Genomic DNA, 456,182 nt, shown 5'->3' on the forward strand with positions numbered 1-456,182 from the left:
CCGGGTCACCAGCGCCCCGCTCGGGACGATCACCGCCCAGCAGACGAACGTCCACAGCGCCGCCGCCGCCCACGAATCGCGCACCGAGTACTCGTGCGCCACGAACCGCCCGCCCGGCTTGAGCAGGTCCCGCACGCTCTTGAGCACCGGGTCGGGGTCCTCCAGGTTGCGCACCAGGTACGCGGCGAACACGCCGTCGAACGGCCCGTGCACGGCCAGGTCCTCGGCGCGCGCGTGCACGAACGTCACCGTGTCCGGCCACGACTTGCGCCGCGCCCGGTCGAGCATCCCGGCCGAGGCGTCCACCGCGACGACCTCCGCGTGCGGGGCCGCCGCCAGCAGGGCCGCCGTGGACGCGCCCGTGCCGCAGCCCAGGTCGAGGAAGCGCTGCCCGCGCCCGCCGTCGCGCACGCCCAGCGCGGTCGCCGAGCGCCGCAGCTCCCGGTGGTAGTCGGGGTTCGCGCCGACCAGCAGGTCGTACCCCGGCGCCGCCTCGTCGAACGCCCCCGGCACCGCGCCGACCGCCAACCTCGCCATCCCGCCACCTTCCGCTCGCACGCGTTCTCGCCCGCACCGGCCGCGGGAGCCGCGCCCGGTCCGTGATCACGGTAGGACCCGCATCAGCCGTTCGCATGACGGCGGTCCGGTGGATTCCGCGCGGGGCGGGGTACTCCCCCGCCCGTGACGACAGCGACGAACCTGTACTCCACCACCGCCGTGTCCGGGCCGGGCGCGGTGCGCGTGGACGACTCCGACCTGCCCGTGGCCGCCCCGCCGGAGCTGGGCGGCCCGGGCGGCGGCTGGAACTCCGAGCAGCTCTACGCCGCCGCGCTGGCCACGTGCCTGCACCAGAGCATCGAGCTGATCGCGTCCTCCGGCGGCGACGACACCTCCGGCTGCACCGTCTCCGCCGGCGTGACCCTGCGCCACGAGGGCGCCGAGAAGTACGACGTGGAGGCGCGGCTGAAGGTCGAACTGCCGAACGTGCCCCGGGAGCGGCGGCAGGACCTGGTGGACCTGGCCGTGTCGCACGCGCCCCTGATCGGCGGCTGGCCGGTGGGTGTGGCGTGAGCGACTCGGTGCGCATCACCCCGTGACGGCCGGGTCGCGGACCACGACCAGGCGTCGCGTCGCCCTGGTCAGGGCGACGTAGCGCTCGGCGGGCGACATCCGCTCCGGGTCGAGGACGACGACCACGTCGAACTCCAGGCCCTTGGCCGCGCGCGGCGTGAGCGGGCCGTCGACCCCGATCACCGCGAACGTGCCCGTCGACGGCCGGAACGACGCGGGGTCGGCGCCGGTGACCTCCAGCGGGGGTTCGCCGGAGCGGATCGGCGTCGGGGCGGTCGCGGTCGGGTCCACCTCGGCCAGGGCGCGGGCGGCGTAGGCCACGATCTCCGCCGGGGTGCGGTAGTTGACCGTCAGGCCGCGGTACCGCCAGCGGCCCGGGACGTAGCGGTCGAGGACGCGGTCCCACGCGCGGACGCCCGCCTCGGCCTGGCGCTGCGCGAGGTCGCCGACGATCGTCATGGAGCGGTTCGGGCAGCGGCGGGCCAGCACGCGCCAGTCCATCTCGGACAGCTCCTGCGCCTCGTCGACCACCACGTGGCCGTAGGTCCACTCGCGGTCGGCGGCGGCGCGGTCGGCGAGCACCCGGTGGTCGACCTCGGTGTGCCGGTCGGCCAGCCACTCGGCGTCGACCAGGTCCACCGCGCGCAGGTCCTCCTCGTACATCTCCGCGTCGGTGTCGACCACCTCCAGCACGCCCCGCGCGTAGTCGACCTCGGCCCGCCGGGCGCGGGCCGCCTCCCGCTCGGCGCGGCCGTCGGTGCCCAGCCGCTCGGCGGCCTCGTCCAGCAGCGGCACGTCCGACACCGTCCACGCGGTCGGGTCGTCGCGGCGCAGCTCCGGTCGTCCGAGCGCGTCGCAGCGGCCCGCGTAGAGGTCGGCCAGCAGCTCCTGCGGCGTGAGCACCGGCCACAGCGCGGCGGCGGCGCGGCGCAGGTCGGGGTGGCCGGCCAGCTCGCGCCGCACGTCGTCGGCCAGCTCCGGCCAGTCCTCGCCGATCAGGGCGAGCGCGGGCGCGACCAGCCCGTCGACCAGGGCGCGGTGGAACACCGGCCCGGCCTCGTTGTGCCTGAGGCCCGACGCGCGGGCGGCGTCGCGGGCGGCGGCGGCGATCGGCGCGGTCAGCTCGACCACCACGTCCTCCAGCTCGACCGGCACCGGCTCGGCGGGCAGCTCCTCGCGGTCCGCGACCGCCTCCCGCACCAGGTCGACCGCGTCGAGGCCCCCCTTGAGCACCTGGAGCGCCGGGGTGTCCTCCCGCTCGGTCCGCACGCCGGGGAACAGCTCGCCGGGCGTCGCGAACACCACGTCGGTCTCGCCCAGCGACGGCAGCACCCGGGAGATGTGGCGCAGGAAGCCCGCGTTCGGGCCGACGACCAGCACGCCCTGCCGCGACAGGCGTTCCCGCCGCGCGTAGAGCAGGTAGGCGACGCGGTGCAGGGCCACCGCGGTCTTGCCGGTGCCCGGCCCGCCCTCGACGACCAGCACGCCCTCGTGCGGCAGGCGGATCACCTCGTCCTGCTCGGCCTGGATGGTGGCGACGACGTCGCGCATCACCTCCGAGCGGGGCGCGGTCACGGCGGCCAGCAGCGCGGCGGACGTCGTGTGCAGCTCGTCGTCGTGGAAAGCCTCCAGGAATCGCCCCCTGGTGTGGAAGTGGCGGCGTCGGACCACGCCTTCCGGGTGGGCGGCGGTCGCGGTGTAGAACGGTCGGGCGGCGGGTGCGCGCCAATCCGTGAGCAGCGGTTCCCGGTCCGCGTCCTCGTCGAACAACCCGACCCGGCCGACGTAGGTGCGCGTGCCGTCCTCGTGGTCGAGGCGCCCGAAGCACAGGCCGGATTCCGCCGCCTTCAAGCGGCTGAGCTGCTCGGACAGCGTCCGGACGGTCACCTCGCGGTGCCAGCGCTGTTCGTGCGGGTCGCGCAGCGCGGCGTCCAGCCCGGCCCGCGCGGCGGCCCGCTCCCGGTCGAGCCGGTCGTGCAGGAAAGCGATGCGGCGTCGTTCGGCGGACAATTCCCCTGTTGTCACGCTTGCTCCTCGTGTTATACTTGGTCGAGCGCTTTCCGCCCTTTCGGGCGAATACAACCCTTCTTTTTAGCACGCCCCTCCCGTGTGCGCGAGGATTCCGCGTCATGGGGATTCTCGACGGCAAGGCCGTGGTGGTGACCGGCGCGGGCCGAGGCCTGGGCGAGGCGTACGCGCGGCACGCGGCGGCCGGGGGCGCGCGGGTCGTGGTCAACGACGTCGCGGGCGCCGAGGAGGTCGCCGCGGCGATCCGGGCGGCGGGCGGCGAGGCGGTCGCGCACACCGGCTCGGTGGCCGACCCGGAGCAGGCGGCGGCGCTCGTGCGGCTGTGCGTCGACACGTGGGGCGGGCTGGACGGGCTGGTGAACAACGCGGGCGTCACGCACTTCGCCCCGCCCTGGGAGGACGACCCGGCGGTGCTGCGGCACGTCGTCGAGGTCAACGTGCTGGGCACGCTGTACTGCGGCACCGAGGCCGCGCGGGTGATGCGCGGCGGGTCGATCGTGAACGTGGTGTCCGGCGCCATGCTGGGGCGCGCGGACGCGGCGGCCTACTCCGCGTCCAAGGGCGCGGTGGCGTCGCTGACGCTGTCGTGGGCGGGCGCGTTGGCCGAGCGGGGGGTGCGGGTGAACGGCGTCGCGCCGCTGGCGTGGACGCCGATGATGGACCTCGACCCGCGCCGCGACGCCATCAGCTCGCCGGAGCAGGCGCCGGACCTGATGGCGCCGCTGGTCACCTACCTGCTCAGCGACCTCGCCGGGGCGGTCACCGGCCACCTGGTGCGGTTCCTGCCGGGCAAGCTGCACCTGGTCGCCCAGTACGCGGCGAAGCAGCCTGTGCTGGAGCGGGAGGTGTGGGACGTGGACGCGATCGCGGAGGCGTTCGGCACCGCGCTGGTGGCCGAGCCGCCCGGCCGGGACAGGTGGCGGGTGTAACGAATATGTGGCCGGCCACATATCGGAGTACGGTGGGTGCCGGACCACAGGAGGACCGCACCCGGTCGACGCGGACCGGCGCACTGGACGAGGAGACGTGACGATGGAAGCCGTTGTGCTGGACGAGTTCGGCGGGCCCGAGCTGCTGCACGTGGCCGAGGTGGACACCCCCGAACCCGGCCCCGGCCAGGTGCGGGTGCGCGTCCGGGCGATCGGCGTGAACCCGTTCGACGCCAAGGTGCGGTCGGGCGCGATGCGGGGCGCGATCCCCGGGCTGCCGGCCGTGCTGGGCCTGGAGGTGGCGGGCGAGGTGGACGCGCTCGGCCCCGACGTGACCGGGGTGTCGGTGGGCGACGCGGTGTTCGGGTTCGCCGACGGCGGCGCGTACGCCGAGCTGGCGCTCGCCTCGTCGTTCGCGCACAAGCCCGCGGAGCTGTCCTGGGAGGCCGCGGCGGCGCTGCCGGTGGCCGTGGAGACCAGCGACCGGGTGCTGCGGCTGCTCGGCGTGAAGTCGGGCGAGACGCTGCTGGTGCACGGCGCGGCGGGCGCGGTCGGCACGCTGGCCGTGCAGATCGCGCTGGCGGCGGGCGTGCGCGTCATCGGCACGGCGGGCGCGGGCAACCAGGAGTACCTGGCCGCGCTGGGCGCGGTGCCCACGACGTACGGCGACGGGCTGGTGGAGCGGGTGCGGGCGCTCGCGCCGGACGGCGTGGACGCGGTGTTCGACGTGGCGGGGCGGGGCGCGCTGGCCGACTCGGTCGAGCTGCGCGGCGGCACCGCGGAGCGGGTCGTGACGATCGCCGACCCGACCGCCCGGCAGCACGGCGTGGTGTTCAGCGGCGGTCCCGCGGAACGCGACCCGGCGCGCCTGGCGGAGGTCGCCGAGCTGGTGGCGCGCGGTTCGTTCACCGTCGAGGTCGGGGCGACCCTGCCCCTGTCCGAGGCGGCCGAGGCGCACCGCGTCGTCGAGGCGGGCCACGCCCGGGGCAAGCTCGTCCTGCTCCCCTGACCCCGAGAGTCCAACCTCCAGGCCCCGAGAGTCCAACGCCCGGGTCCCGAGAGTCCAACGTCCAGGTCCCGAGAGTCCAACGTCCAGGACCCCTGAGTTCTCCGTTCCGCATAACGACCGGTCGGCTCGAACGCAGAACTCAGGGGTCGCGAGCGTTGGACTCACGAGACCTGAGCGTTGGACTCTCGGGTCTTGAGCGTTGGACTCTCGGGGTCTGGGCGTTGGACTCTCGCGCGAACGTGGGCGCCGGCTGATCATTGCGGCTGGGGCGGGCAGACTCGTCCGCCCGGCGGACGATGCGGAGGTGACCCGTGGTCGGTGGGACGCGGATCGACGGTGACGCGGTGCTGCTGGAGGGCGCGGCGCTGGCCGACGGGCGCTCGGACTCCGTGCGGCGCGGGGTGTCGCTGCTCGTGGAGCACGGCGTCGTCACCGGCCTGTGGGAGGGCGACCGGCCCGAGGTGCCGGCCCGCGCACGGGTGGTCGACGCGTCCGGCGCGACGCTCGTGCCCGGCATGGTCGACTCCCACGCCCACCTCAGCATGCCCGGCGGCGCGCAGTGGGTGCAGCGCGGGTTCGACGCGGCCGACGAGCTGCTGGCCGTGGCCGAGGAGAACGGCGAGCTGATGGTGCGCGCGGGCATCCGGTGGGCGCGCGACGTCGGCGCCCCGCGCAGGCCGGACCCGACCACGGGCGGCGAACGGGCGCTGAGCCTGCGGCTGCGCGACGAGTGGGCGGGCCGCGCCGACCGCCCGTACCTGCGCGCCGCGGGCACGTGGATCGCGCACGCCGGCGCGCTGCCGCACGGGCTGGCGGTCGAGGTCGCGCACGGCGCGGACCTGCTCGACGCGGCGCGGGTGCAGCTCGACGACGGCGCGGACCTGGTCAAGGTCTACCTGGACGGCCCGGACCGCGACACGCCGCCGTTCAGCGTGGACGAGGTGTCCGCGCTGGTCCGGGAGGCGCACGGGCGCGGGGCGAAGGTGGCGGCGCACGCGGGCGCGCTGCACGGCGCGCGGGTCGGCGCGGCGGCCGGGGTGGACAGCGTCGAGCACGGGTTCGAGCTCGACCGCGACGCGGCGGCGGCCATGGCCGCGGCCGGCACGACCCTGGTGTCCACGCTGGGCGTGCTGCACTCGTGGCTGACGTTCACCTCCACGTCCACAGTGGACCGGTTCACCGGGCCGGGGTCGCGGGCGACGATCGGCGCGCGGCTGGAGGCGGCCGAGGAGGGCGTGCGGCTGGCGCACGCGGCCGGGGTGGCCGTCGCGGGCGGGTCCGACTTCGGCGGCGGCTCGCTGCGCGCCAACCAGCTCGCGTGGGAAGCGGAGGCGCTCGTCCGGGCCGGCCTGCCGCCGCACGAGGCGCTGGCGGCGCTCACCTGGCGCGGCGGCGACCTGCTCGGCGACCCGGCGGCGGGCAGGCTGGTCGTCGGCGGGCCCGCGCACTTCAGCCTGGTGCACGGCGACCCGCTGTCCGACCCGGCGGCCCTGTGGCGGGTGTGGCTGACCCGTTAGCCGACCCCGTCAGCCGGACTCCGTCGGCCGCCCGTCAGACCGGGGTGGCGTCGCCGCACAGGAGGGCGTAGAGCGCGTCGCCCTCCGGCACCGGCCGGTCCGCCGGGTGCCGGACCAGCCACAGCTTCGCGTCGTCGGCCACGCCGTAGGAGTCGAAGTCCTCGCCCTGCGCGACGACCAGCAGGCAGTCGCCCGCGCGCCACGCCGCGTGGTGCCACGCCTCGTCGTGCGTGCCGGTCACGAGCGGCTCGCCCAGCCGTGCGGCGACCCGCTCGACCCCGGCGCGGAACAGCGCGTCGAACGCGTCGCGGTCCGCGTCCCCGTCGACCGACCACCCCGCGCCGAAGTGGTCGAAGAAGCCCTCCTCGCCCTCGGCGTCCTCCAGGAACACCGCGAACGCGACGGCGAACGCGGTCACCCGCTCCGGGTCGGGCTCCACGCCGACGGCGAACGCCCGGTCGCCCGCGACGAGCCGGTAGTCGCCCTCCTCGTGGACCTGCCACGCCACGGGCGTCGCCGGCAGGCCCGCGGCCACCCAGGAGGCGTCCAGGTCGTCGCGCTCCCACGACGCGCCGGCCAGGGAGACCAGGGCGTTCGCGGTGGCGTCGTCGAGCGGGTGCGAGGCAAGGGGCATCAGGACCAGGGCTCCTCGGTGACGGTGGTGGTGCGGTCGTGGTCGGCGGCCTCCTCGACGGCCAGCGCGACGCGGTGGTCGTGCACGCCGTCGGCCAGCGGGTACGGCGGCTCGCCGGCGTCCTCGACCCAGCGGGCGGTGTCGAGCAGCAGGGTGGCGATCGCGACCTCCTCGTCGTTCCACCGGTGCCCCTGGAAGGGGTTGCGGTAGAGGACGGTCGGGCCGTGGGTGATGTGGTCGGTGTCGTAGCCGTCCAGGTCGAGGTCGTAACCGGTCTGGCGGCGCACGAGCGGGGTGCGCACGATCGTGCGGTCGCCGGCCAGGTGCACGACCTCCTGGTCGCGGACCTCGCCCCGCGTGCCGCGGACCAGCAGGCGGCGCGTCAGCAGCTGGTTGTGCCACTGGTTGTCGGTGAAGTCGTAGACGCCGAGCCCGCCGCCGTCGAACGCGAGCGTCGCGATGGTCGTGGTGGCGGTGCCGACCCGGGGTTCGGCGACCCAGCCGGACCGGTCGATCGGGTCCAGCAGCGGCGCGGTGGACCGCGTGGCCCGCACGGTGACGGGCCCGCGCCCGGCGCCCAGGAAGGCCCGGATCAGCGACACCGCGTGGTACTGGTGCGTCGAGGACACGTCCACCCGCGTGGGGTCGCCGATCACGCCCGACCGCACCAGGGCCAGCCGGGCGGCGTGCGCGGGCATCCGCGCGTACTGCTCGGCGACCTGCACGAGCCCGCTCCCCCCGACCGCCGCCCACAGCCGCCGCAGCCCGTCGAGGTCGGGGGCGGGCGGCGTCTCGGCCAGCACCGGCACGCCGCGCTCCACGAGCTCGACGACGAGCCCGGGCGTGACGCCCCACGGCGTCGCGGTGACGACGAAGTCGGGCTTCGCGCGGGTCAGGCACTCGTCGAGCGAGGTGAACACGGGCACGGGCAGGTCCTTGGGCGCCCGGGACACGACCCCGGCGCAGACCGGGTCGCCGAGGGCGGTGGCGAGGCGCCAGAAGTACTCGGCCCGCCACCCGGAGCCGACGATCGCGAAGCTCGTCACGGCACCATCCAACAACACGGTCCGTTCACCCCGCCGGGCATGGGTCTTCCCGGGCCGCCACCCCCGTCTCCGCCGGGGCGCGGTGCCGTGCCGTCCCGGAACCGCGCAGCACACCGTCGACGACCACCGCCGCGGCCGCACCCAGCCGGTGACCGGCACCCCGCTCCCGCGCGGCCACGGCCGCCGGGCGCCCGAGCGACGAGGCACCCAGGAGCCGGCGGACCTCGGCGCTCCCGGTTTGCGGCTCGTCCTCCTCCTCGTCGTCCCGCGCCCGGCCCCGCCCGGCGTCGGCGACCTTGTGCGCGGCGATGCCGTACACGAAAGCGAGGAAGGGCCTGCCCTGGTCCCGGTAGGAGGGGAGTGCCCGGAGGACCGCCCGGCAGGTCTCGTCGGCGACGTCCTCCGGGCGCGCGGTCGAACGGCCCGCGCGCCCGATCCGGGCTCGGCAGTAACGCGTGACGAGGGGACGTATGTGCGCCAGGAGTTGTTCGACGGCCCGCCGGTCACCACCGACCGCGCCCGGCAGGAGTCGGGCCAGTCGCTCGTGGTCGGCGCCCTCGTCGCCGGCGCGCTCGTCGTCGGGGGTCGTCCTGTTGTCGGGGGTCATCGCCCCTCCTCTCCCCACTGCGGAAAGATGTCGCGCGCCTTGGCCCGCGCACGGCGCAGTCGTCCTTCGACCGCGCGAACGGTCATGCTCGTGATGTCGGCGATCTCCGCTTGGTCGTAGCCCTCGCCGACCAACCCGAACAACCGCATCTCGAGCGGGCTCAACACCTCGGCGAGCCGGTCGACGACCCGTTGCACGTGGTCGGTCTCCTCGTGCCACCCCGGCACCGGGACCACCGCCACGTCCTCGACGGGGACTTCGGCGGAGTGCCGGGCTCCGCGCCGCAGCCACGTGCGCAGGGCGGAGGGGAAGACCAGGCGGCAGGCCCCGATGAAGTACGTGGTCAACGACGCCCGACCCGGCTCCCACCCGCCGCCGACGAGGCCCTTGTCGACGAAGAGCGCGAACCCGGCCAGGACGACGTCGTCCACGAGTTCGTCGACGTCGGAGGGCCTTCGCCGGAGGGCGTCGAGGTACGCGGGCCGGGTCGCCGTCCGGTCGCTCACGACGTACCCGGTCGCGATCAGCATCCTGACCCGGTCCACGCCGTAGGCCATCAGCTCGTCCACGAAACCGTCCCACGCAGGCCCCTGGAACCCCTGCCGCCGGAGCAGGTCGCACAGTTCGGCGTCCGCACGCGCCCTGGCGGCCGACTCGTCATCGTCGTCCGCGTCGAGCAGTCCGCGCGTCACCGGCCACCACCGCCATCTCGTCACGCCCCCGTCCTTGCACCCACCTGTATGCCGGTGCGGTCGAGCCGATCCCACGCACCACGTCGGATTTGCGGGAGAAATCACCACATCGCGTGGGTGCCGACCCGCGGCCCGGAGGGCCGACCGACCCGGCCGCGTGCCGCGAACAGGTGTCGGTTGGCGGCGCACGGGCGGGGAAACCCCCGCGGCATGGGTGATGCGCGCACGGATGCCCGGACCGGGTTCCCCCGGCGGCTCGGGGTGGCGGTCGGGGTGGGGGTGCCCGGGACGTACCTGGGCGCGGCGGACTACCTGGGGTGGCCGCACCCGTCGTTGCCGCCCGCCCTGGCGGCGGTGGTGTTCGGGGTGGCGATCGTGAGCGCGGCGTTCGTGCTGTCGTGGGCGGCGGAGGCGGCGCAGGTCGACGTGAGCGCGGGGCTGGCCATCGCGGTGCTGGCGATGGTGGCCGTGCTGCCCGAGTACGCGGTGGACCTGGTCTTCACGTTCGAGGCGGGGCGGGTGTTCGCCGAGAACGGCGCGTGCGCGGCCCCCGCGGGCGGGGAGGACCCGTGTTCGCTGGCGCTGGCGAACATGACCGGCGCGAACCGCATCCTGGTCGGCATCGGGTGGCCGCTCGTGGTGCTGGTGGCGAGCGTCGCGGCGCTGCGGGCGCGCCGGGAGACGCCGTCCGCGCAGCCGGGGCGGGTGGCGCTGGCGCCGGTGATGTCGGCGGAGGTGGCGTTCCTCGGGCTCGCCACGCTGTACTCGCTGACCCTGCCGCTGCGGGACTCGTTGACGCTGGTGGACGCGGCGGTGTTCGTGTCGATCTTCGGCGGGTACGTGTGGCGGCTCGCGAAGGCCCCGGTGGAGGAGCCGGACCTGCTGGGCGTGTCGGCGTGGGTCGGCGGGAAGCCGCGCGGGCCCCGGCGGCGGTGGGTGATCGGGATGTTCGCGGTGGCCGGCGCGGTGGTCCTGGCGTCCGCCGAGCACTTCGCGAGCAACCTGGTCGACACCGGCGCGCAGCTCGGCGTGGACCAGTTCCTGCTGGTCCAGTGGGTCGCGCCGCTGGCGAGCGAGTCGCCGGAGCTGATCGTGGCGTGCCTGTACGCGGTGCGGCTCAAGGCGTCGCACTCGCTGGGCACCCTGCTGTCGAGCAAGGTCAACCAGTGGACGCTGCTGGTCGGCACGCTGCCGATCGCGTTCGCCGTCGCGTCGGGCTCGACGTCGGGGCTGCCCCTCGACCAGCACCAGCGCCTGGAGCTGCTGATCACGGCGGCGCAGTCGTTGTTCGCGGTGAGCGTGCTGGTCGACCTGGGGTTGACGGTGGTCGGCGCGACGACGTTGTTCGTGCTGTTCACGGGCCAGTTCGTGGCCGGGCTCGTGCTGCCCGACGAGGTGAACGCGGTGGTGACCACCGTGCTGGCCGGCGTGTACGTGGCGCTGGCGGTCGGGCAGCTCGCCGTGCGGTGGGCCGACGCGCGACGGGTGGTGCGCGACGGCCTGGTGACCCCGTTCGACGCCCTGTCGGACCAGCCGCCGCGACCCAACTGACCCCATACTGGTGAGTAGTCACTCGTTCGTGGGTGAGTTCGTGGGTCAGGAGGTCGCGGTGGACGTGCTTCGCGAACGCCTCGGTGCGGCCGTGTTCAGCCGCGTGGCCGGTCCGGACGGCCCGGGGGTGCGCGACCGCATCCACTCGGGCCCGGGGCCGCGCTGGTTCGCCCCGGACAGCCCGATCCGCCGGGTGCACGGCGACGCGGCCATGTTCATCGGCGGCCTGCGCGCCCTGCTGCTCCAGTCGCTGCACCCGCTCGCGATGGCGGGGGTGGCGGGCCACTCGGACTACCGCCAGGACCCGTGGGGACGGCTCCAGCGCACCAGCGCGTTCCTCGCGGTGACCACGTTCGGGCCCGCGGCCGACGCCGAGCGGGCCGTGGCCAGGGTGCGCGGCATCCACCGCCGCGTGCGCGGCACCGCGCCCGACGGCAGGCCGTACCGGGCGGACGACCCGCACCTGCTCGACTGGGTGCACACCGCCGAGGTCGACAGCTTCCTGCGCTGCCACCGGCGCTACGGCTCGACCCGCCTGACGCCCGCCGAGCAGGACGGCTACGTGGCCGACGCGGCGCGGGTGGCGCGCGCCCTGGGCGTGCCCGACCCGCCGACCACGGTGGCCGGCCTGGACGCCCGGCTCGCCGCGTTCCGCCCGGAGCTGCGCGGCACGCGGGAGGCCCGCGACGCCGCCCGCTTCCTGCTGCTCACCCCGCCGCTGCCGGTGCCGGCGCGCCTCCCGTACGCCGCCGTCGCGGCCGCCGCGGCGGCGTCCCTGCCGTGGTGGAGCCGGCTGCCGCTGCGCCTGCCGCTCCTGCCGCTGACGGAGGCGACCGCGGTGCGCCTGGCGGGCCACGGCGTCACCGGCGCGATCCGCTGGCTGCTCCCCCGCCCGGAGGCGACCGGTCACGCCGGCGCGTAGACCACCCCGACGCGCAGGTCACGCCGGCGCGGGCCACCCCGGCGCAGGCTGTCCCGGTGCAGGCTGTCCCGGCGCGCAGGTCACCGCAGGCCCCCTGCGCGCACGCGGCGCGGGATGTCGCGCCCCGGGCCGCACCGCGTCCACGGGGGTCAGCCCCGCGCCGGCAGCCAGGCTCGGGCGGCGGCGGCCAGGGCCGCCGCGCCCAGGTCGAGGGTGGGGCTGACCACCGGGGCGAACAGGGGCGAGTGGTTGGCCGGCTGGGCGGCCACCCTGGCGCGGATGTCGTCGACGGACGTGGCGCCCTCGAACGCCGCCGGGTCGGCGCCGCCCAGCAGCCAGTAGACCAGGGGCGCGCCGGCGGCGGTGGCGAAGACGCCCACGTCCTCGCTGCCGGTGACCGGGCCCGGGTCCACCACGACCGGCACGACCGAGGCGAGGGCCGCGCGGGTCCGCTCGACCGCGTCCGGGTCGTTGACCACGGCCGGGTAGCTCGTCTCGACGACCACCTCGGGCGGTTCGGGCGCGCCGGACGCGTCGGCCTCCGCGCGGGCGATGCGCTCCACGGCGGCCAGCGCGCGGGCCCGCACGTCCGGGTCGTAGGTGCGGACGCTCAGCAGCAGCTCCGCGTCGTCCGGGATGACGTTGGCGACCGTGCCCGCGCGGACCGCGCCGACGGTGACCACGACGGTGTCGGTGGCGGCGGTCTCGCGGGACGCGATGGTCTGCAACCGCAGGACGACCGCCGCGGCCATCACGACCGGGTCCACCGCGGCCTCGGGGCGCGAGCCGTGCCCGCCCCGGCCGCGCAGGGTCACCCGGAGGCTGTCGGCGGCGGCGAACGCCGGGCCGGGGCGCAGGCCGAGCACGCCCGCCGGGATGGGCGCCACGTGCTGCCCCAGCACGACGTCGGGCCGGCCGAAGCGCTCGAACAGCCCGTCGGCGACCATCGCCTCGGCCCCGCCGCCCACCTCCTCGGCGGGCTGGCACACCGCCAGCACCGTGCCCGACCACGACGAGCGGTCGGCGGCCAGCGCCCGGGCCGCGCCGACCAGGCACGTCACGTGCACGTCGTGGCCGCACGCGTGGGCCACCGGCGTGCCGTCGACCACGACCGCGCTGGCGTAGGGCAGGCCGGTCCTCTCCTCCACCGGCAGCGCGTCCATGTCGGCCCGCAGCAGCGCGGTGGGGCCGTCGCCGTTGCGCAGCACCCCGACCACCCCGGTGCCGCCGACGCCCTCGGTCACCTCGAACCCGGCGGCCCGCAGCTCCCGGGCCGCCACCGCGGCCGTGCGCGTCTCGGCGAACCCCAGTTCGGGGTGCTGGTGCAGGTCGCGGTACAGGTCGGCGAGGTCCATGGTGATCACTATCGGCACCGGGTGCGGCGAGTGCAACACCGCCGTCGCGCGGTGGAAACGCGGGATCGGACGAAGTATGCATCGGGAAACGATGCGTCCGCGCCGCACCCGGCGGGTGACCACCCGGGCACAGGCCGTCAACCTGCGGCTTCAACACCGGCGCGGAAGCGCGTACTCCTTTCGCCGATGGACTTGACGAATTCCTGCGGACCATTCCCGCGAGTGCGCTGATACGGTCGCCGTTGTTCTGTCCCAGAGCTTTCCGAAAAGCGCTGCTTTTCCGGGTGCTGCGCACCGGAAAGCTTTCCACCGGGGGCGGTGGAAATTAATCCGAAAGGGGCGGGGGGATCGGTCATGGCCCTCATCACCGATATCGGCACGACACCGCGGGCGGGTGCGGTGCTCGCCGCGTTCGCCGGGTACGGGGCGCTGTGGGGCCCGTACCTGGCGCTGCTGCCGGAGATCAAGCGCGTCACCGGCGCCGGTGACGCGGACCTCGGCGCGGCGCTCCTGGTCGGCGCGCTGGCCGCGATGCCCGCGATGGCCGCCGTGGGCAGGCTGCTCGACCGGTTCGGGCGGCCGGTCGCGGTGACCTCGGCGGCGCTGTTCGCGCTCACCGCGTGCCTGCCGTTCCTGGCCTGGTCGGTGCCGGCGCTCGTGGCCGGGGTCGCGCTGTTCGGGGTCGGCTCCGGCGCGTGCAACGTCGTCGTGCTGGCCCTGGCCGCGAACGCCGAGGCCCGGTCCGGGGCGCGCGTGATGAACCGGGCGCACGCGCTGTTCTGCGTCGGGCTGCTGGTCGGCGGCACGGTGGCGGGCGTCGCGCGGGCGGCGGGGGCGTCGGCCCCGGTGGTGGGCGTCGTGCCCGCCCTCGCGGCTGCGGTCGCGGTCGTCGTGGCGCGCGGACTGGTCCCCGAGCACCTGGCGCGGGGCGGGCCGCGTCGCCGCGCGCGGGTGCGGCCGGACCGCGCGGTGCTGGTGCTGTGCGCGCTCGCGGGCGTGGCGATGCTGGTGGAGAGCGGCGTGCAGCAGTGGAGCGCGGTGTACCTGGCGGAGGTCCTGGGCGCCCCGGTGACCCTGTCGGCCGCGGCACCCGGCGTGTTCGCGGGCGCGATGGCGGTGGGGCGGCTGAGCGGGCACCGGCTGTCCTCGCGGTTCGGCGACCGGGCGCTGCTGGTGGCCTCCGGCGCGCTGTCCGGCGTCGGCGTCCTGCTGCTCGCCCTCGCCCGGACGCCCGAGCTGGGGCTGGCGGCGACCGCGCTCGTCGGCGTCGCCGTCTCGGTCGCCGCGCCCACCGCCTACGGGCTCGTCGGGCGCGGGGCGTCCGACGAGGACCGGGGCGCGGCGCTCGGCTCGGCCGCCTCGCTCGCGGGCGTGGGACCGCTGCTCGGCCCGGCCGCCGTGGGTGGGCTCGCCGGGCACGCCGACCTGCGGGTCGCGGTCGGCGCGCTGCTGGTCGGGTCGGTCCTCATCTGCCTGCTGGCCCTGCGCGCCACGACCCGCGCCCCGGCCACCGCCCCGGCAGGGGCACGACGATGACGGGAGGTGGCGTGGTGGACGTCGTCGCGGGGCTGGGCGGCCTGGACTTCGTGGAGGGCAGGGAGGTGCGGCACCTGGTGGGTGATGTGCCGCTCGCCCCGGACCGGCCGGTGTGCCCGGTGACGACCGCCGGCGGCGGGCGCCGCTGGGTGGTCACCGGGTACCGGGAGAGCCTGGAGCTCCTGCGGGACCGCAGGTTCAGCCGGGCGCGGTCGGCGGAGGCGGTGCACCCGCGCGGGCCGGCGACGCTGATGTCGATCACCGAGTTCGACCCGCCCAGGCACACGGAGGTGCGCGCCCTGCTCGGCGGCGCGTTCTCGGCGCGGCGGGCCGAGCTGCTGCGCCCGTACGCGGAGCGCGTGGCCGGGGAGCTGCTGGACGGCCTCGCGCGGGCGGGCTCGACGGCGGACCTGCTGCACGACTACTGCGCGCCGCTGACGTTCGCCTCGCAGTGCGAGCTGCTCGGCGTGCCCGGACCGCACCGCGAGCGGGTGCGCCGCGCCGCGAACGACCGGCTCGGCCAGCCGGGCGCCACGCGCGAGGAGGTCCACCGCGCCGAGCTGGTGCTGCACGAGGTGGTCGCGGCCGTGCTGCACGACCGCGACCACCCGCCGACCGGGCTGCTCGCCGACCTGGTGGCGGCGCACCGCGACGGCCGGCTGGACGCCGGGGAGCTGACCGGGCTGGCCGCGTCGCTGTTCTTCGACGGGCACGCCCTGTCCGCGGCGCAGATCGCGCACACCGCGCTGTGCCTGCTGTCCCGCCCGGACCTGCTCGACGCGGCGCGGCGGGACCCGGCGCTGCTGGACGCCGCCGTGGAGGAGGCGCTGCGGTACAGCCCCTCGGTCACCACGAGCATGGCGCGCACCGCCGTCGAGGACGTGGAGCTGGGCGGCGAGCTGGTGCAGGCGGGCGAGGAGGTCACCGCGGCGCTGCCGCTGGCCAACCGCGACGGGGACCGGTTCGCCGAGCCCGACGGCTTCGCGCCCGGCCGCACCGGTCGGCACCTGGCGTTCGGCCACGGCACGCACCACTGCATCGGCGCGCACCTGGCGCGGGTGGAGCTGCGGGTCGCGCTGGCCGCCCTGCTGGACCGCGCGCCGGGCCTGCGCCTGGCCGTGCCGGAGGGGGAGCTGCGGTGGACGGTGTCGCCGGCCATGCGGACGTTGGCCGCGCTGCCCGTGCGCTGGTGACGCCGGCGGCGGGGCGGGCGTTATCGGCGGCGCGGGTGTCGAACGCCGTCGAACGGCGTCGAACGGAAAAGGCGGGACCGTCGAACAACGCACGACGACAACCGCGCTGACCTGCGCCGCCGATTTACCGCTGTCGAAACGGTTGCGTTTCCGACACCTCACGGGAAGCATCGTGCCGGGCGATTTGTGCAAAGGAGCGAAATGGCCGGTCCGCGAGGCAACTCAAGAATGGCGCGGTGGTGGGTCGGACTGCTGGCGAGCGCCGTCGCCACCGTCCTGGCCGGTTTCGGCGTCGTCGCCGCGACCAACGCCCAGGCGGCGCCCGGCTGCCGCGTGGCGTACGCGGTGCCGAGCCAGTGGCAGGGCGGGTTCTCCGCCAACGTCGAGGTCACCAACCTCGGCGACCCGGTGTCCGGGTGGCGGCTGACGTGGGCGTTCCCGTCGGGCCAGTCGGTCACCCAGGCGTGGGGCGCGACGGTCACCGCGTCGGGCGCGCAGGTCACGGCGACCAACGCGAGCTGGAACGGCTCGATCGCGACCAACGGCAAGGTGTCGTTCGGCTTCAACGGCACGTGGACGGGCGGCAACACCGCGCCCTCGTCGTTCGCGCTCAACGGCACCACGTGCACCGGGAGCACCAACCCGACGACGACCACCACGACCACGACCACGACGACCACCCCGCCGGCGGGTGACGCGGTGGCGGCCGTGGCGGCGATGCAGCCCGGCTGGAACCTCGGCAACTCGCTCGACGCGACCGGCGCCGACGAGACCTCGTGGGGCAACCCGAGGATCACCGAGGCGCTGCTGGACAACGTCCGCGCGCAGGGCTTCAACAGCATCCGCATCCCGGTCACGTGGGGCCAGCACCAGGGCGGCGCGCCGTCGTACGCGATCGACCCGGCCTACCTGGACCGGGTGAAGGAGGTCGTCGGCTGGGCGCTGGCGGACGGCTTCTACGTGATGCTCAACGTCCACCACGACTCGTGGCAGTGGATCTCGGCCATGCCGGGCGACCGCGCGAACGTGCTGGCCCGCTACAACGCGACGTGGACGCAGCTCGCGAGCGCGTTCCGCGACTCGTCGGACAAGCTCGTCCTGGAGAGCGTGAACGAACCGCAGTTCACCGGCAGCTCCGGCGACGCGCAGAACGCGCAGCTGCTCGACGAGCTGAACACCTCGTTCCACCGGATCGTGCGCGGCTCCGGCGGCGGCAACACCACCCGCCTGCTGGTCCTGCCGTCGCTGCACACGTCGGCCGACCAGGTGCACCTGGACAACCTGAACGCCACGTTCAGCGCACTCGGCGACCGCAACCTGATCGCGACGTTCCACTACTACGGCTACTGGCCGTTCAGCGTGAACATCGCGGGCGGGTACCGCTTCGACGCCACCGCGCAGAAGGACCTGACGGACGCGTTCGACCGCGTGCACGCCACGTTCACCGCACGCGGCATCCCGGTGGTCCTGGGCGAGTACGGCCTGCTGGGCTTCGACCGCCACACCGGCACGATCGAGCAGGGCGAGAAGCTGAAGTTCTTCGAGTTCCTCGGCCACCACGCGAAGACCCGCAAGATCACCACGATGCTGTGGGACAACGGCCAGCACCTCGGCCGCACCTCGTTCCGGTGGAGCGACCCGGAGCTGATCGCGCAGATCGAGTCGAGCTGGACGACCCGGTCCGGCACGGCGTCCACCGACCAGGTGTTCAACCCGAAGTCGTCGGCGGTGAGCGCGAAGACGATCACGCTGAACCTCAACGGGACGTCGTTCACCGGCCTGCGGCACGGCGGCACCGACCTGGTGCGCGGCACGGACTACACCGTGTCGGGCGACCAGCTCACGCTGTCCGCGCCGCTGCTGACCCGGCTGCTCGGGTCGCGGGCGTACGGGGTGAACGCGACGCTGTCGGCGCGCTTCTCGGCCGGCGTGCCGTGGCGGGTCGACCTGGTCACCTACGACCCGCCGGTGCTCCAGGCGGCGACCGGCACGACGGCGGCGTTCGCGATCCCGACCGCGTTCCGCGGCGACAAGCTGGCCACCATGGAGGCGAAGTACGCCGACGGCTCCAACGCCGGGCCGCAGAACTGGACGTCGTTCAAGGAGTACGACTACACCTTCGCACCGGACTACGCGGCGGGCACGACGCTGCTCAAGCCGGAGTTCTTCGCCGAGGTGACCGACGGGGCCCGGGTGACGCTGACGTTCCACTACTGGAGCGGCACGACGGTGACCTACCACGTGACCAAGTCGGGCTCGTCGGTCACCGGCGCCACGGCGTAGAACTGTGGGGTGACGATCGAGGAAGCGCTGGGCGCGCTGGCCGACGGTGACCGGGCACGGGCGCGGGAGGCGGTGCGCGACGCCGCCACCCCGCTCGGCCGGGCCCTGGCCGAGCACCTCGACAGCGCGGCGGGCGGGTCGGTGTACGACCGGCCCGCCGCGTTCGAGGCGTTCGCGGGCGGCGGCGGCAACGTCGCGCTGTACGAGGCGGTCGTGGACGCGCTGGGCGCGCTGTACGACCGCGTGCGGCCCACGACCCTGCTGGACGTCGGCTGCGGTGACGGCCGGGCCTTGCGGCCCGCGCTGGCCCGGCCGCACGCGCCGGTCGGGGTGAGCGTGGTGGAGCCGTCGCGGGCGCTGCTCGACGGCCTGCGGCTGCCCGGCGTGACCGCGTTCCCAGGGCGGGTGCAGGACTTCCTGACCACGACGGGCTCCGCGTACGACGTGGTGCAGTCGACGTTCGCGCTGCACACCGTGCCGCACGGGGAGCGGGACGGCGTGCTGGCCGAGCTGGTGGCGCGCGCCGGCGTGCTGGCGCTGGTCGAGTTCGACGTGCCGGACGTGCCGCACGGGGGCCCCGAGCACCGCGCGTTCCTGGCGGAGACCTACGAGCGCGGCCTGGCCGAGTACGGCGAGGACCGCGACCTCGTCGCGCAGGGCTTCCTGATGCCGGTGCTGACCGGCCAGCTGCTGCCGGGCGCGGTGCGCTCGACCTGGGAGCAGCCGGCGGCGCGGTGGGTGGAGCAGGTGGCGCGGGCGGGCTTCACCGACGTCGCGGTCGAGCCGCTGCACGACTACTGGTCGTCGCCCGCGTTCCTGTTGACCGCGCGCGGAACGGCGTCACCGCGCCCGTGAGGCGGGCCGCCGCGACCGGGTCCGGGTGATGACCAGGACGACCGCCCCCCACCGCGGCCAGGGCGGCGCTGACCCACGGCGCGTCCCGGTGCGCGGCGGCGGCCAGGAGGGGACCCCCGAACGCGCCGGCGGGCACGTGGGCGACCTCGGTGGCGAGGACGGCCAGGTAGGCGAAGGTCGCGGACGTGGCGGCGTTGACGAGGGCCGCGAGGAGCAGCGCCACTCGCGCGGGACGGGTGCGGAGCACGCGCGCCTCCCGCACGATCGACACCTCGGCGGGCGCGGTGGGGTCGGCGTCGGCGTCGGCGAGGCGCGGGTCGCGGAACTCACCGTGGTCCACGCCCCCGCACGCAACCAGGGCGCGCCGGGGAACGTCCACCGGTTCACGCCGCGTCGAGCGACAGCGCGTTCTTGGCCTTCTCCACCGACTCCTCGGACGGAGGGCCGTCGGGGTTCTCCGTCGCGAGCGCCTGGTTGAGCGCGACGAACGGGCGCATGCGCCGCTCGTAGGCGGCGAACGCCTCCTCGTGCGGGGCGCGGCCCAGTTCCTCGGCCAGCACGTACGCGCCGACCAGGGCGAGGCCGCTGCCCTGCCCGGACATCACCGACGCGCAGTAGCCCGCGTCGCCGACCAGCGCGACCCGGCCCGCGCTCCACCGGTCGAGGTGGACCTGCGCCACGGCGTCGAAGTAGAACGCCTCCGCGTCGGCCATGTGCCCCAGCAGCCTCGGCACCTCCCAGCCGACGCCCGCGAGCCTCGACGCCACCAGCGCCTTCTGCGCGGCCACGTCCCGGTGGTCGTGGTCGAGCCGCTCCGCGCCGAACCCGAGCGTCACGCGCAGCTCGCTGTTGCCGCGCACCGGGTACACCACGCCGCCGGCCCGCTCGGTGCGGAACCACACCTGCCAGTCCTCCAGGCCCAGCACGTTCGGCGCGGGGAAGATCGCCAGGTACTGCCCCAGGTGCCGGGTGAAGTCCTCCTCCGGCCCGAACGCGAGCCGCCGCACGGCCGAGTGCGCGCCGTCCGCGCCGATCACGTGGTCGAACGTGCGGGGCCCGCCGCGCGCGAACTCCACCCGCACGCCGCGCTCGTCCTGCTCCAGGGCGGTGATCCGGTCACCGAACACGTACTCCGCGCCGGTGGTCGCGCCCATCAGCAGCGTCACCAGGTCCTCGCGCAGCAGCTCGACGTCCTCGCTGTCGACCCGGCCGCTGCTCCACGCGACCTCCTCGCTGCGGAACAGCTCGGTACCCGTGCCGTCGACCAGGGACATGCCGCGCATCCGGGTGCGGGCGGCCCGGACCTGCCCGCCCAGGCCCATCCGGTCGACCACGTCGAGCGCGACACCGCGCACGTCGACCGCCTGCCCGCCCGGCCGCACGCCCGGCGCGCGTTCGACCACGGTGACCGGGAAGCCCCGCCGGCCCAGCCAGTGCGCCAGGGCCGTGCCCGCGATCCCCGCACCGGAGACCAGGACGTTCCGCATGGTGTTCCCCCTGCTGCCCACGTACGCCGCACCGGTTGCCGCGTACGCCGCACACGGTGGCACCAGCTGCGAAGACGTGCCAAAACTGGGCTAGTACAGTCCACGCTCTGCACTAGTACAGGGGGATGGCGTGAAGTACTCGGGGATCGCGGCCGAGCTGCGGCGGCGGATCGAGGCGGGCGGGCTGCCGCCGGGGGCGAGGGTGCCGTCGACGCGGCAGGTCGCGGCCGAGTTCGGCGTGGCCGCCGCCACCGCCGCCAGGGCGCTGGCGGAGCTGGCGCGGCAGGGCGTGGTGCGGGCCGAACCGCGCTCGGGCACGGTGGTGGCGGGCCCGGCGCGGGCCGCCGCACCCCCGCGCACCGCACAGGCACGAGCGACGCGGGCACGCACCGCGCCGGCGCGCGAGCTGACCACCGACCGGGTCGTGCGCGCCGCCGTCGCCATCGCCGACGCCGAGGGGCTGGCCGCGCTGTCCATGCGCGGCGTCGCGGCCCGGCTCGGCGTGGCGGCGATGACGCCCTACCGGTACGTCACGGGCAAGGACGAGCTGGTCCTGCTCATGGCCGACGCCGCGTACGGCGAGCGCGGCTACCCGGCCGACCCGCCGGCCGACTGGCGCGCCCGGCTGGAGCTGGCCGGCCGCACGCTGTGGTCGCTGCACCGGCGGCACCCGTGGCTCGCCTCGATCGGGCCGATCACCCGCCCGCTGCCGCTGCCGAACCTGATGGTGCACGCCGAGTTCGTGCTCGCCGCGCTCGACACCTTCGACCTGGACGTGCACGCGATGTTCGACCTGCACGTGCTGCTGTTCAGCTACGTCCAGGGCATCGCGGTGCACCTGGAGCGCGAGCAGCAGGCGCGCGGCGAGTCCGGGGTCGACCACGAGGAGTGGGTCGAGTCCCGGATGCCGGCGCTGACCGCCATCCGGGACACCGGCGGGCACCCGACGTTCGCCCGGGTGCTGACCACCCTGGCCGACGTCGGGTACGACCTCGTGCTGGACGACCTGTTCGAGCTGGGCTGGGCGTCCCTGCTGGACGGCCTCGCCCTCAGGTACGGGCGCGGGCAGTAAGGCCGAGCGGGCGGGTCGCTAGTCCCCGATCGCCTCCAGCAGCGGTACCACCTGCTCGACGGCGTAGGGCGCGCTCAGCACGGTGTTGAACGACATGGCCGCGCCGATCGGCGGGTCCGTGTAGGTGAGGAACAGGTCGCGCCCCTCCGCCGCCACGCCCAGTCGCCGGTAGGCGGGCGCGGACTCGACGCGGTCCCACGCGGAGCGGTCGGACATCAGCCACACCAGGCGGTCGGCGTCGAGCAGGCCGAGCCGGTCCTCGCTCAGCTCGGCCACGTTGTTGTCGTCCGCCAGCGCGCCGACCCCGCCGGAGGGCGTGAAGCCCAGCTCAGCCAGGAAGGCGGTCTTCGGGTCGGTCGGCGCGAACGCGGAGTACACGCCGGGCGCGAAGCTGTCGGCCACGACCACCGTCTTGCCCGCCCACCCGGGGTGCGCGGCCCGGACCTCGGCGAACCGCGCCTCGACGCCGTCGACCAGCGCCCGCGCCGCCGCCTCCTTGCCCAGCGCGCGGCCGATGTGCAGGGTCTGCTCGCGCCACGGCACGCCGTAGTCCGGGAACCCCGCGGGCTGGGCGACGACCGGTGCGATCTCCGACAGCGCGTCGTACTGCTCCCGCCTCATGCCGGAGTACGCGGCGACGATCAGGTCGGGGTCGAGCGAGGCGACCTTCTCCAGGTCGTACCCGTCGCGCTCGCCGACGACCTCGGGCCGGGTGCCGCCCCACAGCGGCTCCGTCCACGGCCAGCTGCCGTAGGGGCGCTCCTTGAACCAGTCCACGACGCCGACCGGCTTGACGCCCAGGGCCAGCACGGGTTCCTGGTCGGACAGGCCGAGCGTGACGACCCTCTCCGGCGCCGCCCCGATCGCGGTCGTGCCGTACTTGTGCTCGACCGACACCGGGAACGCGCCGCGCGCGGCGGGGGCGGGCGGGCCGGTGGTGCTCGCGGCGGCGTCCTCGTCGTCACCGCCCCCGCAGGCTGCGAGCGCCAGCGCGGCGGCCGAGAGAACCGCGACGAGCGTGGACCTGGTGGACATCGGGACCCCTCCGAGGAGCGCGGCGGAACGCACGGCGGTGCGGTTCGGGCGACCTGCCGAACTCCCCGGGACGTTAGCTCACGGGCGAGGCGCTCACCGCGTACCGGGGCTGCGCGGGGACCGGCGCCGCGCCCGCCACCAGCCCTTTCCGGTCGAGCACCGACTGGAGGATCTCGCCGACCCGCACGGAGGTGTTGGACAGCAGCGACGAGGAGATGCCGTGCGTGTGCTCGGTGCCGCCCTGGAGGTACAGGCCCGCGAGGACGTCGTCGTCGGTGTCCAGGCGGTAGTCGCGGCCGACGACGAGCCGGCCGCCCGCGTCCCGGGCGCAGCGGGCCGCGAGGTCGCCGAGCAGCGCGGTGGGGTCGGCCTCGCGGTAGCCGGTGGCGTAGACCACCACGTCGGCGTCGAGCACCTCCCGCTCGCCGGTGGACAGCGACTCGACGGTGACGCGCAGCCCGTCCCGGCCGTCGTCCAGCTCGGCCACCCGGGACAGGTTGAGCAGCCGCAGGCGTTGCGCGCCCAGCACCTTCTCCCGGTAGACCCGGCGGTACAGCTCGGCGATCAGGTCGTTGTCGACGACCGCGTAGTTGGTGTTGGCGTGGTAGTCCATGAGCCGGCGCTTGACGTGGTCGGGCGCGCCGAAGTAGTCGTCCACCGCGCCCGGGTCGAAGATCCGGTTGGCGAACGGGCTGTCGTCGGCCGGGCTGTAGCCGTAGCGCGCGAACACCGCGCACACCTCGGCGTTCGGGAAGTGCTCGTGCAGGAACGCGGTGACCTCGGCCCCGCTCTGCCCGGCGCCGACCACGACCAGCCGCTCCGGGTCGGTCAGCGAGCGCACGCGGTGCAGGAAGTCGCGGTTGTGCCAGACCCGGTCGGACGGCAGCACGCCGTCCGGCAGGCTGGCCGTCAGGCCGGTGGCCAGCACCAGGTTGCGGGCGCGCAGCACCTCCACCGCGCCCGAGGGGGTGCGGGAGGCGACGTCGAAGTGCGTGGTGACGCCGTCCTCGACGACGGGGCGCACCTCGACCACGTCGTGCCCGTAGGACACCAGGTCGTCGACGCGCGCGGCGGCCCACTCGAAGTAGTCGTGGAACTCCACCCGCAGCGGGAACATGTTCTTGTGGTTGATGAAGTCGACCAGCCGGCCCTTGGCGTGCAGGTAGCTCAGGAAGGTGAAGGTGCTGTTGGGGTTGCGCAGCGTCACCAGGTCCTTGAGGAACGACACCTGCATGGTGGCGTCGTCGATCAGCATCCCCCGGTGCCACCCGAACGTCGCCTGGCGCTCCACGAAGTGGGCGGTCACCACGTCTTCGGCCGCCGCGGCGGCGTTGTGCTCCGTGATGGCGATGGCGAGGGCCAGGTTGGAGGGCCCGAAGCCGACGCCGAGGACGTCGAAGACCGGTGGCTGTGGCATGGCTGTCCCATCGGTGCGACAACAGGGAAGATCGAACTTTGGTTACCCTAACCTAAGTTGACGCCCAGCGGGAGTGATCCAGCCCTCCTCCTTGCGTTAGGGTAGCCTCACCTGATCTTTCGCGGAAGGCGGGCATCGGGGTGAATGCGGTTCTCCGGGAAGCCGTGGTCGGCCAGTGGAGACCGGTGACCCTGGCCTCCGTGCTCGGCGCGGCCCACCAAGCGGGCGAGGCCGCGGTGCCGCTGCTCATCGGCGTGGTGATCGACGAGGCCGTGCGCACCGGCGCGGGCGGGCGGCTCGCGTGGTGGATCGGCGTGCTCGCGGTCGTGTTCGCCGTGCTGTCGCTGAGCTTCCGGTTCTCCCTGCGGTGCGGCGAGCGGGCCGCCAACCTGGCCGCGCACGACGTGCGCACCCGCCTGGCCGCGCGCGTGCTGTCCCCGGACGGCGGGGGCGGGCACGGCCGGCTGTCCGGCGAACTAGCCGCCATCGCCACCGGCGACGCCCAGCGCGTCGGGCAGGTCACCCTCGCGCTGTCCACCGCGGTCGCCGCCGTTGTCGGGCTGCTGGTGGGCGCGGTCGCGCTGCTCCGGGTCTCCGTCGCGCTCGGCCTGCTGGTCCTGGTGGCCGCGCCCGTGCTGCTGCTGTGCGCGCACCTGCTGGGCAAACCGCTCGAACGGCGCAGCGACGCCGAGCAGGACCGGGCCGCGCTGGCCTCCGGCGTGGCCGCCGACCTGGTGGCCGGGCTGCGCGCCCTCAAGGGCATCGGCGCGGAGGCCGCCGCGGCCCGGCGGTACCGGGTGACGAGCCGGTCGTCCGCGGCGGCGGCGATCCGGGCCGCCCGGTCCCGCGCCTGGCTCGACGGTTCGATGATCGCCATGACCGGCGTGTTCCTGGCCGTCGTCGCCCTGGTCGGCGGTCGCCTGGCCGCGTCCGGCGCCATCACCGCGGGCGAGCTGGTCGCCGCGGTCGGCCTGGCCCAGTTCCTGCTGTGGCCGCTCGCGGTCTTCTCGTGGGTCAACGGGCTGTTCGCCCAGGGCCGCGCGTCGGCCGCCCGGGTCGCCGAGGTGCTCGCCGCTCCCCCGGCCGTGCCGCCGGGCCCCGCCTCCCCCGACCGGGTCGCGGACCGGGTCGCCGGCCGGGTCGAGCTGGTCGACGTGGTGTCGGGGACGCTGCGCGGCGTCACGCTGTCGGTCGAGCCGGGCGAGCTGCTCGGCGTGGTGGCGCGGGACGCGGCGGACGCGGTGTCGCTGCTGGCCGTGCTGGCGCGCGACGTGGACCCGGTGTCGGGCTCGGCGGCGCTGGACGGCGTCCCGCTGCCCTCGCTGGGCGGTGCGGCGCTGCGGTCGGCGCTGCTGGTGGCCGCGCACGACGCCGACCTGTTCGAGGGGACGGTGCGGGAGAACATCGCGGCCGGCGGCGGGCGCGTGGCCGAGGCGGTGGCGGCGGCCGGGGTGGACGACGTCGCGCGCGCCCTGCCCGACGGCCTGGACACGCCGGTGTCCGAGCGCGGCCGGTCGCTGTCCGGCGGGCAGCGGCAGCGGGTCGCGCTGGCGCGGGCGCTCGCCGCCGACCCGCCGGTGCTGGTGGTGCACGACCCGACGACCGCCGTGGACGCGGTGACCGAGGTGGCGCTGGCCGACGGGATCAGGCGGGTCCGGGCGGGCCGCACGACGGTCGTGGTGGCGACCGGCCCCGCCCTGCTGGCCGCGGCCGACCGGGTGGTGTTCCTGGCGGGCGGCGAGGTCGTCGCCTCCGGCGCGCACGCCGACCTGCTGGCGCGCCAGGACTACCGCCCGGTGGTGCTCGGGTGAGGGGCCCCGCGCGCGACCTGCTGGCGACCGCGTCGGGCCGGCGCACCCGGGCCGCGGTCGGCGAACTCCTGCGGCCCCGGCGCGGCCTGGCGTGGGCGGCGTTCCTGGTGCTGTTCGCGGGCACCGCGGTCGGCCTGCTCACCGCGCCCGTCCTCGGCCGGGTCGTGGACGTCGTGGGCACCGGCTCCACCGACATCACCCCGCTCGTCGTGGTGCTCGCCCTGGTGGCCGCGGTGCAGGGCGCGTCGACCGCGGTCGGCACGGCGCTGGTCGCGCGGCTGGGCGAGGGCGCGCTGGCCGACCTGCGCGAGCGGTTCGTCGACCGCGCCCTGCACCTGCCGCTGGAGCGGGTCGAGGAGGCGGGCGCGGGCGACCTGACCTCGCGGGTGACCCGGGACGTGCAGGTCGTCGCCGACGCGGTGCGCACCGCGCTGCCGACCGTGGCGCGGTCGGCGCTGACCATCGCGCTGACCGTCGTCGGCATCGCCGTGCTCGACTGGCGGTTCCTCCTCCCCGTGCTGCTCGCGCTGCCGGTCCACGTGCACACCGTGCGCTGGTACGGCGGGCGGGCCGTGCGGGTGTACGCGGCGCAGCGGGTCGCGGTCGGCGCGCAGCAGCAGCAACTGCTGGACTCGATCGGCGGTGCGGCGACCGTGCGGGCGTTCGGGCTGACCGACGAGCACGTGGCCCGCGTCGACGCGCGGTCGCGCGAGGCGGTGGACCTGGCGCTGCGCGGCACCGGGCTGCTGACGTCGTTCTTCGGGCGGCTCAACCTGGCCGAGTTCATCGGCCTCGCCGGGGTGCTGGTGACCGGTTTCCTGCTGGTCGGCGACGGTTCCGCGTCGGTCGGCACGGCCACCGCCGCTGCCCTGTACCTGCACGGCCTGTTCAACCCGGTCAACGCCGCGCTGGCGCTGGCCGACGACGCGCAGGCCGCGACCGCGTCGCTGTCCCGGCTGGTGGGCGTCGCGGACGAGGCCGTGCCGCCGACCGGGGGCCGGGTGCGGCCGGCGGACGGCGCGGTGAAGCTGGCCGGGGTCGGCCACTCCTACGTGCCCGGCCACCCCGTGCTGCGGGACGTGGACCTGGAGCTGGCCGCCGGGGAGCGGGTGGCGCTGGTCGGCGCGTCGGGCGCGGGCAAGACGACGCTCGCCAAGATCGTCGCGGGCGTGCACGAGCCCACCACCGGCGTCGTCGCGATCGGCGGCGTCGACCTCGGTTCGGCGGTCCGCTCGGTCGCCCTGGTCACCCAGGAGGTGCACGTGTTCGCCGGTCCGCTGGTCGACGACCTGCGCCTGGCCCGGCCGTCGGCCGGTGACGACGAGATCGCCGACGCCCTGGCGCGGGTGGGCGCGCTCGGCTGGGCCACCGCCCTGCCGGACGGCCTGGCCACCGTCGTCGGCGAGGGCGGGCACCGGCTCACCGTGGTGCGGGCGCAGCAGCTCGCGCTGGCGAGGCTCGTCCTGGCCGACCCGCCGGTGGCGGTCCTCGACGAGGCGACGGCGGACGCGGGCAGCGCGGGCGCGCGGGAGCTGGAGGCCGCCGCGGAGCGCGCGCTGGAGGGCCGCACGGCGCTGCTCGTGGCGCACCGCCTGACCCAGGCGGTGACGGCGGACCGGGTGGTCGTGCTGGAGGCCGGCCGGGTCGTGGAGACGGGGACGCACGACGAGCTGCTCGCGGCGGGCGGGCGCTACGCCGAGCTGTGGGCGGCCTGGTCGGGCGCGAGGTCCTGACCCGCGTCAGGCGCGCGGCGGCGGGATGTCGTGCGCCGCGGACCCGTCGTCACGCGGTCCGGGCCCGTCGTCACGCGGCCCGGGGCCGTCGTCACGCGGCCCGGGGCCGTCGTCACGCGGTCCGGGCCTGTCCTCGCGCGTCGCGGACCCGCCACGCCTCACGGGCTCGTCGTCGCGGGTGCCGGCGGCCCCGACCTGCGCCTGCTCCTCGGCGATCTCCTTGTTGAGGAAGTAGTTCAGCACCGTGCGGATGGCCGCGATGGCGGCGAGCTGACCGATGTCCTCGAAGCTCGGCGACACCGCCGTGCGCAGGATGTCGCCCGCCAGCTGGAACTCCAGCCCCAGCACCAGGAACCTGCCCAGGGACAGCCTGATCGGCGTGAACACCGACGTGTTGCGGTGCCGCGCGCCCTCCACGACCATCCGGGCCAGCGCCCACAGCGCGCCCACCGCGATGATCCCGGCGCCCGCCGCCTCGATCACGCGGACCAGCACGCCGATGACCTCGCGGAGCGTCTCCTCGTCCACGGCCCACCTCCACGGGGGTCCTTACCCGTGGTCGGCCGGCGGCGAAACCCCGAGCCGCCCCCGGCCGGTGACGCTCAGCCGGAGCGGCGGGCGACCAGCTCCGTGGGCAGCACCACGGGTTCGGCGGCCGGCGCGGCGCCCTCCAGGCGGGACAGCAGGAGGCGCGCCGCGGCCTCGCCCATCTCCCTCATCGGCTGGCGGACGGTCGTCAGCTCGGCGTGGCCCGCGATGGGTATGTCGTCGAAGCCCACCACCGCCACGTCGCCGGGCACGGTGCGGCCGGCCGCGTTCAGGGCGCGGATCACGCCGAGGGCCGACAGGTCGTTGTGCGCGAACACGGCGTCGAACGGCAGGCCCGTCGCCATCAGCTTCTCCGCCGCCACCGCGCCGCGGTCGGTGGAGAAGTCGCCCTCCACCACCAGCCTCGGGTCCACGTGGTGGCCCGCGTCGCCCAGCGCGTCGAGGAAGCCGTCGAGCCGTTCCCGCACGCAGCCGAAGTTCGAGGGACCCGTCACGACCGCGCAGTGCCGCCGCCCGGCCGCCACGAGGTGCAGCGCCGCCGCACGCGCCCCCTCGCGGTTGGTGGTGGTCACCGACGGGAACCCGGGCCGGCTGCCCCGGTCGTCGATCATCACCACCGGCAGGCCCTGGTCGTGCAGGGTCTCGATGTAGCTCAACGTGTCCGGCGGCTCGATCACCAGCAGCCCGTCGAACGCCTTGGCCGACACGTGGCTCGCGAACTGCGCCAGCGACTCCGCGCCCCGGTTGACGGTGTAGAGCAGCAGGCCGTAGCCCTCGGCCTCCAGCTCGTCCACCGCGCCCTGCACGACCTCGCCGGTCCACGGCCAGGTCAGCGACGGCACGAGCATCCCGACGGTGCGGGCCCGGCCGCGCGCCAGCCCGACGGCCCGCGCGCTGGGCACGTACCCGACGTCCGCGATCACCTGCCGCACGCGCGCCGCGGTGGCCGCGTCCACGTCCGGTTTGCCGTTGAGGACCCGGGACACCGTCGCCTTGCTGACCTGTGCGCGCTGCGCGACTTCGGCGATCGTGACCCGCACGGTGCCCCTCCTCGTCGAGGTGATCGGAACCGGTACCGAAACCGGTTACGGGGACGAAGTCAACCGCTGTCCGCACGCAGCGTCAAGGGTTCGTCACCGGCCCCGCCGTCGGTGGTGTCGCGGGCGTGGGGACTGTCACGGCCGTCAGCCGCAGCGGGGGGTACACGTTCACGAAGCCCAACCGGCGGTCCGTCACCCTGGTCGCCGGCCTCGGGGTCGAGGGCGACGTGCACAGCGGCACCACGGTCAAGCACCGCTCCCGCGTGCGGCGCGACCCGACGCGGCCGAACCTGCGCCAGGTGCACCTGATGCACGCCGAGCTGCACGACGAGCTGACCGGGCTGGGCTTCGACGTGGCCGCCGGGCAGCTCGGCGAGAACGTGACCACCCGGGGCGTCGACCTGCTCGGCCTGCCGACGGGCACGCGCCTGCGCCTGGGCCCGGACGCGGTGGTCGAGGTGACCGGGCTGCGCAACCCGTGCCCGCAGATCGAGGCGTTCCGCGAGGGCCTGCTCAAGCAGGTCGTGTTCCGCGACGGGAACGGCGGCGCGGTGCGCCGGGCGGGCGTCATGTCGGTCGTCCTGGTCGGCGGCGAGGTCCGCCCCGGTGACGCGGTCGAGGTCGAGCTGCCCGCCGGGCCGCGCACCCCGCTCCGGGTCGTCTGACGCGGTCCGGCGCCCGCGCCGGGCCGGCCCCGGCGCTACCGTCCGCCCCCATGGGACTGCTGGACGGGATGGTCGCCCTGGTCACGGGCGGCAGCGGGCACGTGGGGCGCGGGGTGGTGCGGCGGTTCGCGGCGGCCGGCGCGTCGGTGGTGGTGCACGGGCTCGGCGGGGACGTGGGCGGCGGGGTGCTCGGCGTCCGGGGCGACCTGCGCGACGAGGGTGAGTGCCGGGCGGTGGTGCGCGCGGCGTTCGGGTGGGGCGGGCGGTTGGACGCCCTGGTCAACTGCGCCGGCGTGCAGCCGGTGCGGGAGCTGGCCGGGATGTCCGCCGACGAGTGGCGCTCGGTCGTGGACGCGAACCTGACCAGCGCGTTCTCCTGCACCCAGGCGGCGGTGGAGGTGATGGGCGCGGGCGGGTCGGTCACGCACGTCGCCTCCGTCGAGGGCTCGCACCCGGCGCGCGGGCACGCGCACTACAGCGCGTCGAAAGCCGGGTTGATCATGCATGCCCGGTCGGCCGCGCTGGAGTACGGGGAGCGCGGGATCAGGGTCAACACCGTCTCCCCGGGACTGGTCGGGCGGCCCGGGATCGAGGACGCGTGGCCCGACGGGGTCCGGCGGTGGACGGCGGCGGCCCCGCTGACGCGCCTGGGCACGCCCGAGGACGTCGGTGACGCGTGCGTGTTCCTCGCCTCGCCGATGGCGTCGTGGATCACCGGGCACGACCTCGTGGTGGACGGCGGGGTGGGCGCTCGTCCCACCTGGTGACCACAAAACGTGACGAAGGTTCATTCCAAGCCAAGTTTCACGGTCGGGCGACCCCCGAATGGCGGTGTCTGTCACGAAGAAGGTGATTGGGCCGCGCTCAGGGGGGTAGCTCCCATGGCGAGAAGCACGCCGACCGTGAGGAGTCAGTCGTGGCCGAGAACCAGGCGGGTGCGGTCCGCGAGACCGCCCGCGAGGAAGGCACCGCCGTGGCGCAGCACGCCGGGCAGGCCGCCGGGGAGGTGGCGTCCACCGCGCGCGAGCAGGCGGGCCACGTCGCCCAGGAGGCGAAGACCCAGGCCAAGAACGTCGCGCACGACGTGCGGCAGCGCATCGCCGGCGAGGCCGACAACCAGGCGCAGCGGGTGTCGCAGCAGATCAACCGCATCGCCGACGAGCTGACCTCGATGGCGGACGGCTCGGGCCCGGACTCGATGTCGGCGGGCGCGCTGCGCCAGGTCGCCGACACCGGCCGGCAGGCGGCCCGGTTCCTCGACGAGCGGGGCGCGCGCGGCCTGCTGGACGGCGCGCAGGACTTCGCCCGCCGCAAGCCGGGCACGTTCCTGATCGGCGCCGCCGTGGCCGGGTTCCTGGTCGCGCGGGTCGCCAAGAGCGCGAGCGCCGCCTCGAACGAGCCCCAGCGGGGCGTCCAGGCCGGTGGTGAGCACGTGAGCGGGCAGCTCCCGCAGCACGCCGCCCCGGAGCCCCGGTACCCGCAGCAGCGGCAGGAGTCCCCCCAGTGGGCCACCCAGCAGCCGCCCGTCGCGCCCGGGATGCCCGCGACGCCCACCACCCCCGTGACGCCCGCGACGCCGCAGTTCGGCGCGCCCGAGCCGGAGCACGGCTCGCTGGCGCCGCAGGTCCCGGGCACGGTGCGACCCGGGGGGACGCCGTATGTCCAGCGCTGAGACAGGGGTGCCCTACCCCCGCACCGACGTCGGACCGGAACCGCAGGACACCGCGTCGCTCGGGCAGCTGGTGGGTGAGCTGACCGAGGACCTGTCGCGCCTGATGCGGCAGGAGCTGGAGCTGGCCAAGGCCGAGATCCGGCAGGAGGCGTCCAAGGCGGGCAAGGCCGCCGGGATGCTGGGCGCGGCCGGGTTCGCGGGCTACATGACCGTGATCCTGCTGAGCTTCGCCCTCGTCTTCGCCCTGGGCGCGGTCATGCCGCTGGGCTGGGCCGCCCTGATCGTGGGCGCCCTGTGGGGCATCGGGGCGTTCGCCCTCTACTCCACGGGCCGCAAGCAGCTCAAGACCGTGTCGCCCAAGCCGGAGCGCACCATCGAAACCCTCAAGGAGGACGCGGAATGGGCCCGTCACCCGACCAAATAAGGCAGGACATCGACCGGACGCGCGCCGAGCTGGTCGCGGACGCCAACCGGATCGTCGACCACACGAGGCCGCGCAACATCGCGCAGCGCCGGGTCAACCGGGTCCGCGACGGCCTCACCACCCTGAGGGAGCGGGTCATGGGCACCATGCCGGACACCACGACGGTGCAGCACCACGCGTCGGCGGCGACCGACCGCGTGTCGGGCACCGCCTCGACCGTCGCCTCGACCGTGGGCGACAAGGCGCAGCAGGCCGCGCACGGCGTGGCCGACGTGGCGCAGCAGGCGTCGCAGGCCGTGCAGAACGCGCCGCAGCAGGCCCGTGCCCAGGCGCGCGGCAACCCGCTGGCGGCCGGCCTGATCGCGTTCGGCGCGGGCGCCCTGGTGGCCGCGATGATCCCGGCGACCCGGGCCGAGCAGGACGCCGTGCGGCAGCTCGGTGAGCGCGCCGGCGACGTGGTGGAGCCGGTGAAGGAAGCCCTCACCGAGTCCGCGCAGACCCTCAAGGAGCACGCGAGCAGCGCCGTCGGCGACGCCGCGGCCGAGGTGAAGCAGACCGCCCAGAACGCGGCGCAGACCACCGCGGAGCACGCCAAGGGCTCGGCCCAGGAGGTCGGCCAGCACGCCCGTGAGTCCGGTCAGCAGGTCAAGCAGGAAGCCCGCGGCTGACCGCGGGAACGGTGCTGGGGGCGGCGCACGCGGTGCGCCGCCCCCACCTGTCACCCCACTTCGCGCTGGTCCTCCCCGCGCCCGTCCTCCCCGCGCTGGTCTTCCCCGCGCTGGTCTTCCCCGCGCTGGTCTTCCCCGCGCCCGGTCCGGACCTCGGCGATGATCGGCTGGGCGACCGCGAACGCCCGGTTGGCCGCGGGCACGCCCGCGTACACGCCGACCTGGAGCAGCACCTCGCCGATCTCGTCCGGCGAGAGGCCGTTGCGCAGCGCCGCCCGCACGTGCATCGCCAGCTCGTGCTCGTGCCCGAGCGCGGCCAGCACCGCGAGCGTGACGCACGACCTGGCCCGCCGCTCCAGGCCCGGCCTGGTCCACACCCCGCCCCACGCGTAGCGCGTGATGAAGTCCTGGAAGTCGGCGGTGAACGCGTCGGTGCGCGCCTCCGCCCGGTCCACGTGCTCGTCGCCGAGCACCTCCCGCCGCACCCGCGCACCTTCCTCCCGGCTCACAGGTGCGCCTCCAGGACCCGCACGACCTCGTCCGCCGCCTCCACGTTCGCCAGGTGCGCCCCGTCCACGACGTGGAAGGAGGCGCCCGGCACCGCGTCGGCGATCGCCCGCCCGCACGACGGCGGCGTGGCCTCGTCGTGCGCGCCCGCGACGACCGCGGTGGGCGCCTCGATCGCGGGCAGCACGGACCTCAGGTCCAGCGCCGCCAGCGCCTCGCAGCAGGCCGCGTAGCCCTCGTCGTCCACGGCGGCCAGCCCCGCCTCGAACGCGGGCGCCACGTCCGGGCGCGCCGCGCGGAACGCCGGGGTGAACCAGCGGCGCACGACGGCGGGCGCGAGGGACGCGGTGCCGGACGCCCGCACGACCGCCGCCCGGTCCAGCCACGGCCGCGAGGAGGTGAACGCGGCCGCGGTGCAGCACAGCACCAGCCGCTCGACCCGTTCCGGCGCGTGCCCGGCGAGCCACATGCCGACCATGCCGCCCAGCGACACCCCGCAGTACGACACGCGGGGCAGGTCGAGCGCGTCGAGCAGCTCCAGGACGTCCTCGGCGAGGTCGTCGACGCGGCAGGGCCCCGGGCGCGACGGGCTGCCGCCGTGGCCCCGGTGGTCGTAGCGCAGCACCCGGAACCGGGCCTCCAGCGCGGGCAGCTGCGGTTCCCACAGGGCGGTGGTGGTGCCCAGGGCGGGGCCGAGCACGACGACCGGCCCGTCCGGTCGCCCGCTCAGCACGTGGTGGAGCGTCACGGTCGTCCCCTCTCCCGGTGCGCCGCGAGGGCGCGGTCGACGAACTCACCCGCGCTGCCGACGTAGCCGGCGGGGTCGAGCGCGTCGTCGACCTCCTTCTCCGACAGGCCGATCCGCAGGTCGGCGAGCAGCGCGTCGCGCAGCGGCAGGCCGGCCGCGGCGGCGGTGCGGCACACCTCGGCCACCAGGTCCTGCGCCTCGGACCGGCCGATGCGGGCGGCCAGCCGCACGGCCACGTTCTCGGCCATCAGCAGGCCGCCGGTCAGCTCCAGGTTGCGGCGCATCCGCTCCGGGTCGACGCGCAGCCCGGACAGCAGCTCGCGGGTGCCGCGCACCGCGCCGCCGACGAGCCTCAGCAGCTCCGACACGGTGTGCCACTCGCTGTGCCAGGCGCCCGCGGCCCGCTCGTGCTCCTGCGCCATCGCGGACAGCACGGTGGCGACGAGGCCGGGCACGCGCCGCGTGCAGGCGGTGACCAGCACGGCGCGCACCGGGTTGTGCTTGTGCGGCATGGCCGACGACGTGCCGCCGTCGCCCTCGGCCACCTCGGCGACCTCGGTCTGCGCGAGCAGCACGACGTCCAGCGCGATCTTGGCCAGCACGCCGGACACCTCGCCCAGCGCGCACGCCAGCTCGGCCACCCGCGTCCGGTTGGTGTGCCACGGCACGACCGGCGCGACCAGGCCCAGCTCGGCGGCCAGCTGGTCGGTGAGGTCGCCGCGCGGGTCCTGCACGGCGGCCAGCGTGCCCGCCGCGCCGCCGAACTGCACGGCCAGGCGGGTGGCGCGCACCCGTTCCAGCGCGGCCTCGGCCTCGTCGACCGCGACGAGCCACCCGGCGCACTTGAGCCCGAACGTGGTGGGCAGGGCGTGCTGGGTGAGGGTGCGGCCGGCGATGAGGGTGCCCCGGTGCCGCGACGCGAGCCGCGCGCACTCGTCGGCGACGCCCCGCAGCCCGGACAGCAGCGGCCCCAGGGCGCGGTGCGCCACCAGCGACATCGCGGTGTCCATCACGTCCTGGCTGGTCGCGCCGTTGTGCACGGCGGCGCGTCCCTCGGTGGTGACGTGCGCGCCGATCGCGCGGACGAGCGGCACCACGGGCGTGCCGGAGGTCAGGGCGCCCTCGCCGAGGGCGACCGGGTCGTAGTGCCCGACGTCGATGGCGGTGACCACCATCCGGGCCGCCTCCTCGGACACCAGGCCGGCCCTGGCCTGCACGATGGCGAGGGCGCGCTCGAAGTCCAGCATGGCCCTGAGCCACGCCCGGTCGCAGACCTGCGCCTCCACGTCCGGGTCGGTGAACAGCGGGCCCCACAGGGAGCGGACGCCGTGGTCAGAGGTCGAAGAAAACGGTTTCATGCTCCCCTTGCAGGTGGATGTCGAAGCGGTAGCCACCGGGGACGCTTGCGGCGATGAGCGTGTCCCGCGCGGCGGGGTCGTCGATCGAGGTGAGCACCGGGTCGGCGGCGTTGGCCTCCTCGTCGGGGAAGTAGGTGCGGGTGACCAGCCGCACCAGCATGCCCCGGCAGAACACCGACACGTCGAGGTGGGGTGCCTCCGGCGGGCCGTCCCCGGCCGGGAGCGGTCCCGGCTTCACGGTGAACACGCCGAAGCGGCCGTCGGGGTCGGTGGCGCTGCGGGCGAACCCCCGGAAGTCCGCGCGGGCCACGGCCCCGCGCGGGTCGTCCGGGTGGTCGAACCGGCCGTCCGGGTCCGCCTGCCACGTCTCCACGACCGCGTCCGGCACCGGCGCGCCCGCGCCGTCGAACACCGTGCCGGTCACCCAGAACGCGCCCGGCGTGCCCTCCGGCACGACGTGCGGGCCGTCCTCCCACACCAGGCCGTGCCGGAAGAACGGCCCGACGGTCTGCGACGGCGTCGTCCACAGCTCACTCATCGTCGTCCTCCTCCTCCAGCGGGGTGGGGTTCTTGCCGCGCAGCACGATGTCCCACCGGTAGCCCAGCGCCCACTCGGGCACGGTCGTGCCGAGGTCGAAGCGGGCCACCATCGCCTCGCGGGCCCTCGGGTCGCGCACCGAGTTGAAGATCGGGTCCTGCTCGAACAGCGGGTCGCCCGGGAAGTACATCTGGGTGATCAGCCGCTGGGTGAACGCGGTGCCGAACAGCGAGAAGTGGATGTGCGCGGGCCGCCAGGCGTTGTCGTGGTTGCGCCACGGGTAGGCGCCGGGCTGGATCGTGGTGAACGAGTAGCGGCCCTCCCCGTCGGTGACCGTGCGGCCGACGCCGGTGAAGTTCGGGTCCAGCGGCGCGGGGTGGCGGTCGCCGTCGTGCCGGTACCGGCCGGCGGCGTTGGCCTGCCACACCTCCAGCAGGGTGCCCGCGACCGGCCGGCCGTCGCCGTCGAGGACGCGGCCGGACACGATGATCCGCCGGCCCTGCGGCTCGTCGCCGTGCCCGGCGGTGAGGTCGTTGTCGTGCGCGCCGACGCGGCCCTCGCCGAGCAGCGGGCCGGTGACCTCGGTCAGGCGCTGCGGCAGCAGCACGAGCGGGCGGTGCGGCGTGCGCAGGACGTTCGACCGGTACCCGGGGAAGTCCAGCGGCGGCTGGGACCGCGCGTCCCGCCGGTAGGTGTGGTGCGGAGTCGGCACCGCGCTCTCCTTCGTCGTCGTGCCGGGCGCCGGGCGCCGGTCCACCGGCGGCGACGTGCGCGGAACGCTATTGAGCGGGTCCACCGGGGGTCAACGGGTCCTTCCGCTCACCGGAAGACCTGCTCCGGGACCCGCGCGACCGCCGCCAACGGGGGTCCCGGGAGCACGCGTCCGGAGTGGACGGTGGCACGGGGGTGCGGCGGGTGGCGCTCAGTCCTCGGCCTGGAGCACCAGCAGCGTCAGGTCGTCGTGCTCCGCCGCGCCGAGCCAGCCGAACACCACGTGCCGCAGGTGCTCGGCCACGGCCGCGGCGGGGCGGCCCGCGCAGTCGGCCAGCGCCCGCCTGAGCCGGGCGTCGCCGAACAGCTCCTGCCGGTCGTCGCCCTTGCGCGCCTCGGTCACGCCGTCGCTGAACAGCAGCAGCGTCTCCCCCGGCGCGAGCAGCACGGTCGTCTGCTGGAACCGCACCTCGGGCAGCACGCCGACGATCCCGCCGTGCACGGCGATCTCCTCGACCCGCCCGTCCCGGCGCAGCACGAGGGGCGCGGGGTGCCCGCCCGCGGCGAGGCTCAGCCGCAGGCCGCCCGCCTGCACGGGGACGACCGTGCCGACCACGACGGTGGTGAACAGCCGGCTGCCCGCCGCCCGCAGGGCCGCGTTGAGCAGGTGCAGCAGCTGCGCGGGCCGCTGCTCGACGAGCAGCAGCGTGTGCAGGCTCTGCCGCACCCGGCCGCTGTGCACGGCGGCCTCCAGGCCGTTGCCCGCCACGTCGCCGAGCGCGAACGCCGCGCTGCCGTCCTCGCGCGGGTGCACGTCGTAGAAGTCGCCGCCGATCATCGCGGTCCGGTGCGCGGGCTCGAACACCCCGGCCAGCCGGACGCCCGGCACGTCCGGCAGCGGCGCGGGCAGCAGGTTCGCCCGCAGCACCTCGACGGTCCGCTCCCGGTCGGCGAACCGCGTGCTCACGTCCACCGCCGCCGACGCGCGTTCGGCGAACCGCCTGAGCAGCTCCAGGTCCCGCCGGCCGAAGCACAGGAGGGCGCCGCCGCCGGTCATCCGCACGGCCACGCCGTCGCCCGACCCGCCCCACGGGCCGTCATCCGAACAGGTGATGTCGGCGTGCTCGACGAGACCGTCCAGGACGGCCTCCAGGCCCGGCGCGCCCGCCACGGCCTGCCGTGCCGTGCGGGCCACCGCCACGTCGCCGGCGGGGGTGCGCCGCCACCACTCCAGCCGGCCGCGGCGGCCCGGCAGCACCACGACGGTGCGCTCGGCGGGCGCCGTCTCGACGACGGCGCGCAGCACGTCGGCCCGGTCGGTGAGCACGGCCAGCCGCCGCACGGCCCGCTCCACGTGGTCCTCGGACCTCTCGTACCAGGCCGTCCAGCCGTCGCCGAGGTCCTGGCGGCGGCCGTGGGGGGCGGACAGCACGGAGCCCGGCCGCGCCTCCGGGAAGAGGACGGCCGCGAGGGGGTTGACCAGCCGGACGACGCCGTCGCGGTCGAGCACGACCACGGCTTCGCGGAAGCCGTCGACGAGACGGCGCCACGCGTCGAGGTCGAGGCCCGTGTCGGCGCCTTGCCGGTAGCCCTGGGCCATCACGGCTCCTGTGTGTCGGGTCGACCCAACCTATCGGACAAGCCGACCCCAACAGTGGCAGGCTTGGCGCAGTTCCGCTGACATCGGAGGCTCGAGTGACGACCGCCCAGGACGACACGGACGTGACCCTGGCCCGCCTGCTCACCGCGATGCGGGAGATGAGGGACGGCAACTTCCGCCGTCGCCTCGTCGTGCCCAAGGCGGACGGCGTGGGCGCAGAGCTGGCCGAGGTCTTCAACGAGATCGCGGAGCGCAACCAGTGGCTGGTCGGCGAGCTGGTGCGGGTGCGCCAGTCGGTCGGCCAGGAGGGCAGGCTGGGCGAGCGGCTCGCGCCGAGCACCGGCACGGTGGGCTGGGAGATGGCCGCCGACGCGGTGAACGGCCTGATCGACGACCTGACCCGGCCGACCGCCGAGCTGAGCCGCGTGCTCGCCGCGGTCGCCGAGGGCGACCTGTCGCAGGACATCGAGGTCGACGCGCGCGGCGACGTGGCCACGCTGGTGCAGAGCTTCAACTCCATGACGGACACGCTGCGCACGTTCGCGGGCGAGGTGACCCGCGTGGCGCGCGAGGTCGGCACCGAGGGGCGGCTCGGCGGCCAGGCCCAGGTGCCCGGCGTCGGCGGCACCTGGCGCGACCTCACCGACTCGGTGAACTTCATGGCGGACAACCTGACCAAGCAGGTGCGGTCGATCGCCCAGGTCACCACGGCCGTGGCGCAGGGCGACCTGACGCAGAAGATCACCGTGACGGCGGCGGGCGAGATGCTGGAGCTGAAGGAGACCGTCAACACGATGGTCGACCAGCTCTCGTCGTTCGCCGACGAGGTCACCCGCGTGGCCCGCGAGGTCGGCACGGACGGGCGCCTGGGCGGCCAGGCCCAGGTCACCGGGGTCGCCGGCACCTGGCGCGACCTCACCGACAACGTGAACTCGATGGCGAACAACCTGACCAGCCAGGTGCGCAACATCGCCCAGGTGGCGACGGCGGTGGCCCAGGGCGACCTGACCCAGAAGATCACCGTGGACGCGCGCGGCGAGATCCTCCAGCTCAAGTCGACCATCAACACGATGGTCGACCAGCTCTCCTCGTTCGCCGACGAGGTCACCCGCGTGGCCCGCGAGGTCGGCACGGACGGACGCCTCGGCGGCCAGGCCCAGGTGCCCGGCGTCGGCGGCACCTGGCGCGACCTCACCGACTCGGTGAACTTCATGGCGGGCAACCTCACCGACCAGGTCCGCAACATCGCCCAGGTCACCACCGCCGTGGCGCAGGGCGACCTGTCGCAGAAGATCGACGTGGACGCGCGCGGCGAGATCCTCCAGCTCAAGACGACGATCAACACGATGGTGGACCAGCTCTCCTCGTTCGCGGCCGAGGTGACGCGCGTGGCGCGCGAGGTCGGCAGCGACGGGCGGCTCGGTGGCCAGGCCCAGGTGCCCGGCGTCGCCGGGACCTGGCGCGACCTCACCGACTCGGTGAACTTCATGGCGGGCAACCTCACCGACCAGGTCCGCAACATCGCCCAGGTGGCGACCGCGGTGGCGCGCGGCGACCTGACCCAGAAGATCACCGTCAACGCCCGGGGCGAGATCCTGGAGCTGAAGGACACCATCAACACGATGGTCGACCAGCTCTCCTCGTTCGCCGACGAGGTCACCCGCGTGGCCCGCGAGGTCGGCACCGACGGGCGCCTCGGCGGCCAGGCCCAGGTGCCCGGCGTCGCCGGGACCTGGCGCGACCTCACCGACTCGGTGAACTTCATGGCGAACAACCTGACCGCGCAGGTCCGGTCGATCGCCCAGGTGACCACCGCCGTCGCGCGCGGCGACCTGTCGCAGAAGATCACCGTGGACGCGCGCGGCGAGATCCTCGAACTCAAGTCGACCATCAACACGATGGTCGACCAGCTCTCCTCGTTCGCCGACGAGGTCACCCGCGTGGCCCGCGAGGTCGGCACCGACGGGCGCCTCGGCGGCCAGGCGCGCGTGCCGGGCGTCGCGGGCACGTGGAAGGGCCTCACCGACAACGTCAACGTCATGGCCGACAACCTGTCCACGCAGGTGCGGTCGATCGCCGACGTGGCCACGGCGGTGGCGCGCGGCGACCTGTCGCAGAAGATCACCGTCGAGGCCAAGGGCGAGGTCGCCGCCCTCGCGGACACCCTCAACGGCATGGTGGACACGCTGCGCGCGTTCGCCGACGAGGTCACCCGGGTGGCCCGCGAGGTCGGCACGGAGGGCATCCTGGGCGGCCAGGCGCGCGTGCCGAACGTGGCGGGCACCTGGAAGGACCTCACCGACAACGTCAACTCGATGGCGAACAACCTGACCAACCAGGTGCGCAACATCGCCCAGGTCACCACCGCCGTCGCGCTCGGCGACCTGTCCAAGAAGATCGACGTCGACGCCCGCGGCGAGATCCTGGAGCTCAAGACCACCATCAACACCATGGTCAACCAGCTCTCGTCGTTCGCCGACGAGGTCACCCGCGTCGCCCGCGAGGTCGGCACGGAGGGCAAGCTCGGCGGGCAGGCCGAGGTCGAGGGCGTCTCCGGCACCTGGAAGCGGCTCACCGAGAACGTCAACGAGCTGGCCGGCAACCTCACCCGCCAGGTGCGCGCCATCGCCGTCGTCGCCACCGCCGTGACGGCGGGCGACCTGACCCGGCAGATCACCGTGGACGCGTCCGGCGAGGTCGCCGACCTCAAGGACAACATCAACCGGATGATCGGCAACCTGAAGGCGTCCACCCGCGCCAACCAGGAGCAGGACTGGCTGAAGACGAACCTGGCCCGGCTGTCCGGCCAGATGCAGGGCCACCGCGACCTCAAGGCGATGGCGTCGCTGGTGATGAGCGAGCTGACCCCGCTGGTGTCCGCGCAGCACGGCGCGTTCTTCCTGGTGAACGGCACGTCCGAGGTGCTGGAGCTGACCGCCGCCTACGGCTGGTCGCCGCAGGGCGGGCGGCCCACCCGGTTCGTGCGCGGCGAGTCGCTGGTCGGGCAGGTCGCCGTGGAGAAGAAGACGGTGCTGGTCACCGACGTGCCGCCGGGGTACCTGGAGGTCGGCTCGGGCCTGGGCTCCGCGCCGCCGTCGAACCTGGTGATCCTGCCGATCGTGTTCCAGGGCGAGACGCTGGGCGTGATCGAGCTGGGGTCGTTCGGCGAGTTCACCGAGGTCCACCTCGACCTGCTGGACCAGCTGAAGGAGAGCATCGGCGTCAACGTGAACACGATGCTCGCCAACGCCCGCACGGACAGCCTGCTGGCCGAGTCGCAGCGCCTGACCGAGGAGCTGCGGGCGGGCTCGGTGGAGCTGGAGGCGCGGGCGCGGCAGCTCTCGTCGGCGTCGAAGTACAAGTCGGAGTTCATGGCCAACATGAGCCACGAGCTGCGCACCCCGTTGAACAGCCTGCTGATCCTCGCCAAGCTGCTCGCCGACAACCTCGACGGCAACCTCAACCCCAAGCAGGTCGAGTTCGCGCGCACCATCCACTCCTCCGGCACCGACCTGCTCCAGCTGATCGACGACATCCTGGACCTGACCAAGGTCGAGGCCGGGCACATGCAGGTGCAGACCGACCCGATGCGGGTGTCCGACGTCGTGTCCTACGTGGAGGCGCTCACCTCGCCGCTGGCCGCGGAGAAGGGCCTGGACTTCGGGGTCGTCGTCGAGCCGGACGTGCCGAGCACGCTGCACACCGACGAGCACCGGGTGCAGCAGATCCTGCGCAACCTGCTGTCCAACGCGGTGAAGTTCACCCACGCGGGGGAGATCAAGCTGCGCATCCGGTTGTTCGAGGGCTCGGTGGCGTTCGACGTGCAGGACACCGGCATCGGCATCCCGGCGGAGAAGCTGTCGGTGATCTTCGAGGCGTTCCAGCAGGCCGACGGCACGACCTCGCGCAAGTACGGCGGCACGGGCCTGGGCCTGTCGATCAGCCGCGAGCTGGCGACCCTGCTGGAGGGCAGGCTCGACGTCCGCTCCGAACCGGGCGTGGGCTCGACGTTCACCCTGTACCTGCCGCTGGGCGAGCAGGGCCTCGTGGCGCCGGCGGAGGTCGAGCCGGTGGAGCTGCCCGAGCTGCTGACCCCGGTCGAACCGGCCCCCGAGTCGCTGGTCGCCCCGTCCGAGCTGCCCCCGCCGCCGATGCGCTTCCACGGCGAGAAGGTGCTGATCGTCGACGACGACCTGCGCAACGTGTTCGCCCTGACCAGCGTGCTGGAGCTGCACGGGCTCCAGGTCATCTACGCCGACAACGGCATCACCGGCGTCCGCGCGCTGGAGCAGTACGACGACGTCACGCTGGTGCTGATGGACATCATGATGCCGGAGCTGGACGGCAACGCGACCATGGCGGCGATCCGCGCCATGTCCCGCTACGCCGACCTGCCGGTCATCGCGGTGACCGCGAAGGCGATGAAGGGCGACCGGGAGAAGTCGCTGGCCTCGGGCGCCACGGACTACGTCACCAAGCCCGTGGACACCGAGCACCTGCTGCGGCTGATCGCGTTCTACCTGGGGGTGGAGCAGGACTGAGCGGGCGGGGCCCGGTGTCAGGCGGTGGCGGACTCCACGGTCTCGTGGATGTGCATGACCTCGGTCAGCTCGGTGAGGCGGAACAGCTTGTGCACGGCGGGCTGCAACGACGCCATCCGGAACTCCCCGCCCGTGCCGTCCAGGCGGCGGTGCCAGTCGAGCATCAGCGACAGACCCGTGGTGTCCATGAACGGCACGCCGCTCAGGTCGACCACCACCCGGGCGGCGGTGCTCTCCTCCAGCAGGTCGGACAGGACCGGGACGCTGTCCGCGTCGAGCTCACCCGACACCGCGACGACCGTCCAGCCGCCACGCACCTCACTGCGCACCTGCAACTCCATGGGGCCCGAGCCTAGCCACCCGACCGGGCCCTCGTCGCCACCGACCGCGCGGCACGCCGTCGCTCGACCCGACCAGTAGGTGATCGGGGAGGAGGATGTGCGACGATGCGGTGACGGCCGATCAACGGGAGCGGATGTGCGCAACGAGCCAACGGCGCCGGTGGCCGTGACGCTGCCCGCCTCCGCGGCGTCGTCGGCGCACGCGCGGCAGGTGGTCGCCGACGTCGCGACGGCCTGGGAGCTGCCGGTGGACGTGGCCGAGGACGCGGCGCTGGTGGTGACCGAACTGGTGTCCAACGCGGTCGACCACGCGGTCGGCCCGGTGGACCTGACCCTCTCCCGGACGGCGGACGGCCTCCGCGTCGAGGTGGGCGACCGCTCCCCCGACCAGCCGACCCCCCGGCCGGTGCGGGTCGACTCCTCCCGGGGGCGGGGCCTGATCATCGTGGCCGCGCTGAGCGTCGCGTGGGGCACCGAGCCGACCGCGACGGGCAAGGTCGTCTGGGCGGAGCTGTCGGCCTGACGGTCCCCGGTGGGGTTTCGCGGCCGGGCAGCGGGTTACCCGGTGTGGTGACACCGAGCACCGAGGAGGTCACGTGTCCACCAGTGAGGCCGGTCAAGTGACCGGCACCCAGGACAAGGACTACAACATCATCTGGTTCGTCGAGGCGTGCCTGAGCAACGCGCTGCGCCTGGAGGGCTACATCGCCGACGCCGAGCGGACGGGCGACAGCGAGTTGGCGGCCTTCTTCCGCCGCGCGCAGGCCGAGAGCCGCAAGGGCGCCGAGCAGGGCAAGCAGCTGCTGGCGTCCCGCCTGGCGTAGGTCCCAGGAGGTAGCGCGGGTCACCGACCCGCGCGGAAGGGCCGCCCCCGCACGGGGGCGGCCCTTCCGCGGTGCCACCGGCATGGTGCCGCCGGCGCGGTGTCACCGGGCCGCGCGTCAGCGACCCTCGGCGAAGCGGTCGAGGCCCTCCTTGGCCTTGTCCGCGCCCTGCTGGACGTGCTCCGAGTGCCGGCCACCGGTCTTCTCGTCGATGAGCTGACCGGCCTTGTCGACGCCCTGGTCCGCCTTGTCGCCGTGCTGGCCCAGCGCGTCCTTGGCCTTGTCCTTCAGCTCGTCGAACTTGTCACCGATACCCATGTCCGCTGGAACCTCCTCGCCGGCGCGTCCCCCGTGGACACCCCGTACCAGCGGTTACCCGGATCGCGCGCCGCAGACCTCCGACTCACCCGAACGAGTGAGGCCGGAGGTCGGACGTCCCCGGTCGGCGGCCCGTCGGCCGCACGCGCGGTTGTGGAAGGCTTGAGCGAGGCGACCCGCTCCCCCACGCTGACGGGTCGCCTCGACGTGAACTGTGCACGACTTGTCGTGCGAACTGCTTGTACCTTCCTGCAATGCGCAGGTGGGGGTGGGTACCGGTGGGCGCGGGCCCGGGGCGCATGGGGGTGGTATGGCGGTCGGGATCGGGCTGCTCGGCGAGGTCGCGGCGTGCGTGGACGACCAGGTGGTCGACCTCGGTCCGGCGCGGCAGCGGTGCGTGCTGGCCGCGCTCGCCGTCGACGTCAACCAGGTCGTGTCCGCGGACCGGCTGGTGGAGCGGGTCTGGGGGGACGAGCCGCCGCGGCGGGCGCAGGCCACGCTGTCGAGCTACGTGTCGCGGCTGCGGCAGGCGCTCGGCCCGGCCGCGAGCCTCGTGCGCCGGTCCGGCGGCTACGCGCTGCTCACCGAGCGGACCGCCGTCGACCTGCACCGGTTCCGCGACCTGAGGACCCGGGCGACGACCTCGGCCGGCGACGACGCGCGGGTGCACGAGCTGCTGGGCTCGGCGGTGGAGCTGTGGCGCGGCGAGGCGTTGACGGGGCTGGGCAGCGCGTGGGCCGCCGCCGAGCGCGACCGGCTGCACCAGGAGCGGTTCGTCGTCGAGTGCGACCTGACCGACGTGCGGCTGCGGCTGGGGCAGGGCGAGCAGCTGGTGGCGGAGCTGTCGCTGCGGGCCGCCGAGCACCCGCTGGACGAGCGGGTCGCCGGGCAGTACGTGCTGGCCCTGTACCGGGGGCGGCGCGCCGCCGACGCGCTGGAGCACTACCAGCGGTTCCGCGCGCGGCTGGTCGCCGAGCTGGGCGCGGACCCCGGCCCGGAGCTGCGGGAGCTGCACCGGCGCATCCTCACCGCCGACCCCTCGCTGCTGCCCTCGCCGCCCCGGCCCGCGGCCCCGCCCGCCCCGGCGCCCGCGCCCGTCGTGCCGGCGGTGACACCGCGCCAGCTGCCGGGCGCGCCGACGTCGTTCGTGGGCAGGCAGGACGAGCTGGCCGCGCTGGACGAGAACCTGGCCCGGTCGTCGCGGGCGGTGGTGATCTCGGCCATCGCCGGGTCGGGCGGCATCGGCAAGACGTGGCTCGCGCTGCACTGGGCGCACCGCTACGCCGACCGCTTCCCGGACGGCCAGCTGTTCGTGGACCTGCGCGGGTTCAGCCCGGACCGGCGGCCGATGGACCCCTCGGTCGCGATCCGGGGGTTCCTGGACGCGCTGGGCGTGGAGCCGGGCCGCGTCCCGGTCGCGCCGCACGCGCAGGGCGCGCTGTTCCGGTCGCTGGTGGCCGACCGGCGGCTGCTGGTCGTGCTGGACAACGCGGTGGACACCGCGCAGGTCGCGCCGCTGCTGCCGGGCACCGACTCGTGCCTGGTGCTGGTGACGAGCCGCAACCAGCTCAGCGGCCTGATCTCCGGGCACGGCGCGGAGCACGTGGCGCTCGACGTGCTGTCCGACGACGAGGCGCGGAACCTGCTGGCCACCCGGCTGGGCCGGGCGCGGGTGACCGCCGAACCGGGCGCGGTGGACGAGCTGGTCCGCCTGTGCGGCGGCCTGCCGCTGGCGCTGAGCGTGATCGCGGCCCGGGCGCGGATGAGGCCGGACGTCCGGCTGGGCGCGCTCGCGGCCGAGCTGCGCGACCTGGGCCCGGAGGCGCTGGACGACGACCCGTCGGTGGGCGTCTCCGCCGTGCTGTCCTGGTCGCACCGGGCGCTGACCGCCGAGCAGGCGACCGTGTTCGGGCTGCTGGGCGTGGCCCCCGGCCCGGACCTGGACCTGCACGCCGCGGCGAACCTGACCGGCCTGGAGCCGGCCCGCGCGCGGGCCGTGCTGCGCGACCTGGAGCAGGCGTCGCTGCTCTCCCGCGACCCGCGCGGCCGGTACCGGATGCACGACCTGGTGCGCCGCTACGCCGCCGGGACGGCGCGGCGCGACCTCGACGCGGCCGACGTGGACGCCGCGCTGCGCCGCGTCGTGGACTTCTACGTGCGGACCTCGCACACCGGCTACGGGGTGCTCGACCCCGCCGCGACGCCCGTGGAGCTCGCGCCGCCGGTGCCGGGCTGCCGGCCGCTGCCGCTGCCGGACGACCTGACCGCGGTGGCCTGGTTCGAGGCGGAGCAGGGCTGCCTGCTGGCCGTGCAGGCCGCCGCCGCCGAGCGGGGCTGGTGGGCGCCGGTGTGGCAGCTCGCGATGCTCACGATGCCGTTCCACGTGCGCCGCGGCCACCTGCACGACAACCTGCGGCTGTGGCAGGGCGCCCTGGTGGCGGTCGACCACGTCACCGACCCGTCGACCCGCGTGCTGGTGCTCCGCAACGTCGGCTTCTCCTGCGCCAAGGTGCAGCGGCACGAGGAGGCGATGCGCCACCTGGACCGGGCCGTCGCGCTGGCCTCGGCGACCGGCGACGGGTACCTGCTGGCGCACACGCACGTCGCGCTGGCGTGGGCGTGGGAGCTGCACGACGACGTGCCGCGCGCCCTGGAGCACAGCCTCCGGGCGCTCGACGTGCTGCGGGCGGGCGACAACCGGGCGCGCGAGGCGGTCGCGCTGAACATGGTCGGCTGGTACTACGCGCTGCTCGACGTGCCGGACCGGGCCACCGAGCACTGCGAGGCGGCGCTGGCCCTGCACCGGCAGCACGGCGACCGCAACGGCATCGCCGCCTCCCTGGACAGCCTCGCCTACATCGCGCAGAGCGCCGGTCGGCACGAGCAGGCCCTGGAGCGCTACCTGGAGGCCCTCGGCCTGTTCCGCGAGCTCGACCACGTCTACGGCGCGGCGGAGGCCCTGGAGGGCATCGGCCACCCGCTGGTCTCCCTGGGCAGGCTCGACGACGCCCGGGCCGCCTGGGAGGAGGCCGTCGAGCTGTTCCGCGCCCAGGGGCGGGTCGTCCCGGCGGCGCGCGTGGAGCGCGAACTGGCCCGCCTCGACCAGCTGCCGCAGCAAGCCTGACGCCCGGTGCCCGGTGTCAGGCACCGGGCACCGGGCGCGAACGCTTGCGCGCCGGTCAGCCGCCCGCGGCCCCGGCGGTGTTCCCGAAGGTGATCGACCAGCCCTCGACGGTGCCGGTGTCGTAGGTGTGGACGTCCTTCACCCGCAGCTTCCAGGTGCCGTCGCGGTTCTCCGCCGAGGTGTCCACGGTGAACTCCTGGTGGATGCCGTCGGACGAGTTGGGGCCGCCCGCCTCCCGCAGGGGGATCACCGCGCCGCTCGGCGCGACCAGGTCGACGGCCAGGTCCGCCGTGTACGGGTGCGCGATGTCGACCTCGACCGACGTGGACGCCGTGCCGCGACCGTCGCAGCCGGACACGGTGATCGAGGACGTCACGGCCTCGCCCGCGTCCGGGATCGCCACGTCCTCGGTGTTCGAACCGCCCTCGCAGGCGGGCGGCTCCGGGTCGTCGCCGCCGATGAAACCCGTGTGCAGCAACCTGTTCGGCGAACCGGAGCCCGGCGCCTCGACCACGTCGGCGGTGGCGTTGTCGAGCAGGGCCTTGGCCACGGCGTCCGGGGTCGCCGCGGCGCCGGTGGCGTTGGCCGACAGGTACAGGGCCGCCGCGCCCGCCACGTGCGGCGCCGCCATCGACGTGCCGCTGATGGAGTTGGTGCCGCCGTTGTTCCACGTCGACGTGACGCTCGTGCCGGGCGCGAAGACGTCCGTGCAGGAACCGTAGTTGGAGAACGCCGAGCGGTTGTCCGAGCTGTCGGTGGCGTTGACCGTGATCGCCTCGGCCGTGCGCGCCGGGGACGTGGAGCAGGCGTCGCGGTTGTCGTTGCCCGACGCCACGGCGGTGGTCACGCCCGAGGCGACGAGCCGCTTGACGGCGCTGTCCACGGTGGAGTTGGCGGCGCCGCCCAGGCTCAGGTTGGCCACCGCGGGCTTGGCGGCGTTGCGCGCCACCCAGTCGACGCCGCCGATGATCTGCGACCACTGGCCGGAACCCTGGCAGTCGAGGACCCGCACGCCGACCAGCTTCACGCCCTTGGCGACGCCGTACGTGGCCGACCCGATGGTGCCGGACACGTGCGTGCCGTGGCCGTTGCAGTCCTGGGCGACCTCGTCGTCGTCGATGAAGTCGTGGCCGTCGGACGCCCGGCCGCCGAAGTCCGAGTGCGCCTTGTGGATGCCGGTGTCGATGACGTACGCCGTCACGGTGGACGCGGTGTCGGGGTAGGTGTACTTCGAGTCCAGCGGCAGCTTCTCCTGGTCGACCCGGTCGAGGCCCCACGTCGGGTTGTCCTGCGTGCCGGTGGCCCGGGCGACGGCGTCCTGCTCGACGTAGGCCACCGCCGGGTCGGCGGCGAGCCTGCGTGCCTGCGCCTCCTCCATGGTGACCGAGAACCCGCGGACGGTCGCGCTGTAGGTCAGCTCGACCCGGCCGCCGTACCGGGCGGCGAGCTGCCCGGACTGGAGCTGGACCTGCTGGCCCACGGCGGCGTCGTCGCGCAGCACGACGATGTAGCTGCCCTCCACGGCGCCGGGCCCGCCGACGCCGAGGACGGTGCCCTCCGGGGGCGCGGCGCCGTGGCCGGAGCCCGCCCAGGCGAGGAGCAGGGCCCCGGTCGCCAGGCAGGCGGTGACGACCCGTCGCCGGGTCGGGCGGTCGCGTCGCATGGTGGTTCTCCGTTCCACTCGGCCGCCCAGCGGGGGAAGGGTGAAGACCGGCGGCCACGTGGCACCACCTGCGGGTGACCGGTGACCCCGAACGATCCGGGAGCCGTGCGCGGGGCTGCGCAAGTCAGCCCCGCGTCCCCGTCGCCGGCGGGGTCGGCCGGGGGCGGGGGCGCGGGTCGCGACGGGTCCTCGTCATGCTCGGTTGTCTACCCGCGCGGAGGCCGGCCATTCGCGCGGGCATGTCACCTGATCAGGGAAAACCTGTCACCTGGTCGGGGAACTCCGGCCACTCCGGCTGCCCCGGTAGGCCCGGTCGCGCAGGCGCGCGAGGACGGCGGGCGCGAGGGTGACGCCGGCGGGCAGGGCGCGCAGCGGGTCGAACGGCTCCGGGTCGTCCACGTCCGACGGCCGCACGACGAGCGTGCCGACGGGCCGCCACGGGCCGCTCACCTCCAGCGTGAACCGCAGCTCGTCGGGCAGCTCGTCCAGGTCGGCCGACCCGGCCTGCCCCGGCTCGGGCACCGCGGCCAGCCACACCGCGCGGCCGTGCCGGCGGAACGGCGTGATGCTGCCGTAGCGGGCGCTCGACCAGGTGCGGGTGGGTCGGGGCAGGACGCGGGCGAACGACGTGGACAGCAGCACGTCCCACGGTCCGGGCAGCCGGAACGCCACCCCCAGCACGTCGGGCAGCCCGCCGGGGGTGCCGGCGCCCTTGGACAGCCGCGCGACCACCTCGGTGACGCCCTCGGGCAGCGGCAGGGCCGGGTCGAACGTGGTGGTCACGGTGGCCGTGCACCAGCGCCCGCGCGGGTGGAACGCCCGCGCGCCCCGCCCGCGCGCCAGGGCGCGGAAGGCGGACGCGACCACGCCCCACCGCCCGCCCGTCACCGGTTCCCCGGCCGCCGCGGCTTCCCCGGCCCTCGTGCGTTCCCCGGTCGTCATCCGTAGTTCCCCGGTCCTCGTCCGTTCCCGCTCGTCGGTTCCCGCTCGTCGGTTCCCGCTCGTCGGTTCCCGCTCGTCGGTTCCCGCTCGTCGGTTCCCGCTCGTCCGTTCCCGCTCGTCGGTTCCCGCTCAGGCGCTCCCGCTCAGGCGCTGCGCGCGACCGGGCTGCCCTTGAGCGCGAGGCCGAGCGCGACCATGCCCGCACCCAGCCCGAGGTGCAGCCAGTCGTCGGCGTCGTTGAGCGGGACGAAGTTCGCCGCGCTGCCCTTGTCCACGACCAGGCCGTAGAACCACAGCACCAGGTACACCGAGCCGCCGCCGATCAGGTAGCCCCGCGCGCCGAGCACGGTCCGCGCCAGCAGCAGGCCGACCGCGCCGAACAGCAGGTGCACCAGGTTGTGCAGCACGGACACGTGGAAGACGCCGAGCAGGTGCGCGCCCGAACCCGGTCCGGCGAACGCGATCCGGTCCAGGTGGGCGGTGATGCCCGGGACGAACCCGAGCAGCCCCACCAGCAGGAACACGGCCGACACCGCGATCGCCGCACCGCGCACCGGGTGCGGAACGTGCGTGGTGGTGCTCATGCGCTCGTCCTCATGCGCTCGTCCTCCCGGGGTCACCTCGCCTGGGACGGTGGTCCCGGCTCGGCTACCCGACGGGGCGGCGGTGAAACGGCGCGGCCGGTCGCCGCCGATCCCACGTCCGGGTAACGCGGGAACAACCGGTCCAGGTCGGTGCGCTCGAACACCCGCCGGACGTGCGGCGGCACGGCGGCCAACCGCAGCCAGCCACCCGCGCGCTGCGCCCTGGCCCGCGTGCGCACCAAAGCGCTCATCGCCTGCGCGCCGCAGAACGCGACACCGGACATGTCGAGCACGATCCGGTCCCGCCCCTCCGTCACCAGGCGGTCGAGCTTGTCGAGGACCCGGCGCGCGCCGGGCAGGTCCAACTCCCCGGTCGCCACGACCACCGCGCACCCCGTCCGGTGAGTCTCGACCGACAGCGCCAGCATCGCCGTTCCCTTCACGCCACCCGGCAGTACTCGTCATCGGCCTGCGCGCCCAGTTCGAGCAGCAGCCCCTCCCTGGTGGACCAGGGGCAGATCTCCACCACGTCGTGGCCGGTGGCCACCATCAGCGCCTCGGCCACCAGCGCCCCGGCCGCCGACTGCTCGGCGCGGTGCCGTGAGATGCCGGGCAGGCGGGCGCGCTTCGGCGCGGGCATCCGGGCCAGTCGCGGCACCCAGTGGCGCAGGTCGTCCAGGCGCAGCGAGCGCGGCACGAACGGCCCCTCGTGCTGGGGGCGCGCGCCGGTGAGGCGGGCCAGCTGCTGGAACACCTTCGAGCAGCCCACCGCCCGGTGCTCCGCGGAGGACACGTCGCGCGCCACGTCGTCCAGGGCGGCGCGCACCTTGTTCAGGACCTGCCGGCGGTCCACGACGAGGCTGCGGGTCAGCGTGCGGGCGCCCAGCGGGAGCGAGCGGGTCAGCGTCGGCGAGATGCCGTCGCCCGCGGCGACCTCGACCGTGCCGCCGCCGACGTCCAGCACGAGCAGCGGGCCGGCGCCCCACCCGAACCAGTGGCGCGCGGCCACGTACGCCAGGCGCGCCTCCTCGTGGCCGGGCAGCACCCGCAGCACCGTGCCGGTGCGGCGGGCGACCTCGGCGATCACCTCGGCGGAGTTGCCGGCGTCGCGGATGACGGAGGTCGCGAACGGCACCACGTCGACCACCCCCGCCCGCTCGGCGGTGCGGCGGGCCGCGCGCACGGCGGCCACCACCCGTTCGACGCCTTCGGGGATCAGTCGGTTGTGCCGGTCGAGGAGCCGGTCGAGCCGCAGGCGGGTCTTGTGCGAGAGGACCGGGTTCGACGGCGAACCGTCGACCACCACGAGGTGGGCGCTGAAGCACCCGACGTCCAACACCCCGACCTGGGTCCGTCTTCCGGACATCCGTCACCGCCGTTCGCATGAGAGGGGCAGTGGGGGTTGCCCACTGGTGGGTCGGGTGAAACCTGATTGGGTGACTTGACTGTGGGTAGTGGAAGACTATGAGTACATCGGAGAACCGCCCGCTGGCGGTCGTGACGGGCGCGTCGCGGGGGATCGGCCTGGAGCTGGCGCGGGTGTTCGCCGCCGAGGGCTTCGACCTCGTCGTGGCGGCGGAGGACCCGGCGGTGGAGGACGTGGCGCGCGAGCTGTCGGCGGGTGGGGTGCGGACCGAGGCCGTGCGCGCCGACCTGGCCTCGTACAGCGGCAACGAGGACCTGGTGGCGGTGGTCGAGCACCTGGGGCGGCCGGTGGACGCGCTGGCGGTGAACGCGGGCGTCGGCATCGGCGGCGACTTCGTCGACGACAGCGACCTGCGCGCGCACCTGCGGGTGGTGGAGCTGAACGTCAACTCGGCCGTGCACCTGGCCAAGCGGCTCGTGCCGCCGATGGTGGACCGCGGTACCGGACGGGTGCTGTTCACCTCATCGGTGGCGGCCACGGCTCCCGGACCGTTCCACTCCGTGTACGCGGCGACGAAGGCGTTCCTGGCGTCGTTCTCGCAGTCGTTGCGCGAGGAGCTGCGGGACAGCGGCGTCACGGTCACCGCGCTGATGCCGGGGCCGACCGACACCGACTTCTTCCGCCGCGCGGGCATGGAGGACACGAAGATCGCGAACGGGCCGAAGGACGACCCGGCGGAGGTCGCGCGCGAGGGCTTCGACGCGCTGATGGCCGGCAAGGACCACGTCGTGGCGGGCTCGCTGCGCAACAAGGTCCAGGCGACGGCGGGCCGCGCCCTCCCCGACCCGCTCAAGGCCCGCACGATGCGCACCATGACCGAACCGGGCAGCGCCCCCTCCTAACCGCGAGTCATGCACTGACGACCCGCGAGTCATGCATCGGCGACCCGCGAGTCATGCGCTCGCGACCCCTGTGTCATGCACTCGCGACCTGCGTTCCGGCGCCGAGTGCATGACACGAGGGTCATAAGCGCATGACTCGCGGGTCGCGAACGCATGACTCGCGGGTCATAAGCGCATGACTCGCGGGTCAGGTGGGGGTGGGTTCGTCGCCGATCAGTTCGCGGTACTCGTCGACCTCCTGGGGCGTGGGGTCGATCGGCGCCTCTTCGGCCAGTTCGTCCGGGTCTACCGGTTCTTCGGCGGTCGTCATGGCGTCCGGTTACCCGGTGTGCGGCGGACCGAACGGGGTAACCGGGAGGCCGTGAGCATCCACGCCCGACGGGACATCCCCGCCCTGCCCGACCTGGTCTTCAACGCCGCCGCCGATCCCTCGCGGCTGGCGTCGTGGCTGCCCGGCCCGCACGAGGTGGTCGGCCGCACGGACGACGTGCTGATCCTGCGCGACGGTGAGGGCGACGGCCAGCGGCAGGTGCAGCTGGCCGTCGACTACGACCAGCTGCTGCTCACGTGGGAGCCGTTGGCCGACGAGGGCTGCCGGGGCGAGCTGCGGGTGTCGCTGGCGGGCGCGGCGGGCAGCGTCGCCGAACTGCGCGTGGACGACTGCGCCGACGAGCAGTTCGCCGCACGCTTCCTGGAGGCGCTGGCCGACGAGGTTGAGCAGAACCTGACCGCCGGCTGATCATCCCGGGGTGACGCCCCGCACCCGTCCCGCCCGACCGGACGAACTGCCCCTCCTGCCCGAGGTCGAACGCGCCTCCGGCGAACCGTTCCGCGACCACGGCATGCCGGAGGTCGCCGACGACGACCCGATGCCGCTGAGCACCCTGGAACGCCTGCACGTGTGGGTCGCGGTCGACCCGCACCCGGTCGCCTGGATCGCCGCCGAGGAGCTGGACGGCGCCGCGCACGTCGAGCAGGTCAGCGTCCACCCCGCGCACGCCCGGCGCGGCATCGGCGCGGCCCTGCTCGACGAGGTCGGGCGGTGGGCCGCCGCGCGCGGGCTGTCCGGCCTGACCCTCACCACGTTCCGGGACGTCCCGTGGAACGCGCCCTACTACCGGCGGCTCGGGTTCCGCGAGGTCACGGACCCGTCGCCGGGGCTGCGCGCGGTCGTGGCGGCCGAGGCGGCGCGCGGCCTGGACCCGGACACGCGGGTTTGCCTGCACCGTCCGCTCCGCGCGGACCACGGGGGGTGATACTGAGGGGGTTGACCCCCACCGCCCGGAGGTTGCCCCCGTGGTCGATTTCGTGCACGAGGCGTTGCTCTACCGCGATGACGAGCAGTACCTCGCGGGAGCGGTGCCGTTCGTGCGCGACGGCCTGGCCGCGGGCGAGCCGGTGCTGGTCGCGGTGCCGCGGCGCGGCATCACCCTGCTGCGCGGCGCGCTGGGGCCGGCGGCCGACCACGTCGAGTTCCTCGACATGAGGCAGGCCGGCCGCAACCCGGGCCGCATCATCCCCGGTGTGCTGGCGGCGTTCGCCGACAACTCGTCGGCGGCGCGGGTGCGGATCGTCGGCGAGGCGGTCTGGCCGGAGCGCACCGAGCTGGAGTACCCGGCGTGCGTGCAGCACGAGGCCATGGTCAACACCGCGTTCGAGGACCGCCCCGCGTGGATGCTGTGCCCCTACGACGCGTCCGCCCTCGCCCCGCACGTCGTGCGCGACGTCGAGACCACTCACCCGGTCGTGGCGGACGGTGGGCGGCGCAGGCCGAGCACGGGCTACCGGGAGCCGTTCCTCACCGCCGAGGAGTTCAACCGGCCGCTGCCCGAGCCGCCCGCCGACGCCACCACCTGCCGGTTCGACCTGGACGCGCTGGCCGACGCGCGCCGGCTGGTCGCGGGGTTCGCCACCGCGACCGGGCTGTCCGCCGACCAGGTCGAGGACCTGGTGCTCGCGGTCAACGAGCTGACCACCAACAGCGTGGTGCACGCGGGCGGCACGGGCACGCTGCTGGTGTGGCGCGAGGACGACGTGGTGGTCTGCGAGGTCCGCGACACCGGCCGGCTGGACAACCCGATGGTCGGCAGGCACAACCCGGGCGCGCGCACGCCCGGCGGCTACGGCGTGATGCTGGTGAACCTGCTGTGCGACCTGGTCCGGGTGCACGCGCACGGCGACGGCACGGCCATCCGCGTGTACGTCGGCCCGCCGGCCTGACGCCCGGCGGGTGCCGCGCCGTCGGCGTGCCGAAGCGGTCGCGGTGTGTGCTTGACCACGAACCGGCCCCGGATGTCCGTTTTGACCGGTTGCGGAGCGTGCTTCGGGCGGAAGTGGCGGCGCCGTGCGGGTGACGCCCGGCAGAATCGAACGGGTGACTCCCGCACTCCTCCTCGCCCACGGGGCCGGTGGCACCGTCCGGGCGAACTTCAGCCCGCTCATCCCGACGCTGTCGCGCAAGCGGAAGGTCCACGCGGTGGACTTCCCCGGCTCGGGGGCGACACCGCGCGCGGCCGGCCCGCTGGACCTCGACGACCTGGCCGACCGGCTCGTCGCCGCCGCCGACGGCGAGGAGCGGTTCGCGGTGGTCGGGTTCTCGATGGGCTGCGCGGTGGCGGCGCGCGTCGCCCGGCGCTACCCCGACCGGGTGACGGCCCTGGTGCTCACCGCCGGGTTCGCCCGCATCGACGACGAGACGCGGGCCCGGATGGCGGAGTGGCGGCGCCTGCTGGGCGGCGACCGGGCCGAGCTCGCCCGGTTCCTCGTGTCGATCGCGGTGGGCGAGCCCACCCGGCGGCGGATGACCGCCGAGCAGCTGGACGGGTTCCTGGAGCTGGTCGCGCTGACCGTCCCGCCCGGCTCGGCCGAGCAGGTGGCCCTGGTGGAGAGCGTGGACCTGACCGACGAGCTGCCGTCGCTGGACGTGCCGACGCTGGTCATCGGCACCAAGCACGACCGGATGATCTCGCCCGGCACCACGCGCCGGCTGGCCGACCTCATCCCGGGCGCCCGGTGGGCCGAGCTGGACAGCGGCCACGCGCCCGCCGTGGAGGCGCCCGCCGCGTGGGCGAGGCTGGTCGAGGAGTTCCTGGACGAGGTCGGCTGACCTGTTTGCCCGTGGTCCGGCCGGGTTAACCCCCGCCCATGACCAACACGCTCGTCCTCGACGTCGACGGGACGTTGGTGGACACCAACTACCACCACGCGGTGGCCTGGTTCCGCGCGTTCCGCCGCTTCGACATCACCGTGCCGACGTGGCGCCTGCACCGCGCCATCGGGATGGGCGGCGACAAGCTGGTCGCCGCCGTCGCGGGCGACCACGTGGAGCGCGAGCGCGGTGACGACCTGCGCGGCGCGTGGGAGGCCGCGTTCGAGCCGATGCTGGCCGAGGTCCGCCCGCTGGAGGGCGCGCACCGCCTGGTCGCCGCCGCCCTGGAGCAGGACTTCACCGTCGTGCTGGCCAGCTCGGGCAAGCGCCGGCACGTCGACCACTACGTGAAGCTGATCGACGCGCCCGGCGTGGTGTCCACGTCCTCCGACGACGTCGAGGAGAGCAAGCCCGCGCCCGACCTGATCGAGGTGGCGCTGAAGCGGGTCGACGGCGACGGGCGGGCCGTGGTCGTCGGCGACTCGGTGTGGGACTGCGAGGCCGCCAGGCGGGCCGGGCTGCCGGTGGTGGCCCTCCGCACGGGTGGTTTCGGCGAGGCCGAGTTGCGCGAGGCCGGCGCGTCGGCAGTCTACGAGGATCTCGACCGGTTGCGGGCGGACCTGACCGACCTGCCCATGGCGTAGGAGGAAGCGTGCGGATCGGCTACACCCTCATGACCGAGCAGGCCGGCCCCCGCGACCTGGTGCGGCACGCCGCGCTCGCCGAGCAGGCCGGGTTCGACTTCGAGGTGATGAGCGACCACTACTCGCCGTGGCTCGACGAGCAGGGGCACGCCCCGTACGCGTGGAGCGTGCTGGGCGCGGTCACCCAGGCCACCAGCCGGGTCGAGCTGATGACGTACGTGACCTGCCCGACGGTGCGCTACCACCCGGCCGTGGTGGCCCAGAAGGCCGCGACCGTGCAGCTGCTGTCGGGCAACCGGTTCACCCTCGGGCTGGGTGCGGGCGAGAACCTCAACGAGCACGTCGTGGGTCGCGGCTGGCCGCCGGTGAACGTGCGGCACGAGCTGCTGCGCGAGGCCGTGGAGATCATCTCCACGCTCTTCGACGGCGGGTACGTCAACTACTCGGGTGACCACTTCCGGGTGGACTCGGCGAAGCTGTGGGACCTGCCGGAGCAGCGCGTGCCGATCGCGGTGGCGGTGTCCGGCCCGCAGTCGGTGCGCACGTTCGCGCCGCTGGCGGACGCGATGGTGGCCACCGAGCCGGACCCCGAGCTGAGCAAGGAGTGGGACGTCTTCCAGAGCGGCGGGTCGCGCAAGATCGGGCAGCTGCCGATCTGCTGGGACCCCGACCGGGAGCGGGCGGTGGCGCGGGCGCACGACCAGTTCCGCTGGTTCGCGGGCGGCTGGAAGGTCAACGCCGAGCTGCCGGGCACGGCCGGGTTCGCCGGGGCGACGCAGTTCGTGCGGCCCGAGGACGTGGCCGGGCAGATCCCGTGCGGTCCCGACGTGGAGCCGGTCGTCGAGGCGGTGGCGAAGTTCCGCGAGGCCGGGTTCACCGACCTGGCGCTGGTGCAGATCGGCGGCGACCACCAGCAGGAGTTCCTGGACTTCGCCAAGGGCGAGCTGCTACCCGCCCTGCGCTGACCACCGCCCCGGGGTCGCTACTCCCGGCCGTTGTCGTTGCCCTTCCCCCTGCCCGGCGGCTCCGGGACGACGACGACCGGCGCGGGGTTCGGGGTCCGGGCCTGGGTGGTGCCGGGGGCCTGGCTCGTGCCCTGCTCGGGCGGGGTGCCCTGGTCGGGGGGCGTCACCGGGGGGTTCGGGTTGGCGGTCTTCTCCGGCTCCCGCGCCTCCTCGGCCCCCTCCTCCCCCGGACCGGCCGGCGCCTCGCGCACGACGGTCACCGCGGACCGGTCGGCGGCCTGCGGCGCGACCGCCCCCGTGGTGGCCGGCGGCACGGCGGCGACCGGGCGCACGTCCGTGGTGGACGTCGTGCCACCGGGCCGGCCCACCTCGTCCGCGGGCCGGGTCGGGTCGGCGAGGTTCACCGCGGCCAGCACGACCAGCGCCGCCGCGGCGGCCACCGACCCCGCGACCAGCACCTTGCCGCGCAGGCCCCGCGCGTGGTGGTCGGGGCGGTCGCGCGGGGGTTCCCGGTCGTCGACCGGGTCGTCGGCGACCACGAGCCCGGTCAGGGGCGGCACGTCCGCGCTGGCGCGCTCGGCGAGGGCGAGCAGCCGCTCGCACTCGGCGGCCGACGGCCGGTCGGCCGGGTCGGGGGCGGTCATCGCGGCGAGCACCGCCGTCCACTCGGCGGGCAGGTTCGCCGGGACGCGCGGCGAGCGGTGCAACCGGGCCAGCGCGGCCTCCGTGTCGCCGCCGGGGTACTCGGAGCGGCCCGTCAGGCACTCCAGCAGCACGAGGCCGAGCGCGTAGACGTCGGCGGCGGGCGACACGTCCGCGCCGCGCACCTGCTCGGGCGCGAGGTAGCCGGCGGTGCCGACCAGCACGCCGGACCGGGTCACCCTGGTCACCTGGGCCTGGAGCGCGAGGCCGAAGTCGGCTAGGTAGGCGCGCCGCCCGGCCGGGTCGAGCAGGATGTTCGACGGCTTCACGTCGCGGTGCACGACGCCGTGGTCGTGCACGTGGGCGAGGACGCCCGCGACCTGCGCGCCGACGTGCGCCACGACGGCGGGCGGCAGGGGGTCGCGCATCCGGCGGCGCAGCGTGCCGCCCTCGACGGGCTGCATGACGAAGTACGGCCGGCCGCGGTGCAGGCCCGTGTCGTAGACCTCGACCAGGCCGGGGCAGCTCAGCTCGCCGAGCACCCGGGCCTCGCGGTCGAGCCGGATGCGGTCCTCGTCGCCCGCCTGGCCCAGGAAGAACTTGACCGCGACCCGGCGGTCCAGCAGGGTGTCCCGGCCGCGGTACACCTCGGCCATGCCGCCGGAGCCGTACAGGGGGCCCAGCGAGTACCTGCCGTCGACCAGCTCGCCGGTCAGGTCACCGTCCCACATCCGGTAGAACCTCCACCGCGTCGACGCGTCCTCGGAACGGCGGAAGTTACCGGCGACCGTTCCGACTGGCCACAGCCTTCACCGCTTCGGGACCCCGATACCCGTACAAATGCGGGTACAAACCACCCGTTCGTACGACGTTGTTCGGGTTACCGAACGCCGGTTCCGCCCACCCGGGCGACCCCGGCCCCCGGCGCGGTGGCCCCTCCGGGGACTGTCGCGGCGGTGCCCGCCCACCCTACTGCGCGGCGTGCCTACTGCGCGGCGTGCAGCGCCAACCAGAGTTCGGCGCGGGTCCCCGCGGCGTCCAGCGAGCGGCCCAGCAGCTGCTCGGCGCGCCGCACGCGGTTGCGCACGGTGTGCCGGTGCACGCCGAGCCGGGCGGCGGCGGGGTCGGCCTGGCCGTGGTGCGACAGCCACACCCGCAGCGTCTCGCGCAGCACGTCGTCCAGCGGCGCGAGCAGCTCCCGCGCGTGGGCCCCGGCACCGGGCCCGAGCAGGCCGGACGCGGCCACGTCCTCGAACCGGTCGACGCCCTCCTCCAGCGCCCGCAGCGCCTCCCGGTAGCCGCGGGCCACCTCGGTCGGCCCGACCGGTCGCGACGCGGCGGCCGGCACGTCCAGCTCGCGGGCCAGCACGACGACGCGCCCGTCCACCTCGGCCCAGAACCCCGGCGGGTCGGCGGGCGCGCCGCGCAGCACGAAGACGCGGAACGGCGGTTCGGGCAGCCCCTCGACCTCGGCCCCGGCCAGCAGCAGCCGGAACCGCAGCTCCCGGCGCACCGCCTCGACCTCGGCCGACCGGGCCAGCGCGAGGGTGAGCAGCGACGCGGCCACGTTGACCACGCCCGCGTCCAGCACCGGGGCGGCCACGGCCAGGTGCCCGTGCCCGGCCAGGGCCTGCACGCCGACCTTGCGGTCCCCCTCCCACCAGGTGGCGCTCCCCGCACCAGGCGGCTCCCCCGGGCCCGGCAGCTCCCCCAGGTCCGGCGGGTCGCCCGCGACGTGCACGGGCGCGCGGCGCGCGTCGAGCAGCACGACCGCGCCGCCGACGAGCCGGGCCAGCGCCTCGACCACCCCGGCGGGGCCCCGCGCGACCGCCGCCCTGGTCAGCACGCGGTGCGCCTCGTTGACCCGGGCGACCGCCGCCCAGGCGGCCCGGGCGACGGCCTTGGTGATCGCGATGAACGGCGTGGCGCGCGGCACCTCCAGCAGCGCCAGCCCGGCGTCCCGCGCGGCGCGCACCAGGTCGGCGGGCACCTCGTCGTGGCTCAGGCCGGTGCCGAAGCCGAGGCCCACCACGCCCGCCGCGACGAGCCCGCGCACGTACTCGTCGGCGGGCACCGGCGCGAGGCCGGTGGTGAGCAGCAGCTCGCCGCCCTCCAGGAACGGCGCCGGGTCGGCCAGCTCGGTGCTGTGCACCCAGGCGACCTCGCGGTCCAGCCCCGCGCCCACCAGCACGGTCAACCCGACCTCGCGGGCCAGCTCGCCCACCGTCAACGACATGGACACTGTGTACACGCCACTGGCCACAACGGCGAATGGCCGCACCCGCCCGGCGGGATCATGCTGGTGGCATGACGAGACTGCGCACCGAGGTCCCCGGTCCGCGCTCCCGGGAGCTGGGCGAGCGCCGGAGGGGCGCCGTGGCGGCCGGCGTGGGGTCGACGCTGCCGGTGTTCGTCGACCACGCCGAACCGGGCCTGCTGGTCGACGTGGACGGCAACCGGTTGATCGACCTGGCGTCGGGCATCGCGGTGACCGGCGTCGGCAACCCCGCGCCGCGCGTCGCGGCGGCCGTGCACGAGCAGGTGGACCGGTTCACGCACACGTGCTTCATGGTCACGCCCTACGAGGGGTACGTGGAGGTGTGCGAGCGGCTGGCGGAGCTGACGCCGGGCACGCACGAGAAGCGGTCCGTGCTGCTCAACTCGGGCGCGGAGGCCGTGGAGAACGCGGTCAAGATCGCCCGGCACGCGACCGGCCGGCCGGGGGTCGTGGTGTTCGACCACGCCTACCACGGCCGCACGAACCTGACGATGGCGCTGACCGCCAAGGAGATGCCCTACAAGCACGGCTTCGGGCCGTTCGCGCCCGGCGTCCAGCGGGTGCCCGGCTCCTACCCGCTGCACGACGGCCTGTCCGGTCCGGAGGCCGCGCGGCGGGCCGCCGCGGCGGTGGAGCGGCCGGACGAGGTGGCGTGCGTGGTGGTCGAGCCGATCCAGGGCGAGGGCGGGTTCGTGGTGCCCGCGCCGGGGTTCCTGGGCGAGCTGGCCGCGTGGTGCCGCGAGCACGGCGTGCTGCTGGTGGCCGACGAGGTCCAGACCGGGTTCTGCCGCACCGGCTCGTGGTTCGCGTGCGACCACGAGGGCGTGGTGCCGGACCTGGTGGTCACCGCGAAGGGCATCGCGGGCGGCCTGCCGCTGTCCGCCGTCACGGGCCGCGCCGAGGTGGTGGACGCGGTGCACGTCGGCGGGCTCGGCGGCACCTACGGCGGCAACCCGATCGCCTGCGCCGCCGCCCTGGGCGCGATCGACACCATGCGCGAGCTGGACCTCAACGCCGCCGCGCGCCGGGTCGAGGCGGCGGTCCTCCCCCGCCTGCGCGCCCTGCCGGGCGTGGTCGAGGCGCGCGGCCGGGGCGCGATGCTGGCGGTGGAGCTGGGCACCGCGCGGGACGCCGCCCGGGTCGCGGCGCACTGCCACGCGGCGGGCGTCGTCGTGCTGACCTGCGGCACGCGCGGGAACGTGCTGCGCCTGCTGCCCCCGTTGACCATCCCGGACGACCTGCTGGCCGAGGGCCTGGACGTGATCGAAGGAGCGATGCAGCGGTGACGACGCCGTACTGGGTTGCCGGTTCCCCCGCCGAGGGCGGGGACCGGGTCGAGGTCCGCACGCCGCACGACGGCGCCCTCGCGGGCGTGACGTCGAACGCGTCGGCGGCGGACGTGGAGCGGGCCGTGGCCGCCGCGCACGCCGCGGCGGGCGGGTTCGCCGCCTTGCCCGCGCACGCGCGCGCCGCCGCGCTGGACCACGTGTCGCGGCGGCTGGCCGAGCGGGCGGACGAGGTGGCGTCGCTGATCACCGCCGAGTCCGGCAAGCCGGTGAAGTGGTCGCGCGTCGAGGTGGCGCGGGCGGTGTCGACGTTCCGGTGGGCGGCGGAGGAGGCGCGGCGGTTCTCCGGCGAGCTGCAGCGGCTCGACACCGACCCGGCGGCGAACGGCAGGCTGGCGCTGGTCCGGCGCGCACCGCGCGGGCCGGTGCTGGGCATCGCGCCGTTCAACTTCCCGCTGAACCTGGTGGCGCACAAGGTCGCGCCCGCCCTCGCCGTGGGCGCGCCGATCGTCGTGAAGCCCGCGCCCACGACCCCCCTGGTGGCCCTGCTGCTGGGGTCGCTGCTGGCGGAGACCGACCTGCCGGCGGGCTCGTGGTCGGTGCTGCCGCTGCGCAACGAGGACGCGGGCCGCCTCGCCGAGGACCCGCGCCTGCCTGTGGTGTCGTTCACCGGCTCGGGCCCGGTCGGCTACTCGATCCTCGACCGCGTGCCGCGCAAGCACGTCGTGCTGGAGCTGGGCGGCAACGCGGCGGCGGTCGTCTGCCCGGACTGGGACGACCTCGACTTCGCCGCGTCGCGGATCGCGTCGTTCTCGATGTACCAGGGCGGGCAGTCGTGCATCTCCGTGCAGCGGGTGTACGCGCACGCCGACGTGTACGGGGCGCTGGAGGAGGCCGTGGTGGCGCACGTGCGGCGGCTGGGCACCGGCGCGCCCACCGACCCGTCCACCGACGTCGGCCCGCTGATCACCGAGGCGGCGGCCGAGCGGGTGGAGTCCTGGGTGGCCGAGGCGGTGGCGGCCGGCGCGCGCGTGCTCACCGGCGGCACCCGCGACGGGGCCTCCTACGCCCCCACCGTGCTCGCCGACGTGCCCGCGGGCTGCCGCGTCGTGGACGAGGAGGTCTTCGGCCCGGTGGTCTTGCTGGAGCGGGTGGCCGACGTCGACGAGGCGTTCGACCGCGTCAACGCCTCCCGCTTCGGCCTCCAGGCCGGTGTGTTCACCCACGACGTCCGCCTGGCCTTCCGCGCCTCCGCGCGCTTGGCCGTGGGCGGCGTGATCGTGGGCGACGTGCCGTCGTTCCGGGCGGACCAGATGCCGTACGGCGGCGTGAAGGAGTCGGGCACCGGCCGCGAGGGCGTGCGCGCGGCGATGGACGACCTGACCGAGCAGCGCGTCCTGGTGCTGACCGGCCTGGAGCTCTGACCGACCGGTCACCCCGCCGCTCCGCCGATCGGGTCACGCGATCGGCGGAGCGGTTTTCGCTGTGCCGTACCACGAACCCTGTGATCTGTGTCACCCAATAAAAGCGCGCGGCCGTGACGGACGGTCACCCGCGCCCGACTGTCACCCGAACCGCTCATCCCCCGCTGTCACGTCCGGAGGCTCGACCGGACCAGCGGCGACGTTCCGTCACAACGGTTTCCGCACGAGCACGGGTCGATTGGACATCTCCACTAGGTTATTCCCATCTCGTGACGCATATGGGCGCATATGGGATGCATATGTATCGAACGAACACGGTGTTGACGCGCGCTTCGGGCAACCGGTGTTACGACTGCACGAGGTAAGCCGAAAACCCTAACGTGGAGCGCGAACCGGGGCCATGCTGACAGGGGGCCGACCTGCGCACAGAACGCTCGAACGGGGGACCACCGATGGTCCACGCGGACGACAACGGCGGCCGGGGCCTGCTCATTCCCCTGGTCGACGCGCTGAGTCGCGTTCCCGTGCTGGCCGACCGCGCCAGCCGCAATCTCGTCATCCGCATGGTGTCCGCAGAACTGCGGGAGACGCTGCTGGTCGAGGAGCACCCGACGGCCACCGGGCACCTGTTCAGCCTGGCCGAGGTGTGCCAGCAGAGCCCCGAACGGCTGGCCGCCCTCGTGCGGGTCGTGACGAAGTTCGAGGCCGATTCGCACGCGATGACCGAATTGCGCCGGATCATCGCCGAACTCACCCCGCTGGACCTGTTCCCGACCTCTGAACGGGCGAGGTTGTTCACGTTGCTCTCCGGGGTCGTCGTGCCCGACATAGCCGACATCTACCGCGCGGTCGCCGGCCCGACCGCGCCCGGCCTGTTCGGACCCACCACCTATTTCGAGGTCTTCCGCGTTCTGGAAACGCTCAATGCCCGCCCGGATGGAATACCGAGGCCATTGGTCTTCGTCGAACACCTCGCGGCGAAGGTGCGCACCGAACTCGCCATCGAGCTGCACCGCTGGAACGAGGCGCAGGCCGAGCGGATGGACCGGCTCGACGAACTGCTCCTGATCCGCCGGGGCCTGCGACCGGACGTCGCCGAACCGCTCACCCCTCCCGTCGGCGCGCCCGCGTACCTGGTGGTGCGGATAGGCCGCGAGGGCCCGACCGGCGACCGCTACCGGGTGTCGCACTGGCGGCAGCTCGGCGAGCCGCAGGAGTGGTCACCGCTGCACGGCGAGGACGTCGTCGGCACGCTGGACAGGGTCAAGCAGGCCGTCGCCGCGCTGGTCGAGAAGGTCGAGGACGACTGGGCGCAGTACGGCCCGGACATCCGGATCGAGTTCGTCCTGGACTACGAGAACCTCAACCTCGACGTGGACCAGTGGCCGTGGGAGAACGACCCCTTCCTGGCCCAGCCGATGGGCTGCCGCTACCCGGTGGTGGTGCGCAGCCTGGAGCGGATGACGACGCGGCGCTACCACCGGGAGTGGCGGCAGCGCTGGGACGAGCTGGCCCGCCAACTGGCGGGGGCGCGGACCCTCGACCGGGCCGCGACGTGCCGGGCGCAGTCGGGCGCCGAAGCGGGGCTGCGCGCGTTGCAGACGCGGTTCAACCGGGAACGCGGGTTGGTGTCGCTGGTGCTGTCCGCGCCGCCGCGCACCGGGGCGACCGGGCGCGACGAGGTGGCGGTCGGGGTCAAGGCGGGGGTGCCGCTGATCCTGTGGCACCGCGACGACTGCGGTTCGGCCGAGTTCGCCGACCTGGTCGAGTCGCTGCTGCACGACCAGGACGAGGACCACCTGCTCGAACGGGTCCGGTTGGCCCGGACCACGGCGTACGCGGAAGGCCCCGCGCGGCGCCACGTCGGCCAGGCGCTGACGGTGCTCTACGACGACCCCCGGCGGCTCGTCGTGCCCAGCAGCCCGGGGCCCCCGGAGGGGGTTGCGGTATGAGCCAGGCACACGTCGGGGGTCCCGTCTACCGCGGCACGGGCGAGGTCGCGCGGACCCCGGTCACCGACCTGCCCCCACCGCCGCCGTGGCGCACGTTCACCGGCACGGGCACCGCCTCGCGGCCCGACGACGACGGCGGCGAGGGCGACCGCCGCGTCGGCGCCGTGCGCAGCGTCCCCCGCACGCCGCAGCCCGACGAGGTGGCGATGGTCAACGCCGCGATCCGCCTGCGCCGGCCCCTGCTCGTGACCGGCGCGCCGGGCACCGGCAAGTCCTCCCTGGCCTACCTGGTCGCCCGGGAGCTGGGGTTGGGCCCGGTGCTGCGCTGGGCGGTGACCAGCAGGACCACGCTCAAGGACGGCCTGTACCTCTACGACGCCATCGGCCGCGTGCAGGCGGTGGGCTCGGGCGACCCGGACTCCGGCATCGGCGACTACGTCCACCTCGGCGCGCTGGGCACCGCGCTGCTGCCGCACGACCTGCCGCGCGTGCTGCTGATCGACGAGCTGGACAAGGGCGACATCGACCTCCCGAACGACCTGCTCAACGTCTTCGAGGAGGGCGAGTACGAGATCCCGGAACTCGTCCGCCACGCCAAGCACGAGGCCGAGGTGGAGGTGCTCACCGCCGACCGCGGCCACACCGCCACCGTGCACCACGGGCTGGTCCGCTGCCGCGAGTTCCCCGTCGTGATCATCACCAGCAACGGCGAGCGCGAGTTCCCGCCCGCCTTCCTGCGCCGCTGCCTGCGGCTGCACGTCACGCAGCCCGGCCGCGAACAGCTCGGCCAGATGGTCGCCGTGCACTTCGGCGACGCCCACGGCGTGGACCTCGGCCGGCTCATCGGCGACTTCCTGCACCACCGCGACGACGTCGGCACCGTGTCCGCCGACCAGCTCCTCAACGCCGTGCACCTCGCGACCTCCGGCGCCTACCAGCAGGACGAGGAGTGGACCGAACTGCTCAAGGCCATCTGGCACCCCCTGTCGGCGGAGGCCGGATGACCGGACCGCGCGACGGGACACCGGTGCGCGAGGTGCTGCTCCAGCACCTCGACGCCACCGACGGCCGCGTCGAGGAGCTGCGCACCGCGGACCTCACCCTGCGCGAGGTCCGCGACTCGCTGTGGCTCGCCCGCACCACCCCCGCGCCGCCACGACCCCCGACGCACGACGCACGACCGGTCCCGTCACCGCCGGACCGCCCCGACGAGCCGACCACCGGGCCGCTCGAACCGCCCGAGGACCCCGGCGAACCGCCCGCCCGCGAACCGGTCGCCGCCGCGCCCGGACCCGACCCCGACCGCACCGGCCTGCAGCGCTGGACGCCCACGCCGACCACGATGGCCCGCGCCGACCCGGTCATCACCCTCGACGGCGCGGTCAGCGCCGTCTCCGCCTGGCCCACCGTCCCGGCCCTGGCCGAACGCCGCGGGATCAGCCGCGCCCTGCGCCCGCTGACCCGCCGCCGCACCTCCCCCCGCGTGCGGGTCCTCGACGAGGAAGCCACCGCCGTGCGCGCCGCCCAGGACCACCTCTGGCTGCCCGAGTGGCGCGACGCCCCGTGGCGGCGCTTCGAGGTCGCCCTCGTCGTGGACACCACCGTCGCCGCCGAGATCTGGCGGCAGACCGTGCACGAGTTCCGCGACCTGCTCGAACGCCAGGGCTTCCGCGACGTGCGCACCTACGAGCTCGACTCCACCGGCCCCGACCCCGAGCACGTCACGCTGTGCTCCGAGGGCGGCACCACCCACGCCTGGCCCTACCTCGTCGACCCCGCGGGGAACCGCATCGTCCTGGTGCTGACCGACACCGTCGGCCGCGCCTGGCACAGCGGCGCGGTCGGCCACGTCCTGCACCACTGGGGCCGGCACGTGCCCGTGGCCGTGGTGCAGACCCTCGCGCAGCGCCTCTGGTCCTGGGGCGGCCTGCCCACCCGCCGCATGAAGCTGTCCGCGCCCGCGCCCGGCGCGCCGAACCACCGGCTGCGCGTCGCCGGCGCGGACACCCCGGCCACCCCCGTGCCCGTCCTCGGCCTGTCCGCCGAGTGGATGACCCAGTGGGCCAGGCTGATGACGGCCCCCGGCGCCGAGTGGGTCGAGACCACGGCGGCCCTCGTCGTGCCCCGCACCGAACCCGCCCCCGAACCCGAGGCCGAGGAACCGCTCCCCGCCGCCGAACGCGTACTGCGCTTCCGCACCTACGCCTCCGTCGACGGCTTCCACCTCGCCGGCCTCCTCGCCGCCACCCCGCTGAACCCGCGGCTCATGGGCCTGGTGCAGCGCGTGCTGCTGCCGGGCTCCGACCTGTCCGCGATGGCCGAGGTCATGCTCGGCGGCCTGATGACGCGCCTGCCCGGCGTGGACGGCGACACCGACGCCGTCGCCTACGACTTCGACGCCGGCGTGCGCGAGGAGCTGCTGTCCACCTCGCGCCGCTCCGACACCGCCCGCGTCGCCCGCGTGCTCGACCAGTACGCCGGCGACGGCAACGAGGCCCTGCGCAACTACCGCCTCGCGCTCGACGAGCCCGACTCGACCGAGGCCCTCGCCCCGTCGGCGGAGAACCTCCCCTACCTCAAGGTCCAGGAAGCGGTGTTCCGCGCGCTCTCCGGGCCGTACTCCCGCAGGTCGCGGCGCATCGCCGCCGCGATCGGACTGGACCGCCGGCGCTCGGCCGGCGACGCGGACGACCACCCCCCATCCAGTGCGGAGCACCACTTGACCAGTACGAAAACCCAGCCCGCCCACACGGCTGGGTCGCAGCCGTTCGAAGGAGAAGACATGACCTCTCCCGGAACGTCGTCGTTCACCGGCGATCGGCTGCCCGGCGGCACACAGCCGCAGGTGTGGGGTCACGTCCCGCTGCGCAACCCCGACTTCGTCGGTCGCGGCGAGCTGCTCGAACAACTGCGGTTGCGGCTGAGCGAGGCGGGCCCGACCGCGGTGCTGCCGGAGGCGCTGCACGGCATGGGCGGCGTCGGCAAGTCCCAGACCGTCGTCGAGTACATCCACCGGCACGCCGGCGAGTACGACGTCGTGTGGTGGATCTCCGCGGAGCGGGACGCCCAGATCAAGGCGAACTTCGTGGAGCTGGCCAACCGGCTCGGTGTCGCCGCGTCCGGGGCCGCGGACACCGCGGTGCCCGCCGTGATGGAGGCGCTGCGCCTGGGCCAGCCGTTCGGCAGGTGGATGCTGGTCTTCGACAACGCGGACCGCCCGCAGGACGTCCGGCGCTACTTCCCCGCCGGCAACGGCCACATCATCGTCACGTCCCGCAACTCCGACTGGGCCGGGTTCGCCCGACCGGTCGAGGTGGACCTGTTCACCCGCGAGGAGAGCGTCGAACTCCTGCACCGCCGGGGCGGCGACCTGGACGACGCCGAGGCGGACGCCCTCGCCGAGGCCCTGGGCGACCTCCCGTTGGCCGTGGAGCAGGCCGCCGCGTGGCGCGCGCAGACCGGCATGCAGGTGTCGGAGTACCTGGAGCTGCTGTCCCAGAACCGCACCGAGCTGCTGGAGTCGGGCACCTCCAGCGAGGACCAGCTCCCGGTGGCGGCGGCGTGGAACGTCCCGCTCAACCGCCTCAAGCACGACCACCGCGCCGCCCTGGAACTGCTCCAGGTGTGCGCGTTCTTCGGCCCGGAGCCCATCTCGCAGCAGCTCTTCCGCGGCGTGCGCGACGCACCGGTGCCCGAGTCGCTCGGCGACGCGCTGCGCGACCCGATCAAGCTCAGCCGGGCCGTGCGCGAGATCAGCCGGTACAGCCTCGCGAAGATCGACCACCGCGCCAACGCCCTGCAACTGCACCGGTTGGTGCAGACCGTGCTCAAGAACCAGCTCGACGAGACCGGGCAGGACGAGATGCGGCACGCCGTGCACGTGCTGCTGGTCAACGGCGACCCCGTCGACCCGGACTCGACCGCGAACTGGCCGCGCTACGCCGAACTCCTGCCGCACGCGATCGTGTCGCGCGCGGTCGACTGCCCCGACCGCTGGGTGCGCGGCCTGGTCACCAACCTCGTCCGCTACCTGCTCAACGCGGGCGACTTCGACGGCGCGCGGGAACTGGCGTCGCAGGCCATGGAGTCCTGGCGCGAGTCGTTGGGCGAGCGGGAGTTCGACACGCTGGAGATCACCCGGCGCTACGGCATCTCCCTGCGCAGGCTGGGGCGCCTCACCGAGGCCCAGCAGCTCAACGAGCGCACGCACCAGCTGTTCCGCGAGGTGGTCGGCGACGACCACGAGAGCATGCTGAACATGCTCGACACCATCGCCCTCGACCGGCGCGCGCAGGGCTACTTCGCCGAGGAACTGGACATGCGCCAACAGGTCTACGACCGCGCGGTGCGCATCCTCGGCGTGGACGACCCCACCACGTTGACCTACGCCAACAACCTGGCCAGCTCGTTCCGCCTCATGGGCGACTACGCGCGGGCGCTGGAGATCGACGAGCTGACCCTGGGCCGCCGGGCCCAGGTCCTCGGGCAGGACCACTCCCTCACCCTGGCCAGCCGCAACAGCGTCTACATGGACATGCGCGAACTGGGGCGCTACGTCGACGCGGCGAAGCTCCAGGACGAGGCGCTGGTGGTCCAGCGCGAGCTGTTCGGGGACGACCACCCGCGGGTCATCGGCGCGAACCGCAGCCTGTCGGTCGCCCTGCGGAAAGCGGGTGAGCACGAACGGGCGAAGGCGCTCTCCGAGGACTGCATGGTCCGGTACCGGCGCCGGCACGGCGAAGACCACGAGGACACGATCACGGCGCGGATGAACCTCGCCATGGACCTGCGGCACCTGGACGACCTGGACGGCGCGCTGACCCAGGCGACGCGGAGCTACGAGCGCTTCAAGCGGGTCATGGGCGAGAGCCACCCGTTCACCCTCGTCGCCGGGATGAACCTGGCCGTGACGCTGCGCCTGCTCGGTGAGGTCGGCGAGGCGCTCGACCTCGACCGCGACGTGCACGCCAAGCTGGCCGGGGTGTTCGACACCGACCACCCCTTCACCCTCGTGGCGGCCACGAACCTGGCCAGCGACCTGGCCGCGACCGGCGACCACGCCGGTGCCAGGAAGATGGACGAGGACACGCTGGAGCGGTCGACCCGCGTCCTGGGCGCCGAGCACCCGTCGACCCTGGCGGTGGCGCTGAACCTGGCGATCGACCTGGCCGAGCTGGGCGAGGAGAACGAGTCGGCGGTGCTGCACGCCCGCACGGTCACGTCGTTCCGCAAGGTCCTCGGCGACGAGCACCCGGCGACGGTCGCGGCCACCCAGTACGTGCGGGCCAACTGCGACGCGGACACGATGCAGTTCTGACCCACCGGTCACCTGGTGGCCCGGTCGAACCAGCCCACCAGGTCCACCGGCGGTGGCGGTGCGCCCGTGCGCGCCGCCACGCCCCGGTGGACGGCCCGGACGAGTTCCGGGGCGCGGCGCAGGGTCGGGGAACCGAGGGAGAGGCCCAGGCCGGCCCAGGCCGCGACGTCGTGCGGTGCCGCGTCGAGCCGCGCGCCCCACCCGTCGACCGCCGCCGCGCGGTCACCGCGCAGGTGGGCGAACTCCGGCCCGCCCCCCGGCCGCAGGCGGTCGTACTCGTCCGGGTCGAGCGCGCGCAGCCTGAGCAGCGCCGCGAGCAGCGAGTCGCCGGAGGCGGTCGAGGGCACGACCTCGCCGCGGCCGGCCGCGCCGCGCGCCGGCCGTCGTCCCAGCCAGGCGTCGACGGCGTCCTCGACCTCGTCGCCGTCCGGGCGCACGTGCCGCAGGCGCCAGGTCGTGGCGTGCTCGGCGGTGAGGTCGGCGACGGCCGCCACCAGGTCCGGCGGCAGGTCGCCCGGTTCGCACGCCGCCAGGCGCACGGAGACCGCGGCGACGAACCGCCGGCCCAGGTCGGTGAGCTCGACCGCACCGCGCAGCCCGGCGATCGCCGCACCGACCTGGTGGGCGCGCAGGGCGAGGCCGAACTCGGCCCGGCGGGTCGGTGACGCGGGTGCCCGGCCGCGCTGCACGTGCCAGAACTCGACGACGCTGACGAACGCGTAGACGCCGTGCAGGAGGCCGTCCACGGGCCGCGGGTCGTCCCGCCACGGCGCGTAGAACCTCGGCCACGCGTCCTCCTCGTGCAGGCGCACGAGGTCGAGCAGGGCGTTGACCTTGGAGTGCTGGAGCTCGTGCACGAGCGCTTCGCCGAACTCCGTCGCGGACCGCTTCGGCGACATGGCGACGGCGCCGAACGCCGCGGCCGAGGAGGCGGCGAAGACGTCCCGGCCGGCGGGGAGCGGGACCACCGCCGACAGCCCCGCGGACAGCTCCTCCGCCGCCTCGGGGTGCTGCGCGGTCAGCAGGTCCCACGCCTCGCCGAGCAGCTTGCGCCACTCGGCCCACTCGACCTCGTCCAGCGGGTCCGGCGGCACCGGGCTCGTGAACTCGCGGTACGGGTCGAGGTCGTCCACCACCACCTCGACCGCCCGGCCGCGCGCGGTGGCCCGGTGGCGCTTGACCGGTTCCCGGCGCACCGGCGCGGGCCGGCCCGCCACCTCGACCTCCACGCCCCCGGCCGCGGAGCGCAGCGTCGCGTGCCCCACCGGGAAGCGGTTCGGCAGCACGTACGCCCCCAGCGACGGCAGGGTCACCGCCCCGTGCACGACGGGCACGACGAGTTCGCACGCGAGCCCGGCCCGAACGGCCGCGGCGGCGACGACGGAGTGGAACCACCCCACCTCCGACCACAGCGGCGTGGCGTCGGCGACCGTGCCCAGCGCCTGGCGCAGGGCGCGGCTGAGCCACACCCCGACCGACGGGTGCATCAGCACGTCCTCGACGGCGTCCGGCGCGACCTCCTCCGCCCGCGCCAGCAGCACCCACGAGGAATCGAGGTCGGCGAACGGTCCCAGGCGGTCCTCGACGGCGGGAGCGGCGTCGAGCAACGCGCGCAACCGCAACCTGCGGACGCTGTACTGCGTTTTCCGCAAAATTGCCATTCCGGCCGCCGAGACCGAACCGGCGCAGATCTCCTCGAACACGAAACCCGGCAGCCGGTGGCCGCTCAGTCGGGTCGACCTCACACCGGTACCGGGAGCAGGTTCCCCTGCGACTGCTGCTGCACGGAATCACCCGCTCGGCCCCGGCGGAAGCGGTCCAGCGTCCGGTGAATCGCCCGGTCCAGCGCGGGGTCGTGCAGTGATCTCATCTCGGACAACGACGTCGAGGTCAGGTCCAACAACTCCGAGGACAGTTCTTCTGGTGTTTCCACCGCCATGTCGACCGCCTCCTGGTGCCCGCCCGAATCCATCATGCCCGAACGCGTACGCGTTCGGCAGCGGCCAGGCGGATATTCCCCCCACGGCCATCAGGTCCATTCCGCCGCGGGGAACGCGATGCGCGCCCCGGCGCAATGCACGGGCGTGCTCACGTGCACCACCGCGCCGCCTTCCGCCGGAGCACGGACACCGGGCCCCGCGCGCGGGTACGGTCGCCGATCATGGAGACGGTTCGGGTCACGTCGAGGGCCGGGCTGGCCGGCGCGGGGCTGCCGGCGGGACGTCCGGTGCTGGTGCTGGTCGGCGGCGCCGACGGCATGCCCACCGACGACGTGGACCTGCTGGAGCGGGTGCTGCGCGACCTCGTGCCGCTGCTGGAGGAGCACCGCGCGGTGGTGGTGGACGGCGGCACGGACGTGGGCGTGATGCGCGCCGTCGGTCGGGCTCGGGCGGCCGGGCGGGGGCGGTTCCCGTTGGTCGGGGTGATCGTCGAGGCGCTGGCCGGGGAGGCCGTGACCGAGCCGAACCACACGCACCGGGTGCTCGTGCCCGGCTCGGGCTGGGGTGACGAGGCGGCGTGGCTGGCCGAGGTGGCCGACGTGGTGGCGGGGCCGCGGCCGTCGTTGACGGTGCTCGCCAACGGCGGGGCCGTCGCGTTCGACGACGCCGAGCAGAGCCTGCTGCGCGACCGGCCCCTGGTGGTGCTGCGCGGCACGGGGCGCACGGCGGACGCCATCGCGGGCGGCGCGGACGAGCGCTCGGCGAGCGTCGCCGGGTCGCCGCTGACCACGGTGCTGGGCGCGGAGGAGCTGCGCGCGCACGTCGAAGGGGTGTTCACGGTCCGACCGGGAGGTACTGGATGACCGCGAGGGGCTTGGGGGACGAGGACCTGCCCGGCTTGTTCGAGGCGGCCGACACGGCCTCGGTGGACGGCCAGCGGCGGTACGTCCGCACCGTGCGATTACGGCTGCTGCTGGCCGTGCTGGCCGCCGCGACGGGCGCGGTGCCGCTGCTGGTCGGCCGGGTGGACGTGGCGGCGATCGGCACGGCCGTCGCGCTGGCCGCGGTGACCGTGACCGAGCTGAACCTGAAGGCCGCGCGCCCGGAGGACCGCTGGTACGACGGCCGGGCGCTGGCCGAGTCCGCGAAGAGCCTGGCCTGGAAGTACAGCGCGGGCGGCAGGCCGTTCGACCGGCTGGGCCCCCTGGACGCGCAGGCGGACGAGCGCCGGTTCATCCGGCAGGTGCACCAGCTGCTGGAGGACGCGCCGCCGACGAGCATCCGGCCGTCCCGGCGGCCCGCGGTGACGCCGGCGATGAGGGCGCTGCGCGCCGCGCCGCTGGCCGAGCGCAAGGCGGCCTACCTGAAGGCGCGGATCGTCGACCAGCAGGACTGGTACACGGCGAAGGCGGCGCGCAACGAGCGGCTGGCCGGGTGGTGGCGGGCCGGGCTGCTGGGGATCGAGGTGTTCGGCATCTGCGCGGCGCTGGCCAAGGCGGTCGGCGCGGTGACGTTCGACCTGGCGGGCGTGGTGGCGGCGGTGATCGCGGCGGGCACGGCGTGGATCAGCCTGCGGCAGCTGTCCACGCTGGCGCGCGCCTACACGTTCGCGGCGAACGAGCTGGCGATCGTGCGCGGCAGGCTGGAGCTGGTGGAGGACGAGGCGAGCTGGGCGGCGGAGGTCGCGGACGCGGAGGACGCGGTGAGCCGCGAGCACACGATGTGGCGCGCGTCCCGGACCCGCCCGGCGGGCTGACCGGCTGTCCCGCCCGGCGGGGTGACCGGGTGTCCCGCACGGCGGGGTGGCAGGGCTGCTCCCCCTCGTGCCCCGGCCCCCACCCGTTTTCGGGCGCGCGGGAACTTCACCCACCGGAGGACGGACCGGGAGCGCCCGGCCCGATCAGCCGCGGTCGCTTCTCGCGAGCGCCCCGGTCCAGGATCGCCACGTCCGAGGTTGCTCGTCCTCGTGATCCTGGAGGAACCCGACCTCCGCAGCGGTCAGCCCCGTCATCGGCGCCTCTTCCCGCGCCCCACGTCCCGGAGCCGGGTCCGGAGACCGCGAGGTCCGGGTGGACGGGACACCGGCGACAGGTCTGGACCTCTTAACGGTTGTCACCGGGCAATCACAGAGAGTATGGTCTAGACCTGCCGCCGCGTTTGGGTGAACGTCACGCTCGACCACCCAGCGCACCTCACGGGTTGGCGTTCGCCCGAGCGTCTTCGCCAAATCCGACAAGAGGAGTCCCTGACATGCCACTCCGTCGAAGGATCGCCGCGGTAGCGGCGGGCGTGCTGGCCGCCCCGCTCGTGACCGTCGCGCTGCCGAGCGCGCCCGCGTTCGCGCACGGCTACATCTCGTCGCCCGCGAGCCGCCAGGCGCAGTGCGCCCGGAACCTGGTCCCGTGCGGTGACATCAAGTGGGAGCCGCAGAGCGTGGAGGGCCCGAAGGGCCTGCGCAGCTGCAACGGCGGCGTCGCCCGGTTCGCCGAGCTGAACGACAACAACAAGGGCTGGAAGGTCGCCTCGACCGGCCGGACCGTCACGTTCAACTGGACCTTCACCGCGCGGCACGCCACGGCCAACTACGAGTACTACGTGAACGGCCAGCGGGTGGGCAACTTCAGCGGCAACAACCAGCAGCCGCCGGCCACCGTGTCGCACACGGTGACGCTGCCCTCGTCGGGTCGCCAGACGGTGCTCGCCATCTGGAACATCAGCGACACGTCCAACGCGTTCTACTCCTGCGTCGACGTGAACGCGGGCTGACCGCGGGTCCGGGTCGCGCCGTCGCGGCGGCGCGGCCCGGCACCCCGCCGCACCACCACCGGCCCCGCTGACGGGGCTCCGGGGACCGTGGCGCACGAGACAGGATTTTCCGTTGCACGCCACCGCGCACCTCGCATAAGTTCGAGGTACACGAGGAAGGAGGTGGTCCGAAGTTGCATAGCTACAGGACTCGTCGTGAGGTGGCTGTCCGCTAGGACCGGCCTTTCCCAAGGTGGTCTGGGCGAATCCCAGGCAGCCACCCGGCCCCCGTGACCCCGAGCCCAGTCCAGCTCGGCCCCGCGCTCGGCGTGGGGAAGCGGTCAGGGGGCCGTTTCACGTTTTAGCTCGTTCGTGGCAGTTGCGTCACACGAACGGGGATCAGGATGACGCGTACAGGTGGTCGTGCACGACGCGCAGGTCCGCCACGAAACCCCGGTACGCCTCGTCCCGGTCGGGGGCGCGCAGGATCGCCGACGGGTGGATGGTCGCGATCACCGCCTGCTCGCCGACGTGCTGGAGCGTGCCGCGCAGCTCGGTCACCTTCGCGGAGGGGCCCAGGACGGCCTTGGCCGCCGTCGCGCCGAGGCACACGACCAGGTCGGGCCCGATCCGCGCCAGCTCGGCCTCCAGCCACGGCAGGCAGGCCACGACCTCGCCCCGCGCGGGCGACTTGTGGATGCGCCGCTTGCCGCGCTCCTCGAACTTGAAGTGCTTGACCGCGTTGGTCAGGTAGGCGCCCTCGCGGTCCAGGCCGGTCTCGGCCAGCGCCTTGTCGAGCAGGCGACCGGCGGGGCCCACGAACGGTTCGCCCTCGCGGTCCTCGACGTCGCCGGGCTGCTCGCCGACCAGCACGAGGCGCGCGTCCTCGGGTCCCGTGCCGAACACGGTCCGCGTGGCGGGCGCGTGCAGGTGGCAGCCCTCGCAGGAGGCCGCCGCACGGCGGAGCGCCGCCAGGTCCGCGCCTTCCGGCACGAACTCGGCGGCGCTCGTGGAGTTCCTACTTGCCATTGCCGCGGAACGCGTCCTTGACCTTCTCCGCCGCCTGCTTGAGGGAGCCCTTGGCCTGCTCGGCGCGGCCCTCGGCCTGCCACTGCTCGTTGTCGGTGGCGTCGCCCACCGCGGCCTTGGCCCTCCCCTTGAGCTCCTCGGCCTTGTTGTCGAACTTCTCGTCGGCACCCATGGGCCGTGTCCCTTCGCTCGACATCCGTTCTCACGAACGGGGTACCCGCCGCACCCGGCGGGAAACCCGGCGCCCGTCGCGCACGGCCGGCGACCCGCACCTGACCTCACGGCATCGCCGCAGGTCGGAGCCTTACCCAAGGCTGCGTGGCGTGGTCGGCTCGCCACGGAGGGGGCAGTCCAGTTGCAGCGGGCCACCCTCCCTCTACTACGGTGATCGTCTACGCGGTTGAAAAGCCAGCCGCAAGCCACCCCGGGAGCCCGCGAGGGCACGAGGGTCAGCGAGAGCTGTGGGCTTGCCGGTGTTGGCACCCGCGTGTCCACGACTCTCGCACTGCTGGCCTGGCTACCGGTACCGACGTGCGAGAGAGGAGCCCGACCGTGGTCGGGGACAACGGCCGAGACGATTCGCTGACCGCGCGGATCGCCAGCCTCGAGGCCGAGGTGGTGGGGCTGCGCAAAGCCGTGCAGACGCGCACGGTGATCGGTCAGGCCACGGGCCTGATCTCCGCCGTCCAGGGCTGCACGCCCCAGGAGGGCTTCCAACTGCTCGTGCGCATGTCGCAGCACCACAACGTCAAGCTGCACACGATCGCCCTGAAGCTGCTCGACCTGTCCGTCGAACTGGGGCCGCGCCAGGCTGTGCGCGCGGTGCACCACTCGGCCGAGACCAACGGGCGGGTCGCCGCGTCCGAGTGGCCGGGGGTGGACGTGGTGCACGCGGCGCGGCAGCTCGTCGCCGCCTACGACGCCTACGCGGCGGCGCAGGACTCCGGTGACGAGCAGGCCGAGGTGCGAAGACAGCTGGCCGACCAGGTGACCCTGGCCGGCCAGCTGCTGGCGGAGAAGCTCACCGAGGTCGGCTGGCTGCCCGAGGAGAGATGACGGCGAAGGAGTCGGCGGGCAGGTGCACCGCCCGTCCGACCACCTTCACGCCCTCGGAGGCCAGCAGCAGCTCCCCCGGCTCGACGTCGAGGTTCACCGCGGTGTCCGGACCCAGGTTGGCCGCGACCCGGAGGTCGCCCCGGTGCAGCACCAGCACCGAGCCCTCCTCGCGCACCGCGAACCGGTCGAGGCCCGGGTCGGCCAGCTCGGGCCGCGCCCGGCGCAGGCGGATCAGCTCCCGGTACGCGCCGTGCAGCTCCCGGTGGCCGGGCTCGGCCACCTCGTCCCACTCCAGGGTGGACCGGCGCACCGTCTCCGGGTCCATCGGGTCGGGCACCTCGGACTCGCCCCACCCGTGCCGGCCGAACTCGCGCCGCCGCCCGGTGCGCACGGCCTCGGCCAGCTCCGGGTCGGGGAACGAGGCGAAGAACTGCCACGGCGTGCTCGCCGCCCACTCCTCGCCCATGAAGATCATCGGCGTGTACGGCGAGGTGAGCACGATCGCCGCGCCCACCGCGAGCCGCCGCCACGGCACGGTCGCGGACAGCCGGTCGCCGGTGGCGCGGTTGCCGACCTGGTCGTGGTTCTGCAGGTAGGCCAGGAAGCGGTAGCCGGGCAGCCTCGGGTCGACCGGGCGGCCGTGCCGGCGGCCCCGGAACGACGACCACGTGCCCGCGTGCAGGAACGTCCCGCGCAGCGTCGTCGCCAGCTTCCCCGCGAAGTCGGGGTAGTAGCCGGAGGTGTCGCCGCTGAGCGCCACGTGCAGCGCGTGGTGCAGGTCGTCGGCCCACTGGGCGTGCAGCCCGTACCCGCCGGCCTCGCGCGCGGTGACCAGGCGGGCGTCGTTGAGGTCGGACTCCGCGATCAGCGTCAGCGGCCTGCCGAGGCCCGCCGACAGCGCGTCGACCTCGACGGCCAGCTGTTCGAGCAGGTGCACCGCGCTGCGGTCCACGAGGGCGTGCACGGCGTCCAGCCGCAGCCCGTCGACGTGGAAGTCGCGCAGCCAGCCCAGCGCGTTGTCGACCACGTACCGGCGCACCTCGTCGGCGCCGGAGCCGTCGAGGTTGAGGCCGGGGCCCCAGTCGTTGCTGCCCGCGAAGTACGGCCCGAACCGGTCGAGGTAGGCCCCGGACGGCCCGAGGTGGTTGTAGACCACGTCGAGCAGCACGGCGAGGCCCCGCGCGTGGCAGGCGTCGACGAACCGCTTGAACCCGTCGGGCCCGCCGTAGGGCTCGTGCACCGCGCCCCACAGCACGCCGTCGTAGCCCCAGCCCGCGGTGCCGTCGAACGAGTTGACCGGCATCACCTCGACGTGCGTGACGCCGAGGTCCACGAGGTGGTCGAGCCGCTCGACGGCCGCGTCGAACGTGCCGCCGGGCGTGAACGTGCCGACGTGCAGCTCGTAGACGACCGCGCCGGGCAGGGCGCGCCCGGTCCACGCGCCGTCGGTCCAGGCGAACGCCGAGTGGTCGTAGACGCGGGACGGGCCGTGCACGCCCCCGGGCTGCCACGCCGAGCGCGGGTCGGGCAGCGCCTCGCCGGAGCCGTCCAGCACGAACGCGTAGTCCGTGCCGGGCGCGTCCGCGCCGGGGACGTCGGCGTGCCACCACCCGCCCGCGCCCGCGGTCATCTCGTGGTCGCGGCCGTCGACGCGGACCTGGACGCGGTCGCGCGACGGCGCCCACACCGAGAAAGTCACTGGTCTCCTCGCACGAGCAGGGCCACCGGGTAGCGGTCCAGCAGGTCGGCCAGCCGGGGGGCGCCCGACAGGCCGGACCGGGAGGTGAGCACGTCGGTCCACTCCCCCGGCGGCAGCGGCAGCGCGGTGCCGCCCCAGCCGCCCGCGTCGGCCAGGCCCAGGGGCAGGCGGGTGGCGACCGCGACCACGCCGGTCCGCTCGAACGCGACCGCGTGCGCCGCGGCCGGTCCGGAGGCGGGCAGCGGCCGGTAGCCGCGGAACAGCTCCGGCCGTTCCCGCCGCAGCCGCAGCGCGTGGCGCACGACGTGCAGCTTGGCCGCGCCGGAGTCGTCGACGTCGGGCAGCCAGCCCCCGTCGAGGCGGGCCAGCAGCCGCCGCCGCACCTCGTAGTCGACGGGCCGCCGGTTGTCCGGGTCGACCAGCGACAGGTCCCACAGCTCGGTGCCCTGGTAGACGTCGGGCACGCCCGGCGCGGTGAGCTGCACGAGCTTCTGGCCGAGCGCGTTGGACCAGCCCGGCGCCACGACCCGGTCGACGAACGAGGCGACCTCGGCGGCCACCGGCCCGTCCAGCACCTCGTCGGGCCACGCGGCGACGGCGGCCTCGAACTCCTCGTCGTGGTCGGTCCACGTGGTGCGGACCTTCGACTCCTTGGCGGCCTTGTCCAGGTAGGCGCGCATCCGGTCGGCGGTGGTGGGCCACGCGCCGACCAGGGACTGCCAGGCCAGCGCGTTGAGCGACGGCTCGTCGATCGGGTGCGCGGCGGTCCACCGGCGCACGTGGTCGGCGAACTCGCCGGGGATCTCGGCGAGCACCGCGAGCCGGGCCCGCACGTCCTCGGACCGCTTGGTGTCGTGCGTCGACAGCGTCGTCATGGCGTGCGGGTGGGACGCCTCGCGCGCCGCCTGCCTGCGGTGGAACTCCTCGACGGGCACGCCGAACCGGTCGGGCGCGCCGCCGACCTCGTTGAGCGCGACGAACCGGGTGTACCGGTAGAACGCGGTGTCCTCGGTGCCCTTGGCCACGACCATGCCGGAGGTCTGCTGGAGCCGGGTGGCCAGCTCGCCGCCCGGGTCGGCGCGGACCTGCTCGTCCAGGGCGCGGGCCGCGGGCGACGTGGCCGAGGCGATCGCCGCCTCCCACGCGTCGAGCCCCTCGGGCAGGTAGGAGCGGTAGACCGGGAAGCCGACCATGACCTCGGCGACGGCGCGCTCGGCGGCGTCCCGGTCCGGGTGGTCGACCAGCGCCGCGATCCGCCGCACCTCGGCGCGCAGGATCGTGCGCGCCACCAGCTCGCGGGACTCGCGCTCCACGGCGTGGAAGTCCACGGGCACGCCCAGCTCCTCGGCCAGCGCGGTGAACCCGGCCTCGCCGGCGGGGTCGACGAACAGCCCGCACACCTCGCGCAGCGCGTCGTAGCCGGTGGTGCCGTCCGCGGGCCAGCTCGCGGGCAGCGGCTCGTCGGCGCCGAGGATCTTCTCCACGACCAGCCACGCGCCGCCCGAGCGCTCCCTGAGCCGCCGCACGTACCCGCCGGGGTCGGCCAGGCCGTCCGGGTGGTCCACGCGCAGGCCGGTGACCTCGCCCGCCGCCACCCAGCGCAGCACCTCGTCGTGGGTGGCGTCGAACACCTCGGGGTCCTCGACGCGGACCGCGGCGAGCGTGGTGATGTCGAAGAACCGGCGGTAGTTCAGCTCGGTGTTGCCGCGCCGCCAGAACACCAGGTCGTAGTGCTCGTGGTGCTCCTCGGAGCCCTCGTCGCCGGCGAACGGCAGCTTGAGCGGCCCCGAACCCCAGTCCACGTCGAAGTACTTCGCGTACACCGAGTCCCGCCCGTGCCGCAGGACGTCCTGCCACCACGGGTTGACCTGCCCGTCGTCCACGGCCATGTGGTTGGGCACGATGTCCAGCACGAACCCGAGGCCGGCGCGCCGGACGGCCTTGCTCAGCGCGACCCGCCCGGCCTCGCCGCCGAAGTCCTCGCGGGCCTTCGTCGGGTCGGTCACGTCGTAGCCGTGCGTGGAGCCCGGCACGGCCTCCAGCAGCGGCGACGCGTACAGCGCGCCCGCGCCCAGCGCGTCGAGGTAGTCGACGACGGCCTCCGCGTCGGCGAAGGTGAAGTCCGGCGTGAACTGGAGGCGGTAGGTGGCGGACGGCGGCGTCCCCTGCCCGCTCATTCCTGACCCGTCCGCTGGAGCACGACCAGGGACCGGGCGCGCAGCGCGAGCGTGCCGCCCGCCTGCACCGGTTCACCCTGGTCGGGGCTGGTCACCGCGCCGGTGGCGGTGTCGACCACGGGCGTCCACTGCACGCCGTAGCCCTCCTCCGGCAGGGTCACGTCGATGTCCTCGTGGTGGGCGTTGAACGCCACCAGGAACGAGTCGTCGAGCACCCGCATGCCGCGCTGGTCCAGGTCCGGGATGCCCTCGCCGTTGAGGAACACGACGATGCACTTGCCGAACCCGTCATCCCAGTTCTGCTCCTGCATTTCTTCACCCGAAGGTGTGAACCAGGCGATATCGCGCAGCTCGTCGCCCTTGCGGATGGGCTTGCCCGCGAAGAACCGGCGGCGGCGCAGCACGGGGTGCTGCTTGCGGAACTCGGTGAGCGCCGCGGTGAAGTCGACCAGGTCGCGGTTCTTCTCGGACAGCGTCCAGTCCACCCAGGACAGCTCGGTGTCCTGGCAGTAGGCGTTGTTGTTGCCCTGCTGCGTGCGACCCATCTCGTCGCCGTGCAGCAGCATCGGCACGCCCTGCGACAGCAGCAGCGTGGCCAGCATGTTCCGCTGCTGGCGGGCCCGCAGCTCGTTGACCTCGGGGTCGTCGGTGGGCCCTTCGACGCCGCAGTTCCACGACCGGTTGTCGTCGGCGCCGTCGCGGCCGTCCTCGCCGTTGGCCTCGTTGTGCTTGTCGTTGTACGAGACCAGGTCGTTGAGGGTGAAGCCGTCGTGCGCGGTGACGAAGTTGACCGACGCGTACGGCCGCCGCCCGTCGTCCTTGTAGAGGTCCGACGAACCGGTGATGCGGGAGGCGAACTCGCCGAGCGTGGCCGGCTCGCCGCGCCAGAAGTCGCGCACCGTGTCGCGGTACTTGCCGTTCCACTCGGTCCACAGCGGCGGGAAGTTGCCGACCTGGTAGCCGCCGGGCCCGACGTCCCACGGCTCCGCGATGAGCTTGACCTGGCTGACCACCGGGTCCTGCTGCACGAGGTCGAAGAACGTGGACAGCCGGTCCACGTCGTAGAACTCGCGGGCCAGGGTGGCGGCGAGGTCGAAGCGGAACCCGTCGACCCGCATCTCGGTCACCCAGTACCGCAGCGAGTCCATGATCAGCTGGAGCGTGTGCGGGCTGCGCACGTTCAGCGAGTTCCCGGTGCCGGTGTAGTCCATGTAGAACTTCTGGTCGTCCTCGACCAGCCGGTAGTACGCCTGGTTGTCGATGCCGCGCATGGACAGCGTCGGCCCCAGGTGGTTGCCCTCGGCGGTGTGGTTGTAGACCACGTCGAGGATGACCTCGATGCCGGCCTCGTGCAGGGCGCGGACCATGCCCTTGAACTCCTGCACCTGGCCCGCGTTGTCCCTCAGCGCCGCGTAGTCCTCGTGCGGGGCGAAGAAGCCGATGGTGTTGTAGCCCCAGTAGTTGCGCAGGCCCTTCTCGCTCAGGCCGTGGTCGGTGACGAACTGGTGCACGGGCATCAGCTCGATCGCCGTCACGCCCAGGCCCTTGAGGTGGTCGATCACCACCGGGTGCGCCAGGCCCGCGTAGGTGCCCCGCAACCGCTCGGGGATCTCCGGGTGCTGCATGGTCAGGCCCTTGACGTGGGCCTCGTAGATGACGGTCTCGTTGTACGGGGTGTTCGGCGGGCGGTCGTTCGCCCAGTCGAAGAACGGGTTGACCACGACCGACAGCGGCACGTGGCCCGCCGAGTCCTCGTCGTTGCGCTGGTCGGGGTCCCCGAACGGGTAGCCGAACAGCGACTCGTGCCAGTGCACCTCGCCCGTGATCGCCTTGGCGTACGGGTCGATGAGCAGCTTGTTCGGGTTGCAGCGCAGGCCGCGGTCCGGGTCGTACGGCCCGTGCACGCGGTAGCCGTAGCGCTGACCCGGGCCGACGCCGAGGAGGTAGCCGTGGTGGACGAAGCCGTCCACCTCCGGCAACCGCACGCGCGTCTCGGTCCCGTCGTCGTCGAACAGGCACAGCTCGACGTAGTCCGCGACCTCCGAGAAGAGGGTGAAGTTCGTGCCGACGCCGTCGTACGTCGCGCCGAGCGGGTAGGGAGTACCGGGCCAGGGCCGCACAGGGATTTTCCTCCGGACGAGCTGAGACGTTCCGACCCCTACCGTTCTAGGTCACGGTCGGCCGGCGTGCGACCTGACGAGCTGCCCGCGGGCCGCGACGAGCAGCAGCCTGGCCTCCTGGAGCTCCAGGTAGCGCAGGTGCTCCGCGGCGGCCTCGGCGCAGGCCACGGCCTGCGACAGGGCTTCGTCGGAACCCGCGTGGGTCCGCCGCAGGGCGTCCCGCAGGGACTCCTCGGCGTGGTGCGCGCCGGACCGGGGGTCGGCGAGGGTGGACGGGCGGACAGCCGCCAGGACGCGTTCGACGGCCACTTCGAGCGCGTCCGCGGGGGCCGCCGACGGGATCATCTGCTCGGGCAACTCGGGCACCAGCCCGGTGCGGGCCACCAACTCGGTGTTCACGGGTGAACGCCACCTCCAACCACTGCACGGGTGACTTCTGGACGATACTCCGCAGGTGGGGGGCCCGCGGTGACGCACGTGTTGCGGATCATCGGCCGCGTCCGCCCGCGAGGGCCGCCGCGACCCGGCGCACTCCAGGGTCGTCGAACAGGCCGTCCAGCGCGACCGGGAGCGGGATGCGCCAGTTGGGGTACTGGTCCGTGGTGCCGGGCAGGTTGGGCTGGCGGGTCTCACCCAGTGCGTCCTGGGGCGATGTCAGCACGAGCACGGAACGGGCCTTCGCGAGCAGGGCGTGGAACGCGGTAACCAGGTCATCGGCAGGCACACCCTCTTGCTTGAGCAGTTCGACCAACTCCGCGCGCTCGCGCGCGGCTGCCTCGTATTCCCCGTCGACGGGGCCTTCAAACTGCCCCAGTTCGGCCCGCACCCGAACGTGTTCCGCGGCCAGGAAACCGGCGGCCGTGGGCAGGTCGTGGGTGGAGATGCTCGCCATGGCCGACGCGGTCCACTTCTCCGGCGGGATCAGCGGGTGGTCGGGCAGCTCCCACTCGCGCTGGAACCACAGCACGGCCGAGCTGAGCATCCCGTCGCGGTGCAGCGCCTCGGTGACCTTCGGCTCGACCGTGCCCAGGTCCTCGCCCACCACGACCGCGTTCGCCCGGCTCGCCTCGACCTTGAGCACGGCGAGCATCGCGTCCGCGTCGTAGTGCACGTACGTGCCGCGGGTGGGCGGCTCGCCCGGGGGGATCCACCACAGCCGCCACAGGCCGGCCACGTGGTCGATGCGGATGCCGTCGGCGTGCCGCAGCACGCTGCGCACCACCTGGCGGAACGGCTCGTAGCCCTGCTCGGCGAGCCGGTCGGGCCGCCACGGCGGCAGGTTCCAGTCCTGGCCGAGCTGGCTGAACGCGTCGGGCGGCGCGCCGACCGTGACGTCGGCGGCGAACGCGTCGCGCACCGCCCACGTGTCCGCGCCGCCGGGGTGCACGCCCACCGGCAGGTCGTGCACGACGCCGACCGCCATGCCCGCGTCGCGCGCGGCCCGGCGGGCGGCGGCGAGCTGCTGCTCGCACAGCTCCTGGAGCCAGGCGTGGAACGCCACCCGCTCCGGGTCGGGGGTCGCGGTGGCGGGGTCGCGCTGCTCCTCGGGCCACTCGCGCCAGTCCGGGCCGTGCACCTCGGCCAGCGCGCAGAACCGGGCGAAGCCCTCCAGCTCGCCCTCGGGCGTCCGGTGCTCGACCAGCGGCCAGAGCAGCTCCAGGGCGCGGGCCTTGGCGGTCCACACCGCGTCGTAGTCGATCAGCTCGGTGTCGTTGCCCGGGTTGAGGGCGTCGATCTCGGCGCGCAGCTCCGGCGGGGCCGCGCGGTACGCCGGGACGTCCGACACCCGCAGGTAGAGCGGGTTGGCGTAGCGGCGGCTGGCCGGCGAGTACGGGGAGCGCTCGACCGGCGTGGTCGGGCTGACCGCCTGCACCGGGTTGACCAGCAGCACGCCCGCGCCCAGCTCCTCGGCGCTGCGCCGGGCCAGGGTGGCGAGGTCGGCGAAGTCGCCCATGCCCCACGAGTCGGCCGAGCGCGCCGCGTACAGCTGGAGCATCCAGCCCCACGCGCGGGGCACCGGGTCGAGCTTCGCGGGGGCGACGATCACCGTGCGGTCGCCCTGCCGGTGGTAGCCGACGGGCAGGGCGGCGGGCAGCTCGACCGCGCCGCCGTCCTCCAGGTCGACCGCGCCGGTCCCCCCCAGCACCTCGCCCTCGGTGAGCACCACCGTCCGGGGCGGCGGCTTCGGCGCGGCGAGCGCGCGCCGGACCGCCTCGGGTGTGGAGGCGTCCACGTCGAGTTGGGCGAGGACGGCCACCACGACGTCGGCGTCGACGTCCGCGCGGCGCTGCCCGGCGTCCTCGTAGTGGGTGGCCACGCCGTGTGCCTCGGCCAGTGCCGCGAGCTCGTCGTCCACGCTGGACAGCTTGGTCTCCTCTGCCGGTGCGCGGCCAGGCCGGTAGGGCCTGGTCACCCGATGGTTGCAGGAAGTTCTCGGTGGTTAATGACCCGGACGCGCGGTCGTCAAACCAGCGGTCCGGAGGAATCCCGTGCGACCAGTCGGGCGCCGGGCCGCTCGTGCTCCGCGTCCTCGCCCCGCAGGGTGGCCAGGAGGACGCGCACGGCGTGCTCGCCGCGCTCGCGCCAGGAGCCCTCGACGGCGGTGATGCCCATGGCCCGGGTCAGGTCGACGCCCTCCAGGCTGACCACCGACACGTCGCCCGGCACGGCCCGGCCGTCGCGGCGCAGCCGCAGCAGGGCGCCCAGCGCCACCTCGCCGCTCGCGCTGATCACCGCCGTGGGCAGGTGCTCGCCGTCGAAGAGCACCTCGACCACCTGCTCGCCGGCCGCGACTGTCGGCGACGACCACAGCGTCCACTCGGGACGCACCCGGAGGCCCTCGGCGACCAGGGCGGCCTCGTGGTGCTCGTCGACGTCCTCGCCGAGCACCAGCGCCACGTCGCGGTGCCCGAGCCGCGCCAGGTGGCGGGCGGCGAGGCCCAGCGCCTCGCGCGGGTCGTCGGCGCGGACCGCGACCACCGGCACGTCGAGCGCGGCCAGCGCGGCGTCCTCGGCCCCGGTGAGGCCCACGCTCAGCGCGAGCACGCCGTCGACCCGCCGGGCCAGCGGCAGCAGCTCGTCCTCGAAGAACCTGGTCCGCGCCGCCGCGTCGCGCAGCCCGTACAGCAGCACGTCGTACCCGGCCTGCCGCAGCGCGCCCTCGGCCCCGGCCAGCAGGTCGCCGCGCGCCACGTCCCCGGTGAGCACGGCGATCGCGTACCGCCTGCCGCCCGCGAGGCTGGAGGCGTCCCGGGCGATCGCGTACCGCATGCGCTTGGCGACCTCGGTGACGTACCGGCGGGTGGCCTCGGACACGCCGGGCTCGCCGCGCAGCGCCCGCGACACCGTCGCGGCGGACACCCCGGCGGCCCGCGCCACGTCGGACATGCTCGTCAACTTCCACCTCCCGGCCTGGTACGAGCCTAGCGAGAACCGTACGGTGGACCCGGCGCGAACCCCGCGACGTGATCGGCCCACCGGTGGAAGGACGTTCGTGACGAAGCCAGGAGACGTCGCCCCCGACTTCACCCTGCCCGACCAGGACGGCACGCCGCGCTCCCTGTCGTCGCTGCTGGCCGGCGGTCCGGTGGTGCTGTTCTTCTACCCGGCCGCGATGACGTCCGGCTGCACGGCGGAGAGCTGCCACTTCCGCGACCTGGCCGCCGAGTTCGCCGAGGTCGGCGCGCGGCGGGTCGGGATCAGCCCGGACGCGGTGGACCGGCAGAAGCGGTTCGCGACGCTGAACGACTTCGACTACCCGCTGCTCTCGGACGCCGACGGCGAGGTGGCGGCGGCGTTCGGCGTGAAGCGCCGCTTCGGACCGCTGCCGGTGAAGCGGCACACGTTCGTGATCGACACCGACCGGGTCGTGGTCGAGGTGATCAAGTCGGAGTTCGCCATGAACGCCCACGCCGACAAGGCGCTCGCCGTCCTCCGGGAGCGCGCCGCTCGCTGACCCAGGAGCCCGAGCCCAGGAGCCCGAGCCCCGGGCCCGACCCCGCAGCGCCTAGGGCCGCAGGCCGGCCAGCACGAAGTCCGCGATCTCGACGCCCAGTTCGGTGGGCGACTTCGGGCCGTCCGGCCGGTACCAGGTCGGCAGCTGGTTCACCACGCCGAGGGCGATCAGCACGGCGGTGTCGGCGGGGACGCGGTCGCCGAACACGCCGTCGCGCTGGCCCCGCCGCACCACGTCGCGGAACGTCTCGTGGTAGCGCCGCCGCTCGGCGCGGAACTCGGCCACCCGCTCCGCGTCGAGGCGGTGCATCTCGCGCACGAACACGGCGGTCTCGTCCACGCTCTCCGCCGTCGTCTCGACGAGGCTGACCAGGATGTGCCGCACGGTGGTGCCCGCGTCCAGCCCGGCGGCGACGATCGAGTCCAGCTCGGCCATCTGCCGGCCGATGAGGGAGCGGTAGATGGCGAGCAGCAGGTCGTCCTTCGACCCGAAGTAGTGGTAGAGCGCGCCCTTGGTGACCGACGCGGCCTCCACCACCTCCTGCACGGTCGTCGCGTCGAACCCCTTGGCCGCGAACAGCCGCACCGCCGCGGCGACGATCCGCTCCGGGGTGGCCCTGGTGCCCCGCGCCACCGGTCAGGCCCCCGGTGCCAGGGCGCGCACCAGGTCGAGCTGGTCGGCGCCGGTGGGCAGCAGCGCGATGACCGGCGTGTCCACCCCGTTGGCCCGGTACCGCGCCACGTGCGCCCGGCACTCGTCGACGCCGCCGTGCACGATCAGCTGGTCGACCACCTCGTCGGGGACGAGCGCGCCCGCGCCGCGCCGGTCGCCCGCCGCCCACGCCTCGTTCATGGGCCGCAGCGCCTCGCCGCGCCCCAGCCACTCGTGGAACGCCGCGTAGGCGGGCACGGTGAGGTAGGTGCTGATCAGCATCCGCCCCAGCGCGCGGGCCGCGTCGGCGTCCTCGGTCGGGCACACGAAGATCCGCGCGGCCAGCTCGCCCTCGCCCAGCTCCTCGCGCACCCTGGGCACGTCGTCCGCGCCGAGCCAGTTGGTGATGGCGCCGTCGGCCTCGCGCCCGGCCAGCCGCAGCATGCCCGGCCGCAGCGCCGCCAGCATGATCGGCACGGGCCGCTCGGGCGCGCGCTCCAGCCGGAAGCCGCGGACGGCGAACGTGTCGTACTCCCGCGTGACCTTCTCGCCGGCGAGCGCGGCCTTGAGGAAGCGCAGCGTGTCCCGGGTGCGCTTGAACGGCTCGCTGAACTCGACGCCGTTCCACCGCTGCACGATGGCGGGCGAGGACGACCCGATGCCCAGCACGAACCGGCCGCCGGACACCTCGGCGAGCGTGGCCGCCGTCATGGCCAGCGTCGCGGGGCCGCGCGTGTAGACGGGGGCGATGGCCGTGCCCAGCCGGAGGTCCGGCGCCCACTGCGCGGCCAGGGCCAGCGGCGTGAACGCGTCCGTGCCGGCGGTCTCGGCCGACCACACGTCGGTGTAGCCGAGGCCGGCCAGTTCGGCGACCAACTCCCGGTGGTCGAGCACGGGCACCCCGGTCAACGGCAGCGTGATTCCCCAACGGCCCACTGTTCGCCTCCTCAGCTCCGGGCCACCGTACCCCAGGTACCGACCAGTCGGTATGCCGGAGCGGACCCGCCGGGGACGCCGACGGGTCCGCTCCGGGACGGGGGGGTGAGGGGTCAGAGGGTGATGCCGCGCTCGCCGAGCCAGCCGACGGGGTCGATCTTCTGCGCGCCGCCGACCCACACCTCGAAGTGCAGGTGCGGCCCGGTCGACTGGCCGCGGTTGCCCATGGTGGCGATCTGCTGACCGGCCTTCACCTGCGCGCCCTGGGCCACGAGGATCTCGTTGACGTGCCCGTAGATCGTGATGGTGCCGTCGCCGTGCCGGACGCGCACCCACAGGCCGAACCCGGAGGCCGGGCCCGCCTCCACGACCACGCCGTCCTCGACGGAGAGGATCGGGGTGCCGATGGAGTTGGCGATGTCCACGCCGTAGTGGGTGTCGCCCCAGCGCGCGCCGAACCCGGACGTGAACGAGCCCTCGGCGGGCTTGACGGCCTTCGGCCGCGCCGCGACGGCGGCGGCCTCGGCGGCGAGCCGCACGTCCTCCGCGTCCTTCGCCGCCTGGGCGTCCTTCGCGGCCTGCTCGTCCTGCTGGCGCTTCAGGTCGGCCTGGCGCGCGGTGTAGCCGTCGGACGCCTGCCGGATGGCCTGGTCCACGTGCTGCCGCGCGTACAGCGCCTCGGACCGCATGAGCTTCGCGGTCTCCAGGCCGGGCTCGACGGCGTGCACCGTCCGGATCTCGGTGGCCCGCGGGGCGGCGCTGTGCGCCAGGGCGGCGGCCACGTCGGACCCGGCGCCGAGGGGGATGAACCGGGTGTCGTCGGAGCCGAGGCCGGTGGCCGCGCCGATGCCGGTGGTCAGGGTGCCGACCGCGACGACGGTGGCCGCCACGCGACCGCTCACGGGGAACCGGTCGCAGCTCACGCGGTGGGTTCCGGGTCGACCGGTGGTCCTCGGGGGCGCGGCGAACGCGCGGCGACCACTGGCCTGGGAGTGCCGTGCCAAGGTTGTGCCTTCCTGCATCGGGGAGCCCGGTCGGGACGCCTGGCGGGGGAACCGGGCGGAGCCGCTTTCGGGGAGCGACGCCGTGTCCCTTTGGTGACCGAACCGTGACATGCGGCAGGGAACGTAACCGGCCGTGACCGATGGAGGCAAGCTTTCGCGCAACTCCTGCGCCTGGATGGTGAGATACCCCACCGTTTATCACTCAGCGTGTTCAGATACGCGCTGGTTTCGCATAGTGCCGTTATCGAAGGTCGCGTCGGGAACCGAGAAGTGCAGGTAGGGCACCGCGTAGCACGGGTCGCCGCGCGCGTGGCGGGACCGGTGACCCGCCGTGGTCGGGCACACCCCGGACGAGGGGCGTCCCGGACGACGTTCGCGCAGGTCGGGACGGGTGCGGCGGCCGGTGTCGGCACGACCGGCCCCGGGAACGCGGCAGGGCCCGCGCCGGGAGCGGCGCGGGCCCTGTCCGGTGCTGTTCCGACTACCGGTAGCGGGGGTCCACCGGCGGGAGCTGCTCGATCGCCTTGCCCTCGTGGACCACGCGCATCGCCCGGAACCAGGTCGGCGCCGCCACCTGGCCGCCGAAGACGCCGCCGGCGTCGTTCGTGCCGCACAGGCGGGGCGGCGCGCCGTTGCAGATGACCTGGGGCGCCACGCCGTCGGTGAAGGTCATGACCGCGCCGGCGTACTGCGGGGTCGCGCCGATGAACGCCACCGACCAGTGGTTCTCGGTCGTGCCCGTCTTGCCGATCATCGGGCGGTCCCAGCCGGTCGCGGCGGCGGCGGCCGTGCCGCCGGGCTTCGTGTCCGCGCTCATGCCGTTGGCCAGGGCGTTCGCCACCTCGGGCGCCACGGCCTGCTCGCAGCCGGCTTCCTTCAGCTGCACCGGCTGCCCGTTGCGGTCGGTGACCTTCTCCACCGGGGTCGGCGGGCACCACGTGCCGCCGCTCATGATCGTCGCCGCGACGTTCGACAGCTCCAGGATGCTGGTCGGACCGGCGCCCAGGGTGAACGAACCGCTGTTGTCGCGCTTGTAGACGTCGCCCTGCGACGGGCCGTTGGAGCCGTCCGCCTTCAGCGGGTCGCCCGCGTTGTTCACGCCCTGCATCGAGTCGCGCAGGCCGAGCCGGTAGGCCATGTCGACGACGTTGTTCAGGCCGGCCTTCTCCTCCAGGATGATGAACCCGGTGTTCGGCGACGTCGCCAGTGCCTGGGTCAGGCTCATCTTCTCCGGGTACTTGGCGGCGTTCTTGACCGTGTAGCCCTTGTTGCCGTCCTTGTAGACCCGGGACGTGTAGGTCTCCGGCACGTCGATCTGCCGGTCGATGCCGGTCACGCCCCGCTCCAGCGCGGACGCGGCGGTGAACACCTTGTAGATCGAGCCCGCGCCGAACTTCGTCACCTCGGCCGGGATGGAGTACGCGCTCTGCCCGGCCTCGGCGTTGTTGCCGAAGTCGCGGTTGGCGGCCAGCGCCCGCACGCGGTGCTTGTCGCCGCCCGGCTGCACGACCGCCATGGCGTTGGCCACGCCCGGCTGGGTCTTGGGCACCTGCGACTCGGCGGCCTCCTTGGCGGCGCGCGTCGCGATCGGGTCCATGGTGCTGTGGATCGTGTAGCCGCCGCGCAGGATCTCGTCGACCGGCAGGCCCGAGCGGTCGAGGTAGTCGACCAGGTAGCGGCAGAAGAAGCCGTAGACCGGGCCGTCGCCCGCGCCGACGCAGCCGTTGGGCAGCAGCTTCAGGTCGGGCACGACGCCGATGTCCGCGGCCTTGGCCTCGTCGGCCTTCTCCTTGGCGACCTTCTCGTCCGTGCCGAACGCGCCGTTCTCCCGCATCTTGTCGATCACGGTGTTGCGCCGCTTGATCGCGGGGTCGGGGTCGGCGCCCGGGTTGAGCCGGCTCGGCTCGTTGACCAGGCCGGCGAGCATCGCGGCCTGCGGCACGGTCAGCTTGTCGGGCGTGGTGTCGAAGTACGTGCGGGCCGCCGCGCCGACGCCGTACGTGCCGTTGCCGAACGGGACGACGTTGAGGTACGCGGTGAGGATCTCGTCCTTCGTCATCTTCTGCTCGAGCTGCGTGGCGATGCGCGCCTCGCTGATCTTGCGGCCGATCGTCGCCTCGGTCGCCTTCTCGTACGCCTCGTCGGAGCCCTTGCCGACGACGAACGCGAGGTAGTTCTTCACGTACTGCTGGGTCAGCGTCGAGGCGCCCTGGGACGTCTCACCCTCCACGCCGGCCTTGGCCGCGGCACGGGCGATGCCCTGCCAGTCGACGCCCTTGTGGTCGAAGAACCGCTTGTCCTCGATCGCGATGATCGCGGCCTTCATCGTGTCGGCGATGCCCTCGGACGGCACGGGGATGCGGTACTGGTCGTACAGGTACGCGATGGGCTGGCCGTTCATGTCCAGCACGGTGGACACGAGCGGCAGCTCGGCCTCGGTCAACTCGGCCGAGGTCTGGTCGACGGTGTCGGCCGCCCGGTTGGAGGCCAACCCGAGGCCGCCCACGACGGGGAAGAGCAGCGCCGCGACGAGCACACCCGCCATCAGGCACAACCCCACCAACTTCACCAGACCTGTCGCGCGCGCGGCGAACACTGAACCTGCAACCCCTTTCGAAGCCCGCGGGGATACCCCCCATTGACTAAGTCGCACGGCGACCACCGCAGGTTGCTCGCGGGCGGGCGGGAAAATCACGAGGGGAGATCTCCGACGACAGTCGTCGAAGTTACTCCTGCCCGATCGTGGCCGGTGCGAAACCCCGCTCGGCCGGACGGACGAGCCGCCCAGCCACGACGGGGTGACCGACCTCACGAGCGACGGGGGCCGTCGAACACCTCCAGTGTCGAACGGGTGTTCGAGGAATTCAAGATCACGATCGGGTGATCACGTCGAGCGGAGCCTGATCGTCGCGCTCGCCCGCCGCACCTCCGCGCCCGCGCCGTGCGGCAGCACGTCCTCCAGGAACCCGTACGGGCGCAGCTCGGGGTCGCCCCGCCGCGACACCGTCCGCCACCACGTCGCGATGTCGCCCCACCCCGGCGCGGACAGCGAGCCGCCGAAGTGCTGGACCGACAGCGCGGCGCACAGGTTCGCGAACCGCACCCGGTGCTCCAGCGGCCACCCGGCGAGCGTGCCGAGCACGAACCCGGCGCCGAACACGTCCCCGGCGCCGGTGGAGTCAAGCGCCGCCACGTTGAGCCCCGGCACGTCGACCCGCTCGCCGGTGGCGGAGTCGACCGCCACCGCTCCCCCGCCGCCGCGGGTCACCACCACCACGGGCACGTGCTCGGCCAGCGACGCCGCGGCCCGCTCCGGCGTGTCGCTCCTGGTGTAGCGCTGCGCCTCCACGTGGTTGGGCAGGAACACGTCGTAGCCGTCGAGCCGCCGCAGCAGCTCGGGCGCCCACACCTCGGTGCGGTCCCAGCCGATGTCGGCGAACAGCAGCGCGCCCCGCTCCCTGGCCGCCGCCACCCACCGCTCGTCGTCGGCCCCGACGTGCACGAACGCGGCGCGGGTGAGCGGCGGCGGGTCGAGCAGCTCGTCGGCGCCCACCGGCGGCCGGTGCCCGTGGGTGACCATGGACCGGTCGCGGTCCATCGCCATGGACACGGTGACCGGCGAGTGCCAGCCGTAGAACCGGCGGCAGTAGCTCAGGTCGACGCCCTCCTGCTCGGCGAGGACCTCCCAGCAGAAGTCGCCGTAGGCGTCCTCGCCGAACGCGGCGGACAGCGCCGTGCGCAGCTGGAGCCTGCTCAGCGCCACGGCGAGGTTGGCGATGCCGCCCGGGCACGAGCCCAGGCCCTCGGCCCACACCTCCGTGCCCGGTGCGGGCGGCCGGGGCAGGCCGGTGAAGATGATGTCCAGGAACACCGTCCCGGACAGCAGCACGTCGAACTCGGGGGTCGGTGGTGGCGACGGCGGTGCCATGCCCACACGATGCCAGGCGCGCTCAGCCGTCGACAGCGGCGAACATCTCGCGCATGCGGGCCAGGGCGCGGTGCTGGGCGACCCGCACGGCGCCGGGCGTGGAGCCCACGGCCGCCGCGGTCTCCTCGGCGGACAGCCCCACCGCGACCCGCAGCACGAGGATCTCCCGCTGCCGGTCGGGCAGCTTCCGGAGCAGCTGCGTGATGTGGCCGATCATCTCGCCGTTCATGGCCCGCTGCTCGGGCCCGTCCTCCGTGGTGGGGGTGTCGGGCAGCTCGGGCACGACCTCGGAGCGGCTGCGGACCGCCCGTCTTCGGGCGTCGGCGACCTTGTGCGCGGCGATGCCGTAGACGAACGCCAGGAACGAGCCGGGCTCGTACTTGTACTTGCCGAGGGCGGACACGACGGCCAGGCAGACCTCCTGGGCGATGTCCTCGGCGGAGACGAGGGTGCGCTCGCGGGAGCCGACGCGCGCCCGGCAGTAGCGCAGCACGAGCGGCTGGACGCGGGCCAGGAGCTGCCCGACCGCGCGCGGGTCGCCCGAGAGGGCCTCGTCCACCAGTTCGGACAGCTCGGCCTCGGCGAGCCACTGGGCCGTGACCCGGTCGGACCCACCGCCGGCCACCAGCCTCACCCCGGGACGGCCGGGCGCGCGGGCGCCGATTCCGACCTCGACGTCAGCTCGCACGGATGCGTGCTGCACCATCCGGCGACCTCCTCCACGCTCGCATGCCCTCCGGCCCACCCCGGCTCACTGATGAGGAGCACGAACGGGCACTCCTGATACGAAATCCGCCAAAGCTGACCACGATCGTGGTCCGCATGGCGGGAACAGCACCCGTCCGAGGGGGGATATGAGCCGTTCGGCCCAATGGTGGTCGCCGTTCCCTCACCTGCCGCACCCCCTCGCCACCGGGTGGCCCACCGGGGGACCCGCTTCGGAGCAGCGCCGTGCCGCGCCCGGCGGGCCGCCCGCGCCGGGACGTCGCCTCCGGGGCCGTCGGTCCCGCGCGGGAGGATGGTCGCCACGACCCGCCGACCGGTTGACCGAGGGGACTGCGAGCACAGTGATCGAACAGCTGGGTGTGGAGACCGACGAGGGCGTGTTCGACGCGATCGCCGCGGGCCCGGGGGACGGCCGCCCGGTGCTGTTCCTGCACGGCTTCCCGGAGGCGGCCGTCGAGTGGGAGCACCAGGTGGCGGTGCTGGGCCGCGAGGGGTTCCGGGCGGTGGCGTTCGACCAGCGCGGCTACTCGCCGGGCGTGCGACCGGCGCGGGCCGCCGACTACGGCGTCGAGGCGCTGGTCGGCGACGTGCTGGCGGTGGCCGACGCGCTCGGCTGGTCGTCGTTCGACCTGGTGGGGCACGACTGGGGCGGCGCGGTGGCGTGGTGGGTGGCGGAGGGCCACCCGGAGCGGCTGCGGAAGCTGGCCGTGGTGTCGACGCCGCACCCCGGGGCGTTCGCCGAGGCGCTGCGCACCGACGAGGACCAGCACCTGCGGTCGGGCTACATGACCGACTGGCGCAACTCGAACACCGAGAAGCGGATGCTCGCGGACGGCGCGGCGGCGCTGCGGCAGGTCTTCGAGTGGCGGGTGCCGCCGAGCCGGGTCGACGAGTACGTGCGGCGGCTGTCCGAGCCGGGCGCGCTGACCGCGGCCCTCAACTGGTACCGCGCCGGGCGGCCCGGCGGGCGGGCGGGGAAGGTGTCGGTGCCCACGATGTACGTGTGGAGCACGGAGGACGTGGCGTTCGGCTCGACGGCGGCCCTGGCGACCGGCGACTGGGTGACGGGGCCGTACCGGTTCGAGATGCTGGAGGACGTGTCGCACTGGGTGCCGGAGCAGGTCCCGGAGGTCCTGGCGGCACTCCTGTTGGAGCATCTCTCCCCCTGATTTGAACCACTGGCGGTGTGCCGGCCGTGTTCCTTGGTATGACGGAGTTGACCTACTCGGAGCGCAGGGTCGCGACCCTCGCCGCGTGTGGCCACAGCAACCGGGCGATCGCGATGCGGTTGCACATCACCGTGAGCACGGTGGAGCAGCACCTGACCAGGGTCTACCGCAAGCTGGCCGTGGCCAGCCGCACCGAGCTCAAGGGGCACCAGGCCTTAGTGTGACCCCGTGCGGGTCGCGGGGTTGGTGCTGGCCGCGGGCGCCGGGCGCAGGTTCGGCGGGCCCAAGGCGCTGGTGACGTCGGGCGGCGTGACGTGGGTCGACCGGACCTGCGCGGTGCTCGACGGGGCCGGGTGCGACCCCGTGGTCGTGGTGCTCGGCGCGTCCGCCCCCGAGGTGCGGGAGCGGGCGTCGTTGGCGCGCCGCGCGGTCGTGCACAACCCGGACTGGGCCACCGGCATGGGCTCGTCGCTGCGGGCGGGCCTGGCCGCGCTCGCCGGGGCGGGCGCGGTGGGCGGTGTCCCCGGGGTGGGCGCGCTCGCCGCGGTGGACGCGGTCGTCGTGCTGCCGGTGGACACGCCCGGCGTCACCGCGGCGGCCGTCGCGCGCCTCGTGGCGCTCGCGTCGCGCTCGGCGCTGGCGCGCGCCTCCTACGGCGGCGCGCCCGGCCACCCCGTGCTGCTCGGGGCCGACCACTGGGCGGGCGCGGCGGCGTCGGCGACGGGCGACGAGGGCGCCCGCGGCTACCTGCGCGCGCACCGCGCCCTCGACGTGCCGTGCGGCGACGTCGCGGACGGCGCGGACGTGGACCGCCCCGAGGACCTGCCGGTCACTCCTCCGGGCGCACCACCGGCAGCGGACCCGAGGTGACGCGGGGCCCCGGCAGGTCCGGCGGCAGGTCCGGCGGGAGGTCCGGGGGCGGGCCCGCGGTGGCGGGCGCGGTGTCCGGCGTCCACCGGTCGGGCCGGTCGGGTCCCCCGGCACCGGCCAGCAGCGCCTGCGCCTCGGCGGTGGCGGCCCGCACGATGGCCCGGGCCTTCCGCTCGGCCTCGGCGAGGCGGCGCTGCGTCTCCTGCTCGGTCTGGTCGAGCAGCACCACCTGCCGCCGGGCCACCTCCTCGGCGCGCTGGAGCATCTGCTCGCTGCGCTCCCGCGCGTCGGTCTCGAACGCGTCGGCCTTCTGCCGCGCCACGTGCATCAGGTAGCGGATGCACCCGGACACCGCGTTGTCCTTGGCGTACCCGGCGTGCAGCACCCGGTACTCGCCCAGCTCGCTGCGGGCGTCCTCCAGCTCGCGGGTCAGGTCGTCGACGGTGGCGCAGGCGGCGTCCCGGTCGAGCCGCAGCACCTCCAGCTCCCGGCGCAGCCGCTCCAGCTCGGCGTCCACCTCGGCCGGGTCGTAGCCGCGCCACCGGGTGCGGAAGGACGTGCCCGCGGGGAACTCGTCGATGTGCATGGCGTGCTGCCCTTCCGCCGAGACCGCGGGTCAACCCCTGGCCAGTGCCAGGAGGTCGTCCGGCGTGCCGTTGAACAGGTTCTGGTCGATCGGGGTGGACGTGTGCTGCCAGATGGAGTGCGCCATCCACGGGTGGGGCAGCGGGCCGACGCTGTCCGCGTACCTGGCCACCCACACGGGGCTGAGGCTGAAGTCGGCGGAGCGGCCGGTGCACCGGTCCCACCACAGCGTGGAGGTGTAGATCATCGGCGCGCGCCCGGTGCGCGCCCGGTAGGTCTCGGTGAACTGCTTGATCCAGGTGACCATGGCGTCCGGCGCGAGGCCGTAGCACGTGTCGTCGCCGTAGGGGTTGTACTCGACGTCGAGGGCGCCGGGCAGGGTCGTGCCGTCCGCCGCCCAGCCGCCGCCGTTGTCGACGAAGTAGTTCGCCTGGGCGACGCCGTCGGACCGGTCGGGCAGCGCGAAGTGGTAGGCGCCGCGCAGCATCCCGACCCGGTGCGACCCGTGGAACTGCTGGTCGTAGTACGGGTTGCGGTACCCGGTGCCCTCGGTGGCCTTGACGTAGGCGAACCGCTTGCCCTGGGCCCACCAGTGGTCCCAGTCCACGTCGCCCTGGTGGCTGCTGACGTCCATGCCGGCCACGGTCGGGCCGGTGGTCGTCAACGCCGTCACGCCGGCCACCACGCCCTCGTGCAGCGCGATCTGCGAACCGGCGGCGTGGTCCTGCGCGGCCTCCGCTCTCGCGGGGGCCCGCTGCTCCACCGGGGTGCGGTCGGCTGCGGCCTGCTCCCCCACGAGGCCGACCGCCGTGAGGCAGGCCAGCACGATCGCGGTCACCCACCTGTTGCTGTGCATCGGACGTTCCTCCTCGGGACGCGGACTTCTCCCCCGCGGCGCGTCGACTCGGCGTGCCGTGGTGCTCGGTCCCGGCTACCACCGGCCGGTTGTGCTGCAACGCGAAAACCGTTTTGCCACCCGTCCGAATGACAACTTCAGTATTTCTGGTGCACGGGTGGTGACCAGTCGCGATGGTCAATTCCACGTGACGGTGAACATTGGTGTTCCTCTCCCCGTTTGTGGGCACTCATCGGATGCACAACGCACGAGAGGTGAGTGCCATGAGCCGAGTCGACTGGGAGCCGTTCATCGAGTCGCTGCACGAGGCGGCCGGCGTGTGGGACCGGGCGCTGGCGTGCCGGGCCGACCTCGGCGTCGCGCTGGGCGACGACGACCCGCCGCGCGTCGTGCCGATCACCGAGGAGCAGGCGGAGCGCCTGATGAGGGCGGTGGCGTTCCTGGCGCGGCGGCTCAGCGCGGCCACCGAGAGCGTCGTCTACGCGACGGCGGAGCGGCGGTTGGCGAGCGGCGACCGCGACCCGGGCGCGGAGGCGGACGCGCTGTCGCTGACCGCGCTGCACTCGGCCGCGATGCGCCACGCGGCCGACCTGGCGAGCGCCGCCTCCGAGCGGACCGGGGTCCGGTGCGACGCGCCCGCGCCGGTACCCCCGGAAGTGCCCGCCGGCGTTTCCACCGGTTTCTCCGCGGACGTCCCGGCGCGTGTCACGGCGGACGTCCCGGCGGACGTCCCCGCGGCCGTCCCCCTCACCCCCCGGTCCGACGCGGCGTAATGTTCTCCACCAACGGGTGATGATCCCCCTTCGGGACCTGTCGCTGATTGCGGTGAACCCGTTCCGAGCCGGTTTTCGCCCCCCGGACCCGGGCCGATCCCCCGGCCATGCGCACCGCGGACAGCATCGCCAAGCTCGTCGGTCTCTGCTTCGTGGCGGGCCTGCTGGTCGCCGGCGTGGCGCTGCCGGTCGTGGGCGGCGCGGGCCTCGCGTCCAACCGCGTCAGCGACCGGGTCGCCGCCACCTCGGTCCGGCTGCTCGACGAGCCGCCGCCGCTGATGACGACGGTGACCGACAAGGACGGCGTGCCGTTCGCCTACATCTACGACCAGTACCGGGTGCTGACCCCGTCCGACCGGGTGGCGCAGGTGATGAAGGACGCCCTCGTCTCGGCCGAGGACCGCCGGTTCTACGAGCACGCCGGCGTCGACTGGCTGGCCACCGTCCGGGCCGCGATGCGCAACCAGTCGGAGGGCGAGGTCACCCAGGGCGCGTCCTCGATCACCCAGCAGTACGTGAAGAACTACCTGGTGCACGTGCTGGAGCGGCAGGACAAGGGCGGCCAGGCCGAGGCGCAGGAGCAGACGATCACGCGCAAGCTGCGCGAGGCGCGGATCGCGATGCACGTGGAAGCGGAGCTGACCAAGGACGAGATCCTCACCCGCTACCTGGACGTGGTGCCGTTCGGCGGCACCATCTACGGCATCGCGGCGGCGTCGCAGGCGTACTTCGAGACGACGCCCGACAAGCTGACCGTGCCGCAGGCCGCGATGCTCGCGGGCATGGTCAACAGCCCGACGTTCCTCGACCCGGAGGCCCGCCCGGACAAGGCGCTGGAACGGCGCAACACGATCATCGACCTGATGGTGGACAACGCGAAGCTGTCCCGCGAGCAGGCCGAGGTCGCCAAGCGCGCGCCGCTGGGCCTGGCGAACCCGGTGCGCCCGCTGCCCACCGGCTGCGTCGGCTCGGGCCCGGAGGTCGGGTTCTTCTGCTCGTACGTGGTGAACTACCTGACCACCAACGGCTTCGACCTGGAGGAGCTGAAGGTCGGCGGCTACACCGTGCGCACGACGCTGGACCGGTCGTTGACGCAGCAGGCGAAGCAGGCCGCCGAGGCGCAGGTGCCGAAGACGACGCCGGGCATCGCGAACACCGCGGCGGTCGTGCGGCCCGGCCGGGACCGGCACGAGGTCGTGGCGCTGGTCGCGAACCGCGACTACGGGCTGAAGAAGGAGGAGTTCCAGACCCAGTTCGACCTGCCGAGCGCGGTCGAGAACAAGTTCGGCGCCGGGTCGGTCTACAAGGTGTTCACGGCGGCGGCGGCGCTCGACAAGGGCATGGGCATCGAGACGGTGATCGACACGCCGAACAGCCACGTGTCGCGGGTGTTCCGGGGCGGCGCGGCGTCCTGCCCGTCGACCGGCGAGCAGGCCACGTTCTGGTACTGCCTGTCCAACCACGACAGCTCCTACCCGCCGCGGATGACGCTGAAGCAGGCGCTGGCGACGTCCCCGAACACCGGGTTCGTGATCCTGGAGGAGAAGGTCGGCCTGGGCGCGGTGATCGACATGGCCAGGCGGTTGGGGATGCGCGAGACGCTGTCCACCAACATCGCGGGCGTGGCACCGGACCAGGGCGCGGAGCGGCAGGACCTGCGCGTCTCGCAGGCGGAGTTCTACGAGTCGGCGGGCAACGCCTCGTTCACGCTGGGCCCGGCGCCGACGAACACCCTGGAGCTGGCGAACGTCGCCGCGACCATCGTCTCGGGCGGCCGGTGGTGCCGGCCGACGCCGATCGTGGAGGTGACCGACCGCTACGGCAAGAAGGTCCCGGTCGACGAGCCGCCCTGCGAGCAGGCCGTGCCCGAGGGGTTGGCCAACGCCCTGGCCGTGGGCCTGTCCGAGGACGACCAGGACCGGGGCACGGCCGCCGCGGCGGCGAAGCTCTACAACTGGACCAGGCCGGCGCTGGGCAAGACCGGCACCACCGAGGAGTACAAGTCGGCGGCGTTCATCGGCGCGACCCCGGACTACGCGGGCGCCGTGCAGGTCTTCAACGACGGCGTCACGCCGCGCGGCATCTGCGTCAACGGCGGCCCGCCCCGGCTGTGCGAGGAGGGCGACATCTACGGCGGCACGCTGCCCGCGCGCACCTGGTTCGACTTCATGACCAAGGCGCACGAGGGCCTGCCGGAGAAGCCGCTGCCCCAGGTCGAACCGCGCTACCTGCGCCCCTAGTCCCGGTCGCGCGACCGCCCGGCCCCGGTGTCCGCCGAACACCGGGGCCGTCGGCGTGCCCCGGGCCCCTGGCGTGTGGTGGGACGATCGGGTAGGACTGGCGACCGACGAAGTTGGTGTAGACCACTGGAGGCGACGCATGGCGACCGAGACCGTGACCGGGTCCGACTACGGGGACGTCGTGCGCACCCACCTGACCAGGGTGGAGAAGCAGAACGCGGCGGCCCTGGACGACGTGGCCGAGCTGGTGCTGGCCACCGTGCGCGCGGACGGCATGGTGCTGGCGGCGGGCGCGGGCCACTCGCTGGCCGCGGTCGCCGAGACGTTCTACCGGGCCGGCGGGCTGGCGTGCGTGCGCCCCGTCTACCACCCGGAGCTGCTGCCGATGCACGGCGCGGTGAGCAGCACGTCCGCCGAGCGCCGCTCGGGCCTCGCCGCCGAGGTGCTGCGCGAGACGCCCCCGGCCGCGCACGACGTGCTGTTCGTGTTCTCCACCTCCGGCGTGAACCCCTACCCCGTGGAGCTGGCCGGGCTCGCCGCCGACGCCGGGTGCCCGGTGGTCGCGGTGACGTCGGTCGCGGCGAGCGCGCTGGCGCCCCGCCGGGCGGGCACGACGCTGGCCGAGAACGCGACCGTGGTGCTGGACAACATGGTGCCGCCCGGCGACGCGACCTACCCGGCGGCGGACCCGGTGACCGCGGCGGTCTCGACGCTGGCCACCACGTTCCTGTGGAACCTGCTCATGGTGCGGCTGTTCGACAAGGCCGCCGAAGCGGGCGTGCCCCTGCCGCTGTGGCGCAGCGCCAACGTCGAGGGCGGCGACCAGGCCAACGCCGACCTGCTGCGCAAGTACCAGACCCGGGTGCCGCAGCTGGGCTGAGCCCGCGCGGAACGTTCACGATTCCTCCACGCGAACCGGTTAACCTCCGGCTCGACAGGGGGGTTCGACATGAACACGAGGACGAAGCGCTGGGTGTTGGCGGGCGGGGGCACGGCGGCCGTCGCGGTGGTCGTGGTGGGCGCGCTGCTGCTGACGTCGGGCGGCGAACCGGCGGCCGGACCGGCACCGGGGGCGACGGGAACGACGGCGCAGGCCAGGGTGGGCCCCGGTGAGGTGGCGCAGCGGTTCGCGAACGCCGTGGCCTCCGGGCAGGCGGCGGGGGCGGCGGCGCTCACCGACGCGCCCGACGCCGCGAGCGCGGCCATCGCGAGGACCGGGCAGGGCATGGCGGGCAGCGAGCTGCGCGTGCGGCTCGGCCCGGCACCCGCCGTGCCCGCCGGCGGGACGAGCACCGCGGTCGACGCGGACCTGACGTGGACGCTGCCCGGCGGCGCGCCGTTCACCTACCGCACGCGCGTGGAGCTGCGGCTGGCCGACGACCGGTGGCGGATCGCGTGGTCACCGGCCCTGCTGCACCCGCGGTTGGCCGAGGGGCAGGGGCTCGCGTACACGGCGCTGCCCGGCGACGGCGCGCTGCTCGACCGCAACGGCGCACCGGTGCCCGAGGGCTTCGCGCCCGTCGTCATGCGGTCGGTCCGCCAGGCCGTCGGCCCGCTCACCGGCACACCCGGCGCGCAGGTCGCCGCGGTCGACGCCGCGGGCGCGCCGGTCGCCGTGCTGCACCGGCAGGAACCGCAGGTCGCGAAATCGGTGACGGTGACGCTGGACCCAGCCGTGCAGGGCGCCGCGCAGGCCGCCGTGGACGGCGTCGGGCAGGCGGCCGTGCTGGTGGCCATGCAGCCGTCGACCGGCGAGCTGCTGGCCGTGGCGCAGAACGCGGTCGCCGACGGGCAGGGACCCATCGCGCTCCAGAACTTCTTCGAGCCCGGGTCGACGTTCAAGGTCGTGACCGCCACCGCCGCGCTGACCGCCGGCACCGCGAACGCCGACACACCGCTGGACTGCCCCGGCGCGGCCACCATCGGCACCCGGCGCATCACCAACGAGGACTCGTTCGAACTGGGCACCGTACCGATGCGCCGCGCGTTCGCCGCGTCCTGCAACACCAGCTTCGGCAAGCTCGCGGCCGACCTGCCCGCCGACGCGCTGCCCACCGCCGCCGGCTACTTCGGGCTGGCGTCGGACTTCACCGTCGCGGGCGTCACCACGAACACCGGCAAGGTCCCCGCCGCCGCGTCGACCGCCGCCCGCGTGGAGGCCGGCATCGGCCAGGGCGAGGTGCTGACCACGCCGTTCGGCATGGCGCTGGCCGCGGCGACCGTCGCCCAGGGCCGCACGCCGCTGCCCGGCCTCATCCGCGAGGTCCCCACCGAGGGGCAGCGACCGCCCGCCCTGCCCGGCGGGGTGGTGACCGCGCTGCGGGCGATGATGTCCGAGGTCGTCACCGGCGGCACCGCGCGGGAACTGGCCCGCTTCGGCGGGGTGCGCGGCAAGACCGGCACCGCCCAGTTCGGCGACGGCTCGCGGTCGCACGGCTGGTTCATGGGCTACCGGGGCGACCTGGCGTTCTCCGTGCTGGTGGTGGACGGCGGCTCGTCGAAGGTGGCGGTCGGCGCGACGGCGACGTTCCTCGGCGGGCTCTGACCCTCCCGCCCGCCCTCGTCGAACTGGGTCCGGTACAGCTCGGCGTAGCGGCCGTCGGCGGCCAGCAGCTCGGCGTGCGTGCCGCGTTCGACGACCCGACCGGCCTCGACGACGAGGATCTGGTCGGCGGCACGGATCGTGGACAGGCGGTGCGCGATCACCAGGGCGGTCCGGCCGCGCAGCGCCTCGGCGAGCGCGGCCTGCACCTCCGCCTCGGAGCGCGAGTCGAGGTGCGCGGTCGCCTCGTCCAGGATGACCACGCGCGGGCGGGCCAGCAGGAGGCGGGCGATCGTCAGGCGCTGGCGCTCGCCGCCGGACAACCGGTAGCCGCGTTCGCCGACGACCGTGTCGAGGCCGTCCGGCAACGAGGCGACGAGCGCGTCCAGGTGGGCCCGGCGCAGCGCGTCGCGCAGCTCGTCGTCCGTCGCGTCGGGACGCGGGTAGAGGAGGTTGGCGCGGATCGTGTCGTGGAAGAGGTGCCCGTCCTGCGTGACGACGCCGACCGCGGCCCGGACGCTGTCGGCCCTCAGCTCGCGAACGTCCACACCGGACAGGCGGACCGCGCCGGAGTCGACGTCGTAGAGGCGCGGGACGAGCGAGGCGATCGTGGACTTCCCGGCGCCCGACGAGCCGACGAGCGCGACGAGCTGTCCGGGCTCGACGGTGAAACCGATGCCGCGCAACACCTCCTCGCCGCCCCGGGAGTCCAGTGTGGCCACTGATTCGAGCGAGGCGAGCGAGACCTTGTCGGCCGCCGGGTAGGCGAAGCGCACGTCGTCGAACTCGACCCCCACCGGCCCGGGCGGCAGGTCGCGCGCCGCCGGGTCGTCCTTGATCATCGGTTCGAGGTCGAGGACCTCGAAGACGCGCTCGAACGACACCAGCGCCGTCATGATGTCGACGCGGGCGTTGGCCAGCGCGGTCAGCGGGGTGTAGAGGCGGGTCAGCAGCAGGGCGAGCGACACGACCGTGCCCGCCGCCAGGTGGCCGGTGAGGGCGAGGTAGCCGCCGAGGCCGTAGACGAGGGCCTGGGCGAGGGCCGAGACCAGGGTCAGGCCGGTGAGGAACCACCGGGTGGCCATCGCGGTGCGCACGCCGATGTCGCGCACGCGGGCCGCGCGGTCGCCGAACTCGCGCGCCTCGGCGTCCGGGCGGCCGAACAGCTTGACCAGCGTCGCGCCCGGCGCGGAGAAGCGCTCGGTCATCTGCGTCGTCATGCCCGCGTTCAGCGTGGCGGCCTCGCGCTGGAGGTCGGCCATCCGGGTGCCCATCCGGCGGGCGGGGAGCACGAAGACCGGCAGGAGGAGCAGGGCGAGGGCCGTGACCTGCCACGACAGGGTGAACATCACGACGAGCGACAGGCCGAGCTGGATGACGTTGGTGACGACGCCGGACAGCGTCGACGTGAACGCCCGCTGCGCGCCGATCACGTCGTTGTTCAGCCGGGACACCAGCGCCCCGGTGCGGGTGCGGGTGAAGAACGCCACCGGCATCCGCTGCACGTGCTCGAACACGGCGCGGCGCAGGTCGAAGATCAACCCCTCCCCGATCCGCACCGACTGCCACCGCTCGACCAGCCCGAGCCCCGCGTCGACCACCGCGACCCCCGCGATCACCACGGCGAGCCACACGACCACCGACACGTCCCAACCGCCGACGACGGCGTCCACCACGCGCCCCGCCAACACCGGCGTGCTGACCGCGAGCACCGCCGACACGACCGTGAGCAGCAGGAACACCACCAACCGCCCCCGGTGGGGCCGCGCGAACCCCCACACCCGCCGCACCGTGCCCCGCCGCACCCCGCGAGGTGCCCCCGACGCCCGCATGGCGCTGCGCATCAATCCCCAGGAACCGTCCACGCCAGACACAAACGCCCCGCGCCCCCCACCCCTTCCCCAACGCCGGAGCCGGCCACCGGAGTCGGCCACCGGAGTCCCACCCCTCCCCCGTCCCCGGAGCCCGCAGCCCTCGGGCTGTGCCACCTGACCAGCCCCGACCACGCGATCCCCCGCCTGGCCAGCCGTTCCGCGCACGATCCCCGGCGGGTTCGCGCGATCGGTCCACGCAGGCAAGCGGGCGGTGGGCGGCGGACGTGCGCCACTGGGCCACGTGCGCCGCGCGAGCGATGCGCGGCTACCCGTCGCATGCGCGGCTACCCGTCGCATGCGCGACTACCCGTCGCGATGGGCGGCTGGAGCGGCTGGAGCGCGCGGGGGCAGCGGGCTCAGGTCGGCGGGCCGGGCTCGATGAGGCGCATGCCGGTGCGGGGCAGGCGGCGGTCCGGGGCAGATGCGGCGTCCGGGGCGGGCGGCCGGGCAGCGGTCCGGGGCAGGTGCGGCGTCCGGGGCGGGCGGCCGGGCAGCGGTCCGGGGCAGGTGCGGCGTCCGGGGCGGGCGGCCGGGCAGCGGTCCGGGGCAGGTGCGGCGTCCGGGGCGGATGCGGCATCCGGAGCAGGCGGCCGGGTGGCGGTCCGGGGCGGGCGCGGCGGTCCGGATCTGGTGGCCGGGTGGCGGTCCGGGTCCGGGGTGGGCGGCGGTCCGGGGCGGGCCGGGTGGCTTGGGCGGTGGCGGATAGCGGCAGGCGGCGGTGGGGCAGGTGGCGGTGGGGCGGGTGTGGGGTGATCGAGGAGGTGGGTGGGGATGGGGCGGGCCTGGGTCGTTTCGGCGTCGATATCTCTCAACCGATGGGCGAAAGCCCGTTTACGTACATGTTCGGCCCGATGATCACCCGATCGTGTCCGCCGCCCACCCCCCACCAGCAGTTATTGGCCGTTGACCAGGGCTGCCAACTCGGCCAGGCGCCGGAGTTGCGCGGTGCGCTCGGCGGCCAGCTGGGCTTCTTCCGTCGCCCCGTCGGCGGCTGCGGCCAGGAGGGCCAGGGTCTCGCTCGTCGCTCCCGGCAGGGGGCGGAGGACGGCGGTGGCCAGGTCGTCCACCGCACGGTCCAGGTCCGCCTGCGGCACTACGGTGTTCGCCAGGCCGATGCGGTGGGCTTCCTCGCCACCCACCCGGCGGCCGGTCAGGCAGATCTCGGCGGCACGGGAGTAGCCGACCAGGCGGACCAGCGGCAGGGTGCCGCCCAGGTCGGGGACCAGGCCGAGGCCGGTTTCGGCCATGCAGAACTGGACGTCGTCCGCGACGACGCGGAAGTCGCACGCCAGGGCCAGTTGGAACCCGGCGCCGATGGCGTGTCCGTGCACCGCGGCGATCGTCACCCTCGACGGGTCGCGCAGCCAGGAGAAGCCGCGCTGGAACTCGGCGATCAGGGCAGCGCCTTCTTCCGGACCCCGGCGCGTGATCTCCGCCAGGCCCGGTTCGCCGTCGACCGGTTCGCCGGTGAACATGCGCCGGTCGAGTCCTGCGGAGAAGGCGCGACCGGAACCCCGGACGACCACGAGGCGGACGTCCGGGCCCAGCTGCTCCCCGATCGTCCGCAACGCCACCCACGTGGAGGGCGTCTGTGCGTTGAGCACATCGGGACGGTCGAGCGTGATCGTCGCGCGCGCCCCGTCCACGACGAGCCGCACGCCTCCGCGTTCCAGCAGGTCGGCGTCGATGGCGGTCGGTGCCGACATGGGTGGACCTCCGGGTTTCGTCAGGCGCCGTCTCTCCTCGGCGCCATGGGTTACCGGAGGGTAGCTTACTTCTTCTTCGTGCGGGTGGCGCCACCGCGACCGCGCAGCTGCACACCGGATTCGCTGAGCACCCGGTGCACGAAGCCGTAGGAGCGCCCGGTGGACTCGGCCAACGCCCGGATGCTCGCGCCCTTTTCGTACTTCTTCTTCAGGTCAGCGGCCAGCTTGTCCCGCGTGGCGCCGGTGATCCGGGCGCCCTTCTTCAGGTCAGCCACCTTGTCCCGCCTTCCGTAGACAGCAGGTCGGGCCTTCGTAAGCCCCTGTCGTCGCAATGATCGAACACGACGAGCAAGAACGCCAGGTGATCAAGCGAAATGATCTGCGAGCGGTCGTGCGGTAACACACAGCCGATCAAAGCTCACTTTGAGGTGTAGAACGCGAAAACCCTTGGCTCAGGCCAACTGCACGAGTTCCAGGTACTCCGCGGACCAGTGATCCTCCGTGCCGTCGGGGAGAAGGATCACCCGCTCGGGCTCAAGGGCCTCGACGGCACCCGGGTCGTGGGTGACGAGCACGACGGCCCCCTCGTAGCGGCGGAGCGCGTCGAGCACCTGCTCGCGGCTGGCCGGGTCGAGGTTGTTCGTCGGCTCGTCGAGCAGCAGCACGTTCGCCGCGCTGGAGACCAGGCCGGCGAGCGCCAGGCGGGTCTTCTCGCCACCGGACAGGGTGCCCGCGGGCTGGTCCAGCTGCTCGCCGCTGAACAGGAACGTGCCGAGCAGCGACCTCAACTGCTGTTCCTGCACGTCGGGGGCGGCGTGCCGGATGTTCGCCCACACCGACGCCTCGTGGTCGAGGGTCTCGTGCTCCTGGGCGAAGTAGCCGAGCTTGAGGCCGTGACCGGGGACGACCTCGCCCGCGTCGGGCGTCTCCATGGAGCCGATCAGCCGCAGCAGGGTCGTCTTGCCCGCGCCGTTGAGGCCGAGGATCACCACGCGCGACCCCCGGTCGATGGCCAGGTCGACGCCGGTGAACACCTCCAGCGAACCGTAGGACTTGCTCAGCCCCTCGGCGGTCAGCGGGGTCCGGCCGCACGGGGCCGGCTGCGGGAAGCGGATCTTGGCGACCTTGTCGGCCTGGCGGGTCTCCTCCAGGCCGGACAGCAGCTTCTCGGCACGGCGCGCCATGTTCTGCGCGGCGACGGCCTTGGTGGCCTTCGCGCGCATCTTGTCGGCCTGCGCCATCAGGGCGCCGGCCTTCTTCTCGGCGTTGGCGCGCTCGCGGCGGCGGCGCTTCTCGTCGGCGGCGCGGGCTTCGAGGTACTTCTTCCAGCCCATGTTGTAGATGTCGACCTCGCCGCGCGTGGCGTCGAGGAACCACACCTTGTTGACGACGTCGTCGAGCAGCTCGACGTCGTGGCTGATCACGACCAAACCGCCGTCGTGGCTCTTGAGGAACCCGCGCAGCCACGCGATCGAGTCGGCGTCGAGGTGGTTGGTGGGCTCGTCGATGAGCAGGATCGTGCTGGACTTCGCGCCGACGCCCGCCTCGGAGGCGGCGAACAGGATGCGCGCCAGCTCGACGCGGCGGCGCTGACCGCCGGACAGGGTGCGCAGCGGCTGGGCCAGCACGCGGTCGGCGAGACCGAGGTTGGAGCAGATGCGGGCCGCCTCGCTCTCGGCCGCGTACCCGCCGAGGGCGGCGAACCGCTCCTCCAGTCGCCCGTACTTGCGGACCGCGGCCTGGAGCTCGTCGTCGTCCACCAGCTCGGCCATGGCGGACTGCATCTTCTCCATGTCGCGGAGGAGCTGGTCCAGGCCGCGGGCGGAGAGGACGCGGTCCTTGGCGATGACCGACAGGTCGCCCTCGCGCGGGTCCTGCGGCAGGTAGCCGAGGTCGCCGGTGCGGCGCACCTCGCCCGCGTACGGCTGGCCCTCGCCCGCGAGGACGCGCAGCGACGTGGTCTTGCCCGCGCCGTTGCGGCCGACGAGGCCGATGCGGTCGCCGGGCTGCACGCGCAGCGTGGCGTCGGAGAGCAGGATGCGCGAACCCGCGCGCAACTCGATATCGGTTGCGGTGATCAAGGTCATACTCCGGGGTGTGGTGGTCAGGCGGGGTCGACGGCGCAGCTCGCGCGGACCTACTCGATCAAGACGACCACACCACCAGTCTACGGGGTGTGCGCCACCTGGTTAACCACGTGTGTCCACCGGCATAGATTGCCCGCATGACTTCGGACTTCACGGGCAGGGCGGCCCTGGTCACGGGCGCCAGCCGGGGCATCGGGCACGGGATCGCGGCGGAGCTGCTGGCGCGCGGCGCGTCGGTCGCGATCACCGGGCGCAAGGCGGAGGCGCTGGCCTCGGCGGCGGAGGCGCTGGTGTCGGCGACGGGGGTGTCGCCGGACCGCGTGCTGGCGGTGCCGGGCAACGCGGGCAGCGCCGAGAACCGGGCGGAGGCCGTGGACGCGGTCGTGGCGCGCTTCGGCCGGTTGGACGTGCTCGTCAACAACACCGGCATCAACCCCGTGTTCGGGGCGCTGATGGACGCCGACCTCGACGCGGTGCGCAAGATCTTCGACGTCAACGTGGTCGCGGCGCTCGGGTTCGTGCAGCTCGCCTGGAAGGCGTGGATGCAGGAGAACGGCGGGGCGGTCGTGAACATCGCGTCGGTGGGCGGCCTGAGGTCGACGGGCGCGATCGCGGCGTACGGGGCGAGCAAGGCCGCGCTGATCAGGTTGACGGAGGAACTGGCGTGGCAGCTGGGGCCGAAGGTGCGGGTGAACGCGGTGGCGCCGGCGGTGGTCAAGACGCGGTTCGCCGAAGCGCTCTACACCGGGCGCGAGGAGGAGGCGGCGGCCGGTTACCCGATGAAGCGGCTCGGGACGCCGGAGGACGTGGCCCGGCTGGTCGCGTTCCTGGCCTCGGACGCGGCGGAGTGGATCACCGGGGAGACGGTCCGCGTCGACGGCGGACTGCTCGCCACCGGCAGCCTCTAGCCCTCCGGGCGGGCGACCCGGGGCGATCTCGCGGCGGGGCTTGCGACTCCGGTCGCGGGTCCCGCCGTTCGCGTGCGGCCCGGGCGGTCAGTTGCCGACGGTGGTGGGGAGGGCGGCGGTGCTGGTGATGCTCGGCGGTCCGGTGGTGCGGGTGGTGGCGGGCGGGTACGCGGTGGGGAAGACGGGGACCGTCGAGGCGTTCGGGGCGGGGCGGCCGGTGGTGGCGCCGGGTGGGGTCGGCGCCACCCGGGCGGTGGTCGGCGGCAGGGCGTCCGTCGGGGACGGGGCACCGGTGGGGGTGGCGGCGGACGTCGTCGGGCTCGGGGCCGTCGTGGTCGAGTGGGTGGTGGGGTGGGGTGGACCCCCTGGGGGGGTGTCGGCCGGCCTGGGGCTCTGGTTGAGCGCGAACGTGACCGCCACCACGACGAGCGCGGCGGTGCCGGTGCCGGTCGCCGCCACGGCGTAGCCGCGACGGCGGCGCCTCACGCGCGTCCCGTGGTGGACGACGTCCACGGCACCGAACGTGCGCGGCAGGGGGTGGACGTTCAGCTCCTCGAACACCTTCTTCAACTCGTCCTCAAGCACCGCGCGACACCTCCTCCCACAACTCGCCGAACTCCCGGCCCAGCCTCTGCCGCAGCGCCTTGAGCCCGCGGTTGGTGTTGCTCTTCACCGTGCCGACCGAGCACCCGAGGGCCGCGGCCGTCTCCTCCACGCCCAGGTCGTGCCAGTACCGCAGCACGAGCGCCGCGCGCTGCTTGGCGGGCACGGCGGCGAGCGCCTGCCACACCACGAGCCTGTCCTCGCTCAGCGCTCCCGCCGCCGGCACCTCCGGCAGCGCGTCGGTGAGCTTCTCCCGTTTCCACCGCACGCGGCGGCGTTCGGCGAGGAAGGTGCGCACCACGATCTGCCGGAGGTAGGCGTCGAGCCCTTCGCGGTGCGCCATCCCCGGCCCCGCCAGGTAGAGCTTGAGGAACGCGGACTGCACCAGGTCTTCGGCCTCGTGGTGGTTGCCGCACAACAAGAACGCGGTGAAGCGCATCGAGTCGGCGCACCGGTCGAAGTGGTGGGTGAACTCCGCGTCCCAGCTCACGCGATCAGCCCCCGGAGGGCACCACGGAGGTGGGCCTGACCGGGTGCGTGGTCGGCGTCGGCCGGGGACCCGGGGTGATGCTGACCGTCGGTTCGGGCCTCGTGGTCGCCGTCGGCCTCGGGGTCACCTCGACGGACGTGGGCGCGGGCGTCGTCGGCGGCGCGGTGGTCGGCCTCGGGGTCACCTCGATCGACGTCGGCGAGGGCCTGGTGGGTGCGACGGTGGTCGGCCCGGGGGTCACCTCGATCGACGTCGGCGCGGGCGTCGTCGCGGGTGGCGGTGTCGTGGGCAGCAGCGACGTGGGCGGCAGCGACGTGGGCGACGGCCTGGTGGTCGTCGGGACGGCGGGCGCCTCGTCACCGCCGCCGGAGGCCAGCGCGGGCACCGCGATCGCCAGACCGCCGACCACGACGGCCCCTGCCGCCAGCACGAGTCGTTTGCGCAGCACAACTGCTCCTCGGGGTGTGCGGGGCACCGCCGGTCGGCCCCCCTCACCCTTATGAATGCGGTCGGGGTGCGCGGGGGTTGTCACGAGTTCGGGGAAAGTTCCCGGACCACGACCTCGACCGAACGGGCGCGCACCGCGGCCTCGTCCAGCACGGCCCGCCGGGGTTCGGACACGTCCAGCACCCGCGGCGACGCCTTGGCGAACACCCCGACCAGCCGCCGGTCGGCGCGCAGCGCCTCCAGCGCCTGCCGGTCACCGCCGAGCACGACGGCGTCCAACTCGTCCACGCGCGGCACCAGCACGCGGGCCGCGTCGTCGGCGGCGGCGTGCAGCGCCACCCGCGCCTGCCCCTCGCGGCGGCGCGCGAACCGCTGCTGCGACCACCCGCCCGCCTTGTTGCGGCCGTGCACCTGCCGGCTGTCCGTGGCCGACACCAGCACCTCGCCGTCCCGGGCCACGCCGACGCTGTGCCCGCCGAGCCGCACCAGCAGCAGCCCCACCAGCCGCGACGCCTGCGCGGACGCCAGCAGCGCGTCCAGCACCAGGCCGTCGAACACACCCGGCGGACCGAACCCGCCGAAGACGGCGGCCACCGCGGCCGACGTGCCGTCCACCGCGGTCACGACGACCTCCGACGCCGTCACCGAGGTCGCCGCCACACCCCCGTGGCGCGCGGCGAAGCGCGTGAACCAGCCGTCCAGCCGCTCGGGCTCGACCTCGACCGCACGCCCCCCGCCCGCGACCGGGCGGACCCGGCTCACCCGGGCGCGACCGCCACCCACACGGGTAGCGGGTGCCCGCACTCGGCGGGCGAGAGCCGCTGCACGGCCCCGAAGCCCGCGTCCAGCAGCGACGCCGAGATCTGCTCGGGCGAGAGCACCCGGTGCCGGGTGGCCACGCTGTTCGCCACCTCCCACGTGTCCGGTCCGCGCACGAGCCGCACGACCTCCAGGGAGTAGGACTCGCCGTCCGGCGCCCAGTCCCACAGCTGCACGGTGACCTGGCGGTCCGGGCCGCGCCCGCTGACCCTGGGCGGGGGCGCGGTGGGCCGCATCCGGCTGAGCCGGTCGAGCTCGGGGACCGCGGCGACGAACAACCCGCCGGGCCGCAGCGCCTGCCTGGCCAGCAGCAGCGCCTGGGCCAACGCGTTCTCGTGGGCCAACCGGGGCAGGAGGTCGTCACCCGCGCGGACCACGTCCACCGGCTCCCCGCCGAGGTGCCGCACGACGTCGAGCAGGTCGAGCACCGCGTGCTGCCCGGCGCCGAGCACCGCGGCGACCACCTCCGCCAGGGGGTCCTCCGGAAGGGGTACGAGGTCCTGGGCGGCGGTCACCGGGCACACAGTAGGCCCACCGGATCGCCCGCCGCCAACGACCCGAGCCCGCCGGGGCGCGCGCGGGCGATCACCCGCGTCTACCAGGCCCGGGGCGATCCGCGCCACATCCCGGCACCGGCGTTGCACAACGTTACCGACGGGTTTACAAAGGATGGAGCACGGGGATTCACCACTTGACAGAACGATGCCCACCCCAGTGAACTCGTAACCCGTACGGCCCAATCAATGACTCCACCCGGAAGGCATCAACGACCTGCTTTGGCGGGTAGGGTCACTGGGGCGTGATCTCATGACAGCGGGGAGTCACAATGACCAACGCTGCCGGTCGACCGAACCTGTCCGTCGACGAACTGGACTCGACGGGCCACGGCAGTCTTGCGCAGCTTCTCACCACGGGGCCCTTCCCCGAGGCGTTGAGGGCCGCTATCAAGGCGAGCAGGCTGAGCCTCGACCGCATCCAGCACCGGCTCGCCCTGCGAGGGGTCACCATCAGCGTCGCGACGCTGAGCTACTGGCAGTCCGGCCGCCGTCGACCCGAGCGACCGGAGTCCCTGGAGGCGCTGCGGCACCTGGAGACGGTCCTCGGCGTGCCGCAGGCGGGCCTGTCCGCGCTGCTCGGGCCACCTCGCCCGCGCGGCCGACGGTCCCGACCGACGACGATGATGCCGATCGACGCCCTGTGGGCGCGCCGCGAGCGGGTCGCCAACCTGCTCGCCCAGGTCGACACGACCTCCGACGTCAAGCTGGGCCGGATCAGCCAGCACGACCGCATCGAGATCGCCGCGGACGGCGGCCAGCGGTCGGTGTGGGTGCGCCAGATCCTGCGCGCCGAGCAGGACGGCCCGGACCGCTGGGCCCTGGTGTTCGAGACCGAGCAGGCCAACGTGCTGCCGGAGGTCGTCAACCTGCGCAACTGCCACCTGGGCCGGGTCGCCGAGGACGCCGACGCCAACATCATGGTCGCCGAGATGATGTTCGACCGGCCCCTGACCAGGGGCGAGACCATCATCATGGAGTACGAGCTGCTGTTCGCCGAGGGCCACTACCCGGCGGGCAACAACACGTTCGCGCGCAAGTTCCGGCTGCCGGTGCGCGAGTACGTCATCGAGGTCCGCTTCGACCCGTCCAACCTGCCCGCCCGCTGCCAGCAGTTCAGCGTGCCCGCCGGTGACGACACCCCGTCCCGGCGCCGCAACCTCGCCCTCGACAACGCGGGCGGAGTGCACGCCGTGGCGCTCGGCTTCGGGCCCGGCGTGTTCGGCATCCGCTGGGAGTGGCCGAAGTAACGGATGTAAAAAGGGCCCCCGGGAGCGTGCTCCCGGGGGCCCTTTCGTCATCTCGTCATCACACGTAGCCGTTCAGCTTCAGCGAGACCGAGCGGATCGAGCCGCGGTCGGCCGCCGCCGTGTCCACGGCCTTGAACACCCACGTGCCGTCGACCGGGTCGGCGAGCAGGGCGTTCAGCGACGTGCCGGGCCGCCACGTCCCGGTGAACGGCGCGTTCGCGCTGGTCACCGACGAGAAGGCCCGCTCAGCGGAGTCGTCGAACACGACCTGGCACAGGTTCGACCCCGTGCCGCCGTTGCGCTGGAACACCGTCGCGGTCTTGCCCGCGGGCGAGGTCAGCGTGCCGACCAGGTCACCCACGAACGTGTGGTCGATGCCCACCGTCGTCGAACCGTCGGTGTTCGGGGTGCACGTCGCGCCGTCGACCGAGAACGCGATCTTCGCGCCCCGCCCGACACCGCTGACCGGGATCTGCACCGACACACCGGTGGCGTCGTTGTCCGGGATGGCCACCACCGGGCCGGCGTAGGCGAACGTCTTCGTCTCGCGCGACGGCTCGCCCACGTTGAGCGTGAAGCTCGACGAGGTCGGCGAGGTCGAGCCCGCGTACGTCACCCTGGCGTCCAGCTTGATCGCCGAACCCACCGGCTGCGACGCCGGCACGGTCACCTTGAACGCGTTGGTCACCGTCTGGCCGACCTCGACGTTGCCGTAGTACTTCGACCGCGGCGCGATCACCACGCCCGCCGAGGGCGTGGTCAGCACGAGGCTGGTCGACGCGGCCGTGCCGTCACCGACGTTGGTCACCGGCACCGTCACCGTGGCGGTCGTGCCCGGCTTCAGGTACTGGCTCCCGTCCGCGTCGTTCACCACCGACGGCTTCTGGGCCCTCGCCAGCGGCTGCGGCGAGGCACCCGTGTAGGCCAGCGCCAGGTCGGCGCGGACGACACCGGCACCGGTGCGGTTGTCCACACCGGCTTCCACCAGGTCGATCGCGGTCGCGGTGAGCGCCTGGCGCACCTCGGCCGGCGCCAGCCCGGGGTTGCCGGACAGGATCAGGCCCGCGATGCCCGCCGCGTTCGGGGCCGCCGCCGACGTGCCGAAGAACGGGTCGAAGCCCGGCGCGGTGGTCGAGACGCCGTCCGCCGCGGTCAGGTCGGGCTTCTGCCGGACCTCCTCGGCCGGGCTGCCGTCGGGCGCGAAGAACACGCGACGGGGACCGTCCGAGGTGAACCGCTCCGGCTTCTGCGTGCCGTCGAACGCACCCGGGTACGGGCCGCGCGGGTTGGCCGGGTCACCCGGCTCCAGGTCGAACGGCAGCGGGTCGGCCGCCGGGGCCGCCGCCACGCTGACCGCGCCCTTGGCCGCCGAGTGGCCGCGGGTCACACCGGGCGTCGCGAACTTCTTCAGCCCGTCCGAGGAGTCCTTGAAGCGACCGCCGAGCGCGGTCAGCGACAGGTACTTGTCCTCACCGCGGAACTTGACCACGGCCAACCGCAGGCCGGCCGCCGACGCGGGCGTGTTCAGCCGCTCGTACGGGTCCTGCGTGCCGTCCTGCACGCCCTGGCTGAACGCCACCACGTTGCCCTGCGCGTTCGCCAGGTACAGGTCGTAGTCGTTGAACGACGACGCCAGCGGGTCCGCCCAGAACAGCGTCACCGGCACGTTGCCGGAGCTCTCCGACAGCGGGTTGAACACCTGCTTGGCCGACGGGGCCGGGTTGAAGTCGTGCGCGGTGCCGGCGAACTTGCCCACCCCGACGCCCGAGTCGACGAACTGGCCCTCCCAGTGGCCCGAGGTGCCGTCCGCGACGTTGCCCTCATTGCCGGCGGAGGAGAAGAACAGCGCGCCGTCCGCGGCGACCGCGTCCACCGCGCGGGCGATGACGCCGTCCTGGAACGGCGACTCGTTGAAGTACAGCACGTCGTCGACGATGACGTCGCAGCCCAGCGTGAAGCGCAGGGCGCGGATGTTGTCGGCGAAGCTCGCGTCACCGTTGAACGCGGTGGCGAAGCCCAGGCTCGCGTTCGGCGCGATGTCGTGGAGGATCTCCAGCATCGCCGTGCCCTCGTCGCCGGAGCCCTCCTGGCCCGGCAGCACCTCGACGGCCGGCAGCTCGCCCGCCGCCTGCGACAGGGCCAGCGTGTCGACGCCGTCGGACAGGGCGCACAGCTTCACGCCGGTGCCCGTGACGCGGAACTCGTCACGCGCCGTGTCCGCCGCGTGCGCGCGGTCACCCTGGTTGGTGACGGCCGCGATGCGCGGCGACGCCAGCGCCTCCCGGGTCTTGGTCTCGATGTCCTGGGCCTTGTCCTCCTTGGAGGGGGCCTTCTCGACCGACTTCGGGTCCTTCACGTGGAACGTCTTGGCCTCGACCGCGGCTTCCACCCGGCGCACGTCGCCGCGGGCGGAGAGCTTGGCGAGGGAGTTGAGGGGCAACTGGGCCCGGATCGTCCTGCCCTCGGTGGAGACCGAGCGGACGCCGCCACCCGCGGAGCGGACGGCGTGGACGAGGTCGTCGGTGACCTTCTCGGCCCTGATGTCCACCAGGACCTGGTTGCCGTCCTGGACCTTCACCCCGGTCTGGAGGGCCGGGAGCCTGCTGAGCGTGCCCGCACCGGCACGGCGGCGCTGCTCGACGACGAGCGCGCTGTCCACCTTGGACTCCGAGGCGGACAGGGACTTCTTGATCTCCTGGAGGGTCGCGATCTGAGCGGCGGTCCGCTCGTCGACCCCCTTCGACGCCTTCGGCGGGTCGGCCGAGGCGGGTGAAACGACCCCCAGTGTCAGCAGGACGGCGGCACCGGCTGCGATCAGGGCGTTTCTTCGAGACCGGCGTATCGGTGAGCGCACAGGCGTCTTCCCCACGTTGAGCGTGCCCCCGACGCACGCGGCCACCGATCGGATGACTCCGATCGAGGGGTCAACGTATTGCGCACGCCCAAGTACCGTCTGCCACCGTTCGGCCTACTTCCCAGGTGTTAGGACCCATCACATTTCACAGTACAAAAGCATCTGTCCACAGTTGACCGGTTCGTCCGGACAGTGCGTCGAGGAGCGCCGCGGCCTGGTTGTCGGTCAACGAGGCGATGAAGTCGACCACCGCGCGCCCCCGCGCCAGCGCGCGCACCGCGTCCGGACCGGACGGTGCGTCACCGGTCGCGCCCACCAACGCCGACGGGTCCGTCCTGGCCAGCGCCGCGTACTCGTCGCCGGCCAGCTCCACCAGGTCGTGCAGCCGGCGCGGCAACCGGTTCGCCTCGTGCCGGTCGGTCACCCACTGCTCCAGGGCCTCGACCAGCGCCGTCAGCAACCTCGCCTGACCGCGCTGGTGCAGCGCCAGGTCCGGGCGGAGCAGCACGAACCTGCGGTGCACGAACTTCAGCACCTGCACCTCGTGCCACTGCGGCACGGCCAGCACCACGTGCCCGGACCGCGTCGTCGGCTCCTCCACCACCCCGACCGAGTCCACCAGCCGCCGCGTCCAGCGCGCCGAGAACCCGGCCACCGCCTGCTCGGCCTCCACCGACCCGTCGAACGGCACCGCCAGCAGACCGTCCACCAGTTCCGCCCGCACCTTCGACACCGCCCGCGCGAACACCTCGTCGTCCACCGCCCACGAGTCCTTGGCGTGCAGGCGGCGGCGCAGCGCCTCCAGCGACCGGCCGGGACGGCGCTCCTGCGCGGCCAGCTCCGCGGCGCTCAACCCGGCCAGGTCCACCGCCTCGTCGAGCCACGTGCCCAGCTCCGCCGCGACCGTCGCGTGCTGGAGCACGCCGACGCGGTAGAAGTCCTCCAGGTCGTGGATCGCGTAGGCGATGTCGTCGGCGGTGTCCATCACGGACGCCTCGACCGTCTGCTGCCACGACTCCAGCCGACCCGAGTAGAACGCGCGGGACTGCCGCACGTCCTCCATCTCCGTCACGTACGCGGAGAACTTCGCCGATCCCGTACCCGGCGCGTCGGACGGCTCGGCCGCGCCCCTCGGCGGCTCCGACAGGTCCTTGGGGTGCGGGTGGGGGTGCGACAGGCGCGTCCACGGGTACTTGAGCATCGCCGCCCGCACCGCCACGGTGAGGTCCAACCCCACCGCCGCCGGGCCGCGCACGTCCGTGGTCGTGACGATGCGGAACGACTGGGCGTTGCCCTCGAACCCGTCCGACAGGCCGAACCGGTGCCGGGCGAGGCGGTCCAGCACCTGCTCGCCCAGGTGCCCGAAGGGCGGGTGGCCGAGGTCGTGCGCCAACGACGCCGCCTCCACCACGTCCGGGTCGCACCCGCCGAGCTTGTCGAGGAGGTTCGTCACGTCCGGGCGGGCGTTGAGCCGCTCGGCGATGGCGCGCGCCGCCTGCGCGACCTTCAAGCTGTGCGTGAGCCGGTTGTGCACCAGAAGACCGGAACCGGTCGAGCTGACGACCTGCGTCACACCGCCCAGGCGGGCGAAGAACGGCGAACTCGCGACCCGGTCCCGGTCGACGCGGAACGGACTGGCGGCCAGGTCGGCCTGGACGGCGGTGTCCCCACCGGACCGGCGCGCGGTCCGCGGGTCGACGTTCTCCTCGTGCATGGGGAGAAAATAACCCAGAAAGCCCTCAGGGGCACTCGATGACGAGTGCCCCTGAGGGAAAGAATGTTCGGCGGCGTCCTACTCTCCCACACCCTCACGAGTGCAGTACCATCGGCGCTGGAAGGCTTAACTACCGGGTTCGGAATGGGACCGGGTGTTCCCCAACCGCAATGACCACCGAAACACTATGAAATTACCAACCCGTAGGCACCACACCCAGATCGGGCATGATGGTCCGGTTCGGTTCTTTCAGAACCGCACAGTGGATGCGTAGCATTTTTGTGAGCAAGTCCTCGGCCTATTAGTACCGGTCAACTCCAGCCGTTACCGACCTTCCATCTCCGGCCTATCAACCCAATGGTCTCTTGGGGGCCTTAACCCACGAAGGGTGGGATACCTCATCTAGGAACGAGCTTCCCGCTTAGATGCTTTCAGCGGTTATCCCTTCCGAACGTAGCCAACCAGCAATGCCCTTGGCAGGACAACTGGCACACCAGAGGTCCGTCCGTCCCGGTCCTCTCGTACTAGGGACAGCCTTCCGCAAGTATCCTACGCGCGCGGCGGATAGGGACCGAACTGTCTCACGACGTTCTAAACCCAGCTCGCGTACCGCTTTAATGGGCGAACAGCCCAACCCTTGGGACCTACTCCAGCCCCAGGATGCGACGAGCCGACATCGAGGTGCCAAACCATGCCGTCGATATGGACTCTTGGGCAAGATCAGCCTGTTATCCCCGGGGTACCTTTTATCCGTTGAGCGACCACGCTTCCACAAGCCATGGCCGGATCACTAGTTCCGACTTTCGTCCCTGCTCGACCTGTCGGTCTCACAGTCAAGCCCCCTTGTGCACTTGCACTCGACACCTGATTGCCAACCAGGCTGAGGGAACCTTTGAGCGCCTCCGTTACTCTTTGGGAGGCAACCGCCCCAGTTAAACTACCCACCAGGCACTGTCCCTGATCCGGATCACGGACCGAGGTTAGACATCCAGTACGACCAGAGTGGTATTTCAACGATGACTCCACACTGACTGGCGTCAGCGCTTCACAGTCTCCCACCTATCCTACACAAGCCGAACCGAACACCAATACCAAGCTATAGTAAAGGTCCCGGGGTCTTTCCGTCCTGCCGCGCGTAACGAGCATCTTTACTCGTAGTGCAATTTCGCCGGGCCTGTGGTTGAGACAGTCGAGAAGTCGTTACGCCATTCGTGCAGGTCGGAACTTACCCGACAAGGAATTTCGCTACCTTAGGATGGTTATAGTTACCACCGCCGTTTACTGGCGCTTAAGTTCTCAGCTTCGCCCCGAAGAGCTAACCGGTCCCCTTAACGTTCCAGCACCGGGCAGGCGTCAGTCCGTATACATCGTCTTGCGACTTCGCACGGACCTGTGTTTTTAGTAAACAGTCGCTTCTCGCTGGTCTCTGCGGCCGAAAAATCCTAGCCCGCAAGGGGCTTCAAATCCCTCGGCCCCCCTTCTCCCGAAGTTACGGGGGCATTTTGCCGAGTTCCTTAACCACAGTTCGCCCGATCGCCTCGGTATTCTCTACCTGACCACCTGTGTCGGTTTGGGGTACGGGCCGCATGAACACTCACTAGAGGCTTTTCTCGGCAGCATGGGATCACTCTACTTCGCCTCAATCGGCTATGCATCACGTCTCAGCCTATATGCAGCACGGATTTGCCTATGCTACGGCCTACACGCTTACACCAGTACTACCACTCACTGGCGGAGCTACCCTCCTGCGTCACCCCATCGCTTGACTACTACAAGTTCAGGTCCCGCGCTCCACGTCGGGTCCTCATCCGAAGAATCAGACCCGGGCTTCGGGCGGTTAGTATCACAAGCCTCGCCATGGGCGCGTTCACACGGGTACGGGAATATCAACCCGTTGTCCATCGACTACGCCTGTCGGCCTCGCCTTAGGTCCCGACTTACCCTGGGCGGATTAGCCTGGCCCAGGAACCCTTGGTCATCCGGCGGCAGAGTTTCTCACTCTGCTTTCGCTACTCATGCCTGCATTCTCACTCGTCCAGCCTCCACACCTGGATCACTCCGGCGCTTCAATGGCTGAACGACGCTCCCCTACCCATCCAGACACTAGTTCTGAATGACACGGCTTCGGCGGTGTGCTTGAGCCCCGCTACATTGTCGGCGCAGGACCACTTGACCAGTGAGCTATTACGCACTCTTTAAAGGGTGGCTGCTTCTAAGCCAACCTCCTGGTTGTCTGGGCGACCCCACATCCTTTCCCACTTAGCACACACTTAGGGGCCTTAGCCGGCGTTCTGGGCTGTTTCCCTCTCGACTACGAAGCTTATCCCCCGCAGTCTCACTGCCGCGCTCTCACGTACCGGCATTCGGAGTTTGGTTGATTTCGGTAAGCTTGTGGGCCCCCTAGACCATCCAGTGCTCTACCTCCGGCACGAAACACACGACGCTGCACCTAAATGCATTTCGGGGAGAACCAGCTATCACGGAGTTTGATTGGCCTTTCACCCCTAACCACAGCTCATCCCCCAGGTTTTCAACCCTGGTGGGTTCGGGCCTCCACGCGGTCTTACCCACGCTTCACCCTGGCCATGGCTAGATCACTCCGCTTCGGGTCTAGACCACGCGACTATGAACGCCCTATTCGGACTCGCTTTCGCTACGGCTACCCCACACGGGTTAACCTCGCCACGCAGCACTAACTCGCAGGCTCATTCTTCAAAAGGCACGCCGTCACCCCTAAAGGCTCCGACGGATTGTAGGCACACGGTTTCAGGTACTATTTCACTCCCCTCCCGGGGTACTTTTCACCTTTCCCTCACGGTACTAGTCCGCTATCGGTCACCAGGTAGTATTCAGGCTTAGCGGGTGGTCCCGCCAGATTCACAGCGAATTTCACGAGTACGCTGCTACTTGGGAACACCGTCAAGAGAGATACCGGGTTTTCACGTACGGGACTTTCACCCTCTACGGCCGCGCTTTCCAGACACGTTCCGCTAACCACAGTATTTTATGACTCTCCGTCGATCCGGCAGAATCGACCAACAGGTCCCACGACCCCGCACACGCAACCCCTGCCGGGTATCACACGAGTACGGTTTAGCCTAATCCGCTTTCGCTCGCCACTACTCACGGAATCACGGTTGTTTTCTCTTCCTGCGGGTACTGAGATGTTTCACTTCCCCGCGTTCCCTCCACATACCCTATGTGTTCAGGTATGGGTGACCCCACATGACTGGGGCCGGGTTTCCCCATTCGGACACCCTTGGATCTCAGCTCGGTTGACAGCTCCCCAAGGCTTTTCGCAGTCTCCTACGTCCTTCATCGGCTCCTGGTGCCAAGGCATCCACCGTATGCCCTTAATAACTTGCCACAAAGATGCTCGCATCCACTGTGCAGTTCTCAAAGAACAACCAGACACCCCGCCACACTGTCAACGCCTGCCAAGTTCACCCTGGCGGTTCGGAGACGGGCGGAGCCCTGTCGTTTCTCGCTGAGGAAAACACTCGCGTGTTCTCTCAGGACCCAACAGCGTACCGAACAAGAAACTCTGAACCCCTCGGTGACCCTTCCACGCCCTTGCGGACAGTACTAACTCACCGAGCAACCCGAAGTCTTGCATTAGCCAGCATCCACATATATGAGCTCCACCCGACGATCATTCGCCGTCGGCGTGGCCTCCACCTTGGTCCGAAGACCGCGGTGCAGATGCTCCTTAGAAAGGAGGTGATCCAGCCGCACCTTCCGGTACGGCTACCTTGTTACGACTTCGTCCCAATCGCCAGTCCCACCTTCGACCGCTCCCCCCCTTGCGGGTTGGGCCACGGGCTTCGGGTGTTACCGACTTTCGTGACGTGACGGGCGGTGTGTACAAGGCCCGGGAACGTATTCACCGCAGCGTTGCTGATCTGCGATTACTAGCGACTCCGACTTCACGGGGTCGAGTTGCAGACCCCGATCCGAACTGAGACCGGCTTTGTGGGATTCGCTCCACCTCACGGCTTCGCAGCCCTCTGTACCGGCCATTGTAGCATGTGTGAAGCCCTGGACATAAGGGGCATGATGACTTGACGTCATCCCCACCTTCCTCCGAGTTGACCCCGGCAGTCTCCCATGAGTCCCCGCCATAACGCGCTGGCAACATGGAACGAGGGTTGCGCTCGTTGCGGGACTTAACCCAACATCTCACGACACGAGCTGACGACAGCCATGCACCACCTGTACACCGGCCACAAGGGGGCCAATATCTCTACTGGTTTCCAGTGCATGTCAAGCCCAGGTAAGGTTCTTCGCGTTGCATCGAATTAATCCACATGCTCCGCCGCTTGTGCGGGCCCCCGTCAATTCCTTTGAGTTTTAGCCTTGCGGCCGTACTCCCCAGGCGGGGTGCTTAATGCGTTAGCTGCGGCACGGAGGACGTGGAAGTCCCCCACACCTAGCACCCACCGTTTACGGCGTGGACTACCAGGGTATCTAATCCTGTTCGCTCCCCACGCTTTCGCTCCTCAGCGTCAGTATCGGCCCAGAGACCCGCCTTCGCCACCGGTGTTCCTCCTGATATCTGCGCATTTCACCGCTACACCAGGAATTCCAGTCTCCCCTGCCGAACTCAAGTCTGCCCGTATCGACTGCAGGCTCCACGTTAAGCGTGAAGTTTTCACAGCCGACGCAACAAACCGCCTACGAGCTCTTTACGCCCAATAATTCCGGACAACGCTCGCACCCTACGTATTACCGCGGCTGCTGGCACGTAGTTAGCCGGTGCTTCTTCTGCGGGTACCGTCAGTTGCCCTTCGTCCCCGCTGAAAGAGGTTTACAACCCGAAGGCCGTCATCCCTCACGCGGCGTCGCTGCATCAGGCTTTCGCCCATTGTGCAATATTCCCCACTGCTGCCTCCCGTAGGAGTCTGGGCCGTGTCTCAGTCCCAGTGTGGCCGGTCACCCTCTCAGGCCGGCTACCCGTCGTCGCCTTGGTAGGCCATTACCCCACCAACAAGCTGATAGGCCGCGGGTCCATCCCATACCGCCGGAACTTTCCACCCACCACCATGCAGTGGCAGGTCGTATCCGGTATTAGACCTAGTTTCCCAGGCTTATCCCGGAGTACAGGGCAGGTTACCCACGTGTTACTCACCCGTTCGCCGCTCGTGTACCCCGAAGGGCCTTACCGCTCGACTTGCATGTGTTAAGCACGCCGCCAGCGTTCGTCCTGAGCCAGGATCAAACTCTCCAATAAGGAATGAGTTCGATCGCTCCGAACAACACTGACAAGTAATGTCAGTTGTCCAGTAACAATCTCAAAGGAATCCTCTTGACGAGGATCATAAATTTACTGGCTATTCGGCACGCTGTTGAGTTCTCAAAGAACACACGCTCACCATCGTGTCCCGCGTCTTACCGCGGTTCATTCCGGGGCTTTGTGTTTCCGGTGTTTCGCTTGTGTCTGAAGCTTAGCTCGTTCGTTTTCGCGGTGTCAAATCGGCCGTTTCGGCTTCTTCGCTCCGCGTCACAACCCGCTTCGCATTCAGTTTTTATCCTACTCCCCCGCGCCCGAGGCGGCACACTGTGCCGCTTGTTCTTGCTCCGGGGGTTTCGCCGCGCTCCGTTCCGGTCTGTCCCGGCCCGTTCCGCGCTGGCAGAGAGAAACTTACACGAGGGCGGGCCGATAGTGAAATCGGGGGGGCCGTCCGGGTGTTTTCGCAGCTAGACGTGGTGCCGCTCCCCCGATAGGGGGATGCTGTGCCGGTGCTCCTCTCCCCTCGCGCCCGCCCGTGGGGCTCCTACGTCGTGCTCGTGCTCCTCGTCGCGGCCTGCTACTACCTGGGCGCGCGCCTCGGTCTGCTCCAGGCGCTGGTGAACGACCAGGTGACGCCGTTGTGGCCGCCGACGGGCGTGGCGGTGCTGGCGCTGCTGGTGGGCGGGCTGCGGTTGTGGCCCGGCGTGACGCTGGGGGCGTTCGCGGTGAACGCGTCGCTGGGCGACCTCCCGGTGACGGTGGCGATCTGCGCCGGCAACACGCTGGGTCCGGTGGTGGCCTGCCTGCTGCTGCGGCGCGCGGGTTTCCGCCTCGAACTGGACCGGACGCGGGACGCGTTGGCGCTCGTCCTGCTCGGGGCGCTCGCGGGGATGCTGGTCAGCTCGACGGTCGGGTCGACGGCCCTGCTGCTCAACGGTGTGGTGGACGGCGGTCGCTTCTGGTCGACGTGGGCGGTGTGGTGGACGGGTGACGCGCTGGGCGTCCTGGTGTTCGTGCCCATGGTGCTGGCGCTGCGGACCCTGCGGTGGCGGCGGCCGTCGCCGAGGCGGTGGGTGGAGGCCGCAGCGCTGGTGGGCAGCCTGACGGCGGTGATGCTGTTCGCGACGTCGCGCGACGTGCGCCTGATGTACCTGGTGTTCCCGTTCCTGATCTGGGCGGCGCTGCGCTTCCAGCACCTGGGCACGGCGCCGTGCGCGTTGATCGCCGCGACGATGGCGGCGCGGGGCGCGGCGGCGGGTAGCGGTCCGTTCGCGGGTGTGGATCTCCTCGTGCGGATGGTGGGTCTCCAGGCTTATAACGGGACGGCGGTGCTGACGGCGCTGCTGCTGTCGACGGTGATCGCGGAGCGGAACGCGGCACAGGCGGCGATCGAGCGGACGGTGGAGCAGTTGTCGGAGGTCGTGTCGAGGTACCGGCCGACCCCGTTGGGCGACCTGCTGCCACCGCGGCGGCCGGAGGGGCTTTGAGCGTGGACGTGGTCGTGGTGGGTGGCGGTCCGGCCGGGCGTGCGCTGGCGCGGGCGTGCGCCGCGCGCGGGCTGGGGACGGCCCTGGTGGACCCGAACCCGGAGCGGAGGTTCCGGGCGACGTACGCGGCCTGGGCGGACGAGTTGCCGCCGGGCGCGCCGGTGGCGGTGGAGGCGTCGCGGTCGCGGGTGGTGACGACGGCGGAGCACGCGGTGGGTCGCCGGTACGCGGTGCTGGACAACGAGCGGCTGTGGGAGCTGCCGGCCGTGGTGGACGTGGTGGCGGGCCGGGTGGTGCAGCGGTCGGCGTCGTCGGTGCGGTTGGCGGACGGCCGGGTGCTGCGGGGGCGCGTGGTGGACGCGTCGGGCGCTGCGGGTGGTTCGGGCGCGGCGCAGACGGCGGTGGGCGTGGTGGTGCCGGCGGAGGTGGCGCGGCCGTTCGTGGGCGTCGACGAAGCGGTGATCATGGACTGGCGGAAGCCGCCGGCGGCGACGACGGCGGACCCGACGTTCCTGTACGCGATCCCGGTGTCGGCGACGCGGGTGCTGCTGGAGGAGACGTCGTTGGCGCGGCGGCCGGGGTTGCCGCTGGCGGAGCTGCGGCTGCGGTTGCACGCGCGGTTGGCGGTGCACGGCATCGCGGTGCCGGAGGACGAGGAGCGGGTGCACATCCCGTTGGACGGCCGGCCGCGCGACGGGGCGTTCGGGGCGGCGTCGGGGTTGATCCACCCGGCGACGGGCTACAGCGTGGCGGCGGCGCTGCGGCGGGCGCCGGTGGTGGCGGCGGCGCTGGCGGCGGGTCGCCCGGTGGTGCGGTCGACCGCCGAACGGGTCGTCCACGCGATGTGGTCGCGCGGTCTCACGTCGTTGTTGGCGATGCGGCCCGACGAGGTGCCGGAATTCTTCCACCAGTTCTTCCTTTTGCCCGACAACCACCAACGCGCATACCTCGGCGGGCACGGTGACCTGCGGGGGACGCTTTCGGCGATGTTGCGGTTGTTCCACGACGCGTCGTGGTCGATGCGCGGTCGAATGGCATTTCCTGTGCGATCGGCCAAAAGTTGGGGAACACCGGGTTAACGCCCTCGTCTTGTGGTGGCGGAACGGGCACGATCCGGGGGTGCCCGCCTTGCTGGATGACGTACGGTTCGCCTTCCAGCCGCTGTTCAACCTCAACACCGGGGGTGTCGTCGCGGTCGAGGCACTGGCCCGGCCGCACGACGGCAGCGTGCAGGACCTGCTCCGAGCGGCTTTCCGCGCGGGGTACCTGGCGAACACCGACGTGGCGCTCGCGTGCCGCGCGGTCCGCCACGCCGCCGAGCACGGGCTCGGCGTGCCGCTGCACGTGAACCTGCTGGCGATGACGATCGCGGACAAGCCGGAGCTGCTGGCGCCGCTGTACGCGGTGCTGCGCGAGGTGGACCGCGCCCCGTCCGACCTGGTGCTGGAGGTCGGGGTGCCGTACTCGCGGGCGCCGCGCCGGCTGCTGGTGCGGGGGTTGCGGCGGTTGCGCGAGGACGGGTTCCGGCTGGGCCTGGACGGGGTGGGCGAGGGCGACTCGCCGCTGTCGCTGCTGACCGAGGTGCAGCCGGAGGTGCTCAAGCTCGACCGCGAGGTGGTGGTGGCGCTGCCCTCGGACCCGGCGAGGTTCGCGCTGGTCCAGGCGTTGCAGCACCTGTGCGAGCACACGGGGTCGCTGATCGTGGCGGAGGGCGTGGAGACGGAGGCGCAGCTGGCGGCGCTGCGCAGGCTGGGCGTGCGGCTGGCGCAGGGCAACCTGCTGGCGACCGCGCAGCGCCGGCCGCGGGTGGACGCGACGATCGCGGCCGTGCTGAGCGAGGTCAACGACCCCGAGTCGACGACGAAGACGATGACGGGGCAGGTGCGGCGCGGGTCGGGGCCGCGGGTGACGGACTTCCTGCACCCGGCGACGACGCTGCCGGAGTCGGCGACGTCGGAGGAGGTGCTGGAGGTCCTGGGCAGCCGGCCGACGGTGACCGGCGTGGTGCTGGTCGACGAGGAGGACCGGCCGCGCTGGACGGTGGACCGCAACCGGTTCCTGCTGGCGGTGACGGGGCCGTTCGGCCACGCCCTGCACGCGAAGCGGGAGGCGGCGCGGCTGGCGGACCGGCCGAAGGTGATCGGCGCGGAGTCGAGCGCGCTGGAGCTGCTGGACGTGGTGGCGCACACCCACCGGGAGCGCACGAACGACGACCTGGTGGTCGTGGACGGCGACGACCGGTGCCTGGGCGTGGTGCGGGTGGCGGACGTGGTGCGGGGCATCGCGGAGCTGAAGGTGGAGCGGGCGGCGGCGCTGAACCCGCTGACGCGGCTGCCGGGCACCGACTCGTTCGCGCGCGAGGTGGACCGGCGCGTGCTGGGCGGTGACCTGTTCGCCGTGGGGTGGCTGGACGTGGACGCGTTCAAGCGGGTGAACGACTCGGTGGGGTTCGCGGCGGGCGACGACCTGATCCGGGCGCTGGGGCGGGCGTTGACGGAGGGTGCGGCGGCGTTCCCGGGCGTGCACGTCGGGCACGTGGGCGGGGACGACTTCCTGGTGGTGGCGGGGTTGGACGAGATCGTGCCGTTCTCGGCGGCGGTGCTGGACGCGCCGTTCGACGCGGAGGGCCACCCGGTGACGCTGTCGCTGGCCACGCTGATCTGCGCGGCGGGGTCGGTGGGCTCCTACCGCGAGGTGTCGCGGCTGCTGGCGCCGCTGAAGGAGCACGCGAAGTCGCTGCGCGGCACCAGCTGGGTGCTGGGCCGGCCGGGGAGCGACCACGTGGACGTGCTGCGCGGCGGGCCGCACCTGGCGGTGGGCTGACCGCCGCCACCACCGTGACCGCCGTGACCGCCGTGCCGGTCGCCGAGGTCGCGGAAGTTCACCGCATCGCTGCCTGTGCACCAGTGCTGATCACTCATAGCATCCAGGGTGGTCACCCAGCGCAAGGAGGTCCCGGTGAGCGAGGCGACCGCCCTGACGCTCCCGCGCCCCGTGTCCGACCTGCCGCTGACGGTGGGCGTGGAGGAGGAGTTCCTGCTGGTCGACCCGGTCACGGGGGCGCTGCGGCCGATCGCGGGGGCGGTGCTGGGCGGGGCGGACGGCGGGCTGGACCTCCAGCCGGAGATGACGGCGTTCCAGGTGGAGAGCGCCACGGCGGTGTGCCTGACCATGGCGGAGGTGCGCGAGCAGCTCGTGGCGGCGCGGCGGGAGCTGGGGGTGCTGGCCGCCCGGCACGGCGCGCGGATCGTGGCGACGGGCACGCCGGTGCTGCGCGAGAGCCGGCCGCCGCCGCTGACCGAGGGCGCGCGGTACCGGACGATCGCGGCGGAGTTCGGGTCGCTGGTGGACGGGCTGACGATCTGCGGGTGCCACGTGCACATCGGCATCCCGGACCCGGCGACGGGGCTGCTGATCTGCAACCACCTGCGGCAGTGGCTGCCGGTGCTGCTGGCGGTGTCCGCGAACTCGCCGTTCTGGGACGGCCGGGACACCGGGTACGCGAGCTGGCGGTACCTGATGTGGGGGCCGTGGCCGTCGGCGGGCGCGCCGCCGTGGTTCTCGTCGGTGGAGGACTACCGGTCGGGCACGCGGGCGCTGCTGGAGTCGGGGGCGGCGCTGGACGAGGCGATGGTCTACTGGGACGTGCGGCTGTCGGCGAAGCACCCGACGGTGGAGCTGCGGGTGTGCGACGTGGCGGCCACGGTGGACGAGGCGGTGCTGGTCGCGGCGCTGGTGCGGGCGGTCGCGGCGATGGCGGTCGCGGGCGCGCCCGCGTTCCCGGTGTCGGACGTGGTGCTGCGGGGCGCGCTGTGGCGGGCGGCGCGCGACGGGCTGGGCGGCGCGGGCGTCGATCCGCGCAGCGGGCGGTTGGTGGCGGCGGCGGACCTGGTGCGGGAGCTGGTGGGCTGGGTGCGGCCCGCGCTGCGGGCGGCCGGTGACGAGGACCTGGTGGTGGACGGGGTGGAGCGGCTGCTGGCGGACGGGACGGGGGCGGTGCGGCAGCGGCGGGCGTTCGCGCGGCGCGGTGAGCCGGCCGACGTGGTGTCGTTCCTGGTGGGGCAGACCTGAGCGGGGCCGCCCGGGGAGGGCGGTGGCCGTGGGCTCGGTGTCAGCGGGGGTCGGTGTCAGCGGGGGTCGGTGTCAGCGGGGGTCGGTGTCAGCGGGGGTCGGTGCTCAGCTTGGCGTGGCAGTGCAGGTCGTGCGGGCCGTCGAGGTGCACGAGGGCCGCCCGCAGGGTGCCTTCGAGGGCGAAGCCGAGCTTGGCGGCGACCCGGCACGACGGGGCGTTGGCGGTGGAGTGCTGGAGGAACAGCCGGCGCAGGCCGAGGTCGTCGAACACCCACCGCTCGACGGTCCTCGTCGCCCGGACGGCGACCGCGCGACCGCGGTGCGCGGGCAGCACCCAGTAGGAGAGCTGGGCGACGCCCTCGTGCAGGGAGACGGTGCGCAGGCCGACCTGGCCGAGCGGTTCGTCGGTGCGCCGGTCGGCGACGGCCCAGGAGGCGTCGGTCTCGACGTTCCACCTGGTGCTCCAGCCCCGGGTCCAGGCGCGGGCCTCCTCGGGGCTGTTCATGCGGCGCAGGTGCCAGCGCCGGATGTCGGGGCAGTCGAACGCCTCGGTCACGGCGGCGGCGTCGCCCTCGTGCCACGGGCGCAGCACCAGCCGGTCGTCGACGTCGAGGCGGGGTTGGTCGCGGTCGCGCAGGGCGCCGGCGGGGAGGGTGGGCGGGGCGAGGTAGGGCACGAGGCCATCCTGGTCCACCGCAAGCGCTTTCGCGCCCGGTTTTGTCGGTGGTCGCCGGCAAGATGAAGAACAGGGGTCCCCTGGGCGGGGACCCCTGCGCAGCACGCGAGCCGCAGCACTCGGGCCGCAGCACTCGGGCCGGAGCAGGCGAGCCGGAGCAGGCGAGTCGCAGCGGGCAGGCCCGCCGGACGCGCCGAACCCGCCGCGCGCGGTAGGCGGCACGGCGGGTTCGGTGGTGGGAACGGGTCAGACGGTGAAGCCGAGGGCGCGCAGCTGCTCGCGCCCGTCGTCGGTGATCTTCTCCGGGCCCCACGGCGGCATCCAGACCCAGTTGATGCGGAAGTCGCTGACGATCCCGCCGCTCCCGCCCCCGCCGCCGACGAGGGCGGACCGGGTCTGGTCCTCGATGACGTCCGTCAGCGGGCACGCCGCGGAGGTCAGGGTCATGTCGATCAGGGCCACGTTGTCGTCGTCGACCCGGATGTCGTAGACCAGGCCGAGGTCGACGACGTTGATGCCCAGTTCGGGGTCGACCACGTCGCGCATGGCCTCCTCGACGTCGTCCAGCGCGGCCACGTCGGCCTTCGGCGCGGGCGGTTCGGGCATGCCCTCCACGCCGCGCACGACGTCCTCTTCGGTGCTGCTCATGGGTTCGCTCCCTCGCTGCGCGCCACGGCGTCCTTGAAAGCCATCCAGCCCAGCAGCGCGCACTTGACGCGCGCCGGGTACTTCGCCACGCCCGCGAACGCGATGCCGTCCTCCAGGACGTCCTCGTCCGGTTCGACCTGGCCTCGGCCCTGCATCAGCTCGACGAACGCGTCGAGCTTCGCGAACGCCTCGTCGACCGGCTTGCCGACCACCAGGTCCGTCATCACCGACGTGGACGCCTGGCTGATGGAGCAGCCCTGGCCGTCGTAGGACACGTCGGCGACCGTGCCGCCGTCCAGCCGCACGCGCAGCGTGACCTCGTCGCCGCACGTCGGGTTGATCTGGTGGGACTCGGCGTCGAACGGGTCGCGCAGGCCGCGGCCGTGGGGGTTCTTGTAGTGGTCCAGGATGATCTCCTGGTACATCTGCTGGAGCTGCATCACGCCACCCCGAAGAACTTCTGCGCCTCGCGCACGGCGTCCACCAGGGTGTCCACCTCGTCGAGCGTGTTGTAGAGGTAGAAGCTGGCGCGGACGGTCGCCGCGGCGTCCATCCGGCGGTGCAGCGGCCACGCGCAGTGGTGGCCGACGCGGACGGCGACGCCGAGGCTGTCGAGGACCTGGCCCGCGTCGTGGGCGTGGACGCCGTCGACGACGAACGACACCGCGCCGCCGCGGTCGGTCGTGTCGAGGGGTCCGACGACCCGCACGCCGGGGATGGCGGAGAGGCCGCGCAGGGCGGCCTCGGTCAGCCGGTGCTCGTGCGCGGCGACGCGGTCCATGCCGATCTCGTCCAGGTAGTCCACGGCCGCGCCGAGGGCGACCGCCTGGGACGTCATGGGCACGCCGGCCTCGAAGCGCGCCGGCGGCGGGGCGAAGGTGGACTTCGCCATGTGGACCATCTCGATCATCGACCCGCCGGTGAGGAACGGCGGCAGCGCCTCCAGCAGCTCGCGGCGGCCGTAGAGGACGCCGATGCCGGTCGGGCCGAGCATCTTGTGGCCGCTGAACACCGCGAAGTCCACGCCGAGGGCGTGGAGGTCGACCGGGCCGTGCGGGACGGACTGGCACGCGTCGAGCACGGTCAGCGCGCCGACGCGGCGGGCGGCCCCGACCAGCGTCGCCACCGGGTTGACCGTGCCCAGCACGTTCGACTGGTGGGTGAACGCCACGACCTTGGTGCGGTCGTTGACCAGGGTGTCGATGTCGGACAGGTCGAGCCTGCCCTCGTCGGTGACGCCGAACCAGCGCAGCGTGGCGCCGGTGCGGGCGGCGAGCTGCTGCCACGGCACGAGGTTGGCGTGGTGCTCCATCTCGGTGACTACGATCTCGTCGCCGGGGCCGACGCGGAAGCGCTCCGCCTCGGGGCCGGCGGTGGCGGCGTTGCCCATCGCGTACGCGACGAGGTTGACGCCCTCGGTCGCGTTCTTGGTGAACACGACTTCGCCGTACGAGGCGCCCACGAAGTCGGCGATCTTCTGCCGCGCGCCCTCGTAGGCGTCGGTGGCCTCCTCGGCGAGCTGGTGCGCGCCGCGGTGCACGGCGGCGTTGGCGGTCTCCAGGAAGGCGCGCTCCGCGTCGAGGACCTGCCTCGGGCGTTGCGAGGTGGCGCCGGAGTCCAGGTAGACCAGCCGCTTGCCCTCACGCACGGTGCGGCCCAGGATCGGGAAGTCGGCCCGGACGGCAGCGGCGTCCAGTGGGGCCGCGGTGGCGGTCCCGGCTGCGGTGGGGGTGGTGGTCACTGCTCCGACGCCTCCTCTCAGAACGTTGGTCACGACAGGTGCAACGTCAGCCGATGCTGGCGGCTTCCTGCTTCCCGATGTACTTCACGTAACCCTCGGCCTCCAGCTTGTCCGCCAGCTCGGGGCCGCCGGACTCGGCGATGCGGCCGTTGGCGAACACGTGGACGAAGTCGGGCGAGATGTACTTGAGGATGCGCGTGTAGTGCGTGATCAGCATGACGCCGACCTCGCCGCCCGCCTTGTAGCGGTTGACGCCCTCGGACACGACGCGCAGCGCGTCGACGTCGAGGCCGGAGTCGGTCTCGTCGAGGATCGCGATCTTCGGCTTGAGCAGGCCCAGCTGGAGGATCTCGTGGCGCTTCTTCTCGCCGCCGGAGAAGCCCTCGTTGACGGAGCGCTCGCCGAAGGACGGGTCGATGTCCAGGTCGGACATCGCGCCCTTGACCTCCTTGACCCAGTGGCGCAGGTTGGGGGCCTCGCCGCGGACGGCGGTGGCGGCGGTGCGCAGGAAGTTCGTCATCGACACGCCGGGGACCTCGACCGGGTACTGCATGGCGAGGAACAGGCCCGCGCGGGCGCGCTCGTCGACGGTCATGCCGAGCACGTCCTCGCCGTCCAGCAGCACGGTGCCGGAGGTGACGTCGTACTTGGGGTGGCCGGCGACGGCGTAGGACAGGGTCGACTTGCCGGAGCCGTTCGGACCCATGATCGCGTGGGTCTCGCCCGCCTTGATGGTCAGGTCGACGCCCTTGAGGATCTCCTTGGCGCCTTCCTCGGTGTTGACCGAGACGTGCAGGTCCTTGATCTCCAGAGTGGCCATTGGTGCTCAGTTCTCCTGGTGTGGCGGGCGAAAGTCAGTTCGTGGTGGTGGCGACGTCGACGTACACGTCGTCGCCGCGGAGCTCGACGGCGAACACGTCGACCGGCTCGGTGGCGGGCGGCGAGGACGGGCGGCCGGTGCGCAGGTCGAAGCACGACCCGTGCAGCCAGCACTCCACGCCCTTGCGCGTGACCTCGCCCTCGCTGAGCGCGACCTCGGCGTGGGTGCAGAGGTCGCGCAGCGCGTGCACGGTGTCGCCGTCGCGGACGAGCAGTACGGGGGTGGCCTCGTCGCCGACCTCGAACGCGACCGGCTTGCGGTCGTCGAGGTCGGTGACGGAGCACACCCGGAGCATCAGGCCCCCACCGCTTCCAGTTCCGCCTCGATGGCGGCTTCGAGGCGCGCGCGCACCTCGGGGACGGTGATCTTGAGCAGGATCTCGTGGAAGAAGCCGCGCACGACGAGGCGGCGGGCCTGCTCCTCGGGGATGCCGCGGGCCTGGAGGTAGAACAGCTGCTCGTCGTCGAACCGGCCGGTGGCGCTGGCGTGGCCCGCGCCCTCGATCTCGCCGGTCTCGATCTCCAGGTTGGGCACCGAGTCGGCGCGGGCGCCGTCGGTGAGCACCAGGTTGCGGTTGAGCTCGAAGGTCTCGGTGCCCTCGGCCGCGGCGCGGATCAGGACGTCGCCGATCCACACGGTGTGCGCGCCCTCGCCCTGGAGCGCGCCCTTGTAGACCACGTTGCTGCGGCAGTTGGACACCGCGTGGTCGACGAAGGTGCGGTGCTCCAGGTGCTGGCCCGCGTCGGCGAAGTACAGGCCGAGCAGCTCGGCGTCGCCGCCGCGCCCGGTGTAGGTGACCACCGGGGTGAGCCGGACGAGGTCGCCGCCGAGGGTGATGACGGTGTGCTTGAACGAGGCGTCGCGGCCCAGCTTGGCGTGGTGCGCGGAGACGTGCACCGCGTCGTCGGCCCAGTCCTGGATGGCGACGACGGTGAGGTGCGCGCCGTCGTCGACGACGAACTCGACGTTGTCGGCGTACGCGCCGGAGCCGCGGTGGTCGAGGACGACGACGCCCTCGGCGAACGGCCGGGCGTGCACCTGGAGGTGGCCGTAGGCGACCCGGCCCTCGCCCGCGCCGGTCACCGTGACGGTGGTGGGCCCGGACTTCGCGTCACCGGGGAGGGTGATCACGGTGGCCTCGGTGAAGGAGTTCCACGCCTGGGCGGCGACGCGGTCGCCGGGGGTGCCGGCCACGCCGAGGCGCTGGTCGCCGCGGGCGGCCCGGTCGACGGTGACGCCCTCCGCCGCGGTCACCTCGACGGTGGCCGTGCCGGTGGCGGGCGCGCCGTCGTGCAGGCCGGCCAGCCGCTTCATGGGGGTGAAGCGCCAGATCTCCTCGCGGCCCCCCGGCACCTCGAACGCGTCCACGTCGAACGACGCGAAGTGGTCCGCGCGCGAGGAGATGGGGGCACCCGCGCCGTGCGAGTGGGCCGTCAGGCCGTGCTGCTGGTCTTCGGTGGTGACGGCCATGTCAGCCGACGGCCCCTTCCATCTGAAGCTCGATCAGGCGGTTCAGCTCGAGCGCGTACTCCATGGGCAGCTCGCGCGCGATGGGCTCGACGAACCCGCGCACGATCATGGCCATGGCCTCGTCCTCGTTGAGACCGCGGGACATCAGGTAGAACAGCTGGTCCTCGGACACCTTCGAGACGGTGGCCTCGTGGCCCATCGACACGTCGTCCTCGCGGACGTCGACGTAGGGGTAGGTGTCGGAGCGGCTGATGTTGTCCACCAGCAGCGCGTCGCACTTGACCGTGGACTTCGAGTGGTGCGCCCGCTTGTTGACCTGCACGAGGCCGCGGTAGGAGGTGCGGCCGCCGCCGCGCGCCACCGACTTCGACACGATCGTGGACGACGTGTGCGGCGCCATGTGGACCATCTTCGCGCCGGCGTCCTGGTGCTGGCCCTCGCCCGCGAACGCGATCGAGAGGACCTCGCCCTTGGCGTGCTCGCCCATGAGGAACACGGCCGGGTACTTCATGGTGACCTTGGAGCCGATGTTGCCGTCGATCCACTCCATGGTCGCGCCCTCTTCGGCCTTGGCGCGCTTGGTGACCAGGTTGTAGACGTTGTTCGACCAGTTCTGGATGGTCGTGTAGCGGCAGCGACCACCCTTCTTGACGATGATCTCGACGACGGCGGAGTGCAGCGAGTCCGACGAGTAGATCGGCGCGGTGCAGCCCTCGACGTAGTGCACGTAGGCACCCTCGTCGACGATGATCAGGGTCCGCTCGAACTGGCCCATGTTCTCGGTGTTGATCCGGAAGTACGCCTGGAGCGGGATGTCGACGTGGACACCCTTCGGCACGTAGATGAACGAGCCGCCGGACCAGACCGCGGAGTTCAGCGCGGAGAACTTGTTGTCACCCGAGGGGATGACGGAGCCGAAGTACTCCTTGAACAGCTCCGGGTGCTCCTTGAGGGCGGTGTCGGTGTCGAGGAAGATGACACCCTGCTCCTCGAGGTCCTCGCGGATCTTGTGGTAGACGACCTCGGACTCGTACTGGGCGGCGACACCGGAGACGAGGCGCTGCTTCTCGGCCTCCGGGATGCCCAGCTTGTCGTAGGTGTTCTTGATGTCGTCGGGCAGGTCGTCCCAGGTCGCCGCCTGCTTCTCGGTCGACCGGACGAAGTACTTGATGTTCTCGAAGTCGATGCCCGACAGGTCGGAGCCCCACGTGGGCATCGGCTTGCGGTCGAACAGGCGCAGCGCCTTGAGGCGGAAGTCGAGCATCCACTCGGGCTCGCTCTTCTTCGCCGAGATGTCGCGGACGACGTCCTCGTTCAGACCTCGGCGGGCGCTCGCGCCGGCGGCGTCCGAGTCGGCCCAGCCGAACTCGTAGTTGCCGATGCTCGCCAGGGTCTCCTCCTGGCTGAGCGGGGCTGTGGTGGTGCGCTGCTCGGCAGCGGCAGTCATGCGGGCTCCCCTCCATCTGAAGTCCGTGCGTCGGCGTCGCCGACCCGGTTCGGGCCGTCGGCGTCAACCGAGGCGGTCCTGGGTGTGTTCGGGATGTGCGTCGTGCACACGGCATCGCCGCGGGCGATGGTGGCCAGGCGCTGGACGTGCGTGCCGAGCAGGTCGGCGAACGCCGCCGTCTCGGTCTCGCACAGCTGCGGGAACTCGGCGGCGACGTGCGCGACCGGGCACAGGTGCTGGCAGAGCTGCTCACCCGCTCCCACGTGCCGCGCCGAGGCAGCGTAGCCCTCCCGGGTGAGCGCGGCCGCGAGGGCCTTGGCCCGGTCGGCCGCGTCGGGCTGGGCCACGATGGCCGCCCGGTGCTGGTCCACGAACGCGCTGACGCGGCGCTGCGCGAAGGCCCGTACCGCCTCCTCCCCGCCCTGTTCGGCGAGGAACCGCAGCGCGGCGACGGCGAGGTCGTCGTAGGCGTGCCCGAAGCGGGCCCGCCCCTGCTCGGTCAGCAGGAACAGCTTGGCCGGGCGACCCCGGCCGCGCTGGGTGCGCCGGGGCGCCTCCCTGCCGGTCGCCTCACCGTCCGCCACCAGGGCGTCGATGTGCCGCCGCACCGCCGTGGGGCTCAGGCCCAGCCGGTCCGCGACCGAGGCCGCGGCGACCGGGCCCTGCTCCAGCAGGAGCCGGGCGACGGCGTGCCGGGTCCGGCCGTCGTGCCCCGCGGGCACGCCGGTGGAGTCGGTCCCGACGTTTTTCACAACACCAGTGTTGCTTATTTCGTCGGCGCTCGCAAAGATCGCCCCGGATCGGGTGACCCGACTCACGCGCCGGGGGCGGTCGCTACCCTTCGGGCGTGGCGGCGGGCGGAGTGGTGATGGCGAACCGGAGCGCGATCGGCGAGGCCGCGCCCCTCGACGCCCCCGAGCGGCGGCAGCTCGACATCATCCGCCGGTGGGGCACCGTGGGCGCCCTGCTGATGGCGGTCGGGTCGCTGGGCGCGGGCGCCGCGCCGGTGTTCAGCCCCCTGCCGGGCACGCCCGTGCTGGGCCTGTTCCCCCGGATGAACAGCGCCTCGATGGCCGTGGTGTGGACGGGCATCTTCCTGATCGTGTCGGCGTGGCTGTGGCTGGGCCGGTTCGCCCGGCCGGGCCGGCCGCGGCTGATGACCCGCAGCCAGCTCGACCGCACCCTGCTGATGTGGATCACGCCGCTGGTGTTCGTGCTGCCCATGTTCAGCCGGGACGTCTACAGCTACCTGGCGCAGTCGCAGATCGCGGCCAACGGGCAGGACCCCTACGAGCTGGGGCCGGCCACGGCGCTGGGCGTGGACCACCCGCTCACCGTGAACGTGCCGAACATCTGGCGCGAGACGCCCGCCCCGTACGGGCCGCTGTTCCTGGCGGCCGGCCGGGTCATCTCGATGGTGACCGGGGACGGCGTCCTGCCGGGGATCTTCCTGCACCGGCTGCTGGTGCTGCTGGGCCTGGCGATGATCGTGTGGGCGCTGCCCCGGCTCGCCCGGCGCTTCGGCGTGCCGCCGGTGAGCGCGCTGTGGCTGGGCGCGGCGAACCCGCTGGTGCTGTTCCACCTGGTCGTGGGCGTGCACAACGAGGGCCTGGCGATCGGGTTGATGCTGGTCGGCATGGAGCTGGCGCTGCGCCGGATGCCGACCACCCCGGGCGTGCCGGTGACCCGCGACGAGCTGCTGTGGATCGTGCTCGGCGCGACCATGATCACGATGGGCGCGGCGGTGAAGATCCCGGCCGCGCTGGCGCTGGGCTTCCTGGGCGTGATGATCGCCAGGCGGCTCGGCGGCCGGTTCACCGACCTGGTCAAGGCGGCGCTGCTGCTGCTGCTCATCTCGGGCGTGGTGATGGTCGGCACGTGCGTCGGCACCGGCCTCGGGTTCGGCTGGGTGCAGACGCTGAACACGGCGAGCACGGTCAAGAGCTGGATGTCGCCGCCCACCGCGATGGGCTTCACGGGCGGTGGGCTGGGCCTGCTGCTGGGGCTGGGCAACCACACCGAGTCGATGATCGCGCTGATGCGGCTGGTCACCCAGGGCGTGTCGGTCGTGCTCGCGGCGACGCTGCTGTGGAAGGCGTTCCGGGGCCGCATCAAGGCCGTCAACGGCCTGGGCGCGGGCCTGGGCGCGGTGCTCGTGCTGGGGCCCGTGCTCCAGCCCTGGTACGTGCTGTGGGCGGCGTTGCCGCTGGCCACGGCCGTGCTGGCGCGCCGCTTCCGGGTGTTCGCGACCACGGCCAGCGCGGTGATCGCGGTGATCCTGCCGCCCACGGGCTCGGCGTTCGACGGCCGCGCCTACACCGTGCCGCAGGCCGTGGCGGGCGCCCTGATCGCGTTCGCGGTGTGCCTGTTCGTGGCCCGCAAGCAGGTGTTCCCGCTGATCAGGCGGGACCCGCTGCCCGGGTCGGTGTAACCCACCGGCCCGTTCGGGCGAGGTAGGGGTAGCGGGAAGATCGTCGCCTCGGGGGAGGAACGCGCGATGTCCGACGTGCCGCAGGAGCAGATCCGGTTCGCCGTGGTGCTCAACGGCGGGGTGAGCCTCGCCGTCTGGATGGGCGGGGTGGTGCTCGAACTCGACCGCCTGACCAGGGGCGACGGTCCCTGGTCGGCGTTGCTCGACATGGTGTGCAGCACCGCGCGCGCCGATGTCATCACCGGCACGTCGGCGGGCGGCATCAACGGCGCCGCCCTGGCGTTGTCGCAGGTCAACGCCAACGCGCGGGTGGAGAGGCTGCGGGACCTGTGGGCCGAGCAGGGCCGCATGGAGCAGCTGCTGCGCACCCCGTTCCGGGGGCAGCCGGTGTCGCTGCTGCGCGGCGACGAGTTCTTCCTGCCGCGGCTGCGGGAGGCGCTGGAGCGCCTGACCGCCGACTTCGAGCCCACCCCGCGCGACGAGCGGCCGGTGGACCTGCGGATCACCACGACGCTGCTGGCGGGCGTGCCCACGGTCACCCACGACGACCTGGGGCAGACCATGGTGCAGTCCACGCACCAGGGCAGCTTCTCGTTCCGCCGCGACCCCGGCGCGGGCGACCGGGACGACTTCACCGCCGACGACCTGCCCGGCCTGGTCAGCCGCCTGGCGCTGGCCGCCCGCTCCTCCGCGTCGTTCCCGTTCGCGTTCGAACCGTCGTTCGTCCCGGTCGCGCCCGGCGCGCCCGACGGGGCCAGGCCGAACATGGACGGCGTCGCGTCCTGGTCCAACGGCGCGGACAACCGGTCGCGCTACGCCGTGGACGGCGGCGTGCTGGTCAACACCCCCACCCGGGAGGCGCTGGAGGCCATCGACCGGATGCCCGCCGAGGGGCCCGTGCGGCGGGTGATGCTGCTGGTGTTCCCGCACGCGCCCGAGGCCGTGGTGGAGCCGGTGGCGCCCGTGGACGGCGCGCTGCCCAGCACCGTCGCCACCGGCGCGAAGCTGCTCGGCGCGCTGACCAGCCAGAGCGGCCGCACCTACGTCGACCGCATCGAGCAGCACAACCGCGACGCGGCGTCGCGGCGCGGCGGGCGCAACGCCCTGCTCGACCGGCTGGCCGCGGGCGGCTCGGTGGTGGACAAGCTCTACGCGCTCGCCGGGACCCTGCACGACCACTACGAGGACGTGCGCATCCGGCACGCGGCGCGCGACGTGACCACCCGGCAGTTCGAGGTGCCCGGCACGAACGCCGCGGGCTGGACGTTCGAACGGGTGCGGGCCGCGGCCGAGGCCGCGCAGCGGCGGTACCACGACCGGCACGACGGCCTGCCCTACGTGCCCGACGCGCCCCAGCCCGCCGCGCTGCCCGGGCACGGCTGGCCGTGGGGCATCACGATGGCCGACCGGCTCGCCTCCGCCGCGATGGACCTGCTCAAGCGCCTGGTGTGGGTGATGCCCGACGCCGGGCGGCTCGCGCTCGCCCGCACCGACCTCTACGACGTGCGGGCACGGCTGCGCGCCGCCCGCGCCGAGCTCGACGCGCACTGGACCACCGACACCACCGAGGAGCTGGACCAGGGGTACTGGGAGCGGCGGGTCGCGCGGTTCGCGGAGAAGATGCTGCGCGAACCCGACGGCGTCGGGCAGCGGGTGCGCGAGCAGGTCGACCGGATCGCGCGCGTCCTCGGCGAGGCCCGCGAGACCCTCTCCCGGTTCGACGACGACGGGCTGCGCGTCGGCGGGCTGCGGTCGTGGCACCGGCTGCTCACCGACCCGGCCACCCCCGCGGAGACCGGGGCCGGCCTGGCGGGCGACGCGCTGCCGCTGTCGCGGGCGCTGGCGCTGGAGGTCGCCACCACGTGCCTGGCCGACGACAGCCCCGGCGGCCTCGACCAGGCCGTGGAGCTGGTGCAGATCAGCCTCCAGACGCGCAACGCGTTCGCCGAGTACAGCCTCACCGCCGACGACAAGGCGGGCGGCGCGTCGATGGGCCGGTTCTCCGGGTTCCTCAAGCGCTCGTGGCGGGTCAACGACTGGATCTGGGGCCGCATGGACGGCGCCACCATGCTGTGCCGGGTCCTGTTCGACCCGAAGCGGCTGCTGCGCGCCGACCGGCTCGCCGGCGGGGAGGGCGAGCCCGCGGAGCGCGCCGCGCGGCGGGTCGCCGAGCTGGTGCGCGAGCTGTTCGGCGACCCGCTGCCCGACGAGCTGGTGCCGTACGCGCGGCGGGCGGAGGCCGAGCTGGCCGCCCTGTACGCCGACCCGGAGGGCGACCACCCGCCGACGTGCGCGGCGCTCGCCGAGCTGGCCGCGTGGTCGCTGCACACCCGCATCGCCTGCGAGGAGCTGCCCGCGCTGCGCGCCGCGATCCTCGCCGACCGGCACGAGGGCGCGGACCGGCGCTCGCGCGGCGAGCTGTTCCTGGAGGAGCAGGCGGCGCTGCTGGCGAAGCTGCCCGCCCGCACCGACGCCGAGCGCGTCGAGGTCGGCGTGCGGGCGCTGGCCGCGTTCGACCGGGCCGGCATCGGGCGCGAACCGCTCGTCCAGGAGGCGAGCAGCGACCAGGTGATCCGCACCGCGGCGACCGCGGCGGCCGTGGCCATCACCGTCGCCGACAGCGAGAACTCGGGCCTGGGCACGGCGAAACCGCTGACCAGGACGTTGCGCGGGGCGGCGCTGCTGCCGTACTGGACGATCACCGGGCTGACCCGCGGCGGGCAGCTCGCCCAGTTCCTCGGGCTGCTCGGGTTCGCCCTGGGCGGCGCGCTGCTCGTGCTGGCCCTGTTCGACCTGCTGCCGCCGTGGGCGGTGGGCCCGGCGGCGGCGCTGGGCTCGGGCACGCTGCTGGCCGCGTTCGGCTACGCCGCGCTGCGCTCCGGCACCCTGCTGCACGGCCTGGTGCTGCTGTCACCGGTGATACCGCTGGTCACCGTCGCCATCGACCGGGTGCGCGACGAGATGGCCGACGGGAAGGCCGCGGCACAGGCCACCACCGGCATGGTCGCCGTGGGCGGCGTGCTGCTGGTCGTCGTCGCGCTGCTGGTCATCGGCAGCCTGCCCGCGCCCGTCGGCACGCCGCTGGCCGTGCTCGCGAAGATCAGGCTCAAGCCGCGGCTGCTGCTGCGGGTGCTGGTCGCGGCGGTGATCGTGGTGGGCGTGTGGGCGTTCGTGCGCTACCGGGTCTACGACCTGCCGCCCGCCGCGGTGGTCGCCGGCACGGGCGTGGCCGTCGTGTTCGGCGCCGTCACCTCCTACGCGCTGGGCAGCTCCCTACGGCGGTGGCGGCAGGTCGAGGGCCGCTGGGAGACCGAGGCCGCCGAACCGCCCGCGTCGGCCACCGCCGGGTGGGCCGCCGTGTACGGGGCCGCGCTGCTGGTCGTGGCCGCCGCCGTGCAGGTGTTCGCGCTGCGCTTCCCCGGCTGGGAGGCGGTCCTGGGCACCGCGCTCGCGTTCGGCCTCGTGCTGCTGCTGGTCACCACCTGGTGGGTGCCGCTGCGGGCGCGCCGCACCATCGCCACGTCCCTGGTGGAGCAGATGTCCGTCGTGGACTTCGACCCCGACGAGGTCGCCGACGCGCTGCTCAAGCGCCTGGAGGGCCACGGGATGCTGTTCAAGTTCCTGACCGAGCTGGACGCCGGCTCGGGCAGGCCCGTGCTCAACGCCACCGGGCGGCGCGTGGCGCAGCGCGCGGCCCGCCTGTCGACCACCGGCGTGGACGTGGACTGAGGTCGGGGAGAATCCTCGACCGTGACGGTTCTCGCGGTGGCCGAGCGGACGGCAGGCACCTCCGACCCCAGGACGCTCGACGTGTACGGGCGGTCGGTGGTGCGCGACGCGTTCGGCGTGGACGTGCGCGGCACGGGCGACGGCGTGCGCCTGTGGTCGCTGCTGCTCGCCGGGTGCGAGCGGTCCGGCCCCGGGTTCACCGGCGCCGTCGCCGACGTCCTGCGCGCGAACGGCCCCCGGCTCAGGGCCGTCGTCCACGACCCGGGCGCGCGGACCGCGCTCGCCGGGTCCCCGCCCAGCGAGGAGGCGCACCTGGCGCTGCTGGTGACCGCCGCCGCCGAGGGCGTCGACCTGGCCGACCCGCGCGCGCTGTCCGTGCTCGGCCTGGACGACACCCGCACCGCCGACTTCGCGCTGCGGCTGTGGGGCTGGACCGTGCTGGGCTCCACCCTGCGGGACGGCACCCTCACCCTCGTCGCCGACGTCGAGGAACGCACCCCCCTGTTCACCGCCCTCGCCACCGCCGTGCCCCACCACACTCCCGGCGCCGAACGGGTCGTCGTGCGGCTCAACGGCGAGCACCGCCTCTCCGGCCCGGTGGAGCCGTGGGCGCAGTTCCGCTCCCCCGACGCCGACCGCGTGCTCGTCCTGGTGGAACTGCTGGGCACGTGGGCGTTCGACGACCGGCCCGCCCTGTCCCGCGACGTCGGCCGCCGCCTGCTGGCCGGCTGGGTGGAGGAGGCGGGCACCCGCGACCCGCGCGCCGCCGTCGCCCGCCTGCGCCGCCTGCGCGAGGCCGCGGTGAGGCTGGGTGACGACGAGGTGGCCGCCGCCGTCCGGTCGCGCATCGCCTCCCTGCGCGACCCGGCGTCGATCTCCCTGGAGGACATCGTCAAGCTGCGCGGGTGGCGCACCGCCCCCATGCCCGGACCCGAGGCGCTCGGCGACGACCTGCGCGCGCTCAAGGCCGCCCGGGGGTGACCCCGCTCGCCGGCCGCGCGCCCGCGCGTCACGCCGCCAGCGCCTCCCGCGCCACCGGCGGCACGCCCGCCGCCCGCGCGTACAGCGCCTCGAACGCGTCCAGCGTCGCCCCGATCGCGTGCGCCGCGATCAGCTCACCCGACGCCGCACCCATCCGCGCCGCACCCGCCGGGTCCGACGTCACCGCGTGCAACCGGTCCGCCAGGCCGCGCACGTCACCCGGCGTGAACAACCACCCGTTGCGCCCCGGCCGGCACAGGTGCGGCAACGCCATCGCGTCCGCCGCCACCACCGGCTTGCCCGCCGCCATCGCCTCCATCGTCGCCAGGCTCTGCAGCTCCGCCACCCCCGGCATGCAGAACACGTCCGCCGCCGCGTAGGCGTCCAGCAGCTCCTCCTCCGGCACGAACCCCCGGAAGCGCACCCGGTCCGCGATGCCCAGGTCGCGGGCCAGCAGCTCCCACTCCGCCCGGCACGAACCGTCACCCACCAGGTCCACCCGCAGGCCCGGCACCAGCGCCGCCGCGCGCAGCAGCTCGTCGACCCGCTTCTCCTCGTCCAGCCGACCCACGAACAACACCGTCGGCCGGTCCCCGCCCGCCACCCGCCGCCCCCGGTAGCGCTCGATGTCCACACCGCACGACACCGGCACCGCCCGCGCCGGGAACCCGCTGTCGTGCAACAGCTCCACGGCCCTCGGCGTCGGCGCCGTCACCACGTCCGCCACCCCGTACACCCGCCCCAGGTCGCGCCACGCCCACCGCGACGCCACCCCCCGCAACCACGCCGGCACCCGGGCGTGGCCGAACAGGTTCTCCGGCATGAAGTGGTTCGTCGCCACCGTCGGCACACCCAGCGCCGCCGCCTGCCGCAGCACCTGCCGCCCCACCACGAAGTGCGCCTGCACGTGCACCAGGTCCGGCCTCAACGCCGCCAGCAGCACCCCCACGTCACGTCTCACCTCCCACGGCAGCCCGACCCGGAACGTCCGGTGGAACGGCGTGCGGTGCGACCTCAACCGGTGCACGGTGATGCCGTCGACGCGCTCCGAGCGCGCCTCGCCCGACGGCGACACGCACACCACGTGCACGTCGTGGCCCCGACCCGCCAGGCCCGTCGCCAGGCGGTGCGCGAAACGGGCCGCCCCGTTCACGTCCGGCGGGAACGTCTCGGCGGCGATCACGATCCGCGTGGCGCGTCCGTCGTTCACTGTCTTCTCCGATCTGACGACTGCACGAGTGGTGCCCGCACCGGACGTGCGGGCCAGCGCCACCACGCCGCCGACGGCGACGAGGGCGCACGACACCTGGGCCAGGGCGACCGCGCCACTGGTCCGGGACGCCTCACCGAGCACGACCGCGCCCAGGCCCACGGCCACGAGCGGGTCCACCGCGGTGAGGCAGGCGACCGCCACGTGGGGCGGACCGCCGGCGTAGGCGTGCTGGACGAACCAGCCGCCCACCACGAGCGAGACGGCGATACCCGCCACCGACAACGCGGTGCCCCACGACGCGCCACCGCGCTGGACGTCCTGCGACACCGCCCGCATCAACACCGACACGAAGCCGTAGGCGACACCACCCGCCACCCCGAACCCGAGGGACCGCGCCACCGGACCCGCCGACAGCACCCCCACCAGGCCCGGGACCACGACCAGCCCCAGCGCCACCAGCGCGGCACGCGCCTCCGCCTCCGGGGCCACCGCGGTCGCCGACGCGCTGCCCGCCGCCAGGAACACGAACGCCCCCACGCCGAACGTCGTCACCAGCACCGCCGGCAACTCCCGCCACCGACCGTCCAGCAGCGCCGTCACCCCGATCGCGACCACGCCCACCGGCTGCACCACGCTCAACGGCGCCATCCCCAACGCCACCGCGTGCACCCCCGCGCCCACCACCAGCAGCACCAGCCCCACCAGCCACCGCGGCCGGCGCAGCAGGTCCGCCACCCGCGGCGCGCCCCCGCCCGCCCGCACCGCGTCGTGCTGCAACCGGGCCGCGACGGCGAAGAACACCGCCCCCACCACCGCGAGCCCCACCGCCACACCCGTCACGACGCCACCCCCCGCCGCGCCGCCGCGACCGCCAGGACGAACAGCACGCAGTACAACAACGCGAACAGGACCCGCTCGAAAAGACCGAGGACCACCGCACCGGAACCCGGGAACAACACCGCCGCGTGGCTCAACATGAATACGACCGAGGCAATACCCGCGGCCACCGAAAAACGACGCAGAACCACACTCCCGATGAACGTCCGGGAAACCAACCACCCCGCCGCCGGCAGCGCCGCGAACATCACCGCCCCCGCGTACCGGTGCACCGCCCCCGCGAACGACGTCGGCTCCCCCACCGGGTCCGTCGGGAACACCACCGCCACCGCCAACCCCGCCGACCACAGCCCCAACAACACCGCCACCGGCCCCCACCTGGGCAAACCCGACCGCACCAGCGCCACCAGCAACGCCGCCGACGACGCCGCCAACGACAACGCCGTCACCGCCAGCAACCCCGCGCCGTCGTCCACGAAGACGTAATCGCTGACCGTGTGCGTGATCGGGCTCAACTCGCCCACCGACGACACGTGCAAGTAGCCCACCGGGAACAACGACAGCACGAGCCCCACCACCGCCGGCGGCACCACCGCCGGCCGAACGTCCCCCCGAATACGCGCCACGGGAAAATCCTCGTGGCGGAACAGCCACCGGAATATCCGGAACACCCCCGAGGAAACCCTGAAGCCACCCGGAGAACCCCGGTGGGGCTGACCCCACCACCGGCACCCCACCACCGGCACCCGCCCGCCGACGCCCTAGGCTTCCCCGTCGTGAGCCCGCACCCCCAACGCCCTGCCGTGGAAGTGTCGGGGCTGGTCAAGCGCTACGGCTCCACCCCCGCCGTGAACGGGCTCGACCTCACCCTCGACACCGGCACCGTCCTCGCCCTGCTCGGCCCCAACGGAGCCGGCAAGACCACCACCGTCGAGGTGTGCGAGGGCTTCCGCAGAGCCGACGCCGGCACCGTCCGCGTCCTCGGCCTCGACCCCGCCCGCGACGGCGACCGCCTCCGCCCCCGCATCGGCGTCATGCCCCAGGGCGGCGGCGGCTACCCCGGCATCCGCGCCGACGAACTGCTCCGCCTCGTCGCCACCTGCGCCGCCGACCCCCTCGACCCCGCCTGGCTGCTCGACGTCCTCGGCCTCACCGGCACCGCCCTCCGCACCCCCTACAAGCGGCTCTCCGGCGGCCAGCAGCAACGCCTCTCCCTCGCCTGCGCCCTCGTCGGCCGCCCCGAACTCGTCTTCCTCGACGAACCCACCGCCGGCATGGACCCCCAGGCCCGCCACCTCGTCTGGGAACTCGTCGGCGCCCTGCGCGACGACGGCGTCAGCGTCCTGCTCACCACCCACCTCATGGACGAGGCCGAAGCCCTCGCCGACCACGTCGTCATCGTCGACGACGGCCGCGTCGTCGCCCAGGGCAGCCCCACCCAGCTCACCGCCCACCACGCCGACGACCAGCAGCTGCGCTTCCGCGCCCGCCCCGGCCTCGAACTCACCCTGCTGCGCGACGCCCTCCCCGAGGGCATGAAGGTGCGCGAGGCCAACCGCGGCTCCTACCTCGTCGAGGGCCGCATCACCCCCCAGGTCGTCTCCACCGTCACCTCCTGGTGCGCCCAGCAGGGCGTCCTCGCCGAGGAGCTGACCGTGGCCAAGCGGAGCCTCGAAGACGTGTTCCTGGAGCTGACCGGCAGGGAGCTGCGCTCGTGACACACCCCCGCTTCACCCCCGGCACCTTCACCCCCGCACCCGGCCGCGGGCACCTCGGCCGCATGCTCCTCGCCCAGGCCCGCACCGAGACCCGGCTCACCCTGCGCAACGGCGAACAGGTACTGCTCACCGTCCTCATCCCCGTCGCGCTGCTCGTCGCCATGAGCCTCATGACCGCCATCCCCGCACCCGACCCGCGCGTCGCCACCTCCACCGCCCGCGTCCTCGCCCTCGCCGTCATCTCCTCGGCGTTCACCGGCCAGGCCATCGCACTCGGCTTCGACCGCCGCTACGGCGTCCTCAAGCGCCTCGCCGCCACCGCCCTGCCCCGCTGGCTCCTCGTCGCCGGGCGCGTCACCGCCGCCCTCGCCGTCGTCGCCGTGCAGGCCGCCATCATCACCGCCGTCGCCCTGCTCCTCGGCTGGGACCTCCCCGGCCCCACCGGCCTGCTGTGGACCGCCCTGCTCCTCGTCCTCGGCACCCTGTCCTTCGGCGCCCTCGGCGTCCTCCTCGGCGGCGCCCTCCGCGCCGAGATCGTCCTCGCCCTCGCCAACATCGCCTGGTTCGTCCTGCTCCTCATCGGCGGTGTCGCCCTCGGCGTCGACACCCTCCCCGGCCCCCTCGCCACCGTCGTCGACCTGCTCCCGTCCGCCGCGCTCGCCGAAGCCCTCCACACCACCGCCGTCGACGGCCGCGCGCCCGGCCTGCGCCCCGTCGCCGTCCTGCTCGCCTGGGGCCTCGCCGCCGGCGCCCTCGCCACCCGCACCACCAGGGTCGACTGACCCCGGCCGGCCGCTCTCAGGAACCGGTACCTACCATCGGGACGTGTCCGCCCCACCCTGGTTCACCCGCTTCCTCAGCACGTTCCAGCGCACCTTCGCCATCGCCGTGGTCATCGCCCAGGGCGGTATCGCGGTCACCGGCTCGATCGTGCGCGTGACCGGGTCGGGCCTCGGCTGCCCCACCTGGCCCCAGTGCTTCGAGGGCAGCATGGTGCCCGTCGAACACCCCGAGGTCGCCTCCCTGCACCAGTGGGTCGAGTTCGGCAACCGCACCCTCACCGGCGTCGTCGGCGTCATCGCCGCCCTCTGCGTCCTCGCCGCCTGGTTCGACCGCCCCCGCCGCGCCCGCGTCGTGAAGCTCGCGCTCGTCCAGTTCGGCGGCGTCGTCCTCCAGGCCGTCGTCGGCGGCCTCACCGTGCTCACCGGCCTGCTCTGGTGGACCGTCAGCGTCCACTTCCTGATCTCGATGGTGCTCGTCTGGTTCGCCGTGCTGCTCGTCGCCGCCCTCGGCGAGGGCGACGCACCCGCCCGCCCCCTCGTGCCCCGGCCCCTGATGGCGCTCCAGGTCGTGCAGGCCGCCGTCCTCGGCCTCCTGCTCCTCGCCGGCACCTTCGTCACCGCCGCCGGCCCCCACGCGGGCGACGCGAACACCCCGCGCCTCGACGCACCCGTCGACACCCTCGCCCAACTGCACGCCGACCTGCTGTTCCTCTTCCTCGGCATGCTCGTCGCACTCGGCTTCGCCCTGCGCGGCCACCCCGTGCCCCGCCGCCCCTACTGGGTGCTCGTCGCCGTCGTGCTCTCCCAGGGCGTGCTCGGCATGGTCCAGTACTGGACCGGCGTGCCCGAGGTCCTCGTCTCACTGCACGTGCTGGGCGCGGGCGCGGTGGTCGTCGCCACCGCCGCCCTGTGGACCTCCACCCGCGAACGGGCTCACTTCGTCGACGACGGCCTGCGCTCCCAGACCGCGGGCAGCTCGGTCGCCAGCCACGCGTAGAGGTCGTCCACGGCCCGGAGCCGCACCGCCCGCTCCGGGTCGCCGCTCATCAGCCGCATCCCCGCCTCGGTCAGCTCCCGCACGCTCACCAGCGCGTCCAGCTTGGTCTGCACCAGGTCCGCCCACCGCTTCTCGTTGATGCGGTACTGCGACGCCTGCCGGCCGCGCCGGGTGCGCTTCGTCACCAGACCGGCGTTGACCAGGAACTTCATGTTCGTGCTGATCGAACCGCTGCTCGCCTCCAGCTCCTGCGACAGCTCGGCGGCGGTCCGCTCGGTCGGCTGGCACACCAGCAGGTAGCCGAGGATGCGCCCGCCGATCAGCGGGATGCCCTCCTTCTCGAAGTGCGCCGCGAACCGCTCGATCCACGCCGACAGCCGGGTTTCCCGTCCGACGCTCATGCGTCCCCCTCAGCTCCGGCCGACCTCGTTCTTCGGTCGACACTGAAGTCATAGTAGGTCGCATGTCGATCAGTGCGCAAAGGCGGGCGCCCCGGCGGGGCGCCGTCAGAGCCGGCGCAGGCCCGCGAGCACCCGTTCCATCAGGCCCAGGTCGGGCTCCTCGCCGTCGCCGGCCCCGTTCCCGTGCACGTCGATCAGGCCCCGCTCGGCCATGTCGCCGAGCAGGACCTTCGCCACCCCCAGCGGCAGCCGCAGCAGCGCGGCCACCTCCGCCACCGACCGCGGCCTGGCCACCAGCGAGATCACCTCGTGGTGCTCGGCCTTCATGCCGCCCGGGAACTCCCAGTCGACCGCGGACACCAGCGTCTCCAGCTCCAGCTGGTACGACGACGTGGTGCGACCGCCGGTCCACGAGTAGGCGCGGACGATCGACGCCGCCTCCTCGCGGGGGTAGTCGACGTCGTCGTCCCCGTCGTCGAACACCGGTCGGTGCGGCCTGGTCTCCCCGGTCGACGGCTCCTCGGGCTTCGGCTTGTCCGGTCGCCGCCGGCGCGCGTCGAAGCTGAAGCCGTTGAGCAGGTCGGCGAACGACTGCTCGTTCGGTGGCTCCTGGTCGCTCATGACCACCTCACGCGGAAGGGCGGGCCATCATCCGCTTCGCGCCGTGGAGCTGGGCGCGCAGCTCGGGGGTGAGGAGCTGGCCGACCTGCTCGACGACGACCGTCATCTCGTAGGCGACCTGGCCGACGTCCGCGTCCGGCGCGGCCAGCACCGCGAGGCACGAGCCGTCCCGGATCGACACCAGCAGCATGATCCCGTACTGCATCTCGATCACCGAGCGCAGCACACCGCCGCCGTCGAAGCAGCGCGCCGCCGACTCGGTGAGGCTCGCCACCCCGGCCGCGATGGCGGCCAACTGGTCGGCCCGGTCGTTCGGCAGCCCGTTCGACGCGGTGAGCAGCAGGCCGTCCACCGAGATCACCACGGCGTGGGCCACCCCCGGCACGCGCTCGGCGAAGTTGCCCACCAGCCAGCCGAACTGGTCGACCTGCCGCGACTTCTGCGTGCTCATCCACTCTCCTGCCCAGCTCGGTTCTCACCGGATTGCCGCTCACCTTGCCGGACGCCGGTCTGGTAGCTGGCGAGGAAGCCGCGTGTCGCCTGCGGGTCCCTCCGTACGGGTGCCACCGCATCGGGTGCACCCGGCCGTTCCGACATCAGGTTGGTGCGGGGCCGCCTCTTCGGCAGCTCCGACGGGTTGTCGTTCACGGGCGCCTCCCCGCGCTCGTGGGTGTCCGCGGCACGGTGCCGCGCGGGTTCCGCGGGGCTCGGCGGCACCCTGGTGCCGCCGAACCAGACCGACCCGGTGCGGCCGGGGCCCTCGCCCGCGGTCGGGGTCGGCGCGTCGGGTGTGGTGGTGCCGCGGAACGGCGCCCAGCCGTCCTCCTTCGGCGGCGAGGCGGGCGGGCGCGCGGGGCGCGGCGACGGGGCCGGGGCCGGGCGCGACGGCAGGTCCACCGCGACGCCGTCGGGCGGCCCTGCGTGCGGCGCCACCCGGTGCGCGCCGGGGGCGGGCCTCGGTCCGGCGACCACCCGCTCGACCGCGGGCTGGGGCCCGGAGTGCGGCCCGCCGGGTCGCGCGAGCCGCTGCGCCACGGGGCCGCCGACCTGGGCGGGCACCGGGCGCGCGGGCGCCGCGGGCACCGCGCGGACCAGCTCGGCGGGCAGCGCCACGACGGCGCGCAGGCCGTCGCCCTGCTCGCGCAGCACGACCTCGACGCCGTGCCGCCCGGCGAGCCGGCCCACCACGTACAGGCCGAGCTGGCGGGACACCGGCAGCTCGCCGGACTCGTCCCCGGCGGCCAGCTCGACGCGGCGGTTGGCCTGCGCCAGGTCCTCCTCGGACATGCCGACGCCCTGGTCGAGCACGTCGACCAGCACGCCGCCGCCCGGCCGCGCCCGGCCGCCCACCACGACCTGCGTGCGCGGCGGCGAGAACGTGGTCGCGTTGTCCAGCAGCTCGGCGACCAGCCGGACCAGGTCGCCCGCGGCGTAGCCGACGACCTCGACCGACGGCGTGGTCTGCACGACGACCCGCTGGTACTGCTCGATCTCGGACGCGGCGGCGCGCAGCACGTCGCCCAGCGGCACCGGGCGGGTGAAGCGGCGGGCCACGTCGCTGCCGGAGAGCACCATCAGGTTCTCGTTGTTGCGGCGCATCCGGGTGGCGAGGTTGTCCAGCTTGAACAGGTTCGCCAGCTGCTCGGGGTTCTCCTCCTGGCGCTCCAGCTCCTCCATGAGCTTGAGCTGCCGCTCCACGAGGCCCTGGCTGCGGCGGGACAGGTTGATGAACGCGTTGCGCATGCCGGTGCGCAGGTCGGCCTGCTCGGCCGCGGAGCTGACCGCCTGCCGGTGCACGGCGTCGAACGCGCGCGCCAGCTGGCCCAGCTCCTCGCGGGTGTGCACGGGCACGGGTTCGACGGCGATGTCGTGGGCGGCGTCCTCGCGCAGCTGCGCGACCAGCGCGGGCAGGCGGTGCTCGGCCACGTCCAGGGCGGCGGTGCGCAGGGCGCGCAGCGAGCGCAGCAGGTAGCTGCCGACGACGAACCCGATGGCCGCGGCGGCGAACAGGGACGCGAGCAGGATCACCGAGGCCGCGCCCGCGAGGTCGGACGTGGCGTCCTGGAGGCGGGACGCGGTGGTGTCGAGCCGGGCCTCCAGGCCGCGCATCACGACGCCGAGCTGCTTGGTCGTGCCCTCCGAGCCGCTGTTCCACCGGTCGACGTCGACGCCGCCGCGCACGGCGGCCGGGTTGGCGCGCACGTCCTGGAGGAGCCGGTTGCGGGTGTCGACGTCGGGGCCGGAGACGGCGGCGCGGTAGTCGGCCTGCTGCTCGGGGGTGGCGACGGCGGAGAAGTCGGCCAGCTTGTCCTGCTGGCGGGTCCAGGACTGCTCCAGCGAGGTGCGCTCGGTGTCGAGGAGGGCGCCGCGGCTGATGCCGGCGAGGATGGTGGCCTGCTGCCAGGACACCTGCTCGCCCGCCATGGCGAGGTTGTGCAGGGCGGTGGCCGTGCCGGACAGGGCCGGGTCGCCGAAGTCGCCGACCATGGCCTGGTCGAAGTCGAGCAGGGCGCGCAGCACGACGGTGTAGCCGCCGATGCCGCCGGAGAGGTCGACGCTGCCCGCGATCACCCGGTCGCGCAGCTGGGGCAGGCCGTCGAGCTGCACGACGACGTCGCGGAACCGGGCGGCGGTGACCTCGCCGAGCGTCGGGGTGCGGCCCATCAGGTTCTTCACGCCCGCGGCGGCGGTGTCGGTGGCGCGGGTCAGGTCGCGGTAGCGCCGCTCGTCCACGCCGCCGTCGTCGGGGCGCTGGGCGGCGAGCGCGCGTTCGGCCTGCACGCCCTCGATCAGCGGGTCGAGGCCGGCGCGCAGGGTGACCAGGCGCTGCATCGACGAGTAGTTGTCCGCCCTCGTCACGTAGCCGCGGATCTGCACGAGGCCCGCGCCGACGGCGACGAGGACCGGCACCGCCAGGACGGCGGCGAGCTTGACCGGGAGGCGCCAATTCCGCCAGTCCGCGACGGCTCTCCACCACTGCCCGCGCGCGTTGTTGTCGCCAGTCACCAGACAAGCCCCGGAAAGTCCGTAGTTGTTTCAAAGTTGAACGACGCCGCAACCTTTTCGCCGCGAACGGGTGGATGTTGCTGCGCGATAGTAGGTGTTCGGCAGGCGGGGGACAACGACCTTGCGGTCGGTCCTCATCCGATCGGCGCAGCGTGACGGTGGAAGTTTTCCGGTTAACGACGCAAGCGGGGGCCGCCTGTCGACTCCGTCCGGACGAGCTGTCCAGGTCGCCGGGGGCGTTGACTGGCGGCCCGGCGTGGTTACGCTGAGCGCTCTCCGGACGCCGGAGCACCCCCGTCGCACCGCGCGCACAATTCCCGTGGAGGATTGATGACGAAGGCGATCCTGCCCCCGGCGGATTCGAGACAGGCCCGCGGCGGACGCGGCTTCGCCACTTTCGAGGAGCCCCCGCCGGCGTTGTTGATCGACGACGACGGGAAGCCCGACTTCGTCGCGCTCCAGGACAGCGCCGATTTCCGCGAGTTGCGCCGGCGGACGATGATCTTCGTTCTGCCCGCGACGTGCGGATTCCTGCTCTGGTACCTCGGTTACGTGTCGCTGTCGGCGTGGGCGCCGGACTTCATGGGCACGCCGGTGCTCGGGGTGCTCAACGTGGGCCTGCTGTTCGGCCTGCTCCAGTTCGTCACCACGATCGCGCTCACCCTGTCCTACTCCCGCTACGCGCGGCGCACGCTGGACCCGAGGGTGGCCGCGGTCCGCTCGCTCACCACGGAGGACCGCGCCTGATGGGCGGCAACACCGCGATCAACCTGGGCGTCTTCGGCGTCTTCGTGCTGATCACCCTGTTCATCGTGTACCGGGCGGGCAGCCGCAACTCGACGGCGGCGGACTACTACGCCGCCGGGTCGAGCTTCACCGGGCCGCAGAACGGCATCGCGCTGTCCGGCGACTTCCTGTCCGCCGCGTCGTTCCTCGGCATCTCCGGCAGCATCGCGGTCAACGGCTACGACGGGTTCCTGTACTCGATCGGCTGGGTCGTGTCCTGGCTGGTGGGCCTGATGATCATCGCGGAGCGGCTGCGCAACACCGGCCGGTTCACCCTTGGCGACGTGCTGGCGTTCCGGATGCGGCAGCGGCCCGTGCGCGCGGCGGCGGCGAACGTGACCCTGGTGATCTCGCTGTTCTACATGATCGCGCAGATGGCGGGCGCGGGCGCGCTGATGGCGCTGCTGCTCGACGTGCACACCAAGGGCGGCCAGGCGGTCATCATCGCCGTGGTGGGCGTCGTCATGGTGCTGTACGTGCTGCTGGGCGGCATGAAGGGCACCACGTGGGTGCAGATCATCAAGGCCGTCTTCCTGATCCTGTGCGTGACCCTGATGACGGTGTTCCTGCTCGGCAAGTTCGGGTTCAGCCTGTCGGCGATCCTGGAGACGGCGTCGCGCAACACCCCGCTCGGGCCGGAGGTGCTGGAACCCGGCGCCCGCTACGGCGGCAGCACGGTGAGCCGGCTGGACTTCCTGTCCCTGGCGCTGGCGCTCGTCCTGGGCACCGCGTCGCTGCCGCACGTGCTGATGCGCTTCTACACCGTGCCGAACGCCCGCGAGGCGCGCCGCTCGGTGGTGTGGGCGACGTGGATGATGGCGATCTTCTACCTGTGCACGCTGGTCATCGGCTTCGGCGCGCTGGCGCTGGTGGGCACCGAGGAGATCCGGTCCGCGCCGGGCGGCGAGAACTCCGCCGCGCCGCTGCTGGCCTACGAGGTCGGCGGCGCGGTGCTGCTGGGCGTCGTCAGCGCGGTGGCGTTCGCGACGATCCTGGCGGTGGTGGCGGGGCTGACGCTGACGGCGTCGGCGTCGTTCGCGCACGACGTGTACGCCAACGTGATCAAGCACGGCCAGGCCGACCCGCGCTCGGAGGTGCGCGTCGCCCGGCTGACCGCGGTGGTCGTGGGGCTGCTCGCGATCGCCGGCGGTATCGCGGCCAACGGCCAGAACGTCGCGTTCCTGGTGGCGCTGGCGTTCGCGCTGGCCGCGTCGGCGAACCTGTCGACGATCATCTACACGATGTTCTGGAAGCGCTTCAACACCCCGGGCACCCTGTGGGCGGTGTACGGCGGGCTCGGCTCGTGCATCGTGCTGATCGCCTTCTCCCCCGCCGTGTCGGGCGCGCGGACGTCGATCTTCCCGGACGTGGACTTCGCCCTGTTCCCGCTGGGCAACCCGGGCCTGGTCTCGATCCCGTTCTCGTTCCTGTGCGGCTACCTGGGCACGGTGCTGTCCAAGGAGGAGGCGGACCCCGTCAAGCAGGCCGAGATGGAGGTCCGCTCCCTGACCGGCATCGGCTCGGGCCTCAAGTAACCCCGAGAGTCCAACCCCCAGGTCGCGAGAGTCCAACCTCCAGGTCGCGAGAGTCCAACGCCCGGGTCGCGAGAGTCCAACGCTCAGGACCCCTGAGTTCTGCGTTCGGGGCTAACGCCGTTGGTCCTGAACGCAGAACTCACCGGGCCCGGAGGTTGGACTCTCGGGGTCTGGGCGTTGGACTCTCGGGGTCTGGGCGTTGGACTCTCGGGTCAGTGGCGGGACAGGGCGGTGCGGACCGCGGAGGCGAAGCGGAGCGGGGCGGTGGCGTCGGTCTGGCGGAAGCCAAGGGAGGGTTCGACCAGTTCCAGTTCCATGAGGACCGGTGAGCCGTCCTCGCCCGGCACGAGGTCCACGCGGGCGTAGAGCAGCTCGTGGCGGGGCAGGGCCAGCAGGGACGCCGCCGCGTCCAGGACGTCCTCCGCCACCCGGCGCTGGGCCGCGCTCGGGGTGGCGCCGGACAGGCGTTCCAGGAGGTACAGGCCGGTCTCGTCGTACTGGGCGTCGGGAGTGAGCATCGCGCCCTTGGTGAACGCGTGCGAGTACTGGCCGCCGAGGAACACCATCGCCGTCTCGCCGATCGAGTCCACCCGGGACTGGTACGGCTGCACGAGCGCCGGGCCGCCCAGCGACGCCAGGTGGCTCGCCGCCGCCGCGTGGTCGCCCGCCGCGACGCGCAGGGCTCCCCGCGAACCGGCGCCGACGGTCGGCTTCACGACGAACTCGCCGTCCGGCCAGTCGGTGAACCCGGGCTCGGCCAACGCGGTCGGCACGACCGGCACTCCCGCCTTCGCCAGGTCCACCAGGTACGCCTTGTCGACGTTCCACCGCACCACGTGCGCCGGGTTCGCCAGCGCGGGCTGCGCGTCGCACCACTCCAGGAACCCGGTCAGCCGCTCCGGGTAGTCCCAGGTGGACCGCAGCACGACGAGGTCGGCGTCGAGCGGCGCGCCCCACCGCGCCCACTCGGCGCGCACGCCCACGTCGGCCAGCGCGCCGAGCAGCGCGTCGTCGTCGCCGTCGCCCGCGGGCAGGGCGGCGCAGGTGGCGAAGAGGACCTTCACCGACCGGCCATCTTCCGCCGGTGCGCCGGACCGATCTTCACCGCGGCGGTGGTCTCGCGGTCCCACTCGTGCGACTCCAGGTCGGCCACCGCCTCGACGACGGCCTCCGCCGACGCCACGTCCGGCAGCACCACGTCGCCCATCGCGCCGTCGGCGCCGACCAGCACGACCCGCGCCCCGGCGCGCCCGACGTTCTCCACCACGGCGCGCGCGGGCTTGCCGTGCGCGGCCACGAACGCGGACGCGGTCTTCACCGCGCGGTCGATCTTCTTCGGGTCGACCCGGCGCTCGCCCGCGTTGCCCTCAGCGTTGTCCTCAGCCACCCGCCCAGCCTAGAACCTGTCGGTAACTCGCGTGCCGTGAGCGGCCTCACCGGGCCGTGGGGTGAACGTCAACGGGCAAAGCCGAACGGCCACCGCGCCACCGCCCGAACCGCCCGACCTGCGGGTAACTTGCGTGCTCGTGAGCGAAACCACAAGCCTCGACCAGCTGGTCGCGCAGTTCCTGACCTGGCACTTCGACCGCAACCCGGGCACCGCCGCGATGCTCGGCTCCCTCGCGCACGACCACACCCTCGGCGACTTCAGCGCCGCCGCGCTCGACGGCTACGAGCGCGAGGCGGGCACGTGGCTCGACCGGTTCACCGCCGTGCGGACGGACGACCTGGAGGGCTCGGTGGACCGGGACCTGGTGGTCTCGGTGCTGCGCGGCGTGCGGGCGAAGGCGGCGTGGCCCTCGTGGCGGCGCGACCCGTCGGCGTACACCGGCGCGGTGCTCTACCCGCTGTTCGCGGCGTTCCTCAACCGGTTGCGGCCGGAGCCGGAGCTGGTGGCGAGCGTGGTGAAGCGGCTGGCCGAGGTGCCCGCGGTGCTGGCGGCGTGCCGCGCCAACCTGGACCCGGCGCTGGCGTCGGCGAAGATCGTGCGGCGGGGCGCCGCGCAGGCCAAGACCGGCCGCGCGTTCCTGACCCGGACGCTGCCCGCGGAGGTGTCCGACCCGGCGCTGCGGGCCGAGCTGGCCGAGGCCGCCGAACCGGCCGCGGTCGCGTTCGACGAGCTGGCCGCGTTCCTCGACGGGTTCGCGACCCGGGCGGGCGGCGACTGGCGGATGGGCGAGGAGCTGTACTCGCGGCTGCTGCTCGACCAGGAGGTGCTGGGCTACGGCGCGGCCGAGCTGCACGAGCGCGGCAAGGCGGCGTACGCGGAGCTGGACGCCGAGATGAAGGAGCTGGCGGGCCGGGACGACTGGCACGCGGTGATGCTGTCCCTCCAGGACGACCACCCGCCGACGCCGGAGGACATGCGCGCCGAGTACGAGGCGGAGACGCGGCGGGCGCGCGAGTTCCTGGTGGAGCACGAACTGGTGACGCTGCCCGACGGCGAGGAGTGCCGGGTGGTGCCGTCGCCGACGTTCCAGCGCCCGGTGCTGGCGGTCGCCTCGTACATGTCGCCGCCGCCGCTGACCGACCTGCGGACGGGGCACTTCTTCGTGCCGTTCCCGCCGGACGGGTTCACCGCCGAGCAGACCGCGCAGCGGCTGCGCACGAACTCGCGGGCGCAGATGGTGTCGATCGCGGTGCACGAGGCGTACCCCGGCCACCACTGGCACCTGTCGTGGCTGGCCGCGCAGGACCGGCCGGTGCGCAAGGTGTTCCGCACGCCGTACTTCTCCGAGGGCTGGGCGCTGTACGCGGAGAAGCTGCTGCGCGAGCACGGCTACTTCACCACCCGGGAGAAGGAGCTGGCGCACGTCGAGGCGCGGCTGTTCCGGGCGGCGCGGATGGTCGTGGACACCGCGCTGCACTGCGGCGACATGGGCGTCGAGGAGGCCGAGCACTTCATGACGACGAAGGCGTCGCTCACGCCCGGCACGGCGGCGGGCGAGGTGGAGCGGTACTGCGCGTGGCCGACGCAGGCGCCGTCCTACCTGACGGGAGCGCTGGAGATCGACCGCATCCGCGGGGAATACACGGGCTCGCTGCGGGACTTCCACGACACGTTGGCCGGTTCCGGCGCGCTGCCGCTGGGACTGGCCCGCCGGGTCGCGCTCGGCGGGTGACGGATCAGGACACGCACGGAGGAGCGGTTATGCCCAAGGCTGTGGTGGTGCGCGCGACCGGTGGACCGGACGCGCTGGAGTTCGCCGACGTGGAGCCGAGGTCGCCCGGCGCGGGCGAGCTGCTGGTGGACGTGGCCGCCGCCGGGGTGAACTTCATCGACTGCTACCACCGCGAGGGCCGCTACCCGCTGGCGCTGCCGTTCGGCGTCGGCCTGGAGGGCGCCGGCCGGGTGAGCGCGGTCGGCGCGGACGTGGCGGGCTTCGCGGTGGGCGACCGGGTGGCGTGGGCGCAGGCCCCGGGCAGCTACGCCGAGCAGGTCGTCGTGCCCGCCGCGCAAGCGGTGCCGGTGCCCGACGCGGTGGACGACGACACGGCGGGCGCGCTGCTGCTGCAGGGGCTCACCGCGCACTACCTGGTCGCGTCCACCTACCCCGTCCAGCGGGGCGACTCGGTGCTCGTGCACGCCGCCGCGGGCGGGGTGGGGCTGCTGCTGGTGCAGCTGGCCAAGGCGCGCGGCGCGCGGGTGATCGGCACGGTGTCCACGGCGGAGAAGGAGGCGCTGGCCCGCGGGGCCGGGGCCGACGAGGTGATCCGCTACGACGAGGTCGCGGACTTCGCGCCGGTGGTGCGGGAGCTGACCGGCGGGGTCGGCGTGGCCGCGGTGTACGACGGCGTGGGGAAGACGACGTTCGACGGCAGCCTGGCGAGCCTGCGGCCGCGCGGCGTGCTGGCGCTGTTCGGCGGGTCCAGCGGCGCGGTGCCGCCGTTCGACCCGCAGCGGCTCAACCAGGCGGGCTCGGTGTTCCTGACCCGGCCGTCGCTGGGCGCGCACGTGGCGACGCGCGAGGAGCTGGAGTGGCGGGCGGGCGAGCTGTTCGCCGCCGTCGCGGACGGCTCGCTGCGGGTGCGGGTCGGCGGGCGCTACCCGCTGGCCGAGGCGCGCAGGGCGCACGAGGACCTGGAGGGCCGGCGCACGACGGGCAAGCTGCTGCTCGTCCCCTGAGCACGTGCGGGAGGGGGCCCGGCGGTGCGCCGCCGGGCCCCCTCCGCGTCCGGTGGGGTCAGCCCTCGACCTTGACGGCGTCCACGACGAAGATCAGCGTCTCGCCGGGCTGGATGTCGCCCTGGCCGTTGGGGTAGCCCTTGTCGGAGGGGACGACGAGCAGGCGGCGCCCGCCCTCCTTCAGGCCGATGAGGCCCTCGTTCCAGCCCTTGATGACGCTGGCCTGCCCGATGTTGGTCAGCTCGAACGGCTGGCCGCCGTCCCACGACGCCTCACGCGTGCGCTGGTCGCGGAACGTCGCCAGCACGTAGTGCAGGGAGGCGGTGGAGCCCTGCTTGATCTCCGCGCCGGTGCCCTCGGTGACGTCCGAGACGACCAGGCCGTCCTGCGGGGTGCAGCCGGTGGGGACGGTGATGGTCGGCTTCTCGCCGGGCGCGCCGGTCACCCCGTACTGCGACACCTCGCACGGCGGGCCGCTGGGCTCGGCCAACTCGGCCTCGCTCGTGCCGGTCTGCCCGGTCGGTTCGGCCTGCTGCTGGGCCGTGGCGCTCGGGGTGTTGGTCTGGGTGGACGGGCGGTCGCTCGCGGTGCACGCGGTCAGCGCCAGACCGGCGGACAACAGGGAGACGATGGCCAGGGCCGTACGGCCGACAGTACGCATGGTTGCCGATGTTATGGGTCGGCCCCGGACGCCACACCGCAGACCCCACCAGCAGGCCCAACGCCGGTCACGGTGCGCTGTCGTCGATCTCCGAAATTATCCGCAAATGTGCCACTAATTACCGCTTCCGTCGTTGCGTACGCGCGCGTACAGTAACTGCGCGCACTTGATCGGATACCGAGAGCATTCGTCCGTTCAGGTGGAGGCCAAGGAGGTGACATCGTGTCCGCGGAGCCGCGGGGCGTCCGCAGCAACCTGTTGCAGGAATTGTTCTGGACCCGAACGGGTTTGCTCCTGCTGATCCTCGTCGTGATCTCCGGCATCTGCTTGACCATTTCCAGCGCAGTGGATCAAGGAATGGCGAGGACGCTCGTCACCGCGCTGGGCACCGGCACGATGGTGTCCGCGGTGGTCGGGTTCGGGCAGACGCTCATCACCAGTTCCGCGACGCAGCGCGCCCTCGTGGCGCCGGTCGTCGAGGAGAGCCGGCGGGCGCTGCGCGAGCTGACCAGCGAGTACCGCGCGCTCGACCGCGAGTTCTTCCCCAGCCACGTGTTCGAGCCGACGGCGAAGCCCGACCCGGTGTTCAACCAGGTCATGATGCAGGACCTGGAGCGGACCCGGCTGTACGTGTTCCGCGGCTTCGCGGGTCGCTACGCGGCCTGCCGGCTGCTGCTGTCGCAGACGGAGTGCGAGCTCAAGGCCGTCCTGGCCGATCCCCGGGACGGCGACGCGATCAGCGGGCGCGCCCGCTACCTGCTGCGGCACGAGGGCGCGGACGGCGACTACGACACGATCGTGGCGCGGCTGCGCGAGCAGATCCACGTCGGCCTGGTGGGCCTGTTCCTCGCCCGCGGCCGGTGCTCGCGCATCGACCTGACGATCGTGTCCGACCCGCCGCTCGACCGGCTGGAGCTGTTCGACGACAGCGCCTGGCTCACGCTGTACAGCAACACCAGCGCGGGTGTGGTACGTCTCTACCCGCGTACGTTGCGGTTCACCGAGGGGTCGTTCATCTACGGGATGGAACGCACCGAGTTCCTGCGCATCAGCAATTCCAAGGCGGGGCTCCACATCGTCATCACGCCCGGCACCAACCGGTCCGACTTCCTCGCCCTGTTCGAGAAGATCACCGGGACACCCCTCACCGAGGACGGGTTCCGGGAACTGGAGGAGAAGTTCCACCGGTTCCGCAAAGAATTCTCCGCCTTCGCTCAGTTGGGGAGCTGATAAGTCGTGCCGACCGAGTCAACCGGGTTCTCCGCCCTCGCGGAGCTCGCCACGCTCATCTCCGTGGCCGACCCCCCTGTCGTCGACCACTGGGGACACGTCGAGAGGCGTTTCCGGGAGTGGGCGGACCGGCCCGGGCTGCGGGAGGGGCTGCGCGAGCACCTGCGCGCCCTCTCGCCGCAGGACGAGATGCGCGTGGTGGCCAGATCGCGCGAGACCACGACCCACTTCGCGTGGTGCCTGCGCGACGAGCCCGCCGAGCCCTTCACGTTCTGGCTGCACGAGTACAAGCCGCAGTGCGACTGGCGGCAGGGCTACGCGGACTCGATCCACAACCACCGCTACCACTTCTGCACCACCATCGTGCAGGGCTCCTACCTGCACGAGCGCTTCACGGCCGAGGTGGACGACGACGACCTGGCGATCCTGTCCACCACCCTGCTGCGCAGCGCCGAGGCGGTGGAGGGCAACTCGGGCACGATGCTCGCGCACGAGTTCCACCGCATCCCGAAGGCCGCCGACGACACCCTGACGTTCCTGGTGAAGTCCCGCGCGGTGCGCCCGTGGAGCCTCAGCTACGACCCGGACACCCGCACGAGCCACCGCCACGTGCCGGTCGAGTCGAGGTTGGAGGTGCTCACGAGGAGTCTTTAGACCCCGTCGCGGCCGTTCGCGCGCGCTTACCATCGGCCCCACCCGACACGGGAGGGCCCGATGAGCACTGCCATGACGAACACCACCACGGCGGCCGGCGCGGCGGCGACCGGCACGGCGACGACCTGCGGGGCGACGCTCTCGACGCGGTCGATCACCGAGGTGGAGCGGGAGGTGTGGCGCCTGTGCCACGACCTCGCCGCCCGCCTCCAGTTCCACGGCTGGCACCACGTCAGCTTCGTCCGGGACAAGGCGGTCCACTTCGCCCGGCGCAACGGTTCCGACACCGCGCTGGTCGAGGTGGCCGCCCTCGTGCACGACGTGAACTACATGGTCCGGCGCAACTCGCTGCCCGTGGACGGGCGCAGCCTGAGGATGGACATCCTGGCCCGCGCGGGCGTCCCGGACGCGGTCGCGGCGCGGGTCGACGCGGTGGTCGAGGAGGCCGAGATGCGCACCCGCCACCGCGACATCTCGCCCGAGGCGCAGGCGCTGTCCGACGCGGACACCCTGTTCAAGGCGCTGCCGGTGACGCCGGTGGTGCTGGCGCCCAGGTACCTGGAGGAGAACGGCATCACGCTGCGCGAACTGGCGCACAAGATCGTCGGCGAGCAGCGCGGGAAGCACGACGCCGGGTACTACTTCTACGACCCGGAGGCGGCGGCGACCTACTCGCGGTGGGCGACGGCCAACCTGGAGCTGTGGTCGTGCATCGTGGAGTCGCTGGACGACCCGACGGTCAACGACCTGCTCACGGCCGTGTCCTGAGAGGTCAGTCCCAGACGACCAGGTCGAACTCGACGGCGTCCGCCGCGGCGGACGTCACGAGGACCCGCGCCCACCGGCCGCCGGACGTCCTCACGCAGAACGCGGTCCCCTCCCCCACCCGGTCCGCCGGGACGTGGGTGGTGAGCGAGGGGACCGCGGCACAGGCGTGGAGGCCGGGGCGCCCGGCGACCGGGGCCAGGTCCCGGGCGCGCAGGCCGTCCCGGTGCTCCAGGTCGGTGTCGGAGGTCGGGGCGTGGACGATGCCCGCGTTGTCGGCGTCGCGCGCGTCCAGGTCGACGGCCTGTCCCCGGCGCAGGATGACCCCCTGCTGGACGCGGAACTCACCGGAGCCCCGGCCGGCGGCGGACGTGGTGGTCGAACCGGTGCCCGGCGTGGTCGTGCCGGCCCCGACCGCGGCCGGCGGGCCGGGGCGGACGAGCACGCCGGAGGCCACCGCGCCGCCGACCGCGAGCAGGACGGGCAGCACGAACCGGAGCGGTCCGGGGTCCCGGCCCCAGCGGAAGAGGAGCACGACACCGGCGAGCGTGGCGGCGACGGCGGCGACCAAGGCCGGCTGCACCAGGTCTGCGAGGCCGCCGAGCACCGTGAGCAGCAGGCTCAGCACGCCGGCGACACCGCCGTACACCTGCCACCGGTCGACGGTCCCCCGCCGGAACGCGACCGGCTCCTTCTCCTGCTCGGGCATGTCCACACGCTAGCTATCCGCAATTATGCGGAAAGTGGGTCAAGCGGGCGAACACCGAGCGTGACCAGGGCCGGCGCGGTTACCTCGTCGGTGTGATCGGGAGGATCAGAAGGGCCAGCCGAGGACCGGCAGGCCGATCACCGCGTCCACGGCCAGGCCGCAGAACACGAGCATCAGGTACAGGTTCGACATGTGGAAGAACTTCATGGTGTTCGTCGACCCGCCGCGGCGCACGACGCCGTGCAGGCGGTGCGCGAACACCGCGAACCACACGCCCGAGGCGGCGGCGACCGCCAGGTAGACCCACGACGTCACCGGGGCCAGCAGCAGGGTGCAGGCGACCGTGATCCACGAGTAGATGACGATCTGCCGGGTCACCTGCTGCGCCGTCGCCACCACCGGCAGCATCGGCACGCCCGCCCGCGCGTAGTCCTCCTTGAACTTCATCGCGAGCGCCCACGTGTGCGGGGGCGTCCAGAAGAAGATCACGCCGAACATCACCAGCGCGGGCCACGCCACGGTGCCGGTCACCGACGACCAGCCGATGATCACCGGCATGCAGCCGGCCATGCCGCCCCAGATGATGTTCTGCGAGGTGCGGCGCTTGAGGACCAGGGTGTAGACGAAGATGTAGAACAGGATCGTGGCCACCGCGAACACCGCGGAGATCAGGTTCGTCGTCAGCCACAGGAACCCGAACGACACGACGCCGAGCACGATGCCGAACACCAGCGCGTTGCGCGGCGGGATCGAGTCCTTCGCCAGCGGGCGGGCGCTGGTGCGCTTCATCACCGAGTCGATGTCGGCGTCCACGTAGCAGTTGAGCGCGTTGGCCGACCCCGCCGCGAGGGTGCCGCCCGCCAGGGTGCACGCGATCAGCCACAGCGGCGGCAGTCCGCGCGCGGCGAGCAGCATCGCCGGGATGGTGGTGATCAGCAGCAGTTCGATCACCCGGGGCTTGGTCAGCGCCACGTACGCACCGACGACCTGTCGGGGCGACCGCGCCGGGGCCTCGGTGACGGCACTCATGACAGCGCGCTCCTCGTCAAGTCCGGTGGGGAATGAGCAGATCGTAACCGCGCGTTGCACGGGGAGCCCGTTCGGGTAGTCCCTGTACACACCGGCTACGCCTGTGCGTACACCCACAGAGCGTGAGTAGCACGTGCGTCCGCTGTCCGGACTAGGCTGGCCGGTGGACCTTGGGAACCGCGGATCGGGCCTGACGGACACGATTGAGTTCACCGCCAGCCGTCAACCGCCGCTTAGTGAGTTTGGAGCTGGAAGTCAGTGTCCGTCACCGATGACATCGCCCGGTTGACCGAAGCCCGCCTGCCCGACGACTGGACCGACCTCGACCGCCGCGCCGTGGACACCGCGCGGGTGCTGGCCGCGGACGCCGTGCAGAAGGTCGGCAACGGCCACCCCGGCACCGCCATGAGCCTCGCCCCGCTGGCGTACACGCTGTTCCAGCGCGTGATGCGGCACGACCCCGCCGACGCCGACTGGATCGGCCGCGACCGGTTCGTGCTCAGCGCGGGTCACTCCAGCCTGACCCTCTACGTCCAGCTCTACCTCAACGGCTACGGCCTGGAGCTGGACGACCTCAAGGCACTGCGCACGTGGGGTTCGCGGACCCCCGGCCACCCCGAGCACCGCCACACGCCCGGCGTGGAGATCACCACCGGCCCGCTGGGCCAGGGCCTGGCCTCCGCGGTCGGCATGGCGATGGGCGCCCGCCGCGAGCGCGGCCTGTTCGACCCGGACGCCCCGGTCGGCGAGAGCCCGTTCGACCACGACATCTTCGTGATCGCCTCCGACGGCGACATCGAGGAGGGCGTGACCAGCGAGGCGTCGTCCCTGGCGGGCACGCAGAAGCTGGGCAACCTCACGGTGATCTACGACGACAACAAGATCTCCATCGAGGACGACACCACGATCGCGCTGTCCGAGGACACCGCGAAGCGCTACGAGGCGTACGGCTGGCACGTGCAGGTCGTCGAGGGCGGCGAGAACGTCGCGGGCATCCTCCAGGCGCTGGAGAACGCCAAGGCGGAGACCGAGCGCCCGTCGTTCATCCTGCTGCGCACGATCATCGGCTTCCCGTCGCCGAACAAGCAGAACACCGGCGCGGCGCACGGCGCGGCCCTCGGCGCGGACGAGGTCGCCGAGGTCAAGCGCATCCTCGGCTTCGACCCGGAGCAGACCTTCGAGGTCTCCGACGAGGTCATCGAGCACACCCGCGCGGTGATCAAGCGCGGCGAGCAGGCCAAGGCCGAGTGGCAGAAGTCGTTCGACGCGTGGGCCGAGAAGAACCCGGAGCGCAAGGCGCTGCTGGACCGCCTGATCGGCCGGGGCCTGCCCGAGGGCTGGACCGACGCGCTGCCGTCGTGGGACCCGGACCCCAAGGGCGTGGCGACGCGCAAGGCGTCCGGCGAGGTGCTCAACTCGCTCAAGGACGTGCTGCCGGAGCTGTGGGGCGGCTCGGCCGACCTGGCGGAGTCGAACAACACCACCATGAAGGGCGTCGACTCGTTCGGCCCCGAGGGCATCTCCACCAAGATGTGGAACGCCAACCCGTACGGCCGCACGCTGCACTTCGGCGTCCGCGAGCACGCCATGGGCTCGATCCTCAACGGCATCGCGCTGCACGGCCCGACCCGCCCGTACGGCGGCACGTTCCTGGTGTTCAGCGACTACATGCGCCCGGCGGTCCGGCTGGCCGCGCTGATGAAGTCCCCGGTCGTCTACGTGTGGACGCACGACTCCATCGGCCTCGGCGAGGACGGCCCCACCCACCAGCCGGTCGAGCACCTGGCCGCGCTGCGCGCCATCCCGGGCCTGACCGTGCTGCGCCCCGGTGACGCGAACGAGACGGCCGCCGCGTGGCGCGCCACGATCGAGAACCCCGAGGGCCCGAAGGGCATCGCCCTGACCCGGCAGAACCTGCCGGTGCTGGAGGGCACCAAGGAGAAGGCCGTCGAGGGCGTGGCGCGCGGCGGCTACGTGCTGGCCGGCGAGGGCGAGCCGGAGCTGATCCTGATCGCCACCGGCTCGGAGCTCCAGATCGCCGTCGAGGCGCGCGGGGTGTTCGAGGCCGAGGGCGTCGCGACCCGCGTGGTGTCCATGCCCAGCGTCGAGTGGTTCGACGCGCAGGACGAGTCCTACCGCGAGAGCGTGCTGCCGTCCTCGGTCAAGGCGCGCGTCGTCGTCGAGGCGGGCATCGCCCAGCCGTGGCACCGGTTCGCGGGCGACGCGGGCGAGATCGTGTCGATCGAGCACTTCGGCGCCTCCGCCGACTACCAGACGCTGTTCCGCGAGTTCGGCTTCACGACCGAGAACGTCGTCGCCGCGGCGCGCCGGTCGCTGTCCCGGACCAAGTAGAGACTTCAGGGGAGTTGACGAGATGAGCAGCAATCCGCTGGCGCAGCTCAGCGACGCGGGTGTGTCGATCTGGCTGGACGACCTGTCCCGCGAGCGACTGACCACCGGCAACCTGGCCGAGCTGATCGCCGGGAAGAACGTGGTCGGCGTGACCACGAACCCGACGATCTTCGCCACCGCGCTGTCCAACGGCGCGGCCTACGACGAGCAGGTCCGCGAGCTGGCCGCCCGGGGCGCGGACGTCCACGCCACCGTGCGCGAGGTCACCACGACCGACGTGCGCAACGCGTGCGACCTGTTCCGCGACATCTACAACGCCACCGACGGCGTCGACGGCCGGGTGTCCATCGAGGTGGACCCCCGGCTGGCCAAGGACAGCGAGCGCACCGCCGCCGAGGCGCTCGACCTGTGGAAGACCGTCGACCGGCCGAACCTGATGGTGAAGATCCCCGGCACGGTCGAGGGCCTGCCCGCGATCACCCGCACGCTCGCCGAGGGCGTGAGCGTCAACGTGACGCTGATCTTCTCCGTCGAGCGCTACCGCAAGGTGATGGAGGCGTTCGTCGCCGGCCTGGAGCAGGCCAAGGCCAACGGCCACGACCTGCGCACGATTCACTCGGTGGCGTCGTTCTTCGTGTCCCGGGTGGACACCGAGATCGACAAGCGCCTCGACGCGATCGACAGCCCGAAGGCGAAGGAGCTGCGCGGCAAGGCCGCCATCGCCAACGCCGTGCTCGCCCACGCCGCCTACCAGGAGACGTTCGCGGGCGAGCGGTGGGAGGCCCTGGCGGCCGACGGCGCCCGCGCCCAGCGTCCACTGTGGGCGTCCACCGGCGTGAAGGACCCGAACTACTCCGACACCCGCTACGTCGACCAGCTGGTCGTGGCGAACACGGTCAACACGATGCCCGAGAAGACGCTGCACGCGGTCGCCGACCACGGCAAGATCGAGGGCGACACCGTGACCGGGCGGGCGGCGCAGGCGCAGCAGGTCTTCGACGAGCTGGTCGAGGTCGGCATCGACCTCGACGACGTGTTCGTCGCGCTGGAGACCGAGGGCGTCGACAAGTTCGAGAAGTCGTGGGCCGAGCTGCTCGACACGGTGACCGGACAGCTGGACCAGGCCAAGGGCTGAGGACGAGGACAACATGAGCCAGGTGATCTCCGTGGAGATCGTCCGCACACCGAACCAGGAGCAGGTCGACACCGTCATCGGCGACCTGCTCCGGGACTCGGCGCCGAGCAAGCTCGCCGCCGGGGACGCCACGCTGTGGGGGCCCGACGCGGAACCCGAGGCGTCGATCCGCCTCGCGTGGACGACGTTGCACGAGACGTCGCGCCCGCTGGTCGCGGAGATCACCGCGCTGCGCGACGAGCTGCTCGCCGAGGGCGTGGACCGCGTGGTCCTCGCCGGCATGGGCGGCTCGTCGCTGGCGCCCGAGGTGATCACCGGCACCGCGGGCGTGCCGCTGGTCGTCCTCGACACCACGGACCCGGGCCAGGTCGCCGAGGCGCTCGCCGGCGACCTGGAGCGGACCGTGCTGGTGGTGTCGTCCAAGTCGGGCGGCACCGTCGAGACCGACAGCCACCGGCGCATCTTCGAGCAGGCGTTCACCGACGCGGGCGTCGACGCCGCGTCCCGGATCGTCGTGGTGACCGACCCGGGTTCGCCGCTGGAGGCGGCCTCGCGCGAGGCCGGCTACCGGAGGGTGTTCCTGGCCGACCCGAACGTGGGCGGCCGCTACTCGGCGCTGACCGCGTTCGGCCTGGTCCCCTCGGGCCTGGCCGGCGCGGACGTCGGCGCCCTGCTGGACGAGGCCGCCGCCGCCGCGCCGCTGGTGTCGGCCGACTCGGCCGACAACCCGGCCGTGGTGCTGGCCGCGACGTTCGCCGTCGCGCACGCCCACGGCGCGGAGAAGGTCGTGTTCGCCGACACCGGCTCCGGCATCGCCGGCTTCGGCGACTGGGCCGAGCAGCTGATCGCCGAGTCCACCGGCAAGAACGGCACGGGCCTGCTGCCGGTCGTCGTCGAGGGTCCGGGCGCGCCCGGGTTCGTCGACGCGGCCTCGGACGCCACGACCGTCGCGATCGGACCGGCCACCGGCTCGTCCACGCTGTCCGTCGAGGGCGCGCTGGGCGCGCAGTTCCTGGTGTGGGAGTACGCGACCGCGCTGGTGGGCCGCGTGCTGGAGATCAACCCGTTCGACCAGCCCGACGTGGAGGCGGCGAAGAAGGCGGCGCGCTCGCTGCTCGACTCGCCCGCCGCGTCGTCGGCGACGCCCGCGTTCATCGACGGCCCGATCGAGGTCTACCCGAGCGAGGGCTGGCTGTCCTCGGACGTGAAGACCGTCGCGGACGCGCTGAAGGCGCTGGTGGCCGCCGCGCCGTCGCACGGCTACCTGTCCGTGCAGGCCTACCTCGACCGGATCGACGACGCATCGTTCGCCCTCGTCCGCCCGGAGTTGGCCCAGCGTTCACACCTCCAGACCACCTTCGGGTGGGGACCGCGGTTCCTGCACTCGACCGGCCAGTACCACAAGGGCGGTCACCAGAACGGCGTGTTCCTCCAGCTGACCGGCGCGTCCGAGGCGCACCTCGACGTGCCGGGCCGGCCCTACGACCTCAGCACGCTGCAACTGGCGCAGGCCCTCGGCGACGGCCAGGTCCTGGCCGGACGGGGGCGCCCGGTGCTGCGGCTGCACCTGACCGACCGCGTCGCCGGGCTCGCGCAGCTCGTCGAGGCAATCCAGGAGGACGGTTCGTGAGCGCTCCGACGAAGCGCAACCCGTTGCGCGACGCGCGGGACAAGAGGCTCCCGCGCATCGCCGGCCCCAGCGGCCTGGTGATCTTCGGCGTGACGGGTGACCTGTCGCGCAAGAAGCTGATGCCCGCCATCTACGACCTGGCCAACCGCGGCCTGCTGCCGCCGGGCTTCGCGCTCGTCGGCTTCGCCCGCCGCGACTGGGCCGACCAGGACTTCATGCAGGTCGTGCACAGCGCCGTCAAGGAGCACGCGCGCACGCCGTTCCGGCAGGAGGTCTGGGACCAGCTCGTCGAGGGCATCCGCTTCGTCCAGGGCACGTTCGACGACGACGCGGCGTTCGACACCCTGGCCACGACGCTGGCCGACCTCGACCGCGAGCGCGGCACGGGCGGCAACCACGCGTTCTACCTGTCGGTGCCGCCCAGCGCGTTCACCACGGTCGTCAACCAGCTCAAGCGGGCGGGCCTGGCCACGCCGCCGACCGACAGCCCCGGCCAGTGGCGCCGGGTCGTCATCGAGAAGCCGTTCGGCCACGACCTGGCCAGCGCGAAGCAGCTGAACAAGACCGTGAACGACGTCTTCCCCGAGGAGTCGGTGTTCCGCATCGACCACTACCTCGGCAAGGAGACGGTGCAGAACATCCTGGCGCTGCGCTTCGCGAACCAGCTGTACGAACCCATCTGGAACGCGAACTACGTCGACCACGTGCAGATCACCATGGCCGAGGACATCGGCCTGGGCGGTCGCGCGGGCTACTACGACGGCATCGGCGCCGCGCGGGACGTCATCCAGAACCACCTGCTCCAGCTCCTCGCGCTGACCGCGATGGAGGAGCCGGTGTCGTTCCGGCCGAGCGACCTGCGCGCCGAGAAGGTCAAGGTGCTGTCGGCGACCCGGGCGACCGGGCCGTTCGAGGAGACCACCGCGCGCGGCCAGTACACCGGCGGCTGGCAGGGCGGCCAGAAGGTGCCCGGCCTGCTGGAGGAGGGCGGCTTCGCGAAGGACTCGGTCACCGAGACCTACGCGGCCATCACCTGCGAGGTGAACACCCGCCGCTGGGCGGGCGTGCCGTTCTACCTGCGCACCGGCAAGCGCCTGGGCCGCCGCGTCACCGAGGTGGCCGTGGTGTTCAAGCGCGCGCCGCACCTGCCGTTCGACGACACGGCGACGGAGGAGCTGGGGCAGAACGCCCTGGTCGTGCGGGTGCAGCCGGACGAGGGCGTGACCATGCGGTTCGGGTCGAAGGTGCCCGGCAACAGCATGGAGGTCCGCGACGTCACGATGGACTTCGGCTACGGCCACGCGTTCACCGAGTCCTCGCCCGAGGCGTACGAGCGGCTGCTGCTGGACGTGCTGCTCGGCGAGCCGTCGCTGTTCCCGAAGAACGACGAGGTCGAGCTGTCCTGGGAGATCCTCGACCCGGTCATCGAGCACTGGGGCCGCCACGGCGCGCCCGAGAAGTACAAGGCGGGGACCTGGGGCCCGGTGTCGGCGGACGAGATGCTGGCGCGGACCGGCAGGAACTGGAGGCGGCCGTGATCATCGACCTGCCCTCGACGACCACGTCGCAGGTCAACAGCAAGCTCGTGCAGCTGCGCGAGGAGGGTGGCGCGGTCACCCTCGGCCGGGTGCTGACGCTGGTCATCGTGACCGACGACGGCGCGAAGACCGAGGGCGCCGTGGACGCGGCGAACGACGCCAGCCGCGAGCACCCGTGCCGGGTGATCGTGGTGGCCCGCGGCGCCCGCAAGGCCGCGCCGCGGCTGGACGCGCAGATCCGCGTCGGCGGTGACGCGGGCGCGTCCGAGGTGATCGTGCTGCGCCTGTACGGCGAGCTGGCCAACGAGGGCGCCTCGTGCGTCGTGCCGCTGCTGCTGCCGGACACCCCGGTCGTGGCGTGGTGGCCGAACGAGGCGCCGGCCGTGCCCGCGGAGGACCCGATCGGGCAGCTCGCGCAGCGCCGCATCACCGACGCGGCGGCCGAGAAGAACCCGATCAAGGCGCTGGAGCAGCGGCGCGCGTCGTACGCGCCCGGCGACACGGACCTGGCCTGGACGCGGCTGACGCTGTGGCGGGCCATGATCGCGTCGGCGTTCGACCTGCCGCCGTACGAGAAGGTCACCGAGGCCGAGGTGAGCGGGGAGAGCGACTCGCCGTCGACCGACCTGCTGGCCGCGTGGCTGGCGGCGTACCTGAAGCTGCCGGTGAAGCGGACCAAGGCCGCGCGCGGCGAGGGCATCGTGGACGTGCGGCTGGAGCGCCGGTCGGGGGTCGTGGAGCTGTCGCGCCCGGACGGCAAGGTCGGCACGCTGTCGCAGCCCGGCCAGCCGGAGCGGCGGGTGGCGCTGCAGCGCCGCCAGGTGCGGGACTGCCTGGCGGAGGAGCTGCGCCGGCTCGACCCCGACGAGGTGTACGAGACGGCGCTGAAGGCGCTGGGCAAGGTCGTGCGCGGCCGTACCGCGGCGAAGCCGGCGACGGCGACCCGCAAGCCCGCCGCCGCGCCCGCGGTCTCCGGTCCGGCGACCTCCGGTTCGGCGACCTCCGGCCAGGCGACCTCCGGCACGTCGGCCACCCCCGCGCAGGCGTCCGGTGCGGCGACGTCCGGCCCGGCGTCCGACGGGACCCCGGCCCCCGCCGCGTCCTCGTCCGGCCCGTCGGCGAAGGCCGCGCCCGTGAAGGCGGCGGCGAAGGCGGCGGCCAAGGCCGTGTCCCCCAAGGCGGCGTCTCCCAAGGCCGCTCCCGCCAAGGTCGCGGCACCGAAGGCCGCGTCCCCGAAGGCGAAGACCGACGGCGCGGCCGACGCCAAGGCCGCCAAGTCGGGCAAGCCCCGGGACAAGGCGTCGAAGGCGAAGGCCGGCTCGTGACCCGGCCCGAGGTGCTGGTGCACCGTGACGGCGACCTGCTGGCCGCCGCCACGGCCGCCCGCCTGCTGACCGCCCTGGTCGACGCCCAGGCGGCGCGCGGCACGGCGTCGCTCGTGCTGACCGGCGGCCGGACCGGCATCGCGGTGCTGGACCGGGTGCGCTCCTCGCCCGCCCGCGACGCGGTGGACTGGGGCCGCGTCGACCTGTGGTGGGGCGACGAGCGGTTCCTGCCCGCCGGGCACCCGGAGCGCAACGAGACCCAGGCGCGCGAGGCGCTGCTCGACCACATCCCGGTGCCGGCCGACCGGGTGCACGTGGTGGAGCCGTCGGACGGCCGGTTCGGCGACGACCCGGAGGCCGCCGCCGCCGCGTACGCCGAGGAGCTGGGCTCCGCGCCGGAGTTCGACGTGTGCCTGCTCGGCGTCGGCGAGGAGGGGCACGTGGCCTCGGTCTTCCCCGACTCGCCCGCCGTGCGCGAGCGCGAGCTGACCGTCGTGGCGGTCCGCGACTGCCCGAAGCCGCCGCCGACCAGGGTGAGCCTCACCCTGCCGACGATCCGCGCGTCCCGCGAGGTGTGGCTGATGACGACGGGCGCGGCGAAGGCCGGGGCCGTCGCCGCCGGCCTGGGCGGTGCGGCCGAGACCGACCTGCCCGCTGCGGGCGCCACGGGCCGTTCCCGGACCCTGTGGCTGCTCGACGGGGCCGCCGCCGCCGAACTCGCCTGACCCGACGCACTCCCCAGCTGCCGCCGCGCCCCTCCCGGGACGCGGCGGCAGCGTCGTCCCGGGGTGTGGTGGCAGCGTCGTCCCGAGGTGTGGCGGCACCGCCCCCGCCTGCCGAGCATGACGGATACTCACCTCGTGCCCGCGCCCACGTCCTCCACGCACCCGCGCCCGCAGCGGGTCGGCGCTCCCCCGTCCGGTAATCGGACGTTCGCGCTCGCAACTTTGTCACCCGCACCGCGTCCCGTCCGCGTGACCGGGGTGTCTCGAAGAGTGAGGGTCGGGGTGGGAATCGGGGTCGTGATCGGGAAGGGCGGGTCATGCCAAGCGCGATGACGGCGCAGTACGGTGAGGACCGGCGGGTAGCCGACGCGGGAGGGCCGCTCCTGGCCGGCAACGCGGTCGGGAGGCTGCCGGGCGGGCGGGTCGGCGGTGCCCCGGCCGAACGGGCGCCGCACGCCGCCCGGTGGGGCCCGGCCGCCCTGCGCGACCTCCTCGACCGGCACCGGCGGCGGGCGTTCGACGTCGCGGCCCTGGTGGTGGCGGCGCTCGACGTGTGGCTGCGCGTGGTGCCCGAGGCCGAGCCGTACAACTACGTGCTGTCGGTCCTGTCCGTGGTGGCGCTGGTGCTGCGCCGGCGGTTCCCGTTCCTGGTGGTGCTGCTGACCGTGCCGGGGTTCCTGGCCGGGTGGGCGCAGCTGGCGGCGATGATCGCGCTCGGCACGCTGGCGCGGCGCAGGCTGCTGGCGGTGCAGACCCTCGTCGCGGCCGGCCTGGTGTGGTTCAGCCGGTTCTTCCTGTGGCCGGTCGACGAGTTCCTCGCGCTGGAGTGGGCGACGCACGTCCACGACGCGATCTACGGGTGCCTGGTCGCCGGCATGCCGGTGGCCATCGGGCTGCTCGCCCACGCCCGCGAGGAGCTGTCCGCGCGCATCGCCGACCTGGCGGCCAGCCGGGAGCGGGAGCGGGTGCTGCACGCGCACGCCGTGCGGGCCGACGAACGCGCCCGGCTGGCCCGGGAGATGCACGACGTGGTGTCGCACCAGGTGAGCCTGATCGCGATGCAGGCGGGCGCGCTGCGGGTGGCGGCGGACGACCCGAACGCGCAGCAGGTGGCGGGCGTCATCCGGAACCTGAGCACCCGCACCCTCGACGAGCTGCGGCACCTGGTGAGCGTCCTGCGCACGACCGACGGCGACGACTCGCCGCGGTCCGGGGTCGAGGACCTGCCGGCCCTGGTCGCCGCCGCGGGCATCCCGGCGACGCTCACCGTCCAGGGGTCGGTGGAGGGCCTGCCCGCGCCCGTCTCGGGGGCGGTCTACCGCACGGTCCAGGAGGCGCTGACCAACGTCCGCAAGCACGCGGCGAGCGCCCCCACGACCATCCTCGTGACCGCCTCGGACGACCACCTGCGGGTGGAGGTGGAGAACAGCGCCCCGGGCCGTCGCACCCAGGACGGCGGCACCCAGGACGGCGGCACCCTGCCCGGCGGCGGTCACGGCCTGGTGGGCCTGCGGGAACGCGCCGCGCTGCTGAGCGGGCGGTTCGAGGCGGAGCACACGCCGGGCGGCGGTTACCGGGTCCGGGTCACCTTCCCCCTGCACCCCCACCCCCGGTCGACCTGACGCGCCGGCTCCGGACAACGCGAAGGCCCCGCCCGACCGGGTGGTCGACGGGGCCTCCGCGTGGTTCTTCCGAGCGACTAGGGCTCCTCGCGCTGCTTGCGCAGCTTGGTGAGCGCCTCCTCCAGGATCGCCTCGCCGTCCGCGTCGGAGCGCCGCTCCTTCACGTACGCCAGGTGCGTCTTGTACGGCTCGTTGCGCGGCGGAGCAGGAGGTGCCTGCTCGTCGCGCCCCGCCGGAAGTCCGCACCGGGGGCAGTCCCAGTTCTCGGGGATCTCCGCTTCGACCGCGAACGACGGCCGAGACTCGTGCGCGTTCGCGCACCAGTACGACACCCGACGTCGGGGCGCGGACTCGCCGCGCTCCGATTCGCCCATCGGGCCTGCGCCGACGCGGGTACCGCGAATCGCGTTACCACCAGCCATCGACCCTCACACCCCCACCACGTGGTTTCCCTGTGTCTGTCAGCTCTGAGTCGTACGGGTTCAGAGCTTGTTGAGCAGACCGATGCCGACGATGGCGATGACCCAGATCGCGCCGACGAACAACGTCAGGCGGTCGAGGTTCTTCTCCACGACGCTGGAACCGGACAGGCTCGACTGCATACCGCCGCCGAACAGCGAGGACAGACCGCCGCCGCGCCCGCGGTGCAGCAGCACCAGCAGGATGAGCAGCAAGCTGGAGACGATCAACAGGATCTGCAGGAACAGGACCATATCTTCCTCGCTGTCAGGCAGGTGACGCCACAGAGTACCCGGTCAACTGCCGACCGTGGACCACCTCGGTGGGGATGCTTCTACGGGGTCAGGGTAGTGGGCCGCCCGCGGCGAGCGCGCACAGCTTGGCGAACTCGTCCGCGTCCAGGCTGGCCCCGCCGACGAGAGCACCGTCGACGTCCTTCTGGGCGATCAGCTCGGCGATGTTGCCGGACTTGACCGAGCCGCCGTAAAGCACCCGAACGGCCGAAGCGACGTCCTCGCCGTGCAGCTCGGCGAGCTTGGCCCGCAGGGCCGCGCACACCTCCTGCGCGTCGGCGGACGAGGCGACCTTGCCGGTGCCGATGGCCCACACGGGCTCGTAGGCGATCACGACCTGGGCGACCTGCTCGGCGGTGAGGCCCTTGAGCCCCTCGACGAGCTGGGTGGTGCAGTGCGGCACGTGCTCGCCGGCCTCGCGGACGTCGACCCGCTCGCCGAGGCAGAAGATCGGGGTGACGCCGTGCTTGAGCGCCGCCTTGACCTTCTTGTTGACGGTCGCGTCGTCCTCGCCGTGGTACTCGCGGCGCTCGGAGTGGCCCACGGTGACGTAGGAGCAGCCGAGCTTGGCGAGCATGGGGCCGGACACGTCACCGGTGTAGGCGCCGGAGTCGTGCGGCGACAGGTCCTGCGCGCCGTACTTGAGCAGCAGCTTGTCGCCGTCGACGAGGGTCTGGATGGACCGGATGTCGACGAACGGCGGGAGGACGGCCACCTCGACCTTGGCGAAGTACTTCTCCGGGAGGGAGAAGGCGATCTTCTGCACGAGGCCGATCGCCTCGAGGTGGTTGAGGTTCATCTTCCAGTTGCCCGCGATGAGGGGCTGGCGCTGTGCCATCGGTCAGTCCTCCAACACGGAAACGCCGGGCAGTTCCTTGCCCTCGAGGAACTCCAGGGAGGCGCCGCCGCCGGTGGAGATGTGGGAGAAGCCGTCCTCGGGGAGGCCGAGGGCGCGCACGGCCGCGGCGGAGTCGCCACCGCCGACGACGGTGAACGCGTCGCTCTTGACGAGGGCCTCGGCGACGGCGCGGGTACCGCCGGAGAACGCCTCGAACTCGAACACGCCCATGGGGCCGTTCCAGAAGACGGTCTTGGCGTCGGCCAGCTTCGAGGCGAACAGCTCGCGCGTGGCGGGGCCGATGTCGAGGCCCTGCCGGTCGGCGGGGATCGCGTCGGTGGCGACGACGTCGTGCTCGGCGTCCGGCGCGAAGTCGACCGCGGCGAGGACGTCGACGGGGAGCACCAGCTCGACGCCGCGCTCCCGGGCCTGCTCCAGGAAGCCGCGGACCTGCTCGACCTGGTCCTCCTGGAGGAGGGAGCCGCCGACCTCGTGGCCCTGGGCCTTGAGGAAGGTGTAGGCCATGCCGCCGCCGATGAGCAGCCGGTCGACCTTGGTGAGCAGGTTCTTGATGACGCCGAGCTTGTCGGACACCTTGGAGCCGCCGAGGGCGACGACGTAGGGCCGCTGGAGGTCCTCGGTGAGCTTGTGCAGCACCTCGACCTCGGCGAGCACGAGGCGGCCCGCGTAGTGGGGCAGCTTCTTCGCCACGTCGTAGACGGACGCCTGCTTGCGGTGCACGACGCCGAAGCCGTCGGAGACGAACGCGTCGGCCTTGGCGGCCAGCTCGTCGGCGAGGGCGGCGCGCTCGGCGTCGTCCTTGCTGGTCTCGCGCGGGTCGAAGCGGATGTTCTCCAGCAGCACGACGGTGCCGTCGCCGGCGGTCCCCGTGCCGATCTCGACCGGGGAGCCGAGCAGTTCGCCGAGGCGGGCCGCGACGGGCGCGAGGGAGAACTTCGGGTCGGGTTCGCCCTTGGGGCGGCCCAGGTGGGCGGCGACCAGGACGCGGGCGCCCGCGTCCACGAGCGCCTTGATCGTCGGCACCGACGCGCGGACGCGGCCGTCGTCGGTGATGCGGTCGCCGTCGAGGGGGACGTTCAGGTCGGCGCGCACGAGGACGCGCCGACCCGAGACACCCTCGCCGAGCAGGTCGTCGAGAGTCTTCACAGCGGTGTGGTCCGTCCCTGGCTCAGAGCTTGGAGGCGACGAGGTTGACGAGGTCGGCGAGGCGGTTGGAGTAGCCCCACTCGTTGTCGTACCAGCCGACGACCTTGATCTGGTTGCCGATGACCTTGGTGAGCGGCGCGTCGTAGATGCAGGACGCGGGGTCGGTGACGATGTCGGCCGACACGATCGGGTCGGTGTTGTAGCGCAGGTAGCCCTTGAGGGGACCGTCCGCGGCGGCCTTGTAGGCGGCGTTGACCTCGTCGACGGTGGTCTCGCGACCCACGGTGACGGTGAGGTCGGTGGCGGAGCCGGTGGGCACGGGCACGCGCAGGGCGTAGCCGTCGAGCTTGCCCTTGAGCTCGGGCAGGACCAGGCCGATGGCCTTCGCGGCACCGGTGCTGGTGGGCACGATGTTCAGCGCGGCGGCACGGGCGCGGCGCAGGTCCTTGTGCGGCGCGTCCTGGAGGTTCTGGTCCTGGGTGTAGGCGTGGATCGTGGTCATGAGGCCACGCTCGATGGTGAAGGTGTCGTGCAGCACCTTGGCCAGCGGGGCCAGGCAGTTCGTGGTGCACGAGGCGTTGGAGATGACGGTCTGCGAGCCGTCGTACTGGTCGTCGTTCGCGCCCAGCACCACGGTGAGGTCCTCACCCTTGGCCGGCGCGGAGATGATGACCTTCTTGGCGCCGCCCTCGTCGACGTGCTTGCGCGCGGCCGAGGCGTCGGTGAAGAAGCCGGTGGACTCGACGACGACGTCGACGCCCAGGTCCTTCCAGGGCAGCTTGCCCGGGTCGCGCTCGGCGAGGGCCTTGATGACCTTGCCGTCGACGGCGATGCCCTCGTCGGTGACGGTGACGTCGCCGTCGAGGCGGCCGAGGATGGAGTCGTACTTCAGGAGGTGGGCCATCGTGTTGACGTCACCGAGGTCGTTGAAGGCGACGATCTCGATGTCGTGCCCGCTGGCCTGAACGGCGCGCCAGAAGTTGCGACCGATGCGGCCGAAACCATTGACACCTACGCGAACCGTCACGGTGAGTCTCCTCGATACTCGACTGGCGGAAAACACCAGGGGCGTGCAGTCATTGGGCTGACCAGGCAGCCGGAGTCAGCCTAGCCGCCACGTTGCGGCCCTGGTCACTCGCACCACCAGGATCTCTTTATCGAACAAGAAAATCCAGCTTGACAAGCTTGTTACCTCTGAGTAACAACCTGTGGCGCGTTCGGCCACCCGGCGGGTCGGGCCGTCACCCGGTCGACGCGGGGTTGCGCGCGGTGAGGAGCGGCTGGAAGAAACCGGTGTCGGCCGGTTCGCGCCAGGCGGTGTCGGTGAACCCGGAGTCGGCGGTCCACGTCCCGCCCCGGGGGCGAGCTGGAACAGCTCCAGGTCGTAGTGCTCGCCGTCGTCGTCCCAGTGCCACAGCTGGGAGCTCATCGCGCGGCCGGCCGGACCGGTCGAGGACCGCACGGGGGTGGCGGTCGGTCGGGTCGCGAGCAGGTCGTCGTAGGGGCGGGTGGTGACGACCAGCAGCCCGCCGGGCGCGAGCGCGCGGCGCATCGACGCCAGGGCGGCGCGCACGTCGTCGGCGGTCAGCAGGTGCGGCAGCGAGTTGTCCGCGCACACCACGGCGTCGAAGTCCCCCGCCCGCACCGGCAGGGACCGCACGTCGGCCGCGGCGGCGGTCAGCCGCAGGCCGCGGGCGCGCGCCTCGCGGGCCGCGGCGACCGGGCTGAGGTCGGTGGCGACGACGCGGTGGCCGAGCGCGGCGGGGCCGAGCGCGCGGCGGAGCACCCCGTCGAGCGCGGCGCCCTGCCGGTCGACCGAGGCGTCCCAGTCGGCGTGGAGCAGGTGGTAGCGCTCCGCGACCCCGTCGTGGAAATCGCGCGGCGCGGTGCCGCCGGTCCCCGCCGCCTCGTCGCCCACGCCCGCGCGCTACGCACGTCGACCGGGCTCCCACCAGCGGTTTTCGGTGTTCCGGTGGTCAGACCTCGGCTTCGAGCATGTCCGCGGTGACCGCCGACTCGGTGTCCGGCATGCCCAGCTCCTTGGCGCGCTTGTCGGCCATGGCGAGCAGGCGCCGGATGCGGCCCGCGACCGCGTCCTTGGTCATCTGCGGGTCCGACAGCTGGCCCAGCTCCTCCAGCGACGCCTGCCGGTGCGCCAGCCGCAGCGCGCCCGCCGCGGCCAGGTGGTCGGGCGCCTCGGCGCCGAGGATCTCCAGCGCGCGCTGCACGCGGGCGGCGGCGGCGACGGCGGCGCGGGCCGAGCGGCGCAGGTTCGCGTCGTCGAAGTTCGCCAGCCGGTTCGCCGTGGCGCGCACCTCGCGGCGCATCCGGCGCTCCTCCCAGGCCAGCACGCTGTCGTGCGCGCCCAGGCGGGTCAGCATCGCGCCGATCGCGTCGCCGTCCCTTATCACCACGCGCTCCGCGCCGCGCACCTCGCGCGACTTCGAGCCGATGCCCATCCGCCGGGCCGCGCCGACCAGCGCCAGCGCCGCCTCCGGCCCCGGGCAGGTCACCTCCATCGAGGAGGAGCGGCCGGGTTCGGTGAGCGAGCCGTGCGCCAGGAACGCGCCGCGCCACGCCGCCTCGGCGTCGCACACCCCGCCGGACACGACGGGGGCGGGCAGGCCGCGCACCGGCCGGCCGCGCGGGTCCAGCAGGCCCGTCTGGCGGGCCAGGCCCTCGCCGTCCTTGACCACGCGCACCACGAACCGGGTGCCCTTGCGCAGGCCGCTGGAGGTGATGGTGAACACGTCGGACTGGTGCCCGTACAGCTCGTGGATCTCCCGGCGCAGCCGGCGCGCCGTGGAGCCCAGGTCGAGCTCCGCCTCCACGACGACCCGGCCGCCCACGATGTGCAGGCCGCCCGCGAAGCGCAGCAGCGACGCGACCTCCGCGCGCCGGCAGCAGGTCTTGGAGACGGCCAGCCTGCTCAGCTCGTCCTTGACCGCAGACGTCATCGCCACGGTGCCTCGCCTCCCCTGGTCTCGCTGTCGTCCGACAGCGTTGTACTCGACGCCCCCGCGGCCCCGTCAGCGGGGCCGTGCAACGCCCGCCTGATGCTGGACGCCAGCGCGGCCGGGTCGTGGCGGTCCGGCGCGCCGTCCAGGGCGATCGGCGCGAGGTGCGCCTCGGCCCCCAGAGCTGCGGCGGCGCGGCGCAGCCGGTCCGGCACGGGCACCGCGCCCGCGTCGGCGATCACCGCGTCCACCCGCAGCCGCGGGGCGTGCTCGCTGAGCACGTCCAGGTGCAGCTCCGGGGAAAAGCCCGCTGTTTCGCCCGGTTGGGGGACGAGGTTGAGGACGACGACCTTGCGCGCCGAGGTCCGGACGAGCGCGTCGTGCAGCTCCGGCACGAGCAGGTGCGGCAGCACGCTGGTGAACCACGAGCCGGGGCCGAGCAGCACGACGTCCGCGCCGAGCACGGCCTCGACGGCGTCCGGGCAGCCGCGCGGGGCCTCCCCCGGGCCGCCCGGCCCGTGCAGGCGGATGCGCTGCACGCGGCCGGGGGTGGTGGCGATGGCGACCTGGCCGCGGATGCGGCGCGGCACGTCGGCGTCCTCGTCCAGGCCGGTGACGTCCGCCTCGATCTCCAGCGGCTCGGTGCACATCGGCAGCACGCGCCCGCGCACGCCGAGCAGCCGCCCCGCCTCGCGCAGCACGGCGACCGGGTCGCCCAGCCGCTCCAGCAGGCCGGCCAGCACGAGGTTGCCCACGGCGTGCCCGGCGAGCGCGCCGGTGCCGCCGAACCGGTGCTGGAACAGGGCCGACCACAGCGCGCCCGCCTCGTCGTCGGAGGCCAGCGCCACCATGGCCTTGCGCAGGTCGCCGGGCGGCAGCAGGCCCAGCTCCCGGCGCAGCCGCCCCGAGGAACCGCCGTCGTCGGCGACCGTCACCACGGCCGTCACGTCGTCGGTCACCCGGCGCAGCGCGGTGAGCGTGACGTGCAGCCCGTGCCCACCGCCCAGCGCTACCGCTCTCGGGCTCACTCGCGTCCCAGGTCCCGGTGCACGACCTTGACGGCCATGCCGTCCTCGGCGGCCAGCCGGCCGGCCAGCTCCTCGGAGATGGCGACGCTGCGGTGCTTGCCGCCCGTGCAGCCCACCGCCAGCGTCAGGTACCGCTTGCCCTCGCGCCGGTAGCCGGCGCCGATGAGCCGCAGCAGCTCGTGGTAGCGGTCGAGGAACTCGTCCGCGCCCTCCTGGGTGAGCACGTAGTTGCGCACGTCGCCGTCCAGGCCGGTCTGCTCGCGCAGCTCGGGGATCCAGAACGGGTTGGGCAGGAACCGGACGTCCATGACGAGGTCGGCGTCCATCGGCAGGCCGTACTTGTAGCCGAACGACAGCACCGTGACGCGGGTGCGGGTCGCCGACTCGGTGCCGAAGGTGTCCTCGATCTTGGCGCGCAGCTGGTGCACGGACAGGGCCGAGGTGTCGAGCACCAGGTCGGCCTCCTCGCGCAGCGGCGTGAGCAGGACGCGCTCGGCCTCGATGCCGTCGGCGAGGCGCCCGTCGGCCTGGAGCGGGTGGCCGCGGCGCACCGACTCGAACCGGCGGATCAGCACGTCGTCGGTGGCCTCCAGGAACAGCACCTTCGGCTTGTAGCCGCGGGCGTCGAGGTCCTTGATCACCGCCGCGAGGTCCTCGGTGAACGCGCGGCTGCGCACGTCCATCACGACGGCGACCCTGGTGATGGCCCCCCTGGCCTGCGCGCCCAGCTCCACCATGGTCGAGATCAGCTCGGGCGGCAGGTTGTCCACCACGAACCAGCCCAGGTCCTCCAGGCACTTCGCGGCGGTGCTGCGGCCCGCTCCCGACAGGCCGGTCACCACCGCTACCTCGATGCCGGACTTCTCGCCGGCCGGTGCGTTCACGTGTGCTCCCTCTGAAGGTCGGCCGCGCCGACGTCTTCGGTACCCGCCGTGCCCGGTGCGCCCCCGGCGGGGGTGGCCGGGTCGGGCGCCCCCCGGTTCAGGGTCCCGTGCACGGCCTCCGCGGTGCGCCGGCCCACTCCGGGCACCGCGCTGATCTCCTCGACGCTCGCCTCGCCGAGCTTCTTGACCGAGCCGAAGTGCTTGAGCAGCGCGGCCCGGCGGGTCTGGCCCAGTCCCGGCACGTCGTCCAGCGCGGAGACCGTCATCCGCTTGGACCGCTTCTGCCGGTGGTAGGCGACGGCGAACCGGTGCGCCTCGTCGCGCACCCGTTGCAGCAGGTAGAGGGCCTCGCTGGTGCGGGGCAGGATGACCGGGTCGGGGTCGCCGGGCACCCACACCTCCTCCAGCCGCTTGGCCAGGCCGACGACGGCCACGTCGGTGATGCCCAGCTCGGCGAGCACGTCGGACGCGGCCTGCGCCTGCGGTCCGGCGCCGTCGACGACGAGCAGGTTCGGCGCGTAGGCGAACCTGCGGGGCTTGCCGGTCTCCGGGTCGATGCCGGGGTTGGGGCCGCCGGACGCGGTCTCCTTCAGGTAGGCCTGGAAGCGGCGGCGCACCACCTCGGCGATGGAGGCGACGTCGCCCTCCGCCGCGGCCTCGCGGATCGCGAACCGGCGGTACTCGGACTTGCGGGCCAGGCCGTCCTCGAACACGACGAGCGAGGCCACCACGTCGGTGCCCTGCACGTGGCTGATGTCGGTGCACTCGATGCGCAGCGGCGCGGTGTCCAGGCCGAGCGCCTCCTGGAGCTCCTGGAGGGCGGCGGAACGGGCCGTGAGGTCGCCCGCGCGGCGCAGCTTGTGCTGCTGGAACGCCTCCTTGGCGTTGCGCTCCACGGTCTCCATGAGGGCCCGCTTGTCGCCGCGCTGCGGGATGCGCAGCACCACCTTCGCGCCGCGCAGGTCCGTGAGCCACCGCTCCACGGCGGGCGCGTCCTCCGGCAGCTCCGGCACGAGCACCTCGCGCGGCACCGGGGCCCCCTCCGCGCCGCCGGTCCGGGCGGACTCCGCCCGCGCCGACTCGGCCTGGGTGCCGTAGAACTGGGTGACGAACTGGTCGACCAGGCCCGCGGTGCCGGTCTCGTCGACCTTGTCGACGACCCAGCCGCGCTGGCCGCGCACCCGGCCGCCGCGCACGTGGAACACCTGCACGGACACCTCCAGGTCGTCCTGCGCGAAGGCGACGACGTCGGCGTCCGTGCCGTCGCCGAGGACGACGGCCTGCTTCTCCAGGGCCCGCTTGAGGGCGGCCTGGTCGTCGCGCAGCCGGGCGGCCTTCTCGAACTCCAGCTCCTCGGCGGCGGCGGTCATCTCGCGTTCGAGCCGCTTGACCATGGAGTCGGTCCGGCCGGCGAGGAAGTCGCAGAAGCCGTCGACGATGTCGCGGTGCTCGGCGGCGTCGACCCGGCCGACGCACGGCGCGGAGCACTTGTCGATGTAGCCGAGCAGGCAGGGCCGGCCGATCTGGGCGTGCCGCTTGAACACGCCGGCGGAGCAGGTGCGGGCCGGGAAGACGCGCAGCAGCAGGTCGAGGGTCTCGCGGATGGCCCACGCGTGGGCGTAGGGGCCGAAGTAGCGGACGCCCTTCCTGCGCGGGCCGCGGTAGACGTGCAGGCGGGGGAACTCCTCGTTCAGGGTCACCGCGAGCACCGGGTAGGACTTGTCGTCGCGGTAGCGGACGTTGAACCGCGGGTCGAACTCCTTGATCCAGTTGTACTCCAGCTGGAGCGCCTCGACCTCGGTGCCGACGACGGTCCACTCGACGCCCGCCGCGGTCGTGACCATCTGCCGGGTGCGCGGGTGCAGGCCCGTGATGTCGGCGAAGTAGGAGTTCAGCCGCTGGCGGAGGTTCTTGGCCTTGCCGACGTAGACCACCCGGCCACTGGCGTCGCGGAACTTGTAGACGCCGGGGGCTTCGGGGATGGTGCCTGTCGCGGGGCGATAGGTCGACGGATCGGCCACGCGACAAGCCTACGTGCGGACACCGACAGCGGATCGGTCGGCCACGCCCGGCGCAGGTCAGCGCGTCTGCTAGGCGTCACCGGGGTGGGTGGCGGCGGGGCGGCCCGGCGGGCGGGCCGCCCCGCCGGGGTCAGGCGAGCACGACCTGGCCGTCCCGGACGGTGACGGGCACCGGGGTGAGGCCCTTGGTCGACGGGCCCTTGACCACGGTGCCGTCGGACGCCTTGAACTGGCTGCCGTGGGCGGGGCAGGTCATCACGCCGCCCTCCGGCGGCGCGACGGCGGTGCCCTGGTGGGGGCAGGTGGCGTCGTAGGCGGTGACCACGTCGCCGGTGCGGACGAGGACGAGCGGTTTGCTGGTGGCCGGGTTGCCGGCGATGGCGCCGCCGCCGTCGGGCACGTCGGCCAGGGCGATGATGCTCGCCGCGCCGCCCTGGGCGCCGCCGGTCGGCGTGCCCGCGCCGCCCGTGGTGCCGGCCCCGGGGGTGGCACCGCCGGCCGGGGTCGGGTCGCCGCCGGAGCACGCGGCGAGCCCGCCGGGCACGGCCAGCGCGACCAGCACGCCGCACAGCATCGAGCGACGGGACAGCCCTGCTTGGTCTGCGGAACTCACAGGTCCTCCGCAACGTGGTGGGTGGTCGTTCGGATCACACAGGCAACACGACACCACGTGAAGCGGGGTTCAACCACCCGGTGCCGGCCGGGTCTTCTTCAGGAAAGCAACACGTTCCCGCCGGACACGACCACCGCGACCTCGGTCAGCCCTCTCGGCGACGGGCCGGACAGCACGGCGCCGGTCGACGGGTCGAACGCGCTGCGGTGCGTCGGGCAGGTGACGACGCCCGCGGTGGGCGGGTTGACCGTCGTCCCCTGGTGCGGGCACGCCGGGTCGAACGCGCGGACCTCCTCCTCGGAGGGCCTGACCAGCAGCAGCAGGCCGTCCGCGCCGACCTCGACGAGGGCGCCGGAGCCCACCGGCACGTCGGCGAGCGCGGCGACGCGGTCACCCGGTCGGGCGGAGCCGACGCCGGGTCGGCGGGCCGCTCCCCCGGTGCCGCAGGCGGTCAGGGCGAGCAGTCCGCACAGCAGCGTCCGTCGGTCCACACCCCCATCCTCACCCATCCGGTCGAGCCGGCGCCGCGGGCCCGGTGGGGACCCGCGGCGCCGGACCGGTGGTCGGCGGTCCTGTGGTCGGCGGTCCTGTGGTCAGCGGTCCTGGGCGACCGCCGTGCGGGCGAGGGCGAGGACCGCGGTGAACGGCGGGAACCAGTGCCGCGAGTGCGACGGCGGGTTCGCCCACCTCAGCGACCCGTAGCGGGTCATGGTGGGCGGCAGGGCGATGCGCTGCGGCGAGCGGACGAACTGGACCTCGGCGGGTGCCTTGAGGTGCGTGGGCAGCAGGGCGACCAGTTCGGCGAGGAAGATCCAGTGCTCCCGCGGGCCGGGGATGACGGTGACGGGTCCCGCGAGCATGCGGGCCTTGAGGTCGGCGAGGACCCTCGACCCGATGCGGGCGGGCATGGCCAGCGCGGTGGTGGCGGGTCCCAGGGGCAGGAACACGCCCTGCTCGGTGACGGAGACCTTCCAGCCCAGCAGCCGGTAGCCCGCGATGGCCTCACCCAGTGCCTGCTGGTGCGCGCGGTCGCGGGGCCCGGAGCGCGGGCCGGGTTCTGCGGTGGTGGCGGCGGTGACGCTCATCGTGGGTGTTCCTCCCGGTCGGGTGGAGCGGGTGGAGCGGGTCGTGGTGGTGTGCGCGGACCGCGGGGTCTGCCGGGCACCGGCACACACGCAGGGTCGGGCGGATCGCCGCCGGTCACCACACCCGCGTCGGGTGGGACCCATGCACCGGCTGGATGCCCCTCATCCGGCACGCGGCGTCACAGGGGTCCGTTCGGGGGGCCTACCGCGTCTTATGCACGGGATGCATGGACTCGCGATCACATCTCTATACACTTGTGTGCACGCTCAGTGACGGGAGCGAGAGCCATGGACCGGAAAGCCCGAAGCGGTACCAGCACCAGGCGCGCATGCCCGTCGTGCGGGGCGTTGATCGCCGCCGACAACACCGACCGCCTCTGCCAGCGGTGCCGGCGCACCGCGCGCACGGAGCTCTACGGGCCACCCGAGGTCCCGGGGGACTTCTGGGACCACGAGGTCATGGCCGCCGCGTTCGCCGACCGGGACATGGGCGGCCTCCTCGCCGCCTACCGGCACCACCCCCAGCACGTCAGCCGCGTCACCCAGGACCGCATGGCGTCCTGGCTGGGGATCTCCCAAGCACAGCTGTCGCGGTACGAGACCGGTGAGAACCCGATCGACCGGATCGACCGCCTGCGCCACTTCGCGCGGGTGCTCGGCGTCCCCGGCGACCGGCTGTGGTTCGACCGCGTCGGAATCCCAAGCCAGGCGGGCCCCGACCGTGGTGCCCCGCCCGATGTGCTCGCCGCGGCGTGGGACGCGTCGAGCATTGCCAGATCGGTCGAGGAGACGGCGAGGAACGACTTGGCGATCAGCAGACGAGCGGCGCTCACCGGAGCTGCCGCGGTGGCAATGGGACCCGCACTGGTCGAGCCGTTGCAGAAGTGGCTCCACCCCTTGCAGCCCCTCTCCAAGTGGTCGTCCAGCGCGGCGATCAGCGAGGAGGAGCTGGCGGCGCTGCAGCGCGTCGCCGACGGGCTGCGCGGGTGGGGCGGGCGAGGCGGGTACGGGCTGGCGCGCAAGGCGGTGCTCGGGCAGTTGGAGGAACTGGCCGAGCGGCTGTCGCGCGCGCCGGCGGGCCCGACCACGGAGCGGGCCTTCTTCATCGGCGCGGAGCTGTCCAAGGTCGCGGCGAGCATGTCGTGGGACGCGGGCATGCACGACGCGGCGCAGCGGTACTACGTGCTGGGCGTGCGCATGGCCAAGGCCGGGCGCAACGACCCGTTCGCCGCGCTGTGCCTGGCGGCGATGGCGAGGCAGATGTTCGACCTGGGCCGCCCGGAGGACGGCCTGGAGCTGGTGCAGCTGGGTCAGTACGGGACCCGGCGCACGGCGACCCCGACGTTGCAGGCGCTCCTGCTGACCCGCGAGGCGTGGGCCTACGCGCAGATGGGTCGGGTGCGGGAGTTCCACCGGGCGGTCGGGCAGGCGCAGGACAGCTTCGCCCAGCGCAGGGACGGTTCGGAGCCGTGGTGGCTCGACAGCTTCGACGAGGCGGAGCTGGAGGGCGTGATCGGCGCCCGGATGCGGGACCTGGCGGGTCACGACCCGAAGCAGGCGCCGCACGCCGAGCAGCACATCAGGCGGGCGCTGGACCTGCGCGACCCGGCCCGGGTGCGCAACCGGGCGTTCGACGTCATCGGGCTGGCCCGCACGATGATGGTGGCGGGTGAGCCCGAGGAGGCGTGCGGGTTGATCCAGCAGGTGGTGCCGACCGCGGCGGGCCTCGCGTCCGGGCGGGTGGTGCGCAAGCTCCAGGACTTCGCCAAGGAGGCGGAGCGGCACCGCGACCTGCCCGCCGTGCGCGACGCGCGCGAGGCGATCCGGGGACTGCGGACGGCCTAGTGATGCGGGTGGGGATCACCGGGCACAGCAAACTGGTGCCCGACTGCGTCGACGCCGTGGTCGCGGGCATCCGCGCGGCGTTGGAGGCCGAGGCGGCGGGCGGGTCATCCCTGGTGGGGGTGACCTGCCTGGCGCCCGGCGCGGACCAGCTGTTCGCGCGCGTCGTGCTGGACATGGGCGGGCGGGTCGAGGTCGTGCTGCCCGCGACCGACTACCGCGACCGGCTCAAGCCGGAGAAGCGCGCCGCCTACGACGAGCTGCTGGCGCGGGCGCACGTGGTGAGCGTGCTGCCCAACGAGCTGTCCGGGCGGCACGCGTACGTGATGGCCAACGAGCGGATGCTCGCGTCGGTGGAGCTGCTGGTCGCGGTGTGGGACGGGCAGCCGCCGGACGGGCGCGGCGGCACGGCGGACGTGGTGGAGACGGCGCGCGCGTCGGGCGTGCCGGTGGTGGTCGTGTGGCCGGGGGGAGCGGCCCGGGGGTGATCGAGGACCGTTCTCGTCCGCGGTGGCCGGCAGACTCGGTGGCGTGCTGGAGACCTCCGCTCGTCTGCTGAAGCTGCTCTCGCTGCTCCAGGTCCGCCGCGACTGGACCGGGCCCGACCTGGCGGCGAGGTTGGGCGTGGACGTGCGGACCGTGCGGCGGGACGTGGGCAAGCTGCGCACCCTCGGCTACCCGGTCAACGCGGCGCCCGGCGTGTCGGGCGGCTACCAGCTGGGCGCGGGCGCCGAGCTGCCGCCGCTGCTGCTGGACGACGACGAGGCGGTGGCGGTGGCGGTGGGGTTGCGGACCGCCGCGAACGGGACCGTCGCGGGCATCGAGGAGACCTCGGTGCGGGCGCTGGCGAAGCTGGAGCAGGTGCTGCCCTCGCGGCTGCGCCGGCGGGTGAACGCGCTCGGGCGGCACACGGTCGCGCTCACGCCGACCGTGGCGCGGGTGGACGCCGGCACGCTCACCGCCATCGCCGGCGCGTGCCGCGACCACCAGCGGCTGCGGTTCCCCTACGCGGGGCGCGACGGCGGCACGAGGCGGCACGTCGAGCCGCTGGGCCTCGCCCACACCGGGCGGCGCTGGTACCTGGTGGCATGGGACGTGGACAAGGAGGACTGGCGCACGTTCCGGGTCGACCGGATCGAGGGGGAGCCGGCGCTCGGCGCCCGGTTCACGCCGCGCGAGCCACCCGCCGAGGACCTGGCGTCGTACGTGTCGCGGCAGCTGTCCGTGGCGCCCTACCAGCACGAGGCGCGGTTCGTGATGCACGCGCCGTACGAGGTGGTGGCGGCGCGGACGTCGATGACGTCGGTGCACCTGGAGCGCATCGACGACGAGCGGACCCGGTTGACGGTCGGCACGCCGTCGCTGGAGGAGCTGGTCCCGTGGATGGCCATGATCGGCGTGGACTTCGAGGTGGAGGGCCCGGAGGAGCTGCGCGGGCACCTCCGGGCCCACGCCGCGCGGCTCCTGCGGGCGGCCGGCGACTAGCCCCCGCCCCGGCAGGTCCCGACCCGGCAGGTCCCGCCCGGCAGGACGACCCCGGCCGGTCCCGGTCACAGCTCCAGCGGCGGGAAGCCGTCGACGGCGTCCACGACGGCCTGCGCCAGGCACTGGTCGTACGCCTCCAGCGGCAGGCCGTCCGGCGCGACGAGGTCGGTCCGCGGCAGGTGCGGCGCGGCCGGGTCCCGGACGGCGGCGTCGAGGTCGACGACCCCGTCCGCGCCGAAGTCCCCGTAGTCGGTGCGGAGCGTGTCGTTGAGGTGCGCGCGCTGGACCTCCACCGGGTCCGCCGGGTCCAGGCCCGTCGGCGGGACCGTCGCGAGCACGACCCGCATCGGCGCGCCGTCGGTGCGGTGGTAGCGGCGCAGGCCGTTCGGGACGTTCGCGTCGATCAGGCCCGTCAGCCGCCGGCGGGCGTCCGACGCCGTCTCGCCCGGTTCCAGGGCGCCCGGGGTGACGAGGACGGCGCGCGGGTTCGGCTGGCCGAGCGCGTAGCGGTGCGCCGCCCGCGCCGCGAGGCCGCTGGGCGCGTAGCCGACCTGGACGACGCTGCCCGGCAGCCGGTGGCCAAGCGCCGGGCCGAGCAGGTCGGCGAACCGCGGCGAGAACGCGGGGTGGCGCGCGGCGCGGCTGAACGGCCGGTCGCCCAGCACGGCCACGGTGCCCTCGCCCGGGTCGGTGGTGCTCACCTCGACGCCCGACAGGTGGTGCACCTGCCCGGTGGGGGTGAACGGCGCGCCGCCGGCGTCGCCCGCCACGTCGCCGGGTGCGGCGAACGACAGGCCGTTGGTGGCCTCGCCCCTCGCCGCCTGCGGTGCCGAGGCGGGCAGCGCGAGGCTGACCACCAGGTTCCCGCTGCCGCCCGCGGTGGACGGGAAGGCGACCGGGTCGCTGAACGCGTCGCCCCCGGCGGGGATCACCACGCCGGGCGTGCCGCCGAACAGCACGGGCGTCGGCGCGGCGAGCGACGCCGCGCCGGAACCGGACTGCGCGCCGACCGTGACCCCGGTGATGGTCGCCGGCACCCGCGCGGTGGTGTTGGACAGCTTGAGCCGCAGGTCCGCGCCCTCCCGGCCGGGCCGCACGACGAAGCGCAGCGTCTGCCCACCGGGGGTGCTCAGGTCGTCGGTGCGGTCCGGGACGGCCGCCCACGCGCCGAGCCAACCGGTGGCCACCGGGGCCGGGGCGATCGCCAGCACGTGCAGCCCGCACGTCGTGGACGACGACGGGCTCGTGCGGGGCAGCGTCACCGACAGCAGGGTCTTCGTCGGGTCGGTGGGCCCGAACACGGCGTGCACCGCGGGCCGCACGCCCGGGTCCGGCGCGGTGCCGGCGAGCCGGTGGGGCAGGAGCACGGCGGCGGACCCGTCCGCGTCGCCGTCCGCCCAGTCCGGCACGGCGGGCAGCCACGGGTTCGACGTGGTGCCGTCGGTGTAGGTGGCGGTCATCGTGACCGGCCCGGTCGCGCCGCACGTGCTGACCGCGAGCAGGCCGATGGCCGTGGCCCGCACCCGGTGCTCGGCGGGCAGGGCGATGGTCTGGCCGAGCGCCACCACGTTGTCGTCGCCGGTCACCGGGTGCGGTGCGGGCAGGGTGAAGGTGGCCCGGCCGTGGGTGACCCGCGCGCCGGGCGCGAGCCCCGCCGCCGCCAGCGCGGTCGCGGACAGCGAGTTGCCGGCGCCGTCGAGGTCGGCGGCCACCGCGCCGTCCACGCCGAGGCCGCGGTTGTTCGCGGCGTCGGCGAAGTCCCGCGCCGGGGCCGCGCCGGCGGGCGTCGCCGCCAGGACCGCGCCGGCCAGGACCACCCCGGCCAGAGCCGCCCTGGCGAAAGCGGTCCTGGCGAAGGCGGCCCTGCCGCGGACGGTGGCGAGGGCGGCTCCCGGCCGCCGGGACGGGTGCGCGTGCGGTGCGGAGCGCGGCAAGGTCGGTCCCCCCGGTCGTGCGACCGCCACGGCGGCGGGCGGCGGGAACCCTAATCCCGACCGCGCCGGGGGCACAGCCTTCCGCCCGCCGGGCGGGCGGGCTCCGTCGCCGGGGTCAGGGCCGCGCGCAGGCCAGGCGGTAGGCGGCGGCGCCGATCAGCTCCAGCGACACCTGGAGGCGTTCGGGGCTCACGTTCTGCGCGATCGTGTCCTCGGGCGTGTGGTAGAGCGGTTCCAGCTCGTGCGGGCCGCCCTCGCCGCGCCAGCTGAAGTTCGCCGCCGCGATCCCCTTCTCGTGGAACGGCACGTGGTCGCTGCTGCCGCGCGCCACCGGCCCGTGCACGCGGCTGCCGTAGCCGAGGCGGGCCGCCGCGGCGGCGACCTGCGCGGTGGTGGCGTTGTCGCCGCCGTCCACCGACAGCAGCCAGTAGGCGGTGGCGGGGCCGTGGCTGGTGGCGACCATGTCGTTCTGGAACACGCCCGCGATGCGCGCCGACTCGGCCTCGGGCAGTTGGCCCACGTAGTGCCGGGACCCGAGCAGGCCCTGCTCCTCCGAGCCCCACAGGGCGAACCGCAGCGCCCGCCGCGTCGGCAGGTGGCGCAGCACCCGGGCCAGTTCGAGCGCGAGCACGGTGCCGCTGCCGTCGTCGTTCGCGCCGGGCGAGCCGGGCACGGTGTCGTAGTGCGCGGTCACCATGACCACGCCGCGGTCGCGGCCGGGGAACGTCGCGGGCCGCTCGGCGATCACGTTGTACGAGGTCAGGCCGGTGTGATGGGTGGTGGCGACGGTGACCGCGACGGGGCCGGCGGCGCGCAGCCGCTCCACGTGCACCTGGGCGACGCCGAGCACCGGCACGGCGACGTTCTCGGTCAGCGCCGGCGAGAACGCGCCGGTCTTGCCCGCGGGCGGCACCGACACGCGGCCGACCAGCACGGCCGCCGCGCCCCGGCGCACCGCGTCGAGCACGGCGGTCGACCCGGTGGGCACGTTGACCAGCAGCACGACCGCGCCGGCCAGGTCCTCGGGCAGCGGCGCGGCCGGGTCCAGCTCGCGCACCGGGCCGGTCGCGGTGACGCCGAGCGCGCCGAAGCGGGACGCCGCCGCGTTCCACGTGTCGCCGTTGACGACGAGGGTGGACAGGTACTTGTCGGGCACCGCGAACGGCTGGAGCGTCACCTGGTAGCGCAGGTCGCGCAGCACGGCGGCGAGGTGGTCGCGGGCGCGGTGCTCGGACTCGGTGCCGCCGATGCGCAGCCCCATCCGGTCGCTGAGCACGCGCAGGTGCTCCATCGCCCGGCGCGCCCGCACGCGCCCCACGACGGGCAGGTCCCCGAGGCCCAGGTCGGGCAGGTCCGCGGCGCCGGGCCGCTGCGCGCGGGCCGCCGGGTTCAGGCCCAGCACCGCCGCGCCCGCCGCCGCGGCGGCACCGGTGATGAGTGATCTTCTGCGCACGTGCGCCCCCCTGGTTCGTGGATCACCCGAACGTAGGCAGACGTCGTGTGCCGGGCAAGGTGCCGTTGGCGGACACGGCATCCGCCAACGGCACCACGCCGACCAGGGGTGGTGGTGCTACGGGTTGACCGCCCGGTGCAGCTCGCGCAGCGCCCGCACGGCCGCCACGGCGTGCTCGCGGTCCACCGCCTGCACCGCCATGACCGACACGTACTCGTCGTCGGGCAGCTCCAGCCGGGCCCACGACGCGCCGTCCGGGAAGGACACGTGCAGCACGTCGGACCACGCGTAGCGGTGCGCGGTGACCACGTTGCGGACCTCGACGCCGTCGGCGTCCGCCCGCACCCGCGGCCGGGTGAGCAGCAGCGCGCCGCAGGCCAGCAGCACGCCCAGGCAGATCATCGCCACCTGGTCGGAGGTCCGGAAGATCACGCCGGTGGGCGTGTCCCCGAGCAGCAGGCCGACCGCGGTGAACGCGGCCACCAGGAACACCGCGCACGTCCCCGCGACGACCCGGATCTTCTTCGGGCGGAACTCGACGGCCACGGCGGTGCTCACGACCCCGCCCGCAGCCCGCGCAGCACGAGCGCCGCGTCCAGCGCCGCCGCGCACGCCTCGAAGCCCTTGTCCTCCACCGAGTCCGGGAACCCGGCGCGGGCCAGGGCCTGCTCCTCGTCGTTCGTGGTGAGCACGCCGTTGCCGACGGGCGTCGACTCGTCCAGCGCGACCCGCGTCAGGCCCGCCGTCACCGCGTCGCACACGTACTCGAAGTGCGGGGTGCCACCGCGGACGACCACGCCCAGCGCCACGACGGCGTCGTGCGTGCGGGCCAGCTGCTGGACCACCACCGGCAGCTCCACGGCGCCCGCGACGCGCGCCACGGTCGGCTGGGCCACGCCCGCCTTCGCCGCGGCCTCCAGTGCGCGGGCCACCAGGTTGTCGGTGATCTTCGCGTGCCAGCGCGTGGCCACGACGGCCAGCGTCAGGCCCGTCGCGTCCGGGACGTCGGCCTCGGGCCGACCTTCGCCGCTCATTCCGCTCCTTCCGTGGTGGACACGACCGCGCCGCCCTGGCTCAGCGCCTCGTACTGCTCCAGCTGGTGCAGCTCGTGGCCCATCCGGTCGCGCTTGGTGCGCAGGTAGCGCAGGTTCTCCGGGTTCGGCGAGATCGGCAGCGGCACCCGGTCGAGCACGGTCAGGCCGTAGCCCTCCAGGCCGACGCGCTTGGCCGGGTTGTTCGTCAGCAGCCGCATCGACTTCACGCCCAGCTGGCACAGGATCTGCGCGCCGGTGCCGTAGTCGCGGGCGTCGGCGGGCAGGCCCTGCGCGAGGTTGGCGTCCACGGTGTCCGCGCCGCCGTCCTGCAACTGGTACGCCTGGAGCTTGTGGATCAGGCCGATGCCGCGGCCCTCGTGCCCGCGCATGTAGAGCACGACGCCGCGCCCCTGCGCCGAGACCGCCTCCAGCGCCGCGTCCAGCTGCGGGCCGCAGTCGCAGCGCAGCGAGCCGAAGATGTCGCCGGTCAGGCACTCGGAGTGCACCCTGACCAGCACGTCCTCGCCGTCGCCGATGTCGCCGCAGACGAACGCGACGTGCTCGATGCCGTCGAGCTTGCTGTCGAAGCCGACCGCGGTGAACGTGCCGTGCGCGGTCGGGATGCGGGCCTCGGCGACCCGCTCCACCTGGGTCTCGGTGCGCCGCCGGTATGCGATGAGGTCCGCGATCGTGATCAGCACCAGGTCGTGCTTCTGCGCGAACAGCTCCAGGTCCGGGCGGCGGGCCATCGTGCCGTCGGCGTTGGCGATCTCGCAGATCGCGCCGGCGGGCGCCAGGCCGGCCAGGCGGGCCAGGTCGACCGCGGCCTCGGTGTGCCCGGCGCGGCGCAGCACGCCGCCCTCCTTCGCGCGCAGCGGGAACACGTGCCCCGGCCGCACGACGTCGTGCGCGGTCGCCGCCGGGTCTGCCAGCAACCGGATCGTGCGGGCGCGGTCGGCGGCGGAGATGCCGGTGGTCACGCCCTCGCGCGCGTCCACGGACACGGTGAACGCGGTGCCCATGCGCTCGGTGTTCTGCGACACCATGAGCCCGATGCCGAGCCGGTCCAGCGCGTCCGGCTCCATCGGCGTGCACAGCAGGCCGCGGCACTCGGTCATGGTGAACGCGACCAGCTCCGGCGTCGCCTTCTCGGCGGCGAAGACCAGGTCGCCCTCGTTCTCGCGGTCCTCGTCGTCGACCACGACGACCGCCCTGCCGGCGGCGATGTCCGCGATCGCCCGCTCGATGTCGGCGAAGTCCTTCACCGGGCCTCCTCGGCGCGCAGGTGGGGCAGGGCGAGCCGCTCGACGTACTTGGCGACCACGTCCACCTCCAGGTTGACGTGGTCGCCCGGCGAGCGCCGGCCGAGGGTGGTCAGCTCCAGCGTGGTGGGGATCAGGCTGACCGAGAACTCCGTCTCCGAGACGGACACGACGGTCAGCGACACGCCGTCCACGGTGATCGAGCCCTTCTCCACCACGTAGCGGGCGAGCCCCGGCGGCAGTCCGATGTGGACCAGCTCCCAGTGCTCGGCCTTCTCCCTCGCCAGCACGGTGCCCGTGCCGTCCACGTGGCCCTGCACGATGTGGCCGCCCAGCCGCTGCCCGAGGGCCGCGGCGCGCTCCAGGTTGACCTTGTCGCCCTCGGCGACCTTGGCCAGGCTGCTGCGGGTGAGCGTCTCGCGCATCACGTCGGCGGTGAACGCGCCGCCCTCGACATCGACCACGGTGAGGCACACGCCGTTCACCGCGATCGAGTCGCCGTGCTTCGCGTCACTGGTCACCAGCGGACCCGCGATGGTGACGCGGGCCGCGTCCGGCAGGTCGGCGACGGCGACGACCTCACCCAACTCCTCGACGATCCCGGTGAACACCGTTCCTCCTCTAGCGCGCGACGCCGGACGCCACTGCGGAGACCCGCACGTCCGGTCCGCACATACTGACCTGCTCCACGACCAAACCCAGGGCGTCGGTGACGGTCGACACCCCGGCGTCCCGCAGTGCGGGCGGCCCGTCCCCGAGGAACTTGGGCGCGAGGTAGGCGAGCACGCGGTCCACGCGCCCCGCCCCCGCGAACGCGCCCGCCAGCGTGGGACCGCCCTCCAGCAGCACGTCGACCACGCCGCGGGCCGCCAGTTCGGCGAGCACCACGTCGGGGTCGTGCGTGCGCAGGTGCACGGTCTCCGCCTCGTCGTCCAGGACCCGGGCCCCCGGCGGCAGGTCGCTGGTCCCGACGACGACCCGCAGCGGTTGGCGTCCCCCATACTGCCCGCCACCCGGTCCGCGCGCGGTCAACCTCGGGTCATCGGCGCGCACGGTGCCGGTGCCGACCACGATCGCGTCGACCCTCGTGCGCAGCTCGTGCACCTCGGCGCGGGACTCCGGGGAGCTGATCCAGCGGCTGGTGCCGTCGGCGGCCGCGACCCGGCCGTCCAGGGTGGCGGCGTACTTCCAGGTCACGTGCGGGCGGCCGGTGCGGGCGAAGTGCAGCCAGGCGCGCAGCGGACCGCGCGCCACCTCCTCCGCCAGCAGGCCCCCGACGACCTCGACGCCGGCGGCGCGCAGCACGTCCGCGCCACCGGCGGCCCGCGGGTTGGGGTCGGCCACGGCGTGCACGACCCGGGCCACCCCGGCGTCGAGCAGGGCCGTCGTGCACGGCGGGGTGCGGCCCTGGTGGGCGCACGGCTCCAGCGTCACGACGGCCGTGCCGCCGCGGGCCCGCCCGCCTGCCCGCGCGAGGGCGACGACCTCGGCGTGCGCCTGGCCGGGCGGTCGCGTGGCGCCCTCGCCGACGACCCGGCCCGCGGCGTCGAGCAGCACGCAGCCGACGGGCGGGTTGGGGCTGGTCGTGCCGCGGACCCGCTCGCTCGCCGCGACCGCCCGCGCCATCGCCTCGCCGAGGTCCACCGGGCGGACGTCCGCCGGGTTGCGGTCCATCGGGTGGCGGTCCACCGGGCGGTCGCTCACCGGGCGCGGGCCGCCTGCGCGCGCAGCTTCTCCAGGGCCGCGCCGGGGTCCGCGCCGTCGTACACGGCCGACCCGGCCACGAAGCAGTCCACACCCGCCTCGGCGGCTTGCTCGATCGTGTCGGCGTTGATGCCGCCGTCGATCTCCACCACCAGCGTCAGGTGGCCGGTGTCGACCAGGCGGCGCGCCGTGCGGACCTTGTCCAGCACCTCGGGCATGAAGCTCTGCCCGCCGAAGCCGGGCTCGACGGACATCACCAGCAGCGTGTCGTAGTGCTTGAGCACGTCCAGGTGGGGCTCCAGCGGCGTGCCCGGCTTGAGCGACAGCCCGGCCTTCGCGCCCGCCGAGCGCAGGTCCTTCGCCAGCCGCACCGGGTCGGCCGCGGCCTCCACGTGCACGGTCACGTTGTACGCGCCCGCCTCGGCGTAGCCGACGGCCCAGCGGTCCGGGTCCTCGATCATGAGGTGGCAGTCGAGCGGCAGGTCGGTGGCCCCGCGCAGCGACTTCACCACGGGCAGGCCGATGGTCAGGTTCGGCACGAAGTGCGCGTCCATGACGTCCACGTGCAGCCAGTCCGCGCCCGCCACGGCGGCCGCCTCGTCGGCGAGTCGGGCGAAGTCGGCGGACAGGATGCTCGGGGCGATCATCGGCTGGTGGACCACGGCTGGTGAGTCTAGGCTTCCGCGCCCGCCCCGCCGCGCGGGAGGCGGGCCCATCCCACTACTCGATCGTGTGAACGCCCCCTCCCACCAGGTGTTCTCCGACTACTCACGCGGGTAGTTCCCCAACGGGTGTGGTGGCGATTACGTTCGAGCGGGGAGCTGGGGCTGGGGAGCCTGGGACTGGGGAGCACTGGGGATGAACGCCGAATCGCGCCGCCGGGTCGCGCTGGTGACGGGCGCGTCCTCGCCGCTGGGCGGTGAGGTCGTCGAGGCGCTGGCCCGGCAGGGCGAGCTGGTGACGGCCGTGGACAGCGACGGGGCGCGGCTCGCGGACCTCGTCGAACGGCTGAGCGCCGAGGGCCTGCGGGTCGCCGGGCGACAACTGGACGTCGCGTCGAGCGCGGCCGTCGACGCGCTGGTCGACCAGGTGGAGCGCGAGTTCGGCGCGATCGACGCGCTGGTGGCGGTGGCGGGCGCGCTGCGGCCCGGACCGGTGCTGTCGATCACCGACGAGGACTGGGCGCGCAGCTTCGCGGTCAACGTGGACGGGGTGTTCAACGCCTCCCGCGCGGTGGCCGCGCGCATGGTCGTGCGCGGTCGCGGCACGATCGTGACGGTGCCCGCGCACGTCGTCGCCGTGCCGCGCTCGGGGATCGCCGCCTACGCGGCGTCGCGGGCGGCGGCCATCGCCTACACCGAGTGCCTGGCCGTGGAGGTCGCGGCGCACGGCGTGCACTGCGCGGTGGTGGCGCCCTCCGACGTGCGCCGGGTGGCCGACGAGGTGCGGTTCCTGCTGGGCGGCCCGGTGTCGGACGCGCTCGGCGCCTGATCGGGCCGGCGCGGGTGGTGCCGGTCAGACCACGGAGATCTCCTGCTCGTGCGCGAGCCGGGCCAGCTCGACCCGCGAGCTGATGCCGAGCTTCTTGAAGATCCCCCGCAGGTGGTAGTTCACCGTGTGCGGGGACAGGTAGAGCTGCCGGGCGACCTGCCGGTTGGTCAGGCCCGCGCCGACGAGCCGGGCGATGTCGCGCTCCGGCTCGGACAGCCGCCGCCACTCGGCGACCCCGTCGCCGCCCTCCTCCGCGCGGCCCCCGCCGCGCCGCAACCGCTGCACCTCGCCGTCCGCGCCCATCCGCTCGAAGACCCCCAGGGCGACCGCGGTGTGGGCGGCGGCCCGGTCCGCGCGACCGCCCTCGTCCAGCAGCGCGGCCAGGTCCTCGTTGGCGTTGGCCCGCGCCCACGGGTGGCGGTGCCGGTCGGCGACCTCCAGCAGCTCGTCGACGTCCCGGTCGAACAGGGCGCGGGCGTGCCCGGCGGCCACCGACACCGCGGCGAACCCCGGGTTGTTCGCGGCCAGCTCCTCCGCCACCGACACCACGTCGCCCGCCAGGCCGCTGTCGCCCACGGTCAGCGCGAGCCGCACCAGCCACGCCGCCGCGCCCGGCTCCTCGATGAGCATCCGCCGCGCCGCGTCCCGGTCGGACACCCGCCGCCTGGCCAGTACGGCGGCCCGTCCCGGCCCGCCCTGCGCGTGCGAGACCAGCAGCTCCACCCAGTCGTACTGGCCGGAGTGCAGCACCGCCTCGCCCGCCGCGAGGTCGCCCCGGTAGCGGCGCACGTGCTCGGCCGCCACCGCGACCTCGCCGCGGTGCACCGCGACCGTCGCGAGCACGGTCGAGGCGAGCGGCACCAGCAGCCGCAGCCCCCGGTCGCGCGCCGCCGCCAGACCCGCCCGCGCGGCGGCCCGCGCCTGCGCGAGCCTGCCCGCCTGGGTCAGCACCCTGGCCCGCGCGATGGTGCGGGCCGCGGGCGCGCCGCTGGTCACCGCCTCGTCGTCGGGGCGGCCGTCCGGGAGGGCGTCCGGCGGGCCGTCGGGGTCGTCGCCCTCCGCGGCGTCGTGGGTGTCGTCGCCGTCCTCCGCCGGGGCGTCGTCGGCCGGCCGGTCGCCGCGCGCCGGGTCGCCGCGCACCAGCCGCTCCGCGTCGTCGAAGTCGCCGAGCGCGGCCAGCTTCAGCGCGAACGACACCGCCGACTGCGACTGCCACCACGCGGTGGGCCGGTCCACCTCCCAGCGGGTCGACTCGCGGCCCCAGTAGACGCCCTCGGCGAGGTTCCCGGCGCTCCACTCCAGGCACGAGTGGACGGTCGCGGCCATCACCACGTCCGCGTCGCTGGGTTCCCGGTCGCGGGCGGTCAGCACGGACAGCGCGTGGGCGCCGGACCGGCTGCCGGTGGCGAAGTACAGCGACAGCAGCCTGCCCGCCGCGGCGAGCTTGCGCAGCGGTTCCGGGACGCCGGCGGTGGCCAGCACGTGCTCCATCTCGGTCGCCGCGTCGGCCGGGCGGCCGTCGGCGAGCAGGATGCCCGCCAGCACCGCGTGCAACTCGGCCGACGCGCCCGCGCGCACCGGCCCGGCGAGGCTGTCGCGGGCCAGCGCGATGGCGGAGCCGAGCTTGCCGCCCGCGGCGAGCGCGCGGACGCCGCGCACGGCAGCCGCGCCCCGGTCGGCTCCCTCGACCAGCCGCTCCCCGGTGGACCGCTCCCCGGTGGACCGCTCCCCGGCGGACCGTTCCCCTGCCGCCCCGTCCCAGGTCGATCGCTGCCCGGTCACCCCGCTCCAGGCCGGTCGCTGCCCGGCCGACCAGTCCCCGGCCGACCAGTTCCCGACCGGTTGGCCCCCGGGCATTTGGCCTCCGGCAGGTTGATCCCCGGCTGCCCGGTCCCCGACCGCCCGACCCACGGCCGCCCGGTCCCCGGCTGCTTGGCCCTCGGTCACCCGGTCCCCGGCTGCTTGGCCCTCGGCCGGTTGATGCCCGGCCGATTGATGCCCGGCCGATTGATGCCCGGCCGATTGGTCCCCGGTTGGCTGGTCCCCAGTCGACCGCCCACCGGCCGGTCGGCCCCCGGCGTGCCGGTCCCGGTCGGGGGTCCGCGCCTCGGCGCACGACGCGTCCCGCAGCGCCGTCCGCAGCACCGACGCGTCGTGCCGCAGGGCGTGCAGCACCGACGCGGGCATCGACTCCACCACCGCGCGCCACACCAGCTCGGAGGTGAACTCCAGCCGTTCGTCGACGCACGCCACCAGGCCCGACGCGAGCACCTCGTCCACGGCGAGCAGCAGCGCGCCCGTGGTCTCGCCCATCATCGTGGCCACATCCGTGAGCGGGAACGACCTGCCGACCACGGCGGCGACCCGCAGCAGCTGGGTGGCCTTGGCCGACAACGCGTCGACCTGGCCGCGCACCAGGGCCCCGACCCGCTGCGGCAGCCAGCCGCCGTGCAGCCGGGCCACGCCGTCGCGGACCTCCAGCTGCCCCTCCTCGCGCAGCCCGGTGACCAGCTCGGTGACCAGGCGCGGGTTGCCGCCCGCGCTCGCGGCGAACGCGGCCAGCTCGGCGGTGGGCACGGCGTCGAGCAGGTCCCGCACCAGCGCCGCCACCACGTCGTCGGCGACCGGGCCGAGCGGCAGCACCTCGCCGGCGGCGGCCAGCGCCCGCTGCGCCTCGGCGCCCGCGAACGCGCCGGACAGCGCGAGCAGCACGGTCACCCGGCGCTCCCGCACACGGGGTAACAGGGCCAGGACGGCGGCCGGGTCGCGGTGCGCCTGGTCGACGGCGATCAGCGGGCGCGCGCCCCGGTCGACCTCGACGCGCTCCAGGGCGCGGGCCACGTCGGCCGAACCCGCCAGGTGCTCGCCGGGGACCAGGACGACGGAGAAGCCGCGGTCGCGGGCGGCGCGGACCGCCTCGTGCAGCAGGAGCGTCTTGCCGGAGCACGGCGGACCGTCGACGGCCAGCAGGCCACCGGGTGCGGACAGGAAGCGGAGAACCGAAGCCCACTCACGATCCCGGCCGTACAATTTCGACACGATCAAGCCTGCTACGCACCTCGACCGACTGTCAATTCACCCGGTGCGGGCGTCAGCGGTGCTTCGGCGGTGCGAAGCCCCCGATCCGGTCGAGCTCGGCGAGCACCGCCGCCGGGTCGGCGACGAGCACCACCCCCGCGGACCGCAGCGCGGTCAGGTGACCCCGGTGCGCCGGGTGGCCCGCCTGGTCCGGCGACAGCTGCGGCAGCGCCACCACCGGCGTGCCCCGGCCCAGTCCCTCGCACAGCACGGTCAGCGCCTGGTTGTCGCCGATGCCCAGGGCGAGCTTGGCCAGCGAGTTCGCCGTGGCCGGGGCGAACGCGAACGCGTCGGGCACCGGGTGCGGCTTGGGCTCCGTCGGCAGGCGCGACGTCCAGCGCACCGGCAGGTCGGTCGTGGCCCGGAGGTCGGCCAGGCGGGGTTCGAGCCACCGGGCGACGGTCGGCGTCAAGGTGATCGCCAACCGCCACCCGCGTTCGGCCAGCGGCCGGGCGAGCCCGTCCACCAGCCACGTCTCCACCCCGCCCGCCGCCGACACGACCAGCCCGAGGACCGGCGCGCCGCCCACCGGGTTGCCGCGTGCCGGGTCGCCTGCCACCGGGTCGCCCGCCACCGGGTCCACCGTCACGCGGGGCGGCGCAGCACGGCGCAGAACATGGCGTCCGTGCCGTGCAGGTGCGGCCACAGCTGCACCTGCGGCCCGTCGCCGAGGTCGGGCACGTCCGGGAAGAACTCCCGCGTGTCCAGCCGTTCCGCGCCGGTCCGCCGGGCCACGTCCGCGACCACCCCGACCGTCTCCGACAGGTGCGGCGAGCACACCACGTAGGCCACGACCCCGCCGGGGCGCACCAGCTCCAGCGCCGCCGCGAGCAGCTCGCGCTGGAGGCGGGCCAGCGGCGCGACGTCGGACGGCTGCCGCCGCCACCGCGCCTCCGGCCGCCGGCGCAGCGCGCCCAGGCCCGTGCACGGCGCGTCCACCAGCACCCGGTCGAACGACCCCGCCGGCAGGCCCGACTCGCGACCGTCCCCGACGTGCACGGTGATCGGCAGGTCGCCCGCGGCCTTGCGGATCAGGTCCGCGCGGTGCGGCGCCTTCTCCACCGCCTCCAGCGACGCGCCCGTCAGCACCGCCAGCGAGGCCAGCACCACGGCCTTGCCGCCCGGCCCCGCGCACAGGTCCAGCCACCGCTCGTCGGGTCCCTCCAGCGGGACCCTCGTCAGCGCCAGCGCGCACAGCTGGCTGCCCTCGTCCTGCACGGTCGCGAGCCGCTCGCGCACCGCGTCGAGGTCGCCCGGGTCGCCCGACCCCGGCTCCAGGTGCACCCCGTACGGCGAGTACGGGGCCACGTCGCCGCCGGTCATCGCGGCCAGCTCGTCCGCGCTGCACTGGCCCGGCCGCGCCGCCAGGTGCACGGCGGGCCTGGTGTCGTCGGCGACCAGGGCGTCCCGCAGCGGCTCGCCGCGGCTGCCCAGCGCCTCGGCGAACGCCTGCGCGATCCACCTCGGGTGGGCGTTGGCCATCGCCTGGTAGCCGATCGGGTCGGTCTCCTCGTCGGGCGCGACCTCGTCGACCCAGCCCTGCTCGTCCTGGGCGGTGACGCGCCGCAGCACGGCGTTGGCGAACCCGGCCGCGCCGGACCCCATCGCCGCGCGCACCAGGTCGACGGTCGAGGCGACCGCCGCGTGCGCCGGGATGCGGGTGCGCAGCAGCTGGTAGGCACCGAGCCGCAGCGCGTCCAGCACCGCGCCGTCCACTTCGGACAGCGGACGGTCGGAGCAGCTGGTCAGCACCGCGTCCAGCAGGCCCTGGGCGCGCAGCGAGCCGTAGGTCAGCTCGGTGGCCAGCGCCGCGTCCCGCCCGGTGATCCGGCGGTCGCGCAGCAGGCCGGGCAGCACGAGGTTGGCGTAGGAGTCGCGCTGGCGCACCGCGCGCAGCGTGTCGAGCGCGGCCTGGCGGGCCGGGTCCTCCACCGGGGGGCGCTCCGGCCCGGTGCGCCGACGCGGCGGGTGGGGCCGGTTGGGCCGCGAGGGCCGTGATGAACGCTGGGTCATGAGATCCGCTCCCCCGCCTCGACGCGGACGCCGCGCGCCCAGTCGGTGGCCGCCATCCGCTTCTTGCCCTGTGCCTGCACCTCGCCCAACGCCACCGGTTCGGTGGCCGTGCCGACCAGCACGCGCTTGCGCTCCACCCGGATCTCGCCGGGCGCGAGCGGGTCGTCCGCCGCGACCGGGGTCACCGGTCCGAGCTTGAGCCGTTCGCCGCGGAACCCCGCCCACGCGCCGGGGTCCGGGGTGACCGCGCGGGCCACCCGGTCCAACGCCGCGGCGGGCGTGGAGAAGTCCAGCCTGGCGTCGTCCACGGTCACCTTCGGGGCGTAGCTCACGCCCTCCTCGGGCTGGTCGACGGCACGCAGCGTACCGTCCCCGATGCCGTCCACAGTGGACAGCAAGAGCTTGGCCCCCGACTCGGCGAGCCTGCCGAGCAGGTCACCGGCCGTGTCGCGCTCGCGCACCCGCTCGGTGAGCACGCCGAACACGGGGCCCGCGTCCAGCGCCTTCACGATCCGGAACGTCGTCGCGCCGGTGATGTCGTCCCCGTGCCGCACAGCCGCCTGCACGGGCGCCGCGCCGCGCCACGCGGGCAGCACCGAGAAGTGCAGGTTCACCCACCCGTGGGTGGGGATGGACAGCGCGGACTCGGGCAGCAGCGCCCCGTAGGCGACCACCGGGCACAGGTCGGGCGCCAGCTCGCGCAGCCGCGCCAGGAACGCCGGGTCACCGGCCTTGGGCGGCGTCAGCACCTCGATGCCGTGCTCGTCGGCCAGGGCCGCGACGGGCGACCGCTCGACCCGGCGCCCCCGACCGGCCGGGGCGTCGGGGCGGGTCACCACGGCCACCACCTCGTGCCGGTCGGAACCGAGGAGGGCGCGCAGCGACGGCAGCGCCGGTTCGGGCGTGCCCGCGAAGACCAGGCGCATGTCAGGCCCCTCCGGACGACAGGTGGCTCCGGCGGTACCGCGGACTGGCTTGGACGAACACGCACTCTCCTAGCGTCGGGGCAGACGACAAGTCTAGGAGAGCGTCCCCGGGCTAGCTCGCCCCGCCGAACAAGGGGTGCGGCGACTGCTTCAGCACCGGCACGCCGCCGTCGAACCACGACTGCTGCCGGATGGCCCGCATGGCCTCCTTGCGGGTCGCGTCGTCCAGGCGGTCCAGGAACAGCACGCCGTCGAGGTGGTCGGTCTCGTGCTGGACGCACCGCGCCAGCAGGTCCGTGCCCTCGACCTCGACCGGCTCGCCGTGCATGTTCCAGCCGCGGGCCACGACCTGCCGGTGGCGGCGGCAGTCCCACGACATGCCGGGGATGGACAGGCAGCCCTCCGGGCCGTCCTGGAACTCGTCGCCGACCACGTCGAACGTCGGGTTGACCAGGTGACCGGCGAACCCGTCGCAGTGGTAGGTGAACACGCGCAGCCCCACGCCCAACTGCGGCGCGGCGAGCCCGGCGCCGCCGGCGTCGCTCATCGTGTCCCACAGGTCCTTGACCAGCTTGCGCAGCTCGGCGTCGAAGTCGGTGACCTCGACGGCGGGCGTGCGCAGCACCGGGTCGCCGAACAGCCGGATCGGTTGGACGGTCACGCGCTCTCCTCGCACTGGGCCTCGGTGGCCCAGTCTACGAAAGCGGCGTCAGTGTTCCAGGTCACGGCCGAGGAAGGTCACACCGAGCAGGGCGACCGCGAAGTGGCCGGCGAAGCGGGCCACCGCCACGGCCCCGGCGGTCACGGCCCCGGTGGCTCCGGCGGTCACGGCCCCGGTGGTCACGGTCCCGGTGGTCACGGCCCTGGCGGCGAAGGCCCCCGGTCGGGCCGTCCCGGCGGTGCTCGCGGCCGCACGGCGCGCCCCCACCGGGATCACCGGGGTCCTCTGCGCGGTCGTCATCGGGGCGGTCGTCATCGGGATGGTGGTCATCGCCGGCTCCTCGTCTCGTTCGTGCTCCCAGGGTCTCCCCTCCGGGTGTGCGCGTGCGTCCGCTCGGAGTACCGACCCGACCTCATCCCCCGGGATGAGGTTCGTGCGCACCCCCCTCGGCGGTTCCGGCCGGCCGCGCGGGACGTGGCGAGAGCCGTCGTGTTCGACCCGGTCGGCCGACCCCGTTCCCGGTGCGCCTCCGACGGGCGCACCGGGAACCGCCGGGTCAGCCGCGCGAGGGCCGGACCGCGCGGGCCGCCCCGCCGCCCCGCCTGGTCGGTTCGGCGGCGGCGCGCCAGCGGCCGTCGGGGAGGCGCTCCACGGCCGTGACCGAGCCGATCTCGCCCGTCGAGGTGAAGCGGTGGCCCAGGTCGCGCAGCGCCTGCGCCTCGGGACCGGCCAGGAAGGCGGCTTCCGCCTGGGTGCTCGCGGCGTTGCGCTGCGAGGCGCGCGGCGCGGCGATGGCCTGCACCAACGTCTGCCCGCGGTCCAGGCGCTGGGTCAGGACCTGGAGGACGGTGGTGATGATGCTCGCGCCGCCCGGCGACCCGAGCGCCAGGACCGGCTTGCCGTGGTCGAGGACGATCGTCGGCGACATCGACGAGCGCGGCCGCTTGCCGGGGCCGGGCAGGTTCGGGTCGGGCACACCGGGCGTGACCGGGGTGAAGGAGAAGTCGGTCAGCTCGTTGTTCAGCAGGAACCCGCGACCGGGCACCACGATGCCGCTGCCGCCCTCCTGCTCGATGGTCAGCGTGAACGCGACGACGTTGCCCCACCGGTCGGCGACCGTCAGGTGCGTGGTGTCCGTGCCCTCGTAGGGGGTCGCGGCCGGCTCGCCGCTGGTCGCGCACGGCGCCGGGTTGCGCGGGTCACCGGGGGCGACGGGGCTGGTCAGCGCCTTGGCCGGGTCGATCAGGCACGCCCGGCTGTCGGCGAACCGCTGCGAGAGCAGCTCCCGGGTCGGCACGTCGGCGAAGGCCGGGTCGCCCACCCAGCGGTTGCGGTCGGCGAAGGACAGGCGGCTGGCCTCCAGGAAGCGGTGCAGGTACTGCGCGGGCGACTCGGCCCGCAGGTCGGTGGTCTCCAGGATGTTGAGGGCCTCGCCGACCGTCGTGCCGCCGGAGGACGGCGGCGCCATGCCGAACACGTCCAGGCCGCGGTAGCGCACCTGGCTGGGCTCGCGCCGCGGGGTGTCGTAGCGGCTCAGGTCGGCGGCGGTGAGGTCGCCGGGCCGCACCACGCGGGTCGCGCCGGGCACGACCGGGGGCTGCCGCACGGCCGCGACCAGGTCACGTCCGACCGCGCCCCGGTACAGCGCGTCGACACCGTCCTCCCGCAGCTCGCGGTAGGTGTCGGCGAGGTCCGGGTTGCGGAAGGTGGTGCCGACCGCGGGCGGCGCGCCGCCCGGCAGGTACAGCGCGCGGGTCGACGTGAAGTCCCCGAACCGCGCCGCGTTGTCCGTGACCTGCCGGTTGAACGTGGCGTCCACGGTGAACCCGCGCCGCGCCAGGTCCTCCGCGGGCTTCAGCGCCCGGTCCAGGGACAGGCTGCCCCACCGCTGGAGCGCCCGCTGCCACAGCCGGGGGGTCCCCGGCACGCCGACCGACAACCCGCTGGTCACCGCCTCGGTGAACGGGATCGCGGCCCCGCCCTCCACGAACAGCTCCGCGTCGGCCGACGCGGGCGCCGTCTCCCGACCGTCCAGGGTGGACACGCGCTTGGTGCGGGCGTCGTAGTGGACGAGGAACCCACCACCGCCCATGCCCGCCGAGAACGGGTCGGTGACCCCCAGCGCGGCCGCCACGGCCACGGCGGCGTCCACCGCGTTGCCGCCGCGCCGGAGCACGTCGACCCCGATCTGCGAGGCGTCGGGGTCGACGCTGGCCACCACCCCGCCGCTGCCCACCGCCTCGGGCAGGCGCGGCGCGTCCCGCGCGGCCTGGGCGGGGCTGGTGACGAGCGGGACGAGGAGGAGGGATGCGAGGACGCTGACAGCAGTCGACCGGAGCATCGTTCCCTTCTACTCCACCCCGGGCGGACTGTGCACCGTCCGAGGTAGCAAGTCCCACTCCGCGACCGTCCGCCACGAGTCGGCGCGGGCGCTGCCCGCGATCAGCCGGACCTGACCGATCCGCGTCCGCAGGGGCAGCACCCCGGCCAACTCGCGCTCGGCGTCCCGCAGCCCCGCCGGGTCGCCGACCTCGGTGGTGCCCACGGTGAGGTGCGGGATCGTCTCGGCGAACGCCCCGCCGAACGGCGGCCAGTCGGGGAACCGCCGCCACACCGCCTCGGTCAACGCCCGGAACGGCGCGGCGGGCTCGGGCGCCAGCCAGAGCACGTCCTCCCCGAACCACTCGGTCCGCCGGAACGCGCACCCGAAGGCCGGGGCACCCGCCACCACCTCGCCGAGCGCGTCGAGCACACCCAGCTCGTCGACGCGGTGCGGCGGCACGAACGGGTAGAGCACGGTGACGTGCGCCGGCACACCCCACCCGGCCGAGCGGTCCAACCGCCGCCGGTACCGCCCGACCACCGGGTCGGCGGCGGGCACCGGCACGATCACCGCCGTCTCCTCCGCCCAGCTCAGGTCCCCCATGTCCCTCATGGTCCCACCGACCGCCACGCGCCACACCGCCCTTCACGCCCCCGAGAGGGCCCCGGTGCCGAACCAGGTGCTCCACGCGGTGAGGAGGGTGGCGTCGGGCTGCGGATCGGTCGTCGTGGAGACCCAGGCGGTGTGCCCGTCGGGACGGATCAGCAGACCTTCGAGGTCGGGGTGCTCGGGACACCGGGCGTCGTGGACGTCGATCCCGCCGGCCGCGCCGACCTCGTTGCCCGCGCCGACCGGCAGGAAGCGGTCACCGGGTCGGAGGAGCACCGGACGCGCGGGCCGGAGCAGTTCCGCGACGCTGGTGCGCTCCCCGCCGACCACCAGCGCCAGGTTCGGCGTGAGCCTGCCCGTCCACGGGTGTTCTCCGGGAACCCGGGGCCCGTACCGGGTGTCCACCCCCGCGACGAGTTCGGCCAGGTGCGTGCCGACCGCCGGCAGGGCGGCGAGCTCGCCGAACAGGTCCCGGACCGGGTCGAGGTCGGGACGGGACCGGCCGAGGATCGACTGCGCCCGCGTGGTCCGCAGCAGGCGGAGCCCGACCTCGTGCCGCTCCCGGTGGTAGCTCTCCAGCAGCCCGGCCGGCGCATGGCCGAGCGCGGTGGCGGCCAGCTTCCAGCCCAGGTTGACCGCGTCCGCCAACGCCACGTTCACCCCCACCGCGCCCGCCGGCGGGTGGATGTGCGCGGCGTCCCCGGCGAGGACGACCCGGCCCGCGACGTAGCGGTCCGCTTGCCTGGCCGCGTCGGAGAACCGGGTGAGCCAGCGCGGATCGCGGAGTTCCACCGACCGGCCGAGCGTCTCGTCCAGCACCCGCTGGAAGTAGGCCGGCTCCACCGGCCCGTCGCGGTCGGCGGGCGGGACCGGCTCGTCCAGCACGATCCGCACGTAGCCGGGCCGCGGGATCACGAACACCGCGCCCCGCTCACCGGCCGTCACCCCGAACGGCAGGGCGTCCGGGTCCGCCAGTTCCACGTCCGCGAGCAGGCTGAACGCGGCGGCCGCGATGCCCGGAAAGCCGATCCCGGCGAGTTTCCGCACGACGCTGCGGCTGCCGTCGCACCCGACGAGGTGGCCGACCCGCCTGCGCTCGTGGCCGTCGCCGACCCGGGTGGTCACGTCGACCCCGTCACCTTCCTGGTCGAGGCCGGTCACCTCGTGGCCCCACGACACCGGCACGCCCAGCTCGGCCAGCCACTCCTCCAGGAGTTCCTCGACCCGGGTCTGCGCGATGCCGAGCACGTAGGGGTGATCGGTGTCCATCGTGCTCAGGTCCAGGGGCCGGCGGGGATCGGCGAACATCCCGTACGGCACCGTCGGCCCCTCCGCGAGGAAGCGGTCGACCACACCGCGCCGGTCCAGCAGCTCCAGGCTGCGGGCGTTGAGCGTGAAGCCCCGGCAGAACGGTGACCGCCGCGGCAACCGGTCCACCACCTCCACCTCGACCCCGGCCAACGCCAGCTCCGCCGCCAGCATCAACCCGGCCGGGCCCGCCCCGACCACCAGCACCGTCACCGCGTGCCCCGTCCCGCGCGTCGATGTTCCCCGTGCCGACGTCCTCCGTGCCGACGTCCCCCGGTCGGCGTGCCCCGGACCGCCGGGCTCACCCGGCCCCGCCGTCGCCGCCGACCCACCCGGTCACCGCCTCCGGCCAGGCCAGCCGCCCGGCCGCGATGTCGTCGGTGATCTCGTCGAGCCAGCCCAACTCGGCCTCCAGCATCCGCACCGCGTACTCGGCCTCGACCACGAACAGGCGCGGCACCTCACCGGCCTCCAGCACCTCCCGGTGCCCGCGCCGGACGTCCGCCAGCGACGCCCGCGTCCGTTCGGCCCGCTCCCGCAGCGCCTCCAGGGCACCGTCCGGCCCGAGCGCGCCGAGGTAGCTGACCGCCGCCAGGAACTTCGGGTACTCGTCCGCCGGGACGCGGATCAGCTCGTCGACCCAGCGCACGAACTCCCGACGCCCCACCTCGGTGTGCTGGTAGACGGTCCGTTCCGGTCGTGCGCCGACCCGGACGGTCTCGCGCGCCTCGATCCACTCGGCCCGTTCCAGCGCCCGGACCACGTCGTACAGGGAGCCGGTGGTCACCTTGAAAGCCCGGTCCATCCCGCGTTCCCGCAGTGTGGCGACCATGGCGTGCGGGTGCATCGGCGCCTCCAACAACAAGCCCAGCACCGCCAACCCCAGTGGGTTGGACGCCGGACGTCGTTCCCGTGCAGCCATCGACTCGCCTCCAATCACTCGGAACCGAGTATTTGGCACCGAGTGATTGCTGTCAAGATCGACCCTTGCCCGCGCCGTGCCCGGTCAGAGGACTTCCAGGGGGTCCAGTTTCACCCGGACGGCTTCCGGTTCTTTTCGGGCGCTGCGGATGGCCTGGATTTCGCTCAGGGTGGCCGCCAGGGCTCGGCCTTCGGCCCTCGGGACCCTGACCAGGGCTCGTTCCCGGTCGTCGGCCAGGGGGACGGGGCCGAGGATCTCGCCCGAGTCGGGGAGGCGGAGTTCTCCGAGGAGGCCGGCCAGGGCTTCCGGGGTGCCGTCGACGGTGGCCATGCGGACCGCCGGGGGGAAGCCCAGTTCCACCCGGGCCGCCAGTTCCTGGCGGGCGTGCCAGACCGGGTCCCAGCGGACCAGGGCCTGGACCGGCGCGAGGGACGAGTCGGCGATGACGACCACCCTGCCCGCCTCGTGGACCAGGGCGGCGGCGGTCATCCAGCGGCGCAGCGCCTCCTCGGAGGCCCTCAGGTCGGCCCGGGTGAGCAGCGCCCAGCCGTCGAGGAGGAGGGCCGCGCCGTAGCCGCCCTCGGCCACCGGTTCGGCGCCGGGGGTCGAGACGACCAGGGACGACCCTCTGGGGATGGCGGACAGCACCTCGTCCCCGCCCGAGGTGCGGACCGGGACGCCGCTGAACGCCCGGCCCAGTTCCTCCGCCGTGCGGCGGGCACCGATGATCTGCCCCCGGAGGCGTCGGGAGCCGCAGGCCGGGCAGCGGAACGCGGCCTCGGTGGCACCGCACCAGCGGCAGTAAGCGGGCCTCGGCACCCCGTCCTGGGTGCCGCCCGGGAGGGCCAGGGGGCCGGCGCAGCGGCGGCAGCGGGCCGGCGCCCGGCACTGCCCGCACGCCAGGGCCGGCACGTACCCCCGCCGCGGGACCTGGATCAGGACCGGGGTGTCGGCCGCGAGGGCCGCCCGGGCCGCGTCGAAGGCGATGGACGGCAGCCGCGCCGAGCGCGCCGCCGGGTCCTTCACCTCCTGCCAGTCGTTGTCGCCGACCGCGGCCACCCGCGGGGCCGCGGCACGCAGCGTCTCGCGGGCCGCCACCACCTCGTGCGCCCAGCCGCTGTCCACCAGCAGCTGCGCCTCGGCGGTCCGCGCGAACCCGCCGACCAGCAGCGACGCCCCCGTCAGGTGGGAGCGCTGCACCAGCACGTCCCGGACGTTCGGGTAAGGCATCCTGGGTTCGACGTGCAGGTCGTCGCCGTCGTCCCACACCGCGACCAGACCGAGGTCGTGCACGGGCGCGAACGACGCCCCGCGCGTGCCCAGCACGATCCGCACCACGCCCCGCCGCACGGCCAGCCACCGCTTGTACCGCTCGGACGGCCCGAGGTCGGCGGACAGCGCCACCACGCCGGCCTCGCCGACCAGCGCCGCGCACGCCGCGTGCAGCCTCGCCAGGTCGCGGTGGTCGGGCACGACGACCAGCGCGCCCCTCCCCGTGCTCGCCACGGACGCCGCCGCCTCGGCCAGCCGGGCGGGCCAGTCCTCGGCGGGCAGCGCCTGCCACACCGCTCGCGCGGCACGGCCGGACCGCAGGGCGTCGAGCAGGTTCGACCCGAACGGGTACCGCGCCCACCCCGTGTCCGGCGGGGCCTCGGGCACGGGCGCGGGCTCACCCGACGGCCTCGCCTCGACCCGGGCGTGCCGGGGCGGGACGGCCATCCGCAGCACGTCGATCAACGAGCCCGCGTACCGGTCGGCCACGGCGCGCGCCAGCTCCGCCACCTCGGGCGAGAGCACCGGCTCAGGCGATATGATCTTGTCAAGGAACGTGAGCTTGCGCCCGTACTCCGAGGATTCGACCCGTTCCAGCAGGTAGCCGTCGACCAACTGCCCGGCGAACCGCACGCGCACCCGGCAGCCCGGCACCGCGTCCGCGTCCTGCTCGGTGGACACCTGGTAATCGAACGGCCGGTCGAGGTGCGCCAACGGCACGTCGACGGACACGCGGGCAACCGGCAGCGAGGCGGCGGGGACCCGCTCCCCGCGCCTTGCGCTCGCCTTACCCGCCGCCACGAGTGGAGGTCTACCAGAGACCGGTGTGGCGGTTGTCGACCCGGGTGGGCACGTCGGGCCCGTCCCGCACGCTGTCGGGGCGGCGATGCGGGGAGCCGGCGGAGGGACGGAGGGCTTGGTGCTGTGGTGTGAGGGTCATGGAACCAGTATCGAACCTGTGTTCGATTACTGCAAGATCACGATCGGGTGATCACAGGGGTGGACGTCCTCGCGCAGGCGGCGTTCGTGACGACGCGGGCGGGGACGGCAGGGCGCCGTGCTGCGGTGTGCCAGGCGATGGTGGGCGGCCGGATTTGTCGGTGCTTGGGAGGAAAATGACAGCAGGGGTCCCCCGGGAGGGGACCCCTGCGTCAGCTTCAGCGCCGTGGAGGCGTGGAGCCGGATGTCGAACTCGTGGGTCGCGAGCGCATGACACACCGGTCATGAGCGCATGACTCGCGGGTCGTGAGCGTTGGACTCGCGGGTCGTGAGCGTCGGACTCGCGGGTGGTCAGGCGCCGGCGGCGGCGCGGAGGGCGTCCGCGCGGTCGGTGTTCTCCCAGGGGAGGTCGACGTCGGTGCGGCCGAAGTGGCCGTAGGCGGCGGTCGGGGCGTAGATCGGGCGCAGCAGGTCCAGGTCGCGGATGATCGCGGCCGGGCGCAGGTCGAAGACCTCGGTGATCGCCTGCTGGATCTTGAGCGGGTCGACCGTCTCGGTGCCGAAGGTCTCCACGAACAGGCCCACCGGGGCCGCCTTGCCGATCGCGTACGCCACCTGCACCTCGATGCGCGTCGCCAGGCCCGCCGCCACCGCGTTCTTCGCCACCCAGCGCATCGCGTACGCCGCCGAGCGGTCCACCTTCGACGGGTCCTTGCCCGAGAACGCGCCACCGCCGTGCCGCGCCATGCCGCCGTAGGTGTCCACGATGATCTTGCGGCCGGTCAGGCCCGCGTCGCCCATCGGACCGCCGATGACGAACCGGCCCGTCGGGTTCACCAGCAGCCGCACGTTCGAGGTGTCCAGGCCCAGCGAGGCGATCTCCGGGGCCACCACGTGCTCGCGCACGTCCACCCCGAGCAGCTTCTCCAGGTCGATGCCGTCCGCGTGCTGGGTGGAGACCACCACCGTGTCCAACCGCACCGGCTGGTCGCCCGCGTACTCGATCGTCACCTGCGTCTTGCCGTCCGGTCGCAGGTACGGCACGGTGCCGTCCTTGCGCACCGCGGACAGCCGCCGCGACAGCCGGTGCGCCAGCGCGATCGGCAGCGGCATCAGCTCGGGCGTGTCGGTGCACGCGTAGCCGAACATCAGGCCCTGGTCGCCCGCGCCCTGCTTGTCGATGTCGTCGGAGGCGTCGCCGAGGCGCTCCTCGTAGGCGGTGTCCACACCCTGGGCGATGTCCGGGGACTGGGACCCGATCGCGACGTTCACCCCGCAGGAGTAACCGTCGAAGCCCTTCGCCGACGAGTCGTAGCCGATCTCGACGATCTTCTCCCGCACGATCGACGGGATGTCCGCGTACGCCTCGGTCGTCACCTCGCCCGCGACGTGCACCTGACCCGTCGTGACCAGCGTCTCCACGGCCACGCGCGAACGGGGGTCCTTCGACAGCAGGGCGTCCAGGATCGAGTCGCTGATCGCGTCGCTGATCTTGTCGGGGTGCCCCTCGGTCACCGACTCACTGGTGAACAGCCTGCTGCTGTGCTGGCCCACGGCACTCCCTAACTGTACGGATCTCGGGTATGGCCCCAAGCTAGTCAAGCTTACTGAGCGTTCGTCGGAGGACGGCTCAAAGTTCTTCGGGTCGCCCGATGACATCCCACACAGCGGACGCGAGTTGCGCCTTGGAGCCGTGCGGGATAGGGGTCTCGGCGCCGCCGGCGGACAGCAGCCACCCGGCGTTGTCCTCGACCTCGAACGCCCGGCCGTCGCCGACGGCGTTGACCACGAGCCAGTCGCAGCCCTTCCGCTTCAGCTTCGCCCGCCCGTACTCCAGGACGCCCGTCGTGGCGTCGCCGGTCTCGGCGGCGAACCCGACGACGACCTGGCCGGGGCGGCGGGCGGCGACGAGTTCGGCGAGGATGTCGGGGTTGCGGGTGAGCGCCACGGGGTCGGGGTCCCGGTCGGACTTCTTGATCTTGTGCTCGGCGAGGGCGACGGGCCGGAAGTCGGCCACGGCCGCGGCCATCACGAGCACGTCGGCGGTCTCGGCGGCGGTGTGCATCGCCGAGCGCAGCTCGGCGGCGGAGCCGACGCGGACCAGGTCGACGCCGGCGGGCGTGACGAGGTCGGCGGTGTGGGCGGCGACGAGGGTGACGCGCGCGCCGCGCTGGGCGGCCACGCGGGCGAGCGCCCAGCCCTGCCGGCCGGACGAGCGGTTGCCCAGGTAGCGGACGGGGTCGAGCGCCTCGCGGGTGCCGCCGGCGGACACGGCGACGTGCAGGCCCTCCAGGTCGCGCGGCAGCGCGTCGGGGCGCGCCAGCAGCAACCGGGCCAGGTCGACGATCTCGGCGGGTTCGGGCAGCCGGCCCTTGCCGGTGTCCTTGCCGGTGAGCCGGCCGCTGGCGGGTTCGGCGACGACGACGCCGCGCGAGCGCAGCAGCGCCACGTTGGCCCGCGTGGCCGGGTGCTCCCACATCTCGGTGTGCATGGCGGGGACCAGCAGCACGGGGCAGCGCGCGGTGAGCAGCGTGTTGGTGAGCAGGTCGTCGGCGAGGCCGTGGGCGGCCTTGGCGAGGAGGTTGGCCGTGGCGGGGGCGACGACGACCAGGTCGGCGGTCTGCCCCAGCTTCACGTGCGGCACGGAGGGCACGTCCTCGAACACGCCCGCCTGCACGGGCTGCCCGGAGAGCGCCTCGAACGTGGCGGCCCCGACGAACTTCAGCGCCCCGTCGGTGGGCACGACGCGCACGGAGTGGCCGGACTCGGTGAGCCGGCGCAGCACCTCGCACGCCTTGTACGCGGCGATGCCCCCGCCCACCCCGAGGATCACCCTGGGTCGGTCGGGGGCACCTGCGTTCCCGGTCACTCGCCTTCGGTGTGCTCGAGGAGGCCCGCGTGGATCTCCCGGAGCGCGATGGACAGCGGCTTCTCGCGCGGGCCCGGCTCGACCAGCGGGCCGACGTACTCCAGCAGGCCCTCGCCGAGCTGGGCGTAGTAGTCGTTGATCTGCCGCGCCCGCTTGGCCGCGTAGATCACCAGCGCGTACTTCGAGCTGACCTGCTCGAGCAGGTCGTCGATCGGCGGGTTGGTGATGCCCTCCGGGGAACCCGACAGCGGGCCCAGCTCGGTGTGCGTGGTCACTCGTCAACGCTCCTGCGGTTGGTGTGTCTCAGGTGGTGCGTGTCGGGGGGAGGCATCCCTCCTGGGTCGTCCCGTGCCGCTCGACGCGCGGTCGCTCACGCGCCGGGCACCGGGCCGACCACCAAGTTTAGCAAGCTCGTGGCGGCCGACCGCACGTCGGCGTTCACCACGACCTCGTCGAACTCCGGTTCGGCCGCCAGTTCTTCCTTGGCGATCTCCAGCCGGCGGGCCACCACGGCGGGGTCCTCGGTGCCGCGGCCGGTCAGCCGGCCCACCAGGTCCTCCCAGGAGGGCGGGGCCAGCATGACCAGCTGGGCCTCCGGCATGGCGGCCCTGACCTGGCGCGCGCCCTGCAGCTCGATCTCCAGCAGGGACGGCTTGCCGGACGCCAGCGCGCGCTCGACGGGGGTGCGGGGGGTGCCGTAGCAGTTGCCGGCGAACTCGGCGTGCTCCAGGAGCTCGCCGTTCCCGACCATCTTGCGGAACTCGGGCAGGTCCACGAAGTGGTAGTGGACCCCGTCGACCTCGCCCGGCCTCGGCTTCCGGGTGGTCACCGAGACGCTGAAGTGGATGTCGGGCCCCATGCGGCGCAGCTCGGCCAGCACGCTGGACTTGCCGACGCCGGAGGGCCCGGAGAGGACGGTGAGGCGGGGCCGGGCGCGTGCGCCCGACCCCGCCCCGGTGCCATCACTCACTCGCCGCTGAACTCGGTGAGCAGCGCCTTGCGCTGCCGCTCACCCAGGCCGCGCAACCGACGGGACGGAGCGATCTCAAGGCGCTCCATGATCTGCTGCGCACGCACCTTGCCGACGCCCGGAAGCGCCTCGAGCAGCGCGGACACCTTCATCTTGCCAAGGACCTCGTCGCTCTCGGCGGCCTTCAGCACGTCCGTCAGGGTCGTGCCGCCACGCTTGAGGCGCTCCTTGAGCTCAGCGCGAGCGCGACGAGCGGCAGCAGCCTTCTCCAGCGCTGCGGCCCGCTGCTCCTCGGTAAGCTGGGGAAGGGCCACGATTTCCTCCGTGGTGTGGGAATTTCAATTCTGGATCGGTGCCGCGACCGTACCGAGCGCAATTGCCTGGGTACAACGTGGGTCCCAGTCAGGTGAATCCTTCAGCGCCAGTGCGGAGCGGCGGGTGGTAGTAGTACCAACACCCCCCAACAGGTCAACCACCGCCACCGGTAACGCCTTGCGCACGACCTGTGTGGTATGCGCTCGGTGGTGGTCCGACCTGCCGGTGGGCAGGACCGTACCAGGCACCGTTTGCGCTGGTGAGCGGACCACGTGAACCGCGTCGCGATTTGATCGTGATCACATCTCCAGAGACCGCTTCACGGCGTCCACCGCAGACCGCAGAGTTGCGGTCCCGGGACCGTGCCCGAGCACGTCCCGGGAGGACGTCGGGAGCACTCCGGACAGCTCCGGGCCGAACACCGAACGCAGGTCCGCCACGGTCGCCCCCTGCGCCCCGAAGCCCGGCGCGAGAACGTATCCGTGCAGGTCAGAGAGGTCCAGGCGGTGATCGCCCACGGTCGCGCCGATCACCAGGCCGACATCGCCGAGCGGGTCGGCGCCGGCGTTCGCGCGGGCCGCCGCGTCCACGACGGCCTGCGCGACGGAGCGCCCGTCGGGGCCCATCGCGCGCTGCACGGAGGGCCCTTCCGGATTGGAAGTCAACGCGAGCGCGAATATTCCGCGCCCGTTCGCGACGGCCGTGTCGAGGGCCGGGTCGAGCGACCCGAACCCGAGGTACGGCGACACGGTGACGGCGTCGCCGGCCAGCGGCGAGCCCTCGGTGAGGTAGGCGGCGGCGTAGGCGGCCATCGTCGAACCGATGTCACCGCGCTTCGCGTCGACCAGCACGAGCGTGCCGCTGTCCCGGAGGTCCGAAATGACCCTTTCCAGGACGGCGACGCCGCGTGAACCGTGCGCCTCGAAGAAGGCCGACTGCGGCTTGACGAGCGCCACGCGGCCCGCGAACGCCTCCACGCACGTCAGCGCGAACCGCTCCAGCCCGGAGGCGTCCCGGGGCAGCCCCCAGGACTCCAGCAGGCCGGGGTGCGGGTCGATGCCGACGCACAGCGGCCCGTGCTCCGCGACCGCCGCCCCCAGCCGCGCCCCGAACCTCACTCGCCACCCCGCAGGGCCGCCTGGAGGGCCTGGAGGGGCCGCACGCCGATGTCACCGCGGATCGCGGCCTCGATGCCGTGCACGGCCGCCGCCGCGCCCTGGATGGTCGTCACGCACGGGATGTCCTTGGCCACCGCCGCGGTGCGGATCTCGTAGCCGTCCACGCGCGGCCCGGCGTTGCCGTACGGGGTGTTGATGACCAGGTCGACGGTGCCGTCGAGGATCGCCTCCACCACGTTCCCGGCGCCCTCGAAGTGCTTGCGGACGACCGTGCACGGGATGCCGTTGCGCCGGAGCACCTCGGCCGTGCCCGACGTCGCCAGCACCTCGAAGCCCAGGTCGGAGAGCCTCTTCACGGGGAAGATCATGGCCCGCTTGTCCCGGTTGGCGACCGACACGAACACCCGGCCCGAGGTGGGCAGGGAGCCGTAGGAGGCGGTCTGGGACTTGGCGAACGCCATGCCGAACGACACGTCGATGCCCATGACCTCGCCGGTCGACTTCATCTCCGGGCCGAGCAGCGAGTCCACGCCCTTGCCCTCCGGCGTGCGGAACCGGTGGAACGGCAGGACGGCCTCCTTGACCGCGACCGGGGCGTGCGGGGGCAGCTTGGCGCCGTCGCCGGTGGCCGGCAGCAGGCCCTCGGCGCGCAGCTCCGCGACGGTGGTCCCGAGCATGATCCGGGCGGCGGCCTTGGCCAGCGGCACCGCGGTCGCCTTCGACACGAACGGCACGGTGCGCGAGGCGCGCGGGTTGGCCTCCAGGACGTAGAGCACGTCGTCCTTGAGGGCGTACTGGACGTTGAGCAGGCCGCGCACGCCGATGCCCCGCGCGATGGCGAGGGTGGAGCGGCGCACGTTGTCGATGTCGGTGTCCCCGAGGGTGATCGGGGGCAGCGTGCACGCCGAGTCGCCGGAGTGCACGCCGGCCTCCTCGATGTGCTCCATCACACCGCCGATGAACACCTCCTCGCCGTCGAAGAGGGCGTCCACGTCGATCTCGATGGCGTCGTCGAGGAACCGGTCGACCAGCACCGGGTGCTCCGGGCTGACCTCGGTCGCGCGGTCGATGTAGCCGTGCAGCGACTCCTCGTCGTAGACGATCTCCATGCCGCGGCCGCCGAGCACGTACGACGGCCGCACCAGCACCGGGTAGCCGATCTCGTCGGCGATGGCCTTGGCCTGGGCGAACGAGGTGGCCGTGCCGTACTTCGGGGCGGGCAGGCCCGCGTCGGTCAGCACCTGGCCGAACGCGCCGCGGTCCTCGGCGAGGTGGATGGCGTGCGGCGGGGTGCCCACGATGGGCACGCCCGCGTCCGCGAGGCGCTGCGCGAGGCCCAGCGGCGTCTGGCCGCCGAGCTGCACGATGACGCCCGCGACGGTGCCGGACCGCTGCTCGGAGTGCACGACCTCCAGCACGTCCTCGAAGGTCAGCGGCTCGAAGTAGAGCCGGTCCGAGGTGTCGTAGTCGGTGGAGACGGTCTCCGGGTTGCAGTTGACCATCACGGTCTCGTACCCGGCGGCGCGCAGCGCCATGGCCGCGTGCACGCACGAGTAGTCGAACTCGATGCCCTGGCCGATGCGGTTCGGGCCGGAGCCCAGGATGAGCACCTTGGGCTTGTCGGGCTGCGCGGTGACCTCGGTCTCGGCGTCGGGGTCCAGCTCGTAGGCCGAGTAGTGGTACGGGGTCTTCGCGGCGAACTCGGCGGCGCAGGTGTCGACGGTCTTGTAGACCGGGCGCACGCCGAGCCGGTGGCGCAGCGCCCGCACGCCGTCCTCGCCGGCCAGCTCGTCGCGCAGGGCGGCCAGCTGGCGGTCGGACAGGCCGGCGCGCTTGGCCTTGCGCAGCAGGTGCTGGTCGAGCACGGGCGCGGTCTCGATCTCGCGGCGCAGCTCCACCAGCCACGCCATCTGCTCGACGAACCACGGGTCGATGCCCGACGCCGCGTGCACCTGCTCGACGGTGGCGCCGAGCCGCAGGGCGCGGTCGACGGTGTAGAGGCGCCCGTCGTGGCCCGCGCGCAGGGCGTCCAGGGTGGACTCCAGCGTCTCGTCCGGGTCGGGCGTGGTCCAGAAGCCGGCGGCCTTGGTCTCCATGGACCGCAACGCCTTGCCGAGGGCCTCGATGAAGCTGCGGCCGATCGACATGGCCTCGCCGACGGACTTCATGGTCGTGGTGAGGGTGCGGTCGGCGCCGGGGAACTTCTCGAACGCGAACCGCGGCACCTTCACCACGACGTAGTCCAGCGTCGGTTCGAAGGACGCGGGCGTCTCGCCGGTGATGTCGTTGCGGATCTCGTCGAGCGTGTAGCCGATGGCGAGCTTCGCGGCGATCTTGGCGATCGGGAAGCCGGTGGCCTTCGACGCCAGCGCGGACGAGCGGGACACGCGCGGGTTCATCTCGATGACGACCATGCGGCCGTTCTCGGGGTTGATCGCGAACTGGATGTTGCAGCCGCCGGTGTCCACGCCGACCTCGCGGATGACCGCGATGCCGACGTCGCGCATGTGCTGGTACTCGCGGTCGGTGAGCGTCATCGCCGGGGCCACGGTCACCGAGTCGCCGGTGTGCACGCCCATCGGGTCGATGTTCTCGATGGAGCAGACGACGACCACGTTGTCGTTGCGGTCGCGCATCAGCTCCAGCTCGTACTCCTTCCAGCCGAGCACGCTCTCCTCGATCAGCACCTCGGTGACCGGGGACTCGGCGAGACCGCCGGCGGCGAGCCGCTCCAGCTCCTCGGGGGTGTGCGCCATGCCCGAGCCGAGGCCGCCCATGGTGAACGAGGGCCGGATGACGACCGGCAGGCCCAGGTCGGCGACGGTCTCGCGGACCTCCTCCATGCTCCTGCAGACGGCGCTGCGCGGCACCTCGGCGCCGATCCGGCGCACCAGGTCCTTGAAGACCTGCCGGTCCTCGCCGCGCTGGATGGCGTCGATGTCCGCGCCGATCAGCTCGACGTCGAACTTCTCCAGCACGCCCCGCTCGTGCAGGGCGATGGCGGTGTTCAGGGCGGTCTGGCCGCCCAGGGTGGCGAGGATGGCGTCGGGCCGCTCGGCGGCGATGACCTTCTCGACGAACTCCGGGGTGATGGGCTCGACGTAGGTGGCGTCGGCGAACTCCGGGTCGGTCATGATCGTCGCCGGGTTGGAGTTCACCAGGGAGACCCGCAGGCCCTCCTCGCGCAGCACGCGGCACGCCTGGGTGCCGGAGTAGTCGAACTCGCAGGCCTGCCCGATGACGATCGGGCCGGAGCCGATGACCAGAACGTGCTTGAGATCAGTCCTCTTCGGCATGTCAGCGGCCCTCGCTCGTCGTCTGTCCACCGGCGTTGCCGGCCATGAGGTTGCAGAACTCGTCGAACAGCGGGGCGGCGTCGTGGGGGCCGGCCGCCGCCTCCGGGTGGTACTGCACGCTGAACGCGGGCACGTCGAGCGCGCGCACGCCCTCCACGGTGCCGTCGTTCGGGCAGAAGTGGCTGAGCTGGACGCGGCCGAAGTCGGAGGAGAACTCCTCCCCCGGCTCGCCCTCCAGCGCGAACCCGTGGTTCTGGGACGTGATGGCCACCTTGCCGGTCGCCACGTCGATGACGGGGATGTTGAGGCCGCGGTGCCCGTAGCGCATCTTGTAGGTCTCGCGGCCCAGGGCGCGGCCGAGGATCTGGTTGCCGAAGCAGATGCCGAACAGCGGCGTACGGCGCTCCAGCACGGCGCGGGTCAGCTCGACGGCGTGCGCCTGGGTGGCCGGGTCGCCGGGACCGTTGGACAGGAACACCCCGTCCGGGGCCAGCGCGGCGATGTCGTCGATGGTGGAGGTCAGGGGCAGGACGTGCACCTCGATGCCGCGGGCGGCCATCATCCGCGGCGTGTTGGACTTGATGCCCAGGTCGAGGGCGGCCACGGTGAACCGGCGCTCGCCGACGGCCTCCACGACGTAGGTCTCGGGCGTGGTCACGTCGCCCGCGAGGTCCGCGCCCTTCATGCCGGGCGCGGTGCGGACGCGCTCCAGCATCTCCGCGTCGGTGCCCAGCTCGTCGCCGGAGAACACGCCGGCGCGCATCGCGCCCCGCTCGCGCAGGTGGCGGGTGAGCATCCGGGTGTCGATGCCGGCGATGCCGACGATCCCCTGCCGGGCCAGCTCCTCGTCCAGGCCCCGGCGCGAACGCCAGTTCGACGGCACGCGCGCCGGATCGCGCACCACGTACCCGGCGACCCAGATGCGGCCGGACTCGTCGTCCTCGTCGTTCCAGCCGGTGTTGCCGATCTGCGGTGCGGTCTGCACCACGATCTGACGGTGGTAGGAGGGGTCCGTCAGGGTCTCCTGGTACCCGGTCATGCCGGTGGAGAACACCACCTCGCCGAGGCTGGCGCCGGTGGCGCCGTAGCCCTCGCCGCGGAACACGCGGCCGTCTTCCAGCACCAGTGCCGCGTTCGTCATCGCTTGCCTCCCAGCGCCTGCACCCACTGCTCGTACACGTCCTTGTCGTCGCCCCGGAACCCGGTGTCGAACACCTGGTCCCCGAGCTTCCAGCGCACGACCAGGAGGCCGTCCGCCGTCATCACCTTGCCCGCCAGACCGCGTGCGGTCCGGGCGCCCTCGACCCGGGCCGAGGGGATCCACAGCGGGCTCGCGCCCTCGCGGTCCACCAGCACGCCCCGGTCGGTGAGCTTCAGCGTCGCGTCGGCGCGGTGGCCGACGTCGCCGACGACGACCCGGTCCTGCCAGTCGTCGCCGATCGTCGTGCCGACGTACACGCCGGTCGTCTCCAGCACGGTGGCGCCGGGGTCGGCGGGCGGCTGCGGGAACTCCGCCAGCACGCCCTCCTGCCTGCGCTTGCGGCCCTGCCAGCCGCGCCACATGCCGTAGAGGCAGAGCAGGAAGATCGCCAGCACGGCCAGGGACAGCAGCACGCGGCTCATGCGGGGACCCTCCCGCCGGTCGCGGTCACGCGCCCGCGCAGCACGGTCGCGACGACCCGGCCGGGCAGCTCCATGCCCTCGAAGGGGGTGTTCGCGGCGACGCTGGCGAACTCCGCACCGCGCACCACCCACGTGGCGCCCGGGTCGACGAGGGTCAGGTTCGCGGGCTCGCCCACCTCGATCGGGCGACCCTGGTCGGGCAGGCCCGCGATGGCGGCGGGCCGTTCGCTCATCACCCGCGCCACACCGCGCCAGTCCAGCAGGCCGGTGTTCACCATGGTCTCCACCACGACCGACAGCGCGGTCTGGAGGCCGAGCATGCCGGGTCGGGCGGCGGACCACTCGCAGTCCTTGTCCTGGACGGCGTGCGGCGCGTGGTCGGTGGCCACGCAGTCGATGACGCCGTCGGCCAGCGCCCGGCGCAGGGCCTCCGCGTCGTCGCTCGTGCGCAGCGGCGGGTTGACCTTGTTCACCGGGTCGTAGGTGGCCAGGCGCTCGTCGGTGAGCAGCAGGTGGTGCGGGGTGACCTCGGCGGACACCTCCGTGCCGCGGGCCTTGGCCCAGGCCAGCACGTCCGCGGTGCCCGCGGTGGACACGTGGCACACGTGCAGCCGGGCGCCGACCTGCTTCGCGAGCAGGCAGTCGCGGGCCACGACCGCCTCCTCGGCGGCGGCGGGCCAGCCCTGCAGGCCCAGGCGGGACGCCCGCTCCCCCTCGTGGGCCTGCGCGCCGACGGTGAGCCGGGGCTCCTCGGCGTGCTGCGCGACGACCACGTCCAGCGCCTTGCTGTACTCCAGGGCGCGGCGCATGAGCAGCGGGTCGTGCACGCAGTGGCCGTCGTCGGAGAACACCCGCACGCCGGCCTTGGCCATCGTGCCCAGCTCGGCGAGCTTCTCGCCGGCCAGGCCCACGGTGACCGCGCCGACCGGGTGCACGTCGACCAGGCCGACCTCGCGGCCGCGGCGGGCGACGTGCTCGACGACCACGGCGTTGTCGGCGACCGGGTTCGTGTTGGCCATGGCGAACACCGCCGTGTAGCCGCCGAGGGCCGCCGCGGCCGAGCCGCTGGCGATGGTCTCGGTGTCCTCGCGGCCGGGTTCGCGCAGGTGGGTGTGCAGGTCGACGAAGCCGGGCAGCAGGACCGCGCCCGCGCCGTCCAGCTCATCGCCCTCCTCGGTGACCTCGCCGATCGCGGCGATGACGCCGTCGCGGACCAGCACGTCGACCGGGTCGCCCTCGCCGTACGGTCGTACTCCCCTGATGATCAAGGGACTCACGGGGTCTCCTCCTCGTGGGCAAGCAGGTGGTAGAGGACGGCCATGCGCACGTGGACGCCGTTGCGCACCTGGTCGGTGATGGCGGCGCGCGGCGAGTCGGCGACCGACGAGGCGATCTCCATGCCGCGCAGCATCGGACCGGGGTGCAGCACCACGGCGTGCTCGGGCAGCAGCTTGAGCCGGTTGTCGTTCAGGCCGTAGGCGATCGAGTACTCGCGGGCCGACGGGAAGAACCCGCCGTGCATCCGCTCGGCCTGGACGCGCAGCAGCATGACGGCGTCCTGGCCGGGCAGCTCGGCGTCCAGCTCGTGCGACACGTGCACCGGCCAGTTCCGCACGCCGGTGGGCAGCAGCGTCGGCGGTGCGACCAGCGTCACCTCCGCGCCCAGCGCGGTGAGCAGGTGCACGTTGGACCGGGCGACCCGGCTGTGCAGCACGTCACCCACGATCGCCACCCGCTTGTCGCGCAGGTCGCCGAGGCGTTCCCGCAGCGTGGCGGCGTCGAGCAGGGCCTGGGTGGGGTGCTCGTGCATGCCGTCGCCGGCGTTGACCACGGACGTGCCCGCCTCGCGCAGCCAGCCCGCCAGGCGGTGCGCCGCGCCCGAGGCCGGGTGCCGCACGACGACGCAGTCCGCGCCGGCGGCGGCCAGGGTGAGCGCCGTGTCGCGCAGGGACTCGCCCTTGGACACGCTCGACCCGGACGACGAGACGTTCACCACGTCCGCGCTCATCCACTTGCCCGCGATCTCGAAGCTCACGCGGGTGCGGGTCGAGTTCTCGTAGAACATCGTGATGACCGTGCGTCCGCGCAACGTGGGGAGTTTGCGCACCTCACGGCCTTCGAGGGACTGCTTGAGGTTCGCCGCCGTGTCCAGGATCGCGGTCGCCTGGGCCGGGTCGATGCCCTCGGTGGTGAGCAGGTGCTTCACCTCAGCACCACCCCGTCGCGCTGGTCGAACTCCTCCAGCAGCACGTGGACCTCCTCGGTGCGCGCGGTGGGCACGTTCTTGCCCACGTAGTCCGCGCGGATGGGCAGCTCGCGGTGGCCCCGGTCGACCAGGACGGCCAGCTGGACGGCGCGCGGGCGGCCGTGGTCGCGCAGGGCGTCGAGCGCGGCGCGGATCGTGCGGCCGGAGAACAGCACGTCGTCGACGAGGACCACGAGGCGGTCGTCGACACCGCCCTCGGGCAGCTTCGTCGCCTCCAGCGGCCGGGTGGGGCCGCGGCGCAGGTCGTCCCGGTAGAGGGTCACGTCCAGGGTCCCGGTCGGCACCTCGATACCGCTGAACTCGGCGATCCGCACCGCAAGCCTGCGGGCCAGGGGGGCACCCCGACTCGGAATCCCCATCAGGACTACTTCGGGTGCGCTGGGTGCATCGAGAGCGGTCTTCTCGATGATCTGATGGGCCATTCGGGCGACGGTGCGCGCGACGTCGCCGGCCGAGAGAAGCTCGCGCTCCCCGGCCGGGTCCGTCGCGCCACGTTGACGTGGCGCCACGGTTGGACCTCCTTCCCCGCCTCGCTGGACGGGTCCTTAAAGGACGTCGGACACCCGGCTGCGACCGGGCTGACCAGCACCGTATCAGGCTCGGGCGGTCAATCTTCCGGGTGGTCCGCGTGGTCTCCCCCACCTGGACCGACGAGATCAGCTTGACCTGGTGACCACGGAGAGCAATCATTACTCTGCGTATTGATCTAAGCCTCCCCGCGGCAGTCCCCTACCGGCTGACGGGGCGAATGAACGGAGAACCGCCACATGGGCGACTACGCCAAGGCGCTGGGGGCAAAGCTCCGCGCGATCCGCCAGCAGCAGGGCTTGTCTTTGCACGGCGTCGAGCAGAAGTCCGGCGGTCGCTGGAAGGCCGTGGTCGTCGGCTCGTACGAGCGCGGCGACCGCGCCGTCACCGTGCAGAAGCTGGCCGAACTGGCCGACTTCTACGGGGTGCCGGTGGCCGAACTGCTGCCCGAGGGGCGGGTGCCGTCCGGGGCGGAGCCCGCCACGAAGATCGTCATCAACCTGGAACGGCTGCAACAGCTGCCGGCGGAGAAGGTCGGGCCGCTCGCGCGGTACGCGGCCACCATCCAGAGCCAGCGCGGTGACTACAACGGCAAGGTGCTGTCGATCCGGACCGAGGACCTGCGGTCCCTCGCCATCATCTACGACATGACGCCGGGCGAGCTGACCGAGCAGCTCATCGACTGGGGCGTGCTGCCTCCCGAGGCCCGCCCGGCCAAGGAGGACTGAAGGCGCGCGAGAACGGCCCGACCCTGTTCGGAGCGGTCGGGCCGTTCTCCCGTGTCCGGGTGCCGGCGGTGCCCGCCGGGGGCGGTGCCGGGGAGCCGCGCTAGAGGACCGCGCGGAGCTGGTCGGCGATGACCGCGATCCGGCCCAGCACGCCGTTGACGAACCGCGGCGAGTCGTCCGTGGACAGGCCCTTGGCCAGCTCCACCGCCTCGTCGATCGCCACCGCGTCGGGGACGTCGGCCGCCCACAGCAGCTCGTAGAGGCCCAGCCGCAGCACCGCGCGGTCGACCGCGGGCATCCGCTGGAGGGTCCAGCCCTCGGCGTGCTCGGAGATCAGGTCGTCGATCCGCGCGCGGTGCGCGGTGACGCCCTCCACGAGGCTGACCGTGTAGTCGTTCACCGGGGGGACGTCGGTCGAGCCGACGCGCTCGGAGACCAGGGTCACCGCGTCGATGCCCCGCAGGTCCGCCTCGAAGAGGACGTCGACGGCGCGTTTCCGCGCCTTGCTGCGTGCGCCCATATCAGCCGTTCACGCGGCCCAGGTACCGGCCGTCGCGCGTGTCGACCTTGATCTTCTCGCCGGTGGTGACGAACAGCGGGACCTGGATCTCCGCGCCCGTCTCCAGCGTGGCGGGCTTGGTGCCGCCGGTGGAGCGGTCGCCCTGGAGGCCCGGGTCGGTGTGCTGGATGACCAGCTCGACCGAGGTGGGCAGCTCGACGTAGAGCGCGACGCCCTCGTGCACGGCGACGACGGCCTCCTGGTTCTCCAGCATGTAGTTCGCGGCGTCGCCGACCGTCTCGGCCGGGACGCTCATCTGGTCGAACGTGTCGCCGTCCATGAAGACGAAGTCGGTGCCGTCCTTGTACAGGTAGGTCATGCCGCGCTTGTCCACGGTCGCCGTGTCGACCTTGGTGCCCGCGTTGAAGGTCTTGTCCACGACCTTGCCGGTGAGGACGTGCTTCAGCGTGGTGCGCACGAAGGCGCCACCCTTGCCCGGCTTGACGTGCTGGAACGCGGTGACGGTCCAGAGCTGGCCGTCGAGGTTCAGCACCAGGCCGTTCTTCAGGTCGTTGGTGGTGGCCACGGTGGTGGGCTCTCCTGTTGCGTAGGTGAGGGCGAGCGCCGGCGGGACCGGCGATCCGACATCAGACGACCACGAGCTCTTTCGTGGTCAGGGTGAGGAGCTCCGGGGCGCCTGCGCGCACCACGAGCGTGTCCTCGATGCGGACACCACCCCTCCCGGCCAGGTACACACCGGGCTCGACGGTGACCGCCATACCGGGCAGAAGTGTACCGTCACCCGCCTTCGACAGCGCTGGAGCCTCGTGGATCTCCAGGCCGACGCCGTGGCCGAGGCCGTGCGGGAACTGCTCGCCGTACCCCGCGCGCTCGACCACGCCGCGCGCCGCCGCGTCCACGTCGGCCGGCCGCGCGCCGACCGCCAGCGCCGCCCGGCCGGCCGCCTGCGAGGCCGCCACCAGCTCGTACAGCTCCCGCTGCCAGTCCGCGGCCCGGCCGACGACGAGGGTGCGCGTCATGTCGGAGTGGTAGCCGTCGACGAGCGCGCCGAAGTCGAGCTTGACCAGGTCGCCCGCCCTGACCGGGGCGTCGGTCGGCCGGTGGTGCGGCACGGCCGAGTTCGCTCCCGCCGCCACGATCGACTCGAACGAGGGACCGGCCGCGCCGTGGTCGAGCATGCGGCCCTCCAGCTCGCGCGCGATCTCCCGCTCGGTGCGGCCGGGCCGCAGGCCGCCGTGCTCGACCAGCCCGGCCAGCGCCCGGTCGGCGGCGGCGCACGCCATCCGCAGCGCCTCGACCTCGGTGTCGTCCTTGACCAGCCGCAGCTCCTCGACCAGGCCGGACGCCCGCACCAGCCGGGCGTCGCCCGCCGCGCCGGCCAGGGCGTCGGTCAGCGCGTCGAGGTCGTCGACGGTGACGCGGTGGCTCTCGAACCCGATCCGGTCCGCGCCCCGGACCCGCGTGAGCAGGGCCGTGCCGCAGGACCGGTCGACGACCCGCTCCAGGTCCGGGACCTGCGCCGCGGCCTGGGTGCGGTAGCGGCCGTCGGTGCAGAACACCGCGTCCTCGTCGGGGTCGGCGCGCACCAGCAGCGCGGCGTTCGACCCGGTGAAGCCGGTCAGGTAGCGGACGTTGGGCAGGCTGGTCACCAGCAGCGCGTCCAGCTCGCGCTCCCGGAGCGCGGCGCGCAGCGCGGCCCGGCGGGTGGTGTGGGGCACGACCCGCAGCCTAGGGCCACCGGCGGCGCTCCACCGGACCGCTCGATGGGCCGAACGGGTCGGCCTACGCTGGGCCCATGCGCGTGTGGCTGACCCGGGGGTCCTGGACGGGGTTGTTCCACGGCGGGGTGCAGGTCGGCACCTCGGCGATCGCCGTGCACAGCCCCGGCGCGGCGCCCTCGGTGCGGTACATCGCGCTCGGCCTGCTCGTCGCGGCCGGTCTGCTGTGGGCCGCGCTCGACGCGTGGCGCGGGCTGGAGGGGCGGGGCATGGCGTGGTTCTTCGCCGGGCTGGTCGCCGGGCCGCTGGCGGGGCTGGTCGGCGTGGTGGGCCGGTCGTGGGTGGACCGGACGGGGCTGGAAGCGCTCGGGCCGGCGCTGACCGGGGGCGCGGCGTTCACCGCGCTGCTGGTGATGGCGGTCGCGGCGGTCGGCGCGGCCCTCGGCGGCGCGCTGCCGCAGCCCCGCGAAGCCTCTTGACCGCGGGACCCCTCCGCCGGCGGAGGGCGGGCTAGCGCTTCGGGTCGTTGACCTTCTCGTGGGCGTCCCAGGCGGTCTGCGAGACGTCGGTGACCGGCGAGGAGTTGAGCGCCGCGACCTCGGCCGCGCGGACGACCCACAGCCGGTCGTCGGCCAGCAGCAGCCCGACGCGGCCGTCCGGCGCGCGCAGCGCCTCCACGCCCGCCGGGATGCGCGCGACGACCTCCAGCTCGTCCACCACCGCCGGGCGGCGGTCCAGCACGCGGGTGGCGAGCCGGTCCGTCACCGAGCGCCGCTCGACGCGCACCACCTTGCCGCCCAGCACCAGGTCGACGGTGTTCTCCGGGGACGGCACGGCGAACCCCTCCAGCACCCGGGCCGCGTCCTTCGTGGCGCAGCCGGGCGCGTTCGCGAGGTCGAGGCCGAAGTGGGCGAGGTCGGTCGGCGCGGCGGAGCGGCCGTCGATCGCGGTGGCGCGCACCAGGTCGAACGGGATGCGCCCGCACGGGTCCTCGGGCACGACCGGCACGTGGCCGATCGTGGTGCGGACCAGGCCGGGGCCCTCGCGCCACGGGCCGGGGACGAGCACCGGCGGGTGCGGGTTGGTGGTGAACCCGCGGTCCCAGAAGGTCAGGGTGGTGCCGTGCTCGGTCTCGTGGGCGATGGCGAACGCCCGCAGCGCGTCGACGTACACGAGGTCGGCGCTGAACGCGTCCACGACGGACCGGGTGCGCGGCTCGCGGGTGCCCGCGACGGGGGTGAAGCCCTTCTCGCCCAGCGCCTGCACGCCCGAGGCGAACACCGGGTCCTTGGACCGCAGCACGAACTGGCCCGCGCCGTTCCACCCGGCGGCGGCGCCGGTGGTGTCGGTGAACATCAGGTAGAACCAGCCGTCCAGCCACAGCGCCGAGGGCTGGCCCGCGCCGTAGGTGTTCTCGCGCGTGTTGTCGTAGGACGGGCTCAGGATCGGGGCGCCGCCCGCGGCGCGGGTCCACGTGAGGCCGTCGGTGCTGGTGGCGACGCCGATGGCGTTGCCGTGCGCGTGGTCGCCGGCCGCGCCGGTGTAGTAGAGGTAGTAGGTGCCGGCGACCTTGATCACGGACGGGTCGCACGTGTGCACGCCGTCGAAGCCGCCGACGCTGCCCGAGAGCACGGGGGTGGCGGGGCCGCCGCCGGGCGCGCCGAACGGGCCGTCCGCGGACGGGCCCTCGGCGTAGAGGACGTCGTCGCCCGCGGGGGCGGCGGCCAGGAGCTGGCCGCACCACCACATGCGGTGCCGGCCGCCGTCGAGCATGACCGTCGGGCCGTAGTTGTAGGGCGAGTCGCCGCCGGAGGCGACCACGCCGGGGCCCTGCCTGCCGCGGTCGGTGGCGAGCGCGACCGGGGTCGGGTCGGCCTCGGGCGCCGCCGCGGTCGTGCCGACCGGCGCGTCCTCGCTGGTGGCGGAGGTGACCGGCGCGGGGTCGGCGGCGCTCGGCGCGCAGGCGACCAGCAGCGCGACGACGAGCGCGGAGCCGAACAGCCTCGCTCCCACGACGGGACTGCGCATGCGGGGCGGGTCTCCACTTCTGGCACGGGGGCGTGTACCGGGGAAGACGCGCGGCACCCGGCTCCGGTTCAGTGTAGAGAGCCCGTACTGCGTACGGGTGTCACCGGTCCGTGGCCACCAGCTCGACCTCGAAACCGTCCGTGTTCTCCAGGTAGCCCGCGTAGTGGTCGGGTCCACCCGCGTGGGGGTAAGCGTCGGCGAACAGCGGCGACCACCCGTGGTCGACCGACTCGGCGACCAGGCGGTCGACCCCGGCCCGGTCGGGCACCCACAGCTCGACGTGGTGCAGCGCGCCCGCCGGCACCTCGCCCGCGCTCACCCCTTGGCGGCCAGGTGGCGGATGGCCAGCGCGTAGCCGCCGATGCCCAGGCCGGCGATGACGCCCTCGGCGACCTCGGAGATGTAGCTGTGCCGGCGGAACTCCTCGCGCTTGTGCACGTTCGAGATGTGCACCTCGACCAGCGGCGCGGTGAGCTGGGAGCACGCGTCGCGCACCGCCACCGAGTAGTGCGTCCACGCCGCCGGGTTGAGCACCACCGGCAGGGCCTCGTCGGCGGCCCGGTGCAGCCAGCCGAGCATCTCGCCCTCGAAGTCGGTCTGCCGGACCTCGACCTCGACGCCCAGCTCGCGCCCCGTCGCCTCGCACAGCGCCACGAGGTCGGCGTAGGTGGTGCGGCCGTAGACGTCCGGCTCGCGCGTGCCCAGGCGACCGAGGTTGGGCCCGTTGAGCACCAGGACCTTCACAGCAGCACGCTCCCGCCCGGCTTGCGCCCCTCGGACGCGACGGCGGAGTACGCGGCGGCGATCAGCGACGGGTCCGGGCCCTCCAGGCGACCGGGCTTGGCCAGGCCGTCGAGCACGACGAAGCGCAGCACGCCCGCGCGGTTCTTCTTGTCGCTGCGCATCCCCTCCATGAGCTGCCCCAGGGCGTCCGGGTCGTAGCTCGTGGGCAGGCCCAGCGAGGACAGGACCGACCGGTGGCGGTCGGCGGTGGCGTCGTCCAGCCGGCCGGCCAGGCGGGCCAGCTCGGCGGCGAACACCAGGCCGACGCTGACCGCGGCGCCGTGCCGCCAGCGGTAGCGCTCGCGGCGCTCGATGGCGTGACCGAGGGTGTGGCCGTAGTTGAGGATCTCGCGCAGGTCGGACTCGCGCAGGTCGGTGGACACCACGTCGGCCTTGACCTGGATCTTGCGGCGGACCAGCTCCTCGATGACGTCGCCCGCCGGGTCGAGCGCGGCGGCCGGGTCGGCCTCGATCAGGTCGAGGATCGCCGGGTCCGCGATGAACCCGCCCTTGACCACCTCGGCCATGCCCGCGACCAGCTCGTTGCGGGGCAGCGTCTCCAGCGTGGCCAGGTCGACCAGCACGGCGGTGGGCTCGTAGAACGTGCCGACGAGGTTCTTGCCCGCGTCGGTGTTGATGCCGGTCTTGCCGCCGATCGCGGCGTCGACCATGCCGAGCAGCGTCGTCGGCACGTGCACGAGGCGCACGCCGCGCATCCACGTGGAGGCGACGAACCCGGCGAGGTCGGTCACCGCGCCGCCGCCGAGGCCGATGACGGTGTCCGCGCGGCCCAGGCCGATGCGCCCGAACACGTCCCAGCAGTAGCCGGCGACCCGCAGGTCCTTGCCGTCCTCCGCGTCGGGCACCTCCACGCGGTGCGCCTCGACGCCCGCTGCCGCCAACTCCTCGCGGACCGCCTCGGCGGTCTCCGCGAGCGTGGGCGTGTGGACGATCGCCGCCTTCGCCGTGCCCCGCAGGGTCTCGACCAGGTCGCCGAGCAGACCTCGCCCCACCACCACGTCGTACGGTCGTTCCGCGGCCACGCGGATGCGCACCGGCTCGCCCATCACCACTCCCCTTCGTCGCTCACCATTCGACCACGACCGCTCGCGGCACCGGTTCGGCCGGCCCGGGTTCGGCAGGCCCGGGTTCAGGTGACCCGGGCGAGCACGGCGTCGACCACACCCGCCGGGTCCAGGTCGTCGGTGAGCACCTCGATCGTGGCCACCTCCCGGTACAGCGGCAGCCGCGCTTCGAGCAGGGCCTTGAACGTCGACCGCGGGCTCACCCCGGCCAGCAGCGGCCGGGCGGTGGACAGGCCGGTCCGCCGCACGCCCTCGGCCGTGCCGACGTTGAGGAACACGACGGTGTGCCCGGCGAGGCGTTCCCGGGTGGCCGCGGACAGCACCGCGCCGCCGCCGAGGGCGAGCACGCCGTCGTGGTCCGCCAGCCCGTCCGCGACGGCCCGCTCCTCCAGCGCCCGGAACGCGGGTTCGCCGTCGGTGGTGAAGATGTCGGAGATCGGCTTGCCCGCGGTGGCGACGACGTCGTCGTCGGTGTCCCGGAAGGCCACGCCGAGGCGTTCGGCGAGCAGCGGCCCCACCGTCGTCTTGCCCGCTCCGGGCGGGCCGAGGACGACGAACCTCGGGCTCACAGCCCCGCCCACCGGGCTTCGAGGGCCTCCAGGTAGGAGGCGACGTTGCGCTTGGTCTCGGCGATCGAGTCGCCGCCGAACTTCTCCAGCGCCGCCTCGGCGAGCACCAGCGCCACCACCGACTCCAGCACCACGCCCGCGCGCGGCACGGCGCACACGTCCGAGCGCTGGTGGATGGCCACGGCGGGCTCCCCCGTGCGGACGTCCACCGTGGACAGGGCGCGCGGCACGGTCGAGATCGGCTTCATGGCGACGCGCACGCGCAGCGGCTCGCCGTTGGTGATGCCGCCCTCCAGGCCGCCCGCCCGGTTGGAGCGCCGGGTGACGCCCTTCGGGCCGGTGCCGCGGTCGATCTCGTCGTGCGCCTGGCTGCCCCACCGCTGGGCGGTGGTGAACCCGTCGCCGACCTCCACGCCCTTCATCGCCTGCACGCCCATCAGCGCGCCCGCGAGCCGCGCGTCGAGGCGGCGGTCCCAGTGCACGTGCGAGCCGAGGCCCGGCGGCAGGCCGTAGGAGATGACCTCGATGACGCCGCCGACCGTGTCGCCGGCCTCCTTGACCGCCTCGACCTCGGCGACCATCGCGTCCGTGCCCCGCCGGTCGAACGCGCGGACCGGGCTCGCGTCGACCGCGGCCAGGTCGCCGGGACCGGGCACGGCGGCGTCCTCGGGCGTCCTCGCCCCGCCGATCGACACGACGTGGCTGATCACGTCCACGTCGAACACCTGCTTGAGGAAGTGGCGGGCGACGGTGCCCAGCGCGGTGCGGGCCGCCGTCTCGCGGGCGCTGGCGCGCTCCAGCACGGGACGCGCCTCGTCGAAGCCGAACTTCTGCATGCCGGGCAGGTCGGCGTGGCCGGGCCGGGGCCTGGTCAGCGCCTCGTTGCGGCCGGTGGGCTTCAGCTCGGACGGGTCGACGGGGTCGGCGGACATCACCTTCTGCCACTTCGGCCACTCGGTGTTGCCGATCCGGACCGCGATCGGACCGCCCTGGGTGAGGCCGTGGCGGACACCGCCGAGGATCTCCACCTCGTCGGCCTCGAACCCCATGCGGGGGCTCCGCCCGAACCCCAGTCGGCGGCGCTCCAGTTGAGCGGTCAGGTCGGCAGTGGTGACCTCGACCCCGGCGACCATGCCTTCCAGCACGGCGACGAGAGCGGGCCCGTGAGACTCACCAGCGGTGATCCAGCGCAGCACGCGTGAATCCTTCCACAGCGGGGGTGCGGGGGTGTGCGCAGGTCAGCGACGGTGGCCGCGTCCCGACAGGTGGACGATCAGATCGCGACCGCGCCCCGCGGCGCGCCGACCGGCGAGCTGAAGTCCACCGCGGCGACCTGCTCGCCGACCTGGCGGGCACGCTGCTCGCCTGCGGCATCCCGGCCGCCGCTGAGCACGCGCAGCACCGACCAGCCGCTCCCGCGGCAACCCGTCGTGAACGCGCCCGGGATGCCGCTCGGCTTCCTCGGCGGCGTCAGGCGGCTGACACCACCACCAGCCACGTCGCGGTCAGCAGTCCCGGGCCGTGGGGGACGCCGCCGGTGCGGAACCACGGCGCCAGGGCCAGGGTGACGGCGCAGGACAGCACGAGCGCCGCGGGCAGCGCCCACCACGACACCGGCGCGAGCACCGCGCCCAGCGCGCCCGCCAGCTTCACGTCGCCGCCGCCCATCGCGGACGGCGCGAGCAGCCGCACGGCCAGGTGGAAGGCGAAGAACACCGCCGCGCCCGCCAGGACGCGCCCCGGGTCGGCGCCCGCCCACCACAGGGCGAGGCCGAGCAGCGGGTACGCGGGCAGCGTCACGGCGTCGGGCAGGCGGCGGTGGCGGAAGTCCAGCATGGACAGCAGCACGCCCAGCCAGGCCACGAGCAGGGCGACGGGCAGCCACCGGGGCGGCACCAGGAGCGCGGTCGGCCACCAGAGCGCGACCGTGAGCGCGGCGCAGGCGGGCCGGTGGACCTCCGTCGCCCGCCGGGCGGGGCGGAGGAAACGGTCATGTGGTGCGGAAACACGGGAACCGGGCGTGGTCGGGGTCATGGGTCCAGCGTGCGCGGGGTGCGGTGGCGGTTCAAGGAGAGGTGCGGGTGAATGGACCATTCACCCGCACCGGTCCCGCGAGGACCCCGACGCGACCGGGACCCCGGCTCAGCGCGGCCAGGAGAACAGGTGGTCGCCGGCCGTCACCGGACCGCCCGCCTGGTCCCGGAGCACCTCGGCCGCCGCGTCGAGCGCGATGACCGGGCAGATCGGGGCGAACCCGGCGGCCTCGACCTCGGCCGGGTCCCAGGTGACGACGGGCTGACCGGCCCGCACGGTCTCGCCCTTGACCACGTGCAGCGTGAAGCCCTCGCCCTTGCGCTTCACCGTGTCGATGCCCAGGTGCACCAGCACCGCGGCGCCCCCGTCCGTCGCCACGACGAACGCGTGCGGGTGCAGCGTCACGACCACGCCGTCCACCGGGGACACCACGTCCGCGCGCACCCGGTCGGGCTCGACCGCGACGCCCGGTCCGACCATGGCCTGGGAGAACACCGGGTCGGGCACCTCGCTCAGCGGCACCGCGCGCCCGCTGACCGGGCTCGTCACGCGCAGCGTCACAGCAGGTCCTCGATATCGCTGGCGATCGTGTCCGCCTCCGGGCCCACGACGACCTGGACGACGTTGCCGGACCGCATCACGCCGTGCGCGCCCAGGCCCTTCAGCGCCTTCTCGTCCACCAGGGAACCGTCCTCCAGCTCACAGCGCAGGCGCGTGATGCAGGGCTCGATCTCCACGATGTTGTCCGCGCCGCCGAGCGCGGCGAGGATCTTCTCAGCCTTGTCGTCCGCCACTTCAAGTCCTCTCTCGACACCTGCCCCGAGGGCATCCGGCCCTGAGGGTGCCACCGCTCGGGCACGGTCCCGTAACGGCGGTTGACACCCGGTCGGCGCGCGGAGCATCCTCCCCGCACCAACTGGTCTAGACCGGAAAGTACCAATCTCGGTCCTGACCCGCGAGCGCCGGGGGAGGGTGAGTGGACCGCACGGAGATCGTCGACGGGCCGAAGCCCAAGCACGCCCAGCTCCGCGACATCCTGCGGCGCGCGGCGGAGCGGGAACTGCCGCCCGGCTCGCCGATCCCGTCCGAGCGCGACCTGGCCCAGCGGTACCGGGTGTCCCGCATCACGGTCCGCGCCGCCGTCGGGCAGCTCGTCGCCGAGGGCCTGCTGACCAGGGCGAAGGGGCGCGGCACGTTCACCGCCCGCCGCCGCGTGGACGTGCGGCCGCACCTGGAGTCCTTCACCGACGACATGCACAAGCGCGGGCTGAGCCCGGCGACCGAGGTGCTGTCGTGCGGCGAGGGGGAACCGCCGGCGGCGGCGTCCGCCGCCCTGGGCCTCGACCAGGGCGAGCCCGCGTACCGGCTCGTCCGCCTGCGCCGCGCCGACGGCGTGCCGCTGGCCGTCGAACGCGGCTGGTACAGCCCCCGGGTCGTGCCGGGGCTGCCCACCCACGACCTGACGACCTCGCTCTACGCGTTGATCGCCGACGCCTACGGGGTCCGGCTCGACCACGCCGGCCAGACGGTGTGGGCCGAGGGCGCGGACCCCGAGACCGCGAAGCTGCTGGGCGTCCGCACGGGCTCCCCGCTGCTCGTCTTCCGCAGGGTGGCCGGTTCCCGGGGCACGCCCGTCGAGGACATGACGTCCTGGTACCGGGGCGATCTCTACCAGGTGACCATGCAATTGGACCGGACCGACCCGGAGTCCGGACCGCACCGTTCCCACGAGGGAGGTACCCCATGAGCGCCAGCGCCCCCCAGGCGACCGGCGGTCGTGAGATCAAGGGACTGGCCGCTTTGCAGCGCTTCGGTCGCAGCCTCATGCTGCCGATCGCCGTGCTGCCCGCGGCCGCTCTCCTGCTGCGACTCGGCCAGGCCGACATGCTGGGCGAGGACGGCCTCGGCTGGAACAAGGTCGCGGCGGTCATCGGCAACGCGGGTGACGCGCTGTTCGCCAACCTGCCGCTGCTGTTCGCGGTCGGCATCGCGGTCGGTTTCGCCCGGCGCGGCGACGGCTCCACCGGTCTGGCCGCGGTGGTCGGCTACGTCGTGCTCCAGGGGGTGTTCAAGGCGATGTCGCCGCTGGTCCTCGACCAGCCGGACGACCCGGCCGCCAAGGCGAACCTGATCGACTACAAGGTCCTCGGCGGCATCGTCGTGGGTCTGCTCACCGCCGTGCTGTGGCAGAAGTACCACCGCATCAAGCTGCCCCCGTACCTGGCGTTCTTCGGCGGGCGGCGGTTCGTGCCGATCCTGGTCGCGGGCGTCGTGGTCGTCATCGGCGTGCTGATGGGCCTGGTGTACCCGGTCTTCGCGGCGGGCCTGGAGAACGTCGGCGAGGCGATCACCGGGAGCACGATCATCGGCGCGGGCCTCTACGGCTTCGTCAACCGGCTGCTGATCCCGCTCGGCCTGCACCACATCGTCAACAACGTGCTGTGGTTCCAGTTCGGCGAGTTCGAGGGCAAGACCGGCGACATCCCCCGCTTCCTCGCCGGGGACCCGACCGCCGGCACGTTCCAGACCGGCTTCTTCCCGATCTTCATGTTCGCCCTCCCGGCGGCGGCGCTGGCCATCGTGCACACCGCCCGGCCGGGCCAGAAGAAGATCATCGCCGGCATCATGGGCTCGGCGGCCCTGACCGCGTTCATCACGGGCGTCACGGAGCCGCTGGAGTTCGCGTTCATGTTCGTGGCGTGGCCGCTGTACCTGATCCACGCGTTCCTCACCGGCACCTCGCTGGCCGTCAGCAACGCGCTGGGCATCCACGACGGCTTCGGGTTCTCCGCGGGCGCGATCGACTACCTGCTGAACTTCAACATCGCGACCAAGCCGCTGCTGATCCTCGTGCTGGGCGTGATCTACGCGGCGATCTACTACTTCCTGTTCCGCTTCGTCATCACCAAGTGGAACCTGAAGACGCCGGGCCGCGACGCCGACGAGGACCCGGAGGCCGACCAGAGCGCGGTCGAGCCGGCGACCGCCGGGGCGGCGGGCGAACGGCCCCGCCGCGACCGCACCCCGAACGACGAGCACGACGGAGAACACGGGAATGCCTGAGCGACGGGTCACGGTGGCGAGCAAGGTCGGGCTGCACGCGCGCCCGGCGGCACTGCTGGCCAAGGCGGCGAAGGAGCAGCCGGTCACGGTCACCATCCGCAAGGACGACGGCCAGCCGGTCGAGGCGGCGAGCGTGCTGGGCCTGATGACGCTCGGCGCGATGCACGGCGACGAGGTCGTGCTCACCGCGGAGGGCGACGGCGCGGACGCCGCGCTGGAGGCCATCGCGGGGATCATCGCCACGGACCACGACGGGGGCTGATCCCACCCACCCGTCACGGGGCCCTGCTCGCACCTCGCGCGAGCAGGGCCCCGCGGCGCGTGCGGGGGACGGCGGCGTGAGCGTGACGGCAGTGTGGGCAGATGGCCGTGTGGGCTGATGGCGCTGTGGGCACCTCGGCGCTGGTCGGACGACACCGACTCGGTCGCCGAGCCCACCGGGCCGGACCTGCGGCCGGAGCTGGTCGCACCGCTGCCGGCCGACCTGCGGCAGGCGGTGCTCCTCGTGCCGGCCGAGGCGTTCCGGCAGCGGCGGTTGCGCGAGCTGCCCCGGGCGGGCCGGGTCTCCGCCGAGGTGAGCGACCCGGAACGCGCCCGGGCCGACCGGGGCTCCCCCTAGAGGGGCAGGGGGAGGATGCCGCCGGTCGCCTCGCGCAGCGCGCGGCGCATCTCCTCGCGCGGCGCGGGGTGGCCGGTGAACTGCTCGCACTGGCCGAACGCCTGGTGCAGCAGCATGTCCAGCCCGGTGGCCAGGGTGCGGCCGTGCTTCTCCACCTCGTACGACAGCGGCGTCGGCCAGGGGTGGTAGATGACGTCCAGGACGCACGGCGACTCGGCCAGCGCGGGCGCGATCGGCTCCGTCGCGTCCGGCGGCACGGTGCTGATCAGCACGTCCGAGGCGGCGGCCAGGGCGGCGAAGTCGGCGTCGTCCCAGGTCACGACCTCCAGCGCCACGCCGAGGCGGGACGCGCAGGACTCGGCCTCGGCCGCCCGCGACACCGACCGCACGACGAGGGTCACCGCGCGCACGCCCACCGAGGCGAGGGCGACCAGCGCGGCCGTCGCCGTGCCGCCCGCACCGAGCAGCACGGCGCGCGTGCCGGAGGTGAAGCCGCACGCCGCGCTCAGCGCGCCCAGCACGCCGTCCACGTCGGTGCAGTCGGCGCGCCAGCCGTCCTCGGCGCGGACCAGGGTGTTCGCGGCGCCCACGAGGGTCGCGCGGGACGTCGCGGACGTCGCGGCGGCCAGCGCGGCGCGCTTGTTCGGCATGGTCACGGACAGGCCGACCCACTCCGCCGGCAAACCCCCGACCAGGGCGGGCACCTCGTCGGCGACGCACTCGACGCGCGTGTACGCCCAGTCGAGGCCGAGCGCGGCGAACGCGGCGTTGTGCAGCACGGGCGACAGCGAGTGGGCCACCGGCGAGCCGATGACCGCCGCACGGCGGGTCACGTCAGAAGACGCCCTTCCGCCTGGCCTCGGACACCGCGGCGTCGTGCTCGTCGAACGTGACGTTGAAGCACGTCGTGCCGTCCGTCTCGCACTTGACGAAGAACAGCCACTCCCCCGCCTCGGGGTTGATGGCGGCCTTCACCGCCTCCATGCCCGGCGACCCGATCGGCGTGGGCGGCAGGCCCTTCGTGTCGGCGCTGTAGGTGTTGTACGGCCCGGACCGCGCGCGGTCCTCGTCGCTGGTGGTGATGATGGGCCGGTCGAGCTTGTAGTTGACCGTGGAGTCGAGTTCGAGGATCTGCCCCTTGGCGAGCCGGTTGTAGACGACCCGGGCGATCTTGCCGAAGTCCTTGGTCTTGCCCTCCTTCTCGACCAGCGACGCGACGACCAGCACCTCGTAGGGCTTGAAGCCGGTCGCGCCCGAGCCGGAGGGGATGCCGTAGCTCTGGAGGCGGCCCAGCGACGTGGTGATGACGGCGCGCAGCAGGTCGGCGGCGCTCGCGCCCGGGTCGAGGTGGTACAGGCCGGGGACGATGAGCCCTTCGAGGCGGTTCTCCCGGGGCGCGGCGTTGACCGCCGGGATCGCCCAGTCGGGGATGCCCAGGGCCTGCGGGTCGGCGTTGTCGGCGACGTCGCGCAACTGCTCCACCGGCACGCACTTCTTGGTGCCGTCCAGCTCGACGCACGAGGCGTCGGACAGCATCGAGAGGATGCCCTTGGTGGTGGAGCCGTCCGGCGCGGTGAGGTCGTGCAGGACGTTGCCGCCCTTGACCTCCAGCGGCGTGATCTTCGACGTCGAGTCGACCATGCGGCTGACCGCGGCGGCCCCCGACATCTTGGTCTTCATCAGGTAGAAGCCGGGCTGGATGGCGGTGAGCCGGTCGTCCTGCGCGCCCGCCTCGGTGAACGCCCGCGCGCTCGCCACGACGCCCTGCTCCTGGAGGGTGGTGGCGATCGAGGACACGAAGTCGCCGTCCTTGACCTCGACCACCACGTCGGCCTCGCCGGTGCCGCTGTAGTCCTCGTAGGAGCCGATGCCGCTCAGCACCCGGTAGCCGTAGTAGGCGCCACCGGCGCCGCCCGCGAGCACCAGCGCCACGACGACCCAGAGGATCGTGCGCTTGCGCTTGGCCCTGGCCCGGCGGGCCGCCGCGGCGGCGGCGCTCTTCTTGCCGCGCGTCCGCTCGTCAGCGCGCGCGTCGGGATCGGCGAACAACCCGAGGTCGTCGTTCACGAGCCGTCCTTAGCTCCGGGGGCTCGTCCCTCGTCGGCGGAACGGGCCACGTGTCGCGCTCGTGCGTCCAGCCAGGACTGCAGGATCTCGACCGCGGCAGCCTGGTCCACGACAGCACGTTGCTTCTTGCCTCGCACACCGCGTTCGGCGAGCACCCGGCTCGCCGTGACGGTGGTCAGCCGCTCGTCGGTGAGCCGCACCGGCACCGGGGCGACGCGCTCGGCCAACGCCGCAGCGTACGCCGCCGCCTTCTCCGCCGCCGGCCCGTGCCTGCCCGCGAGCGTGCGGGGCAGCCCGACCACGACCTCGACCACGTCGTGCTCGGCGACGAGGCCGACCAGGTCGCTGAGGTCCCGACCGGCCTTCTCGTCACGGGACAGGGTAACCAGGGGCGTCGCCAGGAAGGCCCCGGGATCGCTCAGGGCGACCCCGACCCGCACCGCTCCGACGTCGACGCCCAGCCTCCGCCCGAGGCCGGGGTCGTCGACGCCGGCGCGGTCACCGCTGCTCAAGGGCGCGATCCACCTCGGCCCGCAGGGCGGCCACGGCCTCCTGCACGCCGGCCGGGTTCGTGCCGCCGCCCTGGGCCAGGTCCGGCTTGCCGCCGCCGCGACCGCCGACGGCCGGGGCGAACGCGGGCACCAGCTTGCCGGCGGCGAGGCCCAGGTCGCGGGCGGCGGCCGTGGTGGCCACCACGAAGCTGACCTTGTCGCCGTCCGGGGCGAACAGGCCGACGACGCCGGGCTTGGCGCCGAGCCGGTTGCGCACCTCGCCGGCCAGCGACCGCACGTCGGCGGCGGTCGTGCCCTCGGGCAGGGCCAGCGCGACGAGGGACAGCCCGCGCACGTCCAGGGCCTGCTCGGCCAGGGACCCGGCGGAGGACAGCAACTGGGCGGCGCGGACCTTCTCCAGCTCCTTCTCGGCCGCGCGCAGGCGCTCGACCAGGGCCTCGACCCGGGCGGGCACCTCGGCGTCGGGCACCTTCAGCAGCGTGGCGACGTTCTGCACGAGGGCCCGCTCGCGGGCCAGGTACTGGAACGCCTCGATGCCGACGTACGCCTCCAGCCGGCGCACGCCGGAGCCGACGGACGACTCGCCGATGACCGTGATCGGGCCGATCTGGGACGAGTGCTCGACGTGCGTGCCACCGCACAGCTCGCGCGACCAGGGGCCGCCGATCTCGACGACGCGCACCGTCTCGTCGTAGGTCTCGCCGAACAGGGCGACCGCGCCCATCTCCTGGGCGCCGCCCATGTCGGTGTAGACGACCTGCACCGGCAGGTCCTTGCGGACCGCGAGGTTGGAGACCTCCTCGATCTCGCTGCGCGTGGCGTCGGACAGGCCGCCGGTCCAGGCGAAGTCGAGCCGCAGGTAGCCGGGCTTGTTGTAGGAGCCGCTCTGGAGGGCGGACGGGCCGAGCACCTGGCGCAGGGCGGCGTGCACGACGTGCGTGCCGGAGTGGCCCTGGCGGGCGCCGACGCGCCACTCGGGGTCGACGCGGGCCTCGACGTGCTCGCCCTCGGCGATCTCGCCGCTGACCACGCGCACCTGGTGCACCCACAGCTTGCGGGCGACCTTCTGGACGTCGACGACCTCCAGCTCGGCGCCGCCGGTGACGATGGTGCCCGCGTCGCTCTCCTGGCCGCCGGACTCGGCGTAGAGGGGGGTGCGGTCGAGGACGACCTCGACGATGTCGCCCTCCTTCGCCGTGCGCACGCGCTTGCCGCCGCTGACGATGCCGCGCACGGTGGCCTCGCTGGCCAGCTCGGAGTAGCCGGTGAACTCGGTGGCGCCGAGCTCCAGCAGCTCGCGGTACACGGTCTGGTCGCCGTGGCCGGTCTTCTTGCCGGCGGCGTCGGCCTTGGCGCGGGCGCGCTGCTCGGCCATCAGCTTGCGGAAGCCGGCCTCGTCCACGGTGAGGCCCGCCTCGGCGGCCATCTCCAGGGTGAGGTCGATGGGGAAGCCGTAGGTGTCGTGCAGCTGGAACGCCTTGTCGCCGGGCAGGGTGGCGCGGCCCTCGGCCTTCACCGCGCCGGCGGCGGTCTCGAAGATCCGCGAGCCGGCGTCGAGCGTGCGGAGGAAGGTCTCCTCCTCGGCCTTGAGCACCTGCTCGATGCGGGCGAAGCCGCTGACCAGCTCGGGGTAGGTCGGGCCCATGGTGTCGCGGACGACGGCGGCGAACCGGTTGAGCACGGGTTCGGTGACGCCGAGCAGGCGCGAGGAGCGGATGATGCGGCGCAGCAGGCGGCGCAGGACGTAGCCGCGGGCCTCGTTGCCGGGGGTGACGCCGTCGCCGACGAGCAGCACGCCGGAGCGGGCGTGGTCGGCGATGACGCGGAAGCGCACGTCGTCGACCTCGTTGTCGCCGTAGCGGCGGCCGGACAGCTCCTCGGCGGCGGTGATGACGGCGCGCACGAGGTCGGTCTCGTAGACGTTGTCGACGCCCTGGAGCAGGAACGCCACCCGCTCGACGCCCATGCCGGTGTCGATGTTCTTGGCGGGCAGCTCGCCGAGGATCGGGTAGTCCTTCTTGGCCCCGCCCGCACCCCGCTCGTTCTGCATGAAGACGAGGTTCCAGATCTCCAGGTACCGGTCCTCGTCGACGACCGGGCCGCCCTCGGCGCCGTACTCGGGGCCGCGGTCGTAGTAGATCTCCGAGCAGGGGCCGCACGGGCCGGGCACGCCCATCGACCAGTAGTTGTCCTCGACGCCGCGGCGCTGGATGCGCTCCGGCGGCAGGCCGGCGACCTTCTGCCACAGCTCGGCGGCCTCGTCGTCGTCGAGGTAGACGGTCACCCACAGGCGCTCCGGGTCGAACCCGTAGCCGCCGTCGTCCTGGGACCCGGTGACCAGCTCCCAGGCCAGCCGGATGGCGTCTTCCTTGAAGTAGTCGCCGAAGCTGAAGTTGCCCGCCATCTGGAAGAACGTGAGGTGGCGGGTGGTCTTGCCGACCTCGTCGATGTCGGGGGTGCGCACGCACTTCTGGACGCTGGTGGCGCGCTCGTACGGCGGCGGGGCCTCGCCGAGGAAGTACGGCTTGAACGGCACCATGCCGGCGTTGACGAACAGCAGGTTGGGGTCGTCGAGCAGCAGCGACGCGCTGGGGACCACGGTGTGGCCGGCGTTCTCGAAGTGCTCGCGGAAGCGCTTGACGATCTCGTGGGTCTGCACGGGCTTTCCTTACGAAGTGCGTGGTGGGTGGGCGTGGCGAGGCGAACGACCCTCGTTCAGTCGTTCGCCCTGCGCGCTCGCCGACCGGTGGTGTGGCCCGTCTGCCGCTCCACGGTGTCGTGCAGCTCCTGCTCGCGCTCGGACATGCCGGCGCGCACGTCGGCGCCGAAGGACCCGAGGGCGCCCGCCAGCTCGCGCAGCCCCTGGCCGACGTTCTCGCCGATGCCGGCGGGCGTGGCGGCGTGCGCGGCCTGCCCGGCCTTGCGGGTGGCGAAGACGCCGGCGGCGATGCCGAGGCCGAACCAGAAGATCCGCTTCATCGCCCGCCCCTGCGCCGGAGGTGCTTGCCGGGGACTTCCTTGGCGGCGCGGCGGGCGCGGACGGCCTTGCTCACGCCGTAGGACAGCGCGGCGGCCTTGACCAGCGGGCCGCCGAGGGTGGCGGTGAACAGCGAGGTGAGCGCGGAGACGTTCCCGGTGACCGCGCGGGCGTTGGCGGTGATCCCGTCCACCCGCTCCAGCTGCGTGTTGACGTGCGTGATCGTCGTGTTCGCGCCGGTGAAGATCGGGTCGCTGTTCTGGTGGGCCTTGCGGATGGCGATCGTGGCCTCGTCCAGCGTCCGGCCCAGCTTGATCAACGGGATCGCCAGCAGCAGCACAAGCAGCACGAACGCGCCGGCGGCGACCAGCGCGGCGATCTGCCCTGGCGACACGGGCCCTCCTGGTGGCTCTGACAAGACTCGGGTGGGGGCCAAGGCTACCGCGCGCGGTCCGGGGGGTCCGAACGAGATCGCCCGCACGTCGTGCCACGGGGTGGGACGGCCGGCCAAGACCCCCCATTTGGCGGTCGATTCGATCGTGCGCCCGGCGGCTAGCGTGACACCGGAGTGATCGTCATGTCCGTCGGAGCGCTTGACACACACCACGCCGAGTAGATGAGGTAAGGCTAGCCTTAGCCAATCGTCGGAGGTGCCGTGTTCGCCGCCAGTCCCTCCGGACGACCGATCCCGCCCGGCCGCCCCGACGACGTGCTCGCCGCCGCGGCGGCCCGCCTCGGCGACCTGCCCGAGCACGGCCTGGGCGCCGACGCGGCGCTGGCCGTGATCACCGAGGTGCTGGTCGAGCACGGCGTGGACCTCACCCACCCGTTCGCCGCCGCCCACCTGCAACCGCCGCCGCTGGCCGTGGCCGTCGCGGCCGACGCGCTGGCCGCCGCGGGCAACGCCTCGCTCGACACCTACGACTCCGGGCCCGGCGCCATCGCCGTCGAGCGGTGGGTCGTGGCGGCGCTGGCCCGGCTGGCCGGGTTCGGGGCGGGCGCGGACGGCGTGTTCACCCCCGGCGGCACGCTGTCCAACCTGACCGCGCTGCTCCTGGCCCGGGACGCCGCCGCCGCCCGGATCGGCGTGGACGTGCGCTCCGACGGCGTGGCCGCCCTGCCCGACCCGGTGGTGCTCTGCTCCGAGGCGGCGCACTTCTCCGTGCAGCGGGCCTGCGCGGCCCTGGGCATCGGCGAGCGGGCCGTGCGGCAGGTGGCGGTGGACTCGAACCGGCGGATGCGCCCCGACGCGCTGGCCTCGCAGCTGCGCTCGGGCGGCACGCCGGTCGCCGTGGTCGCCACCGCGGGCACCACGGACTTCGGCTCCGTCGACCCGCTGCACGAGGTGGCCGAGGTGGCGCGCGAGCACGGCGCGTGGCTGCACGTGGACGCCGCCTACGGCTTCGGCGCGGTGTTCTCCGCGAAGCTCGCCGGGCTCGTCGACGGCCTGGCGCTGGCCGACTCGGTCACCGCCGACCTGCACAAGATCGGCTGGCAGCCCGCCGCGGCGAGCCTGCTGCTGGTGCGGTCGGCGGCGTCGTTCGACGCGCTGGAGCGGTCCGTGGCCTACCTCAACCCCGAGGACGACCGCGCCGAGGGCTACGACGGCACGCTGGGCCGCACGTTGCAGACCACGCGCCGCCCCGACGCGGTGAAGGTCGCCGCCACGCTGCTCGCGCTGGGGCGCACCGGCCTGGGCGCGCTGGTGGACCGCTGCCACGAGCTGGCCCGCCACGCCGCCGCGCTGATCGCCGCCGACCCGGCGTTCGAGCTGGTCGGCGGGGCGACGCTGACCACCGTGGTGTTCCGCTACCGACCGGCGGACGAGTCGCGGTCGGACGAGGTGAACGCGCGGCTGCGCCGGCGGCTGCTGCGCTCGGGCCAGGCGCTGATCGGCCGCACCGAGGTCGACAAGGCGACCTGCCTGAAGTTCACCCTGCTCAACCCGAACGCCCGGGAGGCGGACCTGGCGGCGCTGCTGGCGCTGGTCCGCGAGGCCGGCTCCGCCGCCGAACGGCTGTTGGAGGGAGTGGCATGAGACCTGACCCGCTGGAGGGCGACGACCCGCGGTCGACCGCCGAGCACGCCCACCTGGAGGCCCTGCTGCGCTGCTGGGTGCGCGAGCGGGGCGTGCCGGTGGGCGACCGGGTGCGGATCGAGGCGCTGGGCGTGCCGCTGGAGGCCGACGTCCGGTACCGCTCGGCGACCGGGTGGCACCGGTTCGGCCCGGTGACGCTCGCGGGCCGCCCCGCCGACCCGGTGGTGGCGGTCGCGCTGGTCGCCGCCGAGCTGGCGGGCGACGGGGCCGGTGGCGAGGTCGCCGACCTGGTGGAGCGCACCGCCGAGTCCGTGCGCCGGGTGGCCGGGTTCGTGGCGCACCGCAGGCGCACGCCGGTCGGTCCCGCCGACCGGTTCCTCGACGCCGAGCAGCGCCTCATGCTGGGCCACCTGCACCACCCCGCGCCCAAGAGCCGCGACGGGCTGTCGGAGGCCGACAACGCCCGGTTCGCGCCGGAGCTGCGCGGCTCGTTCCCGCTGTTCTGGTTCGCCGCGGCCGAGGAAGTCGTGTCGCACGGCTCGGTCGCCGGGCCGGACGCGCCGTCGTTGATGTCGGCGCTCGCCGGCCGCGCCCCCGAACCGGGTCGTGTGCTGGTGCCCGCGCACCCGTGGCAGGCGCACGACCTGCTGCGCCGGCCGCGCACCGCCTCGCTGGTGTCGCGGGGCCTGCTGGAGCCGCTGGGCGAGTTCGGGCCCGCCTGGTCGCCCACGTCGAGCCTGCGCACGGTGTACCGCACGGGCGCGCCGGTGATGCTGAAGCTGTCGCTGGGCCTGCGGATCACCAACTCGCGGCGCGAGTCGACGTCCACCGAGCTGCGCCGCGGGTCGGAGGTCCACCTGCTGCTGGAGTCCGGGTACGCGGCCGGCACGGAGAAGGCGCACCCGGAGTTCTCGGTCGTGCGCGACCCGTCGTGGCTCGCGGTCGACGAGGGCGGCGAGGTCACCGGCCTGGACGTGGCGGTGCGCGAGGTGCCCGACGGCATCGGCGACTCGCGCTGCCTCGCCGGTCTCGTCGCGCCCCGGCCGGGCATCGGGCGCAGCCTGCTGGGCGAGCTGGTGATGCGGCTCGACGCCGCCGAGTGGGTCGCCTCCTACACCGACCACGTGCTGGTGCCGATGCTGCGGCTCTACGCCGAGACCGGCATCGGGCTGGAGGCGCACCAGCAGAACACGCTGGTGCGGCTCGACCCGGCCGGACGCGTCGTCGGCGGCCGGTACCGGGACAACCAGGGCTACTACCTGGCGTCCTCGCGCCTGCCGGACGTGCTGGAGCGGCTGGGCGTCGCGTCCTCCGCGCTGGCCGTGGTGGACGACGCGGTCGTGGACGACCGGCTCACCTACTACCTGCTGCGCAACCAGGCGCTGGCCGTGGTCGGCTGCCTGGGTGTGGAGGGGCTGGCCGACGAGCGCGCCCTGCTGGCCGTGGTGGCGTCCCGGTTGGAGTCGGCGCTGCCCGCGCTCGCCGAGGCCGGCCCCGACGGCGACCGGCTGGCGCGGCGGTGGCTGACGGCGGACTCGCTGCCGTGCAAGGCGAACCTGATGACCAGGCTCCGGGGCATCGACGAGGTGCTCGCGCCGCTGGACGCCCAGTCGGTGTACTTCGACGCCCCCAACCCGCTGCGGGAGGGCAGGTGCGCCCGGTGACCCACCTCGACGCCTACCGGCCGACCGACGACCTGTCCGGGGTGCCCGGTCCCCCGCTGCCGGTGCTCGCCGACGGGTGGCGCGCGCGGGCCGTGGACCCCGACCGGGACCTCAACCTCGTGCACCGCTGGATGCAGGCGCCGCACGTGGTCGCGTTCTGGCACCAGGCGTGGCCCCGCGAGCGGTGGGACGCCGAGCTGCGCGGGCAGCTGGCCGGCGTGCACTCGCTGCCGCTGCTGGTCGGCCGCGACGACGACCCGCTGCTGTACGTGGAGGTGTACCGGGCGGCGCGGGACGTCGTCGCGACCGCGTACCCGGCCCGGCCGCACGACCTCGGCGTGCACCTCGCCGTCGGGGACCTGGCGATGACCGACCGGGGTCTCGTGCGGTCGCTGCTGCCGGTGCTGGCCGACGCGCTGTTCGCCGCCGACCCGCGGTGCACGCGGGTGGTGCTGGAGCCCGACGTGCGCAACCGGCGGGCGATCAGCTCGTTCACCGCGGGCGGGTTCGCGCCGGTCGGCGAGGTGCTGCTGCCGGACAAGGTGGCCCTGCTGATGGTGCGCACGCGGTGACCGCCCGCGAGTCGGTGGACGTGCTCGCGATCGGCTGCGGGCCGTTCAACCTGGGGCTGGCGGCGCTCGCGTCGACGGTGGACGACGTGGACGTGGTGGTGCTGGAGGCGCGGCCGGAGCTGCGCTGGCACTCCGGGATGATGTTCGACGACGCGGTGCTGCAGGTCAGCTTCCTGGCCGACCTGGTGACGATGGTCGCGCCGACGCACCCGCTGTCGTTCCTGGAGTACCTGCGCGACGCCGACCGGCTCTACCCGTTCTACGTGCGGGAGAGGTTCCACCCGACGCGCCGGGAGTACGAGGACTACCTGCGGTGGGCGGCGTCGCGGCTGCCCGTGCGGTTCTCGCACCCGGTGACCTCGGTGCGGTGGGAGGACGACCGGTTCGTGGTGTCCGGGTCCGCGGCGTCCGGGTCTCCGGCGTCCGGGTCTCCGGCGTCCGGGTCTCCGGCGTCCGGCGAGAGCTTCTCCCTCGAAGCCCGGCACCTGGTGCTGGGCGTGGGCACGGAGCCGCACGTGCCGGCCGCGCTGGACGGGGTGGACGTCGTGCACACCTCCGAGTACCTGCACCGGGACGTGGGCGCGGCGCGGGTGACCGTGGTCGGGTCCGGGCAGTCCGGGGCGGAGGTCGTGCTGGACCTGCTGCGGCGCAACCTGTCCACCGGCGGGCCCGCCGTGACGTGGCTGACCCGCACCCCGGTGTTCGCGCCGCTCGACTACACCAAGCTGGTGCTGGAGATGACCACGCCGGCGTACGTGCGGCACTTCCACTCGCTGCCGCGGGAGCGGCGGGACGCGGTGCGCGCCGAGCAGTGGCGCCACTACCGGGCGATCTCCTCGGAGACCATCGAGGAGCTGCACGACCTGCTGTACCGGCGGGAGTGGGAGCGCGGCCTGGCGCCCGTGGAGCTGCGGCCCGGGGTGGCCGTGGTGTCGTCGCGGGTGACGGCGTCCGGCGTGGAGCTGACGTGCGCGCACCGCGACACCGGGCGGACGTTCACGCACGTCACCGACCTGGTGGTGGCCGCGACCGGGTACCGGCAGGCGGCGACCCCGTTCCTCGCGCCGCTGGAGCCGCTCGTGCGCCGGGACGACGCCGGCCGGTACGTGGTGGCGCTGGACCACTCGATCGCGCTGGACCCGTCGGTCACCGGCCGGGTGTTCGTGGCCAACGCCGACCTGCACAGCCACGGCGTCGCGGCGCCCGACCTGGGCATCGGGGCGGTGCGCAACGCCACGATCCTCAACGCGGTGACCGGCCGCGAGGTGTACCCGCTGCCCGAGCACACCGCCTACACCAGTTTCACCGCACCGGGGGACGACGTTGACTGACCTGTGGCGCGAGTGCTCGGCCGCGTTGCTCGCCAAGACCATCGGCGAGCTGTGCTTCGAGGGCCTGCTGGAGCCCGAACCCGGCTACGAGCTGCGGTTCGACGACGCGGTGTACGCGTTCTCGGCGACGCGGACCGCGTTCGGCGGCTGGGTCGTGGAGCCCGGGTCGGTGCGGCGGGGCGCGGCGGGCATCCTCGGCGACGACGTGGTCGAGCCGTGCGACGACGTGCAGCGGTTCGTGGTGGACGCGTTCCGGTCGCTGGGGGTGGACCCGGCCACCACCGCCGGGTTCCTCGCCGAGGTGACCGCGACGCTGACCGCCGACGTGGCGCTGGCGGCGACCGCCCGCCCGGTCCCCGAGCTGGTCGCCCTGCCGCACGCGGAGCTGGACGGGCACCTGACCGGGCACCCGTGGCTGATCGCGAACAAGGGGCGGGTCGGGTTCTCGGCGGACGACGTCGCCCGGTACGCGCCCGAGTCGCGCACGCCGCTGCGGGTGCCGTGGCTGGCCGTGCACCGGGGGCTGGCCGAGTTCCGGGGCACGTCGTCGCTGTCGGAGGCGGCCGTGCGGGCGCACGAGCTGGGGCCGGAGGTGGTGGAGCGGTTCACCGACGTGCTGCGGGGGGCCGGGGCGGACCCGGCGGCGTACGCGTGGCTGCCCGTGCACCCGTGGCAGCTCGACCACGTCGTGCGCACGCTGTGGGCGCCGGAGCTGGCGACCGGGCGGATCGTGGAGCTGGGCGAGGCGCCGGACCGGTACCTGCCGACGCAGGCGATCCGGACGCTGTCCAACGTGGACTCGCCCGACCGCTACCAGGTGAAGCTGCCGCTGCGGGTGCTGAACACCTCGGTGTACCGGGGCATCCCGCCGCACTGCACGCTGGCCGCGCCGGTCGTCACGGAGTGGCTGACCGGCCTGTGGGAGTCCGACGAGCTGATCCGGTCGTGGGGCACGGCGCTGCTCGGCGAGGTGGCGTCGGTGACCGTGCGGCACCCGCGGCTGTCGCGGGCGGGCGCGGTGCCGTACCAGTGGCTGGAGACGCTGGGCTGCATCTGGCGCTCGCCGGTGGCGCTGCGCCCCGGTGAGCGCTCGTGGTCGTTGGCGGCGCTGCTGCACGTGGACCGCTCCGGCCAGCCGCTGGTGCGCGAGTTCATCGGTTCGGGTGATCCCGCGGCCTGGTTCGCGGCCCTGCTGCGGGCGTTGTTCCGCCCGTTGGTGCACTTCCTCTACACGTACGGGATCACGTTCAACCCGCACGGGGAGAACGTCGTGGTGATCACGGACGAGTCCCACCTGCCCGTCCGCGTGGCGATCCTGGACCTGGTGGACGACGTGAACGTGTCAGTCGACCGCGTGCCGGCCCGCGGCCTGGACCCGGACACCGACGACCCGGTGCTGCCGCGCAAACCGTGGCCGGTGCTGCGCCAGTACGTCGTGGACGCCCTGCTGGTCGGCGTGTTCCGCCCCCTGTCCACCCTGCTCGACCTGCCGCCCGGCACCTTCTGGGGCATGGTCCGCGGCGAGGTCGACGCCTACCGCGCCCGCTTCCCGGACCTGGCGGACCGCATGGACGCGGGCTCCCTGACCGCCCCGGAGTTCCTCCGCTTCCCGCTCAACAGCTACCGCATCACCCTGGGCTACCGGGACCTGACCGCCCGCCCCCCGGTCCCGAAGACCGGCACCCTCCCCAACCCCCTCCACACCGCCCCCTCCATCCCCCCACCCGACACCCCCTGACCCCGCGAGAGTCCAACGCCCGGGCCTCGAGAGTCCAACGCTCAGGCCCGGTGAGTTCTTCGTTCGGGCCGACCGGTCGGTATGCGGAACGGAGAACTCAGGGGTCCTGAGCGTTGGACTCTCGAGACCTGAGCGTTGGACTCTCGGGGGGGGTGGGTGCCCGCCCGGTATCCCCGGCCGGGCGGGCAGGCGGAGGGCCCTAGGGGCGGGCCAGGGTGAGGTAGGCGAAGCCGAGGGTGGCGCGGTAGCCCTTGAGCCAGCCCTCGCGGTGGTCGTCGACCACCTCGCGGACGGCGGCGGCCTCCGGGTGGTCGGGGTTGGCCAGCAGCCAGTGCTCGCGGGAGGCGCACCAGCGGGACTCGAAGTCGTCCCACTCGTCGAGGGTGGCGGTGGTGAGGTTCAGGAGGCGGTAGCCGCTGGTCAGAGCCAGGTCGACCAGGCCCGGCAGGGAGGTGGGCACCGCGTCGCCGAAGATCTCGCGGGCGGTCGCGTTGGGTTCGCGCTCCCAGAAGCCGTCGCCCAGCAGGAGGGTGCCGCCGGGCTTCAGGCGGGCGTGCACGGCCTCCAGGGTGGCCTTCGCGTCACCCCACGCGTGCGAGGAGCCGATGGAGACGGCCACGTCCGCCGGGTCGGTGTCGAAGGCCGTCACGTCGGCCAGGGCCAGGGTGACGCGGTCGGCCAGGCCGCGGGACTCGACGTTCGCGCGGCCCCGGGCGATGGCGTGCTCGTCGCTGTCGACACCGATGCCGAGGACGCCCGGCTGGTGCTCGACCGCCCTGAGCAGCAGCTCCGCCCAGCCGCAGCCGTAGTCCACGACCAACTGCCCGGGGGCCAGGCGCAGGCCGCCGATCAGGCCGTACGCCTTGGCGTCGGAGAGCGGGGAGTTGAAGTCGAGCAGGGCGTGGCCGTTCAGCGGTACTTCCGTCACGACCACACCGTGGCAGAGAGCCGATTGTTCCGGAAACGGGTTTACCGCTCCTGCCCCCGCACGACGCGGCGCAGCCTCGGCACGCGTTCGGCGAGCACCCGTTCGTTGCCCCGGCCGGTCGGCTCGTAGTAGTCGCGGCCGACGAGGTCGTCCGGCGGGTACTGCTGCGTCAGCACGCCCTCGGGCACGTCGTGCGGGTAGCGGTAGCCCTGGGCGTTGCCGAGCTTCGCCGCGCCCGCGTAGTGGCCGTCCCGCAGGTGCGCGGGCACCGAGCCGACCGCGCCCTTGCGGACGTCGGCCATGGCGGCGCCGATCGCCGTGGTCACCGCGTTCGACTTGGGCGCGGTCGCCAGGTGGACGGTGGCCTGCGCCAGGTTCAGCGCGCACTCCGGCAGCCCGATCAGCTGCACGGCCTGCGCGGCGGCCACGCACACCGGCAGCGCGGTCGGGTCGGCCATGCCGACGTCCTCGCTGGCGTGGATCACGAGCCGCCGGGCGATGAACCTCGGGTCCTCCCCCGCCTCGATCATCCGGGCCAGGTAGTGCAGCGCCGCGTCCACGTCCGACCCGCGGATCGACTTGATGAACGCGCTGGTCACGTCGTAGTGCTGGTCGCCCTGCCGGTCGTAGCGCACGGCCGCCCGGTCGACCGTGGCCTCCAGGGTGGCCAACGTGAGGACACCGCCCCCGTCGACGGCGTCGGCGGCGGCCTCCAGGGCGGTCAACGCGCGCCGGGCGTCGCCGCCGGCCAGCCGGACCAGGTGGTCCTCGGCCTCGGGTTCGACGGTGATGGCGCCGTTCAGGCCGCGTTCGTCCTCGATCGCGCGCCGGACCAGCACCCGGACCGCGTCGTCGGTCAACGGCCGCAGCTGGAGCACCAGCGACCGCGACAGCAGCGGTGAGACGACCGAGAAGAACGGGTTCTCCGTGGTCGCCGCGACCAGCAGCACGATCCGGTCCTCGACCGCGCCGAGCAGCGCGTCCTGCTGGGTCTTGGAGAACCGGTGCACCTCGTCGATGAACAGCACGGTCGACTCGCCGGAGCGCACCAGGCGGCGGCGCGCCTCGTCGATGACCGCGCGCACCTCCTTCACGCCCGCCGACAGCGCCGACAGCGCGGCGAACCGGCGGCCGGTGGCCTGCGACACGAGCGTGGCCAGCGTCGTCTTGCCGGTGCCGGGCGGGCCGTAGAGCATCACGGACGCCGGTGACGAGCCCTCCACGAGCCGCCGCAGCGGCGCGCCCGGCCCGAGCAGGTGGTCCTGGCCGACGACCTCGTCGAGGGTGCGCGGGCGCATCCGCACGGCCAGCGGCGCGTTGGCGGCGATGCGCTCCGCGCGCTCCTCGTCGGTCGCGCCGAACAAGCCCTCGTCGTACAGCCCCTCGTCCACGCGTTCGACTGTAGCCGTCCTGTGCACTGCCGCTGTCCACGTGTGCAACGGCGGTTCCGCCGCAGGTGGCGGCGGGTGCAGGGTGGGCGCCATGAGCACGTTGAGCCCGGAGCGGATAGCCCGGCACGCCCACGACGCGGGGTTCCGCGGCCAGGACCTCACGATCGCCGTGGCGGTCGCGCTGGCCGAGTCCGGTGGCGACCCCCGCGCGCACAACGCCACGCCGCCGGACAACTCCTACGGCCTGTGGCAGGTCAACATGCTGGGCGCGCTCGGCCCGGCGCGGCGGCGCGAGTTCGGCCTGGACGCGAACCGCGAGCTGTTCGACCCGGCGGAGAACGCGCGGGCCGCCAACAGGATCTCCGGTGACGGTCGCGACTGGACGCCGTGGAGCACGTACACCAACGGCGCGTACAAGAAGCACCTGGACGAGGCGCGGCGCGGCGTGGAGGCGCTGAAGCGCGGCGGCGGGTCCGGCAGTGGCGGGTCCGGCGGTGGCGGGCGCGGCGGCGGTGGTGGTGGCGGTGGCCGTGGTGGGCGCGAGGGCGGCGGGTTCTCCGTCGACCTGGGCGTGCTGCGCGACTACGCCCGCCGCACGGGGAACTCCGCCGACGACCTGACCGCGCTCGGCAGGCGGCACGTGCGGGAGGTCCGGGAGATCGCCGACGACAGCTTCGGGCGGATCGGGAAGCAGTCGGGGTTCGCGGACGCGCTGGACGACTTCGGCGCGGCGCTGCGCAAGCAGGTCAAGGCGGTCGCGCACAACACCGACGCGCTGGCCACGTCGGCCCGGCGCTCGGCGCGGGCCTACCGGGAGCAGGAGGACGACGTCGCGCGCTCGTTCCGCGGCGGGCTCACGGGCGGGGGCGAGGGGTGATGGACGCGCGCGCGATGGCCCGGCACTTCGCCGGGAGCATGATCGGGCACCGGAACTCGTTGGCGGGCAAGGCCGAGGACGCGGTGAAGGCGCAGTACGCGCTGAACCGGACCGCGGCCGGGCTCACCGACCAGGTCGAGGAGCAGGACAAGGCCACCAGGACCGTGCTGGAGCACTGGCGGGGCGACAACTCCGAGGGGTTCGAGCGGCGCTCGGCAAGGCTCGGCAGGCAGCTGCGGACCACCGCCGAGGCCGCGCGGGACGCGGAGAGGATCGTCGCGGGCGTCACGAGCGCGCTGACCATGGGGCACGCGCGGGCGCGGCGGGCCGTGGACGAGTACCTGGACAAGGCCACCGGCATCCTGGACACGGGTCTGAAGGTGGGCACGCAGGCCGCGCTGCTCAAGGCCGTCGGCCGGGCGGCGGACCTGGAGCCCGCGTACACCAAGGAGACCGCGGCGGCCGTGCGGCACGTGCGCGGCGAGCTGAAGGACGCGGCGCGGAAGCTGCGGGCGCTGGAGAAGGACGTCGAGCACGACGGGGTCGCCGACGGCCGGGCCGAGCGGACCCGGGGCGGCGCCGGTGGCCGCACCCGGCCGTCGAACGCCCGGGGCAAGGGCAAGGCGCGCACCATCGTCTCGGCCGCCCGGCGCGAGCTGGGCACGCGCGAGAGCCCGCCCGGCAGCAACCGCAACCCGTACGGCCCGACGGCCGCGTGGTGCTCGTCGTTCGCCACGTCCATGTGGCGCAAGGCGGGCGTGGACATCCCGGTGCTGCCGTTCACCGGCGACGTGTTCCGCTGGGGGCAGCGCAACGGCAAGGCGTACACGTCGCTGAGCGCCGTGAAGCCCGGTGACGTGCTGCTGTTCGGCTCGGGGCCGTCGAGCCCGGCGACCAGCAAGCACATCGGGATCGTGGAGAAGGTCTCCGGCGGCACGGTGACGCTGATCGAGGGCAACTCCGGTGACGCGGTGCGCCGCAACACGCACCGGCTCAGCTCGGCCACGTTCTACGGAGGGGTGCACCCGTGATCACGGCGAACGCGCACGACCCGGACACCGGCATCGCGGTCGAGGTGGGGCCGGGCGGCGGCCTGCGCGGCCTGACCCTCGACGCCCGGTCGCTGCGGCTCGGGCCCACCGCGTTGGCCGGGGCGGTCCTGGCGCTGGTCGACACCGCGACCGCGCGGGCGAACGCCCGGGCGCAGCGGGCGCTGGGCGACCTGTCCGCGCTGGGGATGTCGGTGCAGGAGCGCATGGTCGAGTCGGTCGAGGACACGACTCCCGAGACGTGGCGGGTGTGACGTGGGGTTGAGCGAGCGGTTGGACGCGGTGCGCGGCGAGGCGGCGGCGGACGGCGTGGCGGTGGTGGTCGACCTGCACGGCAAGCTCGTCGGCCTGACCTTCGAGCGGCACGCGCTGGCCGTGCGGCCCGGTGAGCTGGCGGGCACCGTGGAGCGCCTGGCCGCCGAGGCCGCGGGGAGGGCGCTGGCGGAGGGCGCCGCCCTGGTCGCCGAGGTCGTGCCGGAGGGCCTGCCGGAGGGCCTGCCGGGGAGGTAGCCGGCGCGGGTGGCCGTGCCCGCCCGGCGGGACAAGCGCGTTGACGGCGGCGGGACCGCGCCGACACGATGTGGACTCGTATCAACTCAGATTTACGAGTCTCCAGTTCACATCAACTCGGCGTTGGGCCCCCCGGCGCCGCGCTTCCTCGGAGGAACGGCTGATGCGCAGGTTCAGGTTGTTGACGGGCGCCCTGGCGGCGGCACTGGCGCTCGTCCTCGCGCCCACGGCCGGGGCCACCGCCGCCCCGGCCCCCTCCTCCGGCGTCCCGGCCCCGGCGCCCGGCGCCCCGGCGTCCGCGTCGGCCGCCATGGACGGCCCGCTCTTCTGGGCCACCACCCTGACGACCACGTGGGTGCGCCAGTGCGCCACCCTGAGCTGCGGCTACCACTCCATCCCGGCGGGTCAGCAGGTCGGCGTCCACTGCTCCACCTCCAACTAGGGCATCTGGTGGAACATGGTGGTCGCCACCCACCCGTTCAACTCCTCGGTGCCGATCGCCGGCTTCGTGGACGCGAACGCCCTGAACCTCTACGACGTCTCGAACTCGTGCGACACCGTCGGCCGGGGGCCGAACCGGCCCGCCTACGACCTGTGGGCGCACAGCTGCCCGCTGATGCAGTGCGGCTACGGCGTCATGCAGGCCGGGCACGACCTCGCGTACCTGGAGAGCCGGTTCTTCGAGAACACGTGGTGGGCGCTGGTGCTCGACCACGACAACGTCCACAAGAACCTCACCGGGTACGTGCACGAGTCGGACCTCTTCTAGCGGGGGGTGCGCGCCGGGGCGTCAGTCGTCCCGGCGCGCCATCCCGGCGTCGGTCACCCGGCGTCGGCCACCCCGGCGTCGGTCACCCGGCATCGGCCACCGCGGCACCGGCCACGACCGCTCCGGCCGCCGCGACGACACCGGGGTCGTCGAACAGCCGGGCCAGCGCCAGCAGGTCGCGGACCTCGGCGTCGAGCCCCGCGTCCGCCTGCCACGCCGACGCGCCGGGGTTCTCCCCCGGCGGCACGGCGACGAGGTCCGGCGACAGCGCGATCCGCAGCAGGCAGGCGTCCAGCGCGCGCCCGTCCCCCGACACCGCGCGAGCGGCGGCGCGGAGGTCGGCCGGGACGCGGCCGATCAGCTCCAGCTGCGCGTCGCGGATCTCCACGACCCGCCGGTAGAGCCGCAGGTCCGTCGACCCGGACGGGAGCAGCTCGACCAGCCGGTGCGGCGGCCGTTCGAGGACCGCGCCGGGGACGGCGGCCGTGAGGCGCTCCCACAGCGGACGCAGCGCGCGGTGGGCGCGGTGCCGGTGGAGGCGCAGGCCGAACCGCACCAGGCCGGCCGCCGCCGCGCTCAGCAGCGCCACGCCGAGCAGCAGCGACATGACCGCGCCGTAGACCGGGCCGGAGATCGGCGTCCGGACGCCCAGGCCGTGCGTGACGACGTACCAGAGGCGGCCGGCCACGTAGACCAGGCCGACGGCCGCACCGCCCCACAGCAGCAGCAGCGCCGTGCGCAGCGGGCCGCGCGGCGCCGCCCGCCACCTCGGCGCCAGGAACAGTGCGGTCGCGAGCAGGCCGACGGCCAGGCACGCCTGGAACAGGCCCTGGTAGGCGATCACGCGCGGGTCGCCTGCGTGCCACAGGCCGAAGTCCGGCCGGTCGTGCCGCCGGGGCAGCGCGGTGAACAACCCCGTCATGCACACCGCCGCCACGAGCAGCGCCGCGCCGGCGGGCCGCGTGGACCGCGTGCCCTCCGAGGTGAGCCGCACCGCGGCGTGCAGGGCCACCAGGGCGGACAGGTGCCCGAGCAGGATCGCCAGGTCGGGCACGCCCGCCGCCGAGTCCACGACCCGGCGCGCGGTCCGGTCCACCAGGGTGCCCGCCAGGGCCAGCGCCAGGAACAGCCGGGCGGTCGCCCGGTGCCGCGCCGGGCCGCGCAGCCACGGCAGGCGGAGCACGGCGAGCAGCCACAGCACGCCCGGCACGGCGATCTCGACGAAGACCACCGGGGATCAGCGGTTCCCGTGGACGAACACGTCGGACAGGTGGCCGAGGACACCGGGCGGCCGGTCGTCCGCGGTCGACCACCCCGCCCGCTCCAGCAGCAGCGCGGCCACCATCTCCGCTTCCTCCTCCTGCGGCGTGGAGTAGGTGGTGCGGCCCAGGACGCGCCGCACCACCTCGGGGTCCAGGTCGGTCAGCAGGCCGGCGGGACCGCCCTCCAGGCCGTGGTCGCAGAGCACGTGGCCGATCTCGTGCAGGATGGTGTTGCGCTGGTGCAGCGCGCTCGCGCCGCGGGCGTGGAAGACGTGGTCGGCGTCGCGGGTGGCGACCCACAGGCCGCACGGCACGCCGGGCGCGGCGGCGAACGGCAGCGGGTGCAGGTGCAGGGCGCGCCCCCGCAGGCGAGCCACCTCGGCGCACAGCGCCTCCACCGTGAAGGGGCGCGGCACCGCGACGCCGGCGAGCCTCGCCCGGCAGTCGCGGCGCAGCCGGCGCCGCCTCGCCCGGTCCCCCCGCGCGGCCCTCAGCCCGGGCCGCCCTCGTCGTCCACCGGCGGCAGCCCCTCGATCGACCGGGCGTGCTCGACCATGCCCATGATCGCCCTGAGGCTGACCTCGGACAGGCCCGCCGCCCGCAGCGCCACCGCGCGGACCGAGTTGTCGCGCAGGGCGACCAGCAGTTCGAGCTGGGCGTCCACGTCCGACGTGTCCTCGTCCAGGAAGTAGGACGTGGGCACGCCGAAGAACTTGGCGAGCCCCTCCATGTGCCGCTTGGTCGGGTTGTCCCGCAGCCCCTTGCGCAGCTGCCACACGTAGGTGTGGGAGATCGTGACGCCGTCGGCGCGGATGGCCGCGGCGACCTCCTCGTAGGTGTGCTCGCGGCCCGCCGGGTGCACGGCGCGGAAGAGGCGGTCCAGCCGGCGGGCGAACCCCGTCGGCGACTCCTGCTCCCCCGTCACGCGGCACCTCCCCGGCAGATGCGCAGATGCTAGTGGACGGCCGCCCCCGCGCCGGGCCGTCACCCCTACGCACCGGACCGTCGTCCCAGCGCACCGGGCCGTCACCCCGCCGGTCGGGCCGTCGCCTCAGCGCACCGCGTCGACCAGGCCGGCCAGGTGGCGGGTCAGCCAGGCGGTGTCGGCCGGGGAGATCCGGACCCACTGCTCGGCGCCCGAGCGCTCGGTGGTCAGCGCGTAGCGGCCGGCGGCGGTGTCGGTCCAGCTCAGGACCGGGGAACGGCCGGTGCGACCGGTGGCGGCGAGCTGGCCGGTGGCGACCCGGGGCGCGTCGACCAGGGTGGTGATCGCCCGGGTCGCGCGGCCGGTGACGCCCGCTCGGGCGAGGGTGCGTTCGAGGGCCGCGTGCCCCTGCGTGGCGTAGGCGTCCACCGCGGCGGAGAACGCCGGGCGCGGCAGGGAGACCGGGTCGCCGGGGCCGGGCGCGGCGTCGCCCACGACCCTGAGGACGGCGGCCACCGGGTCGGCGACGGGTTCCAGGGCCACCTCGCTGTCGTTGAGCACGGCCAGCACGCCGCGCGCACCCCGGGTGGTCGCCAGCACGCGCCACGGCGTCGGGCGGAACACGAGGGCGTCGATGCTCGGCGACCCGTGCGCCAGCAGGCCGAACAGGTCCTCCAGCTCGGGCGAGACGTCGTCGCCGTCGGCCAGGCCCGCCTCGGTGAGGGTGCGCAGCACGGCCGCGCCCAGCTCGTCGCGCTCGTCCTCGGTCCCGCCGTGCGAGGGCACCTCCAGCGGGTACGGCGGGTCGCCCTCGCCGAAGTCCTCCCACAGCAGGTCGAACTCCAGGTGGGACAGCACCACCGCGGTGGTCGAACGTCGCGCCATGCTGCCAGAAGGTAGTGGCCCGGCCGCGTTCGCGCGGCGGGTTGGGCACAACCGGTGGTTAGGCTGCCGCACGTGGACGTCGCCGGTGGGGTGCTGACCGTCCGCGCCTCCGGCGCCGCCGCCGCGAAAGCGGCGCTCACCGGGGGCGCGACGACACCCGAGCACATCCAGCTGCTGCTGCGCTGCGCGGTGCCCGCCGGCGTCCGGGACGGGGCGCGGGGCGCGCAGCTCCGGTTCCCCGACTGCTCGCTGCACGTGCTGCCGGCGGGCGTGGTGATGCTGACCGTGGCCGAGGCGCGGCTGACGGTCGGGTTCGGCGAGCTGAAGCCGCTGATGTTCCAGCCGGTGCCGGTGGACCCGGCGCTGCGCTCGGTGTTCTCCGGCGCGGTGGCGCACGTGCTGGCCGCCGCGCACGTGCTCGACCCGCACGGCCTGGCCCACCACCTCGTGGGGCTGGCCGAGCTGGTGCTGCGCAGCGCCCTGCGCGCCGAGCTGGACCGGGTGGACGCGCTGGCCGCGCGCCGCCGCGAGGCGCTGGAGTACATCCGGGAGCACCTGGCCGACCCGGAGCTGGGCGCGGACCGGGTCGCCGAGGCGCTGTTCATCTCCCGGCGGCGGCTCTACCAGCTGTTCGACGACGGGCAGGGCGTGTCGGAGCGCATCCGGGGACTGCGGATCGACCGGGCGAAGGCGCTGCTGGCCGACCCGGCGAAGGCGGGCAGGGGCATCGGCGAGATCGCCCGGGACTGCGGGTTCGTCAGCGCGGCGCACTTCTCCCGGACGTTCCGCCAGGTCGTGGGGTCGACGCCGAGCGAGTACCGGGCGCGGTGACGGCGGGCGGGGCGAACTCGACCCCGGAGACGAACCGGCCCGCGAGGCCCGCCACGTCGAGCCAGCCGCGCCCGGTCGGCGAGTGCAGCGTGAACACCGCGACGCGCGGGTGGTCCGGGTCGGTCACCACGACCTGGAGCTGCGCGCCCGGCCCGGTCGCCGGGATGCGCTCCACGATCACCACCGGGTAGCCGGTCGCCGTCTCGCCCCGGGTCACGTCGCGGATCTCCGGACCGTCGAGGTGCGTGCCCAGCTCGACGGGGTCGGCGGGCCGGTCGACCGGCACCACGGCCGCGACCAGCAGCGCCGGGTCCGCGTCCGGGTGCTCGACCACGGCCAGCAGGCCCGCGCCGTGCCGGTGCGCCATCTCGGCGGCCTGCGTCGCGGAGACCTCCAGGCCGGGGTCGAGCGTGCCCTTGACGCGGCGCAGGACGGTCAGCAGCTCGGCCGCGGTGCGTTCGGGCGTGCCCAGCGGCACCGGGGTCACCCCCGGCACGGGTGCGAGTCTCACCCCAGGCCCGCCCGGAACGCCGCCGCCGCGCCCCTGCCGGACGCCGGTCGAGGTGGGCCGAGCAGCACCGACGCCAGCTCCGCGGTGAACGCCGAGAACCCGGTGAGGGTATCGGCGACCAGCGTGGACGGTTCCTCGGCGCGCAGCCGCTGGGCGACCCGGCGCGCCTCGGCGCGGTGGTCCCGCTCCAGCAGGCGCGCCTCGTCGAGGACCTCGTCCAGCAGGCCGCGCAGCTCGTCGTGCCGGGCGGTGGCGCGGGCGTGCGCCTCGGCGTGCGCGGGGGTGAAGCGGGCCAGGGCGCCGGTCTGGTCCAGCTCGTCGGCGGCCTCGGCCAGCGCCCGGCGCAGCCGCAGCGCGCGCCGGTCCAGCTCCTCGGCGCGCCGCTGGTTGCCGAGCAGCGTGGTGGCCCAGCCGTCGAGGACCTCGGCCGCCGCCCTCATCGCGCGCCGCACCGCCGTCAACTCCGACACCACCGCCTCCAACCGCGTCCTGAACCCGTCCGCCGCCGCACCCTGCCACTGCCCGGGTGGTCCGTCGGGCACCGCGAACGCCGCCGAGCAGCGTTCGGAGGCCGCCGCGACGGCGCCCGCGCTGCCGGGGACGGGGTCGAAGCCGAGCCCGGCGTAGTCAGTCATGGCGCAGCTCATCGGCCCGGCGGTAGGTCTCGCCGGCCGCGCGCACCTCGTCCGCGTCCGCCGCGAGGTCGAGGCCCGACAGCACCCGTGACCACTCCGCGACGAGGTGCTCGACGGCTTCGGTCACACCTTCGGGGCCGAGGTCGCCGACGGGCTCGGCGAGCAGCGCCGCGGCGGCGCGCACCTCGTCCGCGGCCTCGTCGAGCCGGCCGGCGAAGGCCGCCAGGGCGGCGGGGTCCGCCGAGAACCCACCGCCACCGCCACCGGGGAGGCCGGCGGCGGACGCGGCGGCACCGGGCCGGTCGGCGGCGGAAAAGCCGTCGCCGGACCGGTCGGCGGGGAAGCCGTCGCTCATTCGCCCAGCACCGGCGGGAAGGCGGGCGGCAGGTCGTCGAGCAGGTCGAGGCCGTTGTCGTAGCGGTTGCGGTGCTCGCCGTCCTCCTCGCGGGCGCCGGGGGCCATCGGCGGGTACATGCCGAAGCCCTGCGGTCCGCCCGCGCCCCCCACCGGGCCGACGCCGCCGCGCGCCGCCGCGCCGCCGGGGACCGCGCCCAGCACACCGGACGAGCCGCCGGGGCCGAAGCCGGGCGCGCCGCCGCCACCGGGACCGGTCGGGCCGAAGCCGCCCGCGCCGGGGCCGAAGCCGCCGGAGCCGGGACCGCCCGCGTGGCCGCCGTAGCCGGCCGTGCCGCCGGGGCCGTGGTAGCCCGGCGCGAGGCCCGTGCCGGGGCCGAAGCCGCCCGGGCCCGGCAGGCCGCCGGCCGAGGCGACCGAGGTGGTGTCCGCCGGCCGCGTCCCGGGCGGGAACGGCGTGACCGCCGGGTCCTCCCCCGCCGGGGGACCGGGCACGGACGGGGGCCGCACCCACGGCGGCGGCACGGGGAGCGGTGGCGGCAAGAGGGTCGGCCCCACCGGGAGCGGCCGGTGGTCCGGCGTGATGGTCGTGGTGGCGGGGGCGCCCTCGAACTCCGGCAGCCGGTCGTGCACACCCCGGCTGGCGTCCTCGAAGCCGGTCATCACGCGCACCGCCTCGGCGTGCGCGTCCTGCTGCTGCCGCTTGGACGGCAGGTGGTCGTCGAGGAGCTGGTCCACCATGTACGCGCCCTGCGGACCGTCCAGCACGGACACGTCGCGGCCCTCGCGGAACCAGCGCTCCGCGGTCGGGTGCACCGGTTCCGGCATCCGCGCGCGGGCCTCGACCAGCGCCGACGTGTACGTGTCGAGGCCGTTGCCGACGCGGTAGGCGCGCTCGGACGCGTCCGTCGCCCACGACGTGAGCCGGTTCACCGACTCGGCCGCCGCACCCGCCGACGGGCCGCGCCAGGACTCCGCGAGCTGCCGCACGATGTGCTGCACCTCGTTCGTGGCGCTGTCCACCGCGGAGGCGAGCACCTGCCACTGCGCCGTGCGGGTGGCCATCAGCGGCACCTCGGCCGACATGACCATGTCCCACATCTGGCGGTGCTCGTACACCTTCCAGTTGATCTTGCCGAAGTTCTTCAGCCGCCGGTTGGCCTTGACCTGGCGCACCCGGCGCGCGCCGCGCTTGTTCACCCCTGCCGCCTCATGGCCTCGGCGATCATCGCGTCCTCGGCGCGGTGGGTCGCGCCGACCTGCCCCAGGGCGTCGCGCAGCGCGATCAGCTCGTCCAGGTAGGACTTCAGCGCCACCTGCACACCGCCGCCGACCGCGCCGCCGCGCTCCCGGAACGCCCGCCGCATGTGCAGCGCGACCGGGCCCTTGCCGTCGCCGATGGGCTCGCCGAGGTCCTGGGCCTGCCGCAACTGCTCGACCAGCACGTCCTGGAGCTGGTCGAGTCGGGCGCGGGCCTCCTCCAGCCGGTCGAAGTCCAACTCGATGCGGTCACCCGCCTCCGCCGTGATCCGCGCCGCACCCGCACCGGTGGGCCGCCGGACCTCCGCCGACCCGATGATTTCGTGCCCGCGCTCGTCGCGCAGTTCCTCGCGCAACCGCTTGGCGTCCTCGACACCGCGCACCCTGACCATGCGCACATCGTGGTCGTCGGGGGCGCGGGTGACCAGACCGGGTGCACAGCGGGAGCAGCGCCGGTGCACGGACGGACAAGCGTGTGCGAAAATCGTGCCCCGTGCCGTCACCTTCCGTTCACGCGCGGGCCGTGCTGCTCGCCGGCCCTTCCGGCTCCGGGAAGTCCCACCTCGCCGCCCTGCTGGGGTGGCCCGTGCTGCGCCTGGACGACTTCTACCGCGACGGCGACGACCCGCTGCTGCCGCGCGACGCCGCGGGCCGCGCCGACTGGGACGCCGAGGGCTCCTGGCACACCGACGCCGCGCTGGCCGCCGTGGTCGAGCTGGCCACCACCGGCTCGGTCGAGGCCCCGGTGTACTCGATCGGCGACAACGGCCGGGTGGGCTGCCACACCGTGACCGCGCCCGGCACGTTCATCGCCGAGGGGCTGTTCGCCGACCGGCTGGTGGCGGGCTGCCGCGACGCGGGCGTGCTGGCCGACGCGATCGTGCTCGCGCCGAACGCCCTGGTCACGTTCGCGCGCCGGTTCGCCCGGGACGTGGTCGAGGCGCGCAAGCCGGTGCCGTTCCTGCTGCGCCGGGGCCTGCGGCTGCTGGGCGAGCACGGTGACGTGGTGCGCCGCTGCGCGGACGCGGGCATGCGGCCGGTCGCGCCGCACCGGGCCCGCGCGGAGCTGGCCACGATCGGGTCCGCGCGCCCCGCCGCGGTGTAGTCGGCCCGGACCGCGGGTACCGGTCCGGCATGGCTGAGTTCGAGCGCGAGCAGAGGATTCCGGTCGACGCGGGCGCGGTGTACGACATCGCGCGGGACGTCGGCTCGATGGACGCCTGGCTGCCCGACGGGCTCCAGGTGGAGCCGAGCGGGCCGGAGCGGGTCACCGGGCGGGTGTCGATCGGCGACGACATCGACGAGGCCGAGGGCTACTTCACCGCCGACGCCGGGCAGCGCAGGCTGGAGTGGGGCGACCTGGACGGCGAGGGCTACTCGGGGTGGCTCCAGGTCGACGAGGACGGTCCGGGCGCGAGCCGCGTCGTGCTGCACCTCGACGTGCGCGGCGAGCACCCGGAGGCGGTCGGCGGCGAGGCGCACGAGCTGACCGACGAGTACCTGGGGCAGGCCCTCGACCGGTTGGCCGCGCTGGCCGCCGACCGCGTTACGTGAGCCTTTTCACCTGATCAACCAGCGAAAACACGTTTGAGCGACGCATAGTCTTGCCGCCGTTCAGCGTGGGCACGGATGAGGCCCCTGTTCACCACTAGGAGCCCTTTTCCGATGTTCCGCGCGTTGCGCGGCCGCAATTACCGCCGCTGGGCGTTCGCCGACCTGATCTCGGTGACCGGCTCGTGGATGCAGGTGATCGGCCTCAACTGGGTGGTGCTCGAACGCACCGGCTCGGCGACCTCCGTCGGCTTCTCCGTCCTGCTGGGGGCGCTGCCCTCGGTCCTGCTCGGCCCGTGGGCGGGGTCGCTGGCCGATCGCCTGCCCGTCCGCCGGGTCGTCCTGGCCTGCCAGGCGCTGCACGCCGTGCTGGCCGTGCTGCTGGCCGCGGTGGTGGCGGCGGGCGCGGCGATGCCGCTGGTGTTCGCGCTGACCGCCGCGGCCGGGCTGGTCACGGTGTTCGACGGGCCCGCGCTGGGCCGGTTCGGCGCGCAGGTCGTGCCCCGGGAGGACCTGGGCAACGCGGTCGCGCTGGGCTCGGTGCTCAGCTCCACCGGCCGCATCCTGGGCATGAGCACCGCCGCGGTGCTCGCCGCCGCCCTCGGCGCGCCGGCGTTGTTCCTGCTCAACGCGTTGAGCTTCGCGGCCGTGATCGTGGCCGTGGCGACCGTGCGGGGCGCGGAGCTGCACCCGCTGGCCGCCAGTCCGCCCGACCGGGTGGGCGTGGGCGCGGGCCTGCGGTACGTGCTGGGCAGCGGTCGGCTGCTCCTGCTGTTCGCGCTCGGGTTCGCGCTGTCCAGCCTGGGCCGCAACTACCAGGTCACGATGGCCGCGATGAGCCCCGACGCGGCGTCCTACGGGCTGCTGTCGACGGTGTTCGCGGTCGGCACGGTGCTGGGCGGGCTCGCGGCGGCGGCCCGGCGGGTGCTGACCGTGCGGCTGCTGCTGGTCGTGGCGTGCGCGACGAGCCTGCTCCAGGTGGTGAGCGGGCTGGTCCCCGGCACGCTCGGGTTCGCGCTCGTGCTGCTGCCGATCGCGGCGGGCGCGGTCGTCATCGACACCACGATGAGCACGCGCGTGCAGCTCGACACCGCGGAGGGGATGCGCGGCCGGCTGCTCGCGGTGAACTCCTCGGTCGGCGCGGCGGCGGGCGCGGTGGGCGCGCCGCTGCTGGGGTGGCTGTGCGAGCGGGTCGGCGCGCCGGAGACGCTGGTGCTCGCGGGCACGGTCACGCTGCTCGTGTCGGTGTTCGCCGCGACCGTGCTGGGCGCGCCGGCCGAGCGCCGCGCCGCCCTGGCGCACCGCGTCCTGCGCCGGTCCGGGCACGCGACGCCGCACCACCCGGCCCCGCCCGGCCACCCGCACGGCGTGACGCGTCCCCGGCGGTCCGGCGGCCCTTCCCGCCGGCGTACCCGCGTCCGGGTGTAGCGGGGCAGGTCCGTACGACGGACCCGGTGCGGCCATACGGTCGCACTGGGTAGCTGAAGATTCACACAGCGCATCGGACGCCGTTAGAGTCGGCACGTTTCCTGGGAGCGTTCCCAGAACCTCAACGAGGAGGTGAACGACGTGACGGCCCGACGATGGATCTCGCTGGCCGCGGCCGGTGTGGCCGGCCTGCTGGTCGCGGTGCTCGTGAACGTGGTCAGCCCGACGGCGGCGAACGCGCACGGCGCCATGATGAAGCCGGGCAGCCGGACCTTCCTGTGCTGGAAGGACGGCCTGAGCCCGCAGGGCAACATCGCCCCGCAGAACCCGGCGTGTTCCGCCGCGGTGTCCGCGGGCGGCACCAACGCCCTCTACAACTGGTTCGGCGTGCTGCGCTCCGACGGTGGCGGCCGCACGCGCGGCTTCATCCCGGACGGCAAGCTGTGCAGCGGCGGCAACCCGACGTTCTCCGGGTTCGACATCGCGCGCAACGACTACCCGGTGACGCACCTGACCGCGGGCGCGAACTTCGGCTGGTCCTACAACATGTGGGCCGCCCACCCGGGCACCTTCCACCTGTACGTCACCAAGGACAGCTGGAGCCCGACCCGGGCGCTGTCCTGGGACGACCTGGAGAGCACGCCCTTCCACAGCGTGACCAACCCGCCCGCGCGCGGGTCGGTGGGCACCGTGGACGGCCAGTACTACTGGAACGCGAACCTGCCGTCCGGCAAGTCGGGCCGCCACATCATCTACTCGGTGTGGACCCGCTCGGACAGCCAGGAGACGTTCTACAACTGCTCCGACGTCGTGTTCGACGGCGGCAACGGCCAGGAGACCGGCGTCGGCAACGGGGGCGGCGGCACCACGACGACGACCACCACCACCACGACCAGCACCACGACGACGACGCCCACGTCGACCACCACCACGACCCCGACGACCACCACGACGAACCCGCCGGGTGACGCGCACTGCATGGCGATCTACAAGATCACCAGCGCGTGGTCGGGCGGCTTCCAGGGCGAGGTCGAGATCATGAACCACAGCACGAGCGCCTACAACGGCTGGACCGCGAGGTGGACCTACGCCAACGGGCAGACGGTCAACAGCGTCTGGAACGGCGTGCGGTCCGGTTCCGGGTCCGAGGTGGTCGTGAAGAACGTAGACTGGAACAGGTCGGTGGCGCCCGAGTCGTCGGTGAAGTTCGGCTTCACGGCCGGTTACACCGGCACGAACTCGCTGCCGACGGTCACCTGCACCAGTCCCTAGTCGAGCCGGAAGCCGAACGGGAGCTCCAACCGGTGCCGGGCGAGCAGCTCGGCGTCGGCCAGGAGCTCCCGGGTCGGCCCGTCGGCCACCACGACGCCGCCGTCCACCAGGACGCTGCGCGGGCACAGCTGCACCGCGTAGGGCAGGTCGTGGGTGACCATCAGCATGGTGCGGTCCAACCGCAGCAGCACCTCGGCCAGCTCTCGGCGGGCCACCGGTTCCAGGTTCGCCGAGGGCTCGTCGAGCACCAGCACCTCCGGGTCGCAGGCCAGCACGGTGGCCAGCGCGACCCGCCGCCGCTGACCGCCGGACAGGTGCAGCGGCGACCGGTCGGCGAACCCCTCCATGCCCACCGCCTCCAGCGCCTGCCGCACGCGGGCGTCCAGCTCCTCGCCGCGCAGCCCGAAGTTCGCCGGGCCGAACGCCACGTCCTGCCGGACGGTGGGCAGGAACAGCTGGTCGTCGGGGTCCTGGAAGACGACGCCGACGCGGCGGCGGACCTCCCGCAGGTTCGCCTTCTCCACCGGCAGCCCGGCGACCTCGACCCGGCCGGAGCCGCCGCCGAGCACCCCGTTGAGGTGCAGCGCGAACGTCGTCTTGCCGGCGCCGTTGGGGCCGAGGACGGCGACCCGCTCGCCCCGCTGGACGACCAGGTCGATGCCGAAGAGGGCCTGGTGGCCGTCGGGGTAGGCGTAGGCGAGCCGGTCGACCACGAGGGCGGGACCCGACGCCGCGACCACCGCGCTCCCCCCGCCCGCGCCGCTCCTGTCGGGCATCCGGCCCGTCCAGCCGCGCGACACCATCGCCAGGTGCACCCTCTCACCGCGTTCGTAGGACCGGATGAACAGGCTGCCCACGCCGCGCGCGGTCGCGCCGAGCTGCCACAGGAACCTCGGGTCGTCGCCGCGCGAGACGCGCGCCACCCGCATCCGCTTCGCCTCGCCCACCACGACCTCGGCGTAGCGCAGCATCAGCGTGGCGATCGTGACCAGCACCGACGGCATCCGCAGCCGTTGCAGGCCGAGCAGCAGGTCGTGCGGCGCGGTCGTCGCGGCCAGGGTGAGCGAGGTCAGCAGGCCGAGCGTGCCCTTGGCCAGGATGTTCCACCCGGCCAGCGCGCCCTCCACCGACACCGGCAGGCCCAGCACGTCCACCCGCTCCCCCGGGCCGGTGAACGGCAGCACCAGCGCGAGCAGCACGAACGGCAGCTCGATCACCGAGCGGACGGCGAACCAGCCGACCGGGACCCGGGCCACCGCCCACACCGCGCCGAGGGCGAGCAGGTACGCGCCGAACGCCCAGTGCGCGTCGCGGGGCGTGGCCACCACGCACAGCACGCCCACGACCGTCGCGACGATCTTGACCTGCGGCGGGAGGCGGTGCACCGGCGAGTCGCCCGGCCGGTGCAGGAACCCGTGGTGCCCGGCGCTCACCTCGTGGTCGACCGCTTGCGCAGCAGCCAGAACAGGCCGCCCGCGACGGCGAGCGTGACCACCACGCCGACCACGCCGGCCAGGCCGGTGAACCGGTCGTCGCCGCCCAGCGCGTAGTCCGCGAGCGGTCCGCCGCCCAGCGGGTGGTCGGCGGCGTGCTCGGCGATGCCGTGCTCCTCGGTGACGTGGTCCAGCCCGTCCGGGTCCGCGCTCGCGAAGTACGAGACGACCCCCGCCAGCAGCAGGCTGACGACGGCGAACCCGAGGAAGAAGCGCTTCACTTCAGCTCCAGCTCCTGTCGTGCCCCGCGCAGCAGGTGCACGAGGTCGGGGCGGACCGCCGCGACCGCGGTCACGGTGACCGCCGTGATCAGGCCCTCGCCGACGCCGATGAGCACGTGCACGCCGAGCACCGCGACCGCCACCGTGCCGAGCGCGACCCCGCCCTGCCCGCCGATCGCGTACTCCAGGACGAAGCCCGCCGACGCGAGCACCGTGTTGACCAGGGCGGACACGAACGCGACCGCCGCCAGACCGCCCCTGCCGCGCCGGGCGAGCCCGCGCAGCGCCACCGCGGTCAGGTAGCCGACGGCGGTGCCGATCAACGCCATGTTGGTGATGTTCGCGCCCAGCGCCGTCACGCCGCCGTCGGCGAAGAACAGCGACTGCACGACCAGCACGATCGTCACGCACAGCGCGCCGACCCACGGCCCGACCAGGATGGCGGCCAGCGCGCCGCCCAGCAGGTGACCGCTCACGCCCGGCAGCACCGGGAAGTTCAGCATCTGGGTGGCGAACACGAAGGCCGCCACGAGGCCGGCCATCGGCGCGGTCCGGTCGTCGAGGTCGCCGCGCGCCTTCGCCAGCGCCACGGCCACCCCCGCCGCGGCGACCGCCACGAACAGCAGCGACGTCGGCGCGTTGAGCAGGCCGTCGCTCATGTGCATCGCCACGGGTTCGGTCACGGCTCCACGCTAGTTGCCGGTCCGCTGCTCTGGCCAGCTCAGTGCAACAACAAAAGAAGTGCAGGTGATCACGCGCACCGCCACGCCCGCCGCGGTCCCGATGTCGATCCGCGTCCACCCGCCCCCGGGACCGGTTCACTCGAAGAGGTGAAGGCGCTGATCCGGCGACGGCAGGCCGACCGGTGGTGCACCGCGTCGTGCCGGCCCGACGGGTCGTCCGTCCGGTGGCCCGGCCACCGGCCACCGGACGGCGGCCCGCCGGGGACGATCACGCGGGCGCCCCTCGCCGCGGGTTGCCACTATGCTCTGCCTGCGATGACTCTCACCGACCGGCTGCCGCCGACCCCCGAGCCCGACCTCCTCTACGACGCGTTCGCCGAGTGGGCGTCCGACCGGGGGCTGTCGCTGTACCCGGCGCAGCAGGAGGCGCTCATCGAGATCGTCTCCGGCTCGAACGTCATCCTCAGCACCCCCACCGGCTCGGGCAAGTCGCTGGTGGCCACCGGCGCGCACTTCGCCGCGCTGGCCGAGGGCAAGCGGACGTTCTACACCGCGCCCATCAAGGCCCTGGTCTCCGAGAAGTTCTTCGCGCTCATCGACACGTTCGGCGCGGAGAACGTCGGCATGATGACCGGCGACGCGAGCGTCAACGAGACCGCGCCGATCATCTGCTGCACGGCCGAGATCCTGGCCAACATCGCGCTGCGCGACGGCACGGCGGCCGACGTCGGCCAGGTCGTGATGGACGAGTTCCACTTCTACTCCGAGCCCGACCGGGGCTGGGCGTGGCAGGTGCCGCTGATCGAGCTGCCGCAGGCGCAGTTCCTGCTGATGTCGGCGACGCTGGGCGACGTCTCGTTCTTCGAGAAGGACCTGACCCGGCGCACGGGCCGCACGACGACGACGGTCCGCTCCGCCGAGCGCCCGGTGCCGCTGAACTTCCAGTACGTCACCACGCCGCTGCACGAGACGATCGAGGAGCTGCTGCACGGCCGCGAGGCCCCGGTCTACGTCGTGCACTTCACCCAGGCGTCCGCCCTCGAACGCGCGCAGTCGCTGATGAGCGTCAACGTCGCCACCCGCGCCGAGAAGGACGCGATCGCGGCGATGATCGGCCGGTTCCGCTTCACGTCCGGCTTCGGCAAGACGCTGTCGCGGCTGGTGCGGCACGGCATCGGCGTGCACCACGCGGGCATGCTGCCGAAGTACCGGCGGCTGGTGGAGCAGCTGGCCCAGGCGGGCCTGCTCAAGGTCATCTGCGGCACGGACACGCTCGGCGTGGGCATCAACGTGCCGATCCGCACGGTGGTGTTCACCGCGCTGTCGAAGTACGACGGGCAGCGCACCCGGCACCTCAAGGCGCGCGAGTTCCACCAGATCGCGGGTCGCGCGGGCCGCGCCGGCTACGACACCGTGGGCACGGTCGTGGTGCAGGCCCCCGACCACGTGGTGGAGAACGAGAAGGCGCTGGCCAAGGCGGGCGACGACCCGAAGAAGCGGCGCAAGGTGGTGCGCAAGAAGGCGCCCGAGGGCTTCGTGTCGTGGAGCGACCAGACGTTCGAGCGGCTCAAGAACGCCGAGCCGGAGCCGCTGACGTCGAGCTTCCAGGTCAGCCACGCGATGCTGCTCAACGTCATCGGCCGGCAGGGCAACGCGTTCGCCGCGATGCGCCACCTGCTGGAGGACAACCACGAGGACCGGCCCGCGCAGCGCCGTCACGTCCTGCGCGCCATCCAGATGTACCGGGGGCTGCTGGCGGCGGGCGTGGTGGAGCGGCAGGGCGACGACATCCGCCTGACCGTGGACCTCCAGGTGAACTTCGCGCTCAACCAGCCGCTGTCGCCGTTCGCGCTGGCCGCGGTCGAGCTGCTGGACAAGGAGTCGCCGTCGTACGCGCTCGACGTGCTCTCGGTCGTGGAGTCCACCCTGGACGACCCGCGCCAGGTGCTGTCGGCGCAGGAGCACAAGGCGCGCGGCGAGGCCATCGGGGCGATGAAGTCCGAGGGCATCGAGTACGACCAGCGGATGGAGCTGCTGGAGGAGGTGACGTACCCGAAGCCCCTCCAGGAGCTGCTGGAGGCCGCGTTCACCACCTACCGGCGCGGCCACCCGTGGGTCGCCGACCACCACCTGTCGCCCAAGTCGGTGGTGCGCGACATGTTCGAGCGGGCCATGACGTTCGCCGAGTACGTGTCGTACTACCAGCTCGCGCGGTCCGAGGGCCTGGTGCTGCGGTACCTGGCCGACGCCTTCAAGGCGCTGCGGCAGACCGTGCCCGAGGACGCGAAGACCGAGGAGCTGAGCGACCTCCAGGAGTGGCTCGGCGAACTCGTGCGCCAGGTGGACTCCAGCCTGCTCGACGAGTGGGAGAAGCTCCGGAACCCGGACGACGACCCCGAGAAGACGGTGCAGGACGACGTGCCGCCCGGCGTCACGCGCAACCTGCGGGCGTTCCGGGTGCTGGTGCGCAACGCCCTGTTCCGGCGGGTGGAGCTGGCCGCGCGCCGCAACTACTACGAGCTGGGCCAGCTCGACGGCGACTCGGGCTGGACCGCCGAGGAGTGGCAGGACGCGCTGGACCCGTACTTCGAGGAGCACGAGGACATCGGCCTCGGTCCCGACGCGCGCGGCCCGGCGATGCTGCTGATCACCGTCGAGCCGGAGCGCTGGCTGGTGCGGCAGGTCTTCGACGACCCGGCGAAGGACCACGACTGGGGTTTCAGCGCCGAGGTGGACCTGACCGAGTCCGACGAGGTCGGCACGGCCGTCCTCCACATCACCGAGGTGGGAAGGCTGTAGGGGGCCATCCGGTGGTACTCCGGTACGGGCGGGAGCACCAGCATGTCCCAGGGTCGGTCGGTGTGGACGGAGGCGGGTGACGCTGTCGCGGGACGAGTTCGGCGTGCTGGGACCGCTCCTGGTCCGCCGCGACGGCCGCCCGGTCCCGATCACCGCCGCCAAGCACCGGATCGTCCTGGCCACCCTGCTGCTGGGCGCGAACCGGTCCGTGCCCGCGGGCGACCTGATCCGCCGGGTGTGGGGCGAGTCGCCGCCGGACCGGGCGGGGCAGACCCTGCCGGTGTACGTGATGCGGCTGCGGCGCGCGCTCGGCGACCCGCAGCTGATCCGCACCACGCCCACCGGCTACCGCATCGACCTGCCGCCCGGCGCGTTGGACCTGCACCGCTTCGAGGAGTGGTCCGCGCGGGGCGCGGAGCTGGCGGCGGCGGGTGACCTCACCGCGTCGTGCACGGCGTACGAGGACGCGCTGGGCTGCTGGCGGGGCGCGCCGCTGGCCGACGTGCCGTCCGGGGCGCTGCACGAGGCGGAGGCGCCGAACCTGGCCGAGCAGCGGCTGCGGGTGACCTCCGAGCTGGTGGACGTGAAGCTGCGACTGGGCCGGTGCGACGAGGTGATCCCCGACCTGCGCAGGCTCACCGCGCAGCACCCGCTGCGGGAGCGGTTCTGGTCGCAGCTGATGGTGGCGCTGTACCGGGTCGACCGGCAGGCCGACGCGCTGGACGCCTACCGGCAGGCGTCGACGGCGCTGGCGCGCGAGCTGGGCGTGGACCCGAGCGACTCGCTGCGCGCGGTGCACCACGCGATCCTCACCGGTGACCCGGCGCTGCACCGGCCCGCGGCGGGCACGTGGGCGCCGGTGTCGCAGCTGCCCGCGCCGGTCGGCAACTTCGTGGGCCGCACCGCGGAGATGACCCGGGTGAAGGGGCTGCTGACGCGGGCCGCGGCGACCGTGGTGGTGTGCGGGCTACCGGGCGTGGGCAAGACGGCGTTCGCGATCTCCGTGGGGCACGCGGTGCGCGACCGGTACCCGGACGGGCAGCTGTACGCGAACCTGCGCGGGTACTCGACGTCGCCGCCGCTGACGACGTCCGCGGTGCTCGCGCGGTTCCTGCGGGCCATGGGCGTGCGGTCCGACCACATCCCGGTGGGCGAGGAGGAGCTGGTCCGCAACTACCGGGCGCGGCTGCGCGGCCGGCGGGTGCTGATCACCCTGGACAACGCCGCGTCCGTCGAGCAGGTGCTGCCGCTGCTGCCCGGCGACCCCGGCTGCTCGGTGCTGGTGACCAGCCGCAACGAGCTGCGCCGGCCGCTGCGGGCGACGACCGTGCGGCTGGACGTGCTGCGCGGCGACGAGGCGTGGAAGCTGCTGGCCCGCTCGCTCGGGCCGGAGGCGGCGGTGGCGCAGTTCGACGCGATCGGCGAGCTGGCCCGGCTGTGCGGCTACCTGCCGCTGGCGCTGCGGATAGCGCTGGGCAACCTCGTCGGCGCCCCGCACCTGGACGTCGCGGCCTACGTGGACGACCTGCGCGGCGGCGACCGGCTGACGGCGCTGGCCGTGGACAACGACGACACGGCGGCCGTGCGGCGGGCGTTCGACCTGTCCTACCGGGCGCTGACGCCCGACGCGGCGCGGCTGTTCCGGCTGACCGGGCTGCTGCCGGGGCCGGACTTCAGCGTGTTCGGCGCGGCGGCGCTGCTGGACGCGCCCGAGGCGGTGGCGCGCAGGCTGCTGGAGGACCTGGCGTCGGCGCACCTCGTGCAGCGGGTCGGCGCGGACCGGTTCGCGGTGCACGACCTGCTGCACGACTACGCCGCCGACCGGGCCGAGGCGGCCTGCGAGGACCTGGGCGCGGCGCGGCGGCGGCTGTTCGACTGGTACCTGCGCACCGCGGTCGAGGTCGGCGACGTGCTGTACCCGGAGCTGGGCGTGTCCGGGCCGCCGCGGATGAACCCCGAGGTGGCGCGGGCGTGGCTCACGGCGGAGCGGGCGAGCGTGCTGGCGGCGACCGAGCACTGCGCCGAGCACGGGCCGCGCGAGCTGTCGTGGCAGCTCATCGACGCGGTCAGCGGGTACTTCGGGTCGCACGGGCACCACGTGGAGTTCCTGCACGCCATCGACGCGGCCCTCGGCGCGGCGCGCGCGGCGGGCGACCACGACGCGGAGACGTCGATGCTGGTGTGGCTGGCCGCCGAGCACCGCAACCTCGGCAACCTGCGGGTGGCGCAGCGCTACCTGGCGGAGGCCCGGCCGGTGGGCCGCCTGGTGTGGCTGCACACCGGCCTGGACGGCGTGGTGAACGTGGAGCTGGGCGACTTCGCGGCGGCGACCGCCGCGTTCGACCGGATGGAGTCGCTGACCGGCGAGGACTGGGCGGGCCCGCACGTCCGGATCGGCGTGCTGGCGGGCCGGGGCGCGGTGAGCCTGGTGCGGGGCGACCCGGAGGGCGCGGCCGGGCTGCTGACCCGGGGCCTGGCCCTGGCGCGGGCCGCGAACGGGGCGAACGTGGAGGCCACCTGCGCGGCCCTGCTGGCCCGGTGCCGCACGGCGACGGGCGACCACCGGGGCGCCGTCGACCTGCTGCGCGGCGCCCTCTCCGCCTGGTTCCGCACGGGCGCCCGGCACGCCCGCGCCGAGGGCATGGCGCACCTCGCCGCCGCCCTCTGCCTGGCCGGCGAGCACCCGGAGGCCCTGCGCACCGCCCAGCGCGCCCTCGCGCTCGTCCAGGAGCTGGGCGGCAGCCCGCGCATCGAGTCCGAGGTGCACAACTCCCTCGGCCTGGTCCTGCGCCACCTGGGCAAACCGGCCCGCGCCGTGGCCGCGCACCTGCGCGCGCTGGAGCTGGCCGACTCCTGCGAGTACCGCTACGGCGTGGTCCGCTCGCACGCCCACCTGGTGCGCGCCCTGGTCGCGGAGGGCCGCCGCGCCGAGGCCCTCCGCCACGCCCGGATCGGCCACGACCTCGCCGCGCGCGGCGGTTTCGGCCTCGTCGAGCGCACGACCGCCGAGGCGATCGCCGAGTTGACGTGACGTGCGTTTCCGCGGTGTTTCGGTGTGCGGGACCAACTGAGACCACTGCCACGAGCCGTTGACCCGCCCCACCACCGGCGGGAACATCGGGTTTCGATGCTTCTTGAGCGTGTTTGGGGGATCTCATGACGACCGATCCGCACGTCGCCCTGGCGCGGATCGCGGAAGGGGTGCCCCGGGGTCCCGACGAACTGGTGTCGGTGCTCACCGAACTGGCGCGGATGGCCGACGAGTGGTCCGACGCGGTGCGCCGGTTGCAGGAGCCCACCCGCCGGTTCGTGGGCAGCGCCGCCGCCGCGTCGGTGTCGCTGGCCGCCCGGCGGGCCGAGGAGGCGTCCCTGGAGCTGGAGATGACCCTGGGTGACGCGCAGGCGGCGCGGCGGTCATTGCCCCTGACCACCCCCAGGGGTGAGGATGGGCGTCCACTGGTCTGATCGACGACGCCCGACCACCGCATTGGAACTCCATGACCTCAGGACTCCCCTGCCCCCTCTGCGAGGGCCCGGAGCGCCGGGGGGCGCTCGAACGGACGCTGCGGGTGCTCGCGGTCGACGACGAGGCCCCCGCCCTGGACGACCTGGTCTACCTGCTGCGCTCCGACCCGCGGGTGGCGCACGTGGAGGCGGTGGGCGACGCGACGAAGGCGCTGCGCACGCTGCACCGGGCCATGGACGCCGGGCAGCCGGTGGACGCGGTGTTCCTCGACATCCGGATGCCGGGCCTGGACGGGCTGGACCTGGCGCGCGTGCTGTCGCGGTTCGCGCAGCCGCCGCCCATCGTGTTCGTCACCGCGCACCAGGAACCGGCGGTGGAGGCGTTCGAGCTGAAAGCGCTCGACTACCTCCTCAAACCGGTCCGACCCGAACGGTTGGCCGAATCCGTTCACCGGATCGTGCACGAGGTGCTCGATTCCAAATCACCGGAGCCGGCGCCGGTCGCGCCCGCGGAAAAAGCGCCGGACGTGGGTGACGAGGTCATCCCCGTCGAACTCGGCGGCATCACGCGGTTCATCCGGCTCGCCGACATCCGGTACGTGGAGGCGCACGGCGACTACGCCCGCCTGCACACCGCGACCGGCAGCGGGCTGGTCCGCGCCGCCCTCAACGGGCTGGAGGAGCGCTGGCGGTCCGCCGGGTTCGTGCGCATCCACCGCAGCCACCTGGTGTCGCTCGGGCACATCGACGAGCTGCGCCTGGAGGACGGCCACCTGAGCGTGAACATCGGGGGCGCGGTGCTGCCGGTGAGCCGGCGGCACGCCCGGCACCTGCGGCAGCTGCTGGTGCGCCGCAACCGGCAGCCGCTGTGACCGGCCCGACCCCGCCGAAGCCGACCCCGCCGAGGCCGACCCCCCGGCGGCCGGAACCGCCGAAGCCGGAGCCGGCGCCGCCGAAGCAGCGGGTGGTGGTGACGAGCCCCCGCACGCGCGCGCCGCGCGCGCCCCGCCCGTACCCGGCGTCGCGGGAGATCGACGAGCAGAGCGAGCTGGGCGCGGTCTACATGAGGTCGCTGATCCGCACCCAGCGGCGGCTCGGGCTGCTGCTGTGCGCGGTGGTGTGCGGCAGCGTGGCGGCCCTGCCGCTGGTGTTCGCGCTGGCGCCGTCGATCGCCGCGCAGCGCCTGTTCGGCCTGCCCCTGCCGTGGCTGCTGCTCGGCGTGCTGGTGTTCCCGGTGTTCGTGCTGGCCGGCTGGTTCTACATCCGGCAGGCCGAGCGCGGCGAGCGCGAGTTCGCGGAGCTGGTGGAACGTTCGTGAGCAGCACCTACGGCATCATCGCCGTCCTGGTCGTGGCGATCGGCACGGTCACGGTCGGCACCTACGGGCTGCGGATCTCGCGCACCACGTCGGACTTCTTCGTCGCCTCGCGGACGGTGTCGCCGTGGTGGAACGCCTCGGCGATCGGCGGCGAGTACCTGTCGGCGGCGTCGTTCGTGGGCATCGCCGGGCTGATCTTCGCGCACGGTCCGGACATGCTGTGGTTCCCGGTCGGCTACACCGCCGGCTACCTGGTGCTGCTGGCGCTGGTCGCGGCGCCCCTGCGCCGCAGCGGCGCGTACACGCTGCCCGACTTCGCCGAGGCCAGGTTCGCCTCGCCCGCGGTGCGCGCGGTGGCCTCGATGTTCGCGCTGGGCATCGGGTGGCTGTACCTGCTGCCGCAGCTCCAGGGCGCGGGCCTGACGCTGAACTACGTGACGGGCGCGCCGGACTGGGTGGGCGCGCTGGTGGTGGCGGTCGTGGTGACGTCCAACGTCATCTCCGGCGGGATGCGCAGCATCACGTTCGTGCAGGCGTTCCAGTACTGGCTCAAGCTGACCGCCATCGCGGTGCCCGTGGTGTTCCTGGTGATGGCCTGGCACGCGCAGGGCGCGAAGGAGCTGGCCGGGCCGGAGTTCCCCGAGTTCCCGGAGCGCACGACGGTGTCGTTCGACACCGGCACCGCGTTCCACGTCTCGGAGACGACGCCGTTCAGCGGCACGGGGGTGGTCGACGGGCAGCGGGTCGACGGCGGCGGCGCGCTGTCCGTGGGCGACCACACCGCCGACGCCGGGACGCGGCTGACGTTCTCCCAGGGCTCGGCGGTGCCGCACGTGCGGTCGATCCCGACGAGCACCAACGAGGTGTGGGCGCTGCCGATGCGCGGCGGCGAGCGGTTCCCGCTGTACGCGGTGTACTCGCTGATCATCGCCACCTTCCTGGGCACGATGGGCCTGCCGCACGTGATCGTGCGCTTCTACACCAACCCCAATGGGCGGGCGGCGCGGCGGACGACGCTGATCGTGCTGGGCATGCTCGGCCTGTTCTACCTGATGCCGCCGATCTACGGCGCGCTCGGCCGGCTCTACACGCCGGAGCTGCTGATGACCGGCGACACGGACGCGGTGGTGCTGGCGCTGCCCGGCCGGGTCGTCGAGGGGCTGGGCGGGCAGCTGCTGGGCGCGCTGGTGGCCGGTGGCGCGTTCGCGGCGTTCCTGTCCACCTCGTCGGGCCTGATGGTGTCGCTGGCGGGCGTGCTGAGCCGGGACGTGCTGCGGCTGCGGTCGGTGCGCGGGTTCCGGGTGTCGACGGTGCTGGCGGTGGTCGTGCCGCTGGGCATGACGTGGCTGGTGGGCAAGGTGCCGGTGGCGGACATGGTGGGCCTGGCGTTCGCGGTGGCCGCGTCGTCGCTGTGCCCGCTGCTCGTGCTGGGCATCTGGAGCACCCGCATCTCCACGGCGGGCGCGGTGGCCGGGATGCTCGCGGGCGGGGTGCCCGCCCTGGTGGCCGGTCTGGTGACGATCAGCTCGCGCGGCGCCGACGCGTGGTACCACGTGTTCCTGGCCCGGCCCGCGGCGTGGACCGTGCCGCTCGGGTTCGTCGTGATGTTCGCGGTGTCGCTGCTGACGCCGCGCAGGGTGCCGCCGGGGGTGAACCACGTGATGGTGCGGTTGCACGCGCCGGAGAACCTGGGACTGCGCAGTCAGGACCGGTTGTGACCGCGGTGTGGACGGTGGGCGCGATACTGCTCGCCGGGCTCGCCGTGGTGATCACGCTGTGGCGCACGTCGTTGTCCCGCAACGACTTCCTCACCAACGAGCAGCGGATCACGTTCGAGACGCTGCACACGGCGTGGTCGGCGGCGCCGCCGCTGCGCGCCGGGCTCGTGCCGGAGGCGGCGAAGAAGTCGGCCCGGCACCTGCGCACGCTGCTCGGCACGCCCGCGCTGGCGCTGACCGACGAGACGGAGGTCGTGGCCTGGGAGGGCGGCGGCGGGCACCACGCGGCCGAGGTGATGCGGCTGGCGGAGGACGTGTTCGGCACCGGCCGCACGCGGGCGTTCGACATCACCTGCACGACCGCCGACTGCCCCGTGCACACGGCGGTGCTGGCGCCGCTCACCGTGGAGGGCCGGGTGGTGGGCGTGCTGGCGGCGTACAGCCGGGAGGCGTCGGCGGGGCTCGTGCGGGCGACGAACGAGGTGGCGCGGTGGGCGTCGGGCCAGCTGGAGCTGGCCGAGCTGGACCGGTCGCGGACGCGGTTGGTGGAGGCCGAGGTGCGCGCGCTGCGCGCCCAGATCTCCCCGCACTTCATCTACAACTCGCTGTCCGCCATCGCGTCCTACGTGCGGACCGACCCCGAGCGGGCGCGGACCCTGCTGCTCGACTTCGCCGACTTCACCCGCTACTCGTTCCGCCGGGCGGGCGACTTCACCACGCTGTCGGAGGAGCTGAAGTCGATCGACCAGTACCTGGCCCTGGAGCGGGCGAGGTTCGGCGAGCGCCTGAAGGTGACGTTGCAGATCGCGCCGGAGGTCCTCCCGGTGACCGTCCCGTTCCTCTGCCTGCAACCGCTGGTGGAGAACGCGGTCCGGCACGGCATGGAGGGCAAGGTCGGGCCGGGCCACATCACGATCCTCGCCGCCGACGCGGGCCAGGAGGCGCACATCACCATTGAGGACGACGGCATCGGCATGGACCCCGACGCGCTGCGCCGCACTTTGGCGGGTCAGGTCGGCGCGACGGCGGGTATAGGTCTGGGCAACATCGACGAACGGCTGAGGCGCTGCTACGGCGACGACTACGGTCTCGTCGTGGAGACCGCGCAGGGGATGGGGACGAAGATCAGCGTGCGGGTGCCGAAGTACTCGGCGGGCGTGCACGCCTGACACGGCTTCGGTCCGCCTTCCGGCACGGGGCTCTCGTCCGGAGCGGCGACCGGAGGTGCGCGGGGTGGGGCGTGCGGAAGGCTGGTCCCGCCGCCGCGGGACTAAGCCGCCGCGAGCGGGCCGGGGGTGAGGGCGGCGCGGCCGGCGGCGGTCAGGCGGGCGCGGCTCCACTCGGACACGGCCACGCGGGTGGTCGGTTCGAGCAGGCCCGCGCGGACCAGGGCGCGGGCGGTGCAGGGGTCGCTGAACGGCAGGGCGTCGACCCGGGCGTCGGGTTCGGCGCTGCCGGTCAGCTCCACGCGGTCGGCGGCGGTGGCGCGGAGCAGGGCGAGGTCTCTTCGGGACAGGTCGGTCATGGTGGGACACCTCCTGGGGGGAACACGGGCGAGCGGGCGCCCCGGTTCAGCGACTGGGACGCCCGCTCGTGGTCCGTCTTTCCCTAACCGGCCGCGCGGGCGCCCCGGCGCTCCGCGGCCTCCAGGACCAGCCGCAGCCACTCCGCGTCGTCGGACGCGCCCTCCGCGACCACCCGGCGCAGGCGCAGCCACAGGCCCGCCTCGGTCCACTCCTGGAACCGCCGGTGCACCGTCGGCACGGTGACGCCGAACGTCGCGGGCAGGTGCCGCCAGGCACAGCCGCTGGTCAGGACGAACACGATCGCGGTGAAGATCGCCCGGTCCGACACCCGGCCGCGGCCACCGCCCTGGCGGCGGACCTTGGCGGGTGGGATGAGCGGTTCGACCGCGGCCCACAGGGCCGGCGGCACGAGGCGCACCGCCAACTGCTCGATCACGTCCGCGTGCGGCGGACGGGGAGGCGCTTCCGGCGCCCGGCGGACCCACGGCTCCTGCCGCTGGGCGTCACCGCGCTGGCGGGCGCGCAGCAACATCGCCAGGGCGGCGTCGTCGGTCCTCCGGGGCGCGACCGCCGGGTGCTGGTGGTGCTGCACCTGGCGGGCGATCTCGGCGCCCACCGTTCGCCCGAACGGTTGCACAGGTCGTACTTGGTTGCTCATCAGGTCCTCCGCCCAGGACTGTCGTGATGCCCATCACGCTAGGAAGTCGGACGCTCACTGGTAAGGGAACGCGCGCCGAACGGGGCGGTCGAGCGTCACGCGGCCACCAGTGCTCCGCCGAACGGCGTTACCAGCGCGACGAGCGGATGAGCGGTCACTCCCCGATGCCGGTCGCCGGGGATACGCTCGGGGGGTGACCACCCCGCCACGCCTCCTCGCCACCAGCGACCTGCACGTGACGTACGAGCAGAACCGCAAGTTCGTCGATGCGCTTCGACCGCACTCCCCCGCCGACTGGCTGATCGTGGCCGGTGACGTGGGTGAACGCTTCGACGACGTCGAGTGGGTGCTGAGCACGCTGCGCGGGCGGTTCGCCGAGGTGGTCTGGTCCCCCGGCAACCACGAGCTGTGGACCACCAAGGACGACCCGGTGCAGGCGCGCGGCGAAGTGCGCTACAAGCAGCTGGTGGAGCTGTGCCGCAGCATCGGCGTGCGCACGCCCGAGGACGAGTTCGCGGTGTTCGAGGGCGCGGGCGGCCCGGTGGCGGTGGCCCCGCTGTTCACCCTGTACGACTACACGTTCCGGCCCGCCGGGACCTCCGACAAGGCGTCCGCGCTGGCCGTGGCGCAGGAGGCCGGGATCATCTGCACCGACGAGTACTTCCTGCACCCCGACCCGTACCCGAGCCGCGAGGCGTGGTGCGCGGCGCGCGTGGAGGAGACCGAGCGGCGGCTGGAGGCGGTCGACCCGTCGCTGCGGACGGTGCTGATCAACCACTGGCCCCTCGTGCGCGATCCCACGTTCGTGCTGCGGTACCCCGAATTCGCGTTGTGGTGCGGGACCGAGAAGACGGCCGACTGGCACGTGCGGTTCCGGGCGGCGGTCGCGGTGTACGGCCACCTGCACATCCCGCGCACGATCCGCAAGGACGGCGTGCGCTTCGACGAGGTCTCGCTGGGCTACCCCCGCGAGTGGCAGCCGCGCGGCTGGACCGCCGCGCCGCTGCTGGACGTGCTGCGCGAAGGGGACGCCCGGTGATCACCGACCTGCTGCTCCCGCCGGTCTCGGCGGTGGACTTCTTCGGCGACCCCGACGGGGTGGTGCTGTTCCCCGAGGAGGAGGAGCACGTCGCCAAGGCCGTGGACAAGAGGCGCAAGGAGTTCGCCACCGGCCGGCACTGCGCGCGCACGGCGCTCGCGGGCCTCGGGTTCCCCCCCGTGCCGCTGCTGCCCGGCCCGAGGCGCGAGCCGACGTGGCCCGCGGGCGTGGTCGGCAGCATCACCCACTGCAAGGGCTACCGGGCGGCGGCCGTGGGGCGCACCGACGAGGTGTGGACCATCGGCATCGACGCCGAGCCGAACGAGCCGACGCCCGACGGCGTCCTGGAGGCCATCGCCGTGCCCGGCGAGCTGGCCAGGATGCCCGGGCTGCGCGCGGCGGGCGACAAGGTCGCCTGGGACCGGCTGCTGTTCAGCGCGAAGGAGACCGTCTACAAGGCGTGGTTCCCGCTGACGCGGGCGTGGCTGGGGTTCGAGGACGCCGAGGTGACCATCAACCCGGACGACGGCACGTTCAGCGCGCGCGTCCTGATCGAGCCCCCGGTGGTGGACGGGACCACCCTGGACGGGTTCACCGGGCGGTGGCTGGCCCGGGAGGGGTTTGTGGTGACCGCGATCGCGGTACCCGCGCGCTGATCACCGGCGAGGGGCAGGCATGGGCGACGAGGTCGGGCGGCACGAGTTCACCCGCGAGGACCGCACGCGGTACCGCACGAAGGTGCGCCGGTGCCTGGACGTGTTCGCCCGGATGCTGCGCGAGTCGCGGTTCGAGTTCGACCGGCCCATGACGGGGCTGGAGATCGAGCTGAACCTGGTGGACGACGCGGGCGACCCGGCGATGCGCAACGCGGAGGCCCTGGAGGCCATCGCCGACGCGGACTTCGTCACCGAGCTGGGCCAGTGGAACCTGGAGATCAACGTCGCGCCGCGGCAGCTCACCGCGGGCGGGATCACCGAGTTCGAGACCGTCGTGCGGGACTCGCTCAACGAGGCCGAGCACAAGTCGTCGGCCACCGGCTCGCACATGGTGATGATCGGCATCCTGCCGACGTTGCAGGCCAAGCACCTGGCCGCGGACGCGCTGTCGGGCAACCCGCGGTACGCGCTGCTCAACGAGCAGGTGCTGGCGGCGCGCGGCGAGGACCTGCACATCTCGATCGACGGCGTCGAGCGGCTCCAGATGACGGCCGACTCGATCGTGCCGGAGGGCGCGTGCACGTCCGCGCAGTTCCACCTCCAGGTGTCGCCGGACTCGTTCGCGCCGTACTGGAACGCGGCGCAGGCCATCGCGGGCGTGCAGGTGGCGGTGGGCGCGAACTCGCCGTTCCTGCTGGGCAAGGAGCTGTGGCGGGAGACCCGGATCGCGCTGTTCCAGCAGGCCACGGACACCCGCAGCGACGAGCTGAAGGAGCAGGGCGTCCGGCCGCGGGTGTGGTTCGGCGAGCGGTGGATCACGTCGATCTTCGACCTGTTCGAGGAGAACGTGCGGTACTTCCCGGCGCTGCTGCCGATCTGCGACGAGGAGGACCCGGTGCAGGTGCTGGAGCGCGGCGACACGCCGTCGCTCGCCGAGCTGCGCCTGCACAACGGCACCGTCTACCGCTGGAACCGGCCGGTGTACGACGTGGTGCGCGACAAGCCGCACCTGCGCGTGGAGAACCGCACGATGCCCGCCGGGCCGACGGTCGTCGACACGCTGGCCAACGCGGCGTTCTACTACGGCCTGGTGCGGGTGCTGTCCGAGGAGGAGCGGCCGCTGTGGTCGCAGATGTCGTTCAGCGCGGCCGAGGACAACTTCCTGGCGGGCGCGCGGCACGGCATCGACGCGCAGGTCTACTGGCCGGGGCTCGGCACGGTGCCGGTGGCGGAGCTGGTGCTCCGGCGCCTGCTGCCGCTGGCCCACGAGGGCCTGGCGAAGCTGAAGGTCGAGGCCGCCGACCGGGACCGGCTGCTGGGCGTGGTCGAGCAGCGGTGCCTGACCGGCGTCAACGGCGCGACGTGGCAGGCGCGGGCGTTCCACCGGCACTACGACCACACCGCGCTGGACCGGCACGAGGCGCTGCGCCGGATGCTGCGGACGTACCGGGACCTGATGCACTCGAACGAACCGGTGCACACCTGGCCGGTGAGCTGACCGGTCAGAGGACCCACCGGTAGCCGGCGTCGTCGTGCGCCGAGGGCCTGCCGCCCGACCGCCGGGGGCGGGTCGACGCCCGTGAGCGCGGACCCGCCCCCGGCGGCTCGTCGGGTCGTCAGCTCGTCGGGAAGTCGTCCGGGGTGCGCATCCGCTCGCGGACCCACGCGCCGGCGGGCTTGAGGACGCCCGTGCCGGCGAACGTCGAGCCGGCGCAGGTGCCCTCCTTGAAGACGGCCCCCGAGCGGAAGTCGTCGGAGAAGTTCCAGTTCGTCCAGCCGATCTTGTTGGCGGCCAGGAAGTCCAGGTACTTCTGGCTGTAGGCGAAGTCGTTGCCGCCGTCGCCGGTGTAGGTCTGGGTGCCGAACTCGGTCACGAAGATCGGCAGCCGCGCCGCCGCGCGGGACAGGGCGTCGAAGTACTCGTCCTGGTGCGAGGCCGCGTAGAAGTGGAACGTGTACATGAAGTTCGTGGCGTTGATCGGGTTCGAGACGATGTCCTGCTCGCTGCGCCCGTCGGAGATGCCCAGCGAACCCCAGCCGTGGGTGCCGACGAACACGACGCCGTCCGGGTCCTGCGCCCGGATGACCGGGATCATCTGCTCCGCGTAGGACTTGATGCCCGCCCACGAGACGTTGTTCGGCTCGTTCGCGATGTCGTAGATGATGTTGGTCTTGTCCCGGTGCCGCGAGGCGACCTCGGTGAAGAACGTGCGCGCCAGGGCGATGTTGGCGTTCGGGTCGCCCGGGTCGAGCTGGTGCCAGTCCACGAGGGCGTACAGGCCGCGCTTCGTGGCCTCCTCGACGTAGCCGTGCACCAGGTCGGTGAACCTGCGCGGGTCGGTCTCGTACCCGCCCTCCTGCACGTACATCGAGATGCGCAGGACGTCCGCGCCCCAGTCGTTCGCGAGGGCGTCGAGGGACGCGCCCTTCACGCACTGCGAGTACCACTGGATGCCGTGCGTGGACATGCCGCGCAGCTGCACCGGCTTGCCGTACCGGTTGCACAGCTTGGTGCCGCACACCCGCAGCTGCCCGTTGACGTCGGCGGGGCGGCCGGCCTGGGCGCTGCCGGTCTGCACGTCGAGGCGGTCCAGGTTGGGGCCGCCGGCGGCGGTGGTCGCGGTGGCGCGGACGCGGTTCGCGCCCGCCGCGAGCGTCACGGTCGTCGTCCTGGTGGCCCACGTGCTCCACGCGCCGGTGGCGGCGAACGAGAGGCCGGTGGCGGCGGCCGTGCCGTTGACCGCGACGGTCATGGGCCGGTCGGTGGTGGTGCCGTTGGCGTACCGGAAGGTCAGGGTCGCCGGGCCGGCGGTCGCGGCGGTCACGGTGAAGTCGACGTACGAGCCGACCGCGTTGGCGTAGTTGACGAACCCGCTGCCGGTGTAGCCGGCGTGGTTGGACTCGACGACGCCGTCGGCGACCGAGGCGCTCTCGGCCTGGTGCTGGACGACGGCCTGCGCGACCGGCCCGGCCTCGACCGGGGCGGCCCCTGCCGGAACAGCCCCTGCCGGAGCGGCGGGGTCGGCCGCGGCGCCGGCGAGGCCGGGTGCGGGGACGGCGAGCAGGGATACCGCGACGGCTGCGGCCAGCCATCGCGAACGGGGTGCCACGGGGTGCCTCCCACGGGGACGGGGACGGGGGTGAACACGGCGGCGGCGGGTCAGTTAGGAAACTTTCCTAACTGTTGCGTGGATCACAACACCCCGCGCGCCCGCTGTCAACACGGGCGGGGACGGGAGTGGACCGGGTCGGACGGGCGCGGCGAGGGGCCGGCTCACGCGGGAGGGGGCCGGCTCACACGGGAAGGGCCCCGCTCGCGCGGAAGGGATCAGCTCGCGCGCAGGAGGGCGCGTTCCGGGTTCGCCTTCCAGGCGGAGGCCAGGCCGGGCAGCAGCACGCGCCACGGGAGCGCGGCGAGCACGTCGCGGCGCACGACCAGCAGGATGCGGCCCTCGGCGCCGCCGTCGAACCAGATCACCCGCAGCGGGACGCCGGCGGGCGGCGCGAGCGCCGAGGCCGAGGAGGCCGAGGAGGCCGCCGCCGGGACGAGCGCGGACGGCAGCACGACCCGGCGAACGCACGCGGCGGGGACGACGTCCCGGAGTTCGCGGTGGCGGTCGACGAGGGAGCGCACGGCGTCGACGAGGCGCCGCTCCCCCAACCCGGCTCGCACCTGCACGGTCATGGTCTCGTAGCCGGACACGGCAGAGGTGCCTTCCGCAGGGATTAGGACACCCTAACCTAGCACTAGTAGTCGTCGCCGCCGAAGAACGTTTCCTCCAGGCGGTCGGCCGTGCCGGCCAGCAGGCTCAGCGGGTCGGTGAACTCGTGGATGTCGAGGTCCACCAGGGGCAGCGAGTGCCGCAGCACGACGTGGTCGCCCATGACCGCCGCGCCGCACGCGATGGTCGAGTTGCCCACCTCGGTGAGGAACGCGTGCAGGTCCACCTTCGACGCCAGCCCGATCGGGGACGCGATCTGCACCCACTCGTGCAGCTTGTCGAGGACCTCGCGCACCAGGATGATCACCTGGGTCCGCTCGTCGTCCTCGTCGAACTGCTCGAAGTTGAACAGGATGCGGATCTCGTCCTCGTTCTCGGAGATCACGTCGTACGTGTCGTGGACGTACGCGGCTAGGTCGCCCCAAGTGGCCATGCGGATCACCCTACGGGCGCGACCGCCCCCCAGACCGCATCGGCGACCAGTTCGGCGCAGGCACCCAGGTCGAACCCGTAGGCCAGGTGCCGGCGGGCGCACTCGTGGGCCGGACCCATCACCACGGGGTCCAGCGCCCACGACGGGTAGGCGCGCACCTCGCCCGCGCCGGCGCGGGCGGCGAACCAGGCGGCGACCGGTTGGAACACCGACGCCTTCACGACCGGGTCGGCGGTCTGCGGCGCGGCGTAGAGGAACCGGGCGCGGCCGGTGTTCGCGCCGACCCAGTCGAGGTAGCGGGCCACGAGCGCGCGCACGGCCCGCTCCGGGTCGTCGACCTCCAGCGCGGGCAGCAGCGCGGTCACGCAGTGCTCGAAGCTCTCCCGGTACAGCACGGCGAACAGGCCCGACCGGCTGCCGAAGTGGTGGTAGACGCTGCCGTTCGACACGCCCGAGCGCGCGGTCAGCGCGCTGATCGTGACCGCGTCCAGCCCGCCCTCGGCGACCAGGTCGAGCGCCGCGTCCAGCACGGCCCGCTGACTAGTCGATCTCACAGGGGCTAGAGTACCGCTCTAGAGCGTCGCTCCAGAGGAGGTCACCGTGGCCCGTTCGATCCCCGACCTGCTGCGCGAGCGGGTGCGCGCGACCCCGGACCGCGAGGCGCTGCGCTTCCGCGCCGGCGGGACCTGGACGTCGCTGACGTGGGCGGAGGTCGCCGAACGGGTCCGCGTCAAGGCGCTGGGGTTCCGGGAGCTGGGCGTGCGCGACGAGGCCCGCGTGGCGATCATGGCGGCCACCAGCGTCGACTGGATCATCACCGACCTGGCGGTGCTCGCGGCGGGCGGCGTGACGACGACGATCTACCCCAGCAGCACGCCGAAGGACGTCGAGCACATCGTCCGCGACTCCGGCAGCGCGCTCGTGGTCGCCGACCCCGGCCTCGCGCAGGACGTGGACGCGCGGGTCGTCGCCACCGACTGGGCGCCGGAGCCCGCCGGGGGCGACTACGACGCCATGGTCGACGAGCTGACCCCCGACCGGCTGGCCACGCTGATCTACACCTCCGGCACCACGGGCACGCCGAAGGGCGTGGAGCTGACCCACGACAACTGGCTGCACACCGCCGAGGCCATCGACGAGCTGGGCGTCCTCGGCCTGGACGAGCTGCACTTCCTGTGGCTGCCGATGTCCCACGCGTTCGGCAAGGTGCTCCAGGTGGGCATGATCGCGACCGGCGCGCCGACCGCCGTGGACGGCGACGTGGACCGGATCGCGGCGAACCTGGCCGAGCTGCGCCCCACCGTGGTGGCCGCCGCGCCGCGCATCTTCGAGAAGATCCACCAACGGGTGGTCGCTTCCGTGCGCGAGGCCGGCGGGGTCAAGGAGAAGCTGTTCGACTGGGCGCTGCGGGTCGCCGAGCACCCCGAGTGGAAGGTCCGCCGCGCGATCGCCGACCGGCTGGTGTTCGGCAAGCTGCGCGAACGCGTCGGCGGCCGGATCAAGTACTTCGTGTCGGGCTCCGCGCCGCTGTCCCGCCCGGTCGGCGAGTTCTTCGACCGCGCGGGCATCACGATCCTGGAGGGCTACGGCCTCACCGAGTCGTCGGCGGCGAGCTTCGTGAACCGGCCCGGCCACAACGCGCTGGGCACGGTCGGCCCGCCGCTGGCCGGCACCGGCGTGCGGATCGCGGAGGACGGCGAGGTGCTGATCGGCGGGCGCGGCGTCATGCGCGGCTACCGCAACCTGCCCGAGGAGACCGACAAGGCCCTGGTGGACGGCTGGCTGCACACCGGCGACATCGGCGAGCTGGACGCGGACGGCCGGCTGCGGATCACCGACCGCAAGAAGGAGCTGATCAAGACCTCCGGCGGCAAGTACGTCGCGCCGCAGGCCGTGGAGGGCCTGGTGAAGGCGGGCAGCCCGTACATCGGCAACGTGCTGGTGCACGGCGACCAGCGCAACTACTGCGTCGCGCTGGTCACCGTCGACGCCGACACCGCGCCCGCCGACCTGGACGCGGACGCCGAGGTGGGCAGGGCCGTCGAGGCGGCCAACGCCAAGCTCGCCCGGCACGAGACGATCAAGAGGTTCGCCGTGCTGCCGCGGGACTTCAGCGTCGAGGACGGCACGCTCACCGCGAGCCTGAAGATGCGGCGCAAGGAGATCGAGAAGCGCTACGCGGACGTGCTGGACGGGCTGTACTCCGGTTGACCGGCCGGGCTCGGGCGTGGGCGGGAGGACACCGCGCACGCCCAGACCCCCACGACGAACACGGCGACCACCTCGGTGAGCACCAGCACGCGCTCGATGTAGCCGAGGGGGAACACGCGCCACCACGACGTGCCGACGACGGCGTTCACCAGGATCGCGTACAGCAGCGGGGTGAACGCCAGGGCGGACAGCACGCCGAACCGGAACACCCACCGGGCGTGCGCGCCCCACACGGCGTCGCGCACCCACGGGCGGGAGAGCAGCAGCGCCGCGATCGGCAGGCTGATGAACGCCGTCATGCTGCCGAAGCGGTGGATGCTGCCGCTCACGCTCGGACCGATCGCCCAGTTGTTCTTGGGGAAGATCACCACCAGGGTGAGGCCGACGGACCACGCGGCGAACGCGATCGCGCCGACCGAGTTCCACCGGCTCATCCCGCGCCGGACCAGCACCGCGAGGATCGCCAGCGACCCGAGGACGAGCAGCACCACGCCCGTGTCGAACACCCAGCGGTGGGGGCCCAGGGCGTACTCGCTGATCGTGCGGCGCAGGTGGTAGGTCGACTCGGAGAGCCGGACCAGGTCGAGCCCGCCCACGAGGACGACGGTCAGCACGACGGCGCCCGCGCCGGAGAGGGCGAGGGCGCGGGCCGGGGAACGGGTGGGGACGTCGGTCAGCACACCGGGCATAACGGACGGTGACGGCCCGGTGTTCCGCCGTTCAGGAACTCGACAGCTTCGCCAGGTAGCCCCGGCGCGACTCCTCCGCCTCCCGGGTCAGCGCGAGCAGCCCGGCGTCGGTCCCCGCGGCCAGCTCGGCCCTGGCCACGGACGCCGACTCCTCGAAGTGGGCGCGCAGCAGCACGCGGGCCTGCGCGTCGAAGTCCGCGCCGGTCAGCCGCCCGGCCGCCTCGACCTCGCCCTCGGTGACCATGCCCGGCATGTCGTGCCCCCGGTGCTCGTCGAGGTGCGCGACGCCCGCCGCGGCCAGCACGCCGCGCAGCCGCTCCAGCTCCGCGCGGTGCCCCCGGCCGACCTCGGCGGCCAGCGCGGTCAGCTCCGGGTCGCCCGACCGCGCCACGACCAGGTCGAGCAGCGGCAGGGCGGTCTCGACCTGCGGGACGGCGAGCTGCGCGTAGGCCGTGTCGGTGGCGCTGAGCCCGCCGGCGGCGCTCGACGACGTGGCCGGCGCGGGCGGGGGCACCGGCTCCGACGGGGCGGGCGGTGGCGTCGACGAACAGGCGACCAGCGCGATGACCAGGGACGACAGGACGAACAACCGGCGCACGGGCACTCCTGGGGACGGTGAGCGCGTGGACGGGCTAGCTCGACCGGCGGACCACGAGGGTCGGGGCGAACACGACGGAGGCGTTCGGGCGGTCCGGCCGCTCGACGCGCTCGACGAGCAACCGGGCCATCTCGGCCGCCATGTCCTCCACGGGTTGCCGCACCGTGGTCAGGGGCGGGTCGCTCTCGACCGCGGGACTGCTGTCGTCGAAGCCGACGACCCGCACGTCCTCGGGCACCCGCAGCCCGAGGTTGCGCAGCACCGGCAGCGCGCCGGTCGCCATCAGGTCGGAGGCGACGAACAGGCCGTCGAACTCCTCGCCGGCGAGCCGCCGGGCCGCCGCGGCCCCGCCCTCGCGGGAGAAGTCGCCCTCGGCGACCACCGGCTGGGGCAGGCCGTGCCGGGCCACCGCCTCGTGGAACCCGCGCAGCCGGTCCTGGCCGGCGGGCGCGTCCAGCGGACCGGTGATGGTCGCCACCCGGCGGCAGCCGCGGTCCACCAGGTGGTCCACGGCCATCGCCGCGCCCGCGGCCTGGTCGACGTCGACGAACGTGATCGACATCGGCCGGACGGGACGGGCGGCCAGCACGACCGGCAGGTTCGCCTCGGTCAGCAGGCGCGGCAGCGGGTCCGCGCCGTGCGTGTGGATCAGGATCACGCCGTCCAGCCTGCGCTGCCGGACGTCGTCGACCACCTCCTGGTGGCCGCCGGGGTCGGTGGTGGTGAGCACCAGCTGCACGCCCAGCGGCCGGATCACCGGCATGACGCCGCTGACCACCCGGCCGAAGTACGGGTCGTGCAGGGTGCGGCCCTCGTCCGGGAGGACGAGCCCGACCGCGCCCGCCCGTCGGGTGACGAGCGAACGCGCCGCGCGGTTGGGCGTGTAGCCGGTCGTGGAGATGGCTTTCTCGACGACCTGGCGCAGTTCACGGTCCACCGTGGCGACCCCGTTGACGACCCGGGACACCGTGGCCCGGGAAACCCCAGCGACCCGCGCGACCTCTTCCAACGTGACTGGTCTGCGGTCCACGCCAGTCTTTATACCGGGAGGTGCGGCCCCGCCGAGGCGGGACCGCACCACACCGTCACTGGTAGACGCGGACGTAGTCGACCAGCATGCGCTGCGGGAAGGTGGTGGTGGCGTCCGGGGGACCGGGCCAGTCACCGCCCACCGCGTTGTTGAGCAGGATGAAGAAGGGCTTGTCGAACACCCACGGGCCGCGGGTCGCCTCCACCGTCGCCTTGTCGATGGTGAGGACGGTCACGCCGTCGATGCTGAACGTGATGCCCCGGCTGTTCCAGTCGACCCGGAACAGGTGGAACGCGTTGCGGTAGTCCTGGCCGATGTCCCTCATGTTGCCGATCCCGCCGCCGCCGAAGTACGCCGGGCCGTGGATCGTCTGGTACGCGGTGTTCGGTTCGCGCCCCAGGTGCTCCATGATGTCGATCTCGCCGCTCGCGGGCCACGGGGTGCCCTGGAAGATGTCGTTGCCGAGCATCCAGAACGCGGGCCAGAGGCCCTTCGTGCCCGAGACCTTGATGTTGGCCTCGATGCGCCCGTAGGTCCACGACGCCTTGCCCTCGGTGATGATGCGCGCCGAGGTGTACTGGCACGTGCCGCTGCCGCTGACCGGGTCGACCGGGCACGCCGAGCCCGGCGTGACCTCCCGCCTGGCCTCCAGCACCATGTTGCCCGCGCCGTCGGTGAACGCGTTGTTGTTGTTCGTGTAGTACTGGAGCTCCGCGTTCTGGCCGGTGCCGACCTCCGGGCGCCACTTGCCCGCATCCGGCTTCGTGCCCGCCGGTGCGTTGAACTCGTCGCTCCACACGAGCCGCAGCGGGGTGCCCGGGTCCGGTGCCTGCGCCGGCGGCGGGGTGGGGCTGCCGCCGGTGCCGTAGACCTGGAACTCCCACAGCGAGTAGCCGTACTGGCCGCTGCGCTTGGTCAGGTTCACCCGCACGTGGCGACCCGTGCCCGAGACGGTGAACGTCTGCTTGAACCCGGTGCCGTTCGCGACCGCGTGGATCGTCGTCCACGTGGTCCCGTTGGCCGAGGTCTGGATCTCGAACCCGGTGGCGAACGCCGGGTCCCACTGGAGCACGACCTTGCTGATCTGCGCGGTCGCGCCCAGGTCGACGGCGATCCAGCCCGGGTCCACCCAGCCGGTGGTGGCGTTGGTCGCCCACCGCGTGGCCGGGTTGAAGTCCAACGCCTTGGCCGGGGTGCAGCCCGGGCACGCGCCGTCGTCCTGGAACGACGAGGCGGTCGCGGGCTTGTTGTACGACAGCAGCTGCTCGGACCCGCCCGGCGGGTTGCCGGTGCCGGTGCCCGTGCGGACCGCGAACTCCCACAGCGACACGCCGTACTGCGTGGCGCGGGCCGTGGTGTGGAGGCGGACGTACCTGCCCGTGCCGGTGAAGGTGAGGTCCTGCACGCCACCCGTGCCGGTCGTGGTCTGGTAGACCGTGGTCCACGAGGCGCCGTCGGCGGACGTCTGGACCTGGAACGCCGTCGCGTAGGCGGCCTCCCAGTTCAGCGTCGCGCCGCAGACCTCGCGGCTCGCGCCCAGGTCGACCCGCAGCCACTGCGGGTCGCCGAACGCGCTGGACCAGCGCGTGCCCGCGTTCCCGTCCACCGCCGAGGCGGCCGTGAACGGGCTGCCGGTCTCCACCGAGGAGGCGGTGACCGGCGCGTTGAGCGCCGCGTTGGCCGTGCCGCACTCCGCCGCCGAGGCGGCGGGGTTCGCGGTGACGGGCACGACCAACGCGCCGATCAGGGCGAACGACGTGATCAGACGCTTCACGGTCGACCGTCCGCACCGCACTTGATGATCGGGTTGATGCAGTCGCGCACCCGGCGGGCCAGCTCGGCCTCCGGCCACGCGTTGAAGAAGTCGCCGTGCATGGTGAAGCCCGCGCCGGACGAGAGCCTGAACTGCGCGGGGTCACCGCTGACCGGGTACCTCAGCACCTGGCGGAGCTTCGGGACCGGCACGGGGTGCGTCGACGGGCAGGTGCCGTTGACCGGGTACGACATGTGGCTCTTGTGGTCGGCCGAGTCCAGGTCGCGCCCGTTCCAGCACTGCGGGAAGTCGAGGTACGACTCCAGCATCGTGCCCGCCGGGCAGTTGACGAAGTCCTTCGACGCGCCCACGTGGCCCGCGTGCAGGCACGACCACCGGGAGATCGTGGTGGCGTCCGGCGCGGTGGCCTTGGCGTTGCCGGCGACGATCCGCAGGCCCAGCGGGAACGGCTGGATGCGGGCGATCACGTCGTCCCGCACGCCCTCGCCCAGGTAGTAGAACGTGGTGCCGGTGGGCTCCACGGCCTGGCCGTTGGCGTACAGGGTCGGCACCCAGTACGACGACAGGTCGACGGACGGGTTGCAGTTGCTCGTGCCGGCCAGCAGCGACTGGACGGTCGAGTGGGCGTTCGTGGTGCGGTTGCCGAAGAAGCTGTGCATGTGCGAGGCACCCGGCAGGTTCGGCACCACGATCGGGTCGTCGGGCAGCCGGTGCGTGAACGGGCAGTCGGCGAAGAACTCCGACACCCGCACGATCGGACCCGAGGGCGCGACGTCGCCGAACACCTGGAACTCCCACAGCGACACGCCGTACTGCGTGGCGCGCTGGGTGGTGTAGAGGCGGACGTAGCGGGCGTTGGCGTTCACGGTGAGCGTCTGGACGCCCGCCGTGCCGCCGGCGTTGACGACCGTGGTCCAGTTCGCGCCGTCACCGGAGGTCTGGAGCTGGAAGGCCCGCGCGTAGGCGGCCTCCCAGTTCAGGACGACCTGGTTGATCGGCTTGGCGGAGCCCAGGTCGACGGCGATCCACTGGGGGTCGGCGGCGACGCTGGACCAGCGGGTGCCGGCGTTGCCGTCGACCGCGGCCTGGACCGGTGTACCGCCGTTCTCGACGGAGGAGGCGGTCACGGGCCTGCCCTGGGACAGCAGTTCCGGCGCCGCCGATGCAGGTGAGGCGACGAAGGTCACCACCGACGCGGCGGTTGCCGCGACGGCGAGCGCTGTGACCATACGACGCCATCGGCGAATGGTGGGGATCACGACTCCCCTTTCGTAGACGTTACGAGTGGGTTTCGGAGAGCGCTCTCACAGCGGAACGTAAGCCGGTCCCCTGTATCAGTCAAGGAAAGTGGCCAGTTCCGGTCGTACCGGAACAGCCCCCGAGAGAGCGCTCTCTCGCCCACCACACCCACAACCCCAGGCCCCCGAACGCAGAACCCACGCGTCCTGAGCGCAGAACTCACCGACCCTGAGCGTTGGACTCTCGCGTCCTGAGCGTTGGACTCTCGCGTCGTGAACGCATGACTCGCGGGTCGCGAGCGTCGGACTCGCGGGTCGCGAGCGCATGACTCGCGGGCGAGTCATGCGTTGGTGGCGGGTGAGTCATGCGCTCATGACCGGTGAGTCATGCGTTGGTGACGGGTGAGTTGTGCGTTGGGGGTGCGGTCAGGTGAGGGTGGCGGCGGGCGGGAGGGTGGCCGGGGTGGCGATCGGCCAGGTCAGGGGGTCCGGGCCGAGGGCCTGGAGCGCCTTGACCTGGAGGACGCACCACGGGGACACCGGACGCGCGCCCGCGAGGACGGCCGGGGCGAACTCGGCCCACGGCACCCACTCGACGGCGTCGACCTCGTCGGGGTTCGGGCTCGGCTCGCCGGTGAGGAGGCCGCGGAAGACGGGGCACATCTCGTTCTCGACGACGCCGTTCTCCATCTCCGCCCGGTAGCGGAAGGCGGGGAGGACCAGGTCGAGGGTGACGCCGGTCAGGCCCAGCTCGTCGGACAGCCGCCGCGTCACGGCGGGCAGCATCGGCTCCCCCGGCGCCGGGTGGCCGCAGCACGAGTTCGTCCACACCCCCGGCCAGGTCTTCTTGTGCAGCGCCCGCCTGGTCAGCAGCAGCCGGCCGGCGGGGTCGAACAGGTAGGAGGAGAACGCCAGGTGCAGGGGGGTGGACGCGTGGTGCACGGAGACCTTGTCGGCGACACCGATCCCGGCTCCGGACTCGTCCAGGAGAACGACTTGTTCCACGCGCCCACCCTGCCACACGGGCGATCACCCCGCTCCGCCGAGCACCCCCGGGCCCGGCGGGAGCGGGGCGAAGGGGGAGGGACGGCGGGGGCGGGGCGGGGCGGGTCAGGTCTCCTTGCAGAACTCGCCGATGGGGATGCCCACGTGCCGCTGCTCGGTCGCGATGTAGCCGAGCAGCTCGTCGCCCCGTTGCAGCTCGGTGACGTTGCGGACCTTCCCGCCGGGCCCGAGCACGCGCACGTGCCAGTCGTCCTGCACGGTGAGGCTGACCTCCACGCCCTCGGGCGAGTGGGCGGTGATGGTCAGGATCGGGCGGGACTCCAGCTTGGCCCGGCCGACGGTGAGCTTGCGGGTGCGGCCCTCGGAGTTGACCGCGAGCACCGTGCTGCCGGAGCGCAGCTCGGACAGGTAGTTGGTGCGGTTGTCCGGCCCGAGCACGTACGAGTGCAGCGCGCCGGCGTTGACCCGGAACGGCCGGGTCGGCATGTACGGCAGCGGGTGGGTCTCCGAGCAGCACAGGATGAAACCGGACGAGAAGGAGCCGACGAGGATGCCCTCGTCCTCCTGGAAGTGCGAGGCGGTGTCGACGCACACCCGGTCGCCGAGCCCGTTGTGGGCGATGCCCTCGACGGTGAGGGTGGTCAGCTCCAGCGGCGGGGTGGTCGCCTCCAGCAGCCTGGCCAGCTTGAACACGTCGGTCGCGTCGCGCGGGGCCATCAGGACGCCGTCGGAGCCGTGCTCCAGCACGTCCAGGACGATCGCGGCCTCCTCCAGGTCGGCGACGACGGTGACGAGCTTGCCGGGCGCGCCGTCGGCGGCGGCGATGACGATCTCCAGCGGGATCTTCGTCGGGTCGGTGAACCCGACCACCGCGTGCCCGAGCCGCACGGCCGCCGCGCACGCCAGCTGCAGCGTGCGGTCGTCGCTGACCTGCACGAACGCCGAGTCGGCGGTGAGCCGGTCGAGCTGGTCCCGGTCGTGCACCACGACGGTGACCAGGTGCGGGCTCTCCACCGGCTCGTCGGCGACCAGCACGCGGGTGATCGTCGGCGGGAGGGTGTCGAGCAGCGCCGGGTCGTCGGAGACGACGCCGGCCAGGCGGGCGTGCACGGCGGCGTCGACGACGGCCTCGCGCTGCGCTTCGGGGACGCTTCTGAGGTCGATCCAGGCGAACTTCAACGCTTCTCCAGGTGGGTGGGGCCCGCGCGTCGGCCGGACCCGCGGAAGGGGGGGTTCGCGGGTCCGGCCGACGGCGGGGGTCAGGAGGAGGCCGCGGCCCCCGTCATGGCGCGGACGAGGTCCGCCTCGGTCTCCTCGTGGACGATCGACGCCAGTTCGGCGACCAGGGACACCGGCGCCGGCGAGGTGAACACGCGGCGGCCGACGGCCAGGCCCGCGCACCCCACGGCCATCGCGGTGCGGGCGTGGTCGACGAGGCTGCCGCCGGTCGCGGGACCGCCCGCCACCAGCACCGGGATCGGGCTGCTGGCGACGACCTCGGCCATCCGCTCGGACGGGTGGGCGAGGTTGGTCTTGACGATGTCGGCACCGAGGTCGACCGCGATGTTCACGACGTGCGCGAGCAGCGCCGGATCGTTCGGGTCGCCGATGCGCGGCCCGCGCGGGTAGGCCATCGCGATCAGCGGGACGTTCCAGTTCTCGCACGCGGCGGCGACCGCGCCGAGGTCGGCGAGCTGCCGCGCCTCGGTGTCGGAGCCGATGTTGACGTGCACGCTGACCGCGTCGGCGCCCAGCCGCAACGCCTCGTCGACCTCGCCGACGAGCACCTTGGCGTTGATGTCGGCCATGTGCGCGGTGCCCGCGCTCAGGTGGACGACGAGCGCGCAGCCGCCCAGCACGTCGGGGTCGATCGTGCGTACCCGTCCTTTGTGGACGATGATGGCGTCGGCGCCGCCGACCACCACGGAGTCGATCAGGTCGCGCCACCGGTCGCGCGACACCACCGGACCGTCGGAAACGCTGTGGTCCAACGGCACGAAGAGGTACCTGTCGTCGCGCGGTCGGGAAAGGCGTCGCAGACGCAACGCTTTCCTCATGTCGCTCACACCTCCCCAGATTGGTGATAGCCATCAGCAGGGTGGTGGAACGGGCGAGCACGGCGGGAGGTGTGAGGTGGCGATAACTCCTCAGTTATGCACCTGTTGGAGCAACGGCCCGCGCAACGCAACAACAGAGCGTCATCCCCCGGTACACGCGCGGTCGGTGTTTGTCCTGTCCGCATTGCCCTAGGCTGCCGCAGTGCACATGGAGCTGAGGCACCTCCACGTCGTGCTGACCGTGGCGGAAGCGGGCAGCATCAGCCGTGCCGCCTCGCTGCTGAAAATCGCGCAGGCGGGCCTGACGGCCCAGCTGCGCCGGATCGAACGCGGTTTCGGCGGCCCGCTGTTCCTGCGCCGCACCGACGGCGTCGAGCTGACCGAGCTGGGCCGGCACGTCGTGCTGCGGGCCCGCGACCTGGTCGAGCGGTTCGACGACCTGCTGGTCACGGCGCGCAAGCTGGCCGCGGAGAGCGGCGGCGCCGGCATCCGGCTCGGCGGGGTGGCCGGGTCGCCGACACCGCTGCTGGTCGGCGTCGTCCGGGCGCTGCTGCCGACGCACCCGCAGACCACGCACATCGAGCGCAGCGGTGACGCCGTGCTCGAACTGGTGCGCGCCGGCAAGCTCGACCTGGCGCTGGTCACCGAGTTCCCCCAAAGTCCACTTCGGATTCCCGAAGAGGTCCACTTCCGCACGGTCACCACGGAACACATGGTGGTCGGAATTCCGGCGGGCCACCGGTTGTCCGGGCGAAATGAGATTCGGCTGTCCGAACTGGCCGATGAGGAATGGGCCGTGTCCGACGAGAACTACGGCGGCGGGCGGTTGAACCTCCACCTGGCCTGCGAGGCCGCCGGATTCACGCCGCGCTGCGCGCATTTCGGCGTCGACCCCGCGTCGGCGGCGGAACTGGTGCGTTCCGCGCACACCGTGGCGGGATTCTTCCCCACCGGCCACGACCTGCCCGGCGTGGTGCTGAAACCGATCGCGGGCAACCCCGTTCACCGGCGCGTCACATTGGTGTGGAACAGGGACTGCGAGGCCGCCGAGTACGTCGAGGACGTCCACGCGGCACTGCTGCGCGCCCACCACGAGCGGCTGCGGGGGCACGGGCGCGCGGCGATGCTGGCCGCCACCGGGTTGACCGTGGCGGCCAGCTAGCCGGTCGCGGGGTCAGCAGCCGCCGCAGTTGTAGTAGGTCACGTCCCAGTGGTTCGACTCCAGGAAGTAGATGTTCCCGGACCCGGACCGCCACTTGTTGCCGCCGATGGACGTGAAGGTGCCGCGGACGTAGTTGCTGATGCAGGTGGACAGGGCGAAGTCGAGCTTGTAGCCGTTCCAGTGGCTGTAGGTGCCGCTGGCGTGGCCGGTCTCCGTGCCGCCGGTGATGCGCAGGGCGCAGCCGCTGGCGCGCTTGAGCGTGATGCCGCCCTGCACGGTGGTGAGGTTGATCTGCGAGAAGCTGGTGCAGGTCGGGTTGTTGCGGTCGCTGCAACCACCGCTGGACGACCACGTGATGCCGGCCGCGCTGAAGCGGCTCGCGGCGTCGGCGTGGGTGAGCTTCGTGACGGCCGCCTGCACGTCGGCGGTGGCCACCGCCGCGGACAGGGTCATCCCGGCGAAGGCCAGGACGAGGGCGGCGAGGGCGCGGGCAAGGCGCATGGTCTTTCCCCTTCCGGTCTCGGCGGAAGCTAACGGCGTGCGGTAAAAACCCGCCTAAACGCCCAGCGCATCGCGGTAGAGGGCGCGCAGCCGCGTGTTCGGGTGGACGCCCAGCTCGTCGGCCAGGGTCCGGCGCACGTCCTGGAACACCGCGAGGGCCTCCGTGCGCCTGCCGCACGCCAGCAGCGCGGTCATCAGCTGGTAGCGGAGGTTCTCGGCGAACGGGTGCTCGGCCACCAGCGGGGTGAGCGCGTCGACCGCCTCGCCGTTGCGGCCCAGCACCAGGTCGAGGCCGATGGCCGTCTCCTGCACGGCCAGGTGGTGCGCCTCCAGCGGCGCGCACAGCCAGGCGCGCAGCGGTTCGGACTCCGCGCCGGCCAGCGGGGTGCCGCGCCACAGGTCGAGCGCCCGGGCGTACGCGGCACGCCGTTCGGCGAGGTCGGGCACGTCCGCCGCCCGCGCGGCGAGCGCCCGGAACCGCAGGGCGTCGACCTGGTCGGGGTCGGCGGCCAGCAGGTAGCCCGCGTCCTGGTGGCGCACCGGCACGCCCTCGGCGCGCAACGCCGAGACGTGCACCTGGAGGGACTTGCGGGCGCGCGGCGGCGGGTCGTCGCCCCACACGAGGTCGAGCAGCCGGTCGACGGGCACCGGTTTCCCGCACCGCGCGGCCAGCACGGCGAGGACCTGACCGGGTTTGCGGCGCAGCGCCCGCGGTGCCGCACCGGGCGTGCGCACCTCCACCGGTCCGAGGATCCGGAACTCCACCCCGCCCCCCAGGTCGCGTTGACGGTTCACCAACAGTGCCGCGATTCTGACGGATCTTCGCGGACGGTGGTTCCGCCGGACGGCCGGAGCGGGGTTTCTCACTCGGAATGCCGCAGCACGCTCTCCACCTCGGTGCGGAACGCGGTGACGCCGTCCTCCCCCTCGGGCGCGCCGTGGGCCTGGAGCAGGTGGAGCAGCGCCACGCCGTTCGCCGAGCGCCGGGACAGCGCGCGGAACGAGAACGCGGCCTCGTACACCGCCACCGCCGTCGCGCCGGCCGCCGCGACCGCGGCGAGGAACGCCCACAGCTCGCGCCTCGGCGCGTCCGCCACCGCGACCGCGCCCAGCGCGGCGGCGGCCGTGTAGAGCAGCACCGCGCCGGCCGTCGTCCACCGCCGGGCCGAGGTGTAGCGGGCGCGGGCCTGCTCGAACCCGGCCAGCCGCTCCCCCACCCGGTGCCGCAGGTAGGCGCGGACGAACTGCTCGCGGTGGTCGTCGGCGGAGATCGGTCCGGTCGCCACGTGGCCGAGCACGGGGGCCGGGGTGCGCGCGGGGGCGGGCGAGGGCGGCGGGGACGCGGGCGGTGAGGACGCGGGCGGTGGGGACGCGGGGGGCCGGGACGCGGGCCGGGTGGCGGGCTCCGCGGCGGGGGCGGTCGCGCGGGTGGGCTGCGGTTCGGAGGTGGTGCGCGGCCTCGGTGACGGCCTGGTCGCCGTCACCTGGACCTCCGCCGGCGAGGTGACCTGCGCGGGGGCGATCTGCGCGGTCGGGTCGACGGTGGCGGGAGCGGCCTGCTCGACGGGGGCGGGGGCGGGCGGCTTCGCGGCGGCGCGGGTGGTCTTCGCCCGCGACGCCCTCGACCGGGCCGGCGTGGGCTCGGGGGCGGGGGCGGGCTCCGGGCTCGGGTCGCCGGCCCGCGCCTCCCCCGCCAGGCGGCGGGTGCGGGCGGCGCGGTCGTCGCGGGTGTCGTCCTGGGTCTCGTCGCTCATGCCTGGCTCACCGGTTCGTGTCGGTACCGCGCCACGGCGGTCGCGAGTTCGCGGGAGCGCTCGGCGCGCTCCTCCTCGTCGACGGCGGGCGGCGCGGCCAGGTGGTCGAAGTACAGCGCCCTCAACCGCTCGGCCCTCGCCCGCACGTCGGGGTCCTCCCCGTTGCGCGCGACCACCGCGAGGACGGCGGCCACCGCGCCCGACGCGGCCAGCAGCACGCCCGGCCACGGCTCGGCGCTCAGCCACACCTGGAGCGCGGCGAACACCGTGGTGGCGAACCCCGCGCCGATGGCCAGCACGACCAGCAGCCTGGCGCGCTCCCGCGCCCGCAGGGCGGCCACCTCGCACTCGTGCAGCGCGGGCGCCACCAGCTGGTTCGCCTCGTGGATCGCGTCGGCGAGCAGCGGGTAGTCGAGCACGTACCCCGGGTCGACCACGGGGTGCGGCTCGGGCTCCCGGAACCGCAGCGCCGGCCACACCGGGGGCGGCGGCACGGGGGCGTGCAGCGTCGCGCCCGGCCGGTCGGCCAGCACCCGCCGCAGCACCGCGACCACCTTGTCCGCGCCCTCGTCGAGGTGCACGACCGCCACCCGGCCGCTGCGCACCAGCACGGCGAGGTCGTCGTCCTCCCCCAGCCCGCCGAACGCGACCTCGTCGGCCAGGCCACCGGTGCCGGCGAGCACCAGCAGCGGCCGGTCGCGGCCCAGGTGGTCGACCAGCGCGGCGCGGGCCACCGCACCGCCGCCGACCAGCAGCGCGAGCACCGCGCGCTTCGTCCCGGCCACCGCGTCGACCACGCGGAACAGGGCGGGCACCTCCTCGCCCCACTGCGAGCCGGGCACCAGCACGGCCGTGTCGTGGTTGGCGTTGAGGCGGGCCTCGCCCTCGCCGGGCTCGGCGTCCTCGGCGGCCACCCGGCCGGACGGGGCGACGCCCACCAGCCTCGGCCAGCGCCCCTCCAGGGACTCGGCGGCCAGGCCGACCAGGTGCGTGACGCCGAGGTCCGCGCCGGACGTGACCACGACCGCGTCCGACCTGGCCGCGTCGGCGAGGACGGCGCGCAGGACCGGCAGGACGGCCGCGGCGAGCCCGGTGTCCAGGGGCGCGGTCGAGCCGAGCACCGCGAGGACCGGTCTGCCGCGGGGAAGTCCCAGGGCCCTGGCCCGGACGTTCGCGTCGGGATGGGCCATCCGCTTCACCCGCGGACCATCACCCGCTGTAGGCATGCGGGGGACCCTAGCGGTGCCTTACCCGAATTTCACCCGTCCAGGGGTGTTTTTTCGGCAGGTAGACTCTCTTTCCGTGTCGATTGACCCCGCTGAGCTGGAGATCGCCCTGAAGGTGCTCGCCCAGGTGGATGATCTGGAAACCGAGCACCCCGACGCGGTCGCCGTCCGCAGGGCCACCGCCGGCATCTGGAAGAACCTCCGCAAACGCCGCAAGGCCGACCGGCGCGCCGCCGTCACCGCGTCCGACCGCGCCGTCATCGAGGCGACCGCGACCGGTTCGCCGTCGCGCATCGACGACGAGACGCGCGGCGTGCTGCTGCGCGAGCCCGACCCGGGCTCGAAGGCGGGCACGCTGCTGCGCGCCCGGTCCTGCTACACGTGCAAGCGCCGGTACACCGAGGTCGACGCCTTCTACCACCAGCTGTGCCCGACGTGCGCGGACCTGAACCGGGCCAAGCGCGACCAGGGCGCGGACCTGACCGGCAAGCGGGCCCTGCTCACCGGTGGGCGCGCCAAGATCGGCATGTACATCGCCCTGCGGCTGCTGCGCGACGGCGCGCACACCACGATCACCACCCGGTTCCCGCACGACGCGGTGCGCCGGTTCGCCTCGATGCCGGACAGCGCCGACTGGCTGCACCGGCTGCGCGTGGTGGGCATCGACCTGCGCGACCCGAGCCAGGTGGTGCGGCTGGCCGACTCGGTGGCCGCCGCCGGGCCGCTGGACATCCTGATCAACAACGCCGCGCAGACCGTGCGCCGCTCGGCGGACGCCTACGCGCCGCTGGTCGCGGCCGAGGCGGGACCCCTGCCGAGCGGTCCGCTGCCGGAGCTGGTCACGTTCGGCCACACCACCGACGCGCACCCGGTGGCGCTCGCCGGGTCGCTCACCGACACCATCCCGGCGGTGACGGCGCTCGCGCTGACCGCCGGGTCGAAGGAGATCGACGCGGGTGGCCTGGTGCCGGACGTGGCGGCGGTCAACAGCTGGGTGCAGCGGGTCGAGGAGGTCGACCCGGTGGAGCTGCTGGAGGTGCAGCTGTGCAACAGCACCGCGCCGTTCATCCTGATCTCCCGGCTGCGCCCGGCGATGGCCGCCTCCCCCGCGCGGCGCAAGTACGTGGTGAACGTCTCGGCGATGGAGGGCCAGTTCAGCCGCGCCTACAAGGGGCCGGGGCACCCGCACACGAACATGGCCAAGGCCGCGCTGAACATGCTGACGCGCACCAGCGCGGAGGAGATGCTGACCACCGACGGCATCCTGATGACCGCCGTCGACACCGGCTGGATCACCGACGAGCGCCCGCACCCGACCAAGCTGCGGCTGGCCGCCGAGGGCTTCCACGCGCCGCTCGACCTGGTCGACGGCGCGGCCCGGGTCTACGACCCGATCGTGCGCGGTGAGCTGGGCGAGGACCTGCACGGGTGCTTCCTGAAGGACTACGAACCCGCACCCTGGTGACCGTCAGTCCGTCCACTCCCGACAGTAGCAACGGCGGTGGGCCGTTCGGGTAACCGCGTCCCGCGGTGTCGCTGTCCGTGCGACTCTGCGTCGGTAAGGTGGAGCTTTCGACGGGCCGCCGCGGGGCGACGGGGGTGGGCATGGAGGGCGAGCCGCGCGGGGTCCGGTCGTGGTGACCGCCCCCCGCCCCGTGAACCCGTTCCCGCTGCCGGGCTGGGAGGGCACGCCGATGCGCCCGCTGCGCCCCTGGGAGCGCCGGGCGCACCGCGACTACTACGTGCCCGTCGACGGCACGGAGGACGCCTTCCGCGAGTTCCGGCAGGGGATGGGCGACCTGACCGGCCTGCTGGAGGACGGCCGGCTGGTGCTCGTCACGGGCGAGTCGGGCTGCGGCAAGACGGCACTGGTCAACCGGTGCGCGGACTGGGTGGTGACCCGGTTGGCCGACCAGGGGTTGCGCGGCGTGGTCGCCGACCTGACCGGGTGCCTGCCGACCGACCAGGAGCTGTCCATCGACCAGCGCACCGTCGAGGTGTGCGACCAGCTGTTCGACCTGCTGGTGGACCACGAGGCGCTGCGGCCCGGCGCGGAGGGGCGGCTGGCCGCCGACCGGGACGTGCCGCGCCGGGTGTTCCCGCGCCTGGGCCGGTCGCTGCGCGAGGACACCGCGCTCGTCCTGCTGCTGCCCAGCCCCAACGAGCTGGTGGACGAGGTCATCCGGTACGCCCGCGTGCTGCGCAGCCCCAAGGTCCTGTTCCTGACCGAGTCCGCGTTCTTCGGGCCGGACGAGGTGGCGGACGTCGTGCGGCAGCTGGAGACGTGGGTCCCGCCGATCGTGCTCCACGTCGGGCCGCTCGCCCCCGGTGACGCCCGGCGATTCACCGAGGACCGGCTGTCACGTCACGCGGACGTGGGAATTTATCCGCGGATGAGCGATGACGCGATCACATTCGTGGCGAACCTGTGCCAATCGGTCGCGATGCTCCAGAGATTTTTGCACGGCACCTACGAGCACAAACTCGACTCGGGGCTAAGCTACACCGAAGATGACCTGGTCTCCGTCGAGGACATCAGGGCGTTCTTCAACTCGAAGTCCCGGAACGGACTGGGGATTGGGCCATGAGCGGCAGCAGCGAACTCCCGCCCCCGCGGAAGAACCCCTTCTCGCCGATGGCGGTCGCCAGGATCACCGACTTCGACGCCGACCCCGAGGCGGTCGACGTGGCGATCACGACCGACGCCGCGCGGCAGGCCCTCGCGCACCTGACGTCCTACCTGGAGGACCGGCCGGACCGGGGGGCGCGCGACCGCTCCGGCACCGTGCTCGCCGTCCTGGGCGACTACGGCACGGGCAAGACCCACCTGGCGGTCCGGCTGGTCCGGCACGCCCGGGAGGCCCTGGCCGACCCGACCCACGCGCTCTACCTGGACGCGACCGCGGAGAGCTTCATCGAGCTGTACCGCCGGTTCATGCAGAAGCTGGGCCGCGCGGGGGTGCGCGCCCAGGTCAGCGAGTACTACGCGGACATCGTCGCGGACGCCCTCCAGTCCACCGGGCTGACCAGCGACACGCTGGAGTGGCTCGGCAGCAGGCAGCTGGAGCCGCAGGAGGTCGTGGAGCGCCTGGGGCTGATGGAGAGCGCGCTGCTGCGCAAGGTCCAGGACACGCTGCGCGAGGTCACCGACGACAAGGGCTTCGGCACCGCGCTCACCCTGCTGCTGCGCCCCGGTTTCGAGCACTCGGTGTGGTCGTGGCTGCTGGGCGGCGCGCCGGACCAGGTGCTGGTCGAGCGCGGCATCACCACGCCGATCGACACCGAGGTCGCCGCGCTGGAGGCGATGGGCGTGTTCGCCCTGCTGTTCGGCGGCAGGCAGCGGCGGTTCGTGCTGGCGGTCGACGAGCTGGACAAGATCTTCTCCGCGGACAGCAGGCCGCGGAAGCGCACGATGGCCGCGTTCCAGACCATGCTCCAGGTGTTCGCCCGGGCCGGGGCGTGCCTGGTGCTGTGCGGGCTGCCGGACTTCCTGTCCGTGCTGCCGCCCGCGGTGCGCCAGCGCATCCCGTTCACCGTGGTGATGTCCGGGCTGAGCCAGGGCGAGGTGCGCGAGTTCATCACGCTGGCGCAGGAACCGGTGTTCGGCACCCGGCAGCTGGCCCCGTTCACCGTGGACACGGCCCGCTACCTGCGCGACATCGCGCGCGGCAACGCCCGCAACGTGATCCGGCTGTGCCACCGGGTGTTCCGGATGGCCGACGACCTGGCCCGCGCCACCGGCGACCCGGGTGTCCAGGTCACCGAGGAGATGGTGCGGCAGGCGGCGCGGGAGCTGTTCGGCTCGCTCAGCTCCGACGACGTGGACGGCGTGGTGCGGCGGCTGCTCGACGCCAACGGCCTCGACTACCTGCGCCGGCACCTGCTCGGCGCGGGCGAGGACTCGCTGGTCGACTTCTGGGTCACCTTCCCCGACCGCGAGGGCGGGTGCGCGGTGGTCGTGACGCGGTCGCTGCTGGACAACGCGGACGTGGCGACCGTGATGCGGCGGATCTCCGCGGTCCGCGAGGCCGAGCCGGACGCCGAGCTGGTGCTGCTGGTCAACGGGGTGGTGGCGGACGGCGTGGCGATCCAGCTGCACGAGCTGCTCGGCCACGAGCCCCTGGTGTACGTCGAGCGGACGTTCGCCGAGGACTTCAAGGCGCTGGTGGGCGCGACGGGCAGGCGGACGGCCGCCGGCGGCGACCCGATGTCGGCGCTGCGGCAGCGGATGGACCAGCTCAACCGGCAGCAGTCGAGCATCTACGGGTTCATCGAGCAGCTGGCCGAGCACGTGGACGGCGTGCGCACCTCGTCGGACCGGCAGCTCGGGGCGATCCAGCGGCAGCTCGCGCTGCTCACCGGCGCCGGCTCGGCGGAGCGCGCGACCCCGGGCAGGCTGCCCGGCGAGGTGGAGCGGCTGTTCCGGGACGCGCTGGACGCGCTGGAGGAGCTGACCCAGGTCGACGCGATGTTCCAGGAGGCGTTCGACTTCGCGCCGGCCGGGACGCAGGAGGCGGTGCACCGGCGGCTGCGGACCCCGGAGTTCACCCGGGCCGCGGCGCAGGCCGTGTTCACGCAGCGCGCCGTGCACGCGTTCCGGGCGGCGGTGGCGCAGTGGTACCAGGCGTCCGGCGACGACGACGCCGAGGACCGGCTGGAGGCGCTGTGCGGGATCTACGACGACATCGCCGAGTTCCTGCCGCTGTTCGCGCTGAACCCGCTGTTCGACCTGCCGCCGTGGTCGGGGCGGACCGGCGGCGTCGTGACCGAGGTCAACCAGGGCACGCGCCGCACGCGGGTGCACGACGCGTTGCGCAACCTCAGCCCCCGGGTGCGCCGGGCGGTGCTGCGGGCGCCGCACCTGTGAGGTGACCGCTCAGGGGGTGGGTTCGACCCGCTGGACGACGGGCGCGGGACGCGGCACGGCCGCGCGCGGTGCGACCGGGCGCGGCACGGCGGGACGCGTCGCGGGTGCCGGTGCGGGTGCGGCGGGCTCGCGCACGGGTTCCCCCACCGGCGGCCGGAAGCGGTCGTAGAGGCCGTTCGACGCGGCGTGCAGCAGGTTCACCACCACCACGGCGGGCGCGACGACGGCGATGGCGCCCGGGAACGCCGGTTCCAGCAGCAGCGCCAGGATGATCGCGGTCAACCCGTTCTGCTGCCCCAGCGCGAGCCTCGTCCGGTCGCCGCGCCACCGCGCCGGGACCGTCAGCACGACCGCGACCAGCGCCTGCGCGCCGAACGCCGCCGCGCCGAGCACCACGCCGACCAGGGCCAGGCCCCAAGCGAACTCGCCCGCCAGCACCAGCCCGACGGCGGCGGTCGCGGCGAACATGCCCGCCTCGGCCAGGCCGTCGACCCAGCGCCCGAGGTTCGGCCGGAAGAACAGGCCGAGCAGCGCCAGCGCCAGCAGCAGCGACTGCTGCACCGCCACGAACCCGATCGCGAGCACCGCCACGACCATCACCGCGCGCACCGCGTACCGGACCGCCCGGCGACCGACCTCGGCTGCCTCCACGCGGCGGCGCACGAGCGTCCACAGCATGAACGCGACGCCCGCCAGGGCGAGGTTGAGCACGAGGTCCGCCGCGAACGGGCCGACGCCGCCGACCGCGCCGCCGCGCAGCGCGTACGCCGTGAGGTACACGGTCAGCAGCACGGTAATCGGGTCGTCGAACGACGCCCACGCGGCCAGCAGCGCCTTGGCCGAGTCGGACATCCGCGACTTGGCCCGCACGGCGGCCACCGACAGCGGGTCGATCTGCGCGACCGCCACGGCGAGCACCAGGTGCTCCGGTTGCCGGAACACGAAGTACACCGCGCCGAATATCAACGCGACTTTGGCGAGCACGCCCAGCGTCACCGCGACGACGACCGTGCGGAACTGCCGGCGGAATTCCGCGATGACTATTCCACTGGTGCTCGCGTACAGGCCGAACCCGAGAAGTGCGGTGATGAAGAACGCGTACACCGGTGACCGGTCGACTTCACGGAGTGCGAACGATTCCGCGACGAGCCAGCCCGCACCGAGAGCGGCCAGGAGTGCCGCCGAACGGACCGCGGGCGTCATATCGACACGATAAAGAGGGATCAGGGGGCGTTCAAGGACCGGATGGAGTGAGTTCGACGGCGAGCGCGGACATGCGGTCGTCGGCGCCGCTCAGCCTCGCCTGGTCGAGGGTGACCCCGACCAGGTGCTCGCCGGGGCCGAGCCGGTAGTGGAAGACCCCGCCCATCTCGACGTCGAGCACGAACCGCAGCAGCAGCCCGCCGACGACGGGGCTCACCGCCCGGTTGAGCTTGGTCGTCAGGGTGCCCAGCTCCTGCGCGAACCCGTGGTAGAACCGCCGCCGCGCCTCCACGCCGACCTGGGTGAAGAACGGCGCGAGGGACGGGTCGCCCAGGCAGTCGACCATGGTGCGGACCTCGCCCGCCACGACGTGCGCGACCAGGTGCAGGTCGCGGGCCCGCACCGCCTCCACGCACGCGGTCAGCGGCCCGTTGCCGACGGTGACGTGCGGTTCGGCGTCCTCGTCCTCCTCGGCGAGCGGCGCCACGTCGTCCGCGGTGGCCCAGCCGCCGGGGTTGAGGGAGCCGAGGCTGAGGTCCGCGCGCAGCCGGGTGGCGAGGTCCGCGACGGCGCGGTCGGCCTCGTCCACGGCGGGGTGGCCGAACAGCGGCCCGGCGCCCGCGTGGTCGAGGACCAGGCCGACGACGTGCTCGCCGGGCACGACGGCGTCGCAGAACAGCGCGCCCTCCTCGGTGTGCAGCACGGTGCGGATGAGCCGGCCGGTGCGCACCTCCTGCAACGCCCGGTCCAGGCTCGTGACCTGGAACGCCAGGTGCCTGCCGAGCCGCTTGAGCTCCTCGCGGCGGGTGCCGCCGGGCAGCGCGTCGGGCGCGGGGGCCGGGTCGCCGAGGACGTCGACGCCGAAGTCGAACACGCCGCTGCTGTAGTGCGCGAGGTAGTGCAGCGCCGGGCTGCGGAGGACCGCCGCGCGGCAGGCGTGCCGGGTCGTGTCGAACTCGGGGCCGAGGTGCTCGGCCTCCTCCTCGTACAGCTCCACGCTGCTCCCTCCTGCCGGCCGGGGTGCGCGGGGTGCGCCGGCCTCACGTGTGCGGGACGTCGACATCGCACTCCCGCCAGTCCTGGTCGGTCGGCTGCGCGGCCAGCCGCAGGTTGTGCGCCGCCACGGCGGTGTGCGGGTGGTCCGGCCCGAGGAACTCCAGGCAGTCGGTGTGCGCCTCGGCGACCAGTTCGGCCGCCCGGTCGGCCTCGCCCGCCGAGGCGAGCACGCGGGCCTCGTCGACGGCGGCGGCGAGCGTCCACGGGTGGGTGTCGCCGAGCCGCTCGCGCAGGGTCGCCGCGGCGCCGGCCACGTGCTCGACCGCGCCGGGCGCGTCGCCGGTGGCGCGCAGCGCGAGGCCGAGCCCCAGCTCGCACAGCGCGGTGAACGGGTGGTGCTCGGGCAGCTCGACGTGCCGCCGGAAGCCGTCGAGCGCGGTGCGGGCCAGTTCGACGGCCAGCTCCGGGTCGCCGCCGACGCGGCGGTGGTCGGCGGCGAAGCTCAGCGCGCACCCGAGCGTGTAGGGGTGGTGGGGGCCGAGGACCTCGCGGTAGTCGCGCAGCGCCTTGCCGGTGCGCTCCTTGGCCGCCCTGGCGCGGCCCGCGAGCCGCAGCGCGATGGCGTAGTCCCAGCGCACGCCGACCTGGGTCTGGTTCAGCTCCGGCCGCAGGTTCTGCAACTGCTGCGAGGCGGTGAGCAGGGACTCCAGCGCCTCCGGGTAGCGCCCCAGCTCGCGCTGGTAGACGCCGATCCGGGACAGCGTGGTCCACGTGCGCGCGTCGCCGGGCCCGAACAGCCGCTTGCGCCGCCGGTAGTTGTCCTCCTCCAGGAGCAGCGCGCCGGCCGCGTCGCCGGACAGGAACGTCGAGGTGGCGAGGTTGTTGGCGGCGCGGCGGGTGTCCGGGTGGTCGTCGCCGAGCACGGCGCGCAGGCCGTCCCAGGTGGCCTGGTCCTCGGCCAGCGCCTCGGCGAACAGCCCGAGGCCGCGCAGGTCGCCGCCCCGGCCGCGGGCGGTGATCAGCGGCTGCGGGTGGGTCAGGTCGAGGGCGCGCCGCTGCTGGGCCAGCGCCAGGTCGTCCAGCCGCAGCGCGCGGGTGGGCTCGCCCAGGACGCGGTGCACGTTGGCGAGCTGCGCGGCGAGCCGGTTGCGCAGCGGGTCGGCCGGGCCGAACCGCTCGGTCCACGAGTCGAGCAGCCGGTGGCCGGGTTCCAGGGCGGCCCGCCGCACGCCCGTGCCGCCGTCGGTGTAGAGGAAGCGGACCTGGTTGACGAGCCAGCGGCGCACCTTCGGGTCGGTGCTGTCCAGCGCGCCGGACGGGTAGACGTGCTTCTGGAGCTCGGCGAACCGGGCGGCCCGGGTCGGCGACCGGTCCTCCACCTCGGTCGGCGCCAGGGCGGCCAGCGCGGCGAGCACGTCGGCTTGCCGCGTCGCGCGCTCCTCGGGGTCCATCCGCCCGCGCAGCACCCGCTGCACCACGCGGTGCAGCCGCAGCGAGTACTGGTCGCCCCAGTCGACGCGGAACAGCCCGTACCGCGCGCCGCGCCACAGGACCCGGTCGATCTCGCCCGCGTCCAGCTCCACCGGCTCCGCGTCCACCCCGCCCGCGGCGACCAGCCTGCCGAGGAACGCGGGCGAGCGCACCAGCCCCAGGTCCGCGCCCTCGGGCGAGAGGAACGCGCACAGCTGCGCGACCAGCACCGCGAGCCGACCGGTGGCGCTGTCGCGCAGCGAGCCGACCGCCAGGTCGACCACCCGCGCCACACCGCTCTCGTCGGACCGGTCGAGGTGCTCGAACAGGGTGCGCACGGCCCAGGCGGCGGCGTCGGCGTCCCGCGAGCCCGCGCCCAGCTCGGTCCGCGTGACCTCGCCGAGCCACGACGAGACCAGGTCCAGCGACAGCGGCAGGTGCTCGACGGCGTCGGCGACGCGGTGCGCGTCGGCCGGGACCAGGCCGGGCACCCGGTCCAGCAGCAGCCGCGCGCTGTCGTCGGCGCGCATGGGCACCAGCCCGACCGCCGGGCCGGGCGCGGGGCCCGAGGTGACGAGCACGTGGCCGGTCGCGCCGCCGGGCAGCAGGTCGGCGATCAGGTCGAGGTCGTCGGCGTTGTCGTAGACCAGCAGGAACCGGGCGTAGGCCGGGTCGCCGGCGAGGCGGTCGAGCGCGGCGAGCGTGCCGTAGTCGGTCGACCCGGGCTGGTGCAGCCGGGAGGCCAGGTCGGCGAGGCCGCCCAGCACGGACTGCCGGTCGTGCGCGGCGAACCACCACACCGCCGAGTAGTCCGAGGCGAACCGGTAGGCGTACTCCAGGGCCAGTTCGCTCTTGCCGACGCCCGGCACGCCGTTGACGGTCACCACGACCCGCTCGTCGCCCGCCTCGGTGAACCGGTCGCGCAGCTCCTCCAGGTCCTCGTCGCGCCCGACGAACGCGGGGTGGCGGGGCGGCAGGTCGAACACCGCCGGGACGGCGCCGGGTACCCGCATGACCGCGTCGTGCACGGTGCCGGGCCGGTCGATCAGGCCGAAGTGGCTCAGCAGCAGCGCGCCCAGCGCCTCGGGGGTGTGCTCGTGCACGGACAGCGCGCCGCGGCCGGCCGGTTCGTCCTCGTCCAGCAGCAGCCGCAGTACGGTCAGCGGCCGGTCGGGCAGCGCCACCGGCCCGAGGTGCGACGAGGACAGCACCACCACGCCCGGCGGCACGTCGTCGGCGAACCAGCCCGCCGCGTCCCCGGGCCGGCGCACCTGCGCGCCGGCCCGTTCGAGCTGGCCGCGCACCCAGTCGGCCCAGGGGCGGTCACGGGGCGCGTGCACCAGGACCACCCGGTCGGGCTCGGTGGTCGAGGTCAGGCCGAACACCCGCCGGTAGCGGGCGCGCAGCACCGGCGGCACCGGCGCCACGCCGGTCACCTCGCCGGCGGTCACCGCCGCGGCGAGCCTGCCGTACTGGGTCTCCAGGCCACCGCCGCCGCTGGGCTCCTCGACCAGGATGGCGAGCAGCGGGTCGAACGCGTCGAACGGCCGGTACGGGATCTCCACCGTGCCGCCGTCGGGCACCCGCTTCGCCTGGCCGGCCAGCAGCTCGGCGAACGCGGCGTGGATGGCGGAGCGGATGCGGCGGGCGCGGGACAGCTCGTCCGCGTCGTCGAACAGGGTCGCCACCGGCACCAGGTCGATCCGGATCGGGGCCCGCTTGCGCAGCCGCGCGGCCAGGTCGGCGGCGTCGGCGATGGCGCGCGGGCGGGGCCGGAAGCAGACGGCGGCCAGCTCGCACAGCGTCGCGATCAGGGTCAGCGACTCGTCGCCCGCGCCGGTGGGCGCGTCGATCAGCACCTGGTCGTAGTCGGACTCGATCAGCCGGGCGCGCAGTTCGGCGATCGCGCCCGCGTCGCCGTGCCGCTGCTCGGGCCGCGGGCGGCCCGCCGAGTCGGTCGGCATCGGCGCCACCACGTCGATGCAGCCCGCGGGCTGCTCACCCGCGGGCGGCGCGAACCGCTCCACGCCGGGTAACGGGTCCTCGTCGCGCAGCGGGTCGGCGCGGTAGGCGGCGAGCAGGCCGCGGCCCAGCGCGTCCGGCAGCGCGGTGCGGGCCACCAGGAACGGCTCCAGGTACTCGCGGACCCGCGGCACCTCCGAGCCCCAGTCCACGACCAGGACCTTCTGCCCGGCGGTGGCCAGCACCCAGGCCAGGTTCGCCACCGCGCTCGTGCGCCCGGTGCCGCCGGTCGCCGAGAGGAAGGCGGTGACCCCGGTGTGGGCCGGGGTGGTGCGGGGACTGCTCATCTACTGCTCCACGGGCGGGCGGGAGGAAGACCTGGGGATACCGGTAACGCGGGCGCCGCGCCCGCGGGTCAGCCGCGGTTCACCCGAACGGCCGCGACCGCGGCGCGGGGCGTGCCCGCGACGCGAGGGGTGCTCACGGGGCGGGTCGTGCTCACGGGGCGGGTCGTGCTCACAGGGCGCTCTCGAAGGCCGCGTACCGGTTCGGCAGCTCGGCGTTCTCCGCGAGGATGCGGTGCAGCGCGGCGCGCAGCGCGGTGTCGGGCAGTTCGGCCAACCGCGCGAGGTCGATGCCCGTGACGTCCAGCAGTTCGGACTCCAGAACGGGTTCCCCATCCATTTCCGGCGTACCCCCTCACCGCAGTGCTGCGGGTCCAGCGTCGGCACCGCGGTTCCCATGGTAGTGAACGGCAACGGTGGTCGCCCTGAATCCACCGATTGGCGGAGGCAGGACCGGGCGGCCTGTGTTTGATTGCTCGTGGGGGTGCCGGGAATCGGGGGGTTGATGGCCGCGCTGCCGTTCCGCCAGTTCGTGCTGAAGGTGCACGGGAGGTGCAACCTGGCGTGCGATTACTGCTACGTCTACGAACTGGCCGACCAGAGGTGGCGCGACCGGCCGCGCGCGATGTCGCCCGTCGTCGTCCGGCACGCCGCGGCCCGGGTCGCCGAGCACGTGCGCGCGCACGGCCTGGCGTCGGTGGACGTCGTGCTGCACGGCGGCGAGCCGCTGCTGGCCGGGAGGCGGGCGATCTCCTCGCTGGTCGCGGAGTTCCGCGAGGTCGTGCCCGCCGAGGTGCGGTTCACCGCGCAGACGAACGGGACGCTGCTGGACCGCGCTTTCTGCTCGCTGTTCGCGGACCTGGGCGTGCGCGTCGGGGTGAGCGTGGACGGCTCGCCGGAGGCGCACGACCGGCACCGCGTGCGGCCGGACGGCACGGGCAGCTGGGCCGCGGTGCGGTCGGCGCTGGAACTGCTGCGCGAGTTCCCCGAGGTGTACGCGGGGGTGTTGTGCGTCGTCGACGTGCGCAACGATCCCGTGCGCACCTACGAGTCGCTGATGGCGTTCGCACCGCCCGTGCTCGATTTCCTCCTGCCGCACGGCAACTGGTCCGCGCCGCCTCCCGACCGTGCGCCGGACGCGCCGGGAACGCCTTATGCGAAGTGGTTGTCGACGCTTTTCGACCACTGGTACGAGAAGCCGCGCACGCGGGTCAGGGTGTTCGACGAGCTGCTGGCCGCGCTGCTCGGCGGCGGTTCCGGCGTGGAGGGGATCGGGCTGAGCCCGTCCGGTCAGCTGGTGGTGGAGACGGACGGGACCGTGGAGACGTCCGACATCCTCGCGTCCTCCTCCCCCGACGCCGCCGCGACCGGGCTGCACGTGGCGCGCGACCCGTTCGACGCGGCGCTGGACCTGCCGGACGTGCGGGCCGGGCGCGCGGGGCTGGCCGGGCTGTCCGCGACGTGCCGCCGGTGCCCGGTGGTGCGGGTGTGCGGCGGGGGCCTGCGCGCGCACCGGTACCGGGCGGGGGCGGGCTTCGACCGGCCGTCGGTCTACTGCCCGGACCTGGCCGCGCTGATCGGGCACGTGCGGTCGCGGGTGGCGGCGGACCTGGCGGTGCTGGCATGACGGTCGGGGCCGGCGTGACGGTCGGGGCCGGCGTGACGGTCGCGCCGTTCCGCCTCTCCAGCGCCGACTTCACCGCGCTGGCCAGGGGCGGCGGTGGGGTGGCGGTGCGGGCGTTGCGGCGGGCGCGGCGCAGTCGGACCCTGCTGATGGTCCGCGCCATCGCCGCGCACCCGGACGCGCGGCCCGCCTACGAGCTGCTGCGCGAGGTGGGGCGCGTGGCCCCCGCCGCCGTGGAGCGGGTGCTCGACCACCCCTCCGTGGGCGCGTGGGCGACCCGCACCGCCGTGGCCCTCGACCGCGGCGAACCCGCCGCGCCCGCCGAGCTGGCGTTCGCCGCGGTGGCCGCGGCGGTGCGCGCGGGGCTGCCCGCGGACCTCCCGCTGCCGCCGGCGGACGTGGTGTCGCTGCCGTCGCTGGGCGTGGTGGTCGGGCCGGGGCTGGCGCACGAACCGCTGCCCGTGGTGGGGAGCGGCGCGTTCACCCCCCAGCTCGACCCGTGGGCGGGCGGCGGCGTGCCCGCCGGGCTGACCGCCGACCCCGCGCCCGACGCGGCCCGGTGGCACGACCGCGTGACCGGCGCATGGGAGCTGCTGTCCCGCGACCACCCGGCCCTGGCCGCCGAGGTCGCCGAGGTGGTGACGGTGCTGACGCCCGTGCCGTCCTCGCCGGGCGGGACCAGCAGCGCGACCCCGGCCGACGCGTTCGGCTGCGTGTTCCTGTCCCTGCCCCCGGACGCCGAGACGGCGGCGGTGACCCTGGCGCACGAGGCGCAGCACAGCAAGCTCGGCGCCCTGATGGACCTGTTCCCGCTGGTCGTGCCGGACCGCGACGCCCGGTTCTACGCGCCGTGGCGGGAGGACCCGCGCCCCGCCGTCGGCCTGCTGCACGGCACGTACGCGCACCTGGCCGTGGCCGGGTTCTGGCGGGACCGGCCGGGTGCGGCGGCGCAGGCCGAGTACGCGCGCTGGCGCTCGGCGGCCCTGGTCGGCGCCGAGACGCTGCTGGCCGGCGGCAAGCTGACGCCCACCGGCACCCGGTTCACCGAGGTCGTGGCCGAGGTCCTGCGCGCCTGGGCCGCCGAGCCGCTGCCCGCGCCGGTGCTGGCCGCGGCCCGGGAGGAGGCGCGCAGGCACCGGGCGCGCTGGGAGGCCGCGCACGCAGAGGCCGTGCACGCAGAGGCCGTGCACGCAGAGGCCGTGCACACAACCTGACGACGCGCCGGACGTGATCCACCGAGTTCACCCGTCCGGCGGAGATACTCGCCGCCATGCTCACCGCCGACGGCCACCTGGTGCACTCCCCGTCGGACCTGGTGGACCTGCTGGAGTGCGGGCACCGCAGCACCCTCTCGCACGCCCTGGCCCTCGGCGTGCCCGGCGCGCCCGCCCCCGACCAGCGGCAGGGCCTGCTGGCCGCGCGGCACGGGCTGGCGCACGAGCAGGCCGTGCTGGAGCGGTTCCGCGCGGAGCACGACGTGGTGGAGATCCCGCAGCCCGCGCCGACCCACGCGGCGCTGACCGAGGCCGCGGCGCTGACCGCGCGGGCCCTCGACGCCGGCGCACCCGTCGTCTACCAGGGCGTCTTCTACGCCGACGGCTTCCATGGGCGCGCCGACTTCCTGGTCGCCGGACCGCACGGCTACGAGCCGCACGACGCGAAGCTCGCCCGGCACGCCACGCCGGCCGCCGTCGTGCAGCTCACCGCGTACGCCGACGCCCTGGGCCACCGGGCGGGGCCCTCGATGCACCTGCTGCTCGGCGACGGCACGACCAGAGCGTTCCGGGTCGGCGACTTCCTGCCGCTGGTGCGCGACCTCCGGGACCGGCTGACGGCCCGCCTGGCGCGACCGGCCGCGCTGCCCGCCCGCCTGTGGGACGACGAGCGCCCGGCGTGCGCGACGTGCCGCTTCGCCCGGCACTGCGCCACCGGCCGCGAGCGGGCGCGCGACCTGTCGCTGGTCGCGGGCATCCGCTCCGACCAGCGGCGCAAGCTCGTCGCGGCGGGCCTGGGCACGATCGACGCGCTGGCCAACGCCACCCGGCTGGAGAAGCCGGCCACGATGTCGGCCGCCACGTTCGCCGGCCTGCGCGCGCAGGCCGCGTTGCAGGTCATCCAGGACGACTCGCGCACCGAGGACGACCCGGTCGGCAAGGTCGCCTACGAGGTCGTGGCGCCCGAGGCGCTGGCCGCGCTGCCCGAGCCGAGCCCCGGCGACCTGTTCTTCGACATGGAGGGCGACCCGTTCGCGCTCGACGGCGAGGGCCTGGAGTACCTGTTCGGCGTGGTCGACGCGGACGCCGCGTTCACCCCGTTCTGGGCGCACACCCGGCCGCAGGAGAAGCGGGCGTTCGAGCGGTTCGTCGACCACGCGACCGCCGTCCTGGAGGCGCACCCCGGCGCGCACGTCTACCACTACGCGCCCTACGAGGTGAACGCCCTCAAGAGGCTCGCCGCCCTGCACGGCACCCGTGAGGACGCCGTCGACCACCTGCTGCGCTCGGGCGCGCTGGTGGACCTGTACTCGGTGGTGCGCAAGGCGCTGCGGGTGTCGCAGCGGTCGTACTCGATCAAGTACCTGGAGCCGCTCTACATGCCCGGCGCCCGCACGGGCGAGGTGAAGAACGCGGTGTCCAGCATCGAGGCGTACGAGGAGTTCCTGTCCCTGCGCGACGTCGACCCGGCGCGCGCCGAGGACGTCCTGACCGGCATCGCCGACTACAACACCGACGACTGCGTCTCGACTCTGCGGCTGTACCGGTTCCTGCTGGAGGTGCGGGCCGAGGCGGGGATCGAGCCGCACGTGCCCGAGCCGTCGTTCACCCAGGAGGTCGAGGACGAGATCGCGGCCCAGCGCCGCGCCGAGCGCGCCGAGCGGCTGGCCGCCGTGGTGGACCCGCTGATCGAGGGGCTGCCGGACAACCCGGCCGACTTCACCGACGACGAGCGGGCCCGCGCGCTGCTGGCCGCCGCCGTCGGCTACCACCGCCGCGAGACCAACCCGGCGTGGTGGGACTTCTTCCGGCAGCTCGCCGCGCCCCTGCCGGAGCTGGAGGCCGACACCTCGTGCGCCGTGGGGACGAGCGTGCGCGCCGAGGACTGGGCGATGCCGTCGGGGCGGGTGCGCAAGGCGAAGCGCCAGGTCACGGTGGCCTGCGACCCGGACCGGCCGCACCCGTTCGCGGCCGGCGACCAGGTGCGCCTGCTCTACCCCGGCACGCCCAACACGACCCGCGACGCCGTGGTGGTGGCCGAGTCGGCCGAGGACGTCGTGCTGCTGGAGAGCGCCGGGCCGGACTCGGTCGACGGCGCGGTGCCGGTGGCCGTGCTGCCGGGCAGCCCGGTCCGCCCGACCCCGAAGGACGAGGCGGTCCACGACCTGGCCGCCGCGGTCGTGGACGGGCTGCCCGAGCTGCCGCCGCACCCCGGGATCGACCTGGTCCGCCGCACCCCGCCGCGCCTGCGCACGGGCGCGCTGCCCCGCTCCGACGACCTGATCGCGGACGTGATCGCCGCCGTGGACGCCCTCGACGGCTCGACGCTGGCCGTGCAGGGGCCGCCGGGCGCGGGCAAGACGTACCTGGCGGGACGGCTGATCGCCCACCTGATCCGCGGCGGGCGCAGCGTCGGCGTGACGTCGACCAGCCACAAGGCGGTGGAGAACGTGCTGTCCGCGGCCCTGGCCGCCGGGCGCGAGCTGGGCGTGCCGATCCCGACCGCGAAGCGGGCCAAGGGCGCGCCGGCCCGCGACTGCGCCTGGGAGCAGCCGCGCGACAACCCGGCGCTGGTGCGCTGGCGCGACGACCAGGGCGGCGGCCACCTCGTCGGCGGCACGTCGTGGACCTTCGCGAACGCGGCGCTGCGCGAGCAGCCGTTCGACGTGCTGATCGTCGACGAGGCGGGCCAGTTCGCGCTGGCCGACGCGCTGGCCGTGTCCACGTGCGCGCGCAACCTCGTGCTGCTCGGCGACCCGCAGCAGCTGCCCCAGGTCGTGCAGGGGACGCACCCGGCGGGCGCGGAGGCGTCCGCGCTCGGCCACCTGATCGGCGACGCCGACGTGGTGCCGCCGTCGCTGGGCTACTTCCTGGACCAGACGCGCCGGATGCACCCGGCGGTGTGCGAGCCGGTGTCGAACCTGTCGTACGCCGGTCTGCTGCGCGCGCACGAGAGCACGGCGTCGCGCGGCATCGCCGGTGTGGACAGCGGTGTGTACCTCCACTCGGTGCGGCACTCGAACAACACCACCGGTTCGGTGGAGGAGGCCGCCGCGGTCGTGGACGTGGTGCGCTCGCTCATGGGTCGCATGTGGACGGACGGTGCGGGCGCGCGCGCCCTCGACGACTCCGACGTGCTGGTGGTGGCCCCGTACAACCTCCAGGTCCGGTTGGTGCGGCGCGAGCTGGAGAAGCACGGCTACGAGCACGTCCGGGTGGGCACCGTGGACCGCTTCCAGGGCCAGGAGGCGCCGGTGGTGATCACCACGATGACCTCCTCCGCCGCCGTGGACCTGCCGCGCGGGCTGGACTTCCTGCTGTCGCGCAACCGGTTGAACGTGGCCCTGTCGCGCGCGCAGGCCGTCGCCGTGGTGATCTGCTCGCCGAGGCTGGTGGAGGCCGACATCCGCGACGTGGACCAACTCCGCCTGGTGTCGGGCATGGTGGGCCTCATGTCCGAGGCCCACCCCTGGGTGCCGCCCGCGTAGGTCGGTCAGGACTTCGGCAGTCCCACCGGGTTGATCTCGGACTTCTCGACCGCCTCGTCCGCCAGCCCCCACCGGTCGAGGACCTCGGCGTACTTGCCGGATGCGATCAGGTGGTCGAGGGCCTCCGCCACCGGTTCCACGAGGCCGCTGCCCTTCTTCGTCGTCACGGCGATCTTGCCGACCACCTCGCCGCCGCCGGAGAAGGTGCCGATCACCTCGGTCTTGCCGGAGGTCGCCACGTGGTACGCCGACGTGGGGTTCGGGCCCAGGTAGGCGTCGATGCGGCCGGACTCCAGGGCCAGGTAGTAGTCGGCCGAGTTCTGGAAGTACTTGATGTCGGTCGCCGGCAGCCCCTTGGCCTGGTTGGCGTTGCTCCAGTCGACCAGGATCTTCTCCTGGTTGGTGCCGGAGGTGACGGCGATGACCTTGCCCGCCACGTCCTCCGGCCCCGCGACCTTCCACGTCCCGCCCTTCTTCGCCTCGAACGCGAGGGTGTCCAGGCGGTACGTGGCGAAGTCGTACTTCTCCTTGCGCGCCTCGGTGACGGTGATGTTGGAGATGCCCAGCGGGTACTGGCCGCTGTCCAGGCCGACGAACAGGTTCTCCCAGGACGAGACCTCCAGCCGGGCCTCCAGGCCGAGGACGCCGGCGATGAGCACCGCGATGTCGGTCTCCACGCCGATGGGTGTCTTGTCGTCGGTGGCGTAGAAGCGCAGCGGCGGGGCGGTGCCGGCCGAGCCGCCGACGACGAGCCGGCCGCCCGAGCGGAACTCCTCGGGCACCTTGGCCGCGATGGCGTCGACCTTCGCGGCGGTGACCCGGTTCTGCTCGGGGCTCAGGTTGATCACCCGGCCACCGGACACGACCTGGTCCTCCGCGGCGGCGCCGTCGGCGTCCGAGCACGCCGCCAGGGACAGGGCGGCGACGGCCACCAGGGCGATGGTCTTCTTGAGGGACAACGGGATCACTCCTCGGAACGCGGTGGGCTCAGAGCACGGTGGACAGGAACGCGCGGGTGCGCGGGTGGGCGGGTGCGTCGAGGACCTCGGCGGGCGGGCCCTGCTCGACGACGACGCCGCGGTCCAGGAAGACCACGGTGTCGGCGACCTCGCGGGCGAAGCCGACCTCGTGGGTGACGACGACCATGGTGGTGCCGGTGCGCGCGAGGTCCTTGACGACGTCGAGGACCTCGCCGACCAGCTCCGGGTCGAGCGCGGACGTCGGTTCGTCGAACAGCAGCACCTTCGGCTCCAGCGCGAGCGCCCGCGCGATGGCCACGCGCTGCTGCTGACCGCCGGACAGGTGCCTCGGGTAGGCGGCCTCCTTGTCCGCGAGGCCGACCCGCGCCAGCAGCCGGCGCGCCCTCTCGCGCACCTCGGCCACCGGTTCCCGCAGCGCCGACACGGGCGCCTCGACGACGTTCTCCAGCACGGTCAGGTGCGGGAACAGGTTGAAGTTCTGGAACACGAAGCCGATGTGCGTGCGCTGCCTGAGCACGTCGCGCTCCCGCAGCTCGTGCAGCTTGTTCCCGCGCCGCCGGTAGCCGATGGGGTCGCCGTCGACGCTCACCAGGCCGCGGTCGACCTTCTCCAGGTGGTTGATCGCGCGCAGCAGCGTCGACTTGCCCGACCCGGACGGCCCGAGCACCACGACGACCTCGCCGGCCCGGACCTCCAGGTCCACGCCGCGCAGCACGTGGTTGTCGCCGAAGCTCTTGTGGACGCCCCGCAGCTCGACCATCACCTCGCCCACTTCCACCCCTCCTCGTGCCTGGTCGCGCCCTTGGCGTAGTGCTTCTCGACGTAGTGCTGGACGATGGACAGCACGGTGGTCAGCGCGATGTACCAGGCGGTGGCGACCATGAGCAGGGCGACGACGCGGGCGTTGCGGCCGTAGATGACCTGCACCTGGTAGAACAGCTCGCCGATGGCCACCACGGACACCACCGAGGTGCCCTTGAACAGGCTGATCACCTCGTTGGTCGCGTTCGGCAGGATCGACCGCATGGCCTGCGGCAGGATGATCCGGCGGAACTGGCGCGCCCGGGGGATGCCCAGCGCGGCGGCGGCCTCCAGCTGGCCGTGGTCGACCGAGATGACGCCGGAGCGGACGATCTCCGCCGCGTAGGCCGCCTGGTGCAGCGCGAGCCCCAGCACGGCCGCGCCCATGGGGCTGATCAGGTCCTTCGTGTCGACCCCGAAGAACGTCGGCCCGAACGGGACGCCGAAGCGCAGCTCCTCGTACAGGTAGGAGATGTTGAACCAGAACAGCAGCTGCACGATGAGCGGCACGGACCGGAACACCCAGGTGTAGGTCCAGCTCACCGCCTCCAGGAACCGGCTGCGGGACAGCCTCATGAGGGCCAGCGCGATGCCGAGGGCGAACCCGATCGCGGTGCCGTAGAGGGTGAGCTCCAGGGTCACCACGACCGCGTCGAGGATGGACTTCGCGGTGACGAACCGGGCGAACGTGGCCCAGTCCCAACCGGGGTTGGTGACCAGGCCGTGCACGAACTGGGCGGCGAGGACGAGCACGACGGCGATGCCGACCCAGCGCCACGGGTGACGGGCCGGGACGATCACCGGCGGTGGGGGGTCGGTGTCGGCTGCGCGCGGGCGCGGACGTGCGGACACGCTCATGGTGGGTTCCTTCGGGGAGGGTGAGCCGCTCGCGCCGGGTGCGCCTCCCGGACGGCGATCGGTTTGTGCGGCGGCAGGAAAGTAGCCACTTCGCCGACGCCCGAACAAGGAAGCCCACCTGCTGAGCCGCGGCGACGGGTGGTTGACAAAACCGCCCCGTCACCCGAACCGACCAGCGGTCGAGGTGAACGCGGGACGGCCGCCGTCCGTACAGGGGTGTGCGCCCCCCTGCACACCCTCGCCGCGTCACACCCCCGCCGCGCCGTCCACAGGAGCAGCCATGCAGTTCGCACGGGCCGTCCGGGCACCCCTGGGCGTCGCGGCGGTCGTCGCCGCGTGCCTGCTCACCGCCGCGCCGGCCGGGGCGCACACCCCGGCGGTCAAGGCGGGCTGCATCGACGGCCGGGCGGTGCTCACCGTCGGGCTGGGCGGCTACGACGGCCGGCGCGCCAACACCGTCGAGGTGGTCGACAACGACCGGTCCATCGAGGACTCGGAGTTCCGCGAGGCGTTCCGGAGGTCCTTCAGCCGGACCGGGCGGACGCCGCACGCGTTCCGGGTGACGGTCCGGGCGTGGGACGACCCGCGCTGGTCGAGGGGGTGGTCGTTCACCCGGGAGCACCGGGTCCCGGTGTGCGCGCCACCGCCCCCTCCCCCGGCCGGCACCGGGGCGGCGGTGGCCCCCGAGCCGCCACCCGCGCCGGCGCCCGCACCGCCACCGCCGACGCCCGCGTCGACCACAGTGGAGACGACCACGACGACCACCACCACGCCCGTCTTCACCTGGCCCACCACCAGGCCGGAAGCGGTCGTGGTGCCCGCTTCGGCGGAGAGCGGCCCGCCGGTCACCCGCGCGGACGTGGTCCTCCCCCTCGCGCTCGGCGCCCTGCTGCTGCTCGGCGGCCCGGCGGTGCTGATCGTCCTCAGGCGACGGCTCAGAAACCGCCCACAAGGGATTCGAAGACGGTCGATATAAACGTTCAGTAGTTACCAATACCCCAGTCGGGTCGTTATCTGTCCCCGTATAGGGTGACCGCGTTCTCCTCAGCCCTCCCCTCAGGAGCAATCAATGCAGCTCGCCAGAGTCGGCGCTGTCCTCGGTGTCGCCGCGGCCGTCGTCACGACCGCCCTCCTCACCGCCCTGCCGGCGTCGGCCCACAACAAGAAGTTCAGCGCGGAGTGCGTGGACGGCCAGTCCGTCCTCCACGTCGACCTGACCCAGTACGCGGCGAAGACCGACAGCAAGACGAACTACCTCAAGATCACGGTCGACGGGCAGCACTTCAAGACCGTCGAGTTCGGCGTGCAGCTCAAGGAGAAGTACACCGTCGCCAAGGGCGACGCGAAGCACACGATCCTCGCCGAGGTCGACGCGTACGACGGCAACAAGGGCACCCAGTACGACTACAAGACCGACCCGGTGCTGGTGACCGAGGCGTGCGTCGAGCAGGTGCCGACGACCACCACCACGACCACCACCACGACGACCACCACGACCACCGAGGTCCTCCCCACGACGACCACCACGGTCGAGACCACGCCGGAGACCACCACGGCGACCACGACCGAGGCCGCGCCGACCACCACGACCACCACGGTCGCGGTCGTGCCGGTGGCCGACGAGGACGAGCTGGCCAGCACGGGCGCGAGCGTCTTCGTGCCGCTGACCATCGGCGTCGTGCTGCTCGGCGGTGGCGCCGGCCTGCTGTTCTTCCTGCGCCGGCGCGCGGCGAACAGCTGAACGACCTGATCGGCGGCTGAAGCACCGGAGCCCCGGTCACCCCTTCCGCGGGGGGTGACCGGGGCTCCGTCGTCCGGGAGCCCCGGACGACGGCGGACCAACGGGACGGATCGGCGGGACGGGCTAGCGGGACGGGCTAGCGGGACGGGCGCAGCCAGGCGGCGGTGTCGGTGGGCAGCAGGCCCCCGTCCGCCAGGGGACCGCTGGTGAGCAGCACGCCGTCGTGCTCGGGCAGTGCGACCGGCCCGGCGGACAGGTTGAGCACGCACGCGAAGTCGTCGCCGCGGCGGAACGCGACCACGTCCGGCCCCAGGTCCAGCCACTCCATCGGGCCGTCGCCCAGGGCGTCCAGCTCGCGCCGCAGCCCCAGCACCGCGCGGTAGTGCGCCAGCATCGAGCCGGGGTCGCCGGTCTGCGCGGCCACCGACAGCGACCCCCAGCGCTCCGGCCTCGGCAGCCACGACGGGCCCCCGTCGCCCCACGGGATCGGCACGCGGCAGCCGTCGCGGCCCCGGTCGGTGTGGCCGGAGCGCACCCACACCGGGTCCTCGCGCAGCTCGTCGGGCAGGTCGTCGACCTCCTCCAGCCCCAGCTCCTCGCCCTGGTAGACGTACACGCAGCCGGGCAGCGAGGTGGTCAGCATGATCGCCGCCCGCGCCCGCCTCGTGCCCAGCTCCAGGTCCGTCGGGGTGAGGTGCTGGCGGCGGCCGAAGTCGAACGACGAGTCCTCGCGGCCCATCCGCGACACGTGCCGCGTCACGTCGTGGTTGGACAGCACCCAGGTGGGCGGCGCGCCGACCGGGGCGTGCGCGGCGAGCGTGGCGTCGATGACCCGGCGCAGCTCCCCCGGCTCCCACGGGCAGCACAGGAAGTCGAAGTTGAACGCCGAGTGCAGCTCGTCGGGCCGCAGGTAGAGGGCGAACCGCTCGGGGTCGGGCAGCCACATCTCGCCGACGAACACCCGCTCGTCGGGGTACTCGTCGAGCACCCGGCGCCACGAGCGGTAGATCTCGTGCACGCCGTCCTGGTCGGAGTACGGCGTCTCGGCGTTCGGCCGGGAGAAGTCCTTGACCAGGCCGTCGGCGACGTCGATGCGGAACCCGTCGACGCCCCGGTCCAGCCAGAACCGCAGGATCGACTCGAACTCGGCCCGCACCTCCGGGTTGGTCCAGTTCAGGTCGGGCTGCTCGGCCGCGTAGAGGTGCAGGTACCAGCTCCCGCCGTCCGGCGTGCGGCTCCACGCGGGACCGCCGAAGCGGGACTGCCAGTCGTTGGGCGGCTCGTCGCCGTCGTGGAACCAGAACCGGTCACGGCCCGTGCCCCCCAGCGCCTCCCGGAACCAGGGGTGCTGGTCGGAGCAGTGGTTGGGGACGATGTCGATGATGATCCTGATGCCCACCGCGTGGGCCTCGCCGATCAGCTTCTCCGCCTCCACGAGGGTGCCGAACTGCGGCTCGATGTCGCGGTAGTCGGCGACGTCGTAGCCGCCGTCGGCCAGCGGCGACGGGTACCAGGGGCTGAGCCAGATCGCGTCCACGCCCAGCTCGGCGAGGTAGGGGAGCTTCTGGCGCAGACCCGCGAGGTCCCCGATCCCGTCCCCGTTGCCGTCGGCGAAGCTGCGCGGGTACACCTGGTAGATGGCCGCACCGCGCCACCAGTTCATGTGGGTTTCCTCCCTCGGTGAATGTGCTCAGCCCTTGACGCTGCCCGCGGTGAGACCCGCGAGCACGTGGCGCTGGAACACCAGGAACAGGCCGATCATCGGCACGCTGGAGAGCACGAGGCCCGCCAGCAGCAGGTTGACCGGTGTGTCGGGGGCGAAGCGCTGCAGCGCGACGCTGAGCGTCTGCCGGGCGGGGTCGGAGAACACCAGCAGCGGCCAGATGAAGTCCTTCCACGCGGCCACGACCGCGAAGATGGACACCACCGCCAGGATGGGCCGGGACAGCGGGAGCACGATGCGCCACAGCATGGTCAGCTGCCCCGCGCCGTCGATCCTCGCCGCCTCCAGCACCTCCACCGGGAGCTGGTCGAAGAACCGCTTGAGCAGGAACACGGTGAAGGCGTTGGCCGCGCCCAGCAACCACAGCGCCAGCGGGTTGTTGAGCAGGCCCAGGTCGGCGATCGTCAGGTAGGTCGGGACCAGCAGCACCGACGCGGGCATCATGAGCGTCACCAGCATCGCGCCGAGGATGCCGCCGCCCAGCACGGGCCGCAGCCGCGACAGCGCGTAGGCCGCGGGCACGTCCACGGCCAGCTGCACCGCCCACACGCCGACCGCGACGACGATGGTGTTCCAGAAGTACTTGCCCAGGTCCATCAGGCCCCACGCCTCGGCGTACGTGCCGGGCACCCACGTCTCGGGCAGGACCGTCGGCGGCACGCGGGCCAGCTCGACGGCGGGCTTCATCGCCGAGACCACGACCCAGACCAGCGGCACCACGAAGACGACCGTCAGCACGACGGTGGTGACGACGAGCGCAGCGGTGTAGCCGGCGCGCGACCGCCCCGGCGCGATGAGCGTCCTCACGCGTCCGCCTTCCGCGTCACGCGCAGGTACAGGGCGGTGAACGCGCCGAGCACCAGCAGCAGCAACAGGCTCAGGGCACTCGCGGTGCCGAAGTCGTTGTAGTAGAAGGCGTAGCGGTACAGCAGCAGGAGCACGGTGACCGTGGAGTCCTCCGGTCCGCCGCCGGTCATCACGTACGGCTCGGTGAACACCTGCATGGTCGCCACGACCTGCAGCAGCACCAGGACCAGCAGCACGAACCGGGTCTGCGGCACGGTGACGTGCCACAGCCTGCGCCACACGCCCGCGCCGTCCAGCTCGGCGGCCTCGTACAGGTCGCCGGGGATGCCCTGGAGGGCGGCGAGGTAGATCAGCGTGGCGGTGCCGAGGTTCGCCCAGGTGGACACGAGGACCAGGGACACCATGGACGTGTCGGCGCTGTCCAGCCACGCCGCGCCCTCCAGCCCGAGCCCGCGCAGCGCGGTGTTGAGCAGGCCCGGGCCGGGGTCGTACATCCACTTCCAGATCAGCGCCGCCACGACCGGCGGCAGCATCACCGGCAGGTACACGACCAGGCGGAAGTACGCCTTGAAGTGCCGCAGCTCGTTGAGCACGACCGCGAGCAGGAACGGCACCGCGAAGCCGAACACCAGCGCGAGCGCGGTGAACAGCAGGGTGTTGCGCCACGCCGTGGCGAACAGGGGGTCGGCGAAGAGTCGTTCGAAGTTCTCCCAGCCCACCCAGACGGGGTCGGTGACGAAGTCGACCTGCTGGAAGCCCAGCACGGCCCCGCGCGCGATCGGGTACCAGGAGAACACCGCGAAGCAGATCAGCGCGGCGGACAGGAACCCGTACGCGGTCAGGTTCTCCGCGACGCGGCGGCGCATCACTTGACCTGCGCGAGGACGGGGTTCACCTTGGCCTCCGCGTCCGACAGCAGCTGGGCGATGTCGGCGTCGCGGTCGGTGAGCACGGCCTGCATGACGTTGTCGAGGATCGCGTAGACCTGCTGGGCGTTCGGCGGCTCGATCCGCCCGGCGGGCGTGGCGTCCACGTAGGACTTGAAGTTCGCCACCGGCACGGTCGCCAGCTTCTCCTTCAGCTCGGTCTGCTTGGCCGCGATGTCACCGGTCCAGACGTCGGACACGGGCGGCACGGGCAGGCCGACGGGCTGGCCCTGGTCCTTGTAGCGCTGGAGGTTCTTCTCGAAGCGGTCCGGGTTGAGGAACTTCCAGGAGACCCACTTCAGGCCGGCCTTGATCTTCTCCGGCGACGCCTCGGGGTTGACCATGTAGCCCTCGCCGCCGATCAGCGTGCCCTCGCCGTCGGGGATGCCGGCCAGGCCGTAGTCCGCGTAGTCGCCCTTGAACTGGTTGACCAGGGTGGGCACGTTGTCCGGCGCGGCCAGGTACATGCCGAGCCGGCCGGAGCCCATCATCTGCTGGACGTCCTCGATGACCAGGAGCTGCTTCTCGCCCATGGTGTTGTCGGTCCAGCGCATGTCCTTGAGGTGCTGGAGGACGGCCTTGCCCTTGTCGTCGTTGAAGTCGGCGACCCACTTGTCGCCGTCCTGCTTCGCGATCCGCCCGCCGACCGAGTACATCCGGGCGGTGAAGTGCCAGCCGCCCTGGTTGTTCTTGGAGTACTCGGCGAAGCCGACCTCGTCGCCGCCGAGGGCGGTGATCTTCCTGGCGGCCTCGCGGACCTCGTCCCACGTGGTCGGCGGGCGGTCGGGGTCGAGGCCCGCCCGGCTGAACAGGGCGCGGTTGTAGAGCAGGCCCATCGAGTAGTTCGCGGTGGGGACGCCGTAGACCTTGCCGTCCTTGCCGAACACCTCGCGCAGCTCGGGGCGGATCGCGTCGTAGTGCGGGACGTCCTTGACGTACTCGGTGATGTCGGCGGCCTGGCGGCGGGCGATGAGGTTCGCCGGGTCGGTGAAGTACGCGTAGAACACGTCCTCCAGCTGGCCGCCCGCGAGCTTCGCGGAGAACGTCTTGGGGTCCATGAACCCCTCGCGGGGCTCGATGTCGATGTCGGGGTTGGCGGCCTCGAACTCGGCCACGTCCTCGTCGAAGATCTTGCGTTCGAACGCCTGCGTCTGCGGCGGCTGGCCGTTGACCGTGATCGTGACCTTGCCGCCGGCGGAGGTCTCCCCGCCGCCCGACGAGCACGCGACGGCGGTCAGGCCCAGGCTGCCCGCGAGCAGCAGCCCCGCCGCTCTGCGAAGGCTGGATGAGTTCATGGGGGCGGACCCTCTCCCTCGGGTGTGGTGTGGCGCACACGGTAGGTCCGGCCAACATGTCTCCGCAAGATGTCTACTTAATTTCGCAAAGTCACGACATCATCTCGTAAGCTACGCCCCTGAGCGCAGCACGAAAAGGGCCCGGCTTTCGCCGGGCCCTGGGTTCGGGGCGCTTTCCTAGCGGGGCGCGGGGGCGGTGGAGGAGCGGACCACCAGCTCCGGCTCGAAGAGGAGCTCCTCGTCCGGCCCGGGGGTGCCCGCGATCTGGTTGGCCAGCAGCTCGACGGCCGCGCGGCCCATCGCCTCGATCGGCTGGCGGACCGTGGTCAGCGGCGGTTCGGTGCAGGTCATGAGCGGTGAGTCGTCGTAGCCGACCACGGAGACGTCGCGCGGCACGTTCAGCCCCTGGCGGCGCACCGCGCGCACCGCGCCCAGGGCCAGCGGGTCGGAGGCGCAGAGGACCGCCGTGACGCCGCGGTGGAGCAGCCGGGTCGCCGCGGCCTGCCCGCCCTCCAGGGAGAACATCGCGTGCTCCTCGAACAGCTCCACGCCCGCGGCCTTCGCGCACCCGGTGAGCGCGGTGAGCTTGCGCCGCGACGGCATGTGGTCGGTCGGGCCGAGCACCGCGCCGATCCGCGTGTGCCCGAGCGCGACCAGGTGCCCGAACGCCTGCTCGACGGCCACCGCGTCGTCGCACGACACGCGCGGGAAGCCCAGGTCCTCTATGGCGGCGTTGACCAGCACGGCGGGCAGCCTGCGCCGCGTCATCTGGCGGTAGTGCTCGTGCGAGGCGTCGGCCTGCGCGTACTGGCCGCCCGCGAACACCACGCCCGAGACGTGCTGCTCGAACAGCAGCTCCAGGTAGTCCGCCTCGGTCACGCCGCCCGCGGTGCGGGTGCACAGCACCGGCGTGAAGCCGCGCTGCGCCAGGGCGTTGCCGACCACGTCGGCGAACGCGGGGAAGATCGGGTTCTGGAGCTCCGGCAGCACGAGGCCGACCAGGCGGGCCCGTTCGCCGCGGAGCTGGGTGGGTCGTTCGTAGCCGAGCACGTCAAGGGCGGTCAGCACCGCGGACCGCGTCGCGTCGGACACGCCGGGCTTGCCGTTGAGCACGCGACTGACCGTCGCCTCGCTCACGCCGACCTTCGCGGCCACTTCGGCCAACCGCCGTTGCGTCATGGAGCAACTATACGGCAGGATTTACGCCTTACTTGCGCTGGTTTGCATTCGTTTGCGAGTTCGATGGCCGCCCCCAGCACCGCGCCCGCGGGCACGACCCGGTCCACGAGGCCGGTGCGCAACGCCTCGGCGGCGGTCACCCGGCGCGCCACCAGCACCCGGCCGGCGCCCACCCGGCCGGCGCCCACCCGGCCGGCGCTCACCAGATCGCCACCCACCCCGTCGCCGCCCGCCGGGCCACCGCCCATCGGGCCACCGCCCGCCGGGTCGCCGCCCGCCGGGGCGCCGCCCATCGGGTCGCCGCTCGCCCAGTAGCCGCTCACCCGGCCGAACCCGCCGTCCGAGGCCAGCACGCGGTGGTCGCACGCCATCGCGAGGTCGGCCGCCTCGCCGAGCGCGCTGCCGTCGATGGCCGCCACGACCGGCGGGGGCAGCCGGGCGACCGCCTCGCACAGCGCGCGCAGGGAGGAGGAGAGCGCCTCGCGCTCCGCCGCCGAGCTGCGCACGAGCCGCCGGAGGTCGGGCGCGCGCAGCCGGCACCCGACGAACAGCACCACCGCCCGCGCGGTGACGACCGCGGGCACCAGGGCGCGCAGGTGGGGCAGCGCGGTGTCCAGCGGGTCACGCGACCGGACCACCGCGATCCCGTCGGAGAACTCCAGTGAGACGCCCATCGGTGGCCAATCGTGCCGAGGCGTCGACCGGTTGTCCTGCTTCGTCCCACCATCGAGTGATCCGTGGGGTAGAAATCCCCTGTGAAGCGGTGGGTGGTGGCGGTGGCGCTGGTGGGTGTCGGTCTGACCGGGTGCGGTTCCCCGGTGGCGGGCAGGGCGGTGCCGGTGGCCGAGCCCTCGACCACCGCCCCGACCCCCGGGCCCGAGCTGGTCCGGTGGATGAACAACTACTGCGGTGTGGCGAACTACATGATCGCCTCGGGCGGCGTGCAGTTCCCGCAGCCGGAGGGCGACCCGGCGCAGCTGAAGAAGGGCCTGGCCGACTCCCTGGGCCGGGTGGTGGACGTGCTGGAGGTCGCGCTGCACGACCTGGACGAGCTGACGCCCGCCCCGCAGCCCGCCGCCGACACCGCCGTCGAGGTCATCAGCGAGCCGCTGGGCCGGGCGCGGGACAAGTTCGTGTCCGCGAAGTCGACCGTGGACGGCGCGCCCGAACTGACCGCCGACGTGTTCTCCTCCGTCATGCAGGACCTGACGGAGGCGGTGGCCGTGATGAACGAGGGCATGGAGAAGCTGGACGTCGTCTCGCTGCCCGACGAGTTCGTGGACGCGGGCGAGCAGGCGGAGAACTGCTCCCGGTAGCGCAGCGCACGGGACCGGGCACGCCCCGTGCCCGCCGGTCGGCGGGCCCCTCCCCGGTACGGGTGACCTGCGACGACGCCTTTCCGCATTGGTGCGGTCCGCCCCCCTGGTGACCCCGTGAATCTGGGGGCGGCACCCCCATGTGCGATGGCTTCGTGCATGACAACTTGGTCCGCGTGTTCTCCTCCGCCGTGGACCGGCCCGCCGCCTGGTGGCTCAGCGGCGTCCGCGAGAGCACCCAGGAACTGGTCGTCCCCCGTGGACGGCCCTCATGGGCCGCGTTCGTGGAACGCGCCACCGCGACCGCGGCCCGTGCAGACTTCCCCGGCGGCGGCTGGGACGAGGCGTTCGCGTTCGCGCTGCGCCCGCTGGTGCGCGAGGCGGTCCGCCGCGACCCGCGGCTCGACGACGCCTTCGCCCGCGACCTGGGCGCGCGGCTCGCCCGGGTCGCCGCCCGCGCGCTGGTGCTGGAGCTGAACCTCGAACGGCTCGCCGGGCGGCTGTCCGGCGACACCCCGCAGGCCCGGTTCGCCGACTTCGTGCGCAACGTCGACCTGCGCGCCCTGTTCGCCAAGTACCCGGTGCTGGCCCGGCTGCTCGGCCAGGCGTGCCTGCACGCGGTGGAGGCGCACGTCGAGCTGCTCGACCGGTTCGCCCGGGACCGCCGCGACGTCGTCCGCACCCTGCTCGACGGCCGCGACCCCGGCCCCGTCGCGCACGTCGACACCGGTCGGGGCGACCTGCACGCGCGGGGCCGCTCGGTGGCCGTGCTGACGTTCGCCGACGGCCGCCGGGTCGTCTACAAGCCGCGGCCGGTCGCGCTGCACGTCGCGTTCGGCGACCTGCTCGCGTGGTTCGACGGGCACACCGACCTGGGGCTGCGGCTGCCCCGCGCGCTGCCCCGGCCCACGCACGGCTGGCTGAAGTTCGTCGAGCACGGGCCGTGCGCCGACGTGACCGGGGTCGGGCGGTTCTACCACCGGCTGGGCGCGCTGATCGCCCTGCTGTACGCCGTGGACGGCACCGACATGCACTACGAGAACCTGGTCGCGGCGGGCGACCAGCCGGTGCTGGTGGACGTCGAGACGCTGTTCCACCCGACCCCCGACGTGTCCGCGGACCCGGCGGTGCGGGCGCTGACCCGCTCGGTGCACCGCACGGCCGTGCTGCCCAGCGTGCTGCTCGGCGAGCACGGCGCGCTGGACGTCGGCGGCACGGGCGGCGACCGGGAGCGGTACGCGGCGGACGGCGTGGCCTGGCTGAACCCGGGCACCGACCGGATGCGCCTGGTCCGCAGGCCGGGTGCCGCGCCGACCGCGCACAACCGGCCCGTGGTGGACGGCGCCGACGCCGAGCCCGCCGACTACCGGGGCGCGCTGCTGGCCGGGTTCCGGGTCGGCTACGACGCGCTCGGCGACCACCGCGCGGAACTGCTCGGCGACGGGGGCCTGCTGGCCCGGTTCGCCGACCTGCCGGTGCGGTTCGTGCCGCGGATGACCCAGCTGTACGCGACGCTGCTGGACGAGTCGACCCACCCCGACGCGCTGCGCGGCGCCGACGCCCGCGACGAGGCGCTCGACCTGCTGTGGGACGACTCCGCCGACCTGGGCGTGCTGCGCGCCCTCGTGCCGCACGAGGTGTCGGACCTGTGGGCGGGCGACGTGCCGCTGTTCACGACCCGGCCGGGCAGCCGCGACGTGTGGACCTCGACCGGGCAGCGGCTGCCCGGCCTGCTGCCGGGGTCCGCCCTGGACGCCGCCGCGGCGAAGGTCGCGGCGCTGGACGAGGTGGACCGGCACGAGCAGCAGTGGCTGATCAGCGCCGCCCTGGCCAGTCGGCCGCTGCCCGTGGAGCACCGCACCGGGCCGGGCCTGCCCGCGCCGGTCGAGCCGGGCGTCCCCGACCCGCAGCGGCTGCTGGTGGCCGCGTGCGGCATCGCCGACCAGGTGCTGGCGCAGGCCGCCGCCGCCGAGGGCCGGGTCAACTGGGTGGGCCTGGAGCTGGTGGACGACCGGCACTGGGCGGTGTCCGCCATGGGCGCGGGACTGTCCAACGGCTACACCGGCGTCGCCCTGTTCCTGGCCCAGCTGGGCCGGCTGACCGGCGCGTCGCGCTACACCGAGTTCGCCCGCGACGCGCTCGTCCCGGTCCCCGGGCTGCTGTCCGCGTTCGCCGAGGACGCCGAGCTGGCCGTCGCCGTCGGCAGCGGCGGGATGCACGGCCTGGGCGGCGTCTGCTACGCCCTGGCGCGGCTCGCGAACCTCCTCGACGACCCGGCCATCACCGACTGGGTGCGCACCGCGCTGGTCGCGGCGGCGACCGCCGAGCGCATCGGCGAGGACCCGGCGAACCTGGTCGAGGGCTGGGCGGGCGGGTTGGCCGCGATGCTGTCCGTGCGGGCGGAGAGCGGTCTCGCGGAGGCGGTGCCGCTGGCCCGCGCCTACGCCGACCGGCTGCTCGCCGCGGCGCCCGGCGGCGACGGCTTCGCCCGCGGCCGGGCCGGGGTCGGCTGGGCGCTGCTGCGGTACGCGCGGGCCACCGGCGACCAGCGCTGCGGCGTGGCCGGGCGGGCGAGCCTGCGCGCCGACCACGCGCTGCGCCAGCGGCTGTTCGACGTGACCGAGGCCGACCACAGCTGGTGCTCGGGCCTGTCCGGCGCGGTGCTCGCGCACGCCGCGCACCCCGGCCAGCCCGTCGACACGCACACCCTGCACCTCGACCGCTGCCTGAACGCCCTGGCGGTGCACGAGCCCCTGCGCGACCTGAGCCTGTGCCACGGCGAGCTGGGCGTGATCGAGTCGCTGACGGTGCTCGCCGAGCAGGGCCACGACCTGGCCGCGGCGATGCGGACCCGACGCGCCGGTCTGGTCCTCGGCGCCCTGGAGCAGTATGGGCCGCGGTGCGGGACGCCGGGCGGTGTGCCGTCGGCCGGGCTGCTCACCGGTTTGTCCGGGATCGGCTACGGCCTGCTCCGCCTCGGTTTCCCCGAGCAGGTGCCGTCCGTGCTCCTGCTCGCCCCCTCGCAGAACACCCATCCCCACAAGGAGAACCACCCATGAGCAACGCCGACCACGCCGAGGGCACGGCCTGGAACGAGGACCAGGGCGACGAGCACCCCGCCGGCGAGATGGCGCTGTCCCGCCGGACCAGGGCGGGTGGGCGCGCCCGCGCCCTGGCCGGCCTGACGCTGGCCGTGGGCGCCTGCTCGGCGATCGCCGTGACCTCGGGCTCGTTCACCGTGAGCGCGCCCGGGATGCCCTGCTGACCGGCTAGGCCGCGCCGGCACGCCGGACTGCCCGCCCACACTGGGGGTGCGGGCAGTTTGGCGTGCGGTCGTTCGGCTTGACTAAGGTCGGGACATGCACACCCGCGCGCCGGTCGTCGTCGGCCGCGACGAAGAACTCCGCCTGCTCGAACGGGTGCTGGCCGACGCCGGCGCCCACCGCGGCCACGCCGTGTTCCTCGTCGGGGAGCCGGGCATCGGCAAGACCCGGCTGGCGCGCTACGCCGCCGGTGCCGCGTTCGACCGCGGGATGCGGGTGCTGCGCGGGCGCGGCAGCACGATCGGGCCGATCGTCCCGTTCCGGCCGCTGGCCGAGGCGCTGATGTCTCTGCTGCGCGCGGGCGACGGCCCGGACCTGCGCGAACTCGGCCCCTACCAGCCGGCGCTCGGCCGGCTGGTGCCCGAGTGGGGCGGGGAGGAGCAGCGGCCGGCGCACTCCGTGGTGGTGCTCGCCGAGGCCGTGCTGCGGCTGCTGGCCCTGGTCGGCCGGACCCGGCCGTGCCTGGTGGTGCTGGAGGACCTGCACGACGCGGACGCCGAGACGCTGGCCGTCGTGGACTACCTGGTGGACAACCTCGACCAGGTGCCCGCCGCGCTGGTGGTCACCACCCGCGCCGACCCCGGACCGACGCTCGACGTGGTCCGGCTGGCCGCGCAGCGGGAGGCCGGCGTGCTGCTGGAGCTGCGCCGGTTGACCGAACCGCAGGTGCGCCGGGTGGCGGCGCTGTGCCTGGAGGCCGAGGACCACGAGGTGCCCGCCGAGGTCGTCGAACGGCTGTGGGCGGACAGCGCGGGGAACCCGTTCGTGGTCGAGGAGATGCTGCACGGCCTGGTCGGCGGCGGGCTGCTGGTGCGCGGCCCGGCCGGCTGGCAGGTGCTGGGCGAGCTGCGCATCGGCGTGCCGTCCGCGCTGGTCCGCTCGATCGCGCACCGCACCGACCGGCTGGGGCCGCAGGGCCGCGAGCTGCTGTCCGCCGCCGCCGTGCTGGGGCACCGCTTCCCGCTGCCGGTGCTGCGGCGGGTGACCGGGCTGGACGACCGGCAGCTGCTGCCCCACCTGCACGCGGGCGTGGCCGCGCAGCTCGTGACGCCGGACGAGCCGGTGCCCGACTGGTACGCGTTCCGGCACCCGCTGACCGCCGAGGCGCTGCTCGCGCAGCTGCCGCCGCCGCAGCGGGCCGAGCTGTGCCGCCGCACCGCGGACGCCGTCGAGGAGCTGCACCCGGGCCTGCCCGGCGAGTGGTGCCCGCTCGTGGCGTCGCTGCGCCTGGACGCGGGGCAGACGGCGGAGGCGGGCGTGCTGCTGGCCGAGGCGGGCCGGCGGGCGCTGGCCGACGGGGCGGCCGGGTCGGCGGTGCGACTGCTGGACCACGCGCACCGGCTGCTCGCCAGCCAGGTGGACGTGGAGATCCGCGCCGACGTGCTCGACTCGCTGCTGCCCGCGCTCGGCGAGGCGGGCCAGTTCGAGCGGGCGTTCGCGCTGGTGGACGCCCTGAACGAGCTGAGCGCCGCCGGGCTGGGCCGGGTGCGGCGGGCCGAGCTGCACACCAAGCTCGCGCAGGTCGCCAACACCGCGGGCCGGTGGACCGACAGCAGCACGCACGTGGCCGCCGCGCGGGCGCTGCTGGGGTCGGACGCCGACGACGAGCACACCGCGCTGCTCGACGCCGTGGAGGCCCTCCTGGTGCTGTACCTGGACGTGCCGGACCGGATGGCGTCGGCCGAGTTCCTGGCCCGCCGCGCCGCCGACGCGGCCAAGCGCGTGCCGCTGCCCGCGGTGGGCTGCGAGACGTGGCAGCTGCTGGGCGTGCTGGCGCGGGAGCGGGACCTGGGCGAGGCCGCCGAGTGCTTCCGCCGCGCGCAACAGCTGGCCGAGGAGCACGGGCTGACCATCCAGCGGGTGCACGCGCTGATCCGGCAGGCCGGGCTGGAGTGGCTGGCGGACGGGTCGTCGGCCGGGCTGGTCGGGGCGCGCGAGGAGTCGCTGCGGGTCGGCGCGATCAGCGCGGCGTACAACGTGGACGCGATCCTCGGGCTGGACACCGTGCTGCGCGGGCGGTACGAGGAGGCGTCCGACCGGCTGGGGAGGACCGCCGCGGACACCCGGCGGCTCCGGCTCGACCACCTGACGCTGTACGTGCTGATGGCGCAGGCGACCGCGGCGGCGCACCGGGGCAGGCGGGCCGAGATGGACGCCGCGATCGAGGCGTTCGACCGGCTGGGCGGGATCGGCTCGCAGGAGCGCCCGCTGTGCTTCGGGCTGGCGCGGGCGCTGTGCGCGCTGCTGGAGGAGGACCGCGCGACGGCCGGGCAGGACCTGGCGCGGGCGATCGCGCACGAGGCGGAGACGCCGACCGTGTACCACCTGTCGGGCCGGCACGGCGTGCGGCTGCTGCTGGACGCGCTGTCCGGTGAGCTGGACCTGGACGGGTACCGCGCGGTGACCCGGTCGGCCGCGGCCTCGATGCGGTGGAACCGGGTGTTCGCGCAGTTCGCGCTGGCCGTGCTGCTGGGCCGGGCGGGGCGCGAGGCGGAGGCGGCGCAGGCGGTGCGCGCGGCCCGGGAGGCGTCGTCGGTGTTCCCGCTGGCCCGGCACCTGGGCCTGCGCCTGGTCGCCGAGGGCGCGGTGGCCGACGGCTGGGGCGAGCCGGTGTCGTGGCTGCGGACGGCCGAGGAGTACTTCCACCAGGCGGGTCAGGCGGCGGTGGCCAGCGCCTGCCGGGGGCTGCTGCGGCAGGTGGGCGCCTCGGTGCCGCAGCGCCGCACCGGCACCGACCGGGTGCCGCCGGTGCTGCGCGCGGTGGGCGTGACGGTGCGCGAGTTCGAGGTGCTCGAACTGCTGGCGGGCCGGCTGGGCAACAAGGCCATCGCGACCAGGCTGCACATCTCGCCGCGCACGGTGGAGAAGCACGTGGCGAGCCTGATCACGAAGACCGCCCAGCCGGACCGCGAGTCGCTCAGCTCCTTCGCGGCGTCCCTGGGACCCGCCGACCGGCCCTGGTAGCCGCCCGCCCGCTGCGCTAGACCTGGGTCCCGTGAAGACTCCCCTGGCGGCAGCGCTCCTGCTCGGCACCCTCCTCACCGGCGGCACGGCCGCGGCCTCGCCGCCGGGCACGGCGCCCGGCACCACGCCCGGCCCGTGCGGCTACACGGCGACCCCGGACGAGCCGGCCGCGCGCCCGGTGCCCCTGCCGCCGGACCCGCGCCGCACCCCCGACCGCGGCCGGCCCGTCGTGCTGCTCGCGACGAACCAGGGCCCGGTGCCGCTGGTGCTCGACCCGGCGCAGGCCCCGTGCACCGTGCAGAGCTTCCTGCACCTGGTGCGGCACGACTTCTACGACCGCACGACGTGCCACCGGCTGACCGCCTACCCGACGCTGAAGGTGCTCCAGTGCGGCGACCCGTCCGGTACCGGCGAGGGCGGCCCGGGCTACCGCTACGAGGACGAGCTGCCCACCACGCTGCCGCCCGCGCCGAACGACCCGACCGGTGAGCGCCGCACCTACCCGCGCGGCGTGCTCGCGATGGCCAACGCGGGCCCGGACACCAACGGCAGCCAGTTCTTCCTGGTCACCGCCGACTCGGTGCTGCGGCCGAACTACACCGTCTTCGGCCGGGTCACCGAGGCGGGCCTGGCCACCCTGGACCGCGTCGCGGCCGGCGGCGTCGCGCCGAACCCGGACAGCGAGGTGGACGGCCGCCCGGCGCTGCGCACGGACGTCAAGCGCGCCGTGCGGCTGCTCTGACGGGGGGCCGCCGGCGGACCGGGGTCCGCCGGCGGTTCACGGCGCGGTGACGCGGATGTCGGCGTTCCAGTCGGAGAACCGGTGCTCGACGCGCTGGAACGTGGTGTCCTCCAGCGTCCTGAGCACCTGCTCGACCCGCACGGGCAGGTCGCCGGGACCGACCCACACGCTGGCGGTCGCGGTGAAGCCGGACTCGTCGGCGGCGAGGAGCTGCGCCCGGCGCGTGGCGTCGACCGTCCGGTCCGCCTGGAGCCGCAGGTCGACGAGCATCGTGTAGCGGCGCGCCGGGGCGCCGTCCAGGACCTCGTCGGCCCGCTCCACGACCAGCGCGCCGGTCAGCGACCGCAGCACCGCCGCCGGGTCGACCTCGTCGGGCAGGCGGGCGATGGTGGTGTCCGCCCGCACGGGGACGTGCTCGCCCGGGTCGTGCCTGGTCCACGCCCCGCCGGAGGTGCGGCTGTAGCCGGCGTCGGCCAGCACGACGACGTCGGTGGCGTCCTCGCGCAGCGACACCAGCCGTCCCTCGGGCGAGCGCAGCAGGTCGCCGGCGAGGCGGACCTCGCGGCCCGCCACGGCGCTCTCGGCGGCGAACCGCACGGAGCGCTGCTCGGCGGCGCGCGCGGCGACGCCGGAGACGAACGCCGCGCTGTCCTCGACGGCCGGGCCGAGGGTGGGCGCCGGCAGGCCCCGGGGTTCCGCGCACCCGGCGGCCAGGGCCAGCACGAGCACGGACACCGACGTGACCACGGACCTGCGCATGTGCCTCCAACCGGTGGTGATCCACCGCCATCTTCCACCACCGGGCCGGACCGGGGTCCGGAACCCCGGAAGTGCCTGCACTACCGTCGGGCACATGCCCCACGTGCTCTCCGTCAACGTCGGTTCCCGGGTCGAGTTCGCGCAGGCGGACCTCGGTCACACCGGGATCGTGAAGCGCCCCGTGCGCACGCCCGTCGAGGTCCGCGCGCCGGGCCCGGAGGGGGTCGGCGGCAGCGGCCTGGCCGGCGACCACATCTCCGACCTGCGCCACCACGGCGGCGACGACCGGGCGGTGTACGCCTACGCGCGCGAGGACCTCGACGGGTGGTCGGCGGAGCTGGGCCGCGACCTCGCGCCGGGCCTGTTCGGCGAGAACCTGACCACGGTCGGCCTGGACGTGTCCGGCGCGCTCCTCGGCGAGCGGTGGCGCGTCGGCGACCTGGTGCTGGCGGTGACGAGCCCGCGCGTGCCGTGCCGGACGTTCGCGGGCGTGCTGGAGGAGCGCGGGTGGGTGAAGGCGTTCACGCGGCGGGCCGCGCCGGGCGCCTACCTGCGGGTGGTCGAACCAGGGACGGTCACGGCGGGTGACGAGGTCGTGGTGGTGCACCGGCCCGACCACGGGGTGACGGTGCGGACCGCGTTCCGGGCGATCACGCTGCACCCGGAGCTGCTGCCGGACCTCCTGGCGGCCGGCGACGACCTGCCGGAGGAGCTGCGGCGCCGGGTCGGGCGGCGGTTGCCCGACCCGGCGTGAGCGACGGGGTCAGGCCAGGGCGGAGAGCTTCTCGAACTCCTGGTCGGTGAGCTCGACGTCGGCCGCGGCCACGTTCTCCTCCAGGTGCGCGATCGAGGACGTGCCGGGGATGGGCAGCACGACGGGCGACCGGCGCAGCAGCCACGCGAGGGCGAGCTGGGCGGGCGTGGCGCCGTGCTCCCGCGCGGCCGAGTCGAGCACGCCGCCGGGGCGGGCCAGGTCACCGGTGGCCACCGGGAACCACGGGATGAACGCGATGCCCTGCGCGGTGGCCTCCTCCAGCACGGCCTCGTGGCCGCGGGTGGTGAGGTTGTAGAGGTTCTGCACGCTCGCGATGGGCGCGACGGCCCGTGCGGCGGTCAGCTGGTCGACGTCCACCTCGGACAGCCCGATGTGCCGGATCTTGCCCTCCTCCTGGAGGGCGCGCAGCACGCCCACCTGGTCCTCCAGCGGCACCTCGTGGTCGAGGCGGTGCAGCTGGTAGAGGTCGATGCGCTCGACGCCGAGCCGCACCAGGCTGGTCTCGACGGCCTGCCGCAGGTAGGCGGGCCTGCCCAGCGGCACCCACTCCTCCGGGGACGGCCGCAGCAGGCCGCCCTTGGTGGCGATGACGAGGTCCTCCGGGTACGGGTGGAGCGCCTCGCGGATCAGCTCCTCGTTGACGTGCGGGCCGTAGGAGTCCGCGGTGTCGATGAACGTGACACCCAGGTCCACGACCCGGCGCAGCAGGGCGATCGCGCCGTCGCGGTCGGCGGGCGGGCCCCAGATCCCCTCTCCCGCTAAGCGCATGGCCCCGTACCCCAACCGGCCGACGGTCAGGTCCCCACCCAGCGTGACGGTCTTGGTCATCGACGTGCTCCCTCGGGTCGTGAAGATCGTTCCTCTGCCGCAACCCGAGGGGGCGTCCCGGTGTTCCCGGGACGCCCCGCGGGTTTCCTACCGCTTGGCCACCAGCGTGAGCACGTCGTACCTGGCGACCGACTCGCCCTTCTGGTTGACCACGTCGGCGTCCCAGCGCACCTCGCCGTAGTCCTGGTCCTCGCGGGGCGTGACCTGCTTCGCGGTCAGCGTCACGGTCAGCTCGTCGCCGGGGAACACGGGCGTGAGGAACCGCAGGTTCTCCAGGCCGTAGTTGGCCAGCACGGGTCCCGGCTCGGGCGAGACGAACAGGCCCGCCGCGAACGACACCACGAGGTAGCCGTGCGCGACCCGGCCGCCGAAGAACGGGTTCGCCGCCGCGGCCTCCTCGTCGGTGTGCGCGTAGAACGTGTCGCCGGTGAACTCGGCGAAGTGCTCGACGTCCTCCAGCGTCACGGTGCGCGGCCCGGCGACGACGGAGTCGCCGACCTTCAGCTCGCGCAGCGACTTGCGGAACGGGTGCACGTCGGACTCGGTGCGCGGCGCGCCCGCGACCCACCGGCCGGTGACGGCGCCGAGCACGCGGGGGCTGCCCTGCACGGCGGTGCGCTGCATGTGGTGCAGCACGCCGCGGATGCCGCCCATCTCCTCGCCGCCGCCCGCGCGGCCGGGGCCGCCGTGGACGAGCGCCGGGAGCGGCGAGCCGTGGCCGGTGGACTCCTTCGCGTCGTCGCGGTCGAGCACCAGGACGCGGCCGTGCCACGGGGCCACGCCCAGCACGACCTCGCGCGCGAAGTCGAGGTCGTGGGTGACGACGGAGCCGACGAGGCTGCCCGAGCCGCGCGCGGCCAGCTCCACGGCGTGCTCGACGCCGTCGTAGGCCATCAGCGTGGAGACGGGGCCGAACGCCTCGACCTCGTGCGGCTGGGCGTGGTCGGGGTCGGCCTTGAGCAGCACCGGCGACAGGAACGCGCCGCGCTCGGGGTCGGCGTCCACCACGTCCACCCGGTCGGGCGAGCCGAAGACGACCTCGCCGACCTCCAGCAGCGCCTTGAGCGAGCGCCGGACCTCCTCGCGCTGCTCCAGCCCGGCCAGCGCGCCCATCCGCACGGTCTCGTTGGCGGGGTTGCCGACGACGACCTTCGCCAGGCGGGCGCTCGCCGCCCCGGCGACGGCGTCCAGCAGGTTCGAGGGGACCAGGGCGCGCCGGATCGCGGTGCACTTCTGGCCGGCCTTGACCGTCATCTCGGTGACGAGCTGCTTGACGAACAGGTCGAACTCGGGCGTGCCCTCGACCGCGTCCGGGCCGAGGATCGAGCAGTTCAGCGAGTCGGCCTCGGCGTTGAAGCGCACGCCGTGGCGGATCACCGCGGGGTGGGTGCGCAGCAGCTGGGCGGTGGACGCGGAGCCGGTGAACCCGACCAGGTCCTGCGGGGTGAGGTGGTCGAGCAGGTCGCCCGCGCCGCCCGAGACGAGCTGGAGGGAGCCCTCCGGGAGCAGCCCGGAGGCGATCACCAGCTCGACCAGCTTCTCCGTGACGTACGCGGTCTGCGAGGCGGGCTTGACCAGCGACGGGACGCCCGCGAGGAACGCCGGGGCGAACTTCTCCAGCGGCCCCCAGACGGGGAAGTTGAAGGCGTTGACCTGCACCGCGACACCGCGCAGCGGGGTGGCGACGTGCTGGCCGACGAACGTGCCGCCGCGACTGAGGGGCTCCACCGCGCCGTCGACGTAGACCCTGTCGTTGGGCAGCTCGCGCTTGCCCTTGCTCGCGTAGCCGAACAGCACGCCGATGCCGCCGTCGACGTCGACCAGCGAGTCCGTCCTCGTGGCGCCGGTGCGGGCGGACAGGGCGTACAGCTCGTCGCGGTGCTCGCGCAGGTGCGAGGCCAGCGCCTTGAGCAGGGCGGCGCGCTGGTGGAACGTCAGCTCGCGCAGCGCGGGGCCGCCGACGCGCCTGCCGTGGTCCAGGGCCGCCGCCATGTCGATGCCGGCGGACGAGATGCGGGTGATCTCCTCGCCGGTCACGGCGTCGTGCAGCGGTGCGCCGTCGGCGTCCGGGGTGTGCCAGCGTCCGGACACGTAGCTGCGCAGCTTGGCCATGGGGTGTCGACCTCCTCGTCGGGCCGGTGGGTGTCCCGGCATGACCGACAGTAAAGCGCCCGCACTTTCATCGTGACTTGATTAAAGGTGATGCAGTAAGTTCCGACCTGGCCGCCGCCAAAGTGAAGGGAGTGTCGATGAGGACACGAGTGGTGGTGAGTGCGGTCGCGCTCGCCTTCAGCGCGCTCGCGGTACCGGCCTCGCAGGTGGGGGCCGCGCCGTCACCCGCCGCCGACCCCGGCGTGGGGACGATGGCGGTGACGTTCGCCGAGGAGTTCAACGGCGCCGCCGGCACGCGGGTCGACGGTTCCAAGTGGAACACCGAGACCGGCAACAACAACGGCAACAACCGCGAGAACCAGTGGTACACCAACTCCGCGAGCAACGCGGCGATGGACGGCGCGGGCAACCTGGTGATCACCGCCCGCAAGGAGAACCCGGGCAACTACCAGTGCTGGTACGGCCGCTGCGAGTACACCTCCGCGCGGATCAACACCGCGGGCAAGTTCACCACCACCTACGGCAAGGTGGAGGCGCGGATGAAGATGCCGCGCGGCAAGGGGATCTGGCCCGCGTTCTGGATGCTCGGCCAGGACATCAACTCCGGCAACCCGTGGCCCGGCAGCGGTGAGATCGACATCATGGAGTTCCTGGGCCACGACCTCGACACCGTGTACGGCACCATCCACGGCCCCGGCTACTCGGGCGCGGGCGGCATCGGCGCGCCGTTCAACGGCCCGAACTTCGCCGACGGCTTCCACACCTTCGCGGTCGAGTGGACGCCGCAGGGCATCGCGTGGTCCGTGGACGGCACCGTCTACCAGCGCCGCACGCCCGCCGACGTCGGCGGCAACCAGTGGGTGTTCAACAAGCCGTTCTTCATCATCCTGAACCTCGCGGTCGGCGGCGAGTGGCCGGGCTACCCGGACGCGAGCACCACGTTCCCGCAGCAGTTCCTGATCGACTACGTCCGCGTGTCGACGCTCGACGGCAACCCGCCCGCGGGCGGCAACCGGATCACCGGCATCGGCGGCAAGTGCGTGGACGTGGCCGGGGCGAACACCGCCAACGGCACCCCCGTGCAGCTCTACGACTGCAACGGCACCAACGCCCAGCAGTGGACCCGCCAGGGCGACACGATCCGCGCCCTGGGCAAGTGCCTCGACGCGGCGTCCGGCGGCACCGCCGACGGCACGCTCGTGCAGCTGTGGGACTGCAACGGCTCCGGCGCGCAGCGGTGGGCCGTCAGCGGCGCGAACGACATCGTGAACATCCAGGCGAACAAGTGCCTGGACGCGCAGAACAGCAGCTCCGCCAACGGGACCAGGTTGCAGATCTGGACCTGCACCGGGGCCGCCAACCAGAAGTGGAACGTTGCGGCATGATCAGCGGGTGCACCCACTGATCAGGGCCGAGGCGGCCAAGTCCGAACGCGACCGGCGACTCTCCCCGGCGGTCGTGACGGCGATGGTCGAGGCGGGCGCGACGCGGATGCTCGCGCCCGCCTCCCTCGGCGGGCGCGGGCTCGACCTGCCCACCTGGGTGGCCGAGCTGGAGGAGCTGGCCCGGGCCGACGGCTCGGCCGGCTGGACCGCCATGACGACCAGCGCCACCTCGTCGCTCGCCTGGTACCTCCCGCCCGAGACGGCCGAGGAGGTCTTCGGGCCCCCGGGATCGGTCGTCGCGGGCACCGCGGCACCGCTCGGCCGGGCCGTCGCCGTCGACGGCGGCCACCGCGTCACCGGCCGGTGGGGCTGGGGCAGCGCCGTGCCGCTGTGCGACTGGGTCGTGGGCGGCGTGGTGACCGAGGCCGGACCGCGCCTGGCGGTCTTCCCGGCCGCCGACGTCACCGTGCACGACACCTGGCACGCCGCGGGCCTGCGGGCCACCTCCTCCCACGAGTGGGAGGTCGCCGACGCCTTCGTGCCCGCCCGCCGGCAGGTCTGGCCCGCCGCGTCGTCCGTGGACGCGCCGCTCGCGCGGTTCCCGTTCCTCGCCTTCCTGGCCGTGGGCGTCGCGACCGTGGCCCTCGGCATCGCCGCGCGGGCCGTCGAGGAGGTCGAGGCGCTGGCCCGCGTCAAGACCCGGCAGTACGCCACCTCCGTGCTGGCCACCGAGACCGGCGCGCAGCTCGACCTGGCCACCGCCGAGGCGCGGCTGTCCGCGGCGCGGGCGTTCCTGCGGGCCGAGGTCGACGCCCGGTGGGCCGACGCGGTGGCGGGCGTGCCGGCGGGCACCGGGAACCGCGCCCGGCTGCGCCTGGCGTGCTCGCACGCGGCGGCGGAGGCCACCGAGGTGACCCGGCTCGCGTTCGGCGCGGGCGGCGGCAGCTCCGTGTTCGAGGACTCGCCCCTCCAGCGCTGCCTGCGCGACGCCCACGTGGCCGCGCAGCACGCGATGGTGTCGCGGCGGCACTTCGAGACCTACGCCAAGGTCCGGCTGGACGTGCCGGTGGACACCACCCGCCTCTGAGCCCCCCGCGGAATTCGCCCGGCGGCGGGGCCGTTGCACGGGGTGTGAAGCTCTCGGTGCTGGACCGCTCGCGGGTGCGCGCCGGGCACACCCACGCCGAGGCCCTGCGCGACACGGTCGCGTTCGCCCGGCAGGTCGAGGAGCTGGGCTACCACCGGTTCTGGGTGTCCGAGCACCACGGCGTGCCGGGCGTGGCCGGGTCGGCGCCCACCGTGCTGGCCGCCGCGGTCGCCGCCGCCACCTCCCGCATCCGGGTGGGCACGGGCGGCGTGATGCTGCCCAACCACCAGCCGCTGGTGGTGGCCGAGCAGTTCGGCGTGCTCGAATCGCTGTTCCCGGGGCGCATCGACATGGGGCTGGGGCGTTCGGTGGGGTTCATCGACGCCGTCCGCAAGGCCCTCGGGCACGACCGGGAGGACGCGGAGGAGTTCGGGCCGCGGCTCGCGGAGCTGCTCGGCTACTTCCTCGGCGACCGGGCGGTGCGCGGCTACCCGGCGCACGGCCTGCCCGCGTCGCCGTTCGTGCTGGCCACCGGTGCCGGCGCGCTCGTCGCGGCGGCCCAAGGCGTGCCGCTGGTGATCGGCGCGTTCCGGGGCGAGGAGGCCATGCTCCGGTCGATCGACGCCTACCGCGACGGCTTCACCCCGTCACCCTGGGCGGCCGAGCCGTACGTGGTCGTCTCCGCCACCGTCGCCGTGGCCGGGACCGCCGAGGAGGCGTGGCGGCTGCTGCTGCCGGAGGCGTGGGCGATGGCGTCGTCGCGCACCCGCGGCGAGTTCCCGCCCCTGGTCGCGCCGGACGACGTCCTGTCCACCCGGATGACCGCCCGTGAGCGCGCCTACTTCGAGCAGGCGCTCCGAGGCCACGTGCACGGCACCCCGCCCGAGGTCGCCGAGTCCCTGACCGCCCTGGTGGGGCGCACCGGGGCCGACGAGGTCCTGGTCACCACCAGCACCCACGACCGCGAAGCCCTCCTGACCTCCTACCGCCTCCTCGCCACCACCCTCCCCGAGAGTCCAACCTCCAGGCCCCGAGAGTCCAACGCCCAGGCCCTCTGAGTTCTTCATTCGGACCGACCGGCCGGTATGCCTGAATGAAGAACTCAGAGGGCCTGGAGGTTGGACTCTCGGGACCTGAGCGTTGGACTCTCGGGTCAGTCGCGTTGTTGTTCGGCCAGGAAGCGCTCGAACTCGGCTCCCAGCTCGTCCGCGCTGGGCAGCTCCTCGTCCTCGCCGATCAGCAGGTTCTCCGCCTTCTCGGACGCCTCGGCGAACGCGTCGTACTGCCGCTCCAACGCCTCCACGACCTGCGCCACCTCGGCCGACTCGGACACCTGGCGCGCGATCTCGGCGTCGGTGCGCCGCGCGGCCTCGTTCAGCTCGGCCGCCTGGACCACCAGGCCCGTCGCCTTCGTCACGGCCTGGAGCAGCCCGAGCGCGGCGGCCGGGTAGGCGCCCTGCGCGAGGTAGTGCGGCACGTAGGCGGCGAAGCCCATGGCGTCGAGCCCGGCCTGCCCGAGGCGCAGCTCCAGCAGCGCCGACAGGTTGCCCGGCACCTGCACCCGGTTGAACGGCGACTTCTCACCGACCAGGTCCGGCCTGGTGGCGTGCGAGATCACGGACAGCTTGCGGGTGTGCGGGACGCCCATCGGGATGCCGTGGAAGCCCACCGCCAGCCGCACGCCCCACCGCTCGACCAGCGACCGCACCGCGGCCACGACCGCCTCCCAGCGACGGTCCGGCTCCGGGCCGGTCATCAGCAGGAACGGCGTGCCGACCGCGTCGTGCAGCAGGTGCACGACCAGCTCGGGCGCGGCGTAGTCCTCCCACCGGTCGGTGGCGTAGGTCATCGTCGGCCGCCGCGCGCGGTAGTCGATCAGGTCGTCGACGTCGAACCGGGCGACGACCCGGTGCTCGTGCGCCTCGAGCAGGTGCTCCACGAGCGTCGAACCGGCCGACCCGGCGTCCATGAAACCGTCGAAGTGGTGCAGCAGCACCGCTCCGCTCAGGTCCGGGACGTCGGAGTCGACCTCGAACAGCTCCTCCGGGTCCTGCGCCACGTCGTGCCTCCCCTGATGTTCCACGTGCGGTCTTCTCCCGCTCAACGCCGGGGGGCCGCCGGGCATTCCCGGAAACGGTTGACCTCCAGTCCGCTCCAGGTCCTACGGTCCCCGTCATGGACATGGAGACCACCGCCTGGATGTCGCTCTACCACGTCGCGAACGCGCAGGACGAGAAGCGGCCGTTCTCGGCGGCCACGCTGCGGCGAATACGGGACTTCGCCCGACCGCACCGCGCCCGGCTGTTCCGCTACCTGGCGCTGAGCGTGGTGGGCGCGGTGCTGGCGGTGGTCACGCCGGTGCTCGCGGGCCGGGTGGTGAACGCGATCGTCAACGGCTCGGCGCCGGAGGTGGTGCTGGCGCTGGCGGGGGTCATCGCGGCCATCGCGGTCGCCGAGGCCGGGTTGGGCCTGGTGACGCGGTGGCTGTCGGCGAGCCTCGGCGAGGGCCTCATCCTCGACCTGCGGACCACGGTGTACGACCACGTGCAGCGGATGCCCGTCGCGTTCTTCACCCGCACCCGCACCGGCGCGCTGGTCAGCAGGCTCAACAACGACGTGATCGGCGCGCAGCGGGCGTTCAGCGACACCCTGTCGAGCGTGGCGGGCAACGTGGTGACGCTGGCGCTCACGCTGGTGGTGATGGTCAGCCTGTCCTGGCAGATCACGCTGCTCGCGCTGGTGCTGCTGCCGGTGTTCGTCGTCCCCGCGCGGCGGATGGGGTCGCGCCTGGCGCGGCTGGAGCGCGAGGCCGCCGACCACAACGCGATGATGAGCACGCAGATGACCGAGCGGTTCTCCGCGCCGGGCGCGACGCTGGTGAAGCTGTTCGGCCGGCCGGCGCGCGAGTCGGCCGAGTTCGCCGCGCGGGCGCGCCGGGTGCGCGACATCGGGGTGCGCTCGGCGATGGTGCAGACGGTGTTCCTGACCGCGTTGACGCTGGTGTCGGCGCTGGCGCTGGCCCTGGTGTACGGGCTGGGCGGGTTCTACGCGCTGCGCGGGCAGCTCGACCCCGGCGCGGTGGTGGCGCTGGCGCTGCTGCTGACCAGGCTGTACGCGCCGCTGACCGCGCTGGCCAGTGCCCGGGTCGAGGTGATGAGCGCGCTGGTGAGCTTCGAGCGGGTCTTCGAGGTGCTGGACCTGGAGCCGCTGGTCCGCGAGGCGCCCGACGCGCGGCCGGTGCCGGACGGGCCGGTGGCGGTCGAGTTCGACGACGTCCGGTTCGCCTACCCGGCGGCGGACAAGGTGTCGCTGGCCTCGCTGGAGGAGGTCGCGGTGCTCGACGGCCGCGGCGGCGAGGAGGTGCTGCACGGCGTGTCGTTCCGCGCCGAACCGGGTCAGGTGGTGGCGCTGGTGGGGTCGTCGGGTGCGGGCAAGTCCACGATCGCCTCGCTGCTGCCCCGGCTGTACGACGTGGACTCGGGCGCGGTGCGGCTGTCCGGGGTGGACGTCCGCGAGCTGACCCAGGCTTCGGTGCGCGACGCGCTGGGCGTGGTGACGCAGGACGGTCACCTGTTCCACGAGTCGATCCGGTCGAACCTGCTGTTCGCGCGGCCGGACGCGGAGGACGACGAGCTGTGGGACGTGCTGCGGCGGTCCCGGTTGGCGGACCTGGTGGCGTCGCTGCCCGACGGGCTGGACACGGTGGTCGGCGAACGCGGCTACCGGCTGTCCGGTGGCGAGCGGCAGCGGTTGACGATCGCCCGGCTGCTGCTGGCCAGGCCGCGCGTGGTGGTGCTGGACGAGGCGACCGCGCACCTGGACTCCACGTCGGAGGCCGCCGTGCAGGCCGCGCTGGGCGAGGCGCTGGAGGGGCGGACCGCGGTGGTGATCGCGCACCGGCTGTCGACGGTCCGGGCGGCCGACCTGATCCTGGTGGTCGAGTCGGGCCGGGTGGTGGAGCGCGGCACGCACGCCGAGCTGCTCGCCGCCGGCGGGCGCTACGAGGAGCTGTACCGGACGCAGTTCGCCGACGAGGGGACCGAACCGGCCGGGCGGCGGGAGGAGACCGGGCAGCGGGAGGAGACCGGGCAGCGGGAGGAGACCGGGCAGCGGGAGGAGGCCGCCACCAGCGCGAGCTAGGCGTGCCCGGCGGGTGGGCGGGGCGCGTCGTCGCCGGGAAAATCCGCTGCTCCGGACGGGGTGACAGGGCAGGATCGCGCCATGCGGACCATCGGGTTGATCGGCGGCATGAGCTGGGAGTCGTCGGCCGAGTACTACCGGCTGCTCAACGAGGAGACGCGGCGTCGGCTGGGCGGCCACCACTGCGCGCCGAGCCTGCTGCTGACGGTCGACTTCGCGGAGGTCGAGGAGCTCCAGCGGACCGGGCGGTGGGAGCGGTCGGGCGAGCTGCTGGCCGACGCGGCGCGGCGGCTGGAGGGCGCGGGCGCCGACCTGGTGCTGCTGTGCACGAACACCATGCACAAGGTGGCCGACGCGATCACGGACGCGATCGACGTGCCGTTCGTGCACATCGTGGACGCCACCGCGCGGCGCCTCGCGGGGTACCGGAAGGTCGGCCTGCTCGGCACCCGGTTCACCATGGAGCAGGACTTCTACCGCGACCGGATGCGCGGGCACGGCATCGAGGTGGTCGTGCCCGACGAGCCGGACCGCACGCTCGTGCACGACGTCATCTACGAGGAGCTGACGCGCAACCGGGTGGAGCCCGCCTCGCGCGCCGCGTACCGGGAGGTGATGGCGCGCCTGGTGGAGCGCGGCGCGGAGGCCGTGGTCCTCGGCTGCACGGAGATCACCCTGCTCGTGGACGCCTCGGACGCGACCGTGCCGCTGGTGGACTCGACCCGCCTGCACGTGGAGGCGGGCGTGGACCTGGCGCTCGCCTAGGGTCTCCCCGGTCGTCAGCGCGACGGTGTTCGTGCTCGCGCCGAAGCGCTGGTCACCGCAGCGCCGTTCCCGCACGGTTCCAGGGGTGTCGAGGTGGTGGCGCGGATCACTGCAATTGGCCTGGACGACTTCGGACGAGGTTCGCCGCGCGGTCCGGTCCGTCCCGGTACGGCAGAGTGGTGGCATGGAGCTGACCCCGCGCGCCCTGTTCTCCCTGGCGAGGACCACCGTGGAGACCGCTGTGTCCGTGCCCGGCCGCGTGCTCGACCTGCTGGGCGCGGCCGAGTCCGTGGTGCGCCGGGCCGACGACCTGGTCTCGCGCACCGAACGGGTGGTGGACGAGACGGAGTCGCTGATCGGGCGGGCGCGTGCGGTCACGGCCGCGGCCGAGGCCGTGACCACTGACGTGGGCCGCATCGCGCGCACGTCGCGGGAGCTGGTGGACGACTACGCGCCGCTCGCGCAGAAGGCGCACCCGCTGGCGCAGCGGTTCGTCGACGAGCTGTCGCCGCAGGAGGTGGACGCCGCCGTCGAGCTGGTGGACCGGCTGCCGGTGCTGACCCGGCACCTGATCGACGACGTGCTGCCCATCCTGTCCACGCTCGACCGCGTCGGCCCGGACATCCACCAGCTGCTGGAGGTGACCAACGACCTGCGCCAGGCGATCATCGGCATCCCCGGCTTCACCTGGATGCGCCGCCGCGGCGAGGAGAAGGACGAGGAGTAGCCCGGGGCACAATGCGCGGTGCGCCGTCGGGCGAATGCCGGGGTTTTTCCGGTCCGGACCGGACGGCCCCGCCGAACCCGGTCAGGTCGGCGCATTCCCGGCGCACTCCGGGGAGGAACCCACCAAAGTCGTGCGCGGCGCGAACGGGTAATGCCCAACGCATTGCCTGGTAACGTCACAGCAGGTCAGCGCATTGTCTTGTCACGTGTATGCGTGTTCCGAAAACCGGAGTTGTGATCCCGCTACAACTTTGTCATCACTCGAAAGAGTGAATGACATCAGGGTGGCGCGAAGAATATTTGACACGCCGTCCCGGCTGAATTTATCGTCAGCCGGGCGGAGCCCCAAGGTGGCGCTCCGCCCGGCGGAGGCGGCAGCATGGCGATCCCACCGAACGGCGGGTTGGTGCGGCAGCGGGCGTTCCCGAGGAGCGCGGACCCCCGGACGACCGAGGACCCCCGGACGGCCGGGCACCCCCGGACGACCGGGCACAGCGCGGCGCTGCGGCTCTGGTCCGCGGTCCCGACCGAACTGGCCGAGAAGATGGCGCCCCTGTCCGGCGTCATGGTGCGGGACGCGGTGCGCGAGATCCGCCGGGTGGTGCCCGCCTACGCGCAACCGCTGGAGGGCAAGTTCCGCGAGGTCCTCGTGGGCGCGGTTGAGATGGCGATCGTGAAGTGCTTCGACCGGATCACCGACCCCGACGCGGACGGGGGCGACTGGGAGGACGTGCTGCGCCGCAGCGGGCGCATCGAGTTCCTCGAAGGCCGCACCACGGACTCGTTGCAGACCGCGGTGCGGGTCGGCGCGCGCGTGGTGTGGCGGCACCTGAGCCGGCACGGCCGCGACCTGGGCGTGCCGACCGACACCCTGTTCGCCCTCGCCGACGCGGTCTTCGCGTGGGTCGACGAGCTGTGCCGGGTCGCCGTCGAGGGCTTCGCCGAGGCCCAGGCCAACGCCGGCGGCGCGCTGGAGCGCCGGCGGCGGCAGCTGCTCGAACTGGTGCTCGCCGACCGGCCCGCGTCGCCCCGGGCGGTGGCGGACCTCGCCGGCACGGCCGACTGGCCGCTGCCCGAGCGGGTCGCCGCGGTCGCCCTGGAGTACCGGGAGGACCAGCACCGCCTGCCGCCGGTATCGCTCGGCCGGGACGTGCTCGTGGACCTGGAGAGCCCTGCGCCGTGCCTGGTGGTCGCGAACCCGCGCGGCGGGCCGGAACTGGACCTGCGCGGCCGGCGCGGCGCCGTGGGGCCCACCGTCCCGCTCGCCGACGCGCGGCGGTCGCTCGCGGTCGCCCGGCGCGCCCTCGGGCTCGTGCGGCGGGGCGTGCTGCCCGCCGTGCCGCTCACCTCGTGCGACGAGCACCTGGCCACACTGGCGCTGCTGGCCGACGAGTTCCTGGTGGGCAGGCTCGGCGAACGGGCGCTCGCCGCGTTCGCCGGGCTGACCGTGAAGCAGCGGGAACGGCTGGAGACGACGCTGCTGGCGTGGCTGGAGACGCGCGGCGGCATCGGCGAGATCGCCACCCGGCTCGACGTGCACCCGCAGACCGTCCGCTACCGGATGCACCAGCTGGAGGAGCTGCTGGGCGACCGGCTCGCCGACCCCGACGAGCGGCTCGCGCTGGAGATCGCGCTGCGCACCCGCCGGCTGCTGGACCGCGACCGCGACGCGCCACCTCAGGCGACCCGCCCCCCGGCGGCCCGACCTCCGGCGGCGCACCCCCCGGCGGCGCGGACCTCGGCGGCGCGGACCTGATCTGCGCCGGACCGGGCGGGGTCAGGGGTTCAGCTCGTGCCCCGGCAGCCCCGTCGTGGTGTTGCGCTGCTTCATCTCGGCCTCGTACACGTGCCGCGCGCCGCCGAGCAGCCGCTCCCGCACCTCGCGCTCCCGGTCGCGGAACGCGCGGTAGTAGCCGTCGTCGTAGTCCTCGACCAGCTGGAACGTCCACCGGCCGTGCACCACGTTGCGGCCGACCAGCTCGGCGTCCAGCCGGTCGGCCAGGTCGTCGTGCCCCGCCTCGCGCAGCAGCCGCACGGCCTCCTGGGCCTGGATGTCGGCGGTGCCGGTGAGCTGGTGGAACGAGAACAGGTGCCCGCGCGCCCGTTCGGTGGTCTCCAGCGCCTCGGTCAGCCTGCCGACCGCCTCGACCGTCGTGTCGTCCACGCCCTCCGGCCGCCTGCCCTCGGCCGGCCGCAACCCGTTCCGCTCGTCCACCTCGCCCATGGCGTCCTGTTACCCGCCCCCGGCCGCGTCAACCCACCACGAACGGCTGACCGCGTCGCTACCGTCGGGGGTGTGACTCCCCCGCTGACCGGCGTCGCCGAGGCGCACCGGCGTCTCGTCCACGTCGTCGACGACCTGACCGACGCGCAGGTGGCCGGCCCGTCGCTCCTGCCGGGCTGGACGCGCGGCCACGTGCTGGCGCACCTCGCGGACGCCGCGCGGGCCCGTGCCCAGGTGGTCGAGCACGCGCTGCGCGGCGAGGTCGTGCCGATGTGGGGGCCGGGTGAGCGCGACGCGGTCATCGGGGCCACCGCGTCCCGTTCGGCGGCGGAGCACCGCGCCGCCACCGCCGAGCACGCGACCCGCTTGGAACGGGCCTGGGCCGCCGTCGACTGGCCCGACCCGTCCCTGGCCCCGGCGGTGTTCACCCGGTGGCGCGAGGTGTGGATCCACCTGGTCGACCTCGACCTGGGCGTACGCCCCGCCGAGTGGGGCGCGGAGTTCTCCTGCCACGTCGTCGACGTCCTGCGCGCCCGGCTGCCGGAGGGCTTCTCGCTGCACGCCACCGACACCGGCCGCACGTGGGGCGGGGGCACCCGCGTCGCCGCCGCGTCGCGCGACCTGGCCGCCTGGCTGGCCGGCCGTACCCCCGAGCGCCCACTCACCGCACCCCTCCCGCCCCTGGGCCCCTGGCCCACCTACTGACCCGCGAGTCCAACGCTCACGACCCGCGAGTCATGCGCTCACGACCCGAGAGTCCAACGCTCAGGACCCCTGAGTTCTGCGTTCACGGCTCACACCGTTAGGCACGAACGCCGGACACAGGGGTCGCGAGCGCATGACTCGCGGGTCGGGAAGGCATGACTCGCGGGTCAGGTGGTGGCGGCGGCTTCCAGGAGGGCCCGGGTCGAGCCCATGCCGTGGTGGTCGGTGTCGGCGGACATGGCGGCCACCTCGCGGAGCAGCGGGGTGATCGGCACGCCCGCGTCGTGGGCCGCCGTGACGATGGACTGGAGGGCCAGCACCTCGTCCCTCGTGTCCGCCCCCAGGTCGCGCAGCGACAGCAGGAGCAACGACGAGCGCACGCCCTCGGTCGTCGCCGGGAACACCCGGTTCACCGCCCAGCGGAACGACGTGCACCGGGCGAACAGCGCCCGCAGGGCCGGGCGGGACGCCGGGTCGGCCGCGTAGCGGTCCAGCACCTCGGCGAGCAACGCCTCCGCCTCCGCCCGCACGCCCGCCTCGTCCAGCGGGGCGGGCGCGGCGCTCATCTTCTCCACCCAGTCCGGGTCGTTGACGTCCACCGGGCGCTTCGCGATGGGTTCGAGCACGGCGTCCAGCTCCGCCACGCCCGCTTCGACTGCACTGAGGTCCGCGGTCACGGCACGCACGCTATCGGGCACGGGTCCGAGGTCCCCCGGTATTCGGGACTTTGGTCCCTGCGGAACGGCCCGCGCCGTGCCGAAACATGGGTACAGGCGGCGAAAGGGTGTCGATCCGAATGCTTCTCGTGAGTTCGCGCAGTGCGGTGGACGTGACCCGGTACCTCGACGCGGTCGTCGCGAACCTGAAGTTGGCGGGTGTCGCCGTGGCACGGGTGGAGGTGGACCTCGACCCGGCGGCGCCCTTCGAGGCACGCCTGGTGACCGAGCGGGGCAACGTGCTGCGCTGGCACCAGGACCGCGGGTGGGTCGGGCGGCAGGAGGGGGACGCCGCCCGACCCCCGAGCGGCTACAGCGCGATCTAGGGACGTGGGCCGCGGCGGGACAGCGGGTTACAGGGGGATGTAGACGCCGAAGTCGCGCGTGGCGGTCCGGAAGTCCTGGAACCCGATCCGCGCGCCCGCCGCACGGGTCACGGTGCCCTTGGCGATCACGCCGCCCGCCGACGACGGCCCGTACACCGGTCCGCCGCTGTCGCCCGGCCGGGCCGACTGCTGCCCGTTCACCTGCTCGCCCTCCACGAGGTCCTCGCGGTCGGCGTAGAAGAACAGGACTTCGATGCCGCACACGGGGTTGCCGGTCTCCCGCGCGCTGGTGACGCCGGACTGGCACAGGTACTCGCCGGTGTAGACGTCGCCCCAGCCGCGCACGACCTCGACGGAGTTGCTGTCGCCGCCGCCGACGTACTGCTGGTTCACCACGTTGCCCGTGGGCACCAGCATGATGTCGTGGTCGGGGTGCTCGGCGCCGGCCGTGCCGATGTACTCGCCGGTGGGGTCGGTGACGCGGACGCCGGGGTTGCCGCAGTGGCCCGCGGTGAGCAGGAAGCGGGCGTTGTCGCCGTTGCGGACGGAGAACCCGGACGTGCAGGCCGCGCCGCCGAGCACGATGGTCGCGCCGCCCTTCCACGGCGGGCTGTCGTCCTGCCGGGACACGGGTGCCAGCGGTTCCTCGACGACGGTGCGCACCGGCACGTCCACGGCCGCGTCGAGACCGAGCGCGGCGGCCTCGGAGGTGGCGCCGAGGACGAGCCCGCTGCCGTCCGCGGGGACCTTGACGGCGTGCACGGCGGGTCCGCGGCGAGCGTCGAGGACCTTGGCGGCCTCGCGCAGCTCGGCGTCGGAGTGGGCGGCGGCCTCGAACTCCACCGGCGCCTCGCCCCGGGCCGCGGCGGCGCGCACGGCGGCGGGCACCTCGCCCTTCCACCACAGCGCGACGTGGTCGTCCTCCAGGACGAGGCCCGCGAACCCGGCGTGACCGCCGCGCAGGACCTCGGCCTGGATGGTGTCGGCGGTGCGGACGAGCGGTTGCCGGGCGAGCATCCGGTCCAGGTCGGTCACGGGCTTCCCGGCGGCGGAGGTGGGCGCGGTACCCAGGGCGGTCGTCGCGACCAGGGCCGCGAACAGGGCGAACGTCCTGCGTGCTGTCCTCACGAGCGGTGCTCCTCCGGGTCGCTGAGGCGCGGGCGGTCGGGGGGTGACCGGTCAGAACCGCAGGTCGGTCAGGTACTCGTAGCCGGTCCGGGCGGTGGCCAGGGCGTCGGCGGGCTGGTCGTTCTCCACGATGTACTCGGCGACCCGCGTCGAGCGGAAGATGCGGGCGAAGTCGATCGTGCCCTCGCCCGGGTCGGCGAACGAGCCGTCGGGCGCGCGGTCCTTCACGTGGAACTGGCGGACCCTCGGGAAGTGCTCGCGGTACAGCGCGACCGGGTCCACGCCGCCGGTCACCGCCCAGTACAGGTCCAGTTCGAGGTGCACGTTGCGGCGCGACGTGCCCGAGGTGATCACGTCGAACGGCCGCACGCCCTCGACGGCGGCGAACTCGTGGGCGTGGTTGTGGTAGCCCAGGGCCAGGCCCGCGCGGCGCAGCTCCTCCCCCGCCGCCTCCAGCCGGGTGGCGAACGCCCGCCACCCGGCCAGGGTCGCGTGGTTCACCCACGGGACGACCACGTAGGTGTTGCCGAGGGTGCGGGCGTCGGCGATCACCTGGTCGAGGTCGCCGTCGATGCCCACGTGGCAGGACGTGGCGCGCAGGCCGGTGCGGCGCAGGACGCGGGCGAACTCGGCGGCGGTGCGCCCGTAGGTGCCGGCCAGCTCCACGCGGCGGTAGCCGATGTCGGCGAGCGCGGACAGCACGGGCTCCGGGTCGTCGCCCATGATGCCGCGCAGGGTGTAGAGCTGGATGCTGATCGACCGGCGCGGCACCCGGCGGTGCGGGTGGTGGGGCGACGCCGAGGCGCCGGCCGGCAGGGCGGCGACGGCTCCGGTCGCCAGGGCGGTGCTCAGGAACGCGCGGCGGGTGGGCACAGGGGACTCCTCGTCATCGGGGTGACAGCCCTTGCAGGGTCAGCAGGAGGTCGCGGACGGCGGTCGCGGGCAGCCGCCCGGTGCGCTCGACGACGGCGGGCGGGGTGGGGGCCGAGCACAGCAGCACCGGGCCGTCGGCGGGGTCGTCGGGCAGCCGGCCGTGCGTGCCGCGCACCACCGAGGGGTCCAGCGGCACGGTCTTCATGGCGTAGCGCAGGCCGAGCTTCTTGCGCACGAGGTTCGCGCCCGCCTTGGCCTTGGCGAGCCGGTCGGCGGGGTCGAAGAACAGCTCCGCCGGGTCGTAGCCGGGTTTGCGGTGGATCTCCACGCCCCGCGCGAAGTCCGGCGCGCGCTCGTCGTCCAGCCAGTAGTAGTAGGTGAACCAGGCGTCCGGCTCGGCGACCGCCACCAGCTCGCCGGACCGCTCGTGGTCCAGCCCGACCGCGCCCTGGGCGGCGCGGTCCAGGACGGTGTCCACGCCCTCCAGCCCCTCCAGCACGGCGCGGGTCTTCGCCACGTCCGAGGGGTCGGCCACGTAGACGTGCGCGACCTGGTGGTCGGCCACCGCGAAAGCCCTCGACGTCCACGGGTCCAGGTACTCCATCCCGGCCTGGGCGTGCACCTGGAGCAGCCCGGCGCGGCGCAGCGCCCGGTTCACGTCGACCGGCCGCCTGGCCGCCGTGATGCCGTACTCGGACAGGGCGACGACGGTGGCGCCGGCGGCGTGCGCGTCGCGCAGCAGCGGCTCCACGGCGCGGTCCACGTCGCGGGCGGCCCGCACCGCCTCGGGCGAGTCCGGCCCGTACCGCTGGAGGTCGTAGTCCAGGTGCGGCACGTACACCAGCAGCAGGTCCGGCCGGTGGGTGGCGAGCACCCGCCGCGCCGCGCCCGCGATCCACTCGCTGGAGGCGATCGAGGCGGTCGGCCCCCAGTACTGGAACAGCGGGAACTCGCCCAGCTCCTCGACCAGCCGGTCGCGCAGGTCCGCCGGCCGCACGTACGCGTCGGGCGACTTGCGGCCGTCCGCGTGGTAGACGGGGCGCGGGGTGACGGTGACGTCGGTGGTCGCGCCCATGGCGTACCACCAGCAGACGTTGGCCGTGGTGTGGTTCGGGTCGAGCCGGCGCGCGGTCTCCCACACCTTCTCGCCGCGCACGAGGCGGTTGTGCTGCCGCCACAGGAAGACCTCGCCCAGCTCGCGGAAGTACCAGCCGTTGCCGACCACGCCGTGCTCGGCGGGGGTGAGCCCGGTGAGGAAGGTCGACTGGACCGAGCAGGTCACGGCGGGCAGCACGGTGCCCAGCTCGGCGCGGAACCCCCGTTCGCCGAGCGCCCGCAGGTTCGGCATGTGCGGCAGCAGGGCGGGCGTCATGCCCACCACGTCGAGCACGACCAGCGGGGTCGTCACGGGTGCACCTCCAGCGGCAGTTCGGCGGTGGCCCAGCGCAGCTCGGCCGCGATCCCCTCGACCAACCGCCGGTCGGCGAGGTCCCCGCCGGTGGGGTCCCCGTCGGTGGGGTCCCCGTCCGGGTGGCCGTCGGCGGCGGGGTCGGGCAGGACGGACCAGGTGTAGGTCTCCACCTCGACGTCCGGGGTGTGGCCGACCTCCCGGACCGCCCGGAGCGCCCCCTTGAGCACGTCGGTGGTGGCGCGCAGCGGCGCGGGCGGCTCGGCGTGCAGCGGCACGTGGAAGTGCACGCGCCACGGCCCGCCGGTCGGCAGCTCCGCGAACGCCTCGGGCAGGTCGTCCGCCCGGTGCACGCGCCCGTCCACCAGCGCCCGGACCTGGTGCAGGTAGCGGGGTTCGGCGAACGCGCCGAGCGCGGCGGGCGCGTCGACCGGGTCGGGCAGCTCCAGCGCCGCCGACGCCTGCACCTTCACCACCCGCAGGCCCGCGTCGGCGATGGACCGCACCGCCTCGGCCGGGTCGGCGAACGACACGGCGAGGTGGCACGTGTCGAGGCAGATCCCGACGTGCTCGGGGTCGACGCGGCCCGCCAGGAGCCGCACGGCGTCCGCGACGGTGTCCACCACGCAGCCGGGTTCGGGTTCGACGGCCAGCCGGACGGTGCGGCCGGTGCCGCCGGCCAGCCGGCGCAGCGCCGCCGCCGCCTCGCCCAGCACGTCGAGCGCGCGGGCGTGCTCGACGTCGGACCACGGGTGCCGCCACGCCAGCGGCAGGGTGGAGATGCTGCCCTCGCCGCCCTCCGGGAGGAGGTCCGCCAGCACGGTCGCGCAGTCGAGCGTGTAGTCCAGGCGCTCGGTGGTCGTCCAGTCCGGGTGGTAGACGGCGTGCTTGACCACGTCCCGGTGGAACCCGCCGTAGGGGAAGGCGTTGAGGGTGCGCACGACGAGGCCGCGCGCGTCGAGCGCGGTGCGCAGCCCGGCCCGCCGGGCGGGGTCCTCGGCGAGGGCCTTCGCGACCGGCGCGGACAGCCACAGACCCAGGCCCAGCTCCCCGCCGACGCGGTCGCGCACCGGCACGGCGTACCGGTCGAGCTGGGCGAGCACGCCGGGCAGGTCCTCGGCGGGGTGGACGTTGGTGCAGTAGGAGAGGGTCACGAGCCACCGCCCCCGGACGGGGTCCCGCGCAGGATCGAGTTGCCCGCGAACGTCTGCGGCGCGTCCGGCTCGTCGAGCACCAGCCGCCCGCTCTGCCCGTAGAACTCGACCGGGTTGTGCCACAGCACCCTGTCCACGTCGGACCGCGCGAACCCGGCCGCGAGCATCGCCTGCCCGGTGCGGTAGGTCTTGAGCGGGTCGGAGCGGCCCCAGTCGGCGGCCGAGTTGACCAGCACCCGCTCGGTGCCGTGCTCGCGGAGGATGGCCACCATGCGCTCCTCGTCCATCTTGGTGTCCGGGTAGATGGAGAAACCCGCCCAGCACCCGGAGTCCTTCACCGCGCGCACGGTCACCTCGTTGAGGTGGTCGACGACCACGCGTTCCGGCGGGAGGCCGGACTCGCGCACCACGTCCAGCGTGCGCAGCGTGCCGGCGAGCTTGTCGCGGTGCGGGGTGTGCACGAGGGCGGGCAGGCCGTGCGCGACGGCCAGTTCGAGCTGCCGGGCGAACGCGTCGTCCTCCTCCGGCGTCATCGAGTCGTACCCGACCTCGCCGACCGCCACCACGCCGTCCTTGGCCAGGTAGCGGGGCAGCAGGTCGAGCACCTCGGCGCACCGGGGGTCGTTGGCCTCCTTGGGGTTCAGCGCGAGCGCGCAGTGGTGCCGGATGCCGAACTGGGCGGCCCGGAACCTCTCCCACCCGATGAGGGAGTCGAAGTAGTCCACGAACGACGCGGCGGACGTGCGCGGCTGGCCGAGCCAGAACGCGGGTTCCACCAGCGCGGTGACGCCCACCGCGGCCATGGACTCGTAGTCGTCCGTGGTGCGCGAGGTCATGTGGACGTGCGGGTCGAAGATCCTCACGGCGTCCTCCCCAGCAGGCGCAGCGCGTCGGCGGGCACGTCCCGGCCGGCGGCCTCGCGTTCGGCGGCGTAGTCGGCGGTCATGCGCAGCAGCTCGTCGTCGGTCCGGTCCCGCAGGCCGTGCACGGCGGCCAGCGGGATGCCGGTGAACAGGCACTTCAGCACCCCGTGCCGCCAGGTGTGCGGGTCGAGGTGACGGGCGGCGAACGGTCCCAGCGCGGCGGCGACGAGGCGGGTGTCGTTGGCGCGCAGCGCGTCCCGCACGATCGGCAGGCCCACGTCCGGGTCGGTGTCCGGGGTGAGGGCCCGCAGCACGCCCCGCCGCTCGGCGTCGTCGCCGTACCGGTAGAGGGCGGGCAGCTCGGACGCGTCGGGCAGGGCGGCGACGAGCCGGGCGCGGGCGGCGTCGTCCACCGTGCCGTGCACCAGGCCGCCGGGGTCGTCGTCCCGCAGCGGTCCGCGCCCGACCTCGCGGCCGACGGTGGGGAAGAGGACGCGGATGGCGGTGGGGTCGGCGCGGACGCGGCGTTCGGCCCCGGTCACCCAGTCGACCGCGGCCGGCCGGTCGGGCGCGGCAGGCCAATCGGACCCGGCAGGCCGATCGGGCGCGGCCGGCCGATCGGACCCGGCGGCGGACCCGGCGGTGGGCGCGGGGGCGGACACGGCGGTGGGCGCGGCCGTGACGGGCGCGGCGGTGGCGGCGGTGAGGGCGGCGAGCGCCCGGCGGGCCACCTGCGGCGCGGCGTGGCTGTGCCGGGGCAGCTCGACGGCGGCCAGGCCCCGGTAGCCGGTGTCGACCAGCGCGGCGAGGGTCGCGCGCAGGTCCAGCTCGCCCTCGCCGAACTCCAGGTGCTCGTGGACGCCCGGCAGCATGTCGTCCAGCTGCACGTTGACCAGCAGGTCGCCGGTCCGGCGGACGCACGCGGCGGCGTCCTCGGGTTCGACGGCCACGCAGTGCCCCACGTCGAGGGTGACGCCCAGCGGCGCGGGGTCGCCCAGCTCGGCGCGCAGGGCCAGCGCCTGGTCGAGCCGTTCGACGACGTGCCCGGGTTCGGGCTCCAGGCCCAGCCGCACCCCGGCGCGGTCGGCGAGGTCGACCACCCGCGCGGTGCCGGCGCGCAGCCGGTCCCACGCGCCCTCCGGTTCGGCGGCGACGCCGGCCCAGAACGACACGCAGTGCGCGCCGAGGTCGCGGGCGACGAGGATCGCCCGGCCGAGGAAGTCGACCCGCCGGTCCTGCCCCTCGGACACCAGGGTCGGGTGGTGCTTGCGGTGGGCGTCGAGGAGGTAGCGCGCGCCGGTCTCGACCACGACGGCGAGGTCCAGCTCGGCCAGCCGCCGGGCCACCGCGTCCACCCGGGCGGGGAGGTCGTCGGCGTACGGGTCGAGGTGGTGGTGGTCCAGCGTCAGCGCCACGCCCCGGTAGCCGAGGTCGGCGATGACCGCGAGGGCGTCGTCGAGCCGGTGGTTGGCGAACCCGTTGGTGCCGTAGCCGAGCCGGAACGTCACGTCGGCCCCACCTTCCGGCCGAACCGCCGCGCGAGCGGCAGCGCGCACGCCACGGCCAGCGCCGACCGCAGCGGGCCCCGGGCGGCCAGCGCGGCCTGGAGGGGCACCATGCCGTGGATGCCGGCGACGGTCGCCGCCCGCACCCGCCGGGCGGAGGGGTCCTCCAGCGCGGCGAGCTGCGCGCGGCCCACGAACGCCGCGTACCCGAGTGCGCCGACCGCCGACCGGGGACCGCGCGCGGCGACCGCCACCGCCGTCGCGCAGGTCCCGACCAGCGCCGCCCGCGCCACCGACGGCGACGTGCCGTGCACCTCGCCGCGCGACAGCACCGTCACGCCCAGGGTGTGCGCGGCCAGCGCGCCGGCGGCGGGCAGGGCGGCCCGGCGGGCGCCCGGCGCGGCGCCCAGCAGCACGTCCAGCCCTCGGCACGCGGCCACGGCGACCGGGCCGAGGGCGGTGTCCTTCAGCACCGTGTCGTAGGCCCAGACCGCGCCCGCCAGCGCGCCCGCGGTGGCCAGCGACCGGCGACCGCCGGCGCAGGCCGCCAGGCCCAGGCCGATGGCGGTGAGGCCGCCCGCGACGGCCAGCGCGGCCCCCGGCGGCACCTGCCCGGACGGGATGGGCCGCTCCGGGCGCTCGACGGCGTCCACCGACCGGTCGGCCCAGTCGTTGAGCGCCATGCCCGCCCAGTACAGGGCGACCGAGGACAGCGGCAGCAGGAGCCGGCGACCGCGCAGGACGCCGCCGGCCCCCGCCACCGCGTCACCGAGCACGGTCAGCGCCGCCGGCGCGCGGACCAGCCGCAGGTAGGGGTTCACAGCTCGCCCACCCACTCGACCAGCCGGCGGGTCTGCTCGGCGAACCCGTGCTCGGTCGAGCCGAGCGGGTCCTTGAAGAAGAACCCCAGCGCGTCCTGCACGCCCACCCGGCCGGCGCGGTGCGCCGCGGCGAGCAGCCGGGCCAGGTCGAGCACCAGCGGCGCGGCCAGCGACGAGTCCAGGCCGGACCAGGTGAACTGCAACGACATGCGCGCGCCCAGGAACCCCTCGAACGACACGTGGTCCCACGAGGTCTTGCGCTCGCCCAGGTCGGGCACGTTGTCGATGTGCAGCGGCGCGACGACCGGGTGCCCGAGCAGCGCGGCGAGCCCGGACGCCTTGGTGCGCAGCTTGCTGGACGCGTGCTCGGGGTCCTCCAGGGTGGCCCCGTCGCCGCCGCCGAGCAGGTTGGTGCCCGCCCACGACAGCACGTGCAGCGCCCGCGCGGTGAACATCGGCGCGAGCACCGTGCGCACCAGGGTCTCCCCCGTCTTGCCGTCGCGCCCCGCGTAGGGGACGCCGACGACGGCGGCCAGCTCGTCCAGCGCGGGCAGCGCCACCCCGGTGGAGGGGGTGAAGTCCACGAACGAGCAGCCCGCCTTGAACGCCGCGTAGGCGGCCAGGGAGCTGGGCGGCAGGACGTCCCGCCCGGCCGACAGGGCGCGCTCCAGGGCGGCCAGGTCGGCGTGCTCGGGGCGCGGCGGCGCGGGCGGTTCGGTGGAGGCCACGTTGACCACCACGACCCGGTCGAGCGAGTGCCGTGCGCGGAACGACGCCAGGTCGGCGACGAGCCGCGCGGCCACCTCGACCTGCGGCCCCTGCGGCACGTCCCGCAGTTCGGCCTGCACCTCGGCGAGGCCCGCCGCGACGGGCCCGAGCAGGTCGGCCGGGACGACGCCCGCCCGCGCCAGGTGCTCGGCCCGCTTCGCGAGCGGGGTGGACACCACGTCGTGCCCGCCGACCACCAGCGAGTCCCACGGGGGCAGCGCCCCGTCGGGCAGGTCGGCGTCGAGCAGGGCGGTGACGCTGCCGGTCGGCGGCACCAGGCCGGCGCGCAGGCCCAGGAGCCCGCACACCGCCGTGGTCGCCACCGATCCGCGCGCGCCGATCAACCACAGACCGGTCCGTCGCACTCACAGCTCCTTGATCCGGATGTCGCGGAACCACACGTCGTCGCCGTCGCCGTGGTTCTGGAGGCCGATGTGCCCCCGCGCGAGGTCGCGCGCGGGGTCCGTGCTGGTGAAGTCGTTGATCTTCACCCCGTTGAGGAAGACCTCGATGCGCTGCCCGCGCACCGCGATCTCGTAGGCGTTCCACTCGCCGGGCGGCTTGAGCGCCCGGTCGCGGGCCGGGATGTCGGCCGACTGGAACGAGTAGACCGCCCCGGTGGTGCGGTCGGGCGCGTCGGTGGCGTCGACCTGGATCTCGTAGCCCCGGTCCACGGCGACCCACGGGTCGGTGCCGGGGTCGGGGAAGCCGACGAACAGGCCGGAGTTGTCGTCGCCCGCGACCTTCCAGTCGAACCGCAGCCGGTAGGAGCCGAACTCCTCGCCGAACCAGAGCAGGCCCATGCCGCCCTCGCTGCGCACGGAGCAGTCCTCCTCCTCGACGAACCGGCCCGGTCCGGCCTGCCGCCAGCCGGCGAGGCCGTTGCCGTCGTAGAGGGCGCGGTAGCCGCGTTCGGGCCGTGCGCAGGGCGAGGTGATCGGCTTGTGGCGCACGTGCCGCACGGTGTCGACGTCGAACAGCGCGCCCGCCGCGCCGCCCCTGAACACCAGGTGCAGCGTCCGCACGCCGCCCTCGGTCACCACCTTCGGCCCGAGGTCGAGGTAGGTGTCCCAGCCGCCGGTGGACGGGACGGTCACCGGCTCGTGCACCAGGGGCCCGGTGGGCGAGTCGGCGCGGGCCTCCAGCGTGCCGCCGATGCCGCCGGAGGACACCCGGTAGCCGAGGGCGGCGGTCCGCCCGAGGTCGACGCCGGGGTAGGACACCCAGTCGCCGTCGTGGACGTCGCCGACCCGCTTGCCGCCCTGGGCGGTGGTCCGGTCGTGGACGACGACGCCCTGCTGCCCACCCAGCGACTCGGCGGGCACGTCGACGGTGAGCGCGGTGCCGGGGCCGCGCAGGCGGATGGTGTCGACGTCGAACAGCGCGCCGCGCCCGCCCTCGAAGCGGAAGTACAGCCGCTTCGTGCCGCCGGGGTCGGTGATCGCCGCGGGCGCGAGGTCCGCGTAGTTCCGCCACCCGCCGGTGCCGGGGACGGTGGCGGTCTGCACCAGCGGGCCGTTCAGCGCGCCGGAGCGGACCTCGATCCGGCCGCCGGCGGAGCCCGAGGCGACCCGGTAGCCGATGCCGGTCACGCCCGCCAGGGACACCGCGTCGAACGCGATCCAGTCGCCGTCGTGGACGTCGCCGACCTGCGCGCCGCCCTGGGCCGCGGCGTCGCGGACCACCGACGTGCCGCGCTGGGCGCTGTGCGACTCGGCCGGGGTGGGCCGGGTGTGCTCGGGGGCCGGGGCCGGCGGGTCGGCCGCGAAGTGGACCGCGTCCACGTCGAACAGGCTGCCGCTGCCCTTGAAGACCAGGTACAGGGGGTGCGTGCCGCCGGGGTCGGTGATCGCGGAGGGCGCGATGTCGACGTAGGTGTCCCACCCGCCGGTGCTCGGCACGGCGACGGACTGCACGAGGGCGCCGGTGGGCGAGTCGGCGCGCACCTCGATCGTGCCGCCGTTGCCGCCGGAGGACACCCGGTAGCCGATGCCCGTGACGCCGCCGAGGTGCACCGGGTCGAACGCGATCCAGTCGCCGTCGTCGACGTAGCCGACGCGCTTGTCGCCCTCGGCGGTGCCCGCCTCGACGACCTGGACGCCGCGCATGGTGCTGAAGAACTCGGCCTGCTTGTGCCTCGGTTGCAGGACCGCCTCGTCCTCGCCGGTCAGCGCGGGCGCGCCCGGTGCCCCGGTGTCGGTGTAGGAGGCGTTGACGACGCCGAAGACGTTGGCGTCCACGCCGTGCCCGCCGTCGGACGGGGTGGCGATGACGCCCTCGCAGCCGGTGGCGCGGGACAGCGGGTGGCCGTGGCTGTCGTGGCCCAGGACGTATTCCACGACGACCTTGGCGCAGTCGACCCGCCCGTCCTCGGGGTCGGTGACGGTGACCTTGAACGGCACCTGGTCGCCGAAGGAGAACACCCGGCCGTCGGCGGGCGCGTCCAGCACCACGACGGGCGCGGTGTTGCCGACGTCGACCACCGCGCTCGCCGCGCCGACCAGCCCGGTCGGGTCGGTCACCGACAGCTTCGCGGTGTACCGGCCGATGGTGGTGTAGGTGTGCGTGACGGGCCCGGCGGTGGTGGAGTCGGTGGTGCCGTCGCCGTCGAAGTCCCACGCGTACGCGAGCGCGCCGCCGTCCTCGTCGGCGGTGCCCGCCGGGTCGAACCGCACGGTCAGCGGCGCCGGGCCGGAGGTCCTGTCGGCCGCCAGCTTCACCGCGGGCGTGTGGTGGCCGCGGGTGTGGTCGATCCGGTAGACCGCCGAGTCGGGCGCGCCGCCGAAGTAGCCGCTGCCGTAGTCCAGCACGTAGAGCGAGCCGTCCGGGCCGAACTCCAGGTTCATCGGCCTGGTCAGCGTCATCGAGTCGAAGAACGGGGTGATCGCGCCGCGCTCGCCGCCCTCGCCGACGTCGACGGTCTTGATCCAGCCGCGGTCCCACTCGTAGGCGAAGGTCTTGCCGTCGAAGTGCTCGGGGAACTTCGTCTGCACGTCCAGGTCCGGGTCGTGGTGGTAGGTGGGGCCGCCCATCGGCGACTCGCCGCCGGTGCCGAACTCGGGCACCGAGCCGCCGTCGTAGGGGATCCACGCGGGTTGCACGGGCGGCAGGTCCACCAGGCCGGTGTTGCGCGGGCTGGTGTTCTTCGGCGCGTCGCAGGAGAACGCCCCGCCGGACGCGCCGGTGGCGAAGTCGTGGTCGACGTACGGGACGTCGTTCCCGACGCAGTAGGGCCAGCCGTAGTTGCCGGGTCCCTTGACCAGGTTGAACTCGACGCTGCCGCCGGGGCCGCGGGCCGGGTCCGCCGACCCGGCGTCGGGGCCGTAGTCGCCCAGGTGCAGCCAGCCGGTGGCCTTGTCGACGGCGAACCGGAACGGGTTGCGGAAGCCCATGGCGTAGATCTCGGGCCGGGTCCTGTCCGTGCCGGGCGCGAACAGGTTGCCCTCGGGCACGGTGTAGGTGCCGTCGTCGGCGACCTTGATCCGCAGCACCTTGCCGCGCAGGTCGTTCGTGTTGGCGCTGGAGCGCTGGGCGTCGAACGCCGGGTTGCGGGTGGCCCGCTCGTCGATCGGCGTGTAGCCGTCGGAGGCGAACGGGTTGGTGTCGTCGCCGGTCGACAGGTACAGGTTGCCCTGCGCGTCGAAGTCGATCTCGCCGCCCGCGTGGCAGCACAGGCCGCGGTCGGCGGGCACCCGCAGGACCTGCTGCTCACTGGCCGGGTCGAGCACGCCGTCCGCGCCGAGCCTGAAGCGGGAGAGCTGGTTGTGGCCCCGGAACGGCGCGAAGTCGGCCTCGGTCCCGTTCTCCGGCGCGTCGCCGGCGGGGGTGTCCAGGACCGGCGCGTAGTACAGGTAGACCCACCCGTTGGTGGCGAAACCCGGATCGATCGCGACGCCCTGGAGGCCGTCCTCGTCGTGGTTGTAGACCGGGACCCGCCCGGCGAGGGTCGTGGACGCCTCGGGCGTGGTCAGCCACACCCGGCCGTCGCGCGAGGTGTGCAGGACGCGGCGGTCGGGCAGGACGGCCAGCGCGATCGGCTCGCCGGTCTCCTCCTCGCCGAGCGCGAGGGTGATCTGGTCGAAGTCGGCGTCGGTCGGCGGTCCGGGCGGCTCGTCGCCGGGCTCGCAGTCCGCCGGGGCCGTGCCCAGCGCGTACCGCAGGCCGCCGAGCAGGTGCTGCCGGAACGCGGGGTCGGCGTAGGACTCCTCCGTGTGGCCCATGCCGGTGTACCAGGACCGGCCCTCGCCGGGCGTGTGGCACCAGGAGATCGGGTGGTCGCCGGACGGGTCGGTGGGCGCGTAGCTGGTCTCGTCCAGCGCGGCCAGGACCTTGACGGCCGTGCGCGGGTTGGACCGGTAGCTGTACCACTCGTCGGTGCGCGTCCAGGTCTCCGGCAGGTGGGCCGTGGACGGGTGGTCGTGGTCCTCGACCTCCACCTCGGCCCGCTGGACGGGCGGGTGCGACCTGAAGTAGGAGCCGACCAGCTCGCCGTACCAGGGCCAGGAGTACTCGGTGTCGGCGGCGGCGTGCACGCCCGCGTACCCGCCACCGCCCTCCACGAACCGCTCGAACGCCTGCTGCTGGGCCTCGTCGAGCACGTCGCCGGTGGTGGAGAGCCAGACGACCGCGTCGAACCGGGCGAGGTTGGCGTCGGTGAACGCGCCCGCGTCCTCGGTCGCCTCGACGGTGAACCCGCCGGCCGCGCCCAGCTCGGTGACGGCGGCGATCCCGGCCGGGATCGAGCCGTGGCGGAAGCCCGCCGTCTTGGAGAAGACGAGGAGGTGCTCGCCGTCGGGGTGCGCGGCGTCGGGGTGCGCGGCCGAGGGGGTCGCGACCAGGGTCATCGCCGCCAGCGCCGCGACCGTCGCCAGGGCGGCCGGGCGCGTGGGGGGCCTCGTGGGCGTGCTTCGCTTACCTCGCACCGCTTTCTCCTCGTTCGCACATCGCTGGGCTTCGCGGACGGTGAGGCTTGTGGTCCAGCTCACAGAGTCGGACGTGAGGGCAATTCTGTTTGCGTTAGACTGAAGTGCGCAAGACTTTCGCGTGTTTTTGACGAAAGTCCTGCACGAATGGACGAAAGTCGAGTACCGGTGACCACCCAGCGTCAGGGGCGGAAAAGCCTCCGGGCGCGACGCCCCGACCGGGCCGTCGTGGATGATGGGCCGGTGCGACGACCAGCGGCGGGCCCGTGATGGGCGGTTACCTGAAGGGCCGCATCCGCCGTGAGGACATCATCACGGCGGCCGTCGCGGTGTACGGCGAGGCCGGGTACCACGGCTCGTCGCTGCGCGAGATCGCCAAGCGCGCGGGGATCACGCACGCCGGGCTGCTGTACTACTTCCCCACCAAGGAGGCGCTGCTCGCGGCCGTCCTGGAGCGGCGGGACACCGAGGACGCCGAGCGCGAGCGGCTGGAGGCGCCGCCCGGCCTCGACGTGCTGCGGCACTTCCTGGCGCTGGCCGAGCACAACACCCGCCACCCCGGCATCGTCGACCTGTACTCGCGGCTGGCGGCCGAGGCCGTGGCGCCCGACCACCCCGCGCACTCCTACTTCGTCGACCACTACCGGATGGCCCGCGAGGGCGTGCTCGACTCGTTCCGGGCGTTGGCCGAGCGCGGCGAGCTGCGGGACGGGATCGACCCGCGGCAGGCCGCGCTGGCGTTCATCGCGCTGATGGACGGCCTCCAGGTGCAGTGGCTGACCACGCCGGACGAGGTGGACCTCGTCGGCTCGCTGCGCTTCTACCTGCGGGCGCTGCTCACCGTCCCGCTGGACCGACCGGGCTGAACGGGTCCCAGTCGGCGGGCAGCGCGGGCGGCACCTCCGCGGTGCTCGCCACGTCCACCCACCGCCCCCGGCCGATCGACTCCTCGATCGAGAGCATCGCGTCGAGCACGTGGTGGGCCAGCTCGCCGGAGGCGCGTTCCGGCACGCCCGCCCGGATCGCGCGGGCCAGCTCCAGCGCGCCCGTGCCGCGCGACGCGGTGTGCCCGACGGCGGCGAGCTCCTCGGGACCGGCGTCCCCCGCCCCGGCCAGGTGCAGCGCGGTGGACCCGTCGAAGCGGTTCGGGTCGGGCAGCACGGCGGTGCCCCCCGTGCCGGAGACCTCGATGAAGCCGGTGCGGGACAGCGCCGAGTCGAAGCTGAGCACGAGCTGCGCGGACCCGCCCCGGCGGAACTCGACCAGGGCGGTGACCGTGGTCGGCACGGTCACCGCGAACTCGCTGCCCGCCCGGGGGCCGGAGCCGATGACCCTGGTGTCGCGGGCCCGGCCGCCGGTGGCGGTGACGCGCCGGACCGGGCCGAGCAGCTGGACCAGCGCCGTCAGGTAGTACGGCCCCATGTCGAGCAGCGGCCCGCCGCCCGCCTGGAACAGGAACTCCGGGGCGGGGTGCCAGCTCTCCGGGCCGGGCACCTGGAAGAGGGCCAGGGCGGTGCGCGGTTCGCCGATGCGGCCCGCGTCCACCGCGCGCCGCGCCGTCTGGAAACCCGCGCCGAGCACGGTGTCCGGGGCGCACGCCACGCGCAGGCCGCGTTCCCGGGCGCGGTCGAGCAGCGCGCGGCCGGACGCGCGGTCCAGCGCGAGCGGCTTCTCCACCCACACGTGCTTGCCCGCGTCCAGCGCGGCGAGCCCGACGGGGACGTGCGCGGCGGGCGTGGTCAGGTTGACCACCAGCTCGACCTCCGGGTCGGCCAGCAGCTCGTCGGGCGTCCCCGAGCGCGGGACGCCGTGCTCGGCCGCCCGCGCCGCGGCCCGCGCGGGGTCGAGGTCGGCGACCGCGAGGACCCGCAGGTCCGGGAAGCCCGTCAGGTTCTCCAGGTAGGTGGCGCTGATGACGCCGGCGCCGATCACGCCCACCCCGACCGGCGCGGTCACCGGTCGACCTCGGCGAGGTAGGCGTAGCTGGCCGCGATGCCCTCGAACAGGTCGCCGTCGTAGGCGTCGAACTCGACCACGCGCAGCGCGTCCGGCGCGGCGGCCAGCACCTCGGCCACCGGCACGCCGCCCCGTCCGGCGGGCACCTGGCCGGAGGCGTCCCGCGCGAGGCCGCCGTCCTTGACGTGCAGCGCGTGCACGCGGGCCCCCAGGCGGCGCAGCAGGTCCGGCGCGTGCTCGCCGCCCGCGGTGGCCCAGTAGGTGTCGACCTCCAGCACCACGGCCGGGTCGAGCAGGTCGGCCAGCAGCTCGAAGGCGCTGCGGCCGTCGATCCGCGAGGCCAGCTCCCACCAGTGGTTGTGGTAGCCGACGCGCACGCCGTGCTCCGCCGCGACCGCCGCGGCGGCGTTGAGCGCGTCGGCGGTGGCGGCGACGTCCGCCGGGTCCTCCCACTTCCCGGCCTCGACGTGCGGGTCGACGACGACCTCGGTGCCCAGCTCGACCGCCGCGGCGAACACGGCGTGCTGGTCGGCCCCGATGAGCCGCGCGTGCGCGGTGGGCGCGGTGAGCCCGTGCTCCGGGAGCGCGGTGCGCAGGACGGCGACGTTCTCCAGCACGCCGTAGGGCTCCACCCGGGTGAAGCCGATGGCGGCGAGCCGCCGGAGGGTGTCGTGCGGGTCGGCGGCGAACGCGTCGCGCACCGAGTACAGCTGAACGGAGGTGTTGCCCATCCCCGGGCTCCTGACGTCGACGGTGGCGGCAGTGGGTGTGGAAGCGCTCCCACAGTTTTCTACCACTTGGTAGAAATTCGCACCAGACCCCGGATCAGCGGTGCGGGGACCCCTGCGCGCCGCCGTTCACGACGCCGCGTCCAGGCCCCTGCCGGCGAGGTGACCGTGCGGTCGCGTGCGGCGCAGGGTCTCCGCGCGGTCGTGGACCGCGAGCACGGCCTCCTTCAACCCCCCGCCGAACTCGTTGCGGAACGCGAAGGTGGCCCAGGTGGTGCGGCCGTCCACGATCGTGTCGTCGATGACCAGCCAGCGGCGTTCGTCCGAGCGCTCGGGCGTGGCCAGGGCGGCCACGCACAGCCTGGTGCGCTCGACCTCGGCGAGGAGCTGTCCGGGCGTGAGCACGTCCAGCGACGCCGGCCGCTCGCCCGGCCCGTCCGCGGGCACGTCCAACGCCGCGCACAGCCACTCGCGCAACCCGGTCGTCGGGCCCCCGTCGGTCGGCAGGCCCCGGACCTGCCGGACCAGTTCCCCCGCCGTGCGGGCCGAGAACAGGCGGGGGTAGGGGCGGTCCGCCCGCCGGGGGGTCAGCGCGGACACCGGCGAGGTGAGCCCGAACCCGGCCGCGAAGACGGCCTCCTTCGCGCGGGCGAAGTCGTCGTCGTCGAGCAGGGTGGCGGGGGAGCCGTCGGGGTGCCGGTGGTTGGGCGCGAGCGCCGCGGCGAGGCCGTACCGGCCGACCACGAGGACGATCGGCGCGCCGGCCGAGGTCGCCTCGCCCGGGACGGTGATGCTGCCGCGGTGCTCGCCCCCCTCCGGCAGGTGTTCGACGGCGCACCGGCGGCCGAACGCCGCCCCCAGTGCCCCGGACAGCCGTTCGACCCCGGCCCGCACGACACCCGGGTCCAGGAGGAGGGGGCGCGCGAGGCGGTCGGGGGCGTCGAGGTCGAGCAGGAACGCGCACAGGTCTTCAGCGGTGACGGGCACGGCAGGATGGTCGCAGGCGCCCCCGCACGACGAGGTCGAGCGGGCGGCGCACCGGAGGGAGACGGCCATGCCGAAGTTCGTGACCATCGGGTACGGGGACCAGGAGGGCTACGACCGCACCGACGCGGCGGTGCTCGACGAGGCGCACGCGCACGACGCCCGCCTGGGCGCGACGGGGGCGGTCATGGGGATCGCGGGCACGCCCGTGCGGGTGCGCAACCACGACGGCGCCGGCACGACCGCGGAGAGCGGGCCCTTCCTGTCCTCGGCCCTCCCGGTCGCCGGGTTCGCGGTCATCGAGGCGGCCACGCTGGAGGAGGCGGTCCGGCTCGCGTCGAAGGCGCCGTGCGCGGTGGCGCACGGCGTGGTCGAGGTCTGGCCGCTGCGGGAGGCTCCGTAGGCCGCACGGGGGCCGCGCCGGGGGTGCGCCCCGGCGCGGCCCCTCAGCGCCGCCGCCGGGTGGCCCGCCCCACCAGCTCGGCCAGCAGCGGCTTCGCGGCCTGGTCCATCGCGGCGGTCCGCAGCGCGCTCAGCGCCCGGTCGACGCGCACCGAGATCAGCTGCTCGGCCCGCTCGGCCGCGCCGGTCGCCCGGACCACGTCGCGCAGCAGCTCGGCCCGCTCGTGGTCCAGGTCGGGGTCGCCGTGCAGGGCCGAGATGACGTCCCGCTGACCGGGCGTGGCCTGCTGCCACGCCAGCGCCATCAGCACGGTCGGCTTGCCGTCGCGCAGGTCGTCCAGGGCGGGCTTCCCGGTGACCAGCGGGTCGCCGAACACGCCGAGCAGGTCGTCGCGCAGCTGGAACGCCTCCCCCACCGGCCGGCCGTACGCGCCGCAGGCCCGCGCCAGCGCCGGGTCCCCGCCAGCCAGCGCGGCGCCGATGCGCAGCGGTAGCTCCACGGTGTACCGGGCGGTCTTGAGGCGGACCACCCGCCACGCCGCGCGCACCGGGTCGGCGTTCGGCCGCGCCGCCCCCACCAGGTCGAGGTACTGCCCGGCGACCAGCTCGGTGCGCATGGTGTGCAGCAGCTCCCGCACGGCGGGCTGCGGCCCGGCGGCGTCCTCGGCGCGGCGCAGCAGCTCGTCGGACCAGGAGTGGCACAGGTCGCCGAGCAGGATCGCCGAACTGGTGCCGAACCGGCGCGCACCGCGGGCGTCGCCGAACCGCTCGGCGAGCAGCCGGTGCACGGTCGGCCGGCCCCGGCGCAGCGCCGAGTGGTCCATGACGTCGTCGTGGATCAGCGCGAAGGTGTGGAACAGCTCCAGCGCGGCGGCCGTCCGCAGCAGCGCCGGGTCGCCGGGCGAGCCGCCCGCCGCGAGGAACCCGCTGTGGCAGAACAACGGCCGCAAGCGCTTGCCACCGGTGACGAACTCGGACAGCACCTCCACCAGCGGTGGCAGGCAGGGGTCGGGCGCGAGGCGCGCCTGCTCGGCCAGGAAGTCGACGATCACGGAGTCCACGTCGGCGCGGACCGAGTCGAGGTCGCTGCGCACGGCGTCGATGACGGTCATGGGTTCCTCCACGGGGCGGCGCACGCACGCCGACCACCGCCGGGTTCCCGCCGACCGCCCCCGCACACGTCACGTGCGTGTGACCCCCGTTTGCACGTTCGCGTGAGCGCGGTGACGGAGAATGACGAGGACGAAGGGGGTCGGCATGGCGCTGGCGGTCGTGACGGGCGGGAACCGGGGCATCGGCCTGGAGGTGTGCCGCCAACTGGCCGCCCGGGGGCACGAGGTGGTGCTGACCGCCCGCGACCCGGCGAAGGCGGCGTCCGCCGCGCGGGCGCTCGGCGTGGACCACCACCCGCTCGACGTGACCGACGACGCGTCGGCGGCCGACCTGGCCGCGCACCTGACCCGGCGGCACGGCCGCGTCGACGTGCTGGTGAACAACGCGGCCGTGCACTACGACTCCTGGCAGCGGGCGTCCTCCGCCGACCTGGCGATCGTGCGGGAGGCCGTGGAGACGAACTTCTACGGGCCGTGGCGCACGACCCTCGCACTGCTGCCCCTGCTGCGGCTGAGCGACCACGCCCGGGTCGTGAACGTCTCCAGCGGGGCGGGCTCCCTCGCGACGATGGGCGGCGGCACCCCCGCGTACGGCACGTCCAAGGCCGCCCTCAACGCCCTGACCTTGATGTTGGCCGCCGAACTGCCCGACTTCCGGGTCAACGCGGTGTGCCCCGGCTGGGTCGCGACCGACATGGGCGGCGCGGGCGGGCGGCCGGTCGCGGACGGCGCGGCGGGCGTGGTGTGGGCCGCGACCCTGCCCGACGACGGCCCCACCGGGGGTTTCTTCCGCGACGGCGAGCGGGTTCCCTGGTAACCCGATTGGGTATGCCCCGGCCATGAAGTGGCGCATCGGTGCGGCGGTGGCGGCGGTGGTCGGGGTCCTGGTCCTGGTCGGGGCCCTGGTCGTCGTGCCCCGGTTCGGCACCGACACGGTGGACCGCAGCGGGCCGGCGCTCCTCCGGTCGTTGCGCGACCTGAGCCAGTACCACGCGGCGGCGGGTGACTTCCAGGTCGTGCTCGACATCGAGAAGGACGTCCGCTACGTCCCCGCGGCCCTCGCGGGTCAGCGCACCCTGTTCGTCGCGGCCGGCACGGTCAACGCCTACGTCGACTTCTCCGGTCTCGCCGAGGACGCGCTCGATGTCGACGCGGAGAAGAAGACGGTGGAGCTGTCGCTGCCCGGCGCGACCCTGGACAAGCCGAACCTGGCGCAGGACCGCTGCTACGTCTTCGCCCAGGAGCGCGGCCTGTTCGACCGGCTCGCCTCGCTCGTGGAGACCCAGGACCAGCAGCAGTTCTACGTGGCCGCCGAGCAGAAGATCGCCGACGCGGCCCGCGAGTCCGGCCTCACCGGGCGGGCCGACGAGAACACCCGCAAGATGCTGACCGGCATGTTCACCGCCCTGGGCTACCAGCCGCGGTTCACCGGCGCGGCGTAAGCTCCCCGCCCGATGAGGCGGACGAGGACGGGACCCGGGGCGACGAGGTCCGTGGCGACGGGGCACGGCACGACGGGGCACGGGACGACGGGGCACGGCCGGTGAGGCGCAAGCAGCGGCCGGCGCTGCTGGAGCAGCGCCACGGCCTCGACCCGGCGCGCCTGCGGCTGCCGCCGGACGGCACGTGGGCGACGGTGCGCGACCACCTGGTCGAGCGGCTGCCCCGGGTGGCGCCCGAGCGCATCGACGCCATGCTCGCCGACGGGATGGTCCACGACCTGCACGGCCCGCTGCCGCCGGACGCCGCCTACGTGCCCGGCTCGTCGGTGTGGTTCCACCGCGACCTGCCGGACGAGGTGCCGGTGCCGTTCGAGATCGGGGTCGTGCACCGCGACGACGCGATCCTGGTGGTGGACAAGCCGCACTTCCTGGCCACCATCCCGCGCGGCAGCCACGTGGTGGAGACGGCGCTGGTGCGGCTGCGGACGGGCCTGGGCCTGCCGCGGCTGAGCCCGGCGCACCGGCTGGACCGCGTCACGGCGGGGCTGGTGATGTTCGTCGTGGACCCCGCGCTGCGCGGGAAGTACCAGACGATGTTCAAGGACCGCGTGGTGCGCAAGGAGTACGAGGCCGTCGCGCCGCACGACCCCGCGCTGGAGCTGCCGCGCACGGTGACGAGCCGCATCGTGAAGGTCAAGGGCGTGATCACGGCGCAGGAGGTGCCCGGTCCGCCGAACGCGGAGACGCGCGTGGAGCTGGTCGGGCACCGGGACGGCTGGGCGCGGTACCGCCTGCTGCCCACCACGGGCCGCACGCACCAGCTGCGCCTGCACATGGCGTCGCTGGGCGTGCCGATCCGCAACGACGACTTCTACCCGGTGCTGCGGGAGAAGCCGCTGGACGACTTCCGCGACCCGCTCCAGCTGCTGGCGAAGGTGCTGGAGTTCACCGACCCGGTGACCGGCGAGCACCGCCGCTTCACCAGCCGGCTGGAGCTGGCCCTCTAGCGCGCAGCCTTTCCTTCCAGCGCAGCCTTCCAGCGCAGCCCTTCAGCGCCCGGACCGCTAGTCCAGGTAGCCGAGCATCTGCGCGATCTGCGCGGTGCGGGACTCGAAGATCCGGTCGGCGAGGTCCTTGGCCTGCGGGTTGGCGCCGCCCTCCTTCTCCAGCTTCGCCATCGCCACCGCGTTGTGCTGGTGGCCGATGAGCAGGTTCAGGAACGCCTTCTCGAACTCGCCCGACGGCGTGGCCGCCAGTTCGGCGACGGCCTCGGGGCTCGTCGAGTGGTCGCCGCCGTGGCCTGCGTGCAGCTGCGGGTCGTCACCGGCCTCCTCCGGCCGGCCCCAGTCCACGAGCCACTGGGACATGGAGTCCACTTCGGACAGCTGGGTGACCTCGATGGCCGCGGCGAGCGTCCTGACCTCGGGCCGCACCTCGCGGTCCTTGGCCATCCTCACGATCTCCAGCCCGGTGCGGTGGTGCGGCACGGACATCTGGAGGAACATCACGTCGGTCTCGTTGAACTCGTTCGTCTGCACCGCGGTGGTCGCGGGGGCCGCGGGTTCGGGTGCCGAACCACCGCCGCCGCACGCGGTGAGGACCACCATTCCGGCCAGCAGGGCCGCGAGGCGTCGCACGGGGTCGTCCTCCTCTTCAGGGACGGGGAGGCCCGCCCGCGCCGTGACAGGGAGGCGCGGACGGGCCGGTGTCACCGGGCGGCTACAGCTTCTGCCACAGCGCCGCGGTGTTCGGCGGTTCCCAGCCCACGAGGGACGTGTGGGGCTGGACGCAGCGGTAGGCCGCACCGCCGTAGGTCACCTGCGCGCCGACCGCGTACGCGGTGTTCGGCGCCCACGTGCCGCCCGCCGGGGGCTGCGTCGTGGTCGTCGGCGGCCGGGTGGTCGTGGTGGTCGCCGGCGGCGGGGTCGTCGTCGTGGTGGTCGGCGGGGTGCCGCCACCGCCGACCTGGAGGTCGACGCAGGAGTAGAACGCCATGGGCGTGTCGGCGATGTTCCAGATGGCCAGCAGCTTGACCCGGCCGGTGCGACCGCCGAGGCTCACGTTGTGCGTGACGGTGGCGCCGGGCTGCTTGCCGCCGTCGTTGAACTCGGCGATGCGGGTGCCGCCGACGTAGTACTCCCACGTGCTGGTGGAGTGGCGGGCGGTGAGCGTCCAGTTGAACGCCACCGTGCCGCCGACCGAGGTGGTCGGCCACGCCTTGTTGTCGTCGCTCAGCGGGGCGAACTGGCTGATCCCCGCGTGGCAGTTGCGCTGCCCCTTCGGGCCCTCCACGCTCTGCGGCTCGTAGACGACGGGGCCGCAGTCCGCGACGCGGCCCTGCGCGCACATCGCCTGCCGACTGGGCGGCGAGGAGATGTAGCCGTGCGCGCTTGCCGTTCCCGCTGACACCACGACGATGAACGGTGCGATGCCCACGCCGGCGAGCACCGCCGCGAGCTTGCGCTTGAGGTTCATGTGTCCAGCTCCTTCGGAGGGGACCCGAGGTGAGGGTCCCCAAGGCAGGGTTCCAAATCCGCGGCGGCCGGATCACGCGCAACGTCACGCCGTGCGAACACGAAGTGACGTAACGCGACGTGGTCTAGACCATAATCGGGAACGTCATCCGGGTCAAGGTCGTGAACCGGGTGGCCCAACCGCGCGCGTCCCCGACCGTGAACGGGGGAACCGGAACCCCGGGGACGGAACCTCCCGGGAACGGGAAAGGGGGCCGCGTCCTGACTCGCGGCCCCCTCCCCGTGCGCACCGGTGGGCGATGCAGGTCGTCGCCCACCGGCACCGGTCTCAGCAGTACAGGTTGCCGCCCGCCGGCACGCCGAGGACGCCGACGAACCGGTTGTAGGCGTCGACCCGGCTCTGGACCTGCGCCGGGTTGCGCCCGCCGCACTCCAGCGACCCGTTGATGCTGCGGATCGTCTCGCCGAAGCCGCGCTGGTTGACCATCGCGTCGTGCGGCGTCATGGTGCCCGGACCGTTCTGCGTGTTCCAGTACCAGAGGGCGGTCTTCCAGGCGACCGAGGCGTCGTTCTGCACGAGCCACGGGTTGGTCAGCAGCGGGAGGCCGAGCGCGTCGCCCGCCGCCTTGTAGTTGAAGTTCCAGCTGAGCTGGATGGGACCGCGGCCGTAGTAGGCCGCCTGGCCGGCGGGGCACCCGTAGGGCTGACCCGCGTCGCAGTAGTGCGGGTAGTTCGCCTGGTTCTGCTCGACGACGTGCACCAGGCCGCCGGTCTCGTGGTTGGCGTTGGCCAGGAAGGCCGCCGCCTCCTGCTTGCGGACCGTGTCGCTGCCGGTCTTCGCGAAGCCCGGGTACGCGTTCAGCGCCGCGGTGAGGCCGGCGTAGGTGTAGAAGGGGTTCCGGCTCGGGAACATCTGGTTGAACTGGGTCTCGCTCACCACGAAGCCACCGGTCGCCGGCGGGTTGGTCGTGGTGGTCGGCGGGTTGGTCGTGGTGGTCGGCGGGTTCGTCCCGCAGGTGTACGGCTCCCAGTACCAGGTGCTGATGACCGGGTCGTAGCCCGGGTTGTCGTGCTCGGCGACGTAGTAGAGGCCGTTGGTGTACTTGACGATGCTGCCCGCGGCGTAGAACTGGCCCGGCACCCAGTTCGGGTGGTCGCAGCCGACCGGCGGGGGCGTGGTGCCGCCGCCGCACGTGCCCTGGTCGACCCAGACCGCGGCGGTGCCGGGGGTCTCGTTCTGGGTCCACCACTGGGCTCGCCAGTTCTTGTTGGCGTAGGAAGCCGTCGTGCCGCCGTTGTAGACGGCTGAGGAGCTCCAGGCGGACGCGCACGCCGCGGCGGAGGCGGCGGAGTTGGCCGCGACGACCGTCAGTGCCGCCCCGACCACGACAGCGGCGATCGCCGCCACTACGCGGATTCTCGACACGTGATCACTCTTTCCCGTTGGATGCGCCCATCGGACGTGACGAGGGCAACTCAACCGGAAATGGTCTACACCAGTCAAGAGTGCGACTCGCCTTTCTCGTTGTAGTTAGGGGTTGAGCTGCACCTTTCTGTGAGAGCGCGCTCACGGCGGTGTGCGTGCTGTTCAATGGTCCGGTGCAGTGGACGCGCTACTGGCGGGCGGCCGACCGGCCGTTGGAGGCGATGCACGCCCACTTCACGTCGCACCGCTACCACCGGCACAGCCACGACGCCTACTCCTTCGGGGTGACCGAGCAGGGCGCGCAGGAGTTCCGCTGCCGGGGCGGCACGCACACCAGCGCGGCGGGCATGGTCCTCGCGTTCAACCCCGACGAGGCGCACGACGGCCACACCGCCGCCGAGGACGGCTTCACCTACCGGATCGTCCACATCGGACCGGAGCTGGTCGCGGAGCTGGTGCCGGCGCTGCCGCTGTTCCGCGACCCGGTGGTGCACTCCCCCGCCCTCGCCGACGCCCTGCGCGACCTGCACGCCTCGCTCCGGGAGGGTGCGCTGGCCCGCGACGAGCAACTGGTGCGCACGGTCCGGGCGATGGCGGCGCACGCCGGCCCGCTGCCCGCGCCGACCGCCGCGCACGGCGACCCGACCGCGGCCCGCGACCTCGTGGAGGCGCACTTCTCCGACGACCTCACCCCGGCGGACCTGGTGGGGGTGACGGGCCTGAGCCGCTTCGCGCTCTACCGCGCCTACCGCGCCCGGTACGGCCTGTCCCCCAGCGACCACCAGCGCCAGCGCCGCCTGCGCGAGGCGCGCCGCCTCCTCTCCGGGGGCACCCGCCCGGCCGACGCCGCCGCCGCGGCGGGTTTCGCCGACCAGGCCCACCTGACCCGCTGGTTCCGCCGCTGCTACGGCATCACGCCCGCCGAGTACGCCCGCGCCGCCGGCCACTGACGCCGCCCCTCACCCCCCGCCACTCCCCTCACCGGCCGCCCACACCGCTCGCCCACACCGCTCCCCTCACCGCCGCCCACGCCGGCCGCCGCCACAGCTCCCCCCACCGGCCGCCCTCAACGCCGCCGAGCCCGCCCGACCCCGCCGCCCCCCTCGCCCCCTTCCCCCGGCCCCACGTAGGCGACGACCTCCGCCGGCACCACCACCCGCTCCCCCTCCGCGTACCCGGGCCACAGCGTGCGGGCCACCGTGCCCACCCGCCGCGGGTCGTCGGTGACCTCGGTGGACACCACCCGGTGCCGCCGGGCGTCGACCGCGCGCCCGTCGGGCACCACCGGCCGCACGCCGCTCGCCGCCAGCACGTCGCGGGCCCGCCACGCCGCCTCCTCGGACACGTGCGGCAGCAGGCCGACGACCCCGCGCACCAGCACGTCCCCCTGCCGCGCCGGGGCGGCGGGCCTGGTCCGGGACACCTCGCCGGCCGCCGCGCCGAGCAGGGCGGCGGCCACCAGCAGCGCCAGCGCCGGCCCGACGGGCGCGGCGACGGACGCGGGCGCGGACACCGCCGCCCACCAGCCGTCCGGGGTGGTCGCGGAACCGACGACGCCGCCGTTGGCGACGAGCAGCGCCACCGCCGCCCGGTCCACCTCGCCGACCACCACCGCGACCCGGTGGGTACCGGACCGGGTCGGTGCCTCGTTGGCGCGGCCGGGCCGGACGACGACCGCCCGCGTGCCCTCGGGCAGCACCCGGGACACCGCGTCGGCAACGGCGTCCGGGTCGGCCCCGGGCTGCGGGGTGTCGCGGGCGGCGACCAGCGCGGTGCCCGCCAGCGCGCGGGCGTCGGTCGACGGCGGACCGGGCGCGAGCAGGACGCCCAGCGCCGCGAACGCGCCGAGCGCGGCCAGCACGACCGCGCCGACGACGACGGCGGGCCTCTTGGTCACGTTCCCTCCACGCGGACGACTACCGGTAGTTGTCGGCCACCCGGGGGCGCGGCCGGCGGGCCGTACGGGTGAATCGACGCGACGGCGCGGCCGGGTCACGCTCGGCGACCGGCCCACCGCACAGCCCGCCCACCGCTCGCCCGCCGGCCCGGTGATCACGACACTGTGCGCATGCCGCACATCGAGCTGGACAACCCGCTGCCCGGTATCGCCGGGCTCATGGCCTACCGACCCGAGACCGGTCGCCCGCTGAGCGAGCTGGTCGAGGTGCTGCTGCGCGGCCCGAGCGAGCTGGGCCGGGGCGAGCGGGAGCTGATCGCCGCGCGCGTCTCGGAGCTGAACTCGTGCACCTACTGCGCCTCCTCGCACGCCGCGTTCGCCGCCGCGCAGCTGCCCGAGGGGCACGAGCCGTCGCCGAAGCTGTCGGCGCTGCTGGACGTCGCGACCGCCGTGGCCGAGAGCGGGCGCGCGGTCACCGACGAGCTGGTCGCCCGGGCCCGCGAGCACGGCGCGACCGACCGGGAGGTGCACGACACCGTCCTGATCGCCGCCGCGTTCTGCATGCTCAACCGCTACGTGGACGGCCTGGCCACGTGGGCGCCGGACGACCCGGCCGCCTACGCCGCGATGGCCGACCGCATCGTGACCAGGGGGTACACCGCCCCGCGCTGATCGCTTCGCACCCTGTGCACGTTCACAGCCCGTGACCACGGGTTGACTGGAGGTGGAATTCAGCCTTGTGAATGTGCGCACGATCACCCTAGAGTCTCTGGGAGCGCTCCCAGGGAGCGCTCCCAGAAGCGTCGTCAACCGTCAGAGCAGACGGAGGAGACCCTGTCCATGAGATCGCTTCCCTCCCCCCGGTGGCGCCGTCGGGCCACCGCATCCCTCGCCCTCGTGGCGGTGAGCGGCGCGCTGGCCGCCGGAACGGCCCACGCGGCCGATTACGAGCGGCTGATCAACGGCACGTTCAGCAGCGGCACCGCCGACCCGTGGTGGGCCGGCAGCGGCGTCACCAACCGGCTCGTCAACGGCGAGCTGTGCGCGGCCGTCCCCGGTGGCACCGCCAACCCGTGGGACGCCCTGATCGGCCAGAACGGCGTGCCGTTCGAGGCGGGCCAGTCGTACACGATGACGTTCGACGCCCGCGCCACCACCCCGCAGCCGATCACGGCGAACCTCGGCGAGGGCGTCAGCCCCTACCGCGGCGTCGCCTCGCACACCGTGCAGCTGACGACCACCAAGCAGACGTTCAGCTTCACCTTCACCTCGGAGCTGGACTTCCCCGACGCCGGCAACGGCCAGGCGACGTTCCAGCTCGGCGGGCAGGCGGCGGCCAACACGGTCTGCGTGGACAACGTCTCCCTGGTCGGCGGGGTGAAGCCGCCGGGCGGCGACCCGTCCGTGCCGGCGAAGAAGATCAACGTCGACCAGGTCGCCTACGTGCCGGGCCTGCCCAAGCAGGCGACCCTGACGTCCGACGCGACCGCGGCGCAGACGTGGGTGCTGAAGAACGCGGCCGGCGCGACCGTGGCCACCGGTCAGACCACGCCGAAGGGCCTGGACGCGGAGTCCGGCGACCGGACGCACCTGATCGACTTCTCGTCCTACGACACCGCCGGCACCGGCTACACGCTGACCGTCGGGACGGAGACGAGCTTCCCGTTCGACATCGGCACCGACCAGGTCAAGAAGCTGCGCACCGACTCGCTGGCGTACTTCTACCACAACCGCAGCGGCATCGAGATCGAGGCGCGGTACGTCGGGGACGAGTACGCGCGCCCCGCCGGGCACCTCAACGTCGCCCCGAACCAGGGCGACGACAACGTGCCCTGCCTGACCGGCCTGGACTGCGGTTACACGCTCGACGTGCGCGGCGGCTGGTACGACGCGGGCGACCACGGCAAGTACGTCGTCAACGGCGGCATCTCGGCGTGGCAGGTGCTCAACACCTACGAGCGGGCGAAGCTGATCGGCGACGCCGCGGCGCTGGGCGACGGCAAGCTGTCGATCCCGGAGAGCGCCAACGGCGTCCCGGACGTCCTGGACGAGGCGCGCTGGGAGGTCGAGTTCCTGCTCAAGATGCAGGCGCCCGACGGCATGGTGCACCACAAGATCCACGACGTGAACTGGACCGGCCTCCCGCTGCTGCCGCACCAGGACCCGCAGGCCCGGCGGCTGTCCGCGACCAGCACGGCCGCGACGCTGAACACGGCCGCGGTGGCCGCGCAGGCCGCCCGCCTGTGGAAGACGATCGACCCGGCGTTCTCGGCCAAGGCGCAGGCGGCGGCCGTGAAGGCGTACGCGGCGGCCAAGGCCAACCCGAACAAGATCGCCGACCCGAACGACGGCACCGGCGGCGGCTCGTACAGCGACCCGGTCGTCACCGACGAGTTCTACTGGGCCGCGGCGGAGCTGTTCACCACCACCGGTGAGGCGTCGTACCGGAGCGACCTCACGTCGTCGACGCACTACAAGGGCGCGTCGCTGGACACCCGGGGCTTCGACTGGGGCTCCACCGGCCCGCTCGGCGACATCACGCTCGCCCTGGTGCCCAACGGCCTGCCGGCGGCGGACGTGACGGCGATCAAGGCGAAGTTCGCCTCCGTCGCCGACGCCCACCTGACCCGGATGGCGACCCAGGGCTACCCGGCCCCGTACCAGCCGGTCGAGGGCTACGACTGGGGCTCCAACGGCCTGGTGACCAACAACATCTCGGTGCTGGCGCTGGCGCACGACTTCACCGGCGCGGCCAAGTACCGCGAGGGCGTGTTCCAGGGCCTGCACTACCTGCTGGGCCGCAACCCGCTGTCGTACTCCTACGTCACGGGCTACGGCGAGCAGGCGGTGCGCAACGTGCACCACCGGCACTGGGCGAACCAGCTCGACCCGACCCTGCCGATCGCGCCCCCCGGCGCGCTCTCGGGCGGCCCGAACAGCGCGTTGCAGGACCCGATCGCCGCGCGCCTGCTCCAGGGCTGCAAGCCGCAGAAGTGCTTCGTCGACCACATCGAGGCGTACTCGGTCAACGAGGTCACGGTGAACTGGAACTCGGCGTTCGCGTGGGTCGCCAACTGGGCGGCGGAGAAGGTCACCACCGCTCCCCCGGTCGACACCACGCCCCCGTCGGCCCCGGGCGCCCCGGCGGCGTCCGACATCACCACCGCGGGCTTCAAGCTGACCTGGACGCCGTCGTCGGACGCCGAGAGCGGCGTGCGCGAGTACCAGGTCGTGTCGGTGGAGGGTGACGCGCTGCGCGTGCTGGCCACCACGACCTCGCCGTCGGCGACGATCACCGGCCTGCGCCCGGACACCGCCTACACCCTGTACGTGTCGGCGAAGAACGGCGCGAACCTGACGTCGAAGTCGACGAACGTGGTGGTGCGGACCAAGCCGGACGTGGTCGCGGGCGCGTGCAAGGTCACGTGGCGCGCGTCGTCGTGGAACGGCGGCATGTCGGCCAACCTGACCGTCACCAACACCGGTGGCCAGGCGTGGACGTCGTGGAAGCTGGAGTTCACCATGCCCGGCACCCAGAAGATCACGCAGGGCTGGTCGGCGACCTGGTCCCAGTCCGGTCAGGCCGCGACGGCGACGAACATGCCGTGGAACGGCAACGTCGGCAGCGGCGGCTCGGCCGGCATCGGCTTCAACTCCTCCGGGACCGGCTCGGGTGAACCGACCGACTTCCGGGTGAACGGCCAGTCCTGCACCAAGGGCTGACCCCGCGCCCGGTGGTGGGCCACACCCACCACCGGGCGCACCGCGCACCACCGGCCGCTGATCTTCAGCCCACGCCACGGCGGCCGGTGGTGCGTTTCTTCATTTCAAGGCACCGGCGTCGCGGGTCCGCGGCCCGGCCGGGTCACTTGTACGGGTCCTGCCCCACCGGGCGCACCAGGATCTCGTTGACGTCCACCGTCGGCGGCTGCTCCACCGCGTACAGCACGGCGCGCGCCACGTCGGCCGGCTCCAGCTTCGGGTCGCCCGCCCGCGACGCCGGGATACCGCCCGTGTCGGTGAGGCCGGGCTGCACGAGCGTGACGCGCACCCCCGTGCCGACGCACTCGGCGCGGATGGCCTGCGCCAACCCCGTCACGGCCCACTTCGTCGCCGAGTAGAGGTTCCCCGGCCGCACGCCGCGCCCGGCCGCCGACCCGGTCAGCACGAGGTGACCGCCGTGCCGGACGAGCGCGGGCATCGCGGCGCGGGCGGTGAACGCGGGCCCGCACACGTTGGTCAGCACCATCCCGCTCCACTCGGCGGGCGGCGCGCCCCCCTCCGTGGTGAACGAGGTGACGATGCTCGTGCCGGCGTTGGCGAACACCACGTCGAGCCGGCCCCACGCCTCCTCCACCCGGTCGACGAGCCCGGCGACCTGCTCGTACCGGGTCACGTCGCACGTCGCCGACCACGCCCGGTCCGGTCCGCCCAGCTCGGCGGCCAGCCGGGCGGTCGACGACGCGTCCCGCGAGGCCAGCACCACCCGGTAGCCGCGCGCCGAGGCCAGTCGGGCGGTCGCCGCGCCGATGCCGCGGCTCGCCCCCGTCACGAGGAACACCTCTTCGCCCACACGGCGCAGCGTACTGGTTCGATCACCCTCCGGTGCGCGAGCAACGTTCTGATCACCGGTGGCGTCTTAGCTGACGTATCCACTGATTGGGGGCACATGGACATCAACCGCAGGTTCGCGCTGGGGCTGGGTTCGGCGGCGGCGGCGACCGCCGTGCTGGGCACGGCGGGGACCGCTTCCGCGCAGGCGGAGCAGACCGAGGCGGAGTGGGACGCCCTGATCCCGACGACGGCCGAGCTGGCGCGGCGCAAGATCGCGGTCAAGTACGGCGTGGCGACCCTGCTCGCCGGCGGCACGTGGTCGTCGTACATCGGCGTGGCCGACCCGGACTGCGTGGTCAGGCCCGCCGTGCAGGACCACGCGGACCGCGTCGTCGAGGCGTACAGCGTGAACAAGGTCGCGGTGGCCGTGGCGGTGCTCGACAAGGTCGACCGGGGCCTGCTGCGGCTCGACCAGCGGGTCGAGGTGCCGGCGGAGATCGTCATCCAGGACACCGACGGCATCTTCGCCCTGGACGGCGCCTACCCCAGCTCGGTCACGCTGGGGCACGTCCTGTCGACGCTGCTGACGGTCTCGGACAACACGTGCGTGCGCCTGTGCGGCCTGGTCGTGCCCGCGCTGGAGCTGAACGAGATCCTGCGCGGCAAGGGGTTCGTCCACACGCGGGTCGTGCCGGTCGCCAACCCGAACCGCTTCTTCCTCGGCACCACCACGCCGCGCGAGACGTTCACGCTGCTCCAGAAGCTGGTGAACGGCGAGCTGCTGTCCGCCGGCTCGACGGCGTACCTGCTGAACGTCCTCCGGTCGCTGACGGCGTTCACCGACGGCGTCCGGCTGGAGCTGTCCTCGCAGGAGCGGCTGAACGTGGCGACCAAGGCGGGCTGGTTCGAGGACGGCCGCAACGAGGCGGGCGTCGTGTTCGACGCGAGCGGCAGGGCGATCGTCACCTACGCCCTGTTCGCCTCGGGCGCGTTCCGCGGCAACCAGGCGGTGAACGCGGACAACTACGGCGCCACCCACCCGGCGCTGCGCGCGAGGGCCGCCCTGGGCCGCAGCATGTACGACTCGGTGCTGCGCATCACCACGAACGCCACCCGCACCTACCGCGCCCGCCGCCACCTCCCCTGGATCGGCGCCTGACCACCCGCGCCGGGCCGTTCCCGCGGGCCGGCGCACCCCCGTGAAAAGAAGTCCGGGACCGCGCGTATCCACGGCCCGGCACCCCGCTCTTCTCCTACGGGGGGAACACGAGGGGATCGACCAGCCGCACCCGCGAGTCGGAGGGGAGCCGACAGCGGGCACGGCGGGTCGTGCCACACCCCTCAGGGGGAGACGGGAAGCCGGTCGTGGCCGCCGTCCACGACCGGCTCCCACCCCGTCGCGTGCCGGCGCACCAGGTCCGCCGCCACGGCGTCCGCGGGGCGCGCCCACACCTCCTCGTTGAACACCTCCACCTCGACGAAGCCGTCGTACCCGGCCGCCGCCACCAGCCCGGTCAGGCCCACCAGGTCGATGTGCCCGTCACCGGGCAGCCCGCGCCCGAGCAGCACGTCGGCGGGCAGCGGGGTGACCCAGTCGCACACCTGGTAGGACGCGATCCGCGGGGCCGCCGACGCCACCGAGGCCGCCAGCGCCGGGTCCCACCACACGTGCAGGGCGTCCACCACCACGCCGACGACCTCCGGCGGGTGCGGGGCGGCCAGCTCCACCGCCTGCGCCAGGGTCGACACGACGCCCCGGTCGGCGCAGAACACCGGGTGCATCGGCTCGACGGCCAACCGCACCCCGGCGGAGGCCGCGTAGGGGGCCAGGACCGCCAGGGCCGACGCCACCCGCCCGCGCGCGGCGACCAGGTCGCGGTCCGGCACGCCGCCCGGCACCAGCACCAGGCACCGCGCGCCCAGCGCCGCCGCCTCGTCGATCGCCCGCCGGTTGTCGTCCAGCCGCTGGTCGTGGCCGGTGAAGAACCCTCCCCGGCACAGCGAGGACACGGTCAGCCCCGCCGAGCGCACCAGCGCCGCCGTCCGGGCCGGCCCGAACTCCGCCACCGGCTCCCGCCACAGCCCCACGCCCCCGATGCCGTGCCGCGCGCACACCTCCACCACCTCGGGCACGGACGCCCGCTTCACGGTGGCCTGGTTCAGCGACAGCCTCACGTCAGCACGCCCAGCAGCCGGCCCCACCGCGCCGCGGCCAGCTCCGGGTCGGGCAGCAGCCCCGCCAGGTCGGCCAGCCGCAGCACCTCCCCGAGGTGGACGACGTCGCGCGCGGACTGCATCCCGCCGACCATCGCGAAGGCGTCCTGGAGCCCACGCAGCCACGCCAGGAACACCAGGCCCGTCTTGTAGTGGAACGTGGGCGCGCCGAACACGTGCCGCGACAGCGCGGCGGTCGGCGCCAGCACCTCGTGGTACCCGGCGACGTCGCCCGCGTCGAGCAGGCGCAGCGCGGTGGACGCGGCGGGCGCGATCGCGTCGAAGACGCCGAGGAGCGCGTCGCTGTGCCCGACCTCGTCGCCCGCGATCAGGTCGGGGTAGTCGAAGTCGTCGCCGGTGTAGCAGCGCACGCCGGCGGGCAGCGCACGCCGCAGCCCCACCTCGCGACCGGCGTCGAGCAGCGACACCTTGACGCCGTCCACCTTGTCCGGGTGGGCGCGGACCAGGTCGAGGAAGTGCCCGGTGGCCTCGTCGAGGTCCGACGAGCCCCAGTAGCCCTCCAGCGCCGGGTCGAACGCGGTGCCCAGCCAGTGCAGGACCACCGGCCGGTCGACCTCCTCCAGCAGCGCGGAGTACACCTTCAGGTAGTCCTCGGGGCCGCGCGCGGCGGCGGCGAGGGCGCGGCTGCACATCAGGACGGGCTGCGCGCCCGCCTCGACGACGTCGGCCAGCTGCTCGCGGTAGGCGGTGAGCGGGTCGGCGGTGCCGTGGTCGGTGCCCACGCCGGCGACCAGCCGCCCCCCGGCGATCGACGCGGAGCGCCTGATCAGCTCCAGCGCGGTGGGCCAGTCCAGGCCCGCGCCGCGCTGCGCGGTGTCCATGGCCTCGGCCACGCCGAACCCGTGCGCCCACAGGTGCTCGCGGTGCGCCAGCGTGGCGTCCCAGTCGAGGCGGGCGGGCGCGCCCGGCGCGTTGCCGCCGAACGGGTCGGCCACCACGTGCGCGGCGGCGAACGCGACGCGTGAGGTGAACGGCCCGACATCCCACGTGCGGGGGTCGCCCAACCGGTGCCGGCGGAACGTCCCGTCCGCCGCCGGCAGCCGCACGGCCGTCACGCGGGCACCTCGACCCGGCGGCCGGTGCGCGAGGACTCCAGCCCCAGGGCGGCCAGCCGCACGCCCCGCACGCCCGACCAGAAGTCGTGCCCGAACGGCGCGCCGCCGTCCACGTGCCGCAGGAACTCCTCCCACTGCACGAGGAAGCCGTTCTCGAAGACCTCGTTGTCCGGCACCTCCTGCCACTGCGACCGGAAGTCGGTCGAGGACGGCACGTCCGGGTCCCACACCGGCTTCGGCGTGACCGCCCGCGGCTGCGCCACGCACCCGCGCAGCCCGGCCACGGCGCTGCCCAGCGTGCCGTCCACCTGGAACTCGACCAGCTCGTCGCGGTGCACGCGGGTCGCCCACGAGGAGTTGACCTGCGCCACCAGGCCGCCGGCCAGCTCGAAGATCGCGTAGGCGGCGTCGTCCGCGGTCGCCTCGTACGCCTCGCCGCGCTCGTCCCACCGGGTCGGCACGTGCGTGACGGCCCGCGCGGTCACCGCCTCCACCTTCCGCCCGAAGACGCCCTCCAGCAGGTAGCTCCAGTGGCAGAACATGTCGACGACGATGCCGCCGCCGTCCTCGGCCCGGTAGTTCCACGACGGCCGCTGCGCGCTCTGCCAGTCGCCCTCGAACACCCAGTAGCCGAACTCGCCGCGCACCGACAGCACGCGGCCGAAGAACCCGCCGTCCACGAGCCGGCGCAGCTTGCGGATGCCCGGCAGGTACAGCTTGTCGGCGACCACGCCGTGCCGCACGCCCGCCGCGTCCGCCAGCCGCGCCAGGTCGGCGACCTCCTCGGGGGTGGCCGCGACGGGCTTCTCGCTGTAGACGTGCTTGCCCGCCGCGATGGCCGCCGACAGCGCCGGGACGTGCGCGGACGTCACCTGGGCGTCGAAGTACACGGCCACGTCGGGGTCGCCGAGCGCGGCGTCCAGGTCGGTCGTCCAGCGCGGCAGGTCGTGGCGCTGCGCGATCTCCTTGAGCTTGTCGGCGTTGCGGCCGACCAGCAGCGGCTCGGGCACCAGCACGTCGTCGCCGACCCGCACGCCGCCCCGCTCGCGCAGCGCCAGGACCGACCGCACCAGGTGCTGCCGGTAGCCCATGCGCCCGGTGACGCCGTTCAACGCGATGCCGATCGTCCGCACAGCCATGCGCAACACTCCCGATAGGTAGCTGGAAAGCGCTTTCCAAGCAGGTACCGACACGCTACGGTCGGCTCGTCGGCGTCGTCAACCTCCTCGCGGGCTAGTCTCGCCGGACCAGGAGGCGGAAGGGGTCGGCGTTGGCGTCGCGGCAGGTCACGCTCCAGGAGGTGGCGAAGCACGCGGGCGTGTCGCTCGCGACCGCCTCACGGGTGCTCAACGGCAGCACCCGGCAGGTCAGCGAGGAGCTGCGCGAGCGCGTGCTGGGCACCGCCCGCGGGCTCGGCTACCTGCCCAACGCCTCGGCGCAGGCGCTGGCCCGCAACTCCAGCGTCCTCGTCGGCCTCGTCGTGCACGACATCGCCGACCCGTACTTCTCCAGCATCGCGGCGGGCGTGACCCGGGTCGCCGAGTCCGCCGGGCTGGTCGTGGTGCTGGGCACCACCGGCCGCGACCCGAACCGCGAGGTCGAGCTGGTCAACACGCTGCGCGCGCACCGGGCGCGGGCCGTGGTCATCGCGGGCAGCCGCACCACCGACCGGGCGGCCTCGACGCGCCTGGCCGAGGAGATCGCCGCGTTCACCGAGCAGGGCGGCCGGGTGGCGTGCGTCTCGCAGGCGAAGCTCGGCGCGGACACCGTGGTGCCCGCGAACCGGTCGGGCGCGCGGGCGCTGGCCCGGGAGCTGGCCGCGCTCGGCCACCGGCGGTTCGCGGTGCTCGGCGGGCCGCCCGGCCTGCTCGCCGCGCGCGACCGGGTCGCCGGGTTCCGGGCGGGCCTCGCCGACGCGGGCGTGGAGCTGCCCGACGACCACGTCTTCACCAGCGGGTTCACCCGGGACGGCGGGTACGCGGCGGTGGGCGACCTGCTCGCCGCCCGCACCGGGGCGACCTGCGTGTTCGCCGTGAACGACGTGATGGCGATGGGGGCGATGGCGGCGCTGCGCGAACGCGGCCTGCGGGTGCCCGACGAGGTGTCGGTGGCCGGGTTCGACGACATCCCCACGCTGCGCGACCTGGTGCCCGCGCTGAGCACCGTGCGGCTGCCCCTGGAGGAGATGGGCGAACGCGCCGCGCACCTGGTCCTGGACGGTGTGGCGGGGCAGCCGCGGACCGTGCGCGTGGCCGGTGAGGTGGTCCTCCGGGCGAGTACTTCGTCACCGAGCGGTACCGGACTGCGCTGACCGGCGGTTACTCTCTAAACTGGACACCCGTTCGACCACCCCTCACGAGGAGTGATCCCTTCCGTGCGCGACGCGCAGTCACCGGGCTGTAGTACCGAGCCGGGTCCGATACCCGGCTGTCAGCCCCACCCGGTCACCCGTCGGGGTGACCGATGACCATCCTGCTCAGCGTTCTCGGCCTCGTCGCCGTGGTGGTGCTCACCATCGGCACGTTCATCGCGGTCGCCGCCGAGTTCTCCCTGACCGCCCTGGAGCGCAGCACCGTCGAGTCCCACGTCGCCACCGTCGGCGACGCGAAGGCGAGAACGGTGGAGAAGGCGCACCGGTCGCTGTCGTTCCAGCTCTCCGGCTCGCAGCTGGCCATCACCATCACCACGCTGATCACCGGGTACATCGCCGAGCCCGCCATCGCCGAGCTGATCTCGCCCGCCCTCACCGGGCTGGGCGTGCCGGCCGCGGTGGCGTCGCCGGTCTCGCTGGTCCTGGCGCTGGCCCTGGCCACGGCCCTGTCGATGGTGTTCGGCGAGCTGGTGCCGAAGAACCTCGCCATCGCGAAGCCCCTGGAGACCGCGCGCGCCGTCGCCGGCGTGCAGGCCCGCTTCTCGGCGGTGTTCCGCTGGCTGATCACCGCGCTCAACGGCTCGGCGAACTGGCTGGTCAGACGCCTCGGCGTGGAGCCGGCCGAGGAGCTGGCCTCCGCGCGCTCCCCGCAGGAGCTGGGCGCGCTGGTCCGCTCCAGCGCCGAGCACGGCACGATCGACGAGGGCACCGCGACCCTGCTGGACCGCTCGCTGCGGTTCGGCGACCGCACGGCGGAGGAGCTGATGACCCCGCGCGTGCGGGTGGAGTCGCTGCGCGCCGACGCCACCGTGCTCGACCTGGTCGCCAAGGCGCGCGAGACCGGGTTCTCCCGGTTCCCGGTGCACAACGGCGACCTGGACGAGGTGCGCGGCATGGTGCACGTCAAGCAGGTGTTCGGGGTGCCCCGCGCGCAGCGGGCCACGACGCCGCTGTCCGCGCTGACCAGGCCGGTGCAGACGGTGCCCGCCACGCTGGAGGGCGACGCCCTGCTGGACCGGCTGCGGGCCTCGGGCCTGCAGACGGCGCTGGTCGTCGACGAGTACGGCGGCACGGCGGGCATGGTCACGCTGGAGGACCTGGTCGAGGAGATCGTCGGCGACGTGCGCGACGAGCACGACCGCCGCGAGACCTCGCCGGTGCGGGCCCTGGGCCCGGACAGCTGGCTCCTGTCCGGCCTGCTGCGCGACGACGAGGTCGCCGAGGCCACCGGGTTCCGGATGCCGGAGGGCGACTACGAGACCGTCGCGGGCCTGGTGCTGGCGCGCCTGGGCCGCATCCCGGTCGCCGGCGAGGAGATCCGGGTGGACGACTGGCGCATCACCGTGGTGGAGATGGACCGGCACCGGGTCGCCGAGCTGCGCGTGACCAGGTCCGACCCCGCCCACCCCGACCCGGCTCAGGACGCGGACGCCGGGTCCGACCGCGCCGGGTCCGACCGCGCCGGGTCCGACCACGCCGTGCCCGAGCAGGCGACGGTCGAGCAGGCGTCGGCCGACCGCATCGTGCCCGGGCGACCGGACCGGCACCGGTCGGGGGTGACGCGGTGAGCATCCTCGCCCTGTTCGCCCTGCTCGCGGGCAACGCGTTCTTCGTCGGCGCCGAGTTCGCCATCATCACCGCCCGCCGCGACCGGCTGGAGCCGCTGGCCGAGGCCGGCAGCACCCGCGCCCGCACGGTCATCAAGGCGGGCCGGGAGCTGCCGCTGCTCATCGCGGGCGCGCAGCTCGGCATCACGCTGTGCTCGCTGGGCCTGGGCGCCCTGGGCGAGCCCGCCGTGGCGGCCCTGCTGGAGGGACCGTTCCACGGCCTGGGCGTGCCCGACGCGGTGCGGCACGGCGTGGCGTTCGCGCTGGCGCTGATCATCGTGGTCGCCCTGCACACGGTGCTGGGCGAGATGGTGCCGAAGAACCTGGCCATCGCGGGCCCCGAGCGGACCGCGCTGCTGCTGGTGCCCGCGCACTACTGGTTCTGCCGGATGGTGGCGCCGCTGCTGCGCGGGTTCACCGTGGTGTCGACGGCGGTCCTCAAGCTGGTCGGCGTGACCCCGAAGGACGAGCTGGAGTCCGCGTACACGCGCGACGAGCTGGCCCTGCTGATCGGGCAGTCGCGCCAGGAGGGCCTGCTGGAGGACTCCGAGCACCGGCGGCTGGCGCAGGCGCTGTCCTCGGCGGAGCGGACCGTCGCCGACGTGCTGGTGCCGCTGGACCGGGTCACGTCGGTGTCGGCGCGGCCGACCATCGGCGAGCTGGAGGCCGCGGTGTCGGCCACCGGCTTCTCCCGGTTCCCGGTGGCCTCCGACGGCCGGCTGATCGGGTACCTGCACGTCAAGGACGTGCTGGACCTGTCGGACGCCGACCCGGCGACGCGGGTGCCCGCCGGTCGCGTGCGCGGCCTGCCGCGGGTGCGGGTGGACGCCCGGCTGGACGAGGCGGTCGCCGTGCTGCGGCGGGCGCAGAGCCACCTGGCCCAGGCCGTGTCGGCCGACGGCGCGGCGAGCGGCGTGGTCGCGCTGGAGGACCTGGTCGAGGAGTACGTCGGCACGGTCCGCGACGGCACCCACGTGCGGCGCGAGGTCTGACCCGCGCGGCGGGCGCGGGTTCCCCCTCGCCCGCCGCGCGGGTCACCGCGTCACGACGCCGGCCGCACCGCCGGCAGCCCCCTGACCAGGACGGCACCCTCCGCGACGACCTGCTCCGGCACGGCCCGCTCCGCGATGGCCCGCTCCGCAACGGCCTGCTCCGGCACGGCCCGCTCCGGAGCCACCCGGTTCAGGACGGCCCGGTCCAGGACGGCCCGCTCCAGGGCGGGCCGGTCGGAAACCCCCCGGTCCAGGGCAGGCCGGTCGGAAGCCGCCCGATCCAGGGCGGCACGGTCCAGGGCGGCGCGGTCCGAAGCAGCGCGGTCCGACGAGTCGAGGTCCGGTCCGCCCAGGTCCGGCGCACCCAGGTCGGGGACGCTCGTCAGCTCCAGCTCCCGGGCGGCGGCGCGGTCCAGCGCGGCCACGATCCACGCCTCGAAGTCGGCGTTCGCGGCCACCGCGGCCCGCCGCCACCGGTCCACCGCGTCACTGGCCGCCGTCACCCGCGGCATCACGGCCCGGTAGGTCCGGCCGCTCGGGTCGCGCGCCTCCCGCAGCGCCCGGCGCAGCGCGGTGCGCGACCACTGCTCGCGCTCCGCGCGGTCCAGCCAGCGGTCCTGCTCGGCGGGCGGCAGCGCGGCCACCTCGGCGTGGTGCTGGAACGGCAGGCCGGGCCGTCGCCGGGACGCGTCGAACTTGCGCGCGATCCACGCGTAGTTGCGCAGCGTCTGGTAGTCGAGGCCGACCGCCTCCACCGCCCTGCGGTAGCGGTCGGTGTACTTGTCCTGCCCGAAGACGAGCCAGTCCCCCAGGTACCACGCGGACGAGCTGGCGATCCGGGAGATCCGCTGCCCGGCCTGCTCCCACGACTCGAACGTGACGTCCCGCGGGAACGCGAGACCCACCGGTGTGGTGAGGATGCGCCCCTCGACCAGGCCCGCGGGCCGCCGGCGGTGCAGTGCTGCGTTCACCCTGTCCACTTCTCGTTCCCCCTAGTCGGCTTGGGTCTCATGCCTACCGCAGGGGTCCTCACACACCGGTCAACATCCGCTCACACCCGCCCGGCGGGCCGGGGTGGACCCGGTGCGCCCGGCGCGGCCCCACTACGGTGGACGCGTGGAGCCGCATGACGAGGAAGAGGACGACTTCGAGCCGGAGGAGTCGGACGAGTTCGACGAAGAGGACGAAGAGGACGAGGACGACCTGTTCGGCGTCACCTCGGACGCGCGCACCATCTGCCACCTCTGCGGCGGCGCCGGCTTCATCGCCAACCCGACGACGGCCGTCATCGGCGGCGCCCCGCGCACCGTGGACAACGGCCGGGAGTGCCCGCACTGCAACGGCGCCCGCAAGTTCCCCGGCCTCGTGCCCCCGGTCTGAGCCGCCCCGTCCCCGCCGGCGGCCTCACCCCCCGGTGGTGCCGACCGGCTCCGCCCGCCGCGCCGCCGCCACCCGCTCCGCCTCGCGGAACGCGCGCGGTGAGAGGCCGAGCCACGCCGTGACCAGGGCGGCGACCTGCACGACCGCCCCCATCAGCCACACGGCGCGCAGCCCGGAGCCCGACGCGACCAGGCCGCCGGCCAGCGCGCCCAGCGGGGTCAGGCCCCACGCCAGCGCCCGGTGGCTGGTCAGGACGCGCCCCAGCAGGCCGGGCGGGGTGAAGTGCTGGCGGCTCGACTGGGAGCACACGTTCCACACCATCACGACCGCCGACTGCCCGAACAGCACGACGCCGATCGCCCACGCCCACGGCGGCAGCAGCGCGATCAGCGCGGTGGACACCACCATGCCGAGCTGCGCGAGCCGCATCGACCACGCGTACCCCAGCCGGTCGACCACCCGGCTCACCACGAACGACGACGCCACCCACCCGACGGCGGTGCACGTCAGCAGCACGCCGTAGCCGACCGCGCCGACGTCCAGCACCTGGTAGGCGTACAGCACGAACATCGACGTCTCCGCGCTCGCCGCGAACGACCCGAGCGCCACGGACACGGTGATCGCCAGCAGCAGCCGCGTGCGGACGAGGTACCGCAGCCCCTCGGCGATGTCCCGCACCGGGTGGTGCCCGGACGGCGTCGCCGGCGCGGACCGCAGCCCGAGCACGACCACGGCCAGCGCGACGAGCGCCGCCGCGAGGGCGACCCACGCGGGCGCGCCCAGCGCCACCCCGACGAGCAGGCCGGCGGCGGGCGGCACGACGAACTGCACCACGCCCCGGTCGATGAGGATCAGCCGGGTGTTGGCCGCCGCCAGCCGGCCGGCGGGCACGACCTCGGGCACGAGCGCGCCGGACGCGCCGTCGCCCAGCACCTGCGCGGAGGTCACCACGAACGCCACGGCCAGCAGCAGCGGCAGGCCCAACCACCCCGCCAGGCCCGCCACCGCGAGCACGAGCGCCGCGCACGCCTGCACCGCGTACGCCGCCGCGAGCACCGAGCTGCGCCGCACCCGGTCGATCAGCACCCCCGCGAACAGCGAGAACAGCAGCCACGGCGACTGGCCCACGACGTTGACGAGCGACACCTCCCGCGGGTCGGTCGTGATGGTCACCGCGACGAGCGGCAACGCCGTCAGCATCAGCCCCTCGGCCACCGATCCGGACACCGCCGCGGCCTGGAGCCGCACCCACCCCCTGGTCATGGGGCCCACCCTGCCAACGCACACTGGCGCGGACCGACGTTTTAGCGTGGAGTGAACCCATGGCCCTCCGCTTCGCCGTCTCCCCCCTGTGGGAGACGGTCGCCGCGCTGCGCGTGCTGGCCGCGCCCGGCGCGTTCCCGGTGCACCGGCGCTGGTCGGAGTGGGCGGGCGGGGAGCTGGCGCGGCTCGGCGAGGACCCCTCGCTGCTCCGCTCCCTGGTGACCCGGCCGGTCGTGCCGGAGTTCCTGATCCCCACTCCGGGCGTGCGCTCGGTGGGCATCGACGTGGAGGTCGACGCGCTCGCCAGGGCCACGCCGGAGCGGATCGCGGCGGCCGTGGCCGACGACCCGAGGGTGCTCGAACCGGGTGCGCTGCCCGCCGTGCAGCGCCGGGTGCGGGAGGTGCACGACGCGATCATCGCGCCGGTGTGGCCGCGGCTGGAGGGCGTGCTCCAGGGTGACGTGGAGCGGCGCGGCAGGCGGCTGGTCGAGGCGGGCGGCCCGACCGTGCTGGCCGAGCTCCACCCGGAGGTGTCGTTCCGCAACCCGGTGCTCACCGTCCACGGCAGCGCGGTGGCGATCGGCGAGCGCGACCTGGTGCTGGTGCCGTCGGCGTTCACCTGGCCGCACGCCTACCTGCGGGACAGCCCGGTGCGGCTGGCGCTGTGCTACCCGGCGCACGGCTTCGGCTCGCTGTGGGAGCGGGCCGCGCCGGCGCGCGACGCGCTGGGCAGGCTGCTCGGCGCGACCCGGGCGCGGCTGCTGTGCGAGCTGGAGAGCCCCCTGACGGTCACCGAGCTGGCGGCCCGGCTGGGCGTGACGGCGGGCGCGGTGTCGCAGCACCTGGGGGTGCTGCGGGCGGCGGGTCTCGCGGTGAGCCGCCGGGAGGGCCGCGAGGTCGTCTCGCTGCGCACCGGCCTCGGCCTGGCGCTGGTCCAGGGCCGGGCACCCTGACGGGGCAAGTACCCTGGAGGGGTGGGGGAAGTCCTGTCCGAGGCCGAGTGGACCGCGCGCCGCGACGCGCACGCGGCCCGCGTCCGGCGCTGGACGGTCCCGCACCACGAGCGCCGGGCCGAGGGGCGCAAGCACCCGGTCCTCGACTTCCTCTGGTCGTACTACTCGCACCGCCCGTCCCGGCTGGAGCGCTGGCACCCCGGTCCCGGCGTGGTCCTGGAGGGCGGCGCGGCGCGCGCCTACCTGCGGTGGCCGGTGTACCGGGAGACCGGTGACGGCGTGGAGCTGGACGTGGCGGCGTTCGCGCGGGAGCGGGCGGCCACGATCGCCTTCGCCCGCCGCCTGCTGACCGCGACGGCGTCCCGCGCGCCCCGGCTGGGCTGCTTCGGCTTGCACGAGTGGGCGATGGTGTACCGGCAGCGGCCCGACGAGGTGCGGCACAACGCGTGGCCGCTGCGCCTGGGCGGCGAGGGCACCGACCGGGTGGTGGAGTCGCAGCGCGTGCAGTGCGGCCACTTCGACGCGTTCCGCTTCTTCACGCCCGCCGCGCGGCCCCTCAACGCGCTCCAGCCGACCCGCGAGTCCCAGCCGGAGCTGGAGCAGCCGGGCTGCCTGCACGCGAACATGGACCTGTTCAAGTGGGCCTACAAGCTCGACCCGGCGACCCCGTCGGAGCTGGTCGCGGACTGCTTCGCGCTGGCCGCGCGGGTGCGCGAGCTGGACATGCGGGCCAGCCCGTACGACCTGTCGGGGCTGGGCTACGAGCCGGTGGCGATCGAGACGGCCGAGGGCCGCGCCGAGTACGCGCGGCGGCAGGCGGCGTTCGCGGAGGAGGCGGCGCCGCTCAGGGCGGCGCTGATCGGGCTGACGGACGTGCTGGTCGCCGCGCCGACCGGTGCCCCGCTGCCCGAGCCCGTCACCGGCAGATGACGGGCCGTCACTTCACCCGCGCCGGGGATATCACCTGTTAGCGTGACGCCGGTCGGGATTCGCCAGCTGTGGTCGGATGCTGAGAGGGATGACGATGTCTCGACACCGCGCGCTGCGGACCAAGGTTCGGCGCGGCATAGCCACGTGGCCGGTCGCGATCGTCGGCCTGGTGGCCCTGGTGGTGCTCGGGTGGCTCGGCTACACCTGGGTCGGCGGTGTCGTGGAGCGCCGCGCCGCGGCCCAGGCGGGCGACTGCAACGAGGGCGAGGCGCTGCTGCGGGTCGCCGCCACGCCGAACGTCGCCGAGGCGGTCAAGCAGGTCGCCGAGGCGTGGAGCGCCCAGCGGCCCGTCGTCTACGACCACTGCATCCGCACCGAGGTGCAGTCGATCGACTCCGAGGTCGTGCTGGAGGGCCTCACCCAGGGCTGGGACGCGGCGGAGCTGGGCGAGCGCCCGCACGCGTGGGTCACCGACTCGACGCTGTGGGCCGACCGCCTGGGCGCGCAGGACGCCGCGCTGCTCGGCGCCGCGCCCGAGTCGATCGCGACGAGCCCGGTGCTGCTGGCGCTGCACGAGGACGCCGCGCAGGCGCTCCAGTCCGGTCCCGCGTTCCGGTGGACCGACCTGCCCGACCTGGCCGGCGCCGCCGACGGCTGGGGCCGGTTCGGCAAGCCCGAGTGGGGCCGGTTCTCGGTGGCCATGCCCGACCCGGCGACCAACGCGGCCACCGCGATGGCGGTGCAGTCGGCGCTGGCGGGCGCGAGCCCGGACGGCAAGGGCCCGGTCACCACGGAGATGCTGGCGCTGGACCCGGTGAGGTCGACGATGAGCCGGTTGGCCTCGTCCACGCCCGCCGAGACGCCCGCGGGCACGTGGGAGGCGCTGAACCTGCTGGCCGACGAGCAGGCCGTGAACGCGGTCGGGTACAGCGCGGTGCCGGTGTTCGAGGTGGACCTGTACCGGCACAACACGGGCAAGGACAACGGCGCGGCGCCGTTGAAGCCGCTGTACGGGGTGGCCGCGGGCGGTCCGACGCCGGTGGCGGACTTCCCGTTCGTGCCGCTGGCGGGCGACTGGGTCGGCGAGGCGCAGGTGCGCGCGGCGCAGGCGTTCCGCGAGTTCCTGCACGAGGACGCGCAGCAGGCCACCCTGGCGCGGGCCGGCCTGCGGGTGGGGTCCACGACCGAGCGGCCCAAGCCGTCGCCGGGCGTGCGGTGGGCGGCGGTCACCGAGGCGCTCACCCCCGCCGACGCCGGCACCACCCAGCAGATCTCGGCCGCGTGGGCGACCGCCGACGACGGCCAGGTCGTCACCGTGCTGGTGGACACGTCCAAGTCGATGGAGGAACCCGGCGGCGACGGCCGCAGCCGGGTGGACTGGGTCAGGCAGGCGCTGTCCGGGCAGGTCACCCGGTCGGTGTCGGGGTCGCTCGGGCTGTGGGAGTTCTCCGCCGGGCTCGACGGCGACAAGCCGTACCGGGAGCTGGTGCCCACCGGCGCGGTCGCCGGTCAGCGGCAGGCGCTGCTGGACGGCGTGGCCCGCTTGCGGCCGCAGAGCGCGACGCAGCTGTACACGAGCCTGCTGGCGCTCTACGAGCAGCGGGTGCGCGACCACGAGGCGGGCAAGCTCAACCGGATCGTGGTCATCACGGACGGCGCGAACGACGGCGGGCTGTCGTTCGACGAGCTGACCGGCCGGCTGGCCGCCGCGAAGCAGCCGGGCAAGGACGTGTCGGTGAGCGTCATCGCGATCGGCCCGGACCCCGAGCGCGGCCCGCTGGGCGAACTGGCCCGTTCGACCGGCGGCACCCTGTCGGTGGTGGAGGACGGCCGCACCGTCGACGCCGCCCTGGGCCAGCTCCTGTCCACCACCTGACCGTCGAGCACCCGCCCGCCACCCGACCGCGCGCACCGGACCTGTCCCGCACGACGGCCTCCGCGGTCACTCCGCGGTTCCGGCGGTGTTCTCGACGGACGCGGTGCGGGCGCGCAGGTCGGCGAGGTCCGCCGCGGCGCGCTGCTGCGCGTCGAGGGTGCCCTCGGCCAGTTGCTCGTAGCGGTGCACGAGCCGGCGCAGGTCGTCGGCCCGGTCCGCGCCGATCTTCGCCTTGCGCACCTCGATGAGGCTGTTGAGCAGGAACAGCACGAGGACCAGGGCGAGGGACAGCACGCCGAGGGCGAGCACGGCGGCCGGCCAGGTCAGGGTGTCGGGGGTCATCGCGGGCGCTCCGGGTCGGTGGTCGGGGTGGCGGGCGCTGCCAGCGCCTCGACCGGCTCGTCACCGGTCGGACCCGTCATCGTGCTCCTTCACGTGCGAGGACTTCCTCGCACGTGAAACCGTAGCAAGACGCCATGGGTCCGTCATCGTCTTCCGGCCGCGCGGCCCGCGCGACCCGACCCGACGGCCGTTGTCCGGCGTTTGTCGTGCGTCGGCGCCGCCCGAAGCCGGACAACGCGCGAGGCGGTAGAACGGTAAGTGCCGGCAGGGGGGAAAGGCGCCGGCAGGGGGCGGGTGGGGGGATCGGGGGTTCGGTCCGATCCCCCCACCCGGAGAAGGGACCCGGGTCAGCCGCCGTAGGCGGAGACCGGCGGGCAGGAGCAGACCAGGTTGCGGTCGCCCTTGGCGCCGTCGATGCGGCGCACCGGGGGCCAGGTCTTCGGCGCGGCGCTGCCCGCGGGGAACACGGCGGTCTCCCGGCTGTACGGGTGGTCCCACTCCGCGGCGATGGAGGCGGCGGTGTGGGGCGCGTTGCGCAGCGGGTTGTCGTCGACCGGCCACTCGCCCGAGCCGACGCGGTCGATCTCGTGCCTGATCGCGATCATGGCGTCGATGAACCGGTCGATCTCGGCCAGGTCCTCGCTCTCGGTCGGCTCGACCATGAGGGTGCCGGCGACCGGGAACGACATGGTCGGCGCGTGCAGGCCGTAGTCGGCGAGGCGCTTGGCCACGTCGTCCACGGTCACGCCGGTCGCCTTCGTGATGGGCCGCAGGTCGAGGATGCACTCGTGGGCCACGAAGCCGCCCTCGCCGGTGTAGAGCACCGGGAAGTGCTCGTCCAGGCGACGCGCCACGTAGTTCGCGGCGGCCACGGCGGTCAGGGTCGCGCGGCGCAGGCCGTCGCCGCCCATCATCCGCACGTAGGCCCACGAGATGGGCAGGATCGACGCCGAGCCCCACGGGGCGCCGCTGATCGGCCCCACGCCGGTCGCCGGGCCCGCGGTGGGCTGGAGCGGGTGGTTCGGCAGGAACGGCGCGAGGTGCGAGCGCACGCCGATCGGGCCGACGCCGGGACCGCCGCCGCCGTGCGGGATGCAGAACGTCTTGTGCAGGTTCAGGTGCGACACGTCCGACCCGAACTTGCCGTACTGGGCGAGGCCGATGAGCGCGTTGAGGTTCGCGCCGTCGACGTACACCTGGCCGCCCGCGTCGTGCACCAGCCCGCACACCTCGCGCACGGTGTCCTCGTACACGCCGTGCGTCGACGGGTAGGTGATCATGATGGCGGCGAGGTCGTCGCGGTGCGCCTCGACCGTCGACCTCAGGTGGTCGAGGTCCACGTTGCCGCGCTCGTCGCACTTCACGACCACGACGCGCATCCCGGCCATGACGGCGGACGCGGCGTTGGTGCCGTGCGCGCTGGACGGGATGAGGCACACGTCGCGGTGCGCGTTCCCGTTCGCGCGGTGGTAGGCGCGGATCGCGAGCAGGCCCGCGAACTCGCCCTGGCTGCCCGCGTTCGGCTGGAGCGACACCGCGTCGTACCCGGTGACCTCGGCCAGCCACCGCTCCAGGTCGGAGACGATGGAGAGCAGGCCGGCGGCGTCCTCGACGGGCGCGAACGGGTGCAGCTCGGCGAACTCGGGCCAGGTGACGGGTTCCATCTCGGCCGTGGCGTTGAGCTTCATCGTGCACGACCCGAGCGGGATCATGCTGCGGTCGAGCGCGACGTCCTTGTCCGACAGCGACCGCAGGTAGCGCAGCAGCGCGGTCTCCGAGCGGTGCGAGTGGAACACCGGGTGGGTCAGGTAGTCGGTGGTGCGGCGCAGGTCGGCGGGGATGCCGTCGGCGGTGTCGGCGTCCAGGGCGTCCACGTCGGGGACGGTCACGCCGAACGCCCGCCACACCAGGTGCAGGTGCTCGCGGGTGGTGGTCTCGTCGCACGCGATCGACACGACGTCCTCGTCGACCCGCCACAGGTTGACGCCCAGCTCGCGGGCGGCGGCGACGACCTCGGCCGCCCGGCCCTCCACGCGCGCCCGGACGGTGTCGAAGAACTCGCCGTGCACGACCTCGACGCCCGCCTCGCACAGCCCGGCGGCGAGCACCGTGGCCATCCGGTGCGCGCGGGTCGCGATGGCCTTCAGGCCCTCGGGGCCGTGGTAGACGGCGTACATGGAGGCCATGACGGCCAGCAGGACCTGCGCGGTGCAGATGTTGCTGGTGGCCTTCTCGCGGCGGATGTGCTGCTCGCGGGTCTGGAGCGCGAGGCGGTAGGCGAGCGAGCCGTCCGCGTCGACGGACACGCCGACGAGCCGGCCGGGCAGCTGCCGCTCCAGGCCCTGCCGGACGGCCATGTAGCCGGCGTGCGGCCCGCCGAACCCGACGGGCACGCCGAAGCGCTGGGTGGTGCCGACGACGACGTCCGCGCCGATCTCGCCGGGCGGGCGCAGCAGCGTCAGCGCCAGCAGGTCGGCGGCGACGACGGCCTGCGCGCCCGCCTTGTGCACCTCGGCGATCAGGGCCTCGTGGTCGCGGACCACGCCGGACGCGCCGGGGTAGGACAGCAGCACGCCGAAGAAGTCGCCGCCCAGGCCGAGGCCCTCCAGGCCCTGCGACAGGTCGGCGACGACGACCTCGATGCCCAGCGGCTCGGCGCGGGTCTCGATGACGGCGAGGGTCTGCGGCAGCGTGTCGGCGTCCACGACGAACCTGGCGGACTTGGACCTGCCCGCCCGGCGCACGAGCGTCATGCCCTCGGCGGCGGCGGTGGACTCGTCCAGCATGGACGCGTTGGCCAGCGGCAGGCCGGTGAGGTCGCCGACCACCGTCTGGAAGTTGAGGAGGGCTTCGAGGCGGCCCTGGGAGATCTCGGGCTGGTACGGCGTGTACGCGGTGTACCAGGCGGGGCTCTCCAGCACGTTGCGGCGGATCACCGGCGGGGTGGTCGTGCCGTAGTAGCCGAGGCCGATCATCTGCGTCATCGGCCGGTTGCGGGAGGCCAGCGCGCGCAGCTCGGCCAGCGCCTCGGTCTCGGTGGCGGGCGCGGGCAGGTCCAGCACCAGGTCGCGCTCGCGGATCGAGTCGGGCACGGCGCGCTGCGCCAGTTCCTCCAGGGAGCCGACGCCGATGACGTCGAGGATGCGGGCCAGCTCGGCGGGCCGCGGGCCCACGTGCCGGTCGGCGAACGGGGTGCCGTGCTCGAGAGCGGCGAGGGGGATGCGGTCCTGCGTCATAAAGGCGCCTCCAGGGCTACGGGCACACTCCGGCCGTTGCCCTCCCCCTCTGTCTTCTGCCCGGCGCCGGGCGCCTGAGAGCTTCACCCGGACTGCTCGACCGGGCTTGCACCGTCGGCGGGGTCGGTTGCCCGACCCGCTTTCCAGAGGCGTCTCACCCGCGCGGTCCTTGCGCCTGAGAGGTTCCGGGGAGGATTTGCTCCTTCGGCGCCGAGACTGGCTCGGACTCTCCCGCACGGGATAAAGCGACTGCTCGCGAATCGTACCCGGCGGGGGTGCCGCCGGTACCGCCGGCGCGACGTGGATCTCACCGGTTTGCCCGCCGCGGAGGTGGGTACCCGCGCACCGCTACCCGTGGGCCCGCCGCGGGCCGAGTCGTCGTCGGTTGTCGACCGCCGGTCGCCCGCGGTCGGCGGTCCGGGTGCGCGGGGGGGCTCAGCCGATGGCGCGGGTGCGGCGGCGGCGGGACAGCTCGTCGTCGGACGGCCCCACGACCTCGGCGCCGTCGGCCCGTTCGGCGGGGAACTCGTGGATCGTGCCGCTGATCTCCCGCATGGCGCCGCTGACCGCGATGCCGAACACGCCCTGACCGCCCTGGAGCAGGTCGACGACCTCCTCGGGCGAGGTGCACTCGTAGACCGTGGTGCCGTCGCTGAACAACGTGATCCGGGCCAGGTCCTGCACGCCGCGGCGGCGCAGGTGGTCGACCGCGACCCGGATGTTCTGGAGCGAGACGCCGGTGTCCAGGAGCCTTTTGACGACCTTCAGGACGAGGATGTCCTTGAACGAGTAGAGCCGCTGGCTGCCGGAGCCGTGCGCACTCCTTATGGTCGGGTTGACCAGCTCCGTGCGTGCCCAGTAGTCGAGCTGGCGGTAGGTGATTCCCGCGATCTGGCACGCGGCGGGGCCGCGGTACCCGACGAGTTCGTCCGGCAGCGAGGAGTCCGGGAACAGTTCACCCTGTTCTCCGGTTCCCGCCCGGATGGGCGCTTCCTCGACCACGCCTGCCTCCCCTCGGTCCGGTCACGACGACCGGCGACCAACGTGAAGCCGCCCCGGTGCCCGAATCACACCGTGGCAATTCACCTGAGCTCGACGGTAAGACCGCCTAGGGGGCAGGTCAACGCGACGCGCTGAGCGTGTCTTGTCTCAAGCTGAGGTTGAGGTTGAGAGATACCCTCGTCGTAAGCCATTTGGGTGACGTTTAGTGATCGTTTAGCTGAAGAACGCTGACGTTGTGTAATCCGAAGGTGTGACACCAGGGGGTGGCACGGAGGGTTGATCCACAACTCACCGCACACGCCTGCGAGGGGCCCGTCCCGGCGCGGGGCCGGCGGCGCGGCCCCTCGCAGGTGTCACCGGTGGGGTAAACGCGGACAGCCGGTCGCGGGGGCGGCGGTGAGCGCGGAACCCGGTGCCGTGCCGGCGGCGCGGCGCGGTGCGGCTCGGTGCGGGCGCCCCGGACAGCACCAAGACCGGATGAGCACCACCACGGCTGCGGCCAACGCGGTCACGGCCACCACCGCCGAACCAGGCGCCACCGCCGAACCGGCCACCACCGCCGAACCGGGCACCACCAAGCCGTGCCCGACACCGGCGAAGCAGTTGTCCACAGGCAGCGGATCGGTCATCGCGCGGCGTCGGTGACAGCCGGCAAAATCAAAGCAGGGGTCCCCTCGGCGGGGACCCCTGCGAAGCGTTCCGAGCGGTTGTTCGACGATTCCCACGGCACCGCGACCGCGTTCCCCCGCCCACCGGCGACGGGCATTCGACCGGTCACGCCACCGGCACGGCGACCGCGCCGCCCGCGGCACCGGGAGAACGCCCCGGAAACGCGAAACCGGACGTCACCGCGGCCGTCCGGCAGCTCCACCGCTCCGCGCGCCAGAACCGCCGGAGCGGCCCGCGCGACGGGTCGACCTAGGTGTCCGCGCCCCGGAAGTCCTCGGGCGAGATCGAGTCCAGGAACTCCCGGAACTTCTCGACCTCGTCCTCCTGCTCGTCCGGGATGATCAACCCGGCCTCCGCGAGCACGGACTCCTCCGCGTGGATCGGCACGCCGATCCGCAGCGCGAGCGCCACCGAGTCGCTGGGCCGGGCGGAGACGCGCACGTCACCGTCGAACACCAGCTCGGCGAAGTAGGTGCCTTCCTGGAGGTCGGTGATCCGAACCTGTTCGAGCTGCCGACCGAGGGCGCCGATGACGTCCTTGAGCAGGTCGTGCGTCAACGGCCGGGCAGGCCGGACACCCTGCTGCTCCAGCGCGATCGCCGTGGCCTCGACCGATCCGATCCAGATCGGCAGGTACCGCTCACCCTCGGTTTCGCGCAGCAACAGGATCGGCTGGTTGGCGGGCAGTTCCACCCGCACACCGACGACGCGCATCTCGCTCATCGGGTCTCGCCTCCCTCAGCGCGCTGAAATTCTGGCGTCCCCGCTACCAACGAGAATGCCCCACGTACGGATTCGACGCTACCCGCCAAGCGGGCTCCGTGCGCAACGGCCCGACCGCTTCGCATCACGATGCGGACACGCGTTCACCTCGACGAAACACGGCCACCTGCGACGTCCCGCAATCCGGTCTTCACGAGGAGTGTGTGCAGCGTTACCGAAAGCGCGGTGACTTCGTCGGCACGGCCCTGCTGCGCGGCGGTCACGACGACGTCCGCCGCGCTCCGGAACGGGCGCAGCCGGCGCGCGTCCAGGCCGTGGTCGGCCAGGGCGCGCACGGTCGAGGCGATCTGCGCCGCGTCGGCGTCGTAGTGGCCGCCGGCGGTCGGCGTGACCAGGCCGTGCTGCTCCAGGTCGGCCAGCACGTCGGGGGCGACGCCGGTGCGCGCGAGCAGCTCGTCGCGGGTGAACCGGTGGTCGGGGGCCGCGGCACCGCGGTGCGGGCCCCCGTTCGCGGCGGCGGCGTCGGCGGCGTCCAACTGCTCCCTGATCACCTTCAGCGGCAGGTAGCGGTCGCGCTGGGCGGTCAGGACGTACCGCAGCCGCTCGACGTCGGCCGAACCGAACTGCCGGTACCCCGAGGCGGTGCGCGCCGGGCGGACCAACCCCTCCGCCTCCAGGAAGCGGATCTTGGAGATGGTGACGTCGGGGAAGTCGGCTCGGAGCAGCGCCAGCACGGCTCCGATGCCCAACCCCCCGCGTGGCCGCCCGGCCGTCACCGGACCCCCATCGTCAGGCCCCCTGGCCCCCGGCGCCCGGACCGGTCAGGAACACCAGGCGGAACTTGCCGATCTGCACCTCGTCGCCGTTGGCCAGGACGGCCTGGTCGACGGGCTCGCGGTTGACGTAGGTGCCGTTGAGGCTGCCCACGTCGATCACCACGAACTCGCCGCCCTCGCGGCGGAACTCGGCGTGCCGGCGGGACACCGTCACGTCGTCGAGGAAGATGTCGCTGTCGGGGTGCCGACCGGCGCTCGTCGTGTCGCGGTCCAGCAGGAACCTGGAACCCGCGTTCGGGCCGCGCTTGACCACCAGCAGGGCGGACCCGGCGGGCAGCGCGTCGACGCCGGCGACGGCCGGCTCCTGGGCGGGCGCTTCGGCGCCCTCGACCTCGGCGAGGAAGTCGGCCCGGAAAACGGAGGTCCGCTCCGGGGACTGCTCCGGCGGAACGCCTGGCCCGTCGTTCGTGCTCACCTGAGCTCTCCTCCTGCTGCTGGAAGCGTCGAGTTCGTTAGAACCTACCGTGCCCGAACCCGTGTCTGAGGAGCGGCTCCCCCACCGACCGAAGAGCCGCCGGAAGATCGACGTCACTCCGATGCCGCCAGCTCCTGGTAGGCGGACGCGTCGAGCAGGTCGTCGACCGCCGCCGGGTCCTCCAGGCGGAGCTCCACCATCCACCCCTCGCCGTACGGGTCGGAGTTCACCAGGTCGGGCTGCTGGTCCAGGGAGTCGTTGCGCGTGATGACCTCGCCGGCCAGCGGCGCGTAGATGTCCGACACGCTCTTGGTCGACTCGACCTCGCCGAGGGTCTGGCCCGCGCCGACCTGTTCGCCGAGCTCGGGGAGCTGCACGAACACGACGTCGCCGAGCTGCTCCTGGGCGTAGTCGGTGATGCCGACGCGCACGGTGTCGTCACCGGTGCGCAGCACCCACTCATGTTCCTCGGTGTACTTGAGCTCCTCGGGAATCACCGCGGCGCGCTCCTTCAAGACGGTGGATCTTCGGTGCCGGATCTTCCCACGTCGCGTTCAGACCGGCGCGACCCCCGGCCGTCGGCGCAGCGCGAGGGTGAACTGGTAGACGTACAGGGCCCCCGACCACAGGTACAGGGCGCCGCCCCACGCCATGAACGCGATGGCGATGGGCAGGGCGATCCGGGCGGCCGTGGACGTGCCCTGGGCGAGCAGCAGCACGGGGAACGCGTAGAGCAGGTTGAACGTGGCCGCCTTGCCCAGGTAGTTGACGTCGAACGGCCCGTAGCCGCGGGCGCGCAGCACGGGCAGGCAGGCGCCGACGACGACCTCGCGGCCCACCAGGAGCACGACGAGCCACCACGGCACGATGTCGCGGACGACGAACGCGACGAGCGTGGCGAGGATGTAGAGGCGGTCGGCGGCGGGGTCGAGGAGCGTGCCGAGCCTGCTGGTCTGGTCCAGCCAGCGCGCGATCTTGCCGTCGAGCCAGTCCGACAGGCCCGCGGCGACGAGGACGACGACCGCCCAGCCGTCGGCGCGGGGGCCGAGCAGGAGGTAGAGGAAGAGGGGCACGCCGAGCAGCCGCAGCACGCTGAGCGCGTTGGGGATGGTCAGCAGCCGGTCGGCGGGGTCACGCGGCACGGCGTGGACTCTAGTGCCGGCGCGGACCCCGGTGCCGACGAACGTGCGCGGACGTCACTCCCCCGGCTGACCGCCCGGTCACGGGGCGGGCGGGTGACCGCCCGGCCGCGGGGCGGGCGGGTGACCGCCCGGCCGCGGGGCGGCGGGGGACCGCCGTCAGCGGTGGCGGGTGCGGGTCCAGCCGCGGCGCTGGAGCTCGTCGCCGCTGAGCGCCTGGGGGCGGCCGCGGTCGTCGACGCCCACCCAGCGGGCCCGGAAACCTTCGAGCACGTAGGCGTGGCCCTTGCTCCAGACCACGCTGCACGGGGCGGTGGGCAGCGGTCCCGCGCCGTGCGAACCGGCGCGCGCCGCCCTCTGCTTGGCGGGCTCGGACTCGGTTTCCGTGCTGGTGCTCATGTGAATTCCCTCCACCGGGGTTGTCGTCCGCGACTCTCGCGGTGTTATCCCCGTCACCGGGATTCTGCGCGACGGCGGCGCGACCGGCAGCCGGTTCCGGTGGTGTCTCGCCCACCGGGCGGTTCGGGTCGCCGAGTTGCGCTGAACCCTTCCCCCGAGGTGTAGCCGGCGGGTCCACCGCCAAACCGTTCACCGTCCGTCACCCACCGCACACCGGAATGCGCACTACACTGGTGCCGATAAGCCGCTGCCTGCGCGCTTGTGGTGTCCGTGCGGGCTCCGTACGGTGGTGGCGCAGCGGTTGAGCCAACAGCCGCGCCGGGGAGTCCGGCCCGCTGACGTGAGCGTCACGCTGCTCTTCCGCCCTGCGCGCGGAGCGCCCCCGGGCTCCCACCCAGCTGTTCCAGGTGAAGAAGGAGACCCTCGTGACGGTTCAGGACCCGAACGTCGTGGCGACGAGCGGAGCCGAGTCCGCCGCGTCCAGCAGCCCGCGCGCCGGGCAGGTCGGGCTCACCGTCCGGCCGGCCGGCGGCGGTGCCACCGTGGTCGGCGTGAGCGGGGAGATCGACATGCTCACCGCGCCGCAGCTGCGCGCGGAGGTGCTGCGGCACCTCGACACCAGCACCGCGCTGGTGCTCGACCTGTCCCGGGTGAGCTTCCTGGGTTCCGCCGGCCTGGCGGTCCTGGTCGAGGCGGCGCAGCAGGGCAAGCGCAGGGGCGCGGCGTTCCGCGTCGTCGCCGTCGCGCGCGCCGTGACCCGCCCGCTGGCCGCCACCGGCCTGGGCGAGGTGTTCAGCGTGTTCGAGTCGGTCGAGCAGGCGCTGGGGGCCGACGAACCCCGGTGACGAGCCCCCGCGACCCGGAAGACCCGCAAGACCTAGGGGTGCGGCACGACGTCCACCACCTGGTCCACGCCCGCCGCGATGAGAGCGCGGCGGGCGTGGCCGTCTTCGGGCGCGCGCACGACCACCCGGTTGCCCGCCGCCGCGGCGGCCTCGGCGACCGGGCGCAGGCTGCGGATCAGGCCCTCGGCGCGCCGGCCCAGGTCGCGCAGGTCCACGACCACGGGCACGGTGCCGCCGCGCGCGGCGGCCAGGATGCGGCGACGCACGGCGGGCGCGAACTGGGCGGGCACGTCCCCCCGCACCACCACCTCCACCCAGCCCTCGCGCTCGGTGACGACCACCGGTTCGCGCGGGGCCGAGGTGAACGTGCCGCGCGGGGTGCGCCGGGCGGCGAGGACGAGGGTCACGGTCGTGCCGGTCGGTTGGCGGTCGATCAGCACGTCGTCGACGTTCTCGTGCATCAGCAGCAGTCCCCGGCCGCGCGTGGTGAGGGCGGCGGGCGGCACGCGCCACGTGCCGTAGTCCGTGACCACGACGCGTACGCTGCCGTCAGGCCGCGCGTCGGCGTCGATGTGCACGACCCCGTCGTCACCGTGCGGGTAGGCGTGCTCCACGGCGTTGCTGGCGGCCTCGTTCACCGCGATGAGCAGGTCGTACCGGTCGTCCTCGGTGAGGCCGGAGGCGGCGAGCCAGCCGTCGAGGCCGGCACGGACCGCCGCGAGCCGGCCCGGCTGCGCCGGGAACTCCACTCCCCAGTGGTGGTCCGCGAGTTGATCCGTCAAAGGCCCTCCCCGTTGCACCTGTCAGTCTTCCCTGCCCGCGTGTCCGCTACACGTGTGAGCGACGATCAGTTCGGGTATCGATAGCGTCAGCACCACAACGAGACAGAACGGACGACGAGGTGAGCGTGTCGCACACTGAGCCGCAGAGCGGCGAGTCGGAAAGCGCCCTGGCCGGGGTTGAGCTGCGGATGGCGGCTGAGCCTACGCAGTTGTCGATCGTCCGGGCGGTGGCCGCCGACATCGCCATGCGCCAGGACTTCGACCTGGACTCCATCGAGGACCTGAAGCTGGCGGTGGACGAGGCGTGCTCCACCCTCATCTCGCTGGCCACGCCGGGGGCGGTGCTGATCGCCCAGTTCGTCGTGGTCGACGGTTCCGTGCAGGTCTCCACGAAGGTGGGTTCGCAGAGGTCGACCCCGCCGGACCGGGACAGCTTCGGCTGGCGCGTCCTCAGCGCGCTGGTCGACTCCGTGACCACGTGGGTCGCGCCGCAGGCCGACGCGTACGAGGTGCACATCGACCTGGTCAAGCGGTCGCTGGGGACGGTGGATGCGTGACGGCGCCGGACGAGGGCAAGACCCGGTCGAGCACCCAGGGTGACTACGACCACCTCGCTCCGCTGTTCGTCCGGCTCGCCGCGACGCCCGCCGACGACCCGGCGAGGGAGCGGCTGCGCGACGAACTGGTGACCGAGCACCTGCCGGTGGCCAAGCACATCGCCCGCAGGTTCGGCCACCGGGGCGAGCCCTACGACGACCTGGTGCAGGTGGCCACCGTCGGCCTGATCAACGCGGTCGACCGGTTCGACCCGGAGCGCGGGAGCGACTTCCTGTCGTTCGCGGTGCCGACGATCATGGGCGAGGTCCGGAAGTACTTCCGGGACTCCAGCTGGTCGGTCCGCATGCCGCGGCGGCTCAAGGAGCTGCACCTGGCGATCAACGCGGGGTCGGCGAGGCTGTCCCAGGAGCTGGGGCGCGCGCCGACGCCGAGCGAGCTGGCGCAGCACCTCCAGCTCAGCCGCGAGGAGATCCACGAGGGCCTGGCGGCCGGCAACGCGTACCACTCGGCGTCGCTGGACGACCTGCTCGTGGCCGACGACAGCTCCATCTCGCTGGGGAGCACCCTCGGCGAGGAGGACCCGGAGCTGGAGGCGATCGAGCAGCGGGAGGCGTTGCACCCGTTGCTGGAGAAGCTGCCGGAGCGGGAGCGCAAGATCGTGGTCATGCGGTTCTTCGGGAACATGACGCAGACGCAGATCGCGCAGAAGGTCGGGATTTCGCAGATGCACGTGTCGCGGTTGTTGGCGAAGACGCTGCGGCAGCTGCGGGACGGTTTGACGGAGTAGGGCTCTCGCACTTCCCCGGCCCTTCGCGGAGGCCGCCCGACAGGACTTTCGTCGGGCGGCCTCCGCGTTGTGGCGCTACTGTCCGGTCGGCCGCAGTGGCCTTGTCCGCAGTGGCTTTGTCCGCGGTGGTCAGCGCTTGGGCCGACACGATTGGGTGAAGATGGGCGGGAAAGTGTACGTAAACGGCTTCTCGCTCATCGGTTGAACATGAGGAGACCCCGAGCGACCACCCCCCGACCCAGCCGGAAGCGCCGGTCGAGCCGCTGAGCCGAACCGCCGGCTGGGCCGAGCTGAGCCGAGCCGGCGGCCGACGCCGAGCCGCCGAGCCGAGCCGCCGGAGGTCCCGCCACCTCGGTCCCCGGCCCGGTCGCCTGGCCCGAGCGCCGGACGTGGGCGTGCCGGACGCGCGGAACCGGCCGCCGCGCAGGCGGTGTGCGGTGCGTGGTGCGTGGTTCGCGAGGACCCGAGGCCGGGTGGAGACGCCTGTGGACCCGCGAATGCGGGTGCGGGCTCGCGGTGCGGGGAAGAAGGAGACCCACGTGGCCGGGCTGCGCTGACCGGCGGTGGGATCGGACGGGGCACCCGGGGTGTGGAGGCGGTGGGCCTGTCCGCCGCGAGGGGGTGCGACGGACGGGCCTGGCCTGGGCCTGGTGCGCCCGGGAGGTGGCTCGGCGCTGCCTGGACGGTCGACTGCTGCTGCCGGGGCCACCGGGGTCGGGCCGGCGGTGGGGTCGGGCGTGGTGGCTCGGGGTGGAGCCTGGGGGGCTCTGGTGAGCCGGGAGCCCGGACGTGCCGCGCGGGGGTGTTGGGGGTGTGGGCCGAAGGGGCTGGGGTGCTCGGGGGTCTGCGGTGCTCCGGGGCCGTCGCCCCTCGGTCAGGCGGCGGTTCGGCGGCCCGCGGTTCGGCGGCCCGCGGTCAGGTGGCCCCCGGTCAGGCGGCGGTTCGGCGGCGGGCGGCGGCGATGATGCGGCGGCGCTCGTCCTCGCCCATGCCGCCCCAGACGCCGTAGGGCTCCTGGACCGCCAGGGCGTGCTCGCGGCACTTCAGGAGGACCGGGCAGTGGGCGCAGAGCTGCTTGGCCCTGTCCTCGCGGGCGGCTCGGGCGGAGCCGCGCTCGTTGTCCGGGTGGAAGAAGACTGCGCTGTCGCTGCCGCGGCACAGTCCTTCCTTCTGCCAGTCCCAGACGTCGGTGACGGGCTTCGGCAGGCGCGCGGTGCTGGTCATCGGTATGGACCCCCTTGCGGTGTTCTGGTGCTTGATCACGGCTTACCCGCTGTTCCGGGGAGGGCAAACGTGTCCTGCCCCATCGGATCAGGTGAGTTCGGACGCGGTGAGGACGGGAACGGTCGGCGGTGAGGACGGGACGGCTAGAGGGCCGGGGCCACTTCGGTGGACCAGAACTCGAAGAAGCTCTCCTGGTCCGGGCCGATCTGCGCCACGTACAGCTCGTCGTAGCCGGCCTCGGCGTACTTGCGCACGGTGTCCACGTACGGCTGGACGTCGGGGCCGGTGGGCAGGGCCGAGGCGACCATCTCCTCGGTGACCAGGGTCGACGCCTGCTCGAAGTGCTCGGGCGTGGGCAGCAGCTGGGCGAGTTCACCGGGCAGCTGCTCGTTGGGCCACAACCGGTAGGCGGTCTTGGCGCCCGCTTCGGCGGTCGGGGCGTGGCAGACCTTGAAGCCGGCCTGGGCCGGTTTGTCGCCTCCCCCGGACGAGCGGAACTCCGACACCAACGAGTCGTCGGGCATGGTGGAGCAGAAGCCGTCGCCGATGCGGCCGGCCACGCGGGCGGCGTGGGGGCCGAAGGCGGAGACGTAGACCGGTACGGGTGATTCGGGTCGGGTGTAGAGGCGGGCGTTCTCGACCGTGTAGTGGCGTCCGCGGTGGGTGACGGACTCGCCGGTCCACAGGGCGCGCATGACCTCGACGGCCTCTTCGAGCATCTCCAGGCGTTCGGGCGCGGACGGCCACGGCCCGCCGAGGATGTGCTCGTTCAACGCCTCCCCCGTGCCGACGCCGAGCGTGAACCCGCCCCGGCACTGGACGGCGGCGGTCGCGGCGGCCTGGGCGACCACGGCCGGGTGCAGGCGCACGGTGGGGCACGTGACGGCGGTGGTGATCGGGAGCGTCGTCGCCTCGGACAGCGCACCGATCACGGACCACACGAACGGGCTGTTCCCCTGCTCGGAGTTCCAGGGGTGGTAGTGGTCGGAGATCCAGAGCCGCTCGAAGCCCGCCTGCTCGGCCCACCGGGCCTGCTGGACGAGTTCGCGCGGACCGAACTCCTCGCACGAGAGGAAGTAACCCACGCTCACCATGGGCCCCGGTTACCCGCGAAAGTGCGGCTGAACCTCGGTGTTCGCGGCCTGCTCGACGATGTCCCACGACCGTGTCGGGAGCCCCGGCGGGCGTCGTGCCGGGTGTCGGGGTCAGAGGTCCAGCGGGAGGAGCAGCCGGCCGCCGAGGACGAGCGCGCCGATGGTGACGGCGGCGAACAGCAGCACCCAGACGAGGCCGGGGACGCCGGTGACGCGGGCGAGCTGGTCGGCGTCGGACTGGGGCGCGCGGCCCCGGGCGCGGCGGCGTTGCAGCTCCCCCACCGGGCGGACGCCGCCGAGCAGCAGGAACCAGGTGACGAACAGCGCGAACGCGGCCTGCCACTCGGCGGTGGCGTACCAGGAGACGGCGAACACGACGGCGCCGGTGACGACGACGGACAGCACGCCGAACGCGTTGCGGATCATCACCAGCATGGCGGCGAGCAGCACGACGGTCGCCCACAGCAGCGGCCTGACCTGGTCGGCGAGGACGAGGCCGGCGGCGCCGAGGCCGAGCAGGGACGGGGTGACGTACCCGGCGAAGTACATGAGGACGACGGCGACGCCGGTGGGCCGGCCGCGGGAGACGGTGACGCCGGAGGTGTCGGGGTTGAGCTTGATGCCCTCCAGCCTGCGGCCGGTGAGGACGGCGACGAGGGCGTGCCCGGCCTCGTGCGCGATGGTGATGGTGTGGCGGCTCCAGCGCCAGACGCCGGGGCCGGTCACCAGGACGAGGGCCAGCGCGGCGGGCGCCCACTTCGCGAATGCGGACATCACCGCCCAGCATGCCAGGCCGGGGCTTGACCTGGAGCGCGCTCCAGCACGCAGGCTGGTGGGCATGAGGAAGACGCGCATCGGTTCCCTTGAGGTCAGCGCCCTGAGCCTGGGCACGCTGCCGTTCGGGAAGTACGTGGACGAGGGGACGTCGTTCGCGATCATGGACCGCTTCGTCGAGGCGGGCGGGACGTTCCTGGACACGGCGAACAACTACGTGTTCTGGGACGGCGGCACGGGGGACGAGAGCGAGGAGGTGGTGGGCCGCTGGTTGGCGGCGCGCGGCAACCGGGACGAGGTGGTGGTGGCGACGAAGGTGGGCGCGCGGCCGCGGACGCCCGGCACGGGGTTGGAGAACGCGGAGGGCCTGGCCGGTGACGTGGTGCGATCGGCGGCGGAGGCGAGCCTGAAGCGGTTGGGCACGGACCGGATCGACCTCTACTACAGCCACGTCGAGGACCGCGCGGTGCCGCTGGAGGACACGTTGGGCGGGTTCGCGTCGCTGGTCGAGGCGGGCCGGGTGCGGGAGGTCGGGGCGAGCAACCACGCCACGTGGCGGTTGGAGCGGGCGCGGGCGGTGGCGCGGGCGAACGGCCTGCCGGTGTACGTGGCGGTGCAGCAGCGGTTCAGCTACCTGCGGCCGCGGCCGGGGGTGCGGCTGCCGGAGTCGGGGCACGTGCACATGACCGACGAGCTGTTCGACTACGCGGCGCACGAGGGGGACGTGGCGCTGGTGGCGTACTCGGCGCTGCTGTCGGGGGCCTACCGGGACAAGCCGCTGGGTGAGGCGTACGACCACCCGGGCACGGCGCGGGGGTTGGCGGTGCTGCGGGAGGTGGCCGGGGAGCTGGGGGCGACGGTCAACCAGGTGGTGCTGGCGTGGGTGCTGCACCGGGGGGTGGTGCCGCTGGTGGGCGCGAGTTCGGTGGCGCAGCTGGAGGAGTCGCTGGGGGCGCTGGACCTGGAGCTGGACGACGACCAGCTGGGGCGGCTCGCCGGGGCGGTCTGACGCCGGGGCCCCGGGAGGGGCCGGGGGACGACGCGGCGCGGGCACGGTCCTGGGGAGGACCGTGCCCGCGCCGGTGGTGGGAGCGTCGGTGAAGAGGTGTCAGCGGAAGTGCCGCGCCCTCTGCTGCTCGGCGACGGCGGGGTCGATCGGGTGGACCGGTCGGGCCGACACGGTCGGGTCGGCGGACTCGACCCGGTTGTCGTGGGGACGGGTGTCGTGCGGCCGGGTGTCGTGCGGCTGGTCGCCCGTGGGGCGGTGGGTGTCCACGCGCTGCGTGGGCAGTTCCCGCGTCTCCGGGTCGCGGATGCTCTCGTCCCGGTCGACGTGGCGCTCCTCGACGGGCTCCACCGTCTCCTCCGGCACGACGATCTTGCGCCGGGCCGGCACGAACGCGATCAGCAGGCCGGCGAGGGTGAGGCCGAGGTGCAGCCAGTTGTCGTTGGTGTTGAGCGCCAGCGGGTTGCCGAGGCCGGAGACCGGGTTGCCCGCGAAGACGCCCGCGAGCGCCAGGCCCCACAGGAGCACGGCGCCGTAGGCGAGGAAGACGATCCAGCCGTAGAGGCGGGCCAGGCCGGACCCGGTGGCCATGAGCAGGCCGAGCACGCCGAACGCCAGGTGGATCACGTTGTGCAGCGGGTTCACCGCGAAGCCGAGCACCATGGCGTGCTGGTCGCCCGCGAAGTCGCCGAAGCCGGTGCGCAGGAAGCCCACGACACCGAACGCGAGGAAGACCAGGCCGAGGAGACCAGCCAGCACCTGGGCGGGCTGGAGACCCGCGACCTTGACGCGGCCGACGGTCGAGTGGGTCATCACGCCCTCCAAACGAGGACCACGAGCCCGTCTCTCGGGCTCCGGACGCCCACCGACTACCCGACCCGACCGGGTGACAAACAGGCCGTTGTGGCGCACGGCGCGGAGGTGGGGGCGGGCACGCGGACCCGCCCCCGTTCCCGACAGGGGTCGACCACCCCGCCGCGCCGGGGTTCCACCGACCCGATCCACCCCGTGAGGATCGGGCCGCCGCGGCGCGCGGAATTCATCCGGCGATCACCGCGACAAATGGGGCAATAGGTTTCGCCAATAGATCCGGGCGTCGGCGGACCAGCGCCGAACATCGCCGTCGGATCAGACCCAAGCCCAGGTCAGGGGCGGGAGGTGCGCGTGGCCGAGCCGTTCCAGTCGGCGTTCGTGTTGCTCACGGAAGGTCCCCTCGCTTTGTGCCGGAACACCGCTGCGGTGTGCTTCCACTATCTCGTGGCGAAGTGGTTCCGGTCAAAGGAATAACGGTCGGTAAATGCGTCGGCGACCAGGTCCGCGACGGGTTCCGCGACGGGGTCCGCCGAAGATCGCTTGACCTCGACGTAACTCGAACTCCTAGCGTGGCGGCCGTCCACGACGGAGCAGCACCGGCACCCGGGGGAACGACCATGCACGCCATCCGCCAGCACGAGTTCGGACCGGCAGGGACCCTGCGCTGGGAGGAGGTGCCGGACCCGGAGCCCGCCGCCGGCCAGGTGCGGGTCGCGGTCGCCGCGGCCGGGGTGCACCTGCTGGACACGACGATCCGCTCCGGCGCGTCCGGCGGGCCGTTCCCGCTGCCGGAGCTGCCCACGACGCCGGGCCGGGAGGTCGCGGGCGTCGTCACGGCGCTCGGCGACGGCGTGGGGGGCCACTGGCTGGGCAAACGGGTCGTCGCGCACCTCGGCCGGGCGAGCGGCGGGTACGCGGAGGTGGCGGTGGCGGACGCGTCCGCGCTGCACGCGCTGCCCGACCACGTGCCCGACGAGCACGCGGTCGCCATGATCGGCACGGGCCGCACCGCGGTCGGGGTGCTGCGCATCGCCGAGCCGACGGCCGACGACGTGGTGCTGGTGACGTCGGCGGCGGGCGGGCTGGGCGCGTTGTTCGTCCAGGCGGCCAAGGCGGTCGGCGCACGGGTCGTGGGCGCGGCGAGCACCGCGAAGCTGGACTTGGTGGAGCGGCTGGGCGCGGACCTGGCCGTCGACTACACGCGGCCCGGCTGGGCGGGGGACGTCGGCGAGGTGAGCCTCGTGCTCGACGGGGTGGGCGGCGCGGCGGGGCGGGCCGCGCTGGAGCTGCTGGGCGTGGGCGGCCGGGTCGTGCTGTTCGGGTGGTCGGCGGGCGAGCCGACGCGCCTCGACACCGGCGACCTGTACCGCCTGGGCATCACGGCGACGGTGGCGGTGGGGCCGCGGATGGTGCGGGGCACGTCGCTGCGCGGGCTGGAGGAGCGGTCGCTGGCGGCGCTCGCCGAGGGCCGGCTGACGCCGCTGACGACGGTGTTCCCGCTGCGCGACGCGGCGGGGGCGCACGCCGCGCTGGAGGGTCGCGCCACCACCGGCAAGGTCGTGCTGGTGCCGTGACGCGGAAGGCCCCCGTGCCGCGGCGGCGGGACGGGGGCCTTCCGCGGTCGGGGCCTAGACCGGCACGGTGACGATCTGCTCGCCGTCGAAGTTGCGCACCTCGACGGCCACCACGTCCTCGGGGGCGATCAACGCCGAACCGTCGAGGTTCGTCCCGTCCTTCTCCCCCGCCGACGAGACCAGCCAGCTGCCGGCCTCCTGCCTGCTGCCGTCCTTGGAGACGACGAACAGCTTGCACTTCTCGTCCTGCGCGATGCCCGCGACGGACGCGTTCACCCGCACCCACCCGGCGGCCGGTTTGACCTGCACGGTCATCCGCGCCCCGGTTTCCGGGTCGGTCGCCGAGCCGAGCTTGGTGCCCGTCGGCGGCGCGGGCGGCTGGCTGGTCTGCGCCACCCCGCCCGGGTCGGGCGCGGTGCCCCGGCCGACCGCGAAACCGCCGCCGAGCACGACCGCGGCCACGGCCGCCGCCGCCAGGCCGACGCCGACCCGGCGGTTGCGCACCTGGCCGCCGCGTTCGGCCCGCACCTGCCTCAGCGTCCGCTGGAGCAGCAGGTCACCGCCCTCGGGCGGCCCGTCGAGCAGGGCCTCGGGCGGCAGGTCGCCCAGGGCGCCCTCCATCGCGCGCAACTCGTCCAGCTCGGCGCGGCACGAGGCGCAGGACGCCACGTGGTCGTCCACCGCACGCACCTCCCGCTCGTCGAGCACCCCCAGCACGTAGGCGCCGAGCAGTTGCTGATCGTGGTTCGTGGTCATCCGGCCACCCCCTTCAGCGCGACCTTGTGTCCGACGAACGTCTCCCTCAGTGCTCTCAAGGCGTAGTGCGATCTCGATTTCACCGTTCCGGGCGGTACGCCGAGCGCCTCGGCCGCCTCGGTCACGCTGCGGCCGCGGAAGTAGATCTCCATCAGCACGTCGCGGTGGTCGGACGACAGCCGGTCGAGCGCTTCGAGCACCACCATCGAGTCCACCACCGAGTCGGCGTGGTCGCGTTCGACGGGTTGCGCCGTCGGCGACTCGGCCACCTCCTGGGGTCGGGCCGCCCTCGCCCTGATCCGGTCGGTGACGATGTTGCGCGCCACGGTGAGCAGCCACCCGCGGACCGAGCCCTTGCCGTTCACCAGGGCGTCCGGGTGCCGCCACGCGCGCACGAGGGTTTCCTGGACGACGTCCTCGGCCGCCGCCCGGTCCCCCGTCAGGCGCGTCGCGTACGCGAGCAGCGCCCGGCCGTGCTCCTCGTAGAGGGACCTGATCAACGCCTCGTCGGCCGCGGCCTCCCGTTTCCGGGACCACAGAGCCGCCATCCACCCACTCCTCTCGTCGTCCCCGTCGTCACGGACACGCATCCCGGGCGGGTTCGGTTCACCGTGGCGTGGGTTTTTCTACGAGCAGGTCCCGCCGGTGTTGAGGCAGGTCACGACGCGGGCCATCAGGGCCTCCGGCATGGCGTTGACGAACATGGCGTGGTCGGTGCGCGGGTCGCGGGCCTGCTCGGGGAAGCTGTCGATCGCGAACGGGCGGCCGGCGGGCACGTCGTAGGCGACGCGGACCCGCAGCCTGGGCACCGGGAAGGTGCCCGCCCGGCACACCCCGTTCGGGGCGGCGAAGTCCAGGTGCGCCCGGTGGCTGGGGCTGTCGGTGTTGCGGCCGTCCCAGCAGCTGGGGAAGTCGAAGGTGCGCAGCACCCGGCTGCCGGGGGCGCACCGGGGGTAGCGGTCGGTGCGGCGGTCCTCGAATCCGGTGCAGCTCCACCGCGCGTTGGTGCGGCCGCTGGTGAGCGCCGCGGGGTCGCCGGTGATGGCGCGCAGGAACGGCGGCATGCCCACCACCCCGCTGACCGGGCTGCCGGTGAACGTGATGGTCACGTCCGCCGGGGGCACGACCGCGCCGGTGTTGCCGTGCGCGCCGCCGCCGGGCGCGTGGGCGTCGTGGCCGGCGGTGTCGGTGAGCCGCAGCACCGGCCAGTAGTAGGTGGACCGGTCCCCCGACGCGCACGTGGTGGCGCCCGCGGCGAGCGACTCGTCGGTGGAGTGCGCGTCGGTGGTGAGGTTGCCGACGTACTCGTGGGTGTGGTGCGCGCCGAACGGTTGGCCGGGCGCGCTGACCACGTTGTCGGCGTTGAGGTGGCGCTCCTCGTTGCGCCCGCAGTCGACGGTGAACGTGCCGGTGGAGGCGTCCTGCGTGGTCGGCACCGACTCGTGCGCGACCGGGACGTCGTCGATGGCCACGGTGCGGTCGTCCGAGCAGCCCGCCACCAGCACGAGGACCACGAGCAGTGACAGCCACCTCACGGGGACAGCATATTGGGGTTCGGCTGAGAGGTGGTGGTCCGGGCGACGAGGTGAGACGGCCGGTGGTCAGCCCGCGGTGGCGGTCACGAGGGTGCGGCCGTCGGCGGTGACCACGCTGACGGCGGCCAGCTCGCCGGGGTCGACCATGACCGCGCCGGCCAGGGACGTGTCCTCGCCCCGCGACGCCACCCAGCCGCCCGCGACGTAGCGGCGGCCGTCGGTGTCGGTGACGACCAGCGTGCACCTCTCGCCCGGGGCCGCGCCGTCCACGACGGCGCGCAGCCGCAGCCGGCCGTCGGCGGGCGTGACGGTGGCGGTCATCCGGACCCCGCCCGCCGCGGTGGCGAGCAGGACCCGTTCCCCGGGCACGCTGTGCTGCCCCAGGTAGACGCCGCCGGCGAGCACGGCGGCGGCGAGCACCGTGCTCGCCGCCGCGACGGCACCGCCGCGGCGCCGGTGGTCGCGCACCCGCTCGGTGCGGACCCGGCGCAGCGCGCGGTCCAGGATGGGATCGTGCATGGTCTCTCGTTCGGCTAGTGCTGCCCGGGACGTGCTCCGAGCGGCGACGGGTTGCGGCGGGTGCGGTGCATGGGCGGCGGGCCCTCCCTGGTGCGGCGGGACACCCTGCACACGGCCCCGCGGCCCGTCCGGTTCACCGGCCGGCGGTGTTTTTCCGCGGTCCTTCCGCGCGGTCCTTCCGCGCGCGTGCCGTCAGGGGCGGTAGAGGCCCTCGTAGCGCGGGCCGTGCGCGGTGTGCACGACCTTGCGCTTGACCTTCAGCGTGGGCGTCAGCTCGCCCTGCTCCTGGGACAGGTCGCGGTCGAGCACGGTGAAGCGCTTGACCTGGGAGACGGTCGCGAAGTGCGCGTTGGCCTCGTCCACGACGCCCTGGAGGAGGGCGCGCACCTCGGGGGTCCGCGCCAGGGTCGGCAGGTCGGTGGGCAGGCCCCGGTCGCGGGCCCACGGGACGATCTCGTCCTCGTCGAGGGTGAGCAGGGCGACGAGGTAGGGCTTGGTGTCGCCGTAGACGACGGCGTGCGAGACCCAGCGGGACTGGCGGAGCTGGTTCTCCACGTTGGCGGGCGCGATGTTCTTGCCGCCCGCGGTGATGATGATGTCCTTCTTGCGGCCGGTGATGGTCACGAAGCCGTCCTCGTCGACCTCGCCCAGGTCGCCGGTGTGCAGCCAGCCGTCGGTGAGGACCTCGGCGGTGGCGGCCGGGTTGTTCCAGTAGCCGGCGAAGACGTGCGGGCCCCGCATGAGGATCTCGCCGTCGGCGGCGACCTTGAGCTCCAGGCCGGCCACGCCGAAGGTGCCGACCGAGCCGAGGCGGTGGTGGGCGAGGGTGTTGACGGTGCCCACGCCGGTGGACTCGCTCATGCCGTAGCCCTCCAGGACGGGCACGCCGGCGGCGGTGAAGAACTCCAGCACCTCCACCGAGATGGGCGCGGCGCCGGACAGGGCCTGGCGCAGCCGCCCGCCGAACACGGCGCGGACGCGGGCGAACACCGGGTCGACCCGCTCGAACGCGGCGGCCAGGTCGGGCGGCAGCGGCTGCCCGGCGGCCTGGAGCGCGCGGACGGCGAGGCCCACCCGCACGGCCTGGCGCAGCTGGTCCTCCGGGACGCCCGCGGTGGCGACCGCGTGGATCTTCTCGAAGATCCGCGGCACGGACGGCAGGAACGTGGGCCGCACCTGCGCCAGCTCCGGCACCACCTTGGCCGGGTCGCCGCCGAAGAACGCGAGCGTGCTGCCCGTGTAGAGCGCGGACAGCGCCACGATCTGCGCGAACACGTGCGCCAGCGGCAGGAACAGGTACACCACGTCCTCGGCCAGCGTGTAGGACAGCTCCTCGGTGAGCCGGCACATCGTGAGCCAGTTGCGGTTGGTCAGCACGCAGCCCTTGGGCGGGCCGGTGGTGCCCGAGGTGTAGATGATCAGCGTCGGGTCGTCCGGCCGGAGCGCGGCGCGGCGGTCGTCCAGCTCGCCCGGCAGCGGGGACGTGCGGCCGTGCGAGCGCAGGTCGTCGAGGCCGCCGCCCTCGATCACCAGCACGTCGCGCAGGCCGGGCACGTCGTCGCGCACCGACTCGACCTTGGCCAGCTGGGCGGCGTCCTCGGCGATCAGCAGCGCCGCGCCGGAGTCGGAGACGATCCAGGCGCACTCCTCGGGCGCGCTGGACGGGTAGATCGGCACCACGACGCCGCCCGCCGCGAGCACCGCCAGCTCGACCGCCAGCCACTCGGCGCGGGTCTGCGCCAGCACGCACACCCGGTCCCCCGGCGCGACGCCCAGGTGCACGAGCCCCGACGCCAGCTCCAGCACCTCCTCGGCGACCTCGGTGAACGTGACGTCGTGCCACGCGCCGTCGCGCTGGTGGCGCCACGCCACGCGGTCGTCGTGCCGGTGGGCGGCGACGAAGGGCAGGTCGGCGACGACGCGCGCCGCGGGTGCGGTCATGGCGGTGCTCCTCACTGAGCTGTGCGGTGCTGGGCGGTGCTGTGCTGGGCGGTCTGGTGCGGGCTTCGGCGAGTGGCTTCAGGCGGGGCTGACGTGCACGGGGACGCCGTTGAGCACGGCGGTGCCGGACAGCGGGTCCAGGGCGTGGTCGTCGGTGAGCCGGTTGACGTTCACGCCGGGGTGCGCCGAGGCCGTGGCGAGGCGGGTGCCCGGCCGGTCGTGGCCCCAGCCGTGCGGCAGGCTCACCACGCCCGCGGTCAGGTCGGCGCTGACCTCCACGGTCGCCTCGACCTCGCCGACGCGCGACGCGACGCGGGCCGTGCCGCCGTCGACCAGGCCGAGCCGCCGCGCGTCGTCCGGGTTGACCAGCAGCGTGCACAGCCGGCCCTTCACCAGGGCGGGCACGTTGTGCAGCCACGAGTTGTTGGTCCGCAGGTGGCGGCGGCCGACGAGGACCAGGCCGTCGCGGGGCGCGGTGAGGGCGGCCAGGACGCGCGGCACGTCGTCCGCGATCGGCCCCGGGCACAGCTCGACCCGGCCGGAGGGCGTGCGCAGGACCTCCGGCAGGCGGGCGGTGAGGGGGCCGAGGTCGAGGCCGTGCGGGTGGTCGAGCAGGGCCTCCACCGACAGGGCGTGCGCGCCCCCGCGCAGGCGGGCGTCGAGGAGCTGCTCGTCGCGGGTCAGCTCGTCGGACGGGGACGTGCCGACGAGCGCGTGCAGGTCGGCGTCCGGGCCGAGGCCGGCGGCGATGGCGGTGAGCCGCAGCAGGATGTCGCCCTCGTCGAGCGCGCCGTCGGCGAGGGGCGCGGCGGGGCGCGAGTACTTCGCGACGTTGCGCACGGCGTGCGCGGAGAACACCAGGTCGTAGTGCGCGCGTTGGCTCGGCGGCGGTGGGGGCAGGACGACGTGCGCGTGCCGGGTCGTCTCGTTGAGGTACGGGTCGACCGACACGACGAGGTCCAGGCTCGCGAGGGCCGCGTCGAGGCGGTCGGAGTTCGGCGCGGACAGCGCGGGGTTGCCCGCCACCGTGATCAGCGCCCGCACCTGGCCCGGCCCGGGGGTCTCGATCTCGTCGGCGAGCGTGGCGACGGGGAGTTCGCCCGCCACCTCCGGCAGGTCCCGCACCCGGCTGCGCCACCGGCCGGTGGTGAACCCCCTGCCGGTGCCCGTGCCGCGGCGGGCGTGCGCGGGCAGCGGGAACATCGCGCCGCCGGGCCGGTCCAGGTTGCCGGTGAGGACGTTGAGGACGTCGACCAGCCAGCTGGCGACCGTGCCGAACTCGACGGTGGTGGTGCCGATCCGGCCGTGCACGGCGGCCCTCGGCGCGGCGGCGAGCCGGTGCGCCAGGTCGCGGATGACGTGGGCCTCGACGCCGCACCGCGCGGCCACCGCCGCCGGCGTGAAGGGGCGGGCCAGCGCGCGGACGCCGTCCACGCCGACCACGTGCCCGGCGAGGTCGCCCAGGTCGACGAGGTCGGCCGTGAACAATTCGTTGACCAGGGCGAACAACAGGAACACGTCGGCGCCGGGGCGGATCGGCACGTGCTGGTCGGCCGCGGCGGCGGTGCGGCTGCGGCGCGGGTCGACCACCGTGAACGCCCCGCCGCGCGCCCGCAGCGCCCGCAGCCTGCCCGGCGCGTCGGGCACCGTCCACAGGCTGCCGTTGGAGGAGAACGGGTCCGTGCCGAGCAGCAGCAGGAAGTCCGTGCGGTCGATGTCCGGCACCGGGATCGTGTAGGGGCCGCCGAACAGCAGGCCGCACGCGACGTGCTTCGGCATCTGGTCGACGGTGGACGCGGTGAACACGTTGCGGGTGCCCAGTGCCTTGCGCAGGGCGGGCGCGTGCAGCGCGCCGGCGAGCGAGTGCACGGTCGGGTTGCCCAGGTAGAGGGCGACGGCGTCGCGGCCGTGCTCGGCGGTGGTCGAGGTGAGCCGGCTGTCGACGTAGGTGAACGCCTCGCGCCACGACGCCGGCCGCAGCTCGCCGCCCGTCCTGATCAGCGGGGTGCGCAGCCGGTCGGGGTCGGCGTCCAGCGCGCCCAGGGACGCGCCCTTCGGGCACAGGAAACCGCGGCTGAAGGTGTCCTGCCGGTCGCCGCGCACGGCCGTGATCCGGTCGCCGTCGAGCGTCAGCTCCAACCCGCACGTCGCCTCGCACAGCGGGCAGGTGGTGTGAGCGGTGCGCATGCCTTCTCCCCCGTCGTTCCTCGCCGGTCCGTTCCTCGCCGGCCCGTTCCCGCCGGTCCGTTGTGGCTAGTCGTTCGGGCGGTCGTTCAGGTGGCCGTTCGGGTGGCCGTTCGGGTGGCCGTCCCGGCGGCCCGCGCACGGCCGCAGCCGTCCCGCCGAGGTCAGCCCGGTCAGCTCGCTCAGCGCGGCGGCCACCATCCCCGGCCGGGCCAGGCAGTCGTCGAGCCGGAAGCCCGCGACGGCGCGCGACCCGAGCCGCACCGGGTCCACCGCGAGCGGTTCGCCGTGCCCGACCAGGCGGCCGAACGGCGCCAGCACGGCCAGCGCGTCCTCCACCGGGCCGCCGACCACGACGTCCACCGGGCCGTCGGCGAGCAGCCGCCCGGTCAGGTCCGGCCCGGCGGGGTCGACCGCGACGTCCGCGCCGAGCCGCACCGCGAGCCGCCGCTGCGCCTGGGTGGGCGCGGTGGCGACCACCCGGCCCGCGCCGAAGCTCACCGCGAGCTGCACGACCAGGACGCCGACCGGGCCGCCCGCGTCGTGCACCAGCACCGCCTCGCCGCGCCGCAGGTGGGCGCACGTGCGCAGCAGGTGCCACGCGGTGAGGCCGTGCCGGGCCAGGTCGAGCGCGGCCTCGTCACCGAGGCCGGCGGGCAGCGGGTGCGCGACGCCGCCGAGCGCCAGCGCCCGCCGACCCGCGACCTCGACGACCTCCACGTGCCCAGGCAACACGCCCCGGTTACCCGCGAGTTAGTCGTGACTCCACGACAACTAAGCCGAGAGTCCAACGCCCAGGTCCCGAGAGTCCAACGCTCAGGCCCTCTGAGTTCTGCGTTCAGGACGCGGATACCGGGCCCGCGGAGGTCCTGGACGTAGAACTCAGGGGGCCTGGAGGTTGGACTCTCGGGACCTGGAGGTTGGACTCTCGCGGGTCAGGAGGGGCGGGCGTCCAGGGCTCGGGCCAGTTCCAGGCGGGAGCTGACGTTGAGCTTCGCGTAGACGCGGGAGAGGTAGACCTCGATGGTGCGCGGGCTGTAGTGCAGGGCCGCGGCGATGTCGCGGTTGCGCATGCCCTGCTGCACGAGGCGCGCCACGTTGGCCTCGGCCTCGGTGAGGAGGCCGGGGGGCTTGGCGCGGGCGCGCGGCACCTTGGCACCGAGGTCGCGCAGGCGGGCACCGGCCTGGCGGCGCAGGCCGTGCGCGCCCAGGCGGGTGAAGACGGCGTGCGCGTCGAGGAGGTCGGGCACGGCGGGGGTCAGCGAGCCGAGGGCCAGCTGGGCGCGGGCGCGTTCGAACACCAGGCCGCCCGCCTCCGCCTCGCGCACCGCGTCCCGCAGCACGTCCGGGTCGCGCTCGACCAGCCCCGCCACCCGGCGCACGGCGGTGCGGGTCCACGGTGACACCCGGTCCGCCGACACGACCCGCAGGCGCGCCAGGACCTCGCGGGCCCCGTCGACCCGGTCGTGCGCCAGGTCCAGCTCGACCAGCCTGGCCAGCAGCACGCAGCTGTACGCGGACGCGCCGTCGGGCGCCACGGCCTCCACGAGCGTCGTGCGGGCGCCTTCCGCGTCACCGCGCGCGGCCAGGTAGCCGGACATCGCCAACGCGTGCAGCCGCGCCATGTTCGGGCTGGTCGGCGGGTCGAGCCGGGCCAGCCGGGCGGCCACGTCCAGCTCGCCGCGCCACGTGCGCACCTCCAGCTCGATGGCGCGCAGGCCGTGCAGCATCATCAGCTCCTGCCGGGCCTCCAGCTCGGCGGCGGCCCGCCCGAGGCGTTCGAGGCAGGCGTCCCACTCGCCGCCGAACCAGTCCAGCGCCACGCCCGCCATCTCCAGCTCGCCGCGGAACGCGTGCCCGCCCGCGCGCTCGCGCAGCTCCTCGGCCCGCCGCAGCCGCCACGACGCGTCGTGCACCAGCCCGGCGAGCGCCCCGGTCGACGCGCCCACCGCCAGCGCCTGCAGCTCCAGCGCCGGCTGGTCGGCGGCGCGCAGCGCGCGGTTGGCGTACTCGACGGTCTTGTCGTGCCGGAACAGCATCGACGTGATCACGACCAGCCGGTCGAACACCACGACGCCCTCGGCGGCGGAGGTGACCGGCATGGCCTCGGTGCGCTCGGCCTCGGCGAGCGCGTCGGCGTGCCGCCCGGTGAAGACCAGCAGCAACGCGCGCTGGGCGTGCAGCGCGGCGGGCGCGTCGCCGGCGGCCAGCTCGGCGTCGGCCAGCCGCAGCGCCTCGTCCAGCCTGCCGACCAGGAACAGGCTGCTGAGCACGACGACCGCGCACCGCGACCGCTCGGGGCCGGGCGGCAGGGCCTCCAGCGCGGCCAGGCCGGGTGCGACGGCGGCGGCCGGGCGGGACGCGTGGGCCAGCGCCCGGCACTGGGAGGCGAGCAGCGCGCCGCGTTCCGGCGCGGCCACCGGCAGCAGCTCCAGCGCCCGCGCGCACAGCGCCGCCGCCGTCTCCGGCGCGGTCGCGCGGTTGGCGTCGGCGGCCCGCGCCATGACCCGCACCGCGCGCAGGTCGCCGGGCGGCGCGGACTCGGCCAGGTGCCAGGCGAGTTCCAGCTCGTCGGTCGACAGGCCGCGGTCGAGGTCCTCCAGCAGCCGGGCGCTGACGAGGCTGTGCAGGTGGCGGCGCTGCGCGGGCCCGATCTCCTGGTACAGCGCCTCGCCGACCAGGGCGTGCGAGAACCGGTAGCCGCGGTCGGCGTCGCGCACGACGATGCGGGCGCGCAGCAGCTCGTCGAACGCGGCCACCACGCTGTCCTCGGGCAGCGACGCGACCCGCGCGAGCAGCCCGATCCGGTCCAGCCGCACCCGCCGGAACACCGACACGGCCCGTGCCACCGCACGCGTGTCGCGGTCCAGCGGGGCGACCCGGCGCAGCACCGCCTCGCGCCGGGTGAGCCGGATCGCGGTCGGCGACACGGTCAGCCGCGCGCGGTCACCGGTGACCTCCACCAGGTCCAGCTCGCGCAGCGACCGGGCGATCTCCTCCGCGAAGAACGGGTTGCCGTCGGCCCGCCGGCACACCTCGTGCGCCAGGCCGTCGTCCACCGGCGCGCCCAGCACCGACTCCACGATCCGCGCCACCTCGCCGCCGCCGAGCGGGGCCAGCTCCAGCCGCACCACCTCGGCGTGCCGCTCCAGCCGGTCCAGCAGCTCGTCCACGCCGCCGTTGACGTGGTGCGAGCGGGTCGCGGCCAGCAGCACCAGCGGCGCGGCGGTGACCCGGCGCAGCACGACGGCGAGCATCGCCAGCGAGTCGTCGTCGGCGCGGTCGAGGTCGTCGAGGACGAGCGCGGCGGGCCGGTCGGCGGCGAGCGCGGTGAGGGCGCGGGCGACCCGCTCGCACGCCCGGCCGAACCAGCCCGCGTCCGGCACGCCCGCCGGGACCAGCGCCTCGGCCTCCCCCGCCGTGCCGGGGCACGACCGCAGGGCGGTGGCGACCGCGGCGTACGGGATGCGCCTGCTCACGTCGTCGGACTCGGCGGCCAGCACCGCGCAGCCCCGGTCGCGCAGCCCGGCGCGCGCCTGCGCCAGCAGGCTCGACTTGCCGATCCCCGGCTCCCCCGACACGACGACGGCGACCACGCCCGCCGCGGGCACCCGGGCCACCGCGTCGGCGACGGTCGCCAGCTCGCGCTCCCTGCCGAAGAACGCGCGACCTGAGGAGGACAAGGGGCGGCCTCCCGTCGTTGGGGACGTTTCACCCTACCGACTGAGGAATCCCTACTCACGTGTCATGGCTCACGGTGGTGGCATGGACTCCCACCACCGCCGCACCGGGAGGGTCGATGACGGTCCAGGGCACCTGCCACGACGATTTCGCCGAGGTCCGCGCCGAGTTCGAGGCCAACTTCGCGCACCGGGGTGAGGAGGGCGCGGGCGTGCACGTGACGGTCGACGGGGAGACCGTCGTCGACCTGTGGGGCGGTGACGCGGGCGGGCGGCCGTGGCGCGAGGACACCATCACGCACGTGTGGTCGTGCACCAAGGGCGCGACCGCGCTGTGCGCGCACGTGCTGGCCTCGCGCGGCGAGCTGGACCTGGACGCGCCGGTGACCCGCTACTGGCCGGAGTTCGGCGGCGCGGGGTCGGGCGGCACTGTGGCGGGGGCGACGACGCTCGTGCGGGACCTGCTGTCGCACCGGGCGGGGTTGGCCGCGCTGCGCGAGCCCGCCCCGCCGGGCCTGATGTTCGACTGGGCGGCGACGGCGGGCGCGCTGGCCCGGCAGGAGCCGTTCTGGGAGCCGGGCACGCGGCACGGCTACCACGCGCTGACGTTCGGGCACCTGGTCGGCGAGGTCGTGCGGCGGGTCAGCGGGACGGGGCTGGCCGAGTTCTTCGAGAAGGAGGTGTCCGGGCCGCTGGCGCTGGACTTCTGGCTCAGGCTGCCGGAGGACCTGGAACCGCTCGTCGCGCCGACCCTGCCGCCGGTGCCGGGGTCGCCGGTCGCGAGCCTGTACCGGCGGGCGATGGCCGAGCCGGCGTCGGTGCAGGCGTTGCTGCTGACCAACGACGGCGGGTACGCGGCGGCGTCCGGCACGCGTGAGGCGCACGCCGCGGAGTACGGGTCCGTGGGCGGGATGGCCAACGCACGGGGGTTGGCGCAGATGTACCGGCCGCTGGCGCTGGGCGGCGAGTACAACGGCGTGCGGCTGGTCGACGAGGGGCAGGTCGCGGTCATGTCGGCCGTGGAGTCCGCCGGGTTCGACGAGATGCTGCTGACGCCCACCCGGTTCTCGCTGGGGTTCATGAAGTCGGTCGGCAACCGCCACCTGCCGCCGGCCGACCGGGGCGTGGTGCTGGCGGAGGACGCGTTCGGCCACTCGGGCATGGGCGGGTCGCTCGGTTTCGCGTCGCCGGCGGCGCGCATGTCGTTCGGGTACGTGATGACGCGGATGGGGCCGGGCGTCGGGGTCAACGAGCGCGGACAGTCCCTTGTGGACGCCACCTACCGCGCGCTGGGCCACCGCCAGGCCCCCAACGGCCCCTGGTACCGCTGACCCCGCCCCCGAGAGTCCAACGCTCAGACCTCGAGAGTCCAACGCCCAGGACCCGAGAGTCCAACGCTCAGGACCCCTGAGTTCTGCGTTCAGGACGCGGACGCCGGGCTCACGGGGTCCTGAGCGTAGAACTCACCGGGCCTGGACGTTGGACTCTCGCGACCTGGACGTTGGACTCTCGGGGCCTGGGGGTTGGACTCTCGGGGTGGTTAGCATGGCTCGGTGATCGAGGTCGTGCGCTGGAGGCGGGTGGCGGCGTCGCCTGAGCGGGTGTGGCAGGTGGTGTCGCGGGCGGCGGGGGCGGCGGCCTGGCTCGCGGGCTGCGAGCGCGTGGACGTCACGTCCGGCGCGGGGCGCGGCGAGCGGCGCACGCTGCACGGCCGGTGGGACGGCCGCGCGTCCGAGGTCGACCAGGAGGTCGTGGAGTTCCGGCGGCCGGCGGTCATCGCGTGGCGGCACGTCGCGGAGCGCCTCGACGGGCGGCCCGCGCCGCGCTTGGCCCTGCGCACCGAGTTCCGGGTGGAGCTGGCGCCCACCGGGGACGGCGGCACGGTGGTGCGCCTGCGGTTGCTCCAGGTGCCGGTGTCGGCGTTGCGGGGTGTGCTGCTCAGCGCGTTCGGCCGTCGCCGGGCGGCGGTGGCGATGGACGCCTCGCTCGACCGGTTGACCGACCTGGTGGGGGGCGGGGACGGGTGAGACCGGGGACGGGTGAGGCGGGAGTGGCTACTGGGTCATGCCGTACACCGACCTCAGCCACACGCAGGTGAGGGTGTCGACCAGCTCCCGGTCCTTCGCCGCCGAACGGCGGGACCGCGAGCGCGTCAGGAACGCCTGCTCGTTCATCTGCACCAGGATCGTGGCCAGCGCGCGGGCGTCCGGGCCGGGCGGCGCGGCGCCGGCGGCCCGCTCGATGTCGATCTGCCCCGCGGTGGAGTCGATGAACCGCCTCGCCACCCCGGCCCAGAACTCGCGCATCGACGGGTCCGTGTCCCGGGCGCGGACGGCGGCCCGCAGCACCGGCCCGTGCCTGCGCCACAGGGCGAGGCTCGCGCCCAGCGCCCGGCGGATCGAGTCCTCCGGCGGTTCGCTGCCGCGCCGCAGCCAGGACGACGCCGACTCGTAGACGGCGTCGAGGACCGCGCCGGACAGCGCGTGCAGCACGGCTTCGCGCGACGCGAAGTGGAAGTAGAACGTCGACCGGGAGATGCCCGCGCCCGAGGCGAGCTCGTCGACCGCGATGTCGTCCAGCGAACGCGTCTGCAACAACCGCTCGGCGGTGTCCAGGATCGCCTGGGAGGTGAGGTCGCCCTTGCTGGGCCTGCGCCGCGACCCGACCGTGCCGGCACGTGGGGACATGGCGGACATCCTGGGGCGGGCGGCCCGGCGGTCGCAAGGTCCGCGAGGGCAACGGTGCCAAGTCGAGAGCAGGTCGCCCGACCACCCGGTCATGGGCCACCCGACCACCGGGTCATCGGTCCACCGCGCCCGCGCGCGGTTCGCGGACCGCGCGCGGGCGCGGTAGAACAGGACGGGTGGACCCCCTCTGGGCATTGCGGCAGGTGGCGTTCCAGCTGGAGCGCGCGGGCGAACCCACGTACCGGGTCAGGGCGTTCCGCCGGGCCGCGGACGTCGTGGCGGGGCTCGCCGACGGCGAGCTGGAGCGGCGCGCCGGGGACGGGACGCTCACCGACCTGCCGGGCATCGGCAAGTCCACCGCCGGGGTGATCACCGACGCCCTGGCCGGGCGGGAACCGTCCTACCTGGCGCGGGTGCGGGAACCGGTCGTCGGCGGGCGGGAGCTGCGCGAGGCGCTCAAGGGCGACTGCCACACCCACTCCGACTGGTCGGACGGCGGCAGCCCGGTCCGGGAGATGGCGGAGGCGGCCCGCGACCTCGGCCACGAGTGGGTGGCGCTCACCGACCACTCGCCGCGCCTCACCGTCGCGAACGGGTTGTCGGTCGACCGGTTGCGCCGGCAGCTGGACGTGGTGGCGGCGCTGAACGAGGAGCTGGCCCCGTTCCGGGTGCTGACCGGGATCGAGGTGGACGTCCTCGACGACGGCTCGCTCGACCAGCACGAGGACCTGTTGGCGGAGCTGGACGTGGTGGTCGCGAGCGTCCACTCGAAGCTGCGGATGCCCGGGCCCGAGATGACCCGGCGGATGGTCGAGGCGGTGTCCAACCCGCACGTCGACGTGCTGGGCCACTGCACCGGGCGGCTGGTCACCGGCAAGGGGCGGCCCGAGTCGGAGTTCGACCCGGAGGCGGTGTTCGACGCGTGCGCCGAGGCCGGCACGGCGGTGGAGGTCAACTCGCGCCCGGAGCGCCGCGACCCGCCGGGCAGGCTGCTGCGGCTGGCGGTGGCGATGGGGTGCTCGTTCGCGATCGACAGCGACGCCCACGCGCCCGGTCAGCTCGACTGGCTGTCGTTCGGGTGCGAGCGGGCCGAGGAGTGCGGGGTGACGCCCGACCGGGTGATCAACGCGCTGGGGGTGGACGAGTTCCTCGCGCGGTGAGTCGGTGTGTGAAGGGAGGGAACGGGAGCGGGCGGGAGGGAGCAAGCGGGGACGGGCGGGAGGGGACGGGCGGGGGCGGTCAGCGGCCGGCGGTGGCGGAGCGGCGCACCCGGGAGGCGCGCACCAGGTGGCCGTACCACGGCACGAGCGGCCCGGTGCGGCCGTCCACCAGGCGCTGCCACGTGGCGCGGCACAGGGCCAGGAACGGGGCGGGGTCCCAGTCGCCCACCAGGTCGGCCAGCGAGCGGTCCTGCACGTTGCCCAGCGCGTAGCGGCGGTCGAAGCCGTAGGACACCGGCACGGCCGCGCCGTTGGCCTCGACCACCAGCGGCGTGAGCCAGGAGCCGAGCGGCTGCCCGTCCTCGACCGGGACGGCCATGAACGCCTCCGGGCGGCGGGCCAGCATCGTGCGCGGCACGGCGTCGAGCTGCACGGCCATGCCGTGCTCCTCGGCGATGCGGCCCAGCTCGACCGCCGCGTAGGCCAGCTCGACGGCGTCGGGGCGCTCCCCGGCCATCAGGCGGTTGGCCGCGCCCTCCGGTTCGAGCGGGTGCACCTGGAGCAGCAGCGCGCCGGACCCGGAGGCGGCGAGCGCCACGTCGCCGAGCTGGGTGGCGTTGCCCTGGGTGAGGGTGGTGATCACGCCGACCGGGATGCCCGCCTCGGTGAGCCTGCGGATGCCGGCCAGCGCCTTCTCGAACGCGCCGCCCTGGTCGCGGATGCGGTCGTGCGTGGCGCGGTCGCCGTCGAGGGACACCGCGACGAGGTCCACGAGGCCGCGCACCAGCCCGATGCGGCGCTGCGTCAGCGCCACCCCGTTCGTGGTGACCGTCGTGCGCATCCCGGCGTCCCGCGCGGCCCGCAGCAGGGCGGGCAGCTCCGGGTAGAGGAACGGTTCGCCGCCCGACACGTTGAGCACGTCGTAGCCGAACCCGGCGGCGTCGCGCACGACCCGGGCGAGGACGCCGATGGGCACGGACTCGGCGACGTCCGGGCCCGAGCTGGAGTAGCAGTGCAGGCAGCGCAGGTTGCACAGCCTGGTCGGGTGCACTTGCAGCACCGCTCGGCCGCCGGTGTGCCCCGCCATGCCACCCTCCAGCGTCTCGGATATCCATATGGAGGGCCGAGTGGACGCGCAAATACGTCTATCCGTCACCGAAGCACTGCTCATTCCCTCGTAAGTGGGAACCTCGGCAGGTCGTGAAACGGCGCGTCGCACGCCGACGACTCCCCTAGCGAGGCGACACGAGCGCTCACCCAGTGGGGAGGGGGCATGCGCCGCGAGTTCACCGTTCCCGCCGACGCCGCCGACGAGGCGCGGCGCCGGCTCCTGCGCGACCTCCACGACGGGCTGGGGCCGGCGCTGGCCGCCGTCGCGCTGGGGCTGCGCGCCGCGCGGCACCTCGCGCCGAACGACCCGGCCTCGGCCGGCCGGCTGCTGGCCCGGCTGGAGGAGGAGGTCCACACGGCGGTGGACGAGATCCGCAGGCTGGCCGCGGGCGCGTGCCCGGCGGCGGTGGCCCGGCTCGGCCTGGCGGACGCGGTGCGGGCGCACGTGGCGACGCTGACCGACCGGCAGCCGGTGCGGGTGGACGTGCACTGCGACGGGCTGCCGGAGCTGCCGGTGGCGGTGCAGGTCGCGGCCTACCGGATCGTGTGCGAGGCGGTGACGAACGTGGTGCGGCACGCGGGCGCGCGGCACTGCGCGGTGCGGCTGTGGTTCGCCGGCGGGCTGCACGTCGAGATCGTCGACGACGGCGTCGGGAACCTCGGCCCGGGGTGCCCGGCGGCGGGGCGGGACGACGGCGTGGGCCTGCGGTCGATGGACGAGCGGGCGCGCGAGGTCGGCGGCACGTGGCGCGTGGAGCACGTCGACGCCGGCGGCACCCGGGTCTGCGCGGACCTGCCGGCCGCGGGCGGGGCGTGAGCGGGCGTGCCGCCGCTGCGGGCGCTCGTGGTGGACGACCACCCGCTGTTCCGCTACGGCCTGGCCACCGCGCTCGCCGGCGCGCCCGGCCTGGAGCTGGTCGGCGAGGCGCCCGGCGGCGTGGTGGCGGTGTCGATGGCCGCGGCGCTGTGCCCGGACGTCGTGGTGATGGACCTGAACATGCCCGACCTGGGCGGGGTGGAGGCGACGCGGCGGATCGTGGCGCACGACGCCGGGGTGCGGGTGCTGGTGCTGACCATGTTCGACGACGACGAGTCGGTGTTCGCCGCGATGCGCGCGGGCGCGCTGGGCTACCTGCTCAAGGGGTCGAGGCCGCAGCAGATCGTGCGGGCGGTGCGGGCCGTCGGCGAGGGCGAGGCGATCTTCAGCCCGGCCATCGCGGTGCGGCTGCTCGCCTACTTCGGCAGCGCGCCGGCCGAGCGGGCCGAGGCGTTCCCGGAGCTGACCTCGCGGGAGCGGGAGGTGCTGCGGCTCATGGCCGGCGGCACGGGCAACGCGGCCATCGCCCGGCTGCTGGTGCTCAGCCCGAAGACGGTGCGCAACCACGTGTCGAACATCCTGCGCAAGCTGCACGTCGCCGACCGCGCCCAGGCCGTGTCCCGGGCCAGGCAGGCCGGTCTGGGCGACGGGTCGGGACACATCGGGACACCCGGCCCATAGTGCCGGGACACGTCGGGTCGCGACGATTGCCGCAGGCCCATCGGGGGCACGAGGCGGGGAGCACGACATGAGCGGTGAGCAGATCGCGGTGGTCCTGCACGCGGCGGACTCGATCACGAGGGCGGGGGTGACCGCGGCGCTGCGGTCGCGCCCGGAGGTCCGGCTGGTGGAGCCGGGCGAGGACGCGCCGGTGGCGCTGGTCGTCCTGGAGCGCATGGACGGCGAGGCGCAGCAGCTGCTGCGCAGGCTCCAGGCGCCGGGCAGCGCGGGCATCGTGCTGGTGGCGGGCGACATCGCCGACCCGGAGCTGCTGAACGTGGTCAGCAGCGGCGTGTCCGCGGTGGTGCGCCGGTCCGACGCGACGCCCGACACGCTGGTGCGCCTGGTGCGGGCGACCGCGGCCGGCCAGGGCACGCTGCCGCCCGACCTGCTGGGCAGGCTGCTGGACCGGGTGTCGCGGTTGCAGCGCAACGTGCTCAACCCGAACGGCTGGAGCATGGCGGGCATGTCCGACCGGGAGACGGAGGTGCTGCGGCTGATCGCCGACGGCTTCGAGACCCGGGAGATCGCCGAGAAGCTGTGCTACTCCCAGCGCACGGTCAAGTCGATCCTGCACGACGTCACCAACCGGTTCCAGCTCCGCAACCGGGCGCACGCGGTGGCGTTCGCCCTGCGCGAGGGGCTGATCTGAGCGAGGCCGACCCGGGGGCGTCGTCCGCAGCGCCCGGCGCATCGGTCACAGCGCCCGGGGCGTTCACAGCGCCCGGCCGGAGAAGGACACCGACGGTGTGCAGTTCCCCTTCCCGGCCGGGTTCTGGCAGCTCACCTGCACGACGACCTTCTCGCCCTTCTTGAAGCTCAACGGCTCCACGTAGTGCCGGTCGAGGTCGCGGAAGTTGGCCAGGCCGACCTCCAGCAGCACGCTGCGCTCCCCGCCCGCCTCCCGCAGCACGCGCACGGTGCCCGTGTCGCCGCGCGGGTTCTGGAGCACGATGTCGGACACCAGCAGCGCCTTGTCCTCCGGCGGGGTGAACGTGAAGTCGGCGAACAGGGCGGGGTTCGCCACGACGGCCGCGTCGGCGGCGACCCGGAAATCGGTGGGCTCGCCGGGCAGCTCGCCCGCGGCGGGCGGCGCCTTGGAGGTGGGCGGCGAGCCGGGCGCGGCCTCCGGGTCGAGCCCGACCTCCTGCATGGCCTCGGCGGCCCGCGCGTTGGCCTGCCGGGCCTCCTCCCGCGCCTCGCCGGCGCCGGCCTGCGCCTGCTCGGCGACGGCCTTCACCTCGCCGGCCTGCTGGGTCGCGGCCTCCCGCGCGGCGGACTTCACGGCGGGTTTGAGCACGGTGAACCACAGGGCGACCAGGACGGCGGCGAGCGCCAGGAGCGCGAGGAGCGCGGGCAGCAGCCACCGGGGCATCAGCTGCCGCTGCACGAACGTGCCGTTGGCGGTGAGCGCCTCCCCCGTGCTGGGCACGACGTCCACCCGGAACGGCCGGGTTCGGGACGGCCCGCGCAGGAACGTGTCGCGCGGCTTCACGACGAACTTGACGAACGCCGCCGTGCCGGGCGCGAGGTGCACGTCGCCGCGCTCGAACCGGAACTCCAGCTCGCCGTCCGGGTCGGCCGCGTGCAGCCGCACCGCGAGCGGGTGGTTGCCGACGTTGTCGACGGCCAGCTCGAACCGGCCGCGCGAGCCCGCCTCGACCTTGGTGGGCACGAGTTCGGCGGTCAGGTCGGTGAACCCGCCGACCTCGACCACGCCCTCCTCGACGACCGACCCGTACGGGTCCTCGCGGGAGGCGACCCGGATGCCGAACGGCACCGGCCCCGCGGCCACCTCGGCCGTGCGCGGCGGCGCGAACCGCACGACGACCGAGGCGGACGCGCGGGGGACGAGGCTCACCGAGGCCGGTTCCGCGGCGACCCACCCCGCCGCGTCGCCGACCACGTCCACGGTGAACTCGTCGACCAGGTCACCGGTGTTGCGCACGACCACCGTGCAGGTGACGTCTTCGCCGGGCGCCACGGTCAGGCCGGTGGCGGACAGCGTCGCGGTTGCGCCCATGGGTCGATCCTCCGGTGGTCTGGTCGGTTCGGGCACCGGCCCGGGGGTGGGTGGCGGTGCGGCGGGTGCTGCCCCTGCGGGCAGCGGCCCGGTCGTCCGGGTGGCGGCGGTCGTCGGGTGGCGGGTGGCGGCGGTCGTCGGGCGTCAGGCGGCGGTGGTCGTCGGGCGGCGGTCACTCGCGGGACGCGAAGTCGGGTGGTTGCAGGGTCCTGGGCACGACCAGGAACTCCGCCGACCGGACCGGGCCGAACCGGGGGCCGGCGGTCGCGGTCGCCTCCAGCCGCCGGGGGCCGATGAGGTCGTTGTGGAACACCGGGAACTGCGCGTCGAACGTCCCGTCGCCGCCGACCGGGACGGTGCCCGGGGACTCGGAGATGCCGAGCGTCCAGGTCAGCGCCACGGTGGCCCCGGCGGGGAAGCCCCTGCCGGTGGCGCGCGGCACGGACCCGGTGGGGCCGACGCCCGGTTCGACGGCCACCTCGGGCTGCCGCACCAGGACGCGCGCCACCGCCGTGTTGTCGGCCGCGTCGCTGTCCGGGCCGGTGCCCACCACCGACCCGCCCGCCGTCGTGTCCGCGGCGGCCCTCGCGGGCAGCACGACCCGCACCTCGGCCTCCTGGCCGGGGGCGAGCACGCCGATCGGGCACGTCGCCGCGCACGGCGAGGTGGCGGGCAGCAGCTGCGGCGGCAGGGCGGTGACCACGGCGACGTCGGTCATCGGCGCGGGCGAGCCGTTGCGCACCCGGTAGGACAGCACCACGTCGTCACCGCCGACGAAGCCCTCCGCCGGCGCGGCGGCCACGGCCAGCGACAGCGACCCGGGGTTGTCCGGCGGCCGGACCTCCTCGGCCACGGTCACCGGCACGTCCACCCGGTTGTCGGCCGGGTTGACGTCCGGCGGCACGGCGGCGGTGAGCACCTGCCCGCCCGCCGCGACACCGGTGAGGGTGACGGTCACCTCGGCGCCCGCGCCGGGCGCGAGCCGGCCCAGCGCGCAGCCGGTCGGCGTGCAGGAGCCGGAGGTGGTGGCGGTGGCGTCGACGCGCAGCCCGGCGGGCGCGGTGAGCGCCAGGTCGGCCTCCCGCGCGGCCAGGCCCGCGTTGACCACCCGCAGGCGCACCGTCGTCGTGCCGCCGAACACCACGTCCGCGGGCGCGGCCGTCCCGGTCAGCCGCAGGTCGGGCAGGCGCTGGAAGGCGGGTTGGCGGACGCCGTCGTCGCCGAAGGAGACCAGTTCGACCTCGTCGCCGCCGCTCGGCGCGATCGTCCACACGCGCCCCGGTCCTTCGCCGCCCTCGTAGCGGTGGAACGCGATCCGCGCGCCGTCCGGCGACCACGCGGGGGCGTTCGCGTCGTCGGCGACGCGCGCGGCGTTCGCGCCGGACGCGTCCGCCACGCACAGCCCGCCCTCGTGCCGGTAGACGAGCCGGTTGCCGTCGGGCGACCAGTCGGGCTGGTCCTCGTACCCCGCGCAGCCCTCGGCGAACAGGCGGGACAGCTCGACCTGGCCGCGCACCGCCGTGCCCGCGAGCCGGGCGAGCCACACGCCCCGGCGGGACTCGTCGTCGTCCGGGGAGTAGACGGTGAGCAGCGTGCGGGCGGTGGCCGTGCGGCCGGCGGCGTCGGTGGCGGCGCAGGTGACGGTGGTCAGGCCGACCGGGAACAGGGCGCCGGGCACCGCGTCGCAGCGCGGGGTGAGCGCTGTGCCCGCCGCGTCGGCCGCGGTGGCGGTGAAGGCGACCGGCACGGGCGCTCCGGTCGGGCTCGGGGCGGCGTTCGCGGCCACGACCACCGTGGGGCCGTCGGCGCGGGTGACGTCCAGGTGCTGCTCGTGCGGCCGGTCGGGTTCGCGGCCGTCGAACAGGAACCGGACCGTGCAGCGGGCGTCGCCGAGGGCGGCGTCCCGCGACCGGCCGGGGCCGGGATCGGTGAACCGCACGGTCTCGGTGAACGTGACGTCGGTGTCGCCGGCGGCGACGGCCTCGCGCGGCTCGAAGGACACCGAGACGCCCTCCGGGCACTCGGCGACGGGCCGCACGGCCACCGGGACCTGCGCGATGCCCCGCCGGATGGCCGCGACGACCCGGTCCGGCGGGGCGCCCGCCTCGACCAGCGCCCCGCCGGTCCGGCCGGTGATCTCGGCGGCCTGGCCGAGGCGGTCCAGGCCCTCGGCGTTCCCGGTGATCACGGGGACGCCGACGACGCGCACGCCGCGCGGTTCGGGGTCGCCCGCCCGGCTGGTCAGGTCCTCCAGGACCGTCCTCCGCTGCCAGTAGCCGCGGCACTCGGCCGGTTCCGCCACCGGCGGCGGCGCGGCGCGCAGGCGGGGTTCGCCGGACGGGACCGGGGTCGGCACGCACTCGTGGCTGCTCGCGTCGCCCACCAGCACGACTATCCGGCTCGTCCCGGGGGTGTCGAACACCTCGTACTCGCCGTCCTCGCCCACGCCCCGGGACAGCTCGTGCAGCGCGTTGAACCAGTCCTCGGGCGGGTCGCCGCCGTGCCCGGGTTCGAACACCAGGTCCCAGAGTGCCCGCTGCACCGCCGCCGCGTCGCCCAGGTCGCTCAGCAGCTCGAAGCGGCGGTCGTCCGGCAGGTTGTCCTGGAAGGTCGCCAGGCCGAAGCGGGCCCCGGTCTCGGTCTCGGCGATGTCGTCCAGCACCGCCCGCAGGTCCGCGCGGACGTTCTCGATCGTGGACCCCATCGACTCGGTCGTGTCGAGCAGGAACACGATCTCGGGTTTCGTCGGCACGATCGGTGTGCGCACGGTGGCCGTTGTGGTGAAACCGGTGGGCGTGGACGCCCCGACGGTGAACGGCGTGACGCGCGGGGTGCGCGGGTCGAGGGAGTCGCGGGTGAACGCGACCGCGTCGCCGGCGGGCGACCACGCCGGGTCGCGGTCCTCCGCACCCAGGTGCGGCGCGCCCGGGACGCGGCCGAGCACCGCGCCGTCGGCCACCCGGACGAGGGCGACGCCCTCGTCGTCGGTGACCGCGAGCACCGTGCCGTCCGGGGACCACGACGGCTGCCGCTCGGCGCGGTCGCTGAGCGGGCGCGGGTCCGTGCCGTCGGCGTTCGAGACGACCACGCGCGTCCGGCCGTCGTCGTCGGCCGCGGTGCGGGCGAGCAGCGTGCCATCGGGCGAGTACGCGGGCTCCGAGTCGTCGGGGTCGGCGGTGGCGGTGGCCCGGCGCGCGTCGCCGCCGTTCGGGTCCGTGCTCCAGATGTCGCCCGGGTAGCCGCGCGAGACGCCCACGCGGTAGGGGGCGAGCGGGTCGTCCTGGGCCCGCGCCGCGCGGGGCTGGTCGGTCAGCAGGAGCCCGGCCAGCAGGACGGCGGCCGTCGCCACGTGTCTCATCACGTCATCCCGTCGCGAAGAACTCGATCTCGGCGAGCGCGACCTGGTCGCCGCGCAGCGAGCGGTGCAGCTCCACCACGTGCACCTCGACCTTGACCGCCCCGGCGCTGTTCCCGATCCCGACCTTCTGCTCGTCGGGGGTGTCGGCGACGGCGATGTCGAACGTCTTCCCGGTCGAGTAGACGAGGTGCAGCGTCCGGGGGCGGTGCGCGGCCTGGAAGTCGTCCGGGTCGCCCACCCGCACGATCGCCTCCCGCAGGTCCACCTCGCGGCCGAAGTCCAGCACCAGCGCGGGCGGGACCGGTTCGACCGGGGCGAGCCAGAACGTGTTCTTCGCGTTGTCGGCGGCCAGCAGCGGCGGGTGGTCCGGCGACTCGGCGGTGGCCGTGACGGCGGTGGGGCGGACCGGGGTCAGGTCGGTGATGCCCCGCACCTGCTTCACCCGCGCGGCGGCCCAGGCGTTGACCTCGCCGCGGACGGCGGGCACGAGCCCGTACGCGCCGACCGCGCCGAGCAGCGCCACGAGGAACGACCAGCGCAGCGCCCGCCCGATACCGCGGCGGGCCGCGCCGGTGCGGCGGCGGTGCCGGGTGCCGGCCTTGGCGGGGGCGCGTCGCGGCAGCAGGCGGCGCCACCACTTCTCCGCCACCGCCCGGGACTCGACGAGGTCCGAGCCGCAGCGGGAGCAGAACCTGCGGGTGGGCGCGTTGGCCTCGCCGCACTGGCCGCAGACCAGGTCGCCGGGCTGCGGTCGGCGGCGCTCGGTGAGCCGGGGCCGGTGCGGGCCGCCGCCCTGGGTCGCCTCGGTGGGCTGCACGGCTCCCGGCTGCCGGGGAGGCGGGGCCGCCGCGGGGGCGCCGGGTGGCGGGAAGCCGGGACCCGACTGGTCTGGTGATGGATAACCGGGGCTGTGGGGTGTGAGTGGTGGGAAACCCGGACCCGATCGGTCCGGTGATGGACAACCGGGCCCCTGGGGCGTGAGTGGCGCGAAGCCCGGCCCCGACCGGTCCGGTGATGGACAACCGGGTCCTGGGGACGTGGGTGGGGCGAAGCCGGGGTCCGGGTTCGCGGGTGGTGGAGGACGCGGGTCCCGGCCCGGCACCGGCCGGTCCGGCACGGGCTGCGGCGCGGGGGCGCGTTCCCACTCCAGGTACGTCCCGCAGGCCCCGCAGAACTCCGAGCCCGGCGCGTTGCCCTCGCCGCACTGCGCGCACACGATCATGCCCCCACCACCTCCAGCTCCACCGCGACGTGCGCGGGCACCGCCGAGGCGATGGCCGCGAACAGCCGGGTCCGGTCCACCGCGCCCGGTCGTGGCACGCGCACCCTGACGTGCACCCCCGCCGGGTTCTCCGCCACCGGCTGCCCCGGCCGGTCGGTCGAGGTCACGCCACCGCTGTCGCGCACCTCCACCTGCCCGCCGGTCAGCAGCGACACCCGCTCGGCCAGCCCGCGCCGCGTGCCGCGCCACCGGTGCAGCTCCACGGCCCGCGCCACCAGCACCCGCCGCTGGAGCACCGACCAGCCCTCGCCGACGTCCAGCGCCACCCAGTGCGCGAGCCAGTCGAGGAAGTCCTCGGGGGCCACCCTCGGGTCGAGGTGGCACGCGAACCCGTCGAGGGTCGTGAACACCGGCGCGAGCACCTCGTCGAGCGCGGCCAGGAACCGCTGCGTGAACAGGTCCTCCAGGTACACCGCGGGCAGCCGGTCGGCCAGCGGGTGCGGGGTCGCGGCCGGGGCGGTCACCGCGCCACCCGCACCTGGTGCCCGTAGGAGAACGCGAGGCCGTTGGGCGGCAGCTCCAGCCTGGCCACCGCGGTGCCGCGCTCCCCCGTCACCGGGTTCGCGCCGAACAGCTTGATCTCCTCGACCAGCTCGACGCCGGTCAACCGCTGGAGCACGGCGAACACCTCGCCGGACTGCACGGGCCGCCCGAACGGCCACCCGCCGCCCTCGGGGCCGCCGCTGACCGGGTTGAAGTAGTCGTACAGCGCCTGCACGGCCCGCGCCCGCAGCACGTCCTCCGGCGTCCCGGCCCTGGCCCCGAGCCGAGCCACCACCGTGACGCCCTGGTAGAAGGGCGGTTCGACGGACACCCGCGCGCCGACGCAGCGCCGCTGCTCCAGGAACCGCTCGATGCGCCCGCGCACGTCCGCGCCGGGCTGGAGCGCGGCGAAGTCCGCCTCCTCGTTCACCCCGACGGCGGGCACGACCAGCACCCGCACCGCCGTCGACGACGGCCCGGCGGGCACGCACCGCACGCGGGCGATCTCGGGCGCGGCCTCGCGGGTCAGCAGCTCGTAGTCCTCGGCGGTCACCGCGCGGTCGCGGGTGCGCAGCAGCAGGGGGCCGCGCAGGGCCGCGTCGCGCACGCCCTCCCCCGCCACGCCGCCGGACATGGGCCTGCGGTTGGCGACCGTGCTGACGAACGGCACGGGGTCGCGCTGGACCTGGAGCAGCCCGCGCGCGACGTTGCCGCGCAGCCCGCCGCCGGTGCGGTACCCGGGGACGCGGATCGCGGCCGACTTCGCGGGCACGGCCCCGTACCGGCGCACCCCGCCGCCCGGCTGCCGCACGGCGGGGCCGAAGACGACCTCGCCGCCGACCCGGTCGAGCACGACGTGCCGGTCCTCGGGGCCGGACTCGGCGAACGACCGCACCTCGGTCCAGCGCTCCCAGCCGTCGGGCGTGGCGACCTCCACGACGAGCGCGTCGTCGTCGACCACGACGGGGGTGCGGGCGAGCGGGAACCGCTGGCCGGGCACGCCCTCGGACACGCCGACGGTCTCGTCGCGCACGACGTCGGCGTGGGTGGCCCCGGTGGTGCCGCCGATGGTGGACGCCTCGACCGACACCAGGCGCGGCGGGCGCTGGTAGAACGGCCGGTCGGGCGCCGGTTCGACGGCGCGGCAGCGCAGCCAGCCGGCGCGGTGCCGGGCGATGACGGACGCGGCGTGCGCGTGCGGGACGTGCAGCACCACGTCGCCGGGCTGGTTGAAACCGCCGGTGGTGTCGCGGTCGACCTCGCACGGGCTCCAGCCGGTGCCGTTCCACGCCTCCCACGACCACGGCGGGTCGCGCGGGTCGACGCCGCGGCCCTCGGCGTGCGCCTCGACGCGCAGCAGCACCGCGCACCCCGGCACGGCGTCGGACAGCCCGAACAGCACCGCGTCGCCGGTGGCGGGCGGGTCGGCGAACACCTCGGGCTGCTTGCCGTCGCGCAGCTCGTCGGTGCGGTCGGCGGGCGGGACGTCGAGGCCGGCGACCGCCGTGACCAGGTGCGCGAGGGAGCACGGCACGATCGCCAGCTCGCGGTCGACGGTGAACACGACCGGGTCCTCGACCTCGCTGCGCTCGGTGGCGACCTGTGCGCCGGCGGGCACCACGACGGGCACCTCGCGCGAGGCGGACAGCCAGAACGTGACGTCGCCGCGCGCCGCCGTGGGCGGGAACAGCTTCACCCCGATGAGGTCGAGGAAGCGCAGGTAGTGCAGGTCGGGCACGCGGTTGAGCCGGTAGAGCAGCTCGTCGACCATGTGCGCGAACGCCTCGATCATGGTCACGCCGGGGTCGGACACGTTGTGGTCCGTCCACTCGGGACAGTGCTGCTGGACGCGGCGCTTGGCCTCGTCCACGAGGTCCTGGAAGCGGCGGTCGTCCAGGTTCGGCGTGGGCAGCGACATCAGGCGCCCTCCTCGTCGGCCTCGTGCGGCGGGATGACGTAGAAGGGGAACACCAGGTTGCGCGGGTCGTTCGTGCCGCGCAGCGCGTACCGGATGTCGATGAGCAGGGTGCCGCGGTCGACCTCGTCGAAGCCGACGGACACGTCGGCGAGCGTGATGCGGGGCTCCCAGCGCTCCAGCGACAGCCGCACCTCGTAGGCGATGCGCCCGGCGGTGGCGGCGTCGGCGGGCGCGAACACCAGGTCGTGGATGGCGCAGCCGAACTCCGGCCGCATCGGGCGCTCGCCCGGCGCGGTGGCCAGGATCAGCCGGATGCTCTCCACGATCTCGCGCTCACCGCCGACCAGCGCGACGGAACCGGTGGCGTCGGTGTGCACGGGGAACGCCAGGCCGCGACCGATGAAGTCCACCGTCACCCTCCGATCAGGACGGTCGGGAAGCCCAGGACGACCGGCGCGCCGCAGGCCGCCAGGTCGCCCACCCGGGCCGCGGGTCGGCCGCCGATCAGCACCGTCGGGCAGCCCGGCGGCAGGACGGGCGTCGGCGGGTGCGGTGGCAGTCCGGGGAACGAGCAGGTGTGCAGGCCGCCGACGGTCGCCGCCGGCACGCCGCCGATGAGCACGGTCGGCACGCCCGGCGGCGCGAGCACGCCGGGGTGCCCGGTCGGGTCGCCGACCCTCGCCGCTGGTGGCACGTCGCACCTCTCCTCCGTTGGTCCGCGGGTCGATCCGCCTGTCGATCCGTCAGTTGATCCGCACGAGCGCGCCGCGCACGGTCACCGGACCGCTCGCGGTCAGCTCCGCCTGGCCCTGGCCCGCGACCGACACGGTGGCGCCCTCGACCTTCACCCCGGCCTGACCGGACGCCGTGAGCCGCGCGCCCGCCTCGATGGCCACGTCGGTCCGCGCCGTCGCGGTGATCCTCTGGCCCTTGAGCTCCAGCGGGCCCGCGCCGGAGTCGATCGTGACGCCGTCCTGCGCCCTGATCACCACGGCCTTGCCGCTGGTCACCTCGATGACCTGGTTCTTCTGGTCGAGCTTGACGACGAACCTGCCGTCGCCGCTGGAGACGACGATGCCCTCGTCCTCCACGAACTCGACCTTGTGGTGCTCGCGGGAGACGAACGCGCGGGTGACGACCCGGCCGCTGTTGCCGTCCACCGGCTCCTTCGTCAGCGTCGGCGGCGCGTCCTTGCCGTTGTAGAGGCCGCCGAGCACGTACGGCGCGTCGAAGTCGCCGTGCTCGAAGCCCACCAGCACCTCGTCGCCGACCTCGGGGAGCACCAGCTCCCCGTAGCCGTTGCCCGCGCCGCCGTGCACGGTCCGCGCCCAGCCGCTGGTGAAGTCCGGCGACAGCCACGGGAACGTCACCTTCACGCGGCCGGTCCTCGCCGGGTCGCGCACGTCGCTGACCACGGCGGGCACCAGGCCGCGCGCGGGCGCGCCGGTCGGGCCGCCGTTGGCGAGCCCGTAGAGCGACCGCTCCTGGCGGCCGGACACGGTGAACTCCGTCTGGTAGCCGACCTGCTCGGCGAACAGGTGCCGGGTGCTGGTCAGCGTGTACTTGCCGGAGAACGGCTCGCCGATGTTGGTCAGCGCCACCGCCGTGCCGGCCCGCAGCGCGGGGTTGCCGCGCGCCACGCCCGCCAGCTCCGCGCACGCCCCGCCGAGCTGCGTGGCCAGGCCCTGCGCCACGGCGTTCGCCTCGGCCTGCGTGCGGTGCGGGCCGTTTGCCAGGAACCGCGGCGCGCCGAACCTCCCGCCCAGCGCCACCGGGTCGACACCGGTGACCTCGGTGCCCAGCGCGACCGGCGGCCTGGTCGCCACGACCGCCTCCTTGTTCTCCGCGTCCCAGCCGCGGACCTCCACCTCGGGGACCTGCTCGGCGGCGGTGACGGCGGCGCGCAGCGACAGCAGCGTGCGGTGCATCTCCAGCACCAGCGGGTTCTGCTTGGCCTTGGCGTTCTTCCCGGGCGCGCCGGCGGGCTTCTCCGGCAGCTGGAACTCCAGCTTCCCGTCCGGCACCGCGATCTGCGCGCCGACCAGCGCGGCGAGGCGCGCCAGGAACTCCCAGTCGCTCACCCCGTCCTGGCTGAGCTGGGTGTGCGGCCGGCCGAAGCCCTTGACGTCGTCGACCTGCCCCACCGGGATGTTCGCCCGCTGCGCGACCTTGCGGACGACGTCGGCCACCGTCATGTTCGGGTAGGAGACGACCCGGCGCCCCCGGAACAGCCGGTGCGCCAGGTCGTAGCCGCGGACCTCGGTGAACGTGCCGTGCGCGTCGAACTCGACGCCGACCGCGGTGACCTCGCCGGTGAACAGCGGTGTCGGCGCGCCCGGGTCGGAGCTCTGCACCTTCAGCACGACCTTCGCGCCGACCGTGAAACCCGCCTTGCCCAGCACGACGTGCCCGGGGTCGCGGAAGCGCAGCACGAACACGTCCGGCAGGTTGCGGCTGTCGTCGACGTAGGCGTGCGTGAGCAGGCCCTTGACGTCCTCGGGCAGCGGGCCGCCGCCGACCTCGACGACGAGCGAGTTCGCGAAGGTCTCATTGGGCACCGCGGACCTCCTCCAGGGCGGGCACCAGCAGCCGCGTGCCGGGCCGCAGCCGCATCGGGTCGTCGATGTCGTTGGCCTCGGCGATCTCCCGCCACAGCTCGGCGTTGCCGTACGCCTTGTAGGCCACGGACTGGAGCGTGTCGCCGGAGACCAGCACGTGCGAGTCGCGGGCGGCGAGCGCGCCCGACGTCGGGTTCTGGCCGCCCTGCTCGCCGGAGATCTCCTCCAGGTTCACCGTGCACGTGGCCCGCACCGGCACGCCCGCGGGCGTGAACAGGGTGTACTTGGCGCTGACGCTCGCGACGAACGCCGGGAACCCGGTCATGCCGCCCCACTTGAAGACCACCCACGGGGGCGAGCCCTTGCCGTGCCGGCGGCTCTCCTCGGTGGGCACGCAGCACTCGAACAGCTTCTCGACCTTCGTCACGACGCCGTCGTCCATCTTCTCGGTGGCGTCGAGGAAGACCTCCAGGGTGAGCTTGCACGGGTCGGAGCCCTTGAACTCCGGCGTGCCGGACTTGGGCACGTTCGGCTGGGGCGTGCGCTCCCACTTGGCGTTCTTGCTGAGCGACAGCTCCTTCGGGTTGAACTGGAAGGTGATCTCGTGCATGAGGTCGCCGGGCTTGGCCGCGCCGCCCGCCTTGGGCGGTCGGTGGACGCTCAGCTGGGCCTTCTGGAGGTTCGTCGGGGCGGCGTAGCTGGTCGCCCGCGCGGAGCCGGCGGACGTGAAGGTGATCGGGGAGGCCACCGGGTCACCTCGCCGTGCTCAGGAAGCCGTGGTGGGCGAGTTCGATGGTCTCGGTGGCGACCTTCGGCGAGTCGGCCGACAGCTGCGGCCCGCTCCACCGCACCGGCACCACGCCGGACAGCGCCCAGCTGGCGATGACCGTGCCTTCGAGGGTGCGCGCCTCGATGACCGCGGTCTTGCGCGCGATGCCGGCCGCCATGCCCGCGATCCAGCGGATGACCTTGTCGCTGTCCTTGGTGACGGGGCGGGACAGCTTCACGTTGGAGTACTTGATGCGCGTGGGCAACTGCCACACCATGCCGTTGTTGCCGCCCTCCTCGCGCTGTTCGAGCGTGAACTCGACGCCGAGCCCGTCGCAGCTGTCGAAGGAGCCGAGGTTCTCGTCGTCGATGCGCACGACGAAGCACACGGCAACCGCCTCTTCCACCCCGGCCATCTCACCGCCACCTGTCCGTCACGAGGCCGCGTCGTTCGCGGTCCATCCACAACTCGGCCTTGAGCCGCCGCACGAGCGGGTCGTAGAGCTTCTTCAGCAGTTCCTCGTGCCCGACGCCTGCCGCCTCCGGCACGGGAGCCGGTGCTTGTGTCTGTGTCTGTGTCTGTGCTGGCGTCGGAGCCGGAGCCGGTGTCGGCTCCGACGACTCGTCCACCCGGGCGACCACAGGCGACACCACGTCGACCACGCGCTGCACGACCCCGGCCACGGCCACGGCCTCCCCGACAGGCCGAGGTTCGACCACCTGGGGAACAGCCCGGACCACGGGGTGCCCCAACCCACTCACCCGCCGGGGACCAGCGCTGGTGGCCGCTCCCAGGTCAATGCCCGACGAACCGCGGTCGGGCTCGAAGCCAGGACCGGTGCTACGGCCAAGGGTGAGCCCAGGGCTGGGACCGGAGCCGGGGCCGGCACCAGGCAGAAAGCCAGAACCAGAACTGAGGCCAGGGCCGGAGTGAGAGTCGAGGCTGGAACCAGAACCAGAACCAGAACCAGAACCGGGGCTGGGGCTGGGGCTGGGGCTAACCCCAGAGCCAGAGTCGAAGCTACGACTGAGGCTGAGACCGGAGCCGGAAATGAGACCGGAACCGAGCCCGAGGCTAGGGGCAGAGCCAAGACCGGGGCTGGGAACAGAGCCGGAGCCAGGGTCGGGGTCGGGGTCGGGGGCGAAGCCGGAACCGAGCCCGGAGTTGAGACCGGGGCTGGGACTGAGATCGAGGCTAGGCGCAGGCGCAGGGCTGAGAGTGAGGCTGGGGCTAGAGGCAGGGCTGGGGCCGGAGGCGGGGCTCAGGCTGGGGCCAGGATCGGAGGCAAGGCCGGAACCAGTTCTGGAGCCGGCACTGGAGGCGAGGCTGGAGCTGGAAGTGGGGCTGGGGCTGGAAGTGGGGCTGGGGCTGGAAGTGGGGCTGGGAGCGAGGTCGGGAGTGGGGTTGGGGCTGTCGTCGGAGGCGAGGCCGGAGCTGGAACCGGAGTCCAAGGTGAGGTCGATGTGTCGCTGCACCACGCCCATCGCCATTTCACCCACAGTCGCCATTTCACCCACAGCCATTTCCTCCTCCACCTCCTCGCTTGCAGTCCTCTCCCCCACAGGCTGTTCACTCGCGGTCATTTCGCTTGGAGCTTCTCCGCGCACTGGGGGCTGATCGACCGGCGGGAGATCGCGGGTCGCGGGCCGCGCGGCACTGGTTTCCTTGACGTGCCGTTGGACCGCTGAAACCGAAGCCGGATTGCCGACCGCCGTACCGGTCACCTCGCCACGCGCCCTCGACGGCACGATCGGAGCACCCAGGCCGGTCGGACGCCCGGCAGCGGCAAGGGGTTTCGGTGCGACCTCCTCCACCGATCCGCTCACCTCGGGAGGTGCCTCAACCCGGGGTTCGGCAGGAGTGGGAGGCGGCACGGTGACTGGGTGCCCGCTCGACACTTCGGTCGGCGCAGGCGTGGGAACGGGAGTGTCCGCTGTGCTTTCGGCCGATGCGCCGGGAAGTGCGGCGGGAGGGTCGGCCAGTCTGCTGACCGGGAGAGTCGACGGATTCTTCGGAACGCCGGCGGAACTCATCCGAGCGGCGGGGGTGATGTCCGGCGCGACGGGAATGGTGTCCGGCGCGGCGGGAATGGTGTCCGGCGCGGCGGGAATGGTGTCCGGCGCGGCGGGAATGGTGTCCGGCGCGGCGGTGTCTTCGGTGGGGTTCTCGGGGGTGAGGCGGTCGGGGGGCGAGGAGGGTGGGGATTGTTGAACGATTCCTGCTCTGAACAATCGTGACAGCGAGCGCTTCGGCTTTGTCGCCTGTCGGCGGGCCAGGGGCATGTCCGCCGACGGGACCGCGCGGTCCTCGACCACGCGTTGCACCAGTCCGCCGATCACGCCCGACGGTTCGTCCGCCGACACCCGGTGGACGAGCGGCGCCAGGTAGGACGGGGAGTGCCACGACGTCAGCGACGACGTGAACCGCTCCACCGGGTTCACCAACGGGTGCTCCGGCAGCACGCGCTGGATCGGCGGCAGCGCACGCCACTCCGCCCGGTGCACCGGGAGCACCGGCGAAACCGGCCGAACCGGCGGCGCCGGGGGAACCGGAGTCCTTCGCCACGGCCACATGAGCCCTCACCGCCCTTGGCTGATCCTCGTGTTGATACGGGCGATCTCGGCCACGTACCGCAACCGGTCGGGGTGTTCGAGGTCGAGGATCGAGTCCCACGACCAGTGGAAGTGGTACGCCACGTACGCGACCTCCTCGTGCAGCCGGTCTGCCGCGTACGTCACGATCCCCCCAGGCGACCACCCGCGACGTCCACGCCGAACCCGTGCCCGCACTCGGGGCAGGCCACCGCGGCACGGGTGTGGCCTTCGCTGTTGACCCGCCGGTACACGTCCTGGAGGAACGCGAGGTCCGAGGCGAACAGGTTCTCCACGACGCCCGCGTGCACGTCGGTCACCGACCCGATGCGCACGACCACCCGCGCCAGCAGCACGACGGTCAGGTACGCCGCGTTCTCGCGCACCCGGTCGTCGCGCAGCGGCACCAGCTCGTCCCGCGCGGTGGCCAGGCGCATCACGCCCGACCGGTGCACGACGCCCGCGTCGTCCACGTACCCGCGCGGCAGCTCGAACGCGAACTCCGTCCGCATCGCCTCCACCGGGGAGGGGGGCGGCGGTGCGGCGCCAACGGGAACAGGACCGGGACCGGGACCGGGAGCCATCACCCTGCGCACGGCGTCTACTCGACTTCCATCATCTCGTAGGTGACGACGAGCTTCTCGGTGAGCACGCTGGTGTCGCCCGCCTTCAGCGACCCGATCTCCAGCGACTTGGGCCACGCGTTGGTCAGCTTGTACCGCTTGATCGCCTGGCCCTCGTAGTCGTAGACGATGATCGCGCCGCCCTTGCGGGCGCTGGCCATCTTCCCGAAGTGCGCGTCCTTCACCCACTTCTCGAAGCTGTTGTCGCCGGTGAGGCCGCGGGTGAGGGTGACCTCGCCCGCCTTCGGCCGGCCGGGGAGCTTCTTGATGACGTACTTGCCGTCCGCGGTGTTCTGCTTGAGCTCGATGACGTCCTGCTCCATCTTGAGGCCGGACACCTCGTTGATCTGCTTGATCGCGACGCCGTCGACTTCGAGGCCGAACGAGTGGCCGACGGACGTGTCGAGGTCGGGAAGTGCCATCACGAACCGCCTTTACTCGTTGACCAGGCTGGTGCCGCCGGAGACCTGCGCCAGGCGGAAGATCACGAACTCGGCGGGCTTCACCGGTGCGATGCCCACCTCGCAGACGACCTGGCCGAGGTCGATCGACTCGGCCGGGTTGGTCTCCCGGTCGCACTTGACGTAGAACGCCTCGTCCGGGGTGAGCCCGAACAGGGCGCCCTTGCGCCACTCGGTGACCAGGAACGCGCTGATGGTGCGCCGGATGCGGGCCCACAGGGCGTCGTCGTTCGGTTCGAACACGACCCACTGGGTGCCGGTGAGGATGGACTCCTCCAGGTAGTTGAACAGCCGCCGCACGTTCAGGTAGCGCCACGCCGGGTCGGACGACAGGGTGCGCGCGCCCCACACGCGGATGCCGCGGCCGGGGAACGAGCGCACGCAGTTGACGCCGATCGGGTTGAGCAGCTCCTGCTCGGCCTTGGTCAGCTGGGTTTCCAGCGCCACCGCGCCGCGGACGACCTCGTTGGCGGGGGCCTTGTGCACGCCGCGCGTGCCGTCGGTGCGCGCCCACACGCCCGCCACGTGCCCGCTGGGCGGGATGTGCAGGTGGTCGTCGCTCGCCGGGTCGAAGACCTTGACCCACGGGTAGTACAGGGCGGCGTACTTGGAGTCGTAGCCCGCGTCGTCGAGGCGCCAGTCCTTGACCTGCCGCGGGGTCAGGCCGGGCGGCGGGTCGAGCAGGGCGAGGCGGTTGCCCATCAGCTCGCAGTGGGCGATCACCGCGAGCTGCACGGCCTTGACCGACTCCAGCGTGATCGCGCCGCGCTGGTAGCTCGACATCAGGTCGGGCACCGCGACCACGGTGATCTCCTCGACGGCTTCCAGGCCGCCGAACCCGGTGCGGTCGGCGACGTCGCCCACGTAGTCGTCGGCGGCGATCCTGCGCGGCACGGGCGCGGCGGCCGGCGGTTCCTCCAGCGTCACGCTGCCCTTGTCGGGCCGGGCGGGGGCGGTGGACTGCGTCTCCTCGACCGTGATCAGGTTCGACTTCTCCTGCACGACGGTGACGACGTTCTCCTTGGTGCGCTTGGTGGTCACGTTGTGCGTCTCGACGACCTTGCCGTTCTGCTTGACCAGCAGCGTGAACCGGTCGTCGGGCGGGTTCTCGCCGGTGGGGTCGGCGACCTCGACGGTGATCTCGGCCGCGCCCAGCTCCTTCTTCGGCGTCACCCGGTACGCGCCGAGCGCGGCCTGCGCGCCCCCGGGCGGCGCGCCGTTCGCGCTCGTCCTCTCCCCGCCGATGCGGACGACGTAGCAGTTGGTGCCGCCGTTGAGGAAGTAGCCGTACACCGACTGCGCCAGGTAGCAGTCCTCGACGAAGTCGCCGAACACCTGCGTGTACCGGGCCCAGTTGGACACGAGCGTCGGCGTGTTGAACGGGCCTCGGGCGGCGAACCCGACGAAGGCGGCGACGGCGGTGCCCACGCCCTCGATGGGCCGGGCGCCGGCCTCCACCTCCTCGACGTACACCCCCGGCGAGAGATAGGTGGGCATCCGTTGCCTCCCAAGTGCTGTCGTGCGGGAACCGGACCGGATCGGCCGTGGTGACGATGGTGCTCGCGGTCCGGCGGTGCCCGGAACGGTCGCCCGGCTGTGTGGGGGTGTGCCGATCGCTGCCCGAACGTGCAGCCGGCAGGCCCGCGACCACCACGACCGGGCACAGCACGGACACGGGCACGGGCGCGGGCGCGGGGACAGCGCGACGCCGACCGCGCCGCGTGGGCGTGGCCGGCGTCGTGGGTCGGGGGCGGGGGGCGGGGGGCGGGGGCGGGGTCTACTCGGGTTCGGCCTCGTCCTCGTCCCGTTGCACGGACGGCGGCGCGACGCAGGTCTGCGCCGCCGCCTGCTCCCCTTCCTCCTCCGGGGCCTCGTCCCGTTGGAGGACGGGCTCGGTGACCCGCTGCGCCGCCGGCGCGGGGGCGGGCGCGGGCTCGGCCGCGGCGCGGTCGGCCATGACGCGGTCGGCGGTGGCGCTCGCCTCGCGCTCGAAGCGGTCGGACGGGTCGCTGATCCGCACGCCGCCGCCCGCGTCGGTGCCGTCCACGGGTCCGCCGCGCTGCTGCACGACGTGGGTCAGCTCGTGCGCGAGCACGTGCTGCCCCTCGGGGGAGCCGGGGTCGTAGCGGTCGCGCTGGAACACGATGTCCGAGCCGACCGTGTAGGCCTGGGCGTTGACGGACTTCGCGGAGTCGTGCGCCGCGCCGTCGGTGTGCACGCGGACGTCGCCGAAGTCGTGGCCGAACCGGGTCTCCATGTCCTCGCGCACGCCGGTGTCGAGGGGCGCGCCGGCGGAGTTCACCACGGCGTGCACGGGCGACTCGTCGACCACGGTGGCGGCGCCCGCGTTGCCGACGACCCGCTGGAGGCCCAGCATCCCGGCCGGCCCCAGCACGTCCGGTCGCCCGGCCGCGGCGGCGCGGCCCATCAGGTCGTGGTCGTCGCGCTCGGCGCGGTCGCCCCGGGGGCGGGACGCGCCCTCGCCGGACAGCTCGTGCTCGTGGCCGTGCATGTCGCCTCCCCTCGGGGGTACCGCTCCCATCGTGCCCCTCCCGCGCGGCCCCGGACAGGACCGCGGGGGCAGCGCTCGCCGCCCGGACGCGCAGCTCACGGCAGCCCCGGTAGCGGACGGTGCGGCGGGCCTCGCCGGCGCGCGCGTCGGCGGCGCTGACGGCGCCGGCGGCGGCGGAACTCGACGCCCTCGCGGGCGCGGTGCCCGCGCGTGACGCTCACCTGGTCGCCCCCTCCGCCGCCATCCCCAGGTAGCGGCCGAACTCGCGCTCGCCGACGAGCCGGCCGAGCTTGCGGTACTCGCGGGCCACCGCGCCGACCACCTCGGCCATGCCCACCGGCCGCCCGGACTCGGCGGCCAGGTACGCGGCGGTCACCGCGGCCGACCGGATGTGCCCGCCGGCCAGCTCGAACGCGGCGGCGAGGAAGCCCAGGTCGACCTCGGCGCGCGGCGCGGACGCGCCGAGGCAGCGGTCCCACAGCAGCCGCCGCAGCGGTTCGTCGGGCAGCGGGAAGTCCACCACCACGTCCAGCCTGCGGGTGAACGCCTCGTCGAGGTTCGCGCGCAGGTTCGTGGCCAGCACGGCGATCCCGTCGAAGGTCTCCATCCGCTGGAGCAGGTAGGCGCTCTCGATGTTGGCGTACCGGTCGTGGGCGTCGCGCACCTCGGACCGCTTGCCGAAGATCGCGTCGGCCTCGTCGAACAGCAGCACGCCGTTCACCCCGGACGCCTCGGTGAAGATCCGCTCCAGGTTCTTCTCCGTCTCGCCGACGTACTTGTCGACGACGGTCGCCAGGTTCACCGTGTAGAGGTCCAGGCCGAGGGAGGCGGCGACGACCTCGGCGGACATCGTCTTGCCGGTGCCGGAGTCGCCCGCGAACAGGCCGGTGACGCCGCGCCCGCGCCCGCCGCCCGGCCGCATCCGCCACTCGTCGAGGACCCGGTCGCGGTGCCGGGCGCGGGCCGCCAGCTCGCCCAGCAGGCCCACCACGGGCGCGGGCAGCACGAGGTCGTCCCAGCCGACGGCGGGCTCGATGCGCCGGGCCAGGCGCTGGAGGCCGGCCGCGTTCTGGCTGCGGGCGCCCGCGCGCAGGTGGTCGGTGGTGACGACACCGCCGTCGACCAGCGCGGACACCGAGGCGGCGCGGGCGGCGCGGTCGATCTGGCCGGGGCCGAGCACGAAGTGGGCGGTGGCGGCGGCCGGGTCGACACCGGGCGCGAGGCGGCCGGCGAGGCGGGCCCGCCACAGGTCGGCGCGGACGGCGACGGGCAGCGGCGCGGCGTCGTGCAGCAGCGGCGGGTCGGCGTTCCAGCGCGGGTCCCACGCGCCGGGACCGAACACGACCAGCGGCACGGCGGGGTGCGCCAGGTCGGCGGGCGGTGCCTCGTCCTCCACGGGCCCGAGCACGACGCCCGCGCGGCGCAGCACGGCCTCCCGCAGCACGGCGGCGGTCAGCGCCGGCCGGTCGGGTTCGGCGCGCAGCCGGGTCGCGTCGACCTCCAGCACGGCGAACCCGGCGTGCCGCAACGCCGCCGCGGCCGTCTCCCGCGCACCGCCACCCGGTCGTTCCCTCAGGTAGGCGAGGCGAACGTGGGCGCGGAACGCCCGCACGAGCGGGCCGACGTCCACGCTGCCGTCGACCTCCTCCACGACCTTCGCGACGCCCGCGAGCGCCGTGTCCGACCGGTCGTCGCCGAGCAGGTGGTTCACCACCCGGTCGGGCACGCGCAGCGACCGGGACAGGAACGGCCGGTCCCGGTC

General features: G+C 74.0%; 416 protein-coding genes, 3 rRNA genes, 2 pseudogenes and 1 riboswitch (2 of these 422 cut by a window edge). Of the genes and pseudogenes, 161 read left to right on the forward strand and 260 right to left on the reverse strand.

All coding sequences use genetic code 11. The annotated features are described in order from the left end of the window. On the reverse strand, positions 1–537 hold the 5' portion of the coding sequence (locus ACRAKJ_RS30780) for a class I SAM-dependent methyltransferase (RefSeq protein WP_438921568.1). The gene continues 162 nt to the left of window position 1, outside the view; the window shows 537 of its 699 coding nt (coding positions 1–537); its start codon is at positions 535–537; its stop codon lies off the left edge, out of view. Positions 538–681: 144 nt separating this feature from the next. Here ACRAKJ_RS30780 and ACRAKJ_RS30785 point away from each other — a divergent pair, with 144 nt between their 5' ends. Continuing rightward, on the forward strand, positions 682–1,071 hold the full coding sequence (locus ACRAKJ_RS30785) for an OsmC family protein (RefSeq protein ID WP_438921569.1): 390 nt from the start codon (positions 682–684) through the stop codon (positions 1,069–1,071). Positions 1,072–1,086: 15 nt separating this feature from the next. Here ACRAKJ_RS30785 and ACRAKJ_RS30790 read toward each other — a convergent pair whose 3' ends face one another. Further along, on the reverse strand, positions 1,087–3,096 hold the full coding sequence (locus ACRAKJ_RS30790; RefSeq protein WP_438921570.1) for a UvrD-helicase domain-containing protein: 2,010 nt from the start codon (positions 3,094–3,096) through the stop codon (positions 1,087–1,089). A 104-nt stretch (positions 3,097–3,200) separates the two neighbouring features. Between ACRAKJ_RS30790 and ACRAKJ_RS30795 the strand changes: the two genes are divergently transcribed. From ACRAKJ_RS30795 to ACRAKJ_RS30805, 3 genes are all read left to right on the forward strand, one after another. Next, positions 3,201–4,028 (forward strand): SDR family NAD(P)-dependent oxidoreductase, encoded by an 828-nt coding sequence (locus ACRAKJ_RS30795; RefSeq protein WP_438921571.1) that lies wholly within the window; start codon positions 3,201–3,203, stop codon positions 4,026–4,028. Positions 4,029–4,131: 103 nt separating this feature from the next. Beyond that, positions 4,132–5,037: a zinc-binding dehydrogenase gene (locus tag ACRAKJ_RS30800; protein WP_438921572.1), complete on the forward strand. Its 906-nt coding sequence runs from the start codon at positions 4,132–4,134 to the stop codon at positions 5,035–5,037. 311 nt (positions 5,038–5,348) lie between these two features. After that, positions 5,349–6,554: an amidohydrolase family protein gene (locus ACRAKJ_RS30805; protein ID WP_438921573.1), complete on the forward strand. Its 1,206-nt coding sequence runs from the start codon at positions 5,349–5,351 to the stop codon at positions 6,552–6,554. Positions 6,555–6,588: 34 nt separating this feature from the next. On the opposite strand, the gene ACRAKJ_RS30810 is transcribed toward ACRAKJ_RS30805, so the two are convergent. From ACRAKJ_RS30810 to ACRAKJ_RS30825, 4 genes are read right to left on the reverse strand one after another with little or no spacing between them, the layout of a single operon-like run. Next, positions 6,589–7,188 (reverse strand): hypothetical protein, encoded by a 600-nt coding sequence (locus tag ACRAKJ_RS30810; RefSeq protein ID WP_438921574.1) that lies wholly within the window; start codon positions 7,186–7,188, stop codon positions 6,589–6,591. Continuing rightward, complete coding sequence (locus ACRAKJ_RS30815; protein WP_438921575.1) at positions 7,188–8,234, reverse strand: Gfo/Idh/MocA family oxidoreductase; 1,047 nt, start codon at positions 8,232–8,234, stop codon at positions 7,188–7,190. The genes ACRAKJ_RS30810 and ACRAKJ_RS30815 overlap by 1 nt, the downstream gene beginning before the upstream one ends. Before the next feature lie 25 nt (positions 8,235–8,259). Further along, a complete protein-coding gene (locus ACRAKJ_RS30820) occupies positions 8,260–8,841 on the reverse strand; it encodes a sigma factor (RefSeq protein ID WP_438921576.1) in 582 nt (193 codons plus the stop codon). Further along, the gene (locus ACRAKJ_RS30825; RefSeq protein ID WP_438921577.1) at positions 8,838–9,557 is read right to left on the reverse strand and encodes a sigma factor-like helix-turn-helix DNA-binding protein; all 720 of its coding nucleotides are present in this window, start codon (positions 9,555–9,557) and stop codon (positions 8,838–8,840) included. Before ACRAKJ_RS30825 ends, ACRAKJ_RS30820 begins: the two co-directional genes overlap by 4 nt. 186 nt (positions 9,558–9,743) lie before the next feature. Here ACRAKJ_RS30825 and ACRAKJ_RS30830 point away from each other — a divergent pair, with 186 nt between their 5' ends. Both ACRAKJ_RS30830 and ACRAKJ_RS30835 read left to right on the forward strand, forming a co-directional pair. Beyond that, a complete protein-coding gene (locus ACRAKJ_RS30830; protein WP_438921578.1) occupies positions 9,744–11,084 on the forward strand; it encodes a sodium:proton exchanger in 1,341 nt (446 codons plus the stop codon). Between the two features lie 28 nt (positions 11,085–11,112). Further along, positions 11,113–12,006 carry an oxygenase MpaB family protein gene (locus ACRAKJ_RS30835; RefSeq protein WP_438921579.1) on the forward strand — a complete coding sequence of 298 codons (894 nt, stop codon included), beginning with the start codon at positions 11,113–11,115 and terminating at the stop codon, positions 12,004–12,006. A 149-nt stretch (positions 12,007–12,155) separates the two neighbouring features. On the opposite strand, the gene ACRAKJ_RS30840 is transcribed toward ACRAKJ_RS30835, so the two are convergent. Then, positions 12,156–13,361, reverse strand: a complete 1,206-nt coding sequence (locus ACRAKJ_RS30840; protein ID WP_438921580.1) for an amidohydrolase — start codon at positions 13,359–13,361, stop codon at positions 12,156–12,158. A 354-nt stretch (positions 13,362–13,715) separates the two neighbouring features. Here ACRAKJ_RS30840 and ACRAKJ_RS30845 point away from each other — a divergent pair, with 354 nt between their 5' ends. From ACRAKJ_RS30845 to ACRAKJ_RS30860, 4 genes are all read left to right on the forward strand, one after another. After that, positions 13,716–14,897 (forward strand): MFS transporter, encoded by a 1,182-nt coding sequence (locus ACRAKJ_RS30845; protein ID WP_438921581.1) that lies wholly within the window; start codon positions 13,716–13,718, stop codon positions 14,895–14,897. Between the two features lie 14 nt (positions 14,898–14,911). Further along, entirely contained in the window at positions 14,912–16,090 is a 1,179-nt protein-coding gene (locus tag ACRAKJ_RS30850; RefSeq protein ID WP_438921582.1) for a cytochrome P450, read from the forward strand. A 201-nt stretch (positions 16,091–16,291) separates the two neighbouring features. Continuing rightward, positions 16,292–18,373: a cellulase family glycosylhydrolase gene (locus ACRAKJ_RS30855; protein ID WP_438921583.1), complete on the forward strand. Its 2,082-nt coding sequence runs from the start codon at positions 16,292–16,294 to the stop codon at positions 18,371–18,373. 9 nt (positions 18,374–18,382) lie between these two features. Then, complete coding sequence (locus ACRAKJ_RS30860; RefSeq protein ID WP_438921584.1) at positions 18,383–19,228, forward strand: class I SAM-dependent methyltransferase; 846 nt, start codon at positions 18,383–18,385, stop codon at positions 19,226–19,228. Here the strand turns inward: ACRAKJ_RS30860 and ACRAKJ_RS30865 are convergent. Beyond that, the gene (locus ACRAKJ_RS30865) at positions 19,137–19,568 is read right to left on the reverse strand and encodes a hypothetical protein (protein WP_438921585.1); all 432 of its coding nucleotides are present in this window, start codon (positions 19,566–19,568) and stop codon (positions 19,137–19,139) included. The two genes, ACRAKJ_RS30860 and ACRAKJ_RS30865, sit on opposite strands and share 92 nt — an antisense overlap. Positions 19,569–19,611: 43 nt before the next feature. Continuing rightward, entirely contained in the window at positions 19,612–20,715 is a 1,104-nt protein-coding gene (locus ACRAKJ_RS30870; protein WP_438921586.1) for an FAD-dependent monooxygenase, read from the reverse strand. A 130-nt stretch (positions 20,716–20,845) separates the two neighbouring features. Here ACRAKJ_RS30870 and ACRAKJ_RS30875 point away from each other — a divergent pair, with 130 nt between their 5' ends. Beyond that, a complete protein-coding gene (locus ACRAKJ_RS30875) occupies positions 20,846–21,787 on the forward strand; it encodes a GntR family transcriptional regulator (RefSeq protein ID WP_438921587.1) in 942 nt (313 codons plus the stop codon). Positions 21,788–21,805: 18 nt separating this feature from the next. On the opposite strand, the gene ACRAKJ_RS30880 is transcribed toward ACRAKJ_RS30875, so the two are convergent. Both ACRAKJ_RS30880 and ACRAKJ_RS30885 read right to left on the reverse strand, forming a co-directional pair. Continuing rightward, positions 21,806–22,822: an ABC transporter substrate-binding protein gene (locus ACRAKJ_RS30880; protein ID WP_438921588.1), complete on the reverse strand. Its 1,017-nt coding sequence runs from the start codon at positions 22,820–22,822 to the stop codon at positions 21,806–21,808. Between the two features lie 73 nt (positions 22,823–22,895). Continuing rightward, positions 22,896–24,239: a SidA/IucD/PvdA family monooxygenase gene (locus ACRAKJ_RS30885; protein WP_438921589.1), complete on the reverse strand. Its 1,344-nt coding sequence runs from the start codon at positions 24,237–24,239 to the stop codon at positions 22,896–22,898. 185 nt (positions 24,240–24,424) lie between these two features. On the opposite strand from ACRAKJ_RS30885, the gene ACRAKJ_RS30890 reads away from it, so the two are divergent. Both ACRAKJ_RS30890 and ACRAKJ_RS30895 read left to right on the forward strand, forming a co-directional pair. Continuing rightward, on the forward strand, positions 24,425–26,050 hold the full coding sequence (locus tag ACRAKJ_RS30890) for an ABC transporter transmembrane domain-containing protein (RefSeq protein WP_438921590.1): 1,626 nt from the start codon (positions 24,425–24,427) through the stop codon (positions 26,048–26,050). Continuing rightward, positions 26,047–27,783 carry an ABC transporter transmembrane domain-containing protein gene (locus ACRAKJ_RS30895; RefSeq protein WP_438921591.1) on the forward strand — a complete coding sequence of 579 codons (1,737 nt, stop codon included), beginning with the start codon at positions 26,047–26,049 and terminating at the stop codon, positions 27,781–27,783. The genes ACRAKJ_RS30890 and ACRAKJ_RS30895 overlap by 4 nt, the downstream gene beginning before the upstream one ends. 6 nt (positions 27,784–27,789) lie before the next feature. Here the strand turns inward: ACRAKJ_RS30895 and ACRAKJ_RS30900 are convergent, their stop codons facing one another. Together ACRAKJ_RS30900 and ACRAKJ_RS30905 are read right to left on the reverse strand one after the other, a co-directional pair. After that, entirely contained in the window at positions 27,790–28,311 is a 522-nt protein-coding gene (locus ACRAKJ_RS30900) for a DUF1622 domain-containing protein (RefSeq protein WP_438921592.1), read from the reverse strand. Between the two features lie 74 nt (positions 28,312–28,385). Further along, positions 28,386–29,372 carry a substrate-binding domain-containing protein gene (locus ACRAKJ_RS30905; RefSeq protein ID WP_438921593.1) on the reverse strand — a complete coding sequence of 329 codons (987 nt, stop codon included), beginning with the start codon at positions 29,370–29,372 and terminating at the stop codon, positions 28,386–28,388. A 125-nt stretch (positions 29,373–29,497) separates the two neighbouring features. On the opposite strand from ACRAKJ_RS30905, the gene ACRAKJ_RS30910 reads away from it, so the two are divergent. The 5 genes from ACRAKJ_RS30910 to ACRAKJ_RS30930 all read left to right on the forward strand — a co-directional run bounded on the left by ACRAKJ_RS30910 (position 29,498) and on the right by ACRAKJ_RS30930 (position 32,801). Continuing rightward, entirely contained in the window at positions 29,498–30,037 is a 540-nt protein-coding gene (locus tag ACRAKJ_RS30910; protein ID WP_438921594.1) for an MOSC domain-containing protein, read from the forward strand. A 50-nt stretch (positions 30,038–30,087) separates the two neighbouring features. Then, a complete protein-coding gene (locus ACRAKJ_RS30915) occupies positions 30,088–30,804 on the forward strand; it encodes an SDR family oxidoreductase (protein WP_438921595.1) in 717 nt (238 codons plus the stop codon). 149 nt (positions 30,805–30,953) lie between these two features. Then, positions 30,954–31,709 carry a hypothetical protein gene (locus ACRAKJ_RS30920; protein WP_438921596.1) on the forward strand — a complete coding sequence of 252 codons (756 nt, stop codon included), beginning with the start codon at positions 30,954–30,956 and terminating at the stop codon, positions 31,707–31,709. Then, complete coding sequence (locus ACRAKJ_RS30925) at positions 31,696–32,133, forward strand: phage holin family protein (protein ID WP_438921597.1); 438 nt, start codon at positions 31,696–31,698, stop codon at positions 32,131–32,133. Before ACRAKJ_RS30920 ends, ACRAKJ_RS30925 begins: the two co-directional genes overlap by 14 nt. Next, a complete protein-coding gene (locus ACRAKJ_RS30930) occupies positions 32,109–32,801 on the forward strand; it encodes a DUF3618 domain-containing protein (RefSeq protein WP_438921598.1) in 693 nt (230 codons plus the stop codon). The genes ACRAKJ_RS30925 and ACRAKJ_RS30930 overlap by 25 nt, the downstream gene beginning before the upstream one ends. 50 nt (positions 32,802–32,851) lie before the next feature. Here the strand turns inward: ACRAKJ_RS30930 and pcaC are convergent, their stop codons facing one another. From pcaC to ACRAKJ_RS30960, 6 genes are all read right to left on the reverse strand, one after another. Further along, positions 32,852–33,310: a 4-carboxymuconolactone decarboxylase gene (pcaC, locus tag ACRAKJ_RS30935; RefSeq protein ID WP_447008761.1), complete on the reverse strand. Its 459-nt coding sequence runs from the start codon at positions 33,308–33,310 to the stop codon at positions 32,852–32,854. Continuing rightward, positions 33,307–34,056 carry a 3-oxoadipate enol-lactonase gene (gene pcaD, locus ACRAKJ_RS30940; RefSeq protein WP_438926515.1) on the reverse strand — a complete coding sequence of 250 codons (750 nt, stop codon included), beginning with the start codon at positions 34,054–34,056 and terminating at the stop codon, positions 33,307–33,309. The genes pcaC and pcaD overlap by 4 nt, the downstream gene beginning before the upstream one ends. Beyond that, positions 34,053–35,414 (reverse strand): 3-carboxy-cis,cis-muconate cycloisomerase, encoded by a 1,362-nt coding sequence (pcaB, locus tag ACRAKJ_RS30945; protein WP_438926514.1) that lies wholly within the window; start codon positions 35,412–35,414, stop codon positions 34,053–34,055. Before pcaB ends, pcaD begins: the two co-directional genes overlap by 4 nt. Continuing rightward, complete coding sequence (gene pcaG, locus ACRAKJ_RS30950) at positions 35,389–35,952, reverse strand: protocatechuate 3,4-dioxygenase subunit alpha (RefSeq protein ID WP_438926513.1); 564 nt, start codon at positions 35,950–35,952, stop codon at positions 35,389–35,391. The genes pcaB and pcaG overlap by 26 nt, the downstream gene beginning before the upstream one ends. Continuing rightward, positions 35,945–36,664, reverse strand: a complete 720-nt coding sequence (pcaH, locus tag ACRAKJ_RS30955; RefSeq protein ID WP_438926512.1) for a protocatechuate 3,4-dioxygenase subunit beta — start codon at positions 36,662–36,664, stop codon at positions 35,945–35,947. The genes pcaG and pcaH overlap by 8 nt, the downstream gene beginning before the upstream one ends. A gap of 210 nt (positions 36,665–36,874) precedes the next feature. After that, positions 36,875–38,263 carry a SpoIIE family protein phosphatase gene (locus ACRAKJ_RS30960; protein WP_438926511.1) on the reverse strand — a complete coding sequence of 463 codons (1,389 nt, stop codon included), beginning with the start codon at positions 38,261–38,263 and terminating at the stop codon, positions 36,875–36,877. A gap of 95 nt (positions 38,264–38,358) precedes the next feature. On the opposite strand from ACRAKJ_RS30960, the gene ACRAKJ_RS30965 reads away from it, so the two are divergent. Further along, complete coding sequence (locus ACRAKJ_RS30965) at positions 38,359–42,804, forward strand: HAMP domain-containing protein (protein WP_438926510.1); 4,446 nt, start codon at positions 38,359–38,361, stop codon at positions 42,802–42,804. 17 nt (positions 42,805–42,821) lie between these two features. On the opposite strand, the gene ACRAKJ_RS30970 is transcribed toward ACRAKJ_RS30965, so the two are convergent. After that, complete coding sequence (locus ACRAKJ_RS30970; RefSeq protein ID WP_438926509.1) at positions 42,822–43,145, reverse strand: anti-sigma factor antagonist; 324 nt, start codon at positions 43,143–43,145, stop codon at positions 42,822–42,824. 136 nt (positions 43,146–43,281) lie between these two features. Here ACRAKJ_RS30970 and ACRAKJ_RS30975 point away from each other — a divergent pair, with 136 nt between their 5' ends. Together ACRAKJ_RS30975 and ACRAKJ_RS30980 are read left to right on the forward strand one after the other, a co-directional pair. Next, positions 43,282–43,668: an ATP-binding protein gene (locus ACRAKJ_RS30975; RefSeq protein WP_438926508.1), complete on the forward strand. Its 387-nt coding sequence runs from the start codon at positions 43,282–43,284 to the stop codon at positions 43,666–43,668. A 73-nt stretch (positions 43,669–43,741) separates the two neighbouring features. Continuing rightward, positions 43,742–43,969 carry a hypothetical protein gene (locus ACRAKJ_RS30980; protein WP_438926507.1) on the forward strand — a complete coding sequence of 76 codons (228 nt, stop codon included), beginning with the start codon at positions 43,742–43,744 and terminating at the stop codon, positions 43,967–43,969. A 117-nt stretch (positions 43,970–44,086) separates the two neighbouring features. Here ACRAKJ_RS30980 and ACRAKJ_RS30985 read toward each other — a convergent pair whose 3' ends face one another. Beyond that, on the reverse strand, positions 44,087–44,287 hold the full coding sequence (locus tag ACRAKJ_RS30985; RefSeq protein WP_438923183.1) for an Rv0909 family putative TA system antitoxin: 201 nt from the start codon (positions 44,285–44,287) through the stop codon (positions 44,087–44,089). Positions 44,288–44,597: 310 nt separating this feature from the next. Between ACRAKJ_RS30985 and ACRAKJ_RS30990 the strand changes: the two genes are divergently transcribed. Next, positions 44,598–47,411 (forward strand): BTAD domain-containing putative transcriptional regulator, encoded by a 2,814-nt coding sequence (locus tag ACRAKJ_RS30990; RefSeq protein WP_438923182.1) that lies wholly within the window; start codon positions 44,598–44,600, stop codon positions 47,409–47,411. Between the two features lie 55 nt (positions 47,412–47,466). Here ACRAKJ_RS30990 and ACRAKJ_RS30995 read toward each other — a convergent pair whose 3' ends face one another. From ACRAKJ_RS30995 to ACRAKJ_RS31015, 5 genes are all read right to left on the reverse strand, one after another. Next, positions 47,467–49,074 carry a S8 family serine peptidase gene (locus ACRAKJ_RS30995; RefSeq protein WP_438923181.1) on the reverse strand — a complete coding sequence of 536 codons (1,608 nt, stop codon included), beginning with the start codon at positions 49,072–49,074 and terminating at the stop codon, positions 47,467–47,469. A gap of 264 nt (positions 49,075–49,338) precedes the next feature. Further along, positions 49,339–50,016, reverse strand: a complete 678-nt coding sequence (locus ACRAKJ_RS31000) for a hypothetical protein (protein WP_438923180.1) — start codon at positions 50,014–50,016, stop codon at positions 49,339–49,341. 143 nt (positions 50,017–50,159) lie between these two features. Continuing rightward, complete coding sequence (locus tag ACRAKJ_RS31005) at positions 50,160–50,600, reverse strand: DUF4383 domain-containing protein (protein ID WP_438923179.1); 441 nt, start codon at positions 50,598–50,600, stop codon at positions 50,160–50,162. A gap of 32 nt (positions 50,601–50,632) precedes the next feature. Then, positions 50,633–51,028 carry an anti-sigma factor antagonist gene (locus ACRAKJ_RS31010; protein WP_438923178.1) on the reverse strand — a complete coding sequence of 132 codons (396 nt, stop codon included), beginning with the start codon at positions 51,026–51,028 and terminating at the stop codon, positions 50,633–50,635. Between the two features lie 11 nt (positions 51,029–51,039). Then, positions 51,040–51,966, reverse strand: coding sequence for a Ppx/GppA phosphatase family protein (locus ACRAKJ_RS31015; RefSeq protein WP_438923177.1), 927 nt, complete (start codon positions 51,964–51,966; stop codon positions 51,040–51,042). A 98-nt stretch (positions 51,967–52,064) separates the two neighbouring features. On the opposite strand from ACRAKJ_RS31015, the gene ACRAKJ_RS31020 reads away from it, so the two are divergent. Next, positions 52,065–52,868 carry an SDR family NAD(P)-dependent oxidoreductase gene (locus tag ACRAKJ_RS31020; protein ID WP_438923176.1) on the forward strand — a complete coding sequence of 268 codons (804 nt, stop codon included), beginning with the start codon at positions 52,065–52,067 and terminating at the stop codon, positions 52,866–52,868. Positions 52,869–53,055: 187 nt separating this feature from the next. Here ACRAKJ_RS31020 and ACRAKJ_RS31025 read toward each other — a convergent pair whose 3' ends face one another. After that, positions 53,056–53,178, reverse strand: coding sequence for a hypothetical protein (locus ACRAKJ_RS31025; protein WP_438923175.1), 123 nt, complete (start codon positions 53,176–53,178; stop codon positions 53,056–53,058). 51 nt (positions 53,179–53,229) lie between these two features. Here ACRAKJ_RS31025 and ACRAKJ_RS31030 point away from each other — a divergent pair, with 51 nt between their 5' ends. The 6 genes from ACRAKJ_RS31030 to ACRAKJ_RS31055 all read left to right on the forward strand — a co-directional run bounded on the left by ACRAKJ_RS31030 (position 53,230) and on the right by ACRAKJ_RS31055 (position 57,625). Beyond that, a complete protein-coding gene (locus ACRAKJ_RS31030) occupies positions 53,230–53,607 on the forward strand; it encodes an SRPBCC family protein (RefSeq protein WP_438923174.1) in 378 nt (125 codons plus the stop codon). Positions 53,608–53,617: 10 nt separating this feature from the next. Beyond that, entirely contained in the window at positions 53,618–54,124 is a 507-nt protein-coding gene (locus ACRAKJ_RS31035) for a GNAT family N-acetyltransferase (RefSeq protein WP_438923173.1), read from the forward strand. A 40-nt stretch (positions 54,125–54,164) separates the two neighbouring features. After that, positions 54,165–55,088 (forward strand): anti-sigma factor RsbA family regulatory protein, encoded by a 924-nt coding sequence (locus ACRAKJ_RS31040; RefSeq protein WP_438923172.1) that lies wholly within the window; start codon positions 54,165–54,167, stop codon positions 55,086–55,088. Between the two features lie 154 nt (positions 55,089–55,242). After that, positions 55,243–55,974, forward strand: coding sequence for an alpha/beta fold hydrolase (locus ACRAKJ_RS31045; protein ID WP_438923171.1), 732 nt, complete (start codon positions 55,243–55,245; stop codon positions 55,972–55,974). A gap of 38 nt (positions 55,975–56,012) precedes the next feature. Next, positions 56,013–56,660, forward strand: a complete 648-nt coding sequence (locus tag ACRAKJ_RS31050) for an HAD-IA family hydrolase (protein ID WP_438923170.1) — start codon at positions 56,013–56,015, stop codon at positions 56,658–56,660. An 8-nt stretch (positions 56,661–56,668) separates the two neighbouring features. Then, positions 56,669–57,625: a TIGR03557 family F420-dependent LLM class oxidoreductase gene (locus tag ACRAKJ_RS31055; protein ID WP_438923169.1), complete on the forward strand. Its 957-nt coding sequence runs from the start codon at positions 56,669–56,671 to the stop codon at positions 57,623–57,625. A gap of 17 nt (positions 57,626–57,642) precedes the next feature. Here ACRAKJ_RS31055 and ACRAKJ_RS31060 read toward each other — a convergent pair whose 3' ends face one another. Continuing rightward, the gene (locus ACRAKJ_RS31060) at positions 57,643–58,998 is read right to left on the reverse strand and encodes a protein kinase domain-containing protein (RefSeq protein ID WP_438923168.1); all 1,356 of its coding nucleotides are present in this window, start codon (positions 58,996–58,998) and stop codon (positions 57,643–57,645) included. A 254-nt stretch (positions 58,999–59,252) separates the two neighbouring features. Next, entirely contained in the window at positions 59,253–60,503 is a 1,251-nt protein-coding gene (locus ACRAKJ_RS31065; RefSeq protein ID WP_438923167.1) for a PucR family transcriptional regulator ligand-binding domain-containing protein, read from the reverse strand. 71 nt (positions 60,504–60,574) lie between these two features. Here ACRAKJ_RS31065 and gabT point away from each other — a divergent pair, with 71 nt between their 5' ends. The 5 genes from gabT (at position 60,575) to fxsT (ACRAKJ_RS31090) (ending at position 70,524) form a co-directional block, all read left to right on the forward strand. Beyond that, positions 60,575–61,831, forward strand: a complete 1,257-nt coding sequence (gene gabT, locus ACRAKJ_RS31070) for a 4-aminobutyrate--2-oxoglutarate transaminase (RefSeq protein ID WP_438923166.1) — start codon at positions 60,575–60,577, stop codon at positions 61,829–61,831. Next, positions 61,828–63,255, forward strand: coding sequence for an aldehyde dehydrogenase family protein (locus ACRAKJ_RS31075; protein WP_438923165.1), 1,428 nt, complete (start codon positions 61,828–61,830; stop codon positions 63,253–63,255). Before gabT ends, ACRAKJ_RS31075 begins: the two co-directional genes overlap by 4 nt. Positions 63,256–63,707: 452 nt before the next feature. Beyond that, the gene (locus ACRAKJ_RS31080; protein WP_438923164.1) at positions 63,708–65,207 is read left to right on the forward strand and encodes a VMAP-C domain-containing protein; all 1,500 of its coding nucleotides are present in this window, start codon (positions 63,708–63,710) and stop codon (positions 65,205–65,207) included. After that, a complete protein-coding gene (locus ACRAKJ_RS31085; RefSeq protein WP_438923163.1) occupies positions 65,204–66,211 on the forward strand; it encodes an AAA family ATPase in 1,008 nt (335 codons plus the stop codon). The genes ACRAKJ_RS31080 and ACRAKJ_RS31085 overlap by 4 nt, the downstream gene beginning before the upstream one ends. Continuing rightward, on the forward strand, positions 66,208–70,524 hold the full coding sequence (fxsT, locus tag ACRAKJ_RS31090; RefSeq protein WP_438923162.1) for an FxSxx-COOH system tetratricopeptide repeat protein: 4,317 nt from the start codon (positions 66,208–66,210) through the stop codon (positions 70,522–70,524). The genes ACRAKJ_RS31085 and fxsT (ACRAKJ_RS31090) overlap by 4 nt, the downstream gene beginning before the upstream one ends. 8 nt (positions 70,525–70,532) lie before the next feature. Here fxsT (ACRAKJ_RS31090) and ACRAKJ_RS31095 read toward each other — a convergent pair whose 3' ends face one another. Next, positions 70,533–72,269, reverse strand: a complete 1,737-nt coding sequence (locus tag ACRAKJ_RS31095; RefSeq protein ID WP_438923161.1) for an HEXXH motif domain-containing protein — start codon at positions 72,267–72,269, stop codon at positions 70,533–70,535. Next, entirely contained in the window at positions 72,266–72,499 is a 234-nt protein-coding gene (locus ACRAKJ_RS31100; protein ID WP_438923160.1) for a hypothetical protein, read from the reverse strand. The genes ACRAKJ_RS31095 and ACRAKJ_RS31100 overlap by 4 nt, the downstream gene beginning before the upstream one ends. 186 nt (positions 72,500–72,685) lie before the next feature. On the opposite strand from ACRAKJ_RS31100, the gene ACRAKJ_RS31105 reads away from it, so the two are divergent. The 3 genes from ACRAKJ_RS31105 to ACRAKJ_RS31115 all read left to right on the forward strand — a co-directional run bounded on the left by ACRAKJ_RS31105 (position 72,686) and on the right by ACRAKJ_RS31115 (position 75,230). Then, positions 72,686–73,327, forward strand: a complete 642-nt coding sequence (locus ACRAKJ_RS31105) for a hypothetical protein (RefSeq protein ID WP_438923159.1) — start codon at positions 72,686–72,688, stop codon at positions 73,325–73,327. Further along, positions 73,324–74,220, forward strand: coding sequence for a DUF4231 domain-containing protein (locus ACRAKJ_RS31110; protein WP_438923158.1), 897 nt, complete (start codon positions 73,324–73,326; stop codon positions 74,218–74,220). Before ACRAKJ_RS31105 ends, ACRAKJ_RS31110 begins: the two co-directional genes overlap by 4 nt. Before the next feature lie 494 nt (positions 74,221–74,714). Further along, positions 74,715–75,230: a lytic polysaccharide monooxygenase gene (locus tag ACRAKJ_RS31115; protein ID WP_438923157.1), complete on the forward strand. Its 516-nt coding sequence runs from the start codon at positions 74,715–74,717 to the stop codon at positions 75,228–75,230. Positions 75,231–75,608: 378 nt separating this feature from the next. Here ACRAKJ_RS31115 and ACRAKJ_RS31120 read toward each other — a convergent pair whose 3' ends face one another. Together ACRAKJ_RS31120 and ACRAKJ_RS31125 are read right to left on the reverse strand one after the other, a co-directional pair. Further along, complete coding sequence (locus ACRAKJ_RS31120) at positions 75,609–76,238, reverse strand: UdgX family uracil-DNA binding protein (protein WP_438923156.1); 630 nt, start codon at positions 76,236–76,238, stop codon at positions 75,609–75,611. Next, positions 76,228–76,410, reverse strand: coding sequence for a CsbD family protein (locus ACRAKJ_RS31125; RefSeq protein ID WP_438923155.1), 183 nt, complete (start codon positions 76,408–76,410; stop codon positions 76,228–76,230). The genes ACRAKJ_RS31120 and ACRAKJ_RS31125 overlap by 11 nt, the downstream gene beginning before the upstream one ends. Before the next feature lie 380 nt (positions 76,411–76,790). Between ACRAKJ_RS31125 and ACRAKJ_RS31130 the strand changes: the two genes are divergently transcribed. Continuing rightward, positions 76,791–77,294, forward strand: coding sequence for an ANTAR domain-containing protein (locus ACRAKJ_RS31130; protein WP_438923154.1), 504 nt, complete (start codon positions 76,791–76,793; stop codon positions 77,292–77,294). Here the strand turns inward: ACRAKJ_RS31130 and treZ are convergent. The 6 genes from treZ to ACRAKJ_RS31160 all read right to left on the reverse strand — a co-directional run bounded on the left by treZ (position 77,260) and on the right by ACRAKJ_RS31160 (position 86,677). Continuing rightward, entirely contained in the window at positions 77,260–78,993 is a 1,734-nt protein-coding gene (treZ, locus tag ACRAKJ_RS31135; RefSeq protein WP_438923153.1) for a malto-oligosyltrehalose trehalohydrolase, read from the reverse strand. The genes ACRAKJ_RS31130 and treZ overlap by 35 nt on opposite strands. Continuing rightward, positions 78,990–81,170, reverse strand: a complete 2,181-nt coding sequence (treY, locus tag ACRAKJ_RS31140) for a malto-oligosyltrehalose synthase (protein ID WP_438923152.1) — start codon at positions 81,168–81,170, stop codon at positions 78,990–78,992. Before treY ends, treZ begins: the two co-directional genes overlap by 4 nt. Continuing rightward, entirely contained in the window at positions 81,167–83,290 is a 2,124-nt protein-coding gene (gene glgX, locus ACRAKJ_RS31145; RefSeq protein ID WP_438923151.1) for a glycogen debranching protein GlgX, read from the reverse strand. The genes treY and glgX overlap by 4 nt, the downstream gene beginning before the upstream one ends. A gap of 51 nt (positions 83,291–83,341) precedes the next feature. Beyond that, positions 83,342–83,689, reverse strand: coding sequence for a hypothetical protein (locus tag ACRAKJ_RS31150; RefSeq protein WP_438923150.1), 348 nt, complete (start codon positions 83,687–83,689; stop codon positions 83,342–83,344). 88 nt (positions 83,690–83,777) lie between these two features. Beyond that, entirely contained in the window at positions 83,778–85,646 is a 1,869-nt protein-coding gene (locus tag ACRAKJ_RS31155; RefSeq protein WP_438923149.1) for a 4-alpha-glucanotransferase, read from the reverse strand. Positions 85,647–85,753: 107 nt separating this feature from the next. Further along, on the reverse strand, positions 85,754–86,677 hold the full coding sequence (locus ACRAKJ_RS31160) for a substrate-binding domain-containing protein (RefSeq protein ID WP_438923184.1): 924 nt from the start codon (positions 86,675–86,677) through the stop codon (positions 85,754–85,756). 106 nt (positions 86,678–86,783) lie between these two features. Here ACRAKJ_RS31160 and ACRAKJ_RS31165 point away from each other — a divergent pair, with 106 nt between their 5' ends. Continuing rightward, a complete protein-coding gene (locus tag ACRAKJ_RS31165) occupies positions 86,784–87,245 on the forward strand; it encodes a redoxin domain-containing protein (protein WP_438923148.1) in 462 nt (153 codons plus the stop codon). Positions 87,246–87,296: 51 nt separating this feature from the next. Here ACRAKJ_RS31165 and ACRAKJ_RS31170 read toward each other — a convergent pair whose 3' ends face one another. From ACRAKJ_RS31170 to shbA, 6 genes are all read right to left on the reverse strand, one after another. Continuing rightward, a complete protein-coding gene (locus ACRAKJ_RS31170) occupies positions 87,297–87,878 on the reverse strand; it encodes a TetR/AcrR family transcriptional regulator (protein WP_438923147.1) in 582 nt (193 codons plus the stop codon). Between the two features lie 3 nt (positions 87,879–87,881). Further along, on the reverse strand, positions 87,882–88,832 hold the full coding sequence (locus ACRAKJ_RS31175; protein WP_438923146.1) for an LLM class F420-dependent oxidoreductase: 951 nt from the start codon (positions 88,830–88,832) through the stop codon (positions 87,882–87,884). Positions 88,833–88,945: 113 nt separating this feature from the next. Next, entirely contained in the window at positions 88,946–89,734 is a 789-nt protein-coding gene (locus tag ACRAKJ_RS31180) for a peptidoglycan DD-metalloendopeptidase family protein (protein WP_438923145.1), read from the reverse strand. 583 nt (positions 89,735–90,317) lie between these two features. Then, positions 90,318–92,381, reverse strand: a complete 2,064-nt coding sequence (locus tag ACRAKJ_RS31185) for a transglycosylase domain-containing protein (RefSeq protein ID WP_438924681.1) — start codon at positions 92,379–92,381, stop codon at positions 90,318–90,320. A 339-nt stretch (positions 92,382–92,720) separates the two neighbouring features. After that, positions 92,721–93,764, reverse strand: a complete 1,044-nt coding sequence (locus ACRAKJ_RS31190; RefSeq protein WP_438924682.1) for a PfkB family carbohydrate kinase — start codon at positions 93,762–93,764, stop codon at positions 92,721–92,723. A gap of 22 nt (positions 93,765–93,786) precedes the next feature. Next, positions 93,787–94,470: an RNA polymerase sigma factor ShbA gene (gene shbA, locus ACRAKJ_RS31195; RefSeq protein ID WP_438924683.1), complete on the reverse strand. Its 684-nt coding sequence runs from the start codon at positions 94,468–94,470 to the stop codon at positions 93,787–93,789. A gap of 361 nt (positions 94,471–94,831) precedes the next feature. Between shbA and ACRAKJ_RS31200 the strand changes: the two genes are divergently transcribed. The 3 genes from ACRAKJ_RS31200 to ACRAKJ_RS31210 are packed head-to-tail and all read left to right on the forward strand — an operon-like array spanning position 94,832 to position 96,529. Further along, positions 94,832–95,659, forward strand: coding sequence for an alpha/beta fold hydrolase (locus tag ACRAKJ_RS31200; protein ID WP_438924684.1), 828 nt, complete (start codon positions 94,832–94,834; stop codon positions 95,657–95,659). A 38-nt stretch (positions 95,660–95,697) separates the two neighbouring features. Further along, positions 95,698–95,883, forward strand: coding sequence for a helix-turn-helix domain-containing protein (locus tag ACRAKJ_RS31205; RefSeq protein WP_077005256.1), 186 nt, complete (start codon positions 95,698–95,700; stop codon positions 95,881–95,883). A gap of 4 nt (positions 95,884–95,887) precedes the next feature. Beyond that, positions 95,888–96,529 (forward strand): NTP transferase domain-containing protein, encoded by a 642-nt coding sequence (locus ACRAKJ_RS31210; RefSeq protein WP_438924685.1) that lies wholly within the window; start codon positions 95,888–95,890, stop codon positions 96,527–96,529. Here the strand turns inward: ACRAKJ_RS31210 and ACRAKJ_RS31215 are convergent. Beyond that, complete coding sequence (locus ACRAKJ_RS31215) at positions 96,489–97,115, reverse strand: DivIVA domain-containing protein (RefSeq protein ID WP_438924686.1); 627 nt, start codon at positions 97,113–97,115, stop codon at positions 96,489–96,491. The two genes, ACRAKJ_RS31210 and ACRAKJ_RS31215, sit on opposite strands and share 41 nt — an antisense overlap. A 30-nt stretch (positions 97,116–97,145) precedes the next feature. Then, a complete protein-coding gene (locus tag ACRAKJ_RS31220; RefSeq protein ID WP_438924687.1) occupies positions 97,146–97,970 on the reverse strand; it encodes a lysozyme in 825 nt (274 codons plus the stop codon). Between the two features lie 263 nt (positions 97,971–98,233). Here ACRAKJ_RS31220 and ACRAKJ_RS31225 point away from each other — a divergent pair, with 263 nt between their 5' ends. The 4 genes from ACRAKJ_RS31225 (at position 98,234) to ACRAKJ_RS31240 (ending at position 103,528) form a co-directional block, all read left to right on the forward strand. After that, positions 98,234–98,743 (forward strand): hypothetical protein, encoded by a 510-nt coding sequence (locus tag ACRAKJ_RS31225; RefSeq protein WP_438924688.1) that lies wholly within the window; start codon positions 98,234–98,236, stop codon positions 98,741–98,743. A gap of 107 nt (positions 98,744–98,850) precedes the next feature. Beyond that, complete coding sequence (locus tag ACRAKJ_RS31230; RefSeq protein ID WP_438924689.1) at positions 98,851–100,983, forward strand: transglycosylase domain-containing protein; 2,133 nt, start codon at positions 98,851–98,853, stop codon at positions 100,981–100,983. A gap of 139 nt (positions 100,984–101,122) precedes the next feature. Further along, positions 101,123–101,863 carry an SIS domain-containing protein gene (locus tag ACRAKJ_RS31235; RefSeq protein ID WP_438924690.1) on the forward strand — a complete coding sequence of 247 codons (741 nt, stop codon included), beginning with the start codon at positions 101,123–101,125 and terminating at the stop codon, positions 101,861–101,863. Between the two features lie 69 nt (positions 101,864–101,932). Continuing rightward, on the forward strand, positions 101,933–103,528 hold the full coding sequence (locus tag ACRAKJ_RS31240; protein ID WP_438924691.1) for a penicillin-binding transpeptidase domain-containing protein: 1,596 nt from the start codon (positions 101,933–101,935) through the stop codon (positions 103,526–103,528). Here the strand turns inward: ACRAKJ_RS31240 and ACRAKJ_RS31245 are convergent. The 4 genes from ACRAKJ_RS31245 to ACRAKJ_RS31260 form a co-directional block, all read right to left on the reverse strand. After that, positions 103,432–105,390 carry an ABC transporter transmembrane domain-containing protein gene (locus ACRAKJ_RS31245; RefSeq protein ID WP_438924692.1) on the reverse strand — a complete coding sequence of 653 codons (1,959 nt, stop codon included), beginning with the start codon at positions 105,388–105,390 and terminating at the stop codon, positions 103,432–103,434. The genes ACRAKJ_RS31240 and ACRAKJ_RS31245 overlap by 97 nt on opposite strands. Positions 105,391–106,292: 902 nt before the next feature. Beyond that, complete coding sequence (locus ACRAKJ_RS31250) at positions 106,293–107,105, reverse strand: enoyl-CoA hydratase-related protein (protein ID WP_438924693.1); 813 nt, start codon at positions 107,103–107,105, stop codon at positions 106,293–106,295. 65 nt (positions 107,106–107,170) lie between these two features. Further along, on the reverse strand, positions 107,171–107,380 hold the full coding sequence (locus tag ACRAKJ_RS31255; protein ID WP_015103570.1) for a helix-turn-helix domain-containing protein: 210 nt from the start codon (positions 107,378–107,380) through the stop codon (positions 107,171–107,173). Positions 107,381–107,557: 177 nt separating this feature from the next. Further along, positions 107,558–109,186: an ATP-binding cassette domain-containing protein gene (locus ACRAKJ_RS31260; protein WP_438924701.1), complete on the reverse strand. Its 1,629-nt coding sequence runs from the start codon at positions 109,184–109,186 to the stop codon at positions 107,558–107,560. A 143-nt stretch (positions 109,187–109,329) separates the two neighbouring features. Between ACRAKJ_RS31260 and ACRAKJ_RS31265 the strand changes: the two genes are divergently transcribed. After that, positions 109,330–110,100, forward strand: a complete 771-nt coding sequence (locus ACRAKJ_RS31265) for an SDR family oxidoreductase (protein ID WP_438924694.1) — start codon at positions 109,330–109,332, stop codon at positions 110,098–110,100. Positions 110,101–110,187: 87 nt separating this feature from the next. Here the strand turns inward: ACRAKJ_RS31265 and ACRAKJ_RS31270 are convergent, their stop codons facing one another. The 5 genes from ACRAKJ_RS31270 to ACRAKJ_RS31290 form a co-directional block, all read right to left on the reverse strand. Further along, positions 110,188–110,685 carry a hypothetical protein gene (locus ACRAKJ_RS31270; RefSeq protein ID WP_438924695.1) on the reverse strand — a complete coding sequence of 166 codons (498 nt, stop codon included), beginning with the start codon at positions 110,683–110,685 and terminating at the stop codon, positions 110,188–110,190. After that, positions 110,678–111,193, reverse strand: a complete 516-nt coding sequence (locus tag ACRAKJ_RS31275; RefSeq protein ID WP_438924696.1) for a SigE family RNA polymerase sigma factor — start codon at positions 111,191–111,193, stop codon at positions 110,678–110,680. The genes ACRAKJ_RS31270 and ACRAKJ_RS31275 overlap by 8 nt, the downstream gene beginning before the upstream one ends. A gap of 4 nt (positions 111,194–111,197) precedes the next feature. Continuing rightward, positions 111,198–111,641 carry a hypothetical protein gene (locus ACRAKJ_RS31280; protein ID WP_438924697.1) on the reverse strand — a complete coding sequence of 148 codons (444 nt, stop codon included), beginning with the start codon at positions 111,639–111,641 and terminating at the stop codon, positions 111,198–111,200. Between the two features lie 80 nt (positions 111,642–111,721). Then, positions 111,722–112,402: an acVLRF1 family peptidyl-tRNA hydrolase gene (locus tag ACRAKJ_RS31285; protein WP_438924698.1), complete on the reverse strand. Its 681-nt coding sequence runs from the start codon at positions 112,400–112,402 to the stop codon at positions 111,722–111,724. Then, a complete protein-coding gene (locus ACRAKJ_RS31290; RefSeq protein ID WP_438924699.1) occupies positions 112,399–112,974 on the reverse strand; it encodes a hypothetical protein in 576 nt (191 codons plus the stop codon). Before ACRAKJ_RS31290 ends, ACRAKJ_RS31285 begins: the two co-directional genes overlap by 4 nt. A gap of 311 nt (positions 112,975–113,285) precedes the next feature. Between ACRAKJ_RS31290 and ACRAKJ_RS31295 the strand changes: the two genes are divergently transcribed. Next, positions 113,286–114,263: a helix-turn-helix domain-containing protein gene (locus tag ACRAKJ_RS31295; protein WP_306746808.1), complete on the forward strand. Its 978-nt coding sequence runs from the start codon at positions 113,286–113,288 to the stop codon at positions 114,261–114,263. 58 nt (positions 114,264–114,321) lie between these two features. On the opposite strand, the gene ACRAKJ_RS31300 is transcribed toward ACRAKJ_RS31295, so the two are convergent. From ACRAKJ_RS31300 to ACRAKJ_RS31320, 5 genes are all read right to left on the reverse strand, one after another. Next, positions 114,322–117,117, reverse strand: coding sequence for a S8 family serine peptidase (locus ACRAKJ_RS31300; protein ID WP_438924700.1), 2,796 nt, complete (start codon positions 117,115–117,117; stop codon positions 114,322–114,324). A 145-nt stretch (positions 117,118–117,262) separates the two neighbouring features. Then, on the reverse strand, positions 117,263–118,831 hold the full coding sequence (locus ACRAKJ_RS31305; protein ID WP_438924702.1) for a deoxyguanosinetriphosphate triphosphohydrolase family protein: 1,569 nt from the start codon (positions 118,829–118,831) through the stop codon (positions 117,263–117,265). Positions 118,832–118,896: 65 nt separating this feature from the next. After that, positions 118,897–119,013: ribosomal RNA gene (gene rrf, locus ACRAKJ_RS31310) — 5S ribosomal RNA — on the reverse strand. A 99-nt stretch (positions 119,014–119,112) separates the two neighbouring features. Next, positions 119,113–122,198 (reverse strand): 23S ribosomal RNA (locus tag ACRAKJ_RS31315). Between the two features lie 346 nt (positions 122,199–122,544). After that, positions 122,545–124,061 (reverse strand): 16S ribosomal RNA (locus tag ACRAKJ_RS31320). The 16S, 23S and 5S rRNA genes sit together here, the layout of an rRNA operon. Positions 124,062–124,570: 509 nt before the next feature. On the opposite strand from ACRAKJ_RS31320, the gene ACRAKJ_RS31325 reads away from it, so the two are divergent. From ACRAKJ_RS31325 to ACRAKJ_RS31340, 4 genes are all read left to right on the forward strand, one after another. Beyond that, positions 124,571–125,548: an MASE1 domain-containing protein gene (locus ACRAKJ_RS31325; protein WP_438924931.1), complete on the forward strand. Its 978-nt coding sequence runs from the start codon at positions 124,571–124,573 to the stop codon at positions 125,546–125,548. 2 nt (positions 125,549–125,550) lie between these two features. Next, positions 125,551–126,627 (forward strand): lycopene cyclase family protein, encoded by a 1,077-nt coding sequence (locus ACRAKJ_RS31330; RefSeq protein WP_438924953.1) that lies wholly within the window; start codon positions 125,551–125,553, stop codon positions 126,625–126,627. A 40-nt stretch (positions 126,628–126,667) separates the two neighbouring features. Then, the gene (locus tag ACRAKJ_RS31335; RefSeq protein WP_438924932.1) at positions 126,668–128,371 is read left to right on the forward strand and encodes an EAL domain-containing protein; all 1,704 of its coding nucleotides are present in this window, start codon (positions 126,668–126,670) and stop codon (positions 128,369–128,371) included. A gap of 135 nt (positions 128,372–128,506) precedes the next feature. After that, complete coding sequence (locus ACRAKJ_RS31340; RefSeq protein ID WP_438924933.1) at positions 128,507–129,619, forward strand: glutamate--cysteine ligase; 1,113 nt, start codon at positions 128,507–128,509, stop codon at positions 129,617–129,619. Positions 129,620–129,707: 88 nt separating this feature from the next. Here ACRAKJ_RS31340 and ACRAKJ_RS31345 read toward each other — a convergent pair whose 3' ends face one another. From ACRAKJ_RS31345 to ACRAKJ_RS31385, 9 genes are all read right to left on the reverse strand, one after another. Continuing rightward, complete coding sequence (locus ACRAKJ_RS31345; protein WP_438924934.1) at positions 129,708–130,313, reverse strand: GNAT family N-acetyltransferase; 606 nt, start codon at positions 130,311–130,313, stop codon at positions 129,708–129,710. A gap of 228 nt (positions 130,314–130,541) precedes the next feature. Continuing rightward, positions 130,542–130,943 (reverse strand): metal-sulfur cluster assembly factor, encoded by a 402-nt coding sequence (locus tag ACRAKJ_RS31350; RefSeq protein WP_438924935.1) that lies wholly within the window; start codon positions 130,941–130,943, stop codon positions 130,542–130,544. Next, complete coding sequence (gene sufU / locus ACRAKJ_RS31355) at positions 130,940–131,383, reverse strand: Fe-S cluster assembly sulfur transfer protein SufU (protein WP_438924936.1); 444 nt, start codon at positions 131,381–131,383, stop codon at positions 130,940–130,942. Before sufU ends, ACRAKJ_RS31350 begins: the two co-directional genes overlap by 4 nt. Further along, a complete protein-coding gene (locus ACRAKJ_RS31360; protein ID WP_438924937.1) occupies positions 131,383–132,684 on the reverse strand; it encodes a SufS family cysteine desulfurase in 1,302 nt (433 codons plus the stop codon). Before ACRAKJ_RS31360 ends, sufU begins: the two co-directional genes overlap by 1 nt. A gap of 46 nt (positions 132,685–132,730) precedes the next feature. After that, a complete protein-coding gene (gene sufC, locus ACRAKJ_RS31365) occupies positions 132,731–133,504 on the reverse strand; it encodes a Fe-S cluster assembly ATPase SufC (RefSeq protein WP_438924938.1) in 774 nt (257 codons plus the stop codon). A gap of 34 nt (positions 133,505–133,538) precedes the next feature. Next, positions 133,539–133,859, reverse strand: a complete 321-nt coding sequence (locus ACRAKJ_RS31370) for a Rieske 2Fe-2S domain-containing protein (protein WP_438924939.1) — start codon at positions 133,857–133,859, stop codon at positions 133,539–133,541. Next, positions 133,859–135,034, reverse strand: coding sequence for a Fe-S cluster assembly protein SufD (gene sufD, locus ACRAKJ_RS31375; RefSeq protein WP_438924940.1), 1,176 nt, complete (start codon positions 135,032–135,034; stop codon positions 133,859–133,861). The genes ACRAKJ_RS31370 and sufD overlap by 1 nt, the downstream gene beginning before the upstream one ends. Before the next feature lies 1 nt (position 135,035). Then, positions 135,036–136,481 (reverse strand): Fe-S cluster assembly protein SufB, encoded by a 1,446-nt coding sequence (gene sufB / locus ACRAKJ_RS31380; protein WP_438924941.1) that lies wholly within the window; start codon positions 136,479–136,481, stop codon positions 135,036–135,038. Beyond that, complete coding sequence (locus ACRAKJ_RS31385; protein WP_438924942.1) at positions 136,478–137,233, reverse strand: winged helix-turn-helix transcriptional regulator; 756 nt, start codon at positions 137,231–137,233, stop codon at positions 136,478–136,480. Before ACRAKJ_RS31385 ends, sufB begins: the two co-directional genes overlap by 4 nt. Before the next feature lie 116 nt (positions 137,234–137,349). Here ACRAKJ_RS31385 and mptB point away from each other — a divergent pair, with 116 nt between their 5' ends. The 3 genes from mptB (at position 137,350) to ACRAKJ_RS31400 (ending at position 143,622) form a co-directional block, all read left to right on the forward strand. Beyond that, the gene (mptB, locus tag ACRAKJ_RS31390) at positions 137,350–138,912 is read left to right on the forward strand and encodes a polyprenol phosphomannose-dependent alpha 1,6 mannosyltransferase MptB (protein ID WP_438924954.1); all 1,563 of its coding nucleotides are present in this window, start codon (positions 137,350–137,352) and stop codon (positions 138,910–138,912) included. Between the two features lie 66 nt (positions 138,913–138,978). Continuing rightward, positions 138,979–142,641 (forward strand): patatin-like protein, encoded by a 3,663-nt coding sequence (locus tag ACRAKJ_RS31395; protein WP_438924943.1) that lies wholly within the window; start codon positions 138,979–138,981, stop codon positions 142,639–142,641. 21 nt (positions 142,642–142,662) lie between these two features. After that, entirely contained in the window at positions 142,663–143,622 is a 960-nt protein-coding gene (locus tag ACRAKJ_RS31400; RefSeq protein ID WP_438924944.1) for a hypothetical protein, read from the forward strand. Between the two features lie 28 nt (positions 143,623–143,650). Here the strand turns inward: ACRAKJ_RS31400 and ACRAKJ_RS31405 are convergent, their stop codons facing one another. Both ACRAKJ_RS31405 and ACRAKJ_RS31410 read right to left on the reverse strand, forming a co-directional pair. Further along, positions 143,651–145,675 carry a glycosyltransferase gene (locus tag ACRAKJ_RS31405; protein WP_438924945.1) on the reverse strand — a complete coding sequence of 675 codons (2,025 nt, stop codon included), beginning with the start codon at positions 145,673–145,675 and terminating at the stop codon, positions 143,651–143,653. Then, positions 145,672–146,247, reverse strand: a complete 576-nt coding sequence (locus tag ACRAKJ_RS31410; protein ID WP_447008762.1) for a DUF998 domain-containing protein — start codon at positions 146,245–146,247, stop codon at positions 145,672–145,674. The genes ACRAKJ_RS31405 and ACRAKJ_RS31410 overlap by 4 nt, the downstream gene beginning before the upstream one ends. A 228-nt stretch (positions 146,248–146,475) precedes the next feature. Between ACRAKJ_RS31410 and ACRAKJ_RS31415 the strand changes: the two genes are divergently transcribed. The 3 genes from ACRAKJ_RS31415 (at position 146,476) to ACRAKJ_RS31425 (ending at position 149,169) form a co-directional block, all read left to right on the forward strand. After that, positions 146,476–147,390 carry an ATP-binding cassette domain-containing protein gene (locus ACRAKJ_RS31415; protein WP_438924947.1) on the forward strand — a complete coding sequence of 305 codons (915 nt, stop codon included), beginning with the start codon at positions 146,476–146,478 and terminating at the stop codon, positions 147,388–147,390. A 62-nt stretch (positions 147,391–147,452) separates the two neighbouring features. After that, the gene (locus ACRAKJ_RS31420) at positions 147,453–148,172 is read left to right on the forward strand and encodes an ABC transporter permease (protein ID WP_438924955.1); all 720 of its coding nucleotides are present in this window, start codon (positions 147,453–147,455) and stop codon (positions 148,170–148,172) included. Between the two features lie 43 nt (positions 148,173–148,215). Beyond that, complete coding sequence (locus tag ACRAKJ_RS31425) at positions 148,216–149,169, forward strand: COX15/CtaA family protein (protein WP_438924948.1); 954 nt, start codon at positions 148,216–148,218, stop codon at positions 149,167–149,169. Here ACRAKJ_RS31425 and ACRAKJ_RS31430 read toward each other — a convergent pair. The 4 genes from ACRAKJ_RS31430 to ACRAKJ_RS31445 form a co-directional block, all read right to left on the reverse strand. Then, entirely contained in the window at positions 149,106–149,570 is a 465-nt protein-coding gene (locus ACRAKJ_RS31430; protein ID WP_438924949.1) for an ArsR family transcriptional regulator, read from the reverse strand. The two genes, ACRAKJ_RS31425 and ACRAKJ_RS31430, sit on opposite strands and share 64 nt — an antisense overlap. A gap of 105 nt (positions 149,571–149,675) precedes the next feature. After that, positions 149,676–150,191: a DUF742 domain-containing protein gene (locus tag ACRAKJ_RS31435; RefSeq protein WP_438924950.1), complete on the reverse strand. Its 516-nt coding sequence runs from the start codon at positions 150,189–150,191 to the stop codon at positions 149,676–149,678. 7 nt (positions 150,192–150,198) lie between these two features. Beyond that, complete coding sequence (locus tag ACRAKJ_RS31440) at positions 150,199–150,642, reverse strand: roadblock/LC7 domain-containing protein (RefSeq protein ID WP_438924951.1); 444 nt, start codon at positions 150,640–150,642, stop codon at positions 150,199–150,201. Beyond that, positions 150,639–153,197, reverse strand: a complete 2,559-nt coding sequence (locus ACRAKJ_RS31445; protein WP_447008763.1) for a sensor histidine kinase — start codon at positions 153,195–153,197, stop codon at positions 150,639–150,641. The genes ACRAKJ_RS31440 and ACRAKJ_RS31445 overlap by 4 nt, the downstream gene beginning before the upstream one ends. Before the next feature lie 330 nt (positions 153,198–153,527). On the opposite strand from ACRAKJ_RS31445, the gene ACRAKJ_RS31450 reads away from it, so the two are divergent. Then, on the forward strand, positions 153,528–153,944 hold the full coding sequence (locus ACRAKJ_RS31450; protein ID WP_438926715.1) for a DUF485 domain-containing protein: 417 nt from the start codon (positions 153,528–153,530) through the stop codon (positions 153,942–153,944). Then, complete coding sequence (locus tag ACRAKJ_RS31455) at positions 153,944–155,518, forward strand: sodium:solute symporter family transporter (RefSeq protein ID WP_438926714.1); 1,575 nt, start codon at positions 153,944–153,946, stop codon at positions 155,516–155,518. Before ACRAKJ_RS31450 ends, ACRAKJ_RS31455 begins: the two co-directional genes overlap by 1 nt. 212 nt (positions 155,519–155,730) lie before the next feature. On the opposite strand, the gene ACRAKJ_RS31460 is transcribed toward ACRAKJ_RS31455, so the two are convergent. Beyond that, positions 155,731–156,582, reverse strand: a complete 852-nt coding sequence (locus ACRAKJ_RS31460) for an ATP-grasp domain-containing protein (RefSeq protein WP_438926713.1) — start codon at positions 156,580–156,582, stop codon at positions 155,731–155,733. Further along, on the reverse strand, positions 156,579–156,848 hold the full coding sequence (locus ACRAKJ_RS31465) for a hypothetical protein (RefSeq protein ID WP_438926717.1): 270 nt from the start codon (positions 156,846–156,848) through the stop codon (positions 156,579–156,581). Before ACRAKJ_RS31465 ends, ACRAKJ_RS31460 begins: the two co-directional genes overlap by 4 nt. Before the next feature lie 196 nt (positions 156,849–157,044). Here ACRAKJ_RS31465 and ACRAKJ_RS31470 point away from each other — a divergent pair, with 196 nt between their 5' ends. After that, positions 157,045–158,640: a DUF885 domain-containing protein gene (locus tag ACRAKJ_RS31470; protein ID WP_438926712.1), complete on the forward strand. Its 1,596-nt coding sequence runs from the start codon at positions 157,045–157,047 to the stop codon at positions 158,638–158,640. 29 nt (positions 158,641–158,669) lie between these two features. Beyond that, on the forward strand, positions 158,670–159,644 hold the full coding sequence (locus tag ACRAKJ_RS31475) for a quinone oxidoreductase family protein (protein ID WP_447008764.1): 975 nt from the start codon (positions 158,670–158,672) through the stop codon (positions 159,642–159,644). Between the two features lie 58 nt (positions 159,645–159,702). On the opposite strand, the gene ACRAKJ_RS31480 is transcribed toward ACRAKJ_RS31475, so the two are convergent. Beyond that, positions 159,703–160,305, reverse strand: a complete 603-nt coding sequence (locus tag ACRAKJ_RS31480; protein WP_447008765.1) for an FKBP-type peptidyl-prolyl cis-trans isomerase — start codon at positions 160,303–160,305, stop codon at positions 159,703–159,705. 222 nt (positions 160,306–160,527) lie between these two features. Between ACRAKJ_RS31480 and ACRAKJ_RS31485 the strand changes: the two genes are divergently transcribed. The 3 genes from ACRAKJ_RS31485 (at position 160,528) to ACRAKJ_RS31495 (ending at position 162,957) form a co-directional block, all read left to right on the forward strand. Further along, positions 160,528–161,535, forward strand: a complete 1,008-nt coding sequence (locus ACRAKJ_RS31485; protein WP_438926693.1) for a hypothetical protein — start codon at positions 160,528–160,530, stop codon at positions 161,533–161,535. 6 nt (positions 161,536–161,541) lie between these two features. Next, positions 161,542–162,189 carry a hypothetical protein gene (locus ACRAKJ_RS31490; RefSeq protein WP_438926692.1) on the forward strand — a complete coding sequence of 216 codons (648 nt, stop codon included), beginning with the start codon at positions 161,542–161,544 and terminating at the stop codon, positions 162,187–162,189. 72 nt (positions 162,190–162,261) lie between these two features. Then, a complete protein-coding gene (locus tag ACRAKJ_RS31495) occupies positions 162,262–162,957 on the forward strand; it encodes an HD family phosphohydrolase (RefSeq protein WP_438926695.1) in 696 nt (231 codons plus the stop codon). Positions 162,958–162,961: 4 nt separating this feature from the next. Here ACRAKJ_RS31495 and ACRAKJ_RS31500 read toward each other — a convergent pair whose 3' ends face one another. Beyond that, positions 162,962–163,663, reverse strand: coding sequence for a hypothetical protein (locus ACRAKJ_RS31500; RefSeq protein WP_438926691.1), 702 nt, complete (start codon positions 163,661–163,663; stop codon positions 162,962–162,964). Between the two features lie 105 nt (positions 163,664–163,768). After that, on the reverse strand, positions 163,769–164,692 hold the full coding sequence (locus tag ACRAKJ_RS31505; RefSeq protein ID WP_438926690.1) for a heme o synthase: 924 nt from the start codon (positions 164,690–164,692) through the stop codon (positions 163,769–163,771). A gap of 258 nt (positions 164,693–164,950) precedes the next feature. Between ACRAKJ_RS31505 and tkt the strand changes: the two genes are divergently transcribed. The 7 genes from tkt to ACRAKJ_RS31540 all read left to right on the forward strand — a co-directional run bounded on the left by tkt (position 164,951) and on the right by ACRAKJ_RS31540 (position 175,019). Further along, on the forward strand, positions 164,951–167,044 hold the full coding sequence (gene tkt, locus ACRAKJ_RS31510) for a transketolase (RefSeq protein WP_438926689.1): 2,094 nt from the start codon (positions 164,951–164,953) through the stop codon (positions 167,042–167,044). A 22-nt stretch (positions 167,045–167,066) separates the two neighbouring features. Continuing rightward, on the forward strand, positions 167,067–168,179 hold the full coding sequence (tal, locus tag ACRAKJ_RS31515) for a transaldolase (protein ID WP_438926688.1): 1,113 nt from the start codon (positions 167,067–167,069) through the stop codon (positions 168,177–168,179). A gap of 13 nt (positions 168,180–168,192) precedes the next feature. Next, complete coding sequence (locus tag ACRAKJ_RS31520) at positions 168,193–169,809, forward strand: glucose-6-phosphate isomerase (RefSeq protein ID WP_447008766.1); 1,617 nt, start codon at positions 168,193–168,195, stop codon at positions 169,807–169,809. Next, positions 169,806–171,347, forward strand: coding sequence for a glucose-6-phosphate dehydrogenase (gene zwf, locus ACRAKJ_RS31525; protein WP_438925225.1), 1,542 nt, complete (start codon positions 169,806–169,808; stop codon positions 171,345–171,347). Before ACRAKJ_RS31520 ends, zwf begins: the two co-directional genes overlap by 4 nt. Beyond that, positions 171,344–172,672, forward strand: coding sequence for a glucose-6-phosphate dehydrogenase assembly protein OpcA (opcA, locus tag ACRAKJ_RS31530; RefSeq protein ID WP_438925226.1), 1,329 nt, complete (start codon positions 171,344–171,346; stop codon positions 172,670–172,672). The genes zwf and opcA overlap by 4 nt, the downstream gene beginning before the upstream one ends. Further along, complete coding sequence (gene pgl, locus ACRAKJ_RS31535) at positions 172,669–173,397, forward strand: 6-phosphogluconolactonase (protein ID WP_438925227.1); 729 nt, start codon at positions 172,669–172,671, stop codon at positions 173,395–173,397. The genes opcA and pgl overlap by 4 nt, the downstream gene beginning before the upstream one ends. 329 nt (positions 173,398–173,726) lie before the next feature. Continuing rightward, on the forward strand, positions 173,727–175,019 hold the full coding sequence (locus tag ACRAKJ_RS31540) for a histidine kinase (protein ID WP_438925228.1): 1,293 nt from the start codon (positions 173,727–173,729) through the stop codon (positions 175,017–175,019). Between the two features lie 77 nt (positions 175,020–175,096). On the opposite strand, the gene ACRAKJ_RS31545 is transcribed toward ACRAKJ_RS31540, so the two are convergent. From ACRAKJ_RS31545 to ACRAKJ_RS31605, 13 genes are all read right to left on the reverse strand, one after another. Continuing rightward, the gene (locus ACRAKJ_RS31545) at positions 175,097–175,441 is read right to left on the reverse strand and encodes an RNA polymerase-binding protein RbpA (RefSeq protein WP_015103628.1); all 345 of its coding nucleotides are present in this window, start codon (positions 175,439–175,441) and stop codon (positions 175,097–175,099) included. A gap of 60 nt (positions 175,442–175,501) precedes the next feature. After that, complete coding sequence (gene secG, locus ACRAKJ_RS31550; protein ID WP_438925229.1) at positions 175,502–175,732, reverse strand: preprotein translocase subunit SecG; 231 nt, start codon at positions 175,730–175,732, stop codon at positions 175,502–175,504. 88 nt (positions 175,733–175,820) lie between these two features. After that, positions 175,821–176,609, reverse strand: coding sequence for a triose-phosphate isomerase (tpiA, locus tag ACRAKJ_RS31555; protein WP_438925230.1), 789 nt, complete (start codon positions 176,607–176,609; stop codon positions 175,821–175,823). A 3-nt stretch (positions 176,610–176,612) separates the two neighbouring features. Further along, positions 176,613–177,776, reverse strand: coding sequence for a phosphoglycerate kinase (locus tag ACRAKJ_RS31560; protein WP_438925231.1), 1,164 nt, complete (start codon positions 177,774–177,776; stop codon positions 176,613–176,615). 22 nt (positions 177,777–177,798) lie between these two features. Then, positions 177,799–178,803, reverse strand: a complete 1,005-nt coding sequence (gene gap, locus ACRAKJ_RS31565) for a type I glyceraldehyde-3-phosphate dehydrogenase (protein ID WP_438925232.1) — start codon at positions 178,801–178,803, stop codon at positions 177,799–177,801. Positions 178,804–178,878: 75 nt separating this feature from the next. After that, positions 178,879–179,694 carry a methyltransferase domain-containing protein gene (locus ACRAKJ_RS31570; protein ID WP_438925233.1) on the reverse strand — a complete coding sequence of 272 codons (816 nt, stop codon included), beginning with the start codon at positions 179,692–179,694 and terminating at the stop codon, positions 178,879–178,881. Positions 179,695–179,752: 58 nt separating this feature from the next. Then, positions 179,753–180,739, reverse strand: coding sequence for a DNA-binding protein WhiA (gene whiA, locus ACRAKJ_RS31575; RefSeq protein ID WP_230569164.1), 987 nt, complete (start codon positions 180,737–180,739; stop codon positions 179,753–179,755). After that, positions 180,730–181,761 (reverse strand): uridine diphosphate-N-acetylglucosamine-binding protein YvcK, encoded by a 1,032-nt coding sequence (locus tag ACRAKJ_RS31580; RefSeq protein WP_438925234.1) that lies wholly within the window; start codon positions 181,759–181,761, stop codon positions 180,730–180,732. The genes whiA and ACRAKJ_RS31580 overlap by 10 nt, the downstream gene beginning before the upstream one ends. After that, positions 181,758–182,615 (reverse strand): RNase adapter RapZ, encoded by an 858-nt coding sequence (gene rapZ / locus ACRAKJ_RS31585; RefSeq protein ID WP_411970415.1) that lies wholly within the window; start codon positions 182,613–182,615, stop codon positions 181,758–181,760. Before rapZ ends, ACRAKJ_RS31580 begins: the two co-directional genes overlap by 4 nt. A gap of 26 nt (positions 182,616–182,641) precedes the next feature. Next, positions 182,642–184,666, reverse strand: a complete 2,025-nt coding sequence (uvrC, locus tag ACRAKJ_RS31590) for an excinuclease ABC subunit UvrC (protein WP_447008767.1) — start codon at positions 184,664–184,666, stop codon at positions 182,642–182,644. Between the two features lie 130 nt (positions 184,667–184,796). Then, positions 184,797–185,279 (reverse strand): Rieske (2Fe-2S) protein, encoded by a 483-nt coding sequence (locus ACRAKJ_RS31595; RefSeq protein WP_447008768.1) that lies wholly within the window; start codon positions 185,277–185,279, stop codon positions 184,797–184,799. Between the two features lie 98 nt (positions 185,280–185,377). Next, positions 185,378–185,770, reverse strand: a complete 393-nt coding sequence (locus ACRAKJ_RS31600; protein ID WP_447008769.1) for a Rieske (2Fe-2S) protein — start codon at positions 185,768–185,770, stop codon at positions 185,378–185,380. A 102-nt stretch (positions 185,771–185,872) separates the two neighbouring features. Beyond that, on the reverse strand, positions 185,873–186,364 hold the full coding sequence (locus ACRAKJ_RS31605; RefSeq protein ID WP_438926970.1) for a hypothetical protein: 492 nt from the start codon (positions 186,362–186,364) through the stop codon (positions 185,873–185,875). Between the two features lie 348 nt (positions 186,365–186,712). Here ACRAKJ_RS31605 and ACRAKJ_RS31610 point away from each other — a divergent pair, with 348 nt between their 5' ends. From ACRAKJ_RS31610 to ACRAKJ_RS31620, 3 genes are read left to right on the forward strand one after another with little or no spacing between them, the layout of a single operon-like run. Then, positions 186,713–188,209 (forward strand): helix-turn-helix domain-containing protein, encoded by a 1,497-nt coding sequence (locus ACRAKJ_RS31610; RefSeq protein WP_438926971.1) that lies wholly within the window; start codon positions 186,713–186,715, stop codon positions 188,207–188,209. Positions 188,210–188,211: 2 nt separating this feature from the next. Beyond that, positions 188,212–188,694 (forward strand): hypothetical protein, encoded by a 483-nt coding sequence (locus ACRAKJ_RS31615; protein ID WP_438926972.1) that lies wholly within the window; start codon positions 188,212–188,214, stop codon positions 188,692–188,694. 43 nt (positions 188,695–188,737) lie between these two features. Beyond that, complete coding sequence (locus tag ACRAKJ_RS31620; RefSeq protein WP_438926973.1) at positions 188,738–189,691, forward strand: WYL domain-containing protein; 954 nt, start codon at positions 188,738–188,740, stop codon at positions 189,689–189,691. A gap of 65 nt (positions 189,692–189,756) precedes the next feature. On the opposite strand, the gene ACRAKJ_RS31625 is transcribed toward ACRAKJ_RS31620, so the two are convergent. From ACRAKJ_RS31625 to rpe, 8 genes are all read right to left on the reverse strand, one after another. Continuing rightward, positions 189,757–191,625 (reverse strand): hypothetical protein, encoded by a 1,869-nt coding sequence (locus tag ACRAKJ_RS31625; protein WP_447008770.1) that lies wholly within the window; start codon positions 191,623–191,625, stop codon positions 189,757–189,759. 115 nt (positions 191,626–191,740) lie between these two features. Next, the gene (locus ACRAKJ_RS31630) at positions 191,741–193,078 is read right to left on the reverse strand and encodes a M28 family peptidase (protein ID WP_438921396.1); all 1,338 of its coding nucleotides are present in this window, start codon (positions 193,076–193,078) and stop codon (positions 191,741–191,743) included. Between the two features lie 117 nt (positions 193,079–193,195). After that, a complete protein-coding gene (locus ACRAKJ_RS31635; protein WP_438921395.1) occupies positions 193,196–193,636 on the reverse strand; it encodes a PH domain-containing protein in 441 nt (146 codons plus the stop codon). After that, positions 193,633–194,112 (reverse strand): 6,7-dimethyl-8-ribityllumazine synthase, encoded by a 480-nt coding sequence (ribH, locus tag ACRAKJ_RS31640; protein ID WP_438921394.1) that lies wholly within the window; start codon positions 194,110–194,112, stop codon positions 193,633–193,635. The genes ACRAKJ_RS31635 and ribH overlap by 4 nt, the downstream gene beginning before the upstream one ends. Next, on the reverse strand, positions 194,109–195,377 hold the full coding sequence (locus tag ACRAKJ_RS31645; protein ID WP_438921393.1) for a bifunctional 3,4-dihydroxy-2-butanone-4-phosphate synthase/GTP cyclohydrolase II: 1,269 nt from the start codon (positions 195,375–195,377) through the stop codon (positions 194,109–194,111). The genes ribH and ACRAKJ_RS31645 overlap by 4 nt, the downstream gene beginning before the upstream one ends. Beyond that, the gene (locus ACRAKJ_RS31650; RefSeq protein WP_438921392.1) at positions 195,374–195,985 is read right to left on the reverse strand and encodes a riboflavin synthase; all 612 of its coding nucleotides are present in this window, start codon (positions 195,983–195,985) and stop codon (positions 195,374–195,376) included. Before ACRAKJ_RS31650 ends, ACRAKJ_RS31645 begins: the two co-directional genes overlap by 4 nt. A gap of 10 nt (positions 195,986–195,995) precedes the next feature. Continuing rightward, complete coding sequence (ribD, locus tag ACRAKJ_RS31655; RefSeq protein WP_438921391.1) at positions 195,996–197,048, reverse strand: bifunctional diaminohydroxyphosphoribosylaminopyrimidine deaminase/5-amino-6-(5-phosphoribosylamino)uracil reductase RibD; 1,053 nt, start codon at positions 197,046–197,048, stop codon at positions 195,996–195,998. Between the two features lie 26 nt (positions 197,049–197,074). Beyond that, a complete protein-coding gene (gene rpe, locus ACRAKJ_RS31660) occupies positions 197,075–197,725 on the reverse strand; it encodes a ribulose-phosphate 3-epimerase (RefSeq protein ID WP_438921399.1) in 651 nt (216 codons plus the stop codon). Between the two features lie 211 nt (positions 197,726–197,936). Here rpe and ACRAKJ_RS31665 point away from each other — a divergent pair, with 211 nt between their 5' ends. Further along, positions 197,937–198,569, forward strand: a complete 633-nt coding sequence (locus ACRAKJ_RS31665; RefSeq protein ID WP_438921390.1) for an SDR family NAD(P)-dependent oxidoreductase — start codon at positions 197,937–197,939, stop codon at positions 198,567–198,569. Positions 198,570–198,593: 24 nt separating this feature from the next. Here ACRAKJ_RS31665 and ACRAKJ_RS31670 read toward each other — a convergent pair whose 3' ends face one another. The 23 genes from ACRAKJ_RS31670 to pyrR form a co-directional block, all read right to left on the reverse strand. Then, the gene (locus tag ACRAKJ_RS31670; RefSeq protein WP_438921398.1) at positions 198,594–201,608 is read right to left on the reverse strand and encodes a LuxR C-terminal-related transcriptional regulator; all 3,015 of its coding nucleotides are present in this window, start codon (positions 201,606–201,608) and stop codon (positions 198,594–198,596) included. Positions 201,609–201,660: 52 nt separating this feature from the next. Next, positions 201,661–202,236: a flavoprotein gene (locus ACRAKJ_RS31675; protein ID WP_438921389.1), complete on the reverse strand. Its 576-nt coding sequence runs from the start codon at positions 202,234–202,236 to the stop codon at positions 201,661–201,663. Further along, a complete protein-coding gene (locus tag ACRAKJ_RS31680) occupies positions 202,233–203,660 on the reverse strand; it encodes a transcription antitermination factor NusB (RefSeq protein WP_438921388.1) in 1,428 nt (475 codons plus the stop codon). Before ACRAKJ_RS31680 ends, ACRAKJ_RS31675 begins: the two co-directional genes overlap by 4 nt. Beyond that, entirely contained in the window at positions 203,657–204,586 is a 930-nt protein-coding gene (gene fmt / locus ACRAKJ_RS31685; RefSeq protein WP_438921387.1) for a methionyl-tRNA formyltransferase, read from the reverse strand. Before fmt ends, ACRAKJ_RS31680 begins: the two co-directional genes overlap by 4 nt. Positions 204,587–204,698: 112 nt before the next feature. Continuing rightward, a complete protein-coding gene (gene def, locus ACRAKJ_RS31690; protein WP_438921386.1) occupies positions 204,699–205,247 on the reverse strand; it encodes a peptide deformylase in 549 nt (182 codons plus the stop codon). Between the two features lie 48 nt (positions 205,248–205,295). After that, positions 205,296–205,577: a hypothetical protein gene (locus tag ACRAKJ_RS31695; protein ID WP_438921385.1), complete on the reverse strand. Its 282-nt coding sequence runs from the start codon at positions 205,575–205,577 to the stop codon at positions 205,296–205,298. A gap of 226 nt (positions 205,578–205,803) precedes the next feature. Further along, entirely contained in the window at positions 205,804–207,588 is a 1,785-nt protein-coding gene (ggt, locus tag ACRAKJ_RS31700; RefSeq protein ID WP_438921384.1) for a gamma-glutamyltransferase, read from the reverse strand. A 9-nt stretch (positions 207,589–207,597) separates the two neighbouring features. Further along, positions 207,598–208,173, reverse strand: a complete 576-nt coding sequence (locus ACRAKJ_RS31705) for a 2'-5' RNA ligase family protein (RefSeq protein ID WP_438921383.1) — start codon at positions 208,171–208,173, stop codon at positions 207,598–207,600. A 42-nt stretch (positions 208,174–208,215) separates the two neighbouring features. Beyond that, complete coding sequence (locus ACRAKJ_RS31710) at positions 208,216–209,700, reverse strand: FAD-dependent monooxygenase (RefSeq protein WP_438921382.1); 1,485 nt, start codon at positions 209,698–209,700, stop codon at positions 208,216–208,218. An 88-nt stretch (positions 209,701–209,788) separates the two neighbouring features. Then, a complete protein-coding gene (locus tag ACRAKJ_RS31715; RefSeq protein ID WP_438921381.1) occupies positions 209,789–210,409 on the reverse strand; it encodes a helix-turn-helix transcriptional regulator in 621 nt (206 codons plus the stop codon). 84 nt (positions 210,410–210,493) lie between these two features. Beyond that, entirely contained in the window at positions 210,494–212,482 is a 1,989-nt protein-coding gene (locus tag ACRAKJ_RS31720) for a primosomal protein N' family DNA-binding protein (protein ID WP_438921380.1), read from the reverse strand. Between the two features lie 489 nt (positions 212,483–212,971). Further along, complete coding sequence (metK, locus tag ACRAKJ_RS31725; RefSeq protein ID WP_438921379.1) at positions 212,972–214,174, reverse strand: methionine adenosyltransferase; 1,203 nt, start codon at positions 214,172–214,174, stop codon at positions 212,972–212,974. Between the two features lie 76 nt (positions 214,175–214,250). Continuing rightward, entirely contained in the window at positions 214,251–215,453 is a 1,203-nt protein-coding gene (gene coaBC, locus ACRAKJ_RS31730) for a bifunctional phosphopantothenoylcysteine decarboxylase/phosphopantothenate--cysteine ligase CoaBC (protein WP_438921378.1), read from the reverse strand. 32 nt (positions 215,454–215,485) lie between these two features. Continuing rightward, complete coding sequence (gene rpoZ, locus ACRAKJ_RS31735) at positions 215,486–215,764, reverse strand: DNA-directed RNA polymerase subunit omega (RefSeq protein ID WP_015103666.1); 279 nt, start codon at positions 215,762–215,764, stop codon at positions 215,486–215,488. Between the two features lie 95 nt (positions 215,765–215,859). Then, the gene (gene gmk, locus ACRAKJ_RS31740) at positions 215,860–216,459 is read right to left on the reverse strand and encodes a guanylate kinase (RefSeq protein ID WP_438921377.1); all 600 of its coding nucleotides are present in this window, start codon (positions 216,457–216,459) and stop codon (positions 215,860–215,862) included. Then, positions 216,456–216,773, reverse strand: coding sequence for an integration host factor, actinobacterial type (gene mihF / locus ACRAKJ_RS31745; RefSeq protein ID WP_033427832.1), 318 nt, complete (start codon positions 216,771–216,773; stop codon positions 216,456–216,458). The genes gmk and mihF overlap by 4 nt, the downstream gene beginning before the upstream one ends. A gap of 300 nt (positions 216,774–217,073) precedes the next feature. Beyond that, on the reverse strand, positions 217,074–217,892 hold the full coding sequence (gene pyrF / locus ACRAKJ_RS31750; RefSeq protein ID WP_438921376.1) for an orotidine-5'-phosphate decarboxylase: 819 nt from the start codon (positions 217,890–217,892) through the stop codon (positions 217,074–217,076). Beyond that, the gene (gene carB, locus ACRAKJ_RS31755) at positions 217,889–221,188 is read right to left on the reverse strand and encodes a carbamoyl-phosphate synthase large subunit (RefSeq protein WP_438921375.1); all 3,300 of its coding nucleotides are present in this window, start codon (positions 221,186–221,188) and stop codon (positions 217,889–217,891) included. Before carB ends, pyrF begins: the two co-directional genes overlap by 4 nt. Position 221,189: 1 nt before the next feature. Then, positions 221,190–222,329 (reverse strand): glutamine-hydrolyzing carbamoyl-phosphate synthase small subunit, encoded by a 1,140-nt coding sequence (gene carA / locus ACRAKJ_RS31760; protein ID WP_438921374.1) that lies wholly within the window; start codon positions 222,327–222,329, stop codon positions 221,190–221,192. Beyond that, the gene (locus tag ACRAKJ_RS31765) at positions 222,326–222,811 is read right to left on the reverse strand and encodes a PH-like domain-containing protein (RefSeq protein ID WP_438921373.1); all 486 of its coding nucleotides are present in this window, start codon (positions 222,809–222,811) and stop codon (positions 222,326–222,328) included. The genes carA and ACRAKJ_RS31765 overlap by 4 nt, the downstream gene beginning before the upstream one ends. Then, a complete protein-coding gene (locus ACRAKJ_RS31770) occupies positions 222,808–224,088 on the reverse strand; it encodes a dihydroorotase (protein WP_438921372.1) in 1,281 nt (426 codons plus the stop codon). The genes ACRAKJ_RS31765 and ACRAKJ_RS31770 overlap by 4 nt, the downstream gene beginning before the upstream one ends. Beyond that, complete coding sequence (locus ACRAKJ_RS31775) at positions 224,085–225,017, reverse strand: aspartate carbamoyltransferase catalytic subunit (protein WP_438921371.1); 933 nt, start codon at positions 225,015–225,017, stop codon at positions 224,085–224,087. The genes ACRAKJ_RS31770 and ACRAKJ_RS31775 overlap by 4 nt, the downstream gene beginning before the upstream one ends. Continuing rightward, positions 225,014–225,586 carry a bifunctional pyr operon transcriptional regulator/uracil phosphoribosyltransferase PyrR gene (pyrR, locus tag ACRAKJ_RS31780; RefSeq protein ID WP_316032739.1) on the reverse strand — a complete coding sequence of 191 codons (573 nt, stop codon included), beginning with the start codon at positions 225,584–225,586 and terminating at the stop codon, positions 225,014–225,016. The genes ACRAKJ_RS31775 and pyrR overlap by 4 nt, the downstream gene beginning before the upstream one ends. A 258-nt stretch (positions 225,587–225,844) precedes the next feature. Here pyrR and bldD point away from each other — a divergent pair, with 258 nt between their 5' ends. Continuing rightward, positions 225,845–226,333: a transcriptional regulator BldD gene (bldD, locus tag ACRAKJ_RS31785; RefSeq protein WP_015103676.1), complete on the forward strand. Its 489-nt coding sequence runs from the start codon at positions 225,845–225,847 to the stop codon at positions 226,331–226,333. Positions 226,334–226,433: 100 nt separating this feature from the next. Here bldD and nusB read toward each other — a convergent pair whose 3' ends face one another. The 3 genes from nusB to ACRAKJ_RS31800 all read right to left on the reverse strand — a co-directional run bounded on the left by nusB (position 226,434) and on the right by ACRAKJ_RS31800 (position 228,571). Then, the gene (gene nusB / locus ACRAKJ_RS31790; protein ID WP_438921370.1) at positions 226,434–226,853 is read right to left on the reverse strand and encodes a transcription antitermination factor NusB; all 420 of its coding nucleotides are present in this window, start codon (positions 226,851–226,853) and stop codon (positions 226,434–226,436) included. 1 nt (position 226,854) lies between these two features. Beyond that, entirely contained in the window at positions 226,855–227,418 is a 564-nt protein-coding gene (gene efp, locus ACRAKJ_RS31795) for an elongation factor P (protein WP_438921369.1), read from the reverse strand. 61 nt (positions 227,419–227,479) lie between these two features. Beyond that, positions 227,480–228,571, reverse strand: coding sequence for a M24 family metallopeptidase (locus ACRAKJ_RS31800; RefSeq protein ID WP_438921368.1), 1,092 nt, complete (start codon positions 228,569–228,571; stop codon positions 227,480–227,482). Positions 228,572–228,648: 77 nt separating this feature from the next. Between ACRAKJ_RS31800 and ACRAKJ_RS31805 the strand changes: the two genes are divergently transcribed. Then, the gene (locus ACRAKJ_RS31805; RefSeq protein ID WP_438921367.1) at positions 228,649–229,050 is read left to right on the forward strand and encodes a hypothetical protein; all 402 of its coding nucleotides are present in this window, start codon (positions 228,649–228,651) and stop codon (positions 229,048–229,050) included. A 31-nt stretch (positions 229,051–229,081) separates the two neighbouring features. Here ACRAKJ_RS31805 and ACRAKJ_RS31810 read toward each other — a convergent pair whose 3' ends face one another. From ACRAKJ_RS31810 to ACRAKJ_RS31855, 10 genes are all read right to left on the reverse strand, one after another. After that, complete coding sequence (locus ACRAKJ_RS31810) at positions 229,082–230,599, reverse strand: beta-xylosidase (protein WP_438921366.1); 1,518 nt, start codon at positions 230,597–230,599, stop codon at positions 229,082–229,084. Between the two features lie 100 nt (positions 230,600–230,699). Further along, positions 230,700–230,918: a hypothetical protein gene (locus ACRAKJ_RS31815; protein WP_438921365.1), complete on the reverse strand. Its 219-nt coding sequence runs from the start codon at positions 230,916–230,918 to the stop codon at positions 230,700–230,702. Beyond that, complete coding sequence (gene aroQ, locus ACRAKJ_RS31820; RefSeq protein ID WP_438921364.1) at positions 230,915–231,343, reverse strand: type II 3-dehydroquinate dehydratase; 429 nt, start codon at positions 231,341–231,343, stop codon at positions 230,915–230,917. Before aroQ ends, ACRAKJ_RS31815 begins: the two co-directional genes overlap by 4 nt. After that, positions 231,340–232,449, reverse strand: coding sequence for a 3-dehydroquinate synthase (gene aroB / locus ACRAKJ_RS31825; RefSeq protein ID WP_438921363.1), 1,110 nt, complete (start codon positions 232,447–232,449; stop codon positions 231,340–231,342). The genes aroQ and aroB overlap by 4 nt, the downstream gene beginning before the upstream one ends. Before the next feature lie 83 nt (positions 232,450–232,532). Then, positions 232,533–233,036: a shikimate kinase gene (locus ACRAKJ_RS31830; RefSeq protein WP_438921362.1), complete on the reverse strand. Its 504-nt coding sequence runs from the start codon at positions 233,034–233,036 to the stop codon at positions 232,533–232,535. After that, entirely contained in the window at positions 233,033–234,232 is a 1,200-nt protein-coding gene (gene aroC / locus ACRAKJ_RS31835; protein ID WP_438921361.1) for a chorismate synthase, read from the reverse strand. The genes ACRAKJ_RS31830 and aroC overlap by 4 nt, the downstream gene beginning before the upstream one ends. A gap of 77 nt (positions 234,233–234,309) precedes the next feature. Then, positions 234,310–234,534, reverse strand: a complete 225-nt coding sequence (locus ACRAKJ_RS31840) for a hypothetical protein (RefSeq protein WP_447009112.1) — start codon at positions 234,532–234,534, stop codon at positions 234,310–234,312. After that, complete coding sequence (locus ACRAKJ_RS31845) at positions 234,507–235,070, reverse strand: prepilin peptidase (RefSeq protein ID WP_438921359.1); 564 nt, start codon at positions 235,068–235,070, stop codon at positions 234,507–234,509. The genes ACRAKJ_RS31840 and ACRAKJ_RS31845 overlap by 28 nt, the downstream gene beginning before the upstream one ends. A gap of 108 nt (positions 235,071–235,178) precedes the next feature. Next, complete coding sequence (locus tag ACRAKJ_RS31850; protein WP_438921358.1) at positions 235,179–235,631, reverse strand: glucose PTS transporter subunit IIA; 453 nt, start codon at positions 235,629–235,631, stop codon at positions 235,179–235,181. Further along, positions 235,628–235,864 (reverse strand): glucose PTS transporter subunit EIIB, encoded by a 237-nt coding sequence (locus tag ACRAKJ_RS31855; protein ID WP_438921357.1) that lies wholly within the window; start codon positions 235,862–235,864, stop codon positions 235,628–235,630. Before ACRAKJ_RS31855 ends, ACRAKJ_RS31850 begins: the two co-directional genes overlap by 4 nt. A gap of 182 nt (positions 235,865–236,046) precedes the next feature. Between ACRAKJ_RS31855 and ACRAKJ_RS31860 the strand changes: the two genes are divergently transcribed. The 4 genes from ACRAKJ_RS31860 to ACRAKJ_RS31875 all read left to right on the forward strand — a co-directional run bounded on the left by ACRAKJ_RS31860 (position 236,047) and on the right by ACRAKJ_RS31875 (position 238,752). Then, positions 236,047–236,817 (forward strand): UTRA domain-containing protein, encoded by a 771-nt coding sequence (locus ACRAKJ_RS31860; RefSeq protein WP_438921356.1) that lies wholly within the window; start codon positions 236,047–236,049, stop codon positions 236,815–236,817. Then, entirely contained in the window at positions 236,814–238,133 is a 1,320-nt protein-coding gene (locus ACRAKJ_RS31865) for a PTS transporter subunit EIIC (RefSeq protein WP_438921355.1), read from the forward strand. Before ACRAKJ_RS31860 ends, ACRAKJ_RS31865 begins: the two co-directional genes overlap by 4 nt. Continuing rightward, positions 238,126–238,395 (forward strand): HPr family phosphocarrier protein, encoded by a 270-nt coding sequence (locus tag ACRAKJ_RS31870; RefSeq protein WP_438921354.1) that lies wholly within the window; start codon positions 238,126–238,128, stop codon positions 238,393–238,395. The genes ACRAKJ_RS31865 and ACRAKJ_RS31870 overlap by 8 nt, the downstream gene beginning before the upstream one ends. Positions 238,396–238,512: 117 nt before the next feature. Continuing rightward, on the forward strand, positions 238,513–238,752 hold the full coding sequence (locus ACRAKJ_RS31875; protein WP_438921353.1) for a hypothetical protein: 240 nt from the start codon (positions 238,513–238,515) through the stop codon (positions 238,750–238,752). On the opposite strand, the gene ACRAKJ_RS31880 is transcribed toward ACRAKJ_RS31875, so the two are convergent. Genes ACRAKJ_RS31880 through ACRAKJ_RS31905 form a run of 6 tightly spaced genes read right to left on the reverse strand, consistent with a single transcriptional unit; the run spans position 238,749 to position 244,702 of the window. Then, positions 238,749–239,585, reverse strand: coding sequence for a shikimate dehydrogenase (locus ACRAKJ_RS31880; protein WP_438921352.1), 837 nt, complete (start codon positions 239,583–239,585; stop codon positions 238,749–238,751). The genes ACRAKJ_RS31875 and ACRAKJ_RS31880 overlap by 4 nt on opposite strands. 1 nt (position 239,586) lies before the next feature. After that, positions 239,587–240,819, reverse strand: coding sequence for an endolytic transglycosylase MltG (gene mltG, locus ACRAKJ_RS31885; protein WP_438921351.1), 1,233 nt, complete (start codon positions 240,817–240,819; stop codon positions 239,587–239,589). After that, positions 240,816–241,331 (reverse strand): Holliday junction resolvase RuvX, encoded by a 516-nt coding sequence (ruvX, locus tag ACRAKJ_RS31890; RefSeq protein ID WP_438921350.1) that lies wholly within the window; start codon positions 241,329–241,331, stop codon positions 240,816–240,818. The genes mltG and ruvX overlap by 4 nt, the downstream gene beginning before the upstream one ends. Then, on the reverse strand, positions 241,318–243,990 hold the full coding sequence (alaS, locus tag ACRAKJ_RS31895) for an alanine--tRNA ligase (protein WP_438921349.1): 2,673 nt from the start codon (positions 243,988–243,990) through the stop codon (positions 241,318–241,320). The genes ruvX and alaS overlap by 14 nt, the downstream gene beginning before the upstream one ends. A gap of 56 nt (positions 243,991–244,046) precedes the next feature. Then, complete coding sequence (locus ACRAKJ_RS31900) at positions 244,047–244,310, reverse strand: hypothetical protein (protein WP_438921348.1); 264 nt, start codon at positions 244,308–244,310, stop codon at positions 244,047–244,049. After that, a complete protein-coding gene (locus ACRAKJ_RS31905; RefSeq protein ID WP_438921347.1) occupies positions 244,307–244,702 on the reverse strand; it encodes a DUF948 domain-containing protein in 396 nt (131 codons plus the stop codon). Before ACRAKJ_RS31905 ends, ACRAKJ_RS31900 begins: the two co-directional genes overlap by 4 nt. Positions 244,703–244,963: 261 nt before the next feature. Between ACRAKJ_RS31905 and ACRAKJ_RS31910 the strand changes: the two genes are divergently transcribed. The 5 genes from ACRAKJ_RS31910 to ACRAKJ_RS31930 are packed head-to-tail and all read left to right on the forward strand — an operon-like array spanning position 244,964 to position 251,651. Further along, a complete protein-coding gene (locus ACRAKJ_RS31910; protein ID WP_438921346.1) occupies positions 244,964–246,346 on the forward strand; it encodes an aminotransferase class V-fold PLP-dependent enzyme in 1,383 nt (460 codons plus the stop codon). Beyond that, the gene (locus ACRAKJ_RS31915) at positions 246,343–248,010 is read left to right on the forward strand and encodes an IucA/IucC family protein (protein WP_438921345.1); all 1,668 of its coding nucleotides are present in this window, start codon (positions 246,343–246,345) and stop codon (positions 248,008–248,010) included. The genes ACRAKJ_RS31910 and ACRAKJ_RS31915 overlap by 4 nt, the downstream gene beginning before the upstream one ends. Further along, positions 248,007–248,582: a GNAT family N-acetyltransferase gene (locus tag ACRAKJ_RS31920; RefSeq protein WP_438921344.1), complete on the forward strand. Its 576-nt coding sequence runs from the start codon at positions 248,007–248,009 to the stop codon at positions 248,580–248,582. Before ACRAKJ_RS31915 ends, ACRAKJ_RS31920 begins: the two co-directional genes overlap by 4 nt. Beyond that, positions 248,579–249,913 carry a SidA/IucD/PvdA family monooxygenase gene (locus ACRAKJ_RS31925; protein WP_438921343.1) on the forward strand — a complete coding sequence of 445 codons (1,335 nt, stop codon included), beginning with the start codon at positions 248,579–248,581 and terminating at the stop codon, positions 249,911–249,913. The genes ACRAKJ_RS31920 and ACRAKJ_RS31925 overlap by 4 nt, the downstream gene beginning before the upstream one ends. Continuing rightward, a complete protein-coding gene (locus ACRAKJ_RS31930) occupies positions 249,906–251,651 on the forward strand; it encodes an IucA/IucC family protein (RefSeq protein WP_438921342.1) in 1,746 nt (581 codons plus the stop codon). The genes ACRAKJ_RS31925 and ACRAKJ_RS31930 overlap by 8 nt, the downstream gene beginning before the upstream one ends. Positions 251,652–251,850: 199 nt before the next feature. Here ACRAKJ_RS31930 and ACRAKJ_RS31935 read toward each other — a convergent pair whose 3' ends face one another. Further along, positions 251,851–252,579 carry a methyltransferase gene (locus ACRAKJ_RS31935; protein ID WP_438921341.1) on the reverse strand — a complete coding sequence of 243 codons (729 nt, stop codon included), beginning with the start codon at positions 252,577–252,579 and terminating at the stop codon, positions 251,851–251,853. 41 nt (positions 252,580–252,620) lie between these two features. Next, complete coding sequence (locus tag ACRAKJ_RS31940; protein ID WP_447008771.1) at positions 252,621–253,970, reverse strand: replication-associated recombination protein A; 1,350 nt, start codon at positions 253,968–253,970, stop codon at positions 252,621–252,623. A gap of 91 nt (positions 253,971–254,061) precedes the next feature. Between ACRAKJ_RS31940 and ACRAKJ_RS31945 the strand changes: the two genes are divergently transcribed. From ACRAKJ_RS31945 to ACRAKJ_RS31970, 6 genes are all read left to right on the forward strand, one after another. Then, positions 254,062–254,847 (forward strand): type VII secretion target, encoded by a 786-nt coding sequence (locus tag ACRAKJ_RS31945; protein ID WP_438921340.1) that lies wholly within the window; start codon positions 254,062–254,064, stop codon positions 254,845–254,847. Continuing rightward, entirely contained in the window at positions 254,847–255,878 is a 1,032-nt protein-coding gene (locus ACRAKJ_RS31950) for a CHAP domain-containing protein (RefSeq protein ID WP_438921339.1), read from the forward strand. Before ACRAKJ_RS31945 ends, ACRAKJ_RS31950 begins: the two co-directional genes overlap by 1 nt. Beyond that, the gene (locus ACRAKJ_RS31955) at positions 255,875–256,150 is read left to right on the forward strand and encodes a YbaB/EbfC family DNA-binding protein (protein WP_438921338.1); all 276 of its coding nucleotides are present in this window, start codon (positions 255,875–255,877) and stop codon (positions 256,148–256,150) included. The genes ACRAKJ_RS31950 and ACRAKJ_RS31955 overlap by 4 nt, the downstream gene beginning before the upstream one ends. 1 nt (position 256,151) lies before the next feature. Further along, the gene (locus ACRAKJ_RS31960) at positions 256,152–256,406 is read left to right on the forward strand and encodes a hypothetical protein (RefSeq protein WP_438921337.1); all 255 of its coding nucleotides are present in this window, start codon (positions 256,152–256,154) and stop codon (positions 256,404–256,406) included. A gap of 163 nt (positions 256,407–256,569) precedes the next feature. Continuing rightward, positions 256,570–256,848, forward strand: coding sequence for a hypothetical protein (locus tag ACRAKJ_RS31965; protein WP_438921336.1), 279 nt, complete (start codon positions 256,570–256,572; stop codon positions 256,846–256,848). 15 nt (positions 256,849–256,863) lie between these two features. Next, entirely contained in the window at positions 256,864–257,175 is a 312-nt protein-coding gene (locus ACRAKJ_RS31970) for a hypothetical protein (protein WP_438921335.1), read from the forward strand. Between the two features lie 82 nt (positions 257,176–257,257). Here ACRAKJ_RS31970 and ACRAKJ_RS31975 read toward each other — a convergent pair whose 3' ends face one another. The 4 genes from ACRAKJ_RS31975 to ACRAKJ_RS31990 all read right to left on the reverse strand — a co-directional run bounded on the left by ACRAKJ_RS31975 (position 257,258) and on the right by ACRAKJ_RS31990 (position 260,247). Next, positions 257,258–258,406 (reverse strand): MAB_1171c family putative transporter, encoded by a 1,149-nt coding sequence (locus ACRAKJ_RS31975; protein WP_438921334.1) that lies wholly within the window; start codon positions 258,404–258,406, stop codon positions 257,258–257,260. Between the two features lie 6 nt (positions 258,407–258,412). Further along, complete coding sequence (locus tag ACRAKJ_RS31980; protein WP_438921333.1) at positions 258,413–258,853, reverse strand: ImmA/IrrE family metallo-endopeptidase; 441 nt, start codon at positions 258,851–258,853, stop codon at positions 258,413–258,415. A gap of 74 nt (positions 258,854–258,927) precedes the next feature. Beyond that, the gene (locus tag ACRAKJ_RS31985) at positions 258,928–259,362 is read right to left on the reverse strand and encodes an XRE family transcriptional regulator (protein ID WP_438921332.1); all 435 of its coding nucleotides are present in this window, start codon (positions 259,360–259,362) and stop codon (positions 258,928–258,930) included. A gap of 126 nt (positions 259,363–259,488) precedes the next feature. After that, entirely contained in the window at positions 259,489–260,247 is a 759-nt protein-coding gene (locus tag ACRAKJ_RS31990; RefSeq protein ID WP_438921331.1) for an ESX secretion-associated protein EspG, read from the reverse strand. Positions 260,248–260,319: 72 nt separating this feature from the next. Between ACRAKJ_RS31990 and ACRAKJ_RS31995 the strand changes: the two genes are divergently transcribed. Continuing rightward, complete coding sequence (locus ACRAKJ_RS31995) at positions 260,320–261,078, forward strand: helix-turn-helix domain-containing protein (protein WP_438921330.1); 759 nt, start codon at positions 260,320–260,322, stop codon at positions 261,076–261,078. On the opposite strand, the gene ACRAKJ_RS32000 is transcribed toward ACRAKJ_RS31995, so the two are convergent. From ACRAKJ_RS32000 to ACRAKJ_RS32020, 5 genes are read right to left on the reverse strand one after another with little or no spacing between them, the layout of a single operon-like run. Next, entirely contained in the window at positions 261,005–261,574 is a 570-nt protein-coding gene (locus ACRAKJ_RS32000; RefSeq protein WP_438921329.1) for a hypothetical protein, read from the reverse strand. The two genes, ACRAKJ_RS31995 and ACRAKJ_RS32000, sit on opposite strands and share 74 nt — an antisense overlap. An 11-nt stretch (positions 261,575–261,585) precedes the next feature. Beyond that, the gene (locus ACRAKJ_RS32005; protein ID WP_438921328.1) at positions 261,586–262,224 is read right to left on the reverse strand and encodes a hypothetical protein; all 639 of its coding nucleotides are present in this window, start codon (positions 262,222–262,224) and stop codon (positions 261,586–261,588) included. Continuing rightward, a complete protein-coding gene (locus ACRAKJ_RS32010) occupies positions 262,217–262,579 on the reverse strand; it encodes a hypothetical protein (RefSeq protein WP_438921327.1) in 363 nt (120 codons plus the stop codon). Before ACRAKJ_RS32010 ends, ACRAKJ_RS32005 begins: the two co-directional genes overlap by 8 nt. Beyond that, positions 262,576–263,778: a PPE domain-containing protein gene (locus tag ACRAKJ_RS32015; protein WP_447008772.1), complete on the reverse strand. Its 1,203-nt coding sequence runs from the start codon at positions 263,776–263,778 to the stop codon at positions 262,576–262,578. The genes ACRAKJ_RS32010 and ACRAKJ_RS32015 overlap by 4 nt, the downstream gene beginning before the upstream one ends. After that, on the reverse strand, positions 263,775–264,230 hold the full coding sequence (locus tag ACRAKJ_RS32020; RefSeq protein WP_438921905.1) for a hypothetical protein: 456 nt from the start codon (positions 264,228–264,230) through the stop codon (positions 263,775–263,777). Before ACRAKJ_RS32020 ends, ACRAKJ_RS32015 begins: the two co-directional genes overlap by 4 nt. A gap of 101 nt (positions 264,231–264,331) precedes the next feature. Here ACRAKJ_RS32020 and ACRAKJ_RS32025 point away from each other — a divergent pair, with 101 nt between their 5' ends. The 4 genes from ACRAKJ_RS32025 to ACRAKJ_RS32040 all read left to right on the forward strand — a co-directional run bounded on the left by ACRAKJ_RS32025 (position 264,332) and on the right by ACRAKJ_RS32040 (position 268,089). Continuing rightward, positions 264,332–264,943: a uridine kinase family protein gene (locus ACRAKJ_RS32025; RefSeq protein WP_438921906.1), complete on the forward strand. Its 612-nt coding sequence runs from the start codon at positions 264,332–264,334 to the stop codon at positions 264,941–264,943. Between the two features lie 29 nt (positions 264,944–264,972). Then, the gene (locus ACRAKJ_RS32030; protein ID WP_438921907.1) at positions 264,973–265,392 is read left to right on the forward strand and encodes an SRPBCC family protein; all 420 of its coding nucleotides are present in this window, start codon (positions 264,973–264,975) and stop codon (positions 265,390–265,392) included. 111 nt (positions 265,393–265,503) lie between these two features. Next, on the forward strand, positions 265,504–266,817 hold the full coding sequence (locus ACRAKJ_RS32035; protein WP_438921908.1) for an MFS transporter: 1,314 nt from the start codon (positions 265,504–265,506) through the stop codon (positions 266,815–266,817). A gap of 141 nt (positions 266,818–266,958) precedes the next feature. Then, positions 266,959–268,089, forward strand: a complete 1,131-nt coding sequence (locus tag ACRAKJ_RS32040; RefSeq protein WP_438921909.1) for a lytic polysaccharide monooxygenase — start codon at positions 266,959–266,961, stop codon at positions 268,087–268,089. On the opposite strand, the gene ACRAKJ_RS32045 is transcribed toward ACRAKJ_RS32040, so the two are convergent. The 4 genes and pseudogenes from ACRAKJ_RS32045 to ACRAKJ_RS32060 all read right to left on the reverse strand — a co-directional run bounded on the left by ACRAKJ_RS32045 (position 268,086) and on the right by ACRAKJ_RS32060 (position 270,486). Continuing rightward, positions 268,086–268,865, reverse strand: coding sequence for an ATP-binding cassette domain-containing protein (locus tag ACRAKJ_RS32045; RefSeq protein ID WP_438921953.1), 780 nt, complete (start codon positions 268,863–268,865; stop codon positions 268,086–268,088). The genes ACRAKJ_RS32040 and ACRAKJ_RS32045 overlap by 4 nt on opposite strands. Before the next feature lie 60 nt (positions 268,866–268,925). Next, positions 268,926–269,522, reverse strand: a pseudogene (locus tag ACRAKJ_RS32050) (energy-coupling factor transporter transmembrane component T family protein); the annotation flags it as partial. Then, positions 269,519–269,803 (reverse strand): PDGLE domain-containing protein, encoded by a 285-nt coding sequence (locus tag ACRAKJ_RS32055; RefSeq protein WP_438921910.1) that lies wholly within the window; start codon positions 269,801–269,803, stop codon positions 269,519–269,521. The gene ACRAKJ_RS32055 and the pseudogene ACRAKJ_RS32050, both read right to left, overlap by 4 nt. After that, positions 269,800–270,486: an energy-coupling factor ABC transporter permease gene (locus ACRAKJ_RS32060; RefSeq protein ID WP_438921911.1), complete on the reverse strand. Its 687-nt coding sequence runs from the start codon at positions 270,484–270,486 to the stop codon at positions 269,800–269,802. The genes ACRAKJ_RS32055 and ACRAKJ_RS32060 overlap by 4 nt, the downstream gene beginning before the upstream one ends. Positions 270,487–270,801: 315 nt before the next feature. Here ACRAKJ_RS32060 and ACRAKJ_RS32065 point away from each other — a divergent pair, with 315 nt between their 5' ends. The 7 genes from ACRAKJ_RS32065 (at position 270,802) to ACRAKJ_RS32095 (ending at position 280,955) form a co-directional block, all read left to right on the forward strand. Next, positions 270,802–273,285, forward strand: coding sequence for a DUF3516 domain-containing protein (locus ACRAKJ_RS32065; protein WP_438921912.1), 2,484 nt, complete (start codon positions 270,802–270,804; stop codon positions 273,283–273,285). A 76-nt stretch (positions 273,286–273,361) separates the two neighbouring features. Continuing rightward, positions 273,362–276,316: a BTAD domain-containing putative transcriptional regulator gene (locus ACRAKJ_RS32070; RefSeq protein WP_438921913.1), complete on the forward strand. Its 2,955-nt coding sequence runs from the start codon at positions 273,362–273,364 to the stop codon at positions 276,314–276,316. A 125-nt stretch (positions 276,317–276,441) separates the two neighbouring features. Further along, positions 276,442–276,750, forward strand: a complete 309-nt coding sequence (locus ACRAKJ_RS32075; RefSeq protein ID WP_438921914.1) for a hypothetical protein — start codon at positions 276,442–276,444, stop codon at positions 276,748–276,750. A 32-nt stretch (positions 276,751–276,782) separates the two neighbouring features. Continuing rightward, positions 276,783–277,622: a response regulator gene (locus tag ACRAKJ_RS32080; protein ID WP_438921915.1), complete on the forward strand. Its 840-nt coding sequence runs from the start codon at positions 276,783–276,785 to the stop codon at positions 277,620–277,622. A 95-nt stretch (positions 277,623–277,717) separates the two neighbouring features. Beyond that, positions 277,718–278,068: a DUF485 domain-containing protein gene (locus tag ACRAKJ_RS32085; protein ID WP_438921916.1), complete on the forward strand. Its 351-nt coding sequence runs from the start codon at positions 277,718–277,720 to the stop codon at positions 278,066–278,068. Next, positions 278,065–279,786: a sodium:solute symporter family transporter gene (locus ACRAKJ_RS32090; RefSeq protein WP_438921917.1), complete on the forward strand. Its 1,722-nt coding sequence runs from the start codon at positions 278,065–278,067 to the stop codon at positions 279,784–279,786. Before ACRAKJ_RS32085 ends, ACRAKJ_RS32090 begins: the two co-directional genes overlap by 4 nt. Beyond that, complete coding sequence (locus ACRAKJ_RS32095; protein ID WP_438921918.1) at positions 279,783–280,955, forward strand: histidine kinase; 1,173 nt, start codon at positions 279,783–279,785, stop codon at positions 280,953–280,955. The genes ACRAKJ_RS32090 and ACRAKJ_RS32095 overlap by 4 nt, the downstream gene beginning before the upstream one ends. 101 nt (positions 280,956–281,056) lie before the next feature. Here the strand turns inward: ACRAKJ_RS32095 and ACRAKJ_RS32100 are convergent, their stop codons facing one another. Together ACRAKJ_RS32100 and ACRAKJ_RS32105 are read right to left on the reverse strand one after the other, a co-directional pair. Continuing rightward, positions 281,057–281,311 carry a hypothetical protein gene (locus tag ACRAKJ_RS32100; protein WP_438921919.1) on the reverse strand — a complete coding sequence of 85 codons (255 nt, stop codon included), beginning with the start codon at positions 281,309–281,311 and terminating at the stop codon, positions 281,057–281,059. 95 nt (positions 281,312–281,406) lie between these two features. Then, a pseudogene (locus ACRAKJ_RS32105) lies at positions 281,407–281,748 on the reverse strand (transposase); the annotation flags it as partial. A 415-nt stretch (positions 281,749–282,163) separates the two neighbouring features. Here ACRAKJ_RS32105 and ACRAKJ_RS32110 point away from each other — a divergent pair. The 3 genes from ACRAKJ_RS32110 to ACRAKJ_RS32120 are packed head-to-tail and all read left to right on the forward strand — an operon-like array spanning position 282,164 to position 285,163. Further along, on the forward strand, positions 282,164–283,009 hold the full coding sequence (locus ACRAKJ_RS32110) for a metallophosphoesterase (protein ID WP_438921920.1): 846 nt from the start codon (positions 282,164–282,166) through the stop codon (positions 283,007–283,009). Further along, positions 283,006–283,665 (forward strand): 4'-phosphopantetheinyl transferase superfamily protein, encoded by a 660-nt coding sequence (locus ACRAKJ_RS32115; protein ID WP_438921921.1) that lies wholly within the window; start codon positions 283,006–283,008, stop codon positions 283,663–283,665. The genes ACRAKJ_RS32110 and ACRAKJ_RS32115 overlap by 4 nt, the downstream gene beginning before the upstream one ends. Positions 283,666–283,684: 19 nt before the next feature. Then, positions 283,685–285,163 carry a glutamate--cysteine ligase gene (locus tag ACRAKJ_RS32120; RefSeq protein WP_438921922.1) on the forward strand — a complete coding sequence of 493 codons (1,479 nt, stop codon included), beginning with the start codon at positions 283,685–283,687 and terminating at the stop codon, positions 285,161–285,163. A 118-nt stretch (positions 285,164–285,281) separates the two neighbouring features. Here ACRAKJ_RS32120 and ACRAKJ_RS32125 read toward each other — a convergent pair whose 3' ends face one another. From ACRAKJ_RS32125 to ACRAKJ_RS32140, 4 genes are all read right to left on the reverse strand, one after another. Then, positions 285,282–286,775, reverse strand: coding sequence for a cellulase family glycosylhydrolase (locus tag ACRAKJ_RS32125; RefSeq protein ID WP_438921923.1), 1,494 nt, complete (start codon positions 286,773–286,775; stop codon positions 285,282–285,284). A gap of 218 nt (positions 286,776–286,993) precedes the next feature. After that, complete coding sequence (locus ACRAKJ_RS32130) at positions 286,994–287,368, reverse strand: hypothetical protein (protein ID WP_438921924.1); 375 nt, start codon at positions 287,366–287,368, stop codon at positions 286,994–286,996. Between the two features lie 44 nt (positions 287,369–287,412). Beyond that, entirely contained in the window at positions 287,413–287,820 is a 408-nt protein-coding gene (locus ACRAKJ_RS32135; protein WP_438921925.1) for a hypothetical protein, read from the reverse strand. Between the two features lie 5 nt (positions 287,821–287,825). Beyond that, on the reverse strand, positions 287,826–288,374 hold the full coding sequence (locus ACRAKJ_RS32140; RefSeq protein WP_438921926.1) for a TetR family transcriptional regulator: 549 nt from the start codon (positions 288,372–288,374) through the stop codon (positions 287,826–287,828). Positions 288,375–288,420: 46 nt separating this feature from the next. Here ACRAKJ_RS32140 and ACRAKJ_RS32145 point away from each other — a divergent pair, with 46 nt between their 5' ends. Continuing rightward, positions 288,421–290,031, forward strand: a complete 1,611-nt coding sequence (locus ACRAKJ_RS32145) for an AMP-binding protein (RefSeq protein ID WP_438921927.1) — start codon at positions 288,421–288,423, stop codon at positions 290,029–290,031. Here ACRAKJ_RS32145 and ACRAKJ_RS32150 read toward each other — a convergent pair. From ACRAKJ_RS32150 to ACRAKJ_RS32185, 8 genes are all read right to left on the reverse strand, one after another. Further along, positions 289,995–290,720: a DUF998 domain-containing protein gene (locus ACRAKJ_RS32150; protein WP_438921928.1), complete on the reverse strand. Its 726-nt coding sequence runs from the start codon at positions 290,718–290,720 to the stop codon at positions 289,995–289,997. The two genes, ACRAKJ_RS32145 and ACRAKJ_RS32150, sit on opposite strands and share 37 nt — an antisense overlap. A 31-nt stretch (positions 290,721–290,751) precedes the next feature. After that, positions 290,752–291,318: a DUF305 domain-containing protein gene (locus tag ACRAKJ_RS32155; protein ID WP_438921929.1), complete on the reverse strand. Its 567-nt coding sequence runs from the start codon at positions 291,316–291,318 to the stop codon at positions 290,752–290,754. A gap of 34 nt (positions 291,319–291,352) precedes the next feature. Further along, positions 291,353–292,348 carry a substrate-binding domain-containing protein gene (locus ACRAKJ_RS32160; protein WP_438921930.1) on the reverse strand — a complete coding sequence of 332 codons (996 nt, stop codon included), beginning with the start codon at positions 292,346–292,348 and terminating at the stop codon, positions 291,353–291,355. A gap of 55 nt (positions 292,349–292,403) precedes the next feature. Then, on the reverse strand, positions 292,404–294,122 hold the full coding sequence (locus ACRAKJ_RS32165; protein WP_438921931.1) for a discoidin domain-containing protein: 1,719 nt from the start codon (positions 294,120–294,122) through the stop codon (positions 292,404–292,406). Next, a complete protein-coding gene (locus ACRAKJ_RS32170) occupies positions 294,119–295,351 on the reverse strand; it encodes a DUF1996 domain-containing protein (protein ID WP_438921932.1) in 1,233 nt (410 codons plus the stop codon). Before ACRAKJ_RS32170 ends, ACRAKJ_RS32165 begins: the two co-directional genes overlap by 4 nt. A 435-nt stretch (positions 295,352–295,786) precedes the next feature. Beyond that, complete coding sequence (gene idi / locus ACRAKJ_RS32175; protein ID WP_438921933.1) at positions 295,787–296,365, reverse strand: isopentenyl-diphosphate Delta-isomerase; 579 nt, start codon at positions 296,363–296,365, stop codon at positions 295,787–295,789. Between the two features lie 105 nt (positions 296,366–296,470). Further along, the gene (locus ACRAKJ_RS32180; RefSeq protein ID WP_438921934.1) at positions 296,471–297,544 is read right to left on the reverse strand and encodes a 3-dehydroquinate synthase II family protein; all 1,074 of its coding nucleotides are present in this window, start codon (positions 297,542–297,544) and stop codon (positions 296,471–296,473) included. Between the two features lie 80 nt (positions 297,545–297,624). Then, complete coding sequence (locus ACRAKJ_RS32185; RefSeq protein WP_438921935.1) at positions 297,625–298,422, reverse strand: 2-amino-3,7-dideoxy-D-threo-hept-6-ulosonate synthase; 798 nt, start codon at positions 298,420–298,422, stop codon at positions 297,625–297,627. Positions 298,423–298,630: 208 nt separating this feature from the next. Between ACRAKJ_RS32185 and ACRAKJ_RS32190 the strand changes: the two genes are divergently transcribed. Continuing rightward, on the forward strand, positions 298,631–299,584 hold the full coding sequence (locus tag ACRAKJ_RS32190) for a LysR substrate-binding domain-containing protein (RefSeq protein ID WP_438921954.1): 954 nt from the start codon (positions 298,631–298,633) through the stop codon (positions 299,582–299,584). A gap of 12 nt (positions 299,585–299,596) precedes the next feature. On the opposite strand, the gene ACRAKJ_RS32195 is transcribed toward ACRAKJ_RS32190, so the two are convergent. The 4 genes from ACRAKJ_RS32195 to ACRAKJ_RS32210 all read right to left on the reverse strand — a co-directional run bounded on the left by ACRAKJ_RS32195 (position 299,597) and on the right by ACRAKJ_RS32210 (position 303,029). Next, the gene (locus tag ACRAKJ_RS32195) at positions 299,597–300,085 is read right to left on the reverse strand and encodes a hypothetical protein (RefSeq protein WP_438921936.1); all 489 of its coding nucleotides are present in this window, start codon (positions 300,083–300,085) and stop codon (positions 299,597–299,599) included. A 54-nt stretch (positions 300,086–300,139) separates the two neighbouring features. Continuing rightward, positions 300,140–300,880, reverse strand: coding sequence for an AfsR/SARP family transcriptional regulator (locus ACRAKJ_RS32200; protein ID WP_447008773.1), 741 nt, complete (start codon positions 300,878–300,880; stop codon positions 300,140–300,142). Positions 300,881–300,948: 68 nt separating this feature from the next. Then, positions 300,949–301,839, reverse strand: coding sequence for a hypothetical protein (locus ACRAKJ_RS32205; protein ID WP_438921938.1), 891 nt, complete (start codon positions 301,837–301,839; stop codon positions 300,949–300,951). Beyond that, a complete protein-coding gene (locus tag ACRAKJ_RS32210; protein WP_438921939.1) occupies positions 301,836–303,029 on the reverse strand; it encodes a hypothetical protein in 1,194 nt (397 codons plus the stop codon). The genes ACRAKJ_RS32205 and ACRAKJ_RS32210 overlap by 4 nt, the downstream gene beginning before the upstream one ends. Positions 303,030–303,141: 112 nt before the next feature. Between ACRAKJ_RS32210 and ACRAKJ_RS32215 the strand changes: the two genes are divergently transcribed. The 3 genes from ACRAKJ_RS32215 to ACRAKJ_RS32225 all read left to right on the forward strand — a co-directional run bounded on the left by ACRAKJ_RS32215 (position 303,142) and on the right by ACRAKJ_RS32225 (position 307,932). After that, positions 303,142–304,530 carry an SDR family NAD(P)-dependent oxidoreductase gene (locus ACRAKJ_RS32215; RefSeq protein ID WP_438921940.1) on the forward strand — a complete coding sequence of 463 codons (1,389 nt, stop codon included), beginning with the start codon at positions 303,142–303,144 and terminating at the stop codon, positions 304,528–304,530. 169 nt (positions 304,531–304,699) lie between these two features. Beyond that, entirely contained in the window at positions 304,700–305,653 is a 954-nt protein-coding gene (locus ACRAKJ_RS32220; RefSeq protein ID WP_438921941.1) for an ATP-binding protein, read from the forward strand. Then, positions 305,650–307,932, forward strand: a complete 2,283-nt coding sequence (locus ACRAKJ_RS32225) for a hypothetical protein (RefSeq protein WP_438921942.1) — start codon at positions 305,650–305,652, stop codon at positions 307,930–307,932. The genes ACRAKJ_RS32220 and ACRAKJ_RS32225 overlap by 4 nt, the downstream gene beginning before the upstream one ends. A 9-nt stretch (positions 307,933–307,941) precedes the next feature. Here the strand turns inward: ACRAKJ_RS32225 and ACRAKJ_RS32230 are convergent, their stop codons facing one another. The 4 genes from ACRAKJ_RS32230 to fxsA all read right to left on the reverse strand — a co-directional run bounded on the left by ACRAKJ_RS32230 (position 307,942) and on the right by fxsA (position 314,247). Next, on the reverse strand, positions 307,942–309,135 hold the full coding sequence (locus tag ACRAKJ_RS32230) for a hypothetical protein (RefSeq protein ID WP_438921943.1): 1,194 nt from the start codon (positions 309,133–309,135) through the stop codon (positions 307,942–307,944). A gap of 31 nt (positions 309,136–309,166) precedes the next feature. After that, on the reverse strand, positions 309,167–310,132 hold the full coding sequence (locus ACRAKJ_RS32235) for a hypothetical protein (RefSeq protein ID WP_438921944.1): 966 nt from the start codon (positions 310,130–310,132) through the stop codon (positions 309,167–309,169). Between the two features lie 43 nt (positions 310,133–310,175). Beyond that, positions 310,176–313,910: an FxSxx-COOH system tetratricopeptide repeat protein gene (gene fxsT, locus ACRAKJ_RS32240; protein WP_438921945.1), complete on the reverse strand. Its 3,735-nt coding sequence runs from the start codon at positions 313,908–313,910 to the stop codon at positions 310,176–310,178. 169 nt (positions 313,911–314,079) lie between these two features. Continuing rightward, positions 314,080–314,247, reverse strand: a complete 168-nt coding sequence (gene fxsA, locus ACRAKJ_RS32245) for an FxSxx-COOH cyclophane-containing RiPP peptide (protein WP_438921946.1) — start codon at positions 314,245–314,247, stop codon at positions 314,080–314,082. A gap of 165 nt (positions 314,248–314,412) precedes the next feature. Here fxsA and ACRAKJ_RS32250 point away from each other — a divergent pair, with 165 nt between their 5' ends. The 3 genes from ACRAKJ_RS32250 to ACRAKJ_RS32260 all read left to right on the forward strand — a co-directional run bounded on the left by ACRAKJ_RS32250 (position 314,413) and on the right by ACRAKJ_RS32260 (position 320,233). Next, positions 314,413–315,534: an FxsB family cyclophane-forming radical SAM/SPASM peptide maturase gene (locus ACRAKJ_RS32250; protein ID WP_438921947.1), complete on the forward strand. Its 1,122-nt coding sequence runs from the start codon at positions 314,413–314,415 to the stop codon at positions 315,532–315,534. Then, a complete protein-coding gene (locus tag ACRAKJ_RS32255) occupies positions 315,531–316,745 on the forward strand; it encodes an aKG-HExxH-type peptide beta-hydroxylase (RefSeq protein WP_438921948.1) in 1,215 nt (404 codons plus the stop codon). Before ACRAKJ_RS32250 ends, ACRAKJ_RS32255 begins: the two co-directional genes overlap by 4 nt. Before the next feature lie 80 nt (positions 316,746–316,825). Continuing rightward, positions 316,826–320,233, forward strand: a complete 3,408-nt coding sequence (locus tag ACRAKJ_RS32260) for a TM0106 family RecB-like putative nuclease (RefSeq protein WP_438921955.1) — start codon at positions 316,826–316,828, stop codon at positions 320,231–320,233. Positions 320,234–320,238: 5 nt separating this feature from the next. Here ACRAKJ_RS32260 and ACRAKJ_RS32265 read toward each other — a convergent pair whose 3' ends face one another. Genes ACRAKJ_RS32265 through ACRAKJ_RS32275 form a run of 3 tightly spaced genes read right to left on the reverse strand, consistent with a single transcriptional unit; the run spans position 320,239 to position 322,872 of the window. Further along, positions 320,239–321,192, reverse strand: coding sequence for an ABC transporter substrate-binding protein (locus ACRAKJ_RS32265; RefSeq protein WP_438921949.1), 954 nt, complete (start codon positions 321,190–321,192; stop codon positions 320,239–320,241). A 28-nt stretch (positions 321,193–321,220) separates the two neighbouring features. Beyond that, positions 321,221–321,973 (reverse strand): ATP-binding cassette domain-containing protein, encoded by a 753-nt coding sequence (locus ACRAKJ_RS32270; RefSeq protein ID WP_438921956.1) that lies wholly within the window; start codon positions 321,971–321,973, stop codon positions 321,221–321,223. Continuing rightward, on the reverse strand, positions 321,973–322,872 hold the full coding sequence (locus tag ACRAKJ_RS32275; RefSeq protein WP_438921950.1) for an ABC transporter permease subunit: 900 nt from the start codon (positions 322,870–322,872) through the stop codon (positions 321,973–321,975). Before ACRAKJ_RS32275 ends, ACRAKJ_RS32270 begins: the two co-directional genes overlap by 1 nt. 280 nt (positions 322,873–323,152) lie before the next feature. On the opposite strand from ACRAKJ_RS32275, the gene ACRAKJ_RS32280 reads away from it, so the two are divergent. Beyond that, complete coding sequence (locus ACRAKJ_RS32280; RefSeq protein WP_438921951.1) at positions 323,153–323,848, forward strand: hypothetical protein; 696 nt, start codon at positions 323,153–323,155, stop codon at positions 323,846–323,848. A gap of 93 nt (positions 323,849–323,941) precedes the next feature. Further along, the gene (locus ACRAKJ_RS32285; protein WP_438921952.1) at positions 323,942–324,613 is read left to right on the forward strand and encodes an LPXTG cell wall anchor domain-containing protein; all 672 of its coding nucleotides are present in this window, start codon (positions 323,942–323,944) and stop codon (positions 324,611–324,613) included. A 136-nt stretch (positions 324,614–324,749) separates the two neighbouring features. Here the strand turns inward: ACRAKJ_RS32285 and ACRAKJ_RS32290 are convergent, their stop codons facing one another. The 6 genes from ACRAKJ_RS32290 to ACRAKJ_RS32315 all read right to left on the reverse strand — a co-directional run bounded on the left by ACRAKJ_RS32290 (position 324,750) and on the right by ACRAKJ_RS32315 (position 331,217). Beyond that, positions 324,750–326,276 carry an alpha-amylase family glycosyl hydrolase gene (locus tag ACRAKJ_RS32290; RefSeq protein ID WP_438926227.1) on the reverse strand — a complete coding sequence of 509 codons (1,527 nt, stop codon included), beginning with the start codon at positions 326,274–326,276 and terminating at the stop codon, positions 324,750–324,752. 27 nt (positions 326,277–326,303) lie between these two features. Further along, positions 326,304–327,143, reverse strand: coding sequence for an ABC transporter permease subunit (locus ACRAKJ_RS32295; RefSeq protein WP_438926228.1), 840 nt, complete (start codon positions 327,141–327,143; stop codon positions 326,304–326,306). Then, entirely contained in the window at positions 327,140–328,009 is an 870-nt protein-coding gene (locus ACRAKJ_RS32300) for an ABC transporter permease subunit (RefSeq protein WP_438926229.1), read from the reverse strand. The genes ACRAKJ_RS32295 and ACRAKJ_RS32300 overlap by 4 nt, the downstream gene beginning before the upstream one ends. Beyond that, complete coding sequence (locus ACRAKJ_RS32305) at positions 328,009–329,364, reverse strand: extracellular solute-binding protein (protein ID WP_438926230.1); 1,356 nt, start codon at positions 329,362–329,364, stop codon at positions 328,009–328,011. The genes ACRAKJ_RS32300 and ACRAKJ_RS32305 overlap by 1 nt, the downstream gene beginning before the upstream one ends. A 177-nt stretch (positions 329,365–329,541) precedes the next feature. After that, positions 329,542–330,543: a substrate-binding domain-containing protein gene (locus tag ACRAKJ_RS32310; protein WP_438926231.1), complete on the reverse strand. Its 1,002-nt coding sequence runs from the start codon at positions 330,541–330,543 to the stop codon at positions 329,542–329,544. Next, a complete protein-coding gene (locus ACRAKJ_RS32315; RefSeq protein WP_438926232.1) occupies positions 330,540–331,217 on the reverse strand; it encodes an enoyl-CoA hydratase-related protein in 678 nt (225 codons plus the stop codon). Before ACRAKJ_RS32315 ends, ACRAKJ_RS32310 begins: the two co-directional genes overlap by 4 nt. Positions 331,218–331,298: 81 nt before the next feature. On the opposite strand from ACRAKJ_RS32315, the gene ACRAKJ_RS32320 reads away from it, so the two are divergent. The 5 genes from ACRAKJ_RS32320 (at position 331,299) to ACRAKJ_RS32340 (ending at position 338,888) form a co-directional block, all read left to right on the forward strand. Further along, positions 331,299–331,859: a hypothetical protein gene (locus ACRAKJ_RS32320; protein WP_438926233.1), complete on the forward strand. Its 561-nt coding sequence runs from the start codon at positions 331,299–331,301 to the stop codon at positions 331,857–331,859. A gap of 155 nt (positions 331,860–332,014) precedes the next feature. Next, complete coding sequence (locus ACRAKJ_RS32325) at positions 332,015–334,918, forward strand: type 2 lanthipeptide synthetase LanM family protein (protein ID WP_438926234.1); 2,904 nt, start codon at positions 332,015–332,017, stop codon at positions 334,916–334,918. Further along, entirely contained in the window at positions 334,915–335,124 is a 210-nt protein-coding gene (locus tag ACRAKJ_RS32330; RefSeq protein ID WP_438926235.1) for a hypothetical protein, read from the forward strand. The genes ACRAKJ_RS32325 and ACRAKJ_RS32330 overlap by 4 nt, the downstream gene beginning before the upstream one ends. A 94-nt stretch (positions 335,125–335,218) precedes the next feature. Next, positions 335,219–338,146 carry an AAA family ATPase gene (locus ACRAKJ_RS32335; protein WP_438926236.1) on the forward strand — a complete coding sequence of 976 codons (2,928 nt, stop codon included), beginning with the start codon at positions 335,219–335,221 and terminating at the stop codon, positions 338,144–338,146. A gap of 31 nt (positions 338,147–338,177) precedes the next feature. Beyond that, complete coding sequence (locus tag ACRAKJ_RS32340) at positions 338,178–338,888, forward strand: peptidylprolyl isomerase (protein ID WP_447008774.1); 711 nt, start codon at positions 338,178–338,180, stop codon at positions 338,886–338,888. Positions 338,889–338,924: 36 nt separating this feature from the next. Here ACRAKJ_RS32340 and ACRAKJ_RS32345 read toward each other — a convergent pair whose 3' ends face one another. Then, on the reverse strand, positions 338,925–339,647 hold the full coding sequence (locus ACRAKJ_RS32345) for a hypothetical protein (RefSeq protein ID WP_438924147.1): 723 nt from the start codon (positions 339,645–339,647) through the stop codon (positions 338,925–338,927). A gap of 94 nt (positions 339,648–339,741) precedes the next feature. On the opposite strand from ACRAKJ_RS32345, the gene ACRAKJ_RS32350 reads away from it, so the two are divergent. After that, positions 339,742–340,401, forward strand: coding sequence for an MOSC domain-containing protein (locus ACRAKJ_RS32350; protein ID WP_438924146.1), 660 nt, complete (start codon positions 339,742–339,744; stop codon positions 340,399–340,401). Positions 340,402–340,410: 9 nt separating this feature from the next. Here the strand turns inward: ACRAKJ_RS32350 and ACRAKJ_RS32355 are convergent, their stop codons facing one another. Beyond that, complete coding sequence (locus ACRAKJ_RS32355; protein WP_438924145.1) at positions 340,411–341,250, reverse strand: oxidoreductase; 840 nt, start codon at positions 341,248–341,250, stop codon at positions 340,411–340,413. 87 nt (positions 341,251–341,337) lie between these two features. Beyond that, positions 341,338–343,362 (reverse strand): phenylacetic acid degradation bifunctional protein PaaZ, encoded by a 2,025-nt coding sequence (paaZ, locus tag ACRAKJ_RS32360; RefSeq protein WP_438924144.1) that lies wholly within the window; start codon positions 343,360–343,362, stop codon positions 341,338–341,340. A gap of 137 nt (positions 343,363–343,499) precedes the next feature. Here paaZ and ACRAKJ_RS32365 point away from each other — a divergent pair, with 137 nt between their 5' ends. From ACRAKJ_RS32365 to ACRAKJ_RS32375, 3 genes are read left to right on the forward strand one after another with little or no spacing between them, the layout of a single operon-like run. Then, the gene (locus ACRAKJ_RS32365) at positions 343,500–344,747 is read left to right on the forward strand and encodes a family 16 glycosylhydrolase (protein ID WP_438924143.1); all 1,248 of its coding nucleotides are present in this window, start codon (positions 343,500–343,502) and stop codon (positions 344,745–344,747) included. A 7-nt stretch (positions 344,748–344,754) separates the two neighbouring features. Beyond that, positions 344,755–345,834: an acyl-CoA dehydrogenase family protein gene (locus ACRAKJ_RS32370; protein ID WP_438924142.1), complete on the forward strand. Its 1,080-nt coding sequence runs from the start codon at positions 344,755–344,757 to the stop codon at positions 345,832–345,834. Between the two features lie 44 nt (positions 345,835–345,878). Further along, positions 345,879–346,892: an MsnO8 family LLM class oxidoreductase gene (locus tag ACRAKJ_RS32375; protein ID WP_438924141.1), complete on the forward strand. Its 1,014-nt coding sequence runs from the start codon at positions 345,879–345,881 to the stop codon at positions 346,890–346,892. 95 nt (positions 346,893–346,987) lie between these two features. On the opposite strand, the gene ACRAKJ_RS32380 is transcribed toward ACRAKJ_RS32375, so the two are convergent. Further along, positions 346,988–347,893: a proteasome assembly chaperone family protein gene (locus ACRAKJ_RS32380; RefSeq protein ID WP_438924150.1), complete on the reverse strand. Its 906-nt coding sequence runs from the start codon at positions 347,891–347,893 to the stop codon at positions 346,988–346,990. Positions 347,894–348,033: 140 nt separating this feature from the next. Here ACRAKJ_RS32380 and ACRAKJ_RS32385 point away from each other — a divergent pair, with 140 nt between their 5' ends. The 4 genes from ACRAKJ_RS32385 (at position 348,034) to ACRAKJ_RS32400 (ending at position 353,221) form a co-directional block, all read left to right on the forward strand. Next, complete coding sequence (locus ACRAKJ_RS32385) at positions 348,034–349,974, forward strand: ABC transporter transmembrane domain-containing protein (RefSeq protein WP_438924149.1); 1,941 nt, start codon at positions 348,034–348,036, stop codon at positions 349,972–349,974. A gap of 81 nt (positions 349,975–350,055) precedes the next feature. Continuing rightward, positions 350,056–350,739, forward strand: a complete 684-nt coding sequence (locus tag ACRAKJ_RS32390; protein ID WP_438924140.1) for an amino acid racemase — start codon at positions 350,056–350,058, stop codon at positions 350,737–350,739. Between the two features lie 184 nt (positions 350,740–350,923). After that, complete coding sequence (locus ACRAKJ_RS32395) at positions 350,924–351,466, forward strand: hypothetical protein (protein WP_438924139.1); 543 nt, start codon at positions 350,924–350,926, stop codon at positions 351,464–351,466. Positions 351,467–351,844: 378 nt separating this feature from the next. After that, a complete protein-coding gene (locus ACRAKJ_RS32400) occupies positions 351,845–353,221 on the forward strand; it encodes a helix-turn-helix domain-containing protein (protein ID WP_438924138.1) in 1,377 nt (458 codons plus the stop codon). 21 nt (positions 353,222–353,242) lie between these two features. Here the strand turns inward: ACRAKJ_RS32400 and ACRAKJ_RS32405 are convergent, their stop codons facing one another. Further along, positions 353,243–353,689 carry a hypothetical protein gene (locus ACRAKJ_RS32405; protein WP_438924137.1) on the reverse strand — a complete coding sequence of 149 codons (447 nt, stop codon included), beginning with the start codon at positions 353,687–353,689 and terminating at the stop codon, positions 353,243–353,245. A gap of 72 nt (positions 353,690–353,761) precedes the next feature. On the opposite strand from ACRAKJ_RS32405, the gene ACRAKJ_RS32410 reads away from it, so the two are divergent. After that, positions 353,762–354,394, forward strand: a complete 633-nt coding sequence (locus ACRAKJ_RS32410) for a maleylpyruvate isomerase family mycothiol-dependent enzyme (protein WP_438924136.1) — start codon at positions 353,762–353,764, stop codon at positions 354,392–354,394. Between the two features lie 167 nt (positions 354,395–354,561). Here the strand turns inward: ACRAKJ_RS32410 and ACRAKJ_RS32415 are convergent, their stop codons facing one another. After that, the gene (locus tag ACRAKJ_RS32415) at positions 354,562–355,071 is read right to left on the reverse strand and encodes a hypothetical protein (protein WP_438924135.1); all 510 of its coding nucleotides are present in this window, start codon (positions 355,069–355,071) and stop codon (positions 354,562–354,564) included. Positions 355,072–355,199: 128 nt separating this feature from the next. Here ACRAKJ_RS32415 and ACRAKJ_RS32420 point away from each other — a divergent pair, with 128 nt between their 5' ends. Beyond that, positions 355,200–355,436 carry a hypothetical protein gene (locus tag ACRAKJ_RS32420; RefSeq protein WP_438924134.1) on the forward strand — a complete coding sequence of 79 codons (237 nt, stop codon included), beginning with the start codon at positions 355,200–355,202 and terminating at the stop codon, positions 355,434–355,436. Positions 355,437–355,463: 27 nt separating this feature from the next. On the opposite strand, the gene ACRAKJ_RS32425 is transcribed toward ACRAKJ_RS32420, so the two are convergent. From ACRAKJ_RS32425 to ACRAKJ_RS32465, 9 genes are read right to left on the reverse strand one after another with little or no spacing between them, the layout of a single operon-like run. After that, on the reverse strand, positions 355,464–356,564 hold the full coding sequence (locus ACRAKJ_RS32425; RefSeq protein ID WP_438924133.1) for a hypothetical protein: 1,101 nt from the start codon (positions 356,562–356,564) through the stop codon (positions 355,464–355,466). A 51-nt stretch (positions 356,565–356,615) separates the two neighbouring features. Continuing rightward, positions 356,616–357,437, reverse strand: a complete 822-nt coding sequence (locus ACRAKJ_RS32430; RefSeq protein ID WP_438924132.1) for a TIM barrel protein — start codon at positions 357,435–357,437, stop codon at positions 356,616–356,618. A 13-nt stretch (positions 357,438–357,450) separates the two neighbouring features. Then, on the reverse strand, positions 357,451–358,845 hold the full coding sequence (locus tag ACRAKJ_RS32435) for an alkaline phosphatase family protein (protein WP_438924131.1): 1,395 nt from the start codon (positions 358,843–358,845) through the stop codon (positions 357,451–357,453). Next, on the reverse strand, positions 358,842–359,999 hold the full coding sequence (gene eboE, locus ACRAKJ_RS32440) for a metabolite traffic protein EboE (RefSeq protein WP_438924130.1): 1,158 nt from the start codon (positions 359,997–359,999) through the stop codon (positions 358,842–358,844). Before eboE ends, ACRAKJ_RS32435 begins: the two co-directional genes overlap by 4 nt. Then, positions 359,996–360,862 (reverse strand): TatD family hydrolase, encoded by an 867-nt coding sequence (locus tag ACRAKJ_RS32445; protein ID WP_438924129.1) that lies wholly within the window; start codon positions 360,860–360,862, stop codon positions 359,996–359,998. The genes eboE and ACRAKJ_RS32445 overlap by 4 nt, the downstream gene beginning before the upstream one ends. After that, positions 360,859–362,370, reverse strand: coding sequence for an EboA domain-containing protein (locus tag ACRAKJ_RS32450; RefSeq protein ID WP_438924128.1), 1,512 nt, complete (start codon positions 362,368–362,370; stop codon positions 360,859–360,861). The genes ACRAKJ_RS32445 and ACRAKJ_RS32450 overlap by 4 nt, the downstream gene beginning before the upstream one ends. Next, positions 362,367–363,188, reverse strand: coding sequence for an SCO3242 family prenyltransferase (locus ACRAKJ_RS32455; protein WP_438924127.1), 822 nt, complete (start codon positions 363,186–363,188; stop codon positions 362,367–362,369). Before ACRAKJ_RS32455 ends, ACRAKJ_RS32450 begins: the two co-directional genes overlap by 4 nt. Then, positions 363,185–364,321: an inositol-3-phosphate synthase gene (locus ACRAKJ_RS32460; RefSeq protein WP_438924126.1), complete on the reverse strand. Its 1,137-nt coding sequence runs from the start codon at positions 364,319–364,321 to the stop codon at positions 363,185–363,187. Before ACRAKJ_RS32460 ends, ACRAKJ_RS32455 begins: the two co-directional genes overlap by 4 nt. Continuing rightward, positions 364,322–368,800: a carbohydrate-binding protein gene (locus ACRAKJ_RS32465; protein ID WP_438924148.1), complete on the reverse strand. Its 4,479-nt coding sequence runs from the start codon at positions 368,798–368,800 to the stop codon at positions 364,322–364,324. Between the two features lie 347 nt (positions 368,801–369,147). On the opposite strand from ACRAKJ_RS32465, the gene ACRAKJ_RS32470 reads away from it, so the two are divergent. Further along, positions 369,148–369,744 (forward strand): TetR family transcriptional regulator, encoded by a 597-nt coding sequence (locus tag ACRAKJ_RS32470; RefSeq protein WP_438924125.1) that lies wholly within the window; start codon positions 369,148–369,150, stop codon positions 369,742–369,744. On the opposite strand, the gene ACRAKJ_RS32475 is transcribed toward ACRAKJ_RS32470, so the two are convergent. The 3 genes from ACRAKJ_RS32475 to ACRAKJ_RS32485 form a co-directional block, all read right to left on the reverse strand. After that, positions 369,716–370,834, reverse strand: coding sequence for a Gfo/Idh/MocA family protein (locus ACRAKJ_RS32475; protein WP_438924124.1), 1,119 nt, complete (start codon positions 370,832–370,834; stop codon positions 369,716–369,718). The genes ACRAKJ_RS32470 and ACRAKJ_RS32475 overlap by 29 nt on opposite strands. Beyond that, complete coding sequence (locus ACRAKJ_RS32480) at positions 370,831–371,565, reverse strand: TIM barrel protein (RefSeq protein WP_438924123.1); 735 nt, start codon at positions 371,563–371,565, stop codon at positions 370,831–370,833. The genes ACRAKJ_RS32475 and ACRAKJ_RS32480 overlap by 4 nt, the downstream gene beginning before the upstream one ends. A gap of 126 nt (positions 371,566–371,691) precedes the next feature. Then, the gene (locus ACRAKJ_RS32485) at positions 371,692–372,549 is read right to left on the reverse strand and encodes a hypothetical protein (protein ID WP_438924122.1); all 858 of its coding nucleotides are present in this window, start codon (positions 372,547–372,549) and stop codon (positions 371,692–371,694) included. A gap of 67 nt (positions 372,550–372,616) precedes the next feature. Here ACRAKJ_RS32485 and ACRAKJ_RS32490 point away from each other — a divergent pair, with 67 nt between their 5' ends. Continuing rightward, positions 372,617–372,949, forward strand: a complete 333-nt coding sequence (locus tag ACRAKJ_RS32490) for a YciI family protein (protein ID WP_438924121.1) — start codon at positions 372,617–372,619, stop codon at positions 372,947–372,949. Positions 372,950–372,992: 43 nt separating this feature from the next. On the opposite strand, the gene ACRAKJ_RS32495 is transcribed toward ACRAKJ_RS32490, so the two are convergent. After that, positions 372,993–374,060 (reverse strand): polyprenyl synthetase family protein, encoded by a 1,068-nt coding sequence (locus tag ACRAKJ_RS32495; RefSeq protein ID WP_447008775.1) that lies wholly within the window; start codon positions 374,058–374,060, stop codon positions 372,993–372,995. 121 nt (positions 374,061–374,181) lie between these two features. Here ACRAKJ_RS32495 and ACRAKJ_RS32500 point away from each other — a divergent pair, with 121 nt between their 5' ends. The 3 genes from ACRAKJ_RS32500 (at position 374,182) to ACRAKJ_RS32510 (ending at position 376,509) form a co-directional block, all read left to right on the forward strand. Then, positions 374,182–374,877, forward strand: a complete 696-nt coding sequence (locus ACRAKJ_RS32500) for an SDR family NAD(P)-dependent oxidoreductase (protein ID WP_438923792.1) — start codon at positions 374,182–374,184, stop codon at positions 374,875–374,877. A 22-nt stretch (positions 374,878–374,899) separates the two neighbouring features. Beyond that, positions 374,900–375,502 carry a DUF4230 domain-containing protein gene (locus ACRAKJ_RS32505; RefSeq protein WP_438923793.1) on the forward strand — a complete coding sequence of 201 codons (603 nt, stop codon included), beginning with the start codon at positions 374,900–374,902 and terminating at the stop codon, positions 375,500–375,502. Between the two features lie 101 nt (positions 375,503–375,603). Continuing rightward, on the forward strand, positions 375,604–376,509 hold the full coding sequence (locus tag ACRAKJ_RS32510) for a pseudouridine synthase (protein WP_438923794.1): 906 nt from the start codon (positions 375,604–375,606) through the stop codon (positions 376,507–376,509). A 57-nt stretch (positions 376,510–376,566) separates the two neighbouring features. On the opposite strand, the gene ACRAKJ_RS32515 is transcribed toward ACRAKJ_RS32510, so the two are convergent. The 3 genes from ACRAKJ_RS32515 to ACRAKJ_RS32525 form a co-directional block, all read right to left on the reverse strand. After that, complete coding sequence (locus ACRAKJ_RS32515; RefSeq protein ID WP_438923795.1) at positions 376,567–377,139, reverse strand: DUF305 domain-containing protein; 573 nt, start codon at positions 377,137–377,139, stop codon at positions 376,567–376,569. 82 nt (positions 377,140–377,221) lie between these two features. Beyond that, a complete protein-coding gene (locus tag ACRAKJ_RS32520; protein WP_438923796.1) occupies positions 377,222–377,977 on the reverse strand; it encodes a lytic polysaccharide monooxygenase in 756 nt (251 codons plus the stop codon). A 327-nt stretch (positions 377,978–378,304) separates the two neighbouring features. After that, positions 378,305–379,402 carry a glycoside hydrolase family 19 protein gene (locus ACRAKJ_RS32525; protein WP_438923797.1) on the reverse strand — a complete coding sequence of 366 codons (1,098 nt, stop codon included), beginning with the start codon at positions 379,400–379,402 and terminating at the stop codon, positions 378,305–378,307. Between the two features lie 155 nt (positions 379,403–379,557). On the opposite strand from ACRAKJ_RS32525, the gene ACRAKJ_RS32530 reads away from it, so the two are divergent. Next, positions 379,558–380,352, forward strand: coding sequence for an AraC family ligand binding domain-containing protein (locus ACRAKJ_RS32530; protein WP_438923798.1), 795 nt, complete (start codon positions 379,558–379,560; stop codon positions 380,350–380,352). A 116-nt stretch (positions 380,353–380,468) separates the two neighbouring features. On the opposite strand, the gene ACRAKJ_RS32535 is transcribed toward ACRAKJ_RS32530, so the two are convergent. Continuing rightward, positions 380,469–381,299, reverse strand: a complete 831-nt coding sequence (locus ACRAKJ_RS32535; RefSeq protein WP_438923799.1) for a hypothetical protein — start codon at positions 381,297–381,299, stop codon at positions 380,469–380,471. A gap of 171 nt (positions 381,300–381,470) precedes the next feature. Here ACRAKJ_RS32535 and ACRAKJ_RS32540 point away from each other — a divergent pair, with 171 nt between their 5' ends. Together ACRAKJ_RS32540 and ACRAKJ_RS32545 are read left to right on the forward strand one after the other, a co-directional pair. Next, positions 381,471–381,971, forward strand: a complete 501-nt coding sequence (locus ACRAKJ_RS32540) for a carboxymuconolactone decarboxylase family protein (protein WP_438923800.1) — start codon at positions 381,471–381,473, stop codon at positions 381,969–381,971. Positions 381,972–382,139: 168 nt separating this feature from the next. Next, positions 382,140–385,022, forward strand: coding sequence for a glycoside hydrolase family 9 protein (locus ACRAKJ_RS32545; RefSeq protein ID WP_438923801.1), 2,883 nt, complete (start codon positions 382,140–382,142; stop codon positions 385,020–385,022). Positions 385,023–385,164: 142 nt separating this feature from the next. On the opposite strand, the gene ACRAKJ_RS32550 is transcribed toward ACRAKJ_RS32545, so the two are convergent. Continuing rightward, positions 385,165–385,872 carry an SDR family NAD(P)-dependent oxidoreductase gene (locus ACRAKJ_RS32550; protein ID WP_438923802.1) on the reverse strand — a complete coding sequence of 236 codons (708 nt, stop codon included), beginning with the start codon at positions 385,870–385,872 and terminating at the stop codon, positions 385,165–385,167. Between the two features lie 96 nt (positions 385,873–385,968). Here ACRAKJ_RS32550 and ACRAKJ_RS32555 point away from each other — a divergent pair, with 96 nt between their 5' ends. Next, complete coding sequence (locus tag ACRAKJ_RS32555) at positions 385,969–387,012, forward strand: serine hydrolase (protein WP_438923803.1); 1,044 nt, start codon at positions 385,969–385,971, stop codon at positions 387,010–387,012. Positions 387,013–387,194: 182 nt separating this feature from the next. Here the strand turns inward: ACRAKJ_RS32555 and ACRAKJ_RS32560 are convergent, their stop codons facing one another. The 3 genes from ACRAKJ_RS32560 to ACRAKJ_RS32570 are packed head-to-tail and all read right to left on the reverse strand — an operon-like array spanning position 387,195 to position 390,282. Then, a complete protein-coding gene (locus ACRAKJ_RS32560) occupies positions 387,195–388,028 on the reverse strand; it encodes a TIM barrel protein (RefSeq protein WP_438923804.1) in 834 nt (277 codons plus the stop codon). Further along, complete coding sequence (locus tag ACRAKJ_RS32565; RefSeq protein ID WP_438923805.1) at positions 388,025–389,143, reverse strand: dihydrodipicolinate synthase family protein; 1,119 nt, start codon at positions 389,141–389,143, stop codon at positions 388,025–388,027. The genes ACRAKJ_RS32560 and ACRAKJ_RS32565 overlap by 4 nt, the downstream gene beginning before the upstream one ends. Next, the gene (locus ACRAKJ_RS32570; protein WP_438923806.1) at positions 389,140–390,282 is read right to left on the reverse strand and encodes a Gfo/Idh/MocA family protein; all 1,143 of its coding nucleotides are present in this window, start codon (positions 390,280–390,282) and stop codon (positions 389,140–389,142) included. Before ACRAKJ_RS32570 ends, ACRAKJ_RS32565 begins: the two co-directional genes overlap by 4 nt. 131 nt (positions 390,283–390,413) lie before the next feature. On the opposite strand from ACRAKJ_RS32570, the gene ACRAKJ_RS32575 reads away from it, so the two are divergent. The 3 genes from ACRAKJ_RS32575 (at position 390,414) to ACRAKJ_RS32585 (ending at position 394,113) form a co-directional block, all read left to right on the forward strand. After that, on the forward strand, positions 390,414–391,454 hold the full coding sequence (locus ACRAKJ_RS32575; protein WP_438923807.1) for a substrate-binding domain-containing protein: 1,041 nt from the start codon (positions 390,414–390,416) through the stop codon (positions 391,452–391,454). 152 nt (positions 391,455–391,606) lie between these two features. After that, a complete protein-coding gene (locus tag ACRAKJ_RS32580) occupies positions 391,607–393,082 on the forward strand; it encodes a CNNM domain-containing protein (protein WP_438923808.1) in 1,476 nt (491 codons plus the stop codon). Continuing rightward, a complete protein-coding gene (locus ACRAKJ_RS32585; protein ID WP_438923809.1) occupies positions 393,079–394,113 on the forward strand; it encodes a CNNM domain-containing protein in 1,035 nt (344 codons plus the stop codon). Before ACRAKJ_RS32580 ends, ACRAKJ_RS32585 begins: the two co-directional genes overlap by 4 nt. A gap of 50 nt (positions 394,114–394,163) precedes the next feature. On the opposite strand, the gene ACRAKJ_RS32590 is transcribed toward ACRAKJ_RS32585, so the two are convergent. Then, complete coding sequence (locus tag ACRAKJ_RS32590; protein ID WP_438923810.1) at positions 394,164–395,084, reverse strand: LmbU family transcriptional regulator; 921 nt, start codon at positions 395,082–395,084, stop codon at positions 394,164–394,166. A 145-nt stretch (positions 395,085–395,229) separates the two neighbouring features. On the opposite strand from ACRAKJ_RS32590, the gene ACRAKJ_RS32595 reads away from it, so the two are divergent. Then, positions 395,230–395,493 carry a hypothetical protein gene (locus tag ACRAKJ_RS32595; RefSeq protein ID WP_438923811.1) on the forward strand — a complete coding sequence of 88 codons (264 nt, stop codon included), beginning with the start codon at positions 395,230–395,232 and terminating at the stop codon, positions 395,491–395,493. A 24-nt stretch (positions 395,494–395,517) separates the two neighbouring features. On the opposite strand, the gene ACRAKJ_RS32600 is transcribed toward ACRAKJ_RS32595, so the two are convergent. Continuing rightward, positions 395,518–396,756, reverse strand: coding sequence for an MFS transporter (locus ACRAKJ_RS32600; RefSeq protein WP_438923812.1), 1,239 nt, complete (start codon positions 396,754–396,756; stop codon positions 395,518–395,520). A 59-nt stretch (positions 396,757–396,815) separates the two neighbouring features. Between ACRAKJ_RS32600 and ACRAKJ_RS32605 the strand changes: the two genes are divergently transcribed. The 3 genes from ACRAKJ_RS32605 to ACRAKJ_RS32615 all read left to right on the forward strand — a co-directional run bounded on the left by ACRAKJ_RS32605 (position 396,816) and on the right by ACRAKJ_RS32615 (position 400,515). Next, positions 396,816–397,709, forward strand: a complete 894-nt coding sequence (locus ACRAKJ_RS32605) for an ArsR family transcriptional regulator (RefSeq protein WP_438923813.1) — start codon at positions 396,816–396,818, stop codon at positions 397,707–397,709. Between the two features lie 21 nt (positions 397,710–397,730). Beyond that, the gene (locus ACRAKJ_RS32610) at positions 397,731–398,639 is read left to right on the forward strand and encodes a 3-methyladenine DNA glycosylase (RefSeq protein WP_438923814.1); all 909 of its coding nucleotides are present in this window, start codon (positions 397,731–397,733) and stop codon (positions 398,637–398,639) included. 88 nt (positions 398,640–398,727) lie between these two features. Beyond that, on the forward strand, positions 398,728–400,515 hold the full coding sequence (locus ACRAKJ_RS32615; RefSeq protein WP_438923815.1) for a substrate-binding domain-containing protein: 1,788 nt from the start codon (positions 398,728–398,730) through the stop codon (positions 400,513–400,515). A 66-nt stretch (positions 400,516–400,581) separates the two neighbouring features. Here ACRAKJ_RS32615 and ACRAKJ_RS32620 read toward each other — a convergent pair whose 3' ends face one another. The 3 genes from ACRAKJ_RS32620 to ACRAKJ_RS32630 form a co-directional block, all read right to left on the reverse strand. Beyond that, positions 400,582–400,857 carry a hypothetical protein gene (locus ACRAKJ_RS32620; RefSeq protein ID WP_438923816.1) on the reverse strand — a complete coding sequence of 92 codons (276 nt, stop codon included), beginning with the start codon at positions 400,855–400,857 and terminating at the stop codon, positions 400,582–400,584. 347 nt (positions 400,858–401,204) lie between these two features. After that, positions 401,205–404,093 carry an aminomethyl-transferring glycine dehydrogenase gene (gene gcvP, locus ACRAKJ_RS32625; RefSeq protein WP_438923817.1) on the reverse strand — a complete coding sequence of 963 codons (2,889 nt, stop codon included), beginning with the start codon at positions 404,091–404,093 and terminating at the stop codon, positions 401,205–401,207. A gap of 153 nt (positions 404,094–404,246) precedes the next feature. Then, positions 404,247–404,337: riboswitch (glycine riboswitch) on the reverse strand. Between the two features lie 191 nt (positions 404,338–404,528). Further along, a complete protein-coding gene (locus tag ACRAKJ_RS32630; protein ID WP_438923818.1) occupies positions 404,529–405,095 on the reverse strand; it encodes a MerR family transcriptional regulator in 567 nt (188 codons plus the stop codon). Positions 405,096–405,572: 477 nt separating this feature from the next. Here ACRAKJ_RS32630 and ACRAKJ_RS32635 point away from each other — a divergent pair, with 477 nt between their 5' ends. Continuing rightward, on the forward strand, positions 405,573–405,740 hold the full coding sequence (locus ACRAKJ_RS32635) for a hypothetical protein (protein ID WP_438923819.1): 168 nt from the start codon (positions 405,573–405,575) through the stop codon (positions 405,738–405,740). A 273-nt stretch (positions 405,741–406,013) separates the two neighbouring features. Here ACRAKJ_RS32635 and ACRAKJ_RS32640 read toward each other — a convergent pair whose 3' ends face one another. The 6 genes from ACRAKJ_RS32640 to ACRAKJ_RS32665 all read right to left on the reverse strand — a co-directional run bounded on the left by ACRAKJ_RS32640 (position 406,014) and on the right by ACRAKJ_RS32665 (position 409,276). Beyond that, positions 406,014–406,487 carry a bifunctional nuclease family protein gene (locus tag ACRAKJ_RS32640; protein ID WP_184667478.1) on the reverse strand — a complete coding sequence of 158 codons (474 nt, stop codon included), beginning with the start codon at positions 406,485–406,487 and terminating at the stop codon, positions 406,014–406,016. Between the two features lie 143 nt (positions 406,488–406,630). Beyond that, on the reverse strand, positions 406,631–407,236 hold the full coding sequence (ftsR, locus tag ACRAKJ_RS32645; RefSeq protein ID WP_438923820.1) for a transcriptional regulator FtsR: 606 nt from the start codon (positions 407,234–407,236) through the stop codon (positions 406,631–406,633). 40 nt (positions 407,237–407,276) lie between these two features. Continuing rightward, positions 407,277–407,738, reverse strand: coding sequence for a glycogen accumulation regulator GarA (gene garA, locus ACRAKJ_RS32650; RefSeq protein ID WP_033427969.1), 462 nt, complete (start codon positions 407,736–407,738; stop codon positions 407,277–407,279). Between the two features lie 113 nt (positions 407,739–407,851). Further along, the gene (gene gcvH, locus ACRAKJ_RS32655) at positions 407,852–408,235 is read right to left on the reverse strand and encodes a glycine cleavage system protein GcvH (protein WP_438923821.1); all 384 of its coding nucleotides are present in this window, start codon (positions 408,233–408,235) and stop codon (positions 407,852–407,854) included. A gap of 57 nt (positions 408,236–408,292) precedes the next feature. Further along, complete coding sequence (locus tag ACRAKJ_RS32660; RefSeq protein WP_438923822.1) at positions 408,293–408,880, reverse strand: CDP-alcohol phosphatidyltransferase family protein; 588 nt, start codon at positions 408,878–408,880, stop codon at positions 408,293–408,295. Positions 408,881–409,036: 156 nt separating this feature from the next. Continuing rightward, complete coding sequence (locus ACRAKJ_RS32665) at positions 409,037–409,276, reverse strand: hypothetical protein (protein ID WP_438923823.1); 240 nt, start codon at positions 409,274–409,276, stop codon at positions 409,037–409,039. Between the two features lie 425 nt (positions 409,277–409,701). Here ACRAKJ_RS32665 and ACRAKJ_RS32670 point away from each other — a divergent pair, with 425 nt between their 5' ends. Further along, positions 409,702–410,121: an anti-sigma factor antagonist gene (locus ACRAKJ_RS32670; protein WP_438923824.1), complete on the forward strand. Its 420-nt coding sequence runs from the start codon at positions 409,702–409,704 to the stop codon at positions 410,119–410,121. A 32-nt stretch (positions 410,122–410,153) separates the two neighbouring features. Here the strand turns inward: ACRAKJ_RS32670 and ACRAKJ_RS32675 are convergent, their stop codons facing one another. Beyond that, on the reverse strand, positions 410,154–410,903 hold the full coding sequence (locus ACRAKJ_RS32675) for an ATP-binding protein (protein ID WP_447008776.1): 750 nt from the start codon (positions 410,901–410,903) through the stop codon (positions 410,154–410,156). Positions 410,904–411,028: 125 nt separating this feature from the next. On the opposite strand from ACRAKJ_RS32675, the gene ACRAKJ_RS32680 reads away from it, so the two are divergent. Then, complete coding sequence (locus ACRAKJ_RS32680; RefSeq protein WP_438926897.1) at positions 411,029–411,460, forward strand: ATP-binding protein; 432 nt, start codon at positions 411,029–411,031, stop codon at positions 411,458–411,460. Next, positions 411,457–412,248 carry a SigB/SigF/SigG family RNA polymerase sigma factor gene (locus tag ACRAKJ_RS32685; protein ID WP_438926896.1) on the forward strand — a complete coding sequence of 264 codons (792 nt, stop codon included), beginning with the start codon at positions 411,457–411,459 and terminating at the stop codon, positions 412,246–412,248. The genes ACRAKJ_RS32680 and ACRAKJ_RS32685 overlap by 4 nt, the downstream gene beginning before the upstream one ends. A 930-nt stretch (positions 412,249–413,178) precedes the next feature. On the opposite strand, the gene ACRAKJ_RS32690 is transcribed toward ACRAKJ_RS32685, so the two are convergent. The 3 genes from ACRAKJ_RS32690 to ACRAKJ_RS32700 all read right to left on the reverse strand — a co-directional run bounded on the left by ACRAKJ_RS32690 (position 413,179) and on the right by ACRAKJ_RS32700 (position 415,340). Next, positions 413,179–413,472, reverse strand: a complete 294-nt coding sequence (locus tag ACRAKJ_RS32690; RefSeq protein ID WP_438926895.1) for a WhiB family transcriptional regulator — start codon at positions 413,470–413,472, stop codon at positions 413,179–413,181. A gap of 143 nt (positions 413,473–413,615) precedes the next feature. Further along, positions 413,616–414,566 (reverse strand): TIGR03557 family F420-dependent LLM class oxidoreductase, encoded by a 951-nt coding sequence (locus ACRAKJ_RS32695; RefSeq protein WP_438926894.1) that lies wholly within the window; start codon positions 414,564–414,566, stop codon positions 413,616–413,618. Positions 414,567–414,677: 111 nt separating this feature from the next. Continuing rightward, positions 414,678–415,340 (reverse strand): M50 family metallopeptidase, encoded by a 663-nt coding sequence (locus ACRAKJ_RS32700; protein ID WP_438926893.1) that lies wholly within the window; start codon positions 415,338–415,340, stop codon positions 414,678–414,680. A 64-nt stretch (positions 415,341–415,404) separates the two neighbouring features. Here ACRAKJ_RS32700 and ACRAKJ_RS32705 point away from each other — a divergent pair, with 64 nt between their 5' ends. After that, positions 415,405–416,349 (forward strand): aldo/keto reductase, encoded by a 945-nt coding sequence (locus tag ACRAKJ_RS32705; RefSeq protein WP_438926892.1) that lies wholly within the window; start codon positions 415,405–415,407, stop codon positions 416,347–416,349. Positions 416,350–416,448: 99 nt separating this feature from the next. On the opposite strand, the gene ACRAKJ_RS32710 is transcribed toward ACRAKJ_RS32705, so the two are convergent. Next, positions 416,449–417,159: a DUF4383 domain-containing protein gene (locus tag ACRAKJ_RS32710; protein WP_438922609.1), complete on the reverse strand. Its 711-nt coding sequence runs from the start codon at positions 417,157–417,159 to the stop codon at positions 416,449–416,451. A 617-nt stretch (positions 417,160–417,776) separates the two neighbouring features. Between ACRAKJ_RS32710 and ACRAKJ_RS32715 the strand changes: the two genes are divergently transcribed. Further along, positions 417,777–418,733 carry a zinc-binding dehydrogenase gene (locus tag ACRAKJ_RS32715; protein ID WP_438922608.1) on the forward strand — a complete coding sequence of 319 codons (957 nt, stop codon included), beginning with the start codon at positions 417,777–417,779 and terminating at the stop codon, positions 418,731–418,733. 54 nt (positions 418,734–418,787) lie between these two features. On the opposite strand, the gene ACRAKJ_RS32720 is transcribed toward ACRAKJ_RS32715, so the two are convergent. From ACRAKJ_RS32720 to ACRAKJ_RS32755, 8 genes are all read right to left on the reverse strand, one after another. Then, the gene (locus ACRAKJ_RS32720; RefSeq protein ID WP_438922607.1) at positions 418,788–419,489 is read right to left on the reverse strand and encodes a zf-HC2 domain-containing protein; all 702 of its coding nucleotides are present in this window, start codon (positions 419,487–419,489) and stop codon (positions 418,788–418,790) included. After that, a complete protein-coding gene (locus tag ACRAKJ_RS32725) occupies positions 419,486–420,037 on the reverse strand; it encodes a sigma-70 family RNA polymerase sigma factor (RefSeq protein ID WP_438922606.1) in 552 nt (183 codons plus the stop codon). Before ACRAKJ_RS32725 ends, ACRAKJ_RS32720 begins: the two co-directional genes overlap by 4 nt. Positions 420,038–420,115: 78 nt before the next feature. Beyond that, entirely contained in the window at positions 420,116–421,024 is a 909-nt protein-coding gene (locus ACRAKJ_RS32730) for a DUF1996 domain-containing protein (RefSeq protein ID WP_438922605.1), read from the reverse strand. 66 nt (positions 421,025–421,090) lie between these two features. Beyond that, positions 421,091–421,543, reverse strand: coding sequence for a hypothetical protein (locus tag ACRAKJ_RS32735; RefSeq protein WP_438922604.1), 453 nt, complete (start codon positions 421,541–421,543; stop codon positions 421,091–421,093). A gap of 192 nt (positions 421,544–421,735) precedes the next feature. Continuing rightward, positions 421,736–423,484 carry an AMP-binding protein gene (locus tag ACRAKJ_RS32740; protein WP_438922603.1) on the reverse strand — a complete coding sequence of 583 codons (1,749 nt, stop codon included), beginning with the start codon at positions 423,482–423,484 and terminating at the stop codon, positions 421,736–421,738. Positions 423,485–423,562: 78 nt separating this feature from the next. Next, entirely contained in the window at positions 423,563–425,671 is a 2,109-nt protein-coding gene (locus tag ACRAKJ_RS32745; RefSeq protein WP_438922602.1) for a molybdopterin-dependent oxidoreductase, read from the reverse strand. 66 nt (positions 425,672–425,737) lie between these two features. Further along, positions 425,738–426,388, reverse strand: a complete 651-nt coding sequence (locus tag ACRAKJ_RS32750; protein WP_438922601.1) for a zinc-binding dehydrogenase — start codon at positions 426,386–426,388, stop codon at positions 425,738–425,740. A gap of 215 nt (positions 426,389–426,603) precedes the next feature. Next, positions 426,604–429,351, reverse strand: coding sequence for an AAA family ATPase (locus ACRAKJ_RS32755; protein WP_438922600.1), 2,748 nt, complete (start codon positions 429,349–429,351; stop codon positions 426,604–426,606). Between the two features lie 116 nt (positions 429,352–429,467). On the opposite strand from ACRAKJ_RS32755, the gene ACRAKJ_RS32760 reads away from it, so the two are divergent. Together ACRAKJ_RS32760 and ACRAKJ_RS32765 are read left to right on the forward strand one after the other, a co-directional pair. After that, positions 429,468–430,679, forward strand: coding sequence for a serine hydrolase (locus ACRAKJ_RS32760; RefSeq protein ID WP_438922599.1), 1,212 nt, complete (start codon positions 429,468–429,470; stop codon positions 430,677–430,679). A gap of 222 nt (positions 430,680–430,901) precedes the next feature. Continuing rightward, a complete protein-coding gene (locus ACRAKJ_RS32765; protein ID WP_438922598.1) occupies positions 430,902–431,375 on the forward strand; it encodes an SRPBCC family protein in 474 nt (157 codons plus the stop codon). Between the two features lie 27 nt (positions 431,376–431,402). On the opposite strand, the gene ACRAKJ_RS32770 is transcribed toward ACRAKJ_RS32765, so the two are convergent. Further along, complete coding sequence (locus ACRAKJ_RS32770; protein WP_438922597.1) at positions 431,403–432,035, reverse strand: TetR family transcriptional regulator; 633 nt, start codon at positions 432,033–432,035, stop codon at positions 431,403–431,405. Between the two features lie 176 nt (positions 432,036–432,211). Here ACRAKJ_RS32770 and ACRAKJ_RS32775 point away from each other — a divergent pair, with 176 nt between their 5' ends. Next, positions 432,212–433,195: a PHP domain-containing protein gene (locus ACRAKJ_RS32775; RefSeq protein WP_438922596.1), complete on the forward strand. Its 984-nt coding sequence runs from the start codon at positions 432,212–432,214 to the stop codon at positions 433,193–433,195. A 79-nt stretch (positions 433,196–433,274) separates the two neighbouring features. On the opposite strand, the gene ACRAKJ_RS32780 is transcribed toward ACRAKJ_RS32775, so the two are convergent. After that, the gene (locus ACRAKJ_RS32780) at positions 433,275–434,282 is read right to left on the reverse strand and encodes a radical SAM protein (RefSeq protein WP_438922595.1); all 1,008 of its coding nucleotides are present in this window, start codon (positions 434,280–434,282) and stop codon (positions 433,275–433,277) included. Between the two features lie 186 nt (positions 434,283–434,468). On the opposite strand from ACRAKJ_RS32780, the gene ACRAKJ_RS32785 reads away from it, so the two are divergent. The 3 genes from ACRAKJ_RS32785 to ACRAKJ_RS32795 all read left to right on the forward strand — a co-directional run bounded on the left by ACRAKJ_RS32785 (position 434,469) and on the right by ACRAKJ_RS32795 (position 436,494). Continuing rightward, positions 434,469–435,122, forward strand: a complete 654-nt coding sequence (locus tag ACRAKJ_RS32785; RefSeq protein ID WP_438922594.1) for a histidine kinase — start codon at positions 434,469–434,471, stop codon at positions 435,120–435,122. A gap of 6 nt (positions 435,123–435,128) precedes the next feature. After that, complete coding sequence (locus ACRAKJ_RS32790; protein ID WP_438922593.1) at positions 435,129–435,803, forward strand: response regulator; 675 nt, start codon at positions 435,129–435,131, stop codon at positions 435,801–435,803. A gap of 67 nt (positions 435,804–435,870) precedes the next feature. Next, positions 435,871–436,494: a LuxR C-terminal-related transcriptional regulator gene (locus tag ACRAKJ_RS32795; RefSeq protein WP_438922592.1), complete on the forward strand. Its 624-nt coding sequence runs from the start codon at positions 435,871–435,873 to the stop codon at positions 436,492–436,494. A gap of 63 nt (positions 436,495–436,557) precedes the next feature. Here the strand turns inward: ACRAKJ_RS32795 and ACRAKJ_RS32800 are convergent, their stop codons facing one another. From ACRAKJ_RS32800 to ACRAKJ_RS32880, 17 genes are all read right to left on the reverse strand, one after another. Then, positions 436,558–437,865 carry a hypothetical protein gene (locus tag ACRAKJ_RS32800; RefSeq protein ID WP_438922591.1) on the reverse strand — a complete coding sequence of 436 codons (1,308 nt, stop codon included), beginning with the start codon at positions 437,863–437,865 and terminating at the stop codon, positions 436,558–436,560. 172 nt (positions 437,866–438,037) lie between these two features. Continuing rightward, positions 438,038–441,223, reverse strand: coding sequence for an HYR domain-containing protein (locus ACRAKJ_RS32805; RefSeq protein WP_438922590.1), 3,186 nt, complete (start codon positions 441,221–441,223; stop codon positions 438,038–438,040). 4 nt (positions 441,224–441,227) lie between these two features. Further along, positions 441,228–442,040, reverse strand: a complete 813-nt coding sequence (locus ACRAKJ_RS32810; protein WP_438922589.1) for an NADase-type glycan-binding domain-containing protein — start codon at positions 442,038–442,040, stop codon at positions 441,228–441,230. Positions 442,041–442,441: 401 nt separating this feature from the next. Further along, on the reverse strand, positions 442,442–442,969 hold the full coding sequence (locus tag ACRAKJ_RS32815; RefSeq protein ID WP_438922588.1) for a phage tail protein: 528 nt from the start codon (positions 442,967–442,969) through the stop codon (positions 442,442–442,444). Continuing rightward, positions 442,966–444,906 (reverse strand): putative baseplate assembly protein, encoded by a 1,941-nt coding sequence (locus ACRAKJ_RS32820; protein WP_438922587.1) that lies wholly within the window; start codon positions 444,904–444,906, stop codon positions 442,966–442,968. The genes ACRAKJ_RS32815 and ACRAKJ_RS32820 overlap by 4 nt, the downstream gene beginning before the upstream one ends. After that, on the reverse strand, positions 444,906–445,316 hold the full coding sequence (locus tag ACRAKJ_RS32825; protein WP_438922586.1) for a GPW/gp25 family protein: 411 nt from the start codon (positions 445,314–445,316) through the stop codon (positions 444,906–444,908). Before ACRAKJ_RS32825 ends, ACRAKJ_RS32820 begins: the two co-directional genes overlap by 1 nt. Before the next feature lie 2 nt (positions 445,317–445,318). Continuing rightward, positions 445,319–445,600 carry a PAAR domain-containing protein gene (locus ACRAKJ_RS32830; protein ID WP_438922585.1) on the reverse strand — a complete coding sequence of 94 codons (282 nt, stop codon included), beginning with the start codon at positions 445,598–445,600 and terminating at the stop codon, positions 445,319–445,321. Positions 445,601–445,649: 49 nt separating this feature from the next. Next, positions 445,650–447,464, reverse strand: a complete 1,815-nt coding sequence (locus tag ACRAKJ_RS32835; RefSeq protein ID WP_438922584.1) for a VgrG-related protein — start codon at positions 447,462–447,464, stop codon at positions 445,650–445,652. Next, on the reverse strand, positions 447,454–448,212 hold the full coding sequence (locus ACRAKJ_RS32840; protein WP_438922583.1) for a CIS tube protein: 759 nt from the start codon (positions 448,210–448,212) through the stop codon (positions 447,454–447,456). Before ACRAKJ_RS32840 ends, ACRAKJ_RS32835 begins: the two co-directional genes overlap by 11 nt. A 4-nt stretch (positions 448,213–448,216) precedes the next feature. After that, positions 448,217–448,648: a phage tail protein gene (locus tag ACRAKJ_RS32845; protein ID WP_438922582.1), complete on the reverse strand. Its 432-nt coding sequence runs from the start codon at positions 448,646–448,648 to the stop codon at positions 448,217–448,219. Position 448,649: 1 nt separating this feature from the next. Further along, positions 448,650–448,781 carry a hypothetical protein gene (locus ACRAKJ_RS32850; RefSeq protein ID WP_438922581.1) on the reverse strand — a complete coding sequence of 44 codons (132 nt, stop codon included), beginning with the start codon at positions 448,779–448,781 and terminating at the stop codon, positions 448,650–448,652. A 2,031-nt stretch (positions 448,782–450,812) separates the two neighbouring features. Beyond that, a complete protein-coding gene (locus ACRAKJ_RS32855; RefSeq protein WP_106618461.1) occupies positions 450,813–450,971 on the reverse strand; it encodes a DUF6760 family protein in 159 nt (52 codons plus the stop codon). Continuing rightward, positions 450,968–451,420 (reverse strand): hypothetical protein, encoded by a 453-nt coding sequence (locus ACRAKJ_RS32860; RefSeq protein WP_438922580.1) that lies wholly within the window; start codon positions 451,418–451,420, stop codon positions 450,968–450,970. The genes ACRAKJ_RS32855 and ACRAKJ_RS32860 overlap by 4 nt, the downstream gene beginning before the upstream one ends. Before the next feature lie 5 nt (positions 451,421–451,425). Beyond that, complete coding sequence (locus tag ACRAKJ_RS32865; RefSeq protein WP_438922579.1) at positions 451,426–451,869, reverse strand: phage tail protein; 444 nt, start codon at positions 451,867–451,869, stop codon at positions 451,426–451,428. Between the two features lie 12 nt (positions 451,870–451,881). Beyond that, positions 451,882–453,405, reverse strand: a complete 1,524-nt coding sequence (locus ACRAKJ_RS32870) for a phage tail sheath subtilisin-like domain-containing protein (protein ID WP_438922578.1) — start codon at positions 453,403–453,405, stop codon at positions 451,882–451,884. A gap of 280 nt (positions 453,406–453,685) precedes the next feature. Beyond that, complete coding sequence (locus ACRAKJ_RS32875; protein ID WP_438922577.1) at positions 453,686–454,420, reverse strand: eCIS core domain-containing protein; 735 nt, start codon at positions 454,418–454,420, stop codon at positions 453,686–453,688. A gap of 217 nt (positions 454,421–454,637) precedes the next feature. Then, positions 454,638–456,182 carry the 3' portion of an AAA family ATPase gene (locus tag ACRAKJ_RS32880; RefSeq protein WP_438922576.1) on the reverse strand. The gene runs 459 nt beyond the window's last position, so 1,545 of the gene's 2,004 nt are visible here — the last part of the coding sequence; the start codon falls outside the window, past its right edge — the gene reads right to left on this strand; its stop codon occupies positions 454,638–454,640.

It is taken from the genome of Saccharothrix sp. DSM 118769 (genome assembly GCF_052936295.1).

What these genes read in the sequence shown, in the direction of transcription:
- ACRAKJ_RS30880 (WP_438921588.1), bottom strand. Translation starts at nt 22,822, where the DNA reads ATGTCCACCAGGTCCACGCTCGTCGCGGTTCTCTCGGCCGCCGCGCTG.
- ACRAKJ_RS31440 (WP_438924951.1), bottom strand. Translation starts at nt 150,642, where the DNA reads ATGAGCACGCAGAAGTCGCGGCAGGTCGACCAGTTCGGCTGGCTGGTG.
- ACRAKJ_RS31455 (WP_438926714.1), top strand. Translation starts at nt 153,944, where the DNA reads ATGGGCGGCAACACCGCGATCAACCTGGGCGTCTTCGGCGTCTTCGTG.
- ACRAKJ_RS32080 (WP_438921915.1), top strand. Translation starts at nt 276,783, where the DNA reads ATGACCTCAGGACTCCCCTGCCCCCTCTGCGAGGGCCCGGAGCGCCGG.
- ACRAKJ_RS32710 (WP_438922609.1), bottom strand. Translation starts at nt 417,159, where the DNA reads ATGACCCACTCGACCGTCGGCCGCGTCAAGGTCGCGGGTCTCCAGCCC.
- ACRAKJ_RS32500 (WP_438923792.1), top strand. Translation starts at nt 374,182, where the DNA reads ATGACGAGGACGAAGGGGGTCGGCATGGCGCTGGCGGTCGTGACGGGC.
- ACRAKJ_RS30915 (WP_438921595.1), top strand. Translation starts at nt 30,088, where the DNA reads ATGGGACTGCTGGACGGGATGGTCGCCCTGGTCACGGGCGGCAGCGGG.
- ACRAKJ_RS32795 (WP_438922592.1), top strand. Translation starts at nt 435,871, where the DNA reads ATGAGCGGTGAGCAGATCGCGGTGGTCCTGCACGCGGCGGACTCGATC.
- ACRAKJ_RS32770 (WP_438922597.1), bottom strand. Translation starts at nt 432,035, where the DNA reads ATGTCCCCACGTGCCGGCACGGTCGGGTCGCGGCGCAGGCCCAGCAAG.
- ACRAKJ_RS30985 (WP_438923183.1), bottom strand. Translation starts at nt 44,287, where the DNA reads ATGGGTATCGGTGACAAGTTCGACGAGCTGAAGGACAAGGCCAAGGAC.
- ggt (WP_438921384.1), bottom strand. Translation starts at nt 207,588, where the DNA reads ATGCTCCGGTCGACTGCTGTCAGCGTCCTCGCATCCCTCCTCCTCGTC.
- ACRAKJ_RS31160 (WP_438923184.1), bottom strand. Translation starts at nt 86,677, where the DNA reads ATGTCCGACGTGGCGCGGGCCGCCGGGGTGTCCGCCGCGACGGTGTCG.
- ACRAKJ_RS30795 (WP_438921571.1), top strand. Translation starts at nt 3,201, where the DNA reads ATGGGGATTCTCGACGGCAAGGCCGTGGTGGTGACCGGCGCGGGCCGA.
- ACRAKJ_RS32690 (WP_438926895.1), bottom strand. Translation starts at nt 413,472, where the DNA reads ATGACCAGCACCGCGCGCCTGCCGAAGCCCGTCACCGACGTCTGGGAC.
- ACRAKJ_RS30885 (WP_438921589.1), bottom strand. Translation starts at nt 24,239, where the DNA reads ATGCCACAGCCACCGGTCTTCGACGTCCTCGGCGTCGGCTTCGGGCCC.
- ACRAKJ_RS31605 (WP_438926970.1), bottom strand. Translation starts at nt 186,364, where the DNA reads ATGAGCGTCACCGCCGCCACCACCGCAGAACCCGGCCCGCGCTCCGGG.
- ACRAKJ_RS30925 (WP_438921597.1), top strand. Translation starts at nt 31,696, where the DNA reads ATGTCCAGCGCTGAGACAGGGGTGCCCTACCCCCGCACCGACGTCGGA.
- ACRAKJ_RS32365 (WP_438924143.1), top strand. Translation starts at nt 343,500, where the DNA reads ATGAGGACACGAGTGGTGGTGAGTGCGGTCGCGCTCGCCTTCAGCGCG.
- ACRAKJ_RS31715 (WP_438921381.1), bottom strand. Translation starts at nt 210,409, where the DNA reads ATGGCTGCACGGGAACGACGTCCGGCGTCCAACCCACTGGGGTTGGCG.
- ACRAKJ_RS31875 (WP_438921353.1), top strand. Translation starts at nt 238,513, where the DNA reads ATGGCGCTGTGGGCACCTCGGCGCTGGTCGGACGACACCGACTCGGTC.
- ACRAKJ_RS32225 (WP_438921942.1), top strand. Translation starts at nt 305,650, where the DNA reads ATGAGCGGCAGCAGCGAACTCCCGCCCCCGCGGAAGAACCCCTTCTCG.
- ACRAKJ_RS31370 (WP_438924939.1), bottom strand. Translation starts at nt 133,859, where the DNA reads ATGCTCCGGGTGTGCTCCGTCACCGACCTCGACGACCGCAAGCCGGTC.
- ACRAKJ_RS32820 (WP_438922587.1), bottom strand. Translation starts at nt 444,906, where the DNA reads ATGTCGCTGCCCACGCCGAACCTGGACGACCGCCGCTTCCAGGACCTC.
- nusB (WP_438921370.1), bottom strand. Translation starts at nt 226,853, where the DNA reads ATGGGCGCACGCAGCAAGGCGCGGAAACGCGCCGTCGACGTCCTCTTC.
- ACRAKJ_RS31265 (WP_438924694.1), top strand. Translation starts at nt 109,330, where the DNA reads ATGACTTCGGACTTCACGGGCAGGGCGGCCCTGGTCACGGGCGCCAGC.
- ACRAKJ_RS32030 (WP_438921907.1), top strand. Translation starts at nt 264,973, where the DNA reads ATGGCTGAGTTCGAGCGCGAGCAGAGGATTCCGGTCGACGCGGGCGCG.
- ACRAKJ_RS31230 (WP_438924689.1), top strand. Translation starts at nt 98,851, where the DNA reads ATGCGCACCGCGGACAGCATCGCCAAGCTCGTCGGTCTCTGCTTCGTG.
- ACRAKJ_RS31005 (WP_438923179.1), bottom strand. Translation starts at nt 50,600, where the DNA reads ATGAGCACCACCACGCACGTTCCGCACCCGGTGCGCGGTGCGGCGATC.
- ACRAKJ_RS31845 (WP_438921359.1), bottom strand. Translation starts at nt 235,070, where the DNA reads ATGACCCCGACCACGCCCGGTTCCCGTGTTTCCGCACCACATGACCGT.
- ACRAKJ_RS32385 (WP_438924149.1), top strand. Translation starts at nt 348,034, where the DNA reads ATGTCGCTCTACCACGTCGCGAACGCGCAGGACGAGAAGCGGCCGTTC.
- ACRAKJ_RS32635 (WP_438923819.1), top strand. Translation starts at nt 405,573, where the DNA reads ATGAGCACCACCACGGCTGCGGCCAACGCGGTCACGGCCACCACCGCC.
- ACRAKJ_RS31945 (WP_438921340.1), top strand. Translation starts at nt 254,062, where the DNA reads ATGAGCACGTTGAGCCCGGAGCGGATAGCCCGGCACGCCCACGACGCG.
- secG (WP_438925229.1), bottom strand. Translation starts at nt 175,732, where the DNA reads ATGGTCCTGTTCCTGCAGATCCTGTTGATCGTCTCCAGCTTGCTGCTC.
- ACRAKJ_RS31190 (WP_438924682.1), bottom strand. Translation starts at nt 93,764, where the DNA reads ATGGCACCGCCGTCGCCACCACCGACCCCCGAGTTCGACGTGCTGCTG.
- ACRAKJ_RS32390 (WP_438924140.1), top strand. Translation starts at nt 350,056, where the DNA reads ATGCGGACCATCGGGTTGATCGGCGGCATGAGCTGGGAGTCGTCGGCC.
- ACRAKJ_RS30845 (WP_438921581.1), top strand. Translation starts at nt 13,716, where the DNA reads ATGGCCCTCATCACCGATATCGGCACGACACCGCGGGCGGGTGCGGTG.
- ACRAKJ_RS32345 (WP_438924147.1), bottom strand. Translation starts at nt 339,647, where the DNA reads ATGCGCAGGTCCGTGGTCACGTCGGTGTCCGTGCTCGTGCTGGCCCTG.
- ACRAKJ_RS32545 (WP_438923801.1), top strand. Translation starts at nt 382,140, where the DNA reads ATGAGATCGCTTCCCTCCCCCCGGTGGCGCCGTCGGGCCACCGCATCC.
- ACRAKJ_RS32695 (WP_438926894.1), bottom strand. Translation starts at nt 414,566, where the DNA reads ATGGTGAGCGTGGGTTACTTCCTCTCGTGCGAGGAGTTCGGTCCGCGC.
- ACRAKJ_RS30800 (WP_438921572.1), top strand. Translation starts at nt 4,132, where the DNA reads ATGGAAGCCGTTGTGCTGGACGAGTTCGGCGGGCCCGAGCTGCTGCAC.
- ACRAKJ_RS31915 (WP_438921345.1), top strand. Translation starts at nt 246,343, where the DNA reads ATGAGACCTGACCCGCTGGAGGGCGACGACCCGCGGTCGACCGCCGAG.
- ACRAKJ_RS32185 (WP_438921935.1), bottom strand. Translation starts at nt 298,422, where the DNA reads ATGAGGAAAGCGTTGCGTCTGCGACGCCTTTCCCGACCGCGCGACGAC.
- ACRAKJ_RS32470 (WP_438924125.1), top strand. Translation starts at nt 369,148, where the DNA reads ATGGGCGGTTACCTGAAGGGCCGCATCCGCCGTGAGGACATCATCACG.
- ACRAKJ_RS30855 (WP_438921583.1), top strand. Translation starts at nt 16,292, where the DNA reads ATGGCCGGTCCGCGAGGCAACTCAAGAATGGCGCGGTGGTGGGTCGGA.
- ACRAKJ_RS31350 (WP_438924935.1), bottom strand. Translation starts at nt 130,943, where the DNA reads ATGAGCAGCACCGAAGAGGACGTCGTGCGCGGCGTGGAGGGCATGCCC.
- ACRAKJ_RS32605 (WP_438923813.1), top strand. Translation starts at nt 396,816, where the DNA reads ATGGCCCTCCGCTTCGCCGTCTCCCCCCTGTGGGAGACGGTCGCCGCG.
- ACRAKJ_RS32335 (WP_438926236.1), top strand. Translation starts at nt 335,219, where the DNA reads ATGCACACCCGCGCGCCGGTCGTCGTCGGCCGCGACGAAGAACTCCGC.
- ACRAKJ_RS30840 (WP_438921580.1), bottom strand. Translation starts at nt 13,361, where the DNA reads ATGGACCTCGCCGACCTGTACCGCGACCTGCACCAGCACCCCGAACTG.
- ACRAKJ_RS31475 (WP_447008764.1), top strand. Translation starts at nt 158,670, where the DNA reads ATGCCCAAGGCTGTGGTGGTGCGCGCGACCGGTGGACCGGACGCGCTG.
- ACRAKJ_RS30995 (WP_438923181.1), bottom strand. Translation starts at nt 49,074, where the DNA reads ATGCGACGCGACCGCCCGACCCGGCGACGGGTCGTCACCGCCTGCCTG.
- ACRAKJ_RS32725 (WP_438922606.1), bottom strand. Translation starts at nt 420,037, where the DNA reads ATGGCGGCTCTGTGGTCCCGGAAACGGGAGGCCGCGGCCGACGAGGCG.
- ACRAKJ_RS31540 (WP_438925228.1), top strand. Translation starts at nt 173,727, where the DNA reads ATGACGGCGCAGTACGGTGAGGACCGGCGGGTAGCCGACGCGGGAGGG.
- ACRAKJ_RS32720 (WP_438922607.1), bottom strand. Translation starts at nt 419,489, where the DNA reads ATGACCACGAACCACGATCAGCAACTGCTCGGCGCCTACGTGCTGGGG.
- ACRAKJ_RS32705 (WP_438926892.1), top strand. Translation starts at nt 415,405, where the DNA reads ATGAGGAAGACGCGCATCGGTTCCCTTGAGGTCAGCGCCCTGAGCCTG.
- ribD (WP_438921391.1), bottom strand. Translation starts at nt 197,048, where the DNA reads ATGGACCGCAACCCGGCGGACGTCCGCCCGGTGGACCTCGGCGAGGCG.
- ACRAKJ_RS32075 (WP_438921914.1), top strand. Translation starts at nt 276,442, where the DNA reads ATGACGACCGATCCGCACGTCGCCCTGGCGCGGATCGCGGAAGGGGTG.
- ACRAKJ_RS32250 (WP_438921947.1), top strand. Translation starts at nt 314,413, where the DNA reads ATGGCCGCGCTGCCGTTCCGCCAGTTCGTGCTGAAGGTGCACGGGAGG.
- ACRAKJ_RS30970 (WP_438926509.1), bottom strand. Translation starts at nt 43,145, where the DNA reads ATGGAGTTGCAGGTGCGCAGTGAGGTGCGTGGCGGCTGGACGGTCGTC.
- ACRAKJ_RS30820 (WP_438921576.1), bottom strand. Translation starts at nt 8,841, where the DNA reads ATGACCCCCGACAACAGGACGACCCCCGACGACGAGCGCGCCGGCGAC.
- ACRAKJ_RS32490 (WP_438924121.1), top strand. Translation starts at nt 372,617, where the DNA reads ATGCCGAAGTTCGTGACCATCGGGTACGGGGACCAGGAGGGCTACGAC.
- ACRAKJ_RS31065 (WP_438923167.1), bottom strand. Translation starts at nt 60,503, where the DNA reads ATGTCGTTGACGGTGGGCGAGCTGGCCCGCGAGGTCGGGTTGACCGTG.
- ACRAKJ_RS32495 (WP_447008775.1), bottom strand. Translation starts at nt 374,060, where the DNA reads ATGACCGTCATCGACGCCGTGCGCAGCGACCTCGACTCGGTCCGCGCC.
- ACRAKJ_RS30830 (WP_438921578.1), top strand. Translation starts at nt 9,744, where the DNA reads ATGGGTGATGCGCGCACGGATGCCCGGACCGGGTTCCCCCGGCGGCTC.
- ACRAKJ_RS31110 (WP_438923158.1), top strand. Translation starts at nt 73,324, where the DNA reads ATGACCGCGAGGGGCTTGGGGGACGAGGACCTGCCCGGCTTGTTCGAG.
- ACRAKJ_RS32135 (WP_438921925.1), bottom strand. Translation starts at nt 287,820, where the DNA reads ATGGCCACTTGGGGCGACCTAGCCGCGTACGTCCACGACACGTACGAC.
- ACRAKJ_RS32845 (WP_438922582.1), bottom strand. Translation starts at nt 448,648, where the DNA reads ATGGCCGGGGTGGAAGAGGCGGTTGCCGTGTGCTTCGTCGTGCGCATC.
- ACRAKJ_RS31810 (WP_438921366.1), bottom strand. Translation starts at nt 230,599, where the DNA reads ATGCGCAGTCCCGTCGTGGGAGCGAGGCTGTTCGGCTCCGCGCTCGTC.
- ACRAKJ_RS31705 (WP_438921383.1), bottom strand. Translation starts at nt 208,173, where the DNA reads ATGGGGGACCTGAGCTGGGCGGAGGAGACGGCGGTGATCGTGCCGGTG.
- ACRAKJ_RS31025 (WP_438923175.1), bottom strand. Translation starts at nt 53,178, where the DNA reads ATGACGACCGCCGAAGAACCGGTAGACCCGGACGAACTGGCCGAAGAG.
- ACRAKJ_RS32760 (WP_438922599.1), top strand. Translation starts at nt 429,468, where the DNA reads ATGACGGTCCAGGGCACCTGCCACGACGATTTCGCCGAGGTCCGCGCC.
- sufU (WP_438924936.1), bottom strand. Translation starts at nt 131,383, where the DNA reads ATGCAGCTCCAGCAGATGTACCAGGAGATCATCCTGGACCACTACAAG.
- fxsT (WP_438921945.1), bottom strand. Translation starts at nt 313,910, where the DNA reads ATGAGCAGTCCCCGCACCACCCCGGCCCACACCGGGGTCACCGCCTTC.
- ACRAKJ_RS32540 (WP_438923800.1), top strand. Translation starts at nt 381,471, where the DNA reads ATGCCGCACATCGAGCTGGACAACCCGCTGCCCGGTATCGCCGGGCTC.
- bldD (WP_015103676.1), top strand. Translation starts at nt 225,845, where the DNA reads ATGGGCGACTACGCCAAGGCGCTGGGGGCAAAGCTCCGCGCGATCCGC.
- pcaB (WP_438926514.1), bottom strand. Translation starts at nt 35,414, where the DNA reads ATGAAACCGTTTTCTTCGACCTCTGACCACGGCGTCCGCTCCCTGTGG.
- ACRAKJ_RS31010 (WP_438923178.1), bottom strand. Translation starts at nt 51,028, where the DNA reads ATGCTGGCGCTGTCGGTCGAGACTCACCGGACGGGGTGCGCGGTGGTC.
- ACRAKJ_RS32665 (WP_438923823.1), bottom strand. Translation starts at nt 409,276, where the DNA reads ATGAGCACCAGCACGGAAACCGAGTCCGAGCCCGCCAAGCAGAGGGCG.
- ACRAKJ_RS32580 (WP_438923808.1), top strand. Translation starts at nt 391,607, where the DNA reads ATGACCATCCTGCTCAGCGTTCTCGGCCTCGTCGCCGTGGTGGTGCTC.
- rpe (WP_438921399.1), bottom strand. Translation starts at nt 197,725, where the DNA reads ATGATCGCCCCGAGCATCCTGTCCGCCGACTTCGCCCGACTCGCCGAC.
- ACRAKJ_RS32780 (WP_438922595.1), bottom strand. Translation starts at nt 434,282, where the DNA reads ATGGCGGGGCACACCGGCGGCCGAGCGGTGCTGCAAGTGCACCCGACC.
- ACRAKJ_RS32330 (WP_438926235.1), top strand. Translation starts at nt 334,915, where the DNA reads ATGAGCAACGCCGACCACGCCGAGGGCACGGCCTGGAACGAGGACCAG.
- ACRAKJ_RS31805 (WP_438921367.1), top strand. Translation starts at nt 228,649, where the DNA reads ATGCGCGTGTGGCTGACCCGGGGGTCCTGGACGGGGTTGTTCCACGGC.
- ACRAKJ_RS32615 (WP_438923815.1), top strand. Translation starts at nt 398,728, where the DNA reads ATGACGATGTCTCGACACCGCGCGCTGCGGACCAAGGTTCGGCGCGGC.
- ACRAKJ_RS32170 (WP_438921932.1), bottom strand. Translation starts at nt 295,351, where the DNA reads ATGGTCACAGCGCTCGCCGTCGCGGCAACCGCCGCGTCGGTGGTGACC.
- ACRAKJ_RS32505 (WP_438923793.1), top strand. Translation starts at nt 374,900, where the DNA reads ATGAAGTGGCGCATCGGTGCGGCGGTGGCGGCGGTGGTCGGGGTCCTG.
- ACRAKJ_RS31505 (WP_438926690.1), bottom strand. Translation starts at nt 164,692, where the DNA reads ATGAGTGCCGTCACCGAGGCCCCGGCGCGGTCGCCCCGACAGGTCGTC.
- ACRAKJ_RS31430 (WP_438924949.1), bottom strand. Translation starts at nt 149,570, where the DNA reads ATGAGCGTCGGACGGGAAACCCGGCTGTCGGCGTGGATCGAGCGGTTC.
- ACRAKJ_RS32045 (WP_438921953.1), bottom strand. Translation starts at nt 268,865, where the DNA reads ATGCCCGACAGGAGCGGCGCGGGCGGGGGGAGCGCGGTGGTCGCGGCG.
- fxsA (WP_438921946.1), bottom strand. Translation starts at nt 314,247, where the DNA reads ATGGATGGGGAACCCGTTCTGGAGTCCGAACTGCTGGACGTCACGGGC.
- ACRAKJ_RS30990 (WP_438923182.1), top strand. Translation starts at nt 44,598, where the DNA reads ATGGCGGTCGGGATCGGGCTGCTCGGCGAGGTCGCGGCGTGCGTGGAC.
- ACRAKJ_RS32150 (WP_438921928.1), bottom strand. Translation starts at nt 290,720, where the DNA reads ATGCCCGGTGTGCTGACCGACGTCCCCACCCGTTCCCCGGCCCGCGCC.
- ACRAKJ_RS31545 (WP_015103628.1), bottom strand. Translation starts at nt 175,441, where the DNA reads ATGGCTGGTGGTAACGCGATTCGCGGTACCCGCGTCGGCGCAGGCCCG.
- ACRAKJ_RS32745 (WP_438922602.1), bottom strand. Translation starts at nt 425,671, where the DNA reads ATGCGCACCGCTCACACCACCTGCCCGCTGTGCGAGGCGACGTGCGGG.
- ACRAKJ_RS31305 (WP_438924702.1), bottom strand. Translation starts at nt 118,831, where the DNA reads ATGCACGAGGAGAACGTCGACCCGCGGACCGCGCGCCGGTCCGGTGGG.
- ACRAKJ_RS32120 (WP_438921922.1), top strand. Translation starts at nt 283,685, where the DNA reads ATGGGCGACGAGGTCGGGCGGCACGAGTTCACCCGCGAGGACCGCACG.
- ACRAKJ_RS30960 (WP_438926511.1), bottom strand. Translation starts at nt 38,263, where the DNA reads ATGGCCCAGGGCTACCGGCAAGGCGCCGACACGGGCCTCGACCTCGAC.
- ACRAKJ_RS31990 (WP_438921331.1), bottom strand. Translation starts at nt 260,247, where the DNA reads ATGGCGCGACGTTCGACCACCGCGGTGGTGCTGTCCCACCTGGAGTTC.
- carB (WP_438921375.1), bottom strand. Translation starts at nt 221,188, where the DNA reads ATGCCGAAGAGGACTGATCTCAAGCACGTTCTGGTCATCGGCTCCGGC.
- ACRAKJ_RS32210 (WP_438921939.1), bottom strand. Translation starts at nt 303,029, where the DNA reads ATGGCCCATCCCGACGCGAACGTCCGGGCCAGGGCCCTGGGACTTCCC.
- ACRAKJ_RS31970 (WP_438921335.1), top strand. Translation starts at nt 256,864, where the DNA reads ATGGTGGTCGCCACCCACCCGTTCAACTCCTCGGTGCCGATCGCCGGC.
- gabT (WP_438923166.1), top strand. Translation starts at nt 60,575, where the DNA reads ATGACGAGACTGCGCACCGAGGTCCCCGGTCCGCGCTCCCGGGAGCTG.
- pcaG (WP_438926513.1), bottom strand. Translation starts at nt 35,952, where the DNA reads ATGAGTGAGCTGTGGACGACGCCGTCGCAGACCGTCGGGCCGTTCTTC.
- ACRAKJ_RS32465 (WP_438924148.1), bottom strand. Translation starts at nt 368,800, where the DNA reads ATGACCCTGGTCGCGACCCCCTCGGCCGCGCACCCCGACGCCGCGCAC.
- ACRAKJ_RS31020 (WP_438923176.1), top strand. Translation starts at nt 52,065, where the DNA reads ATGAGTACATCGGAGAACCGCCCGCTGGCGGTCGTGACGGGCGCGTCG.
- ACRAKJ_RS31420 (WP_438924955.1), top strand. Translation starts at nt 147,453, where the DNA reads ATGCTCCTCGCCCAGGCCCGCACCGAGACCCGGCTCACCCTGCGCAAC.
- fxsT (WP_438923162.1), top strand. Translation starts at nt 66,208, where the DNA reads ATGACCGGACCGCGCGACGGGACACCGGTGCGCGAGGTGCTGCTCCAG.
- ACRAKJ_RS30870 (WP_438921586.1), bottom strand. Translation starts at nt 20,715, where the DNA reads ATGCGGAACGTCCTGGTCTCCGGTGCGGGGATCGCGGGCACGGCCCTG.
- ACRAKJ_RS31220 (WP_438924687.1), bottom strand. Translation starts at nt 97,970, where the DNA reads ATGCACAGCAACAGGTGGGTGACCGCGATCGTGCTGGCCTGCCTCACG.
- ACRAKJ_RS32640 (WP_184667478.1), bottom strand. Translation starts at nt 406,487, where the DNA reads ATGAGCGAGATGCGCGTCGTCGGTGTGCGGGTGGAACTGCCCGCCAAC.
- gcvP (WP_438923817.1), bottom strand. Translation starts at nt 404,093, where the DNA reads ATGACGCAGGACCGCATCCCCCTCGCCGCTCTCGAGCACGGCACCCCG.
- ACRAKJ_RS31000 (WP_438923180.1), bottom strand. Translation starts at nt 50,016, where the DNA reads ATGACGACCGGGGAACGCACGAGGGCCGGGGAAGCCGCGGCGGCCGGG.
- ACRAKJ_RS31435 (WP_438924950.1), bottom strand. Translation starts at nt 150,191, where the DNA reads ATGAGCGACCAGGAGCCACCGAACGAGCAGTCGTTCGCCGACCTGCTC.
- ACRAKJ_RS31225 (WP_438924688.1), top strand. Translation starts at nt 98,234, where the DNA reads ATGAGCCGAGTCGACTGGGAGCCGTTCATCGAGTCGCTGCACGAGGCG.
- ACRAKJ_RS32400 (WP_438924138.1), top strand. Translation starts at nt 351,845, where the DNA reads ATGGCGATCCCACCGAACGGCGGGTTGGTGCGGCAGCGGGCGTTCCCG.
- ACRAKJ_RS32600 (WP_438923812.1), bottom strand. Translation starts at nt 396,756, where the DNA reads ATGACCAGGGGGTGGGTGCGGCTCCAGGCCGCGGCGGTGTCCGGATCG.
- ACRAKJ_RS31050 (WP_438923170.1), top strand. Translation starts at nt 56,013, where the DNA reads ATGACCAACACGCTCGTCCTCGACGTCGACGGGACGTTGGTGGACACC.
- ACRAKJ_RS32020 (WP_438921905.1), bottom strand. Translation starts at nt 264,230, where the DNA reads ATGGTCAGGGTGCGCGGTGTCGAGGACGCCAAGCGGTTGCGCGAGGAA.
- ACRAKJ_RS31105 (WP_438923159.1), top strand. Translation starts at nt 72,686, where the DNA reads ATGGAGACGGTTCGGGTCACGTCGAGGGCCGGGCTGGCCGGCGCGGGG.
- mptB (WP_438924954.1), top strand. Translation starts at nt 137,350, where the DNA reads ATGGCGAACCGGAGCGCGATCGGCGAGGCCGCGCCCCTCGACGCCCCC.
- ACRAKJ_RS31395 (WP_438924943.1), top strand. Translation starts at nt 138,979, where the DNA reads ATGTCCGACGTGCCGCAGGAGCAGATCCGGTTCGCCGTGGTGCTCAAC.
- ACRAKJ_RS32870 (WP_438922578.1), bottom strand. Translation starts at nt 453,405, where the DNA reads ATGCCCACCTATCTCTCGCCGGGGGTGTACGTCGAGGAGGTGGAGGCC.
- ribH (WP_438921394.1), bottom strand. Translation starts at nt 194,112, where the DNA reads ATGAGCGGCGAAGGTCGGCCCGAGGCCGACGTCCCGGACGCGACGGGC.
- ACRAKJ_RS32355 (WP_438924145.1), bottom strand. Translation starts at nt 341,250, where the DNA reads ATGACCAAGACCGTCACGCTGGGTGGGGACCTGACCGTCGGCCGGTTG.
- ACRAKJ_RS31495 (WP_438926695.1), top strand. Translation starts at nt 162,262, where the DNA reads ATGACGAACACCACCACGGCGGCCGGCGCGGCGGCGACCGGCACGGCG.
- ACRAKJ_RS32190 (WP_438921954.1), top strand. Translation starts at nt 298,631, where the DNA reads ATGGAGCTGAGGCACCTCCACGTCGTGCTGACCGTGGCGGAAGCGGGC.
- ACRAKJ_RS32195 (WP_438921936.1), bottom strand. Translation starts at nt 300,085, where the DNA reads ATGCGCCTTGCCCGCGCCCTCGCCGCCCTCGTCCTGGCCTTCGCCGGG.
- ACRAKJ_RS32800 (WP_438922591.1), bottom strand. Translation starts at nt 437,865, where the DNA reads ATGGGCGCAACCGCGACGCTGTCCGCCACCGGCCTGACCGTGGCGCCC.
- ACRAKJ_RS31015 (WP_438923177.1), bottom strand. Translation starts at nt 51,966, where the DNA reads ATGTCCGGAAGACGGACCCAGGTCGGGGTGTTGGACGTCGGGTGCTTC.
- ACRAKJ_RS31500 (WP_438926691.1), bottom strand. Translation starts at nt 163,663, where the DNA reads ATGCCCGAGCAGGAGAAGGAGCCGGTCGCGTTCCGGCGGGGGACCGTC.
- fmt (WP_438921387.1), bottom strand. Translation starts at nt 204,586, where the DNA reads ATGCGCCTGGTCTTCGCGGGCACGCCCGAACCGGCGCTGCCGTCGCTG.
- ACRAKJ_RS32350 (WP_438924146.1), top strand. Translation starts at nt 339,742, where the DNA reads ATGCCCCACGTGCTCTCCGTCAACGTCGGTTCCCGGGTCGAGTTCGCG.
- sufD (WP_438924940.1), bottom strand. Translation starts at nt 135,034, where the DNA reads ATGGCCGTCACCACCGAAGACCAGCAGCACGGCCTGACGGCCCACTCG.
- ACRAKJ_RS32395 (WP_438924139.1), top strand. Translation starts at nt 350,924, where the DNA reads ATGGAGCTGACCCCGCGCGCCCTGTTCTCCCTGGCGAGGACCACCGTG.
- ACRAKJ_RS31665 (WP_438921390.1), top strand. Translation starts at nt 197,937, where the DNA reads ATGAACGCCGAATCGCGCCGCCGGGTCGCGCTGGTGACGGGCGCGTCC.
- ACRAKJ_RS31765 (WP_438921373.1), bottom strand. Translation starts at nt 222,811, where the DNA reads ATGAGCCGCGTGCTGCTGTCCCTGGCCGTGCTGGCGATCTTCCTGCTC.
- ACRAKJ_RS31965 (WP_438921336.1), top strand. Translation starts at nt 256,570, where the DNA reads ATGCGCAGGTTCAGGTTGTTGACGGGCGCCCTGGCGGCGGCACTGGCG.
- ACRAKJ_RS32005 (WP_438921328.1), bottom strand. Translation starts at nt 262,224, where the DNA reads ATGACTGACTACGCCGGGCTCGGCTTCGACCCCGTCCCCGGCAGCGCG.
- ACRAKJ_RS31615 (WP_438926972.1), top strand. Translation starts at nt 188,212, where the DNA reads ATGCGGGTGGGGATCACCGGGCACAGCAAACTGGTGCCCGACTGCGTC.
- ACRAKJ_RS32065 (WP_438921912.1), top strand. Translation starts at nt 270,802, where the DNA reads ATGACTCTCACCGACCGGCTGCCGCCGACCCCCGAGCCCGACCTCCTC.
- ACRAKJ_RS31870 (WP_438921354.1), top strand. Translation starts at nt 238,126, where the DNA reads ATGCCTGAGCGACGGGTCACGGTGGCGAGCAAGGTCGGGCTGCACGCG.
- sufC (WP_438924938.1), bottom strand. Translation starts at nt 133,504, where the DNA reads ATGGCCACTCTGGAGATCAAGGACCTGCACGTCTCGGTCAACACCGAG.
- ACRAKJ_RS32305 (WP_438926230.1), bottom strand. Translation starts at nt 329,364, where the DNA reads ATGAACTCATCCAGCCTTCGCAGAGCGGCGGGGCTGCTGCTCGCGGGC.
- ACRAKJ_RS31900 (WP_438921348.1), bottom strand. Translation starts at nt 244,310, where the DNA reads ATGAAGCGGATCTTCTGGTTCGGCCTCGGCATCGCCGCCGGCGTCTTC.
- ACRAKJ_RS32300 (WP_438926229.1), bottom strand. Translation starts at nt 328,009, where the DNA reads ATGCGCCGCCGCGTCGCGGAGAACCTGACCGCGTACGGGTTCCTGTCC.
- ACRAKJ_RS32035 (WP_438921908.1), top strand. Translation starts at nt 265,504, where the DNA reads ATGTTCCGCGCGTTGCGCGGCCGCAATTACCGCCGCTGGGCGTTCGCC.
- ACRAKJ_RS32865 (WP_438922579.1), bottom strand. Translation starts at nt 451,869, where the DNA reads ATGGCACTTCCCGACCTCGACACGTCCGTCGGCCACTCGTTCGGCCTC.
- ACRAKJ_RS31680 (WP_438921388.1), bottom strand. Translation starts at nt 203,660, where the DNA reads ATGACCCAGCGTTCATCACGGCCCTCGCGGCCCAACCGGCCCCACCCG.
- carA (WP_438921374.1), bottom strand. Translation starts at nt 222,329, where the DNA reads ATGACGAACGCGGCACTGGTGCTGGAAGACGGCCGCGTGTTCCGCGGC.
- ACRAKJ_RS31480 (WP_447008765.1), bottom strand. Translation starts at nt 160,305, where the DNA reads ATGCGTACTGTCGGCCGTACGGCCCTGGCCATCGTCTCCCTGTTGTCC.
- ACRAKJ_RS31125 (WP_438923155.1), bottom strand. Translation starts at nt 76,410, where the DNA reads ATGGGTGCCGACGAGAAGTTCGACAACAAGGCCGAGGAGCTCAAGGGG.
- ACRAKJ_RS31235 (WP_438924690.1), top strand. Translation starts at nt 101,123, where the DNA reads ATGGCGACCGAGACCGTGACCGGGTCCGACTACGGGGACGTCGTGCGC.
- ACRAKJ_RS32805 (WP_438922590.1), bottom strand. Translation starts at nt 441,223, where the DNA reads ATGAGACACGTGGCGACGGCCGCCGTCCTGCTGGCCGGGCTCCTGCTG.
- tal (WP_438926688.1), top strand. Translation starts at nt 167,067, where the DNA reads ATGAGCAGCAATCCGCTGGCGCAGCTCAGCGACGCGGGTGTGTCGATC.
- ACRAKJ_RS31520 (WP_447008766.1), top strand. Translation starts at nt 168,193, where the DNA reads ATGAGCCAGGTGATCTCCGTGGAGATCGTCCGCACACCGAACCAGGAG.
- ACRAKJ_RS32480 (WP_438924123.1), bottom strand. Translation starts at nt 371,565, where the DNA reads ATGGGCAACACCTCCGTTCAGCTGTACTCGGTGCGCGACGCGTTCGCC.
- ACRAKJ_RS32205 (WP_438921938.1), bottom strand. Translation starts at nt 301,839, where the DNA reads ATGAGCGACGAGACCCAGGACGACACCCGCGACGACCGCGCCGCCCGC.
- ACRAKJ_RS32520 (WP_438923796.1), bottom strand. Translation starts at nt 377,977, where the DNA reads ATGAACCTCAAGCGCAAGCTCGCGGCGGTGCTCGCCGGCGTGGGCATC.
- ACRAKJ_RS32785 (WP_438922594.1), top strand. Translation starts at nt 434,469, where the DNA reads ATGCGCCGCGAGTTCACCGTTCCCGCCGACGCCGCCGACGAGGCGCGG.
- ACRAKJ_RS32570 (WP_438923806.1), bottom strand. Translation starts at nt 390,282, where the DNA reads ATGGCTGTGCGGACGATCGGCATCGCGTTGAACGGCGTCACCGGGCGC.
- ACRAKJ_RS32715 (WP_438922608.1), top strand. Translation starts at nt 417,777, where the DNA reads ATGCACGCCATCCGCCAGCACGAGTTCGGACCGGCAGGGACCCTGCGC.
- tpiA (WP_438925230.1), bottom strand. Translation starts at nt 176,609, where the DNA reads ATGGCACAGCGCCAGCCCCTCATCGCGGGCAACTGGAAGATGAACCTC.
- ACRAKJ_RS31215 (WP_438924686.1), bottom strand. Translation starts at nt 97,115, where the DNA reads ATGCACATCGACGAGTTCCCCGCGGGCACGTCCTTCCGCACCCGGTGG.
- ACRAKJ_RS31100 (WP_438923160.1), bottom strand. Translation starts at nt 72,499, where the DNA reads ATGATGGATTCGGGCGGGCACCAGGAGGCGGTCGACATGGCGGTGGAA.
- ACRAKJ_RS32275 (WP_438921950.1), bottom strand. Translation starts at nt 322,872, where the DNA reads ATGAGCGTGTCCGCACGTCCGCGCCCGCGCGCAGCCGACACCGACCCC.
- treY (WP_438923152.1), bottom strand. Translation starts at nt 81,170, where the DNA reads ATGAGCGGGCAGGGGACGCCGCCGTCCGCCACCTACCGCCTCCAGTTC.
- ACRAKJ_RS32230 (WP_438921943.1), bottom strand. Translation starts at nt 309,135, where the DNA reads ATGACGCCCGCGGTCCGTTCGGCGGCACTCCTGGCCGCTCTCGGTGCG.
- ACRAKJ_RS32310 (WP_438926231.1), bottom strand. Translation starts at nt 330,543, where the DNA reads ATGACGCAACGGCGGTTGGCCGAAGTGGCCGCGAAGGTCGGCGTGAGC.
- ACRAKJ_RS31950 (WP_438921339.1), top strand. Translation starts at nt 254,847, where the DNA reads ATGGACGCGCGCGCGATGGCCCGGCACTTCGCCGGGAGCATGATCGGG.
- ACRAKJ_RS31695 (WP_438921385.1), bottom strand. Translation starts at nt 205,577, where the DNA reads ATGACCACCATCCCGATGACGACCGCCCCGATGACGACCGCGCAGAGG.
- ACRAKJ_RS32700 (WP_438926893.1), bottom strand. Translation starts at nt 415,340, where the DNA reads ATGTCCGCATTCGCGAAGTGGGCGCCCGCCGCGCTGGCCCTCGTCCTG.
- ACRAKJ_RS32555 (WP_438923803.1), top strand. Translation starts at nt 385,969, where the DNA reads ATGGACATCAACCGCAGGTTCGCGCTGGGGCTGGGTTCGGCGGCGGCG.
- ACRAKJ_RS31185 (WP_438924681.1), bottom strand. Translation starts at nt 92,381, where the DNA reads ATGGCGGGTGTGCTCGTCGCGGCGCTGCTCTTCCCCGTCGTGGGCGGC.
- ACRAKJ_RS31205 (WP_077005256.1), top strand. Translation starts at nt 95,698, where the DNA reads ATGACGGAGTTGACCTACTCGGAGCGCAGGGTCGCGACCCTCGCCGCG.
- ACRAKJ_RS32875 (WP_438922577.1), bottom strand. Translation starts at nt 454,420, where the DNA reads ATGCACGGCCACGAGCACGAGCTGTCCGGCGAGGGCGCGTCCCGCCCC.
- ACRAKJ_RS32285 (WP_438921952.1), top strand. Translation starts at nt 323,942, where the DNA reads ATGCAGCTCGCCAGAGTCGGCGCTGTCCTCGGTGTCGCCGCGGCCGTC.
- ACRAKJ_RS31080 (WP_438923164.1), top strand. Translation starts at nt 63,708, where the DNA reads ATGGTCCACGCGGACGACAACGGCGGCCGGGGCCTGCTCATTCCCCTG.
- ACRAKJ_RS31060 (WP_438923168.1), bottom strand. Translation starts at nt 58,998, where the DNA reads ATGTGGGACGGTGACCTGACCGGCGAGCTGGTCGACGGCAGGTACTCG.
- aroB (WP_438921363.1), bottom strand. Translation starts at nt 232,449, where the DNA reads ATGGGCGAGCCGGTGCGCATCCGCGTGGCCGCGGAACGACCGTACGAC.
- ACRAKJ_RS32010 (WP_438921327.1), bottom strand. Translation starts at nt 262,579, where the DNA reads ATGAGCGACGGCTTCCCCGCCGACCGGTCCGGCGACGGCTTTTCCGCC.
- ACRAKJ_RS32735 (WP_438922604.1), bottom strand. Translation starts at nt 421,543, where the DNA reads ATGCACGATCCCATCCTGGACCGCGCGCTGCGCCGGGTCCGCACCGAG.
- ACRAKJ_RS31120 (WP_438923156.1), bottom strand. Translation starts at nt 76,238, where the DNA reads ATGGCAAGTAGGAACTCCACGAGCGCCGCCGAGTTCGTGCCGGAAGGC.
- ACRAKJ_RS32255 (WP_438921948.1), top strand. Translation starts at nt 315,531, where the DNA reads ATGACGGTCGGGGCCGGCGTGACGGTCGGGGCCGGCGTGACGGTCGCG.
- ACRAKJ_RS32270 (WP_438921956.1), bottom strand. Translation starts at nt 321,973, where the DNA reads ATGGTCGAGCTGCGGGGCGTCCACAAGAGCTTCGGCGACAACCACGTG.
- ACRAKJ_RS30810 (WP_438921574.1), bottom strand. Translation starts at nt 7,188, where the DNA reads ATGCCCCTTGCCTCGCACCCGCTCGACGACGCCACCGCGAACGCCCTG.
- ACRAKJ_RS32280 (WP_438921951.1), top strand. Translation starts at nt 323,153, where the DNA reads ATGCAGTTCGCACGGGCCGTCCGGGCACCCCTGGGCGTCGCGGCGGTC.
- ACRAKJ_RS31115 (WP_438923157.1), top strand. Translation starts at nt 74,715, where the DNA reads ATGCCACTCCGTCGAAGGATCGCCGCGGTAGCGGCGGGCGTGCTGGCC.
- ACRAKJ_RS31250 (WP_438924693.1), bottom strand. Translation starts at nt 107,105, where the DNA reads ATGTCGGCACCGACCGCCATCGACGCCGACCTGCTGGAACGCGGAGGC.
- ACRAKJ_RS32315 (WP_438926232.1), bottom strand. Translation starts at nt 331,217, where the DNA reads ATGGGCGTCTCACTGGAGTTCTCCGACGGGATCGCGGTGGTCCGGTCG.
- ACRAKJ_RS32620 (WP_438923816.1), bottom strand. Translation starts at nt 400,857, where the DNA reads ATGACCCCCGACACCCTGACCTGGCCGGCCGCCGTGCTCGCCCTCGGC.
- ACRAKJ_RS32290 (WP_438926227.1), bottom strand. Translation starts at nt 326,276, where the DNA reads ATGAACTGGTGGCGCGGTGCGGCCATCTACCAGGTGTACCCGCGCAGC.
- shbA (WP_438924683.1), bottom strand. Translation starts at nt 94,470, where the DNA reads ATGGTGCAGCACGCATCCGTGCGAGCTGACGTCGAGGTCGGAATCGGC.
- sufB (WP_438924941.1), bottom strand. Translation starts at nt 136,481, where the DNA reads ATGACTGCCGCTGCCGAGCAGCGCACCACCACAGCCCCGCTCAGCCAG.
- ACRAKJ_RS32405 (WP_438924137.1), bottom strand. Translation starts at nt 353,689, where the DNA reads ATGGGCGAGGTGGACGAGCGGAACGGGTTGCGGCCGGCCGAGGGCAGG.
- ACRAKJ_RS32100 (WP_438921919.1), bottom strand. Translation starts at nt 281,311, where the DNA reads ATGACCGACCTGTCCCGAAGAGACCTCGCCCTGCTCCGCGCCACCGCC.
- ACRAKJ_RS30930 (WP_438921598.1), top strand. Translation starts at nt 32,109, where the DNA reads ATGGGCCCGTCACCCGACCAAATAAGGCAGGACATCGACCGGACGCGC.
- paaZ (WP_438924144.1), bottom strand. Translation starts at nt 343,362, where the DNA reads ATGGCCAAGCTGCGCAGCTACGTGTCCGGACGCTGGCACACCCCGGAC.
- ACRAKJ_RS31240 (WP_438924691.1), top strand. Translation starts at nt 101,933, where the DNA reads ATGAACACGAGGACGAAGCGCTGGGTGTTGGCGGGCGGGGGCACGGCG.
- ACRAKJ_RS31865 (WP_438921355.1), top strand. Translation starts at nt 236,814, where the DNA reads ATGAGCGCCAGCGCCCCCCAGGCGACCGGCGGTCGTGAGATCAAGGGA.
- ACRAKJ_RS32740 (WP_438922603.1), bottom strand. Translation starts at nt 423,484, where the DNA reads ATGACCGCACCCGCGGCGCGCGTCGTCGCCGACCTGCCCTTCGTCGCC.
- ACRAKJ_RS31295 (WP_306746808.1), top strand. Translation starts at nt 113,286, where the DNA reads ATGACCAACGCTGCCGGTCGACCGAACCTGTCCGTCGACGAACTGGAC.
- ACRAKJ_RS31450 (WP_438926715.1), top strand. Translation starts at nt 153,528, where the DNA reads ATGACGAAGGCGATCCTGCCCCCGGCGGATTCGAGACAGGCCCGCGGC.
- ACRAKJ_RS31085 (WP_438923163.1), top strand. Translation starts at nt 65,204, where the DNA reads ATGAGCCAGGCACACGTCGGGGGTCCCGTCTACCGCGGCACGGGCGAG.